A 461373-nucleotide genomic window follows, 5' to 3' on the forward strand; every position below is an offset into this window, starting at 1 on the left:
CAAATAAAACGGTATGCTTAGACATTATTTGTTCTCCGCTGATTTTTCTGCTTGAGCCGCTTCTGCTTCAACCTGAGCTTTCAATTGAGCTAAAACTTCATCACGTAAATGTGGTTCTGCCATTGGGAAACCAAGTTTGGCACGAGCCGCCACATAACTTTGCGCAATTGAACGAGCTAAAGTACGTACACGTAAAATATAGCGTTGACGCTCAGTCACAGAAATTGCACCACGTGCATCGAGCAAGTTAAAGCTGTGTGATGCTTTGATGACTTGCTCATATGCTGGAAGTGGGAGTTCCGCTTCCATTAAACGGGTTGCTTCAGCTTCATAGAAATCGAATAATTCAAACATTTTTTCAACGTTGGCATATTCAAAGTTATAGGTCGATTGCTCAACTTCATTTTGATGGAATACATCGCCATAAGTCACTGTACCGAATTGACCTTTGGTCCAAACCAGATCGTAAACTGAATCAACACCTTGTAGGTACATGGCCAAACGTTCAAGACCGTAAGTGATTTCACCTGTGACAGGGTAGCATTCAACACCACCGACTTGCTGGAAGTAAGTAAACTGAGTCACTTCCATACCGTTGAGCCAAACTTCCCAACCTAAGCCCCAAGCCCCAAGCGTTGGAGATTCCCAGTTGTCTTCGACAAAACGAATATCGTGAGTAAGGGTATCAATACCAATGGCTTTTAACGAGTCTAGGTAAAGTTGTTGGATATTGTCTGGGTTTGGTTTCAGTACCACTTGGAATTGGTAATAGTGTTGCAAACGGTTTGGGTTTTCACCATAACGACCGTCTTTAGGACGACGTGAGGGTTGAACGTATGCTGCGTTCCATGTTTCAGGCCCAAGTGCGCGTAAGAATGTTGCAGTGTGGAATGTCCCTGCACCCATTTCCATATCGTAAGGTTGTAAAATGACACAACCTTGTTCAGCCCAGTAGTTTTGTAAGGCAAGAATTAAGCCTTGGAATGTATCAATATGCGATATGGCGCGACTCATGCAGCATCCATTATAAATATAAGAAAAAATTGGTTCTAAGTATAAGGATTTTGCAGGGGAGTGGCAAAGGGTTCAGCAGGATTCATTCATTTAAAAATTTAACTGTGGTGGTTGCTTGAGAGAAGTCAGATAGTATGATTTTTGTATGTTGAAAAGATTGAGCTGCGTGTATGACATAGACCATCTATTCTCTGGTTTGAGCTAAATTGCCCGAGTTTGCTATATTCAATTTCTGCACAATAAAACCAAGAGCCCCTCATGCCAAAATTTTATCTTCAGATCCTTGTTCTGCTGGCTACGTTCAGTGGAGCGGTTCACGCACAGCAGCAAGAGGCCGAGCCAGATATTTATAACCAATGTGTTGAGCAGACCATTCAGGCTTTACAGCTTGCCAGTATTAATAATAGTGTGGTGGAGATCTGTTCAGAACGAGCCAAACACCTTAATGAAAAGAAAATCGTATCATTACTCGATCAAATACGTGTGCAAAGTCAGCAGGATAGCCAGCCAGAACGTTATCAAGCCATTTTGAAATCACAACGCTTGTGGAAAGCCTATGTTGAGCAAGAGTGTGATAATGCAGGGCAGTATGTTGGATCGCCTATGTATGCTTTTTGTCCTATGCAGCAGTATGCCGAACGGGTTGTACAGTTACAGCAATACGTTCACTAAAGAATTCAGTAGAATTACTCATAAAAATAAGATGTAAAATAGATGCATCTTATTGGTGAGACCACGTATAATTTTGCACCGGTTAAGTGCGAAAAAGTAGAAGGGTGGCTGTGTTTCAAATGCAACTTGAATGGTTAAATACCTTAAAACCAAATTTTAAAGTGTTACCGCTAAAGGAAAGAATGCTCTGTGGTTTGGGGGCATTGTTGGGATTAGCACTGTCTTCACTCATAAGTTGGTGGCTTTTGGGTGGGATCAATGCATGGTATATCGCCCCGATGGGTGCGTCCTCGGTGTTGCTTTTTGCCGTACCAGCCAGTCCTTTGGCTCAGCCATGGAATATTGTGATTGGGAATACAATTGCAGCCGTAATTGGGGTGACCTGCGCACTCTATATTTCCAACTTAACTGAAGCATTTAGTGTTGCTGTGGCTTTGTCGATTATTTTGATGATGACGACAGATTCTTTGCATCCACCGAGTGGTGCTGTGGCGATTACAGCGGTGCTGGGAGGCGAGACGGTACACGAGCTAGGGTATCAGTTTGTATTTTATCCTGTTCTACTCAACTCGATCCTACTCCTCGTGATTGCGATTGCGTTCAACCGATTGCTCGGGAAGCAATACCCAACTGTGGCGCAAGTCAATACGCGTAGCACCGACCCGACCCCCACCCAGAAGGTCACGATTCAACCTGAAGATATTCATCAAGTTTTAGCCCAAGAAACGCAGTTACTCGACATCAGTGAATATGATTTACAAAAACTGATTTTAAAAGCTCAAGCACAGGCCGATACTCGCTTTCATATAGACTTACGTTGTCGGGACATTATGAGTAAAGATGTCCTGTGTTTATATGAAGATGAAGACATTCAAGTCGCTGTGGAAAAATTTAAACAGGTCAATCTAATGAGTTTACCTGTGTTAAATCGAGCTGAACAAGTATGCGGCACCTTGGCTTTATATGAAGTGGTGGAGTGGTTCCAAAAGGCGACGGATTTGCGTACCTCTTGGCAAGATCAAGTCAAGCACATTATGAAACGTCAGGTGGTCACGGTACAGCCGGATCAAGAACTACAAGATTTGATCCCGTACTTTGTTGAACGTTCTTTTAACTATATTCCTGTGGTTGAAAACAAGGCTTTGGTCGGCATCATTAGCCGTGCCGATATGATTGCAGCATTGTATCGTCTGTTACAACATCGTTAAGTCATGTGAGTATGTTGCAGGCAAAAAAAAAGCTACGACACTTTGGGGGAAGTTGTCGTAGCATAAAAAGAAACTTTTTTGAGACGAAAGATGTGCGCTTATGGGTTGTGATGATCTGGATTAACAGTACGTATCGTATTGCTATAACCCGATCGAGCCTGTGGAGAATGCTCAATTTGGTCTTTTTGTTTCGGCATCACCAACCAAAGAATCAGGTAAACCAAAATTCCGGGGAATGCTGCACTTAACAGTGAAATGGTGATGAAAACAATACGAAGTAAATTTGCGTTCCAACCAAAACGTTCAGCAATACCACCCATCACACCAGCAATCATGTTTGAGCGGTTTGAGCGATATAAACCAACATTGGCCATCTAGGTCTCCTTAAAATTTAAAATCTGAGTGGCTTTATGCACTCATAATTTAAAAATGGAGATGGAATTAAGTTTTTAAAGGTGACGGAGCTAATTAAAAAGTAAAGTTATGTAAAGAGATAAAAGCTGGGGTTTTGATCGGGACTAAAATGTGCTCTATTTGGCGTTGAGCCCGCTGCTTAAAGTCAGCAAGTCATTTGAATCCGAGAAAAAACCAGGGGTCAGGATGGAATATTCGTGATGGTTATGGAGATTAATCACGTGCAGGAAGTGAGTGTGGAATGAAGTTGAAGCGAAGACATCAGGGTTTGATTGGCGCATTACTGCAAGGAGCGGTGGCGCTAATCGGTGTATCGTTAGCTGGCTGTGATGGTGGGCTGTCGGAGGCGTCACAACAACATGAAAATAGCACGGTAGAGGACGCGGCTGTTCCACCTGAGTCGGGGAAGAAGCTGACTGAGGTGGCGGGACGGGCAACCATGCAAGATGATTCGGAGTATGCACCTCGTACGCTGGATATTGGTGAACAGCAGTTCATTGGGCGTTATCGCACACAAATTCAATGTGATGGTTATTTTTTCCCTTGTGAAACGGGGAAGGCTGATTTTATTCTCAATTTTTTACCTGATGGTACAGTGCATCGTAGTATTGTACGCTTAGGTAAGGTCTTTTCAGAAAAACAACGCCCTGGCTTTTCAAACTTAAGTTATCGCCGTGATACATGGACCATGAATAAAGAGCGAACAGAGTTGATCGTACATCGTAAAGAGGGGATTAATTTTTATTATCGCGTGGTGGATTCGCAAACGCTGCAAATGGATTTAGATAAAAGTAATAATCTAGATGCCACTAACCAAAAATTGTATGCACGAGGTTTTCCGAAATTAGAGCGTGCGTATACATTAAAGCGTGAGCCTAATTCATAGTTAAAATGGAATTGGGCAAAGCAACAGAATAAGACTGAAGAATAAAAATAGTGAGGAAATGAACAGCGTGCGAATTTTATGACTTAAATAGTGTGTCGCTAAATAAATGTCATATCAATGCAATTAAAGAGGATTTAAATAAATGGTGGGTCGTCCGCGATTCGAACGCGGGACCAACGGATTAAAAGTCCGCTGCTCTACCAGCTGAGCTAACGACCCTGAGCAAGGTGTGCGAAAGAGTATTCGCTGAAAGTTTAAAAAAGAAATTTTTAAAGCATTCGAACCTGAGCAGGTTTGTAAAATTAGATTTTACAAGAAAGATGGTGGGTCGTCCGCGATTCGAACGCGGGACCAACGGATTAAAAGTCCGCTGCTCTACCAGCTGAGCTAACGACCCATCAAGGGTATCAAAGGAATGGTGGGTCGTCCGCGATTCGAACGCGGGACCAACGGATTAAAAGTCCGCTGCTCTACCAGCTGAGCTAACGACCCATATCATTTGATGGAGCGTATTGTAGCAAGATATGCATCGAGCGCAAGTAAAAAATCGCAAACTTGTTGATGTTTGATTATAAATACAACAAATTTGCGATTAGGTAGCTAAAAAACAAGCAATTCGAGTTTAGAAGCGATATTGATAGGCTTGAATGTTATCAAAGACTTGTTGCGTTAAATCTGCATAGGCACTGCTGTTGGGTAACAGGACCAGCAAGCGTTCATCCGTTTTTTTCGGGTCAAAGGCTTGTTCTTTGAGCTTGTTCTTTTGGTATTTAAACGTTCCCGTAGTTTCAACTTGCTTTTGTACGCGTAAGAAAACGGGTACAGCATAGGCAGGCAGACATTTTTTAAAGCTCACGAGCATTTGGGCTAAATCCTGCTCATTCAGTTCAGCGCCGTCTGCCAGTGTAATCGCAGCCATTCCCGCACGACCATTGGTGTTTGGAATTTCAACACCATACACTACAGCTTCGGTGATTTTGTCATATTCACTAACCATGTTTTCAACTTCAGTCGTGGACACATTTTCGCCTTTCCAGCGGAAGGTATCGCCTAAGCGGTCGACGAATTGGGCATGACGGAAACCAATGTCGCGGACTAAGTCCCCTGTGTTGAAATAAGCATCGCCGGATTTGAAGACATCTTTAAGAATCACCGATTTATTTTTTTCAGGGTCTGTATATCCATCAAAAGGGGAGCGGCGGGTAATTTTACCGATTAATAAACCAACTTCGCCTTTTTTGACCTTGATACAGCCACCTTTGGCATCATAAACAGGTGCATTTTTTTCTTTATCAAACTGGATAATGGCATAAGGCGTAGGTGAAAAGCCGACAGTGTTGTCAAAGTTGAATACATTGCTAAAGCCGACATTGCCTTCACTCGATGCATAAAGCTCTAAAATTTCTTCAATACCAAACCGCTGTTTGAATTTGTCCCAAATATTCGGACGCATGCCATTGCCGATCATTTTGGTGACACGGTGGCCTTTTTCTAAATCTGAAGGTGATGCATCCATGAGGTAGCGACATAACTCACCGACATAGCCAATGGCTGAGGCATCGAACTTTTGTACATCTTTCCAAAAAGCAGAGGTGGAGTATTTACGGCGCAAAGCCAAGGTGCCCGCACCCGCAATCACGCCACACCAACACACCACAATGCCTGTTGCATGGTACAGCGGCAGGGTGACATACATCACATCGTCTTTACCGAGGTTGAGTACGTGCCCGTAGGTGCCATAAGCCAACGTCCAGCGGCTATGCGTGAAAATAACGGCTTTAGGCAAACCGGTTGTGCCTGAGGTATAAATATAAAACAAGCCATCTCTACCCAGCACACTGTGTGTGGTTGGGGTGTTGAACTTGGCAAAGGCATCAATTTTTTCAGCAAGATTACTAAAACCTTGTGGTGCAAGGCCTGCATCTTTTTGGGTTTCTTGGTCGGCAAACCAATAGAAACGATCCGCAGTGAGATTTAGATCATGGCGGATTTCATCAACTGCGGCACGACATTCTTCACCCACGATGACTGCAATGGGTTTGACCAGATTAATACTATGCGCCAGCACTTTACCGACTTGAGAGGTGTTGACTAAAGCCGCAGTAACGCCAATTTTGGCAAGTGCAATCACGGTTGCAACCAATTCAGGACGGTTTTCAATCATCACTGTGATGACATCACCCTTTTTTGCCCCGATGGATAAAAAATAATGCCCGATTTGGTTTGCCCATTCGTTGAGGGCTTGGTAGCTAAATTTTTGATCTTCAAAAAGCAAGGCCATACCGTGAGGGTTGCGCTTCACTGCTTTTTCAAAAGCAATCCCGAGGCCTGCTGGGGTGTTTGGGGTACGTAAATATGCTTGCTTTAATCCACTGAGTAAGTTGGGAACTTTACTGATGAATTGAGGAAGTTTTGCTGCAACGTCAGTAATACCAATGAGGTCATGTGATGGGTGTTGGCTCATATGAATCCTAATTATTTTATGCAATCCAATGCGTTTGAATAGTGCTCAGTTTCTACACTTGTTCTTTTAATCGTTTCGGTCTAGTGCAATCAACCTAATCTGACGAAAATAACAAAAAAACCTAGCCACTGACATGACTAGGTTTTTTAAATTGACAACTCTAGGGCGAATTACGACTCAGTCGGGCTCGCTTTTTTCGGTGGACGACCACGTGGACGACGTGGGCGAACTGGCTTGTCCGAGTCTGATTTATCTGACTCGTCCGCAGCTGTTTCCGCTACAGTTTCAGTGGCTTCTACTTTTTCAGCTTGCTTTGATGCTCTAGGTGCTTTGGTTTGAACTGGAGCAACAACGACTTCCACTTCTTCTTCAACCACAGCTACATCAGCCAAGCTTTTCACGTCACTGCTTTCAACGGCAACGGGTGCTTCGCTTTCTGTTGCAAGAACAGGTTCGCTTTCCTGTGGAGTTACAGCTGCAGGCGTTTCCGCAACAATCGCTGTTTCAGGCGCTGACGATTCAGCAACAGGTGCTGTTTCGCGTGCTTGTTTGGCTTGTTCAGCAGCCAGTTTAGCTAAACGACGACGCTCACGCGGGTCATTTGCAACACGTTGTTCAGACACAGGTGCAGGTGGTGTCAGATCCAAGACTGGAACTGGCTCTGCTTCAGGCTGAGCTTTTGTGATTTCAACATCACGGGTGACCGGTTTTTTCTCTGCCTCAACAGCAGGCGTTGTCACAGTTTTGCTTAACGTTGCTGCATACTCTTCAGTAAATTTCTGAAGGGCACGGTTGAAGGTTGGAATTAAACCAAACTGCTCAATCAGCACTGAACAGTCTTCACCATAGACATGGCGAATCAAGCTGCTGATGGTGTATTGACCTAAAGTTGGCACCTGTGAAGGTGTGAGTTTAGGTGTTTCAGTTTGCTGTGTGTGTGAAGCGCGTTGTTGGCGACGGCGTTGGCGTGGGTCATTGCTGGCACGTTTTACGCTTTCACGTGGTTTTTGCTCTGCTTCTTGTTCAGCAGGTGCTGCTACAACTTCAGTTGCTTTCTCCTGTACCACTTTCTCAGCTTTTACTTCAACTTCTGCTTTCGCAACAGCCGCTTGCTGAGGCTTGGTTTCGGTTGCAGTGTGTGCAGGCGGAGTTAATGCCACGATTTCACTTTGCGCTTGATCGACATTGACCACATGGGCTGTTGTGATCATTTCTTGACGCGGTGCTTCAATCAACTCAACTTTAACTTGAGGTTCTTGAACCACAGCTGGCACTGCTTCAGTCGCTTGCTCATTCAGTACACTTGGGTCGCGATGGCGATTTGGGCGCTCTGGACGAGGTTGGTTGCGGCGGTCACGACGTGGCATTGCATTTTGCTGTTCGTTTTGAACATCAGTGTTTTGCTGTTGCTCACCGTGTTGGCGACGTGATGAACGCTTGTTTTCACGCGGTTCCTGACGTTGCTGTTCACTGCGCTCTGAGCGGTCTTGACGTTGTTGTTCACTGCGCTCAGAACGCTGTTCATGACGCTCTTGGCGTTGTGGTTCATTGCGTTCAGGACGTTGTTCATAACGATCTTGACGCTGTTGATCTTGACGAGAGACCTGCACAATTTCTTCATGAATTTGGTTGTCATGTTGCGCATTTTGCTCACGTGACTCTTTGTGCTTATTAGGGCGCTTTTTGTTGTGGCGTGTACCACGTTCTTCTTTCTCTACATGCTTCTCTTCACGGTGTTCAGATTTTGCATGAACAGGTGCAGAGTTCATGTAGACATTGTTGTTTGGCGCGATAGGTGCCGCAGCAGGCGTGCCAACTTGACCAAACTGACCACGGCTCACTGCACCGCCATTTACCATTTGCTCAATGGCAGCAGCAGCATTATTTGCAGAACGTGATTGATCGACAGTCGCAGCTTGTTTTTGTACAAACAAGTTCTCTAACCATGCACATGGGCTGCTTGAAGGTGCAGTTTGGGCAGGGGCTTGTTGAGCGACTTGTTGTTGTGGCGCGTTGTTGCGTGGTTTTTTGTTGCCTTTTTCTTGTTGTGCAGGCGCAGGAGCGGCATGTTGATGCACATGATCTGCGCCATCTAAATGCCATTCTGATGACTCGTAACCCAACTCTTTTTCGCTTGAACGTGTTGCTTCTGTACGTTCATAGCTGGTTGGTGCAAAGCCTTCAGGGTTATACGAAATTTCGTAATGCGGTGTTTCTAAGTGTGGGTGCGGAAGCACAGTCACACGAACACCTGAGGTTTGTTCGAGGTAAACCAATGTGTGACGCTTTTCATTCAATAAGAATGCTGCAATTTCAACTGGAACCTGTACTTGAACTTCCCCATGACGTTCACGCAGCGCAATTTCTTCTACTTTACGCATGATTGAAAGCGATAATGAACGCAAGTCACGAACCATACCTGTGCCATGACAGCGCGGGCAGACATAACCTGTTGCTTCTTCAAGCGAAGGGCGTAGACGTTGACGGCTCATTTCCATCAAGCCAAAACGAGACAATTGACCGAATTGGATACGGGCACGATCGCTTTGTGTTGCTTCGCGAAGTTTCGCCTCAACCATACGTTGGTTGCGGTCTTTGGTCATGTCGATAAAGTCGATTACAACCAAACCACCAATGTCACGTAAACGCAGTTGACGTGCAATTTCTTCCGCTGCTTCAAGGTTGGTATTGAGCGCTGTATCTTCAACGTCACTACCACGGGTTGATTTTGCAGAGTTAATGTCGATAGACACTAATGCTTCGGTTTGGTCAATAACAATTGAACCGCCTGAAGGAAGTTTAACTTCACGTTCATAAGCCGTTTGAATTTGGCTTTCAATACCAAAATGAGCAAATAACGGTTCATTTAGCGTATAAGTTTTTAGCTTGTCGATTTGACGAGGCATGACTGCTTTTACGAAGTTATACGCTTCGTTATAGGCTTGCTCTGAATCAATTAAGATTTCAGCAACATCATCACGTAAATAATCACGAATCGCACGCGTCACCACGCCTGCTTCTTGGTGAACCAACATTGGTGATGGACCAGAACTTGCTGTGTTTTGGATTTGAGCCCAAAGATCAAGTAAGTGCTGTAGGTCAAGTTGTAACTCTTCTTGAGAACGGCCAATACCCGCAGTACGTACAATTACGCTCATGCCACGAGGTACATTTAACGACGCCAACATTTCTTTCAATTCTTCACGTACTGAACCTGAAATTTGACGGCTAATACCACCACCTTTCGGGTTATTTGGCATCAACACCAAATAGCGACCAGCTAGCGAAATAAAGGTAGAAAGGGCAGCGCCTTTGTTACCACGTTCTTCTTTTTCAACTTGAACCAAAAGCTCTGTGCCTTCAGTAATCAATTCGCGAATGTTTGAAGTTTGGCGAGGGTCTGCTTGGTAATATGAATTTGCGATTTCGCGCATAGACAAGAAGCCTTGACGTCCCGCACCATATTCAACAAAGACGGCTTCTAAAGAAGGCTCAACGCGAGTCACGTGACCTTTATAGATATTGGATTTTTTTTGTTCACGGGTACGATTCTCTAAGTCAAAATCGTAAAGACGCTGCCCAGTGACAAGTGCAACGCGAATCTCTTCTGCATGTGTTGCATTAATCAACATACGTTTCATGGGTGTAACACCTAATAGTGATACACAGCAAACTATCGCTAAACACGTAGCGAACATCAAACATCACGGACCAATTTTGCTCAGATCTCAAATAAACCGATTGTGGTCTGAGTTTTATTACCTGCCTTTTTGATCGGCTTCGGTTTTGATTCACATATTGATGATGGCAATACGGCTTCAATCTTTAAACGATTAAAGTCTCCTGCGCGTTTCACTGGCGGACAAGCGGTGCATTGGATGTAAGTAACTTTCACTGTCACATTTGCTCGAAGAGCAACCCTTCTTTTTGGATAGGGTGTCTTGATACGGAATTATCATCGTACCTTTACAACTGAACAGATCCATATGCATCAACGCTGTGGCCTGAATACGACATCAGGGAGCGACTAATCTGATGTATATCAGTTTACGTTTAAAAACCAACCTTCGTTGGTCACATATTTTTTTGGGGCAAACTGATTTATGTGCAGATGCACAATTAAACCTAACAGTTTGCTGTTTTGCCGATATAATAAGCCTTCGGCGTCGGCATAATTCTTTTGGGACCGTTCCAAGCTGAGTTGAGTTATTTTCTTAAGTATTCAATTTAAAATTGAAATGATTAAGCTTTTGACTCACTTATGGTGGTATCCGTGCGCTGACTATATCAAACCTTGTACCATCTGCCTATGGGCTAAGCTAGTCTTTCTTGTGTAAAGCATAGCCTAAATGGTCATTTTTTATTCAAATTCCGTATTTTTTAGGTCGCAGTAACTGTATGAATTCTACCCAACAATGGCAAAACGTGACGTGGTTTGAAGTGGACGAGCATCAAGCAGGGCAACGGATTGATAACTTTTTATTTAGCCGTTTAAAAGGTGTGCCTAAAAGTCGTATTTATCGCCTGATTCGTGAAGGTCAGGTTCGCGTGAATAAAAAGCGTATAAAAGCAGAAACTAAGTTGTCTATTGGTGACCAGATTCGTGTGGCCCCGATTCGCTATGAACAAAAAGATGAAAATGCGGCGCCTGTTTCTGACAAAGTAGCACAGAGTTTACTCAGCCGTGCGGTGTATGAAGATGAGGGCTTGATGGTTGTCAATAAGCCATCTGGCATTGCCGTACATGGCGGCAGTGGTGTGGCTTATGGTCTGATTGAAGGCTTACGTGCCGCGACAGGTAAGAAATACTTAGAACTGATTCATCGTATTGACCGTGATACCTCAGGTTTGGTGATGATTTCTAAAAAGCGTAGTGTGTTAAAAAGCTTACAAGACATGCTACGTGAACACAAAATTAAGAAAACTTACGCCGCTGTAGTCAAAGGTGTGGTGAGTTTAGACAAGCAGTTAATTGATGCGCCTTTACACCGTTATGAACTGGCCAATGGTGAACGTCGTGTGCGTGTGTCAAGTGAAGGTAAAGAGTCTAAAACGCAGTGGAATGTGGCTGAACGTTTTATGCATGCAACCTTAGTTTATGCATCACCGCTTTCAGGGCGTACCCATCAAATTCGTGTGCATGGTTTAAGCATTGGTCATCCATTGGTAGGTGATGATAAGTATGGTCATGAAACAGAATATAAAGGACCGAAACCGCGTCGTTTATGTCTACACGCAATGCGTTTAGACATCCCAGGTTATGCGCCGATTGAAGCGCCTTTGCCTGAAGATATGCAGAGTATTGTGGCGCAGTTAAGAGCTCAGAAGAAGGACTAAGTCTTTTCCCTTTCATTTTAGAAGAGGTGATAAAGCCATGACTTTTGTTGGTTGTGATTAATTTAAAAGGATGCTGTATTGGTCATCTTTAATTTTAAAGATGCAAAGTAACAAAAATCTTTTGTTGAGCTGATGGAACGTCTTGAACGCGCTTTAAGCACTGATTTAAAGCGAAGTGCAAGTCAGCTCAACGGCGAATCCTTTTCGCCATCGTGTAGCAAATGCATCGTGTAAATTGTCTTCATAAAAGTAAATATTGGAACCCCAGCATGAACAAACCTGTAGAACTGATTATCTTTGATTGGGATGGGACTTTATTTGATTCTGTGGGGCAGATTGTGGCGAGTTTATTGTTTGCCGCGCAGCAATTTGCACAGCCTTTAACTGCTGATGCAGCAAAAAGTATTATTGGTTTAGGTTTGCCAGAGGTCGCGCAGCGATTATTTCCTCAAGTGCCTGAGCTACATACTGAAATTTTGCAATGCTATGCCGAGCATTATGTGGCGAACTCGAAAGGTGATGTCTGGTTCGACGGCGTAGCCGATATGTTGAATGGCTTACGTGAAGCGGGTTTACAGTTGGCGGTGGCGACAGGTAAAAGTCGTAAAGGCTTAGATCGAGTATTGGCTCAAACACAGAGCCAAACACTATTTGTGACAACGCGTGCTGCCAGTGAGACTAAATCTAAACCGCATCCTTTAATGTTGGAAGAGATTTTAACTGAAGCGGGTGTGTCTGCTGAACGCGCGATTATGGTCGGTGATACCAGTTATGATCTAGAAATGGCGCGTAATATTGCCATGCCGAGAATCGGGGTGAGTTATGGGGTGCATACAGCTGAAACGCTCAGACAATATCAACCTTTGGCCATCGCGGATGATGTGCTGAGCTTGCAGCAGCATTTATTACAATATGTTGACCTTAAACAAGTGATTTAACTTGAGTGATCTAAACATATGGCCTGTGGATGATGGTCAGAGTGAGCCTGCCTGTTTTGGGTCGATCATCTTCAAAGCTTTTGTCTTCAGTATGTTTTAAGGCTGATGAGCGGTTGATTTAATTGTTGGGTTTGTGATTTGAAAAAGCTCTTTCATTGGGAGCTTTTTTTTGTGATGTTATCGTCGAAAGGACTTCAATCATCGTCTTTATATTGGATATTTGTCATTTGCGAGGATGACCAAAAAATGAAAAAATAAAACGTTTAAAGCGTGATAAAACCCGCCGCGACATTGATGCTAATGGCGAGAATAGAGGTGTTAAAACCATAAGCTAAAATAATGTGCAGAATATTGAGAATACGCATCGAACGTGAGGTAATGGAAACATCCGCGGTTTGCGCAGAAGTGCCAATCACATAACTAAAATATAAAAAGTCGGGATAGGTCGGTTGAGCCGTTTTGGGAAAGTCTAAGCCTGCATCTTGTTGGTCTGCGAGAGCCAGATAATAATCATGCGCATAATGAATGGCAAATACGGTATGCATAAAGAACCATGCGCTAATAATGGTGAGTAAGGACAGCGCCAAGTGCCCATATTTGATGGTTGGGTCATTCGGAAGATGAGTCAACTCTAATACAATCGCAATTAAGCACATGAGCAAAGTCATGATCACCAACAGTAGAATGATCCATTTGCTGGCATCTTGCTGCTGTGCATGTTGCAGAATGTGCCGATGGTCAACAGACCACAGGGTGGTCATGGTTTTGACTAAATAACTTGAGACGGCAATATTCCAACTGATCAATAAATTGGTCGACCAAGACCAGTCGGTAAATGTATTCAGCAGCGTATAAAAAACAGCAGTCAGCAAAAAACTAATGAAAAAGAAGGGGCGAAATTTCATTGCTGTTTTTAAACGCTGCAAAGTGGGCATTGGCATAATTTTCTCCTTCTTCGTTTTATTTTTTTTGTGCAGCTCTAAAGTCGCAAGATCTACTTCAGTACCAGTCTGTGTTTGGACTTCAGTTGTAGGAAACCTGACAACAGCCTGTTTTTCTTAGCCTATCCTAGTCTAAAAAGAATACAAAAGGAAAAAGCGAGATGGTATCGACATCGCTGAAAAACAAAAGGGTGAAAATATACTGTCATGTAGAGTATTGCTCTATAAGCAAGGCGCATAGCTATTTATTCAGAAAATAGTGACGCGCCGAATGAGATGAATAATTAGAACCCACTGCGGATTTATTCGCGGTTAATATCCAAATAAAATACCCGAGTCAGTAATTCTATAAATTTAGTCACTGCCAGTGAGCTGTTATTTTTACGATAGTTCACATACAGATCCAAATACGGCAGCTCAACCTCAAGTGGACGAATTACCGTGTTGTTCATGCTAAGTGGCGCAACATAACCAGGTAAAATTGTACAGCCGAGCCCCAAGCCAATCGCATTGATATTGAATAGAATGTTGTCCGCTTTTTGCACAATGTTGAATTCGACATTATGAGCTTTGGCAAATTCTAAAATGGTCTGGTGTAAAGTCTCTGACTGCTCGGCTGCGGGAATAATAAAATCAATGCCATCTAATGCTTTAACCGGAATTCGCTCGTATTGGGCCAAAGGATGATCTTTTGGCAACAGGAAAATGAGTGGTTCACGCAGTACAAACTGGCTTTCGATTTCATCACTATGAACATTATTTCGTGTAAAGCTAATGTCCAATTCACCTTTTTTCAGCAAACGTAGTTGCTCAGTATTGTTCATACTGAACAACTCAATTTTTAATTCTGGGTTTTGTACTCTTAAATTGGGCAGCACATAAGGAAAGATTTTCATTTCTGCAACAGGGACAAAACCAATGCGGAGCATCTGCTGTTTGGCCTGTGAAACTTGGCGTGCCATAGCGACCGCTTTGTCTGCCTGAGCGAGGGTGAGACGCGCTTGTTCTAGGAAAACAGCGCCTTCTTCCGTGAGTTCAACTTTTCGCTTGGTTCGATACAATAACTGTACACCGACATCTTCTTCAAGGTCTTTGATTTGCTGACTTAATGAGGGTTGGGCGGTATAAAGTTTCAGTGCTGCTTTACTAAAGTTCAGTTCTTCAGCAACAGTAATGAAATAGCGAAGGTGTCTAAGTTCCATATAAATAACCCACTGACTAATCCAAAAAATGTCTTACCATGACTGCAGTAAAGTATAATCGATAAACAATGATGCCGTGAAGATGATTCAATTATTTAGAAAATAAATGATCTTGGGTTGATTTTTGAGATTTTCGTATATGAAATAACAGGTTTAATAATTGTTAAAAGGTATTAATTAAATACTAAAAATAGTCCATATCAATCACCTGAAAATCAAGGGAGGTGAACTACATAAAAATACAATTGCGTTTTGCTGAAATTGGATATGATAAAAACATAAATATAATTTAATTTAATTTAATTGAACATATGGGCTAAAAATCGATATGGCAGATTCAAATAAACTGGTGGTCTATGCCGCGCTGTTGGGGAATTTAGCCATTGCGCTGGTAAAGTTTATTGCGGCTTATCTGACCAATAGCTCGGCCATGTTGAGTGAAGCCATTCACTCTGTTGTGGATACCTTAAACGAAATTTTACTGTTATATGGACTGAAGAAGTCGAATAAACCTGCCAATTTTAATCATCCTTTTGGCTATGGGCGAGAGCTGTATTTTTGGGCCTTCATTGTATCTCTCATGGTTTTTGCCTTAGGGGCATTGGTGTCTATGTACAATGGGATCATGCACATTTTGCATCCTGAACCCATTTTAAACTCGACCATCAATTATGTTGTACTTGGCTTTGCATTTGTAAGTGAAGGTATTTCATGGTGTTTTGCTCTGAAAGTGTTTCGTAAGGCGAAAGGCCAACAAGGTTATTTTGAAGCTTTTCGTCGTAGTAAAGACCCCACCACATTTACCGTTCTGTTTGAAGACTCTGCTGCATTAATTGGTCTGTTGATTGCCTTTCTGGGTATTTATTTGGCACATCGTTTAAATATGCCTGCACTGGATGGGGTGGCATCCATTCTAATTGGGCTGGTTCTGGCGGTGTCCGCTTTTTTACTGGCACGAGAAACCAAAGGTTTGCTGCTTGGTGAGACCGCAGACCTGCATGTACGGCAAAATATCTTAAAAATTGCCCAAGACGATGAAGGCGTACTGTCGGCCAATGGTTTACTGACCGAGCAAATGGGTGCCAAACAGGTTTTGGCCTCGTTGAGTGTAGAATTTGAAGATCACCTTACTACCGATGAGATAGAAGCGTGTGTTAATCGAATTGAAGTAAAAATTAAACAAAAACATCCTGAAATTGTGGCACTCTTTGTGAAGCCGCAATCAAAAAAAGTGTGGTTAGAGCGAATGCAAGGACGCTTGGAATAGGTTAAGGTAGAGGTCAGTTTTCAAAACTGGTCCTGTTACTGGTGTATTGCAATAAAGATAACGACGTTAAATGAAGCCAAAATCAACTGAACTCCATTATCAAATTCCGACTGAAAATACCATGTCCCATACATGGCGACAGCCCGAATTTCAGTTTCTACACTCCGACCATTATAACGGGACTCGCTTTGTCAATTCGGTTCGTCAACCTGAGGGACGTAGCCGAGGCGACTTGCTGAAATGGTTGATTAAGCGTAAATCTTCGACATGGAATGTGGATTTGGCGCAAGAGTATGCACACTTTCATGCCGATAAAAAAAGCCTGCCGCAAGATCGGCCCCATGCCGATTTAAAGGATTGGCAGGTGTGGTTTGTGGGTCATGCCACAGTATTACTCCAAATTGGCCCCTATAACTTATTGACCGATCCTGTGTGGGCTGAATATGTCAGTCCGAAGCAAGGGCGAGGACCTCGCCGTGTTATGCCAGCTGGCATTGCCTTGGAAGATTTACCGACCATCCATGCGGTACTCTTGAGCCACAACCACTATGACCATATGGATATTGCCAGTCTGAATTGGTTGTATGAGCGTTTCACCATGCCCATTTATACAGGCTTAGGTAATAGATGGTATTTACCCAAGCACTTACAAGTGCTGGAAATGGATTGGTGGCAGTCGGCGCGTCTGCATGATTTAAAACTGGTCTATACCCCAGCACAGCATGGTTCTGGCCGTGGTCTGCGCGATCAAAATCGTGCGTTATGGGGCGGGTTTAGTGTTCACTGTGGCGCTGACTATGCTTATTTTGCTGGGGATACGGGTTATTCACCGCACTTTAAAGAGCTGCATCAGCGTTTTGGCGCACCGCGAATTGCGTTACTGCCTATCGGGGCCTATGAACCGCGTGAGCTCATGCGCTATATGCATATGAATCCGCAAGATGCTTTTCAAGCACACAAAGACCTGCATGCCAAATGCTCGATGGCCGTTCACTATCGTACCTTTCAGCTGACCGATGAAAGTCGTGAACAACCCGAAATTGACTTAAAAGTGGCGATGAAAAATAGCTCAAAGCTGATGAATCCGTTTGTCTGTTTAAGAGAAGGTCGACGTTTAACTGTGTAATAAATGCTTTATATAAAGATTAGGTGATGGCTGGGGCAAAAACAGTCATCACCGAGACCATAACAACATCACAAAATATCTTTCAAATAAAATCTAAAAAGCGAAAGTATGCCTCTTTTTTATTTAATTTTTGCTCAATCTGAGCCGCGCACATTGCTGGTAAGGTTTGTCTGAGTTTTGATCTATAAACTCAATTGAAAATGTCCATCAAACTCGTATAAAAATGCTTTCTTTTTGATGTGTTTTCCTCGGGTCTTATCTTGTTGAAAAATTAAAATTCTTTTTTTTTCTTAAATATTTACATGGAAGAATCCGATTATTTTTATTCGTAAAACTCGCTTTCGATTGTCATCAAAAGAGGCTATGTTAGTACAGTAATAATTACTTTAAACGGTTCATGATAATCATAATTTGATGATCAAATTTGGAGCTCGACATGACACAGAATATGCAAGCATCAGGCTGTCCATTTCACCAGAAAGATGGTGGACAAACGAGTTTAGCCAGCACCAATAATTCTGATTGGTGGCCGAATGCGCTCAATCTCGACATCCTGTCGCAACACGATAAAAAAACCAACCCGATGGATCCTGATTTTGACTATGCAGCTGCATTCAAATCATTGGATTTAGAAGCGGTGAAACAAGATCTCCGTGAACTCATCAACAGCAGCCAAGAATGGTGGCCATCTGACTATGGTAGTTACATTGGGATGTTTGTACGTACCGCATGGCACTTGGCGGGTTCTTACCGTAAACAAGATGGGCGTGGCGGCGCTAACACAGGGAACCAACGTTTTGCACCACTCAACAGTTGGCCTGATAACGTCAACACCGATAAAGGCCGTCGCCTACTTTGGCCAATCAAACGTAAATATGGCAACAAAATTTCATGGGGCGATTTAATCATTCTTGCAGGAACCGTGGCTTATGAAGAAGCAGGCCTGAAAACCTTTGGCTTTGGTGGTGGCCGTCTAGATATTTGGGCACCAGAAAAAGACATTTACTGGGGTGAAGAGCGTCAATGGCTGGCACCAACGGCAAACCGTTATGCCAATGACCAAGACCGTAAATCGCTTGAAAATCCATTAGCTGCGGTACAAATGGGCTTAATCTACGTCAATCCAGAAGGGGTTGATGGCGTCCAAGATCCATTACGTACTGCACAAGACATGCGTGTCACTTTTGACCGTATGGGAATGAATGATGAAGAAACCGTCGCACTCACTGCGGGTGGTCACACCGTAGGGAAAGCGCACGGGAATGGTAAAGCTCAAAACTTAGGGGCAGATGTCGAAAGCGCTGATGTGGAGTTTCAAGGTCTCGGTTGGCATAACTCTGAAGGTACAGGCAATGGCGCGAACACCATGGTCAGTGGTTTAGAAGGGGCTTGGACCACACACCCGACCAAATGGGATAACGAATTTTTCTATCTACTGTTCACTTATGAATGGGAAAAAACCACCAGTCCAGCGGGTGCGAAACAATGGGAACCGATTAACATCAAAGAGGAAGACAAACCTGTTGATGCACATAACCCGAATGTACGCCGCAACCCAATGATGACCGATGCCGATATGGCGCTGAAAATGGACCCTGAATACCGCAAAATTTCAGAGCGTTTTTATGCAGATCCAGCTTACTTCTCTGAAGTGTTTGCTCGTGCGTGGTACAAGCTGACTCACCGTGACATGGGGCCAAAATCTCGTTACTTAGGTGCAGATGTGCCGAATGAGAATCTGATTTGGCAAGACCCAATTCCATCGGTCGATTATGTTTTGTCTGAAGCTGAAATTGAAGAATTAAAAGCGAAGTTGCTGAATAGTGGTTTAACTTCGGTTGAATTGATTAATACTGCTTGGGACAGTGCGCGGACTTTCCGTGGTTCCGACTACCGTGGTGGTGCCAATGGTGCACGTATCCGTCTTACACCACAAAAAGACTGGGTGGGCAATGAGCCTGAGCGTTTAGCCAAAGTTTTGGCGAAGCTTGAAGAAATTCAGGCGAATCTGGCGAAAAAAGTCAGCATTGCAGACTTGATTGTATTGGGTGGTACGGCAGCGGTTGAAAAAGCGGCACACGCTGCGGGTGTGAATATCAAAGTTCCGTTCCTTGCAGGGCGAGGTGATGCGACTCAAGAGCAAACCGATGTGTATTCTTTTGAAGATTTACTCCCTAAGCATGATGGTTTCCGTAACTGGGTCAAAGAAGATTACAGCGTACAGCCTGAAGAAATGTTGTTAGACCGTGCACAATTACTCGGTTTGACTGCACCTGAAATGACGGTTTTAGTCGGTGGTATGCGTGTACTCGGCACTAACTATGCAGGTACATCAGAAGGCGTGTTGACGGCTCGTGTGGGTGTACTCAGCAATGATTTTTTTGTGAACTTAACGGATATGAAATATAACTGGAAACCCGTGGGTAAAAACCGTTATGAAATCGTGGAGCGTGCGACAGGGGCAACCAAATGGACGGCGACACGTGTAGACTTAGTCTTTGGTTCGAACTCGATTTTACGTTCATATGCAGAAGTTTATGCGCAAGATGACAACAAAGAGAAGTTTGTAAAAGACTTTGTTGCAGCTTGGGTGAAAGTAATGAATGCAGACCGTTTTGATGTGAAGTAGTTTAATTGAAATAAAAAACCGTCCTTAAGGACGGTTTTTTATTTCAATATATTGATATTATTAAATTTTGTATTATTTTTGTATGGAGTGAATTATGTTAATTTTAAAGTGGATTAATGCGATAGGAGTTATTCACATGTGCTTTTTCCAGCCTCTACCTGTTTAATACTAATACCGCTGTTATTTTCTAAAATACAAATTTGAGAGTTAAATGACTTATTAATAGTGCTTAAAGTAATTGTATAAGCTAAATTTTTTTCTAACTTATCTAATGGGATAGCTATACAATTTTTTTCACTAATAGGTAAGTCTGTTTTTGAGTAAGATTTTTCATATTCACTTCTATATTCTTTAGAAAAGTCAATTTTTGCAAAATGAACTAGAAAATTATCTTTTCCATAATCTTTAGATTCATTCGTGAAAAGACATAAATTATCATTAATAATTTTTGTATTAAGATCTCGACTCTGCTGATTACAACCTATAAGCACCATTGCTACAAAACTATATATTATTTTTTTCATAATCACGATTTCGGTAATAAATTTTTATTTGAGGGGTTAAGTAAAAAATCTCTTAATATTTTCTCAACATAGCCTAATAATTGTAAACTTTTTTGATGATGATCCCGTTTGGGATTAACTTTTTGTAAATAACAAGCATCAAACCAAAACTCAATAATTCTACCTTGTTGTTCAAAGTTAAAATCTTGAAATTTTTTATTTAAATCTCGACCTCCTAAGTCCGTGTCATAGGCTTCTAACTCATTGTCCGAGTCAACAGAATTGACCTCCGAAGTATATCCTCCTTTACATAATTGTTTTATCCCAAGCCAACCAGTTGATGTCCCCATTTGATATTGCCAAACATGTACCATTTCATGAATAAACCAATGACGGTTTTCACCTGTAGCTTTGCTATAGTCAGGTGTTTTTAAGTAATCATCTTTCGGTAAATAGATTTCCCCAGCAGGCGTCATGGCATTACCTGTTTTTGTATGTATTAAGCCACCTAAATGTATCCAGACCTTAGAGTAATCAATTGCATCTTTAAAAATCAGGCGAGACATAGCTATTTCACCAGAAGTTAACAGTCTTTTACTTCCGACTTTAATAATAGTAGCAGCTTGATTTTTCATCTCTGCATCTATTTTTTGAAACACCGCCTGTTATTAAACCATAAGAATTAAATGATACAAAATTCCAAGGAATACCCTGAAATATTGATTCCATTTTAGATAATAGGGCTTACACGAGCCTAATTTAAATACTATTATGTATATCAATTATTTAAAAATTAAATGTAAGCGAGAAAATGAATAGAATGTCTATTTTTATTCAAACTTAAGTTTTCCTAAACTTTGAACAATATCCTTTTCAAGCGCATCCCACTCCCCAAATTCAGGCTCTACCTACAAAGTCTGCGACACAAAGCCATAACATACCCGCTGCACATTTAAACTCATTTGCTTGAGTTGTACTTCATCCCCAACATAAGGCTCAAGAATGCTCTGCCACATTTGTACCATCATTTCATAACTCTTGCGATAACTTTCAATGTTTGAAACCTGTCGTTCCAGCAAAAAAGTCTGCGCCCAAAGAAACTGTCGGGCCTGAATCTGCTCAAGCTGAAAGTGAATAATCTGCTGTAAATAGCACTCAAAAGTTAATTTTGTGGATAACTCCATCAGGCTTTGTGCATAACTTTTTAGCTGCTCCGCATTAGTTTTCACATGCTGATGAATGGTCAATGCAACCAAATCTTCCTTCTTTGAAAAGTACTCATAAAAGGTACCTAAACCGACTCCCGCCACATCGGTAATTTCCCGAATGGTAATTTCGTGCGCATGGCGCTCATGCAAAAGCCGAACAAAACTTTCTTGCAAAGCCTCTTGGGTGAGTTTAGCTCTGGATTGGCGTGGCCTACGGCGGACTTGGATCTCGGGATTCTTCATAGCACAAAGCTGAACATGGCAGACTCAATTTTTCTCTATACTGAAATGAAAAGTACAGCATAACAAGAGCAAAGTGACATGAATACCGCATGGATGACCCATCAAATCAGTAATCAGTTCGATGAACTGGAAAATTACAACTTGTTTGAAACCGATACCGTTTTACAAGAAATATTGGCCCGTTATGGCAGTCAGGATCAGGCAAGACTCACAGAGATGGGCAAAGTCATTGGTTCAGCGGAATATTATGACTATGCCTATCTCGCCAATAGGCATACGCCTATTTTACATGCCTTTGATGCCCGCGGACGCCGTAAGGACTTTATCGAATTTCATCCTTCATGGCATAAATGGATGGGCCTCAACCGCCAGTTTGATACCCATGCACATCCGTTTAATCATCCCAATTCATCCTCAAAATGGGTCGAGTGGGCAGCGCGTTTTTATTTGGCAGGGCAGGTGGAGTGTGGAAACTTGTGCCCAAACTCGATGACTTTGGGCAGTATTCCACTGATTCAACGCGAACCTGAACTGTGGGCCAAAATAGGCGATAAGTTACTTTCAACCGAATACGATGAACGTGATGTGCCGATCAGCCAGAAAAAATCGATTTGGCTAGGCATGGGCATGACCGAAAAGCGAGGTGGTTCAGATGTCCGTGCCAATGAAACCATCGCTGTACCAGTCGCCGAGTCGGGGCGCGGTCAAGCCTATTTACTCACAGGGCATAAATGGTTTTTCTCTGCACCGATGTGTGATGCGCATTTGGTGGTGGCAAAGACAGAACAAGATGGTTTGGCGTGTTTCTTTGTGCCGCGTTGGTTGGAGAATGGAACGAAGAACCTGATCCATATCCAGCGGTTGAAAGACAAAGTGGGCAATCGAAGTAACTCCAGCTCCGAAGTCGAATTTAAAGAGGCGTGGGGCATCATGATTGGGGAAGCTGGACGTGGTATTCCCACCATTATAGAAATGGCGAACTATACCCGTCTGACCTGTTCGGTGGGCAGTACTGCCATGCTTAGACAAGCCTTGGTGCAATGTATTGCTTATACCCGTCAGCGTAAAGCCTTTGGTAAGCTTCTGGTTGAACAACCACTGATGCGCGCCGTACTGGCAGATTTAGCCTTAGAAACGGAAGCGGCAATGCAACTCAGTTTCCACTTGGCACACTGCTATGAAACTGATGATGCGCTGTCTGTGGCGTGGAAACGTATTATGACCCCAGCATCGAAGTTCTGGATATGTAAACGTGCGGTTGAGCTGACAGGGGAGACGATGGAAGTTTTTGGCGGCAATGGCTATGTCGACAACGGCATCATGGCGCGTATTTTTAAAGAAGCGCCAGTCAATACCATTTGGGAAGGCTCAGGCAATGTCATGTGTTTGGATGTGCTGCGTGCTATCAGCCGTGATGTAGAGTCGATTGAAATCCTGTTTCAAGATTTGGCCACCACGGCTATGCAAGATGAACAGTTGAAACAAGAGCTGCAAAATCTATTTCAGTTGTTCCAACAGACATCTGAAGAACTACAATTTATGGGGCGCAGCTTGGTTAGTCGTTTAGTGATTTTGGCACAAGCAGTCCTGCTAAAACGGCATGCACCAAACTATGTGGCTGATGGCTTTATTCAAAGCCGTTATAGTCCATTTCATGGTCGTGTTGTCGGGATGCTTGAGATGAAACAACCCGACGTAGAACGACTGCTGCATAGAGCATTTGCAGCTTAAAGCTCATTATTGTACTGAAAGCTTCTGCGCTTCATCTTGTTCGAGTTTGACGTTGGGGCTGTCTTCAGCCTGAATAATATCAATCGGAATAAAGCGGACTTGAACAATGCTTGGGTTATCGTTCAAGTCTGGCAATAGCTTTTGATTGAGTGCTGCAATTTGCACTGGGCTAGGCGGAATATCTCCACGGATAGAGACACGGACTAAAGTAAAACCCTCTTTTTTATCGTATTGGATGGTATCAATAATATTATTATCGTGATTTAACGCCGTACTGATGATATTTTCATTGCCGCTCTCATACAGGCGAGCATGGAGCATAGAATAAAAGTTAAAGGAGAGATAAATCCCTAAAAATGCCAAGAACATTAGGCTAACAGCATTACGTTTGAGAAACTCTTTGACATTACTCTGCACTTCTTCGGTGGAACCCCGTCTAAAGCCTGCAATCCACAGGACTAAAGATGAGCTAATCTGAATGGCGAATATGTTGGTCACTGCCAGTAAAAATGCATTGGCTGAGTTTTTCCATTCCATATGCGCGAATAAAATCCCGCTGGCCACCAAGGGCGGAACTAAGGCCGTCGCAACGGCGACACCCACCACGGCCACAGATAGGCGAGGGGATACTGAAGCAAAGGCACCCGCTGCACCACCAGCTAAAGCAATCATCAAATCTAAAATGGTCGGCTGCGTGCGCGATAAAATTTCATTGGTCATGGGCAGGTCATAGTTCACCAGCCCTAAAATGATCCCAATGCTATAAATCATGGCAACGCCAAGTAACAAGGTCGACAACGCGGTTTTAAACAGCAGCCATCGGTTATCAATTAAAGCTAAGGCAATACCTGAAATTGGCCCCAGCATCATGGCAACCAACATCGCGCCAATCACTACCGCAGCCGAGTTAGACAGCAGTCCATAGCCTGCAATGACAGCAGCCAAGGCATTCATAATAAAAAAGGTTTTGCTTGGAAGTGCATCGGCTTGGATATTCAAGCGGACTTTTTGGTGGTCAATTTTTTTGGAGTTTTCGCGCAAGGCTTGCTTATAACGAATTTTTTCTTTCAGAAACTCATACTTTTCTTGGTCAGGTGTATCTTTGACCACAATGGTTGCATCTTTGTCTTTTTCGAGTGGCATGGCGATGCTCTTATTTTGTATGTGATTAAGATTTAATCTAGCGCTTTTATTAAGGGAAGCAAACAAAAAAATGGTGAGAAATAATATGATTCACGCTTCAATTTAGAATATGTTCTAGCCACTTTCTTTTTATTGAAGCGAGGCTTCTCGATTTTGCTGAACATCATTCATTAACAAGGACTTTTTAGCACCGAGCAGGACAGATTTTCTTGAAATCGCGAGGCCATTCAGAAAAAGACAGATCAATTACAGGTATTTAGCTGACCCTAGAGCATAGTCTTGTTAGAACAAGACGCTACGATTGGAAATAATATTTTTCATCACCATGGTAGAGATGAGACGTTGCACATTTGGCAGTGCTGACAAGTGCTCATCATAGAGTTTTTGATAACTTTCCAAGTCATAGGTCACGACATGCAGCAAGTAGTCGGGGTCACCAAAAAGTCGCTGCGCTTTCACAATTTGAGGAACCTTAAGAATCGCTTCTTCAAGACGCTGCACCGAATCTTTATCGCCATTTTTGAGCGTCACAAAAACAATGGTGGAGAAATTCAAGCCGAGTTGGGAAATATCTAACTGTGCGCGATAGCCTTTGATAATACCTGCATCTTCTAAGGCTTTGACTCTGCGGTGACAGGGAGAGAGGCTAAGCCCTACCTTATGCGCCAACTCCGTAACAGATAAACGACCATCGGCTTGTAGTTCAGCAAGAATCTTCTTATCAATTTTATCCATGTGGAAGAATCTCCCCTTTTTAGGCGTTATTGCACAAATATTTGAAAGCACATTTTAGAGCCTAAAGGATATCCTTTCAAAATTATTTGATGCAGATCATTTGTTAATTGGATTAAACCTCAAAACGGTGATGGATAAGAGAGGAAAGGGATGTCACTGAATATTTTAATTGCATTTTGGGGTGTTTCGATCCTGTTTGTGATGACCCCAGGTATAGATTGGGCCTATGCCATTTCGTCGGGGATACAGGGTAAAAGAGTCTTGCCTGCGGTAACTGGGTTATTAACAGGGCATTTGATGGCGGCACTGATTGTTGCAGCGGGTGTGGGCACATTGGTGACCAGTCAGCCCGTATTGCTTCAAGTACTCACGGGTGTTGGGGCTGTTTATTTGCTGTGGATGGGGCTGAGCCTGTCGATGCGTCCTGCGAGTATTAGCAGTGATCAGGTTACCATCGCATCGTCAAAGTCATGGTACATTCGAGGCGTTTACTTGAGTGGATTAAACCCGAAAGTCCTGCTGTTATTTTTGGCTTTATTGCCGCCCTTTATCGACCCGCAAGCGGCTTTGTCGCCCACCTCTCAAATTGTTTTATTGGCGGGGATTCACCTCATGAGTTGTGCGGTCGTTTATTTCTTGGTTGGATTTAGTGCGCAAAAAGTTTTGGGCACGCGTCCGCAGGCAGCTAGAGTGGTCAGTCGAGTGTCAGGGGTATTGATGATGTTGATTGCGATGATTTTATTGTTAGAACAGTTTTATGTCTAAGCGACATTTTAAGTATATGGATCAAAGGCAGTGCAAAATATAGCATTGCCTTAACCTGTAATTGAATTGAAAATAGTGCATGAGCTGGGAATATAGGTTCAGCCAAAATGGCTTGTAATACGTTCAAAAAGGCGTAAAATTTCTAGCGCATCATCAGTGAGATGATCACATCAACAAGGTGAAAAAAATGGCAAAGAAGAAAGCTGAGCCCAAAGTTGTGATTCACAACTTCGTGGCTAAACACATGCATGAAGTCAACCAAAGCCAAGTCTTTGTAGACCGAAAGAAAAATGCAAAACGAGGCTATGACAAGCACAAAAAAGGGAGATATTCAGATGATTATCTCCCTTTTTTAATGTCCGTTCTTTGGGTTTAAAGACCTTTAAGCCGTCACAATACGTGTTGCGGATTTGACCATATCGGCCAAACCATGTGTTTTAAAATAATATTCCATCTGACTTTTCACAATGAGTGGATTACTCATTTTCAAGGCACGCTCTAACAATTCGACCGCATCTGGCATTGGGACATGACAAATGGCTTTGCGTACACGCAGAATGTTACTTGAGCTCATTGATAGGGTATTGAAGCCCATCGCCATCAGTAAGATCGCAGACAAAGGATCGCCCGCCATTTCCCCACAAATACTGATTGGTTTGTTGTACTTATGACACTCTTTGACTAAGCGGGTGAGTGCACGTAAAACCGCAGGGTGGAAATGTGAATAGACATTGGCAACCCGTGGATTATTACGGTCAACGGCCAGTAAGTATTGTGTTAGGTCGTTTGAACCCACCGAGAAAAAGTCAACCAACTCTGCAAACTCTTTAATTTGTAATAAGACACTAGGTACTTCGACCATGATCCCGATTTTTGGTTTGGTGATTTTGACCTGTTCTTCTTCTTGCACCGCGACCCAGTCTCGCTCTAGTAAGTACAGCGCTTCTTCCACTTCACTGACACTGGTTACCATCGGCAGTAGAATGTGTAGATTGTTGAGACCAATACTGGCTTTGAGCATGGCACGAATTTGCGAAGAAAAAATTTCAGGGTGGTCGAGGGTAAAGCGAATACCGCGCCAGCCGAGAGCTGAGTTTTCTTCCTCAATTGAAAAATAAGGCAAGTCTTTATCGGCACCGATATCGAGGGTACGCATCACCACAGGTTTGTTGGCAAAGTGGCTCAACTGTTGACGATAGATCGCACGTTGTTCTTCTTCACCCGGGAAGCGATCACGTAACATGAACGGAATTTCAGAGCGATATAGACCAACGCCTTTGGCACCGCGTTGTACTCCACGGACGACATCAATCATTAAGCCAGTATTGACGAACAGTTTGACTGCGACACCATCAGGGGTGATGGCATCTTTGGTTTCATACTGTTTTAAATCTTTGGCAATCAGTTCTTCTTCTTTTTGAATTTCTTTATAGCGACTACGTAAACGGCGAGGTGGATTAATAAACACGCGCCCTTGGTGCGCATCGACGATCATTTCCACATCATCGAGGGTATTAATCGGTAGTTCAGTCACGCCGACCACGGTTGGAATACCGAGTGCGCGCGCCACAATCACCATATGCGAGTTCATGGCGCCTTCTGTAGTTACGATGGCTGCAATTTTATCGACTGGCAGTTCAACCAAGGCTGCGGTTGAGATTTCTTCTCCAATCAGAATACTTTCATCGGTAAGTTCACGGTGGCTGGAGTCGGCTTCTTGCAAATAGGCCAAAATCCGTCGCCCGAGATCTTTTAAGTCCGCGGCACGTTCACGGAGATAGTCATCTTCCATCTGTTCAAACAGATCGATGTGATTATCGATGACGATACGCACCGCACCTTGTGCCCAGTTTCCATCACGAATTTGTTCTTTAATTTCCGCTGGCAGCGCATTTTCATCCAACATGCGTAAGAACACGCTAAACAAGGCGCGCTCTTCCGCCATGAGGGCATCTTGCATTTTGTCATCAAGCGATTTGATTTCATCACGCACTGAGGTGAGAGCACGATCAAGCAGTTCTAATTCCTCACTGATGTCATCGGCTTCACGGTCAGGGACAGCGGCCAAATCCGCAGGGGGATAGAGAATGACGGCACGCCCTAAGGCGATCCCACCTGAACCCGGGACACCTTGGAAGGTTTTGTAGGCTGGTAAATTGCTGGGTTTACGAAATACATCGATATTGCCCACCGCATGGGCATGCGCAATAACCCCTGAAAGCTGAGCACAGAGCGTGACGAGGAAAGATTCCGCAGCTTCACTAAAGTCTTGCGATTCTTTGTTTTGCACCACGAGCACGCCCATGACTTTACGGCGGTACATGACGGGTACACCGAGGAACGAGTTATAAATTTCCTCACCTGTTTCAGGTAAGTACATAAAACGTTCATGTTTCGGTGCATTGTCAAGGTTGACGATTTCTTCACGCTGACCCACCAGACCGACCAAGCCTTCACTGGTATGCAGTGAAACATGGCCGACCGAATCAGGGTTCAAACCTTTCGATGCCATCAACAAATAACGTTGATTGCGTTCGTCGAGTAAATAGATGGAGCAAACGTCAACATGCATGGCTTCCGCCACATGGTTGACCATAATGTCGAGTGATTCATGCAAACTGGTGGACGCATTGATTTCTTGTACAATGCGTCGAAGGGTATCCAGTTGCATATTCGACATCGCGTCTACTCCAAAAATAATGTGCGTCCAACTTATTTATAACAAGAGATCCTTAAAAAATCTGTAGGACGTCTAGATTTTTTAAGGCTTTTTTTGAGGGAGCTGATTGCACAGCTCCACCATCGCTTTGCGGTATACATCGCGTTTAAAATTCACAACTTGCCCCAGCGGGTACCAATAACTGACCCACTGCCATTGGTCAAACTCAGGCGGATCAGACAAATTCAAACGAATGTTCTGAGCGGGAGCAGTGAGTTTGAGTAAAAACCACTTTTGTTTTTGTCCAATACATACGGGATCGGAATCTGTACGAATGTATCGGTGCGGCAAACGATAACGCAGCCAACCTTTAGTTTGCGCTATAATTTGGACGTGTTCGGGCAGTAAGCCAACTTCTTCTCTCAGCTCACGATAAAGTGCCTGTTCAGGGGTTTCTCCATATTGGATACCTCCTTGTGGAAATTGCCAAGCATTGTGTCCAATGCGTTTTGCCCATAAAACTTGTCCAAACTCGTTTGCCAAAATGATCCCGACATTGGGTCGGAAACCTTCCGAATCGATCATTTGGCTACCTAAATATTGTGTAATTTATGACTTTGCGATCGGGGATTTTTATTTCTGTATCCAACTCGAAAAAAGCAAAGTTTAAAAATGTTAAAATTGCTATGATCTTAACGAATTTCTATCGACTAGCGGAGATAGATTTACAAATTTTTTCTTAAATTTCAGTTTTTACGAGTATTTTCATGAAATTGGCGCTATTTGATCTCGATCACACCTTGTTAAACACCGATTCAGATCATTCTTGGGGAGAGTTTTTGGTGAATGAAGGCTTGGTCGACCCAGTTCGCCATCGCGCCATGAACGATAAATTTTATGAAGACTACAAAGCAGGGCAGCTCGACCCGATTGCCTATAATGAATTTGTGTTTGAATTTTTAACTCAACATGACAACGCCTACCTTACTGAACTGCATGAACTGTTCATGCACAAAGTGATTCGCCCGCAAATGCGTCCTGAAGGTTTTACAGCCATTGAAAAACACCGCGATGCTGGACATGCTTTGGTTGGCATTACCGCAACCTCTGATTTTATTACGGCACCGATTTTCCGTGAGTTTGGGATTAGCGAAATTATTGCGACCAATGCTGAAGTGGTTGAGGGTAAATACACGGGCAAAGTGATCAACACGCCGTGCTATCAAAAAGGCAAATTGACGCGTTTAGATCAATGGCTTGCAGGGCGTGATGTTAGCGAGTCTTGGGCGTATTCAGATTCCATCAATGATCGCTTTTTACTTGAATATGCTGACCATGCCATTGCCGTCAATCCAGATGACCGCCTAGAAGCATTGGCTAAAGAGCAAGCATGGGAAATTCAAGACTGGTCGATTTAAGTATCTGTCTTTCGTTGTTTAAAAAGGCTGCTTTCGGGCAGTCTTTTTTATTTGAAAGGCATCGACTTAAAAAATGAAAAGTGCGTAAAGCGATAATAAAATATCGGGCTATAGGTGGGCTGATCTTGGAAAATTAACCAAATATGCTATGTTGAACCTTGGCTAAAACTATTTTGACTATGAAAAATTAGAACATAAGCGTGGAGAAAAATATGAGTGTACGACCAAGAATGACCCACCTGTTTGAGCAACTCGGTTTAGATGCGAGTGAAGAGGCCATCGCGTTGTTTATTGTAACGCATCAGCTCAACGCACAAACCAAGATTGTTGACGCAGAGTATTGGACTGAAGCGCAACGTCAGTTTTTGGCAGAAAAAATTAAATCGGACGGTGAGTGGGCCATTATTGTAGATCAGCTGAATGAATCCCTGCATGAAGATTCACTCATCCAAAAATAAGTAGAACTCAAAGAGGCTGAGCGTCGAAGCTTTGCCTCTCTGTATAAAAATAAGATAAAAGTAGAAATTTATGTCTTTCGATCATCCAGCTTTTCCTGACTCTACGTCTTTAGAACACGTCCCTTCAGTTAATCAATTAGAACAAGATCGTGCCCTGTTTGTCGGTGCGAAATATGCGTCTTACTATCAAGCTCAATTTGAAAAAATCACGCCAAAGAAACAATATGCAGGCTTTAATATTGCCGCCTTTTTCTTAGGTGTGGTCTGGTTATTTTATCGAAAAATGTACAGTTATGGCTTTATGGCCATTGGTTTGATTGTGGCTATAGGGATTGTTGAAATACTTTTGGGGATTGAAAGTTCTGGTGCAAATATTGGCTTGGCCGTAGCATTTGGAATGTTTGGGAATACCTTATATCGACATCATGTCGATCAGCAGATTACTAAGATTCGCCAGTTGGGAACTGGAAGCGTCCATACCGAGTTAGAAAAGCGTGGTGGTACAAATATCGTAGCAGGTTCGATCTTGCTGGTGATTTGGCTTGGGCTGGTTGCATTGGCTATAAGTGCTTCTTAATTCGCTCGAGCAAAATAAAAAACCATCCTTGTGGATGGTTTTTTAATGCCTGTAAAGCTTAATTCATCATTGCAATCAGCTCTTGCACCGCACGAGATTGGGTTCTGCCCGGATGCCAAACCATACCGAGTTGACGGTTCATTTCGAACTTCACATTCAACTGCTGTAGGTCTTGGTTAATCATCGTTTTTGGAAGCACTGACCAACCCAGTCCAATCGATGCCAACATACGAATCGATTCGAGTGGATTATTACTCATGGTGATTTTAGGTTTCAGCCCTTGTTTTTCAAACTCTGCCAAGGTGATTTGGCTGGTATAGGTTTGTGATGCAGGCAATAAACTTGGGTATTGAATCAGGTCTTCGAGTTGTAGGTTTTGCATTTGTGCTAGCGGATGAAACGGCGCTGCTACAAAAACTAAAGGATCTTCCCAAATGGTGACGTACTGCAAACGCTCATCGAGTTTGGGGGGAAGCGTCAAAAAAGCCAATTCTAAGTCGCCAGCCAGTACTTTTTCATGCGCTTGCTCGGAGTCGACAAAGTGTACATCTAAGGTGACATTTGGAAAGCTTTGCACATAGCTACGCAAATGGCTCGGCAAGTGATGTAAACCAATATGGTGACTGGTGCCAATTTTGAGTTTGCCTTGGACCATGCCTTGTTCATGACTCAAGGTATGGTGAATGTCACCCAGTTCATTGAGCCAGTTTTTAACTTTAGGCAGCAGTGAATGTGCGGCATGCGTGGCTTGTACACCACGACCCGCAGACTCAAACAGTTTCACACCAAAATATTCTTCTAAACTATGAATACGTTTGGTTACAGCAGGTTGCGTAATGAAGAGCTGATCTGCGGCTAAAGAAATAGAGCCGGTTTCCATGACTTTTACAAAAGCTTCGAAGGCTGCAAGATTCATAAGGATAATCTAGTTATGAAAGTATAATTAAATTATAAAATAATTTTATATGAATTGCGATCTTTAAAATGAACGGGAGCTTATTGGATCTGGAATAAAATAAAAAAAGATCACTTGATGTGATCTTTTGGAGAGTTGAGAGGGCGCTTGATATAAGGGCTTAAGCAGGAATATTTTCTTCGGTAGTACGGTTCTTTTTCTCCCAAATACGTTCATGGAAAAAGAATGCGAAGGCTTGCACGGTTGGTTCTAATAAGCTGAGTGTGACCGCCATCCATAAGTTACCTGTGACAAAGTAAGCCACAATCATGGCCACGGTAATGTGCATGATGTAATAGCTTAGGGTTTTTTTGAATATGCGCTGATTGTTCGCTACAAATTTCTGAATGTTCGCCATGATAAATACCCTCTCAATAATGCCTTTCATTTGCAAATAGTAATTATTATCATTAATAAAGTCAAAATGAAATTTTGATTGCTCATGATTGGGTTTTTGAATGTAAGGTGACGTAGTCGATTGTTTGGAATGTTTGACGTGAGCAAACAAGCTTCTGTAGATTTCACTCTTTAGTCTATGCATAGGTCGCTGTCTTATTATTCACATCAACGAAGCGAGCCTTAAAAAGTATTGGTCTAAATAGGGGAGATAAACCTTGCATGGGTGAGCTGGGAAATATACTGCGAGGTCTACAAGAGGTTGATAAATAGGCGTATAGCGCTTGAATTAAAACCAGCAGTGAGGGCTTGCAATCAAAGGATTGAAACAAAGAGGTATGAATTTAAAATAATTCCAAAAAGTTTTTAAATTAATAAAAATGATAAATTAGATTTATGTGAAATCGTCGCTATAATCGATTTTAATGAAAGAATTACCCAGTCCAGTGGAGTCAATCGACATGGCAGGCGAAAACCAACAAGCAAAAACATTGTATGACAAATTGTGGGATGACCACTTAGTAAAACAACGCGACGATGGCTCGGCTTTACTCTATATCGACCGTCATTTATTACATGAAGTGACTTCTCCGCAAGCCTTTGAAGGTTTACAACTTGCGGGTCGTAAACCATGGCGTTTAAGTGCGAATGTAGCAACTCCTGATCATAACGTTCCAACATCGACCAAAGAGCGTTCAGAGGGAATAGCAGGTATTGAAGATGATACTTCACGTATCCAAGTTCAAACCTTAGACGACAACTGTAAAACCTTTAATGTGGTGCAGTTCGACATTAATGATGTCCGTCAAGGTATTGCTCACGTGGTCGGGCCTGAGCAAGGTTTGACTTTACCGGGTATGACTGTGGTCTGTGGAGACTCTCATACGGCAACACATGGTGCATTCGGCTGTTTGGCGCACGGGATTGGTACATCTGAAGTGGAGCATGTATTGGCAACCCAGTGCTTGGTTCAAAAGAAGATGAAAAACATGTTGGTACGTGTTGATGGTCAATTGGGTCATGGTGTAACACCGAAAGATGTAGTTTTAGCCATCATCGGTAAAATTGGTACTGCAGGCGGTACAGGTCATGCCATCGAGTTTGGTGGTCAAGTGTTCCGTGATATGTCGATCGAAGGTCGTATGACGGTGTGTAATATGGCGATTGAAGGCGGCGCACGTGTGGGTATGGTGGCTGTCGATGACAAAACCATTGCCTATGTCAAAGACCGTCCATATGCACCACAAGGCGCACAGTGGGATGCTGCAGTTGCGTATTGGAATACTTTACATTCGGATGCAGATGCGCATTTTGACACTGTAGTTGTATTGCAAGGTGAAGAGATTGAGCCACAAGTGTCTTGGGGCACATCGCCTGAAATGGTGATTCCAGTGACTCAAGCTGTACCAACTTTAGAACAAGCCAAAGATGAAGTGCAACGCAATGATTGGACGCGTGCTTATAACTACATGGGTTTAACCGCAGGTCAGGCGTTGGCAGATATTCAGTTAGACCGTGTCTTTATTGGTTCATGTACCAACTCTCGCATTGAAGATATTCGTGCCGCAGCGGAAGTGGCCAAAGGCAAAAAAGTGGCAAGTACCATTAAACAGGCCATGGTGGTTCCAGGGTCTGGTTTAGTCAAAGCGCAAGCAGAAGCTGAAGGCTTAGACAAAGTTTTGATTGAAGCGGGCTTTGAATGGCGTGAGCCAGGTTGTTCAATGTGTTTAGCCATGAATGCAGACAAATTACAACCCGGTGAGCACTGTGCATCGACCTCTAACCGTAACTTCGAAGGTCGTCAGGGCAATGGCGGTCGTACGCATTTGGTGAGTCCAGCAATGGCAGCCGCAGCAGCGATTGCAGGTCACTTTGTCGATGTGCGTTCATTTTAATTCGGGCTTGGGAGCATAGACATGAAAAAATATACCGTTGAACAAGGTATCGTTGCACCTTTAGACCGTGCCAATGTCGATACAGACTTGATCATTCCAAAACAGTTTTTGAAATCCATTAAGCGCACGGGTTTTGGTGAAAACTTATTTGATGAATTGCGTTATTTAGATGAAGGTTTTTTGGGGCAAGACAATTCTAAACGTCCTAAAAACCCTGATTTTGCATTGAATCAGCCACGTTACCAAGGTGCAAGCATCTTAATTTCTCGTGCGAACTTTGGTTGTGGCTCAAGCCGCGAACATGCGCCGTGGGCATTAGAAGAATATGGTTTCCGTACTGTGATTGCGCCCAGCTATGCCGACATTTTCTTCAATAATAGTTTCAAAAATGGCATGTTGCCTGTGATTTTGTCTGAAGAGATTGTTGATCAACTTTTCAAAGAATGTGCAGCAACAGAAGGTTACCAACTGACGATTGATTTGGACGCGCAAGAAGTGCGTACACCATCGGGTGAAGCCTTCACATTTGAAGTCGATCCATTTCGTAAGCACTGTTTGTTAAATGGTTTGGATGATATTGGGTTAACTTTACAGGTCGCAGATGACATCAAAGCCTATGAAGAAAAGACCAAAGCATCACGTCCGTGGGTATTTGCTGAAATTCATGCTTAATTGAAAATTCGATGCATCTAGTGCTTGGGTCCATCTCTTGTTAATATCGAGCAAAAGAATTTTAAACGTTTTGCTACTGGTAAAGGTTGGGCTTGAACAATGGTGACGAGTTACAGTCGTATCGCTCTACTGGCGTTGGTGGGAACATTAACTGCCTGCCAAAGCATGAATACGGCAAGCATAAAGCGGATTCAGGATACCCCAGCGAGTAAAAATAATGCGCAGCTTTACTGTACTGGTACGGTGAACTGCGAATTTGAGCGATGGAATCAGATCAAAATTGTGAATGCAGACAATCATCGTGTCAGCCGTGAGGCCATTCGAGAGAAGGTCGTGCGTCTAAAACGAGATGATTTGAATGAAGCGAATGCCTTGTTTCTGTCAGTGCCAGCGGGGCAACATGAACTGGTGATTCGCTTCTATCCCGTTTCGGTCGATCGCGCTGAAACGCTGCATGTGATTCATCGTTTTAAGCCTGCGGAACGCTACACCTTTAGGATGTTCCGTGCGCGCAGTCGACATCAGGGAAGTTTGTTGAATATGTCTGCACCTGACCCTTTGTGTGTCGATTTAAAGCAAAGCCAAAGAACAATTCGTCGTTTTTGCAAACCTTACAATGTCTTAAATGGCTTGGGCGAGTTTGTAGAACAAAAACTTTAATCGTGTGAGTCAGAACTCACCAACAATGGAATATTTCATGTCTAAACATATTTTGATTTTGGCTGGTGACGGCATTGGTCCTGAAATTGTAAAAGCCGCAGAGCAGGTACTTACACGAGTTAATGATCAATTCAATTTAGGTTTAACGTGGGAACAGGGCCTACTCGGTGGGGCTGCCATTGATGCACACGGTTCACCTTATCCAGATGTGACTGCAGCACAAGCCAAAAATGCAGATGCGATTTTACTCGGTGCGGTGGGTGGTCCGAAGTGGGACAACATTGAGCGTTCGATTCGTCCAGAGCGTGGTTTGTTAAAAATTCGTAGTGAATTGAATTTATTCGCGAACTTACGTCCAGCCATTTTGTATCCGCAATTGGCAGATGCATCAAGCTTAAAGCCTGAAATTGTTGCAGGTCTTGATATTCTTATCGTTCGTGAATTAACTGGCGGAATTTACTTTGGTCAGCCACGTGGTATTCGTGAGCTTGAGAATGGTGAAAAACAAGGCTTTAACACTGACGTTTATGCTGAGTCTGAAATTAAGCGTATTGCGAAAGTGGCTTTTGAAATGGCTAGTTTACGTGGCGGAAAAGTCTGTTCTGTTGACAAAGCTAACGTACTTGAAGTGACGGAGCTTTGGAAGCAAACCGTAACGGCGATGAAAGAAGCTGACTATCCAGACATTAACTTGTCGCATATGTATGTCGATAATGCTGCAATGCAGTTGGTGCGCGCGCCTAAACAGTTTGACGTGATTGTGACAGGTAACTTATTTGGTGACATCTTGTCTGATGAAGCCGCGATGTTGACAGGCTCAATTGGGATGTTGCCATCTGCATCCTTAGATGAAAATTCAAAAGGGATGTATGAGCCATGCCATGGTTCGGCGCCCGATATCGCAGGACAAAATATTGCCAACCCATTAGCCACTATTCTTTCAGTAGCTATGATGTTGCGATATACCTTCCGTGAAGAAGCTGCTGCTCAAGCGATTGAAGATGCAGTAGGCAATGTCCTAGATCAAGGCTTGCGTACCGCTGATATCATGTCTGAAGGCATGAGCAAAGTGGGTACTGCGGAAATGGGGCAGGCGGTTGTGGCTGCACTGCACTAAGCCAAAACAATTTGAAAACGCAGCTATCCGCTGCGTTTTTTTATGCCCAAAATTTAATAACCTTTACAAGCTTTACCCCGATATTGAATTGATTGCGCAATATTATTTTTTAATAAAAAATGGACTTGGCACTCTAACTGAACATCATAAAAAGGTGTATGTGTGGGAATGGGAATCGCACCGACACTGCTGTCACTGCGCATAGTGGGCATAGGAGTTGGAATTTGAATCCGTCTGACAATGGTATAACTCAGTTGGTTTGGTGTTTGAATCGGCGTACCTAAAGTTTCATAACCGAGTTGACGTAAGTTGAGTTCGCTCCGAATGCTCGATACATCTTGACCGATATATTGTTCTAAATAGTCGGGGAGCGCAATTTTAGCGGGTGAAACGACGGTCTGGTGTTGCGTTGGAGAGCTGCTGCAAGCTTGAAGCAGTAGAAAGCAGATGGAACTAAAAAAACTGACAATAAAGGGCTTCATGATCATCCCCTAAGCAGAGAAAGACCCTTTTAGTATTGTATATCTGAACGTTCGTTTGAGTATGTTTCGAGTAATTTGAGATAAACGGTATGTAGGCGACTCAACATAACGCAGCCGCTAACACGCTTTGCCGATGTAGTGAATAGATTCCACAAGATCATCATGCAGTCTGAACTCAATGTTGCATTTCATTTCAATATTCAGGCTACCGCTGAAAGGTGTCGGAATGGGCGCACCCATACTGACACTGGTTCCAAGATTGGGGGTTACCATCGGAATAGGCATATTACGTAACAGAGTTTAGGTCAGTTTCTCTGGGGTATATACAGGAGCACCGAGCACTTTATAACCCATGCTATTGAGGTTAAGTTGATTTTGAACTTGATGTGACGATTGTCCGATATAGTGTTGTAAGGTTTGCTTGAGCCGAGTTTCGCTTGTTGTGGCACAAGCAACACAGAGTATGGGGAACAGTAAAATAGCGAGCTTCGTTGAAGTCGTCTTCATTATTGTTTTGGCGTATTAGGTTGTTATCTCATTTAATTATAGTTTGATTTTTGCTTGGAATATAGTTGATTCATAACGTTTTAGTCTGAGCGCAGACATTAAAAAAGCCACTTAAAAAGTGGCTTTTTCGCTTCGCTAAAACTTAGCGCGCACGATAAGTGATACGACCCTTAGATAAATCATAAGGTGTCATTTCTACTTTAACACTGTCGCCAGTCAAAATACGAATATAGTGTTTACGCATTTTACCAGAGATGTGAGCAATCACTTCATGACCGTTTTCTAAACGTACACGAAACATAGTATTAGGAAGCGTCTCGGTGACAACGCCTTCGAACTCGATGAGTTCCTCTTTATTGGCCATAGCCTACCTGAATGAATAAATTGGAAAGGCGCAAATTATAGTCAATTTTTTTGCATAAAACAAGGCGGAATGGGCGGTTGCCTGATCATCTGTCAGTAAAATAAGCGAACAAGAGGAATAAATATTTTCAACAAAAAAACTGTATAAGTTGTTGTCAGTTCGGTCAATCGCAGTTAATCTAATTTTAATGTTTTGTGTATAAATGAAGAACATACAAGGAAGGTTCTAGCGTGGGTCAGCTAACTGATGCATCGATTGTCTTGCGATTAGGCTACCAAGCGATTCGTCGTTCAGGGTTGCCAACAGAAGAAATTTTAACAAAGGCGGGTGTTGCGTTAAATCAGATGGAAACCAATGAGCGTACGCCTTTGAGCGCGCAATACGCTTTTTGGGTGGCCGCAGAAGAAGTGAGCCGAGATCCAGACATCGGTCTACATTTGGGTGAAAATCTGCCTTTATACCGTGGCCAAGTGATTGAGCATTTGTTTATTTCATCGGAAAACTTTGGTGAGGGTTTGAAACGCGCTTTGGCTTATCAGCGCTTGATCAGTGATGCCTTTCATGCCAAGTTAGTGGTTGAAGATGACAGGTGTTATTTGACCAATGGGGAACAACCTTGGGCTGAGAATTTAGTCAATCGACATTTTTCTGAATGTGCCATGTCCGGTATTTTACGGTTCTTTAAATTTATTACTGAAGGGCGTTTTGAACCGATCTATATTGATTTTAACTTCAGTAAAGGCGCGTTTGATGATGAGTATTTCCGTGTATATGAGTGCCCTGTCAGCCTAGGACAAAAAGAAACTCGCTTATATTTTGACCCAAGTATTTTGGCTTATCCGTTGTGGCAGGCGGAACCTGAATTATTGCAACTGCATGAGCAGTTAGCGATTGAAAAACTTCAAGAATTAGCCCGCTATGATTTGGTGGGTGAGGTGCGTCGCGCGATAGGTTCAACCCTAGAAAGTGGCGAAACCACACTTGAAACAGTGGCTTCTCAGCTCAGTATTACCCCAAGACGTTTACGAACACAGCTTAGTGAGGCGAATACTAGCTTCCAGCAAATTTTGTCTGATTATCGCTGCCGGTTGGCGAAAAAACTTTTGGCCAATACGGCTGAAAGTGTAGAGCGTATCGTGTATTTGACGGGCTTTTCTGAGCCAAGTACCTTCTATCGTGCGTTTAAACGCTGGACCAATGAAACCCCAGTGGAATATCGCAAGCGTAAGCAGCGTTAAGAAATCCCTCCTAACCTCCCTTTATAAAAGGGAGGAATTTCTCCCTTTCCTTTGAAAAAGCAGGCTAGGGGGGAGGATTAAAAAATAAATTATTCAGGCATATTGAGCCAGTGTGGCCCAAGCGGCTGCTTTGGTAGCTCAAACTGCGCTGGATAGTCGGCATGAATGAAATATAGCCCATCAGGGGGGGCAGTAATGCCTGCGGCTTTACGGTCTTCTGCTGCGAAAATAGCCTCAATATGCTCGACTTCATACATACCTTGCCCGATTTCTAGTAAGCAACCCATGATATTGCGGACCATATGGTGTAAGAAGCCATCAGCCTGAATGTCGAGGACCAAATATGGACCATGTTGAATTAAGCGACAATGGCTGACATGGCGGACAGGTTGATTGGATTGGCATGCGGCTGCACGGAAGCTTTCAAAGTTATGCGTGCCTTCGAACTTTTGCGCGGCTTGCATCATCTTCGCCACATCTAGCGCATAATAGGCATGTGTGACTTGTTTATACATAAGAGCAGGGCGTTGTGGGTGGTTATAGACCACATAACGATAACGACGTGCCTGCGCTTTGAAGCGTGCATGAAAGTCTTGATCCATCGCTTTGATCCATTGGATCGAGATATCTTTTGGCAGTTGGCTGTTGCTACCCATTAACCAACCGCGCTCTGAACGAAGTGCCGAGCTATCAAAATGCGCCACCATATTGGTGGCATGGACGCCCGCATCGGTACGACCAGCACCATGTAAGCTAATCGGTTCATTGGCAATTTTAGACAGTACTTTTTCAATCGTCTCTTGTACGCTGATCACACCTGTTTGCTGGGTTTGCCAACCACGATAGTGTGTACCACAAAACTCAATGCCGATCGCAAAACGTTGCATATGTACCTCAAATTAACCCAAATCATGCCAATCGCTGAAGCGCGCTTCAGCAGTGGGGTATTGTAAATACATTTTAAGGGCTTTGGCATACAGATCTGCATGCCCGAGGCAATCACTGACAATTATTTTGGCCTGAGTTGTCCACGCGGCAACTGCATAGCGCTGATCAGTACGGCCGAAAGGGACTTGGGTGCTTAAAATAGCAACACAGCCTTGTGCGTAAAATTCATCGAAAAGTGCTATCAACTCGGCATTCACAGCTAAATTACCCGTTCCAAAACCTTGCAAAATGAGGAAATGTGGTGGGGCTGTAAGCAGGTTTTTCAAATTCTGCAATTGTTGAGCTAAGGCAACAGGTTGCATCATCAGATTGAGGCAATTGAACTGGTGGGATTGTTCTACATCACCTGTTTGTACTATGTGTGTTTTTAAGCTATGTGGAATCGGCTGTTCAGCCATGACGCCTGTAAAAGCATCCAGTTCTGTGGTATGTCGTTTTAACGCGGTTTGCGCATGCAATACCTGTTGATGAAAAGCTAGATACACTCCGACAGGATGTTTCATCACCGCATCTAAGGCAAAATTCAAATTACTAATCGCATCGCTAAATTCACGCGTATCTGTACCTTGTACATTAAGTAATGGATATTGGCTACCTGTGAAAACCACACGTGCGGAATCTGCAATAAAGTGTGCCGCGACAGCACTGGCATAGCTTAAGGTATCTGTGCCATGAATCACGACAAAATGCTGGAATTGTTGCAGTTGCAATTGTTGAATCTGCTGAATTAGCAATAACCAGTCTTCAGCCGTGCAGGCGCTACTGTCTTTAATGACAGGTGCAATAAAACATTCAATGTCGAGATGAATCGGCAAGACATGTGTGAGCTTGGGAATAAAGTCTTCGGCAGGCATTGGTTGTAAGGGTTCGCCAATACAGCCAAAGGTTCCACCCATATAGATAAGCGCAATTTTTTTCATTATAAAAAAAGCAGTCGGTGATGACTGCTTTAGTTTAAAACGAAATGGCTTAGGATGCTATGCGACTTAGCAATTGTTCAGCCTGCTGACGCTGCTCGCTGTTGTAATTTGTTTCTTGTTCAACCAAAATTTCACGTGCAGCTTCGAAAGCGCCAAGTTGAATGTATTGCTCAGCCAATTCAAGGTTTAAGTGTATTTCATTGACTTCGCTTAGTTGAGGGAAAGACTGCACCAGAGGATCGCTTTGATCCACCGTATTAGCAGGTGCAGTAGACTCTAGACTCAAGCTGAGGCTTGGCGTAACGACTGCTGGTGTTTCTTCTACTATCGCTTCACTTGGACTAACCGTATCGAAAGAAAAAGCAGGGATGTCTTTTGCTGCTTCAGTCGTAGATTCGCTTGAAAAATCAAATGTAAATTCAGGACGCTCATCTACAGCAGGCGGCGAAATTTCTGCTTCTGGTGCTGTTGTCGGCGCTGTGTCGAGATTGAACGAAAAATCTAAAGGTTGGATGTCAGCTGCAGCTGTTTCTGCTGGTTGAGCAGGTGTGCTTTCTAAAGAGAGTGAACCAAAATCGAGCGGTTTAAGTTCTTCAGCAGGTTTGGCTGGTTCTGCTTTTGGAGTATTTAAACTAGAGATATCAAAATCTAAGCTTTGAACTTCGATGCTCGGTTCAGGTGCGGCTGTTGTTGTAGTGATAAATGCTGAGGCATCAAAATCAAGCGGTTTAATGTTTTGAACCGGTTCAATAACAGAAGCCTGCACAGGATTATTTGATGACATCAGGGCATCGAAGTCAGCAGTATTAGTTGCTTCTACAGGTTTTGGTGCAGATGGTGCAATTTCAGTTGGTTTAAACTCAATCGTGTCAGAGCTATTTTGATGTAATTGATCGTAATCCGATTTTTTGGCTTCTGCTTGCGCCAAAATATCATCTAGTTCTAAAGAACGTAAATGATTCAGCAATTGGCTGATGGCAAACTCATCTTTTTGGAGCAAGTGAATATCGAGCAGCAGTAAATATAATTCGTGTTGTGAATTATCTTTATTTAGGGCTTGGTTGATTTGTGCTTCAGCTGAGAAGAAATTACGGTCGCGAATTTGCCCTTCAATTTTATTACGTAGATCTGTAGCAAGTGGTGTTGTGGCTTTTTTAGCAACAACATCTTTAACGACTTGAGTTTGTTGCGGGGATTTTTTAGACGAACTGGTTTTTTTGGCTTTATTTTTTGCAGCAACCGTTTTTTGAGTTTTTGGTTCTGCTTCTTTACTCGCCTCACGCTTTTTTAAGACTATGGCAACAACCAATAGTAAGATAAATGGAATCACATAAATAAGCATGTTTTACCCCTTTTGAACTTGTCTTTGTGCAAGTTCATCCAAAATCAAATAATCAAAATAACACTTTAGTGTGTTGGCTTTTTCTCAGTTTGTTGTGCTTTCAATTGTTGTTGCAATTGTGCAAGACGAGCGTTTAGTAATTGAATTCTCTGATCTTTCTGATTAAGTGCCACTTCTAATTGTGTTACGTTTCTCTGTAATTTAACGGTTTTTTCACGAGATGTCATAACTTTTAATGACAACTCGTTTGATGTTTGATTCTTTTCTGTCGACTTCTTGGCAGAACCGTGACTTGAATCTTGCTCTTTCTCTGCCACCAAGCTCATCTCGGCTTGATTGAGGCGGTATTTCGCCTTGCCAGATTGCTGTGAGCTTTGTTTTGGAAGTGATGAAACGGAGACTTTTTGCTCTGATTTTGCTGTTTGTAGGCCCGTTAAATTGAGGTTAGCACCACGACGTAAACGGTTTATGTCACCTTGAATAAAGGCATGTTCATTCTTGGCTTTAATTTGTTGCATGACTTCACCGACAGGAAGGTTTTCTTCAGCAGCAATACGCGATGCAATGCCCCAGAGAGATTCATTCGACCGAACTACATGGGCACTTTGAGGTGCGGCTTGGCGTGCAGTAGTTGCAGGTGCAGCAGGTGTTGTTTTTGCTGTCGATGGACTAGGTTGTGGGCTGGCCTGTGCAGAAATTGGTGCATCTGATTTTTGAACTGAATCTGCATACTTTTGCACCAACGGATCTGCTGATTTTTTTGCTTGCGTAATCGGTTCAACACGTGGAGCTGAAGTTTGAGCCGCTGCTGCAATTTGTGCAGAGGCTACTGAAATAACTTGCGTTGGTGCTGCAATAGCGGTCGCACTCATGCTTGGTGGAGTATGGTTATTGAGTTTGAGGGGCGTCGTGTTTGTCGTCGGCGCAGCTGTTGTTTTTAAGCTATTGAATTGTGTGCTGACAGGTAAGTTCAGCGCAATATCTTTTTCGTTGACAATCACCACCGGTTTTAAGGCTTTTTCATTATTATTCGCGCGTGCTTGAAGTGCTGCTGAGCGTTTATTGGCTGTTTTAATATGTTGTAGCCGTGCCGCATTGCCTTCTTTGATTTTGACGACAATGTTCAGTTCTGCTTCAGTTAAAGGGCGTGAAGAAGTAATCGTAATCACACCGGTACTGGCGCTGGTACGACGGGTAAAAAAGTTCAGATTACTGGGTGGCTGATGCATGACACCAAGAGACATCAAATCTTCTGCGCTGGCTAGACTGGCTTGAATGGGAGCATTCGGATCGGCATCGTGAAAGTTCAATTCTGCATACAACAGTTCCCCAGATGCAGACTGAATTTGAATAGGATCAATAGTGATCGCATTCACATTTTGCGAAGCAATAATGGCTAAAATGGCTATCTTTAATTTGTTATTTACGGTCATCTTAATCTTTAGCTCGGTCACAGATCGCAAAGCGAAAATTATAGATTAGCGAGTTGTGTGTTATTTGTAAAACGTTAACATTGAGGTTACAAAAAAAAGCCGATCAAATGTGATCGGCTTAATACTTTAGCGGGTAAATGCTTAAGTATTTTTGTAGTCAATCAGGATACGGAGCATACGACGTAAGGGTTCCGCAGCACCCCAAAGCAATTGATCACCGACAGTGAAAGCACCTAAGTACTCTTTGCCCATATTCAATTTGCGTAGACGACCAACAGGAACAGTTAATGTGCCTGTTACAGCCACAGGTGTTAAGTCCGTCATAGACGCTTCACGGGTATTTGGAACCACTTTTGCCCATTGGTTCGCGCTACGTAACATATCTTCGATTTCATCGAGAGGCACGTCTTTCTTCAGCTTCAAAGTTAAAGCTTGAGAGTGACAACGCATCGCACCAATACGCACACAATGACCGTCAATCGGAACGATTTGCTGGTTGCCCAAGATCTTGTTGGTTTCAACTTGACCTTTCCATTCTTCTTTCGACTGACCGCTGTCTAATTGTTTGTCGATATAAGGAATGAGTGAGCCTGCTAATGGCACGCCAAAGTTTGCTGAAGGGAAACCTTCGCCACGTTGTAATTCCGCAATTTTAGAGTCGATATCTAGAATTGGAGAGCGTGGGTCATCTAACAAATCTTTGGTGTTGTTGTACAAATAGCCCATACCAGAGATGAGTTCACGCATATTTTGCGCACCAGCACCCGATGCTGCTTGATAAGTCATCGAGGTTGCCCATTCCACTAAATTGTTTTGGAATAAGCCGCCTAAGCCCATCAGCATCAGTGAAACTGTACAGTTACCGCCCACGAATGTTTTGGTACCGTTCACTAAACCATCTTTAATCACGTTCATGTTGACAGGGTCAAGTACGATGATGGCTTCATCTTCCATACGAAGTGTAGATGCCGCATCAATCCAATAGCCTGTCCAGTTTTCTGCTTTGAGCTTCGGGAAAACTTCTGAGGTATAGTCGCCGCCTTGGCAGGTAATAATGACATCCATTTGCTTCAGACTGTTAATGTCTGATGCATCCATAAGTGCTGGGGCAGTTTTACCGCCAAACGCAGGCGCTTCACCGCCTGCATTACTGGTAGAGAAATAAAATGGCTCAAAATGAGCAAAATCATTCTCTTCAACCATACGTTGCATTAGGACGGAACCAACCATCCCGCGCCAACCGACCAGACCTACTTTCATGTCACTTTGCCTCGGTGCGTTAAAAATTAAAAGGGGATTCGAGTGTATCAAAAGAGCGCTTAACTGCAAGCACTACACAATGAAAACAGCAATTATATTGTGCAATATATCTTGTTTATGTTACATGCAAAATTGATATTAATTTATGAATCTACAAAAAATTAAGAATATAAGAGTGGCTATCTATGATCCGGGTTGAGTTGCTGGCATGTGTCGTGATTTGGTTAAGCTTCTGGTCACTGATTCCACGAGATGAATGGTGGTTTCGAGGCGCAGATTTTCCACGCTTACAGATTTTGGCATTGGGGTTGATTGCATTTATCTTGATGTTAGTTTGGGATGCTCCTTGGAATTGGGTGCGTGAAGTCATTTTGCTGGGGTTGATTGCGGCAGTGGCGTACCAACTCAAAATGGTGTTGCCTTATACCTTTATGTGGAAAAAGCAGGTCAAAACGGTTGCCAAAACAGAGTTACAGCCAGAATGCCAGATTTCTTTAATTGTGTCGAATGTACTAACGCCTAATACTCAATATCACTTATTATTGCAACAGATTCGTCAGCATCAACCGGATTTGATTTTGACTTTAGAGTCGGATGCACATTGGGAACAAGCCTTGAGTGTACTGGAAGATGACTATCCCTATCGGGTTGCAGTGCCTTTGGATAATCTGTATGGCATGCATTTGTATAGTCGTTTAGCGCTTGAAGATATTGAAGTTAAGTTTATTTTGAGCGATGAAATTCCTTCGATTCATGCCACAGTCATCTTAAGGTCAGGACAGCCAGTGCAACTGTACTGCTTACACCCGAAACCACCAAGTCCGACCGAAGCCAAAGACTCTACTTTACGTGATGCTGAATTATTAATAGTCGGGGATCAGATTAAAGATTTGGATGAAAGTTGCATTGTGATGGGGGATTTGAATGATGTGGCGTGGTCGCGTACGACACGACTTTTTCAACGGATCAGTGGGCTGCTAGACCCCCGAGTCGGACGACATTTTGTCAATACTTTTCATGCCGACTATCCCTTACTGCGCTGGTCATTGGATCATGTCTTTCACAGTACGGATTTTGCCTTAGTGCAGATGCAGCGTTTACCACATATTGGTTCAGATCATTTCCCTGTATATGTGGTGCTTCAAACAGGTCGGGTATTTGAGCAAGTACAAGAAGAGCTGGAACAAACTGAAGCCGATGAGCAAGAAGCACAAGAGGCGATTGAAGATGGAATTGAGAAAGCGGAACGAGAAGGTAAGCAGGTGACAGATAAAATTGCCAAAGATTACCAGTAAATATAGGGGCGCGCGGATTTCATCAGTGTAGGATATGGCTTACAGGGATTTGGGAATCTGACGAATGGTTAGTCATTTGGTATGCCCGTATCCTAGTCTCATCAGCAGATGGAGCGGGAATGGATCATCCCAGTATGGAAGTTGAAGCTGATGGAAATCATCATGGATATGATGTAGGTATGGAATGCAACCGAATAAAACAAAAATTACGTTGAAAGCACAACCTCATGTACCCGAGTTTTGCAGGACGCAGAACTCGGGTTCTACTTTTTAAGCAGCTCTTTTTTTGTTAAAAATAAATCTTGTCATAGCCTGCAGGGCGAGTTTTAAAGCGACGGTGGAACCACATATATTGAGTCGGAGCAATGCGGAGTTGATTTTCAATAATTTGATTCACACGTGTCGCATCATCGACTTCATCTTCACCGGGTAAGTTTTCGACCGCAGGTTCAATCAACACTTTGTATTGTGGGTTTTTAATATCCCCATCACGATAAAAATACAGAGGAATAGCTGCGGCTTTGGTCATTTTCAATAAACGACGGTGTGCTGTAACGGTCGCTGCGGGAACGCCAAAAAATGGCGCCATAACACCTTGTTTTAAGCCAAAGTCTTGATCTGGACTATACCAAATAGCATGGCCATTTTTTAAGTTACGGACCAAACCACGCATGTCATCATGATCAATTTGATGTGCATAAATGGTGGCACGGCAACGGTAGATGAGCATATCCAACAGTGGATTATTTTGTGGGCGATACACCACATCTGGTTCAAAATACTGCGCGCATAGATAACCACCCGCATCGAGCAAAGTAGAGTGGGTTCCTAAAAGCAGTGCGCCTTTACCTTCTGCTTGTGCTTTTTGAATATGTTCTAAACCTTCAATACTGACACGGCCAGTAAACCACTTTGGGCTATACCACGCATTCAGCGTTTCAAATGCGCCCAGCATTTGATCGACAAAAACTAAACGGGCATTTTCAAGGACTTCTTGGGCCGACCATTCAGGGAAACACACCTCCAGATTACGAACGGTGGTTTTACGTCGCGACTTCAAATATTTAAAGCTGAGGTTACCTAAAAGGGTGGCCAGTCGGTGTTGAATTGCCCATGGGAGAATCGCCAATATCATGAGAAAGACGATACCAATCCAAACGCCCCAATATTTGGGGTGCAGAAAAGACCACTGAAATTCACCGGGTTGATAGTCTGGCTTCGAACTCATAAATTGCGATAAAGGCTGAAAAAAGAATGTTTCGAGTTTAGCATGAAGCAAGAATGAAGGGTCAATGTTCAGAATCAACCCGATGTTCGCACTCTGCAAATGTGATGTGATATAGGCTTGGATGATGTAGACGAACGCACCTAAATGGAAGAGATGGACATCTTTTCGATGGTGGTGGGCACCCTCAGCTGAGCTCCATAAAAAAACTCCGCGTCACGCGGAGTTTTTTTATGGAGCTTACGAAAAATTATTTGGTTAAATTTTCCAGTTCTTCCCAACGTTCCAGTTTTTCCAGCAATAGCTCATCAATTTCAGTCAAACGATTCGACAACGTCATCGCCTTGTCTGCATCTGAAATAAATAATGAACCATCTGCAAGTGAAGCATTGATTTCCGCTTGCTCTTTTTCCAGTGCTTCCATTTCGGCAGGCAGTTGTTCAAGCGCACGTTGATCTTTATAGCTGAGTTTGACTTTTTTAGCAGGTGCTGCGTTCGCTTCAGCTTTCGCTGCTGCTTTTTTCACAGCACTTTTTTGATCAACCGCAGTTTGGTCTGGTCGCTGTTGTAAGTAATCTTGGTAACCACCGATGTATTCATCGATATTGCCTTTACCATCAAACACCCAAGTTGAGGTGACCACGTTATCCATAAAGGCACGGTCATGCGAAATAAGCAGTAAGGTGCCTTTGTAGTCGGACAACATTTCTTCTAGCAGCTCTAGTGTCACCATATCCAAGTCATTGGTGGGTTCGTCCATCACGATTAAGTTAGATGGCTTAAGTAGTAACTTGGCTAAAAGAATACGGTTACGCTCACCGCCTGAAAGAGCTTTGACTGGTGTACGCGCACGTTCTGGTGAGAACAAGAAATCTTGCAAATAGCTGTAAATGTGACGACGGTTGCCATTCACATCGACATGGTCAGAACCTTCTGACACGTTATCTTTGACAGATTTTTCAAGGTCGAGAGCATTACGTAATTGGTCGAAGTAAGCCACTTCCAATTGCGTACCTGTTTTCACCGTACCCGTATGTTCTTGTTCGCCTAAAATGGCTTTAATGAGGGTAGTTTTACCGACACCGTTGTCACCAACAAGACCAATACGGTCACCACGGAGCACCAATGCAGAGAAGTCTTTGATGATAGGTGCATCATGACCAAAGCGAACACTTAAGTTTTCAATTTCAAAGACTACTTTACCTGAACGGCTAGCGTCTTGTGTTGCCATGCTGACTTTGCCTTGCTGCGAACGGCGCGCTTTCGACTGTTCACGTAATTCTTTTAAGGCACGTACACGACCTTCGTTACGGGTACGACGCGCTTTAATCCCTTGGCGAATCCACACTTCTTCTTCAGCTAAACGTTTGTCAAACAGTGCATTCTGCTTTTCCTCAGCTTCCATTTGCTGTGCTTTTAGTTCGAGGTAGCGTGAGTAGTTACCCTCGTAACTGCGCAAAGTGCCACGGTCAAGCTCTACAATACGAGTTGCAATACTGTCTACAAATGAACGGTCATGCGAGATGAAGAGTAAAGTTAAATTATTTTGATCGAGTAAAAACTTCTCGAGCCATTCAATACTTTCAACGTCCAAATGGTTGGTTGGTTCGTCTAGTAATAGCACATCGGGTTGGGTAAGAAGCGCACGAGCAAGCAGCACACGGCGCTTACGACCACCCGATAAATCGGCCAAATCGGCATCTGGGTCTAGGCCCATTTTACTTAAAATAGAATTGACTTTGGTTTCTAAAGCCCAGCCATCCAACTGATCTAGTTTGTGTTGTAGGTTACCCATGCGGTCACACGCTTCCATGTCCCCGAGCACACAAGCATCACTGGCTTCATGATAGGCTCTGAGTACATCTGCGGCTTCACCTGCGCCGTCCGCCACGATATCCGCCACTTTGCCCGAGTCCATTGGCACGTCTTGCGCCAACATAGAAATGGTGATGCCATTTTGCAGAGAAACTTCACCAGAGTCGGGTAATAAACTTCCCTCGATCAGTTTAAGTAAAGTAGACTTACCTTCACCATTACGACCAATTAAACACACTCGTTCACCGCGCTCTAATGAAAAGTTCGCGCCATCGAGCAAGGCAGGTCCACCAAACGCAAGTTGGACATCCCTTAAAGTAATATAGGCCATAATGTTTCCTGAAAAATCTCAAATGAGGACTTGAAGTGTCTAAACAACAAAATATTGATAATCAAGCGCCATTGTCCGCACCCATTGAAGATTTGCAAGTCCGAATTGCATTTTTAGATGATTTAGTTGAACAACTCAATGAACAATTGGTGATTCAAGGACTGGAAATTGCTGATTTAAAAAAACAAATGCAAATTTTGTATCAACGTGTTGAATCTTCAGATTTGTCCGATGGAATTGCAACATTTGACCCGATGGCTGATCGTCCACCACATTATTAAGTTCATTTACTGTCTGTGGCTAAAAAATGCTGTGATGTGGGTTATAGATGTTGCTGAGTCTTCTCTCTTTTTCTTGTTTTACCCAACTCAAAGCTCGATTTGACTGACGAAATCATTTGACCTTTGATGCAGTTCCTACTCTAATAGCCGCTTTCTGGTGTATCCCATAAAAACTGTCCTATGACTCAAAAAGTTGTTCTTCTTGACCTTGAAAATAATGTTCCGACTGCCAAATTGTTGCGCGAGATTGTGGAGCATTATCCGACTTTGTATTTGTTTCATTGCCAAGGTCAATTTGAGTATGCATTGCAAGATTTGACGGAACTGGCTGCTTGGATCAGTAGTGGTCAAGTGGTGATTTTAGACACGCCCAAAGCCGAGCAAAAAGAGTTCGAATATGCCGTGGTGGTGGGGCAGTTAATGGCTTTGCTTGAGCCAGAAACGCAGGTTGAAATTATCTCTGCGGTCAATACAGCAGAGATACTTTTGGACTTAATGCAATCTTCGCATATTCAGAGCAATTTGATCCTCATTCAGTCTGAAGTGTTACCAAGTCAACGTCATCTTCCCAGTTTAGACAGCATCAAAAATCAGCCTTATTTAAAAATGGTCAAAAAATATTGTGATGCTTTGGGTAAAATGTCAGGTAAGCCGAACACATTGGACGGTCTAAAAAATTCAATAAGTAATATTTTGCAACTCGTACCTGAAAAGACGCAACGGGTAGTGGGGATGTTGATTAATCTCAAAATCATCAAACGCTATGATGAGCAAATTCGCTTTCGTAAAAAAGTGTTGAAGCAGTGGTTGGCACTGAATTTAGATGAACAAGACCCAATTTCACAGCCGCAAAGCATGCAACAAGCGCTACAGCAACTGCAAAAAGACAGTGTCGTGGATAAGCTTGTACCAACTGCAGATACGCAGTCCGTGCAACAAGAGTTGTTTAAAAACTTTGCACAGATTGACCCTGTACAGCTTGAGGTCGCACGAAAACTGCGCGAGTTAAAAACCAATAAACCCAAAGATATCTATGCACTCCGTGATTTGCTTGAGCAAATGTTTCCGAAGTCAGATGTGCGTATGTTACTGAAAGAGTTACTCGATAAAGGCTATATTTACTGGAATGGACATGAAGTTCTATATAGTCATGAAATGTTCTTAAATTAATTTTATCGTTCAAACTTGCGTTTTATATTGTGCTTATGCAACTCTAATAAAGGAATAAAAAGGTTGTGCTATGGAAAATACTGGAATTTGGGTTGTCGGATTTATCATCTTATTCATCCTCGGTTCGATTTTTGGACTTCGTGTAAGTCCAAGAGAAAAAGCTTTAGGTGAAATGCGTGATAAAGCGCGCAAGATGGGTTTACACCCGCGTTTAGTCGCAGCACCTGACTGGACGAAAATACCAATGGCTTCGGAAAACCGTGCCAGCATGGTGGCGTACTACAGTGTCCTGATTCCAGAAGCACGCCTACCTTTAATGCGCGCTCGCGTTGTTGATCAACAGCTTGAACTCATTACAGGTGATGACAAGTTTAAACATTTACCCATTGAATTAAAGGGTATTTATGCTATTGATATGCAAGCAAACTGCGTGGGACTCTATTGGGATGAGCATTCTGACTTAAGAGCAACCCAGTTAGATGCCATGAAAGCATATTTACAGTCTTTGGCTGAACTTTAATTTTACAGACCCATTGAAACAGGATTAACGGTTAATATGGCGAAAGCTCCTCGGTCCACATCCAAAAGTACTACAGCAGATTCTCCTGAGGCTGGGAAAAAGCGTGCTTTAGTGATTGTGGAGTCGCCTGCAAAAGCGAAAACAATCAATAAATATTTAGGCTCGAATTACATTGTGAAGTCGTCTGTGGGTCACGTGCGTGATTTACCTACAGGTGGTTCCAGTAAGACTGCAGAAAAGAAGCCAGCAACACGAACCAAACTGACCGATGCTCAGAAAGCTGAAAAAGCACAAAATGCACTGGTCAATCGTATGGGGGTTGATCCTGAGCATGACTGGAAAGCACATTATGAAGTGCTTCCAGGCAAAGAGCATGTGGTTGCTGAACTGAAAAAGCTTGCTTCGCAAGTTGACGAGGTCTATCTCGCAACGGACTTGGACCGTGAAGGGGAAGCGATTGCTTGGCATTTAAAAGAAGTAATTGGTGGCGATGACTCACGTTATCAACGTGTGGTGTTCAACGAAATTACCAAAAATGCCATTCAAGATGCATTTAAGCATCCAGCACGCCTTGATATCAATAAAGTGAATGCGCAACAAGCACGCCGTTTTTTAGACCGTGTTGTTGGCTTTATGATTTCGCCCTTACTTTGGGAAAAAATTGCCCGTGGCTTATCGGCAGGTCGTGTTCAGTCTGTCGCAGTTAAATTGGTGGTTGAGCGTGAGCGTGAAATTCGTGCGTTTATTCCCGAAGAATACTGGCAAGTTTTTGCAGACACCAAGTCACAGAGCGATGAGATTCGTTTAGAAGCCGTCAAACAAGCAGGTAAAGCTTTAAAGCTACGCAATAAAGCCGATACTGATGCTTTACTGAAGCTCATTAAAGACGCAGATTACAAAGTTTCAGCACGTGAAGATAAACCAACTAAGGTGAATCCGAGTGCGCCGTATATCACCTCGACTTTACAACAAGCAGCCAGTACACGTTTGGGTTTCTCTGTGAAGAAAACCATGATGTTGGCGCAGCGTTTGTATGAAGCGGGTTTTATTACCTATATGCGTACCGACTCGACGTTTTTGAGCGACGATGCGGTGAATATGGTACGTCATCATATTGAGACCGAGTTTGGTGCGAAGTATCTGCCTGCTAAGCCGAACCGCTATGGTAACAAAGCGGGTGCACAAGAAGCCCACGAAGCGATTCGTCCATCGAATGTTGCGTTAAAAGGTGACAGCTTGGTGGGTGTGGAACGTGATGCACAACGTTTGTATGATTTGATTTGGCGTCAATTCGTCGCGTGTCAAATGACACCAGCAGAATACTTGTCATCGACTATTTTAGTGGATGCCAACGGTGTTGAACTTAAAGCCAAAGGTCGCACCTTAGTCTTTGATGGTTTCACTAAAGTCCGTGGTCAAAACAAGTCAGACGATGATGTGTTATTGCCTGCGGTGAAAGTTGGTGAAATTCTGAAGCTTGAAAAATTAGATCCATCGCAACACTTTACCAAGCCACCAGCACGTTTTACTGAAGCGTCATTGGTGAAGGAGCTTGAGAAAAAGGGCATTGGTCGACCATCGACTTATGCGGCGATTATCTCGACCATTCAAGACCGTGGTTATGTCAAACTCGAGAACCGCCGTCTGTATGCAGAAAAAATGGGTGAGATTGTTACTGATCGTTTAGATGAAAGTTTCAATAACCTCATGAACTATGACTTTACTGCGGACTTAGAAGGTCAGCTCGATAAAGTGGCAGATGGTGAACGCAACTGGAAAGAGTTGCTCGACAGTTTCTATGGCGACTTTAAAAAGCGCCTGACCAATGCGCAAGGTGAAGGCGGTATGCGCCGCAACCAACCTGTAGAGGTTGAAGCAGTACACTGTAAAGAATGTGACCGTCCAATGCAGATTCGTACGGGAACCACAGGTGTCTTCTTAGGGTGTTCTGGCTATAACTTACCGCCGAAAGAGCGTTGTAAAGGCACGTTAAACTTAACGCCTGTTGAATCACTTGCCGCACTTTCTGATGATGACGCAGCAGAAACGGCAGATTTGATGTCGAAAAAACGCTGTCCAATCTGTGAAACTGCGATGGACAGCTATGTGATCGATGGTGGTCGTAAGCTACATGTCTGTGGTAATAACCCAGACTGTGCTGGTTTTGAACTTGAAGAAGGTGAGTTCAAGATCAAAGGTTATGATGGCCCAACCATTCCATGTGATAAGTGTGATGGGGAAATGCAGCTGAAGACGGGTCGTTTTGGTCCTTATTTTGCTTGCTCAAGCTGTGATAACACACGTAAAGTCTTAAAAAGTGGTCAACCTGCACCTCCGCGTGTAGACCCGATTAAGATGGAACATTTACGTTCAACTAAGCATGATGACTTTTTTGTATTACGTGATGGGGCGGCTGGTTTATTCTTGGCGGCAAGTAAGTTCCCGAAAGTACGTGAAACACGTGCACCAAAGGTTTCGGAACTTCGTAGTGTTGCCGATCAGCTTGATCCAAAGTATCAGTTTATTTTGCAAGCACCTGATGTTGACCCTGAAGGGAATCCAACTTTGGTGAAATTTAGCCGTAAGAATCAAGCGCAATATATTGGTTCTGAAACGCCTGAAGGTAAGCAAACCAAGTGGTCATTGGTGTTCAATGATGGAAAATGGGTTGAAGCTTAAGTTTTAATTGCTTAGAAATAATCAAGAAATGCTCACTTTGGTGGGCATTTTTTATGTCAAAATGATTCTCAAATAATCATAATATTTGGGGTGTATGTGGACATACAAACAAAAAAATTTGCAGTGCTAATTGATGCTGATAATTCATCTATTAGTGCAATTCCATCAGTACTTGAAGAAGTAGCTAAATATGGTATTGCTAGTGTCAAGCGTGTGTATGGTGATTGGAGTAGCGACACTTTGAAAAATTGGCGTGAAGTGCTTTTACCTCATGCAATCACGCCAGTTCAGCAGTTTGCCTATACAAAAGGTAAAGATGCTACAGATATGATTTTAATTATTGATGCGATGGACTTACTTTATGCTGGGGCCTTGGATGGTTTTTGTATCGTTTCTAGCGATAGTGATTTTACCCCTTTAGCATCTCGTATCCGTGAAAATGGCTTAAGTGTTTATGGATTTGGGAAAAAGAAAACTCCAGAGGCTTTTAAGAAAGCTTGTGATAAATTCATTTATATAGAAAATTTAATTTCAGATAGTGATCTTAAAAATATTGAAGATGAGTTCCTTTCTGAATCTACGGCCAAAAAAATAGTAGAAACCTTGAAAGCAACTGATCGAAAAGAAGCAATCCAACCAAAAGAAAGAATTATTCCAGAATCAGTTGATCGGGCAACCTTAAATTTGATTTATAAAGCCGTTAAAGATAATTCGGATGATAGTGGCTGGGCGTATTTAGGGTTAGTAGGTGGTTATATTAATGCTGTGAAACCTGATTTTGATACCAGAAACTATGGTTTTGATAAATTATCTAGTTTAGTTAAAGCTTTAGGTATTTTTGAGACTAAAATGAATGGAAGCCAAATGTATTTAAGGAAAAGTAGTTTTAGTACATTTATTCGCTTAGTGCAAAAGGCAATTAATAATTACTCAGTAGATAATGGTTGGGTTCAGATGTCTGATATTATTAAATATTTGAAAAATTCTGATTTAAATATTAGAAATTATGAAGAAGCTGTAGAATCAATACACTCTGGTTGGCTTGAGTTTAAAGAATTAGATAATAATAAGTTTGTAAAAATTAATAGAGTTCTGCTTTAGATTTTATTGGCGTACTAAATCAGTTGATATTTTTAGATAAGCGATTAAGAAAATTGGATTTTGGGGATATGTGGAAAAAAATTCGTATTTTAATCTTGCTGTTGATTTTGTTGGTAGTGGCGCTAAATGCATATCGAGATCAAAATCAAGATTGGAGCAAGCCAATTATTGTATTACTGCATCCAGTGAATGCAGATGGGCAAGGTACAACTCAGCAATATATACAGCAATTGACGCCTGCGAACTTAAAAGGGGTACAAGGTTATTTAGAGCAGATGTCGGCGACATATCGCGGCCAACCGATTGCGATTTATTTCCAACTAGGGCGTGAACTCAAACAGCTACCGCCGAAAGTACCTGAGCAGGCAAGTTTATTGGATACGGTCTTGTGGAGCTTAAAGTTCCGTTATTATGCATGGAAAAACCATCAAGGTTCAGATGGTGCACCCGCTGTTACTTTGTATTTGAACTATTATGACCCAGCACTGACCAAAGAGCTGAAACACTCGACAGCTTTGCAAAAAGGTCGTATCGGTTCGGTGAATTTATTTGCATCTAACAAGCAAACCGAGCAAAACAAAGTCGTGCTTGCACATGAGCTTTTACATGCCTTTGGTGCCAGTGATAAATACGACTTAGCCACAGGACAGCCGATGTATCCTGCGGGTTATGCTTATCCAAATCAACAACCGCTGTTCCCTCAAGCCAAAGCTGAATTAATGGCCGGGCACATTCCGACCTCACAAACACAGAGTAAAATGCCTGAATCGATTGATGAAACATTGGTGAATGAGATCACTGCGATTGAAATTGGGTGGAAAAAGTAACTGTGGATAATGCTGTGTTTATCCACAGCATGGATTGATTGTGTGGATAAACTCAAGCCTACAAGTTCGCTGCAAAACATGTTAAAACTAAGTGAACGAAAATCAAACTTGAGAAGAAGATGAAAACAGTCGGTAATGATTTAGTTCGCCATCAACTCCATGAAAATCGTAAATGGTATTTGGGTTTAGGGATTTTATTGGTGTTGTTTGGTTTCGTTCTTTTGGCCGCTTTGCCTTTTGCCACCTTATCTGTGGTGTTTATCTTTGGCGTGCTGATGATGATAGGTGGTGTTCTACACTTCATCGCAGCCTTTAAGATTTTTGAGGGTGGCTTCCGTTGGTTATGGGCATTGTTTGGTGTGTTGTATTTGGTCGCAGGCTATTACGCATTTAGTACCCCTGTGAAAACAGCCATTGTTTTGACCAGTGTTTTAGCGGTTTTTCTGATTATTGCTGGGGTCATTCGTATCTTTAATGCAATCTTATTTCGAGCATTCCAAGGTTGGGGCTGGACACTTTTTTCTGGTGTTTTAACTCTGCTGGCAGGCATTATGATTTTAACCACACCAGATGCTCCATTTTGGGTGCTGGGCTTATTTCTTGCTTTTGATATTTTATTCCAAGGGATTAATTATCTGACTCTAGCGGCAGCCATTAAGCAGATTCCACCAGCAAGCCAATCTGAATAAAGCATTCTTAAAAAATAAAAGGGAGTCCCATGCAGGCTCCCTTTTTTCGTGTGCTTTATATCATGTGCAAAGCTGAATGGCAGGTTTACGGATTGACGGCATATTGACTTGAAATCGCAATACGATTCCACGTGTTAATCACAATCGCGATCCATTCAATAGCGGCAATTTCTGCATCGGATAAGATTCTTGCTGCTTCTTGATACGCCGAATCGGGGAAATGCTGCTGAGCAATGAGTGTGATTTCTTCAATTAAAATCAGTGCGGCGCGTTCTTTTTCGGAAAAATATCCACTTTCTTGCCATGCACTGATGAGGGCAATCCGTTCCATTGATTCACCTGCTTTCATGGCATCTTGCGTATGCATACGCACGCAGAATGCACATTGGTTAATCTGTGAGGCTCTCAGTTTCAACAAGTGTGAAAACCCAATCTCAAGACCTGCTTGTTGGACTTTTTGCATGGATAAGTTTTCGAGTTCTAAAACCGTTTTATACAGTTCAGGTGCGGCTTTTCCCAAGTTAATTCGTTGCATACATCACCTATTTTTTTAAAGAGCGTTGAATGTTTAATGATGATTTTATCGGCTAATTGATTCGCACTTTGTTTAATTTATGCATTAAAACCAAATGAACTATGGTGGTCGTTTTGGTGACAGCACAGTAAAGCTCTTCTATGTTTAAAATTAAAAAATCATTGAGGTTATTTTGACTTTATCGAGATGTATTCAGTTTCAATCACAACGAACTGTGTCAAGGACAATGAAAAGAGAAAAATGCGGGCGGGAAATTTATAAATCGTGTTATTAATAAATTAAATTTTCTAAAAAAATTATGGATGATGACAACTTTTATTTTAGCGCCCGATTCATTTAAAGAAAGTATGACAGCAGAACAGGCCTGTGCGGCGATGCAGCGTGGAATTCAAAACATAATCCCTGATGCTGTATGTATACATGTGCCGATGGCCGATGGCGGCGAAGGCACAGTCGATGCTTTATTAACATCATTAGCAGGCCAAAAGATCGAATGTGAGGTAACAGGGCCATTGCCATCACAACGAGTTAAAACGTATTGGGGCTTATTTGACGGTCGGCAAACGGCTGTTATTGAAATGGCCAAAGCCAATGGTATTCATCTGCTTGAGCCCACACAGCGAAACCCATTACTGACCACAACTTTAGGGACAGGGCAAATGATTCGGCATGCATTGGATATAGGCGTGTCCAAAATCATTTTGGCTCTTGGAGGCAGTGTTACTAATGATGCAGGTAGTGGTATGGCACAGGCGCTTGGAGTACGCTTTTTAGATGCACAAGGGCGGGAAGTGCCCGTTGGTGGTGGCCATTTACAAGATATTGAACGGATTGATATGCAGGCTTTAGACCCACGCTTGCACGGGGTTCAAGTTTTGATTGCCTCTGATGTCTCCAATCCACTATGTGGCGTGCAAGGCGCTTCGTATGTGTTTGGCCCGCAAAAAGGGGCGAGCGCAGAGATGGTTGAGCAGTTGGATCAAAACTTGAGTCACTTTGCAGATGTGGTGGAAACACAGCTTAATCTACAGATACGTAATGTCGCAGGGGCAGGCGCCGCAGGAGGGCTAGGTTTTGGTCTAATGGCCTTTACGGGCGCTAAGCTTCAGTCTGGCGCGAAGTGGGTGATTGAGCAAACTCAACTGGCGGAGAAAATAAAGCAAGCCGATTATGTCTTTACTGGTGAAGGCAGTATCGACTTCCAAACCAAGTTTGGCAAAACGCCGTGGGCGGTGGCTCAGTTAGCCAAGCAGTTGAATAAACTGGTGATTGCCTTTGCTGGACGTGTCGGAGAGGATGTTGAGGCATTATTTGATGAAGGGTTTAGTCAAATTGTTTCGATCAATGAACCCGACTGTGATTTAGCAACAGCATTGAAAAATGCAGAACAGCATTTGCAAAACAGTTGTGAGGACATTACTCGACTTTTGCTTTTAAAGCATACTGAGCAAGCTTAATTTTAAATTTTTGAGGCAGTAAGCGGTTCGAGCATAAGGTCTTAGCCCTAGATTTGAAGGTGTATTTTAGATAGAAATGGATAATCGTTGCTGCAGCCTCATATTGATGTCATAGATTTGTTAGACTAGTAGCATCCACGAATTGATGAGTGATTATGAGTTTAGCCAGCCTAATTGATGAATTAAACCCGCAACAAAAACAAGCTGCCACGACTGAGTCGCAACACAGTCTGGTGCTCGCAGGGGCTGGCTGTGGCAAGACGAAAACCATTGTGGCACGAGCGGCGTACCTAATTGATCAAGGGATTCCTGCCAACCAAATCCAAATTTTAACCTTTACTCGTCGTTCAGCCAGCGAGATTGTGGCGCGAGTGGAATTGGCTTTAGGTGAGCAGGCAAAAGGATTGCGCGCTTCCACTTTTCATACTTTTTGTATGTATCTACTGCGCCGTGTACCGAAAGCCTTTGGTTTAGAACAATTTTCAATTATTGATCGTGATGATCAGTTGATGATGTTCCGCCTGATTCGTGGGAAAGATGATAAGAAAAATCCCAATCAGCTGCCTAAACCGCAAGAACTGTGTGACCTATATTCTTTTGCACGTAATACGCGTCAAAAGTTGAGTGATGCCTTAGAAAAACAGCATCCTGAGCATTTGGCTTTTAAAGATCAAATTGCGGAAATCATGAAAGAGTACGAGACACGCAAGCGTGCCCGTAGCTTTTTAGATTATGACGATATTCTGGCGATCGTGGCTTCAGCACTCGACCAGTCAGAAGGTTTAGCCGACTATGTGGCATCGCTCTGTAAACACATGCTGGTCGATGAAATGCAGGACACCAACCCTTTGCAGTGGGCCTTGCTTGAACCTCTCAAAGACAAAGTGAACCTGTTCTGTGTCGGTGATGATGCACAGTCGATTTATGGTTTCCGTGGAGCAGATTTTGAAAATATTCACCATTTTAAAGACCGTGTGCCGAATGCTCAGGTGTTTAAATTGGAGCAAAACTATCGTTCAACCCAAGAAATTTTAGACCTTTCAAATTGGCTGCTCGATCAATCTGAGATTCAATATAACAAACGCCTAGATGCTCATCGGGGTGAGGGCGTGAAGCCTCGCATGCACATTTTCCCAAATGAGTTTGATGAAGCAAAATGGATCGCGATCGACATTAAAGAGCGCCATTACTTACAAGGCAGTAAATGGTCGGATCATATGGTCTTGGTGCGTTCTAGCTTTGCAGCACGGCATATTGAGGCAGCATGTATTGCAGCCAATGTCCCCTATCGATTTATTGGGGGTATGAAACTGCTTGAAACCGCGCATGTGAAAGATTTGCTCAGTCTGCTGCGCGTGATTGCCAATCCTCTCGATGATATTGCATGGATGCGTTTTCTCACTCTGTGGAATGGGGTGGGAGATGTAGGTGCAAGCCGTCTTGCTCAGCAACTTTTACTGGAGCCTGAGTTTGATTTGATCTTTGATAAATTAGAAAAATTTGGACGGATTCCTGCTGAAACATTGTTGATCATGAAGCAAATGACGGTACTGAAACAGGAAGTACAGGCTTGCGTCGGTTTGGGTATTCAAGCGATTGAAGCACAATTGGCTGAAAATTATAAAAAAGACTGGAACCGCCGCCAAGGTGACTTTGAACTGGTCAAACAATTAGCTTCTAAACATACCCAGTTGAGTGAGTTCCTAGAGGAATATGTGCTTGATCCTGTGTCGATTTCTGAAATTGAACGCCAGTCCGATAGCGATGTCGTCACTCTGATTACCATTCACTCGGCCAAAGGGACAGAGCAAAAGGTCTGTTATGTGGTCAATGTCACTCCGGGGCAATATCCACATGCACGTGCTCAAGGTGATTTTAATGATGTCGAAGAAGAGCGTCGGGTCTTATATGTGGCACTGACCCGTGCGCAGAATGAGCTGATTTTAACCAAGCAAAATTTAAGTCTGTGGGCGCGAGACGTGATTGATGAGCAAGGGCGCAAAGTCGAAAGTTATTTTTTGAATGATCTGACGCGAAATTTGTGTAGCATGGAAACTCACCATAAGCCTCGTCAGCAAACCGTAAAGAGTGCTTTAATTGAGCGCCAATCGATTAATTTAGATTTTGGTATTAATCTCGATTAAACTAAACAGATTACATTGTGGTATTTGTTGTGCAATGTTCAGAAAGTAGCGTAGGCGATTGCTTTTTGATGATTTTGCCTATTTTTGAAGGTTGTAAGATGAAAATTTTAGTTCGTAATTTAGAGCGTACAGTGGCTGAAGCTGAACTGCTTGAATTATTTAAGCAATATGGCACAGTTGCATCATGTAATTTAATCCTTGATGCAGCAACAGGTAAATCGAAAGGTTTTGCTTTTGTTGAAATGCCGCATGCACGTGAAGCGATTAAAGCCATTAAAGGGCTTAATACACTACGTTTGCATGGTACTGGTATTCGCGTCAAACAGGCGGAAGATAAACCTGAGAAGCCAGAAGCATAAGTAAAAAAGAGCAATGGATGCTCCTTTTTTATGGGATAAAGTGAAAAAAATCTATCCAGCTTTATCGATTGTTGCACCGATGGGACGACAAATCTCTCAAGGAAATAAAACCTTAGAGATCCGTTCTTGGCGACCAGAGCAATGGCCACTTAAAGATTTGATTATTGTGGAAAATAAGCACTATTTAACCCACGAGGACGATGAAGAGTTGGGGTATGCTGTTGCTATGGTTGATGTTGAGTCGATTCACTCATGGAGAGAAGATGAGCTTGATTCGGCGATGGCATCATATTGGGAAGAGGGATATTGGGCTTGGGTACTCACAAATGTGCGTCCCATGCATATTTCGATGCCTGTCATAGCAAAAAGAAAGATTTATTTTATTGAAATAGATCATGCATAATTTTTATTATGCGCTGCTGTATAGAAAGATTACTCTTAGAATTGTTATAAACGCCAAAACTTAGGAACACCCTTCATGACTCGTGTTGCCCGTTACCATGCTGATCGCACTAACCAAAAACTCTACTTTGCTCGACTTTCATGTCAACAAGCAGAACAAATTGATCATGTGCAACAAGCTCAGGCTTACCGTGAGGCTGCTGTGTTTCACTTGCATGGCGCGGTGCTTGCGTTTCTACAAGAGTTGGTCCGTTACTACCGCTTAAATGACTTAAACCCGACGTTGAAGTCCATAGAAGAGCATATGGCAGCTAAAGGACAAGTCTCGCCTGAAGTGACTGTGATGCAACAACTGTCGAAAGAAGGTTTCATTGCCGAGTTAAAACGTGCTTATTGCTTGTGTCAGTATGCGCCAGAGCCGAGTACACCTGAACCTGAGTCAGAAACTTCATCGAATCTGATCATTAAAGTGACTCAAACCCCTCAGGCATGGTTACCCGATACCAAAATTTTACGTGAGTGGCATCGAGACTTAACGGCGTTGATCGATGGCTTTCGGAAAGAGATGGTTGAATTCTAAAAGCGATGACCAACGCTTGAAGTTTGAAAATTTGTCCTTATATCAATAAGTCTAAGCGAAGCAAAGTGCAACTGCCTTTGCCACCATGTTGAACATGGAGGAAATATGTCTATAGAACAATTGAAAGAATTATTTGGAAATCAAGAAGCCATTTTAGAATTGGTTCAACTTGAAGGTGGTGAGCTCGCACTACGTAACGCAGGTTCGGAGAGTGCGCCTTTAGTCACGATCCAGTTTAATGAAGAGCTCAAAGCATTATTGGGCGACCAGACAACAGTCGTTGCTCAGCAGATGGTGCAAGCGGCTTTATACGGCTTACTTGAAAAACAAGTAGGCGAGTGGCAAGCGGAAGTGGTGGATGAAAAGCCACAGTTCTTCAGCTAAGTCGAATAAGAAAAAAACGCACTGAACAGTGCGTTTTTTTGTATCCAGTGTTTGTTCCTTAGTGGGTGGGTGCTTGATGATGTGCAATTTGAATTTGATTTAAAATATGATTGCTCATATTTTTCGCCATTTCCTCTTTTGCAAAATAAACTTCACCAATTTGATCGCGGCGAATCACTTCAGCTTCTTCTTTACTTTCTGCACACACCAAAACCTGAATCTCAGGATTGAGGGTTTTGGCAATATCCACGATTTTATGAATATCTAAAATATCCATCGGGGAAAGTACCAACAGGCGCGCATGCTGAATATGGGCTTGAATCAGTACGCCAGGGTCTGTCGCCATCCCAGAAACAGCCGCAATGCCTTTTTCACGCAGGTTTTCTACAATTTCACGGTTTTCTTCCGCAATCACCACTTTAATGTCTTCGGCCATCAATTGTTTGGTAATGCGACGGCCAACTTCACCATGTCCAACAATTACCACTTGGTCACGTAAGTAATCTTGTGAGACTTCATCAGGCAGCATTGCCAATGGGTCACCACTACGTTCCAGTAAGCGTGCTAGATGCGAGCGCTCACGAATCCAACGTTGTACAGGCTCAATTGCGGAGAACACAAAACTGTTTAAGGTGATGGAGATAAGTGCTCCTGCCAAAATTAGGTTTTGCCCTTCTAAGGACAAGAGTTTAAGTGAAACCCCGAGTGTCGCTAAGATGAAGGAAAACTCACCAATCTGTGCCAGTGACGCACCGACGGTGAGGGCAGTATTGATGGGGTAGCGGAAAAAGAGTACTAGTGCCATAGCGGCAATAGTTTTGCCGACCATAATAATTGCAACGACTGCAAGCACATGCACCGGTTGTTCCACTAAGATGCGCGGGTCAAATAACATACCCACTGCAACAAAGAACAAAATGGCAAAAATTTCACGTAGAGGAAGGGTTTCTTCTTCGGCACGGTGGCTAAAGTCAGACTCTTTAACGACCATCCCGGCAAAGAAAGCGCCCAGTGCCATGGAAACACCGAAAATTTTGTACGCGCCAAAGGCGATTGAGACCGCAGCAGCCACCACGGTTAAGGTAAACAGTTCACGTGAACCAAGACGAGCGACAAATTGCATGATCATTGGAACAAGACGTTTCCCGATGATCAGCATAAAAGCGATGAAACCTACCACTTTAAGTAAGGTGATGCCTAAGGTAAGCCAAATGTTATCATCAGCACCGCCTGCAAGGACCTCTCCACCGAGTAGCACTGCTGTAGCGGGTAAGAGTACCAGCACCAAGACCATGACCAGATCTTCAACCAAGAGCCAACCTACGGCAATTTTACCGTTGACTGAATTGAGTAGACCACGGTCTCCCAGTGCTTTGAGTAATACCACTGTACTGGCACAGGACAGGCTTAAGCCGAAGACCAAGGCAGAGCCAAAACTCCAACCCCAGATCATACTGACGCCTATTCCGAGCAGGGTCGCGACAGCAATTTGTAAAATAGCACCAGGCAGTGCAATGCGTCGAACTTGTAATAAGTCATTGAGAGAAAAATGCATGCCCACACCAAACATGAGGAACATGACCCCAAGTTCAGCCAATTGGTTCGCTAGATGAATGTCCGCGACAATACCCGGGGTATTGGGACTAATAATGATACCCGCAATCAGATAACCAATGAGTGGGGGAAGGCGTAAGCGTACGGCAAGATAGCCGAAAATGAGCGCGAGCCCAAAACCGACAGCAAGTAATATAATGAGATCTACGTCATGAGGCACTAAAAACTCCTTAAGCAAAAGTTAAGGGTGAAAAAGAAGCAAAGCACAAAAGGTGCCAAAAGAGATTAAAAGTTTAACAAGTCGAACGAAAAAAAAGCAAAAAAAAACGACCTAAAGCAGGTCGTTTTTTCCAAAAAACTAAAATTATTTAATTTTAGCTTCTTTGAAGATTACGTGTTGACGGATTTTTGGATCAAATTTTTTGATTTCCATTTTTTCCGGCATAGTACGTTTGTTCTTAGTTGTGGTATAGAAATAACCTGTACCAGCAGTAGAAACTAGGCGAATTTTATCACGCATGGTTCAGACTCCTTAGATCTTTTGACCTTGAGCACGTAGGTCAGTAACAACCTTCTCGATACCCAATTTGTCGATAATACGCATACCTTTTGTAGTTAGACGAAGACGTACGAAACGTTTTTCGCTTTCTAACCAGAAACGGTGGTGATGCAGGTTCGGCTCGAACCGGCGTTTGGTTTTGTTATTGGCGTGCGAGACGTTGTTGCCAACGACTGGACGCTTGCCGGTAACTTGGCAAACCTTAGACATGGTGAACTCCATTGCTAGACAGCACCGATTGTGCGCTAGTTATTAAGTAAACGGATGAAATCATTCAAGGGGCGTTTTATACCAAAAATGCGCTTAAAAGACAAGCGATTTTCATTAAAACTAGGCATGAACCCGTGCGATAGGTCATGCCTTGATCATTTAGCGAAGAAGGGTCTTTGAAATCAACTTGTGAATTGGTTTGTTAAACGGTGGGAGAATGAATTTCAAGCTATATAACTTGGGATTCGACATCACTGACCGTTCATGCGACAAACTGAAGAAACCTTCTGGACCATGATATTTCCCCATACCTGATGCACCAACGCCACCAAATGGTAAATCGTCTTGTGCGACATGGGTCAAAACCGTGTTTTGTCCGAAATGCCCTGAATGAGTACGCTGTGCAACATAATCTGCACGCGCCTGATCAAAGTCGAAGTAGTATAATGCAAGTGGACGCGGACGGCTATTAATAAACTCGATAACATCGTCTATTTGATCATATTCCATGATCGGCAACAGTGGCCCAAAGATTTCGTCTTGCATAATACGCATGTCAGGTGTGACCCCAGTTAACAGTGTAGGGGGCACTTTACGTGTATCGGAGAAGGTTTCATGGGCTGGGTTAATCTCAACCACCTGCGCTCCATGCTCACGTGCATTTTCAAGATAGCCTTGCAAGCGGTTGTATTGGCGGCCATTAATAATCGAGGTGTAGTCTGGATTATGCAGAATGTCGGGATACATCTCTTCCACACACTCGCGGAAGTGCTCAATGAACTCGGCAGTTTTACCTTTAGGCAAGAACATATAGTCAGGTGCAACACAGGTTTGACCTGCATTCCACAGTTTACCTGCAGCAATCCGCTGTGCAACATCCCGTAAATGAATAGAAGGATGTACTAATACTGGTGATTTTCCGCCAAGTTCGAGAATCAATGGAACGAGGTTCTCTGCCGCAGCAGACATGACGGTTTTACCGACATTGGTTGAACCTGTGAAAATCAGTTTGTCAAAAGCCAGACGACAAAAGGCATCCGAGATCGCGCCACCGCCATTGGTCACGGAAACTAATTCTTGAGGAAAGGCTTCAGAGAGCGCTTTTTCAAGAATGCGACCAAAGTTACTCGATGAACTAGAAATCTTAATCATGGCATGGTTACCTGCCGCCAAAGCACAAATTAAGGGTCCAATCGAGAGTAATAAAGGATAGTTCCATGGGGTAATAATACCGATCACACCTAAAGGTTGATATTGCACCCATGCTTTAGCCGGCTGGTGAATGATGGAAACGTGACGTTTCGAGGGTTTCATCCACGTGGTTAAATGCTTGCTATAATATTTGATGTGTTCAAGGCAGGTGAGTAATTCCCCAATTTTGGTTTCACTGGTGGAGCGGTTGCCATAGTCTTGATTAATTGCCTCTGCAAATTGATCTTGATACTTAACTAAGATACGCTTAAGTCGTGCCAAACGGTCAATACGCTCTTTTGCGGTTGGCAATGGATAACGTAAATAAGCGTGCTTTTGCTGTTCAAGCACATCATGTAGGTGCTGAATATCATAAGAATGTGGTGTCAATGAAGTTGTTTTTGTTTGACTGTTCATGCCGCACTACCATTTCAAATTTCAATTTATGTTTAATTTTTAGAGTAATTGCTCTAATTAGTCAAGTTACTTTATGTGTTAGTCTTCTAATGCACTGAATGAATGGTTATTTTAGGATGTCTCAAACTAAAACGTTGAAAACCAAAGAACGTATTTTGCAACTCAGTTTGCAGCTTTTTAACGAGCGTGGAGAACGTTCTGTTACGACCAATCATATTGCCGCTGAATTGAATATGAGTCCGGGCAATTTGTATTATCACTTTCGCAATAAAAGTGAAATTATCAAAGAGCTCATGGAGCAGTATCAAGGCGAAACGCTACAAATGCTGGCTTTGCCCGATGACCGTCTGTTAGATGCCAATGATAAAATTCGTTATTTTCAGGTGCTAAGCAGCCAGTTGTGGGCTTATCGCTTTTTACACCGTGATGTCTATCATTTGGTTGAAAACAATGAAGACTTCCGCAAGATGTACCCACGTTTTGCAGGGCAAGTGATGCAACAAGGGCAAAAGATCTATCAGGCCTTTGTTGATGCTGGTCTGATGCAAATGACGTCGTCTGAAATTGAAGCCTTGATTATCAATTTATGGATTGTACTGACCAACTGGACCAACTTCCTTTATATGTCGGGTCATATCACTGACTCTAATACATTAGAAGAAAAGTGGGTTTGGCAGGCACTCCGTCAAATGGTGTTCTTAGAAGGGGCCTATTTGCGTGGTGAAAGTCGTGAGACGTATGAGCGCTTATTGGATACGATGGGGCCATCTGAACTGTTTTCGAGCTTGGCGTCATTTAAATCGGATGATAAGCCATAAGGTGTTTTGACAGCTGAGTAAAAAGCGCTAGAATACTCGGCTTGATTTTCATTTTACTGATTTAAACTGACATGAATATGACAACTGCTAACACGGCACGTTTACTGATTACTTGTGAAGATAAGCCAGGGATCGTGCAAGCTGTATCGAGCTTTTTGTATCATCAAGGCGCGAATATCACTGCGCTTGATCAATACGCGACTGAAGCTCAGGGCGGACGTTACTTTATGCGTGTTGAGTTTGAACTGGACAATTTACAGTCTCGTAAAGAAAGCATCACTCAAACTTTTGCTGCAAATGTAGCTGAGCGTTATGAAATGCAATGGCGTTTGGCGCTGGTCAGCGACGTGAAAAAAGTCGGGATTTTGGTATCTAAAGTAGATCATGCCTTACTTGAGCTGTTATGGCGTCATGCGCGTGGCGGTTTACCGTGCGAAATTACCAAAGTGATTTCTAACCACGAAACTTTACGTGAAGCGGTTGAGAACTTTGGTATTCCGTTTGAAGTTGTCCCTGTAACGAAGGACAACAAACGCGAAGCTTATGCTGAAATTGATGAATTAATGCAGGGCAATGATTTATTGGTACTTGCGCGTTATATGCAAATTCTAGATGAAGCATTTGTCGAGAAGTGGGAAATGAAAGTGATCAACATTCACCATTCATTCCTACCGGCTTTTGTTGGTGCAAATCCATACAAGCAAGCGCATGAAAAAGGTGTAAAACTCATCGGTGCAACTGCACACTATGTCACTGCGGATCTGGACCAAGGTCCAATCATTGAGCAAGATGTAGAGCGTGTGAACCATGACTTTACGGTTGATCAATTACGTGAATTGGGTCAGGATGTTGAACGTAACGTCTTGGCACGTGCAGTGAAGTGGCACTTAGAAGACCGTATTATTGTTGATGGTAACAAAACAGTCGTTTTCCAATAAAAAATTGGTTGCAAGCAAGATTGAAAAAAGGCATACATTAAGTATGCCTTTTTTGTTTGAGTATGATTAGAAAAAACCATAAAAAGTGACAAATTAATAGTTGCAAATGAAAACACTTCTCATTTATCATTGCGCTACCTTATTGTACTAACCGATAAGCGTTATAGTGGAAACCAACCCAGTGGCCACTCCGCTTAAATTAGGTCACCGATTTTAATGAGTTCAACAGTTATTTCTCCTATGCAGACTCCCAACCCGATGAAAAAGAAAGTTCTTGCTGCTTTGATCGCGGTTGTCGTGGGCCATATGGGCGTATTGTGGGCAGTGAACCACATGAAAGCTCCTGAACTCAAACCGATTGAAAAAGAACCCTTGAAGGTTCGCTTCGTTAAAATTCAAGAACCACCAAAACCGCTACCGCCTAAGCCGAAGGAAGAACCGAAAAAGGAACCGACTAAGCCGAAGGAAGTGAAGATTGTGGAAAAACCACAACCGACCCCACCGAAAAAGGTAGAAAAGGTTCAACAAGTTAAAAAAGCAGAAGTGGTGAAACCGGTTGTTAAACCAACCGAAACTCCAGTAAAACCAACAGTCACCACGACGATTACAGAGAAAAAAGTCGAAAAGCCTGTCGTGCAACCAGAGCAAGCGAAACCTGTTACTCAAGCTGAACCTGCCGATACTTCACCGAAGTCGGTGTCGATTGGTGGTTCAGGTGTGCAATGGAGCCGCTCTCCAAAACCAGTTTATAGTAATCAAGATTTACAAGGTGAAAACCGTCGAGTAGTGGTGTTGATTGAGGCGAATGAAAAAGGGTCGATTGTGAATGCCCGTATTACGCGCTCAAGTGGTGTGCCTGCTTTAGATGAAAAGATTTTAAGAGCTGTCAAAGGCGCTAAATTTAAACCTTATAAAGAAAATGGTGTGGCTTATCCAATTCGGGCTGAGCAACCATTTGATTTGGAATTGAATACAAAACGCTAACTTTATCAGGAGTTCGAGTATGAACTTTTCAGTTTATTGGCAACATGCTGATGCAGTCAGTAAAACACTGTATTTCATCTTGTTGGCAATGTCGATTGCAACGTGGACCATCTTTGTTTTACGTATCATGGGTACACGTCAATTGAAACAACAAGCTTATGCTCAACTTTCGCAAGCTTTGGCTAAGTTAAAATCAAAGTTTGCTGTATTGAACTTTGAACAACGTAAAGCCGTTGCAGAACAAGCACTCCTTCGTCAAATTTCTGCTGAAAAAGCGAATGCTGAGAAAGGTGTTTCAGTTCTAGGTACGATTGCATCGCTTGCACCGTTCGTTGGTTTGTTCGGTACAGTATGGGGGATTTTCCATGCCCTTGTTGCTGTTGGCAAAAGTGGTCAGGCGGGCTTAGCGCAAGTTGCAACCCCTGTAGGTGAAGCATTGATCATGACGGGTTTAGGTTTGGCTGTCGCGATTCCTGCTGTGTTAGCGTATAACATCTGTGCACGTGTAAACCGTACTTTGGCACATGAGCTTCAAGACCAAGCACACGGCTTGCTGATTGATACCATGTTGCAACAAGACTCAGCACCTGCGGCAGTAGAAAGTAAAGCGACTCAACAAGGTTTAGTTGGAGGTCAAGCTTAATGGCTTTTCAATTGGGTGACGATAACGATGCTGGCATGAATGAGATGAACCTCATTCCGCTGATCGATATTATGCTGGTTTTGATGATCATCTTCTTGGTGACAGCGACCGTTGCCAACCCATCAATTCCATTAACTTTACCAAAAACGACAGCTGATATTGTAGATCCTCCACCTAAAGCCATTACGGTAAGCATTAATGCAAATGGCGAAGTGGCTTGGGATAATCAAGTGATTAGCTTGGAAGAACTACAAACGCGGTTTAATGAAGCGGGTGAGTTGGAAACCAAGCCAACGGTTCAACTTCGTGCAGATAAAGAATCTCGTTACGATATGGTGGCACAAGTGATGTCTCGTGCGAGTGAAGCTGGACTGGCAGATATTGCTTTCGTCAGCGATAACTAAGTTGATGTTAAAAAAAGCGACTCTTGAAGTCGCTTTTTTATTGTGAATTATTGAGTTATTTGTTGTCTTTCAATAAAGCCTGAAACTTAGAGCGCAGCTTCATCAGTTTTGGCGGAATGGCAAAGTTGCAATAGCCTTGAGAAGGGTTACGAGCGTAAAAGTTCTGGTGATAGTCTTCAGCCGAATAGAACGTCGGTACAGGACTGAGTTCGGTCACAATCTCGAGACCTTCAGCCTTTAAGTCGTTAATCGCTTGCTCAGCATCAGCACGTTGCGCATCATTAAAATAGTAAATGACTGAACGATACTGGGTGCCGACATCATTGCCTTGACGGTTGAGTGTCGTAGGATCATGCGTGGCAAAAAACACATCGAGTAGCTGAGCATAGCTGATTTGAGTTTCATCAAAATCAATTAAAATAACTTCGGCGTGGTTGGTATCGCCACGACAAATGTCTTCATACGTTGGGTTGTCGGTATCTCCACCTGCATAACCACTGGTCACTTTATGTATGCCCTGAAGCTCTAAATAAACCGCTTCTACACACCAAAAACATCCACCACCAAAGAGTGCTTGTTGCATTTTAAAATCCTAATTGTGTTTATATCTGTTTATATAAGGGCAGATTGGTTCAGTACAATGTTGTCTGCTACAGATTAAAAAAGCCTGTGATTACAGGTTTTTTCTAGAAATAATTTAACGTGGTTGAATGGCAGAGCCAAACTGTAGCAGCAAGTTACCGTGTCGATCGAGTAGTTTCAGTGTTTTACCAAACACTTGGTAATGTGTCACTTTTGCCAGCGCTTCTTGGAACTGTTGCGGGAAAGCACTGTTATTGATACAGGCCATTCGGGTGGTTGCGAGCTGGCTCAAGGTGAGCGTATCGCGTCCGACGGTATAGCTGCCCATAATGCGGTTACAGCCATCTGCACCACTGATGCGGTTATCGGCTGAAAACTGAAGGCTTGGAATATTACGTTCATTGGGTGCTGTTTTAATTTCGGTATTGCCCATTTGCGTCAAAATCCAAGTCCGCTGCTGGAGCTGTTGAATGTTGGCCATTTCAATGGTATCCGCTGGAGGTGGTGTAGTTTGGCAGCCAGTCATGATTAAGCTACTCGCTAAAAGACTGCTTGCAATCAGTTTTTTTAACATGGGATCAGACTCTTATTGTGATGTATCGTCTGAACTATCAAAGCAAATTTTGTCGTTGATTGCCAGTTTTAACTTACAGCTTTTCGTTGCAGACTTTAGCGTGTTTGGTCAACGGGTAAGCCCTGACGAATAAGCTGTGAATACTCACGACTGGTTAACTCTGTTTCTTTGCTTACACGTGGATTGATATAGGCTTTTTGATACCATGTTTTCATATCCCATTGTGGACTAATCGCGCCTAAGTCATACAGATAGTTCGGTAAATAACCTGAAGCTAAAATACGATAGTCGGTTGGTAAAGCGTCATGTGAAACGGCTTGAACCATATCAAACACCAATGTGGTGCAATTACTGGTAAGGGTGTTATACCACTTAGGATGCTTGGCAAGCTCGTCTGCCTTATGTAAATACTCTACAAACAGTGCTTTACTTTCAGCCTGTCCGAGGCGAACAGGAAAGAAATAGACGTGTTCATGACGAATATTGCTACGGGTATACACAATATCATGCTCATCTGAGGCCACTAAACTCAGCTCATATTTTCTAAAAAAACCACCAATCGCTGAAAATTCTTCATTTTTCTCTTTGCGAATTTCAATGGAAAAGGTCAGCGGTGCAGTATGGGCAAAATCAAAACTGACCAAAGTATGTGCAATTTGCGGCCCCATCCAGTATGAGGTAATGATATTGACCCCAGTGATTTGATTCAGATTGAAAGAGCGGGTATCCCAATGTTCAGTATAGGAGCCGTCAGGGTGCCATGTGAAATTGCGGACATTATGAAGGGTGACATGGTCGCCTTGTTTTTCATAATGCAAGATTTTTGCTACTTCAGGTTGCCAGTCGCGGTCTTGGCGAGCATCTAAACTAAAATACCAAGACAAAGCCAGTAAAAAGCCAAGGAGATAAAGGATGATATCGAGGCGACGACCAAAAAAGCTTTGGGTGATATAGATGCCCAAAATGCTGAGCGCAAAAGCAATCCAGATCCCAATAAAAAGACGGCTGACCAACCAGCCCAAAGGCTCTTGAATCCACAATGCAAAACACAGCCAAATTGAACTGAACAAGACAAAAATACTAAACAGGGTGTGGAGTAATCCAAAGCCCAGTGTCCGCCAAAATTCTATTTTGATCATGTTGTGCATCGTGCTTTTAGCAAAAAGAATATGCTTTATTTTTGATAGGTTGCGAACTCAAAAGCAATTCCAGTTTTGTCATCAATATGTTGTTCTGATGCGACTTTTTTGAATGCTGCTGGAATGGCAGGGTAATGCGCATCACCTTGCACATCGAGTTCAACATGCGTGAGTTCTAAACGGTCCGCAATGTCGATGGTCTGTTTAAAAATTTCACCGCCACCAATGATAAAAATACTGTTTGGTTTTTCTGAAGCTTGAACATCGGCAACAGCTTGCGCTAAAGCTTCTTCGATGCTGTAAGCCACCTTTGTACCGTCAAAAGTCCAAGAAGTGTCGCGAGTAATGACCCAATTGACACGCTTGGGTAAAGTACGGCCCATCGATTCCAGCGTTTTACGGCCCATAATGACCACACCACCTTGGGTGATGGCTTTAAAGTGTTTTAGATCGGCTGAAATATGCCAAGGTAGGTCATTGCCTTTACCAATACAGTGTTGCTGATCCATTGCCACTACATGTACAACTTCTAAGTTTTGAAAGGCCATAACGCGCTCAAATGTTGGGTCATATTTCTTATTCTTCCTCAAGGAGAGGAAGAATATCTATGGGTAAACCTTAATCCCGCTGATTCAAGGCGAGATTGAATTCGGCTTTATCTGCTTTAAACAGCAACCGGTGCTTTAATCCCGGGATGTGATTCATAACCCACGATTTCGATATCTTCAAATTTAAAGTCGAAAATATCATTAACCGCTGGATTGAGTTTCAGTTGGCACAGCCCTAAAGGTTCACGGCTTAACTGAAGCTTTGCTTGCTCAAAATGGTTGGCATATAAATGCGTATCACCACCCGTCCAGACAAAGTCACCCACGCCTAAACCGCAGACTTGCGCGATCATATGCGTGAGTAGCGCATAACTGGCAATATTAAAAGGCACACCTAGAAAAACATCGGCACTGCGTTGATAGAGCTGACAAGACAGTTTGCCGTTATGGACAAAAAACTGGAAGAGGGTGTGGCACGGAGGAAGAGCAACTTGCCCAGCTTCTTGTGGATTCCAACCCGATACAATCAGACGGCGTGAGTTTGGATTGGTTTTAATTTCATTGACTAACCAAGCAATTTGGTCAAAACCATCTTTTTCATACAAACCGTCGGCTTTTTTGGTTGCACCGAAATTACGCCATTGATGGCCATACACCGGCCCCAGTTCACCTTCTGGGCGACCAAAACGCGCAGTTTGTTCTGCGGTTGACCATTCGTCCCAAATACTGACTTTGTTGTCCTGTAAATATTGCACATTGGTATCGCCTTTTAAGAACCACAACAGTTCAATCACGATCGAACGAAAGTGTACTTTTTTAGTGGTTAATAAAGGGAAGCCTTGAGAAAGATCAAAGCGCATTTGATGACCAAATACCGAGCGCGTACCTGTACCAGTACGGTCGCCTTTATCACCGCCGTGATCGAGGATGTGTTGTAGCAGGTCTAAATACGTTTTCATAAAACTCTCAAATAAACACTTCGGGGGAACAGACCTCTTAATAGATGTGCCTGTACTTTCCACTCTAAATTATAAAATCTGCGGATGATTATACTGAATTGTGCCTTATTGCGCACCCGAGATTAGTAAGTCAGGCGAGATGATTAATCATATAAAAGTTATGTGAAAGCTATTACAGAGAACCAGGTTAAAGTGGTTTTGTGCAGGATTTAAACTGCAATAATTGAGTTGTATCGAATCTAAATAGATAGCCGTTTAGATGGGCAATCCATTCCATATCTAAGGACTTCATTAGCCAATGGTGAAACATTTGAGCTTAAGCCGAAAAAGGACTTGGGTAAGGGATAAATTTTTTTAGTTAATTTAAGTTTCAAAAAGTACAGAGAAAATAAAACTTTAGAAAAGTTGTGTTGCATTTTGAAAAAAAATATTACATTTACGACATGAAAGTTCAATGCTGAGCGGTTAGTATTTCGAACTCGAAAAGTTGCACACCCCTAATGATTGGGAGGAGAGTTGGTTTTAGTATGCCTTATGATCAAAACGTAAATATGAATGACATCTATGCGCCTGCGCAAACCAATATCATAATACGTTCTCAGTCAGAGCGAAATGTTACCGCTGCGGATATTTTAAGCTCGAAACAAGCAAGAGAAAGGGCTATTAGCAACCATCAGCGTGTGGATCTTGAAAAATTTACAGGTTTCTTAAGAAATATCACCCGTCAAACCAGCACCCAAAAATGTGCTAAAAGTATTCGCATTGGCTTAGAGTCTGCGGGTGCACGCTTCAAGAGCCATCCTGTGGCTGCGGCAGATTGGGGGAATACCCTAACCAGCATTGGTTATCGTAAAATTAATTTATCTTTTGATCAGCCTAAAAAAGGTGATATTTATATTATCGACCGTACTGCAAAAAACCGTTATGGACATATTGCCGCTTATTCAGGCAATGGCTGGGTTTCTGATTTTAAACAAAGTGGTTATGCGGTTTACCGTAACCAAAATGTGAACTACAGCTATTATCGAATGGATTAAGCAGATGTTGACGGGATGTAGAGCAACTCCGCATCCCGATTAAACTCTTTTTTCACGCTGTGCGTGAATCGATACTAAAAATAAACCAACTCCACTAAAGCCGATACACTGAAGCGCCAGCGCAATTTTATCTTGCGCGGGTAGATAGCCCAGCAAAAAAATCAGGGCAATTAGGGGTAGAAAAACCACCAAACGAGAAAAACCTTCACGATACGGATTGTCCTGAGCAATCTTCAATTGCACACCACGTAGCAGATGCGTTGCAATGCCAATCATTAGGCTCAAACCAATAAAAATTGCGCCAAGCTGTTGAACTTGTGCTGCGATAACAATCATCACGCAAGTGGCAATACAAACGATGAGTTTAATTTGACGGCTACAGCGTTCAGAATACCAAAAGTTCAACATGGTTTATTTGGACTCAGGCTGAGTATTGCTATGCAAAAGAGATAGGGGGGAAAATAGGCAAATTCCCAGTGCCATAAAACCAATCCCTTGTGCACCAGGAATCAGCAGCTCATCATCTTTAATATTCATAAAAATCAGCGCCAAGAGTAGGGCAATCGGAATCCAAGTCAGTAGACGATACAGAAAACCTGTAGGATTTTTGGCCGCAAAGTGAATTTTGCAGTAACGACAAATCAGAAAAACAATCCCCGTACCCAAGAACATTAAAATGGCATTGAGGCTCAGGGGTTCCATCCAATACAACACACCTGTTACAACAGCAATTGCGATAAAAATAAGTAATTTTTTAAGAATAGAAATTGAGGGATTAAACCAAAATTCGAGCATGGGAGTGATGTATTTAAAAACCAAACATATGTCACTTTAGCATAATTTGGCCCTAAAAAAGGGGGGCAATGATGCCCCCAATATTTAATCCGATCATCGGATCAGCTATAATTCTTTTGTGGGCCCCAATCATAGATTTTCTTTTGATAGGCATACCACATCATCCACGCACCGACTAAAATCATTGGCAGACTGAGGAATTGGCCTTTACTCATCCATGCGATGAACAGCTGTCCGTTGTCAGGTTCACGGAAGAACTCGACGATGAAGCGGGCCATACCATAACCGATCAGGAATAACGCTGAAACCGCCATGCGAGGACGTGGCTTTGAACTGAACCACCACAGTACGATGAATAACAATAACCCTTCAAAAAAGGCCTGATAGAGCTGAGAAGGATGGCGAATTAGCTGTAGCGGATCCGTTGGGAAAATCATACCCAGTGCAAAGTTTGGGTCTGCAACAGGGCGACCGTAAAGCTCTCCACCAATGAAGTTACCAATACGACCAAACATGAGCCCTGTAGGTACACATGGCGCAATAAAGTCGAGAGTTTGGAACCAAGTCATTTTGTATTTCTTGCACCAAAACAGCATGGCAAGCATTACACCCAAGAAGCCGCCGTGGAAGCTCATTCCGCCTGTCCAGACTTGGAATAGCCAAATAGGGTTGGCAAGGAATTGCTCAAAGCCATAAAAGAAGACGTAACCGACACGACCACCAATAACTACACCTAGAGCGCCATAAAAGATCAGATCGGAGACCATGTCCGGTGTCCAACCTCGTTCTTTCGCGCGGTAGCTTGCTAGTCCCCAAGCAAACAAAAAGGCCAATAAATACATCAGTCCGTACCAATGGACTTGTAAAGGGCCAAGTGCTATTGCGACGGGGTCAATATTTGGATAGGTCAGCATGCATATTCCTAGTCATTATGTTTTGAACAGATTTTAGCTGAAAGAGATGAAAAATGTTGTACATTCAATGTGTAAAGATGATGAGTATCGTTTATGTGTATTGTGGCAATAGCATGGCAGGTCTTGGATGAGATGCCATTGTGTTTGATTTCAAATCGAGATGAGTTCTATCAGCGCCCTTCGAGCCATTTAAAGCAATGGAAAAATAGTCCGATTATTGCAGGGCAAGACTTGCAGTCTGGCGGCACATGGATGGGTATAACGCCAACAGGACGTTGGGCAGTTTTAACCAACTTTCGCGATGGAAAGGATCAAACCAGCTATCCAACGTCTCGTGGACATTTGATTCAATCCTTTTTAGAGTCTGAACAAACCCCGATTCGTTTTGCTCAAGAATTAGAGAAAAAACAATGTGACTATGCGGGCTTTAATCTTTTTATGGGGAATCGGCATCAGGCGGTCTATATGAGCAATCGTGGTGAAGCACCACAGGTTCTTCCGAAAGGCGTGTATGTGGTGTCGAATGGTTTGATGACGGAACATTGGGAAAAAACCAAACATTTACGTAAGCGCTTTACCCAAGAGTTCTTACCGATGTTGCAAAAATCCCACATCTTACAAAGCGAGTTAGAGGCGACAGCTTGGGATATTTTGGAGGATGAGCGCAAGATTATTCCAGACTTGTTGCCACAAACTGGGATTAGTCTGGATATGGAAGAGTTATTGTCTTCGACTTTTATTCAAAGCCCTATTTATGGGACACGCTGTTCTAACTTCCTGCGCATGACCCATGAACAATGGTCTTGGCTGGAAAAGCAGCAGCAGGGTGAGTTCAAAGGAAAAATCACGGAACAGGCTGTACTCTTTAAATCATAAAAAATGCCGACATAAGTCGGCATTTTTTTTGGAATGACTTAAGAAGCTTTGGTTTCAGTCTTTTTCTTTTCTACTGATGGCATCAAGTCTGCTGTTAAATAACCGACACTTGCACTATAGCCATTGTTGTAATTGGCTAAAGTTGCTGCTTTTAAGTCCTCAGATAAGCTCTTCATGTCACCCGCATGTTGGAAGTTACTCATGATATAAGTCCAACCATTTACTGAGTCTACTGCATGTAAACCAGTCGATTCTGCTCCTGCAGGGGTTGAGAGTAAACGTACAGGATCTGCTTTGGTATCCACGTTATAAGCCCATAAGAAGTTATTTGGATGGTTACCACTGTCTTCACCAATGAATAAGGTGCGTAGTGTTTCAGAGAACTTCAAATTGTCAGGGCTTGCAATTTTATCTGGATTTGCTGTGTTACCTAAGCTATCCACTGTGATGTCCTCACCCATCAATAGCATTTTCGATTGATACGGAATCCATTCACTGTTGATAGGCTGCCCATCGGTTGTGTTCTGTCCTGCTGTTAAATCGTGTGCCAGTACGCCACCCGCAGTGATTTTCTTCGTGAATGAAACATTGTGTGCGGCAACCCAAGCTGCATTGTCTTTGATCATTGAATCTTGAATATTTGCTAAAGCAGAATACGCAACTTTGTCTTTAATGTTGATGGTGGTCCCTTCCATCTTCGTGAAGGCCATGCTGCCACCTTTGAGTGCTGCGTAGCGGTGGGTTTCAAGGAAGGCTGCTGCTTTTTCCATACCTGGTTTTACTTTTACCCAAAGTTTCTTCTTGGCTAAAATAATTTCGGTATATGATGCGTCATTTGGATTAGTTGTTAAACTTTCCATAATGTCGCTAGGTTGGATATTGTCAACATTAACCATTTTTTCAATTTCTTGACTAGTTGCATGACCTAGCTCAATCCATTTAATTTGTCCTGTACTGCTCTCTGTCAGTTCAGATACATATTTAGCGACATAAAGTTTACCTGCTGACAAATCTTTTGCGACATCGGCAATGAACATAAAGAAGCCACCGTTGGTGTAGTCATCACCCATAATTACGGTACGGTTATCGGGCATGACATGTACCAGTTCATGCGAAATACGGCCCATACAGAAGTGTTTAACAATACTACCACTGCCGTCTTTATTTACGATTACTTCAGGTAAATGACCATAGTTATATGGTTTAGCTGCTGCCTCATCACCAAAGAAGTTTTTGCTGATTCCTTTTGGACTTGGTCCACCAATGCCTTGTTCAAATGCATCAGGTTCATATTCTTCACTAGATAAATGTGTGTTCCACGGTGACATGCTTGCACCACAAGTAATCCATAAACCATGAACTGTAGAGGTATCGACATTAAAGTATTTTTTAAGCTCTAAATGACCTGTGGTTTGGTTCTGGTCTAATGTCAAAATTGCAATTGGGGAGGGTAAGTTGCCATACTCGCTCGCGCCTGCTAAGTTTTGTGAGGCATATTCAAATTGCACCACATGGAATACTGGATTATTCACACCTTCGACTTGAGCACCGTCTAAATGAATAAGCGAGGAGCCATCTGGGCAGTCTGAAAAGAATTGGCGTGGCGACGCTGGAACAGATGTATCCATAATTGGGTCGCCGTTGGCGTTAAAATATCCCCCAGCAATAATTTCACCACCGCCCCATTTAGGCACAGTATTGCCTGTTTCAAAAAAGCTTTTATAGCCAAGTTGATACTCTGAACTGGTTGAGTCATCCCAGTCGATTTTGAGTTTCGAACTGACTGATGTTTTAGCACGGTCTGCAATTGCAATAGGCGCTGCCATCGCTGTAAATGTTGCAGTTTTTAAATTTGCAGGTTTTGTCACAGGTGGTGTTACCGCTGTGTCATTGTCACTATCATTACAACCGCTCAATGCTGCTGCAGTAGTCATTGCCCCAAGCGGTAAAAAAGGGATTCCCGCAAACCATTTTAGAAGATCACGACGACTTGGCTGATTTGTTGTGGCTGTCATAGTAAGTCCATATCAATAATTGTAAGTAAGTCGAGCTAGATTGTATGAAGCAGAAGTGACGTTTTATTTACAGTTTAGGGTCAATTTGAAGACAGTATTTGATAGGGCAATAGATACGACATGAAATAAAAAATCCTCCTTACAGTGTTGGAGGAAATAAGATAGAAGTTTGTAATTCTCAAGTTTTAGTGGCTTGTTGTTTTTCTTTTCTCTAATAATTTTCCGAAAAATAAACCAATTTCAAATAACAGCCACATGGGTACCGCAAGCATAATCATAGAAAGTGCATCAGGTGGAGTGACAAACATCGCAATGAAAAAGCATCCCACGACAATGAAACGACGCTTTTCAGCGAGACTCTGTGTGCTAACGACACCAATTAAAATTAGGACTAAAGTAATAATTGGGATTTCAAAAGTGAGTCCAAAAACTAAAAAGAGTTTCAAACAAAAACTGAGATAACTATTGATATCCGTCATTGGAGCGACGCTTTCAGGCGAGACACTGATAAAAAAATGTAAAATTGCTGGAAGCGTAATGAAGTAAGCAAACGCGATCCCGATATAAAACAGTGCGATACTACCCACAAGCAGTGGAACCGCCAAGAAGCGCTCTTTCTCATATAGTGCAGGTCGCACAAAAGACCAAATTAAGTAAATGATGACTGGCATTGCTAACACCAGAGCAACAAATAGATTTAATTTAAACGGTGCCATAAATGTTGCTGTGACATCTGTCGCAATCATGGTTGAGTTGACTGGCAGTTGTTGGCGTAGTGGCTCAGATAACAGTTGATAAGTCGTATTGCGAAAAGGCAATAAACAAAAGAACAGCAACAGGGTAATGCCGACGATTTTAAATAAATACTTGCGCAGTGTAATTAAGTGCTGCATGACAGGCATTTGTTCTAATTCTTCATCTTGGCCTGTGTTTGAGTCTGGCCTTGTTGACACTTGATTCATACGGCTATCTTCAATTGGGGCTGAATAGGTATATTTGCTGCAGTAAACAAAGGTGTACCATGTTGTTTAAGATGGTTGATTGAAAATGGTGTTAATGGAGAGGGTGTGAGCCACTGATATTCATATGCAGTCGTATTTTCAGTCTTTGTTGTTGGAGCTGATTTACTGAGATGATCGAGTTGTTTTTGTAAGCGTTGTTCTATTTCGGTCATACGCTCAATTTCTTTTTGGATTTCCTGACGAAACTCAGAAAGCTTTAGCTCACGATCTACCTCAGTTTGAACGCTATTCATAAAACGTTTGGCTTTGCCATACCATTTGGCTGCAAAGCGTGCTGCTTCAGGTAGTTTCTCAGGACCTAGAACTAATAATGCAACGATAGCAAAGCATAAGAGTTCCGTCATACCTACATTTAGCATGGCAGTGCTCGCTTAGCTTTTAATAGAACTTTCGGTGCTTTTGACATGAGCATCAATCGTTCGTGGTTCATTGAGTTGAGCTGCTTCAGCTTCCTCATCACGGATCGACTTTTTAAAGTCTTTCACCGCACCGCCGACATCTTTGCCTAAGTTCTTAAGTTTGGCTGTACCAAAAAGAAGAATAACCACAATTGCAAAAATTAGTACGTGCCAAATTGATAGTCCCGCCATGGGTAGATCCTCATCATTTTTCGTTTTCCCTATATCAACAGGCTTGTGTGACATTGCGGTGACGATGATGTTTCAATTTCAAGACAAAACGATCGCTTCGCACTGATTTTGAGAAAAAGCAGTGTTATGATGATTCGGTGAAATTTCAAGGATATTGAAGTGACGTTGCTGCTCCCTCTGTTGGCCTTTCTTAGTGGTTTATTCCTTGCATCCACCCCATTGGCAACACGGTTGAAAACAGGCTTTTCACGTCTTTTAGCACGTTGCTTTATTCCGATTGTTATTGTCTACAACATGGTGTTTTATCAGGCTGGTAGCTTTAGTCTGATGCTATTCAGTTTTGTCGTGGCAGTGCTCTTATTTTACTTTTTCTTATACTTTTCAAAGAATAAATTAAGCGCCCTGTGTTTTAGTTATGTCAATATGGCATGGTTAGGCTTTCCTTTTGCGATTGCGTTGTTTGGCACAAAAATTAGTCCAGCAATGGTGGCCTTATATATCGGTGGCTCTATTTTTGGCAATCTCTGGGCGGTGACGGCTGTGAGCCAAACACCGTTAGCTTTTTCGTTTATTTTAAAAAAAGTGCTCTGTGCTCCACCCATGATTGCTTTGATGCTGGCCGTTATTTTTCGTTTCGTTGGGGTACAACATTGGTCACAGCATGATCTGATTGATGTGGTTTATAGTGCAGCCAAATTTGGTATGAGTTTCTCTGGCATGTGTGTATTGGGCATGTGGTTGAGGCACACCAAAGTTGAGAAAGCGGACCTGTGGCAAAGTAGTCAGACGGCTTTATTAAAATTAGCATGTGGCGTGGTGTTATGTGGGCTGAGTTATCGTTACCTCGCTATTCCTCATATTGAACAATATATTGGGGTCATGTTCTTATTATTTTGTTTACCGCCAGCAGCCAATATTGTGGCTTTGGAAACGCATTATCAAGGTACAGGCACATCGGCAAAATACATTGCTTCAGGTACGATTATCAGCTGTGCCGTGGTGAGTATTTATGGTTTATTGCTGCATGTATTTGCTGTGATCTAAGCACTTACTTTTAGCTGGAAATGCAAGTGCTGCGCAACGGTGATAGAGAGGAATATAGAGAATCTTTCGCCACCGTCCTCCCCGAGGGGAGAAGGGGCAACATTATACAGCTTAGTTTTTATTGTTCTAAACTGGCTTTAAACAGTTGCATCGCCTGACCACGATGGCTGATTTTATTTTTTTCTTCTTTACTCATTTCTGCACTTGAAAGCCCTAACTCGGGTAACAAGAACAGTGGATCATAACCAAAACCATTTTCCCCACGAGCAGCCTCTAGTACTTCACCTTTCCAAATGCCTTGGAAAATTTGTGGAAGAGGATCATCGGCATGTTGTACTAACGCTAAAACGCATACAAACATGCCTTCAGTCGCTTGACCATGTTTACGCAGTGGCTTGAGTTCAGCTAATAGCTTTTGGTTATTGGCAGTATCATCGCCATGTTCGCCTGCATAACGCGCAGAGTAAATCCCCGGTGCACCACCTAAAACTGGGACACAAATCCCAGAGTCATCTGCAATGGCAGGTTTTCCTGAAATTTTAGAAGCATGGCGTGCTTTAATAATCGCATTTTCGACAAAGCTCAAACCATCTTCAATGGCATCTTCAATATTCAATTTACCTTGAGCAATCACTTCAACAGGTAAGTTGAGTTCTGCAAATAATTTTTCAAATTCCGCAATTTTGCCTTTGTTATTGCTTGCGAGGACTAAGGTACCTTGAGATAACCAATCAGTTGATGCCATGTGAAAGATCCATGCTTTAAAAATTATGCGGTTATTTTAACAAGTCCGACTCATGGATAGGCAATAAAAAAGCACCCGAAGGTGCTGAGTATGGAAATAAAAGCTTATTGAGCTTGAATCCACTTGTCTGCACGATCACGTGCTTGACGAATTTGATCTTGTGTTAAGTTTGCCGCCAAGGCTGTTTTCTTGCCTTCAGAAAGCGTAATCACTTTATTGTCGAGCATGCCGTCACGAGTTGAAAGCTCATACCATTGGTAAGCCCCCATGTAGTTTTTCTTTTGCTCTTCCATCATCGCCAAGTTAAAGCTTGCGCGGTTATCACCACGGCTGGCTGCTTTTTCAAAGTATTGACGTGCTAAAGATTCATCTTTTTTAGTGCCTAGGCCATCTGCAAGCATACGACCAACATTCAGCTGGGCCGCTGAAAGACCTTGATCTGCAGCGGCTTTGTACCAAGCGAAGGCCTGTCGTTCATCTGCAGAGATGTCTTTACCTTGTTGATACTTGGTTGCAAGATAGAACTGCGCAGCAGGCTGACCCGCTTTTGCTGCTTTAATTAAGCTATTGATATCCATAACAGAATATTGTGCAGCTTGACTCGCAACAGACGTGGTTGGGGAAACATAATCTGCATGAGCTTGAATGCTCAAAAGTCCAACCAATAGTGTCGTGCTTAAGAATAGTTTTTTCATAGAGCGCTCACTCGATAAATTGCGACTTCACCAAACAAATTCGGGAGACGTTTACTGAGTAAACTATCTTGTTGATCCCCATTTACAGCGAGTCGATTAATAATTCTGATGTTATTTTCCGCACAAAGTGCTTCAAAATCACGGAAAGTACATAAGTGGATATTGGGCGTGTTATACCACATGTACGGCAAAGCTTCAGAAACGGGCATCATTCCTTTCAGTGCCAAGAAAGAACGGGTCTTCCAGTGGGCAAAGTTCGGAAATGTAATGATCGCCTGTTTCCCTACGCGCACCATATCACGTAATAAAACATCTGGTGCATCTACCGCTTGCAAGGCTTGTGCCATAACGACATAGTCAAAAGACTGGTCTGCAAAGCGGCTTAAACCCAAGTTTAAGTCTTGTTGGATAATATTTAACCCGCGACCGACCGCAATTGCAATCTTTTCTTGATCAATTTCCAGTCCATATGCGCGAATATTGTGCTTTTTGCTCATATGGGCCAGTAATTCACCGTCACCACAACCTAAATCGAGTACGCTGGAATGCGGTTTGATCCATTTTTCTGCCAGTTGATGATCAATACGCATTACACAGCCTCCTGAGATGTTGCTTGAAGGTGTTCAGAGCCGCCCAGAAATGCACGTAATGCTTTTACATACAAAGGAATCGGGAACAGGAATGAGTCATGACCTTGTTCAGCATCGATATCTAAATAGCTCACCGGTTTGTGGTTGGTGATCAGCGCATCCACAATTTCTTGTGAACGTTGCGGGGTAAAACGCCAGTCGGTGGTAAAGGACACTACAAGGAACTGACATTTGGTCTGTGACATGGCTTTAACTAAAGACTGCTCATACTCACGTGAAGGGTCAAAATAATCCAAAGCTTTGGTCATAATCAGGTAAGTGTTGGCATCAAAGTTACGGCTGAACTGCTCACCTTGATAGCGCAAATAGCTTTCGACTTGGAATTCGACATCGAAACCGTACATAAATTTGCCTGACTTTAAGTCGCGGCCAAATTTTTGTTTCATGGCTTCTTCAGACAGGTAGGTAATATGACCGACCATACGTGCCAAAATTAGGCCACGTTTTGGATAGCTATCATTTTCAAGATAGCGACCATCATGGAAGTCTGGATCGGACAAAATTGACTGTCGTGCGACTTCGTTAAAGGCAATATTCTGAGCAGACAGTTTCGGTGCACTGGCAATAATCACGCATTTTTGCAAACGATCAGGATAATCAACCGACCATTGCAAGGCTTGCATACCACCTAGCGAACCACCAATCACCGCACTCCAGACTTGAATACCCAGATGATCGGATAAAATAGCTTGGGTTTTAACCCAGTCACGGACGGTGACTAAAGGAAAGTCAGGACCATAAGGACGGTTATCATTTTCAGGGTTTGGCGAAGTTGGCCCTGTTGAACCGCTACAGCCCCCAATATTGTTCAGTGCAACCACGAAAAACTTTGAAGTATCAATCGCTTTACCTGGACCAATACAGGCATCCCACCAACCCGGTTTTTTATCGTCAGCATGATGGTAACCCGCAGCATGATGATGACCCGATAGTGCATGGCAAATTAAAATCGCATTGGATTTATCTGCATTGAGCTCACCATAGGTTTCAACCATCAGTTCATAACGAGGGAGAATACGACCGCATTCGAGCTCTAAGGGCTCTTCAAAAGTAAACTTTTGTGGACTAACGATACCCACGGAGTCAGCAGGAAAAGACACAGGAATAATTCGCCTTAAATCTTTGGGGTTAATAAACAAAAGGATACCACTTGAGGGTATCCTTCTAAAGTCATTTTAGTGCTAATTATTATTGCTAATACTTATACTGCAGCAGCAATCACTTGATCTGTGCTTAACACACCTTGATCAATTAAGCGGTTGGTACACGCAATAATAGCTTCAATTGATGAGGTCACAATGTTGTCATGAATACCTGCACCGAAGGCTGATTTACCCGTTCCTTTGACTTGTAACTCAACCAAAGCCAAAGCTTTTGCATTTGCCCCAGAGCTAATACCACGCTCTTCGTAGCTCAAAACGTCGATTGGTAACTGTAAAGCATCCAACATCGCAGAGATTGGACCATTGCCTTCGCCACGTAATTGCTGCGTTTCACCATTCACTTCAACTTCAAGCTCAACCACTTGTTTGCCGTTGTTGTCATACAAACGGTAGTTTTTAGTCGAGTAATGCGTATCCTTGGTGTCCACATAAGTTTCTTTGAACAATTTCCAAATTTCTTGTGCGGTAATTTCAGTGCCTTCTTCATCGGTACGTTTTTGTACGGTTTGAGAGAATTCAATTTGGATACGACGTGGCAATACGACGTTGTAATTTGCTTCTAACAAGTAAGCAATACCGCCTTTACCTGACTGTGAATTGACGCGAATCACAGCATCATAGTCGCGGCCCAAGTCTTTCGGGTCGATGGGTAAGTATGGCATATCCCAAATTTCTTCGTTCTTTTGGAACTCGAAACCTTTTTTAATGGCATCTTGATGCGAACCAGAAAATGCTGTGAAGACCAAGTCGCCTGCATAAGGGTGACGAGGGTGAACAGGCAAACCTGTACATTCTTCTACCGTTGCAATGATTTCATTGATATTTGAAAAATCTAAGTTTGGTGCAACACCTTGAGAGTACATATTCAAAGCAATCGCAGCGACGTCGACGTTACCAGTACGTTCGCCATTCCCAAATACACAGCCTTCGACACGGTCTGCACCGGCCATAATCGCCAATTCTGAGGCAGCAATCCCGCAGCCACGGTCGTTGTGACAGTGCACAGAGATAATCACACCATCACGACGGGCAATGTTGCGGTGCATCCATTCAACTTGGTCTGCATAAACGTTTGGTGTTGAAACCTCAACTGTAGCCGGTAAGTTTAAAATCACTTTATTGCTTGGCGATGCTTCCCAAATTTCGGTAACTGCATCACACACGTCTTTTGCAACTTCTAATTCGGTTGCAGAGAAACACTCTGGGCTGTATTGGAACACCCACTCCGTTTCAGGATATTGCGCTGCATATTCTTTGACTTTGCTGGCTGCATTGACTGCTAATTGCTTCGCACCTGCAACATCGACATTTAAAACTTTTTGGCGGAAAGTTGGAGCATTTGAATTATAAATATGTACGATTGCACGTTTTGCGCCCGCTAAAGACTCAAAAGTACGTTGGATCAAATGATCACGTGCTTGAACTAAAACTTCGATATATACATCATCTGGAATGTGATTTTCTTCGATTAATTTACGGGTAAAGTCAAAGTCAATTTGAGATGCAGAAGGGAAACCGATCTCAATGTGTTTGAAACCAATTTTGACCAACATTTGGAACATTTTAAATTTTTGTTCCATATCCATCGGTTCAAAAATTGCTTGGTTACCATCACGTAGGTCAGTACTCATCCAAATAGGCGCTTTTGTAATTTCGTTGTTTGGCCATTGACGGTCTGGCAAGTCAACACGTTGATACATGCGACGATATTTTTTACTTGGATCAGCTAACATCATGAGGTAACTCCTTACATAGTATGGGTTGCATTTGAGTGGGTAAGAAAAAGCAACCTACTATTTATATAGATTGTGTCTATGGTCTCTATTTACAAGGGAGTCTTCAGGGTGTTTGTAAACGTAAATATTTGATACGACTTAGATTTACCGTGAGTAACCTTGTAACGTTATATTTAAGAGTTTAATGCAGTTCGGTCGAAAAGATTTTTCTTTTTTTATGGCTTTTAGTCGTATCTGAAAAAATATTTCCCTTTAATTGGGTATTTAGGGGAAATATTTCCGTGTATTTTTGAGATGTGTTTGATCTTTTTCTTCATTTTACGAATTTGATTCATTTCATTCGCTTTGTTGAAGAGGTTATGAGAACTCTATGACCATATCGGGCTGTATATCTGCAAGTGTTGCAGTGCCCATCAACGCCATGGTGATCTCAAACTCTTCTTTTAAGATTTTAAGCACATGGGCAACGCCCAAGGCACCCGCAGTGGCAAGACCATAAATACATGGTCGCCCAACTAAAACCGCGGAAGCTCCCAAGGCAATCGCCTTAAACACATCTGAGCCGCGACGCACACCCCCATCATATAAAAGAGGGAAGTCATGCGGAACGGCTTTTTTGATGAGTTGCAAGGCTTTGAGTGGCGGAATACAGGTATCTAAAACACGACCGCCGTGGTTAGACACAATTAAGCCTTGTACGCCATGTTGAATGGCCAGTTGTGCATCGAGAGGACTGACGATGCCTTTTAACAGAATGGGTAAATCAGTCTGTTGAACTATCCACGCGATATCTTCCCATGTAGGGGCAATTTTCATTAGGCCATTAAACACGGGATGATCACCTTCTTGCAGTTCAGGTAGCGGAATATGAGCAGGGGTATGTGGGTGTTGCATGCCTTCAGGTAAGTGAAAAAATGCACGACGTTCACGGTCACGAATCCCTGTATGTGGTGAGTCTACAGTGATGACAATGGCGGTGAAATTTTGTCCCTCAGCAAGTTTAAGCAAAGCCAAAGATTTATCGCGGTCACCTTGCCAGTACAGTTGAAACCATTTGTAGGGATTCTCTGATTTGAATGTGCGCATATCGGTATTGGTAAAAGTACTCAAAATCATATTACTGCCGAGTACTTCAGCCGCCAACGCGGTTGCAGCTTCTGCGTCAGGATGAAACTGCTGTTGATGACCAATCGGTGCAACAAAAATAGGATGTGGAAAGCTTTGTCCTAAGATTTCACAGCTCGTATTGCCGTGAGTGAGATCTCTTAACATGCGTGGTATCAAGTGCAGGTTTTGGAACTGAGCGAGGTTATTTCGAACACTGATTTCATCCATAGCACCACCTTGCAAATAGTGCCAGACCATCTCAGGCAGATGCTTTTCTGCCTCAATTTCATAGTCTGCAATCGTTTGTAATGAGGCAGGAATTTGGGTGAGTGGTGGCAAAACAGTTTTTGATGTCATGGAACGGTCCAGTTACTACAGTAGTTAACGTTGAGCTGGGATTATTGTTTTACAGTTCAGCCCATTTGCGCATCAGGTTATGATACAGACTGGTGAGCTTGACCACTTCCTGATGTTGATCACCGAGTTGTACACGTAGGTTCTGAATGGTTTGATCAAGATTAAATAAGATATGACGGTCAGCATCATCTCGAATCATACTTTGAACCCAAAAGAACGACGCAACACGGCAGCCCGAGGTCACTGGTGTTACCTCATGCACGCTGGTAGATGGATATAAAATCATATCACCCGCAGGTAATTTCACTTCATGATAGCCATAGGTGTCTTCTACTACCAAATCGCCACCCTCATATTCGTCAGGTTCGCTTAGAAAAACAGTGCAGGATACATCAGTACGAATCCGATCTTTGCTTCCAGCTACCCAGCGAATGGCATTGTCCACATGGAAGCCAAAAGTTTCGCCCTGTTCATAGCGGTTAAAATAAGGCGGCAAAATATCTAAAGGTAGGGCAGCGGACATAAAGAGTGGATGTTGTCCAAGTGCTTCTAAGATGATATTGCCTAAGTGTTGTGTGAGAGGGTGATCTTCGGGGAGCTGTTGATTTTGTTTTACATTTTTTGAGAGTGATCCTGTGGTTTTTTTACCATCAATCCACTCAACTTTTGCCATTTCATTACGAAAGTATTGTACCTGTTCTTTGCTTAATACATTGGGAATATGATGGATCACAACATGACCTGCTGAAAATGAAAGATCTATTTAGTCTTTAAGCATATATAAAAATAGCCTCAATGAGAGGCTATTTTTATCAAATCTCAGGATGAAAGAGATTTTAGTTATAAGCTTAGTATTTGAAGTTTAGAGACAGTACTGCGCTACGACCTTCAGCTTCAGTTGCATAGTGAGATGAATATGCTTTAGTGAAGTAGCGTGTATCAGCCAAGTTGTTGACATTTAACTGTAGATCAACATTTTTATTTACGTTGTAACGTGCCATAGCATCGTAGCGAACGTAACCTGGTACATATTTTGTGTTTGCTAAGTCACCATAAACTTTGTCCATGGCAATTGCGCCAGCACCTAAAGTTAACTGTGGCACAATTTGGTAAGTTGTCCATAGCGTAGCACTGTTTTTAGGAACGTTAGGCATTTGGTTGCCATTAAATATAGATTGGTCTGTACATGTTGTACCACGGCAACTTACACCATTTTTGGTCGCCTTACTGTCTAAATAAGTATAACCAGCACTAATATCCCATTTATCAGTAATCTTACCGTTTAAACCAAGTTCAAGACCATTCACTTTACTTTCACCGATATTGCTATAGGTTGTAGGAGACAGTTGAATACGAGCATTTTGTTTTTCAGTACGGAAAATAGCAGCTGTTAAATTTAGGCGATCTTGTAGCAAGTCCCATTTTGTACCGATTTCAAAAGTACGACTTTCTTCAGGATCTAGGTTGCTATATGCCGCGCCTATACCTTCAGAACCGTCACCAGCATCTACACCCACAGGGTTTGCAGATGTTGCATAGCTGGCATAGATTGAAGCGTTTTCAACCGGTTTAAAAGTAAGGCCTGCCTGATAAGTAAAGATGTCAGTATCACTTTCAGTTTTTACTTTGTCGCCAGTATTGAATTTACCATTCGCTACATCTGCATTTTTTGAGCCATAGGTCATGGTCTGTTCAGTATCAAACTTGTCCCAACGAACGCCTAGGTCTAATAACCATTGCGGATTAAGTTCGATGCTGTCTAAGAAATAAACCGAGGTTGATTTGGTTTGCGTGTTGTATTGGTCTGCACCATCTGTGCTGATACTGCCTGTCCATGGCCCACGGTTAGGGTTTTGAACGGAAGTACACCAGCCTCTCGCAACATCTTTTATAGGATCGCATTTGTTATGTATTGAACCTGTTGTGTTTTCGCCATTAATAATATATTGGGTGCGGTCTGTTTCTTGATCTGAATACTCTGCGCCTAAGTTGAAGCTATGTTTTAATGCACCTGTATTGAATTTCCCTGTTAGGGCCAGCTGGTCAGTAAAGGTATCTGTGTCAGCGATACGTGAATTAACGCGCGCCCATACATTGCCGCTTTTATAGATGTTGCCTTGGGAGTCATCTGGGTTTGTCCACAGATAATCATTTTTAGAGCTGTTATAAACTGCGGTATTTGAAATGGTTAGATTATCAGTCAGGTCATGTTCAAGCTTGATCGTTCCTGATTGATTTTCTTGTTTTTGGAAATCACGGTCTTTCCAACCATAGTAAACACCCTGATTTACATCAATTGGTTTTCCTGAGTATTGTGAATAGCCCGTAGGATTGTTGTATGGCACACCTGAATCAGGGGTATCATCAGTTTTGAGGTAGTAGTAGCTTAAAGTCGCACGCGTGTCACTGTCTAGACCAAACGTAATACTTGGCGCAATCCCGGCACGTTTGTATTCAGTACCATCGGCTTGGCCGGCTTTTTCATTATGGTGGCCCATCACGGCCACACGGGCAGCAATACCATTACCAAAATCTTTGTTACCGTCTAAAGTAATACGTTGGTAATCATCCGTTCCTGCACCCACAGAACCTTCTAAAAAGTCACCTTTTTTTGCAACTTTAGAAATCATGTTGATGCTACCACCAGTTGTACCTGCACCGCCCATAGCAGATGCAGAACCTTTAGTAATTTCAACTTGCTCAATCGCAAACATTTCACGGTTTTGAGAAGTAGAGTTACGTACACCGTCTACATACATTGAACTTTCAGAGTTATAACCACGGATAAATGGACGGTCACCATTTGGGTTACCACCTTCACCTGCACCAAGTGTGATCCCAGGTACTGTGCGTAAAGCATCGCTTAAAGTTGTAACTTGAGTGTCTTCAATCAACTGTTTAGAAATAACAGATACTGACTTTGGTGTGTCGAGTAGGGGGGCAACGAACTTGCTGTTTGCAGATTTGTCTACTTTCAAACTTTGTTCTGCTGCCGCTTCCGTGTGAATTGTTTCTAATTGCGCGATTTGATCTTGCGCAACAGCATTGACTGCGACCACAGAGAGTGTTGAAGCGATTGCTGAAGAAACCAGCTTTTTACGTGTTTTGATGAAGGCCATAACGAATCTAGTTCTAGCGTTGTAAATTAGTATGCGAATAATAATGATTCTTATTTTTTTGTAGCATAACTATTACATTGGAATTGTCGATGCTTAGATATATTTGTGTAGAAAAAATAAATGTAATAATGTAATGAATTTAATATAAGTTTTTGATTCTTATTTAAATTGGAAAATTAGATTATATTTTTATAATGTTATTGGAATTTAGAATCCATTATTTTTAAGCTAAGTTTGAAGGTATTTCCCAAGTGAATATGTATAAATTATGTTGGATCTATATTAGCTATGTACGAAGAAAACCCTGCCGGAGCAGGGTTTTCCTTTAGATATGACTATTTTTAGAAGTCATATGAAATTGATAACCAATAGTTACGATCTGGAATGTATGTTCCTGCTAAACCACTTGTTGTTTTAGTATATAAAAACGCATTTACAGTTTCACCTTTGGTGTTAGTGAAAGTCTGGTAATCACCAAAGTCTTTATCAAATAAATTATTAATTCTGCCTGATAGCATAATTTGGTTATTCACCTTATATGATGCACCTATATTGAATAGCTCATATGCTTTTAATTCATTACCAGTGATTTCAGCCTCACGAATAGTATCCGTATTGGCAGTAGGGTCAGTAAAACGTGTTCGTTTTGACTTATATTCTGCCTCTAACCATGTAGTAAATTGATCATTTACATACCATGTGCTGGTTAAATTAACAGCATGGCGTGGTGTGTTTTCTATAGTCTGTCCTTTGTTTTCTCCTTTCGTGATTTCAGACTCCAGCCACGTATAGTTTGCTTTAACATTAAAGTTTGGTGAAATATCATATTTAGCACTTAGTTCTACACCATAGCTTTCAGCTTCATCAGCATTTCCCTGAAATGAAAAGTTTTCTTGATAAGAGAAGTTGCCGACGGTCATACAATCACTTGCTGGTGTGCTTCCAGTAGGGCGGCTTTCCCATAAGCAATTTTCATATGTTTTTGCGCCAGAAATAATCAGATCTTTAAATTCTGTAAAAAAGGCTGTTGTCGTTAATGAAAAATTGGTCAAATCATCGTAGACAAAACCAATTTCATAATTAGTTGTTTTCTCTGGTTTTAAGTCAGGATTTCCTAATGATACTGACTTCCCTTGAGCAGTAAATCCATTAATTCCATCGTGTAAGTCGTTGGCAGTAGGGACTTTATATCCTGTACTTACACCGCCCTTAAGTGTCCAATTGTCATTTGTATTCCAGACCAAATAGGCTCTTGGCGTAAAATGTCCACCAAAGGCGCTATGGTCTTCATAGCGACCACCAAAAGTGAAAGCTAAAGCATCTGTTAAGTGCCACTCATCTTCTGTAAATACGGACCATGAATCTTGAGTAAAGGTTTGACCATTGCCTGCAGATGTATCAATGGTTTCGCCATCTTTATATTCAACGCCCGCTGTAATTCTGTGGTTTTTGATAGATGTAATAATGCGGGAATCAACTGTTAAATCTGTATTTTCTAATTTGCGGTCAGTTGTACCATCTGAATAATAGTTATATTCAGGAACGTTACCTTTAGGTAGGCGTCGGCCTTCTTGTTGAGATTTAACTTGGCTTGCAAAAGTTTTCCATTGACCAAAATTTAAGTCAGCATCAACCCCAGCAGAAATACGATCTCTTAAAAACTTAATTTCATCCTTATAAGAACCAATACCAGTAGGTAAGCCTGTTGTACGACTATAATCGTAATGCTCGCCTAAACGTGCATCACTATTGTCAAAGCGTTGTTCAGAATGATCAAAGTCGACCCAAGTTGCAAAACGGTCATTGATTTTATAGGTCAGTTTTGAGCCTATCGAGTAATTATTTGCTTCTACAGTACGAGGATCGCGACCTTGGCTACCTAAATCAATTGTTTTTTTAGGCGTAACTAAGCGCTCAGAATTATCTCTATGAAAAAAATCACCACGGAGTTGAAGACCTAAAGTATCTTGAATTAACGGTCCATTGACCACCGCACTTGTTTTCCAGCTATTACCAATCTCTGAGTTTTCTTGAAGAGTTTGCTCAAGTGAGACATTACCGCTCCATTCTGAACCGACCTTTTTGGTAATGATATTGATAATGCCACCCATGGCATCTGAGCCATACAAGGTTGACATTGGGCCACGAATGACTTCAATACGTTCAATCGCTGCTAAAGGTGGCATAAAGCTGGTGGAAAACTCACCAAAGCCATTTGGACCAATTGAGCCAGATGTATTTTGACGTTGTCCATCGATTAGAATAAGTGTATAGGCTTGGTTTAGGCCCCGTATTTGTATATTTAAGCCGCCTGTTTTTCCTTGACCATTTCTCACATCAACGCCTGGGACTTCAGTAAGAGCATCTGCGATGCTTGTAATCCCTTTTTTTTTCAAATCATCAGCCGTAATGACGCTAATTGAAGCTGGTGCATTTTTAATATCTTGTTCAAAACCCGCAGCTGAAACCACAATAGTGGAAAGCTGATGTGGCGATGAATCTTCAGTTGTTGTTTCTGCGAAAACAGGAGTGGTGATTGCCCCAAGCAATGCCAATGAAAGAGGGTGTAGATTAAACTTACTCATAACTAGAGTTCCAATGATGGACGAGAAAAAAATTGAAAAAAACGATCAAAAAGTTAGCGCGAATATTAATGGTAATATTTATCATTTGCAATAAAAAGACATAAAAAATATAATACTTTGCGCTTAATCAGTAGCGATTTAAAAATATTCAAAATAAAAAACGATAAATGAAGAAAAAATATGTGGTTTCAATCGGGTGTTTTGTATATCGTTCAATGTTGTCATATAATGTGGCACTTTTTAAAATTGTTCTTACCAAAAGATTGAGGAAGCCATGCAAGTAACTTCTGAAGCGGTTTCGGGTGTTACCCGTCGTTTAAATGTATCTGTACCGACGAGCCGTGTTAACGAGCAGTTCGAAGCTCGCTTAAAACGCACTGCTAAAACTGTGAAGATCAACGGCTTCCGTCCAGGTAAAGTGCCAGTAAATGTTGTTCGTCGTGAATATGGCGCGGGTATCTACCAAGAAGTCGTAAGCGACATTATTCGTGACACAGTATTTGAAGCGATCCAACAAGAAAAAATCAATGCTGTTGGCATGCCAAACATTGAAAAATCTGAATTAAAAGACGACGCGCTTGTATACGAAGCGACTGTTGAAGTTTATCCAGAAGTTAACGTGAAATTTGATGGTTTAGAAGTTGAACGTAAAGCATCTGAAGTAAACGACAAAGATGTTGATCAAATGATCGAAAACCTTCAGAAGCAACGTGCTTCTTGGGCTGAAACGAAAGGCATGGCTAAAAAAGACATGCAAGTAACTTTCGACTTTGAAGGTTCAGTAGACGGTGAAAAGTTTGAAGGCGGTTCTGCAGAAGACTTTAAACTTGTTTTAGGTTCAGGTCGTATGATCCCTGGCTTCGAAGACGGCATCGTTGGTATGAAGAAAGGCGAAGAGAAAGTTATCGATGTAACTTTCCCAGAAGATTACCAAGCTGAAAACCTTGCTGGTAAATCAGCTCAATTCAAAATCACTGTGAAGCTTGTTGAAAAACAAAAACTTCCAGAAGTTGATGCTGAATTCCTTAAAATCTTTGGTCTAACTGAAGAAGAAGGTATTGAGAAGTTAAAAGCTGACGTTCGTAAAAACATGGAACGTGAAGTGAAAAATGGTTTGCGTAATCAAGTGAAAGGTGCAGCTTTTGATGCACTTGTAGCTGCAAATGAAGTTGAACTTCCTGCGTCTATGGTTGCTCAAGAAGTTGACCGTCAACGTCAACAAATGATCCAACAGTTCACTCAGCAGTTTGGTGCTCAAGGTGCGAAAGCATTTGACTCAAGCATGCTTCCAGATGAATTATTCAAAGAACAAGCTGAAAAATCTGTAAAATTAGGCGTACTTGTAAGCAAAGTTTTAGCTGATGCTAAAATTGAAGTAGATCAAGCACGTGTTGATGCTTACATCGAAGACATGGCTTCTTCTTATGAAGATCCAGCTGAAGTGATCGAATACTTCAAAAATGACAAACAACAACGTTCGCAAATCGAAGCTGTTGTGTTAGAAGACCAAGTGGTTGATCACATCTTAGCGTCTGCTAAAGTAACAGATACTGCTGTAAGCTACGAAGACTTATTGAAAGAGCAACAAGCTCGTCAACAAGGCTAAGTTTAGCTAAAGTAAAAAAGGCGCTTTGAGCGCCTTTTTTATTGTGATCTGGGTTTGTAAAAGGCCTTGCGTTCACAAAGCTTATGCAAAAAATATCTGTTATTTACTTGGGAATATTTTGCATTTTCAGCAATTATCCCTCATATTGTGACTATGAGTTGAGTAACAAAAAATTTAGGAATAAGTAAACGTATGTATATTCCAACTATCGATAATGCCTTAGTTCCAATGGTTGTAGAACAGTCATCTCGCGGTGAACGTTCATTTGACATTTATTCACGTCTTTTGCGTGAACGCGTCATTTTTATGACTGGTGAAGTTGAAGATAACATGGCGAATTTGATTGTCGCGCAAATGTTGTTTTTAGAAGCGGAAAATCCAGATAAAGATATTCATCTTTACATTAACTCACCAGGTGGTTCGGTGACTGCGGGTATGGCGATTTACGATACCATGCAATTTATTAAACCAGATGTTGTGACCTACTGTATGGGTCAAGCAGCATCAATGGGTGCTTTCTTGTTGAATGCAGGTGCGAAAGGTAAACGTTATTGCCTTGAAAATGCACGTGTCATGATCCATCAACCGTTAGGTGGTTTCCGTGGTCAGGCATCTGATATTGAAATTCATGCACGTGAAATTCTGTTTATTAAAGAACGTTTAAACCGTTTAATGGCAGAGCACAGTGGTCAAGACTATGAAACTGTGGCACGTGATACTGACCGTGATAACTTTATGACAGCGCAAGCTGCAAAAGAATATGGTCTCGTGGACGAAGTGTTATCTAAACGTCCATAAGTTTTAAAAGTTTAGAATTGGAGTGAATATGTCCGAACATCCTCAAGGACAAAAGCATTGTTCATTTTGCGGTAAAACGCAGTCTGAAGTTGGGAAACTGATTGCAGGCGAGGACGCGTACATCTGTAATGAATGTGTGGACGTATGCTTAGACTTGGTGCAAACCAGTCAACAAGTTGAGTCGGGTGACTGGGCTGCAAAACCCTTGCCTAAACCTCACGAAATTCGTGCGGCACTAGATCAATATGTCATTGGTCAAGATGTGGCAAAGAAAACCTTGTCAGTTGCTGTCTACAACCACTATAAACGCCTTAAAGCGACACATGGTGGACATACACACGACGATGCGGTTGAAATTGCGAAAAGTAATATTTTATTAGTAGGACCAACGGGTTCGGGTAAAACCTTACTTGCGCAAACCATGGCGCGTCTTCTCGATGTTCCTTTTGCTATGGCTGATGCAACGACACTTACCGAAGCCGGCTATGTCGGTGAAGATGTTGAAAACATTGTACAAAAGCTTCTACAAAAAGCAGACTACGATGTAGAAAAAGCGCAAAAAGGTATCATCTATATCGACGAAATCGACAAGATTACCCGTAAGTCTGAAAACCCATCGATCACGCGTGATGTGTCGGGTGAAGGTGTACAGCAAGCGTTACTGAAAATGATCGAAGGTACGGTTGCCTCTATTCCACCTCAAGGTGGTCGTAAGCATCCGCAGCAAGAATTCATTCAAATTGATACTTCAAATATCTTGTTTATCTGTGGTGGAGCATTCTCGGGTCTTGAGAAAATCGTACAACAGCGCCAAGAAAAGGGTGGAATCGGTTTCACGGCTGAAGTGAAGAAGAAAGATGAAGGCAAGAAATTGTCTGATTTGTTCCGTCAAGTTGAAGCGACAGATTTGGTGAAATTTGGTCTGATTCCAGAGTTTATTGGTCGTTTGCCTGTAATTGCGACTTTGGAAGAGTTAGACGAAGAAGCTTTGATGCAAATTCTGACTGAACCGAAGAATGCATTGACCCGTCAATATCAACATTTGTTTGATATGGAAAACGTTGATCTGGTTTTTGAAGACTCAGCACTGCGCGCTGTGGCGAAAAAAGCTTTGGATCGTAACACGGGTGCACGTGGCTTACGTTCTATTTTAGAAAATACGCTGCTTGAAACCATGTATGATTTACCAAGTCGTACTGATGTTGGCACAGTTGTGGTGAATGAAGACGTGATTAACGGTACGGCTGCACCATTTTTTAAGCCAGAGCGTTTACCAAGAATCGAACAGAAAGATGCAGCTAAAGTTGATTTAAAAGTGATTAATTCAAAGTCCGCTTAAGTTGTTATTCATCTGAAACGTGTGAAAATCGAGTGTTTTCACACGTTTTTTTATATTCAAAAAAAAGAGGGAATGCTACTCTGCATCATAGGCTGGGATGCCTAGATTAAAACTAAAAATTCAGTATCAAAATAAAAAATACGTCGTGAGGAATAGTCATGCGTGCAATGACGATTACGCTTTTAAGCAGTTTAATTTTATTGGGTTGTCATGGAAAAGCGACAGTTGAACAACCTGAATTAACATCAACTCTCAGCCATGAGGTCGATTTTGAACATGACCCAGGCATGATTGAGCAGTATCGCATCGGGGTGTTTAGCGTAGGTGGGTGGGTCAATCAAAAATTAGGACAGCGTTTTCAGCGTGTCCAACCCCAGCATGAACAAGCGGCGATGGTTTATCTGTATCGTCCAGACTCAAAATGGAATCGACAAGAAATTGTGGCCTCGAGTTTATTTATCAATAAAGAACGCATTCCAAGCTTGCTGAACAATCATTATTATTGGGTCGAATTGCCCGCAGGGACTTATCGTTTATCCAGTAGTCGGCCTTTGGGCATTAACCATTTTCAAAAGCCGAAATATATCGATTTTAGCGTAGAAGCAGGGCAGTCTTATTTCATCAAGTATGATGAAGAGAACTTATCCACACGCCATGATGTTTCGGGGCCTTTGGCGGTCATACCTGAAAAAATTGCGATTCAAGAGATTGCATTTACCCAGTTAAAGTCCAACAGCTACAACTTTGTCGCGGAAGATCAACACACGGGTGAGTTACGAAAGAAAGCGCAAAAACTTAAACCTGCCAAATATGACCCAAGTGAAGAGGTTCAGCTGATGAAACCCTTTAAGCTGTGGAATCCTTTAACCTGGTAAGTGAGCTATTGTGCTTTTTTGGCTTGTTCAAATAAGGGTATCAGGGTCTTTTCAATTTGACGATTCATTTCCAGCTGAATAGCTGGATCTTGCATCATTTCAGCAGACATGGCGATGCTATTGCGCATGATTTCACTCATCATTTTGCTGCTTTTTTTATTGATAGACTGGCCTAGAGGTGTTTCAAGAAACTGAATGTTGGCCAACACTTCCTCTTCGGTAAAGGTCTGCATATATACATTTTTAAGCATTTGCATAAATTTCGGATCAGAAATCAATTTACTGCTAAACGATGCCGTGATTTCAGCGATTTGCTTGGCTGCTTTTTGTTGTTCATTATTGAGTGTAGATGTTTTAAAAATATTCTTAATGATTTCTTCGGCTTGCTGGTCATAAATGGGGCGCATTTCTTGCTGAGACTGTGCTAATGTGCCTTTAATATCGCCCAGTTTGAGCGCCTTCTCTACCGATGCTTCGGTCGCGAGTTTGGCAAAAGAAGCTGTGCTGAGGACACATAAGGTAATACTGCAAAGGATGTGATTTAATTTTTTCATTGTTGGTCTATATTTTTTGATTAAGTCTATAAAAGTAGGTAAAAAATACCCTTAACATGACCTTAGCATGTTAAGGGTATCCAAAAAAGTAAAACTTAAGTTTTAGCCCGCTGCTGCATCGACTACTGGAATTTTACCAATTTTCGCTTGCCAGATTTTTGGTGCTGTCGCGTGAATAGATGTGCCATTTACATCAACTGCGACCGATACAGGCATATCTTTAACTACAAATTTGTAAATCGCTTCCATACCTAAGTCAGCAAAAGCAACCACTTCAGCTTCACGAATTGCTTTAGACACAAGGTAAGCTGCGCCGCCCACTGCCATCAAGTAAGTCGCTTTGTTGTCTTTAATTGCTTCAACCGCTGCAGGACCACGGTCCGCTTTACCGATCATGCCGAACATACCTGTTGCTTCAAGCACTTGACGTGTGAACTTGTCCATACGTGTTGCTGTTGTTGGGCCAGCAGGACCAACCACTTCATCACCGACTGGATCTACAGGCCCCACGTAGTAAATGAATTTACCTTTTAAGTCGACAGGAAGCTCTTCACCATTGTTTAACATGTCTACCATGCGTTTGTGTGCAGCATCACGACCTGTATAGATTGTACCATTCAGAAGTAAGGTGTCGCCTGGTTGCCAAGCGTTCATCTCTTCTTGGGTAATGGTGTCGAGGTCAACGCGCTTAGAGGTTGATGAATCCCAAGTGACTGATGGATAGTCTTCAAGTTTTGGTGCTTGAATGTGTGCAACACCTGTACCATCAAGTTGGAAGTGTGCGTGACGAGTCGCTGCACAGTTTGGAATCATACCCACTGGTTTGCCCGCAGCGTGACATGGGTAATCTTTAATTTTAATATCTAGAACTGTGGTTAAGCCACCTAGGCCTTGCGCGCCAATACCCAGTGCGTTTACTTTTTCGAAGATTTCCATACGAAGTTCTTCGATTTTATTTTCAGGGCCACGACGAAGTAATTCGTCCATGTTGATTTCTTCCATGAGCGATTCTTTCGCAAGCATCATGGCTTTTTCAGCAGTACCACCAATACCAATACCCAACATACCTGGTGGACACCAGCCAGCACCCATAGTTGGAACAGTTTTAAGTACCCAATCCACGATTGAGTCAGATGGGTTTAACATAGCCAGTTTAGATTTGTTTTCTGAACCGCCACCTTTTGCCGCAACGGTAATATCGACTTTGTTGCCTGGAACAAGTTTGTGATAGATCACAGCAGGGGTGTTGTCTTTGGTGTTTTTACGACCAAATGCAGGATCAGCCAGAACTGATGCGCGCAGCACGTTTGAGTTTTCTAAGTAACCTTGACGTACGCCTTCGTTGATTGCATCGTCTAAGCTCATCGTTAAATCAAATTTAACATCCATGCCCACTTCAACGAATACGTTGACGATACCTGTATCTTGACAGATTGGGCGGTGACCCTCTGCGCACATACGCGAGTTAATTAAGATTTGTGCGATCGCATCCTTCGCAGCTTTGTTCTCTTCACGATCATACGCACGGCTCATCGCTTGGATGAAGTCTTGTGGGTGATAATAAGAAATGAACTGAAGCGCGTCTTTGACCGATGTGATCAAATCATCTTGCTTGATAATAGTGGTCATACAAATATCTCTTGAGCGGGCTGATAGCTAGCGGGCTAAATTATAAGACAAAATGCCGAGGTTGTGGATGTTTTGCGAAGCCTTTGGGCGAAAGTTTAATAGTTGAACAAAATTGATGAGAAAATGAGGTTATAAACGGTGGTAAATATGACAAAAATATCTAAATTTAATGAAATATTTCATGTCTAAATTTGGATTATGAATATGATTTATTGCTTAAGTTATTGAATATAATGTAAAAATAATAATATTGAAATATGGCAACACTGTCATAAAGTTGTCATAAAACTTTCGCATAATGCATTCATCAAACAATAGGACATCGAGCATGTTGACAGGTTTAGTGATGGCTGCGGGCTTTTGTGTATATATCGCAGCGACTTGGATGTACGGTCAAAAAGAAGATCAGGCTTAAGCTTTATCTTCTTTTTTGTTTTAAGCTTTCTTCAAATCTTCAAATCTTCAAATCTTCAAATCTTCAAATCTTCAAATCTTCAAATCTTCAAATCTTCAAATCTTCAAATCTTCAAATCTTCAAATCTTCAAATCTTCAAATCTTCAAATCTTCAACTAGCTAAAAATTGTTTAACGCCTTAAGATTCCAGTTTCAAATCTTAAAAAATACAATGAAATACTATTCCTCTACTTCAGCCTTGCTATTTATCGGATGCTTTTTCTTGTGGTCTATTTTCCTGTTTTATTTAATGGCTCAAAAGCATGCAGGCAATGTCATTGTCGAAGATATATTTAAATTTAATTTTTACTGCATGATGCTTGCAATGTTGCCTTTGCTTTTGAAAAAAGCTCCGCCTAAAAATGATGTCGAGATGACGATTTTTGAAGAAAAGCAACATATGGAAATGCGCCATCAAGTCCTGAGCCAATCTGCTCAAGAGCGTCGGAAAGCTTATTTGATGAGTGCTTTTTTCGGTTTTTTAATGTCGAGTTTAATGATGGGCTTTATTTTGATGTTAGATAAATAAGCTGAATGTGAGTTTATCCGATCTAATTTTTCTCACTTTTCCGCATTTGGGATGGAGAGTAGCCAAAGTACTTTTTAAAGCGATGACTGAAATGGCTGCTGGAGCTAAATCCATACTGTTCCGAAATTTCCGTCATATTGGCAGTCGTCTGCTGCAGCGCTTGGTGCGCCAGTTCAAGTCGACGTTGCATCACATATTGGTGTGGTGGCATGTGCATGGATTGCTTAAACATATGGGCAAAATGGTATTCACTGAGCTGAGTTTGTTCGGCTAAATCCGACAGGGTTAAGCTTTGCTGAATATGCTGATCAATCCACTCTAATAACTGTTTCAGAGTATAGGGGGACAGCCCACCTTTGACTTCAGGGACTTGCCACTCGGTATGGCTATAATTTTTAATTAGATGGTTGAGCAGAAGTGTCGTGGCAGTACTCATCTGCAAGTGATTTTCTCTGTTCTGCCAAGCCCCATTGAGTAAAAAGTGTCGATAGATCATGGCAATCTGTGGGTCGGCCACGAAACTTTGTGGATTTAAAATAATTTGGCTTGGCTCACGATCCCACACTTGTTCAGCGACGCGTTGTAAGTGTTTTTCAGTATAGTACAGATGCACAAAAGTCAATGAGTCACGCAGATCCCATGTCGACTCAAAATTCTGTGGCATCAAGCACATATGATCTGGCCCACCGCCATTATGCCAACCTTGAGCTGTCTTTTGATAGCTGTGATATCCCCCTTGAATGTACATACTGAGTGTATGGTGGTTACTACAAACACTGACGCGGTCTTGGTTGTTTTGCCACATGGCTAACTGCATGCCCGAACCCAGTTCGACCGAGTCGAGGAGTTGAGCTTTATGTTGTTGTAATTGATCTAGAATCTGATATTTCATCATCTATACGCAGTGCCAAATGGAAGATCTAGTGTAGGACTTTGATTTCATTTTGTCATCTATAGCAGAAAATCAATAAAAAATCACAAGTTCATGATAATGACCACAAGAAGGTGCAAGAAATGAGAGTCCTAAACCAAGCACAATAGCGTGAGTGGTTTGAGTTTGGTTTAAAGAGTATGAATGCGCTGTTGTATGCTTTGGTGGTGGTGATTTGGGGAACAACATGGATTGCGATTAGTCTGCAACAACAAAGTGGAATATCGACCAATGTAGCCGTATTTTGGCGCTTCTTTATTTCGGCTATGGTGTTGTTTGCTTTTATTGTGTTGTGCCGAAAACTGCAAAAGCTGGCTGTAAAAGACCATCTGTTTTGTGTGTTGCAAGCGTGCTGTATTTTTGGTTTTAACTTTGTTTGTTTCTATTATGCGGTTCAATATATCAGCAGTGGTTTGGAAGCAGTTATTTTTTCGATGGCGGTCATTTTTAATACCCTCAACGCTAAACTGTTCTTTGGACAACAGGTGTCTACACGTTTTTATCCTGCGGCTGTGTTGGGTGGATTGGGGATCATCGCCTTGTTTTGGCATGATGTGGTGGGAAGTACCTTAAACAATCATACGCTGATGGGGATTGGTCTTTGTGTGTTGGGAACCTATGGTTTTTCACTGGGCAATATGATCAGTGCGCGTCATCAAAAAAAAGGTCTGGATATTTTTACCACCAATGCTTATGGCATGCTATATGGTTCAATCCTGATGGCATTGATTGCTGGATTTAAACAAGACGAGTTTTTGCCTGCTATGGAATTCAGTGCGGTGAGTGCTTTATTGTATTTGGCTATTTTTGGTTCAGTGATTGGCTTTACCGCCTACTTCTATTTGGTTGGACGGATTGGTGCGGGTAAGGCAGCTTATAGTACTTTGTTATTTCCTTTGGTGGCTTTGGTGATTTCGACCATCTGGGAAGGCTATCAATGGCATATGAATGCGGTGATTGGGGTGATTTTGATTTTATGTGGTAATGCAATTTTCTTTATTCAAACGCCTAAGTTTAGACTGAGTCAAATGTTGAAGCGAAGCTGAGTGTGCGCAAGAAAATCAAAAGCGATTCTGCCTTAGAAATGAAAGATTTAGGTGTTTTTCATCCTTTGTATTATGCTCATTTTAGAGAGCTTCATGCAGGGCTTTATAAATGGATTTAAAAATGTTTAAATTATTCGCTCGTTACAACGTGTGGTCTACTCAAAAATTAAACCAAGTTTTAAAAAATGTCTCTGATGAAGATTTCAATGCTGAATGTGGACTTTTCTTCAAAAGTATTTCTGGAACCTTGAATCACTTGCTTGTTGGTGAGCATTATCTATGGTTTCCTCGGTTTTCATCGAAACCATCTCCTACATTGAAGTTAAATACCATCGTAGAAAGGGATAAAGATAAACTCATGTTTGAGTTAGAGAGCAGGGCTTACAACTGGATAGATTTTTTAAAACATGTTGATGTGGAAAAATTTGGACATGATTTACAGTACAAAACATCAGCCGGACAAGAAATGAGTCTGCCCTATGCTGCTACATTATTGCATGTGTTTAATCATGGAACGCATCACAGGGGGCAAGTGACAGCGGCTTTAACTTCAATGGGTTATCCATGCCCAGAGATTGACATGGTATATATGTTGATAGAAGAAAATCTGCCCGTTTAAGAGAGCTGCGGTTGGTTTTGTAAAATAATGGAATCGAGCTGATACGATGCCCCAATCATGATGCTGTATTGGCTTTAATCCGAAGCGCTTCCATCTCAATCTCAACCATTTTTTGAGAATTGGATCGTTTCTTTTGCAACTCCTCAAACTTTTGTTTATCTGGCGAGGTGGATAAGATAATTTCACCCATTTCAATTTGAAGATTATTGTCTTTTTTGAGCTTCTCACGGGCTGCGGCTACTTCTGAGCTTTTGAGAGACACCATATCGTAATTTTGATTCAGACTTTGAATGCGCTTGTTTGATTTTTCAATTGCAGTTTTTAGAGCACGCAGATCTTTTTTTTCCATCGCATGTTTTATCTCCCATATTGAGTTTTCTGCTTCTTGTTTAGCTGCACTTGATTGTGCCCCGAGCGCAATGAGGTCATGTTTGATGTCTGCTGCATTATCTTGACTCAGATGTGAGGTGGTCTGCGGTGCAGTACGAGCCGCGACATGGGGTTCGGTATTTGGTTTTGGTTGTTGTCGTGTGTTGTCTAATGCCCCTGAATTCAGTTGAGGGTACACCATCTGTTGTAAGGCTCTCATTTCACTGACAGAACTTTGTTGTATGACGCTGATTTGCGCTTCTAATCCGGTGATGCGATCCATCTGTGGTGGATTTTTAGTATCTTCTTGTGCAAGCTCAACACCAAGTAAATGGACTTGCTTAAATTTTTCACGTAACGCAGCGCCTTCTTGGCTTTTGAAGTTTGTTGCATCTAGTGCAGTATTAAACGCAAGAGAATGGGTTTTCAGTTGTTCTAGCAGGGCGGGGATGGTATCGACTTCTTTATTTTGACGAGTCGCTTTAAGTGCATCTTGTGCGTTCAAAATGGCTTGAGAGTTTTTATTCGAAATCTGATCTAGGGCATCAAGATCCGCTTTAATGTCAGCTGGATTAGCTGTACTTAAGTTTTTATATGCTGTGGTTGAGTCTGACGGTGTTTGGTGCTGCTTAGATTCATTACATGCTGTCAGAGAAAATGTTGTCACTATTAGAATTGGAAGCCATTTTTTATTCATTATGAGACCAATGATTTAGAATTTAATTATATCGCTTGAGTATATTTCTTAAGTGTCTGAAAAGTAAAGTCTTACTGTTTTATCTGTGTTTGGGCTATGTTCGTAAATATATAGAAGTTAAGCTTTGGTCATATTGTTGAGCGCTATAAAATAAAAAACCATCCAACTGCTCAGTTGGATGGTTTGGATCACATCAAGTTACTTTAAGCTGTTGCTTGCTGTTCTGCTTGAATTGCAGTGAGTGCAATCGTAAACACGATGTCATCCACCAAAGCACCACGAGACAAGTCATTTACAGGTTTGTTCAAACCTTGCAACATTGGGCCGACGCTTACGACATTGGCAGAGCGTTGCACGGCTTTATAGGTCGTATTGCCTGTGTTTAAGTCAGGGAAGATAAACACATTGGCACGACCTGCAACTTTAGAATCAGGTGCTTTCGAGCGTCCGACACTTTCAACCGATGCTGCATCGTACTGAAGTGGGCCATCAATCAATAGATCAGGACGGCGTTCTTTCGCTATACGTGTTGCCTCAGCGACTTTTTCAACTTCAGCTCCAGCACCAGAGGTACCCGTAGAGTATGAAATCATTGCAATACGTGGGTCTAAGCCGAAGGCCTTTGCTGAATCAGCCGATTGAATCGCAATTTCAGCGAGCTCTTCGGCATTTGGGTCTGGGTTAATCGCACAGTCGCCATACACATAGACTTCATCGGGTAACAGCATAAAGAACACGGAAGAGACCAGTGAGTACTCAGGCGCTGTTTTAATCAGTTGGAAGGCTGGGCGTACAGTATTGGCTGTGGTGTGTATTGCACCTGAAACCAAACCGTCGACTTGATCGAGCGCCAACATCATGGTACCCAGAACGACTGTGTCTTGCAGCTGTTCACGCGCTTGCAGCTCATTCAGTTTACCTTTACGCAGTTCCACCATTTTTTCGACATAGTTTTCACGAATCAAATCTGGATCGATAATTTCTAAATCATGTGGAAGCTCAATACCACGTGCTTTAGCCACTTCTACTACAGCTTCAGGTTTTGCCAATAAGATACAGTGTGCAATGCCACGAGATTGGCAAATAGCTGCTGCTTGAACTGTACGTGGCTCATCGCCTTCAGGTAGAACAATCCGCTTTTTCGCAGCAATCGATTTTTGGACCAACTCATGGCGGAAAGCCGAAGGCGAGAGACGAGGTTGGTACGAGCCATTCAACATTGCCGTTAACCATTCTTCATTGATATGGCTCGAAACAAAACGAGTGACTTGTTCAGCACGTTCCGTATCATCGACCGGAATTTCATTGCTGAGATTGGCTAAGCTCTGCGCCGTGTCGAACGTGCTGAGCGCTGTATGTAAAATTGGTAAGCCTTGCTTAATCGCTGTTTGGCAGAACGCAAGCACTTGCTCGTTTGGTGTATGGTGTTCAGTTAGGACCAAACCTGCCAGTGGAATACCGTTACTGCTGGCTAAGCTGGATGCCAAAAGCACATCGATACGATCTGATGCACTAATGATCAGCTCGCCTGCGACAAACTTATGAAGTTCGTGCTCAATGTTCGATGCAATCAAACTGCTATGCAACACACGACGTTGGTTAGCGTCGCCTTGATTGATCCATTCCGCTTGAATGTGTGAAGCCAAGTCCGACATACGCGGTACGCTAAGCGTGTTGCTAAACGGAACCAAGCCTATTACAGGGAGTTTGTCTGATCCGAGCTTTGGATGGGTCTTTTGGAGCTCAATTATAAATTTATTGGTATCGCTGATTAAACGCAGACTTGGGTCAAACGTCACTGGAATGTGTGCTGAGTCATCGGGCAAGCCTTTGGTGCGCATCAATAACACACCCGCAGTTCGCTCTGAACTCGCACCCCCAAAGTAGCGTAGTTGACTATCGACTTTTTCAGCCGTCGCGCTTGGCTTGTTAATGTCTGCATTACTGACAATAATGACTTTGGCATCAAGTGCTTGCGCAAGTTGTGCATTTAGTTCAGAAGCAAAAGAATCTCGGCTATTCGGGACTAAGCCTTCAACAATAATCAGGTCATGCTTACGCGCAATAGCACGGTGCAAACGAACCGCATCTTCAAGCAACTCATCATTTTCACCTGCACTGAGTTGTTGCAAAATGGTGTGATAACTAATCGGTTCAACGGTTTCATTTTTTGAAACATGGTGATAGAGCGCTGTGGTACGGTCTGCACCCGTGCTCAGTTCTTGAGAAAAAGGTTTTAAAAATCCAGCTTTAACACCTTGGCATTCAAGCGCATAAACCAAACCCAGACAAGCGGATGTTAAGCCGACGCCTTCCCCAGTGGGCACAAGTAAAATCGTTTTCATATATTTATTCGTCATACAAGAATTTAAAACAGACTTGAGGGAATGTAACGACCGCTTAAGCGATCGCTACATTGTCTTCAGACTTTTTTGCAGCAGTTTGAATCACCTCATTGGCCACGGATGCAGTTTCTTTGGCAATACGGCCTTCTTCATCGGTCGGTACAACCCAAATTTGCGGGCCTGTACCTGTATCAATACGACCTTCGGTACCACGTTTTAAACTGTCATTGGCTTCTTTACTCAAGTTAAAACCAAAGTGCGTTAGGAAAGCGACTGTTTTTTCACGAATATATGCGGAGTTCTCACCAATACCACCCGTGAAGAACAAGCCATCAAGACGTGGTAGACCACAGCTCAACGCAGCCAATGATTTTGCGAGGCGGTAGCAGAACACTTCAATAGCTAAAGTCGCATCTTCATTGCCTTGTTCTGAGGCTTCAATCAAAGTGCGCATGTCATTTGATAGATCAGACAGGCCGAGTAAGCCCGATTGGCTATTCAACATTTTATCAATTTTATAAATGTCCCAGCCTAGGTTGTTGGCAAGGAAACTATGTAAGCTTGGATCGACATCACCACTGCGTGTACCCATTACGACACCTTCAAGTGGAGTTAAGCCCATTGAGGTATCGACACTTTGTCCATTCCAAATCGCACAAGTAGAGCTACCATTACCCAAGTGTGCAGTTAACCAGCCTCCTTGTTTGAAGCTACCAGCCAGTTCTGAACCGCGTTCAGACACATAAGCATGGCTTGTACCGTGGAAGCCATAGCGACGGACATTGTGTTCAGTGTATAAAAATTTTGGCACAGCATAGCGGTAAGCATGTGCAGGCATGGTTTGGTGGAATGCTGTATCAAATACCGCCACTTGTGGTAGTTCTGGGAATAAACGCATCGTGGCGTCAATCCCAACCAAGTGTGCAGGGTTGTGTAATGGAGCAAGTGGTGTTGCTGCACGAATGCATTCGACAATTTCTTCTGTTAAAAGCTCAGCTTTGGTCAATGTACCGCCGTGTACTACGCGGTGACCAATGGCTTGAGGGTTATAATGTGAAAGGCGTTCTAAGATGGTTTCCAATGCTTTTTCATGATCGGCATGTGGAATAGACAATTCAAGGGGTTGACCACCCGCTGTAATGCCTTTGATACGAGCGTCAGCAGAACCTAAGTTCTCAGCTAAACCGAAAATACGATCTTCACGACGTTCAGAAACGAGCGCATATTTAATTGATGAAGATCCGCAGTTAATTACTAATACTGATGTAGACACGTTTTAATACCTGATTCTAATTGAATTATCCGTCCTAGAACTGATCTTCATGCAGTACGTTCTTATGCAATCTTGATCATTTTTTATGTTGTATCATGTGTATATTTTTAGTCCAAGATAGACTTTAGGTGATTAGACTTAAGCACTATCGACCATCTGATGAATAATAATTAAAATTTATCGGTTCATGATTTTCATTTATTCATGAAATGATGATGAATTATTCATCAGCTTCAACGCTATAAAAATAACATGCTATCTGCTAAAAAGAGCTGAATATATTGTGGCGTTCCTGTTTATTTTTGATATTTCATTTTAGACCCACACATAATCACATGCACAATCAACGTGACCATCAAAAAAGCATGATTTCCTCTAAATTTTAAGCATTCGAGTTAAAATGGCACTGATTAGGTTGGCAAACGCCTTTATGTAAAAAAAGGGATGTAAAGTCAAAACAACAGCCGATAGGGGATCAGTAAAATACGCGTGCATCTTATGATGATCATGCTTTTGTTTTGAGAGTGCTTGCAGAGGGCGTTCAGATATAAAAAATGTTCAGCCCTTTGGAAAGAGCTGAACATAGATATTTAAAATGTGCTGGATGAGTTATTGGCGAATTTGACCATCACCAAACACAATCCATTTTTGTGAAGTCAGGCCTTCTAAGCCGACTGGGCCACGGGCATGGATTTTATCCGTTGAGATACCAATTTCTGCACCTAAGCCATATTCAAAACCATCGGCAAAACGGGTCGAGGCATTGATCATGACAGAACTCGAATCAACAGCGGCCAAGAACTCGCGAGCTAGAGAGTAGTTTTCTGTAATGATCGAATCGGTATGATGCGAGCCATATTTATTGATATGCTCAATCGCCTCTTCCATACCAGACACCACCTTCACTGCCAAAATTGGACCGAGGTATTCCGTGTACCAATCTTCTTCTGTCGCCGTTTTGACTGTCGCACCTAAAATGCGCTGAGTTTCAGCACAGCCACGTAACTCCACTTGTTTTTCAGTGTAGAGCTCAGCGACACGCGGTAAAAACTCATCTGCGACTTTTTCATCGACCAGCAAAGTTTCCATTGCATTACATACGCCATAACGGTGAGTTTTTGCATTGAGCGCAATCGGTAGGGCTTTTTGTAGGTCAGCTTGTGCTTCAACATAAACGTGACAGTTCCCATCCAAGTGTTTAATCACAGGGACACGGGCTTCATTGCTGATACGTTCAATCAGGCCTTTGCCTCCACGTGGAACAATTACATCGACAAATTCAGTGAGTGTAATCAGTTGCCCCACGGCTGCGCGGTCTGCGGTGTTAATGACTTGAACCGCATGTTCAGGTAAACCCGCCAGTTTTAAACCGCGTTGGATGGCTTCAGCAATGGCTTTATTGGATTCGAGCGCTTCAGAACCACCACGTAAAATAATGGCATTACCAGACTTTAGTGCTAAAGATGCGGCTTCTAAGGTCACATTTGGGCGAGATTCATAAATCATGCCAACCACGCCTAAAGGAACGCGCATCTTACCGAGCTGGATTCCTGACGGACGATAGGCCATGTCGGTGATTTCACCAACAGGATCTTTGAGGCCAATCACATCTTTTAAGCCTTGCAACATGCCCTTAAAGCGTGCGGGAGACAGTTCTAAGCGATCAAGTAAAGCACTGTCTAAGTTGTTGCTGTGCGCTTTGTTCATATCTGCTTGGTTCGCCGCTAAAATAGTGGGCTCACTGTTGACTAAAGCAGTATAAATAGCTGACAACGCGTTGTTTTTAGTTTCGGTAGAGGCACGCGCCAAAATACGAGAAGCTTGACGTGCTTGCTGTCCTACCGTTTGCATATATTGTTCAATCGACTCTTGCATAGCGGGTTGATCACTTAGAAATTTCACAGAAGATAGTAACAGCCTAACACTCGACCGCATAGTCTCTACATGAAAAATCCAGCGTATAGGCGGGCTTATACATATTTTGAAATTGTTTTTTTATCTAAAACATGATGAGTGGTTACACAATCTGTTGCGTGTAAAACAGTGCTCTGTATAGAATGAATTTTAGGACATGAAGTCCTTGCATAATTATTACAACACTGAACACCCTGTTGTCGTTGACAGGCGTGATCGTGCATTTCTTGCAAAACAAAAAGTACAGGCAAGAGTAGAGGGAAGGAACATGAATTCTATGATTCAAATGGATGCCGAGCTAGATGACGCGAATTTACGCTTAGGTTTTTTTGATGTTTACCATCGTAACAGCTTTAAAGAACCTGCACGAACCACATGGATTGAGGGCTGGAAAGTCGAATATATGGCGATTGCTCGGCCAGAGTCATTCCATCGCACGCCTATCGTGATTATCGGTGGGGCATTCCAAAACTTTAATTCCTACAAATACTGCGTTGAGCAACTGCTCGATGCTGGTCCGATTGTCCTGATTGATCTGCCTTCAATGGGTGCCAATCAACAAATTCGTAATATCGATACAGGCTTGTCTGCAGGAACATTAGAACTGGGTGATCTCGCGAAAATGCTCGGTGTTTGGTTAGACATTGAAGGATTAGACAAAGTTTCAGTGATGGGCATGTCACTGGGCTCAGTGGTGGCGTCTTGTCTGGCCGATCAACGACCAGAGCTGATTGACCGTATGATTTTAATGGGTGTGATGCAAAAGACCCGTAAAAGCTGGCGGATGTTGCTGGAGGAATCGTTACATTTAATGCGTGAACAACGCATGGATGAGTTTGGTCAGGCCGTGATTTTGTATTTGGTCAATCATGCCAAAATGGATAAAACCAAAATGTCACCCACAGCCAAACGTTTGTTCTTCAGACAGATGGCGGAGTTTACGGCAACAGAACAAGAGCGCTATGAAATCAACTGCAATCGTTTGCTTCGTCTCACCGATGTGCCGATTCCACAGTGCAAAGTCTTGGTGGCCTGTGGCCAATATGACAGTTTTACCTTGCCACATGAAAATGCCAATTTTGCGTTGCAATGTCCTGACATGGAATATGCGCAAATTGCCAATGCAGACCATGTGCCACAGCTACAACGTCGTAAAGAAACCATGCATCTGTTTGCGACGTTTTTGAAGGATGAATCCATTCAGCACTTAGAAGGGATTATTCCCTTTAGTCGAGCACAAATGCTGGATATGGAGCGCCGCGGTGAAGAGCGGGTTCAGATTCAACACCCTGAAACCTTTTTAAGCTATCGCCATTCGGATTTGGTGATTGCGACAGAAGTGGTGGACTTGAACTACTTTGGGGTGCTTTTACGCTTTGAGTCAGACTTAGCTGCTGTGGCGGCTAAATATCCGCGTGATTTAGCTTTACACTTGAGCGATGAAGAAGGCGCGTTTCAGATTGAATGTTTAATTTTTGCGGAAGATGGACCGTATATTCGTGCCTTGTTTAAACATGGCAGTTTTGAACTCGCGGAGCGACTGCTTCGCTTTGTGGGGCGTCAGAAACAAGAACAGACGTTGCTCGAAGCCGTGAGTTAAGTGGAAGTCAAAAATAAAAAAACAGCGTGTCATCGCTGTTTTTTTATGGGGACTAAGCTTATTGCTCGGGTTGATTGGGCTTTTGCCATTGGCTATGTATCAACCAGACCAAGTCGCCTAAGTGGTCCTGCTGATCTAAGTTTGAAGTGTCGGACTGAGTGCTATTGAAAGCTAAAGTGGGTTGGTGAACGGTAACAGTGTGGAAGCCTACTTGTTTGAAAAACTGAGCCGCTTCAGGCGGACTGACAAAGTGAAAGCCAAAGGCGCTACGGGACATCCATTTTAAAAGTTTGCTACTGCTCCAGATAAAGTTAGCCAGCTTATTTTTCACAGGTTCAGGGTAGAGGTCAGTCAGATAATATAACTGATCAAACTGCTGTCCGTATTGGACAATGCCTTGTAACAGTTGAGCGAGCATGTCTTTGCTAAAGTAGTTGATCAGACCTTCACTCACCACCACCAAAGGGCGGGTTGGGTCAAACACCTCAAAGGCACGGGCAAAATCCGCACTAAATAAGTCGGCAGACAGAACCGCTGGACTGGTCTGATCGATCTGTTTTAAGGCCTGAGTTTTGATTTGTGCCATGTCCGGTAAGTCGAGTTCACGATAGTCAATCTCAGGATACTGTTGGCGAAAGCTCCAGCCGCGTGGCGACAAGCCACTGGCAATTTCTAAAACTTGTAAGTTTGGGTACTGTTGGATCAGCGCGCTGAGGTGGTCATCAATCATTTGATGACGCTGTTTTAAGGTCGTGCGCATACTGCCACCGACATGTTTCTCAGCCCAGCTTTCGAGTGGATGCACCAGTTTGGCCAGTAACTTCCCTTTGCGGGTGGCAAATACGGGATGTGAGATGCCCATGCTATACCAAATATAGCCTGTATAGTGCGCAGTAAAAGAGATGTGGCGATGAGCCGATAAAGCATCTGTCATGGTATCCGTACCCGATATTTTGTTGTTTTAGTGTTGTTGTTTGGGCAATGCAGAGCAAGCCTGTTGATTTATTTTGAGTTTATCATAATAAAAAAAGGACATCTTGTGATGTCCCTTTGTCCGAAATATCGAGGTTGAAATGGTCAAAGATGAAGTGCTTAACTTAATCTAAACAGTTCCACTTGGTCGCGTACTTTGGCCCAATCTTCACCTAAATGCAGCGTCGATTGAACGTTGACGTTTGGAATCTGACCACGCATGCGTTCTAAGCGAGCTTGGTTTGGCAGCGCCAGTTGGTTGATCCCCTCCAAGGCTACACATGCGGATGCTCGGTCATTACACACCAGTCCCATGTCACAGCCAGCATGGAGTGCAGCTTGAATGCGTGCATGTGCACCACCCGCAACACATGCGGCTTGCATGCTTAAGTCATCTGAGAATAAGACACCATCAAAGCCCAGTTGTTGACGTAGAACGGTTTGAATCCAATACGGTGAAAAACCTGCTGGGTTTGGATCGACTTGGTTATAAATCACATGGGCAGGCATGAGTGCATCCAACTGTGGCATCAGTTTAATAAAAGTCTGCATATCTTTGGCATAAATTTCATCATACGTGCGTGAGTCGATGGCTGCTGCGACATGTGAGTCTGCTTTGACTGAACCATGACCGGGAAAATGTTTGCCTGTCGATGCCATGCCTGCGGCTTTCATCCCTTTTAGGAATGCACTGGCCAGTGGCACGATGTCTTGAATATTTTTGGCAAAGCCACGGTCACCAATCACATCACTGATGTCATTGAGGTCGAGCACAGGGGCAAAGCTAAAGTCGATACCGACGGCAAGAACTTCTGTCGCCATCAGCCAGCCAGATTGTTCTGCCAAGCTTAAGGCTTTTTCAGGTTCGCTTAAGAATAGCTCGCCAAACTTACCCATTGCTGGAAGTAGGCTAAAGCCCTGTTTTAAGCGTTGCACACGTCCGCCTTCTTGATCGACAGCAATCAAAATATCAGGACGAATTCGGCGCATATGGTCGGTGAGGGCGCGAACTTGTGCAGGAGACTCAATATTTCGTCCAAATAAAATCATGCCACCGACTTGCGGTGCTTGTAATAGTGCAATATCTTCTTGAGTAAGTTCTGTGCCTGCGATGTCGAGCATCAATGCGCCAATCATATTGGGTGTCCGTATTTGATTTTTTGGTCAGTGACTGTTTTGGCTCTGAAAAGTGAGCGAAACAGGTCGTCGAAAACAATACCCGAATTTTGCAATGATTTGCTACATTTTGTCAGCACAGATTATGATAAAACTACACGACATAAACAGATTAAGTTGTTTAAGATTTTGAATATTCTCAATTCATGTCGAAAAATGACATTGTAATTTTGGTCAAAAACCAAGGAACTAAGAATTATTTATGAAACTTCAAACCATTGCTTGTGCGGTTGCAATTGCAACGGGTGGATTCTTTTTCACCCATGCCATTAATGAAGCCATTGCAGCGACTGAAACTACCGCTGTAACCAAACAAGCTATTGTTCCGTCGCAGGAGCAGGCTTTGGTGTCTCGTCAACTGGCGACCTTGGTTGACCGTCAACATTATCTCAATCAACGTTTAGATGCGAAAACATCGGCGCGTATTCTCGATTTCTATCTGGACAGTTTAGATCCAGACCATTCGCTGTTTCTTGCCTCTGAAGTAGAGAGTTATAAGCGTAAATATGGCTCAAACTTAGGTGCGGCTTTAAAAGCAGGTGACTTAAGTGGACCGTATGCGATTCATTCACAGTATCGTGATCGTTTGACCCAGTTTTATACCTATATGCTGGATGAGCTGAAAAAGCCACAGAACTTAAAACAAGCCAATGTTTATATCGAAACGGATCGTGAAAAGGCACCGTATTTTGCCAATGAAGCGGCGCAGCGTCAGCATTGGAACAAAATGTTGGTTTCGCAGCTGATTAATTTGACCATTAGTAAAGAAGAAGAGTTGGCGAAGCAAAAAGCGCTTAAAGCCAACCCAGAATTGGCCAATGGACAAGATCTCACTAGCTCGGAAGATTTAACCCCAGTACAGACTTTAACCAAGCGTTATATGCGCCAGTTAGAACGTATTTCACGGGTGAAAAGTGATGATGTGTTAGACAAAACACTTAATGCGATGACGCTTACCTATGATCCGCACAGTAACTATTTCCCGCCTGTCGATGCAATGGAGTTGAACCGTCAGACGACTTTGCAGCTTGAAGGGATTGGTGTGTCAATTCGACCTGAACGGGGCAATGAAGACTACACCAAAATTGAAACCATTGTGGAAGGTGGTCCTGCGAGCAAGTCTGGACAGGTGAAGTCGGGTGACCGCATCATTGGTGTGGCACAAGATGGCGAAAAAATGGTGGATGTGATCGGTTGGCCGAGCAATGAAATTGTGGGCTTAATCCGTGGTAAACGTGGTACCAAAGTCACCATACGGTTACTCGGCTCGGGTGCGTCGATGAGCCAAGCGCGTAATGTGACCATTACCCGTGACGTCATTCAAGAAGAAGATGCTGGGGTACGTTCACGTACCGTAAATGTGACGCGTGATGGTCAGCAGTACACTTTTGGTGTGATTGAGATACCGTCTTTCTATTTAAATTATCGTGCACGCCGTGCGGGCACAGAATATCGTTCTGTATCTGAAGATACCAACAATGCGCTGAAAACTTTAGCGGCCAAGAATGTATCAGGGATTATTATCGACTTACGTAACAACCCAGGGGGCTCACTTGAAGAAGTGGCTCGTATGCTTGGACAGGTGATTAAGTCAGGTCCAGTGGTGCAAATTCGAGATGGTAACGGCAATGTGAGCGTTTTCGAAGACGATGACAATGGTGCGCAAACCTATGCAGGTCCACTGGCAGTGATGGTGAATTTAGCATCTGCGTCTGCAAGCGAAATTTATTCTGCTGCGATTCAAGACTATGAACGTGGCATCGTGATTGGTAGCACCACCACAGGTAAAGGAACAGCACAAGTTCAGCTCGATAACTTGGCGCATGGTCAAGCGACACTAACGCAACGTAAGTTTTACCGTGTAACGGGTGGCAGTACGCAAAACAAAGGCGTGATTCCAGACGTGAAGCTGGTAGATATTTACAATGAAGAGTTTGGTGAACGTAAAGCGAAAAATGCACTTGAGTGGGACACCATTCCAACCGCACCGTTTAAACGTGAGGGCAGCATTGCACCATATGTAAAACGTTTAGGTGAGTTGTCACAAGCACGCGTTAAAGTCGATCCGCAGTTTAACTATCTTGAACAGCGTAAAGACATCTCGAAAAAGACCGAAGATCAAAAACGTGTGGTTTTAGATATTGATCAGCGTAAAGCTGAATTATTGGCACTGGAAAAACAGACTTTAGATTCGGAAAACAAGCGCCGTCAGATTGCAGGACAAAAGCCTTATGCAAACTGGGAAAGCTATCAAGCTTCTATGGAAGCTTTGGTTGAAGCACGCGCTAAAATGAAAGCGAATCAGCGTCCTGCATTGCCTGAAGAGGAAGCATTTGTGACTGAATCTGCAAATGTCTTATTAGATTATGCCAAGTTGCAAAAAGGCACTGCAAAATAGTTTAATCTCAGACGCAATGTATTAAAAAGCCAGTTTCGACTGGCTTTTTATTTAAATTGTGATTTGAAACACAAATGCAGGTTTGGCTGGTTGCCAAACCGATCTTCAAGGTAAAATAAATCTATAAATTCTAATGATATCTCTGTGATTTTTTCTTGACCTGAACCTGTTTGTATAAGATTCTTAATCGGGTAGTAATGCTTTTCGCCTTTGATAAAAACGATATAAATGAAGAAAAAGAGAAATTAATACGGACATTTTATATGATGCATGTGCATTACGATTTTAGTTTGGTATTAGGTTCAATTGTTGTGGCATTGTTGGCGTGTTTTTTTGCAGTGTCGACCGAACGCTTATTATTTCGTGCTTGGCGTAAAAAATTTCAAACAGCGCTCATTTTACTCAGTAGTTTTTTCTTAGGCTGTGCCATTTGGGCCATGCATTTTGTGGGCATGTTGGCTTGTGATTTGCCGACGCATAGTTATTTTGACCCTGCACTGACAATTCTTTCTTTTTTTATTGCTTTTATTGCATCTGTTTTTTCAATTTGGTTGACCACGCGTCAGACCTTACCTTTTTTAAGATTGGTTTTGGGGTCGGTATTGATGGGGCTTGGTATTTCGGGCATGCATTATACTGGCATGATGGGGCTGATTATTGAGGGCTATCAGAGTGTTTACGATCTTTTATTAACAGTTTTTTCTATTTTACTTGCCATTAGTGGCTCGGGTTTAACCTTTTGGCTGATCTTTAAATATAAAAGTGCAGTCAGTAAGAAACTGTTGTACCAATGGTATGTTGCAGGGATGATGGCCTTGACCATCGTGAGTATGCATTATACCGGTATGCTAGCAGTCTCGTTCTATCCAACCCATAGTGACAAGCTGGTGATGCCCCTTGAAGCAGGTCAAAGCATTGTTTTATTTGTTGTTATCTTTATTACCTGTTTGATTTTGGTGGCGGCATTTGTTGTTGCGGTGTTGGAGCAGCGTTTAGAAGAGCGTAATATTCAACTCTCTCTGGCCAATAAAGAGTTGGCAAATCAGGCGGTACAGGACAATTTAACCAAGCTCCCCAATCGATTGTATTTGGCGGAATATGCCCATTTTTTGTTTACAGATCACCGCTTCCGTAATGAAAGCATTGCCTTTTTATATATCGATTTAGACCGCTTTAAAGCTGTGAATGATGTCTTTGGGCATCATGTTGGGGATCAATTATTGGTTCAACTGACCACTCGGATTCATCGCCACTTAAGCAAAAATGAAAAAATTCTCAGAATTGGTGGGGACGAGTTTCTGATGGTGCTGGAGCAGGCCACTCCTGAGCAAGCGTGCCAAATGGCGGAGCACGTGCTGGAGTTGATTCAAGATAGCTTTTTGATTGCGGGAAAAGAAATCAATGTGTCTGCCAGTATTGGTATTGCGATGTATCCCGAACATGGCAGTAATTTGCAGGATTTACTGATTAATGCCGATGCAGCGATGTTGACCTCAAAATATCAGGGACGAAATACCTATTCTATTTTTAACTACAGTTTTGACCAACAAGAAGCGAAAAGCCAAACTAAGCTTATCAATGACTTATATAAAGCAGTAGAAGAACAACAGTTTGTTCTATATTACCAGCCTAAATTCACCATCCAAGATCAGCGGATTTGTGGAGTCGAGGCGCTGATTCGCTGGAAGCATCCGACTTTAGGCTTGCTGACCCCTAATATGTTTATTAAAGGCGCGGAGAAAACGGGGCTGATTATTCCAATGGGATATTGGGCCTTGGAGCAGGCGTGTAAACAACTACAAATTTGGGAACGAGAGAAAATTGAACTGTATCCGATTGCCGTGAATTTATCGGCGGTGCAATTTGAGCATAAGCACTTATTTAATAATCTTGAGCATCTTTTTGATAAATATAAAGTGAACCCAAATCATTTAATTATTGAAATCACTGAAAGTACGGCCATGCACCATATCGAAAGCAGCATTCGTACCTTACAGCGTTTACGTGAAATGGGGATTCGTTTGGCGATTGATGATTTTGGGACAGGACATTCCAGTTTTTTATATTTAAAAAATCTTCCTGTGGATGAGTTAAAGATTGATCGGGGCTTTATTCATGAACTAACTGTTGGTTCAAAAGATGAAATGATCTTAGAAAGTATTGTCCATCTGGCAATTCGCTTAGGCTTAGTCGTGACGGCAGAAGGTGTAGAAAGTCCTTTGCAAATGGAAATCTTGTCGCGTTTAGGCTGTCAGCAATTACAAGGTTATTTGTTGGGCATGCCTATGGATGTGAAGCGCTTAGAAGAGTTTGAGTACACATCGTCAACTTATTTCAATTAAGCCGTTCATTGAAACGCTTTGGCGTGTGCTGCTTTCTCACTTCGCTTGATAAAAGACAATAGAAGCCCAAGCGGTATTCGGATACAATTAGCCCAATTTAGAATTTCTTTTATAGGACTTTGTGGTCGTATCGATCATGAGGGCTATGATCAATTGCAGATTTAATTTATGTTTAAAAATGAATTAGCCGCGCAAGTTGCGCAGCGTCGCACCTTTGCGATTATTTCCCACCCCGATGCTGGTAAAACCACCATGACAGAAAAATTGCTGTTGTGGGGACAAGCTATTCAGATTGCTGGTATGGTGAAAAGCCGTAAATCGGACCGTGCAGCCACTTCGGACTGGATGGAAATGGAAAAAGAACGTGGTATTTCGATCACCACCTCTGTGATGCAGTTTCCATTTAAAGACAAGATGATTAACCTACTGGATACGCCGGGACACGAAGACTTCTCTGAAGATACGTATCGTACCTTAACGGCGGTCGATTCAGCTTTGATGGTGATCGATGGTGCAAAAGGTGTCGAAGATCGTACTGTGAAACTGATGGAAGTGTGTCGTATGCGTGACACACCGATCATTTCGTTTGTGAACAAAATGGACCGTGAAATCCGTGAGCCTTTAGAGCTGTTGGATGAAATTGAAAACGTTCTCAAAATCAAATGTGTGCCGATCACTTGGCCGCTTGGTACAGGTCGTGACTTCGCTGGGGTGTTTAACCTGATCGAAGAAAAGTTTTATGTGTATAAAGCAGGTTTTGGTTCAACCATTACCGAAATCGAAGTCCGTGATGGTTATGACTATCCAGACTTACGTGAAAAAGTCGGTGAGCTGGCTTGGGCGGCATTTGAAGAGTCTCTAGAGTTGGTGCAAATGGCCAATGAGCCTTTAGACCGCATAGAGTTCCTTGCGGGTCGTCAAACGCCTGTATTGTTTGGTACAGCATTAGGTAACTTTGGTGTAGACCATGTGTTAGATGCATTTAGCAACTATGCGCCTGAACCTAAAGCACACCCAACAGAAAATCGTTTGGTTGAAGCAACTGAAGAAGGTTTTACTGGCTTTGTCTTTAAAATTCAAGCCAATATGGACCCGAAACACCGTGACCGTATTGCCTTTATGCGTATTTGTTCAGGCAAATATGAAAAAGGTTTGAAAATGAAGCATGTGCGTCTAGATAAAGATGTGCGTATTAGTGATGCTTTGACTTTCTTAGCCGGTGATCGCCAGCATCTAGAAGAAGCATGGCCGGGCGACATTATTGGTTTACATAACCACGGTACGATTCAAATTGGCGATACTTTTACCTCAGGTGAAAAATTACAATTTACGGGTATTCCGCACTTCGCCCCTGAAATGTTCCGCCGTGTACGTTTGAAAGATCCATTGAAGTCGAAGCAGTTACAAAAAGGCTTAAAAGAACTTTCAGAAGAAGGTGCAACACAGGTCTTCATGCCGCAAAATAGCAATGACTTGATTGTCGGTGCGGTAGGTGTGCTTCAGTTTGAAGTGGTGGCATACCGTTTGAAAGAAGAATACAAAGTCGACTGCGTCTACGAGCCTGTAAGCATTAACACTGTGCGCTGGGTGTCATGTGATGATGACAAAAAATTCAATGAATTTAAGAAAAAAGCACATGATCAATTATCGGTAGATGGTGGTGGTCACTTGACCTATTTGGCACCGAGTCGTGTGAACTTACAACTGATGCAAGAGCGCTATCCAGACATCGTGTTCCGCAATACCCGCGAACACTAATCGGGATGTTAAAAAATAAAACAGCTTCTTCGTGAAGCTGTTTTATTATGCAAGATACTTTTTTTAATCATGAATTTCATGGAAGACGCATGTTGCAGAAACAGGCTATTTATACAATATTGGTGAGTTTGACTGTCTTATTGACGGCATGTGACTCCTCTAAACAATCTGAAACAGACGCAGATGCCAAAAGCTCGGTATTTAAAACAGAGCAGGCTGAAGTGTTACCATATTTAAATATTCAGCAACAAGCGGCTGATATTGCACAGCCATTTTGTGAAACCAAAAATTGTATTGAATTAGAACTGCAAAGTTTAACAACGGCAGATCCGTGGTTAAATCTATGGATTGCCAAAAGTCAGACTCGCGTGATTCAAGATCAAATTGGCTTAAAACAAGACATGAGCTTACAGCAAGCTATTAATGCCTATGTGAAAAAGTCGGATACATGGCAAGCCGAATTCAAGGGCAACAAGGCTTATAGCTTGGCGATGTATACGCGTATACCGTATCAGCGCAATCAGTTTGTATTGATGCAAATTGGGGTTGATACCAATCAAGAGAATGTAAATGTTAAGGAACGTTATTATTTCTTTGTTGCGGATCGTAAAAACCAAAAAGCGGTGGCATTATTAGATTTAATTCACCCGAAACAGCAACTGGCGATGAATGTATTGGTGCAAAAAGCGTATCAAGACTGGTTGAAGAAACAAGAACCCGAAGTGCGAAAATCTGCACCTGCGAAGTTGTACTGGGGGCAAGCAGATTGGTTCTTTGACCAAGAGGGCATCGGTTTACACTATCGGACTCATGAGATTGTAAAAGATGGGACTCAGCTTGATATTTATTTGACGAAAGCACAAACTCAACAGGTATTAAAAGCCGATGTCTATACCCAGTTGTTTTAGTACATCGGCCAAAGCAAGAGCTGGCTTCACAAGGTAATAGGTTATTTATGTTAAAAAGCAAAACAATATTTACAATCAGCGTACTTGCAGCTGCCATCAGTTTGACAGCCTGCCAACCAAAAGATAAAGAGCCTCAAACTCCTGCAACGCAGACCACAGCGGCTTCAGAGGTAGAAACAGCCTTAAAGCTGGTCGGTGACACAGAAAAATTACAATTCGAATTACCTGAATGTGATGGCAATGCTTGCCCAGAATTAAACATTGATCGTTTGCAAAGTAATCAAGCCTTTATTGATGAATTTATTGATCAACAAATTGTGAAAGATTTATCGCAGATTATTGATATTTCGCCTATGCATAGCAGTTCTGCTACCGAGGCATCAAGTGCGGTGGCGGCAAGTTCTGAACCTGCGGTAGTGGGCCAAGTCCTCACCCCTAAACTGAAACTAGAGAAACAAGTTCAACCTTATTTGGCTGCTTTTCTGGGTTTAGATCAAGAGTTGAAAGCCTTAAGTTCTAACCATCAAATTAGTTTGATGATTAAGCCGAAAATTCTAAATGCCAAAGATCCTTTGGCTACGGTGGTGTTGAACACCAGCAGCTACTTAGGCGGTGCACATGGTTCATCATCACAGCATTATTATAATTTTGACTTGAAGCAGCAAAAGCTGGTGAGTTTGGATGATCTATTGTTGCCGAATCAGAAGGCGGCGTTAAATAGAGTAGCGCATGAAGCCTTTCGTACTTGGGTCGTCGACTCTAAGTTAGCGACCAATGTCGATGAATATGAGCAAGCGTGGAAGTTTAGTTTGAGTAACAATTATTACTTGGGCACTGAAGGTCTGATTTTGCAATATGGCGAGTATGAAATTGGCCCTTATGTGGTGGGTTTACCGCGCTTAACTCTTGGCTATGATCAACTCCAGAAAATTTTAAAGCCTGAGTATTTGCCCAAAGCCAAACAGAGCGTACAGGCTGCTTCAGAAGCCAAGAGCTAATCAAGTATGAGCTTGCCTCTCTTCGACACCCATACTCATTTTGATGTTGCCGATTTTGATACTGATCGTCAACATTTGGCTGAGCAAGCAAAACGTGTTGGGGTAGAGGCACTGGTCCTTATTGGTTTTCTTGAATCGCGATTTGATGCGCTGATTCAGACCCATCAGCAATTAAAAAGCTGGGAGAATGTTCCGTGCTCTTGTCTTGCCCCAGGTTTACATCCGTTTTATATCGGCCAGCATCAGACTGAACACTTACAACGTTTAGAGCAGGTCCTGCAGCAGCAGGACTGCGTAGCTGTGGGTGAAATTGGTTTAGACACCTTTTTAAAAGAGCATAAACAGCCTGCACTTTTCGCCAAGCAGCAATCTTATTTTTCTGCACAACTAGAACTTGCTAAGCAATATCAAAAACCTGTGTTATTGCATATTCGCAAAGCACATGCAGAAAGCATTGCTATTTTAAAAGCCCAAAAATTTAAATTCGGTGGTATCGCTCATGCCTTTAGTGGCGGGGTGGAAGAAGCCAAGGCATTGGTCAAACTCGGTTTTAAAATTGGGGTGACAGGGCAAATCACCAATCCAAACGCCAAAAAATTGCATCAAGTGGTGCAAGCACTTGGTAGTGAACATTTGGTGATTGAAACGGACTGTCCAGATATGACGCCGTTGTGTTGTCAAACATCGACTGAGCACCGTACCCGCAATACGCCAGTGAATTTACCTTATGTTTTGGAGAGTCTCGCACAGACACTGGATCAGTCTGAGCGCTCGCTAGCAGCTCAACTCTGGCAAAACTCATTGGCTGCATTGCATTTAAAATTTTAGAAGAATAAGACAATAATCTCGATAAAAATAAGATAACCAAAAGGGAACACATTCTTTTCTAAACAGGCTTACATTAAAGAAAGAACATCATAATAAATAAATTCGCCAATACTGGGAGGGCAACCGAATGGCCAGATATAGCAAAATCAATAGTTTCAATGCATTACAAACACTCACGGTGGGTGAAAAATCCTATCAAATTTTTAACCTCCCTCAAGCCGCCCAAACATTGGGTAATATTGATCAATTACCCAAGTCTTTAAAGGTCTTACTCGAAAATTTACTCCGTTTTGAAGATCAAAAAAGTGTAAAAGTAGAGCATATTCAAGCCCTAGTCGATTGGCAAAAAACCAGAAGCTCTGATCAAGAAATTCAATATCGGCCTGCACGTGTGCTGATGCAGGATTTTACTGGGGTTCCTGCTGTGGTTGACTTGGCTGCCATGCGTGCCGCAATGGCACAAGCGGGTGGCGATCCGAATTTGATTAATCCCTTGTCCCCTGTCGATTTGGTGATTGACCATTCCGTGATGGTCGATCATTTTGCAGATAAAGATGCCTTTGCTGAAAATGTCGAAATTGAAATGCAACGCAATGGTGAGCGTTATCAATTCCTACGCTGGGGACAATCGGCCTTTAATAATTTCAGTGTTGTCCCGCCCGGTACAGGAATTTGCCACCAAGTCAATTTAGAGTATCTGGCCCAAGCGGTGTGGCTGGGGGAGGATGAGGGACAAACTTTTGCGTTCCCTGATACCTTGGTGGGAACAGATTCACATACCACCATGATCAATGGCTTAGGCGTGCTCGGTTGGGGTGTTGGCGGGATTGAAGCTGAAGCGGCGATGCTTGGGCAGCCTGTATCTATGTTGATTCCTGAAGTCATCGGTTTCAAACTCACAGGAAAACTCAATGAAGGCATTACCGCAACGGATTTGGTTTTAACCATCACACAAATGCTACGCCAAAAAGGCGTGGTTGGTAAATTTGTTGAATTCTATGGCGATGGTTTGGCCGACTTGCCTTTGGCTGACCGCGCGACTATTGCCAATATGGCCCCTGAATATGGTGCGACCTGTGGTTTTTTCCCGATTGATGGCGTGACCTTGGCCTATTTAGCGTTGACGGGTCGTGAGCAACAACGGATTGATTTGGTTGAAGCGTATAGTAAAGCGTAGGGCTTATGGCGAAATGCAGGTGATGAACCCGTTTTTACCGATACTTTGAGCTTGGACATGAGCACCGTGCAGGCCAGTTTGGCAGGCCCTAAACGTCCGCAAGATCGCGTCTTGCTAGCAGATGTACCTAAAACTTTTCATGACTTGATGGAACTAAATCTCAAGCCAGCCAAAGAAGCCAAAGAGCGTTTAGAAAATGAAGGCGGTGGCACAGCTGTTGAAGCTAAAAAAGCCAATCTACCGCATGAGGAGCCATCTTGCACTATTGATGGAAAATCTTACCCATTGAACCATGGTGATGTGGTTATTTCAGCCATTACCTCATGTACCAATACTTCCAATCCCAGCGTGATGTTAGCCGCGGGACTCCTCGCTAAAAAAGCCATTGAAAAAGGTCTACAGCGTAAACCGTGGGTGAAAAGTTCGCTTGCGCCTGGTTCTAAAGTAGTGACCGATTATTTGGCTGCGGCTGGTTTAACACCGTATTTGGATGAGTTGGGTTATAACCTTGTTGGCTATGGCTGTACTACGTGTATTGGGAACTCTGGACCGCTGCCTGAACCGATTGAAGAAGCCATACAGTGCCATGATCTTAATGTTGCTTCAGTGCTTTCAGGCAACCGTAACTTTGAAGGGCGTGTACATCCTCTGGTGAAAACCAACTGGTTGGCTTCGCCACCTTTGGTGGTGGCTTATGGTTTGACGGGCAATATCCGTACCGATCTGACTACACAACCGATTGGTCTCGGCAAAGATGGGCAAGCGGTTTACTTGAAAGATATTTGGCCGAGTCAGGCTGAAATTGATCATGCGCTACAGAGCGTGAATACCGCGATGTTCCATAAAGAATATGCCGCGGTATTTGATGGTGATGCAGCATGGCAGGCAATTCAGATTCCTCAAAGTCAGACCTATGCTTGGCAAGAGAATTCAACCTATATTCGCCATCCGCCATTTTTTGAAGAGATTGGTCAGCCACCGAAACCGATTACCAATATTGAGCAGGCACGTATTTTGGCTGTGCTTGGAGACTCGGTCACCACTGATCATATTTCCCCGGCAGGTAATATCAAGAAAGACAGCCCCGCAGGACGCTATTTGCAAGAACAAGGGGTTGAACCCAAAGACTTTAACTCTTACGGGTCTCGACGTGGGAATCATGAAGTGATGATGCGAGGCACTTTTGCCAATATCCGCATTAAGAATGAAATGTTGGGCGGTGAAGAAGGTGGAAACACGATCTATATTCCAACAGGAGAAACCTTGCCGATTTATGATGCCTCTATGCTTTATCAGCAGCAACATACGCCCTTAATCATTATTGCTGGGAAAGAGTATGGTACAGGCTCATCGCGCGACTGGGCTGCCAAAGGTACGAACTTATTGGGAGTTAAAGCGGTGATTGCCGAAAGTTTTGAACGAATTCACCGTTCGAATTTGGTTGGTATGGGAGTATTGCCATTGCAATTTGTCGATGGACAAACGCGCCAATCCTTAAATTTGACAGGTCGTGAAATACTTTCGATTCATAGACTGTCGGATGATATTCAGCCGCATCAAACTTTGGAAATTCAGGTGCTTCGAGAAGATGGCAGCCAAGACCAATTTACAGTGTTGTGCCGTATTGATACCTTGAATGAGGTGGAATACTTTAAAGCTGGCGGTATTTTGCATTATGTACTGCGTAATTTAATTGCGGCCTAATCTCAATGGAAAAAGCCCTGTCATCAGCAGGGCTTTATTGTTTGTAGCGATACATTCAATCCAAGGTCGTATTCAGGTAAAATGAACACGATTTTACCGATATAGATGTACGCATGACTGATCTGCAACATGATGAATATGACCGCCGTTTTGCTGGTGTAGCCAAAATTTATGGAGACGAGGCCTTTTCATATTATGAAAAAAGTCATGTGATGGTGATCGGAATTGGTGGTGTCGGTTCGTGGGCAGTCGAAGCTTTAGCGCGTACAGGGGTCGGCGAATTAACACTGGTTGATATGGACTCGATTGCAGCTTCGAATATTAACCGTCAACTGCCAGCCATGAGCTCAACCTTGGGCCATGAAAAAATTGAAGTGATGGCCGAGCGTTGTCGATCCATCAATCCACGGATCAAAATTAATTTGATCGATGACTATTTGACCCCAGAAAACGTCAAAGAAATTTTAGAACATCGACCAGACTTAATTTTAGATTGTATTGATGACGTCAAAGCTAAATTAGCACTGATGTTGCACTGTCGTTTTAATAAGATCCCATTGATTGTTTCAGGGGGAGCGGGTGGTAAGCTCGACCCATTGAAAATCCGAGTGGCTGATCTGTCTAAAACTGAACAAGATCCAATGTTGGCAAAGCTTCGAACCCAGTTGCGTGGCATGGGGATTTGTAAAAAACCAAAAGAAAAGTTCGGGATTAGCTGTGTGTATTCGATTGATAATCCATTTTCCAGTGCAGATGTGTGTCCAAGTGCAGGCCTACGCTGTGGTGGCTATGGTTCTGCGGTGGTGGTGACTTCAAGCTTTGCGATGGTGGCAGTGGCGGAAGTGCTGAAAAAATTAGATGGAATGAAAGCGAAACAATAAGACTGTTTTAGGTTTAATTGGACTGTATACATCGATATATTGATACAGTCCATAGACCACAAAAAATATTGAAATCAATAGAAAAAAGAGAAAAGAAAAATGAGCTTTTTAAAAAAATTATGGGGTTCTCAAAAACAAAAAACGCCTGCGAATGAAAATGCATATACTGCATTTTGGCAATGGTTTCAGCAGCATCAACAGCATTTTCACCACATTGTGAATCAAGGCAGTAAAACTGAAATCGAGCGAGATTTCTTTGATCGATTGACGCCTGAACTGGAAAAAGTCCATAGCGGCATCTTTTTTCTGACGGGCATGTTAACCCCACAAACAGCTGAATTAATTCTTACCCCTGATGGCATCATTCCAAATATTGTTTTTGTGGAAGAGCTGATTGCAGCTGCACCAGAGATTGCAGGGTGGAAGTTCACTGCGCTTAAACCTGAAAGCGATATTCATCAAGTCGGGATTAATATGCATGGCTATGAGTTTAGTCAGCAGACTTTGTCTTTTTATTTTAACCAGAAAGCCGAGTATCCCGATGAGATTGATCTGGTCGTGGTACATGATGAATATAATGCAGCTGAAAACGATGCGTTTTTACAGGCTGTGTATATTTTTCTCGATAACTATTTGGGTGAGTACGATGCGGTCACCAAATTGGACAATGTTTCTGTCCAGTCTAAGCAAGATGCCGAAAACGAATTGCTACCGATTCACTTGCTCAAAAACATTTTAATTTTAAAAAGTAGTGAAATTTCAAGATTAGACAAAATTACCCGTTCAAATACGGATGCCGATGAATTTGTCAGTTTGGAAGGTGAAACCAATGAAGGTGTACCGTTGCTGGCGACTTTAAATCGCACACTTTTAACATGGGATCAAAAAGCTTCGCATCCGTGGATGATGCTGATAGAAATCTCCTATGATGGTCAGCATTCAAATGGTATGCCTACGTCTACAGATTATGAACTGATGGATTTGATAGAAGATTCATTATTACAAGAGCTTAAGGATGTGGATGGCTATTTAAATATAGGTCGTGAAACGGGTAATCACTTAAGAACTATATATTTTGCGTGTAAAGAGTTTAGAAAACCATCCAAGGTCATTGATCAAGTGATTGAAAAATATAAAGGCAACTTTGAAATAGAGGTCAGTTTGTTTAAAGACAAATACTGGCGTGCTCTGAGTAAATTTACCAGTTAAGCTCTTATTTAAAAGAAGAGTTCGCCTGAAGCACTTTTAAAATATAACGGGATAAAGCAACTCCATGACTGATCTTTCAGGGCATTCCAAACTTGATGTTAAAATAGTGGCTATAGGGATCATTTTGAGTTGCGGTGTTGCATATGCTATTTATTCAACCGTTCGCCATTTTTATGCTTTAAATCAGATCAATGAAGCCAAAGAAATGATGAGTGATATACAGTCATTATTGGTTTGGTCAATGCATCAGTATCATGATGATGTAACGCAGGCTTGTCATTTAAAAAATATACAACAGATTGCGCAATCTGAAGAATTTCAAAATATGAATCGTATTTTAAAATTACAGGATCAAATACGTCAGAAAAGTCAATTTGTTGAACAGATCAAAGTGAATGCTACACCTGATTTACATGGTTGTATAACCACGGCTTACTTTAGAAAAGAGTCCTTTGTCAGTGAGCTTATTGCAGGAAAGTATATTTCTTATCATTATGATTTTAAAACTGAAACAATAAAATGTTTGACCAATATCCAAAAGCGTTCTTTAGTAAAACCTTGTACTCGGCTATAACGGTGAAACATAAAAAGGCGAAGCAGATGCTTCGCTTTTTTATGTTAGATCAACGTTCTAAATTACTGGGCTAGAGTGTGTTCTTTTAAATAATCTTCGGTGCGTTGCATCGCGTCTTTAATGTTAAGAATTGCATTTTCAACATCGGCAAAAGTCTTGGCATTACCACCACTTAAAGCCTGACGCCACTTGCGAGCGCCCGGAAGGTTTTGGAATAGCCCAAGAATATGGCGCGTGATAATCGACAATGGCGCACCCTCAGCCATACGCTTTGCAATATACGGCAGCATTTGGTCGATAATTTCAAAACGATCAGGTAGATCTAAATTCCACAATTGACCAAGTTCAGCCAAAAGGTAGGGATTGTGATAAGCCTCACGACCAATCATGACACCATCGACATGTTCTAAATGTGCTTGTGTTTCAGCGAAGGTTTTGATCCCGCCATTAATCTCGATCAATAGATTTGGACGTTCTTGTTTGAGTCGATAGACATCTTCATAACGCAGTGGGGGAACTTCACGGTTTTCTTTCGGAGAAAGCCCCTGAAGTAAGGCAATACGCGCGTGTACAATAAAATTATCACAGCCCGTTTTGGCTACAGTATCGACAAAATGCAGCATTTCTTCATAAGAATGCATGTCATCAATGCCGATACGATGCTTTACCGTCACTGGAATATCTACTGCATTTTGCATTTCAGCGATACATTCTGCAACGAGGTCCGGTTCTGCCATGAGGCATGCGCCAATTTTATTGTTTTGTACACGGTCACTTGGACAGCCGACATTTAAGTTGACTTCATCATAGCCCCAGTCTTGTGCCATTTTGGTACAAGTGGCTAAGTCTTTAGGGTTTGAGCCACCGAGTTGTAAAACGATCGGGTGTTCTTCATTGTTGTAATCGAGATGTCGATTTGCACCGCCAAACAGGATCGCGCCAGTGGTCACCATTTCTGTATAAAGAATGACGTTTGGGTTAAATAGACGCGCAAAGAAACGATAGTCCTTGGTCGTCCAATCCATCATGGGTGCAACACTGATGCGAGGTTCTTTGGTGTTATCAATGGTTTTTTCAGTAATCATATTAAAAAACATACCTTTACAGTGTTGCTGATTTTGATTTATTTCGATTTTTTACGCCTCATTTAGCACTATTATTTTTGATATTTACGCCAAATTGCGCCATTATAGCCTTAAGAAAATAATAAGGCGTAAATCATGGGGACAATTTCACAGCGTAAATTAGCCGATGGAACCATACGCTTTCGGGCTGAAATTAGAATAAGCCGTAAAGGGTTTGCAAATTTCAAGGAAAGTAAGACGTTTAGTTCTATGCGACTCGCTCAAAAATGGCTTGCAATGCGTGAAGAGGAAATCGAAGAAAATCCAGATATTTTATTAGGTAGATCGGATGTGACGAATATCACTTTAGCCAATGCCATAGACAAATATCTTGATGAAGTTGGCAGTGAATATGGTCGTACTAAAACCTATTGTCTTCGCCTAATTCAGAAATTTCCAATAGCGCAATATATTATCACAAAAATTAAGCCAGCCGATATTTCAGAACATGTCGCTTTGCGTAAGGCTGGATATGCTAAATTAGATTTAAAGCCGATAGCGACAAGTACGTTGCAACATGAGTTATTGCATATTCGTGGCGTATTGTCTCATGCTTCAGTCATGTGGGATGTAAATGTTGATTTGGCAGGATTTGATAAAGCAACAGCACAATTACGAAAGACTCGACAAATATCTTCTAGTGGTAAACGTGATCGCTTGCCGACAACGGCAGAGTTAAAAAAACTGACAGAATACTTTTATCGAAAATGGCAAAAGCCTGTTTACAGCTATCCCATGCATTTGATTATGTGGTTTGCAATATTTTCATGTCGTCGTGAGTCAGAAATTACTGAAATGTTATTGGCTGATTATGACGAGGATAATGAAGTATGGAAAGTACGGGATTTAAAAAATCCGAATGGCTCAAAGGGTAATCATAAAGAATTTAATGTATTAGAACCTTGCCGAAAAATGATTGAACTTTTACAGGTGAAGAGTACGCGAAAACGTATGTTGAATCGAGGATATGACAAGGATTTGCTCATTCCTCTAAGTCCTAAAACGATTGGTGGTGAATTTAGAAATGCTTGTAAAATCTTGGGAATTGAAGATTTACGTTTTCATGATTTAAGGCATGAGGGTTGTACCCGTCTTGCTGAACAAGGCTTTACAATTCCTCAAATTCAGCAAGTGAGTCTACATGATTCATGGGGGAGTCTGGAAAGATATGTATCAGTGAAAAAAAGGAAAAAGACAATAGAATTAGATGAAGTGTTCCCCCTCATTGGTGAAGAGTAACATGGTCTTGATTGGCATATTTATATTGTAGATCTAGGACATGAGCTAGATCTTTGATATGGACAAAGTACGGAGCTTTTTGGCTTTTATCTAATTTAAAGCAAGAAAATGGAAAATCTTGATTTCTTGCTTTTTCTAACATTTTTACCTTACTGAGATGAGGGTAGTAATCCTTGACTACGTCCTCTAGTTTAACTGTTGTGCTGCGGTAGCGCATAAATAAGTAATCAGATGTGGAGAGTTGCAGAGCAGCGCCATTCATGATTTTATTCCTATCATTTCGGTTGATGTGCTCACTGTAAATTTAATGGAATTTAAAAAGTAGAGTGGTGCGTAATTAGTAAATAACTAGCGTATCATGCTATTTAATATATTGTTATTTAATGGGATTTAAAATAGTGAATTTAGACATCATTTCTGATTTGAATGATTTAGAACAAGAAATGCTTTTCACATTTAAGTATTGGTATGACTGTGATTTTGAGGCTGATATTACGCATCCTTCATATGCAGCAGCTAGAGATAAAATCATACTGAGAATGCAACAAAATGATTTCTTAAAGAACCCACTTAGAGTGACAGTACTTCCACAGTTTTCAAATGATCCTAGTTTTAAGCCTAATCAAATATATGATTTTTTTATAAAAATCGATTTACTAAAAAGTGAAAGAAGTAATTTATCTTCAAGAACTTGTAAACAACGGTACTCCGAAATTTTAATGGCATATGTAGATACAATGGGGACTTACTATTATTGTTCTAACATTGGATTAGCAAGAAAAGTGAGTGCAATTCGTGCAGTTAGGGCGCGCTATGATAAAAAATTATTACCTAGGCGTGAAATTTTATACAGTGTTTTACGTGAGCAATGTGCTTTAAATGGGTGTAAGTGGAAGAGCTTGAATCAGGCTGTAACTTCAATAATTCCGACATTGATAAAAGAATTTGAAAAATTTGATGTTGATTGGTTGAAAGTCTTAATTAAGGAAAAAGAAGAAGAGTTGAGAGAGGTCATAAGCGATGGGTATAAGCGTCGTAAAGTATTATCCGATAAAAAGGCTAGGCAAGTAAAAGAATTACAAGAAGAAATTGAAAATCTAACAAGCATTCTAAATTCGAAAAACCCCTCCGTTGCATTAAAGCATTTTGGCTACAATATGCCATATAACAATACTGACTACATGGAGGAAACAATTATCCACGAGTTAAGAAAAAATCACGATTTATTGAAAGAAATTATAATTCCAAAAAATGAAAGTTAAATAAGAGGGAATCACATTTTTACTGTTACACCCAATTATCCCCCATATAGATTAGGGCGGAGTGATGCTTATTACTGCACTGTCTTTATTGGATCACTATCAGATTCTACAACTCTAACTTCCCCGCATAAAGTTCACTGAGCTCACCTTGTGTTTTTGAAAGTATTGCCAGCAAAAGTAGCCTATTTTGACCTAACAGAGCTAAGAGGATTTTTGCCCTAAAAAAATTCAATCGACATTTAAAAATTGAACAGTTGTGTTTGATTTTTGGGACTAATGGCCTCTCTGATTTTTTGAATAATAGCTATAAATAGTGTGATTTTTGATTTGTAAAATATGATTATTATGATAAAAAGTGCTGAATAACATTTCAATTAAAATTTTATAAGTACTGTATATAGAGGGTTTTAATGAGGATAACTCCAAATTTATCTAAAATTTCAAAAGAACAAATGTATGATTTACTTAGAGCTCGATATAGAAAGACTTATGATGAAGCCAAGCAAGAGGGGGGGGATCAGAATATTCTCATTTTTAGGGAATCAATTGATGTCATTCAGCTCTATGATTGGTGGCTGTTAAATATCAAGAATGATGAGGTGATGAGTAAAAGAAGATTTGAAAAAATGGACTTTAGTCGTAAAGAACAGTTCTTAAAAAATGTTGGTTCTTTGCAATATGCATCTGGATTATTGCCTGAATGGCATGGATTGGAGATACCAGCATTTAGAAAATTTGTACAATATTTGATGGAACCTGAGGTTCAAGGCGGGTGGGAAAATCAGGCAAATCTTGTTATGTGGTTTAATCAGTTTTTTCAACAAAATAAATTTTGTATGAGCAGCCCTCAGGATTTTAGTTCAATTCCTTATGAGTTCTTGGCACAGGTTTATTATGAAATATCTGAGAATTTAAAACCAAAAATAAGAACTGATGAAACGATTAAAGAAACCTTTGTCTTGTCAGATGAAGAAGAAAATTATTTTCAGTATTTCAAAGACACATTAGATCGAAATGGGCAAGTGTACGTCATGTGTTTGGACATTAATCTGTATGCACCTTCCGATGATTGTTCAGACAGTTACACCAGCTTATTCAAAGTACTAAAAGGCAAAATTAATGCTATACGCCAGTTGATTGCTCAAACTGGGAATTTACAAAGTTACTTATTAAAATTAGAGCCGATGCAAAAAGCTGGAATAAATTTGCATTGTATATTGATGTTTAATTGTAAACATTCGAATTTCTCAGAAGATGGGATCATTGCTCAATTAGATAAGAAAATGAAACAGGAGGCTGGTCTGTCTGCTGAAAGTTACACCTTAGAAAACTGGAATAATCATCTGCGTGATTATCACCATAAAAATGCCGTGGGTTTAATAAAGAAGGGTAAGGGCAATGAGCTTTCACTTTATTATTGTTGGTACTGGGTTTACAGCTATTTTTTTTCTGTAGACCAAGTCATAAGCCTGAACATAGATGGCTATGATAGTAACTATGATATTTTTAAGGCTCCCTCAAATCAGTCTTTAATGTCTCAAGGGGCATTATTGCAAAAAGATATAACAAAACAGTTCACATTTAATGAGCTTTTAACACTTTCTAAGTGCAATAAAAGCTATGATTACCAGCACCTCCCTCAAATAGCCCAAAATTATCTCGATAAAGTTGCATTGATGGATTTACGTTCTGTTTTACTTCCTATCAGTCACAAGGATAAGATTCCACTTAACAGCTTACTTTATTTGATTGAGCTTTTCTGCGAGACGTTGAAAACGGTTCCAGCAAAACTATTCAACATAGTAATAACACCAGCCAGTTCTGATAAGAATCGTTCTCCCAAATTTTATAGCGATAGCCTGACGCGTTTAGGGCGTATATGGTTTGGTCTTTTCAAACACTTAAAAAAGGTGGATTATCCTTTCTTTCAAATAGGAACCTCTGATTTTGAGTCGCAAAATAGAATTGACTTTGGTAGTTTCTTTTTTGGTCACAAACAGGAATTATTGAGTCTGGATGATCAGCCAATAAATCCTGAAACAATTCAAAAGTATGAAGAGATATTAAGAAGTTTTAAAACAAGTCTGAATGTGAATACTTATAACAAGCAGCTTAAAGAATTAGATAAGTCATTTGAAAAATTGTCAAAATATGGTGATTATCTTTTAGAAAAGGACGTGCTTGTTCATCGATTGCATCTGAAATTTAGTCGTCTACATGGTGGTAATTTTAGCAAAAAGGAGCAATCTGCAATTTTGACAGAGTTCCTTCGTGTAGGGCGCTCAACTCAACCTTTACGTTGGTTAAGAGGATATATCCTGCGTTGGGATGAAAAAGGATTTGACGTTGGGCAAGACAAAACGTTGTATGCAGACCTAACCTTGATTTTTAATTATGACTCAGAATTACAGTCTATTGATATATATCAAAGTTTAGATTCATTTTTGAAAAGGTTTATTGACCAGCGCAATGAAAAATATCGAAATTCAGAGGATTTATCTCATAGTGGTCCTCTTGCTTTTATAAAAGCAGAGTTTGTTTACCTTCTAAAACCCTACGCTATTTGGGATGGAGTGCTCGAACTTTCGTCAAAACCCTTAAAAATTGAGACTATAGACAAAGTGACTAGGGGAGCTTTTAAAGAAAAGTATTTGCTATATATTTGTTACAAGAGTTTATTTCAACCAATTCAAGGTTGGGTGCCTAAAGAAAAAAGGCTATCACTAGGGCATAAACCTAAATCAGAGCAAGGGCTATCCTAGGTTGATGGTATTGAACCATTCTTACATTTTTCTTAAAGAAAAAAAGGTTTTAGTAAGGGGTGACTTTAGCTTGGTTGATTTATGACATATTTCTAGTATTTACAGGCTATTGTTATGCCACTAAGCAGGATTTCATAGGCAATTCTTACTGTGTTGTACAACCTGCTTAGTTGGTCTCTTATATTATTAATACATCCTAGACTCTCGATCCATAAGATACTGACTACCAAAAGAATTCAATTAATCACTGCAACCTTTCTTTCATGATGCTACTCCTCAGATATCGTTTACAGATAATTCTGTACAGGAGGGTATGAGAGTACGCAGGAAAGATTTCAAGCTTCTAAAAAAATACAGAGGTGACTCATGACATGGTTATAAACACTTTAGAGGACTAACCATGACAATCACTATACTGAATACCAAGTCTTATTCTGAAACTGAAATCCTATTTGCAGTTGAAAACTTTGTTATTAACATTCAATTGGGTGGTTTCAATCACTCTCAAAAACAAGAGTTTAAAGAGCTGCTTGAGCTATTCGATACCATTTACAATATCGACTATTGCTATGGTGACTATATCTCAGCCTTCGTAATGTTGAAATTGGATATTGACCAAATCCGTTTTGATCCAGTTGTAACGCAACTAGATAATTATGATTTCGTTTTAGAATTCAATGATGAACAATTAGCATTTTATGAAAAGATGCTCAAAATGCTGAAAGGGGAAATTGAGCGGGATTTACATCAGTTTAGGCTGCAAGAAAAGGACAATAAAGAAAGCTTACTGGAATATATTGAACAGATATTTAATCACCATACGAAGGAGCTTATTGTTCGTGTTGACTTGGGATATTTAAACGATTCAAAACAGCAAATCACCATAGAGCAATTCTATCGGCATTTTGAAATCATGCGTAATCGCCTTTCTAACCAAGATACCTTCTTTAGCAATCTTCATGGATATTCATGGGCAATTGAACAAGGGAAGGAGCGGGGTTATCACGTACATCTATTACTTATGTATGATGGAACCAAAGTACAGAATGGCTCTTATTATGCGCAGCGTGTAGGGGAGAAATGGCAACAGATTACTCAAGGGCATGGTAGCTATTTTAACCTCCATAGCAAGGACTACATTAATAAACTACGCATGGCAGGCTGTGATATTGGTATCGGGATGGTATCGAGAAACAATGAGGGTGACTGGGAAAAAGTGGTTACTGTAATTGAATATCTGACAGACCCCGCTAAGGACGAACAGCGTCTCAGAGTAAAATGTTTTAGGAACATGCAAACTTTTGGGAAAGGGCAGTTTGAGAATAGCAAGCGTAGAGGGATCAAGTAACGCAAGTTAAAATTTTTGACTTATACATTATTAGCTAAAAAGCTATTTTCTTATTCTAAGGAATTGAGCTACTACTAGCTCGATTCCTATAGTTAAGAATAAAAACACTTTAATTAGGTATTAATAAGTGAGATTGGTATAAGCGAATCTACGGTAAATATAATTTAAATTACATTTAGATTCAATAATTTATATTGCTATGTATTGTTTATATATTTTAGAATTCTACAATAATATTATTTTGTGAAGCTAATTTAATGACAATATGTGCTGCATGGATTAAAAAAAATGGAAATTCTGAAGAATTGGTTTTCGTAACTGATAGTAGATTGAGAGCTTTTGGATCGTGGGATTGTAATCCTAAGATTTACACTTTTTCTAGAAGTGACTGTGCAATGTGCTTTTCTGGAGATACAAGCTTTTCATATCCTATGATGATCCAGTTAAAAAATGAAATTGAGCTAAATCCGAAGATTAAAAATCGGTATCAACATCTATCTACTTTCAAAGCAGTGATATTGAAAACATTAAATGAAATGTTGTTGTATAAAAGTGATTATGAAATTCCATCTGTAGAGTTTTTATTTGGTGGTTATTGCTGGCATAAGCAAGAGTTTAAACTATGGAAATTTATATATCAAAAAGATATTAAAAAATTTACATATCAGCCAATTAAATTTTGGAAAGGAGTTAAAAGTAAAATTCTAGTTTCTTTTAGTGGAGATTATCTTGATGAAGCAAAAGAGAAATTAATTAACCTTCTTAAAGAGAGGAATAAACTTGAAAGTGGTTCATTAGATATGGAACCATTAGAAGTAATTAGAGATATGCTTCTAGATCCTAATGCAAGAACTAAATTTAATTGCATCGGTGGAGCCCCACAAATGGTAAAAGTTTATAAAAGTTTGAATAGAGTATCATTTGGAGTGAAATGGAAAATAGAGGGTAAAGAGGTAATAACCTTATTTGGTAGACCGATTAAGACTTTTAGAAGTATGCCGTTGCCTGTAATTGACCCTATAACTTTAAAGTACTCCAATACTAATTCTTATAGTTGAAACTGGCTTTGTTGCACAAACCTATCTCTAAAGGCTTATTCCACAATATAATTCTCAAATGAATAAGCCCACACCTAAAATCTATCGTACAACCAATTGGTCTTCTTATAACAGTGCATTAATAAATCGAGGAAATCTCTCAATTTGGTTTGATCCCAAGACTCAATGGTACGCTCAACCCAAAGGTAAACATGGTCGAAATCAAACTTATTCAGATACAGCCATCCAATGCTGTTTAATGATCAAATCCTTATTTCGTCTTTCTTTACGCATGGTCACTGGCTTTGTGCAAAGTCTCATTCATCTTTGTAGATTAGATTGGACAGCACCAGACTATTCCACCATCTGCAGAAGACAAAAGCATATTGATATTGCAATTAACTATCAAAAAAGCAGTAATGGTCTCCAGCTACTCGTCGATTCTACTGGCTTAAAGTTTCTAGGCGAAGGTGAATGGAAGCGTAAGAAACACCAACCTGAATATCGTCGCCAATGGCGTAAACTTCATATTGGTATAGATGCTGAAACCCTTCAAATACGCGCTATTCAACTCACTACAAATAATGTGAGTGATTCACAAGTGCTTGGTGATTTACTCGATCAGATTCCACAAGATGAGCAGATTGACTCTTGATCCTAGACAGTATCGTGGACAACCAGCCCCTCTAAACTTTTAATATATTTCTGTTCAAAGGCTTCTGGACTTAACCAGCCGTTTGCAGAATGTCTTCTGACCCGATTGTAATAAATTTCAATATAGTCAAACAAGACAGCATTCGCTTCTTTTCGAGTCGAAAACACACTGCCATGTACCACATGACCTTTTAATGTATGAAAGAAGCTTTCAGTCACTGCATTATCCCAACAGTTTCCACGTCTAGACATACTCTGAGTACAATCATTTTTCAGTAACAGCGCTCTAAAATCACGACTACAGTACTGTGAGCCTTGGTCCGAATGAACCATAACACCAGTTGGATAACCCTGACGAGCCATTGCATAGTTAAACGTATCACACACCAACTGGCGGTCTATTCGATGGCTGGTTTGCCACCCCACGATACGACGGCTAAATAAATCTAGCATCACACATAAATACAACCAACCTTCTTTAGTGCGGATATAGGTAATGTCTGTTGTCCAGACTTTATTAGGCTGAGTAACTGTAAATTGGCGATCCAACAAGTTGGGTGCTGTAGGCAAACGATGGGTTGAATCAGTCGTATGCTTGTATTTACGTGCAATCCTGCTACGTAAACCAAGCTTTTTTAGCATCCTTCCAATAGTACGTTCGCTCATGTTGTAACCTAAATCATGCATGTCATGTACTAATGAAGGTGCACCCAATCGTGCATGATGCTGCCAATATACGGCTTTTAAGTCATTATATTTCTGTGCCGTATTGGCTTGACGTTTTCGCCAGGCATAATAGCCTGAAGTGCTGACACCTAGGTATTTACAGGCAGAAGATACGGTGACTTCATTCATATCTAGATCTTGAATTACCGTGTACTTTTCTTGGCATGATCTGTTAGAAAGTACACATGCGCTTTTTTTAAGATGTCATTGGCTTCCTTGAGCTGTTTGACTTCTTTCTCTAATTCCACGATCCGCTGTTGTTCTGGTGAAAGTTGACGTTTGCTTGAACCTGCCGGATTGGTTTCACGAATCCATTTATCTAATGTTGAATAACCCACACCTAATTTCTGGGCGATTGCAGCTACAGACTCGTGTGAGTTTGAAAGTGCATAATCAATCGCTTGCTGTTTAAATTCGGGACTAAAACGTTTAGCCATTTCTTGAATCTCCAAAGATTAAAGTTACGTTATCTTTAGAGGGACGTGCTGTCCATTATTTTGTCTAGGATCATCTGTCTATACTGATGGGGCTTATGACACCAAGCAATGCCGTCAAGTAATTGCAGACCGACAAGCACATGCGGTGATTCCGCCAAGAAAAAATGCGAAACCTTGGAAAGATACAAAGACCAGCTCGCTAGAGCGAAATGAATTACTTCGAACAGTTAAACGTTTAGGAAGAACAATATGGAAAAATTGGTCAGGCTATCATCGGCGAAGTTTGGTTGAAACTAAGATGCATTGCATCAAATTATTAGGCGATAAACTCCGTGCGAGAAACTTTCAAAGCCAAGTCAATGAGATTCATGCACGTGTGGCCGTATTAAATAAATTTACAGATTTAGGCCGACCTCACACCCAAGTTGCCACTTAAATTTAGATAACTTGGAAGAAGTTTAGCTTTTGAATGTTTGTGCAACAAAGCCGTTGAAACTTAAAAAATCAGCTTTTAACTACTTTTTACGTTGGAATGGCTTTGTTGCACAAACCTATCTGTAAAGGGTTTTTCAGCGATATAATTTTCAAATGAAGAAGCCTACACACAAAATCTACCGCACAACCAATTGGCCCGCATATAACCGAGCACTTATGAGTCGCGGAAATATTGCCATTTGGTTTGATCCTGCTACGCAATGGTATGCGCCATCAAAAGGCAAACAAGGGCGAAATCAAACCTACTCCGACGCAGCCATCCAATGCTGCTTAATGATTAAATCCTTATTCCGTCTGTCTTTACGTATGGTTACTGGCTTTGTGCAAAGTCTGATTAAACTTTGCGGATTAAATTGGATAGCTCCAGATTACACCACGCTTTGTAGAAGACAAAAGCATATTGATATTGTAATCAGCTACCAAAAAAGTAGCGATGGGCTGCATCTACTCATGGACTCTACAGGCATGAAGTTTCTAGGTGAGGGCGAATGGAAACGCAAGAAACATGGACCTGAATATCGTCGCCAATGGCGTAAACTTCATATTGGTATAGATGCTAAAACCCTACAAATACGAGCAGTTTAGCTTACAACCAATAATGTCAGTGATTCACAGGTGCTTGGTGATTTACTTAATCAGATTCCACAAGATGAGCGGATTGACTCTGTTTATACCGATGGAGCTTATGACACCAAGCAATGCCGTCAGGTCATTGCAGATCGGCAAGGGCATGCGGTGATTCCACCTAGAAAAAATGCGAAACCATGGAAAGATACAAAGAGTAGCTCGCTAGAGCGAAATGAATTACTTCGAACAATTAAACGTTTAGGCAGGACACTATGGAAAAAATGGTCAGGCTATCATCGGCGAAGTTTGGTTGAAACTAAGATGCATTGCATCAAATTATTAGGAGATAAACTCAGTGCAAGGAGTTTTGATAGCCAAGTGAATGAGATCCATGCACGTGTAGCAGTCCTTAACAGATTTACGGAATTAGGTCGACCACTTACCCAAGTTACGCCTTAAATTTGGCTCAATTAGGGGCGCTTTGCATTTCAAATCTTTGTGCAACAAAGCCCGTTGGAATAAGTATTTAAGTTGAGAAGAATTTAACTCAAATTTAAACTGACAGATACATTAAAAATTGGGTAACTGTCAGATCGGGTTTGAGCTAGTGCATTTTATACACTATCTTTTTCGAGTTTTTGTTTATTTATAAAAAGATTTTCTTTGAATTCTTCAGTGAAAATTTTCTTTGATGATTTCTCCATAAGTTCATACAGTTCAATTTTCTCTTTAATATTTTCCGAGTGATCAATATTTCCATCAAAAATAATTGTTCTGATAGCATATTTCCCATAATCAGGCGAATTTATCATTAATCCCCCCAATAATTTTGCCATTTTTTCATTATCATCAAAATTTCTTTTGAGGCAACGGTTAGTACTGCTTACCAATAGATCTACTATTTGTAGTCCTTTAGATGTTTTTGAATCTGTAAATGAAAAATCTTTAGCTAATAGAGGTTGTAAGCTAATTGGTCTCATAAAATTTTTCCATACAGAAATATCAATTTCGCGTAGTTTTGCTTCATTTTCTAATTTTTTAGAATTATGCTTAGTATTAAAAGAGTGAAAAAAATAACTAAAATTATTACTTTCTTCGTATACTAGCCTCATTGGATTTCGTAGAGATGCACTAACAGCAATACTTAAATATAAAGATTGAAATACTTTTTCAAAGGAGTTTTCCTCGGGTTTGATTCCTTTTTGGTCTATTCTCCATTTAAATGATGATAAAGACTCTGGGGAATGTTTTGCATAAAAATTCAAAACTTTTTCTACTAAACCTACAATTAAATAGCATTGCATGTAAACTTGCTGAAATAATTGAAGACTGAGACTATCTGTGAGATTAATAACATTCATCACGAATTCAAGCTGATCCCCTTTAATTTTTTCAATTTCAATGTATCTTTTCATACTTTCGATAACATTGTTTTTTGCTTGAACTATTGTTTCAGACTCATTCAGAGATATATTAGTAACTAATGCTTCAAATGTACAATTTAAAGATACTAGTTTGGCAATAAACGATTCAAAAGGTTTTGAGGTACAGTCAGGTCTTGGTCTTTTGATTTCATCTTCATTTTGTATACCTAGAGATTCTTTAAGATCCGTTAAAGCTCTTTCTACTTGATCTATCGCTTCATCAGGCACGCAAAGTGCACCAACTGTGCTACATGAATTATTTTCAGTGGGTAGAAATACACCAGATTCATCAATAAAAATATACATTTCTTAGTTTTAAATAAAAATATGAGTTATTAGTTTTATATTTAAAAAAGATAAATATCAACATTAAAACTTATCAATTATTTAATTGTATTAAATATCTTGCATATTAGGCTTCTTGCTTAAGTGTACTTTTAGCTAATTTTTAACTAACTAAAATCTTATGAATTAAAGGCTCTGATTGTCTGTTTTTTGACAAAAGCTAAAGTTCAAATGTGAATTTCTAAAATTAAAATAGTACATCTTATAAGAAAGTTGATGAATTTATTATATAAATCAATGCTGTATTCCTAAATTCACCTTATTTATGGCTAATTGCTTTTCTTCCTAATTCTTCACGTTCACTATATTTAAATAATGTTCCAGCAGTTTTGTAAGTAGAACTAAAATTTAGAAATTGAGTTATGTTGTCTTGTAAGTAGCTAATAAATATATAGAAATACAAAACAAGCCGTATTCATAACTATCTGAATTGACTTCAATCCCCCTCACCATTATTCTTAGCATGCTGACCTACATTGTCAGTCGGTTTTAGCAGACCGATCCATCTAGCGTATCAGGTACTTATATTCTTCCTGAGTATAAGTCTTGTGCGAAACCTTCTCGTCCCCCTTTGCGGTAGAACGGGAGGGGGACGCGTTCGCGCGTGCTGATACTAGATGATCAGTCTGCTAACCCCCTTTCGTTCTGCCACCATAATCAAATAGCAGTGATTTGGCAGAACTTCTATTACATCTAGGAGTCCGTCATGGTCATTCAAAACATCCCCTTACTGTACTGAATTCTATTTCAAACAGCTGACTTTTCATCAAGCAGCTGATGGGATTTATTCGTCTCATTTTATTCAGATTCGCACATCTTCCTGACTCGGGAGTACGCGTCGTTGTGCCTTAAATTTTGATTTCAATACAGAACAATATCAGAGGGGAGCTTTATGAGAATTCAAACATTCAGCATGCTTGCTGTATTCCTTTTACCTATTTTATCTGCCTGTTCATCTACGGATAGCAAAGACCGTAAAGCCTATATCGAACAATGCATGTATCCAAACGCTGCCATTAAAACCGCAGTGGAAAGTGAAGCAACCTGTGGCTGTCGCTATGACAGCATTCGTGAACAATACGGCAAGCCATTCTTTACTGTACCGATCACCAATGATGAAGACAGACGTCGTCTGGACTTTGCTAGAGGTTATACCGTGGGCAAATGCAGAGGTTAGGAACATGCAAAACAAAAAATTACTTCTCATCATTGCTGTTGCTCTGCTTGCAGGCTGTAGCTCCAAACAAGAGAAAGCTTGTCAGGAAGAAGCCAATGTGGCTGAAACTGTGATGCAGGCACGCTTGACCTACGGTGGTTTTGCCGAAGCGACTTATATGCTCGCAGGCGATAACGATGAGCTGAGAGAGCAACTCAGACCGATGATTCATGATGCCTTCGAATATAGTCGAGGTGGGACAGCAACTTTCGAAAAAACCAAACAAGTCTTCAAAGATAAATATTACCAACAATGCATGGACAGACCAGCACCTTGATGTGAATGCCTAAGCATATGGGGAATAGGGGTAAGAGATAAAATGAAAAAGATCATGATGTTGGCAACCATAGCCATGTTGACGGTCGGTTGTGATAAGCAACCAGAAGTAGCACAAGCGCAGAATAATGCAGTGAAAACCGAAGCAGTCAAAGCAAAGGCTCAAACAGATAAACTGACCGAGAAAGAATTACAGGACTTGGAGTCCTTGGAAAAATCGCCTAGTGAAGAAACGGCAGCTACCGCAGGCTATTATCTCAGTAATTTGGAAGTGACACCCGTTACGGAAATAAGAGAATTTATTGCCAAAGGCTGGGATGAATGGGAAACACTGAATAGACAGGAAGCGGAGAAGGATGAACAACAAGCGCCATCTGACCAAGGCGATGCTTCAATGCAATATCGTATTGAAATCAAGAATCAGGTCTTTGGTGGAAAGCATGAGGTTGAAACTGCCTATCTACATTTAATTTCATTGTCCGACAGCATTACACTGGATCGAGTGGTGGTGAATCGGGGTAACTGTAAAGCGGATTACCGTGATGGTGCCAATCCTATTCTGTACGGTAAAACCATGCGCTTCTTCTTGAATTGTGATCCACGGAATGTCAGAGAAGTGGTTGCAGTACTCAAGGATGGACGTGAAATTGTGATGTCACCACAATAAACTGAAGGTTGTGTTTATTCCACATACACACCACGCATTATAATGTTGAGTTGTTGAAGTTTTTGAGCGGATTGAAAGAAATTTCACTTATATAACATAAAGATGAATCAATAGACTGAATGTGTTCATTGAGCCTATTACACAGGATTTAATAAGCACATTCACAAGACCAATCTGAATCAGGTTGCTGGACTTCATTCCAATTAAGGGATGGGGCCCAGCAACCTTTTTGTTTATAAGGACAAAACTCATGGCACATCAACTTGAACAAATGGCGTATGTAGGCGAAACCCCTTGGCATGGACTAGGCAACCCACTCACGCAAAACCAACCGATTGAAGTCTGGGCACAGCAGGCAGGCATGGACTGGCGCATTGAATCTTCCAATGTCAGTTATATGGCACAAAATGAACGAGGGCAAAGTATCATCATGCCCTATGAAGAACAGCGAGTGCTTTATCGTTCAGATACCCATGCACCTTTATCTGTAGTCAGCCAACGCTTTCAGGAAGTTCAGCCTCGTGAAATTTTAGAATTCTATCGAGACTTAACTGAGCAATCAGGTTTTGAACTGGAAACCGCAGGCGTACTTAAAGGCGGTAAGAAATTCTGGGCATTGGCACGTACAGGACAAACCTCTACCTTAAAGGGTAAAGATGTCAGCAATGGTTATATTCTCTTAGCAACCGCTTGTGATGGCACTCTTGCCACGACGGCACAATTCACCTCGATCCGTGTGGTGTGTAACAACACTTTGGCGATAGCCCTAAAAGGACAAAACAGCAGTGCAGGCGTGGTTAAAGTGCCACATAGTACCAAGTTCGATGCAGAGAAGATTAAACAGCAATTGGGTATTTCAGTGCGTGCATGGGAAGAGCACATGTATGAAATGAAACAATTGAGTCAACGTAAAGTCACTCAACAAGAAGCAGCAGCCTACTTTGATTCCGTGTTTAACAATACCAGCCTCAGCCCAATGGAACAGGATGAAGGCATTATTGAGTTTTATCGTAATGTCGCCACACAAGCCAACTCACCCACCAAAGCAGAAAACAAGACTGAACCGAATGGCCGTGCCATGTCAAAAGTCATGAGCATGTTTAATGGGCAGGGGCGTGGAGCAGAACTCAGTTCAGCCAAAGACACGGCTTATGGCTTACTGTGCTCGATCACAGAGTTTGCTGATCACGAACGTCGTGCCATGAGTCAGGATCATCGACTTGATTCTGCTTGGTTCGGTGCAGGTGCAGGCTTAAAGCAACGTGGCCTAGAACAAGCTTTACGCATGATTGCCTGAGCCTCATCAACGAGCAGACTCACTTACCAACCTAACGCTCAAATACACCTATAGCCACGTCTTCGGATGTGGCTTTTTTATGCCCGAAATTTACAAAATAGGAAATCATCATGAATACAGCACTAAACACGCCTCTGAATCTAACACCGAATCCAATGGTTAATATCCATGCCAATCGTCCCAAACTGTTTACTGCCAAACGCTTTGTGGATACCAAAAAACTTAGCCAAGCCGAGTGGTTAGAAGTACGTCGGCAAGGCATCGGTAGTAGTGACTGTGCCGCAGCCTGTGGACTCAATCCCTATATGTCGATGCTCGAACTGTGGATGATTAAAACAGGGCGGATTCAACAAAACATCGAAGATGAAAGCGAGGGACATGCACCCTTGTACTGGGGTAAACAGCTTGAACCTTTAGTGGCTGAATACTACAGCATGCATACTAACTATAAAGTCCGTCGGATCAATGCTGTGTTACAACATCCCGATCCAGACAAACATTTCATGTTAGCCAACTTAGATTATTCTGTGGTGGGTGTTGCCGATGTGCAGATATTGGAATGTAAAACCGCAGGGGAATATGGCGCAAAACTTTGGCGAGATGGGGTGCCTTTATACGTGTTGTGTCAGGTACAACATCAATTGGCGGTGACAGGCAAGCAAGCTGCACATATCTGTGTCTTAATCTGTGGGCATGAAACCCGAATCTTTAAAGTGACACGTTCAGAATCGGTGATTCAACATATTATCAATGCAGAGCGTTACTTCTGGGAATGTGTGGAAAAGGATACGCCACCTGAAGCGGATGCCAGTGAATCGGCAGCAAAAGCCTTACAGCTCCTCTATCCTGAACATGTGCCTCTCAGTACCACGGATCTTTCAGAGGATGAACAAGCCAATCAACAGTTTGAACAACTGCTTCAAGCTCGAAGCCAAATTGAAAAGCATCAAGAGCAGTTCGATCTGCTGAAGCATCAGCTACAAGCCAAGATGCAAATTGCCGAACGGGCCGTGTTTACGACAGGTTCAGTGACATGGAAAAAGGCTAAAGACTCGATCAGTTTAGACAGTAAAGCCTTACTCAAATCACACCCCGAATACCTCAACCAGTTCCCACAAACTAAACAAGGTTCACGACGTTTCAATATCTACAGCAAGGATGATTGAAGCTGCTTTAGCCTAAGTGTAATTCACAAGCGGAACATCAAACTCCACTCAACAATCCCATGCCTCAGTGCATGGGATTTTTTTATAGCAATTTCATTTTAAGCAGATACAGAAACCCATTTAAACAGAAGAGGAAAACACCATGATCAAAGGTCTAGCCATCACACCGCCTATTCTAGGGCGAATCAGTATTGGTAAGGTGGTCGAAAAGAACGGTAAACGACTCCCTGAAAAAGATGATCAATTCACCATTACCAGTCAAATTCAAAGTAAGGAGGGATGGGTTAAACATCCGCTTGACGAACAACTCCGAGCCCAAATATCTAATCAAAAACTCAGAAGTATTCCAGTACGGATGATCTTCAATGATCCTGATTTAAATCTCAGAGCGGAATACACCTTATTTGACCGTCAGACAGGGCGACCTGTCTGTGTCGGCAATGGTCAAACTTGCCAACGTCTGACCAATCAAGGGGTAGAACAACATCCATGCCCATCACCTGATTTATGTCCATTGGCACAAGGGGGGCACTGTAAGCCTTTCGGCAGACTTCATGTGAACTTAGATGAATCGGATGAACTCGGTACATTTATCTTTAGAACCACAGGCTTTAACAGCATCCGTACTTTGGCAGCACGACTGAGTTATTACCATGCTGCATCGAATGGTTTGTTGTCATGTCTACCGTTACAACTGACCTTAAGAGGCAAGTCCACCACACAAAGTTATCGTACACCTGTGTATTACGTGGATTTAACGCTTAGGGATGGTGTTAATCTGCAACAGGCAATTCAGATGGCGCAAGACATTGATCAACAAAGTAAAGCATCAGGCTTTAATCAAAATGCCTTAGATGTAACAGCACGATTAGGTTTCGCCAATGCACAGTTTGAGGTGAATGTGGAGGAGGGATTGGATTTGGTGGAGGAGTTTTATAATGAGGAAAATCAAGAGGTAAAAGCTGAACAAGCACAGGCTGAAATTGCAACGAGAACCAAAGTAAAGCTTAAGCCGAATCAATGTGAGGGTTTTGTGCAGGATATGCAGAAAGGGTTAGAGGGGAGTGTGAGGGCGGTGAATTAATATTAAATTAAATATCAGTGATATAGAGGTTGTGGTTTTATCTCACTGATATTTTTTTGCTTTGAAATAATAAACTTTAATGATTTATGTAGATTGATAAAGATAGTCTATTATTCAAGCGGATGATATATAGAAAATATCATTGACTTTCTTGAGATGATTAGTCTGGAATTCTAACATCATGCATTTTATAAATTTAGGGGCTTTGTTGCACAAAGATTTCATAACTATATGATTTTAAAAGTTTTGATTATTTTTTGATCCAAAATTAAATTTATTTAAATCAGATGCTTACATATTTATGCAACAAAGCCAAATTTAGGTGAAAGTTGTCAGATTAAATAGCTAAAATTTAAAAAGGCTTGCGAAAAAAATATAAATAATTTAAATATTATAATTATTTACTTTAAAAAAAATATTCATGTATCTTAAAAATTTAATTATTCAAAATTTTAGAAATTTTGAATCTATTGATATTCCATTGAGTAGTAATCTCGTGTTACTTGGTGAAAACCGTGTAGGTAAAAGTAATTTATTATTTGCGATGCGCTTGGTAATAGATCAAACACTTCCAGATTCAGCGAGACAATTAAGAATTTCAGATTTTTGGGATGGATGTGATCTATCAAAAAAACCTCAAATTGAAATTCATTTAGATTTTACCGATTTTGAAGATGATCCTTATTTAACTGCTTTACTAACAGATTATAGACTTGCTCATGATCATAAAACTATTCGATTAAGTTACGTTTTTAGATGTAAAGCTGAGATTACTGGTTTACCAACAAGTAGTGAAGACTTTGAATTCATTGTTTATGGCGGAGGAGTTGAAACAAGACCAATTCATAATCAAGTGAGAAGACGAATTTCTTTAGATTTTCTTGATGCATTACGTGATGCAGAAAACCAATTAGGCTCTTGGAGAAATTCACCTTTAAGACCACTCATAGAAAATACTATGGGATCAATCGGCTCAGCTGAGTTAGCCAAAGTATCAATTGACTTAGAAGCCGCAAATACGAAAATAGTTGAACAACCAGCAATCAAGGAATTGAATGATTCATTAGGTAAAAAAATCCTAAGTCTTTCAGGTAAAGGACATGATTTAAAAACATCTCTACGCTTTTCTAATGCCGATCCGTTACGACTATTTCGCTCATTAGGTATGTATATAGATGACGGCAAACGTAGTATTACTGAGGCAAGTTTAGGGTCAGCGAATGTTATGCTGATGGCTTTAAAACTAGAGGAGTTCTCATGGCGAAAAGAAAAAAATGAAAGGAATTATTCTCTATTATGCATAGAAGAACCTGAAGCGCATTTGCATCCTCAACTTCAACGTACTGTTTTTAAAAATATCTTTAAAGAAAAAAATTCTTCTCAGGCTCTCATTATTACTAGCCATTCTCCAACATTAGCATCGATTGTACCTTTACGTTCTATTATTAATTTAAGGCTCGTGAAAAATAGTACAAAAGCATTTTCATTAGCTAATTTGCCAATTAATGAAGATGAAAAAGATGATATAGAAAGATATTTGATCGCAACTCGTTCTGAAATTCTGTTTGCTAAAGGCATTATTTTTGTTGAAGGTGATGCTGAAGAGGCTTTAGTTCCTAGCTTTGCTGAGTTATTAGAACAAGACTTAGATGGACTCGGTATTACTGTATGTAATGTAGCTGGAACGAACTTTAATCCATACGTAAAATTAGCGGAGGGATTAGGTATACCATTTACAGTGATTACAGATTGGGATCCGTTAGATGGAACAAAACCAGCGTTAGGAAGAGCAAGATGTGTTGGGATTTGGGATTCTCTTTGTGAAGTTAATACCGAATTAGACATACTAACTGAAAAAAATAGAAAATGGGCTGAAACTGCTAGTTTTGAAGAGTTTAGTAGTTCATTTAGTAACGTTGGGATATTTTTAAATAATGAAACATTTGAAGTTGCTATAGTACAAACACCTAATTTAAGTTCAGTATTATTAGAGATTTTAGATGAACAAGGTTTTGGATCAACACGTACAAAGCGTATTAATGAATGGAAAACTGATTACAGTAAAATAGATAGTACACAGTTACTTGCTATGGTAAAGGATATTGGTAAAGGGCGCTTAAGCGGAAAATTAATAAAGAAAATATCTGGAGGGGAACTTATACAAGTTCCTAAATATATTCAGGACGCAATTGAGTATATGGTGAAAAATGTTTAATTACATCACTTTACAAAAAGCATTAGCAGAATTAGAAAAAAACAAAGAGCAATTTGAGGCAGTGCATTGTAAGACTCATTGTGTTGTTTTAGCTGGTCCAGGTAGTGGAAAAACAAAAACTCTCACGACAGCTATTGCTCGTACTCTTAATGAAGAAGTTATTGCTCCAAGAGCAATTGCATGTATAACTTATAATAATGAATGTGCGATTGAACTTGAAACTCGATTATCAAAACTTGGTGTTGAAACTACTGGTACAAATTTTATTGGTACAGTACATAGCTTTGCATTAACACAAATAATAATGCCTTATTATCGTTGTGTAGAATGTAATATCCCTCAAGACTTTAAAGTAGCGGGTTCAAAAGAATGCCGTATAGCGATAGAAGATGCCTATAAAAAAATATACCAAGATTCTGGAGACCCTCATAAACAATGGGAATTTGCTAAAGAAAAACGAAATCGTGAACTAGATCGGACACTCCAAAGCTGGAAAGGTCATAATAAAGAACTAGCTGAATTTATTGAGGAATATGAACAGGAACTAAGAAAAAAAGAACTTATTGATTTTGATGATATGCCTCTTATAGCATTCAGAATGATCAAAGAAAATCCATGGATTCGTAAAGCTTTAGAAGCTCGTTTTCCGATTTTATTTGTAGACGAATATCAAGATCTCGGTCATGGGCTTCATGAATTAGTTCAGCTACTTTGTTTTGATGGGAATGTTCGGTTATTTGCTGTTGGAGATGCGGATCAATCTATCTATGGATTTACTGGTGCAAATCCAGAATTACTGCAAAGTTTAACTCAACGACAAGATGTCCAAACGTTTCAATTAAGATTTAATTATCGTTCAGGAACAAAAATTGTCAAAGCATCTTCAGCAGCACTTAACGAAAATAGACTCTATGAAAGTCCTGAAGGTGCCCCTGAAGGAGAAATAATATTTAATTCTGTAAATGGGGGGATAGAAGAACAAGCGTATTTCATTGTAAATACACTACTGTCACAACTAAACACACAGGGTTTTAAAAATGAAAATATTGCAATTCTATATAGGGCCGCTTGGCTAGGAGACAAACTTGTAGAAGCTTTGGAAGCTAATCAATTACCATACCATAGAACTGATGGTAATTCTTTAATCAAAAGAAGTTCAAAGTTTTCCCGTTTTATTGAAGATTGTGCAAAATGGGTAACTGGGGGATGGAAAGATGCTGAACCACCATTTAGGGAGTTATACAAAAAAGCTTTAATTATAGTCTATGGTCATCACTACAATCAAAATGAAGAACAACAATTAGGACTTCAGCTTATTAATTTTCTTCAAAATAGTAAGTCTATAACAGAAACTGCAAATGAATGGTTATTGCGCTTTAACCAAGAACTAGTAAAACCTTGGAAAACAGTTTGTCGTAATAACTTGCAAGAATGGGAAATATGCTCAGAATTATTAGAAAAAACCTCACCTGAATCCAATAAAGACATGTCTCTTGATCTATTTTCTGGAAAAACTGAAGGAACAGGTAGATTAGCACTCACTACTTTTCATAGCTCTAAAGGTCGTGAATTTGATGCTGTTATCCTATTTGGAGTTAATAATGATGTAATACCTAATTGGAGAGATAGACAAACCTCTAAAGCATCAAAAGAAGCAAGAAGACTTTTTTATGTGGCAGTTACACGCCCTAAAAGCATATTACACTTAGTCTTTCAAAAAAATAATCATTCTGATTTCTTAGTTGATTTCTATAGAAGAACTAAACAAGAATAATAGTATAAGGCAAATTATAATCGTGAAAAATTGCATGAAGTAAACAAAGGAAAGTCAACTCTAATGGCTATTTATTTTTTAACTTTTATTTTTAAGGGACTATTACCTTAAAAGGAGTGAATATTGTCAATTGTCTTAAATGCATTTCCGTTGAAAGTCCCTGAATTAGAAGTTACAGTTTGCGAAACACCTTATAGTAAGGAAATATTGGATGAGTATCGTATCAGCCACAGGAAAACTCATTCATTCCAACGTCAAGGTAATAACATCCTTATTTTTTCAATAGATGGCACGTTTCCTAATATCGGTGCTCGAAAGACGATAAGGTTAGAAGATAATTTAGGTATTTTCTGTTCGTTAGTTAAAGTGGGGTTGATTAGACATCTCACTGGATTAGGGCGTAATCCTTCTGGATTTAATCCGATCGAATTGACAAGTATTAAGCAGAAAGATAACCTTTTGGCTCCAATTTTGGGTGAAACTTATCCATTTAAAATTTTCACTAAATACTCTATCGATACACGTATTATTAGAGGTCAACCATGCCTTGTTATTGATTGCACAACTCGTACAGTTATTGAGAAAAACTGTTTGTATTTTTTAAATAGTGCGTTCGATTTGATTGGACGGTATGCCGTTTCTGAACAGCAAGATGGATACAAGAAATTTTTAGGAACTATTAGTGGTGTAACTGGACAGATAATTTCTGTAACTCGACCCGATGGACAGATTGTACAAATCAATGCAAGTGATATTTTCCTAGAGGCTAATCGAACGAACTTTGACGATTTCATTTTTCACACGCATGGAGCAAAAAAAGATGCCGTTGTAGAGAATATTAGACGATCCATTTCTCTTTTTAATGGCGGTGATAATAAGAAAAATCACATTAATAGGCTTAAGGAATATATTCAGTCAAATATTATCCAATTGATTAATGAAGTAAATTTAGAAATTGAAGATCCACCTGATATTCAGAAAGATTGTGGACAAATGCAAAAGCCTGTATTTGTTTTTAACGATAGTAGTCAAGCTGATTGGGTCGAAAAAGGATTAACACAGCATGGTCCATATACGAAGCGTACTTTTGATAGGCATGATCCTTCAATTTGTGTAATCTGTTCAGAACATGATAAAGGGCGTGTGGAACAGTTTGTTCGTAAGTTCTTGAAAGGTATTCCAAACAGTAAATACTTCAAAAATGGGCTTGAGGGGAAATTTACGCTTGGTACTAGCCGTGTTGAAGTATTTACAACAGCTTCGGACAATCTTGGTGGGTTTAAAAGAGCAATCGAAGCTGCTATTAAGAAGAAAGCAGAGGATGGTAGTCGTTGGGATCTTGCTATCGTACAGGTACGACAGTCTTTTAAGAAACTAAAAGTTGAAGAAAATCCATACTATTTAGGCAAAAGTCTTTTTTTCATGCATCAAGTACCAGTACAAGACTTCACAATAGAGCTTTTATCACAGTCGGATTACAACCTCAGTTTTTCGCTTAACAATATGGCTTTAGCCTGTTATGCAAAAATGGGTGGTGTTCCATGGCTACTGAAGTCCTCTCCAACACTTTCCCATGAGTTAGTAATTGGCATAGGTAGTGCAAATATTGGACAGGAGCGTGGTATTAATGGACAGAGAGTTATGGGGATTACTACTGTTTTTTCTGGAGATGGTAGTTACATCGTTTCGAACACATCAAAAGCTGTTGTTCCAAAAGCCTATTGTGAAGCTTTAACGTCGGTTCTTGATGAAACTATTGAAAAAATCCAAATGCGCATGAATTGGCAGAAAGGTGATACGATTCGCTTGATTTTCCATACTCAAGTGAAGAAATTCAACAAAGAAGAGATTGAAGCTGTTCGTGCTGTTATTGATAAATATCATGATTATCAGATTGAGTATACGTTCCTTAAAATTTCTGAAGACCATGGGCTTCATATGTTTGATTCTGCTACTGCTGATGCTCAGAAAGGACGATTAGCTCCACCACGTGGAAAAATATTTCAACTTTCCAAACATGAAATGCTTATTTATTTGATTGGTCAACGAGAGTTGCGACAAGATACAGATGGGCACCCAAGAGGTGTGATTCTTAGTATACATAAAGATTCGACCTTCAAAGATATCAGGTATTTAAGTGCACAAGTTCACTCTTTTGCATCTCATTCATGGCGGAGTTATTTTCCAAATCCCTTGCCAGTGACAATTAGCTATTCAGACATAATCGCTCGAAATTTAGGATGGCTTAATCAGCTTCCTGATTGGAGTGACTCAGTCATGATTGGAAAAATAGGGCAGTCGCAATGGTTTCTGTAGAAATAGATAATGTTTATCAATTGCGAGAGTATCTGTATCTAAAAGCGTGTAAGGATGCACTCGCAGATCCGTTTAAATCTAGCTTCTTATATTTTCTGAAATTATTAGAAAACCTTCCAATTTTTGATTTCACTTCTTTACCTTTATATCAGCGTTGTGCGATCTCTGGGCTTCAAATCAAATCTGAAATAATATCAAGTAAAGATATCTCACGGTTACTTGGACAGGCTCCTAAGATTGACTCTACTCCCCGTCCTTGGGTATCAGATATTTTTGGAGTTTTGGCTATAAAATGGCTAGTTGAAAAAAATTGCGATGCGAATATCGATAATGAGTTCAGCAACTGGATTTCAGGATTTTTAGAGCAGCAAATAGAAGGTAATCATTTTAATCACTTTGAAAAAGATATTGCGTTGTTCGTCCGTCATGATAAATATGCTTCATTTTCCAGTGCATGTGTGCCACTGTTTCTTCATTACCTGAAGATATTACGTATCGAAGATCACCAAAGCCGTCTTTCCCTTATTAGCCGTTTCCAGAATGAATTTCGCGCGCTAGCAAAAGGAGAGACTTCAACTGCACTTCTGAGCTTGATCATTTATGTTTTTGACCAAATCAATCAGGATGTAGCTATAGTAGCGCCCAATGGATGGAGCTTTGATGATCTAGTTAAGTTTCTTGAAAATATTCCAGTTGGTCTCAAGCGCTGGACATGGGAGGAAACAGGTCGTACCAAAGGTGCTGAGCCAGTCAAGTGGTTGGTAGAAAATGAGTATCAGGTTCAAAACCTACTCTATGTTTTGCTCGCGCCGATATTTAATGACATCGCAGACGAAGTAACCCTTCAACCTGTAGGGCAAAAGAATCCACGTATTGATCTTTATTTACCTGCCTTACATACGATTATTGAGGTAAAGTTCCGTAAAGACATCAAAAAGTCCTTTCAAATGCTTATAGGAGAGATTGCTGAAGATGCATCACTTTACCATGTCGATACAAAATATAACGATGCACGCATTATCTGTTTTTTATGGGATAGAACGCGTGCAACGCAAGAGCATTCTAAATTCAAGGAAGGTATTTTAAAGATTAAAGGAATTAATGGCTGTGTTGTAATTAGTGCCCCCTCGACAATGGGCTAAAATGGAAGAAAGTTTTGATTTAGTTAAGCATTTGTGTACTCAGTGTGACTAACAAGACTGTGTTAAGCTTGTTTAGAATATGGTGTGGTTATGGTATTTGGTTGACTGAAGATGAGCATAAGCATTTGACTAACCATATCAATTCCAAAAACCTTGAGCGTAAAGAATTTCAGGACTTATGGAAAAAATTAACCGTAAAGCAATTTATCAAATCTAGATCGATTCTCAGAAACTGATTATTGACAGTATTAGTTGTGTTGAACGTATCGCAATTGAACGTGGGAATAAGTAAGTTTGTTGAAACACTTAGCACCATTTATAGAATTTATTTTGCAGATGATTTGAGATGCAATCCTTAGTTCAAATGAAACAGCTCAAGGTGGCGATCATGCTACCACTCAAGCTGACGTACATCCTCTCCTGCTGAAACAGGTTTGATTGAACGTACCATTCCAGATAAGCCGAAAAGTCCGAAGCAAAAGTATCGTCTTAAACCATGATTTAATTAAAAAAATATTTTGTTACACCTTTGCTTAAATAGTTAGACATGAATGAGAATTAAAAAGCGTAAAGTAAGTTTTTAAATTAAATAATTTATTATTAATCAATTGCTTAGATGGGATTTTTCTTGATTATGTTATCGAGTTTTGGTAAAAAGAAAATTACTACCAAGTGTGAGATCGATGTGATGAGTACTTTTGAAATGCAAGCTCTGACATGGAAGGCAAGGTCAAAGTATCAACAAGATGCCATTTTGATTGAAAATAAAGTTATTCAACATGATGGACTCATCACTAAACTATATAGCCATTCTGAAAAAGAAAAGTGGTGTGTTGCTGTAGCGGATGGGATTAGCAATAGTCCAGTAGCTGAGCAAGCAGCCTATACAGTTTTAAATGCTTTAACGCAAAATAAAAAGATAGAAACTTGTCAAGCATTTACCATTCAGCAGTATCTTGTTGATCAATTAGCACATCAAAAAAATAGTTTTGGAGCCAGTTCAACACTTGCACTCATTCAAAATAATGGCGAACAAGGTTTTGTGACAATTCAACATATTGGTGATAGCCGAGCTTATTTGTTTAGTCAGCATGATCAAAAGTGGCACTGCTTGACGAGAGATCACAATTATCTTGAGCAGTTAAGAGAAAGCGGCGAAGTAAAAGCTGGAGAAAACTATGCCAGTATTTATGATGCATTATTACAATACTTTTGTGCTGATCCCTTGCATGAAGTGATGGATTTTACAACAACAGCAGAATACTTAACTGAAAATGATGTCTTGTTGGTCTGTACGGATGGTGTACATGATGTGATGGAGTGTAGGGAATGGCCTGCTTTAAAAGTAAATATGGAGCTTCGAGTGTGGTTGCTCAATATGAAAGCATCATTAGATTCAAAGCAGGCGTATGACAATGTCAGCATGGTCTTAGTACGAGCAAAAATTTAATTCATTGAGAATGGGGAAATTATGCAATCAGATGATCTTTTTGAACGTGCCAAATTATTCACAAAGGAAGTGGGTGTTGTTTCTGTATCGAGTTTACAACGCCATTTTTTAATTGGGTATTCTCATGCAGAACAACTACTTAATCAGTTAATTGAAGTAAGTGTTTGTGAATCTACAAAAACTTTTGTTCTAGATTATGGGTATGGCTATAAATTGCATCAAGGTATGAAATAACAACTTTAACAATTAAAAATTTTATTTTTAGGATAATTTTTTATGGCTCAGCATCAAGTTGATCAATTTAAGACAGGGATTTGGTCAGTAAAAGAATTACTCTTAATTTTAGATCAACTCAGAATTCCTGATTATCAGCGTCCTTACAAATGGACAGAAAAAAATTTAAATGCCCTCGTCAATGATATACAGGAACATAAAGATAAATCTGCATATCGATTGGGTACTATCGTATTACACCGTGATAAAAATAATACGAGCCTTAAAAATATAAATATTGTGGATGGACAACAACGAACTTTAACTTTAATACTCCTTGTTTGGGCGGTTATTCAGAAGCAAGAATTAGATTTAGAACGAGAGGATCTGAAAACAGTTTTGAATGAAATATCGAATCAAATTAATGTCTTTATGGATGTGCAAGAATTTAATAGTGATATTAGCCATTACAATATTTATCAGAACTTTAATGCCGCTAAACGGATCGTTTCGGTAAACTTTTCGGAACAAGATATTGATTTTTTACTCAATAATTGTCAGGTTGCGGTTTTTATTTTAGATGATATTTCAGAGGCATTTCAGTTTTTTGATTCACAAAATGCACGTGGCCGTGATTTAGAACCGCATGATCTTTTAAAAGCTTATCATCTACGAGAATTTTTTGCACAGGAGCAACATTTAAAAGCCCAAACTGTTGCTCATTGGGAAAGTTTAGACTCGGCTCATTTGGCAAAGTTATTTTCGAACTATCTATTCCGTATTCGTCTTTGGTCAAGAGGAAAGTCCGCAAGATTTTTCAATAAAGATCATGTGCATGTTTTTAAAGGTATTCATCTTGGGCAATCAGACCATCATCCATATTTAGAACCATTACGCATAGCGCATTATTTTATTGATGACTATAACGCACAATATCAACGGCAAATAGATCGACAAGAAATGAGTTTCCCATTTCAGCTTGATCAAATGATCATTAATGGTCGTCGATTTTTTGAAATGGTTGAGCACTATGAAAAACAGATTAGTAAAGTGGTGGATCATCAAGAACAGTCTGAGAAGGTCTATATATTTGGTGCGGCACTACAGGATCGAGCAAATAGAATTATCAAAATATTGAATTCATATGATGCAAGAAATAGGGATGGGGATCGTTATGTGCGAACCTTGTTTGATTCTGCATTGATTTTTTATATCGATAAATTTGCTACAGATCGGTTATCAGAAGCGATTGAAAAGATTTTTATTTGGGCATATCGCTGTCGTATTAGTCAATATTCGGTGCAATTAGCAACGATAGATAATTATGTCTTAGAAAAGAACATATTCAGTTTACTGAAATATGCTCAATCACCAAGTGAACTAATCGGATGGTCACTCCCGATAGTCGATAAACAGGAAGGCACTAAAGTTGAGCCTTTGATCACTTTATTTAAAGAACTAAATTATCTCTAACAGGAACATCAGAATGAAAGCAGAGTCAATCCAAGCGCTTAAGGTTCAAGCCCTGTTCGAGAATAAACAGACTTATATTATCCCGATGTATCAGCGTAATTATGCTTGGGGTGAGAAAGAAATTGATCAGTTAATTTTGGATATTCAAGATTATCAAAAGCAACCTGATCAGTTAAATCAAGGACAGACTCAAGGAAGTAAAAAATATTATATTGGAACGTTGGTTGTTTTTGAGCGTAGCGATGGCACTTATGAAATTATCGATGGTCAGCAACGATTTACCACTTTAACCTTGTTAGCGATTTGCCTGAAACGATTATCCAAAGAAGAAAAAATTGTTCTTGATATGTCTTGGTTTAATCAATTCAATCTTGACTTTGAAAGTCGTCCAAAGTCTTCTTTAACCTTTCAGGCTTTACTTAGAGGCGATCATCTACAACATTTAAAATCATCCGAATATAACGCCGATTTAGTTCAGGGGTTTGAGTTGCTGCAACGAGCAATCGAAAAAATGATCAATCAAGGCGGTTTGAGTGGTTTTTGCAAATATTTATTTGAAAATGTAGTCATCGCACAAGTTTTAGTTCCGAAAGATACTGATCTCAATCATTATTTTGAGGTTATGAATAACCGTGGTGAACAATTAGAAAAGCATGAAATTTTAAAAGCGAAATTGATGAGCGTATTGAATCAAATCAAAGATGAAGCAGATAAAACATCAAGCATGACACTATTTATGAGTATTTGGAACGCGACTGCCAATATGGAGCGTTACGTTCAATATGGTTTTTCAACAACACAGCGTGATGTGATTTTTGGAAAGGATTGGGGTGATTTTGTTCCTGAAAATGCTTCTAGTTTACTTAAAATTTTTAGCAGAAATATAGAATCACAAGAACAAACAAATTCGAAAAGCAATTTTCAATCTATTTCTGAAATGTTAAAAAAAGTGCCTGAGCGTATTAAAAATAAAGATACAAAAGAAGAAAAGCCTGAACGATTCAACAGTATTATCAATTTTCCGAATTTCTTATTACAGGTTTTACAAATTTGGCTAAGTCAAACGAACCGTAATGAAAAAGTGGCATTGGATGATAAGCAACTGATTGATCAATTTGAAAAACATATTCTTTTAAAAGGGCAGGGAAACCCAGAGCATGAAAGGGTTATTGAGAATGTAAAAGGTTTTATGTTTACCTTGCTGAAGTGCAAATTTATATTTGATCAATACATTGTTAAACGGGATTATTCTACGGATCATGATGATTGGAGCATAAAAAAACTTAAACGATATGAAAATACAGGTTCTTATGTGAATACTTTTGAGGTAAATAATACTGATATTGCTCAAAGAGTTCTCTTATTGATGACAGCATTTCATGTATCCACGCCCACCTTGTCTTATAAATATTGGTTAAATGGTGCACTGTATTGGCTTTATCAAAATAAAGATAAATCTGTGTCTGACTATTTTAATGCATTACAACATTTAGCGAGAAAATTTATTTTTCAGCGGTATCTAAATGAAAAACAGATTGATTATTTTGATTTGATTTATGGCAATCAGACAATTGATGATTTTAAAATTGATCAATCCAAACTAAGCTTTGGCAATATTGAAAATAATTTTGTCTTTAACTATTTGGATTTCTTGATTTATTGTGATGCAGAAAATAGCAATGATAAGGTAATCAAAAACTTTAAATTTACGCAACGGAGTTCGGTTGAGCATTTTTATGCACAACAGATAGAGGGAGAGCGTGATAAATTAGATCATGAAAATTTACATCGCTTTGGGAACTTGTGTCTCATTAGTTCAAGTAAAAATTCAAGCATAGGGAATCGCTTGCCAAGTGCTAAACGTGATTATTTTATGCCTGAGATAAGGAAGGGTAAAATTGATACCCTTAAATTGTATTTGATGATTCAAACGCTTGAAGAAGAAAAAGTTTGGAAAAAAGAACAAATCCTAGATCACGAGAAAAAGATGCTTGATTTGTTTGAGTTAGATTACCAAGACTTTGTGAAATGAGTGTCGGTTAGTCTATTCAATGTTAAAATGAACGTATATAGAAACACCTGATAGGAAGAGAACTATGACTAAACGTTTAAGTGATTTTAAAATTGAAAATAGAAAGCCACGTTCAGCAATGGCTGGTCAACTATTATCAATTCCGTTTGATGACAACGAGGCAACAAAGCGTGTTGTAATGCATAGTGCAAAACGTGTCATTCAACAACATAAGAAAGAAATTCAAGAGTTAGCTTATAAATGAGTACTATCAATTCGACATTTGTAATCGCTGTTCATGATGAAATTTTGAGGCAAACAGGAGTTGGTCGAGAGGGGTGTCATCTTGATAAATTAGAAAGCGTGTTAAGCAGAATTGATCAACAAATGTATTACAATCAGGTTGATGATCTTTATGAAATAGCAGCTTGGTACGGTATTGCAATATCAAAAGGACATGCATTTGTTGATGGGAATAAACGCACAGGCCTTGCTGTAATGCTTACTTTTCTTGAAATTCAAGGCGTAAGTATTCAAGATAATACAGGGCTTGATGATTTAATGGTGGATATTGTTGAAAGTCAGGATGATCATGAAATTCTTGCACAAAAAGTTTCAGATTTCTTGTATGAGCTCTCAGAAATATAGTGAATTGAAGCTTTTTAGGTTAAATAATAATCAAACAAAATTAAAATAATAGAACAGCAAAATTGGACAAAATGTGGACGTTATTTGCGCCTATTTTACGCCTAAAATTTAAAATTTTTTTAATAAGTTTTTGATTTAAAATATAAATAAAATTTCACTCGTCCAATCCATCATCGGTGCAACACTGATTCGTGGAGATTGAGGGGTTTCAATGGTTTTGTCAGTATTCATTAAAAAATCAGACTCTTCATCAGTGTTCATCAGTTTCTATCGGCAAATACATGGTTAACGCACTATGTTTTGAAGTAGAAGTGGTGCAAAGAAATATGTGGGAAATTACATGAAAATCAGATGTCGCAAAGCCAAAGCGTCAATCCATTTATTGAGCACGATACAGCACAATGTAATGAGCTGAAATGCATTCATTACTGATAGGAGGATCTTTGGGAATGGACGAAAAATGAAACTCGATGCTTCATTTTTATTCAGGTATTTCCGATAGCACGCAATACTATCACAAAAATGGAATACATTCATTGAGAGGTATTATCTGCTTTTATCAAGCTTAGAACTTATAATTAATGGTAAGAGGAGCAGCCAATATTCATTAGATACATTGAAATATAGAAAACAGAATGTTTTTTTTCGATAGAACCTTCACACTGAACTAGCGGGATTTATCAATCACTATGTCCTAGCAGGGTTGAATTGAATTTAGCTTAATCATTCAGTATGTTGAATACATAGAAGAATAAAGTATAGGAAAAGCCGATGTTGCTTTTAGAAGAAATTTTTAAAACTAAAAAAGTACAACAGAGTGATGAGTTTAATCTGAGAATACATCGTGGGCTGAGTTGGTTAAAGCAGGCATTACTGCTCGATCATGATCCCGATTTACAATTTATCAGCCTCTGGATTTCCTTCAATGCGATATATGCACAAGACTTGGGGCAAAGTCAGGACAAACAGAGTTTACGTCAGTTCTTACATTTAATTTGCCAACATGATGTCGATCATAGAATTTATAGCATTTTATGGGACAAATTTAGTCAGCCTATTCGTATGCTCTTAGACAACCAATACACCTATCAAGGGTATTGGGACTATCAAAATAAGAAAATTGCTTTAGAGGTCTGTAAGGCTCAGCTTGAACAAGAAAAGAAGAAAGTGGCGAAAGCGCTACAGCAGAAGCATTCGGTCGATATTTTACTGGTACTGTTTAACCGTTTATATACCTTGAGAAATCAGCTGATGCATGGCGGTTCAACCTATAAGAGTTCATTGAACCGCAAGCAGCTACAAGATGGCTGTCAAATTTTATCGGCTTTGCTGCCCGCATTTTTGTACATTGCTTTGGAGAATGCAGATAGTCTCGATTTGGGTAAACCCTTTTACCCCGTGGCTCAGGTCAGTTAGCGTTCAAAATGAAGTACCCAAACACAAAGACAGTTTACTGAGTAAACTGTCTTTTTGAGGGTTAAGCAATACCCTGTTTTTTGCTATACAGGGTATCCAGCAGAGCAAAGACACCTGCCATCATCACCAGTGTAATACCGACTAAACACGTACTGCTCCAGCCGCCGTGATGCCATGCATAGACACCTAGCGCCGAGCCACACGCACCACCAATAAAATATAAGGTCATATAGATGGAGTTCACCCGAGACTTCGCATCGGGGCGTAAACGGAAAATCACGTTTTGGTTACAACTGTGTGTGGTTGCAAGCCCTAAGTTAATCAGTGCATAACCGATGATGTAGCTGATGAGTGAACTCCCGCCTAAATATAGGAACACCCAACTGAGGGCTAACGTCCCGCAGCCGACCCAAGTCAAAAGCAGGGTATAACCGCGATCGGCCCATTTACCAATCCACTGGGTGGAGAGTGCGCCAAATACGCCGACCAAAGTCACTACGCCGACTAAAACATCCGAAAGTTGAAATGGCTCAGAGGTTAAAAGTAGGGCAATGGTTGAAAACAGCATACTCATGGCAGCAAAAGCAAATCCACCCGTGATTGAGCGAAACACTAAACGAGGTTCTTGTTGTAGCAGACTCCCCATGGACTTAAAAATGTCGAAATAGGTGATTTTGAGTTTTGGTAGTTGAGGCAGTTTTCCTTTCATCAGAAGAGCCAAAGCAAACATGGCAATGCCACTCAGCACATAAATCATTTTCCAGTGCCATAAATCTGAGAGTAATCCCGCCACACTGGTCGACAGTAAGATCCCGACCAATAAGCCACTCATGAGGAAACCGACCACTTCTCCCGTTTTTTCAGGTTTGACTGCCATCGTGGCCAGAGGAATCAGCACTTGTGCTGCAACTGAAAAGAGTCCTGTAATAATGGTGCCTAGCCAGAGCATCGATAAGTTGGTGGATGTCGCACAGATAAACAGCCCAGCAGATGCTCCAAACATCAGGAATGGAATTAGTTTGGCTTTGTTCAGCATGTCGCCTAAGGGCACAATGAACAGTAAACCCAAAGCATAGGAAACTTGCGCAAAGGTTACGGTCAAAGCCACTTGTTCTTCTGGTGCTTGAAAGCTTTGCTGAATAGAGGAAATCAAAGGCTGGCAATAATAGTTTGCCCCTGCACATAAGCCGCAGACAATTGCCATCAGCCAGAGCAGAGATTTGTCTCGACTGATGTCGAAAGAAGTATTCATAATGAGCCTTTGATGAGGGAGTATTTTTTAGAATGACGTTTACATCGTGCTTGAGTTAAATAGATGCATCGTTTCAGAAATTGTATACGAAGCTGATTCAAAAGCCTAAAACAAGCGAGAAAAGACTGCATAAAAAATGAGTCGAAGATGAAGACACAGAAAATAGTATGACCTGTTCTCAGGCTGACGTTTTCATCTAATAAAATCAAAAAAATGATGATATTTCGAATTTCCTGTCAAAAAATATTAAAAATCTTTAAAAAATTCTGAATATGGCCGTCTATTTTGTATGAAATTGTTGCATTCGATCATTTTTACTCATCTTGCACATCAAAGATTTGGGACAAATTACTGAAATATTCATCTATTTAAGGTGTTTTTGATCAATTATGGTGCATTTTTGCTTAGGATTAGTATGTCAATGCGCGCCATTATCATCCGATAAAATATGAAAAGAACATTTTTGTTGGTCATTCCTCGTTTCAGATCTAGTTAAACGTGATCAACCCCTCCCTGTATTTTTAGATGATCCATTTCAAATACGCGTTTTAGTTGAGCTAAATTTTGAGCATTGGCATTTTTGATCGATGAAAAATAGGGACAGGCCAATTCGAAGCTTTTGCAAATGGGGCAAAACTGTCATTTAAGTCAATGTCTGCAAAGTTTGCGTGACGGCAGATGGTAAAGCTCGATAAATGACGGGTTCGGGTTAATCTGAACGTGGTGGTTCATATTCTTGAATTGGTCAAAAAGATCAATACTGCGGAATTAACGGACTTGCTTTTGTGCAAAAAAAGTGCAGATTTTAGTGTGTAAAGATCTGTGGTTCAGAATTTGAATAGAAATAAATCAATTTTTAAGCAGATTCAAAGCAAATAAACGCAATATCACCCAATATTTTTTATGAATCACCAGTTCAGTATATGGGTATTTATTAAATAAATAGTGGGTGGTATTTTAAAAAAGTTTCATTAGAATCCAAAAATTCATAAGAACATCCTGTGAGGAAACATTGCCTAATGGGTGATGTTTACTTTAAGAAAAACTAGCTTGAGGGACGCTCATGCAGATCGGAATTCCAGCCGAAACTGTCGTCGGTGAAAATCGTGTAGCCGCAACGCCAGAAACGGTAAAAAAGTTGATCAGTGCTGGTCATAGTGTAGTGATTGAACGTAGAGCGGGTGTGAAAGCTGCTTATATCGACAGTGCCTATGAGCAAGTCGGTGCTACGCTGACAGATGATGCCTATACTGGTAGCCAAATGATTTTAAAAGTACGTGCCCCTCAGGGTGCTGAAATTCAAAAGCTTGCGCCAAATACATCGGTTATTGCCATGTTTGACCCGTACCGTAATACGGAGCTTGATCAATTTGCGTCACAACACGTGTCTGCATTTGCTTTGGAGCTACTGCCACGAACTTTATCTCGTGCGCAGAACATGGACGTATTATCTTCACAAGCTAACTTGTCGGGTTACAAGTCAGTGCTTCTTGCTGCGGCAGAGTACCAGCGCATGTTCCCAATGTTGATGACGGCTGCGGGTACTGTAAAACCTGCACGTGTCGTGATCATGGGGGTCGGTGTTGCAGGTCTACAAGCGATTGCGACAGCAAAACGTTTGGGTGCTGTGGTTGAAGCAACGGATTTACGTCCGACTGCGAAAGATCAAGTGGAATCTTTGGGTGGCAAATGGTTAGACGTACCTATGTCAGCGGAAGAACAGCAAAAAGCAGCCGATGCTGCGAAAAATGGTTATGGTTGGATGCCGGGTGAAGACTATATCCGCGATCAAGCCATTATTGTGGATAAAGCTGTATCGAATGCGGACATCGTGATTACTACTGCACTTTTACCAGGTCGTAATGCGCCACGTCTGATTAAGGCGGAAACAGTTGCCAAAATGAAGCCAGGTTCTGTGATTTTAGATATGGCGGTTGAAACGGGTGGTAATGTCGAAGGTTCACAATGCGGTGAAACTATTGTGACTGACAACGGTGTGACCATTTTAGGGATTCCAAACATTCCGTCTACAGTTTCAACTGAAGCTTCTGCTTTGTATGCACGAAATGTTTTGAACTTCTTAGATACTTTATTTGATGCAGAGAAAAACTTTGCTATCAATCCTGAAGAAGAAATTCAAAAAGCCCTTCTAGTAACTCATGGCGGTCAAGTACTGCTGAAGCGTGGTTAAGGAGATAGATCATGGTTGAAACAATTACAATTTTCGTCCTTGCCATCTTTGTAGGCTACTACGTCGTGTGGGGCGTTACGCCAGCACTACATACACCACTTATGGCAGTAACCAATGCATTGTCATCGATCATCGTGGTGGGCGCAATGATTCAAACGGTGGGGATTCCTGCAATTGGTGTTGATGCGAATGTTGCATTCCAAAGTGTGAATGTGGTGAGCATTTTAGGTGCGATTGCGGTGTTCTTAGCAAGTATCAATATTTTTGGTGGCTTCGCAGTAACTGCTCGCATGCTTGAAATGTTCAAGCCAAAGCAAAAGAAAAAAGAGGGCTAATATATGGAATTCATTCGAGACTATGCGGATTGGTTCTACCTGATTGGTGCTGTCCTCTTTATCTTAACTTTACGTGGTTTGTCTGGTCCGAAGACGGCAATTCAAGGTAACCGTTACGGCATGATCGCAATGGCGATTGCTGTAGTGACCACCTTCTTTGTGGCAGATCATCCTGTGATTTGGATGATTGGCGGTGCGATGGTGCTGGGTGCTATTGTGGGTATTGCCCGTGCGCGTACTGTACCTATGACGCAGATGCCTGAAACTGTTGCTTTAATGCACTCATTGGTGGGCTTGGCTGCGGTATTGATTGCGATTGCGGCAATTCTACACAACAACCAACTGACTGCGTTGTTTGCACAAAATGAAGCAGCATTAACTGCTGCGGGTGTGCAACATGCACACATGAGCAAGGTTCATTTATTTGAATTGTTCGTGGGCTGTTTCGTTGGTGCGATTACCTTTACAGCGTCTGTATTCGCTTATGGTAAATTGGCTGCGAAAAAATGGGCAAAAACCATTTCTGGTGCATGGGTTAAACCTTTACAAGCGCTGATTTTCCTTGCAATGTTGGCATGTGGTGTGTACTTCTTCACAACAGGCAACATGAATGCATTCTGGGCTATGACTGCACTGGCACTTGCATTCGGTTGGGTGTGGATTGCACCAGTCGGCGGCGGTGATATGCCAGTGGTGGTATCGCTATTGAACTCCTTCTCTGGTTGGGCAGCAGCAGGTATTGGTTTCACACTTGAAAACAATATGTTAATCGTTGCGGGTTCACTGGTGGGTTCTTCAGGTGCGATTCTGTCTTACATCATGTGTAAAGCCATGAACCGTTCAATCATCAACGTTTTGTTTGGTGGTGCAATGGGCGGTACAGCGGTAGCTTCTGCGGACAAAGGCGAACAAGCACAGCGTAACCATCGTTCTGGTTCAGCAGATGACGCAGGCTTCTTGATGTCAAATGCAGACAGCGTTGTGATCGTACCGGGTTATGGTATGGCGCAAGGTCGTGCACAAAATGCGGTGAAAGAACTGTGTGAAATCTTGAAAGAACAAGGTGTAAAAGTGCGCTTTGCCATTCACCCAGTGGCAGGTCGTATGCCGGGTCACATGAACGTACTTTTGGCTGAAGCAGATGTTGCGTATGAAGACATCTTAGAGATGGATGAGATTAACTCAGACTTCCCTGCAACAGATGTGGTGCTTGTGATTGGTGCGAATGACGTGGTCAACCCTGCGGCGAAAGACGATCCAACATCTCCAATCTATGGCATGCCAATTCTTGAAGCACATAAAGCACGTACCATTATGGTCATCAAACGTTCTATGGCGACAGGTTATGCAGGTCTAGACAACGACTTGTTCTATAACGAAAAAACCATGATGATCTTCGGTGATGCGAAGAAAGTGGTTGAAGACATGACTAAAGCAATCAACGGTGGTGGACACTAACCCTCCTCCTAGAGTGTATAAAGACCACCTTCGGGTGGTTTTTTTCTGTTTGCAGCTTTTGCTAAGATGATGTGTATCTTTTCAATAAGAAAACAAGATGAAAATAAATCAAATCTGGTTTCAGGTGTTGCTGATCTTTGGTGGGTTCGTTTTGAGTCAAGCTACTCAGGCTCAGATCTTCGAAATAAAAAATGCATCGAAATGTTATGATGTAAAAATGACGACGAACTGTATGGACAGTAGCTGTGATGGACAAGCCAATATTGATCTTTACCTAAAAGGGACAACACAGCACTTTCAGCATTTTTCCTCGGCTGAATTGACGATGGATCTGGGCGAAACTTACAAACCGTCTGTTAATGTGGTGCAGCTTTATGGTGAGCAAAGTGCATTAATTTTTGCTGACTTTAACTTTGATGGGAGTGAAGATGTCGCCATCCGTAATGGTAACTATGGTGCTTATGGCGGGCCAACCTACGATGTGTATGTCTTTCATCGAACCAAGAATAAATTTGTTTTGAGTGAGGAGTTATCTGCCTTAACCCATGAAAATTTGGGCATGTTTGAGGTCGATCCAAAACAGAAAAGAATCTTAACCTTCAATAAAAGTGGGTGTTGTTATCACATCCGTTCGGAATATATCGTGATTCCTAAACACGGCTTGAGTTTAGTCAAAGAATTTATTGAAGATGCAACAGTCCAAGAAGGAAAGGTTAAAGTGACAGAGCGAACGCTGAATCATGGTCGATGGATAGAGAAGGTCCAGTATTATGCTGTGGATGAATATTATAAAAACTAAAAGCCATGTTTTATCAATCCGCTGATAAATTCACTTTGGCATCTTTGATGGTGTATCGCTTTTTCCACCTTGTTTGAATTGTCCATTTATATTGGCGGGCATGGATCATGATTAAATATCTGTAAGGTGTTGAAACACTGGCATTGATTTTGCAATTGAGATGAATAATCTTTGGGGGATTATTCATGAAAAAAATAAAATACTTACTCTTCTTTGTGTGCTGTATTGCTTTACCCAGTTTTGCTGCAGAGCCCCTGCCAACACAGGCTCAAAATATTCAAGAAATTCGTCTCTCGCTCGACAGTGTCTGGGTGGTGCTCGGTGGCATTTTAGTATTTTTCATGCAAGCAGGTTTTGCCCTGATTGAAAGTGGTTCGGTGCGCTCTAAAAACACCATTAATGTACTCATGAAAAACTATATGGATGCCTGTTTAGGGGGCTTGGTCTTTTGGTTGATTGGCTTTGGTTTGATGTTTGGTGTCAATTCGAGTGGCTGGATAGGAACCTCACATTTTGCCCCCAATGCCATGGATGACTGGCACTGGAACCTCTTGTTCTTTCAAATGATGTTTGCTGCCACCGCCACGACGATTGCCAGTGGGGCGATGGCTGAGCGGATTCACTTTGTGGCGTATATCGTGAGTGCTGCGGTGGTCAGTGGTTTGATCTACCCGATTTTTGGTGCATGGGCTTGGGGGAGCTTATTTGATGGAGAAGGTTGGCTAAAAGCCATGGGTTTCATTGACTTTGCAGGTTCAACGGTGGTGCATTCGATTGGTGGATGGGTGGCTTTAGCCGGAATTATTGTGTTGGGGCCTCGTTTAGGGCGGTTTGGGCGCAATGGACAGGTCCATTATTTGGCAGGACATAATTTACCGTTGGTGGCGCTAGGCGGTTTTGTTCTATGGCTGGCATGGTTTGGTTTTAATGCGGCCTCTACTGTGAAGGCGGATGTGAGTATTGGGCGGATTGCCTTGAATACGCATTTGGCGGCGTGTGCTTCGGCAGTTGCCTATATGGTTTATACCCTAATACGTGGTAAAGCAATTTTAATGCGCGGCACCATTAATGCCTCCTTGGGTGGGCTGGTTGCAATTACGGCGGGCTGTGCAACCATGAGTCCACTGTATGCCATCATCAGTGGGGCGGTTGCAGGTGTACTGGTCAGTATTTTACCAGTGGTGATGGAAAAACTCCGCTTGGATGATGTGGTCGATGCGGTGACTGTGCATGGTTTTTGTGGGGCATGGGGCACATTGGCAGCGGGGCTATTTTTTGAAAACCAAATGTTTAATGCGGGGGTCATTGCGGTACAAGGCTTGGGTATTTTGACAGCCTTTGCTTGGGGTTTTGGTGTGGCGTTGATCGTCTTTAAAGTTTTAGACGTTGTGCTTGGTGGTTTGCGGGTGAGTAAACAACATGAACAACGTGGCTTGGACTATACCGAACATGCAGAACTGTCTTATCCCGAGTTTCAGCGTGATGTGACGTTTGAAACTGATGATATGACCAAACGTCATTAATGAAAGAGGATAACTCATGTCGACCGAAACATTAACTATTTTACAAAAACGCCAAGCGATCGAGCGTGGATTGAGTCAGTACTTACAAGGAACACTTTTAGAGCAAGTATTGAATCACTGGGAAGCGAAATATGGTGATCAACCCTCCTTTGTCCTGAATCGTTTTTTGAGTGAAATCTGTACCACAGAGGAATTACGTTACTTCCGAAAAGACATGCTTAAAAATGTCTTGGCAGAGATGGCCCAAGTTGAAAAACAAGTGTTGTTGAACCCATCTGCAAAAGCATCGAAAAGCGAACAAGGGGGAGCAGTGTTACTCGATGCATTGACGTTTTTTATGCAAAATATCTGTCAAGCAGTCAAAGCCGTTGATGTGCAGGAGTTTGAGCATGAAGTGAAAATGCAGCTAGATGCTGTATCTGTTGTGATTGATAGATATCAGGCCTTGGATGATCGAGCAGTACTTGAAGCTTTGCCCATGACTCAATATGCGCAGGTCTTGACGGTCTGTTATGAACATTATTGTGAATTTTATGGTCCAGCAAAAGCAGATCAACTCTATGCCCATGTGAAGCGCCAAGTGAAAGAGCGTTACCCAATGGTCGATATGCATCGCTTAATTTAAATAAAAATAGACATAAAAAAAGCGACCTTCAGGTCGCTCTTTTCATATTAGGCTACAGTTTCTTCTGGGGCTGCACGCCAAAGGCTTTCTAGGTCGTAGAAACGACGTGCTGTTGGCAACATCACGTGCACAACAACAAAGCCAAGATCAATCAAGATCCATTCTGCATCACGTTCGCCTTCGACACCGAGAGGGCGGAAGCCTGCTTTACGTGCTTCTTCAGCAACGTTATCAGCAAGTGCTTTGATGTGACGCGTTGATGTACCGCTTGCAATCACAATTGCATCAGCGACGTTGCTGATTAGGCTGACATCAATCGCTAAAATATCTTTTGCTTTTACATCTTCAAGGGCTTCATGTACAACTTTTAAGCAAGCTTGTACGTCGGCAGCTTGGGTATTCATTGCGAAATCGTGAGAATTAGAAGCGCTGGGCGATGGTTCTAAATTCATAAAGGGAATTTTTCCGGACAATAACTCATCTTATAATATAGCGTTTTTAGGCGAAAATTTCAAATCCGCAATGGTTCAACTTTGAGGATGTGCAGCAAAGTATTTTGCCTTCCATGCAAAGGACTGAGTTGAAACAGTTTTTGGTCGATATTCAGCCGCAATAAAACCGTCATAACTGCTGTGTTGTAGCCATTCAAAAATATTTGCATACATAATTTGTGCAGTATCTGGCTCATGCCGCCCCGGACAGTCTGCAAATTGGATGTGACCAATAGCTTGAATATTTTCTTGTAAGCCTTGCAGTACATCTTCACCCATCATCGCCATGTGATAGCAGTCGTATTGCATTTTAAGTGCAGGATGTTGTACTGCTTCTAACATTTCCTGTGCTTGAGCAATATTTTGCACTAAGAAGCGCGGCATATCGGTGCCGTTGATCATTTCAAAGACAGGCTGAATGTCATGTTCACTGAACATATGGCAGGCCAGTTTCAGGTTTTTGGACAAGGTATTTAAACAGGGCAGTAGGTCGGCATCTAGGGGTTGTTTACCCGCAAGGATATTCACATTTGGCACTTTGAGTGCGCTAGCGTATTGCACTGCTAACTGAAGAGCGTGATGAAACTCTAGCTCTTTGCCGGGGACACCCGCGAGTCCATTGCCACCAGTCATTAAGTCGCCCGCAGGAACGTTAATGAGGCAGAGACTTAGGTCATAAAGCGTCAGCTGAGTTTGAATTTGTTCAATGCTGAGTTCATAGGGAAATTGGATTTCCACATGTTTAAAGCCAGCAGCTTGCGCTAAAGCAAAACGCTCAAGCAACGGTACTTCGGTAAAAATCATGGATAAATTTACAGCAAGTTTGGTCATGATTTTCTCCTGATTTTATTTGGCTTGTTGTTCTACTTGTAATATGACTGAGGCAAGATCAGCTTCAGCATAGCCTTGTTGTTGGTGTACTTGCAATTGCTGAAGTGCTCGCGCTGCAACAGGAATGTCGAGTTGGTGCTGCGCAGCAAGCTGCACGGCGTTATTCAAGTCTTTGGACAGGGTTTGAACTTTCCACTGTACGGGCTCAAACAGATGAGTCGCCATACGTGGACTTAAAATTTGGAAGGGTTTCGAATCGGCAAAACCGCCTGCAAGCGCAGGTGCGAGTAAGCGAGTGTCCACGCCAGCTTTGGATGCTAAAGCAACCGCTTCTGCAATCAGCGTGCTATTGGCTGCCACAATCAGTTGATTACAAATTTTGGTGGCTTGTCCTGTTCCTGTGTTGCCCATACAGGTGACACGTTGCGACAAGATATTATAAATCAAAGACAAGTCTTGAATCGTCTGTGCATCGCCACCAGCAAAGATGACCAGCGTACCTTGTTCCGCACCGATAGTTCCCCCTGAAACAGGTGAGTCGATCCATTGCACCTGTTTTTGTTCGGCACGTGCTGCAAGGCTCAGGGTTTGCTCCACCGAAAGACTGGAAAAGTCGATAATCACTTGCTTCGCCGTCAAAAACGGTTCGATTTGTTCATAAACGCTGAGTGCGGCTTTGTCGTCCGCTAAACAGGTTAGGATTACAGGATAGTCGGCAATATTCTGTAGCGTTAAGTCTGTCGCCCCTAAATCAATGAGTGCATCGCAGGCACTGCGGGTGCGGTTCCATACAGCGACCTCGAAACCCGCTTGAAGTAAGCGGGTGGCCATACGGCTGCCCATGAGTCCCATGCCAAGAAATGCAATTTTAGTGTGTCGATCGAAACTCATGGGACCCTCTTTGATTGTCAGTGCTTAAATACTGTTATTTATATTGGCGTGGTAGATACTGCGCGTCGGGTTGTTTATCTTTTTTACGTGCGATTTGGCTATTTTTACCTAACAGTAATTTGAGCTGCCAAATTTTTTCCAAACGTAAGGATTTTTTAGGCTCATGCTGCATGGCATCCAGCACATATTTTGAGGCCATGAGTGCATCTGGTGAGCGTTGTAACATTTCTTCTGCAATGGCTTGGGCTTTAGCAAGCGGTGATTCATCAAGATGTGTGACTAAGCCGATTTCTTTGGCATAAGTTGCATCGAAAATACGTGCCGTAAGCGTTAACTCTTTGGCAAGATCTAGTCCTATTAGACCTTTCAAAGAACGCGTCAGTCCCATATCAGGAACCAGTCCCCAACGGCTTTCCATAATCGACATTTTGGTTGCAGGGTGTGCGACACGAATGTCTGCCGCTAAAGCCAATTGCATGCCAGCGCCAAAGCAAAACCCTTCAATCGCGGCAATCACAGGAACAGGCAGTTCTTGCCAAATTAGGAAGGCTTTTTGAAAGAGGCTTTGTCCCGGTTTGATCAGTTCCCATGCAGCATAGGCGCGATTCTTCGGATTGTTCAAATCGGCAAGATCAATGCCTGCACTAAAGACTTGCGCTTCACCAGTAAGGATGACACAGCGAATGCTGCGGTCTTTTTTAATTTTTTCAGCAGTTTTAACCAATTCGCGCAACAGGTCGAAACTCATCGCATTGCGTTTGTCTGGACGGTTAAGTGAAACAGTGGCAATGCCGTTTTTGTTTTCAATGCGAAGTAAAGCCATGATGAGAACTCTTATTTTTTGCTCGCACGGAGCATAGCATAGCTCCCGTGCGGATAAATGACACCAAGAGTCACGTCGAAACTTGTCTTTGGTATCATGCTCTTTTGAAAGTTTATGGGCTATGTTTGATTAAAATTTGCTGTGCCGCATGTTGTACTTGTTCAATCACGACTTTGAGTTCATTGAAACGCTTGATGGTTTCTTGAACAAACTGTGCATCTGCTTTACGACGCTCTTTACGTAAGGTTGAAACAAACTGTTCAAATGTCCCTGTTGCTTCTTGTAAGTTGGGTACACCGACATAGCGTGTTGCACCATACAGACGGTGTAGCACATGCTCCAATTGTGGGAAATCTTCCATTTCAATCAACTGCTTCATTTCATGCAGTTCAGTATCAAAACTGTCCATTAACATACGCAGTAAGTCGACCGCTAAGTCTTCTTTATTAGCGGCTAACTGTAAGCTTTGCTGCCAGTCGAGTACCTTCGGATCAAGTGCTTCAATCACGATGGCTTTTTCAACAGGCGAGCCTTTGTTGAAGCGATCAGTGGTCCAATGGGTCAGGATTTGAATAATCTGATCAATTTGAATTGGTTTGGTGACATAGTCATCCATGCCGACTTGCAGTAGTTTTTGTTTTTCATCAGCTAATGCATGTGCAGTGAGGGCAATAATGGGCAAGCGCTTATGGTTTTCAATGGTTGACTCCAGCGCACGAATGGCACGTGTGGTATCGACCCCCGACATGACAGGCATTTGAATATCCATAAATACCAAATCAAAAGCTTTGCTGTCGTGTTCAGCGCGCTCTTGTAAAATCTCTAAGGCTTGTTGGCCGCTTAAAGCTTTTGTTGTCGTGACATTCAACTCGCCTAGTAGGGCTTCAAGGACAATCAGGTTGGGAAGATGGTCATCTACCGCTAAAATATGTAAGCCTTGACCATTGAAGGACTCCATTTCGTCTTCTTCAAATAGCGGTTGATTGCTGAGTAATTGAATCAAAGCACTCCGACTGAGTGGTTGGTATAATGGTCGTGCGCGATACTCATTCAGCGTGGTCAAATCGAGTGACATCTGGTAGCCATAAACCGCAAGGTTACCGCTATAACGTTGACGAATTTCTTTTAATAAGGCTTCGGTATCACCACTGTGGTCAACAATCAACCATGTGTTTTCCACATCTTGAGGCAGTCTGTTGAGGTGGCTGAACAAGTCTAAAATTGAACTCGATTCGATGTGCTCCACAGCATAGTCTTCAAGATAATGACGCAGAATATTGGCCGTTGCTGGATGCGCCAAATACGAGACCACTTGCATATCGTTAAACTGAGGATGCTCAACGTACTCATCTTCTTCATTGACCATAAACATGGCTGTAAACCAGAAGGTGGACCCTTTTTCGGTTGGCGCGCGTTCTTGGTTATCCTCAAATCCAATTTGCCCCTGCATCAAATGCACCAGCTGTTTGGAAATCGCTAAGCCCAGACCTGTACCGCCAAATTGACGCGTGACCGAAGCATCGCCTTGCGAGAAAGACTCAAACAGTTTTTTACGGTCGGTTCCACTGAGTCCGATACCGCTGTCTTGTACACTAAAGTGCAATAGGCACTGTCCAATATCATCTTGTTCCATTCTTGCGCGGACGATAATCTCGCCATCAGGAGTAAACTTAATGGCATTGGAAATCAGGTTGGTTAAAATTTGTTTGAAGCGTAGGGCATCTCCAACCACATGCTTTGGCACATTGTCGGCATAGTAAAAGGCCATATCGATATGCTTTTGTGCAGCAAGAGGAGATAGCATATCCATAACATCAAAAATTGCTTCTTCTAGATCAAAAGTTGCAGTGTCGAGTTCGAGTTTACCTGCATCAATTTTTGAAAAATCTAAAACATCGTTAATCAGTGCCAGTAAGTGTGCAGATGATTTTCGGATGGTTTGTAAATACAGATTTTGATCATTGTTGAGGTTGTCTTGACGCAGTAAGAGATGAATAAAACCATCAATACTGTTCAGTGGCGTGCGCAGTTCATGGCTGATATTGGCCAAGAATACAGACTTGGACTGACTTGCTGAAATGGCTTGGTCACGCGCTTGACGATAGGTAATGTTTTGCACTTCTAAAGTGTCAAGGGTTCGGCGTAAATCGTCTTCCGTCTGCTCAGTGTGTTCTTTCAATTCTAAAAAACTAAAATGCAGGCGTTTCACCACATTGGCAATATCGCGCTGTAGTAAGCGTAATTCACCAGTACTGTTAATCAGCATGTGTTGATCGAGGGTGTCGGCATTTAAACGTTGCAGCTGCATGCGAATTTCATACATCGGCGCAATCCAGCGACGTGAGTAGAAATTTAAACAGAGTAAAAGCAATAAGAGTGTCAACAGACCTGTCGCAATCAACACAATCAACACGCGATAACGGGCAATTTGTAAAGGCTGGTTATCTAATTCAACCACCAACTGCGCAGGCGTGCCTGTAAATTGGTTGATGGGCAAACCATATACTGTATTACCTTTAAAATTCATCGGGCCAAAAAAATCAGTATTTTTTTTCAACGCAGGCCACGGCGCTTGGTCTTGGTAGCCAATGCTGAGTTTGTTATTGCCTTTTTCATCAATAATTGCGGCACGAATCAGATGTTTTTCATTTAACATTTTTTGCATCAAATAACGTGCATTTTCATACTGCCAAGGGGAGGCATTCACCAAATTGATCGCCGCTTCCGCATCTAGCTGATAGCGCGTTAAAATCGCTATCGCCATTTGTCGCTGTTGGGCTTTGGCGGCATTCGATGTTTCGGTAATGACCAGTAATGCACCTACACAAGCCAAGATCATAATCGGCACGAAAATAAGTGCAATGAGCTGTCCATAAGCATGGTTTAAGTGCAGACGATTAAATAACTTTTTATTGATATTTGACATGGTGCAAGTGATTTATTCCCTATGCTTTGAAGTGTAGCACGCTTTATAAAAAATCGATGGTGCTTTAATCACTTTCACGAAAAAGCACGCTAAATGGGTGCAGGGACAGGCATTTTTCCATACAATAGGCGCACCTCGATCAAGGTAAAAAGAATGAGTACTACATCCACTGATTTTAAAGCAGACGAATTTTTGTTAGATCACTATGTTGGAAAAACTCCACTGGTGCGTTTACAGCGTCTGGCAAGTCACACTCAAGCAACAGTATTGGCAAAGTTAGAAGGCAACAACCCCGCAGGTTCTGTCAAGGACCGTCCCGCGTATAACATGATTATGCAAGCGGAAAAGCGAGGGCAAATCCAGCCGGGCGATACCTTGATTGAAGCGACCAGTGGAAATACCGGCATTGCATTGGCGATGGTTGCTGCGATGCGTGGCTATCAGATGAAACTGATTATGCCCAACAACATGAGCCAAGAACGTAAAGATGCAATGCGTGCTTATGGCGCGGAACTGATTGAAGTAACCAAAGAACAGGGCATGGAAGGTGCACGTGATTTGGCTTTGCAAATGCAAGAAGAAGGCAAAGGGCACGTACTCAACCAGTTTGGTAATCCTGATAATGTTGAAGCACATTATTTAACGACTGGGCCTGAACTTTGGCAGCAAACAGGTGGCAAAATCACTCACTTTGTGAGTTCAATGGGCACTACAGGTACCATTATGGGGGTCTCTAAATATCTCAAAGAAATGAACCCCGACATTCAAATTATTGGTCTACAGCCTTCACATGGTTCAAGTATCGCTGGGATTCGCCGTTGGCCTGAAGAATATTTACCAACGATTTTTGATCGCAGTCGGATTGATCAGATTATTGATATTCCGCAAATTGAAGCGGAAAAAACTATGCGTAAATTGGCGCAAAAAGAAGGGATTAGCGCAGGAACTTCTTCAGGTGGTGCGGTGTGGGCATCAATTAAAATTGCTGAAGAAAACCCTGGTGCCGTCATTGCATGCATTATTTGTGACCGTGGTGACCGTTATTTATCGACGGGTCTTTTCTCTGTGGTCGATCCCGAATAAAACAATAAAAGAGAGTCCTGCTATGCGTTTACCTGTTCTCACTTTTGATATCGAAACAATGACTGATTTGAGATCGGGGGCGCATTTATATGGTTTAGATTTGCCTGAGGCTGATTTGGAGGCGGCACTGACCAAATTGCGTCGCCAAGAATCAGGTATGGATTTTCAGCGTTTGGCTTTGCATGAAATTGTGTGTATTTCAGGCTTGTGGTTGGATGACCAAGGCCAGATGAAACTTTTTTCTTTTAGCCGTGAGCAATATTCGGAAGCAGAAATCCTCAGTAAGTTTTTATCCATATTTGATAAGCGCTTACCAACTTTAGTGAGTTGGAATGGCGCTCAGTTTGACTTACCTGTAATCATGCTTCGCGCTATGTATCATGGTTTAACTGCACCTGCTTTGTTCGATCAGGGCGAAATTGACACACAAAAGCGCTATAATAACTATCAGAACCGTTATCATCAGCGTCACATCGATCTGATGGATGTGATGGCAATGTTTAATGGACGTCATTTCCAAAAGCTAGATGATGTTGCTCATTTATTGGGGTATCCCGGTAAACGAGGCGATGGGGCTTATCATGTACCTGAATATGTTCGGGCGCAGGAATGGCTCAAACTCACCAGTTATTGTGAAGGTGATGTGCTAAATACATGGTTGGTGTATTTGCGTTGGCTCTTGCTCAAAGGGCAATTGCTCGCTCAAGATCACCGTCATTTTATTCATCAAACCATCCAGTTTTTACAGGCTCAACCGCAGCATCAAGACTTTTTGTCGGTGTGGCGTGAGACCTCACAGCAGACGGCTTTTACCGCTGCCGATTTTTCTCCTTCCCATCTTTAGGTACACATGAAACATAGAGCCAAACCTCGTCCAACTCAACAGCCCAGTTATATTTTTCAGGTTGAGTCACTTTCGCATGAAGGACGTGGCATAGCGCACTATGGTTCGCATCCAGACCATCCTGCGGACAAGCAGGGTAAAAAAGTCTTTATTAGCTATGCATTGCCGGGTGAAACGGTCAAAGCGCAGATTACCCATGTAGTAAAGCGTTTAGAGGAAGCCGATGCTATTCAACTCCTCAGTGAAGCCTCTACTTTTCGTGTTGAGCCGAAGTGCCCGCATTTTAAAAGCTGTGGTGGCTGTAATATGCAGCACATTCATCCCGATGAACAAATTCGTTTAAAGCAAGATGTGCTTAAATCACATTTGCAGCATTTTGCGGGGATTCAACCGGAAGAATGGTTGCCGCCTTTGCGCTCTTTACGTGAAGACTACCGCCGTAAAGCACGCATTGGGGTGCGTTATTTGCCACATAAAGACCAATTGGTCGTGGGTTTTCGAGAGCGTCAAACCAATAAACTAACTTCAATTGATCGTTGTTTGGTGTTAGATCAAGCGTTTGGTTCGATCACACGCTTGAAGCAGTTACTCCAAAGTCTAACAGCCAAAGCGGCTATTGGTCATATAGAATTGGCCATGGGGGATTGTGACATCGCCCTCACGGTGCGACATACTGAAAAATTAAACACAGAGGATGTCAACCGATTAAAACAATTTGCGTTAGACAGAGGGTGGCAATTGTATTTACAAGCTGCAGGCCCAGACAGTCTAAAGCGTATGGATGATGAACATGCAGAGATGCGTTTACATTATCGTTTAAATGATTTTGATGTGGCATTTGGATTTAACCCACATGACTTTACTCAAGTAAACTCAACCATTAACCCGCAAATGGTGAAATTGGCATGTGACTTGCTAGATTTAAAACAAGGAGAGCGTGTTCTCGATTTGTTCTGTGGTCTAGGAAATTTCTCTTTGCCTTTGGCTCGATGCGTGGGAGCAACAGGACAAGTGGTTGGTGTTGAAGGCAGTGAAGAAATGGTTCAACGTGGTGCAGAAAATGCGGAACGTAATGCTCTTCGTCAGTTGAAGTTCTTTTCACAAGATTTAACAAAAGATTTCTCGCATCATTCTTGGGCAAATCAAGGATTTGATGCATTATTGATAGATCCTCCACGTGCAGGCGCAGAGGAAATAATGCATTATATGCCTAACTTTGGTGCAAAAAGAATCGTTTACGTGTCGTGTAATCCGGCGACACTCGCAAGGGATGCGGGGCTGTTGGTACAACAGGGTTATCGATTAGTCAAAGCTGGTGTGATGGACATGTTTACCCACACAGGTCACGTTGAGTCGATAGCATTGTTTGAAAAAGTTAATGAGATAAACGATTAAAGAATATGAAGCGTAAAAGTGTAGGAGAAGGGTATGGTCACAGTACGTGAGCAACTACCTGGGCGACTCAATGAGTTGTCTCAGGAGGCGACTGTAGAGCATGCCGAACAAGCTCAACATGATTTGGCTGAATGGTTAGATCGTGTTCGAAGCATATTAGATGATGCGAAGCTTGAGCAACTCGAAGAAGTTGCCAATTTGACTTTACAAAAAGAGTTAGAAACTACGGTTAATCATCGTTCCAATACCTTTTATACCGGTATTGAAATGGCGGATATTCTGGCCCATTTACATGTCGATGAAGACACCTTGGCTGCTGCGATGCTCTATCGTGGTGTACGCGAAGGCGTGATTCCATTGGCGGAAGTACAAGAGCATTTTGGCGAACAAGTGCATGCACTGGTCAAAGGCACTTTGGCTATGGGTAAGTTATCTGACCTCATCGAGCAAAATAAACGCCTCGAAGATCACTTTAATAACAATCAGCGCGAGCACTTAAACGGCATTTATAAAATGTTGATTTCGGTGACGGAAGACGTGCGCGTTGTACTGATCAAATTGGCTGAGCGAACTTATGCACTGCGTGAATTGGCGACTTCATCTAAAGAACGTCAAGAGCGTGTAGCACGAGAAATCTTAACCATTTACTCACCTCTGGCACACCGTTTAGGGATTGCGCAGTTAAAGTGGGAACTGGAAGATTTAGCCTTTCGCTATTTAGCACCCGATCGCTATAAAGAAATTGCGACGCTGCTGAATGAAAAGCGACTGGAGCGTGAGCAATATATTCAGTTTGTGATTGATACATTGCGTGCATCTTTGAATGAGCATGGCATTGAAGCTGAAATTAGCGGCAGGGTAAAACACATTTATTCGATTTATCGAAAAATGAAAAGTAAGAACCTGAGCTTCGATCAGCTCTATGACATTCGTGCCGTTCGGGTCTTGGTTAAAACGGTTCCTGAGTGCTATCACTCGTTGGGGATCGTGCACCAAATTTGGCGGCATATACCGCATCAGTTTGATGACTATATTACCAATCCGAAAGCCAATGGTTACCGCTCACTGCATACGGCTGTGATTGCGGAAAATAAGTCACTGGAAGTTCAGATTCGTACCAAGAGCATGCATGAAGAAGCAGAGCTTGGGGTGTGTTCGCACTTTAACTATAAAGAGGGTGGTAAGAATACCGATCGCTCTTTTAACCATCGTTTACATTCATTGCGTGCAGTACTTGAACACTATCAAGAGCGCAATGATGCGAATGTACATAAGTCTGATGAAGACTCTGAAAATTTTGAGCAAATTCAAGATTTTGAGGATTTTGAGAAGATTTATGTGTTTAGCCGTGATGGTGATATTAAAGAGCTCCCACGTGGTTCGACCGTACTCGACTTTGCTTACCATGTACATACTCAAGTCGGTAACAAGTGTTATGCCGCGCGGGTGAATCAGCGCTATGTTCCGCTAACTTATACTTTAAAAACGGGTGAACAAGTTGAGATTTTGACCAAGAAAGACCGTGAGCCAAACCGTGATTGGTTGGTGAACTCTTTAGGTTATATCAAGACGGCACGTGCGCGTGACAAGCTGCGCCATTGGTTCCGCCAACAAGACCGCAGCAAAAACTTGGAAGTGGGCCGTGACCTGCTCAACAAAGAACTTTCACGTTTAGCAATTCACCCAAAAAGTATTGATTTGAATGATTACTGCAATCATTTCAATGTCAAAGCGGGTGAAGATATTCTGATTGCACTGGTCAATGGTGACATTAGTCTGCATGCCTTGATCAATCAGGTGAACCGCCATATGCATTTGGATCAGGACGAACCTGAACTGGTGCTGAAGCCGACATTGAATCCACGTGCTAGTCATACTTTGTCAGCGCATGGCATTTTGATTGATGGTTTAGATAACGTTGAGCTGCATGTGGCGCAGTGTTGTCAGCCTGTGCATGGTGAGTCAATTGCGGGTTATATCACCTTGAACCGTGGGGTGAGTATTCACAAAGTGGCGTGTCCTGACTACTTACGCATGATTCAAAATGAACCGGAGCGTGCAGTAGAAGCCGATTGGGAAATGCAGCCAACGCGTGGTCAGAGTGTACAAATTGTGGTGGAAGCTTATGATCGCCGTGGTTTGCTTAAAGATTTGACCCAAGTGATTTTCTCCGATCAAATCAATATTCGTCAGGTCAACACCATCTCTGAAGCAGACGGTATTGCCAATATGAAATTGTTGATTGAAGTTAAAGGTTTATCACAATTATCAAAACTGTTGGCGCGGTTAGAGCAACAACCAGGCATTATTAGTGCGCGTCGTTTGGTGCAAGGTAACTAAGCGAATTGAAAAGAAAGAGTCTGCAATTGCAGGCTCTTTTTATTTGGAAAGGTACAAATTGGTCAGGCGATTCAGAAATTGAGGACTGATTTTACTCAGTTGAAATAAAAGCTTGGCTTTGGCGCCCACGGCTTGATGCGTTGCAGTGAGTGCCGTATCTTTTGCAACAGCCCTTTGAAAAACGTGTTGCGCTACATCTTCTGCAGTTAAGTGTACCCCCATGTTTTGAATACTCTTCGCTTGCATATCCTGCACCATGGCAGTTTGTACAAATAGCGGCATGACATCTAATACGCGAATGCCATATTTCTGCCATTCGGTATCTAAGCCTTCGGTGATGCCGCGTACCGCAAACTTACTGGCAGAGTACGAGACCAAATCGGCTTGACCATAGATGGCTGAGGCTGAAGAAAGGTTGATGATGCGGGCAAAATTCGCTTGTTTGAGGTAGGGCAATGCAGCGTGACAGCCATTCAGTAAACCATTAACATTGATCGAGATAGTTTTGTGATGTGCGCTGATCTCTGTGTGTTCAAAAGGCCCTGAGAATAGAATTCCTGCATTATTGACCAAAACATTGAGCTCGCCCGCCCATGCGACAAACTCGGCTAAAGCAGTTTGCCAATCTTGATAGTTGGAAACATCGAGCTGTCCTGCTTTGGCATTTGGGCCGAGGCTAGCTGCCAGCTGTTCGGCTTGAGCGCTATTGATGTCATAAATCCCGACTTTATAGTGATGTGCATAAAATAAGCGGGCGATGGCTGCACCAATACCTTGGGCTGCACCGCTAATCAAAATATTGCGCATTGAAATGGCTCCTTGTTGCTCTTTTTCTTGATGTTATTGTTGTGATTGGATTGAGCATAACAAATGAATGCCGTCATAATGTAATTTTTATCAATATGATTTTTGAAGAGAGATAAACATGGAACAATTGCTGAACGTGATGCGTGAATTACGTGAAAAATGTCCATGGGATCAACAACAAACCCCAGAAAGTTTAACCCGCTATGCCATTGAAGAGGCTTATGAAGTTGAAGCCGCTGTGCGTTCAGGTAAAGCTGATGAGGTGCGCGATGAGTTGGGGGATTTACTGCTACAGGTGGTGTTCCAGTCACAGATGTATGCCGAGCAAGGGGCTTTTAATTTTCAAGATGTGGTTCATGCCATCACAGAAAAACTGATTCGTCGTCATCCCCATGTCTTTCAAGCACAGCAGTTTTCAGCTTTGTCTGCCGAAGATGTAGGCGAGCTTTGGAAGCAAATTAAACAACAGGAAAAACAAGGTAAGGCACAGTCACGATTAGACAGCATCAAGCATGGCCCAGCCTTACAACAAGCGGAACAGATTCAAAAAAATGCAGCACGGATCGGTTTTGACTTTCCAGATGTAGCAGGTGCTTATACCAAGCTTGAAGAAGAATTAGCTGAATTGAAACATGCGGTTCAACAGCAAAATTCCGATGAAATAGCAGATGAATTTGGCGATTGTTTATTTTCAATGATCAATGTTGGACGTAAACTGGGCGTCTCAAGCGAAATGTCGCTTTTGAGTACGATTCATAAATTTCGCACTCGTTTTGCTTTCATTGAAGATCAAGCTTTGCAACAACAAAAAAAGATTGAGCAGATGTCTTTAGAAGAAATGGATCAACTGTGGGAGCAAGCCAAATTACAACTGAAATAATAAAAATGGTGGCTTGAATTGATAAAAATAAAAGTAAGTTTGTTGATCATTGCGTTGTTATTACTGAGTTTGTTGGCTTGGGTGCCCAGTAGTTATGCACAGTCTTTTGATCAGAACTATCTGAACTGGAAAGCAGAGCAGCAGGCCTGGGATGATCGTATTCAGGCCCCCAAGAGCGCGAAACGTTCAGTGTCTCTTGTTCAGGCCCAACCTGTGTCGGGCGCAAATAAAATTAGTTTAAATCAAGCCAGTGTCGATCAACTACAGCAACTTCAGGGCGTGGGTCTAAAAAAGGCCCAAGCAATTGTGGCCTATCGCCAGAAACAAGGGCCATTTAAGACCATAGATGAACTACAACAGGTGCGCGGGATTGGACCGGCAATTTTTGCAAAAAATAAAACTCGTTTGGGCTTGTGAAAAAAGCGGTGTCATTTATTGGTGAATTGATCAGAATCCTGCTTTGCTTTCGATAATCAAATTGCCCTTTGATTGTGTTAGATATATGATTAGCGTCATCTTAGAATTTTACGTTTAGGCGTAGGAGACAGCGGCTTTTGCAAACTTTGCGCGCGTCAAAATGTGGTTTATCAACCGCTCAATTACCTTCTTACATTTTAGATGTGATCGATGCATTAACTAAGGCAGGCTATGAAGCGTATATCGTCGGTGGCGGTGTCCGCGACATGATGCTTGGCCTAAATCCCAAAGATTTTGATGCAGTGACCAATGCAACACCGTCACAGGTAAAAGAAGTTTTCGGACGACGTTGCCGTATTATCGGACGCCGTTTTGAGTTGGCTCATGTCTATTCAGGTCGTGAGTTGGTTGAAGTGGCAACTTTCCGTGCACCGCCGAAGAAAGAAGTCACCTCTGCACAAGGCATGATTTTGCGTGATAACAATTGGGGTACGATAGAGCAAGACTTTGCCCGCCGCGACTTTTCAATTAATGCGATGTACTATCAGCCACGTAAGGGTGTTGTCTTGGATTTCTGTCATGCTGTGGATGACATTAAAAATAAAACCTTACGTCTACTAGGCGATGCAAAAACACGTTTTGAAGAAGATCCTGTGCGAATGCTGCGAACTTTACGTTTTGCTGCAAAATTAGGTTTCTCAATTGATCAGCAAATTCTCGACGTTTTCACCTTGGAAATGACACAGTTGCTGCGTGATGTATCGCCGCACCGTTTATATGATGAATCTCAGAAGCTGTTCACGATGGGGCATTTAAATCGTGTGCTGCCAATGTTGATCGATTTCGGCATTTGGAAGCAGTTATTTGCAGATATCCAACCGAATATCACCCCATTTATTGAACGTGCTGCTAAAAATACCGATCAGCGTATTCAAGTGGGCAAAACCATTAACCCTGCATTTTTCTATGCGGTGTTGTTATGGAAGCCGTTCTTAGAGCGTTGTGAGTTTTATAGCAGTAAAGGTGTGGTTGCGGCTGAAGCGCGTGCACAAGCGGGACTTGATGTATTAAAACGCCAAGCCACGCGGACTATTATTCCGCGCTTTGCCGAAACCTTTATTCGTGAAGTGTGGGAAATGCAAACGCGTTTACTCAACCCGAAAGCACAGCAAATTCAAGCCTTATCTAGCCATGCACGTTTCCGTGCAGGCTTTGACTTCTTGTTGCTTCGCGAAAAATCCGGTGATGAGGGTACGCTCGGCATGGGACAGTGGTGGGACGCCTATCAGTTGATGAGCACCGATGAAAAAGAACGTGCCATCAGCCAATATAACCGCCAACGTGCAAAATCACGTCGCAGTGGTAAAGCAAGTGCTGAAGAAGCGGCGATTGCCAAAACGGTAAGTCATGAAATTGAGCCTTTGGTGCAAGAGCAAGAATCACGCAGTCGCCGTGCACGTAAACCGAAGCAACACGCTGAAGCCCGTACCCCGACTGGTAAGGGAACAGGTCACAGCTCAACCGAGATTGGTGTAGACCACCCAATTTTAAAACGTAAACGTGTTCAGCGTGATTTAAGCAGCGTGATTTTTGGGCCGACACAATGAGCATCGTCACGTACATTGGTCTAGGTAGTAACTTAGGCGACTCTAAAGTGATTTTGACTGAAGCGGTGCACAAGTTGGCTAGTCTTGGCGATGTGAAGATCTCCAAGCTGTATCAAAGCCCACCGATGGGGCCGCAAGACCAACCCAATTATTTAAATGCCGTGGTGCAACTCAGCACAAACTTGGCACCGTTGGCTTTGCTGGATGAGCTGCAACGTTTTGAACAAGAGTCGGGACGTGTACGTTTACGCCATTGGGGTGAACGTACTTTAGATTTAGATTTACTGATCTATGCAGAAGAGAAAATTCAGCATGAACGCTTAACTGTGCCACATGTCGGTGTGATGGAGCGTGATTTTGTGTTGATTCCATTGCTGGATTTAGACCCCAATTTACACATTGATGGTATTGCGTTGAAACAGTTGCCTGTTGTACAACAACCCACGTTGAGCGTGCTGGATGCAGGCAATTGGGCAGAGATTTAATTTAGCCGAGCTAAAGATGTTGAAAGGAATAGTTTGATGATTAGTTTAAATGACTTAAGAAAATTTAAAGCAGAAGGTCGCAAATTTTCCTGCCTGACTTGCTATGATGCAAGTATGGCAAAGGCAATGGAACTTGCTGAAATTGATACCATTTTAATTGGCGATTCACTCGGTATGGCCATTCAAGGTCGTGATTCCACTTTGCCTGTTACAGTTGAAGATATGGCTTACCATACCGCAGCTGTACGCCGTGGTAACCAGCATGCCTTGATCATGACTGACTTACCTTTTATGAGCTATGCCACCTTAAATGATGCTTTGCAAAGCTCAAAAGTAGTGATGCAAGCGGGCGCGCAAATGGTCAAAGTCGAAGGTGGAGCATGGCTGGCTGAAACGGTTCAGGTTTTGACACGCAACGGTATTCCTGTATGTGTACACTTAGGTTTAACCCCACAGTCTGTACATGTGTTTGGTGGCTATAAATTACAAGCACGCACACGTGAAGCGGCAGACCAATTAATTGCGGACTGCCAAGCGGTGGTTGATGCGGGTGCTGCGGTGCTGTTATTAGAGTGTGTGCCTGCGCAGCTCGGGAAAGAAATTAGTGAGTTGTTCCCACATGTACCTGTCATTGGCATTGGCGCAGGTGTGGATACCGATGGTCAAGTATTGGTGGTACAAGACATGCTTGGACTGACTTTTGGTCGTGTTGCAAAATTTGTGCGTAACTTTATGAAAGAACAAGCAGGGGAAACGGCGATTTTGGATGCGTTCAAGGCATACCATGCAGCGGTGCTTGATAGCTCATTCCCTGCAAAAGAACAAACATTCCAAGTCGAGCTGTAAAACATGAAAACTGAAACCACGATCCAAGGCCTCTCAGCATCATTGAACCCTGCGCGAACGGCTCGAAAAAGTATTGGTTTCGTCCCGACCATGGGCAACTTGCATCAGGGGCATTTGAACCTTGTGCGCGAAGCGAAAAAACTCTGTGATGTGGTTGTAGTTAGTATTTTTGTGAATCCGATTCAATTTGGACCCAATGAAGATTTTGACAGTTACCCACGCACCTTGGAACAAGATCAGCGCTTGTTGGCCGAGGTTGGTTGTGACATCGTGTTTGCACCATCGGTTGAGCAAATGTATGGCAACAGTCCACGTTTGACCAATATTACTGTTTCAGATATCACCAATGATTTGTGTGGTCTACAACGCCCAGGGCATTTTGATGGTGTCGCCGTTGTGGTGACGAAACTGTTCAATATTGTGCAACCCACTTTTGCTTTCTTTGGTGAAAAAGACTATCAACAGTTGGCTGTGATTCGTCAATTTGTTCGTGATTTGAATATGCCGCTTGAAGTGATGGGTGTGGCAATTGCACGTGCAGAAGATGGTTTGGCTTTAAGTTCACGTAATGGTTATTTAAGCGAAGAAAACCGTCAAAAGGCACCGGCCATTTATCAAAGTTTAAAAGCGGCAGAACAGTCGCTGCAAACTGGTACCGCTTTAGCTGATGTGTTAGCAAATATAAAGGCGACATTGACACAGGCTGGTTTTGTTGTGGATTATGTGGAAGCACGCACACCTGCATTGCAGAAATTGGATGCGTTTGACCAAGATGTGGTGCTTTTTGTTGCGGCAAAACTCGGGGCAACTCGTTTAATTGATAACTTGAAAGTGAAACATATTTAGGCAAGCTCACCTCTCAAAGGATTAAGATGAAGCGCATTTTAATTGTTACAGGACAGTCTGGTTCGGGTAAATCCTCTGCATTACAAGTATTGGAAGACCTTGGTTATTACTGTATTGATAATTTGCCTTTGGCCTTACTCCCAGAGATTGTGGCTAAACTGGATCGGGAAAATAACCTTGAGCAGTTGGCGCTTGGTGTGGATGTACGCAGTACACGTGCAGATTTGCAAGAGTTCGACTTGGTGTTTGAACAATTGCAAAGGCATGGTACGGTCGATATTATTTATTTGACCACGCGTGACCAAGAACTGATTGCGCGCTTTAGTGCTTCACGTCGTCCTCATCCGTTGGCGACACGCTTTCAAAGTTTGAATCAGTGCATTCAAGAAGAGAAAACCCTTTTATTGCCGATTAATTTGCGCTCAACTGTGCATATTGATACCACCGATAAAAGTGTGCATGACTTAAAGCATACCTTGCTGTCAAAGTTGGGGCAGTCGGATAACCTGATTTTGATTTTGCAGTCTTTCGGCTTTAAACATGGTATTCCGTTAGATGCTGACTATGTGTTTGATGTTCGACATTTACCCAATCCCCATTGGGATTTAGAACTGCGGAAGTATTCTGGACTGGATGCCCCTGTGCAAAAATTTTTGGAACAAAGTGAGCAAACCCACGAAATGTTCCAAGATATTTATAAATTTTTAGATAAATGGTTACCAGCTTTTGCTGAAGGGCATCGTCACTATATGACCGTGTCAATTGGTTGTACGGGTGGGCAGCATCGCTCTGTATATATTGTGGATAGACTAAAAAAAGCCCTTGAGGCAAAATGGTCTATTCAGGTCCTCCATCGAGAAATGAAGCACTGGGCATGATTGACACAACTGTTGACGTAATTAATAAACTAGGGTTACATGCGCGTGCATCTGGCAAGCTCATTGAAGTGACCACCAAATTCCGTTCTTCAATCCAAATTGGAAAAGGAGACAAATTGGTGGATGCCAAAAATATTATGTCCCTCCTTATGCTAGGCGCAGGAAAGGGCACCACTTTACGCTTGGTGCTTGAAGGCGCAGATGAAGAACAAGCTTTATCTGAGATTCAGACACTATTTGCAGCAAAATTTTACGAGGCAGATTAATCGTGGCACGTCGACCGCATAGTTTTACTGAAGAAGACTTTGAATCTTTAGAAGGACGTGCAAGTAAAACTGAACAGAAAAAAGCCGTACAACGTATGGCATCTTTGGGTTCTCAACTTGCAGAGTTGAACACTAAACAAATTCAAAACTTACCTGTTGAAGAGCGTTTGATTGAAGCCCTTTTGGATGTGAAACTGATTACATCAAATGAAGCTCGTCGTCGCCAATTTTTACGCATTGGTAAGTTGTTGCGTAATGAAGATGAAACGGTGATTTTGTCTTATTTGACACCGCAACAAGGCGCGAAAAAAACCGCTCAATTGCAGCGTTGGGTTGATCGTATGATCAAAGATGGTGATGTGGTCATTAATGAGTTTTCCAAAACCTATAATGCCGCGGAACGTCATACCATTCGTCAGCATGTATTGCGTATTCACCGTGATATGAAACAGCAGGCTGATGAAGAACAACTTAAAGCTTCACGTTTGAAGTTGTTTAACTACATTCAGCAAGTGGCTTTAATTTCAGATAATTAAGCCATTTAGACATAAAAAAGCGACCTTCAAGGTCGCTTTTTTATGTGAGAATATTTGCTTGAGTAGACTGCTGATTGTTTAGCTAAACTCGCGTGTTGCACGCTCTTTGGCCCAATCACGTAGGACAAATTTCTGTAACTTGCCTGTCGACGTTTTTGGAATTTCTGTAATCACTACATCTTTCGGGACTTTAAAACGTGCCAGATGTTGCTTACAGAATTCAATGATTTCCTCAGGCGTGGTTTCTTTACCTGCTTTGAGTTCAATAAATGCACAGGGCACTTCTTGCCAGCGAGGATCGGGCTTCGCGACCACCGCAGCCGTTAAAATAGCAGGATGTTGATAGAGAATTTCTTCAACTTCTAGTGATGAAATATTCTCACCTCCAGAAATAATGACATCTTTAGAGCGGTCAGTAATTTTGGCATAGCCATCAGGTTGGCAAACGGCAAGATCGCCTGTATGGAACCAACCACCAGCAAAGGCTTCTGCCGTGGCTTCAGGGTTTTTGAGATAACCTTTCATCACAATGTTACCTCGGAACATAATTTCACCCATAGTTTGACCGTCATGCGGTACAGGTTGCATCGTGTCTGGATCCAGCACTTTCATACCATCTTGCAGTGGGTAAGGTACACCTTGGCGTGAGTGCAACTGCGCTTGTTCCTGAATAGATAAGTCAGACCAACCCGCTTGAGAGGCACAAAGCGCAGAAGGTCCATAGGTTTCAGTCAGTCCATAAACATGGGTGACATTTATACCAATATGGCGCATGCCTTCAATGATTGCAGCAGGAGGTGCAGCACCTGCCACCATCACTTCAACGCGATGCTCAAAGTGGATCCGTTGCTCTTCAGGGGTGTTGATCAGCATGGATAGCACAATTGGCGCACCACAGAAATAATCGACTTTATGCTCAGCGATGACTTTGAAAATGAGTTCAGGGTCAATTTTACGTAAACAGATATTGGTGCCCCCATTGGCTGCCATGGTCCATGCAAAGCACCAGCCGTTACAGTGGAATAAAGGTAAGGTCCACAAGTAGGTCGCACGTGGTGTCATGCCACAAGCAATGATGTTACTGGCTGCATTGATATAAGCGCCACGGTGGTGATAAACCACGCCTTTTGGGTTGCCTGTGGTGCCAGAGGTGTAGTTAAGGCTAATGGCATCCCATTCATCTTGAGGTAAATGCCACTCAAAGTTTTCATCGCCTTCGGTTAACCAGTCTTCATATTCAATCTGACCAATCGGAGCTGCAAAACAGTTTTCGTACTCAGCATCATCTACATCAATCACAAAAATGTCACGCTTGACCAAAGCCAAAGCTTCTTGTGCAACCGATGCAAACTCAGGATCGACCAAAAGGACTTTGGTTTCGGCATGTTCCAACATGAACGCAATGGTTTTTGCATCTAAACGTGTATTCAGCGTATTTAGTACCGCACCTGTCATGGGTACTGCAAAATGTGCCTCGATCATTGCAGGGATGTTGGGTAATAGTACCGAGACGGTATCATTCTTAGTGATCCCCAGTTTTTGCAGTTGTGAAGCAAATTGGCGACAACGTTGATAAGTTTCACGCCATGAAATACGACGGTGGCCATGAATGATGGCATCTTGATGGGGATAAATATAGGCAGCTCGTTCTAAATAACGCAGCGGTGACAAAGCCACAAAGTTTGCGGGGGTTCTTGGTAACTCATCATAAGCACTCACCATGTTTATCACTCCAAATTCAGTATTATTTTTCCATTGCTTAAAAGATATGCATTTTTCAGACATCTTGCATTTATGCTTTAGTCGAGTTGCGCTTTTTAGATGAATTTATTGAACTTTTTTGTTTAGTTTGTCTAAACTGAATCTATTGATTCTGTGCGATATAAACCCTTTTAGTTAGAGTTTAGCCTGCTTTTTAAGCAAAAAGTGTATGCATGTGTTACTGCATTGTTCAATACAAAGTGACCGATACAGTCATTCTAAAATGTAGCGATGAGGATTGCGGCACATCAATTCCCTCATTTTAGGGAGACTGCGGGATTGGCAAATGAATTCAAAATGTGCCGAAACGTGAATTTTCTAGGGGAAAAGGTTTAATCCTGTGGATAACACGTGTAAAATTCGACTGATTTTATTTATCCACCGTTTTTATCTTTTGAGGTTTTACCTCGATCATAATCTCGCGGTGACATGCTCCATGGTACGGGGCATCACTCCTTAAGGATTTTTTATGCCAATTATCACTTTGCCAAATGGCGATCAAAAACAATTTGATCAAGCTGTATCTGTGATGGACGTTGCACTGAGCATCGGTCCGGGTCTTGCGAAAAATACAGTTGCAGGAAAAGTCGATGGTCGTTTAGTCGATGCATCTGATTTGATTACCACGGATGCCAGCCTTCAAATTATTACGCCTAAAGACGAAGAAGGTGTCGAAATCATTCGTCACTCTTGCGCTCACTTGGTGGGACATGCGGTGAAGCAATTGTTCCCTGAAGCGAAAATGGTGATTGGTCCTGTCATTGAAGATGGCTTTTATTACGATATTTTTAGTGCAAAGCCATTTACACCAGAAGACATGGTAGCCATTGAAGAGCGCATGAAAAAGCTCATCGATCAAGACTATGATGTCATCAAAAAAATGACACCACGTGATGAGGTGATTGCAGAATTCACAGCGCGTGGTGAAGATTATAAATTACGCTTGATTGCAGACATGCCTGAAGAAACAGAAATGGGCTTGTACTACCATCAAGATTATTTGGATATGTGCCGTGGTCCGCACGTGCCAAATACTAAATTTTTAAAAGCATTCAAGCTGACTAAAATGTCAGGCGCTTATTGGCGCGGGGATGCGAAGAATGAACAGTTACAACGTATTTATGGTACAGCGTGGGCAGACAAAAAACAGCTTGCAGCTTATATCAAACGTATTGAAGAAGCTGAAAAGCGTGACCACCGTAAAATTGGTAAAGCTTTAGACCTGTTCCATATGCAAGAAGAAGCACCAGGTATGGTGTTCTGGCATCCAAACGGTTGGACCATTTATCAAGTACTTGAACAATACATGCGTAAAGTACAACAAGATAATGGTTACCTTGAAATTCGTACCCCGCAAGTGGTTGATTTCACGCTTTGGGAAAAATCAGGCCATGCTGCAAACTATGCAGATGGTATGTTCACGACGCATTCAGAAAGCCGTAACTATGCAATTAAACCGATGAACTGTCCTTGTCACGTACAAGTGTTCAACCAAGGTTTAAAATCATACCGTGATTTGCCAATTCGTTTGGCTGAGTTCGGTTCGTGTCACCGTAACGAACCATCAGGTTCATTACACGGCATTATGCGTGTTCGTGGCTTTACTCAAGATGATGCACACATTTTCTGTACCAAAGAGCAAATTGGTCAAGAAGTGGCTGACTTCATTCAACTGACTTTAGATGTATATAAAGACTTTGGTTTCGAAGAAGTGCAAATGAAGTTGTCTACACGTCCAGAAAAACGTGTGGGTGATGATGCACTTTGGGATATGGCTGAAAAATCTTTAGCAGATGCTTTAGATGCTGCTGGTTTGGAGTGGGAACTTCAACCGGGTGAAGGTGCATTCTATGGTCCGAAAATTGAATTCTCACTGAAAGACTGCTTAGGCCGTGTATGGCAATGTGGTACAATCCAATGTGACTTCAATTTGCCAGAACGTTTAGATGCGTCATATGTCACTGAAGACAATGATCGTGATCAACCTGTAATGTTGCACCGTGCAATACTTGGCAGTTTTGAACGTTTTATTGGTATACTAATCGAACACTATGCGGGCTTTATGCCACCTTGGTTAACACCAATTCAAGCATGTGTGATGAACATTACCGATTCACAAGCGGAAGCATGTGAGTCAGTCGTCGCTAAACTTAAAGAAAACGGTCTCCGTGCGATTTCAGACTTGAGAAATGAGAAAATCGGCTTTAAGATTCGTGAACGTACATTAGAGCGTATTCCTTACTTACTGGTACTTGGGGACCGTGAGGTAGAGGAAGGTACAGTGAACGTGCGTACCCGCTCAGGAACAAATTTGGGTACTATGTCAATCGACGCTTTCGTTGACCTAGTAAAAGCAGCCGTTGCCGAACGCGGCCGGTACATTGTGGAGTAACAGCGATTAAACAGCCTGACCGTAATCAACAGGGCGGTAACAAATCAAACCGTCCTGCTTTGAATGATGAAATTCGTGCGAAAGAAGTCCGTCTTGTAGACGAAAATGGTGAGCAAAAAGGTATTGTTAGCTTGGCAGAAGCATTACGCGCTGCTGAAAGTGTTGAGCTTGATCTTGTTGAGATCGTAGCAAACGCTGAACCGCCTGTTTGTAAAATCATGGACTTCAACAAGCATTTGTTTGATCTAAAGCAAAAGCAGAAAGAAGCGAAGAAAAAACAGCATCAAGTACAGGTGAAAGAAATCAAACTCCGCCCGGGTACTGATGTTGGTGATTACAACGTAAAACTACGTGCAATCACTAAGTTCCTTGAAGAAGGCAACAAAGTAAAAATTACTCTTCGTTTCCGTGGTCGTGAAATGGCGCATCAACAGCTTGGTTTGGCTCAACTTCAAAAAGTTGAAGCAGATGTGGCTGAAATTGGTGTTGTTGAACAATCACCAAAAATGGAAGGTCGTCAAATGGGTATGTTGCTTGGTCCTAAAAAGAAAAAGTAATCATCCAATCATCAAAAAAGCCCTGCTCGAATAGCAGGGCTTTTTTGATTTAAAGCATAATTACTCAGTGCTTACAGTTTTTTCTATAGAGTCAGGCTGATCAAGTAAAAGTTTTTTCTTACCAATTGGGATTTCGCGTGGAAGTTTCTCTTCTGGTATGATTCGTTCTAACTCAATGACCAATAAACCATTCTCATAATCAGCTTGTTGAACTTCAATATGTTCATCTAAGCGTAAAGACAATTTAAAGGCACGACGCGCGATTCCTTTATGCAGATATTCAGTTGTTTCTTTCTGAACAACTTCAGGTTTACCTGAAATGGTAAGAAGCTGATTTTCTAGACTCAGCCCTAATTCCTCTAGGCTAAAACCTGCGGTAGCCACCACAATGCGATAACGGTTTTCACCAGATTTCTCTATGTTGTATGGAGGATAATTGGGTGCATCACTTTGCATGGCGTAGTCAATAAAATCATTTAAACGGTCAAATCCAATGCTACGACGAAATAAAGGATGAAGATTTAGATTACTCATGATTAGAACCTCCTGAGGTCAGCAAAGTTTTAAAAATAAGAAGATAAAAACTTAAACCTGCCATGTATAAACATCGACAGAATGTTAAAAATCGTCATTTCTAACACAATAATTAATATGTGTTTGAGTTTAAAAAAATCAAGTTAAAGATCTATTTTTTTAAATAAATTTTTTATATATATGATAATTATAAAATTATTTCTATAGTCAAACCGCTTAATTACCCATACACTCGTTAAAGAAACGACTAAAAAGCTTATCTATTGAGTTAACCAACCATTTTTTCCTTTTTGCTTTCACCCATGCCCACATTTTTTCAATAGGATTAAGGTCAGGACTATAAGGTGGTAACCAAAGTATTTGATGCCCATGTTGGCTTAATAGATCTTGTATATCTGGTCGTTTATGGAAGGCTGCATTGTCCATGACAATTACACTATTCGAGGGTAGTTCTGGTAATAAAAACTGATCTACCCAAAAATAAAATACATCCGAATTTACTTTGCTATCAAATAAACCCACTGCAAATAACTTACCCTCATGGATTGCTCCTATTGCATTGGTTTGATTTTTTAATTGCCAATTATATGTTCCATAACAAGGAGTTCCCTGTTTTGAATAACCATGAGGTCTATGTTCATGAGATTTAAATCCACTTTCATCAAGATAGATGATCGGGTGTTGATACCTTAATCGGTTTAAATCTTTTAAATACTGCTCTCTGAGTTCTGTTTTTGCTTTCGGGTGCCGTAAGGTCTTTTTTTAACTGTAATATTTAGACGCTTGAGCGCATCTCCAATTGTAGAAGTAGCACAACCAAAACGAGCAGCGCGTTCATATTGATAATCATCGGGATATTGCTCAACATCTGCACGTAAGGCATCATCATCAACTTTAGATGGTTTTCTTGGTCGAGTTCTTTTTATTTCGATTCGCTTTTTCCATTCGACAATTGTATTTTTATTAATTTCGAAGTGCTGAGCAACCGCTCGGATAGATTGACCTTCTTCAAGCTTGGCTAATATTTTCTTTCTAAAATGTATTGGATAACTCATATCGGTATTGTATTGGTTTTTTGGCGTGCGGACTATAATTTGCAGAACTTGTTGTTTCTTTTTAAATCTATTAAGGTGTGTAAAGAGCCACCATCTACGGTGTATGGAGAATAATTTTAAAATGATTGATCTTTATTATTGGGGAACACCCAATGGACATAAAATTAGCATCGCTTTAGAAGAGATGGGTTTGGAGTATCAAGTCTTTCCCATCAATATTTTAGAAAATGATCAGTTTCAACCCGACTTTCTGCGCATTTCACCCAACAATAAAATCCCTGCGATTGTCGATCAAGAGGGTCCTAAAGGTGAAGCCATTTCTGTGTTTGAGTCAGGGGCGATTTTGCAGTATTTAGGGCGTAAAACAGGGCAGTTTTATCCAAGCGATGAACAGGCTCGTGTTGAAGTTGAGCAGTGGTTGATGTGGCAAATGGGGGGTTTTGGTCCAATGCTTGGACAGAACCATCACTTTAGTAAATTTGCTCCCGAACGTATTGCGTATGCAACTGAACGCTATGTCAATGAAACCAAGCGCTTGTATGCTGTACTAGACAAGCAGCTTTTTGGTCAAAACTATGTGGCTGGCGAGTATTCGATAACGGATATGGCAATTTTCCCATGGATTTTGCGTTATGAGTGGCAGCAAATTAATATAAATGACTATCCAAATGTGAAGGCTTATATGGAGCGTATTCAAGCGCGTCCTGCAGTTCAGCGTGCGTTGGCGCTTCAAGTGAATTAGTTACAGAAGCGTTGACTTGAACTGTGTTAAGCTTAGCGCATTCAAGGTATAAGCCATTCTATAAAGCCACCGATGAGTGGCTTTTTTGTTGAAAGGTTGTTTGGGCATTAGTGTAATGAAAAAAGAGTTTTTCCTCAATTTAACCCGCATTATTGAAGCGAATCCTAAAATCTATCTCAGTATTATTGTGGGAATTTCGGGATGTTTGGTGCTATTTGTAGCTGAAGCGGTACACATCCAAAAAATCATTGAACTGCTGAATACTAAAGATCAGGTGGTACTGCGTGCTGCAATTGAACCGATTGCCGATAAATATTCATGGTCACGTTGGTCTTTGTTGATTCTGGCATTGATCTGGTCAAGTTTTACCTATAGCTCAACCAAGAAAAAGCTGGGTTTAAAATCATAAAATGATGTGGGCCTTAGGACTACTTTTCCTTTCTGCTTTTGGAGCAGCGACACTGCTGCCGTTACAGTCAGAAGCAGTCTTCGTGGGATTGTTGGCTCAGACTCAATACCCAGTGTGGTTATTGATAGCTGTCGCCAGTCTAGGCAATATTCTAGGTAGCTGTGTGAATTGGTGGCTCGGCTTGAAAGTTGAACAATACAAAAATAAAAAATGGTTTCCCGTCTCAGAGCAAAAGATGTTGCAGGCGCAGGGCATTTATCAAAAATATGGTTTTTGGTCTTTATTACTTAGTTGGGTGCCCATCATTGGTGATCCGATTACCCTCATTGCAGGATTACTCAAAGAAAACTTTGTTCGTTTTGTCGTGATGGTGAGTATTGCGAAAATCGGACGTTATCTTTTTGTGTATTGGATGTTTAGTCAGTTCTAATTATTTTCAGAGACCAACTGGCCACATGCTTATATGTGCGGAATGGGTTCAAAGTTGATATAGTGATGACACGAGTGAGTGAAAACTCGTGTCATGCTAAATTTTTAACGACAAGCATTCAGATCGAATTCAATCGCATCTTTAAATTTAGATTTCTTATAGAGCCAAAGTGTGCTTGCTGTGCGTTTAACACTGACTCTGCTATTTGCAACGGCTTGTAAAACTTGTTGATCAAGCTCGTAAATACCTGAACCCTTGATAATTTTAGGCTTCTTGATGTTGCCGTGTTTATCGGCTTTAAAGCTAAATCTAATTTGACGGTCATGATCATTTAACTGCGTTGAATCTAACGCAAGCTTAGGTTGAGCCTGATATTGAAAAGGCACTTTTTGCTGCTGCTGTTGCGCACGCCAGTTTTTCGAGTCAAAGCTATAGTTACATGCTTCGGCATCATCTGGGGTTAAGTTTAAATTAAAAACTTGATAACCAATGACAGCTAAAGCGGTGTCGTCCTCCATAAACGGTTTTACTTTGGCTTGAAGCACGGCATTTACCAGCTTTTCATCTAAAGCTTTGAGTCCAGTCGTTTCTTGGACTGTCGCTTTGGTCACATCACCTGTTTCATCTGCATACACACGAATAATTGCTGCACGGTTTTTTTGATTTAAATCGCTATTTTTATATTGGGGTTTGGGAAAATCTACCCATTGAATACGCGTGGTCAAATGCGCCGATTGAGCTGAACTTTTTTGGATGGTGAGTTCTAATGGTGGTTGAGCTGCATGACTGAGATGAAAGGGCAGTGTAGACAATGCGAGCAAGAAGAGTGGTTTCATATGATCGATTTCTTTTATAACGCATCCAGTGCGCATGACTTAAATAATTGTTGCGAGTATTTCCTGAATTAGAAAGACTCGCAAGTTATATTGTTAAATTAAAACTATTTTTGCTCGGCTTGGGTGATGTCTACACCAAATAAGTCTTTGGTTTTAGTCCAACTCAGTGCGACCACCAAGAGTGTCATGTCGCCGCCAAAAACCGTTGCAATCACAGGGCCTAAATATTTTGCTGCAAGACCTGACTCAAATGCTCCCAGTTCATTACTACTCGACACAAACATGCCATTTACAGCTGCAACACGGCCTCGCATATTCTCAGGAGGATAAATTTGTAAAATGGTCTGACGAATTACTACTGAAATACTGTCACATGCACCCGTCATAGCAAGAGTAAACAAAGATAACCAGAGGTAGTTTGAGTAAGTGAACAATAAGGTGAATAGGCCAAAACCTGCAACAGCAAGCAGCATATTGCGCCATGCATGTCGGGTGGGCGGAAAACGCGTCAGCGCAATCATGGTGATGAGTGCACCAATCGATGGTGCTACCCGTAAATAGCCCAATCCTTCAGGCCCAATTTTCAAAATATCTTCAGCAAAGATCGTGAGTAAAGCGATCACACCGCCAAACAGCACTGAGACTAAGTCGAGTGAGATGGCCCAGAGGACAATTTTAGTTTTAGCAATAAAGCGAAAGCCTTCACCTAGGCTTTGCAGCACATGTTCTGTTTCAATTTTAGGAAACGTGCGTTTACTTAAAAGATTGACGAGTAAAAAGCACAGACCAAGTAGCACTGCTACACTGATGAAACTGGTTTCACGACCTAAAAACGCCAGCATAAATCCACCGAGCATCGGGCCAATAATCCCCCCGCTTTGCCAACCAATAGTGGTCCATGTGGCACCATTGGCATAAAGTTCCCGAAGAATCAAAAAGGGTTTGAGTGATGTTGCGGATAGATTGTAGAAACCTCGAATCATTCCAGGGCCAAAAATCAGGGCATAAACGCCCCATGACAGGGTAGATAGTTCAATGTGCTTTAAGCCATAAGCATGAAATAACCCCCATAAAACCAAGGGCAGTGGAATGGCAAAAAATAAGCAGATTTTCATGATGGTTTGCTTATTAAAGCGATCTGCAAAATAACCGCCCCATAAGGAGAGCGCAATAAAGGGGATTGCTTCTGCCAGACCAATCAAGCCTAAAGTGAGTGGGTCTTTGGTGATTTTATACAAAGAATACGCCACAATAATTTCCTGAATCAAAATGGCAAGTGTCAGACAAAATTGACTGAGTGTAACAATAGAAAAGTCTCGGTATCTGAGAGTGCGGCAAAAGCATCCTGTGTGGCGTTCATAAGGGTACAGGATGGAATGGATGAGGCATTATATAGCTGAATACTTAATTTATTATCACACCTAAAACCATAGGAAATGAGGTTTTACAGATGTTTCCATGTGCTAGTGTTTTTAGAATTTAACTATACGACTTGGACTAAACCTCGGTTATAAATTCATCGCTTAAAGCTTATCGGGAAATAAACTAAGCTTGCTTTTATTGTTGATTATTTGCTTTTGTTTTAGACAAAGTTCGATTAGAATATTCGCTCCCTTACCTGCAGGTCGTTTTGCAATGGTGCAAACGTTCCGAACAGGTGTTCAAAAGAGGTTGTTATGCCTAAGATGAAAACTCGCCGTGGTGCAGCTAAGCGTTTTAAAGCTACTGCTAACGGTTTCAAGCGTAAACAAGCGTTCAAACGCCACATTTTGACCAAAAAATCTGCTAAGCGTATTCGTCAATTACGCGGCTGTGTAATGGTTCACGTGAGTGACGTTGCTTCAGTTCGTCGTATGTGCCCATACATCTAAGGAGATTATAAATGGCTCGTGTAAAACGTGGTGTACAGGCTCATCGCCGTCATAAAAAAATTCTTGCTCGTGCTAAAGGTTACTACGGCGCTCGTTCACGCGTATATCGCGTAGCGTTCCAAGCAGTAATCAAAGCGGGTCAATACGCTTACCGTGACCGTCGTCAGAAAAAACGTCAATTCCGTGCTCTATGGATTGCGCGTATTAATGCTGGTGCTCGTCTAAATGGTTTATCGTACAGCCGTATGATCGCTGGCTTGAAAAAAGCTCAAGTGATTATCGACCGTCGCGTACTTGCTGACATCGCTATGCATGACGCAGTTGCATTTGCTGCTTTAGCTTCTAAAGCTAAAGATGCATTAGCTGCATAAGTCTTTAAGACTTAAAGAAAGACCGCTTTTTAGCGGTCTTTTTTATTGTTTGAATGGATGATGCTTTTATAAAGTGCATATAAAAATGCAATCGTTAGTATAAAAGTATTTCCCCACGATACGGAATAGAATGCCAAAGTCCACAATGCACAGTAACACCAAATGATGTACCATAAAAATTTCATGATTTTGAATAAATTAAAAGAGCTTACAGCTACGCTCTTTGTTTCTACTTGATGTTCTATGTCTTTTAGGTGCGCGGTATTTTCTACTACATCATTAGATGTCGGAATTTGAACGGTGTTTTTTTCAATAGAAAAAGAAGAATCTTTTGTTGTTTCGGGAATATTGGACAAGTAATTGCAATTTTTAATGTCTGAAAACTGATATTGATTTGCACAGTGTTTAAAGATTAGTGGGCGGAGTAGGGTCAGTTGATTATAGGCTGCTGAAAAAGTATCTTTTTCGTTACTATTCATTTGAACATAATCGGAATATTCATTTTTTGAATGTGATGCAGCGGAATATTGCTGTTCTAATAAAGCTGTATTTTCTATCAAATTCGAAGCGTAATTTTTTCGAATAGTGAATGGAAATATCGGATACTGCTCTTTTATAGAATCATTGAATAAATCGCCGACATAGCAATTATTGATATCTAATGGAATTGGATAACTGCCATATTGTTTTGCCATATCATTAAAATAAAGACGTGCTTCTGTGTCTTTAAAAAAAGTATCCCAATTGATTGGCTTTAAGTCTTGTTCTATAGTAGAAATTGCTTGAGGGGATGGGTGGTGTAACGTGTATGCCTCTACATTTTGGTAATAATTGGAATAATCATAAAAATCTTTGTTTCCATATTCATCAAAACTTTGCCATGTTGGTTTTTCATCGCTAAGGATTAAAACTTTATATTCATTATGAGGATAATGCACAACAATACAAAAACTTTCTTTATCGGTTGAAAAATAAAAAATTGAAGAGTCATTGAGTTCCATATGCAAGTCTTGAGCAACATGTAAACTCAGTTTTATGGCTCCGGATTCTTGTAGGCGACCCAATAGATGTGAAGCAGAACCGCATAAAAGCGTACCGTATTTAGTATCACGTAATATTGGAAAATGGTTGAATAATAATGGATGTCTATCTAGGATCTCTGTATCAACGGCACCATTTAAATATTCATTTCCATAGCTTACAAAAGCAATTTGGCGATAAGCTCTATTTAGATACACTTTTTAATTCCGATAACTATATTTTACTAATTGAATAAATACTAAAAATTATTGTTTTGTCGGTGCAGAGAATATCGGTGTTTACGTTTTTAGGCTATTACTTTAATTGTAATTTTATTGCTAATAATGTTTTAGGTATTGAAACTTCTAGATATAGTTTTTAACTCTTTTCGAGTCTTGGGTAGATGGTTATGAAAAAAATTAATGTTGTAGGAACCTCTGCCACGGGAAAGTCTACATTTTCCAGAGCTTTGGCCGAAAAGTTGGATTTGCATTATATCGAGCTTGATAATCTATTTTGGCTTGATGACTGGCAAGAATGTCCCGATGAAGTCTTCTTTGCCAAGATTGAATCAGAAGTCCAAAAGGCAACACAGGGCTATGTGATCGATGGTAACTATACCCGCGCCATTCCTGTGAAATGGGCGGAAATTGATACTGTTATTTGGTTGGACTTACCGTTTCCAGTCAACCTTTACCGTTCAGTGAAGCGTGCGGTTCAGCGGGCATGGGCGCAACAGGATTTATGGGAAAACTCGAATAATCGGGAAAGTTTGCTGCGGATGTTTGGTCGGGACTCGATTATTTGGTGGATGATCAAAACACATGCTAAAAACCGACAGAAATACTTAAAAATGATGCAGATGCCTGAATATCAACATATACAGTGGATTCATTTAAAGACACCAAAACAGGTGAGTTGCTTTTTAAATCAGTTGGCTGTTGAAAAGCATAGCGTTTAAATAAAAAAATATCAGTGCATACTCAGCGATCAAGATGAATCGTTAAGCTTGAGTTACATAAATCTGCTTTAATCTCAAAGGTGGCCGATGCCTAATAAATAAAAAGATTAAAAAGAAAAGGAGCAGGATATGCTTGCGGAAATTACTGGGATGGGACAGGGAAGTATCACGGTGGAATTACAAATGATTCCCAGAAAAGGTGAGTCGGTCAAAATTATGTATGGACCTGATGCGGAGCTTGAAGGCGAGGTGGTTTCGGTTAATCATTATATTAATCAACATGCCAATCAGCATAAGGTGCAAATCAAAATCCGGCCCTTCAATCTTCTAATTACCGCCTGAACAAATTGAGACCATAAAAAAGCGCTCTTTGAGAGGAGCGCTTTGATATATCTCTAATAGCTTATAAGCCAAAATAATAGCCAACTACACAGATCAAAATCGTAATTATGATTAAAGCAAATACCCCGGTTTTCCCCGATTTGTGGTGTGTTTCATGAGGCTTGGTCTCTATCGCACTTAATTTAGGTGTTGAATGATTGCGAGCATCAAGTGGTGTAGTCGTGTCTTTGGGGGTGAGCTGCGCGGTTTGATAGTGATTGGCCACTTTCACGATAAACTTGGTACTTAAATCATCAATCTTTTGTTCAAAATGACGTAGGTTCAATTGCTCATCTGGCGTGAGCACTTGGCCTTCTGCATTATAAGGATGTTGAATCTTAGTCTGGATCAATGCTGATAGTGCATCTAAACGATACAGCGTTTGGTGTGCATAATCAGCAGCGTAGTCTGTTGGTAAAAGAGCGAGATGATGAGCTTCATCTGTGGCCTCTTGTTGTCCATAGTAAGGTAAGTTCACCGACTCAGGCTCTACTAAACCTTGTGCAAATGGCGCACTAAACAGTTCTTGTTCGGTAAAGTTTTCGATTTCATCCCATTTTGGCGTTTGTAAGTCCGCTTCAATGCGTTTGCTGAGTTTGTGATTCAGTTCAAAACGCCATAAATTTTCACTACGGATTGAGCTTTGTTGTGTTTTTGGAATTATAAAATCGTGTTCAGCGCTGTACCACTCCGCCAGTTCTTTACCAAAAATCCAAGCTGTTTTTTGCTGTGCTTGATGGCTCACAATAATATGGGGGGTAGCAAGCAGTTCAATATTTGGGTTGGGGTTCTTTTCGTCTGCTAGCAATGTTGAACTATGCAGACTGAGCTGTTTGACCCCTTGTTTTTTTAAGGCTTCAAGCCAGACTTGAAAATGCTGAGCCAGTAAATGTTGGCTATTTAGATCACGAAACTGAAAGCAATGTCGGTCAAAAATGGCATGTTCTAACCAACGTTGGAAACTTAGGTTGTGGCGTAAATATTCATTGCCATAAGTCACTAAAGTAAGTTGTTGTTGCCAAATAGGATCAAGCGACATCGTTTGTTGTTCTCTTCTGTGATGGCCCTATCTTAACCTGTTTATAAAACCATGTACTAAACAAATTTTCCTGATCGTAGAGCTTCATCAACGTGCTTAAAAACTGATAGAATATGGGGTTTTATTAATTTTATAAATTGTTGCTTTGAGAGTTACTATGTCACTGGAAGCCCTGACCACTGAAGCGCTTGCTGCGATTGCAGCAGCAGAGGACCTTGCTACACTCGATCAAGTACGAGTGCAGTTTACGGGTAAGAAAAGCCAGCTCGCTGAGCAATCAAAAGCTTTAGGTAAAATGGACCCTGAAGTGCGTAAAAATTTTGGTGCGCAAATTCATGCAGTCCGCGAAGCGATTACCGGTGCTTTAACTGAACGCCAAACACAATTACAACAAGCGGCGTTGGCGCAAAAACTTGCAAGTGAAACGGTGGATATTACTTTACCGGGTCGTGGTCAAACGATTGGTAGTATTCACCCCGTTACTCAAGTACAAGAGCGTATTTGTCAGTTCTTTACCAAAGCGGGCTTTGTGATTGAAACTGGGCCAGAAGTTGAAGATGACTACCACAATTTTGAAGCTTTAAATATTCCAGGGCATCACCCTGCGCGTGCAATGCACGATACATTCTATTTCGATGCGACACATTTGTTACGTACCCATACTTCTGGTGTGCAGATTCGTACCATGGAAACCCAGCAACCCCCGATTCGTATTGTATGTCCAGGTCGTGTATACCGCTGTGACTCTGACCAAACGCATTCGCCAATGTTTCATCAAATTGAAGGTCTGTATGTCGCTGAAAATACCAGCTTTGCAGAACTGAAAGGTTTGTTGGTTAATCTATTAAACGAATTCTTTGAAAAAGACTTAAAAGTGCGTTTCCGTCCATCTTATTTCCCATTCACAGAGCCAAGTGCTGAGGTGGATATTATGGATGAGCGTGGTAAATGGTTAGAAGTGCTTGGTTGTGGCATGGTACATCCAAATGTCTTGCAGGCAGCAGGGATTGATCCTGAAAAATACAAAGGCTTTGCTTTCGGTCTAGGTGTGGAACGTTTTGCGATGCTTCGTTATGGCATCAATGACTTACGTATGTTCTACCAAAACGATGTGCGTTTCTTACGCCAATTTGCTTAAACAGATTTATACCTCTCCCAGCCTCTCCTTGAAGGAGAGGAGTTATTTGTGATGACTCGGGGTTCTCCTTCTTTTCCAAAAGAGGGAGTTAGAGGGGGATTCAAAAATTTAGATTTATAGGTTTTTAACAAAATGAAAATTAGCGAAAATTGGTTGCGTACATGGGTTAATCCAGCCGTTGATAGCAATACTTTATCTGATCAACTGACCATGTTGGGTTTAGAGGTCGATGATTTATCGCCTGCGGCAAAACCGTTCACTGGCGTGGTTGTTGGTGAAGTGTTGACGGTAGAGCAACATCCTGATGCAGACCGTTTACGTGTGACCACAGTGAATATTGGTTCAGGGGAACCTTTACAAATTGTTTGTGGTGCACCAAACGTACGGGTTGGTATGAAAGTCCCAGTGGCAACCATTGGTGCTGTGCTTCCAGGCGATTTCAAAATCAAGAAAGGCAAACTTCGTGGCATTGAATCACAAGGGATGTTGTGTGGTGCATCTGAAATTGATCTAGAAGACAAAATTGATGGCCTTTTAGAGCTGCCCGTTGATGCACCTGTCGGTGTGGATATTCGTGAATATTTAAATTTAGATGATCATGTCATTGATATCAGCATCACGCCAAACCGTGGTGACTGTTTCAGTATTCGTGGTATTGCCCGTGAAATTGGGGTAATTAACCAACTGACTGTGACTGCACCTGAAATTAATGCCGTTGCTGCGACTATTGCTGATGAGAAAAAAGTTGTGGTGAGCACTGAAGGCTGCCCACGCTATTTAGGTCGTGTGATTAAAAACGTGAATACTAAAGCAGCAACCCCAGAGTGGATGGAACGTGCTTTGGTTCGCTCAGGGATTCGCCAGCACAGTATTTTGGTTGATATTACCAACTATGTACTGATGGAGTTAGGGCAACCACTCCATGCTTTTGATGCAGCAAAAATTCAAGGTTCAGTCCAAGTTCGTCAAGCGAATACGGCGGAGAAATTGGTTCTACTGAATGAACAAGAAGTTGAGCTTAATGAAAAAGTTATGGTGATTGCGGATGATGAAAAAGCATTGGCGATTGCAGGCATCATGGGTGGCTTGTCTTCATCTGTTACCGATGAAACTCAAGACATTTTCTTAGAGTCTGCATTCTTTGCTCCATTAGCCATTGCTGGTCGTGCCCGTAGCTTTGGTTTGCATACCGATGCATCACAGCGTTATGAGCGTGGCGTGGATTTTGAACTCCCAATGCTCGCGATGCACCGCGCATCACAATTGATTGCTGAATTGGCGGGTGGCGAGTTCGGTCCGATTACGATAGCAGAACAAGCGGCTGTTTTACCGAAGCGTGAAGCGATTGAGCTAGAACAAGCACAAGTGGATCAATTGCTTGGTTATCGCGTAGATGCTGCATTTATTGCAGATGCATTAACCCGTTTAGGTTGTGCTGTGACGGTTAAAGCAGAAGGTCAGTGGTCTGTAGTACCGCCTTCACACCGTTATGATATGGCAATCTACCAAGACCTGATTGAAGAAGTTGCGCGTATTCATGGTTATGACAATATTCAAATCAGTTTGCCAAAAATTGAAGCGAAATTGGCGCAATATCAAGACCAATTTGAAATAGCTCAGCTTCGTCAAACTCTCGTGACTTTGGGTTATCAAGAAGCGATTAGCTTTAGCTTTGCAGACTTAAAGCTTGAGAAGCAACTCAATGCGGCTGTGAATCCTTTGGCTTTGGCTAACCCGATTTCAAGCGATTTAGCCGTGATGCGTTCAACACTGCTCTCTAGTTTGATTCCGTGTGTGCAATACAACGTTAACCGCCAACAAAGTCGTGTACGTTTTTTTGAATTGGGCCTACGTTTTGACTATCAAGATGCTGAATCTATTCATGATTTGAAACAAATTCCTACCCTTGCAGTGATTGCAACAGGTGCAAAAACTTCAGAAACTTGGCATGCTAAACCTCAAGCTATGGATTTCTTTGATTTCAAAGGTGAAATTGAAGAAGTATTGGCAGCAGGTCGTGTGCAGGTTGAATATGTTCGCTCTGAGCGTAGCTGGTTGCATCCAGGACAGTCTGCTGAGGTTTTAGTCGATGGCAAATCTATTGGTTACTTTGGTCGATTACATCCATCTTTAGAAGATGTGCTGGATTTGAGCACAACTTGGGTGGCTGAACTTGATCAATCGGCTGTTTTGCAAACTTATGTATCTAATTTTACAGAATTATCACGTTTTCCGTCGGTTAGACGTGATATTGCGCTTTTAATTAGTGATAAGATAAATGTAAGTGAAATTCAGCAACTTATCGAAAAAACAGGCGGTGAGCTTTTGGACTCGATTTGGTTGTTCGATGTGTACACTGGGCAAGGCGTTGAAGATGGTAAGCGCTCATTGGCATTTGCACTTCTTTGGCAACACCCATCACGTACGCTTGAAGATGCTGAAATTAAATCTGGTATGGATCATATTTTACAAGTGTTGGAAAACACTTATCAGGCGACATTGAGGGCTTCATGACAGCATTAACAAAAGCGGAAATGGCTGACCATTTAAGTGAGCTCACGAGTTTAAACCGTCGTGAAGCTAAGCAAATGGTCGAGTTGTTCTTTGATGAGATTAGCCAAGCGCTAATCTCTGGTGAGCAAGTTAAACTTTCTGGTTTCGGTAACTTTGAGTTGCGTGATAAACGTCAACGTCCAGGTCGTAACCCGAAAACGGGTGAAGAAATTCCGATTTCTGCACGCCGTGTAGTGACCTTCCGCGCAGGGCAGAAATTCCGCCAGCGTGTGGGAAATGAGCAGATCGATTGATCTGCTTTTTTTTGCTTAAAATTTTGGGTGATCGTTTGGCTGATTCAATGCTTGCAAAATAATAGAATGTCGTTTTTTGATAAAATTTGAGTATAAAAAAAGAGAGCCACAGGCTCTCTTTTTGACTAATCTCTAAGAGATTAGTGAGCTTTAGCTTCAGAAGCAGCAGCAACAGTAGCTTCAGAAGCAGCAGCAGTAGCTTCAGAAGCAGCAACAGTAGCTTCAGAAGCAGCAGCAGCAGCATCTACAGCAACTTCAGATGCAGCTTCAACAGCTTCAGATGCAGCAGCAACTTCAGATGCAGCTTCAGCAGCAGGAGCTTCTTCTTTCTTAGCACAGCCAACGAAAGCTAAAGTAGTAGCAACTGCAGCAGCAATAGCGATTTTTTTGAATAACATGGCATCACTCTCTAAAATATGAGATTAAAAAAAACCGACGTTAGTCTGTTGTATGCTTTTATTGTTCCTAATTTTGTTAGGGACTAACAATGCAGGAGCAGCCTAACTGGTCTGCAAATATGCTATCACTGCGCATTTTGAATTGCTACTAGCTGGGATGAAAAAAGTGATAAAAAAGGTCTAAAAACAGGGCTTTTTTAACAGAAAATAACAATCAATGATGAGGTTAGTATTGGATAAGTACTAAATAAACATTTAAAAAGATGAAGGTTTTTATTTCAAATTTTTGTTTATCAAAAACTTGCAAATAAGTTTACAGAGAATGGAATGTAATGTTGCTTTGTGTAAGCTAAGTCAACCAAATAAAAAGGCTGTCGTTAAGACAGCCTTTTTAGGTGAAGTAGGTCGGGTTAGCTGGTCGCTTTACGCTTCATTTGATCAAAGAAATCATCGTTGGTTTTGGTTTCTTTCATGCGATCAAGTAAGAACTCCATTGCTGCAAGTTCATCTTGGGTATGAAGTAACTTACGTAAAATCCAGACTTTACGTAGATTGTCTTCAGACATTAAGCGCTCTTCGCGGCGGGTGCCAGACTTTTTGATATTCATCGCAGGGAAGACACGTTTTTCAGCAATACGACGATCCAGTGTAATTTCTTGGTTACCTGTACCTTTAAATTCTTCGTAGATCACTTCATCCATTTTACTGCCAGTTTCAATCAGAGCTGTAGAAATGATGGTTAGTGAGCCACCTTCTTCAATATTACGAGCTGCACCGAAGAAACGCTTAGGGCGTTCCAGCGCATGTGCATCCACACCACCAGTTAAAACCTTACCAGATGAAGGCACAACCGTGTTATAAGCACGTGCTAAACGGGTAATGGAGTCGAGCAGAATCACAACGTCTTTCTTGTGCTCAACTAAACGTTTTGCTTTTTCAATCACCATTTCAGCCACTTGAACGTGACGAGCAGGAGATTCATCAAACGTTGACGCAATGACTTCACCACGAACAGTACGTTCCATTTCGGTCACTTCTTCAGGGCGTTCATCAATGAGAAGAACGATCAGGAAGCACTCAGGGTTGTTACGCACGATCGACTGAGCGATGTTTTGTAACAACATGGTTTTCCCCGCTTTTGGTGGCGCTACGATAATTGAACGTTGGCCTTTACCGATAGGTGCAACCAAGTCAACTACACGTGCAGTTAAATCTTCTGTCGTCCCGTTACCAAGTTCCATCACCAATTGTTCGGTTGGGAAAAGTGGTGTTAAGTTTTCAAACAAGATTTTGTTACGTGAGTTTTCTGGCGTGTCGTAGTTAATTTGGTTCACTTTTAACAGTGCAAAATAACGTTCGCCTTCTTTGGGTGGGCGAATGGTTCCCGTAATGGTGTCACCAGTACGTAGATTGAAACGACGAATTTGAGATGGGCTAACATAAATGTCATCTGGGCCTGCAAGGTAAGAACCCGCTGCAGAGCGTAAGAAGCCGAAGCCATCTGACAGAATTTCCAAAACGCCATCCCCAAAGATCTCTTCGCCATTCATCGCATGGCGCTTTAAGATGGCAAAAATAATGTCTTGCTTACGGTTACGAGCCATTCCTTCGAGGCCCATAAATTCAGCAATTTTGATGAGTTCGCCAATCGGTTTTTTCTTGAGTTCGGTTAAATTCATAGGAGGTCAGATAAGAATCAAAAATTCTAAATTACAGGATGAAAAGGAAGCAACATTTAGCCGCAGACATGCAATGAAGTAACGCAATTGTATTTGAACTATAACAATTCAGAGGACTGATTCATTGTTTGAAGAGAAACGTGTCAAAACAATTTGTATTGCCGAGCGGCGATCTTATGTGTTGTGTCTTTTAAGAAAATGACAGGATTGAATAATCCTTTATCTCTTGATCATGCAATATAAGAGAGAAAGACAGACTTGTCAATTTATAGCCGAAAAAAATACGCTGTTGTTTAGACAGCGTATTTCATTTTCAATCTAAACGGATGCTTAAATGCTTTCTTCAATGAAAGCAGTCAATTTCGATTTTGGTGCAGCGCCCACTTGTTGAGCAACAACTTCACCATTTTTGAACATGAGTAATGCAGGAATGTTACGGATGTTATAGTTCACAGCCGTTGCTTCACAAGAAGTCACGTCAACTTTAACAATCTTCACTTTACCTTCGTATTCGTTCGCCAATACTTCTAATACAGGTGCAATTGCTTTACATGGCGCGCACCAGCCTGCCCAGAAGTCAACAAGCACAGGAACGTCTGATTGAAGTACATCAGCGTCGAAGTTTGTATCAGTTGTATTTACGATATTGCCAGACATGGATAGCTCCAGTTTCAATTTTTGGATAGTTTTATGGCTAATAGTATGTCATAGCCTGCTATCACTGAGTAGATGGATTACTAAATTTTCAACCTTTAGTTTGAATTTGTCTAATTGAAGCTCACGATGTTACTGATCGTGTAACACAATTGTCATATATGCCGAAATTTTAAAAGCTCGTCAATTTCTGACCACAAATGGCTTTTAAATTGCATGGAGGTGAATTAATCTAAGCACAATTCTGTATAGGTTTATATTAAATCATGTCTGATTTTTTGATTGATGAAGAGTTACTTGCTGCCATCGATATGGGGTCGAACAGCTTCCACTTGGCGATTGCGCGAGTGGACCATGGCGAAGTGAAAAAAGTTGCGTCAATGTCAGAAAAAGTACAGTTAGCAGCGGGTTTAGATGAAAATAAAAACTTAACAGAAGCCGCACAGCAACGTGGTTTGGCCTGTTTATCTCGCTTTGTCGGACGCTTAGGTTCGGTTCAGCCGAATCGTTTAAGAATTGTGGCGACCAATGCGCTACGCCAAGCCAAAAATGGACATGAATTTATTCAAAAAGCGGCAGAAATTTTGCCGAAGCACATCGAAATTATTGCAGGTCGTGAAGAGGCTCGTCTGATTTATTTAGGTGTATCTCATACCATGGTAAACAGTGGACGCCGTCTTGTGATTGATATTGGTGGGGGGTCGACAGAGCTGATTATTGGTGAAGAATTTGAGCCCATTCATACCGAATCTTTACAAATGGGCTGTGTAGCATTTACAAAAGCCTTCTTTGTCGACGGTGAAATTAACCAAAAAAGTTTTGATAAAGCTGTGGTAGCAGCGCGTAAGGAGCTGTCTGGTATTGCCAATACCTATAAAGAAGCGGGTTGGGATACGGTGGTCGGTTCGAGTGGAACCATCAAAGCGTGTCGTCAAATTACCGTGAATATGGGTTGGAGTAATGAAAAAGAAGAACTCACCCGTGACGGTTTAGATAAGCTTAAAGAAAAATTGCTCAAATATAAACATGTCGCTGAGATGGAATTTGATGGTCTAAAAGAAGACCGTCGAGCAGTTTTGCCAGCCGGAATCGCTATTTTGTATGCCATTTTTGATGTACTCGAACTAGATAAACTGGTGTATTCAGATGGTGCCCTACGCGAAGGGGTGATGTATGACTTGCTGGGACGTTTTCAACATGAAGATATTCGAGATCGTTCTGTACAAGCGTTAATGGGCCGTTATAACGCCGATCCAAAACAAGCTGAACGGGTCGTGAACATGGCTCAGCATTTGTTTGATGGTGTGGCGGATTCGCTAAAATTAACCACAGAAGACAGTGATTTACTGCGTCGAGCGGCTTATCTGCATGAAATTGGTTTAGCGATTAGCCATGCCGGCTACCATCGTCATGGCGCATATTTACTGCAACATTCTGACATTGCGGGCTTCTCACAAATTGATCAAAACCATCTATCACATTTGGTGGCCCATCACCGTCGTAAGCTACGCAGTGACGCGCGTGTCGATGTGATGAAGGTTGGCGGCAACAAATTAGTCTATCTATGTTTGTTACTTCGCCTCGCAGTTTTACTGAATCATAGTCGTAGCGATCAGATGCTTCCTGCCATTGAATTAACAGTAGGCAATGCGCAACAATGGCAGCTGAGTGTTTCTGGTAATGCCGCGCAATGGCCTTTGCTGGTTGCAGACTTGCATGATGAGCAAGCGCAATTTAAGCATTGGGATGTTGAGCTGGATATCCAATCAGAACAATTTGTCGATGAATAAATTGGTCAATTAGGGATTTATGGTTGAGCTATGAAGAATAAAGCTGCGCAATCCAAAGCATGGACGACGGTTCAAATTGCACGTCATCCTGAGCGTCCGCAATTTTTAGATTATGTGAGTGAAATTTTTACCGAATTTGATGCTTTGCATGGTGATCGCTTATTTGGTGATGATGGTGCAATGATCGGTGGATTAGCTCGCTTTGAAGGTCAGCCAGTCATGATTGTGGGTCAACACCGTGGTCGTAGTACGCGTGAAAAGTTACAACATAACTTTGGTATGAGTAACCCAGAAGGTTACCGTAAATCACAACGTTTACTCGATATGGCTGAACGTTTTAATCTACCCGTCTTTACATTTATTGATACCATGGGTGCATATCCAGGTGTGGGTGCAGAAGAACGTGGTCAGGCTGAAGCAATTGCAACGTCTTTGGCACAACTTTCAAGCTTGAAAGTGCCTGTCATTGCAACTGTACTCGGTGAAGGCGGTTCAGGCGGTGCACTGGGTATTGGTGTGGCTGACCGTGTGGTGATGTTGTCCCATAGTATTTATTCAGTCATTTCACCTGAAGGCTGTGCATCTATTTTATGGAAAACAGCTGAAAAAGCAGAGCAAGCCAGCGAAGCTTTGGCCTTGACGGCTGAAAAATTACAGAAAATTGGTATTGTTGAATATGTGGTCGACGAAGGTGAAGGCGCTCATCTCAACCCAGAACAAGTCATGCATGCTTTAAAAACCGTTTTAAAAGATGCATTGGCTGAGTTGCAACCAATGGATGCGAATGAACGATGCGAAGCACGTTACCAACGTTTAATGAAGTTTGGCAGCGACAATTTAGGGCTAGTGTCTTAACTGAGTTTCAGGATACGCCTGAACAGCCTCATTTTTTAATCGGATGTAGTGGTGGCATGGATTCCATGCTGCTACTCCATTTGATGTCTCATTTATTTCCCAAGCGCATTCGCGCTATCTATATTGATCATCAATTGCAGGATGTCAGTCCGCAGTGGGGCAGCTTTGTTCAAGAACAATGCTATGTCTTGGATGTCCCATGTGTGATTCAAGCGGTGGATGTTGATACAGGCAATGTAGAAAGCCAAGCGCGTAGTGCACGTTATGCGGCCTTTCAGAAGCATCTTCTTGCCAATGAAATTTTAGTTCTCGCCCATCATCAACAAGATCAAGCCGAAACCGTTTTACTCCGTTTACTCTCTGGTACGGGGATTCATGGACTAGCCGCCATGCAGAGCATCGACATACGAGAGCAATTTATAATTTGGCGCCCTCTATTGGCTTTGTCCAGACAGCAAATTGAGCTGTGGGCTGCTGAGATGCAACTGAGAAATATTCAAGACCAAACCAATTTTGATACCAGTTATGATCGGGCATGGTGCCGAGCCGAATTGTGGCCAATTTTAGAACAACGCTTTCCGAAAATGCAGCAAGCTTTGGTGCGTACCAGTTACTTAATGCAAGATGCCGAAACGATTTTAGCCGATGTGTTGGCGCAAGATTGGGTCAGTTGTGGGAATGCTTCGGTTTTAAATTTAACCCCATTTCGTCAGTTGTCTGCACCGAGACAGCGACAGTTGCTTTCTGCTTGGATGAAAGGTGAGGATTTATATCGCCCTGCTTTTGATATGGTGCAACGCTTGTTTGATGAAGTGATTGAATCCAAAGTGGATGCTCAAGCCGCATTGCATTGGAACCAATATTATTATGTACGCTATCAACAACAGCTCTTTCGTGTCAGTAAAGCCGAGTATTTGTCTGAACAATGTCAGACGATTGAGTCAATTGAGCAGCGTTTTAGTTTAGATCAAGTTTATGCATTGGCTTCAGGGCAATATCGCATTGAAACACAAAAATATGGACTGTCTTCTGCATTATTAGAGCAGCCTTTACAGATAAAACCGCGTTTAGGTGGGGAAAAATTGCATTTGTATGGACGTGTTGGGGCATGGCCGTTGAAAAAAGCCATTCAGAGCGCACAAATTTTTCCGTGGCAACGTCATACAATACAAATATTAAGCATAGATAATGTTATGCTTGGTGTTTTTACGCCTAAAGGATTTTGGTTGGTCGAGTCGGCTTATTGTGAAGCGGGTGGATGGCAACCAAATTTAATCGCTTAGTTAAAAAATTCAGGATAGAGAAATAATCATGAGCGCAGTGTTGAATCGTAATATTTGTTTTATCGGCGGTGGTAACATGGCTCAAGCCCTCATTGGTGGGTTGATTTCACGTGGTTTACCTTCAACTCGCATTACGGTTTCTGATCCTGTTGAACAAGTTCGTCATTTATTGGCCGAAAAAGACTTGGTGGTGACTGAGGATAACGCATCTGCTATTCGTGAAGCCGATGTCGTGGTCTTAGCGGTTAAACCTCAAGTTTTAGCCAATGTTTTAAAGCCATTAAACGGTTTATTTGACGGTAAGTTGATTATTTCGATTGTTGCGGGTGCTGAAATTGCTACGATTGCTGCACTTGCTGGCAGTAATCGTATTGTTCGTGTGATGCCAAATACGCCTGCTTTAGTACAAACAGGTGCGCATGGTTTATATGCCACTGAGGCTGTAGATAAAGAAGACCGTGATTTGGCGAGCCAAGTACTGGCTGCAACAGGCTTGACTTTATGGGTAGGCGAGGAAGCGCAAATTGATGCTGTGACTGCGGTGTCTGGTTCAGGTCCTGCGTATTTCTTCTATATGATGGAAAGCATGATTCGTGCAGGTAAAAACCTCGGTCTAGATGAAAAAGTAGCAACGGCATTGACGTTGCAAACGGCATTGGGTGCGGCACAAATGGCAATCACGAGCTCAAATACACCAGCTGAATTGCGTAAAAATGTCACTTCACCGAATGGTACAACCCAAGCGGCACTTGAAGTGTTTGATCGTGCACAAATTTCACAAAATATCCAAGCTGCATTGGCTGCTGCTCAAAAGCGCAGTCAGGAACTTGCTCAAGAGCTGAGTGAAAGTAGCAAATAATCGTTTTATTTAGGAAAGTTCAAGTATGGGTGCAAACTCTGCGCTAATTTTTGGCATCATTATTAACGTTGCAATTTTACTGGTGTTCTTCCGCTTTCTCATGCAGTTGGCAGCGGTTAACTTTTATAACCCAGTGGTGATGTCGACCGTAAAAGCCACTAAAATTGTGGATATGTTTGGTCGTATTTTTCCAAATGTAGCGAAAGGCCGCGTTAACTTAGCGGCTTTAGTGCTTTTGGTTTTATTGTACTTACTGAAAATTTTTGGCGTCATGTATCTCTCTGGAGCGATGCCGAATAGTCCTGTGCATTTGGTCATTTTAACTTTTGTGACCATGATTCAGGACTTGATTCGTTTCTGCCGTTACCTAATTTTTGCAACGATTATTTTAAGTTGGGTGGTGATGTTTACGCAGTCACGTTCGCCTTATATCGAAGTGATTCAAGAGCTTGCTGAACCATTATTGGCACCGTTTCGCCGTTTATTGCCCAATATGGGGATGATTGATCTTTCTCCAATCGTGGCGTTCTTGGCGCTGTATATAGCTGAAATGATTATGAATGAAGTGGCGATTGTCCTGCTCACTGGTTTATAAGATTGTAGCGATATAAAAAAGGACTCGATTGCGAGTCCTTTTTTTGTGGTTGAAATTTTCAGGTGAAGACGTTGATATTTCTTCTAGGCGGCAAATGACCTCCATACCAGCCTTCCTCCTAGGAGGAGGAAGGTGCAAATGTTTTAGTGGGCTTCATCCCAGTTTCGACCTTTGCCGACTTCAACCAACAATGGCACAGAAATTTGTAAAACAGATTGCATCACGTCTGCCAGTTTCGAAGCCAGTTCATCAGCAATACTTTCATCGACTTCAAAAACCAATTCATCGTGTACTTGTAGTAGCATTTTGGCTTGATCTTTAGGTAGCATTTGATCAACAGCAATCATCGCCATTTTAATAATGTCCGCAGCAGAACCTTGCAGCGGTGCATTAATTGCGGCACGTTCAGCCGCTTGTTTGATCATTTTATTGCTTGCCATAATATCGGGCGTATACAAGCGACGGCCTAAAATGGTTTCGACAAAACCTTGTTCACGTGCAATTTGACGGGTACGTTCCATATAGTCGAGCACGCCCGGATAACGTTGGAAGTATTTCGCAATATAGCCACGCGATTCTTCACGGCTAAAACCGAGTTGACGGGTTAAGCCAAACTCAGACATGCCGTAGAGTAGACCGAAGTTGACGGCTTTGGCCTGACGACGTTGGTCTGACGTGACATCTTCAAGTGCAACACCTAAGACCTCAGCCGCTGTACGACGGTGAACATCTTGCCCATGATTAAAAGCATCGACCAAGGCTTCATCTTGGGAGAAATGCGCCATTAAACGCAGTTCAATTTGTGAATAATCGGCTGCCAAGAGCACGCGACCTTGTGGTGCAATAAAGGCTTTACGAATTTGACGTCCAATTTCCTCACGCACAGGAATGTTCTGTAAGTTGGGGTCGGTCGAAGACAAACGACCAGTTGCGGTCAGTGCTTGGTGGTAGCTGGTATGCACACGATGGGTATCACTGTTGGCTTGTTTTAATAAGCCATCGGTATAGGTGCTTTTGAGTTTAGATAAACCGCGATAGTCCAAAATCAGCTCGGTAATCGGGTGGTCAATTTTCTCTAAAACACTTTCAGAGGTACTGTACTGACCTGTTGCGGTTTTTTTGCCGCCCTTAAGTCCGAGTTTATCAAACAAAATCTCACCGACTTGCTTCGGCGAGCTGACATTGAAACTTTGTCCTGCCAGTTCGGTAATTTGGTTTTCAAGGTTGGCCATGGTATTGGCAAACTCAACACCGAGTTGGTCAAGGAAGCCTAAGTCGAGCTCAATGCCATTTTCTTCCATGATGGTCAGGACACGGGCAACTGGCATTTCGACATTGTGCAAGATATTGACCAGTTCGGGATGCTTTTGTAGTTTGGCATCGAGAACTTCAAACAGGCGATAGGTTACATGGGCATCTTCAGCGGCATAGTGCGCGGCGGTTTCGATCTCAATTTGGTTAAATGTTTTTTGTTTTGCGCCTTTACCCGCCACCTGTTCAAAAGTAGTGGTTAAGTGGCTGAGGTAGAGACGCGAAACGTCATCCATCCCGTGACGAGTCGCCACAGCATTGAGTACATAAGATGCCAACATGGTATCGAAATACCAGCCTTTTAGTTCAATGCCATGATTTTCTAAGACATGCGCATCATATTTCAAATGATGACCGATTTTCTGAACCGATTTATCTTCTAAAATAGGTTTAATTTGCGCCAAGATCTGTTCACGATCTAGCTGCGCAGGTGCATTTTCATAATCATGCGCAAGTGGAACGTAATACGCATCTTGCGCATCGAACGCGACCGAGAAACCAACAATTTTCGCTACGCGATAGTCTAAACTGGTGGTTTCGGTATCAAAGGCAAAACGTTTTTCTGTACTTAAACGTTTGAATAATTGAGTCCACTGTTCTGCACTGAGCACAGTATGGTAGTTCGCTTGACCCAGTTGGTCATCGACGCTGCTTTGAACAGCCTGATCTTCTGTATTGATAACAGTTTCAGATTGTGCTGATTTTACAATTTCTTGTGTTGCTTGTTTATAGGTTGCACTATTGGGATTGTTTGGATGATCGAGCGATTGCAACTGCTGACGGAATTCAAGCTCGGTATACAGTGAACGTAAGGCTTCGGTATTCGGATCTTGGAGTTTCAGATCGTCAAAGGTCAGTCCTGTCTCTAAGTCACAGACAATACTTGCCAGTTGGTGATCAAGCGCAATGCCATCAGCATGTTCTTTGATGTTTTGACCGACTTTGCCTTTAATTTTATCGACATTTTCTAAAATGCCACCAATTGAGCCATATTCTGTTAATAGTTTTGCTGCAGTTTTAGCCCCGACACCCGGAACACCCATAATGCCGTCAGAGGCATCGCCCATTAAAGTCAGATAGTCAATAATTTGGTTTGGCCACACCCCAAACTTTTCAAACACGCCATTCACATCCATCGGCTTGTCTTTAAAGCTGTCTTCTAAGGTGACTTTATCGGTCACCAACTGTGCCATGTCTTTATCGCCTGTGGAAATCAGCACTTGCTGTCCCGCGGCTTCCGCACGTTTGGCTAAAGTCCCGATGATGTCATCTGCTTCGGCACCTGGGAGCATGTATAAGGGGATACCCAAAGCACGAATTAAGGCATGCAAGTATGGAATTTGTTCTGATAACTCCTCAGGCATACTTGGGCGGTCACCTTTATAAATTGGTGATAGCACATGACGAAAAGTTGGTTCTGGCGTATCAAAAATGACCGCCATATGGGTTGGCTGGGTACGACGCATCAGTTTTTGGATGGCAGAAATTGCCCCACGGATTGCATTGGTATGTAAGCCAGTTGACGTGGTGAGCGGTGGCAAGGCATGAAAAGCACGAAATAAAAAGTATGAGCCATCGACCAAGACAAATGGTGGCATTGCAAGATTCCTTATCCAAATAACCCGTTTATTGTACGTGATTTTGACGCAGAACAAAGTGTATTGATGTACCGATTGGCATAGATGGTTACCGTTCAGCGCTTAAAGATGCACTACAAGCTGATGTATGATTTGAAGATGAGAAAAAGAGATCGAGAACGGATGCAAACTGGACAGCGTGAAATTCGCATGATGTGGTTGATGGGGCTGACCATTGTTGCAATTGCAGCATGGTTTTTAGCTGTGCCACTGTTAAGTGCATTGTGTGGAATTGCTTTGATCATGAGTGTTATGCACTATGTTGATAGCATTGAAAACCCTAGTATGACCTTGGCGGAACAACGAGGCATTGCTTTTCAGCCAACGTCAAAAGTGCCGCTTTACCTTGCTGCTTTCGTCATTTTAATTGGTATGGTGGGACAATGGGGCGGACTCATTGGATTGGGGATCAGTGGTTGGTTGTTCTTTTTCTTTCGATGGTTGCGTCGTCTAGAATATCTATTGTTATCCGTGCAAGCACAACCACATCAGGTGATATCCGACCGAATCCTAGAATCTGAAAACTCTCCCTCTTTACCCACTATTCTAAACAACACAGATAATTTAAATCTCAGTGAGCAAGTGAAACGCTGGCTTTGGCAGGGCAATCCTGTCTTAAAAGTTGCGATTGTGATACTGCTGATTGGGCTTATTTTATTATTACGCTTTGCCACCGAACATTGGCAGTTGAGTCTTGCTGTTAAGCTGAGCCTCGTTGCTGCAGTCAGTTTGGGCGTTGTGATCTTTGGTTATGTGCTTCGGCACAAAAACCGCAGTTTTGCTTTGGCTTTGGAAGCACTTGGACTGTCAGGCTTATTTTTGACTTTGTTTTTTGCTTACTACAACGGTGTGATTGCAAGTTTAGCGAATGCGAGCCTGTGCTTTGCAGTGGTGATGGCAGTGACACTTTGGCTCAGTTTAAAACAGCAGTCGATTGAGCTGGCGTTGATGGCGATGATCATTGCTTATTTGGCGCCTTTTACTTTGCCTGTACGGAATGCCACTGCGATAGAGCTGGTGGCTTATTATTTGGTCATTAATATTGCGGTTGCTGTTTTAAGCACGTTCAGACCGTGGAAAGTCCTCAACCAAATTGCTTTTTTAATGACGGTGGTCGTAGGCGGCGCTTATGCCTTTTACCAGGGTAAAGCGTCTGAGCGAGACATGCTGGCCGTGTTGGTTTTGGCACATAGTACGGTCTTTATTTGGTTGAGTTTTCGTTATAGTCAACTGTTGGCGCGTGAGGATTTAACTCAGTTTAAGTTAAAACCGATTTTGGATGTAGCTTTGATTTTTGCTGCACCTATTGTTGCTTTTGCTTTTTTGTATGTGATGTATTTTGAGGAAATGATTTGGCAGGCAGGTTTTAGTCTAGGCTTCGCAGCGCTCTATGCCATGCTTTATCAACTGCTAAAAAGAGCCCATAGCGTTGAGCTGATTGCGCAAAGTTATCTCAGTTTGAGCTTGGTCTTCTTGGCGCTGATTCCCCCTATTTTACTACCTGATCAGTGGGGGGTGGTGGGTTGGAGTGTTGAGGGTGCACTGATCTTTATGTATGCCTTATATCGAAATTCCGCTCTGAGTCGTTATTTGGCGATGGGCTTATTGGCCGTGGCAGGGCTCTCAAGCCTGTACTATGTGGTGGAGCTTAATCGTTTTCCAACGGAAGTTTATTGGGCGTTGTGTCTGAGTTATTTTGCTGTAGTTGCCGTTGCCAACAGTATAGAGCGCTTTAGACAACAGCTGTCTTTTGCCACGATTGCCTTTTTTTGCTTACAATTGCTTTCAGCAACCAGCATGTTGTTTATTTTACTTTTGGATGAAATCCACAGTAAAAGTCAGGTGACGATGGCGCTGCTGATCATCGTACTTTTATATACAGTGCAGAATGAATGGTTGCTCTACCGCAAAGCCAGTTGGTCATGGCTATTGCCCAAATGGGTTGGCTTGATTCCGCTCTATGCGGTTGCCTTTATTTTCTTAGTTGACCTGAGCCATGATGGCATCATTATGTGGCATTCTGGCTTAGACCGTGTATTGTTTGCTTTAACGAGCGGATTACTCACCTTGCTGTGGTTACGACCGTTACAGGGTGTGGAAGATGAGCTGGAATGGGTGAGTTTGGGTGCTTTATTGAGTTTGGCGCTCACCAGTTTAACCCTCATTCCAAGTATGCCATATCTGAGCATCGTTATTTTACCGCTGGCCTTTGCTGCATGGTGCTATACACAACCAACTCAAACGGGATGGAGACAGTTTTGGCAAGCACGCAATACCTTAGTGCTCATGTTGTTGTGGATTGTGTGTTCTCAGATATTTAGCCAACAAGCTTTTGTAGGGTACAGGTTACCCATTTTTAACCCATTTGACTGGGTCAGTATTGCGATGCTGATCGGTTTCATTTGGATGCTGAATTTACAAATGAAAGCGGGTTTGGAAAAAAGTCTGGGTGCCATTTTGATGATGTCGAGTCTACTTTGGCTCAGTAGTTATGTGGTGCTACGTGCGCTGCATGTCTATTTTGCAACACCCTATAATGACTGGAAAATGTGGGAAAACGCCTTGGTGCAACTGAGCTTTACTTTGCTTTGGGTCAGTTTGGCTTTCATTTGCATGCTGACGGCGACCAAACGGAACTTGCGTTCATTGTGGATTTTTGGTGGGTGTATTTTAGTTCTTGTGACGCTGAAATTGGTCTTGTTTGACTTATCTCACATTGGGACACTCACCCGCGTGATTTCATTTTTAGGTGCAGGTTTGGTGATGTTGGTGATTGCGTATATTGCACCGATGCCTGAACTTGAGGAAAAGACCAATTAAACAAATTCAGCTCCTTATGTCTGCAGGGATCATAAGGAGCTGAGGCTATTTATTTGATATTCGGTTCTCGTTTCAAGGCTTGCGCATTGGCATATTGATCAATTTCTTCATTGGATAATGGACGCGAAAGCGGATGATCGACAAAACCCATTTTCGGCACAGGAATTTCGATTTGGTTATCTAAGAAACCATTACGAATACGTTCCTGCATTTCATCACGCACTTGCAAAAAGTGTTCTTGCTGACACCACACGGCAAACAGTAACTCAATCGAAGACTCACGAAAGGCGGTGACGGTGACGGCAGGTTTAGGGTCTGCAAGCACCAAAGGATATTTATTAGCCACATCAATCAGCACTTCACGTACTTTAATGATGTTCTCATGAAAGTTAATCGCTAGGGTGATGGGAATACGCCGTATTGGAAACTTAGAGAGGTTGTGAACAGGCGCTCGAATCAGTTGTTCATTCGGCAGTCGTACATAAATGTTGTCCTGAGTGAGTAGCTTAACCGAGAGGAGGTCAATTGAAATGACTTCACCTTCAATGGTATTGCCACGAATAAGGGTGATTGAAATGGTGTCACCAATTTCAAAAGAACCTTCACCAATCAGGAACAACCCACTGATTAAGTTGGATGCTGAGGTTTGTGAGGCAAAACCCAAAGCAACCGTCAAAATACCTGCGGCGCCTAAGAACACACTGAGTTTAAAACCAGCTTCTTTGAGGCTGGCCATCACAAAAATTAGAAAAATAAAGTAAAAAATACCACGACGCCAGACCAGTCGTTGGTGGGCGTTAAACTTGGTGCCAATGGTTCGGATAAAGGTATTTGAAACCAGACGTGCCAAGAGAAACCCAACAAAACACAGCACTAAGGCAATTAAGATTTCCGTTAGTCGTTCTGTATTGATGTTGGTAAAAATGCCTTTTAGGCTACTGGTAATTTCTTGGGGAATATTTGAGTTTGGCATCTGTCCCCCTTAGAAGAATGAATCAAACATATTAAATAATGCGCTCGCCGAAGAGCGCGGTGGATGCACATAAATCACTTTGCCTGCATGCGGAGGCGTACGGTTCTCGATACGGATTCGCGGTGGCCGATCGGCGCCTTCATGTAAGACTTTAATTTGCGATGTCCAAAGTCGATCCGTACTTTCACTATAAAATAAAGGCAGGGCTGAAACAGGTACGTTCATGCGGTCAAAACGCAGTTGTAAATGGCTGGTGTTGTGGAACTCAATGGGCGTCACTGCACGAAATGCACGTGGTTTGAGTTGATGCAATTCAGTTCGACCATCGACAGCCGTAGCGTAGGCAATTTCACCTGTACGGTGGTTTGGCCCAAACCAAGTTTCTTTGGGTAAAATCACAGGAATATCAAATAGGGGATCGCGCTGACCTTCAATAAAACCCGAAATCCATAACGGAGTGCTGATATACAACGTCCCGCGCTGACCGGCTGGAATATAAATCGGATCGACAGGTTTAATTACCACTGAACGATCGGCCAAACGTGGCATCAGTTGAATCGTATGGTGAGTGTTTTTAAACATGTAGCGTTTAATTTCAACGGGTTGCGGAAAGGCGAAATGTGGATCTTCTATCGCATGCCATTTTTGCTCATAGTCATACTGAACTTGAGGACGATGAAACTCTAAACGCCATTCTTGTAGACCGCGGGTGAGGCGAAAAAGTAATGAGCCGAACTGCCACGCACGAGCTTGATTCAACTCAAAGTTGTATTCCCCCCACCATTTTAAATTGGGGCTATCCGATTCAAACAGTTCATTCATATTAGGCAACAGCACATTTCCTTATATTGCAAATCAGTGAAAAACAGACTTCACGCTGTCATATGCTTAGAGTACACTCAAAATAATATTTTTCATCATTATTATAATTTTAAGATGCAAGTGCTTAAACAATTACAAATTCCCTATAGTTTTGCGAAGCGTCATGGCGTGCTGTTGCGTTACGAAGGCGATCAAGCCTTTATTGTGCGCCGTGAAAGTACGCCGTTGTTGGCTTTGCAAGAGGCACGTCGTTTTTTAGGTGTGGCAGCACAACATCAACTGTGTAGTGATGAAGAATTTCACCAGCTTTTAAGCAGTAGCTATGCAGGGGACAGTGGCGAATCACAACAAGTGGCCGCAGGTTTAGAAGATCATCCCGATTTACTCAGTTTAGCTGACCAAGTGCCTGAAGCTGAAGATCTGATGGATCAAGAAGATGATGCTCCAATTGTTCGTTTGATTAATGCGTTATTGTCTGAAGCCATTCGTGTTGGCGCATCTGATATTCATATTGAAGCCTTTGAAAAGAAACTATCGGTGCGTTTACGTGTTGATGGGCAATTACGTGAAATTGTGCAACCACGCCGTGAACTAGCACCGCTGTTGGTGTCTCGTATTAAAGTCATGGCCAAATTGGATATTGCCGAAAAAAGGATTCCGCAAGATGGGCGTATTTCACTGCGTTTAGCCGGTCGTGAAGTGGATGTGCGTGTATCGACTTTGCCATCATCACATGGCGAGCGTGTGGTGATGCGTTTATTAGATAAACAAGCTGGTCGTTTGAACATGACCCATTTGGGCTTATTGAAACCTGACTATGAGCGTTTAACTCAATTGGTGCATCGACCACACGGAATTATTTTGGTCACAGGGCCGACAGGTTCGGGTAAAACCACAACGCTTTATGCGGCGCTTTCAGACCTTAATGACGGTTCGAAAAATATTTTGACCGCAGAAGACCCGATTGAATATCAACTGGAAGGGATTGGACAGACACAAGTCAACACCAAAGTCGATATGACTTTTGCGAGAGCCTTAAAGGCCATGCTGCGTCAAGACCCTGATGTAGTAATGGTGGGTGAAATACGTGACTTGGAAACGGCTGAAATTGCGGTACAAGCATCGCTCACAGGGCATTTGGTTTTATCTACACTGCATACCAATACGGCCATTGGTGCGGTGACCCGCTTAAAAGATATGGGCATTGAGCCATTTTTGCTGTCGAGCTCTTTGATTGGTGTCATTGCACAGCGTTTAGTGCGAACCTTATGTAGCCATTGTGTGACATGGCATGAAGCCGATACTTTTGAAACACAACTGTTTCAGCATTTGAATCCAAAAGCAGAACTTCAGTTACCTCAACCGAATGGCTGTGAACGTTGTTCACATACAGGTTTTACAGGGCGGACGGCGATTTATGAAATTTTCGCTGTGGATGATCAAATGCGTCGTTTAGTTCATGGCAATGCCGCTGAGTTTGAATTAGAAAGTTATGCACGACGACACTCAGGCTCTATTCGTGATGATGGTTTGCGTAAAGTGTTGACGGGGAAAACCACACTGGAAGAGGTATTACGTGTGACCAATGAAGCGGCAGAGTAATGAATACAGCTAAAGATTAAATTTAAAAAATGAAATTTTAACGGGTTCATTTATTTTGAAATTGAGAGCCTTTAAAAAATGCAAGTTCCAAAGCTCTATATTCCGTAATGTCATAACCAACTTTTTGTTTCATTAACTCAAAAAATGCTGTAAATGCTTTTTCATTTTTTAGCTCTTCGATAAGATTTAAATACTTAATATAAGCTCTGGGCTTTTCTAGTCTATATTTATGTGGTTCTACATCGTTTAGAAATCTAAAAACACGGCTGTCCCAAATCGCATATTGCTTTGGGTTTATAAAATGTAAGAGTTTTGATGTACCAACAAGTGAATTGTTAAAGGTAGTTTTTAGCGTTGTAAGTTGTTGTTCATCGATAAGTTTGCCTTTTTTGACTTCATTTAAGATGAAGAGAACTTCTTCTGTATTTTTAAGATTTAGCGCTTTTAGGATCGTGGGCATCCAAGAATAAGTAAAACTTATTCCGATAACCAAATTCTCTAAATTGATAGATTCTAAATTTTGGAAGTAATTTAAAAAATAAGGATAGGAAAGGAGATAATTTTCTTCAGTCGATTTGAAATTATTTGCAATATTAGTCAGTTGAAGAAAAGTTTCATCATTTGATTTGTCACGTTTCATTTTAGGTGTTTTTCTACATTGTTTAAGTCAATATAGAATATTTGAATAAATTAAATCCACCTAAAAATTAGTCTTTCTTTTTAAGTGGATGTTCATTTAAAAATTAAACAATCACATTCAACGTCACATCAATATTGCCACGCGTTGCATTTGAATAAGGGCAAACAATATGTGCTGCATCCACTAATTTTTGCGCTTCTGCATGCTCTAAACCTTCTAAGTGAATGTTCAAGGTCACTTGAATACCAAAGCCTGTTGGAATCGGGCCAATACCTACATCACCTTCGATATAAACATCAGGTGTAATTTTTAATTGGTCACGGTTAGCAACAAACTTCATTGCACCTAGAAAACATGCAGAATAACCTGCGGCAAAAAGCTGTTCAGGGTTGGTTCCACCACCTGCGCCGCCCATTTCTTTAGGAACGGTGAGTTTTACATCTAAAATTCCATCAGAAGAGGTTGCGCGACCATCACGGCCACCTGTCGCTTTAGCATGTGCTGTATAAACTACTTTTTCTAAAGACATTGTGATTCCCTGAATATTGTATTTGAGTTCTTATCCTGTCCTAAATTGCAGAAAGAATAAGCAGTGTTTTTGTAAATGTAATCTTTAAATAGAAAAGAGTTAAAGTGGACCTGTGCTATTCCTAAAATGAATCAAATATTGTCCATTTTTTTGCTTTTGAATCTGCTTAAAAGAAAAGGTTTGGGGCATTTCTTCTGTACCCTTAAGCATATAGTCAATATTGATTTCAAAGGTCTTGGATTTTGTAAATTGTTGCTCTAAAGCAGTAATACCATCTAAATAAAACGCACGATCATCTTGTTGCAAATAAATAGCGATTCTACATAACTCTTGAATGAAACAGCTTTGACAAAGTTTGTGATTTTTTTCAATATCGGTTGAATTTAGAATGAGTTGAATGTCGAAACCATAAGATTCACAACTGATGTGCTTAAGTCGTATAGTTTGCTTATTTTCAAGTTGTGCTGTTTCTAAACCGTATAAAATAGAAAAATCATCCATCGTATTTTTAATTGAAAATGTATGATTCCGTACTTTATTTTTTAAAAGCACGGGTTGGGCTAAGCTTCGAACGCATTCGGTTTCTGAGTTCTTTTTTGCAAGTGCATATAGATCATTTGTTTTTGCAAATACCAAGGTGTGCAGAAATGAAAGAAGTAGAGGTGTGAGGAGTAAAATATTTTCATTATTATCGATTTAATGTTTCAGTGAAAATATTAAAAATGAGTTCATGAAAAAACTTAAGATTTGCTTTTTACTTTATTTAAATCTTTAGAGTTGAATTAATTTCCGATGTTGCATCAACGGCATACTTTCACGAATTTGAACTTGTTCTGCCAAGTCAAAAGGAACCGTAATCAACTGTGCGCCCGGGTTAAGAATCAAATCCAAAACTTGACCACGGCTATTGGTTGCCGCTGCATGTCCCCAAGTTTGTCTCTTTTCACCATGCCAGCCTTGTTGTGCGGCGCCTAAAACCTGACATTGACTGTCCATCGCACGGGCTTGTAATAATAACTGCCAGTGCATTTGCCCTGTGGTGTAGGTAAACGCAGCGGGTGCAGTCAAAATATTTGCACCGCGCGCGCGTAAAGTTAAAGCCAGTTCAGGAAAGCGTAAGTCATAGCAAACCATCAAGCCAATAATACCAAAAGGCATTTTTGCCACAACGACATCTGTACCAGGTTCAAAAAACTTCGATTCTTGGTAGCCACCCACAGCATCGCCAACTTGTACGTCAAACAAATGAATTTTGTCATAACGTGCTTCAGTACGTTCAGGGCTAATGCAAAGACTGACTGTACGAACACGACCATCCTCAATAACAGAACCATCTGGACGGAACGGGCATGGGAGAGTACCCGCGACGATCCAGATCTGATATTGATGAGCAAGATTTTCTAAACGCTTTTGAATGTCTTCAAACTGTGCTGCGGTCTCACGTTGTTTGCCTGCGGCAAAACAAACGAAGTTTTCGGGAAACACAATCAGTTCAGCACCATTTACTTTACTTTGTTGAATGAGAGACTCAATGACAAGGAAGTTTGCTTCAATGTCATTTTGAGAGTTCATTTGTACAACAGAAAGTAAAGTCATAAATGGGCCTACAAAATTTGTTGTTATGCGTTTTGTTGCTGTGACACTTGATCGAGGCTGTCTTGTTCTTTTTGCAACTGTTTGACCAAAGGTTCAAACATATTTTGATTACTTTGATTCAGTTCCATCAAAGTTTTATGTGCATCTAGTACGGTGTTTAACATATTACGATGCGTAATGTGCTCTTCCATCAGTTCGAGGGTACAAACGTTTGGATCGCCACAGTAGTTTAAAATCACAAAAACCTGCCCTAGCCCCATACTGTTGGCTAAGGTAGTGATATCAGAGTTGGTGGACAACATGACAGCTTGGATATTATGGATCTGTTTAAGCTTTAAGCCTAACTTTGCCAAAATGCCTAACACAGTGCTGTCGATGAATGTAGTTTGGGTTAAATCTACGATTGCACCAACAACATTTGACTGTTGTTCAATACGGTTTAAAAGTTTGTCTAGACTGATACAAGATTGGGCACGCACTTCGCCAATAAGCTTAAAAATATGCGTTCCATTCAAGCTTGCATATTCAACATGACCTGTTGACATATAAATGCCATTTGCAGAGAAGGATAGGAAATTATCCCATAGGGCAAATACTTACTCAAGTATCTAACAGTCTTAGAAGATAGGATATTGTAATAAGTTATTGATAATTTAATTAATTCATTCGACGTAAACTTAAAATGGCAATATCGTCTGCAACATGTTCTGGTGCTTCAAAGGATTGATTTTGCAAATGATAGACCAATTGTGTGAACTGATCATTCAGTCCACCATTGAAGGGTTCGAGTGCACCATCGGAGCAAATAATGAAGCGGGCATGACGATTGAGCACACATTCATGCTCTTCAACTTCTAGCTCTTCAGTAAGGCCCAAAGGAAAACTACTGGTATGTAATATTTTGGGAGCTTGATTCGGCTCGAAGATAATTGCGGGGGGGTAATGTCCTGCGCTCGACCAACGAAGTTGATGGGTTTCGAGGTTTAAAATCCCTGCAATCATGGTGATATGCTTTTCAATATTCTCTTGAACCAACATGCCATTAAGTTTCTTAATGAGTTCACGCGGTGTTTTGGCACGACCATGAAAAGCCGCCATCCAAGAGGTTAATAAGCTACTAGTGACCCCGTGACCGGATACATCAGCCAAATAGAACATCACTTCTTTATCGCTAATTTTCCAATAATCAAACCAGTCTCCAGACAAATAAGCAGAAGGCTGAAAAAATGTTTCAACGGTGTAATTTTGGAGTTCTATAGGATTTGGTAAAAGTCGCTTTTGTAACTCTGCTGCGGAAGGCAGATCTCGACTATCTTGATTACGTTTATATTGTGCATCAATTTTGAGCAAGGATTGTTGAGGATTGCTGGGGAGTTTATTCCACATCCAACCTGCTAAAGCACCGAGTTCCCAAGCTTGGGCTAAAGCACTACCTTCATTTTCAAAGGCAAGGACAATGGTGGGAAGTGTCCATTTATAATCTAAATAATCTTGGATATCGGCAATAGCAATAATAGTCGGGTCATAAAGATCAATGTCTTCTATGCGAATCATTTGCACACTTGGTAGTGTGTCTAGCACCTGTTCTAAATATGGAATATGGCGAGAAGGTTGAATGAAATACATAAAAAAAATGGCTTATCCTTAGCATTAAGCTATTGCTTTACTATAACAAGCAAATTACAGCTAGAGAAAAAAAATTCAACTCTAGCTGCAATACATTGTTATTCCGTATCTAACATTTGATGCGATTCATTGGTTGATGGAGAGCTAGAAGAATCATCATCACCGACCTCATCAATGAACATTCCTTCAGCTTCTTGGCCTTTTTTCTCAGCAATAATGAAGTTTTTACGTTGTAAATAAATATCACGAATTGAGGAATATTTGTCGCCTTGAATCGCACCCTCAATATCAATCAGTTGTGATCGCACATCAATACCACGTAAAGTCTGTTCGGCCCAATACAGGACTTCTTCATCTTCTAATATGTATCTTTGTGGGCGCGCATAGCCATCAACAACCAAGCCAAAACCATCACGGAAAGTACTTGGCCCAAAAACAGGAAGTACTAGGTATGGGCCAGATGGAACCCCCCAATAGCCAAGAGTCGTACCAAAGTTTTCATCTTCAGTTTCTAAACCCAAGCGCGAAGCAGGATCTGCAAAACCTAAAGTAGTTACCGTATTAATGGTAAATCGACCTAAAGTTTTTGCGGCACGGCCGGGACGACCTTGTATAAGTTGGTTCACTGCATTCCAAGGTTCACCGAGGTTTTTACGAAAGCCACTATAAGAGTCACGAATCGGAGAAGGGATCTTTTCTTTATATTCCACCGCAATTGGGCGAACGATCGCACGGTCTAAAGCATCATTGACGGCAAAAATTTGTCTATTCAAAGGTTGAAGCGGATCTTTTACATTATCAGGTTGTGCTGCATTGGCATCTACTTTTAAATCTTTTGCTTTAATATTCTTTAATTCTTTAAGCGAAGAAGATTGAGCTGTTTGCGGATCAGCACTGGTATCTATTTCGCTGGCAGCTGTAGGCGCTACATCTTCAGCAAATGCAAATGTTGTAAAGCCTACAAAGAGTAGACCAGCACATAAGTGGCGAATGTGTTGCATATAAAAGAGTTCCGGAACTTTATAATCAGCAGGTGAATTAAAAAAAATAATCTTTTAACTATCTTAACAGCTCTTTATTGCTCATTGTTAAATCAAATTTTAAGAAATGTTAGTAAAAAAGCGTCATTTTGCTGAATAAATAAACAAGTGGAAGTTTTTTTATAAATAATTGAATAAAGGGGGTTGTGTTGGATTAGAAATGCTGTAGAATGCACATCCATCGGCGGTGATGTTGATTAAAACTTGTTGAGAAACAAGGATTTAGCCCAGGCGGTAGAATCTGAAAGTCTTGAATAAGTTTAAAAATAATTAACAAAACCAGTTGACTTCTTCTTGAAAGAGAGTAGTATAGCCGACCTAGCTTGCTGATGACGAATCAGCAAGAAGATCATTAAGAGATTATGAAGAACAACTTGTGTGGATTTTTACTGATTGATCGATCGAAAATATTTCATTGATTGATGGTAGAAATTACTCGAAGTTTATTTGAGAAATATTTGTCAGAAAATTGATGAGCCAAGATTTGTAGCCATAAGCTACTAATGATTTTAACTGAAGAGTTTGATCATGGCTCAGATTGAACGCTGGCGGCAGGCTTAACACATGCAAGTCGAGCGGGGAAGGGTAGCTTGCTACCTAACCTAGCGGCGGACGGGTGAGTAATGCTTAGGAATCTGCCTATTAGTGGGGGACAACATTCCGAAAGGAATGCTAATACCGCATACGCCCTACGGGGGAAAGCAGGGGATCTTCGGACCTTGCGCTAATAGATGAGCCTAAGTCAGATTAGCTAGTTGGTGGGGTAAAGGCCTACCAAGGCGACGATCTGTAGCGGGTCTGAGAGGATGATCCGCCACACTGGGACTGAGACACGGCCCAGACTCCTACGGGAGGCAGCAGTGGGGAATATTGGACAATGGGCGAAAGCCTGATCCAGCCATGCCGCGTGTGTGAAGAAGGCCTTTTGGTTGTAAAGCACTTTAAGCGAGGAGGAGGCTACTTGGATTAATACTCTAGGATAGTGGACGTTACTCGCAGAATAAGCACCGGCTAACTCTGTGCCAGCAGCCGCGGTAATACAGAGGGTGCGAGCGTTAATCGGATTTACTGGGCGTAAAGCGTGCGTAGGCGGCTTCTTAAGTCGGATGTGAAATCCCTGAGCTTAACTTAGGAATTGCATTCGATACTGGGAAGCTAGAGTATGGGAGAGGATGGTAGAATTCCAGGTGTAGCGGTGAAATGCGTAGAGATCTGGAGGAATACCGATGGCGAAGGCAGCCATCTGGCCTAATACTGACGCTGAGGTACGAAAGCATGGGGAGCAAACAGGATTAGATACCCTGGTAGTCCATGCCGTAAACGATGTCTACTAGCCGTTGGGGCCTTTGAGGCTTTAGTGGCGCAGCTAACGCGATAAGTAGACCGCCTGGGGAGTACGGTCGCAAGACTAAAACTCAAATGAATTGACGGGGGCCCGCACAAGCGGTGGAGCATGTGGTTTAATTCGATGCAACGCGAAGAACCTTACCTGGTCTTGACATAGTAAGAACTTTCCAGAGATGGATTGGTGCCTTCGGGAACTTACATACAGGTGCTGCATGGCTGTCGTCAGCTCGTGTCGTGAGATGTTGGGTTAAGTCCCGCAACGAGCGCAACCCTTTTCCTTATTTGCCAGCGAGTAATGTCGGGAACTTTAAGGATACTGCCAGTGACAAACTGGAGGAAGGCGGGGACGACGTCAAGTCATCATGGCCCTTACGACCAGGGCTACACACGTGCTACAATGGTCGGTACAAAGGGTTGCTACCTAGCGATAGGATGCTAATCTCAAAAAGCCGATCGTAGTCCGGATTGGAGTCTGCAACTCGACTCCATGAAGTCGGAATCGCTAGTAATCGCGGATCAGAATGCCGCGGTGAATACGTTCCCGGGCCTTGTACACACCGCCCGTCACACCATGGGAATTTGTTGCACCAGAAGTAGGTAGTCTAACCGCAAGGAGGACGCTTACCACGGTGTGGCCGATGACTGGGGTGAAGTCGTAACAAGGTAGCCGTAGGGGAACCTGCGGCTGGATCACCTCCTTAACGAAAGATTGACGATTGGTAAGAATCCACAACAAGTTGTTCTTCATGACGATGTATCTGAGGGTCTGTAGCTCAGTTGGTTAGAGCACACGCTTGATAAGCGTGGGGTCACAAGTTCAAGTCTTGTCAGACCCACCAAATCTGACTAACAAGCATTGTTAAATGCTGAATACAGAAAAACAGAGACATTGACTTATTGATAAGCTGGGGACTTAGCTTAGTTGGTAGAGCGCCTGCTTTGCACGCAGGAGGTCAGGAGTTCGACTCTCCTAGTCTCCACCAAATTCGAGGAAAAACAAAGCAGCGCTTTGTCCGAGAATTTAAGCAAACAGCTATGCTGTGCGCAGGCACACATAGAACGAAGCTTAATCTAAGAAGTTGGATTACAGAAATTAGTAAGTAGATAACTTATTAACTTCTGTGATTTATCGCAGTTTCCTGACCTGACGAAGGCTGGAAAAATCATTAACAGAATATATTTGAGTTGAAATAATTTGTTCATACTCGTTTTTAAGATCGACATTAACAGTGATTTATTACTGATTGATGAAGATTAAAGAAATGAGTTACTAGCGAAATTAACTGAATCAAGCGTTTTGGTATGTGAATTGAATTGAAGCTGTACAGTGTTTAAGTACACAGAACAACAAACTGTAAGGAAGTGATGAGAAATCATCATAGACTGTCTTAATCCTACTTGTAGGGATTAACGACTGTTTGGGGTTGTATAGTCAAGTAATTAAGTGCATGTGGTGGATGCCTTGGCAGTCAGAGGCGATGAAAGACGTAATAGCCTGCGATAAGCTCCGGGGAGGCGGCAAATATCCTGTGATCCGGAGATTTCTGAATGGGGAAACCCACCTGTCATAAGGCAGGTATCGTATGATGAATACATAGTCATACGAGGCGAACGAGGGGAAGTGAAACATCTCAGTACCCTTAGGAAAAGAAATCAATTGAGATTCCCTCAGTAGCGGCGAGCGAACGGGGAAAAGCCCATTAAGTCATATAAGTTCTAGTGGAATGCTCTGGGAAGTGCAACCATAGTGGGTGATAGTCCTGTACACGAAAGGGCTTATATGATGATGTCGAGTAGGGCGGGGCACGTGAAACCTTGTCTGAATATGGGGGGACCATCCTCCAAGGCTAAATACTCCTGACTGACCGATAGTGAACCAGTACCGTGAGGGAAAGGCGAAAAGAACCCCTGTGAGGGGAGTGAAATAGATCCTGAAACCGCATGCATACAAGCAGTGGGAGCCGACTTGTTCGGTGACTGCGTACCTTTTGTATAATGGGTCAGCGACTTACATTCAGTAGCAAGGTTAACCGCATAGGGGAGCCGTAGAGAAATCGAGTCTTAATAGGGCGTTTAGTTGCTGGGTGTAGACCCGAAACCGGGTGATCTATCCATGAGCAGGTTGAAGGTTGGGTAACACTAACTGGAGGACCGAACCCACTGTCGTTGAAAAGCCAGGGGATGACTTGTGGATAGGGGTGAAAGGCTAATCAAACTCGGTGATAGCTGGTTCTCCCCGAAAGCTATTTAGGTAGCGCCTCGGACGAATACCATTGGGGGTAGAGCACTGTTTCGGCTAGGGGGTCATCCCGACTTACCAAACCGATGCAAACTCCGAATACCAATGAGTACTATCCGGGAGACAGACTGCGGGTGCTAACGTCCGTAGTCAAGAGGAAAACAATCCAGACCGCCAGCTAAGGCCCCAAAATTATAGTTAAGTGGGAAACGATGTGGGAAGGCATAGACAGCTAGGAGGTTGGCTTAGAAGCAGCCACCCTTTAAAGAAAGCGTAATAGCTCACTAGTCGAGTCGGCCTGCGCGGAAGATGTAACGGGGCTAAAACTATATGCCGAAGCTGCGGATTTGCAATTTATTGCAAGTGGTAGGGGAGCGTTCTGTAAGCCGATGAAGGTGTATTGAGAAGTATGCTGGAGGTATCAGAAGTGCGAATGCTGACGTGAGTAACGACAATGCGAGTGAAAAACTCGCACGCTGAAAGACCAAGGGTTCCAGTCCAACGTTAATCGGGGCTGGGTGAGTCGACCCCTAAGGCGAGGCCGAGAGGCGTAGTCGATGGGAAATTGGTTAATATTCCAATACTTCTATGTAATGCGATGAGAGGACGGAGAAGGTTAAGTCAGCCTGGCGTTGGTTGTCCAGGTGGAAGGTTGTAGGCATGTATCTTAGGCAAATCCGGGGTACTCTATGCTGAGAACTGATAGCAAGCTGTACTTGTACAGTGAAGTGGCTGATACCATGCTTCCAGGAAAAGTCTCTAAGCTTCAGTTACATAGGAATCGTACCCGAAACCGACACAGGTGGTCAGGTCGAGTAGACCAAAGCGCTTGAGAGAACTCTGCTGAAGGAACTAGGCAAAATGGTACCGTAACTTCGGGAGAAGGTACGCTGCCGACGGTGATAGGATTTACTCCTTGAGCTATTGGCAGCCACAGAAACCAGGCCCCTGCAACTGTTTATTAAAAACATAGCACTCTGCAAACACGAAAGTGGACGTATAGGGTGTGATGCCTGCCCGGTGCTGGAAGGTTAATTGATGGGGTTAGCGTAAGCGAAGCTCTTGATCGAAGCCCCAGTAAACGGCGGCCGTAACTATAACGGTCCTAAGGTAGCGAAATTCCTTGTCGGGTAAGTTCCGACCTGCACGAATGGCATAATGATGGGGGCGCTGTCTCCAGCAGAGACTCAGTGAAATCGAATTCGCCGTGAAGATGCGGTGTACCCGCGGCTAGACGGAAAGACCCCGTGAACCTTTACTGCAGCTTGACATTGAACTTTGATCTTACTTGTGTAGGATAGGTGGGAGGCTTTGAAACCGAGACGCTAGTTTCGGTGGAGCCAATCTTGAAATACCACCCTGGTAATATTGAGGTTCTAACTCTGTCCCGTTATCCGGGACGAGGACCATGTCTGGTGGGTAGTTTGACTGGGGCGGTCTCCTCCTAAAGAGTAACGGAGGAGTACGAAGGTGCGCTCAGCGTGGTCGGAAATCACGCGTAGAGTATAAAGGCAAAAGCGCGCTTAACTGCGAGACCCACAAGTCGAGCAGGTACGAAAGTAGGTCTTAGTGATCCGGTGGTTCTGTATGGAAGGGCCATCGCTCAACGGATAAAAGGTACTCTGGGGATAACAGGCTGATACCGCCCAAGAGTTCATATCGACGGCGGTGTTTGGCACCTCGATGTCGGCTCATCTCATCCTGGGGCTGAAGCAGGTCCCAAGGGTATGGCTGTTCGCCATTTAAAGAGGTACGCGAGCTGGGTTTAGAACGTCGTGAGACAGTTCGGTCCCTATCTACCGTGGGCGTTGGAAATTTGAGAGGATCTGCTCCTAGTACGAGAGGACCAGAGTGGACGAACCTCTGGTGTACCGGTTGTGACGCCAGTCGCATCGCCGGGTAGCTATGTTCGGAAGGGATAACCGCTGAAAGCATCTAAGCGGGAAGCCTACCTCAAGATAAGATTTCCCTAGGACTTTATGTCCTCTAAAGAGCCGTTGAAGACTACGACGTTGATAGGTTGGATGTGGAAGCATAGTGATATGTGAAGCTGACCAATACTAATTGCTCGTGAGGCTTGACTATACAACACCCAAACAGTTGGTGTTGTGGTTCAAATCACTGCAAACAACTTGATTTAGTTATAAAGCTAGATAAAATATCCAACTCAAATATACCTGTTAATAACTCATTTGATGAAAGTTAGGCATACACAATGTGTAAATAAGACCCAACGAATAGTCATAAACAGTTGTGCTGGCGACAATAGCAAGAGTGAACCACCTGATCCCTTCCCGAACTCAGAAGTGAAACCTCTTAGCGCTGATGGTAGTGTGGAGTTATCCATGTGAGAGTAAGTCATCGCCAGCTCATTAATTCTAAATCCCCCTCCGCTAATCGCTGAGGGGGATTTTTTTATGCTGAATATATTAAATAATAAATGAATCAATCGTCTAATTGAGATTTATCGTAATTAAATAAAACATCCTAAATAGTCATAATTATTATTTAAATGAACCTTTCTATACTTATTTTTCTTTTTTACTATCAGTTAATTTTTACTATCAACTAAATACTATATTTTTATCTAATTTAAATTAGGCCTTTATTGTTAATTATTATTTTATTTCATATCAGAAAGACAAGTGTTAATGGTTGGTTTTATTTATTTTTAATGCGAATTAAATCAATTATTTAGACTAATGTTGAATTTTTATATCACTATAAATTGTGTGAATATAACACCAAATTACTTTGGTGAATGACTTCTGTTTGGGTTGAATTAGCACATTATAAAAACTGAAGGGCGCTAGTTAAAGTGCAATGAAACAATAGCTCATAGGAGGTGAATAATGTCAGCTAAAGCAGTGAATGTGAATGATATTATTGATCGTGCAAAATTTTCGGGGTTCCATTTTCAAGTTGTTGCTTGGTGTCTACTCATTATCTTATTTGATGGCTATGATCTAGCAATTAATGGCGTGACTTTACCATTACTGATGAATGATTGGGGCTTAAGTGCCGTTCAAGCAGGCATGTTAGCCAGTACAGCACTTGCGGGCATGATGTTTGGTGCAATGGTATTTGGCTCTTTAGCCGACAAAATTGGCCGTAAAAAAGTCATTATGATCTGTATTGTGCTTTTTAGCGGGCTTACCTGTGCAGGTGGTTTTGCATCAAATCCAACGGAATTTGCGGTTTTACGTTTCCTTGCTGGGCTTGGAATTGGTGGGGTAATGCCAAACCTTGTTGCGCTGACATCTGAATATGCACCACAAAAAATGCGTAGTACCTTAGTAACCACAATGTTTAGTGGTTATGCCGTGGGTGGTGTAATGGCTGCATTGTTAGGTGCGTGGTTTACTCCAAGTTTTGGTTGGCAAATTATGTTCTTTATTGCGGGTATTCCTTTGTTGTTATTACCTGTTATTTGGAAGTTTTTGCCCGAGTCTTTGACTTTTATTGTGCAACAAAACCGTCAGGCGGAAGCACGTAAAATTGTTCGTCGTTTATCACCAGTAGTAATGGTAAAAGAAGATACAACTTTTGAGTTGCATCAGGTTGATGTACCAGAGTCTGCAAATGTTGTGAGCTTATTTAAACGTGGGCGTGCGGTAAATACCTTGTTGTTTTGGGTGGCGTTCTTCACCTGCTTACTGACGATGTATGCTTTAAGCAGTTGGTTGCCGAAGTTAATGATGGTAGCAGGCTACTCAATGGACAATAGCTTGATGTTTATGATGGTGATGAATATTGGTGCTGTGATTGGTATTGTGGGTGGAGGGATCTTGGCAGATCGCTTCCATTTGAAACCTGTGCTGATGTGCTTGGGGATGATGGGTGCTGTTGTGATGAGCTTGATGGGCTTCCAATCGAATCAATTCCTTTTATATATTTTAGTATTCTTGGCGGGTGCTGCATCAATTGGTTCGCAAATGCTTCTTTATAGCTATGTCGCTCAGTACTATCCACTTGCTGTTCGTTCAACTGGGATTGGTTGGTCGTCTGCGATTGGTCGTATGGGTGCAATCATTGGGCCAATTTTGATCGGGAGTTTGTTGGGAATGAATTTGCCTGCACACTTTAACTTTATTGCAGTGGGTTTACCTGTGTTGATTACTGCTATTGCGGTTGCACTGATTATGAATGAAAATGAAGCTGAAAAGCTTAAGTCTGGTTCGCCAGCTGCGGCCAAAGCTTAAGGCAGAAATTGATAAAAGAAGCCTCCAGTTATTGGGGGCTTTTGTTGGCTAGTTATATAATTTATATTCTTAATAAAGCTGATTTAGACGAAGAGATTTTAAGATGATTTTTGGAGAAATTTCCAAAGTTCCTTTACGTGAAGTTTGGTCGCATGAGGCTTCAAATTTTACACCTTGGCTTGCAAATAATTTGGATAAATTGGGTGATGCTTTAGGAATAGAATTAGAGTTGACGGATAGGGAAGCAAATGTAGGAGATTTCTCTTTAGATATTTTAGCTAAAGATTTAGGTACTACGCATACTGTTATTATTGAAAATCAATTAACACAAACAGATCATGATCATTTAGGCAAGTTAATAACTTACGCTGCAGGATTTGATGCAGCGGTTGTTATTTGGATTTCTGAATCAGTTCGTGAGGAACATAGGCAGGCTTTGGACTGGTTAAACCAAAAGACTGATACTGATACTCTATTTTTTGCTGTTTCTGTTGAAGTTATAAAAATTGATGATTCTAAGCCTGCATGTACTTTTAAACTAGTTGCCTCTCCTAATGAGTGGCAAAAGAATAAAAAGACTCGTATACAAAATGCTTCTATTAGTGAGAAGGAGGAAAGGTACCAAATATATTTCCAGAGACTAATTGATGACTTACGAATTAATTATAAATTTACTTCTGCAAAAGTTGGTCAGCCGCAGAATTGGTATTCATTTTCTTCAGGAATTAAAGGTATATATTATGGGGCTAATTTTACTGCTTCAGGAAAAGCTAGAGCTGAAATATATATTGATGTCGCTAACTCAGAGACAAATGAAAGTATTTTACAAAGCCTTATAAACAAGAAAGATTTTTATCAGTCTCAATTTGCAGAATCTATTTGTTGGGAAAGGTTAGATGGTAAAAGAGCATGTAGAATAGCTCTTTATAAAGATGGTTCAATTATGGATTCAGCACAGGAATTAGATGATATTAAAAAATGGCATATTAAGAAGTTGCTAGAATTGAAAAGCAAATTTAGTAATGCTCTAGCTTTAGTTGTAAAGAGCCACACAGACAAGGCTAAAAATAGTATGATTTAAATAAGCTCTAAGTCAAAATATGTATGAAACTCAACTCATTCTCCCCAATTCCTGAAAACGATGATGAACTGCACTTACCTGAACTGGTGTACTGGGCATCTTTAGGTGAACTCGCTGAAGTAGAAAAAAGTCTCGTCAATGGTGTAGATGTGAACTCCACCGACGATGAAGGCTATAGTGCACTCCAAGCGGCGGCTGAAAATGGCTATCTAGATGTGGTGAAACTACTGGTGGAAAAAGGTGCGAATGTCCACTACAAAGGTGAATACACTGCGCTTCAACTGGCTGAAATGGCGGAACAAGTAGAAATTATTGAATACTTAAAAAGTCTGTAACTTTTAAAAATGAATAAAAGAGCCTGCTCAATATCAGGCTCTTTTTATTTTATGGCATCTTAAATGGACGAATTGGATTCAAGTTCTTTTAATATCGCTTGATTAAAAGCGGGAAGATCCTCTGGACTACGTGAGCTGATGAGCGTCCAACCACCGGCATCACATTTGTGAACGGCTTCATCGACCCATATAGCACCTGTATTTTCTAGATCGAGTCGTATACTTTGATGCGAAGTCAGTTGTTTAGCTTGAATCCGTTCAGCATTAATCAAAACCCAAGGCGCATGACAAATCACAGCTATTGGTTTAGCTTGGTTGCTAAAGCTTTGGATAATTTCGACAGCTTTGGGATGGTGGCGTAATAGATCGGCATTAACTGCACCGCCGGGGATAATCAGCAAATCGTAGTCGTCATAATGAACATGATCCCAATCGACATCTGGAGGATAGCTTGCTGCCGATTCTGAGTCCATTTTGACAGTTCGAACATCGCGAGCTTCAATCGCGGCATGAATGCATTCTATGCCTTTGGACTGTAGAAAATGGAGAGGCTGAATTAGCTCATCATGTTCTACGCCTACATTTGATGTTATGAACAATACTTTTTGAGTCATGTAAAGCCCCTAAAAAAAATGTCTATGCTTTAGCCTAACAAAGCAGAATGATTCAGATGTTTTGATTTAACGGACTCTTGTAAATAAGTGAAAGTAGCCGATGTAGTGTTTCGTGTAACTTTAGACTGTGTGAAGGTTTTAATGAGCCTTTTCAATAATTGATGTGCACTAAGACATCCACATAAATCTAAAAACCAGATAGAAAATAGAAAACAATCTGCTCAAAAAATGTAGGTTTTTTGAATTTTCTATGCTATAAAAAATAAAACGGCACAAAAATTGCTTATAAAGCGTGCTTTAAAAATAGTTGTATTGATGAGTAGGGTTTTATGAAGTTATCGGTTGGATTGAAAGTTTCGAACTCTTTGTCGCTAACCCCCCAATTACAACAAGCCATTCGATTGCTTCAATTATCGAGCCTTGAACTTGAACAGGAAATTCAGATTCAACTCGACAGCAACCCGCTCCTAGAAAAAGTAGAAGAACAGTCATCTATCGAAAGCTTATCCAGTGTGCAAGAGCAAGAACAGGATAAGAAAGATTTGACCAACGAACTCAACGCCGACCATTTACCCGATGATTTACCCGTCGATACCGACTGGGATGATGTCTATACGCATCAACCAACCAGTTTGGGCGCGGCAGAATTTGAAGAGCGAGAAGATAATCGCCAAGGTCATTTGGGCTTAAAAGAGCATATGTTGGAGCAAATCAATCTGTTGCATTTTTCGCAAGTAGATATGTTGATTGCTTATTGCATTATTGACTCTTTGGACGATAAAGGTTTTTTAGACAGTGATATTTCAGAAATAACGACTTCAGTTCAACATCTTTTAACAAGCATGGACTATGACGACGAAGTCGAAGATGACGAAGTGGTTGTGGTGCTCAAGCATATTCAGCGTTTAGACCCACTTGGCGTTGGGGCGCGGAATCTTGCAGAGTGCTTAATGGTACAGTTGGAAGCCTTGCCGATGCAGACCGCGTGTCGAAATGATGCTATGAATCTGCTGAAAAACTATGAACTATTGATCAGCAATGAACTAGCGAAACTGATTAAACAAACGGGTTTAAATCAAGAGCAGCTCAAGTGCGCGGTTGATTTATTGAAAACGCTAAAAGCGCATCCAGGGCTTGAGTTTGAAGATAAAGACTCAGATTATCAAATTCCTGATGTCGTAGTAATGAAGAAAAACGAACAATGGCAAGTGGCTTTAAATCCTGATGTGATGCCAAAACTTCGTGTGAACTCGTTTTATGCCAATATGATTAAGCGTGCTGATCAAAGTGAAGATAATCAGTACTTACGTAATCAAATGTTGGATGCGAAGAACTTTATTAAAAGTGTCGATGAACGCCATAAAACTTTACTGAAAGTGGCGACGTGTATCATTGAACATCAGCGTGCATTTTTAGAAATTGGTGCTGAAGGGATGAAGCCTTTGGTACTTCGAGATATTGCAGAAGAAGTTGAATTGCATGAGTCGACCGTTTCTCGGGTGACCACCAACAAATATATGCTGACGCCACGCGGCTTGTTCGAATTGAAATATTTCTTTTCAAGTCATGTGGGGACTACTTCAGGTGGTGAAGCATCTTCAACTGCAATTCGCGCCAAGATTAAAAAATTGATTGCTGAAGAGAATGCACGTAAGCCTTTGTCAGATAACGCAATTGCCAATCTGTTAAAGGACGATGGAATTGATGTAGCACGTCGGACAGTGGCAAAGTATCGCGAATCGTTACATATTCCGTCATCTTCTGAACGAAAAGTCTTGATCTAAAATTTAAAATCTGACTATTCTAGAGGTTCATTATGACAACATAATGAACCTCTTTTTTCTTTAAGGAATGGCTAAAATGATTTGATGTTTCTATGCGCGCTGGTTGTTTTGCAGTCATTAAATCGTTTTGGCTTTTCCTCATTAATCCTAATGAAGGTGAGGGATAGATATATGCAAATAACAATTCGTGGACATCATTTGAGTATTACCGCAGCTATTGAAGATACCATTCGCTGCAAATTTGCAGAAATGACCAAGCATATTGATCAGGTAAACAGTATGCAGGTGAAGTTAACCAAGGATCATCAGGTCGATAAACATACTAAAAAAGGCAGTAGCAATCATATTGCAGAAGCAATTATCCGTTTACCGGGCATTGAATTTTTTGCTCAGGCTTCAGCAGATGATATGTATACGTCGATTAAAAAATTATCAGAAAAACTAAAAAGACAGCTCGATAAGCACCGTAAAATGCAGCAGGTTTACCAACCGATCGCCATTTAGTTTGATTTTTATGCAAAAAGAGGTTTTTTAAAACCTCTTTTTTTATATATAAAGTGTGCGGGTTTATGATTTATTTTTCAGATTTATAGTAAAATGGCAGGTTTTTACACCGTTGGTCCTATAAGAGGTCTTTGTGATGAATAGTGAACAGCTCACTGAAATTTTAAAAGCTGCTTTTCCTGAAGCTGAAGTTGCAGTTAGTGGGCAAGGCGGAAAGTTTGACTTACGTATTGTCGACGACCAATTCGAAGGCAAACGCCCTGTTGCACGTCAGCAAGCTGTTTATGCACCATTAAATTCTTATATCGCAAGTGGCGAAGTGCATGCGGTGACTATTCGTGCAATGACTAAAGAAGAATGGCGTAAAGCAAGCTTATTCGGAGCTTAAAATTAGATGGATAAATTTTTAATTCAAGGTGGCACTAAGCTCGAAGGCGAAGTTCGTATTTCGGGTGCTAAAAATGCTGCCTTGCCGTTGCTTGCAGCAATGATTTTGCCTGAAACCCCAACCAAGCTCACCAACGTGCCGCATTTAAAAGATGTCAATACTTTGGTGCAGTTGATTGGTGGTCTAGGCATTACCATGACCTACGAAGGCGACACGGTTACTGCGGATACCTCAACACTGGATAATCAGTTTGCACCGTATGAGTTGGTGAAAACCATGCGTGCATCTATTTTAGTGCTCGGTCCATTGGTGGCGCGCTATGGTAGTGCAAAAGTATCTTTGCCGGGTGGATGTGCGATTGGCTCGCGCCCAGTCGATCAACATTTAAAAGCTTTAGAAGCTTTAGGTGCAGAGATTGAAGTTGAAGCGGGTTATGTACACGCTAAAGTTGATGGCCGTCTGAAAGGTGGCGAAGTTATTTTTGATATGGTGACCGTGGGTGGCACCGAAAATATCTTAATGGCTGCGGCATTGGCCGAAGGCGTGACTACGATTCGTAATGCGGCACGTGAACCTGAAATTACTGACCTTGCGAAAATGTTGATCGCGATGGGTGCAAAAATTGAAGGTTTAGACACAGATACCTTAGTGGTAACAGGTGTTGAAAAACTACATGGCTGTGAATACGCTGTAGTTGCTGACCGTATTGAAACAGGTTCGTATTTGGCTGCTGCGGCCATTACTGGTGGTCGTGTAAAAACTACACATACTGATCCAACATTGATGGAATCAGTTTTAGAAAAGTTTGAAGAAATGGGCGCGGAAGTGACCCGTGGTGATGATTGGATCGAGCTGGATATGATGGGTAAACGCCCGAAAGCAGTCAGCTTCCAAACGCTTCCACATCCTGACTTCCCAACCGATATGCAAGCACAGATTATGGCAGTTAATGCCATTGGCCGTGGTTTTGCTACTATTTCTGAAACGATTTTTGAAAACCGTTTTATGCACGTACCTGAATTGTCACGTATGGGTGCCAATATTCAGGTCGAAGGTAATGATGCTGTCGTGACGGGTGTAGAGAAACTTTCTGCAGCACCTGTGATGGCAACAGATTTACGCGCTTCTTTCTCGCTGGTGCTAGCTGCACTTGCTGCGGATGGTGAGACGCTGATTGATCGTATCTATCATATTGACCGCGGTTATGAAGATATTGAAGCGAAATTACAAGGTATAGGCGCCCAAATTAAGCGAGTAAGTTCATGAGCGATATGAGAAACGATGATCCAAATTTTGACGTAATGGGCAATTTTGATCATGGTTTAACATTGGCATTGAGTAAAGGTCGTATTTTAAAAGAAACCCTGCCTTTACTTGAAACGGCTGGAATTAACTTACTGGAAGATCCTGATAAGTCACGCAAGTTAATTTTCCCAACCACCCATAAACAAGTCCGTATTTTAATTTTACGTGCTTCTGACGTACCTACCTATGTGGAGAATGGTGCGGCGGATATTGGTGTTGCGGGTAAAGACGTGCTTATGGAACATGGCGCACAAAACGTTTATGAACCACTCGATCTAAAAATCGCAGTATGTAAACTGATGACTGCAGGCAAAGTTGGCATGGAGCGTCCCAAAGGGCGTTTAAAAATTGCCACTAAATACGTAAACTTAACCCGTCAGTACTATGCAAGCTTAGGTGAGCAAGTCGATGTGATTAAGTTGTACGGTTCAATGGAACTTGCACCGTTGGTGGGTTTGGGCGATTACATTGTTGACGTTGTCGATACTGGGAATACTTTACGTGCCAATGGTTTAGAGCCTTTGGAAGAAATTTGTAAAGTGTCTTCACGTTTGATCGTGAACAAGGCTAGTTTCAAACGTAAGCAAGCATTGTTAAACCCAATTCTTGCACAGTTAGAAACAGCAGTCGCTGAACGTGAAGCGTTAAAAAACAAATAAGTTGATCTTTTTTGTTTAAAAAAACCGCTATCGATGATGGCGGTTTTTTGTACCTGCTCATTTTTAAATTTTTTTATTGGATTGAAATACAATAGGATTGAATCTGAACCAGTTGAATTAAAGTATTAAAAGTATAGACATCACAAGCAGAAATTCGGGATGTCTGCTTGGCGTCATGAAATTGCGCTGCACCTTGAACAATCACATGATGACCCGTTTCATGAATTGCTTGAATATGGAACTCATGCGCGACCGTCGTAAAATAATGTTCGATAGATTGGCAATGCTTCAGTACTTGATCAAAACCTGAAAGCCGTTGTTCACCAACAATTTCCCATGTAATGGTTTCTGAAAAATGCTGTTGGATTCGGCTAAATTGCCCCGTTGAAAAGCATATGGCTATGTCCGTGAGGGTCATTTTGTTTTGCCTGTTTTTTAGTCATGTTTAATGATTCTAGTTTAAAAATATTGAATCAGATTCATTTCCCGATGAAGTTAAAAGTAATTTTTCATTACACTCTGTGTTTAGCTGGAGGATTGTTGCCCACAAAATACAGGAAACAAGGTAAACTAAAGCTTCCCTTTATTTTCATTGTGGATAAATTGATGCGACGTTTATCGACTCAAGATCAGAACTTTAAACAAGTCTTTGCTGATTTGTTGGCTTTTGAAACCGTGAGTGACCCAGAACTTTTAAAAACCGTAGATCAAATCATCGCTGATGTTCGTCAGCATGGTAATGCTCATGTTCTTAAACTCACTCAACAGTTCGATCGACATCCCGCGCATCAATTCTCAGATTTAGAACTGACCCAAGAACAATTAAAAACCGCTTTTGATGGTTTGAGTACCGAAGTCCGCGAGGCGTTAGAGCTCGCTGCAAACCGTATTCGTGAGTTTCACCAAGCGCAAAAACAAGAAGGCTGGACCTATGTGGATGCCTTGGGGAACACACTTGGGCAAAAAGTAACGCCTTTAGATCGCGTTGGTATTTATGTACCTGGTGGTTTAGCATCTTATCCGTCTTCTGTACTGATGAATGCTGTGCCTGCGCATGTGGCGGGTGTACCTGAAATTATTATGGTCGTGCCTGCACCGAATGGTGAGTTGAATCCATTGGTATTAGCGGCTGCTTATTTGGCTGGCGTCAGCCGTGTCTTTACCATTGGTGGGGCACAAGCGGTTGCGGCTTTAGCCTATGGTACAGAAACGATTCCGGCAGTGGATAAGATTACAGGGCCGGGCAACCGTTTTGTCGCGGCTGCGAAACGTGCAGTATTCGGACAAGTCGGTATCGACATGATTGCAGGGCCATCTGAAATTTTAGTTTATGCTGAGGGCGTGAATAACGCACAGTGGTTGGCAATGGATTTATTGTCCCAAGCTGAACACGATACTGTGGCACAAGCAGTGTTTATTACACCAGATGAACAGTTGTTAAATGAAGTAGAGTTGGCTATTGAAGCGCATTTACAAGCTTTACCTAAGGCGGAGATTGCGCGTACTTCAATTGCCAATCGTGGCGCGTTAGTGCTTGTGAAAGACCGCGCTGAAGCAGTTGAGCTGATTAATCAAGTTGCCCCTGAGCATTTAGAGCTTTGCTTAGATGAAGCACAGGAAATGGCTGAAGATATTCGTCATGCAGGCGCAATCTTTATGGGGCGTTATACTCCAGAGGCAATCGGCGACTATTGTGCAGGGCCCAACCACGTTTTGCCAACTTCAGGTACGGCACGCTTTTCCTCGCCGCTGGGTGTATATGATTTCCAAAAGCGTTCAAGTTTGATTATGTGCTCTGAGCAAGGTGTGAAAACTTTGGCGAAAACCGCGGATATCTTAGCGCAACAAGAAAACTTAGATGCGCATGCGCGTTCGGCACGTTATCGTTATCAATAATATAAATTTAGATCTCTCATGTGTTCAGTAATGAATGTTCCTCTCCCTATGGGGGAGGTTAGGAGAGAGGAAAATATTTAATTCAGTTTGGGACATCATAAACCTCTCCCAAACCCTCTCCTAGAAGGAGAGGGCTTACATACAAGTAAGTTGAGTGCATAAATGAGATAGTCAATGTCAAATATCACTACAGAACAAATGCGTTTTTGGAGTCCTGAAGTACGTGAATTAGAACCGTATGTGCCAGGTGAACAACCGAAAATTCAAAATTTATTGAAGCTCAATACCAACGAAAACCCATATCCACCCTCACCAAAAGTGGTGGAGGCTGTTCAAGCAATTTTGTCAAACTCCGCAGATGTATTGCGTTTATATCCAGATCCAGATGCTTCTGCTTTAAAGCAGGCGATTGCGAAACAACAAAATGTTGCGGTTGAAAATGTCTTTGTTGGCAATGGTTCAGATGAGGTCTTAGCACATATTTTTAAAGCCTTTTTTGTGCAAGAGCTGCCTTTACTTTACCCCGATATTACCTATAGCTTCTATCCTGTTTATAGCCAATTTTTTGGAGTCAAAACCAAAATTTTGCCGCTCAATGATGACTTTGAAATTGTGGTGGATGACTATAAGCAAGCCAATGGCGGCATTATTATTACCAATCCAAATGCACCAACCAGTATAGATATTGGTTTGGCAGCTATTGAGGAAGTACTTCAAGCCAACCCAAATTCAGTAGTGGTCATTGATGAAGCTTATGTAGACTTTGGTGCTGAATCGGCAGTCAGTTTGGTGGAAAAATATGAGAACTTGGTGGTGTGCCAAACTACGTCTAAGTCTCGATCACTGGCAGGTTTACGTGTTGGTTTTGCGATTGCTCAACCGCATTTGATTGCGGCACTTGAAGCGGTGAAGAATAGTTTTAACTCTTATCCGATGGACCGTTTTGCGATAGCCGCTGCGGTCGCTTCATTTGAAGATCAAGCTTATTTTGAAGCACAAAATCAAAAAGTGATTCAAAGCCGTGAACATTTGGTTGAACAATTGACCGCACTAGGCTTTAACGTTTTGCCATCAAGTGCCAACTTTATCTTTGCATCATTGCCTAGCAAAGATGCGGGTGAATTAGCGGCTGAATTACGTGAACAAGGCATTATTGTGCGTTACTTCAATAAACCGCGTATTAACCAGTTTTTACGTATCACGGTTGGAACTGATCAACAAAATCAACGCTTAGCCGATACATTGAAAAATGATATTTTAAAATAAACTTTCAACAGTTTTGATCTTTGAAAAGTGAACCTTCACTGATGTGAAGGTTCACTTTTTTATTTTGGCGGCTATTCAGTGTCCGTTTGTACAAAGGTATTGAGTAAATTAAGCAGTGCTGAGACCTTGTCAAAACATTCTTGGTATTCAGCCTCACACTCTGATGCAATGGTAATTCCACCGCCAGCCCAAAGCGAAACCTCATCTTGGAATTTTTGAATAGAACGAATCAGAATGTTCCAAGAACCAGTACCATCGAAATTAAAATAACCCATTGAGCCACAGTACGCTCCGCGTGGTGCTCCTTCGAGTTCTTCAATAATCTGCATCGCTCGAATTTTAGGCGCGCCTGTAATAGACCCGCCAGGTAGCGCAGAGAGCAGCACATGAAAGGGATGAACTTCTGCTTTAAGTGTTGCTTCGACTTCGCTGACCATATGATGGACTTGATTAAAGCTTTCAATATTAAACAGTTTAGGTGTTTTGACTGAGCCCGTTTCTGCATAAACACTCAAGTCATTACGCAGTAGATCAACAATCATCACATTTTCAGCTTGATCTTTTTCCGAAGCCATTAAGCGTTGTTTCGATTGTTCATCTAAGACTGGATCTGCATAGCGCGGCATGGTGCCTTTAATCGGCTTAGTGATGATTTTACGATGGGTTTGAAAATCAATAAACAACTCGGGTGAACAGCTTAAGAGCTCAAAATCATCGATACGGAGATAGCCCGAGTAAGGTGCATCGGTCAATTGCCAAAATGCCTCGACCACACTTAGGAGTTGACCGTGTGCTTTGGCGGTAAACTCTTGTGTGAGATTGATTTGATAACAATCCCCAGCTTTGATGTATTCCTGTACTTGTTGAAAGGCTTGCTTGTATTGATTTTTAGTCCAGCGTGCTTGGCAGATCGACCCGAGTTGGAGTGGATGAGTTAAGGCCGATGGCTGTAATAAATACGATTCAATTTTGCGATAAATGCGTTCAGCTTGTAAATCACTACTGCAAAATAGCCAACCTGTATCAGTCCATTGTAGATAACTGCTGTATAAACCTAAAAATAGGCTTGGCTGTGACTTAATTTGAACCGGAACGTGTTGCTGGACGGCATAATCATAACTGACGAATCCAATGAGTCCGCCACTAAAAGATGCTTCTTTTTGTTCTGAGCTTGGCTGAATATTACTGGAAATGTCTATTTCTTCGTCATCACGGATATAACAAAAATCCTGTGTGCGTTGAAAGAAAAAGTGCTGGTTTTTTCGAAAAACTTGGTAACGTTCAGGTAAAAAAGCAATGACGGGTGCATCGACATTTTGTAAATAGACTAACTGTGTGAGCTCATTCAACGCCTGTAGTATATGAGATACAGAGAGGGTTGAATCACAAATTATCTTTTTAAATGATTGGCTTAGAGTCATGCTAACGCAAATAGGATCAAAAAATTCAGGCTATTTTACCGCATTGTGCGTGTACGCATAGAGGAAATACCGTTTATCGGTAAGCTATGGATTGCGACCAACAGCAGTTGATCAAAAAATCACTCAGATATAACGTAGTTCAGGCAATAAAGTCACTCAAGGATAGGTGTTAATACTGCGACAAAATAAAAAAACAGTAACTAACACCGAGTGATCGATATCACAAAAATAAAGCTCTTAGGAGAAAAATAAAGCGGTAACCTTCCGTATCCTCTTGGCAAATCCTATCTTTGATAAAATTGATGGCGCAGTTATTGGCGCAAATACCAATATTGTGAGTGATGTGAATAGTGAAGGAAAACAGACCTCTACAGTGATTGGTGGGGCACGCGTTAATCTCGGTAATTTATTGTCTGCCAATGTTAATGAAAGTGCTTATATTTCCCTCAGTGATTTTTCTGGTGCAGGGGTAAAGTGGACCAATATCTATAAGGCGTATTTGAGTAACTATTATGAAAAAAATAGCATTGCCAATCAAGCAGCCGCAGACTTCCGTGAAGGCGAAGTTTCAATTGAAATTGCTGATTGCTATAAAGTGTTAGCAAAATAATATCGTTGTAACACAAAAAAAGCCTATCATCGATGGGCTTTTTTTGATATTAGGCAACATTAACCTGTATGATCTAAGCGTGTACCTAGGGTTTCGAGATGAAGATTAAATTGATTACTTTTACGGTCGGCAAAATAGTGACGTAAGGTATGTTCGACACTAGGGAAAGCCAGTTCTGACCAAGGAATTTCATCTTCTTCAAATAAACGACATTCAATGCTTTCTTCGCCAGCACCGAATTTCCCATCCACTAAGTTCGCTTTAAAGAGCGCATAAATTTGACCAATACGCGGAATATTGTACATGCAATATAGCTGTTCGATTTCAACTTCTGCTTCCGCTTCTTCACGGGTTTCTCGTGCAGCACCTTGTTCCATAGTTTCAAACAACTCCATGTAACCTGCTGGTAAAGTCCATAGCCCATAACGCGGTTCAATAGCACGGCGGCATAACAATACTTTATTTTCCCAAAGTGCGAGTGCGCCACAAATCACTTTAGGGTTCACATAATGAATAGAACTACAAGAGGTGCAAACACGACGCAATTGATGGTCGCCAAGAGGGATTTGTTCTGTTGTTTTTTGTCCGCAATTGCTGCAAAAGTCCATATTCATCATCAATGATAAAGTTCAGACTCAGCATAACTTAAAAATTAAATTTTGACATCATTTCTCTTTTTTCAGTATCAAATTCAGCTATGATGAAAAAAAGAATGATGGGGACGACGTTCAATGGATGAACATTCATTAACACGCATACTGCAGCAACAGTTACGGTTTTCAAGCAAAATTAAATCGGCAGATGCAGCTGTGTTAATCGCGATCACCAATGAAGCCGATCCCAAAGTTTTACTGACCCGCCGCTCTGTTTATTTATCTAATCATGCTGGCGAAGTGTCTTTTCCTGGCGGAAAAAGAGATCCGCAAGATACCAGTAATATTGTGGTTGCCTTACGTGAAGCCTATGAAGAAACCGCATTGAACCCTTTTGACGTACAGTTGCTCGGTGATTTGCCGATGCAAAAGGCCCGTAATGGTATGCTGGTCAAACCTGTGGTCGGGCTGATTCCGCCTGAAGTTGAACTGGTTGCCCAGCCGACAGAAATTGATCGTATTTTCTTTGCATCACTCAAACAGCTGATGGAAGTGCCTGCGGTGCCTTATGAAGTTCGTTTTGCCCATCAATCTCTCTATTTTCCGAGTATGCGGGTGGAAAATGAAATTGTTTGGGGGCTGACAGCACGGATGTTGGTTGCATTATTTCAATATGGTTTGGGCTACCATAAAGAGTGGCCATTTTTAGTCAATTCCCCGACTTTTCGGTTCCCCAAGTAAGTTGAGTATTTTAAGGAAAAAATATGTTGTACAAATTTAAAGGTCATGCCCCACAAGCAATGCATCAACCATGGAATGGTTGGGTTGCGGAAAATGCCACAGTGATCGGTCAAGTCGAATTGGGACAACAGGTTAGTATTTGGTTTGGGGCGGTCGTACGTGCAGACAATTGCAAGATTCGATTAGGTGACTTTACCAATATTCAGGAAAATGCGGTTTTACATACCGACGCTGGGATTGAAATGAATATTGGCAATTATGTCACGATTGGGCATCAAGCCATGTTGCATGGTTGCACAGTGGGGGATAATAGTCTGATTGGGATTAATGCTGTCGTTTTAAACAATGCTGTGATTGGTAAAAATTGTATTATTGGCGCAAATGCACTGATTCCGGAAGGTAAAGTCATTCCAGATAATTCTCTGGTTATGGGCTCACCGGGTAAAGTCGTCAAAACTTTGGATGAAACGGCTGAAGCTCGTTTGAAAATGAGTGCACTGCATTATGCAGAACACTTTAAACAATTTATCGATTTAGAGCCGGCACAGTTATAAGCTTACTTTTTCCCATTCAGCCTAGATTTTTCTAGGCTTTTTTAGCTCTGTTCTGAGAACATCTCGCCTAGTGCTTTTGAGTGGAGTATCATAGCCACGTTTTTATAGATTAAATCATTAAGGTTGTGCATGAAAGTGCTGGCATTGGAATCTGCAAATGAGCAGTGTTCCGTCTCTATTGTAGATGAAAATAAAGAACTTTTTTTCCAATTGGATACGCGCGCAAAAGCACAAACGCAAACGATTCTCCCAATGATTGAACAAGGGTTTTTACAGTTGGATATTAAGACAGAAGATTTGTCTTGTATCGCTTTTAGTCGTGGTCCTGGTTCTTTTAGCGGCGTTCGTATTAATGCTGCTGTGACTCAAGCTTTGGCATGGTCGAATGATTTGCCTGTGGTTCCTGTCTCAACTTTACAAGCGCTCGCACAAGCTGGACATCGTGTGCATGGTCTAACCACAGTCACAGCAGTTTTAGACGCTCGTATGAGTGAAGTCTATATTGCAAGTTTTCAATTAGATGCAGATGGCATCATGCAAGCCGTCGATGAAGAGCAGCTTTTAAGCTATGCCGCAGCTACTGAATGTACACCGTTTATTTTAGTCGGTTCGGGTGCAACCTTAATTGACCCATCACAAATACAATACAAAGATTTAAGTGCAACCGCGCAAGATATTGCCACAATTGCGCGCAAGAATGCACAGCAACAACACTGGGTGAGTGCTGAACTTGCACTTCCAGTCTATTTACGTGATAACGCTTGGAAAAAAATCCCGGAACAGGGCAAAGCATAATTAGGGTTTTTTTATGGATCTTTTACTGCTGCTCAAAGCGGCAATTATGGGTATTGTTGAAGGTATTACTGAATTCTTACCCATTTCGAGTACTGGACATTTAATTTTAGCTTCAGAACTTATGAATTTTTGGACCAAAGAAAAAAGTGATGTCTTTGTGATCGCCATTCAAATGGGGGCAATTGCAGCCGTCATTTATGAATATTGGGCACGTTTGTGGGGGGCAGCAACGGGGATTTTTAGTGGTGAACCCCAAGGTCGCCGTCTCGGGATTGGGCTAATTTTAGCGTCGATTCCTATTGTGCTGATTGGTCTGACATTTGGTCAAACGGTGAAAGAGCTTTTATTTAATGATATTGCCATTGCCATTGGTTTGATTGTGGGTGGTTTGATTATTATTTGGATTGAAAAGCATCCACCACAAGAGCGCGTCCATGAAGTTGAAGACCTGAGTGTGAAAGATGCGATTTGGATTGGTCTGATTCAAGTGTTGTCTTTAATTCCAGGGACATCACGTTCGGGGGCAACCATTATTGGCGCGATGTTCTTAGGTGTATCGCGTAAAGCGGCGACTGAGTTTTCATTCTTCTTGGGTATTCCAGTAATTATTGGTGCGGGTCTGTTAGATTTGTATCAAAGTGCGCATGTGTTTGACGGACAACAAGATTGGATCGTATTGGCAACAGGCATTATTGTTTCTTTTGTTTCGGCTTTACTGTTGATTCGTGCTTTAGTCGCTTATGTGGCGAAGCGTGATTTTATGATTTTTGCATGGTACCGCATTGCTTCAGGCTTAGTGATTCTATTATTTGCCTTTACGGGTTGGAAGCTATGGTAAGCCCAATGCGCTTATATGTGGAACAAGAGCACTTAGAAAAAGCACAGCACTATGTTGCTGTGCTTTTTTCTCGTGGTGTCGAGGTCAGTATTGAAGTTGCCGAAAAGTTAAATGCACGTTTCTTCCGATTTCATCCTGAACTGGGTTTGTGTGCCGATGCCGATGGGCTTTGGCTGTGTGCTAATGGCATGAAAATGCAGCCGGATTGGAAAGCTGAAGTTCCACGTTTAAAGCGTGCGTCGTTAAAGTCTGAAATGATTGCTCGTGCTTGCCACTTGACTGAAAAACCTATGCTCATTGATGCAACGGCAGGGCTTGGGCATGACTCACTGCTCATGGCACATTTGGGAGCCAATGTCACTTTGGTAGAACGCCATCCCATTTTATTCACCTTGTTAGAGTCAAGTAAGGAACAGGCTTTACAGGATGCATTCTTAAACCCTGTGGTGACTCGAATTGACTTAGTTTTTTCAGATTCCGCACAGTATTTGCAGCAACAAGCAGAGCAGGGCAATACGGTCGATGTGGTTTATCTAGATCCGATGTTTCCACAACGTGATCAAAATCAGCAAGCGGTGAAAAAACAGGCGCAAGTGAAAAAGCAAATGCAGCTTTTACATATGTTACTGCCTGAAGATGGTGAAATGGATTTGGGTGATAATCTGCTTGGCTTAGCGCAAAAAGTGGCAAAACGGGTGGTGGTCAAACGTCCTCGCTTGGCCGTATTTTTGGCAAATCAAGAAACCACTCATCAGTGGCTGGGGGATGCATGCCGTTTTGATGCCTATTTTCAGCATGAACGCTTAGACTGAAGTGGAAGACTGCTTCAAAAGTATGCAAAGATTTGTTATATAGTTAAAAACATCATTGATAAAATGCTGATCAAGCATAAACTTAGTGTGTCCCTACGCAAGTCACAATTTAATTAGAATCTTATGATCGACTTCAAACCCTCCATCAACTTTTGGCATGATTTTAAAAGCAACCAAACTGCGGGGATGTGGTTGTTTCTAGGTTCACGACGCTCTTTGCAAATTGTCCATCCTTCGATTATGCAGCTCATCTTCTGGGGGATTTTAGGTGGCTCAGCCAATACTTTATTTAGCTGGTTGAGCGCAGGAGAGATCGGTGACTTTAACCCACAAGGTTTGGTCAGTTACGCACTTTGGCCTTTCATTGCCCTGATTGTCGGGATTTTTCTGTCTCAACGGGTGAATAATCCGCGTTTGATGTTGGTACCAGCATTGCTTTGGCTTGTGTTGGATACGCATATCGCGTTATTACAAAGTTTTATCCAATATTTAGGCATGATGGATGTCCTGCCGTATTTCTTCTACGACTACCTGCCGAATGTGTTCATGGTACTGTTTGTTTGGCAGAGTTTGGCTGTGGTGTGGGTGTTTTCACGTGAACTGAAATGGCCTTGGTGGGAGCGAGCCCTGATTGTCTTGGCCACGCTGTTTACCCTTGTGGTTTGGCAAATGTCAGTGACCAGTCAGCCGATTTGGAAAGTAGAAGAAACACCACCAACCTTTGCAGAAGATGCCTTCTATGCACAAAGTCGCTTACTGAATAAAGCACTAGAGTCTGTGCAATATGGCGAATTTGCCCAGTCACATTGGTATTTCCTTGGCGTAGCGGGAGCGAGTTATCAAGATGTGTTCCGTTCAGAAGTCGAGCGAATCAAAGAACAGTTCGACACGCGTTTTGGTACGTTGGACCGTTCGATGATGTTGGTGAATAACCCTGCTACACGAACAGAAATTCCGATTGCCTCTAAACACAGTATTGAAATGGCGCTGCGTCGTATGGGACAGCAGATGAACCGTGAAAGCGATGTGTTATTTTTATATATGACTTCGCATGGTTTACCGAACCAGTTCGAAATGGAAAATGCACCTTTAGACTTAACTCAGGTCGACCCGAAATGGTTACGCGAAACCTTAGATGCATCGGGCATTCGCTGGCGTGTGATTGTTATTTCATCGTGTTTCTCTGGGAGTTTTGTGCCTGCACTGCAAAATGATAATACCTTGATTATTACTGCTTCAGCGGCAGACCGTCAGTCTTTTGGGTGTACCAATGAAGCCGATTATACTTATTTTGGTCGGGCGTTTTTCGATCAAGCAATGCGTGAACAAAACAGTATAGAAACTGCTTTTAGCCAAGCACAAAAAACCGTGAGCCAATGGGAAACAGCACAAGGTTTTGAACCGTCTGAACCACAGTGGTCGATGGGTAAAAATATGGAGCTGATGCTCCCACAACTTGAACAGCGCTTGTTTCCACCTAAAGCTGTTACAAGCCCTTAATTTGGATCTAAAAAGAAACCCTGATGGAATTAGTACAATCTAACCGTAGTTTTGATGGTGAACAGCGTATTTATCGATTTAATTCCATCAGCCTTCAAGGCGAGAGCAGGTTTGGTATTTATTTGCCCGCTCAAGCTTTAGCAGGGCAAGCGTGTCCAACATTATTTTATTTGGCAGGTTTAACCTGTACCGAAGAAACCTTTGCCATTAAAGCTCACGCACAGCGTTTAGCAGCACAGCTAGGTCTGATTTTGGTAACACCTGATACTTCACCTCGTGGTGAACAGGTTGCGCAAGGTGATCATTGGGATATTGGGCAAGGTGCAGGTTTTTATATTAATGCCACTCAAGCGCCGTGGGCTGAGCATTTCCAGATGGAAAGCTATGTTGTTGAAGAGTTGTATGATTTAGTGATTCAGCAATTTGCTGTACAAGCAGAGCGTATTGGTATTTTCGGGCACTCTAAACAATGTTTTTTTGAAAATATGGAAAATATTTTAGTGTGTTGATTTTTATAAGTTTTATTAAGTAAGTTAAAAATTCCATAAAAAAATCCATATTTCAGTAAAATGCATCAAATTTTCTTATTAAAAATTCCATACTTTTTATATCCACGCTACTATATTCATTATCAAAATTGTAGGAGTAGTCATCAGTGGAAAGATTAGAAAGACACGCTTCATTTGGCGGTTGGCAGGAAGTATATAAGCACGAGTCGGAAGTATTGAAGTGTCCAATGAATTTTTCAATTTATATTCCACCACATGATGATAATGAAAAACTCCCCGTAATTTATTGGCTTTCAGGTCTTACCTGCAATGAACAAAACTTTATTACAAAAGCAGGAGCACAAAAATATGCTTCTGAACATAAGGCGATTATTGTTGCCCCTGATACAAGTCCAAGAGGTGAGGGTGTACCAAATGATGAAGGTTATGACCTAGGTCAAGGCGCAGGCTTTTATTTGAATGCAACTCAACAGCCTTGGGCAGAAAATTATAGAATGTATGATTACATTGTTGATGAGTTAAGGGCTTTAATCGATCAAAACTTCCCTACAAATAAAGTTCAAAGCATTATGGGGCATAGTGCTGGCGGGCATGGATCTTTGGTAATTGGATTGAGAAATCCTGATATTTACACTAGTATTTCCGCTTTTTCCCCAATCGTCGCACCTTCCCAAGTTCCTTGGGGTAAAAAGGCATTTACTGCTTATCTTGGCGAAGATCAGAGTTTATGGTTTCAATAGGCTTTGTTGCACAAAGATTTGAAATGCAAAGCGCCCCTAATTGAGCTAAATTTAAGGCGTAACTTGGGTAAGTGGGCGACCTAATTCCGTAAATCTGTTAAGGACTGCTACACGTGCATGGATCTCATTCACTTGGCTATCAAAACTCCTTGCACTGAGTTTATCTCCTAATAATTTGATGCAATGCATCTTAGTTTCAACCAAACTTCGCCGATGATAGCCTGACCATTTTTTCCATAGTGTGCTGCCTAAACGTTTAATTGTTCGAAGTAATTCATTTCGCTCTAGCGAGCTACTCTTTGTATCTTTCCATGGTTTCGCATTTTTTCTAGGTGGAATCACCGCATGCGCTTGCCGATCTGCAATGACCTGACGGCATTGCTTGGTGTCATAAGCTCCATCGGTATAAACACAGTTAATCTGCTCATCTTGTGGAATCTGATTAAGTAAATCACCAAGCACCTGTGAATCACTGACATTATTGGTTGTAAGCTGAACTGCTCGTATTTGTAGGATTTTAGCATCTATACCAATATGAAGTTTACGCCATTGGCGACGATATTCAGGTCCATGTTTCTTGCGTTTCCATTCGCCCTCACCTAGAAACTTCATGCCTGTAGAGTCCATGAGTAGATGCAGCCCATCGCTACTTTTTTGGTAGCTGATTGCAATATCAATATGCTTTTGTCTTCTACAAATGGTGGAATAATCTGGTGCTGTCCAATTTAATCCGCAAAGTTTAATCAGACTTTGCACAAAGCCAGTGACCATACGTAAAGACAGACGGAATAAGGATTTAATCATTAAGCAGCATTGGATGGCTGCGTCGGAGTAGGTTTGATTTCGCCCTTGTTTGCCTTTTGATGGCGCATACTATTGCGTAGCAGGATCAAACCAAATGGCAATATTTCCGCGACTCATGAGTGCTCGGTTATATGCGGGCCAATTGGTTGTGCGGTAGATTTTGTGTGTAGGCTTCTTCATTTGAAAATTATATCGCTGAAAAACCCTTTACAGATAGGTTTGTGCAACAAAGCCTAATTGATCAGGGTTTGTGTGATCAATTTTATAGCCAGCTCAATCCTGCATTATTTCAGCAAGCCTGTCAGGCTGCGGGCCAGCCACTGACGCTGCGCGAACATGCAGGCTATGACCATGGTTATTACTTTATTCAAAGTTTTATTGATGATCACCTGCAGTTTCATGCCGTACAGCTCGAATCTTAAATCTTGATTTCTCATATTTATTCTTAATTTTTGACTAGAAATCATCCAGCACTGGCATTAACATGGTTGTGTGATTGATTTTTTGTTCTTAAAAAATAAAACAGTAAAATAATAGATAGGGTATACATGCAAAATTCAGAGGCATCTTTGCCACCTGTAGAGGCTTCTTTTGAAGCAAGTTGGCCACCTCCGCCAGTCGTCCCCACGGATGAGCCAAATGCCTATTTGGGACAGACCTTTCGTTTCCAATTCCGTGGTAATGCCCGAGAGTACTTTGGCATTTGGATTGTGAATATCTTATTGACCATTGTTACCTTCAGTTTATATGCACCTTGGGCGAAGGTTAGACGCTTACGCTATTTTTATGGCAACACGGTGTTTTATCGCCGCAAGTTTGATTTTACGGGTGTACCTACACGTATCCTGATTGGTCGAATTATTGCTTTGGGCGTGTACTTTGGCGCTTCAGCTTTGGCTCAAGTATCTTGGCAAGCTTCTTTAATTGGTTTCCTCATCATCTTTTTATTGGTTCCGTGGTTGGTGCGTTCAACCATTCGTTTCCGAGCGCGGAACAGTAAATTTGGTAATAGCCGCTTTTATTTTACAGGCACGACCAAAGAAGCCTATATCTTGGCGCTGAAAGGCATTTTGATTTACATCTTTACCCTTGGGATCTTTTTCCCTGTGCTATTTTGGTATTTTAAAAAATACACGCTGGATAATTTACAACTCGGGCAATTACGTTTTGAGCTACATGCCGATTGGCCTGACTATATGCGTGCCATGTATGTCCCGGTGTTTTTGTTTATTGGAATCGTCTTTGTTTTAGGCTTATTCGTTGCCTTCACCCTTCAAGTGGGGAGCAGTTCTCCAACACAGTTTGGGGTTATTGTGGCGGTAATTTATATGATTGCTGCTTTTATGATTTGGCCGCTGATGATGGCTCGTATTTTTATTACCACATGGAATAAAGCCACGTTGGGGCGTAGCCCTTTCCAAACGGACTGTGGTCAGATGCATTATGCATGGATCGTGATGACCAACTGGATTTTAAAAATCCTCTCGCTCGGTTTGTTATCTGCATGGGCTGCGGTGCGTTTGTATCAGTATCAAATTGAGTCATTAACTTTAACCCTAAAAAATGATCCAGATCGTATGTACAATTTGGCTCAAGATGACCCGAATGCTATTGCTGAAGAGCTGAGTGATATTTTTGACATCGATATTTCGCTGTAACGAGGCTTAAATGCAGGAACAAAACATCACCTTTTATGATGGGCAGATTTCTAAGCCTTATCCAGCCACGATTGCACCTATAGACCGAGAAACGGTGTTGATCTGTTATAACCAGCAGCAGCGTCGTTATTACTATGCCGATATGCAGTTGATTGGGGCATTGGGGCAGATTCAACCTGTGATTGAGTTGAAAGATGATGCACGGATTGAATTTCCACAAGCATTGCCTGACTGGTTTGAGCTGAACAAAAAGCATGTACAGCATTCGATTTGGAAATTAGAGCGTTCACCAAGTCTCATCTTATTTAGTGTGGTGTTTGTTGCCGCTTTTATCTTCGCCATTTTAAGATGGGGCATTCCAAGCGCAGCACATTATGTCGCGATGCAACTGCCTGCGGATACCATCTATAAACTCGGTGATGAAGCGCAAGAACAAGTGTTTAATCTGACGGCACCTTCGACTATCCCTCTTGCACGTCAAAAACAAATCATACAAAGCTATCAAGACCTTGTTGCCAATGGGCAACCTGCCAAAGTACTGTTTCGTGCAGGCGGACAAATTGGAACGAATGCTTTAGCGCTGCCAAACAACACCATTATTCTGACCGATGAACTGGTCAACCTTGCCAAAGATGATCATGAAATTATTGGCGTTTTAGCACATGAGCAAGGGCACTTGGTCGAGCGACATAACCTACAGCAAGCCTTATCCAGTTTAGGTTTTAGTGTGCTATTGATTGCGGTGACGGGGGACAGTTCGGCCTTATTTACAACTTTGCCTGTGGCTTTGGTTGGTGCCAGTTATTCACGCAATTTTGAAAGTGATGCGGACTTGTATGCCATGCAAATGCTGGATAAAAACCATATCTCCAGCTTACATTTGGCAAACTTTTTAGCACGTATGGAAGATGATGCACGTGCCGAAGAGGAAGAAAAGCAGCCGCAAGGGAAGTCCGAAGAAGAGGAGGACGGTGGCATTGGTTCATTTTTCCAAAGTCACCCTGCGACCCAAGAGCGTATTGCGGCTATTCGCCAATTTAACCAACAGCAACGCTTATCAAACTAATTCATTCAGCCGCTGACTTAAACTTGTGTCCATGTTGCTGTGAGGGGCGTTTGTCCCATACGGATCAGGTGATCTAAAACTACGTGTTCTAAGTGACTCAATTTTTCTTCACTCGCCTCAATGCTGACATGTAAATGTTCGGCTTGAGGACTTAAAAGGACCCGTGCTTCAGGCATGATAATGGTAATACTACTGGGTTCTTGTTCGATTTCAAACTTATGTTTCCAGTGATTCACCAGTCGTTTTGCAATTCGAGCCGCATCTGTCGTGACAATATCCGCAGTACTTTTCATATTTACCTCGTCGATTGATCACTTACCATAGCAGTTTCAAGCCAAATGAAAAGTTGAATGTTGCAACGCTACGTTGCAAATTTAGAAAGCTTAACGCTTTCTTTTTTCACAAGTCCCAGTTCAAAAGCTGAATTTGCTATAATGCCTTTATTCCCTTTTGTATAAGCCAGGTACACGCATGTCCAAGCCTTATTTAATTGCACCATCTATTCTCTCTGCTGACTTTGCTCGTTTAGGTGAAGACGTTGAACATGTACTTGCAGCAGGTGCAGACGTGGTTCACTTTGATGTGATGGATAACCACTATGTGCCAAACCTGACTTTTGGTGCGGGTATTTGTAAGGCCCTCAAGAACTACGGCATCAAAGCCCCGATTGATGTGCATTTGATGGTTAAACCTGTCGATCGCATGATTGGTGACTTCCTAGAAGCAGGCGCGGACATTATTACCTTTCATCCAGAAGCCTCTGACCATATCGACCGTTCTTTACAGTTGATTAAATCAGGCGGTGCAAAAGCTGGTTTGGTCTTTAACCCAGCAACGCCGCTCCATTATTTAGACTATGTGCTGGATAAAGTCGATCAAATTTTGTTGATGAGTGTGAACCCTGGTTTCGGCGGTCAAAAGTTTATTCCGATGACTTTAGACAAACTACGTGAAGCACGCAAAATTATTGATGCTTCAGGGCGTGATATTCGTTTAGAAGTGGATGGTGGTGTGTCACCTGCAAATATTCGCGAGATTGCGGAAGCGGGTGCAGATATGTTTGTTGCTGGTTCAGCTATTTTTGGAAAACCAGATTATAAAGCTGTGATTGATGATATGCGTGCAGAGCTTGCAAAAGTGGGTGCGGTAAAGGTTTAAGCTCATAGGTATAAATGCTATACAGGTTGTGGATAACTTTATGGATAAAGTGGTGGATATCTATGTTGATAACCATATGGATAACTTGATTAATATTCAAACGTTTACACAGCAATGGTTTAGTATTTAGACGTTAAATGTATAAAAAGGACTCATTTGAGTCCTTTTTATACTGTGAAAGCCTGATTGTTACTGATGCTTTATTCATCTTTACTTAAAAATAGCACTGTTTAAAAAATAACTTTATTGTTTAAGTGTGCGTAGTGGCTAAACCGTCGCAGTAATTGAATTTAAATTTATAAACTTGTGTATAAAGCATTCTTTGCTTATCCTGTAGATTGGCATCAGCAACAAAAAGTCAGGCATTTACATGCACAGAGCGTTTTGTTGCGTTGAAATATCATTCTTCACTGACTAAATAGGATTGATTGTGCGTTCATTGCTCAAGACACATTCTTGGTTTGTCTTACTCATTATTTTGGTAATGGGGTGGAGTGGTATTGCCCAAGCTTCGGCAGCGCCGATGCATCAAATGATGCAGCTGAGTATGCAGGCTGCAACCAGTGAGCAAAGTTCTGCGCATGCAACAGGCAGGCAAAGCATGCTCGACTGTCATCAAACGAAATCATCGAGTCCAGTCTCTGGACATCAAATGTATATAGCTCAGACCGACATAACAGCGAAGAGCAATTGTCATGCCTTGGATATGCTGCAAAATAAGCAAGTTCAGTGTCAGGAGTGTGCACAGTATCACTGCCAAACGACGCTGACGCTTTTAGACGTTGAACCGCTTGCAGTGGTTCAGCTTGAAGCCGCTTTAGTACAATCATCCCCCCATTTTCGTTATCAAGCTCAACATCTAGTGGGCTATTGGCAAGAAATTCTACGTCCTCCTAAAGCCTAATCCTGATTTTTAAAACTTTATTTTTAAAATTATTAGGATTTAGTCATGTCTATTCAATTTAAACAAAGCCTCATCCTTGGGGCATGTCTGATGTCATCTTCTTGGAGCTTTGCCGCAGTCAAAGAATACCAATTGGTGATTGATGAAAGCCCGGTCAATTTAACGGGAAAGTCGTTAAAACGTATTAGCGTTAATGGACAGTTTCCTGCACCTCTGCTTGAATTTGAGGAGGGCGATGATGCGGTCATTCGGGTTAAAAATAACCTAAAAAATCAAGACTCATCAATCCATTGGCATGGTTTGCTTTTGCCTGGTTTGATGGATGGTGTTCCGGGGTTTAATGGATTTAACGGCATTCAGCCGAAAAGTGAATTTGTCTATAAGTTCAAAGTGCGCCAAAGTGGCACTTATTGGTACCATGCGCATTCTAAAGGACAGGAACAAGATGGGCTGTATGGCGCATTGGTTATTTATCCCAAAGACAAAAAGCCTTTAGCTCAGCATGAAAAAGCAGAGCGTGACTATGTGGTGATGCTGTCGGACTTCCATGAGCAGAGTAGTGAACAAATTCAGAAGAATTTGAAGATTTCTGCAGAATATTATCAAAATCAGCGTGAAACCGTTGCTGACGTGTGGAAACAAGTACAGCGTGAGGGCTTAAAAGCCGCGTGGCAAGACCGTTCCATGTGGAACCAAATGCGCATGCTAAAAACGGATCTGTCGGATGTTACGGGTTATACCTTCCTCATTAATGGTAAAACGCCTGAGCAGAACTGGATAGGTATGTTTAAGCCGAACGAGAAGGTTCGGTTGCGTTTTATCAATGCCTCAGCCATGTCTTTTTTTGATATCCGTATTCCTCACTTAAAAATGACGGTAGTCAGTGCAGATGGTCAGCCTGTTAAACCCGTTCCTGTGGATGAGTTCAGGATTGGAACTGCTGAAACTTATGATGTGATTGTGGAACCGAAAGCAGGGCATTATCAAATTGAAGCAGAGTCGATTGACCGTTCAGGCTACGCCATTGGAACTTTACACAATGAGTTGACTCCAATGGCACAGAGTATACATATGCCTGAGCCACGTCCACGCTCATTGTTGACCATGGAAGATATGGGGCACGGCTCAGAACATTCCGGTATGGATCATTCACAGATGAACCATGAAACAATGCCTGATATGGATCACTCAAAGATGAGTCATGAAGCGATGCCTGCAATGGATCATTCACAGATGAACCATGAAACGATGCCTGCAATCGATCATTCAAAGATGAATCATGCGGCGATGGCTGGTATGGATCATTCAAAGATGAATCATGAGACCATGTCTGAGATGGATCATACACAGATGGGTCATGTGCAACAGAATACGACAGCAAGTTCGGTACAGAAAGCTGTTACACCAGTGTATGGTTGGGCGAATGCCTCTACGCCTAAAGGTGATAAGGCATTGCAATATAGCGATCTGAAATCCTTAGAGCCTCAAAAAGATACCCGTGAGGCGACGAGCGAGTTGGTGATTCGTTTGGGTGGAACCATGGAGCGTTATTTGTGGACCATCAACGGGAAAAAATTTAGCGATGCTGAACCGTTGAAAGTGAAGTACGGCGAGCGTATTCGGATCAAATTTATCAATGACAGCATGATGGCGCATCCGATGCATTTGCACGGTATGTTTATGCAACTGGAAAATGGACAAGCCGCGGTTGATATGCCGAATAAGCACACTTTGATTGTGCCACCGGGCAAAACAGTGACTGCTTTACTAACTGCTGATGAGTTAGGCGAATGGGCCATTCACTGTCATCTGCTTTACCACATGAGCTCAGGCATGATGAATAAACTGATTGTGGCCAATGTCAGTGACGCTCAAGTGTCCACCACGCCAATTCAAGAGCAAAAAACAGCAGCTCAAGCTGAACCCAAAGGAGATGAACATGCGCATCACTAATCTTTTTTCAGGTTTTGCCTTAGCTGTTACTGTCTTATTGAGTTCGTTTTCTATGGCTGCCGAATTTCATGCACAGTATGAAAAACAAAAAGCCAAATCAACAAGCCAAGTTCAGTCCAAAGATATGGCACATGAGCATCATCAGCATAGTGCCGATGAGCATGCGCAGATGCTGAAACAGAAAAATGTGGTTGGTCAGCCTTCATCGAAGAAGCAAGCTCAAACTCAACCAAGCAAGCAGCCAAATGTTCAGAAAGGAGATCATCATGCGCACCATTAATCTTTTTTCTAAAAGCATATTGAGCAGTTCTTTCGTGTTAATGAGTGCTGCGGCTATGGCGCATGAAGGGCATCATATGCCTGCTGAAGCAAATGTAAATATGTCCATGACCACTGAGTCTGTGATGTCACAACATGCACAGCATCAGGCGATGACCACTCCAACTCAAGCTGTTCCACAGTCTAGCGCACACCATGTGCAACAGATCAATCATGATTCAACAGCACATACGCATGATCACCGCAAAGAGCACGGTGCGCAAATTTATGCGGTCACTACGGTCGATAACAAATGGTTGCTGAATGAAGAAGGTGATGGTGGTTTAAAGTCTGAGTTTGAAACCCGTATCGGGACAGATGAAAATAAGTTGTTTATCAAAGTACATGCGGATAAGCAGGAAGCGCATAAGGCTGAGTATGATGCCAAAGTGCTGTATAGCCGTATGATTTCAGACTTTTGGGATGTACAGGCGGGTGCACGTTACCGAGCTGAAAAAGTGGAGCATGAACAGCAGGGATGGGATACGGAAGAAAAAGTGGATGGGGTGCTTGGCTTACATGGTTTAGCGCCGTATTTCTTTGAAACTGATGCTTACGTATATGCTGGTGCAGACAACTATGCTGCGTTTAGTTTAGAAACTGAGCGGGACTTGTTACTGACCCAAAAGCTGATTTTCAAGCCTTATTTAGATATGAATATTATTTTCAGTGATGACTCTAAATATGCCAAAAAATCAGGCCTTAGTAATGCAGCTGTCGGTCTTGAAACACGCTATGAGATCAGCAAAAAAGTCATGCCTTATGTGGACATTGCCTATGAATATAGCAAAGGCAATGAAGCGACGGCTTGGCAGGCTGAAAGTGACGAAGAGAAAGGTTGGCAGTACGGAATGGGTCTCCGCTTTAAATTTTAAGCAAGAAGTTTAGATTTAAAGTGAATATCTAAGATTGCACCAAGGTTGTGCTGAAAGAGTGATCTGCTGGTTCAGATCACTCTTTTTTGCGCTTTAATGATTTCTAAGTGTGAAAATAATTCATTTTGGTGCGCTCTTTGCTATAATTTGAGGCATATTTAGGAGGAACGACCTCCCTCATATTGAGAAAATTCGTCAGGACGGCCTGACTCTAGTGAAGAGGAGTCAGTAGCATGGCTTGGGTTTTTCTGATCTTTGCGGGTCTGTTTGAAATCGTTTGGGCATATTCAATGAAGCTGTCTGAAGGGTTTAGCAAACTTACACCCAGCATCATTACCATTGTATTCATGATTTTAAGTTTTGGTTTACTGGCCTATGCAATGCGAACATTGCCGCTAGGGACTGCGTATACCATTTGGACTGGAATTGGTGCGATAGGGTCTTTCTTGGTGGGGATTTTTATTTTAGGTGAGCCAGCAACTGCTATGCGGATGTTTGCTGCGGTGCTGATTGTATCGGGCCTGATTTTGATGAAACTCTCATCAAGCTAAATTCATTCAAATATGTATAGCTTCAAGCGATCCTTCGTTTGAAGCTTTGTTGTTTCTGCTCGGAATAAAAGGTGTTTTGCGTATGGCATGGGTGATTTTAATTGTTGCAGGTTTACTCGAAGTGGTTTGGGCCTATGCAATGAAAGTATCGGATGGTTTTACTAAACTGACACCGAGTATTTTAACCCTCGTATTTATGGTGGCCAGTTTTGCGCTGCTGTCTTATGCCATGAAGACCTTACCTTTGGGCACTGCCTATACGGTTTGGACAGGGATTGGTGCGATAGGTTCATTTTTGGTGGGGATTTTGATTTTAGGTGAACCTGCCAATGCCATGCGGATGCTCGCTGCGGTTTTAATCATTTCTGGACTTGTACTGATGAAACTTTCATCGTCATAATGTTGCATACATAGACAATTTTTGTGGTGAACCATGCGCTTATTTTTTAAATATATGCCATCTCCTGTCGGGGTACTGAGACTGGTGGCACATGATCAAGCCTTGGTTGCCGTATTGTGGGAAAATGAAAACCCAAAACGGGTACGTTTAGCTGAGCTGATCGAACAGAATCAGCATCCGATTTTGCTGGAAACAGAGAAACAGTTGAGCGAATATTTTGCGGCAAAACGTCAAAGTTTTGATTTGCCTTTGGATTTTTCGGGGACAGATTTTCAGAAGCAAGTTTGGCAGGCGTTATTACAAATTCCGTTTGGTGAAACCCGAAGCTATAAAGATATTGCGCTACAGATTGGCAATTTAAAAGCCGTTCGTGCAGTGGGTGCGGCTAATGGCAAAAATCCAATTTCAATTATTGTGCCGTGTCATCGGGTTGTGGGGGCGAATGGAAAATTGGTCGGCTTTGCAGGCGGTCTGGATAATAAAGATATTTTATTGAAGCTTGAGAAAATTGCGGATTAAGCTCGTTTTCGGAGTTTTTATGCTCGTATTTTAGTTTAATAATTTTAAAATCAGTATGTTATATTTTAATCTGTATTCTTTTGAAGAATCGTGTCTCTAACTCAAATAACGATGAATAATATGATAAGTCAAATTGTGGGGAATGTGTTTTCAGAACTGTGGTGGATGCTACTGATCTTGTTCGGGATTGGCCTTTTAAAAGCGTTTAAGCCCTATCTGAAAGGGAAGTTTGGTGAGTTCGCGGTTCAAGCACATGTAAAATTATATTTGGATGAGCGTTATATTTTAATTAACGATGTAACTTTGCCTGATGAGCAGGGTGGAACGACTCAAATTGACCATATTGTATTGAGCCCTTTTGGCGTTTTTGTGATTGAAACCAAAAACTATAAGGGCTGGATTTTTGGTGGTGAACGTCAAAAGATGTGGACGCAAAAAATTTATAAAAAGAGTTTTAAATTTCAAAATCCGCTGCATCAAAATTATAAACACGTCAAAGTGCTGCAAAGTGTGTTGCAAGATATTGTTGATGTAGATTATATCCATTCTGCTGTGGTGTTCATGCCTGAATGTGAGTTTAAAACTCCGATGCCCAGTACGGTATTTAAAGGTAAAGCATGGGTCGATTATATTAAGACCTTTGACTCAGAAGTGATTCCAGCGATGAAACTGAAAAGGATTCAGCTTCGGATTGAAAAAGAAGTGTTAGAAAAGTCATGGAAAACCAACCGTGAGCATGTTGCACATTTAAAGCAACGCCATCAAGATGGTTAAATACTCCATTTCAAAGCTGACTGATTCATTTTGTGCCGAAAATAAAATCTAGAATAAAAAAAAGCCAGTCTATTTCTTCATGGACTGGCTTTTATCTTTGCAGTTTTTTTCTAACTTAGAAACGCTTTGGAATTTTTTGACCGCCTTCAACAGGTGTTTCTGCCTGTTTTAATACACCAAAGAGCCAAGTTTCGGCATGATGTACTGCGACTTTAACACTGTCACCTTGCGCCAAACGGCCTGCAATAAAACTTGCCAACGAACATCCTGAACCGTGATATTCACCAGCTAAACGGGGGCAGCGAGTTTCAGAGATGAGCTCGCCATTCACAAACAGGGCATTACAAATATAGTCTGGTGTGTCTTCATGACCACCTTTGACCAGTACCGCTTTGGCGCCCATTTCAAACAGTTTTTGTGTCGCGGCGTCTAAGTCGTCGAGACCTGTTAACGCTCGTAATTCAACTGTATTTGGGGTAATAATGTCCGCCAATGGGATCAGCTCAACAAAAGCTTTGACTAAGGTGGCTTGATCACCCAGTGAACCCCCACTGTTCGCCACTAAAACAGGGTCGAGCACATACTTGTACTCAGGATGTTCACGTAGAAACTCAGCCAGTGCTGCAATATTATCAGTGGTGCCTAACATGCCAGACTTTACGGCTTTAATCGGTAAATCACCGACAACAGCGTGGGCCTGAGCTAACAGCAATTCTTTTGACGTCGCTTCAAAGCCAAACACTTGTTGCGAGTTTTGAACAGTGAGTGCTGTACACGCAATGGCTGCATGCGCACCACTTTGACCAATCGCTTCGATATCGGCCTGTAAACCAGCACCACCTGAAGGGTCTAAACCAGAAAAGCACAGTACGGTTGCGCGCACAGAAATATCCTTGTTGCGAAAATTTGCGATAGTATAGGCAACTTTAGCAGAACTCTCGATAGTATTTTATTTAAAGCCCAAGAAGGATCAGCTGTGATTAAACATATTTTGCTAGATTTAGATGGAACATTAACAGATCCGAAAGTTGGCATTACCACCAGTGCGCGTTATGGCTTAAACAAAGTCGGACATCCCATTGCTGAAGATCTAAACATTGACTGGATTATTGGGCCACCACTAAAAGCCTCTTTGGCAAAACTCTTAAATGTTACAGTGGACGATGTTTTGGCAGAGCAAGCTTTATTGGGCTATCGTGAGCGCTTTGCGGTGAAAGGTTTATATGAAAACCATTTATTTGCCGATGTTGAACCGACCTTAAAAAAACTGACTGAGCAGGGCTATCACTTGTATTTGGCGACAGCAAAGCCTGAAATTTATGCCCGTCAAATCTTAGAGCATTTCAATTTACTGCAATACTTTGTGCACCCTTATGGCAGTGAACTGAACGGTGAGCGGACCAATAAGGGAGAGTTGATTGCTTATATTTTAGAAAAAGAGCAGTTAAAAGCGGAAGAGTGTCTGATGGTTGGTGATCGTGAGCATGACATTTTGGGTGCACGTCGTAACGGCATTGAAACCATTGCGGTGGAATACGGTTATGGTTCTGATCAAGAGTTGACGGAAGCCGCACCTAAAGCACGAATTAAAACCTTTGCTGATATTTTGGACCTTATTTAACTCAGATAGGATTTAATTCGGACAGGATTTAAATAACGCCTTTTTCGACTGCGCACTACTTTTCTATATTGAAACAGTCGTGCGCAGTGATTAAAAATTAAAGTCCCAATATACGTCTAATTTCATTTGCTAACAGTGCAGGATTGACCTGTTGATGGGGAATGGTAAGGCTGTTGAAGCCATCACCACGAAATTTACGATCCACTTCTAAAAGCACATGGGTTTGATGTTGCTCTGCCACAAAGGACACTTCAACTTCATTGATAGTGTTGAACAATTGCGTAGGTTTAAATTCAAGTTCTTGATAACAACCAATGCTCGAGTGGAAACCATTGCCACGTAGTTGACCTTTTTCAACATCGACGGTCATCAACTGAAAACCGCATTGCTGCATGGCTTGAATAAACGCCTGCATAGCCGGTGTCGGTAAAATCTGTAAGTAGTCTTTATCAGTTGCATCGAGCCCCCAGTCCACATCGAGATGCGTATGTAACCACACTCGGGTTTTATTGATGCGGCAAGGCACATCTGTAACTGGTGTTTCAAAGGGCAGTTGAATCGAAAAAGGAAATGCATGTGAGTGATGAGCTTGTAACTCAAAAGCCCCGCTAATGTGCCATTCGGCAATACTTAAGGCGCTATTGTACTCAGCATCATCTGACTCAACCTCGGCTGTGGTCATGAGCTTTAAATAAATACCGTTGATAATTTTATTAGACGCGGCACCTTTAAAAATAACCTCACCCTGAATGGCTTGACCCGCTTGTGGCGCGGTGGTGTGTAGACGAGTATCGACTTGAATGCCTTGTAAGCCAAGACTAGACATGAGTTTGTTAAACATGGTGCAGAACTTCCAATAGGGAATCGATAGGTTTTAAATATTTAAAGTGAATGCACTTTGAAGACGCATATTTTTAATAAGCTGTTAGCGAATATCCAAATAAAAACTTTCTTTGACTTCTTCCATCACAATATAACTGTGCGATGACGCTGAAGAGGGCAGTTTTTTTAGTAAATCACCCAATAGGCGTCGGTAGGCACTCATTTCTTTTAAACGGGCTTTGACCAAATAATCGAATTCACCTGAAATCAGATGGCATTCTAAAACTTCAGGGATTTCGACCAAGTCACGTGCCACTTGATCAAACACATCGCCAGACTTGGCCGACAGCTTAATCTCTAAAAACACCAATAAGTTTCGATCGACCAGTTGTGGGTTGAGGCGTGCGTAGTAACCCATGATAATACCGTCGCGTTCTAAGCGTTTGACACGTTCTGAACAGGGGGTGGTTGAGAGGTTGACGCGAGAGGCCAATTCACTAATCGCAATTCGTCCATCGCGCTGCAAAATGTCTAAAATCTGCTGATCAATCCGATCTAATTTACGCATTATAAATTTCCTATGTTTAGAATTTTAGCGCGACAAAAATGGCGATTTACCTAGATTATAATATTAAAAACAGTGAAAAAAACTATTAACCTAAAAATATACTAGTGAAATAAACTAGTGTGTGTAAGGGATCAGTCATGCGTGTAATTGTCTTAGGTAGTGGTGTCATCGGTGTTGCAAGTGCATATTACCTTGCACAACAAGGCGCAAGCGTTACGGTTTTAGACCGTCAAGCTGGTCCTGCTGAAGAAACTAGCTTTGGTAACGCAGGGCAAATCTCTCCAGGTTATTCTACACCGTGGGCTGCACCCGGTATTCCGTTTAAAGCCGTAAAGTGGATGTTCCAACACCATGCACCTTTAGCGATTAACATCGATGGTAGCATGTGGCAGTTGAACTGGATGGCGCAAATGTTGAAAAACTGCAATCCACAAAGTTATGCCATTAACAAAGAGCGTATGACGCGTGTTGCTGAATATAGCCGTGACTGCTTACGTGAACTGCGTAAAGAAACAGGTATTCACTATGAAAACCGCGCGAAAGGAACTTTGCAGGTTTTCCGTAATGAAGCACAACTAGATGCAGTACAACGTGACATCCAAGTATTAAAAGAATGTGGCGTCGACTACGAATTATTATTAAAAGATGACTTAGCCAAAGTCGAGCCAGCTTTAGCCTATGCCAAAGACAAACTGGTCGGTGGTTTACATCTACCAAATGATGAAACAGGTGACTGTTACCTATTTACCAATGCTTTGGCAAACCTTGCGAAAGACATGGGCGTAGAATTTAAATTTAACCAAAATGTTGAAAAACTAGTGGTTGAAGGCGATGAAATCAAAGGTGTGGTGGTTGATGGTCAAGTGCTTACAGCAGACCGTTATGTGCTCGCTTTCGGTAGTTATTCACGTGATTTCTTAAAACCATTGAATTTGAATTTGCCTGTGTACCCTGTAAAAGGCTACTCACTGACGATTCCAATTGTAGATCCTGCATTTGCACCGCAGTCTACGGTGCTTGATGAAACTTATAAAATTGCCATTACGCGTTTTGACCAACGTATCCGTGTGGGTGGTATGGCTGAACTGAGTGGTTTCAACCACGGTTTAAACCAAGACCGCCGTGCGACCTTGGAAATGGTGACTCAAGACTTATTCCCAGGTGGAAATTTAGCTGAAGCAAGTTTCTGGACGGGTTTACGTCCAATGACACCAGACTCTACGCCGATTATTGGTGCGACTCGTTTTAAAAACTTATTCTTGAATACAGGACATGGCACCTTGGGTTGGACCATGGCATGTGGTTCAGGCAAGCTTATTAGTGACTTGGTGATGAACCATCAACCAGACATCAGTACTGAAGGCCTATCGATTCAACGTTATCCTTCAGCAGCCTAATTCGTTTTAGGTCATATTGATTCAAGGAAGAAGAAAATGCCACGTCCAATTACTGCAGTGATTCATAGTCAATCACTGCAGCATAATTTAAATGTTGCTCGCACGAAAATGCCGAATAGCCAAGTCTATGCGGTGGTCAAAGCCAATGCCTATGGTCATGGGATTGAACGCGTCTATCAAGCATTCAAATCTGCCGATGGTTTTGCGCTGCTCGATTTGGCAGAGGCGAAACGCATCCGCGCTTTAGGCTGGATAGGTCCGGTTCTGTTACTCGAAGGTATTTTTTCAGAGCAAGACCTATTTGACTGCCATGAGCTGGGCCTAAGTTTCAGTATTCATAGTGAATATCAACTCGAATGGTTAGCGCGTTTTCCTTTAGAGGCGCAGTTCGATGTTTATTTAAAAATGAACAGCGGCATGAATCGTTTAGGTTTCCGTCCTGAACAATACCGTCAAGTGTGGCAGCAGCTTTCCAGTTTGCCTCAAGTTCAACGCTTGACCCATATGATGCATTTTTCGGATGCCGATGGTGAGCGTTTCGGACGTGAAGGCATTGCGCATCAATGTCAGTTATTTGATGCCATCACCCATGATCTACCGGGTGCACGTTCAGTCAGTAACAGTGCAGCCATTCTCCGCCATGAACAGTTGCAGTCGGATGTGATCCGTAGCGGCATCATGCTCTATGGTAGTTCTCCAGATTATCCAAGCCACTCCATTCAAGACTGGGATTTGCAACCTGCCATGAGTTTGCGCAGCGAGTTGATTGCCATTCAGCAATTAAAAGCAGGCGATAGCGTCGGTTATGGCTCAAAGTTCATTGCTGAAAGCGACATGCGTGTGGGTATTGTGGCTTGTGGTTATGCCGATGGTTATCAACGGATTACCGCAACAGGTACGCCTATTTTAGTTGATGGACAACGCAGCAGCTTGGTCGGGCGTGTCAGCATGGACATGTTGGCGGTCGATTTATCTCACCTCCCAAATGCCCAAGTCGGCAGTGAAGTGGTGCTGTGGGGGACATCGAAACAGGGCACTGTGCTCAGCATTGATGAAGTCGCAGCAGGTTCAGGCACGATTGGCTATGAGCTGATGTGTGCTGTCACTGCACGTGTCAATTTTATCCAAGATTAAATTTTATTTTTATACAGTTTCATACAAGGAAAGACCTATGTCACATTCAGACATTCAAAAATTCAACACCAACGAAGTCATGAGTGCAGTCACTGTGTTTAATCAAGTGGTGTATTTGTCAGGGCAAGTGCCAAAAAATACCGACAATGATGTCGCAGGTCAGACCCGTGAAATTTTAGCAACTATTGATGAGCTTTTAGCTTTGGCAAATACAGATAAATCACGTTTGTTATCTGCTCAGCTTTACATCAAAAATCTCTCTGATTTTTCTACAGTCAATGCGATTTGGATTGATTGGATGAATGGTTGTGTGGCGCCTTCACGTGCCACGATTCAGGCTGATTTGGTTAATCCAAACTGGTTGATCGAAATTGCAGTGACGGCTGCACAAAACTAATTTTTAAACTCTCCCCGTGTATATCAGCGCTTGGGTTTCAACCGAAGTGCTGATGAGCGTATAAATGCCGCCCGTTAGGATAACGAGCACTGTATGAACATGGTTTATACGCAAAAAAGGACTTTAACAGGATGTTAAATTATGACGACTACCCCACAAGCTGACGGTGCAAATGCATCATCGCATGAATTACAACGGAAATTATCCAACCGCCACCTGCAATTGATTGCCATTGGTGGCGCGATTGGTACGGGCCTGTTCATGGGTTCGGGCAAAACCATCTCTCTTGCTGGTCCTTCTATTCTGATCATTTATATGATTATCGGGACCATGTTCTTTTTCCTAATGCGTGCATTGGGCGAAATTTTATTGTCAAATTTGCACTATAAATCGTTTATCGATATGGCTCATGATCTGATTGGGCCGGGTGCGGGTTACTATATCGGTTGGTCCTATTGGCTCGGTTGGGTCTTGGTCGGTATTGCGGACTTGGCCGCCATTATTAACTATCTCGGCTTTTGGCTCCCGCCAGACATGGCCTTTACTCCCATGGGGCAGGCTTTAATCAGTGTCGGCTGTGTGCTGTTTGTCCTTGGGTTAAATTTGCTGACCGTGAAACTGTTTGGTGAAATTGAATTTTGGTTTGCTTTAATCAAAATTTTAGCCATTTTAGGGCTGATCGTGATTGGTGGCTTTATGGTGTTTAGCCATTTCCAAGCACCGGGCGGTTCAGTTGCAAGCTTCAGTCATGTTTGGTCACATGGTGGTATGTTCCCTCAAGGTGGCAGTGGCTTTTTAGCAGGCTTCCAAATTGCACTCTTTGCCTTTGTCGGTGTAGAGCTGATTGGAACCATGGCTGCTGAAACCAAAGATCCTGAAAAGAACTTACCGAAAGCAGTGAATGCGATTCCAACCCGTATCATTTTGTTCTATGTCTTGTCGCTATTTGTGGTGATGTCGGTGACGCCGTGGAATCAAATTCCTGCGGATCAAAGTCCGTTCGTTTCACTATTTTTACATGCAGGTATCCCGACTTCAGCCATCATTATGAACTTGGTGGTGCTGTCTTCAGTGATGTCTTCAATGAATAGTGGCGTGTTCTCTACATCACGTATGCTGTTTGGTTTGGCAAGAGAAGGGCAAGCACCACAGAGTTTAGCGCGTCTATCAAAACGTGCGGTACCAGCAAAAGGCTTATTCTTCTCATGTGCTTTTATCATGGCAGGTGCGGCGCTACAGTACTTTGTACCAAACACGGTTGAAGCCTTTACATTAGCCAGCTCATTGTGTGTGATTCTGTTCATCAGTATCTGGAGCATTATTATGGTGTGCTATATCCGCTACCGTAAATTGCGTCCTGAGCTACATGCAAAATCGACCTTTAAAATGCCGGGTGGTGTTTGGATGTCTTATGTGGTCTTAATCTTCTTGTTCTTTACGTTGATTATTTTGAGTCTAGAGGTGGATACTCTTCGCGCATTGATGATCAGTCCACTATGGGTGATTATTTTAGCCGTGACGTATCAGCTGCTGTACAAACCACGTATGAAAAAACGTCTGTTAGGGCAGCAACTGGATAACTAAGTAACATTTATTCTGTACTCGTGATGTTTGAAAGAAAGCCCTGCATAAGTAGGGCTTTCTTTTTTTGCTTGAGCTGGATCAATGGGTTCTAACTAAGTGTTAGATAATTGTATGATTTTATATATAAAAGCTGTCTAAATCAGGTGATTTCACTTTAAATGAAGCACTTTAAAATTTTAACAATGATTTATGCGTAATTATAAAATCGACATTCTGCGTGGCGTGTCCATCCTATTGGTGCTGATTCACCATTTCAATATTCCGTATAAATTACACGATACCTTTCTCGGCATCCCAATTGGGAGTGAGAGCTTAAGTACCTTGATTGCAAGAAATGGCAATTATGGTGTGACCATGTTTTTTGTCATTTCAGGTTTTTTGATTACCCAGCATACTTTGCAGCGTAGTGGATCTTTGGCGCAGATTAAGCTGAAAGATTTTTATATCCGTCGTATTGCCCGCATCATGCCGTGTCTGGTGTTATTGGTCACGATGGTCAGTGTGCTCGGAAGTTTAGGATTGCAACCCTTTCTCAATCAGTCACCCAATGGCGTAGAGGTGTCCTACGCTGTGACTGTTCTTTCAGCTTTGAGTTTCTGGATGAATCTATTGATTATTGAATACGGCTGGGTGAACTATGCCTTGGGCGTATTGTGGTCTTTATCGGTTGAAGAAGTTTTCTATTTGGCATTTCCTGTCCTGTGTTTAGGGCTTGGTCGTGGTAAAGGCTTTATTGTTTTTCTGCTCGTTGTCATTGCGTATGCACCATATTTTCGTGCACTCCATTTTGGCGAGGAAAGCGGCGCTTATCTGTATCATTATTTTTCTAGTTTCGATGGAATTGCCATTGGCTGCCTCACCGCAATATATGCGCAACATTTTAAAGGTGTAATTTACAATCCAAAAATGATTGTTGCAGTAACAGCGTTTCTGATGACCGCTTTATATTTTTATGCACCCATCAAAGAGGTGAGTACATGGGGTATCAGCGTATTTGCTTTACTTACGGCTTTACTCATATTGTGTTTTACCCAAGACCCGAAAGTTAAACCTACCTCATCCACGGCACGGAGTTTGGTTTGGATTGGGCAGCGTAGCTATGAAATGTATTTGTTTCACTTAATTGTTCTCGGCTTAATGAAAGTGGTGTATTTCCCCAAAGACACTTTAGCGGCTGAAAAGTTGATGTTGTTGCCTGTTTATTTTATCGCGGTGTTTATTTTGAGTTGGGCGATTGAGAAATATTATTCGACCCCGCTCAATTTAAAAATTCGTCAATCTTGGATACGCTCGTAGCGTGGATCTTGAGTTGTGCTGTTGATTTTGTACAGACATTAAAAAGCCCCGAATCAATCGGGGCTTTTTAAGTGTGGGATTTTAAAATGTCGGTTTCACCACGACTAAAATCACCACAGCAAATAAAATGAGGGTCGGCATTTCATTAAAGAAGCGCCAAAATTTGTGTGACTTGTAGTGCGCATGACCAATCAATTTCTTACGGTAATAGCCGCAAACAAAGTGGTAAATCACCAACAGTCCAACCAAGCCGACTTTGAGGTAGAACCACAGGGCTTCATGGTAGTGGCGCGTTGCATCACCCCAATCGACCAAGAAATGTGCCGTGATAAGTGTTGCAATCATCGACGGCCACATAATGCCACGGTACAACTTACGTTCCATGACCTCAAAACGTTGATGACTGACGGCATCATCACTCATGGCATGGTAAACATAGAGCCGTGGTAAGTAGAACAATGCAGCGAACCAACACACCACGGCAATAATATGTAATGCTTTTACCCACAAGAAAGCATCAGAAGGAGCATCCATCAAGTCACCCTAAAATGGGCGGCTTAGCCTTCCCACTTTTTGAAAATGAGACATGCATTTACGCCGCCAAAACCGAAACTGTTACTCATCACAGTATTCAATTTTGCGTCACGTTTTTCAAGCACGATATCAAATGGTTTTGCGCCTTCATCCAGTTCAGTCACGTTGATGTTTGGTGCAATAAAGTCATTTTGCATCATTAGGACTGAGTAGATTGCTTCTTGTACGCCAGCAGCACCTAAGCTATGACCTGTCATTGACTTGGTTGAACTAAGTGGAGGAACCTGACCTTCGCCAAATGCACGTTCCATTGCTTTTAATTCAGTGATGTCACCGGCAGGCGTCGACGTACCATGCGTATTCACATAGTCAATTTTGTCTACGCCGTGTTGTTTTGCTTCTTCAAGTGCCATCAGTACACAACGTGTCGCACCCTCACCCGATGGCGCAACCATGTCTGCACCGTCAGAGTTTGCCGCATAGCCCACAACTTCAGCCAAAATGTTGGCACCACGTGCTTGCGCATGCTCTAAAGACTCAAGCACTACAAAACCGCCACCGCCAGCAATCACGAAACCATCACGGTCTGCTGAATATGGGCGAGACGCTGTTTCTGGTGTGTCATTGTATTTTGAGCACAGTGCACCCATCGCATCAAATAACAAGCTTTGAGACCAATGATCTTCTTCACCGCCACCTGCAAGCATTAAGTCTTGTTTGCCGAGTTGAATCAGGTTATAGGCATAACCAATAGCATCAGCAGACGTTGCGCATGCGCTGGTAATGGTGTGTGCAACACCTTGCATTTTAAAAGCAACACCAACGTTTGCTGTAATTGTGTTCGACATATTGCGTGGTACGAAGAACGGACCAACTTTACGTGCGCCTTTGGTGTCTAACAATTCTTTCATTTCAACTACAGATGCAGTTGAGCCACCACCTGAACCGCCCGCGATACCATAGCGTGGGTTGCCACCAATTTGCTCTGCTGTTAAGCCTGCATTTTCAACCGCAGCAACCGCAGCATTGTATGCATACATAGCACAAACACCCATAAAGCGTTTTAGCTTACGGTCGATACCATCAAAGTCTTGTTCAGCAGCAGCACTGATATGGCTTTTAAAATTGAGTTCAGCATAGGTTGGGTTAAAACGTGTCCCAGAAATCCCGTTTTGTAATGCATGAGTAACTTCTTCCAAAGTATTACCGATACATGAGTTGATACCCATGCCAGTGATTACTACACGTTTCATTTAAAGATCCCTTATATGGTGGTTTTGCAGAGTTGCGCTTAAAGATGAATCAACAATTTATTTCTAAGCCAATTGCAACTCTTATGTTTTCAATGCAGATCATAATAGCAGAAAGAATTTTTAATTCTTATGGCAAATCCTATGCCAATTTGACTTGTCTTAAAATCGGGAGCAGGGCATTTCAACTTTACTAAAAGACACATATTCTTATTGAGATAAATGCGTACTACACCTAGTATTTAGCTAGAAATGAAAGATTATAAAGTACGGGGTACGGAATGGCGGATTCAAACAATAAACAGCGCAGTGGTTTCTTTTCAAATGCCTTCGGAGTGGCTAAAAAGCTCAGCCATACAGGTTTAAACATATTAAACCAAGTGAGCCCAGATACGGCCTCAGCACTGACCAATGCTACAACTGGTGATAGTGCGAGTACAAAAACAAAATCGAAAAATAAGCGTTATGAACACCCGCAGCAAGTCTTAAGAGACCATCTGCCGACAGTATCACGTCATTTATTGGGACGTCATTATGTCAACGCAAATCGAGTCGCGCATTTTGTGTCGCCACAACTTTCCGATAAAGCCGCAGATTATTTTTTTAGCCAGCTCAATCAATTTAGCTCGAGTATGAGCTCGGTCGATGCCGTTTTAGATGAAGCGGGCGTGCGTGATTTAGAAATGCTGACCCAAGATGTAGACCGTTCAAAACGGATTAGTCAGGCATTGTCCGAACAAAATAAGATCATTGCTATTCTTCAGGGCGCACTGACTGGAGCAACGGGCTTTGTGGGCTCAACGGTAGATGTCCCTGCTTCCTTGGTGATGTCGTTACGTATGATCTACCAAGTGGGGCGTTCTTATGGTTTTGACTTAACTAAAGAGTCCGATCAAGACATCGTCCAGTTTATTTTTAAACAGATTGATCTTGGGCTGATTGCGGAAAAACAAACTTTGTTGATGGCAATAAAAGCCATTTCAAGTACCTTGCAAACCCATGATGTCTCTCAGTTACAACAGCTTTTAGGTTCAAGCAATGATATTGAAGCCTTAAAGAAATGGTTGACCAATGCCGATGGTCAGCTGAAATGGGGACAGTCGATTGCCAACCTCTCGCTACTGAATAAGCTAGCAAAACTCACACCCATTGCCAGTGCAGGGGTGAGTGCAGCCTATAGTTGGCGTCTCGTGGATGATGTACACCAAAAAGCACAACTGGTTTTTTCACAAGCCCGCCAGTATATCATCCAACAAAAAGATACCAGCCTGAGTGCTTTAACAGCATATGAACGCTCACTTGAGCTTTTGGTGAAAGCCTCACCACGACTGCTTTCACAGCGCAGTACATCAGACACCGATAGCTCAGATTTAAAGCTTGGAGCTGAAGTAGAGTTAAATGGTCATCAAAGTATTGCTAAAGTAAAAGTTCAGAAAAAGTCCGACAAAGTCACAGAGCCTGTCGCAACCGAAGAGCGTGTTCAACAAGGGCTGGAACAGCTCGCAGATCAAATGGTTGAACCTCATGATGCTGTCGCACCGCAGCAACCAGCCCTACAAGTGGAAGAAGATCTTGCAGATTTATATCCAGTAGATGAGGTTGAAGACACCACACACAACAATCGTGAGTCTTTTACGGAAAATGAACCTGACATAGCTTCAAAAGTTGCAGCGCAACCTGCTGTAGAGCTGACTGAAAAAAAGGTTACAAAAAGACGAAATGCTTCAAGTAAAAAATAAACCCTTTAAAATAGATAGAAATTTGTAAAAGCCCTGATTTGGTCAACATTACATGTAGTTTGAAATGTTGACCATTTTTACGTCTTAGCTTACAATTGCATGCCCTCAAAAAGTCGTCTTTTTTTGGGTTTTTTATTAACGGGAGAATTGCCAAATGGCAACAACAAATCAGTTGATCCGTAAGGGTCGTACGACTTTAGTTGAAAAATCTAAAGTTCCTGCGTTGAAGGCTTGTCCACAACGTCGTGGTGTTTGTACACGTGTTTACACAACTACACCTAAAAAACCTAACTCAGCAATGCGTAAAGTTTGCCGTGTGCGTTTAACTTCTGGCTTTGAAGTTTCAAGCTACATCGGTGGTGAAGGCCACAACCTACAAGAGCACAGTGTTGTTCTTATCCGTGGTGGTCGTGTTAAAGACTTACCAGGTGTACGTTACCATACCGTTCGTGGTTCTTTAGACTGTGCTGGTGTGAAAGATCGTAACCAGTCTCGTTCTAAATACGGTACTAAACGTCCTAAGAAATAATCTTTCGAGATTGATCTCTTAGTTCGCTAGAACTGCAATCCTTTATCGTCTCGCTTGTCTGATTTCTGCATTAATTTTGTGAAATTCAAGCGACGTGTAGTAAGGCCAGCGAAAGCACATGACACTTTGTGCTACGGCTGGATTAACCTGAAGTGTCATATATATAGGTAGTTTAAAATGCCAAGACGTCGCGTAGTTGCTGCTCGTGAAATCCTTCCGGATCCTAAGTTCAGCAGCCAAACAATCGCTAAATTCATGAACCACGTAATGCAAGATGGTAAAAAATCTATTGCTGAAAGTATCGTTTACGGTGCTTTAGACCGCGTTCAAGAAAAAAACAAAGTAGACCCAGTTGAATTTTTCGAGACTACTCTTGAAAAAGTTCGTCCTATGGTTGAAGTAAAAGCACGCCGTGTTGGTGGTGCTACTTATCAAGTACCTATGGAAGTACGCCCATCCCGTCGTACTGCTCTAGCTATGCGTTGGTTAGTAGATGCTGCTGCTAAGCGTTCTGAAAAAACTATGGCTTTACGTCTTGCTGGTGAGTTGCTTGATGCAGCTGAAGGTAAAGGCGCAGCGGTTAAAAAACGTGATGACGTGCATCGTATGGCTGAAGCCAACAAAGCATTCTCTCACTACCGCTTCTAAGCGACTAAAACAGCCCCTATTCAGGAGGGTGATAGCTTGGCTTACGCCAAACTGTCATCGAATCGCTTTAAGCTGTTCGTCAGCTTAAAGCGCCTGTTTTAAACAACAAAATTTAGGAATGCAAGAAATCATGGCTCGTCAAACCCCAATTTCTCGTTATCGTAACATTGGTATTTCTGCGCACATTGATGCTGGTAAAACCACGACTACAGAACGTATTTTGTTCTACACAGGTGTATCTCACAAAATTGGTGAAGTACACGATGGTGCAGCAACAATGGACTGGATGGAGCAAGAGCAAGAACGTGGTATTACCATTACTTCTGCTGCTACGACTACATTCTGGTCAGGTATGTCTAAACAGTTCCCTGAACACCGTATCAACGTAATTGATACACCGGGACACGTTGACTTCACAATTGAAGTTGAACGTTCTATGCGTGTTCTTGATGGTGCGTGTATGGTTTACTGTGCTGTAGGTGGTGTACAACCTCAGTCTGAAACTGTATGGCGTCAAGCGAACAAATACCAAGTGCCTCGTTTAGCATTCGTGAACAAGATGGACCGTACTGGTGCCAACTTCTTCCGTGTTGTTGAACAAATGAAGACACGTTTAGGTGCATCTCCAGTACCTGTAGTAATCCCTGTTGGCGCTGAAGAAAACTTCCAAGGCGTAATTGACTTGATCGAAATGAAAGCGATCATTTGGGACGAAGCTTCACAAGGTATGAAGTTTGAATACGGTGAAATCCCGGCTGAACTTCAAGCTACTGCTGAAGAATGGCGTGTAAACATGGTTGAAGCTGCTGCTGAAGCTTCTGAAGAGCTAATGGACAAATACCTAGAAGAAGGCGATCTTTCTAAAGAAGATATCGTTAATGGTCTACGTGTTCAAACTTTGGCTTGTCAAATTCAACCAATGCTTTGTGGTACAGCATTCAAAAACAAAGGTGTTCAACGTATGTTGGACGCAGTAATTGAATTCTTACCATCGCCTACAGAAGTTAAAGCGATTGAAGGTGTTCTTGACGATAAAGCTGAAACTAAAGCGATTCGTGAAGCATCTGACGAAGCTCCGTTCTCTGCACTTGCGTTCAAAATCATGAACGACAAATTCGTAGGTAACTTAACTTTCGTACGTGTTTACTCTGGTGTTCTTAAACAAGGTGATTCTGTTTATAACCCAGTGAAATCTAAACGTGAACGTATCGGCCGTATCGTGCAAATGCACGCGAACGATCGTCAAGACGTTGAAGAAATTCGTGCGGGTGATATCGCTGCGTGTGTAGGTCTTAAAGATGTAACTACAGGTGATACACTTTGTGATGAGAAAAATGTCATCACACTTGAGCGTATGGAATTCCCAGAGCCAGTAATTGCATTGGCTGTTGAACCAAAAACTAAAGCTGACCAAGAAAAAATGTCAATTGCTTTAGGTCGTTTGGCTAAGGAAGATCCATCATTCCGCGTTCGTACTGATGAAGAGTCAGGTCAAACAATCATCGCTGGTATGGGTGAACTTCACCTTGACATCATTGTTGATCGTATGAAGCGTGAATTCGGTGTTGAAGCAAACATTGGTAAACCAATGGTTTCTTACCGTGAAACGATCAAAAAGTCAGTTGAACAAGAAGGTAAATTCGTTCGTCAAACTGGTGGTAAAGGTAAATTTGGTCACGTATACGTACGTTTAGAGCCAATGGATGCTGATGCTGGTAAAGACTACGAGTTCGCTGAAGAAGTTGTTGGTGGTGTAGTTCCTAAAGAATTCTTCGGTGCTGTGGATAAAGGTATCCAAGAGCGTATGAAGAATGGTGTCCTTGCTGGTTACCCAGTTGTAGGCATCAAAGCTACATTGTTTGACGGTTCTTACCACGATGTCGATTCGGACGAATTATCGTTCAAGATGGCAGGTTCTTATGCCTTCCGTGACGGTTTCATGAAAGCAGATCCTATCTTGCTTGAACCGATCATGAAAGTTGAAGTAGAAACTCCAGAAGACTACATGGGCGATATCATGGGTGACTTAAACCGTCGTCGTGGTATGGTTCAAGGTATGGATGACTTGCCTGGCGGTACTAAAGCAATTAAAGCTGAAGTTCCACTTGCAGAGATGTTTGGTTACGCGACTCAAATGCGTTCTATGTCTCAAGGCCGTGCAACATACTCTATGGAATTTGCTAAATATGCTGAAACTCCACGTAACGTGGCTGAAGGCATCATTTCTAAATTCCAGTCTGGCGGTAAAAAAGGTGACGACGAGTAATCTTTCGATTACTATAAGCCCAAACTAATTCATAGTTAAAAACCAAGTGCTCATGCAGTGATCCTGCATGAGTAGTTTAAAAAGGAAGATCTCATGGCTAAGGCTAAGTTTGAACGTAATAAGCCACACGTTAACGTGGGCACAATCGGTCACGTTGACCATGGTAAAACAACTTTAACAGCTGCAATTGCAACTGTATGTGCGAAGAAATTCGGTGGCGAAGCGAAAGATTACGCTGCAATTGACTCTGCACCAGAAGAAAAAGCACGTGGTATTACAATTAATACTTCACACGTAGAATACGATTCTCCAACTCGTCACTACGCACACGTAGACTGCCCGGGCCACGCCGATTATGTTAAAAACATGATTACTGGTGCTGCTCAGATGGACGGTGCGATCCTTGTATGTGCTGCGACTGATGGTCCAATGCCACAGACTCGTGAACACATCCTTCTTTCTCGTCAGGTTGGTGTACCTTACATTCTTGTATTCCTTAACAAGTGTGACCTTGTTGATGATGAAGAACTTCTTGAATTAGTAGAAATGGAAGTTCGTGAACTTCTTTCTACTTATGACTTCCCAGGTGATGACACTCCAGTTATCCGTGGTTCAGCTCTTCTTGCACTTAATGGTGACGCTGGTCAGTATGGCGAAGAAGCAGTTGTTGCGCTTGTTGACGCGCTTGACACTTACATTCCAGAGCCAGTACGTGCAATCGACCAAGCATTCTTAATGCCAATCGAAGACGTATTCTCTATTTCTGGTCGTGGTACAGTAGTAACTGGCCGTGTAGAAACTGGTATTGTGAAAGTAGGCGAAGAAGTTGAAATCGTTGGTATCAAAGATACAGTTAAAACAACTGTAACTGGCGTAGAAATGTTCCGTAAACTTCTAGACGAAGGCCGTGCGGGCGAGAACTGTGGTGTTCTTCTACGTGGTACTAAGCGTGAAGACGTACAACGTGGTCAAGTACTTGCTAAACCAGGTGCAATCAAGCCGCACACTAAATTCGATGCAGAAGTATACGTACTTTCTAAAGAAGAAGGTGGTCGTCACACTCCATTCCTTAACGGTTACCGTCCACAGTTCTACTTCCGTACAACTGACGTAACTGGCGCGATCAAATTACAAGATGGCGTTGAAATGGTTATGCCTGGTGACAACGTAGAAATGTCAGTAGAATTAATCCACCCAATCGCAATGGACCCAGGTCTACGTTTTGCGATCCGTGAAGGTGGTCGTACAGTTGGTGCTGGTGTAGTTGCTAAAGTAACTGCATAATCATCTGATTGTGTGAAAAAAAGCGCTCCTTTGGGGCGCTTTTTTTATTTCTTCATCTTAGCAATTAAGTGATTATTTTAGGGCAAGATACAGCATGCTTTAGTGTTCATCCTAAAAATAGCGTAGAACTTTACGCACACTAAATTGTCTAACAATCCACCCCGAAAACTGTCCTAAACTGATATTTTGCTGACCCTAACTGCACTTATGGGCGGAGCCCAATCACGTAAGATAAAAAGACGAAAACAACTATAAGCAGTGGATGTCTTCAGGATATTCATAGGAGCAGAATGATGAATGCGAAGGTAAAAATCACCAACCGTGCGGGTGCGAGTTTCCCTGTACGTCGGATGAACTTTGAGTTTGAAAGCGTACCTGAATATTGGATGAATGGTTCAGCTGGGCTGACCCATTTTATGACCGCGCTATCGGCACTCTTTCCAGCAGGTGAAATGTTTTTTATCGACAGTGTTCGTGTGGTCAGACAGCATCCCTCGATTAAAGATAATGCCGAATTACAAAAAGAAATTTCAGCCTTTATTGGTCAAGAAGCGATGCATACGCAAGAACATGAAGGTTTTAATGCGTCTGCGCAAAAGTATGGGCACGATGTTGCAACACTTGACCGCTATACCGACCGTGCAATTCAAACCACGCGTAAAGTGTTTGCTTTTCTCGGCAAGCCTGTGGGTATTACTCAAGAGATGGTGGATTTAACGGCAACCACCGCGCTGGAACATTTTACTGCAACCATTGCCTCTCAGTTGTTGGTCAATAACCACATTCAAGAGCTGATGAGCGATGAAACCATGAAAACCATGTGGTTATGGCATGCCATTGAAGAAAATGAGCACAAAGCTGTGGCTTATGATGTGTTTGAAGGTGTTTTTGGTAAGGGAGTCAAATCCTATTTACTACGAACGGGATCACTGGTTGCAGCCATGGCCATTTTATTCTGCGTGCAGTCGTACTTTGTATTTCGTTTATTACAGCAAGATAAACAGCTGAACAGGGCGGCGCTGAAAGATATTTATACCTATGCATATAGTCCATCGAAAGGGATTATTACAGGGATGGCACGTGAAATGATCATGTACTTTAAACCGGGTTTTCATCCTAATCATCACGACACCGATGCGTTACTTGAGAAGTGGAAGTTAAAATTAGGGTTTTAAGCAGTTTTGGCTCTTTGAGCGATGTAAATCGCTCTTTTTTTTGTTCGGTTTTTAGCACAAATTTTTTATACTGTGACCTCCACATTTTAGAAAGATAAACGAAGATGATTCGTTTAATGCAAGCTGCGGACTTAAGCCAAGTTGCGCAGATTGAAAATTTAGTTCAAACCCATCCTTGGAGCCTACAACAGTTCCAAGAGTCCATGCAGTCTTATCACAGTACCGTGATTGAACAGGCAGGGCAGGTGGTAGGCTTTTGTATCCTCCAGCCCGTTCTTGATGAGGCCAATTTATTGTTGATGGCCATTCATCCAAGCCAGCAAGGTAAAGGGTTGGGTTATAAGTTATTAGATGCCTCACTGGCACAACTCAAAAACAACCCAATACAAGTGTTCTTAGAAGTCCGTGAGAGCAATCAGGCGGCCATTGCCTTGTATGAAAAGTCCGGTTTTCATCAAATTGATTTGCGTAAAAACTATTATCCTAAACCAGATTGTGGCCGTGAGCATGCCATTATTATGGTGAAATCGTGTAGTGATGACTTTTCCGAGTTATTTAAATAAGAGAAAAGTCGAGCTTCTGTATAACGCCATTATTTAATAATGGCGTTATTCCACCCCGAAGGTAGGGTGGTCATTAAGGAGTTTCCCAGTTGCTGTACTTCCTCGCTGCTCAGACTATGATTGAGTCTGCGCCACTGACCATCAATCAACAATTCTAGCGGTAAATACTGCGATTTATAGTTCATTTTTTCTGAGTGCGGCACCCAATAGCCCAAATACACAAACTGTAAAGCGCGTGCTTTGGCGAGCTCGATTTGTTTTAAAATGGCGAAAGTCCCTAGTGAACGTTTGTTTTCATCGGGATCAAAAAACGTATAAACCGCAGATAAACCATCATCTAGAGGATCGCAGGTCGAAACACAGATGAGCTGGTCTTGTTTCCAGAGCTCTAAGAAAAAGCTCTCAGTACAGCTATGCACGAGGAATTTATCAAATTGATCACGGCTAGGCGGGAACATGTCTCCATCGGCATGGCGTTTAAAAATATAACGCTCATATAAGTCATAATGTTTTTGGGTGGCGTCTGCAGTGCGGGTAATTTTTAAAGTGAGATCTTGATTGCGTTTCCATGCTTTTTTTTGACTGCTGTTCATTTTAAATTCGCGCACAGGTACGCGGCTAGATAGGCACTGTCGACATAGATGACACTCTGGGCGGTAGACAAAATCACCACTCCGGCGAAAACCCACCCTAGAAAGTTCAGACAGCGTGACGACATCCATACGATGTGCTGGATCGAGAAATACCATCCGAGCTGACTTTTTTTCTAGATAGCTACAGTCATGCGGTGGCGTGATGTAATACTGTAAATCATTCAGTAGGGACTTCGGGTGATACGAATTCATGATAAATCCCTCTATTATTCTTTATTCAGTCAGTCGCGCATTTTGCGCTATTGTTTTACTTGAAAATACACCGTCCTGATACATTTTCCAATCGATAGCGGGTTGATTTACAACATCTTGTAACGATTTTAAGTAGGTTTGCCGAGAAAGTGTACAAGCACCAAGGCTTAACAGATGATCATTGACCAATTGGCAGTCGATCCAAGGCAGCTTATTTTCACGTCCAATCAACATCAGCGTATAAAATGCCATTTTTGAGACATCCGTTTCGGTACTGAACATGGACTCCCCAAAACAGCCGTGTCCAATGCTGACGCCGTATAGTCCACCAACCAAGCGTGTTTGATCCCATACTTCAACACTATAGCCATAACCTGCATCAAACATTGCACAGTAGCCATCAATAATGTCTTCGCTGATCCACGTGTCATCAGCATAGCTGCGAGGTAGTGAGCAGGCACGGATCACTCGTTCAAAAGCCTGATTGATGGTGATGCGATAATCTTGCTTTTTCATACTCCGAATGAGAGTTTTACTGGGCTGATAATCCTGCGGACGGATGATGCAACGTGGCTCGGGGCACCACCAGCAGATGGGCTCGCCTGTTGAGAACCATGGAAACAAACCATGGCTGTAGGCTTCAAACAGGGTAGAACGGGAGAGGTCTGCACCGATACAAATTAAGCCTTCACCCTCGGGGTCAACTTCAAGCGGATCGGGAAAGATATACTCAGAAGGTGGTAACTGCTGCATAGTGGTGTGTATATATGAAAAAAAATGACTTTAAGATCATACATAAAAAAACCGCCTATGGAAGGCGGTCTTTTTCAAGGCTCAGATTATTCGCCTAAAGCATCCAAATACTTTTCTGCATCTAGCGCAGCCATACAGCCAGAACCTGCTGAAGTGATCGCTTGACGATAAACGCTATCAGCAATATCACCTGCTGCGAATACACCTGCGACAGAAGCGGCAGTCGCGTTACCAGATGTACCGCTTTGGACTTGGATATAGCCATCACGTAAGTTCAATTGACCATCAAACATTGCACTGTTTGGTTTATGGCCAATGGCAACAAACAAACCTTGAACATCAATTTCTTGTGTAGATTCGTCTTGAGTTGATTTTAAGCGAACTGCGGTTACACCTGTGTTGTCACCTAAAACCTCATCTACTTGATGGTTCCAAATGATGCTGATTTTGCCTTCTTTTTCCTTTTCAAATAAATGATCTTGAAGGATCTTTTCAGAACGCAATGAGTCACGACGGTGAACCAAAGTCACATGCGATGCAATGTTAGACAAATATAGTGCTTCTTCAACGGCAGTATTACCGCCACCCACAACCATGACTTTTTGGTTTTTGTAGAAGAAACCATCACAGGTTGCACATGCGCTCACGCCTTGGCCCATAAAAGCAGCTTCAGACTCAAGACCTAAGTACTGAGCGGTTGCACCTGTGGCAATAATCAGTGCATCACAAGTGAACTCATCCATGTCACCTTTGAGTACAAATGGACGTACAGAAAGATCGACTTCATTGATATGATCGTAGATGATTTCAGTACCAAAGCGTTCAGCATGCGCTTGCATACGTTCCATCAGTGCAGGACCTGTTAAGCCTTCAGGGTCACCCGGCCAGTTATCGACTTCAGTCGTTGTCGTTAGCTGACCACCGAGTTGGATACCCGCAATCAATGTCGGCTTTAAGTTGGCACGTGCAGCATATACCGCAGCGCTGTAACCCGCAGGGCCTGAACCGAGAATAATCAAACGTGAGTGACGAGCGCTCATACGTAGAATCCTTTTTTTATTTAGAAATTTGTGGAATTATACGTGAAACTCTATAACAGTTGTGTGAGTTCAATGTCGATATTATTGATCAATCAAATCGATTTGAGCTATATAGAAGAAATATGCGGTGTAGAGCGGGAAAAAGTGGAAAAATCATCTGCTCGCTATACATAAAGCATTTAAGAATAGTGCATCTTTTTATAAAGAAGAGGTGCATAATATGACGTTTATTGTGAAACTTTTGCTTTAGGTTTCGAACAAAAACATTAATGAAGAATTTGTTACAGGACAGTATATGACTGAGGTGTCGGGTGCTTATGCACAGCGCTTATTAATGACATTATTTTTAGTCTCGTTTGGCATTTATTTGTTCCTTGCTACCGTGACCTATACCCCATTTGATCCGGGCTGGATGCATATATCAAGTGATACCTTGCAAGTCTCGAATGCCAGTGGCGTTGCTGGGGCGTGGATTGCTGACTTACTGTTCGGTTTTTTAGGCTGGGCAAGTCTACTTATTCCTGTGTTTTTGTTCATTGAAGCCATTCAAGTCTGGTGGCCGCATAGTTTTTTAAACCGCCCATTTCGTTATGGTGCACAATTCTTTATTTTGCTTGCAACCGCCAGCTTACTGTTCTTGTTTTGGAAAGTTCCAGCGGACACTTTAGACAATGCCTCTGGCGGCATTATTGGTTATGAACTGGGACAAAGTTTGTCGCAGATTTTAACCATTTACGGTGCAACCTTATTTTTGGTCGTGTTTACCGTGGTCTTATTGACCTTGGCTTTCGGTATCAAATGGAACCGTACTTTCGCGACCCTCAAAGCAACTCCTGCGTATTTACAAGATTTATTTTACCGTAACGTACCTGAAAGCGAGTCTGCCTTTGATCGTACGACGCCAAGCGTCAAAAAAGAAGTGATTGCAACGGCACCGAAAAAGGGTATTGAAGCAACGGAATTGGTCGAGGCGCCAGTAGCCGTGCAAGAGGCATCAGTTAAAGCACCTCAGCGCGACTATTCAGCAGAGCATTTGTTTAATGACATGGTGGCCAAAGAGCAACGTGTTCAAGAACAACAGGTGGACGTAGATGATGAAGCAGAACTTGAGCGGACTATAGAAAAAGCGCACCAATTAGAACAAGACAGTCAGCGCGTGGTAGCGACAGGAGAAGTGTGGCGTGCATTAAACTCAGGTGAAGATCAACGTCATAAAAATGATATTGATGCTTTACTTCGTGCTGCCGAAGAAGATCGCCCATTTAGCCCAGAACAACATTTTCAAGCAGTGGTGCAAGATCATACAGCGCCAATTGCTGATCCTCATTATTTCCAAGACGATGCCCCTGCACAGAAGAAAAATGTCGATTGGGATGATGATGAAATCTTTGACGAGCTGCTTGCTGCCGTACCCAATGGCAAAACAGCAACAGATGTCCACAGTCCATTCAATACGCCTGAACCTGTGTCTCATTTACATGTGGTTGAAGATCCAATTGCGGTAGCCGAGGTTGTAAACTCAAGTGTTGCTGCAAGTCCCGTTGCATTACAACCAGCGCCGAGTGGAATTGCAAAAGCACAGCTCGATGAGTTGGATGATTTAGACGAATTCCTTGCTGAAGATTGGTCGGAGCAGAAAGTAGCTACTTCAGATGTACGCACCAGCAGTAGTTATGCGCAGTCATCTGCTTTTGTACAAGCACCCATTCAGCATCACAATACCGTAAGCACAAGTGCTACAGTGGCTGTAGCCAAAGAAGTTTTGTCCAAAGAAGCGTTTATTGAAGCATGGCAGGACACTGCTGGAAAACCGCAAGAAGAAGACGACTTCGATTTTGACGCGCCACTGACGGATGCATCAGGCCGTCCAATGTCTTTGTCCATGCAAGTAGCAGAGCGTCGTCGTGATTTATCACCGCTGCCAGGGTTAGATTTACTGGATGAAGTTGACCTCAATAAAAAAGTCAATTTCACTGCTGAACAGTTGGCGCGTTTATCTGAATTACTTGAAATTAAACTACAAGAGTTCAATGTCAAAGCTAAAGTGGTCGAAGCGCAGCCAGGGCCTGTAGTAACTCGTTTTGAGTTGGATTTAGCACCAGGCGTTAAAGCCTCTAAAGTGACCAATATTTCCCGTGACCTTGCGCGTTCGATGTCGATGGCATCTGTACGTGTGGTTGAAGTCATTCCGGGTAAACCGTATATCGGGATTGAAGTGCCGAATAGCACACGTGAAATGGTGCGTTTAATCGAGTTGTTGACTATTCCTGCTTTTACCGATCCGAATAGCATTCTTTCGATGGCAATGGGCAAAGATATTTCAGGTAATCCTGTCATTGCTGACTTAGGTAAAGCCCCGCATATGCTGGTTGCAGGCACCACAGGTTCAGGTAAATCGGTGGCAGTGAACTCGATGATTTTATCGATGTTGTTGAAATATACGCCGAATGAGTTACGTTTAATTTTGATTGACCCGAAACAGTTAGAACTTGCTAACTATAACGATATTCCACATTTGCTCACCCCAGTTGTGACTGATATGAAAGATGCGGTCAGTGCATTGAACTGGTGTGTGAATGAAATGGAACGTCGCTATAAGCTGATGTCTTTCTTAAAAATTCGTAAGCTAGCGGACTATAACCGTAAAGTGGAAGAAGCGATTGCCAATGGCGAAGAGCTGATTGATCCGACCTGGAAAGCCAGTGATTCGGTTGTCGGTGAGCGTGCACCACGTTTGACCCCATTACCATCGATTGTGATTGTGGCGGATGAGTTTGCCGATATGATTATGCAGGTCGGTAAGAAAGCTGAAGAAATGATTACCCGTTTGGCACAAAAGTCACGTGCCGCAGGCATTCACTTGTTACTTGCAACGCAGCGTCCATCGGTCGATGTAATTACGGGTCTGATTAAAGCCAATATCCCAACACGTGTGGCTTTACGCGTGAACTCAAAAATTGACTCACGCACGATTTTAGATGCTGGTGGGGCGGAAGACTTACTGGGTCATGGTGATATGTTGTTCTTAGGGCCGGGTAAAATTGAACCTGAACGTGTACATGGTGCCTTTATTGCCGATGACGAAGTCAACCGCATCTGCGATGCTTGGCGTGAACGGGGCTCGCCAAACTATGTCGATGAAATCTTAACGCCATTTGATGAAGAACCTAGTTCTCGCGGCTTTGAAGATGGCGATGGCGATCCAAACCGTGATGCACTTTATGACCAGTGCGTGTCCTTTGTATTGGAAACACGCAAGGTTTCGGTGTCCTCGCTACAACGTAAGTTTAGTTTAGGCTATAACCGTGCCGCACGAATTGTGGATCAAATGGAAGAAAACGGGATCGTGAGTGCGCAAGGTGCGAACGGTAAGCGAGAAATTTTAGTTTAAAAAGAAAGCCTGCGGATTGCAGGCTTTTTCTTAATCATTCAGTTTAGGCATCCAGTCATGCAAATTATTGATGCATTAATTCCATTGGTGGTACTCATTGCCATGGGGTATGTATTAAAGCGGTATCGCTTTTTAACGGTGGAATTTTGGCAAGGTGCTGAAAGGCTGAATTATTGGATTTTATTTCCTGTTTTGCTGTTCAGTAGTCTAGCCACCGTTCATTTTAATGTCGGGCAAGTCCTGCCAGCGCTTGCTGTGGTCTTTAGTGTGACCTTGCTGATGAGTGTGGTGCTGTGGGTATTAAAAGCGGTGTATGGTACGCCTGTGGCGCAATTTGGCGTCTATTTACAGAGTCATATTCGTTTCAATACTTATATTGGTTTGACCAGTATGGCTTTGATTTTTGGCGCTGCAGGGATGCAAGTCTTTGCCATGATTATTGCCTTTGTTATTCCTTTAGTGAATGTACTTTCCGTACTTGGTTTTTCTCAAGGGCAGGGACTATCTTATAAAAATATTGCGTGGTCGGTTGCGAAAAATCCGCTGATTCTGGCTTGTCTGGTCGGGATCATTTTTAATTTTTCAGGTATGCATTTGCCCGAGAGCATTAGCCAATCTTTAAAGCTAGTAGCAGGGATGAGCCTCCCGCTTGGGCTCTTGTGTGTGGGCGCAGCACTCCAGTTTGATGCGTTAAAATATGCTGGCCGAGCGCTAATTTTAAACACTTTGGGACGTTTAATCTTGGTGCCTATTTTGGCCTATGTAGGATGTCTTTTATTTGGTTTAGCAACATTTGAAACCATGATTGTGGTGGTTTTCTTCTCACTGCCGACGGCATCGGCTGCCTATGTCCTGACCAAATATTTTCAAGGGGACAGTCAACTCATGGCAGCAATCATTATAGTCAAACTACTTTATTATTCATACAAGATTCGAAAAAAACTCGAAATAACTCATCGACTGAGTCGATCAACCATTCTTTACGCTTACGTTTAACCCATGCCCACATGTGTTCTATAGGATTTAAATCAGGGCTGTATGCAGGAAGCCAAAGAATTTTATGCCCTTGTTGTTCCAATAACTCCTGAATATCTGCTCTTTTATGAAATGCTGCATTATCCATAACCACTACACTATTTTCTGGTAATGCTGGTATGAGGAATTGCTCAATCCAAAAATGAAAAACATCTGAATTGATTTTGCAGTCAAATAAACCGACTGAAAATAACTTACCCTCATGGATTGCTCCAATGGCATTGGTCTGATTCTTTAATTGCCAATTATATTGCCATAAACAGGGTACTCCTTTTCGTGAGTAGCCATGAGGTCTATAATCATGTGACTTAAAACCACTTTCATCCAGATAAATAATCGGATGGTTTTTTTCTAATTCATTCACTTGCAGAATAAATTTATCCCTAAGCTTTGTATCTGCTTTAGGATGGCTTAACGTCTTTTTTTAACTGTAATATTTAAGCGCTTTAATGCAGCACCAATAGATGAAACACCACAATTAAAACGTGCAGCACGTTCATATTGATAAGCATCAGGATACTTTTCAACATCTTCACGTAAAGCATCATCGTTAATTTTAGAAGGTTTACGTACACGAGTTTTTTTAATCTCTATACGTTTCTTCCATTCAACAATGGTATTTTTATTAATTTCAAATTGTGCAGCTACCGCTCGAATAGAATAACCTTCCTCAAGCTTAGCTAAAATTTTACGTCTAAAATGTTCTGAATAACTCATTGCACCATTGTATTGGTTTTATAATGATTTGACTATAGTTTGCAAACTTTGTGTTTCGGTTTGACTTTTCCACTTTGGATGTGGTTTTTACAGTAATAAAAAATGCCAGTCTCCTAGGAATGAACTGGCATTTGTAGATCATGCGCATTAAGCAGATCTAGGTTTAGGCGAATTTAGCCAAAACCTCTAAGAAGGGAGCTGCTTGACGTGGATAAGCGGCAATCACGTCATGGATACGCTGACCTTCTGGATTGGTGGCATTAATGTCGCGACCATCCGTTTTAAATTGGGTGAGCAGACGCTCATAATCACTTGGGCGCATGTGTTTAAATGCATGGTACAACACATGAAAGTCGCCATTCACACCTTCAGGAGGAAGCTGAGTTAAGTAGGCAAATACACGCTCATCTGACCATTCTTCATTGAACGTTGCTGGCTGAGATAATGCCATAGCAATCTCCTTGCTGGTTTAATCATTAAAAAAGGCAAAATATGGGAGACAAAGAAAATACTTTCTTGTATCTGCGCATATTCTGCCTTGATTCAATTTGCTTGACTAATCAAAAATCAGATTAACGTTCTTCAGGCAAATTGATATTCATTTCAAGCATTTCAATATTCGCTTCAGAGCGAACAGCCATTTGAATGTGCTGTTCATCTACACCGCGAACATAGCGATTCACCACTTGCATGATTTCTTTCTTCATTTGGTCGATTTTGTCTTGGCTAAGACGTTTACCTAAACCGCTTTCAGACGCTACGATGACTTTCAAACGATCTTTTGCGGTTTGAGCACTAGACGGTTTTTCATCATTACTAAAAAGCTTACTCCAAAATCCTGCCATGTCTACGCTCCAAATAGTCGTGCTAACCAGCCTTTAGGCTTCACCGTAATATGACGGTAAGGACGTTCTTCACCTAAGAAACGTGCCACAAGGTCATCATAGGCTTGGCCTGCTGCTTCTTCAGTAAAGAGAATCACTGGTTTACCTTCGTTAGATGCTTGTAAAACACTCTTACACTCAGGAATCACTCCCAAAGTTGGCACACGTAAAATATCTTTAGAAATGTCGTCAATGGTTAACATTTCTTGTTTATCGGCACGTTCAGGGTTGAAGCGTGTGATACACAAGTGTTTACGAATACGACCTTCATTCATTTCAACTTTTTTGGTTTTGCTGTCGAGCATACCAATAATACGGTCAGAGTCACGTACAGATGAAATTTCAGGGTTGGTGACAATAATCGCTTCATCGGCATGGTACATTGCTAAAATTGCACCGCGTTCGATACCTGCAGGTGAGTCACAAATAATGTAGTCAAACTCTTGTGACAGCTCATCCATGACACGTGCTACGCCTTCATCAGTTAAGGCATCTTTATCACGGGTTTGCGACGCAGGTAAAATATATAAATTCTCGATATCTTTATCGCGGATAAGCGCTTGTTGTAATCGAGCTTCGTTATTTAATACATTGACAAAATCATACACAACGCGGCGTTCACAACCCATGATCAAATCAAGGTTACGTAAACCTACGTCAAAATCGATCACAACAGTTTTGTGACCACGTAGGGCTAAACCTGTTGCAAAAGATGCGCTTGTCGTAGTTTTGCCTACGCCACCTTTGCCTGATGTTACGACAACAATTTTCGCCACCGAATCCACTCCTGTTATGGTTTAAATCCCCTTATTTATCATTTGGGGCTTTTGGTGTTTATTTATACATTAAAATTCAAGCGCTTCAAATACAAGCTCTTGTTGATCATTTAAGTAAATATGTGTTGGGCGTTTTAAATGCTGCGCTGGAATATCATCTGCAACACAATAGGTCCCTGCAATTGAAACCAATTCAGCTTCTAGAGCATGACAGAAGATACGTGCAGCGCTGTTTCCGCCCGCGCCGGCAATGACTCTACCACGAGCACTACCATAAATATGTATATTTCCTGAAGCAATCACTTCCGAGCCGCTGTTAATGCCTGCGGTAATAATGATATCGCCTTGATTTTGAACCAAGCACTGACCCGTACGTAAAATTTCGTCATGATATGAAGTTGCATGACGAATAACAGGTGCTGCCGCAACTGGCGCATTGGTAGAAACTGTCGTAGCAGGAGCTGGGGCTTCAACCACTTGCTCTTTGGTTGCTTTGACTTCTTGAAGTTGCGAACTAATACCATGACCTTGCGCAGGAATCACGGGGAATTGAATGGCACGGGCTTGTTCCGCCAAAATTCCTTCTTGTACTGCCATTGGCTGTACATCTAGATCCAGCAATAATTGAATCAAGGAAATTAACTCTTGCTCAACGCTACTTTCCAGAACAACTAACGCCCCAGCAGTCGATGCATTTTGTAATGTTTTACTTAATTGCTGTCGGATTGCATCATGATCATTGGTGTCAAGGGTAATGCGAATCGCATTGACCATTCTGCCAGTTATCCGGATATCAGCCATAATTTTTCCTTAAGACTTCTCAGATTTATTTTTTACTAAAGAAGTGATGTTGTAAATAGAGCAAATCCTAGAACAAAATGAAGGATTGCACTAGCTGCGTTTGTAATATTTTTACCTTAATGCTTATTCTTTGGCTTGATCATCTTTTTCAAGCTCTTCTAACCACTGTTTCACCTTAACTTGCTTGCGAATGGCATCCAAACTTTCATAGACCACAGACTCAACCAACTGTTCCAAAGACTGATTATCGATTTTTAAATCACTGACTTTTTCAGCTATCAAGCGATAGGTGGCATTGGGCTGTGCAGGATTTCCCACCACCATTGGTTCCAGTAAACCTTGTGTGATGTTTTCACCGAGTCTTTGTCCGATACTTTGAATTTGTTGTTCAATTTTTCCACCCACAATTGGAATCAAACGCAGTAATTGGGTCAGTTCAGGGGTATCTTCAATCGCACGATTGACAATCAGACCGACATTTTGGGCAATGAAATATTGACGTTGTTTCAGTTCGGTGGCGAGAGATTCCTGTAAAATTTCAGCCAATGCTTGTGCAAATAAAGCCCGATGATGATCGACGAGATCATGGATAATTTTTTTATGGGTCGAACTGGTATTTAATTCGTGCTTCACCCCATCTAATACAGTAATGACGACTCGGTCAGAGAGTTCTTCCATCACCACACGGTAGTAAAATTTGGCCTTGATTTGTAACGACTTAGGAATTACGTTATAGCCTAATTCATGCAGTCGAAAAGCAATCACCCCTGCACGAAATAATCTTAAAAAACGTAAATGAGGAATAATCGCTAAAATTTCGTACCAATGAATAAAGGGAAAGAAAAACCAGCGACGATGGTGTCGATACACGATGGCAATGCCCCAACGCACCAATAATTCAGTAATTAAGAACAGAATAAACCAAGCTTCAGTGGTGATAACCCACGGATGCAAATGCTCACGATAGAAGCTTAAGACACTTTCTAGGTGAATGGCATGGAAAAACCATCCACCGATATTGCTCATGATAAAAAAATTAGCACACAAACAAAACAAGTTAAAAATGATGAGAAACACCATAAAAATGTCATAGATCAAAAACAGTTTGAAATACAAACTTTGAGGATCAACCTGATGATATTTAGACTTTTTGACTTCGTTATTCTGCATCATGCATAGACCCTTACTGGGTTAAATTCGACTTTGAGTATTTGGCTTTCATTTTTTCAATCAACTGGTCTTTTTCAGTCCAAAGTTGATCGACCCACTGTTGGAATTGTTCACGAAAGTCTGCATCGTCTTCATAGTTTCCAGCGAGTACCCATGCAGGAATATCAATTTTACGTAAATTGACCGCAATCCGTGGGACTTCCCCGAGCCAAAATTCGCTATAGCCAGGTGCGCCGTCGGGATAGACAATGGTCATATCTACCAAGGCATCAATGTCATTACCTAAAATACTTAAGGCTAAGGCCAAGCCACCCGCTTTCGGTTTAAGTAAATTTTGGTAAGGCGACTGCTGCTGTGCATGTTTTTCTTGTGTAAAACGCGTGCCTTCCAAATAATTTAACAGGGTGAATGGTTGGCTAAGCAGTTGTTCACAAGATTTGCGTGCCTCTTCCATATCGCGTGTTTTCAACGCAGGGTTTTTCGTAATTTGTTCTTTACTATGCCGCTTCATCATCGGGAAGCCTAGAATTTTAAAGGCTTGGCCGACAAATGGAATAAAAATAAGTTCCCACTTGGTAAAGAAGCGGGTAAGGGGCATACGGGTTAAACCAAAATATTGGTTAACCGTGGTGTCGACCCAACTTTGATGGTTGCAAGTCATGAGGTAACGGCCCTGCATACTTAGCTCAAGATCATCGTCGACAGAAATGTCCCATTTCGTGTTGGGTAAGACATGATCGATTAAATAATTGTTCACAGCGAGCCAACTGTTGGTGATTTGAATATTGGTCTCATCTACTTTTTTTGATTTTTTAAACAGTTTGGTCAGGCCTAGCGCGAGCACTGGCGGACCATGAAAAAAAGTACTGCCTGTAATGACTGAACCAACAGTTAAACCACGTGTGATTTTTTTTAATAAAGGTTGTTTTTGGTTTGGTGATGACATAAAAATAAACCCTAAAATATAATGCGTTTCGCAACTCGTTCTATTTCTAAAGCTCAATATAGTACGGGATGATCAAATAGAAAAGCACCAAGCATTAACTGTGTAGAAATTGTGACGAAGAATGCCTTGAAAAGGAAATTTTTTATTACATATTGTAAATAAAGGCTTTATTGTTAACAAAAAATCAATGGTCTAGATCATCGTTTTACGACAATATTCGGTCTATAAACAAAACACACAAAGAAGGAGGCATGCGATGCGTGCACTAGCAATTTCCGCAGTCGTTGGGGCAATGGTTCTTACAGGTTGTCAAAGCACTGGTAATAACACTGGTGGTGTGGAATACGATAAAGCTGCTCTAGGGACCTTAATTGGTGCTGCTGCGGGTTATGGTATTTCTAAAGGAAACGCAAACACGAGTCGTCAAAACAACCGTGCTGCAGCGATTGGCGCAGTTGTCGGTGGTGCAACTGGTGTTTACCTTGACAACAAAGAGAAGAAACTTCGTCAACAAATGGCGGGTACTGGTGTAGAAGTTAAACGTAATCCAGATGGTTCTGTAGGTTTGGTTATGCCAGGTAACATCACTTTTGATACCAACAAATCAAACATCAAGCCGAACTTCTACTCAACTTTAAATAAAGTTGCGCAAACCTTAACTGAAGATAACAAGAGCGGTATACTTGTAACAGGTTATACAGACAGTACAGGTAATGATTCAATTAACATTCCTCTGTCTCAAGCGCGTGCGCAATCTGTAGCAAGTTACTTGGCATCTCAAGGTGTTTCTACAACACGTATTAATGCGCAAGGTCAAGGTTCAGCAAACCCAATCGCGTCTAACGCGACTGCTGAAGGCCGTGAGCAAAACCGTCGTGTAGAAATCAGCATCTACGCAATTCAATAATTTTTATTGAAGACTGAAAAACCACCTTCGGGTGGTTTTTTTATGACTGTTAAAATATGAATTTGCATTATGCATCTGTAGCGGAGATGACTATAATCGAACTCGGAATGAAATAGAGGAAAGACTATGTCACTGGCAAGTCAATTAAACGACAAGCAACTTGAAGCCATGAAATACACTCAAGGACCCTTGTTAGTACTTGCAGGGGCTGGTTCAGGTAAAACTTCGGTGATTACCCGTAAGATTGCCTACTTGGTGAAACACTGCGGCATTCCTGCTTATCGTATCACCGCGATGACGTTTACCAACAAAGCAGCACGCGAAATGAAAGAACGTGTCACCAAGCTGCTGTCCCGTGAAGAGGCAAAAGGGCTTTCAGTCTCGACCTTCCACACCTTTGGCCTAAACATGCTGCGTTTAGAGCTGAAACACACACCATTAAAAAATAATTTTTCTATTTTGGATGCGGACGACTGTAAGCGTATTTTGATGGACTTGATGCACCGTGACAATTTATCCGGTGCGGAAAGTAAAGAACTGATTGCCAAAGCCATGAAGATGATTTCAGATTGGAAAAACGATCTGATTCCACCTGAGCAAGCACACACCACCTGTGAAACCGCAGAAGATGTTCAGTTTGCGCACTTGTATCAACTGTATGAGCGTAATTTACGTGCCTATAATGCGGTCGATTTTGATGACCTAATTGTGATGCCGACGCGTCTTTTACAAGAAAATGCAGAAGTACGTGAGCGCTGGCAAAACCGTATTCGCTATTTATTGGTCGATGAGTATCAAGACACCAACACCGCACAGTATATTTTGGTGAAATTGCTGGTCGGGGTGATGGGACAGTTCACTGCGGTGGGTGATGATGACCAATCGATCTACGCATGGCGTGGTGCCAAGCCTGAAAACATGGCTTTGCTGAATGAAGATTTTCACAATTTAAAAGTGATTAAACTCGAACAGAACTATCGTTCGACCAGTCGTATTTTAAAAGCGGCCAATACTGTGATTGGTAACAATCCACATATTTTTGATAAAAAACTGTGGTCAGATAAAGGTCATGGTGAAGTAATTCGAGTGATTACGTGCCGCAATGATGACGATGAGTCAGAACGTGTAGTAAAAGACTTAATTACGCATAAACTGATGAATGGTAAAAATTGGAAAGATTACGCCATTTTGTATCGGGGTAATTTTCAAGCACGTGCACTGGAAACACAACTGCGTCAAATGCAGATTCCGTACAAATTATCAGGTGGTCAGTCGTTCTTCGGACGAGCTGAAATCAAAGACGTGATGAGCTATTTGCGCGTCATTATTAATCCTGAAGATGACAGTGCATTTTTGCGAATTATCAATACACCTAAACGTGCCATTGGGCCTGTGACTTTAGAAAAGCTGGGTCTGTTTGCACAAGAAAATCATTTGTCTTTGCTCTCTGCAGCGGGTGATCAACGTCTCACCATGGTGATTCCTAAAAAAGCCACCACGCAGTTGGCGGAGTTTGCAGACTTCATTACCACCTTTACCCGTGAGTTGCTTGAGGATGATGAACCTGTACCGATTATTCGCAAGATGATGGTTGAAGCGGGTTATATCGACTATGTCAAAGAGTCTGCGGCGACGCCTGCGCAAGAAAAAACCAAGCTGGATAATATTGAAGTGTTGTATAGCAGTATTCAAAGTTTGATTAACCGTGCTGAAGATGTTGATGAGAAAAACATTGAAAGTGTAATTCGTAAAATGGTGTTGCTGGATATGTTAGAGCAGCAGCAAGAAGAAGAAGACACTGACAAAGTAAACCTGCTCACGCTGCATGCATCCAAAGGGCTTGAGTTTCCATATGTCTATCTGATCGGTCTTGAGGAAGAGTTACTGCCGCATAAAAACTCGATTGCCGCAGATACGGTTGAGGAAGAGCGTCGCCTGATGTACGTGGGCATTACCCGTGCGCGTCAGGGTTTAACCATCACGCTTGCAGAACAACGTAAGGCGGGCGGTCAAATGAAGCAAATGACACCAAGTCGTTTCTTGGATGAGTTGCCGCAAGATGAGTTGGAATGGCTGGGGCGTAAAAAGAAACTGGCGGGCAATGTCGATCCGAAATTACAAGCGCAGCATTATTTAGATAATTTACGTGCATTGATTAAGCGCTAAATATTTTTTTATTTTAGAAATTTATTGTACTAGGAAAAAGAGAATGAAAGTTCAGGTTAAAGTGTTGGATTCACGTTTAGGCAATGAATGGCCAATGCCAACCTATGCGACAACGGGTTCAGCAGGCTTAGACCTTCGTGCATGTGTCGATGCTGCGACCGTCATCGAACCGGGACAAACTGTTTTGGTCAAAACAGGTTTATCTATTTATATTGAAGACCCACACTTTGCTGGTTTAATTTTACCGCGTTCAGGCCTAGGTCATAAGCACGGCATTGTTTTGGGTAACTTGGTGGGTTTAATTGATTCGGACTATCAAGGTGAATTGATGGTGTCGGTTTGGAACCGTAGCCAAACAGCTTTCAGTTTAGAGCCAGGTGAACGTCTTGCACAGTATGTACTCGTACCTGTGATTCAAGCCCAGTTCGATATTGTGAATGAATTTGAAGCGACAGAACGTGGTGCAGGTGGTTTCGGACATACTGGTCAAAACTAATCTCTCAGTGATAAAGTAAAACAACAAAGCCTCTCCTTGAAAGAGGCTTTGTTGTTTTAATGCTGAATGATCATTTTTAGTTCATAAAAAGTTACAACTCTTTTTTGAATCCTTAGTAAAATTAAACCCAGCGTTAAGCATAACAACAAGGACAGCTGAAAGAGCTGTTGATCTGAATAAATTAGAAGTTAGACCTATGGATTTTCAGCCAAAATTTCCTGCACATATTTTTCGTGCCTATGACATCCGTGGCAAATTGGATGTTATGAGTGCTGAGCTGATTCGTGCCATTGCACAAGCGCTCGCAACTCAATATTTAAAGACTGGGCAGACACGTTTAGCCATTGGTTATGATGCTAGACAAAGCAGTCCTGCTTTTGCAGAAATTATTTACAAAGAATGTCTTAAACAGGGCTTAGATGCGCAAATCATCGGATGTTGTGCTAGTCCTGTGTTGTATTACACGGCACGTCAGTTTGATGGCAACGGCATTATGGTGACAGCCAGCCACAATCCAAAGTCGGATAATGGGGTCAAATGGATTATGCTGGGTGAGCCCCCTTTACCTGAGGTAATCCAACAGGTGGCACGCGATGCAAATGAATATTTTGACAGCCATGCAGAGATGAACTGGCAAACGTTGCCACATCAGATCGTGCCTGAATATTGTCTGGCTTATCAGGCGGCATTGCTCAATGATATACAGCTCATGCCTCAACCTCGACCCTATAAAGTCGTGGTGGATGGTTTATACGGTTCAGCGGGACGTTGTGCCGTTTTGGTCTTAAAGAAACTCGGCTGTGAGGTGCATGCTTTACGCTGTGAGGCCAATGGTGAATTTCCTGAACATGCCCCCGATCCATCTCAAGCCAAACATCTAGATCTGCTACGAAACGCCGTGCAACAGCAGCATGCCGATATCGGTATTGCCTTTGATGGTGATGGTGACCGTGTTGTATTGATTGATGAAAAGGGCGTAATCATTTCAGCAGACCGTTTATTGTCCTTGTTTGCGCACATGTGTTTGGCTGATCATCCAGCACATGAAGTGGTTTTTGATGTGAAATGTTCCACCATGGTTCGAAATACAGTACTGGCCCATCAGGGTATTCCAAAAATGATTCGCACAGGCAGTTCTTTTTTGCGGAAATATTTGGCGCAATCAGAAGGGCATGCAGTATTTGGCGGTGAATATGCAGGGCATTATGTGTTTAATGATGGTCGTGGTTTGGGTTATGACGATGGTTTATATGCCGCACTACGTGTGCTGGAATACTTAAGCTTGAAGCAATGTACTTTGTCGGAAGCACTGGCAGACTACCCAGAACGTGCCAGTACAGAGGATATTTATATCAGCACCCATCAGATTTCACCCGCGCTGGTTTTAGCGAATGTGGAAAAACAAAGTCAGCACTTTCAAGCGGAAATGAGTAAAATTGATGGCGTAAGACTTGATTTTGAGGATGGATTTGGCATTATTCGAGCATCGAATACAGGTGAGTATTTTACCGTACGTTTCGACGCGGACAATGATCAGCGGCTCCATCAAATTCGCCATAACTTTGTGCACATGCTGACGGCAGATTATCCGCAGATTGCACAAGACCTATTAGACGCCCATTAAGGAGAGGCACATGCCACATCAACATACTGGCCTCGACAAAGCACAAGTCCTGACTGAAGCTTTGCCGTATATTCAACGTTTTGCTGGAAAAACGCTAGTAGTGAAATATGGTGGCAATGCAATGACCGATCCTGAGCTTGAGAGCTCGTTTGCACGTGACATCGTTTTGTTAAAAACCGTCGGTTTAAATCCAATCGTGGTGCATGGCGGCGGTCCACAAGTGGATTCGTTTTTAAAGCAATTGGGGCGTGAGTCGGATCGTATTGATGGCATGCGTGTGACCGATCCAGCGACCATGGAAGTGGTTGAAATGGTGTTGGGTGGTAGTGTGAATAAATCCATCGTGAACTTGATTAACCAACATGGCGGTCGTGCCATTGGTTTAACGGGTAAAGATGGTAACTTGCTGCGTGCACAAAAGTTACTGATGGAAAAAACTGCGGAAGATGGCACAGTACAAAAAATTGATCTTGGGCTAGTCGGCGAAGTGACCAGTGTTAAAACCGATGTATTGGAAATGTTTACCAGTGGTGATTTTATTCCTGTGATTGCACCCTTAGGTGTGGATGAAGAGGGCAATACCTATAACATCAACGCGGATTTGGTGGCTGGAAAAGTGGCTGAAGCTTTAGGTGCTGAAAAGCTGATTTTGTTGACCAATATTTCAGGTGTTTTAGATGAAAATAAAAACCTACTTACGGGTCTAACCACCCAAGAAGTTGACCGTCTCATTGAAACGGGCGTGATCTACGGCGGGATGATTCCGAAAGTGGGGTGTGCTTTAGATGCGGTGAAAGGTGGTGTGGTGAGTGCACATATTGTGGATGGTCGTGTGCCACATGCAACGCTGTTGGAGATTTTCACCGATCATGGTGTCGGTACATTAATTACCAATCGCAGTAATAGGCACTAAATATTTTGAAAAGCCTCCTCGGAGGCTTTTTTTAGGCCTATGCATTTTATAAAAATAGTTTTATGCGTGAATGTGTTCGGGTTATGAAGCATTGTGAATTGCAAGCCAGTCAGGACTCATGCACAATAAAACCATCATAAATAAATATGTTTAAATAAGATCAAGATTATGTGCCAACTGCTCGGAATGAACTGTGCAACACCGACTGATATTACCTTTTCATTTCGAGGCTTTTCACAGCGCGCGGGGATTACTTCAGACCATTGTGACGGTTTCGGGATTGCTTTTTTTGAGGATAAAGCTTGCCGTTTATTCGTTGACAATCAATCTGCAGTTGAGTCACCGATTGCTGAATTAATTCGTAATTATCCAATCAAATCACGCAATGTGATTGCACATATCCGCAAAGCGACGCAGGGAAAAATTAACTTAGAAAACTCACACCCATTTAGTCGTGAGTTATGGGGACGACAGTGGATTTTTGCGCATAATGGCGATTTGCATGACTTTAATCCTGTACTTTCAGGACGCTTTACCCCAGTGGGTAATACCGACAGTGAACGTGCATTTTGCTATTTACTTGATCAGCTGGTGAACAAGTTTGGCTATATCGAGCCAAGTCTAGATCAAGTTTTTGATTTATTAACGGATATTTCTCCACGGATTGCGGAGCATGGCACGTTCAATTTTTGTTTATCGAATGGGCAGGCCCTGTTTAGTTATGCCATTACCAAACTGCATTGGTTGGTGCGTGAGTACCCATTTAAACCTGCGCAGCTGATCGATATTGATGTTGAAGTCGATTTTAGCCAAGTCACTACTGTAGACGATCGCGTAGCCGTGATTACTACCGAACCGTTGACTCAAAATGAAGCGTGGACAGCCTTTGCACCAGGGGAAATGATTTTATTTCAATATGGCAAAGCGATCCGCCACCAAATGACCCATGTGGAACGTTTAGTCCGAGAAGCCAAAGATCCGTCTTTAAAACGCCTTACTAAAGCAGATCAATATTAATTTATTTTAAAATGATTAGAATATAAAAGCATGTTGATAATAAAATAAAACATGCTTTTATTTTGATGCATACTTATAAAATAATAAAATCGATTAAATAATAACTGATTCTTTTGGTCGGTTTTAAATTTATTTACTTATTTAAAATAAATACTTAAGTTTAATTTTGTGAAAATAGTATAAAACCAACCAATTTGATTCACTTTTATTTTTAATTATAGTCGATATGATTAATTCATGTAATTAATCTATTAATTTTTATTGGGTGGTCGGAATGATAATGAAGTGGGTTCCAGAATATAATACTGGTATCGATGTGATTGACGATCAACACCGTCGTATTCTCGATTATATCAATGAAATTGATGCGATTGATGTCAATACTGACCGTGAACGCGTGAAACAGATTTTAGAAAATATTATTGATTACACACAGTCTCACTTCACTTTTGAAGAGTCTCTCCAAGAAGAGGCGGGTTATAAATATCGTGTACCGCACAAACGTGTACATGATTTATTTATAAAAAAAATTGAATCTTATCGTGACCGTTTTGAGCTGGGTCATTCAATCGAAGCTGAGCTGCATGAAGTGTTGTCGAAATGGCTGATTAACCATATCCAGCACGATGATGCAGATTATGTCGGTGCCGTAAAAGAAAATATGATGGGCATTATCAAAGAAAAAGAAAAGAAAAAAGGGAAAAACTGGTTTGCTCGTTTCTTTTCATAAGTGAGCCAAACGAGGGATCAAAACAATAAATTTTAATTATATTTAGCGCAGCAAATCATCAGTTTTGGTGGTTTGCTTTTTGTTTTTGATTTTCATAAGCGAGCAAGGCAAAATAGCGCAAGACTTATTGAAGGAACGCATCATGCAAGACAATGCTCTGTCACGATGGTTATCGCCGCTGATGGCATTTTGTTTATCATTTATTATCATTGCCACACTTGCACCCTTGGTGGGAATTCAGGTTGAACGTCAGCTCGACTTTTGGTTACTTTGGTTAGTGACCATGGTGATCTTGGCTTTACCTGTGTGTTACTTAGAAATTGCCTTAGCCAAGCGTTCAAAAACCACGGCATTGAATGCTTTGTTGAGTTTGACGCGTGATGCCGATGCTTCTCAGACGTGGCGTCTTGTTGGATGGCTTGCTGTCGTCTTTATTCCTTTTTTAGCGGGCGGCATGTTGTCTAATGCTGCGCAATTATTAAATCAATATGCACTGGCCGATATGACATCGTCCGTGATCTTTATTGCTTTGGCTGTGGTTGCGATTGCGTTGTCTTTTGCCCCACGTCTGTTGACCTTAGCGTTAACGGCGGTCGGTGTGCTGATCTCCTTAGTGCTTGCAAACCTCTCTGGTACAGGAACCGCTGAGTGGCAAGTGACGCCGGTTGAATTTTCAGAATGGGGCAGTGCAACGGTATTGGCTTTGGTGGCAAGCGGTTTAGGACTCGGCCTGTACTGGCAGAACAGTTTGGCACAAGTTCAACAGCAAGATGCTGCAAGCAAGACTGTTTTACCGATTTGGATTGCACAAATTTTGGCGGTGGTTGCTTTTGCATTTTTTGCAGTCCAAGCGGCATTACCTGCGTATGCGATTGCCTTAACTGCAGTTGTAGCGGCAGCCGTGCTGTTACAGATGGCACGTGAGCAGTTGGCTCAGCGCCAGTTAAATATTGTGATTCAGTGGCTCGTATTGCTGGCTGCAACGTTGGTGTGGTTAATTCCAGCCACTGGCCCGATCTTTAACATCTTACTGATGCTGTGGGGCTTAGTGATTTGTTTGATTTATGCCATTTTTGCGGGTTGGATTATGAAAATTAGCCATTTACGTAAGTCGATGAACTTTAGTAATGAAGCTTTTTATAATATTTGGCGCATAGCTGTGCGTGTGGTATTACCCGTTTCTATCGTATTGGCCATTGTAGCCGTACTTGGAAAACTGATCTAATGCGCATGCTTCAACAAGTCTGGGTTGCTTATGCAACAGCAGACCAGCAGTTCCATATCAGTGTGCCGTTTTCTGAGGGAATGACGGCACAGGATGCGATTCAGCTGAGTGGCATAGGCTCGCAGGTTGAATTGCCTGAGCCTTTACAATTGGGCATCTTTGGTGTCCGATTGAAAGACCTTCAACAGGTTTTACAGGCAGGGGATCGTGTTGAAATTTACCGACCTTTGAGTATTAATCCTAAAGATATTAGAAGGATACGTGCACAAAATAATCCTGTGGGTCGCTTTGCAAAAGGCAATCGCTTAAAACAATCGAAATGATATGAAAAACCCCTCAGTTGAGGGGTTTCTTTTTTAGAATAAGGCTTTATAGTGGGGGCGCGTTTAGAATCGCTTCTTTCGATGCTGGTAAGCCCGGCTGAGATGCAGGAATGGTTTCTAAGCCTTCAATTTTTTGCACAATACCGTTTGGGTCGAAATAGACTTTCAGATGTTGACCTTGTGCAGCAGGAATCTTGGCTTTTTTAGCATACGTTCCTGGGGTATAATTGTAGATATAGTCCCAACGTAGCGGATTCATTGGATCTGAAACTGTCGGGCTGCCAAGCAAAAAGCGAACTTGTTGATGGCTCATGCCAACTTGTATTTTTGACGCTTGTGCTTGAGTTAATGGCGTACCTTGAGGAATATCAACTTTATAAACGCCCAAGGTCGAACAGCCTGCGAGCAGTGAAGTGACGAATAACGCCAACATGATTTTTTGCATTTTGCTACACTATCCCAAATTAATTATGATGCAATTGAGCCACGGATAGATCATACTGCATCTACACTTTGTTGCATATTCTAACTTTAAATTTGTTGAGAGACCTTTTTACATGCCAATTTCAAATCAAGATCTACGCAAAGCTGGACTTAAAGTTACACTTCCACGAATTAAAATATTAGAACTACTAGAAAATTCAAAGCAACACCATTTAAGTGCGGAAGATATTTATAAGACTTTACTTGAACAAGGTGAAGATGTCGGTTTAGCAACTGTTTACCGCGTGTTAACGCAGTTTGAAGCAGCGGGCATTATTCAGCGCCATCACTTTGAAAATAACCATTCTGTTTTCGAAATCATGCAAGACGATCACCATGATCATATCGTTTGTCAAAATTGCAACAAAGTGGTTGAGTTTAGCAACGAAGTGATTGAGCATGAGCAGCATGAAGTTGCTGAAAAGCATGGCTTTACTTTAACAGGTCACTCACTCAACCTATACGGTTATTGTGATGCTGCAGAGTGCCAAGAAGCACTTCGTAAAAAGTAATAACTTAGATCTAAAAAAGGGCTTCATGAGAAGCCCTTTTTTATTGTTTAAAGGAATGCTTAAGCTTGTCCGTCAAACGTGATGTTTGCACTGGCATGCAATAGACGATCACCGCCTTCTTCAGACAACTTGATTTGTAAGCGTAAGTCGTTTGGAGAGTCGGCGTGTTTCAGCGCATCTTTATAGGTAATCTGCTTGGCTTTGTACAAATCGAATAAGGCTTGGTCAAAAGTTTGCATACCGAGTTCACGAGAACGTTTCATCAGGTCTTTAATTTCGTGGATTTCACCTTTACGGATCAAATCGGAAATTAACGGTGAGTTAATCAAAATCTCAATCGCAGCGCGACGTGAATTACCGTCAGGTGTTGGAATCAACTGCTGTGCAACCATCGCTTTAAGGTTTAAAGACAAGTCCATAAACAATTGGCTATGACGGTCTGCTTCAAAGAAGTGAATAATACGGTCGATGGCTTGGTTGGCATTGTTGGCATGCAGCGTTGCAAATACCAAGTGACCTGTTTCAGCAAAGGCAATCGCATAATCCATGGTTTCACGGGAACGAATCTCACCAATCAGAATTACATCGGGTGCCTGACGTAAGGTGTTTTTCAGTGCGATTTCAAAAGAGTCCGTATCAATGCCCACTTCACGCTGGGTAATGATACAGCCTGCATGCTCATGAATAAATTCAATTGGGTCTTCAATGGTAATGATATGACCTTTTGAGTTTTGGTTACGGTAACCAATGATCGAAGCCAAAGAGGTCGATTTACCCGTACCTGTTGCACCCACAAAGATGATGATGCCACGTTTGGTCATAGCCAACTCTTTGAGCACAGGCGGGAGTTTTAACTCGTCCATGGTTGGAATTTGCGTCTCAATCCGACGCAAAACCATACCTGGCATATCACGCTGTTGAAAGGCACTGACACGAAAACGCGCAGTTTTATCCCGATTCATAATCGCGAAGTTGCACTCATGTGTATCTGCAAATTCTTTACGCTGCTTTTCACTCATAATCGAGTTGAGTAGTTGCCCCGCGACATCACCCGTCAGCTTGCCCTTAGCCACAGGCACAATTTGACCGTTAATTTTCATGGAGGGTTCAACATCAGCGGTGATAAATAAATCTGACGCTTTTTGTTGAATCATATAATTGAGTAAGTCGTTAAAATCCATATCTATACCCCAAATCCATTGTTTTCTTATAAGAAGGTTTCAGGTTGCTTGGCAGCTGTACGGGCAGTTTGTGGACTGATCACCCCTTTGGTGACCAAGTTTTTCAAACTTTGATCCAGTGTGGTCATACCGTAGTTTGCACCAGTCTGAATAGCAGAATACATCTGTGCCACTTTGTTTTCACGAATTAAGTTACGAATGGCAGGAATACCAATCATGATTTCATGCGCGGCAACACGGCCACCGCCATTTTTCTTGAGTAAGGTTTGAGAAATCACGGCTTGTAGCGATTCAGACAACATGGCACGAACCATGTCTTTTTCTTCAGCAGGGAATACGTCAATTACACGGTCAATGGTTTTTGCCGCAGAGGTGGTATGTAGTGTACCGAAGACCAAGTGACCCGTTTCTGCTGCTGTGAGCGCCAAACGAATAGTTTCAAGGTCACGCATCTCACCCACGAGGATAATATCGGGGTCTTCACGTAGTGCTGAACGCAGTGCTTCGTTAAAACCATGTGTATCACGGTGCACTTCACGTTGGTTGATCAAGCATTTTTTTGACTGGTGTACAAATTCGATTGGGTCTTCAACCGTTAAGATATGGTCATAGCGGTTATCGTTAATATAATCGATCATTGCCGCCAATGTGGTAGATTTACCAGAACCGGTAGGCCCCGTCACTAAAACTAAACCACGTGGCAATTCACATAACTCTTTGAAGGTTTGTCCTAAACCTAAGTCTTCCATGGTCAGGACTTTAGACGGAATGGTACGGAATACTGCACCTGCACCGCGGTTTTGGTTGAATGCGTTCACACGAAAGCGAGCAATGCTTGGAACTTCAAAGGAAAAGTCCGTTTCTAATTTTTCTTCGAAATCACGACGTTGTTTGTCATTCATGATGTCATAGACCAGTTTATGCACTTCTTTGTGTTCTAAAGCTGGTAAATTGATACGACGAACTTCACCATCGACACGAATCATCGGTGGCATACCTGCAGATAAGTGTAAATCTGATGCCCCGTTCTTAGCCGAAAAGGCTAGTAATTCTGTGATATCCATTATTTCCCCGAGTTCATTTAAATGCTAATTATTTTGATAGAATAATAAGGCTTTCAATCAACTTAACCAACAGTTTGTTGAAAGGCAAAGCAAAAAAGATGACCGAAATGAGACCCTCGTCAATGAATATCTTGCAAAATTCACGTCAATACGTGTTATCCCAAATTCAACAGGCCTGCGAAATTTCAGGGCGTGACGTGGAGTCTGTAGAACTTTTGGCGGTTTCTAAAACACATCCGAGCGAAGTGTTACGAGACATGTACGCTTGTGGTCAACGCGCCTTTGGTGAGAACTACCTACAAGAGGCTTTGCAGAAGATAGAGGCGCTACAAGACTTAGGGATTGAATGGCATTTTATTGGGCATGTACAACGCAATAAAACCAAACATTTGGCTGAACAGTTTGCATGGGTGCATGGAGTTGATCGTTTAATTATTGCAGAGCGTTTATCGGCGCAACGTCTGATAACACAACCACCATTAAATCTTTGTCTACAGGTCAATATCGATGGTCAAGACAGCAAAGATGGCTGCCAACCTGATGAGGTTGCTGAGTTGGTAAGAAGTATCAGTCAGTTACCTAATATCAAACTACGTGGTTTGATGGTGATTCCTGCACCGAACAATACTCAAGCCTTTAAGGCCGCGAAAGTGTTATTTGACCAAGTGAAAGAGCTGCATGTTCACCCTGAAGATTGGGATACCTTAAGTATGGGTATGTCAGGCGATATGGTTGATGCGATTGCAGCTGGGTCGACTATGGTTCGCGTTGGAACCGCCTTGTTCGGAGCGAGAGATTATTCACAGCATTAAGCCTAAATAGGGCTTCTTGTGCTTAAAGGCAGTGAGAAGCGCTTAACTTACAATTATATAAAACTAATAGGCTGCTGAAAAAATAGGCTTAATTTAAACTCATGAATTGAACCGTCTATAGATTAGGCAGATGAACCCTGAAAAATGATTTACTGACAACGATAAAAAATTGCATTTAGGATGAAGCAAAATGAAAAAACTCTATTTATTTATCTCCTTGCTTTTGAGCTTATTTGTAGCAGCTTGTAGTAGTACAAATATCAAAATGAGTGAGATGAGTGCGGAAGCTACAGTTCACAATGCTCAGGTCGCTAAAAGTGAAAAATTAGGCACCAAGTGGGGCGATGAGATCAGTTCAAACGTCACGGAAGTCAATTTAAAACGTTTATCCAGTAGCCCAATTGCTGAATCACAAGTTCGCTATGCCAGCAAAAAATACGTGGGGAAAGCCGTGAACAGCCTGTCATTGGCTGCTGGAAAAATCAGTTTTTCGATTGTAGATGATGCACACCGTCCACTGCCTTTATTTCGAGATGGTCAGCAGTATTATTTATCTGGCAAAGATGGACAAAGTTATCAACTCAAATACCAAAACCATAGCAATAGCACATTTGAAGTGGTTGCCAGTGTCGATGGTTTAGATGTTATTGATGGACGTGCAGCATCACGTAGCAATTCAGGTTATGTGCTTCGTCCACAAGGGGAGTTGATTATTGAAGGCTTCCGTAAGAGTGACTCTGCGGTGGCTTCCTTTACCTTTAGTCGACCTGAAGATGCCTATGCTGCAAACTCAGATCATGGTTCCATCCAAAATACAGGTGTGATTGGTACAGTGATCTATCCGTTACAGTCTATGGCGGCTACAGACAAAGCCGCAGATGCATCTAAATATGCACCTCCACCAAAAGCATTCCCAGCGGATTAAAGCATTCGTTTGGATTTCACATGGACCACTTACATCAAGTAGGATCCTCCCTTTATTTTTAACAGAGAGATGGCGTTTTAAAACAGATCAAACTTTGACTTTCAAAAATTTGAAATTATCCCACTATCTCAATGGTACTGGCACCTGCGCCCAAAGCTTTAACTTGGATTTGCACAGGAATACGTTCATGCATTTCTTGGATGTGTGAAATCAGCACGACTTTACGTCCTTGGTTTTGCAGTTGATCGAGAGCATTCATGACCATGTGCAGGGACGATGCATCTAAAGTCCCAAAGCCTTCATCAATAAATAGAGATTCGATTTTCATTGACCCTGAGGCCATATTGGCAATGGCAAGAGATAGGGCAAGTGCGGTCAGGAAAGACTCGCCCCCAGAAAGTGATGCAACAGAGCGGGTTTCTCCATCCATGTCATGATCAATAATGGCCAGACTCAGCGAATGTTCTAAACGTTTTAAGGTATAACGCTGTGAGAGTTGGTTGAGCTGTTGGTTTGCATGTTCCAGTAAAATATCGAGATTATATTGCTGCGCATAATCACGGAATTTTTTGCCCGTGGCATCTCCCATGAGACCTGAAATTTTCCCCCAACGGTGTTCTTCCTGTTGTATGGCTTGAATCTGATCTGCAAATTGCTTTTGTTTTGCGACATTTTGCTGATGCAACTCGAGTTTGAGTTTGAGCTGATCGCGTATTTCAAGTTGTGTTTGCAGTGCCGCTTGATGCTCCTGCATTTGCTGTTGTAACTGTGCTGGGTCAATCTCAGGTTGATGGCCCAGATGTTCACTCAACTGCTCTTGCATAGTTTTCAATGCAGCATGTGCTTCATTTACTAGGCGTTCTGCATGCTGTAATTTCTGACGGATGTGTTGTTCCTGAGCCAAGTTAATTTGAGCCAGCGCATCTAAATCAGGCTTATGGAAATCAGGATGCGCATTGAGCCAGTGTTGAAGGGTATTTTCTACTTGGCTGGCACTGGTCTGATTCTGCTGTAACTGGGCTTTGAGCTGTTCTAGCTGATTTTTTTCTTGTTCGAATTGATGGCGCAATTGCTCAAAATGCTGTTTCAGCTGTTGATAATGGCTTTGCATCAGCTGGCGATGTTGATCGTGCTGAATGAGCCATTCATTGGCTTTGATGTCCGTTAAGCCTGTCATTTGTTGGATTAATTGATTGGCTATTTCTGTATTTTGCTGTCCTCTTTGTTTGATCTCACTAAGCTGCTTGTTAGTTTCAGCGATGTGCCTACTGGTATTTTCGATATTCAGTTGATTGGTCTTGAACTGTTGCGTGGTTTGTTCGCATTGCTGACGCCATTGTTCCAACTGTTCCAGTTGTTGTGAACGTGTATTTAGACGTATCAAGATTTGCTGAGCGGTTTGGGGGGGCTGCTGTTGCCAAGCTGTTTTCTCAGCCTCAGAGAAGCACTGCACGATATGCTGAACTTGGTTGTGCAAACCGTTCGCTGTTTGTAGTAAATGTTCAATTTTTTGAATGTCTTGGATGCATTGTTGCTGGATTTTAATATTGTGTTGGAACTGCTCAGACTGTTGTTTGAGTTGTTGCAAATCCGAGTGATATTGCTCAGCCATTTGCATGAACTGAGTCTTCAACTCCGATGCTGTTAGGGTGAAGTCGAGCGCTATATTTGTCGTTTGACTGTGCTCGATTAACACGTGTTGCAAAGTACTAATTTTTTCAGAAAGTTGCTGAATTAAAGTTTGCCGTTGTTCTATTGCAGTATTCAGTTTAGTCAGCTGCTGCTGGGCGTATTGCCAGCCATCAAAGCAATTTTGTTCTTTCAGTGTTGCCTGTTGCTCCTGCTGTTGTTGAAGCTCAAACAGGGCCTTGGAGAGCGCAGTATCTTCCACTTTATAAGGATGTGAGGTACTGCCACAGACTAAACAGGGTTCGCCGTCTTGGAGTGCCGAGCGTAAATCTTCGATATTTTTAGCATGTAAAAGTCGTTGCTGTTGCAACACCTGTTGTAGCTGGATGCGTTCACTTTTGGCAGATTGAAAGGCTTGTTCTGCTTGTCGGCTATTGTGCTGCACGGCTTGAAGCTGTGTATTGGCATTGTCGAGCAGTACTTGCTGTTCTGTAGATTCAGCTTGTAGGTCAAAAAACTGCTGAATTTTCTGCTGAATCAGCTCGAATTGGCTGAGTTGATTGATTTTCAACTCGCGTTGCTGCTGTGTCTGCGCAACTTTGATTTCAAGCTGTTCGATCGTCCCGAACTGTTGTATCGACTGCTGTAATTGTTCTTTTTCTGATGCTAGCCGATGTTCCGTTTGAGCACGTGGCCCGAGTTGATGTTCAATTTTTTGATATTGATGAATGAACTGATCTAGCTGTTGAGTATGGGCACTGAGGCCTTTGTCTAAGTTTACAAACTGTTGTGAGCTTTCCAGTTGCTGATTACACTCGGTTTGCTGTCGCTCAATGTGTTGAATCTGCTGTTCAAGCTTTTGTTGTTGCTGGGTTAGGGGTAGCTTAGACTGCTCTAAAGCCTGCAATTTTTCCTGAACTTTCTTAAACTCAGCCCCAATAAAATCCCGTTCTTGAATACATTTACGTACCTCATTCAATGCATCATGATGGGTACTTTCAAACTGTTGTAGTTTATTCACTGCCATTTCAGCTTGCGTGAATTGGGCTTTTTCGCTTTCAAATGTAAGCTGTAAATGATCGAACAGTTGTTGCTGTTGTTGAATACGGGGCGTCAGTTGCTGCACCGTTTGCTCTAACTGTTGTTGCTGGAAGACCACAGCGCGAATTTCAGAAAAGATCTCCAAACGAGCCAAGTGTTCGCGCTCAGGAGCTAAATCTTGTCGTAACTTGCTTTGCGTATCGAAGAGTTGTTGTTTGCTAATGATTTCACTGTCGAGTTTATGTTTGCGTTCAAACCATTGTTGTTGTTTTTCCAGTTGCGACTTTTGAGCTTCAAGCTGTTTATAATCCCTGTCACACTGCTGAAACTCAGTCGATAATGCAGTGACTTGTTCATCAGTTAACAGTTCAATATGACCCAGTACATTTTCCAGTTCTTTGCGCTGCGTGGCGACGGATTTGGTTTTCTCATAAGCCAGTTGACCAATTTTCCCAAAAATAGCGGAATTGGTTAGATATTCCAGCAATTCGCCGCGTTCATTGTCCCGTGCTTTTAAAAAAACGGTGACTTCGGATTGGGCCAATAAAACGGCACGAGTAAATTGTTCAAAACTGAGTTGAGTGATGCGTTTGATATTTTCATCGACGGCTTTGGCTTTATCCGCAACCACAACACCATCGGTGACACATTTTAAAGAACGCTGCACACTTTGCAGTTTGCCATCGGCTTTTTCCCGCGAACGTTTTAATTCCCAACGTGCGATATAGCGTTTTTGGTCTTGTGCAATAAAGCATAGCTCGGCATAACCATGTGCAGTGCCACGACGCAGTACGGTCAAGGGGGAGTTGGTGAGCAGCTCTGAGCCATCAACATCTTGTAGTTTTCCATCACTGTCTTTTAGCCGTGGAATACGGTTAAACAGGGCCAAACACATAGCATCTAAAATGGTGGATTTACCTGCGCCTGTTTTCCCTACAATGGCAATCAGGCCGGCACTGGCAAGGGGATCGCTTTCAAAATCAATCAGATGTTCGCCAGAAAGTGAAGCAAGGTTCTTAATTCGAATTGATAAAATATTCATACTAAACCTTTAAGCCTCTTGTTCATCTGCAAGGGATTGCTCTGCTTCACGCATTAAGCTCATAAAATCGTTTAACACTTCTGCATCATTGTGATAACCCTGTTTTTCCCAAATTTGCTGAAACAGTTTTTCTGGTGTTGGTGGTTCTAAACTCACTTTAGCTGGCGCATTGGGGTCTTGCTCAGTCGCTAAATATTGACGAGAAATACGCACTAAACGATAACGATCTTTGGGTAGAGCCTCTTCGAATTGTTGTCTCAAATTGGGCTGCGGTGGAACAGCAGTATGGTATTCAATATCGACATATTCACGTTGATCAATCTCTGGGATAGCGCCTTGAGGCAAGGCTTGCAGCTTTTCCAGTACTTCATTGAGTTCACCGCGTATTTTATGCAGTTGAATGCTTCGTGGTATCGCTAAAACATTCAATTGAAAACGGGAGGAATCGTTTTGTGTAGGATTAAGTGTCACTTCAACAATTTGATGTTTATAGTTAATTTCACTAAAAGATAGTGGAATTGGGGAGCCACTATAGCGAATATGCTCTTCACCGACTTTTTGCGGTTTATGCAAATGCCCGAGTGCCACATAGTCAATGATTTCATCAAATAATGTCGTGGAGAGTGCTTCTTCATTCCCAATTACAATAGGACGCTCAGAGTCAGAGGTTTCGCCGCCTTGCATATGTGCATGAGACATTAAAATCAGGGCTTGATCCGTTGTTTTTCGGGCTTTAGCCTCGGCGATCAATTGTTGATGCAAATAGGCAATCGCGTTTTGGCTATTGGTGGTGTGTTCATTAAAGCCTGTAATTTCAGCAGGACGTAAAAAGGGCAGGCTCAGACACCATGCCACAGTATTTTGTTGCTCATCTAAAATTGGCACCAATAAGTGCTCAAGATCGATCTGCTGTTGACTATTTTTATGAATCACTCCCACCGCTTTGGCATTGTATTTGGCCAATAACGGTTCAACTTGTTCAATGCGGTAGCCTGAGTCGTGGTTGCCTGCAATCATCAGGGTTTGCATATGCGGTGCACGTGCATGCGCATCCGCTAAGAACTGATAGAGTTGCTTTTGTGCGGACGATGAAGGGTTGATGACATCGAAAATGTCTCCTGCAATCAAAAGCGCATTTGGCTGTCTTGCACTGATTTGTTCCAGTAACCATGCTAAAAACTGTTCATGTTCATACTGACGGGAATGGTTATAAAAAAACTGTCCCAAATGCCAATCAGATGTATGAAAAAAACGAACAGCCATAGATACCCCAAGCTCAAAGCGCAATAGAGCTATAAGCTAACATAAATCAAAATTATGCGATGGATAATTGTCGCTACGACGACAATCTTTGACCTGATAGTTGAGTGCCTATTTTTAAGTTGAATTGCACAGAAAAACTATTGAGCGATTATGTGAAAAAGAATGTGATGGGTTTATTTGATTAACACCATAGTAAAAAGATAAATTTTGATTAAAAAATGTTCTTTTAATGGGGTATTATGTAATTCTGTGAAATTGTATATCGTGTCGAAGTCGTAAATGAAATGTGAACATCGATCACGGATTCAATTTTGAGACTTTATAAGAATGATTTATGCAGAATGTCTAAAAAATAAGTTATGCCTTGAATAGGACAGGGTATAAGGAGAACATAACTATGTCTGATTCTATTTTCAGTTCGCCTCGTATTGTTAATGATCTGGTGTATAAGACGCTGATTGAATCAACACTTGCTATTCCTTGGAGTATTGATTGGGGTACCAAAAAGTTTAGTTATATTGGCCCACAAATTGAAAAAGTGCTGGGTTGGAAGCAAGACTCGTGGAGAACAGTCGAAGATTGGGCGATGCGAATGCATGAAAATGATCGTGCATGGGTGGTTGATTTTTGTGTGGCGCAGTCGATTTCTGGGGTTGATCATGAGGCGGATTATCGCGCACTGACCATAAATGGAGAATATATTTGGATTCGCGATGTGGTGCATGTAGTGCGCAAACCCAATGGGGAAGTCGATAGTTTGGTTGGATTTATGTTCGATATTTCGGAGCGTAAAAAACAGGAACAAGAGTTAGAAATACTGAAAAAACAACTGGAAGAATATTCGTATCAAGACGGTCTGACGGAGATTGCCAACCGTCGCTTCTTTGAAGATAGCTACCAACGTGAGTGGCTCAATGCCCAGCGTGAACAGCAACCTTTGACCCTCATCTTATTGGATATCGATTATTTTAAACAATACAACGATCATAATGGTCATCTTCTCGGTGATGCTTGTCTGAAACAAATTGCACAAATACTGAAAAAAAGTGTCTCAAGACCACGTGATTTGGTCGCACGTTTTGGCGGGGAAGAGTTTATTTTGATATTGCCTGATACAACACAAGCGTCTGCAATTGAAGTGGTGGAGCGTATTTTACAGAGTATTCGAACCGCTGATATTTGCCATAGTACATCACCATTGGATCAGCGTTTATCGGTCAGTTTAGGGGTGAAGACCATTATCCCAACGCAAAAAAATGACAAAATGGCCTTTTTAAAAGAGGTCGATCAGAATCTCTATTTGGCCAAAGAGCGGGGACGTAATGGTTATGTCATTCAGGATGCAGAACACGTCCAGCACTTAAACTCATATTAACTTTTAAGGGCTTCTTGATCTATTGAGGTGAGGGAGCACTGAAAAATCAGTCCTCAAAAAAATAAAGACCGACGATTCGAGTGATGATGAAATCGTCGGTCAAAGAAAACTGCTTCACGCTTAAATGTCGGCTGCTGACAACATTTAAATTTGGAGCCAATCTTATTGCTCTAGGAAAGGTCACCGTACGTATTGTGGATGCCGGTACAATGTTGACGGTTGCTGCGACCTTGTACCCTATTTAACGCACATCAACTTCGATTGGTTGACATGAAAATGAAAAAAAACTGAATTTTTTTTATAATGATTTTTTGGCTGGGTTTAAAGTAGCGCTATGATTTCGCTAACACGATATTTTCTCTGGTTTTTTTTCATATGTTTTGTCTTTAGCTGTGTCTGTGGTGTACTCGCTGCACTACTTCCGACAGGGATGGGAGTAGTATTAACGGCTGTACCTTATTTGGTGGCCATGATTTGGGTTTTACTTAAATTTATTAAGCAGCAGCGCCGTGCGCCAACCCAAGCAGAGCGGAAGAAATTCACTTTGGGTTTTAGTCTGATTTTTTGGAGCTATAACTTTGCCTTTCTCATGTTGGGGGTATTTATTTTTGCGCAGGGAGATGCCGAAGTTTGGCAAAACTTTATGCTCTACGTCCAACAACCGCAATTTATCAGTATGGTGGTGATTCTGATTTTATTGATCGCGATTCCGCTGTATGTGCTGACGTACTGGTTTTATGGCAAACAAGCTGAGCGTATGGCGGAAAAAATGATCGATTAATCGTAAAGTTTTCTTCTAAATGCTATAGTTTGAGCAAAAGCATCATTTGAGATCACGCTATGCAAAAAGAACGTGTATTGGTGACAGGAGCAAGTGGTTTTATTGGTTCAAACTTGCTCGATTATTTATTAGAAAAAGATTATGAAGTGATCGGCTTAAGCCGACAGAAGAATCTGCCTAAAATTCACCCACATTTGACTTGGATTCGAGCTTTAGAAGAACTCAAGCATGATCGCATTGATTATGTGGTGAATTTGGCTGGGGAAAGTATTGCTCAGGGACGTTGGACAGATGCCCGCAAGCAAAAGCTGATCGCCAGTCGCGTTGAAATGACGACGATGCTCTATCAATATCTCGCTAAAAGAAATATTAAACCGAAATGTATTATTTCAGGTTCGGCAGTGGGCTATTATGGCATCGATCCGACTGAACAATGGTCAGAGTGTTGTAATGAGCAGTCAGCGCCGCAGTCTATTTTTATGTCAGAGTTGTGTCAGAAATGGGAACAATCTGCACGGCAAGACACGTCGCAAAATACCAAAATTATTCGTTTAGGCGTGGTCTTTGGAGGTGGGGCTGGCATTTTGCCGCAAATGTTGTTTCCGATCAAAATGAACTTATGTGGACGTATTGGTTCGGGGCGGCAACCTGTGGTGTGGGTGCATATTCAAGATGTACTGCGAGCGATTGAGTTTTTAATGCTGCATGAAACCACTGCACAAGTCTTTAATGTCGTCAGTCCAGAAAAAGTCACTCAGTCAGCATTTGCACAAACCGCAGCGCAAATTCTAAAACGTAGACCTGTACTTTCTTTACCCGCTTTTGTGCTGAAGTTACTTTTAGGCGAGCAGTCTCAACTGGTGCTGAATGGTCAATTTGTTCGCCCAGAAGCATTGAAAGCACAGGGGTTTGAGTTTAAGTATCCGACTTTAAAAGAAGCATTGCTTCATCTCATTCAGCCCAAAGCCTGATTGTGGCGAAGCATCATCACGCAAAATGTGCTAAACGTTCTGGAGTATAGGCAGTCGCATCAACCGTTAAGTTTTGGCCTAACATCAATTCGCGTAGCAGTCGTGCAGATGCAGGCCCCATACATAGACCATTTCTATAGTGACCGAAGTTTGCCCAGAGATTGGCTATTTCTGGGAAGGGGCCGATATAAGGGACGCCCGTTGGCGAACTTGGGCGTAGACCTGCCCAATGTTTCACAATTGGGAAATCGGCCAGCTCAGGCACCATATCCAAACAGGCTTTATAAATATTTTGCTGGGTTTGTAGAGAAGGGCGTTGGTCAAAACCGACATCCGCCATACTCGAACCACAAACGATATGACCATCCAAACGCGGAATCAGATACATAACCTGATTCATACACATGGTTGGTAGCCAGTTTTCCGGGGTTTTAAACAGTAACATTTGCCCTTGTACGGGGTTCACTGGAATGCTGCACTGGAGTTGTTCAGACCAGTGCTGTGACCATGCACCTGTTGCAATCACCACGTGATCCGCTGAATAGCTCTGACCATCAGCAGTTTTTATCCCTTGAACTTGCTGATTGACTATGTCAAAGGTATGTACCCACGCTTGCTCATGAAAGGTGACTTGTGGCTGTCGTTTGAGATATTCCACAATCGACTTGAGCAGTCGCGGATTGCGGACGTTGGCCAATTGCGGAAAATGGATGGCTTGTTGAAAGCGCGAGGAAATGCGCGGATTGACCTGTTCAAGTTGCTCGCGTTGTAAAAGTTCACAATGTTGCATCGGTTCTTGATGTTGGTCTTTATAATTTAGGCCAAGGTCAAAATCAGTTTCGTCAAAAATCAGCATACCTGTTTCGTGGATTTCAAAATCTATCCCCGAAACCGGACTAATTTTTTCATTCCATGCTTGATACATGCTCTTGCCATATTTGGCGAGGTCATTGACACTTTGTGGATAGCGCCATGGGTACATCGGGGAGAGAATCCCTCCACCTGCCCATGAAGCCGCTTGTCCCGCTTGCTGTTGGTCAAAAATCTCAACCGAACAACCGTGTTCAATCAGCTCAAGCGCTGTCAGTAAACCACTGATTCCCGCGCCAACGATGGCAATATGCATTGCAACTCAATCCTTCTAAACGCGCTGTTATTTCATATCTTTTAGTTTTAGTGCCGCTTCTTCTGCAAAATAGGTCCAGATGCCATCTGCACCCGCGCGGCGGCAGCTCATCAGTGATTCAATAATCACGCTGTCCGATAACCAGCCGTTTTGGATGGCCGCTGCGAGCATGGCATATTCGCCACTGACTTGGTAAACGAAAGTCGGCACACCGAAGTTGTCTTTGACTTCACGGACAATGTCCAAATACGGCATACCCGGTTTCACAATCACCATGTCAGCCCCTTCTTGAATATCGAGGGCAATTTCATGTAATGCTTCTGCGCGGTTGCCGACATCCATTTGATAGTTGTATTTGTTGCCACCTTTGAGGTTGCTGGATGAACCGACCGCATCACGGAAAGGGCCATAGAAGCTCGACGCGTATTTTGCTGAATAGGCCATGATTGAGGTGTAGATATGACCATTGGCTTCAAAGGCTTGACGAATCGCACCGATACGACCATCCATCATGTCACTTGGCGCAAAAATATCTGCGCCAGCTTCAGCGTGGCTTAATCCTTGTTTGATCAGTGCTTCAACGGTTTCGTCATTGAGTACATAACCTGTGTCATCTATGATGCCGTCTTGACCATGCGTAGTATACGGGTCAAGTGCGCCATCGGTAATCAGCACCATTTCAGGTAATTCTTTTTTGAGCAGACGTAGCGTGTTTTGAACCACACCATCTTCACGCCATGCTGCTTCGGCACTTAAGCTTTTATCTTCTTGGGGCGTCACTGGAAATAGCGCCAGTTTCGATACGCCAAGTTCAAGTAAACGTTCTGCTTTTTTTAAGAGTAAGTCCGCAGATAGGCGTTGCACCTTCGGCATACTGGGGATGTCTTGCGTCTGGTTCTGTCCTGGCAGGACAAATACTGGATAGATAAGATGATCTGTCGTTAAATGGGTCTCGCGAACCATAGAGCGCAGATGTTCATTTTTACGAATACGGCGCATGCGAGTAGCGGGGAAGGCGGGACGATTGAACGTATAGGTCATACAAATCTCGATAATCGGTATTAAACTAGGTCAGTATTGTAGACCTATCTTATGGCTTTGGGCACATATTGACGGGTTTTTATTGTTTTAAGAGTGAAGCAGATTGTTATGAGTAGTGGTGAAAAAAGCTGGACGGGCAGCATACACTTAGGAGCAAAAGTGGATATAGATGTAGTTTTTGAGCAGTTGGTTAAGGCTTTTAATGCGTCGCCATTTTTTAAGCACAACACCATGACTATGCGAGTCGTTGATGGGCAAATTGAAGCCTATATTGATATGCAAGATTACTTAATTGGCAATGTTGCGTTCCAAATTTTACATGGTGGCGTGGCTGCAACGGTTTTGGACAGTATTGGTGGCATTGTAGCGATGGGAGAACTGTATAAAAAAGCGGAACCTGACACGATTGCGGACACCATTAAAAAAGTATCCCGTTTAGCTACAGTGGATATGCGAGTTGATTATCTCGCGCCAGGACGTGGAAAATATTTTATTGCCCGTGCTGAAACCCTAAGATTAGGGCGAAAAGGCTGCACCATGCGCATGACCATGGTCAATGATGAAGGCAAATCGATTGCCACAGCGATTGCTTCTTATGCTTATTAGTTTTAAATTAATTAAGTAGTTAATATTCAAATGAAATTTATAGCATCTAATAGGAAGTTGGATGCTGAAAACTAAAATAGACTGAGCAGTTACAATTTATTTTCTCAAAATGTGATTATTTGCTCTTAGAATGCATCAAATTTTATTGTGACTTTCTCATCGACACCAATGCAGACAATACTTGTCTGATGTCCTTTTCGTAGGGATGATGCCGGCTGACCAAGTCTGTTAGATTTAGGAAAAATCAATGACAGATGCCCCAAATACACTGCCAGATACTGATCCAGCCGATCAAATCAATGATCAAGCACTGAAAGCTAAACGTAAGAAAAGCTTAGGTTTCGTAGCTGTGATCCTGATCATTGCTGCCATTTTATTCTTGATTTGGAAACTGTTTTTTAACCATTCGGTTTCAACTGATAATGCTTATGTGGGCGCAGAAACGGCCTCGATTACCTCTATGGTGACAGGCCAAGTTGAAAAAGTGTTGGTCAGTGACACGCAAACTGTAAAGCAAGGCGATGTGTTGGTTTTGGTCGACCATCGTGATGCCGAAATTGCTGTAGCCCAAGCTCAAGCCGAACTACTTAAAGCACAGCGCCAGTATAAACAAAGCGCGGCCAACAGCAGCTCTTTAAACTCGCAAGTCTTTGTGAGTGATGACGCCATTCATAGTGCTGAAGCGCAAGTGGCTAAAGCCAAAGCAGAGTTGGATAAAGCGCAAGATGACTTGAACCGTCGTCAGCAGTTGAGTGCGACAGGCGCGATTTCTAAAGAAGAATTAAGCACGGCACAAGCTGCTTTAAATAATGCACAAGCAGGCTATAACTTGGCGCAAGCGGGGTGGGCGCAGGCAAAATCCAGTCAGAAAGCTGCGCAAAGTAATTTGGCTGCAAATGAAGCTCTAATTCAAGGCAGCAATGAAAATTCGACCCCAGATGTTTTGGTTGCTCAGGCAAAACTGAAACAAGCTTTACTTGATTTAGAACGTACTGAAATTAAAGCACCATTTGATGGGGTGGTGACGAGCCGAAAAATTCAAGTTGGACAGCGTGTCGCACCGGGTTCGGTGCTCATGGTGGTGGTGCCAATTTCACAGTTATATGTCGACGCGAACTTTAAAGAAAGCCAGCTTGAAAATGTACGCCCCGGTCAAAAGGCCGTTTTAACCTCAGACCTCTATGGCGACTCGGTTGAGTTCCATGGTACGGTCTTGGGCTTTTCCGGTGGAACAGGTTCAGCCTTCGCGCTGATTCCTGCACAAAATGCCACAGGTAATTGGATTAAAGTGGTACAGCGTTTGCCTGTACGTATTCAACTCGACCCGAAAGAGTTGGCTGAACATCCTTTACGTGTCGGCTTGTCTATGGAAGCTCAAATCGATTTGAAATCGAAGTAGTTACGCATGAATAGCTACGTTCCCTATGGTGACTTAAAGGGTGGTCGCCTTATGCTGGCGGCCTTCGTCCTCGCTTTGGCTAACTTTATGGTCGTGCTGGACATGACCATTGCCAATGTTTCTGTGCCTCATATTACAGGGAGCCTTGCCGTATCGAGTTCGCAAGGAACATGGGTGATTACCTCTTATGCCGTGGCTGAAGCGATTTGTGTCCCTTTAACAGGCTGGCTCGCAGGTCGTTTTGGTGGAGTGAGGGTTTTTACCTTAAGTCTGATTGGCTTCACCATATTTTCGGTACTGTGTGGTTTATCGACCAGTTTAGAAATGCTGGTTTTCTGCCGCATTGGCCAAGGTTTATTTGGTGGCCCGATCATGCCGCTCAGTCAGATGTTACTGATGCGGATTTTTCCTCCAGAAAAGCAATCCCAAGCGATGGGCATGTGGGCAATGACGACGGTGGTTGGCCCAATTCTTGGTCCGATTTTAGGGGGAACCATCAGTGACAACATGTCTTGGCATTGGATTTTCTTTATTAATATTCCTGTTGGGATCGCGTGTGCTTTTGCTGCGATGCGTCTGCTTAAACCTGCGGAAACCGCAACGGCCAAACTCAAAATTGATCGCGGTGGATTGATCCTCCTGATTTTATGGATTGGGGCATTACAGCTCATGCTCGATTTGGGGCATGAACGCGACTGGTTTAATAGCCCTGCGATCGTGGTACTGGCTTTAACGGCTGTGATTGGTTTGGTGATTTTTACCATTTGGGAGCTGACCGAACGGCATCCAGTGGTGAATATTCAGATCTTTAGATACCGTAGCTTCACGATTTCTGTCTTGGCACTGGCCTTTGGCTTTGGCGCATTTTTCGGCAGTATTGTACTGATTCCGCAGTGGTTACAGATCAATTTGGGCTATACCGCAACTTGGGCTGGTTATTTAACCGCAACCATGGGTTTTGGTAGTTTAACTATGTCACCTATTGTGGCGAAATTAGCAACCAAATATGACCAACGTGCCCTGGCCAGTTTTGGCTTGAGTATCTTGGGCGGGGTAACCTTGATGCGCTCGTTCTGGACTACAGACGCAGACTTTTTTGCATTGGCATTGCCACAAATCTTGCAGGGCTTTGCTGTACCATTTTTCTTTATCCCATTATCAAATATGGCGCTGTCATCGGTATTGCCACATGAAATGGCATCAGCCGCAGGTTTAATGAACTTCTTAAGAACTATGGCAGGGGCGATAGGCGCATCTATTGCTGTCACTATTTGGGACGACCATACTAAAGTTGCACGTAGTGAAATGGTCGGCAGTTTGCATGCAGATCAAACTCAGTCGGTGTTGATGCAGCAGGGAATGAGCGCGGAAGGTGCATTAGGCTATATTTCTAGTTTGGTGGATAAAGAAGCGTTGACCTTGTCGGCAAACTATATTTTCCTGATCTTGGCTTTGGTGTTTCTATTTGCAGCATCCATTATTTGGCTCTGTCCTAAACCTAAAATAGGGGCAGGCGGTGGCGGACATGCGCATTAGGGTAATAAAAAACCGCTTTCTTGAAGCGGTTTTTTATTATGGAAGTTATGTAGTTTTATGATGTTTTTGATATCTCAAAACAATAGAATTAAATAATCAAAGTTCTGACTTTGCACGCTTTAAGGCAGATTGCCATTGTTGTAAGTGAAATTCACGTTGATCTGTGTTCATTTTGGGTTCAAAAGCACGTTCAAGCTGCCAAGACTGTGCAATTTCATCCAAACTTGAAAATACGCCACACCTTAAGCCTGCCATGGCCGCTGCACCCCATGCAGTCGACTCCTGCATCTTGGGGCGTAGTACAGGCACATTTAAAATATCGGCTTGAAACTGCATAAGCATATCATTTTGACTGGCACCACCATCGACACGGAGCTCTTTCAGCGGCTGCTGAATATCGGCTTGCATGGCGGTCAGTACATCCGAAACTTGAAAGGCAATGGACTCTAAGGCCGCACGGGCGATATGGGCCTTATTGGTACCGCGTGACATTCCACATAACAGGGCACGCGCTTCACTGTCCCAATGTGGCGCACCGAGTCCAGTAAATGCCGGAACTAGCATGACGCCATCGGTATCTTGAACAGTACAAGCTAATTTTTCAACATCGCTACTTTTTTGAATAATGCCTAAATTATCCCGTAGCCACTGAACAATCGCACCTGCCATAAATACACTGCCTTCTAGGGCATAAGTGGTTTGATGTTGCGTTTTCCAACCCAGTGTCGAAAGCAGTTTGTTTTTACTGTATTGAACGGTCTCGCCTGTATTGAACAGCATAAAACAACCTGTGCCATAGGTATTTTTTGCAGTCCCAATGTCAAAACAGGACTGTCCAAACAGTGCAGACTGCTGGTCACCTAATATGCCTGTGATCGGAATATTGGCACCGAGCAAGCCTGCCGCGGTATCTGCGACGTAGGTATCTGAGTTGATGATTCTTGGCAGTAATGCAGGTGGAATATTAAATAGATCTAAGAGCTCTTCATCCCACTGCTGGGTACTTAAGTTCATGAGCATGGTGCGAGAGGCATTGCTGACTTCGATGACATGTTGAGCGCCTTGGGTGAGATTCCAAATCAGCCAACTATCAATCGTGCCAAAGGCCACATGCCCCTGTTCAGCCAGTCTGCGTAGACCATTGACATGCTCAAGTAACCAGACCAATTTTCCTGCACTAAAATAAGGATCGATTCGGAGTCCAGTTTTGGATTGAATCCTATCTTTTAAGTTTTGCTGTAGGAGCTGATTGCACCATTCAAATGCGCGACGATCTTGCCAGATAATGGCTGGTGCAAGCGGCTGTCCTGTACGCTTATCCCATACGACAGTCGTTTCTCTTTGGTTAGTAAGACCAATGGCTTTGATGTCTTTGGCCAAAATACGAGCAGAGGCCAGAGCCTGCTGTACAACTGCAATTTGTGAGCTCCAAATTTCTTGGGCATCTTGTTCTACCCAGCCAGATTGGGGGGTATGTATACGTGTTTCGCGTTGCGCCGTTGCCTGAACTTGACCTTGTTCATTGAAAATAATGGCACGACTCGAAGTGGTTCCTTGGTCGAGTGCAAGTAAGTAGCTCATAAATTATTTTATTGTTGGACTTGAAAACCAAAATATTAGCGCAATTATGTAATTAAGCGCATCAATATGTGTGTTTGTTTAGAAAATAGATCGTATTTTCTAGCAACTATGCTATGATTGTCGCTACTTTGGGGGTGTTTCTGGCTTCGACGCTGGTGATGAAACTCATAGATGCATGTCGAGAGCGCATTTTCTCTCGTAAATCAAATTTGCATTTTTTAGTCGCAAACGACGAATCATACGCTCTAGCTGCCTAAGGGCAGCTTGTCCGCCTCTCCGAATACTTGTGGTTAGAGAGTCCGACTGAAGCGCACGCACACAAGTCCGTATAAAACCAAGCCTCGGGGTTTTGTACTAAATTAAGAGGATCGCGATTTGTACCCTGTTCGTCGGGTCACAAAAAGTTAAAACAGTAGACGATATCTAAGCATGTAGTATTCTCGAGCGTAGTGCTGGCGGACGCGGGTTCAACTCCCGCCACCTCCACCAAAATTCAATTCAGAGCTGTTCGACTGAATGTAAAAAAGCCTTTAAACTCAATGTTTAAAGGCTTTTTTATTGGCTGTCATGTCCGATTCTGTCCAAAGCGATTTGACCCTATTTTTGCTTTGTGTGGGTCAATATTGGGACAATTTGACCCACTCAATAAGTTTAATTAAGTGGGACAAAGATATGTCACTAACTGATGTGATGTGTAAAAAAGCACAGCCTCAAGCAAAACAGTATCGCCTTTCTGATATTAATGGTCTCTCTTTGCGAATAGATCCGAATGGGAAAAAATATTGGTCTATCCGATATACGGAAAATGGGCAAAGGAAGTCAAAAGCATTAGGTGTATATCCCGAGCTGAGCCTAAAACATGCAAGAGAGATAGCTCTTGATCTAAGGTATAAACTCAAAAATATGGTTGAGGCCGAAGTGATGCAGCCTCATTTTCAAGAGGTTGCAGAAGATTGGTTCAATAATCAAAAAGAAACATGGTCATCTAAACACATTAGCAATGTTCGAGCTTCTTTGGATGAGCTTTATAGTGCTCTTGCTAATAAGCCTATTAACCAAATTCAAGCACCTGAAATTTTGCAGATCATAAAAAAGATTGAGGCAAGAGGCTCACTTGAAGTAGCCAAACGTACATTATCTCGTTGCGGAATGGTTATGAAATATGCCATTGCTCATGGCTATCGTTACGATAATCCTGCTGGTGATTTGGTTTATGCGCTTAAAAATAAGCGTGTAAAAAATTTGGCATCGTTACCAGCTTCAGAGATGCCTGAGTTTTTAGGAAAAGTCAGAGCTTACCCAAGCGATCAGCAAACCCATCATGCCATTATATTAATTATGCTGACAGGTGTCCGGGTAAGTGAATTACTGCAAGCGCGCTGGGAAGAGTTTGATTTGGAAGGGCGTAAGTGGGATATCCCTGAAGAACGTATGAAGAATCGCCTTCCGCATCGTGTACCGTTGACGGACATGATGATTGAAGAGCTACAAGCTTTAAGACTTACTCATAATCAAGAATTGCTTTTCCCTCATCGTCTAAATAATAAAGAACCGATGCGTAGTGAATCCATTTTGGCAATCATTAAGCGTTCAGGCTATGCAGGTCGAATGACAACACATGGTTTTAGATCGCTATTTAGTACAGTCGTAAATGAATCAAATCTGTTTAATCCAGATGCCATTGAACGCCAGCTTGCTCATGTTCCTCAAAACAGAATTCGATCCGCTTATAACAGAGCGCAGTACTGGGATGAGCGGGTAAAAATTATGGAGTGGTATGGGGAACAGGTAAGAAATTGGGTCAGTTGATCTGCTTTAACTCCACAACTAAACCACGCTTATAGGCGTGGTTTTTTATGCCTGTAAAAAACTGTATGAATAAAAGAAAACTTATTTGTTCGAGTGTAATGTCAATCTTGTTATGTTTAGGAATTTAAGTGAAAAAACATGGGAATTGAAGTGAAAATATATGGGAATTAATGGGTTACATAATGGGAATTGAAGTGGTAGTCTCGCTGATAAGGCATAGAGTACGATGTAAATCACTAATGAATAATATTGAGAAAGAGCAAGCTGAAGTTAATACAACGGAGGACAATGATGCAATTTTGGGAGGTTTTTTGTCAGGCTCAAAGGAGCAAATGATTGAAAATTTAGGAGAGGCAATAATAAATTATATTCTTGATAGTGACCGTTTGAAGACGTTGAAATATGAATCAAGATCACGTGTGGAAAGTAGTCATCAAACTCTAAGAAGAGGAAGTCAAATACATAAGAGTAGGCCATATATTTTGTTGTATGAAATAATTCCTGAGAATAATCGTGAATTATTAAAGAGCATAAAGCAGCATGTTTGGGCAAAAGAATATCTGGGAGTAATAGAAGTCTTATATCAAGAATTTTTTGTTGAAGATCCTAATTTTCCATTTGATAGGGATAGTGACTATGAGACGTTTGAGCCAAGAGAAAAAAACTATACTTTGGACTTAAAGTTGCTCATGCGAATAGAAGTATTCATGTTAGCCTTAATTTATAAACCAACACCAGCTTTCATTTTTTTTGGTTCTTCAGGTCGAGAGGTTCGCAAAGAACTGCCGCATGAATTAAAAAACAGAATCACAAGGTTGGGTTTTGAGCTACTGTATTTAATTGATAAAAAAAATGATATAGAAGACTTTCAGAGTGGGGCTTTGACCAGAAATGTAAAGATTCTAATAGATTTTTTAAGACAGGAAGGTTCACATTCAAATAGAGAAAATATTTTTTCTCTTAATCAGGACCTTACATTTGATTCATTGAAAGATTTAAATAATTTGCTTTTACGGCTAAAAGCTTTTGCTGAAACTGGACGTTTAAAAAAGAACTTAATGTCAAGTCAAACTTATAGACAGCGTGATGGAGGTGTAGAACCTGCAACAATACTTGTCCGAGCAAGCCGTATTGAGATGAATAAAGATTGGGAAAATCGTTCTAAGCAACTTAATGAAGCTATCTTATATTTTCAGAAATATAACAAACAAAATATTTTATTATGCCGCACACAAATATATTTGTTACTTGAGAAAGGGCGTGTGACAGCTGAACAATTTCAAAAAATTTTTGGAAATATTAATAAAAAAGCTAAAAAGCCTAATGGGTTACAGGGATACTTGGATTTTTTATATTTTTGGAGTGAAGATTTTTCTAGTCATGAACTAAAACTAGATCTCATATGTATTTATGATACAAATATGCTCTTACAAGTTTCTAATGAGCCTAGTTGTAAGCAACGAAATTTGCGGACAGAGTTGAAAGAATTTTGGCAAGCCAATTTAGAGGATCCAATATTTGAAGGACAAAATGTACAACTTCAATTTAAACCCATCCCAATATTGCAAGATTTGTCTTATGGGCTTGCACCCGAGTTTTTAATTGAGGCGGGAGATAAGCGGAGATGGAATATTTTTGAGCAAAAAGTATTACCCTATTTTATATTTTTAGAGTTTTTAGATCTCAACTATACGGATGAAATAAGAAATAGATTCAAGAGAGGACAATCAAGTAAGTAACGGCATTAGAGATACTTAACTTCCGCTTTAATCTGTTCTATAAAAACAGGAGAAATTGTAGAATTTTGACAGCTTGCTATAGAAGCAACGTTTTTCATTTTATGAAAAGTCTAGTGAGTACATTTTGAGTTAATGTGACTAGGATATATATTTAATATTATTTATTAAATACTTAATCTTCTTCATGAACCTTCATCATCCCCAAATGATGAAGGTTTTTTATTGAGTTCAATATTTCAGTCCATGTGTAAAAAATACTGAGCAGTGATTCCTATGAGTTTACTCAATCACAGGAAATATACTCATGAACGAAGTACCAACCTTACTTGAAATTGAAAACTTCATGCTTAAGGTGACTAAAAGAACATACCGCTGGACCCGCTTTAAAACGGACTATGATGAACTAAAAAGAGCAGCTGAGGCAGTCTACGATCCAAAATGTGAATACAGTCCTTTGGTTCAAGCCTACTTTAACTTATTACCAGAACATGCATCCTTTGAAAATCTAAAAGTCTTTAAAGACAGCAGAGCATTCAGTTGTTTTCAGAATGAGCTTATTGAAGAACATGAATACTTTCTTGATAAATTCAGTAACAATAACCGTCGCAACCGCAATCACTTGAAAGCGTATTTTTATGATCTTGTAGAAAGCCATCGTAAGTTATTGCTGGTCAGGGTTGATCTGTCATATCGATTCAACGCTCAACCGAGCGTAAAACAATTTGAACGTGATGTGAATAAATTGGTACGGCGTATTCAGGATAAAGACAGCATCTTTAAAGATCAGGTAGGTTATGTCTATCGCTTAGAGCAGGGTGGGAAGACTAAAGGCTATCACTGTCATCTGCTGGTGATCTATAACGGATCGCTACGGATTAAAGATGATTATTTAGCACAATCCATTGGTGAGCTTTGGCTAGAAAAAATTACAAAGGAAGACGGGATATTCTTTAACTGTAATCAAGCCAGCCATAAAAAATATTATAAGGACCTAGATCAATTAGGTATTGGAATGATCGAAAGGCGGAATCTAAAAGAGGTTGAGAATGCTTGGCTTGCCATCAGCTATCTGGCTGATCCTCAAAAAGACAAGCAATACCTGAGAGCATCTGTGCAGGGAATGAGGCAATTTAGCAAAGGGCAGTCAAAGCCTAGAGCCAAGAGCGGCAGAAGGTTGATCCTAAAAAATCATAGATATATATCATTAACATGAAGATTGAATGTTTATTTTTCCCTTTCATTCAAAATCTGAGGCTTGCCATATGGTAAGCCTTTTTTCATTTTAGAGGTATATCTTATGAGTAAACATTGTCCTTACTGTTTTTCTGATCAAATCGTCCAAGTGATGAATCAACAGGTAAATGGCTCGGCTGGAACAGGCGTTGCAGCATCAGCCTCCTTTGCCACGATTGGCGCATCGATTTCTAAAACCCTACCTTTACCGCTATCTCCATTGCTTGGTGGAATTGCAGGTGCTGTGATCGGTGGGGTATTCAGTAGCTTATTCGATTCACCTAAACAGCACATTCCGATGTGTTATTACCATTGCCACCACTGTAACCAAAACTTCCAATAAGTTCACAGAGGAGAAATGAACAATGGCACATCAAATTGAACAGATCGCCTATGTGGGCGAAACCCCTTGGCATGGCCTTGGGAATCAACTCAGTCCTCATCAACCGATTGAAGTCTGGGCAGAGCAGGCAGGCATGGATTGGCGGATTGAATCTTCCGATGTGAGTTATATGGCACAGAATGAACGTGGGCAAAGCATCATCATGCCGTATGAGGAACAGCGGGTTCTGTATCGTTCCGACACGCATGCCCCTTTATCTGTGGTCAGTCAACGCTATCAGGAGGTGCAACCGAAACAGATCTTAGAGTTTTATCGTGATTTGACTGAACAATCAGGATTTGAGCTAGAAACCGCAGGCGTGCTGAAAGGCGGTAAGAAATTCTGGGCTTTAGCCAAAACGGGGCAAACATCGGCTTTAAAAGGTAAAGATGTCAGCAATGGCTATATCTTACTGGCAACCGCTTGCGACGGTACACTGGCAACCACGGCACAATTCACCTCTATTCGTGTGGTGTGTAATAACACCTTAGCCATTGCCTTAAAGGGTCAAAACTCAAGTGCAGGCGTGGTTAAAGTCCCGCACAGCACCAAGTTCGATGCTGAGAAGATTAAGCAGCAATTGGGTATTTCAGTCCGTGCATGGGAAGATCACATGTATGAGATGAAACAACTTAGTCAACGTAAAGTCACACAGACTGAAGCAGCAGCTTATTTCGATGCAGTATTTAACAATACTAGTCTGAGTGTGCCTGAACAGGAGGATGGCATTATCCAGTTCTACCGTAATGTGGCGATGCAGGCTCAAAGCAATAACCCAGCAACCAAAGCCGACAACAAGACAGAACCAAATGGCCGTGCCATGTCGAAGGTGATGACCATGTTTAATGGACAGGGCCGTGGAGCAGAACTGAGTTCAGCCAAAGATACCGCCTATGGCTTGCTTTGCTCTATAACGGAATTTGCCGACCACGAACGCAGAGCCATGAGTCAGGATCATCGTTTGGATTCTGCATGGTTCGGTGCAGGTGCTGGACTTAAGCAAAGAGGATTAGAACAAGCCCTCGCGATGATTGCTTAAGTTTAATCAATCAGATGAATTAATTTATTAGCCTAAGCATCCTTATTTTCATATTTCAAAAACCTTAACCCATTCATTCAAAGCTGTGTCTACGGACACAGCTTTTTTTATGCGCAAAATTTTACAGATAGAGGACATTACTATGAATTCAGCGGTGATTAACCCGAACAATGCAATACCGAGTATCCATACTCCTCGGCCCAAATTGTTTACAGCCAAACGCTTTGTCGATACCAAAAACCTGACGCATGCAGAATGGTTAGAAGTTCGACGCAAAGGGATCGGTAGTAGTGATTGTGCCGCAGCCTGTGGTCTCAACCCGTATATGTCGATGCTTGAACTCTGGATGATCAAAACTGGTCGTATCCAGCACAACATGGATGAACAAACTGAAGGGCATGCCCCTTTATATTGGGGAAAACGTTTAGAACCGCTGGTGGCGGAATACTACAGTATGCATACCCAGTACAAAGTGCGTCGCGTCAATGCAGTACTCCAACATCCAGATCCAGACAAACATTTCATGCTGGCTAATTTGGATTATTCAGTAGTGGGTAATGCAGATGTGCAAATTCTGGAATGTAAAACCGCAGGTGAACATGGTGCCAAACTTTGGCGAGATGGTATCCCGCTGTATGTGCTTTGTCAGGTACAGCATCAGCTGGCGGTGACTGGGAAAAAGGCAGCACATGTTTGTGTACTGATCTGTGGGCATGAAACACGTATCTTTAAAGTCACCCGTAGTGAATCGGTGATTCAACATATTGTAAATGCAGAACGCCACTTCTGGGAGTGTGTTGAAAAGGATATTCCACCTGATGCCGATGCCAGTGAATCCGCAGCCAAAGCATTGCAGCTGCTGTATCCAGCACATGTGCCACTTAGTGTGGAAGATTTAAGTCATGACCCACATGCCAATCAGTTGTTTGATCAGCTCATCAAAATGAAGGCCGATCTTCAAGATCAGCAAGAACACTTTGATCAACTGAAACATCAAATCCAAATGCTAATGAAAGACAACGAACGTGCGGTGTTTAGCAGGGGTTCGGTGGTCTGGAAAAAAGCAAAAGATACGATCAGTCTCAATACCAAAACATTGATCGAACATCAACCTGAGCTAATACAGCAATATCCACTGCACAAGCAGGGCGGTCGTCGATTCAATATCTTTACTGATGCTGAATCTTGATCTAAGTGCCTGCATAAAAAAATCGGCAAAGCAGCCCCTTCGCCCCTCCTTCAAAGAAGAAAGGGCATTGGACAGCTTTGCCAGATCGATTGACCGATGCACAACAGACTCCTGTAGTCATTGCTTGATGTGTCTTGCTTGACGCTATCAAAGAATGACGTAAGAGCAGGTGCTTCAATACATTCGGCTGATCAGTATAAAAATGAATAGAAGGAATATCCCCATGATTAAAGGTTTAGTGATTACACCGCCGGTACTCGGACGAATCAGTATCGGAAAAATTGTAGAAAAGAACGGCAAGCGCCTCCCTGAAAAGGATGACCAATTCACCATCACCAGCCAAATCCAGAACAAGGAGGGTTGGGTGAAACATCCTTTAGATGAGCAACTTCGAGTCAAAGCCCCTAGTCAAAAACTCAGAACCATTCCAGTACGGATGATCTTTAATGATCCCGAACTGAACTTACGTGCGGAATACAGTTTATTTGATCGGCAGACGGGGCGACCTGTTTGCATGGGCAATGGTGAAACCTGTCAACGCTTAACCAATCAAGGCGTAGAGCAACATCCATGTCCATCCCCAGATTTATGTGCCTTGGCACAAGGGGGCTTATGCAAGCCCTATGGTCGTCTGTATGTGAATTTGGATGAATCGGATGAGTTTGGCAGCTTTGTTTTTAGGACCACGGGCTTTAACAGTATCCGAACTTTGGCGGCACGGCTCAGTTATTACCACGCAGCATCGAACGGCTTGCTGTCATGCCTGCCGTTACAATTGACCCTTCGAGGCAAATCCACGACACAAAGCTATCGTACCCCTGTGTACTACGTGGACTTAACCCTACGTGAGGGGATTCACTTACAAGAGGCGATTCAAATGGCTAAGGAGATAGATCAGAAAAGTAAGTTGGCTGGATTCAATCAGAATGCTTTAGATCATATGGCTTTACAGGGTTATGGGAATTCGCAGTTTGAGGTGGATAGTGAGGATGGCATGAATGTCGTTGAGGAGTTTTATCAAGGAGAGGATGGCCAGTCAACAGATGAGAACAGAGTGTTTAATATCCAGCAGGGATTGCAAGGATCAGTCACGGCGTTGAATTGAACTGGGTAAAACCTTACAGGAATCCCGTATCTCATGAGCGAGTTGCTCGTCACCATGAGATAGGAGTACATATCATGAATGCATTTGTTGGCCAAACTTTTCAAATAAATCAGCTGATCAATATACATCAAGTAGTAGAAATAGTAGGTGTAGCACGTTCGACAGTTTATGCAATGATGGATGAATATTCACCGTATTATGATCCAACTTTTCCAAAGAAAGTAAAGATCACCCAAAACCGTATTGGCTGGTCAGCTTTTGAGATCCATCAATGGATTGAAAGTAAGTTGGCGAGTCGTGAATAATTGGGGAGCTACTGCTCCCTTATTTTTTCATTCAGGAATGACGATACATTCCTTGAAAATTTGAACTAATCCGTCTAAGTGTCCATAGAACCCTTCAACATTAGCTTGAATCCAACGTTCCTGAGATTCTATTTGAGACCAATCAACACCATAACCACAATAGGCGAGAAGATGTTCAAAGAAAATGCGCTGAGTGCGTCCATTACCTTCGCGGAAGGGATGAATGACATTAAGTTCACAATAAAAATTGGCAAGCTGCATAATAAGCTTTTGCTTTTCAATATGTTGAAAATAGTTTTGAGATTGAAGTTGTTTAAAAAGCTTATTAGCTTCAACTTCAATACGACTAAAAGTACAAAAGCGTGTATCACCTTTTGAAATATCAACTTGCCTAAGTTCACCAGCCCATTCATAAAGGTCTGAAAATAAGGAGTAGTGTATGTTTTTTAGGTATTGGAGATCGTAAGGTGGTTCAGTATATTCAATGTGTAAACTGGCATATTCAGATAGCTCTAATTCGGCCTGCTCCAAAATTTTTTCATCTTGGATATGTAATTTGTTTTTGAGAATACTAGAATTTGGATAACAGTAAAGACTGTCTCCCATTTCACCATATTTATCCATCAAATCACCAAATTATGATTCTGAAAGCTTTTTATACTTTTGTAGGATTTGGTCTTTGTTTAAAGTTGGAGTGGTTGCTGAAGGAGAAAGACCTTCAAGTTTTAGGCTAGCCCGATAATTCTGTAAGCGTGTTGCTTGAATATATTTTTTTTTCTGTTCAATTGTATTAAGCACGTTGAGGCTCCTTAAGTCCAAAAATTTTAATCAGTATATCAGATTTGACTTATATCAAATGGCGGCAGTCAAAAAATAAAAATGTTGTTGTGGTTAAATTTAATTGCGACAGTTTATGTCTTTATCCAACCAATTTTGCTGAAAAAACTTTAATTTTCGGTAAACTAGTCATGTTTTATTCATTTCATCGGACTCCTATAACAATGACCCACGTACAACTGCAACAATTACAAAAACAACTTTGGAATATTGCCAATACTTTGCGTGGCACCATGGGCGCCGATGAATTCCGTGATTACATTTTGGGTTTTATTTTCTTTAAATATTTATCAGAAAAGTCGGTGAAATTTGCCAATGAATTGCTCGATGGCGAAGACCTCAGCTTTTTAGAATTAGATGAAAATAATACTGAGCATGTGCCCTACATCGAAGAAATTAAAAAGAATGCCATTGCCGAAGTGGGTTATGCGCTTACACCAAAACAGCTATTCCATACCTTAGCCGAGCGTGGCCGTCAGGGCGAATTCATTTTGGATGATTTAACTGCAACTTTAAAATCAATTGAACAAAGCACTTTAGGCACCGACTCTGCCGATGACTTTGCCAACCTGTTTGAAGATTTGGATCTAAACTCGACCAAGCTTGGCAATAATGCCAGTGACCGTAATGCACTGGTGGCGAAAGTCCTGAGTCATTTAGATGATATTGATTTTGATATTTCCAATACCGAAGCCGATGTACTGGGCGATGCTTACGAGTACCTGATTGGTGAGTTTGCCTCAGGCGCGGGCAAAAAAGCAGGGGAATTCTATACCCCACAAACCGTATCGACTTTATTGGCGAAAATCGTCACGCAGGGCAAAGACCGTTTACGTTCGGTCTATGACCCGACTTGTGGTTCAGGTTCGTTATTGCTACGGGTCAAGCGTGAAGTGAGCGATGTCGATATGATCTACGGTCAGGAAATGAATCGTACTACTTATAACTTGGCACGTATGAACATGATTTTGCATGATGTGCATTTTGCCAAGTTCGACATCAAGCAGGAAAATACTTTAACCCGTCCGCAGCATTTAGATAAAAAGTTTGATGCGGTGGTAGCGAATCCGCCATTTTCTGCAAAATGGTCTGCCGATCCGTTATTTTTGCAGGATGAGCGTTTCTCTCGTTATGGCAAACTTGCACCAAGTTCTAAAGCCGATATGGCATTTGTTCAGCACATGCTGTATCAACTGGATGACAATGGCACAATGGCAGTGGTGCTTCCACACGGCGTATTGTTCCGTGGTTCGAGTGAGGGCGTGATTCGTCAGTATTTGATTGAGCAGATGAACGTGGTGGATGCGATTATTGGTTTACCTGCCAATATTTTCTATGGCACGTCTATTCCGACCTGTATTTTGGTGTTGAAGAAAAACCGTGAGCAGAGCGGCAATATTCTGTTTATTGATGCCAGCAATGAGTTTGAAAAGCAGAAGAACCAAAACAAGTTATTGCCTGAGCATTTGGATAAGATTGTTGCGGCATTTGAAAAGCGTGAAAATATTGAAAAGTATGCGCATGTGGCGACTTTGCAAGAAGTCAAAGACAACGACTACAACCTGAACATTCCACGTTATGTAGATACCTTTGAGGCGGAAGCCGAGATTGATTTAGATGCGATTGCAAAACAGCTTCAAGCTTTGGAAGTTGAGAGCCAAAAGACTGATGCCATCATTGCAGATTTTTGCAAAGAGCTAGGTATTGTTTCACCATTTTCGGAGGTGAAGTAATGGCTACGCCAAAATTAAGGTTTAAAGAGTTTAATGATAATTGGCTAAAAGTTGATATTCAGTCTCTTGTTGATGAAAAAAATATTGATAAGCCAATGGATGGCAATCATGGAGAAATTCACCCGACTTCAGCAGATTATGTTGAAGATGGTATCCCATTTGTCATGGCAACAGATGTCATAGATGGCAAGGTGTATTTAGATAAATCTAAAAAGATTAAAAAGTCACAGGCTGATGGTTTAAGAAAAGGTTTTTCTTTAGAGGGTGATATCTTACTTACTCATAAAGCAACGATTGGTAATGTTGCAAAAGTACCTGAATTAAAAACACCTTATATTATGCTTACTCCTCAAGTTACTTATTATCGTGTTTTAAACAAGGATAAATTAAACCAAGATTTTATTAAAAGCACTTTTGAAGCACCAGTTTTTCAAAATGCATTACTAGCTTTGTGTACAGGAGCAACAAGGCTTTATATAGGTATCTCAGAACAGCGTAAATTACCGTTCTCCTATCCATCTAAAAAAGAACAAACCAAAATCGCCTCTTTTCTTTCCGCAGTCGATGAAAAGATTAGCCAACTCACGCAAAAACATGCGCTACTCAGCCAATATAAACAAGGCATGATGCAAAAGTTGTTTAGCCAGCAGATTCGTTTTAAAGCGGATGATGGTAGTGAGTTTGGGGAGTGGGAGGATAAGATACTAAAAGACTTATTTCCTAAAATTAGAAATGGATTTGTTGGTGTTGCTACTCCTTATTATGTGAATTATGGGGTTAAGTATTTACAAGGTAAAAATATTAAGAATGGTAAAATTGATGCCACAGGATTGATATTTATCAATCAGGAATTTCATCAGAAAAAGACAAACTCCATTCTAAAGACAAATGATATTTTGATGGTACAAAGTGGACATGTAGGTGAATGTGCTGTTGTTACAGAAGATTATGACAATGCTAACTGCCATGCTCTTTTAGTTCTATCTCCAAAGTCTTCAAAGTTAATAAACTCTAAATTTGTTGTTTATTATTTTTATTCAGAGATCGGAAAGAAAAAAATTGCCTTAATAAAAACAGGTAATACGATTGAGCATATTTTAGCGTCAGATATTAAAGAGGTAGCTTTATTATTTCCTTGCCTAGCAGAACAAACCAAAATCGCCAATTTCTTATCTGCAATTGACCAAAAAATTGAAGTGGTGGCACAGCAAATTGAACAAGCGAAAACTTGGAAAAAAGGCTTGTTGCAGCAGATGTTTGTTTAATATTTTCATATCAGCAAAGTGAAAAGTCACTTTGCTTTTTTAATATTTTATAAAACTTAAAATAGGATCAATCATGAAAAAATTTATACTTGTTGCTTTAATGACATTGCCAATCTTGGCACAGGCTCAAACCTTTAAATATCAAAAAGATATTTCTGGTTTTAAGCACTACAAAGGAAAAGTGACCTTAACAGGAACTTACTCACGTAATTTAGACCCTGAATATTTAGAATACATGGGCGATGGGATTTGCTTTGAACCAGATCAAAAATCATCTGCACATATTCCTCGCCCAAAAGGTGATGAACGAATCGCATGGTTCTGCTTTAGCAATTTTGAACAAGCCAAAAAAACATTTAAATTGCCAGATACCATTAAAAAAGACTATTGCAAGTATGAGGGTAAGGCAACCATTACCATTAAAGATTACAACTTGTTTGTTGTAGAAACAGAAGGATCAGACTTAACCCAGCTTGTTTCAGCAAAAAATATTACACCTGCGAAAGCAGTCAAATGTGAAACTCAGTATTAAAGCTGTTTCGTTAAAAAATTTGTACAAGCCAAAGACTTAAAAAAGGCTTGTTGCGGTAGATGTTTGTGTAAGGGGAATTGTTATGGCGAATTGGTTAGTTACTGTTAATTACGATGAATTTGATTTAGAAAAAGCCTTTGATGCTTTACCCACAATTTATTGGAAAAACTCAGCCACGACTGAGGGCAAAGGACTCCAGCTCAATGACATTGTTCATGTCTATGTGACTCAGCCTATATCTAAAGTCATGTATCAATTCAAAGTGATTGGGCAAGCAGATAAGTCAGAATATCCTCTCGCTCAAAAAGCATTCTGGAAAGATAGAACCCAACTGGATAGTATTAAGGGCTATGCTGTTTTTGAAAAATTAAAAAAAGTCGATAAAGCCTCTTTATCCTTTGATTATTTTGTCCAGAACAACTTAATCCCTGAAGCTCCAATTCAAGGTCGCCGTACAGATCGGGACAAAGCTCCGAATGATCCAATCCGCATTTTTTTAGCACATATTTTGAATGAGTTTAATAACGAGTCTATTGCTACAGATTACCCAGATGAAGCTGACACTGAAAATAAAAGCTTTCCTGAAGGTGCAAAGCAAACTGTTCAAGTGAATCGCTATGAACGTAATCCTGTAGCACGTGCCAAATGTTTAGAAATTCATGGAACGCGCTGTGAAATTTGTAAGATGAGTTTTGCAGAAACTTATGGCATTTTCGCTAAAGATTTTATTCATGTGCATCACATAACGCCATTACATCAAATTTCAGAGAGTTATGAGGTCAATCCTGAAACGGATTTAATTCCTGTTTGCCCAAATTGTCATGCAATGCTGCATCGACAGGAAAATGGTATTCCCATGACAGTGGATCGGTTGAAATTGTTATATGAAGTATCAAGAAATTCAAAATAGAACAAAGTATAAAATTTAGTTTAGAAAATAGAGGATGAAATGACAGTACAAAGCGAATATCAACTTGAAAATGAACTGATTGCACAACTGCAAGGACTGGGTTATGCAACCGTTACCATCAAGGATGAACGCCAACTACTGTCTAATCTCAAAACACAAATTGAACGTGCCAACGGACTTGCGCCACTGTCAGAAACCGAATGGAAGCAGGTGATTAGCTTTCTTAATACAGGCACGGTATTTGAACGGGCTAAAAACTTACGTGACCAGTTTCCTGTCAAATTTGATGATGGTTCAAGCAAGCACATCTTCTTTTTATCAGATGACCCAAGCAAAAACGTATATCAGGTCACCAATCAAATCACTATCGACCACCGCGACTATAATGGCAGAACCAGCCGTTTCGATGTCACGCTCTTGGTCAATGGTTTGCCTTTGGTACAGATCGAGCTAAAAAAACGCGGCATGGAAATTGCCGAAGCCTTTAATCAGACTCAACGCTATATCCGTGAAGCGTATTGGGCAGGGCAAGGGCTGTTTGGTTTTATCCAACTCTTTATCATCAGTAATGGTGCCAATACCCGCTATTACTCAAATGGCACCACAGGCATCGAGTTTGCTTTTCCTTGGGCTGATGTCAGCAACAAACACATCAATGAAATTGTCGATTTTACCGATGCTTTTCTCAATCATGTACACCTCACGCAAATGCTGACTCAATACATGGTGATGCTGGAAACCAGTAAAAGTTTGATGGTGTTACGGCCTTACCAAATTTATGCTGTGCAAAAGATTATTGCGCATGTACAGAACTCACAGCAAAATGGCTACATCTGGCACACCACAGGTTCAGGTAAAACGCTGACGTCGTTTAAAGCCAGTCAACTCATCATGAAAATGCCTGATGTGGAAAAGGTGTTATTTGTGGTGGATCGAAATGACCTCGATACCCAAACATCACGTGAGTTTAATGCCTTTAAAGCCGAAAGTGTGGACAGTACTGACAGCACACATACTTTGGTGAAACAGCTCGATCAACGCCATGACAAGCTGATTGTCACTACCATCCAGAAGCTGAATCGCGCTATTAGCAATGACCGTTATGCGGAATCCATCAATTACCTGAAAGACAAAAAAGTGGTGTTTATTTTTGATGAATGTCACCGTAGTCAATTTGGTGATACCCATCAAAACATTAAAAAGTTCTTTAGTAATGCACAAATGTTTGGCTTTACAGGCACCCCAATCTTTGAGGAAAACAGCCAATCCAAAGCAGGATTAAAACTGACAACTGATTACCTGTTCAATCAGTGCTTACATCAATATGTGATTGTCGATGCGATTCGGGATCGGAACGTATTGCAGTTCCAAATTGATTACCGTGGCAAATATACCGCCAAAGGGATGCAGAACAATCTCGACTATGACGATGATGTTGAGGGTATTGATACTCAAGAGCTATATGACAATCCGCAACGACTGGAAATGATCGCACGTTATATCGTTGAGACACATGACACCAAAACCAAGAACCGTGAATTCACGGCGATGTTCTGTGTGAGTTCAGTTGATACCTTGACCCAATACTACGATTTATTTGAAAAAGTCCAAGCGGAAAAGCAACAGCAAGATGAAGCCCAAGGCCGACTGTTTAAACCTTTGACCATTGCGACGATTTTCTCTTACGGTGCTAATGAAGCAGTCGATACTGTAGATCAGAATGGACTAATACAGGAAGAATCTACAGACACCCCAACTCAAATTAATCAGTCTAACCGTGACAAGCTCGATCGCTATATTGCCAATTACAATGCCCAATTTGGTACCAACTATAATTCGGGCGATAGTTTCTATGCTTACTATCGTGACATTGCTGATCGGGTGAAGAAAAAGCAGATTGATATTCTGCTAGTGGTGAATATGTTCCTGACGGGGTTTGATTCAAAGCCCCTCAATACGCTATATGTGGACAAGAACCTAAAATACCATGGTTTAATTCAGGCATTCTCACGTACCAATCGTGTTTATAACGATAAAAAACCGTTTGGTAATATCATCAGTTTCCGCAATCTGAAACGTGCCACGGATGAAGCATTAGCACTGTTTTCCAATAAAGAAGCCAGAAAGACCGTATTGGTACCGAGCTTTGAGGAAATTAAGCAAGATTATGCCAATGCAGTGGAAAAGCTATTCAGTATCACTGCTGATTATCAGGCTGTAGATGATCTTGTCACAGAAGATCAGCAACTCGAATTCATCAAAGCGTTTCGTGAAGTCATGCGTTACAACGCACAGTTGCAAACTTTTGTGGAATACGATCAAGACCAGACTGTATTAGACAAGCAGCATTTTGCTAATTTCGCTTCGAAATATGCAGACCTGTGTCGTGATATTCGTAAGACCACTAAGAAAGAAAAAGTCTCAGTGCTAGATGATGTCGATTTTCAGTTAGATCTATTGCACAGTGACCGTATCAATGTAGGTTATATCCTGACACTGTTACAGATGGCGGTGAATGCTGAAACAGATGAGCAGCGTAAGAAGTATGAAGCTCAAGTACATGATCTGATTGGTAGCGATGTTAGCTTGCATGATAAGCAAGATTTGATTCAAAAGTTCATTGAAGAAAACATCCCAAAAATGATTAATGGGCAAAGTGTACAAACGGCGTTTGCTCAGTTCTGGGATGTACAAAAAGAACAGGCTTACCAGCATTTCTGTGAGCAAGAAAATCTAAAACCTGAAGCGATGAAGCAGGTCTTGGATAATTATGAGTTTAATCAACGCTTGCCACGTAAAGAAGAAATGAAGGAATTACCTAACTTTAAGGTGAAGTTGTTTGAGCGAGATAATGTCTTGACCAATTTGTTGGCGAAAACGAGACAGTTGATTGAGAAGTTCTATGTCGGGTTTTAATTGAGGTAATAATTGGGTCAAAGCAATTATAAAAATTAAATTTATTAATGAGTAAGGTGGCAGTTCATCTGCCACCATCTCAGCAAAAAAATCAAATAAGAAAAGTAGATATTCAAGAAATTAAACAATTTTTAAGCTTTATGACATCTCCTGTCATTTTCATATCTTATTTTCATCTTTCAATTGATTAGTTACCGCAGTCAAGCAAAATTAAAAGGAAGCTCACATGAAAATATGCCCTAATCCATTTACTATTAAGCAAAAGATGAAAGCATTGAAGCGTATTTTTAGAGCGTTAATACTTGGGAAGATAAAGTGGGATGAATTAAAGAAGTTTTATTCAGCAATGTTACACCTAGAACGTTATTTAGAAAAACTAAATAATATGGTAATTAAATTTGAATAATTTTTTTTATGTGATTTGGTGTGATTTTTTGTATTATTAATGTGTTATATTTCAAGCATATCAAAACTTTAAAAGTTTGGTATATGTTTTAAATAATTAGAGAAAATTTATGCAACGTGATGATTCTATTCATGAGCGTTTAGCTGACCGACTAGCAAATATTTTAACAAAGTTAAATATGGGGTATCAGTTAAGTATAAAAGAACTGGCATTTGAGTTTGGGGTAAGTACACGTACTATTTCGAGAGATTTTGATCGCCTTAACACTTATTTGCCTTTGTTACAGGATAATGAAAATAAAAAATTTTACCTAGATTCAAATTATTTGGGAAAAATTGCTCCAAAGGATATCCGTAATTTTGCACAGCTCTCAGGAATTAGTCATTTGTATCCCTCATTGGATATGTCTTTTCTGCGTGAGCTTTTAGATAGTCGAGCACATCAGATTTATAGTGCTAAGGGTTACTCTTTTGAAGATGCTAGTCAGTTTAAAGAACTATTCAAAGTTCTTGGAAAAGCAATTCAAGAGCAGCGACAAATTGGTTTTATATATAAAGGAGAACCTCGACTGGTTCAACCTTATCGCTTGATTCATCATCATGGTAGCTGGTATTTGGCAGCAGTTAGAAAAGATCAATTACGTACTTATCGCATTTCACATATTCAACTTATGCACGCTACGCATGAATATCCTCAATTTATTCCAGATCAAGATATTGTAAAAGTTGTGGAAGATGATGACAGCATCTGGTTCGGACAGGATAAACAGGAAATCATTTTATCTATTGATAGTCAGGTTGCTTTTTATTTTAAACAGAGATCAATACTACCTGAGCAACAAATTGTAAGAGAGTTGGGGGATGGTGGGTTGTTGGTTTCTTCTAAAATTAATCATGATATGCAGCTGTTGCCTCTAATCCGGTTTTGGATTCCACATCTTAAAATTGTAAATCCAGGAAGATTACAAAATGAGATGGAAAAGGGATTGAAGGAATACATAAGCTCTAATTGATTTTAAAACATATAGATTTAAAAAATGTGTAAAGAACTTTAATAAGAGGAATATATAAATGGTATTACCACTTGTACCATTATTAATCGGGGTTGGAGCAGCAGCAGCAGGAGCTTATGGTGTTAAAAAAGGATCGGATGCTAAAGCTGGATTTGATACAGCTAAAAGAATTTTTCGTCAGGCTGAAAATAAATTAGATGAAGCTGATGAAACTCTTGAAGAAATGAGAGTAAAAACTAACGAGCGCTTAACTATTTTGGGAGCAACACGTATTGCCGTGGTTGAGCAATGCTATATCCCTTTTAAGAAAGCTTTAGAGGGAATTAAAAATATTGAAATTAGTCAAATACCTGAATTACAAGGTGTTGATGTAGAAAGTAGGTTATTAGAGTTAGATAGACTATCTGTTTCATTACCTGAAATAGTATCCGGAGTAGGTACAGCAGGAGCAAGTGGGGCATTAATAGCTTTAGCTGCCTATGGCGGTACACAAATGTTGGCTGCTGCTTCAACTGGAACAGCGATTAGTACACTTAGTGGTGCAGCCGCAACAAATGCCACATTAGCGTGGTTAGGTGGTGGAAGTTTGGCTGCTGGTGGTTTTGGGATGGCAGGAGGGATGGCTGTTTTAGGGGGAGTTGTTGCTGGTCCAATTTTAGCGGTTGGAGGTGCAATGTTAGCTGCAAGTGCCGAAACAGCTGTGGATGATGCAAAAAGAAATTTAGCTAAAGCACATGCAATTTACAATGAAAAAATGATTGCAGCCAAAACAACACGTGCTATTGGCAATGCTGCTCATGCGATTGCAGGTTTAATTGAGCAATTGAGTGAATTTGCAGATGAGTTAATCGCAGAGATAGAAAAAATACGTAAACACAAAGATGATTATCAAACATTTACTCAAGCAGAAAAAGCTATATTGGCAAATGCGTTTTTGTGTATGGGAGGAATTTCTGCATTAGTTAAAGCTCCATTAATTAAAGAAAATGGTGCTTTAGATGTAGCAATTCGTGATGTCCGTGATCAATCTAAAGATTTGGTTGATCGTTTAAATAGTATTTAAGGAGAAATAACATGACCCAAGAAGCATCGGCTGAATTACTAGAAATTGAAAATAAAATTTCTAAAGTTCAAGAGCGTATTGAAAGAATTGAGGATTTAATTAGTGAAAAGTGGGATGTCTCTGGAAACATGACGAAAGGGATTTTTGAGTCTGATGAAAAATTCTATAAACGTTTTGATCAGGCAGAAGAGGTTGCCCGTAACTTTGAACGAGCTAAAACTCCAGAGTTAAATACATATCGTCAAGAATTAAAACAACTAGAAGGGAAAAAACAACAATTGAACGAGCGACTTTTTGCAGGTCTAGATGAGTCAGATGACTTCTAACTTCTGATCATATTTAAAAGGAATGGTTATGACATATCTTGATGAGGTATTGCACATCTTTGTAGATGATATCTCAACAAAGCTTAATATTGATTTATCTTGGACATTAGAGCAACGCAGTGAAAAGTTGTTAGATGCTTCTATGCAATATAGAGATGAGCTACAAAGCTTATTAACCACCAAATCAGGTAGTCATAATCAAAATCCAAATAGACAGGGAAACCTATTTGAGGTTCGAGATGTGTTTATTAATAATTTAAATCAAGCTATTTCTAAAACTTACAAAAGATATGTAACAGCCGACTATCTTTATAATTTAAAAAAGCAAGGTGTAAAGCTTTCAGACTCGATTCTGAGCGCAGCAAATTATAATGATAATGTGACAGATGTTGTAGCATTTGCTAAAGGTAAAATACTAGATGGTGAAAAGGCACAATATAAATCTATAAAAAGCTTCACTCATTTAGCAGCAGAGAGATATTTAGAAAACAATGACAAATTGGTTGTACCTTTAGAAGATTTTGAAAAAGCTAAAGAATATTGGTTGGATCGTGCAGAATTGGGCGATGTAATTGCTCAAGCGGTATTAGAAAAGCTAGTAGCAGGACAAATTTCTAGACGTTCAGTTTCTTTACAGGGAACTTGGATTGAGAGTGTGATTATAACTTTTTCTGATGAAGAAAAAGCTAAAGAGAATTTACAGAACTTAGCAGATTATTTTTTGATTGCTGAATCAGAACTTCATGAGAAGGGGTATTTCGTTACTCATGAAGTGATTCAACACACTGACATTAGTATAAAACAAGCGATTACCTATATGGTTGGGCGTTGTGTCGCTGAAATTCGCCAAGCATGGAAAGATCAGAATATAGATTTTTCTGCGCGACTTCAAAATGTGATCAATGACACTAAGCAAAAATTTAAAGAAATATTTGAAGAAGGCTTTTTGAAAAACCTATCAAAATCTGCAATTGATTATGTTGTTGGATTAATTGTAGGCTTTTATAAAAATATCTACCAAGCGATTCAGAAAGGGGGTAAGTATTTCAAAGTTGTTTGCGATGAAATATGGTTGTTTATTACAGGTGAGAATAAATCCTTATTCCAAACAATTTTGAATATTTCTAAAGCAATCGCTGCTTTAGCAGTAACTACTTTTATTGTGGGGTTATATCAATATTTAATTAGCATTGGTATTCCAGAAGTATTTTCTGTTGTGATTACTTCATTTGTTTCAGCTTTAGTAACTGTAACAATTTTCCGTTTAATTGAAAAAGCTGCACAGATTACGGGTTCTGTATTTTACACACGAGATGTTGCTCGAATCCGTCGTCAGGAAGTTGAACGGATTTGTGAAGAAGTATTGCCGCTTATTGAAGAAAAAGTTGCTCAGCTAGATAGTTTAATTGAGCAGGAAGATAAAGAACGGAAAGAAATTTTTAATAAGTCTTTTGTTCAGATCAAAGCATCTTTGAATTCTGTGGAAATAAATAAAATCGTTATCGCTTATCAAGAGTTATACCAATATTTGGGACATGAATTGCCATTTAAAAATGAAAATGAATTTGATGACTTTATGATGGGTAATAAGATTTTTGAACTTTAACTTAAAAGTAAATGAGGGGGTAGGTTAATGAATAATAGAGATAGGGATAAGGCCGCTGGTCAAGCTGCAGCTTTATGGAAATCTGGTAATCCGGTTGGACGTATTTTAGCTACAATAATTTTATTGTTTCTTGGTCCTTTAGGGTGGCTTGCAATAGTTGTAATGTGGGGAATTCATTTTCTTGACAAGAAAAATTAATGTAATTTTTATCAAATTTAATGTGTAAAAAAGCGAGGGTATAAAATGAGTTTTTGGAATAAAGTGGGACAAGTAGCAAAAGTAGCAGGAGAATATGCAGCTAAAGAAGCTAAAACTCAGTATGAAGGAGCAAAAGAAAGATCTGCTCAATATGCGGAAGAAATGCCTGATCTCAGTGATCGTCAACTAGCTAAAATTTGCCTTACAGAAGCTCAGCGTTCACCTATTAAAGCGGTAGCAGCTCGAAAAGAGTTAAGAAATAGAGGTTATGAAACTATGGAAGATATTAAAAGTATTTAAATTTGTTTGAGATTTTTATCTTTTTTAGAGTAGGTAATCATTTATTAATTTGAACTCATTTATGAGAATTTAAAAGTTAATTAAGTTGCATAATCCTGCTCTAAAATAAATTCATATTTTTAGTCATTATTAAAAATAATTACTTAGTAGTAATTGAGAGGAAACCATGCCATTACCATTAATTTTAATTGGGGCTGCCGTTGCAGCGACAGCGGTTGGAGCTAAAAAAGCTTATGATGGTCATCAAGACAAAAGTCTTGCAGATGATATTATTGAACGCTCAAAAAATATTTATAAAAAGCATAAGGAAGCTCTTGACGAAGTAAATAATAAAACCAGTCAGTCATTAGAAAGCTTAGGCGAGTTAGAGCTCAAAATAGGTTCAGATTTTGATAAGTTTGATCGTTTAGTAGAAGAAATTTTAAAAAATAATAATTTTCAAAAATATAGCGATACAAAAATTCAAATTCCCCAGCATAAATTAAATCAAATAAAGGAAGTTGCTATTACAGCAACTGACTATTTGAAAACTGTTGTTGGTGGTGGTGTTTCGGGAGCAGCAGCGGGATTTGCTGTATACGGTGGCGTTATGGCTCTTGGAGCCGCATCTACAGGGACATCTATAGCATCTTTATCTGGTGTCGCTGCATATAATGCTACTATGGCGGCTATTGGTGGTGGTTCATTAGCTGCTGGCGGTTGGGGAATGGCTGGTGGTGCTATGGTGCTAGGAGGCGCAGTTGTTGCTCCTGTATTAGCTGTAGCTGGTATTGCTTATGCGATTCATGGTTCTAAAGCGCTAGATAAAGCAAGAGATATCCGTTACGAAGTTGACCAAGCTGTTACAAAAATGGAGATTGCACAAGAGCAGTTATTGCGAGTCCAATCTTATGCAGACCGAATTTATAATGAATTAACTAAAATATATAGCGTCTTCAATTTGTATTTTGAAAAGCTAAAAGAGATTAATCAAATACTAAAAGAGGGTAATCAGGAAAAAATACATAGCATTTCGGAAGAGACGATTACATGCATTGAAAATGGTACAAGTTTAGCTGCAATTATGGCAAAAATGATTTCTACGCCGCTATTCAAGGTAAAACAAGATAATAAAGGTAAGCCTATTTTAGACAAAGATGGTAATGCAGAAATTCTTGTAGACGAGCATGGTATGCAAGTACTTGATCATCAAGGTCTTGAGAAAGTTTTAAAAGAAACCCATGAAGGTTTTAAGCGTTAATAACATAATTTTAAAGTATGAAGGACTCCTCCTGTCAACACAGGAGGAGTTCTTATATTAGGAACAGATATGTCATCAAAAACATTTGATTGGTCAGATGAAATTAACCAAGTTGTCACTAAAAGTTTAGTGACTACCTTTGGTCTTGATTTTTTATTATTTGAAGATAAAAAAGGTGGAGATGTTGATACGATTCAAAATGTCAGACAAGACATATGGGCAACAGAAGCGGAAAAGATAAAGTATGAAAATCGTGAAAAATATGCTTCGGCTGCTTATCATCAACATCATAATTATATTCAGAAAGGGCGGAATGATAAACAAGCGCAAGAAAATGGGACTTTGAAAGATAAATATCGTAAAGATAAAAATCTATCAAAAGGCCAAAACCGTGATTTGGATCATATTATTTCGGCGCATGAGATTCATAATGATGCTGGAAGAATGCTAGCTGGACTGGATGGAGTAGCATTAGCTAATCAAGACTCAAATTTATCGTCAACGGCTAGCAGTATAAATAGAACTAAAAAACAGCATTCTGTTGATAAATTTTTAAATAATTTACCCGAAACAATTAATAATCGTGAAATTGAATTAAGTAAGTTAAATCAGAAGCTTCATGGAATGCCACAATCTACACCTCAAGAACGGCATGAGTTTCAGCAAGTTCAAGATAAAATTAGAAAAAAACAGCAATCATTGGATGAGCTTAAACAAGTTGATAGTGAATCCATGAAAAAAGTTGATGAAAAGGCAAGAGCTGAAACTGAGAAGCAGATAAATAGTTATTATCAAAGTACTAAGTTTTTTAAGGCAAGCTTAACATCAGCGGGGATTGCTGGTTTAAAAATGGGTTTAAGGGAGACATTAGGACTTATACTTGCTGAAATTTGGTTTGAAATAAAAGCGGTAATTCCTTCTATATACGTGAAGTATAAAACAGTTGAATTTAGAATTAAAAACTTTTTAGATGATTTAAAAGATACGGTTTTAAATATTATTGAACGTGTAAAGCAGCGGTTTAAGGATGTAGTTTCTAGTTTTCGGGATGCAACAATTTCAGGTGTTTTTGCAAGTCTTTCTACAACGGTATTAAATATTTTTCTTACAACAACAAAGTTTTGGGGGAAAATTATAAGAGAGACCTGGTTAAATTTGATCAAAGTCATGAAGATGGCATTCTTTAATCCAGAGAACTTATCGACTGGTGAGTTAACTAAAGCCACTTTTAAAATTCTTTCAGCAAGTATTGGCATAATCGTAGGTATGCTTATGCATGAAGGTTTAGCTGCTCTTAACTCAATGCCTTTAGGAAATTTAGTTGTTGACTTCGCTAGCGCTTTGACAAGTGGTATTGTAATTTTGGCTTTAAATTATTTCATTGAACAAAGTGAAATAATGCAGAATTTTTGGGCTTATTTAGATCGAATTAAAACTAAATATGAAAAAGTCTTAGATAATTTCAAAGAAATTAATAAAGAGTTAGATCACTATATTCTCGAATTGACTCAATTAGAGTTTGGATTAAATATTGATGAAATCTCAAAATTTACAGAACAACTTACAAACTCTAGCTCTGAGTTGGAACGTAATATACTTTTAAAGCAAGAAATAGAGAAACAGGAAATCAAACTTCCATTTGAAATGGGAAATGCTGAAAGTACGCAAAATTGGTTATTAGGATTGGTTAGAAATTGATAGCTTTTCCATGTACTCAGTGTGGAGCCTGTTGTAGGCACGTTAATTTATCAGAATTGACAAAGTTTTTAGATCGTGGTGATGGTATTTGCTATCACCATGATCTGAATTCCCATTTATGTAAAATTTACGAAAATCGTCCAGAAGTATGTCGAGTAGATATCTATTATGAACAACACTTTAAACAAAAAATTTCTTGGGAACAGTTTGTACATCTTAATTTGATCGCTTGTAAGCAGTTGGACCAGCTAGAGTGATTGATCGAATATACTGTTAAAAGCCTGAGACCATTTGATAAGGTTTAAACCCTTCTAGTACTGCATCTGAAGTCATTTAAATAGAAACTTCAGTTTTGCCATGGCCTGCTCTCAGTAGCCTAGACATGAGATAAATTCATTTTGAAGCTGCCTCAAATGCTTCGAGCATAGTTTTTCCATGCAAACATTCAATGTAAGGTTATAGAAAATAGAATTTCAAGAAGATCTACTGTAGAGCATTTAATACCTTTTTTATATACGAGGCACGTGTGGTTACGGTAAGTCCTATCAATAGGCTATGAAAAATTAATCTTTTAGAATATCTATGAGGAGGGCAAATGATGAATACAGAACAGTTACTTATACAAATTAAAAATTTACTCCATGAAAATCCTGATTTAACTGAGATCGCTGAAACTTCATTAATCGGTATTATCGAGAATCTAAAGACAAGAGAAAATAGCCTGGAACTTCAAGCTATTTCAAAGTTGGAAGGACGTAATTTTTTTGTCGATAGTTATCAGCGTGGTTATAAGTGGAAACCACAACAAGTTGAAGCTCTACTGAATGACATTGATGAATTTGAGCCAGAAAATGAGAATGAATTTTATTGTTTACAACCTGTCGTGGTTAAACGCAAACCTGTACAGCACGAAGGTAAAGAAAGCGTTTTTTGGGAGTTGATTGATGGTCAGCAACGCATGACCACTATTTTCATCATTCTTAGTTATTTATTAAATAAACCCTTTTTCACTTTGCGTTATGAAACGCGGACAGAGAGTTCACAATTCTTAAATGACATGGTTCAACTGAATCATATTGAACAAGCACCCGAATTAAGCCATATCGATAACCACTATTTCTATCAAGCTTATAAAACCGCTCAGGATTGGTTTAAAACGAAGTCACAAGAAGAAAGAGATATATGGCGTGATAAGCTGCTCCACAAAACTAAAGTCATTTGGTACATGGTACTCAATAATCACAAAAAGGACAGCCAACAGCATTCGATTGAAATATTTACTCGACTCAATCAGGGGAAAATTGCTCTTACGGATGCAGAGCTGATAAAAGCGCTTTTTCTACAGAGTGTAATGAAAGCTTATCATCATCCAGAGATTGCCAAACAAAAACAATTTGAAATGGCTAGCCAATGGGACTTAATTGAACAGACACTGCAGGATGATGAATTTTGGGCATTTTTAAGCCCGCATAAAGGAACCAATAAACATACCCGTATTGAGCTAATCTTTGATTTGCTGGCGGAAGAAAGTAAAGACAAACAGCAATTAAATCATAAGACATTTCTCTATTTTGCGAATCAACTCAAAAATGCATCGAGTTGCCAAATAGAAGAGCAGTGGACAAAAGTGCTGCAGGGTTTTCATCGTTTAGCGGAGTGGTTTAAAGAGGATCAACTGTATCATTTGATTGGCTTTATCATTGGGCAGAAAATTAAGACCATTAACGTACTCTGGCAGGAGTCCCAAAAAGCGAAACGAGATCAATTTGTTCAAATCTTAAAATCACATATTCAGAGAGATTATCTTGAACGATTATTTAAGGGGAATAAAGATAGTACACGGTTAGATTTTACCAAAGTGGATTATCTTTCATCTAGTCAAAGACCAAGAATTATTGGTTTGCTGATGCTATTTAATATTTATATTAATGAGAAACATAAAACCAGGTTTTCTTTTAGAGCCTATAACAATTGTCAGTGGGATATTGAGCATATTCATGCACAACAAAGCTTGGATCTACCAAGTGATGCACAAAGGGAAATCTGGCTAAATGAGCAAAAAGCCATTATAGAGGCTGTACCGGAGTCTTATAAAGGATTGTTGGATACCAAACTGATTGTTTATCAGCAAGCTTTAGCTGTAGAGCTAGCCGATACAGAATCACTTAAAAAAGAATATCTTGACGAGCTTTCCAAAATTGTTGGTGACGTTAAAGAAGCAATTCAAACACTCGACAATTTATGCCTATTGCCAGCATCGGTGAACCGATCCATCGGAAATCAGATATTCCTGACTAAACGGCAACGTATTGTGGATTTTGAAAATAAAGGCAAGTTTGAGAAAGAACATCAGGGAAAATTTATTCCTTTAGCTACGCAACAGGTCTTTTCAAAATATTTTAGTGATGATGTCAGCCAAATGTACAAATGGGATGAGATCGACCGCAGCAATTATAAAGCCCAATGGTTGGAATGTTTCAAAGGATATGGTTTAGATTTGGGGAGTAAAGCATGAGCAGTCAATATACATTCTGGCGTCTAGTGGAAGAATTTAAAATTATCGTACCGATCATTCAGCGAGATTATGCGCAAGGCCGCAAGGATGATCTTAAGATTGCACAAATCAGAAAAACTTTTATCCAGCATTTATTGGAAAAGATAAATCAAAATAGTCATAAATCTGATTTGGACTTCGTTTACGGTTCTGTTGTCGATGAGCAGTTAAAACTTCTGGACGGTCAGCAGCGATTAACAACCTTGTTTTTGCTGCATTGGTATTTAGGCTGGAAATCTGAGGTGATTCTAGATAAAACAATACAAGACAAACTATTGCGATTTAGCTATGAGACTCGTACAAGTTCAAGAGACTTTATAAAAAGTTTGATTGAGCAAGCACCCAATTTAAAGTGTATTCGGAATCATGACCACGCGAAGAAACTGTCGGAACGGATTGAGAATGAAGCGTGGTATTTTTCGATTTGGAAAAAAGACCCGACTGTACAATCTATATTGGAAATGCTGGACGAAATAGATTTGCAATTCCACGCTAAAGAGCAGAATTCACACTCCTATAATGCAGCAGAAATGTGGGACAACTTGGTCACACATCAGGTATTGACATTTTACTTTTTGCGTATGGATGACTTTGCATTAACAGATGAGCTCTATATCAAAATGAATGCGCGTGGTGTGCAATTAACAGAGTTTGAAAATTTTAAAGCTTGGCTACAAGGCTATACTGAAGATGAAATTGATGCTCAGGACAGAAAAGATTTTTTCTCTAAATTGGATCGGGAATGGACTGATTTTTTATGGAATTTGAAATGCAAATTTGAGGATTCTAAGGAAAAGAATGAAGCATTTGATTTCGATTCAATGTTTATGCAAGTTTTTAAATCAGTATTGCTATGTCATTTTTACAGAAATGAAGACATTGACCATAAGAATAAACAGCAGTCTGAACAATCATCAGATCCTACACATGAAACTGATGAAAAATCATTGTTGAGCCGATTAAGAAAGAACTTATTTGTATCAAGTGAAGAATATAAGAGAATTTTACAGGGTACTGATGGGCGCCTAAAAGAAATCCTGAAAAATGTTTCAAGATTATTTGACTTCTTAATTAATCATAAAGAAGATTTAGAGATTGAAACTATACTTAGGCAAGTGTTCAAGTCTGGTACAAGTTCATATTTAGATCAGGCTCACTTTGCTATTTTATACTTTTACGTTCAGCATATTGATCAATCCGAACAATTTAGTGACTGGTTTAACATTAGCGTAAGACTCGTAAATAATGCGAAGGGTTACTACAATGCTGAAAGTAATTTGATCAAAGTACTTCAGGGTTTAAATAGTTTAGCGGCCTCTATTGGTAAAGGGAAAGTGTTGGAAAAACTTGCGGCTTTACAAAAAGATTCGCAAGAATTTAAAACATTTGAAATAGCTTTTGATGACCATCATCTTGTACATGAAATTGAAAAATCAAAATTAATTTTGGAAGATGAAAAATGGAAGTCCTTATTTAAGCCTTACGAACAACATGACTATTTTTATGGACAAATTGATTTCTTAATTAAGTTTAGTAGACATGAAGATAGTCAAAAAGTCTGTCCAGAAACATTTAAAAACTATGCCGATAAAGCGTTTAGACTCTTTTCCAAAGAGTTTTTAGATGATGATCAATACCGTCTGCAACGAAGTTTATTGAGTTTTGATAATTATCTGGCCAAAGATGGAGCGAACAGAACTTTCTGTCGAGAAGTATATAGAACAGTACGTCATAGGAACGAAAATTGGCGTAAAGTCTTTGATAGTGCTAATAAACGAAAAATACTCCAGCGATTACTGGATGAGCTTCCTGCAGATTTTAATGTGGATAGTTTAGATGACATTATCGAAACCTACGGATTTCAAGTTGATGACTGGCGAATTTATTTTATCAAGCATCCTGAAGCGATTGGCTACTGTCAAAAATATCAAATCCGTTTGATCAACCATGATGAAATTTATTTACTGAGTTCTAGACAGATGAATGGTGCACATGCGGAGCTCAGAAGTTATGCCCTATATTTAGAGCTACAGCAACAAGGTATAGATAATAAAATAAATGATGCGAATGTGATTCTCGATTATGAATACGTTGCAAACAGTATTGATAAACCAGCTGTTTTACTCAAAAATTGGAACAATGGAACATTAAAAATTAAATTTTCTCAGGATCAATTTTTGGCTGAGTTTTATTGCCGAGATCAGCATGGCAATGAACAGTTATTGGAATTGAATCAGGATATTGATCCCTTCAGTTTTTTCAATAACGTTCAAAATGAGATAGTGAATTGGGTTAAAGTAAAAAATGCTGTAGAGGGAGCAGCGTAATAGTCAGTCAAATCTATTATCACTTTTTAAGGCTTTGTTGCACAAACCTATTCATGACGGCTTATTCAGCAATATAGTTTCCAAATGAATAAGCCCTATGGATATGGTTCTGGATGCATTTGAACAGGCAATTCATAGTTGTGGTATGCCTGAAAATGTGATTCATCATAGCGACAGAGGCTTACATTACTTGCCTATTCGTTGTACAAATCGATTAGACGCAGCCACTACCAGACATCAGTTGGTACAACGGGTGACTGATACGACAATCCATTGGCTGAGTCAGTGAGCGGCTTATTTAAATTGGAGATGATTGAATATTTGAAATCTGATTGCACTGGTTTAGCTGATGTTGAACTTGCTACGGCAATCCCTCCTAAAAATAAAATTCAATATAAGTATCTAAAAGATAATTTTTTTTAATAAATTGATGTATATTTTAAGATATATATATTTGTAAATGATTATATGCTTGCTATTGACGAACTAAAAAAAAGATGGTTGATTTTTAACCGTAATCGAAACAATCTAAGTATTGTAGAAATGATGCTTCTTTTCTCACAAAAAGAAATTTCAAATCAATGGGAACAATATGAAAAAGTAGGTTTATTGGAAGAATGCAAAATTTGGCATTTCCCTAATCCTGGAAACAATGCTGAAGCTTGTACCTTATTACATAATATTATTTTTTGTTTATTAGAAAATCAGCATCGAAGCCATATAGTTAATCAAATAAGTAAAAAAAATGGCTGGGCTGAACAATGGTGTTTACAGGCCTTAAAATACCATATTTTACAAATATATGAATATGAGTATATTGCTTCTATTCTTGAGGGACGTGGTTTTTTAAATGGTTCTGAAAAAATTCTCGATTCAATGGTGAGTGTTTATGAAAACACAAAACTTATTGATTATCTGATTAAAGCTCTTACACAAAATAAACTATACAGTAAAGCTATCTTCTATCAAAAAATAAATATTGAACGTACTAAACGCCATAAAATAGAACAGCATATGGAAGCTTTGGGAAGTTTTATATATCTTCTAATTCAAAGAGATGGACAATATTCTTATAATGTTAAAGATATAGAGCTGGCTCAAAGTTTAAACTATCAATACTCTTCCCATAACAATAGTCAGTATGAACAGTACCAAACTCTAATTAATGAAAAATTGACTCAATATAGTTTTAAATCACTTCCAAGTCGGAGTGCAACATCTCAATTATTGGGTGGTTTACAACGATTAAATTATAACACATCAAATAAATTTTTTGGAGGGAATGCTGAACTTCCTTATTATAACGATTTAGTGAGATCTGCTCCGCTAGGTCTCTCACCTGATGAGGTTAAGAAATATTTTAATGTTCATCATCATCTCAATGAGCGATTACATTATGTGCTAAATAAACAATTAAAAGTTAATGATAGTGTACTTCAAGCAGGAATCATCTCTGCTTTTAGTTTATGGAACTATTCTCAGATTCAACCGGAAGTATTACAAGCATTAGGATTTTCCTCAGCAGGTCATCCAACTAATTTTTTTGATTTGCAGGATAAGGCAAGTACTTTGAGTGATGGTGCACTTACACGCTTATCTGGTTATGTTGCTGAGCAGCAAGTGGCTGAACATTTAAAAGCTCAAGGTCATCATGTTGTGTTTCCTGAAAAAGCGAATCAAATGGGATATGACTTATTTGTAGATGGTCAACCAATGCAAGTGAAGTGCACTACTAGTGAAAGTTATATTCAACAACACTTAAACAATCATCCTGATATCCCAGTCATTATTAATAGTGAAATGGCAGAATATTTTAAAGATCATCCAAATGTCATTATTGATTATGATTTATCACATGAAACAGTACAGACGGTTCTAGCCGATTCTGTCACTCATTTAGATCAATTTGGTTCAATGCAAGAGAGTGTATTAACACCATTTCTTGCTCTGTTCGTATCGTCTAAACGCCATTATCATTTATATGAACATGGAGGTTACGAAGCTAAGGATGCAGCTTTACACACTATAGTTGATACTAGTGCAAAAGTTTCTGGAGTCTTGGCTGGTAAAAATATTGGTTTTTGGGGCGGTGCGATCATAGCAGGTCCTATAGGAGCTATGGTTGGTGGTGCTGTGGGTGCTTTTCTTGGGAATATCTTCGCTTCAGCACAATCAGATCAATTACTCAAACCTTATGTCGTAGCACAAGCAAAGAAAGTTTCGTATCAGTTGATTGAATTAGCTAAGCTTTTTTTAAAAGAAATTTTGCCGATACGGCACAAGTTGTATGAAGAAGATTTAAAGGCATATCATATACCCGCTTTAAATCATGAATACTCAAATAAGGATGAGGAAATTTTATTATTACATTTCCAATTCTTACATGAACAAAAATTAAATCGATTTAATGAGTTGGAATCTTATTTAAAGCAATTGATAAATCAGAGCTATGCTCATCAAGTACAAGCAGGTTGGATTTGTCTTGAAAATTCCAATCAGTTTTATCATCCTAAATTAAAAAAGCATTTACAGCTTTTAAATAAAGAACTCGAACTTTATCAATATTACGCTTTAAACCCAGAAATTACACCCCGAGATGGCTTAAAACTATCTCAATCTTTATGATGATAATAGGATCTTATTATGAACACTCAAGTTAATAATCCCTTATACCAACAATTTGTCGAACTTGTGAATACCACTTCTTCTGGGGTTATAGAGCAATGTGTGGAACCACTAAGTAAAACACTTTTTGAATCACAAAAAGAAATTAGTAAGATTCAGCAATATGCTCTTCAATTAGAACAACAATATGTTGATATGCAGAAAATTGTAGAGACGACAACTCATCATATTTTAGATCAGACTATTCATCCTGTGATGTTACAATTGACAGAACTTAGCCCTGAATTATCTCAAGCTGCTCAAGCTGTATCTGGTGCCCAACAAGTTGTAGAAAAATTGCAGCAACATTCCACTGAAATTAAAAATAAGCATGAATTATTAGATTCTGTAGCTGCAGAAGCAACACAAAAAATCTTAAATGATGTCATCAATCCTATTCAAAAGGATCTATTGAAAACATTACCAGCACTTGAAAAAGCTGCTGTTGTGGCAGTTCAACTAGAAAAATTTACACAAGGTCTAGATGGGTTAATAAAGCAGCTCAATCTTAGTAATCAACAGTACTCACAAGGATTGAATAAAACTGAGAATGAAATTAATCAAAAAATTTCACAAGCTGAAAAAAAATTAGACCAGTTACAACACTCATTAATTTTACAAATGGAGACCTTGCAAAGCCAATTAGAGCAAAAGGTTAATGCTAATGTGCAGACAGTCCAAGAGGCTCATAGTGCATTAAAGACAAATTCAATACAAAATGCAGCAAGCTTGATGACAAAAATGGAAACCTTTGGTGAACGCTTAGATACACGTGTAAATACACAATTAACTCAGCAAGAAAAAAAATTGGAAAAACGTTTAAATTTACAACAGAATTGTATTTGGGGGATCTTATTGTTATTAGCTTGCATTCTATTACTTAAATAATAAGGACGAAAACATGAATTCTTCTGTGCAAAACAGATCGTTCGAGTTATGGAACCAATTTCATAATACAATTGCCAATGAATTAAATGCTGAAAAAAACTTAAAGGATAAGGATTCTCTTTTTTTATTTTTAGATCAACGTATTGTGGTCATAAAAGGTTTTATTCAGCAACTTCAACAGCAAAAACTCCATGATGAAAATTTATTAACTAAACAAGTTACTTGTTTACAAGAACTAATAACTAAGTTGCAGTTACTCCGTGAATCAATGAATCACCCATTTGTACTGTATGTCATGGGAATGGGGAAAGTAGGTAAATCATCTTTATTAAACTTGCTTGTGGGTAGTAAAGTTGCTGATGTTGATGTTTTACCAAAGACATGGAAAACCGACTTTTTCTACGCAGCGCCATCTGCTACTCAAGCAGTCATTAAATATCGAAGTGGGCAAGAAAAAAAGTTAAGTAATGATGATGCAAAAAAAATCATTGAACAAGAAGAACTTAAGCGTGAAGACAGTGAGGATGAAGTAGAGAAACAATTTCGTCAGTTATCTAAGACTTTAAACGCTATTGAGGAAAAGAAAAAGCTACGTGAAGAAATTGAAGAAAAATTACTATATCGCTCTGATATAAAAGAAATTAAGTGGGGTTTACCAGATTTACCTGATCATTCCATTTTACACCAGTTTAGTATCGTGGATACTCCTGGGCTATGGCAGAGCCATAACGGTAAGCATGGTGAGCACGTTGGTGATTTTTATCATCAGGCAGATGGGATTTTATGGTTATTGGATAGTACAACACTTTCGGCAAATAAACCCAAACAAGTATTGGATCAATTAGCTGAAAGTTTAAATCATGTTGGCCAAAAAAGTGAAAATATGCTTGCTGTGTTGAGCCAAATTGATAAAGTTCGCTCTTCGGGTGGAGAGCAAGCTGTTTCTGGTGTTATAAACTCGGCCAAACAAATTTTTGATGGCTATTTTCTAGATGTCTTACCTTGTTCTGCAAAAGAGGCACTTCAAGGACAGAAGAATCAAGATCAAGTACTGATCAATCAATCTGGATATTTAGAGTTGCTAAACAAAATTCAGAAGTTTTTCTATGACAATGCTTTTAGTATTCGAATTGAAGGTAAAGCAAAAAATTTTGTAGGCTTGATAGAAACGCATTTACAAGACAGTGAGTCATTCCTGCAACGTTTTGAAAAGGACATTGAAACTTATGATAGTTATCATAAAAAAATAATCAATGATTTGAAACGCTTGAAGGAACAGTATAGTAAAGATTGGACCTCAACATTTAACAGCTATAGTCAAAAAGTCCAAAATAATATTTATGCTCATGCACAAGCATATACCGAATTGGAAAATGAAGCAGATAAACCTTCTTTTGTTCAGAAAGAAATTTTTATCATTGATGAGTTACAAGCTATGCTGTCAAAATTTCAGCGTGACAAATCAGCTGATTTAATAAAATATGGTCTACAGCAGCAGCAGCACATTAGTCAATCCTTTGAAAGATTTAGTTTGATTAGTCAATTAAAACCATCGACGATTTTGGCGAATAATCATCAAACTGAAATTTATAAAAATAAAGAAATTGACTTTAGTGGTTCTGATGCTGAAGGCATTATGATTGGTGGCGCAGCTGCTGGAGTTGCAATGCTTCTATTAGGTCCTATTGGGATAGCTGCAGCTGCTATTGGCTTTTTGTGGAGTAAAAGCCGCCGTGTTGATAAAGCAAAAGAAGGTTTCAATCAACAACTAGAAACTATCACAAACGATTGCCAAACAAGTATTAAAAAATTCATTGATAAACTATTTGAGCAACATCAAAAGATTTTAATTAATCATCTAAATCAGGAATTTAGTCATTTATATTTACCAAGAACTCAATGTTCTGAAATTTTTAATATTTTTCATGATTTAGAAAGAATGAAGTATGAAAAATTTGATCGAGTTAATTTTCAAGATTTTATATTAGGAAATCCATAATTGAATACTTTAACTAAATGTTTGCAATTTCAAAATAAGATGTTCACCTCACCTTTACGTATACACCAACCATTGCACCTATTATTTCAATTTGATGTCGAGACTCACTCTAGTCGTTTGCAACATATTATTGAGAATTTACAACAAACACTTAAAGTATTTGTTATTGGTGAGGTTAAAGCTGGAAAGTCATCACTTATTAATACCTTGGTTGGACAACAAATCTCACCGACCAATATTCTAGAAGCAACTGCTAGTTTATGGGAAATTGGCTATGGACAAGAAGATACTGTTAGTATCGAATATCATAATGGTCTTAGCGAAAAAATTCCGTTTGATCAAGTTCACTCAGTTCTAAGTATCACGAACCAAGAAAACCTTGAAAAAGCAAAGGATATTGCGTACGTGAAGGTGCGAACTAGGCAACATGATTTTCGTGAGTTATTACTGATAGATTCACCAGGACTAGCAACGGTCACTGAACAAAATGCCCAATTAACACGTAATGTACTTGAAGATGTTGATATTGCTCTTTGGGTCTTAAATGCAAACCATTTAGGCCAAACGGATATTATGCAAGAAGTTGAAAATCTTGCTCAACTCGGTAAACCTATTATTGCTGTTATTAGTAAAATAGATGAAGTGGATACTAGCCCAGAACGTCTAATAAAATACGTTAATCGTCATGCAGGTGAGTATTTTACTGAAGTTTTTGCATTATCTGCGCATTCTAGCCAACAAAATGATGAGTACTTTGAATATTTTGAGGAATTTAAAAAGTATCTCAAAGAACAAGTAAGCCATAAAGCAAAGGATGTTAAGAAAGACAGTGTCGAATCATCATTAGAGGCTTTACACTATGCTGAAAAAGCCGTGCATGAATCAATTATTCGACAGATGCAACATAAATTAACAGATCTATCTGCTTTTGATCAGGATTTAGAGTTTGAAAAAGAAATGCTGATATCTGAGATTAATTCTCAAGTAGATAGCCAATGTACAGAGATTTGTCAAAACTCGGCATTACAACAGCAAATCAAAGCTATTCTTTTGGGACATCAGCAAAATGATCCTGCTACTCAGACGAAAATGGAAAATCTAAAAAATACTTTGGCTAATCCATTTAGCAAAGTACAGGCGATGGAAGAATCAGTCTTAGATCAAATTGTTAATCAGCAAATTTATACTATTCATGATCATGTACAACCTTATTATATTTCATCCATGAAATCATTAGTGACGAACATCCAACAAAAAAGTAAGCAACGTTTCACTGAGTTTAGATCAAATGAAGAATTACTTTTACAGCAAACATATGCAATGTTTGATTATGATGTAAAACCTGAACTGAATGAAACGTATGATGTGATAGACACAACAATGAAAGCAACCGTGTTTGCTGGTGTAGCTGGTACTATGGCTGCAGGTTATACAGCGGTACTTGGTGCAAATGCGGCAGCAGTGACAATGGGCGCTGCAATGGGTGCTATTGCATTACCTGTTGTAGTTTGTGGAGCTGTTTTGGGTAGTGGGTTTGCTTATTTCCAAAACAAGAAAAATCAGGATGCCTTACAGGTTGAAATTTTACGCTTAAGTAAACAAATTCAAGATACTGTACGTTCTGAACTACTTAAAACCTATCATCAAAAAATTGAATCTGATATTCATTTACTTAAACATGAATATGCGAAAGGAATGTTAGGCGGTTATGATATTAATCAATTCCGTAATCAGATGTTTGCGACGGAAAATTATGTAAGGGATTTATAAGCATAATTTATAGGTGGCATAGGCATCAAATTTTTAATGAAATTGTTGTCTATGTCGCTAAGGGTTGGATGAATTTGATCATAGGTGCACTTCAGGTGATTATGATGTGGCTTATAAACCGATTACAACCTGATAAGGCTTAAATCCTTCTAGTACAGCATCTGCGACCAATTGAATAAAAGGCTCAGTCTTTCCATAAGCCGTCCATTGATCAAGAGCTTCATAGTAAGCCAAACGATTTTCTACTGTAATCACACACGGTGGATAACCTGCTTTCATTAGTTCCAAGTTCATTAGTAGACGTGATGTACGGCCATTACCATCAATAAAGGGATGAATACCAACGAAATCAGCAAGTACTTTGGCTGCACGTTCAATGGGATGAAATGTATGGGCGGCACTATTATACCAATCAACTAAATGAGCCATTTTGTCATTTAACAGAGTGTAATCAGGTGGCATAGTTGTAGTACAGGAGATTAAGACATTTTGTTGGCGATATTGACCTGCATTTTCATCATCGATATTTCTTAGAATAAGTTGGTGTATATTTCTTATCTGGCACTCTGAAAACGATTCTTCCTTACGAATAATGTTTTCAACGTAGTAGATTGCATTTCTATGATTAATTACTTCGAAGTGATCTTTTAATTTTTTACCACCGACAGCAATGCCTTCTAATACGACTTTGGTTTCGAATAGGGTGAGTCTATTTCCTGAGATAGCATTTGAATGATAGATCCAGCGAAGAAAAAGATCACTTTCAATGTTTCTTGACGTAAAGTCTGACAACGGTCTGCTTTGATCAAGCTTATTCTTAAGACTATCAATAATTGCAAACAAATGGATAACCTCTCAGTATTCACGACTTGAATCGATGGCACTATTAGTCAGTAATATAATGATATATGAATAACATATGCTTCAAGCTTTGAGAAATTGGTCTTTTAGAGTTTAATTAACTAGAACCTTTATGTTATTTAGGAATGGCATGAAATATCAACCGCCTTATACGATCACCTCTAAAATAATTCACTTGATTGCACAAATTAGTGAATCAATAGGGCGTTTGACTGCATTAACCCAAATTCAAGATAGCCTTAAATTGCGAAAAGCCAATCGTATTCGAACGATTCAAGGGTCTTTAGCGATTGAAGGGAATACCTTGAGTACAGAGCAAATCACAGCAATCCTGAATGGCAAGACCATTATCGCTCCACCTAAAGAAGTTCAAGAGGTGCGTAATGCCCTAAAGGCATATGAAGAAATTCAAAATTGGCATCCTGATCAAGAAGCTCATTTGCTGAAAGCACATCAAATATTGATGACAGGACTGATTGATGAAGTTGGACAGTATCGCCATGGTGGTGTTGGTGTGATGTCAGGGGATCGAGTCGTACATATGGCTCCGCCTGCAAATCAAATTCACCGTTTGATGGGAGAGCTATTGCAGTGGTTGGTTGATGGCAATGAACACCCATTAATTCAGAGTTCAGTATTTCATTACGAGTTTGAGTTTATACACCCATTTGCTGATGGCAATGGGCGGATGGGGCGTTTATGGCAAACTTTGATCTTAAGTCAGTGGAATCCAATTTTTCTCAATATCCCTGTAGAAAGTCTGATTTATCAAAACCAAAAAGCTTATTACGATGCATTGAAAGCGAGCACAGATCGTTCAGATTCTGCACCTTTTATTGAGTTTATTTTGCAGATGATTCTAGATGCAATACTTAGTTCTGATGCCAGCGATCAAGATACCGCTCAAGCTAGCGTACAAGTTAGCGATCAAGTTAAACGTCTCATCCAGAATATGGAGCAGAAAGAATATAGCTTAACTGAGCTGATGGCTCTTTTAGGCTTGTCCCATCGAGCCACATTCCAAAAAAATTATTTAACTCCAGCATTAGAAGCAGGTGTGATTGAACGTACCCTTCCTGATAAGCCTAAGAGTCCTAAGCAAAAGTACAAATTAAAAAATTGAACTGTACTGAAGTTGATGTGATTATTAATATCATAATGAGCTAATTGAAATGTTATAACATTATATTATTTCTAGGTGTAATTTGCTGCTATAATGCCGTACGCCACTTCAAATCCTGAATTCGGATTTGAACAAGATTTTAAAGTGATTCAATGCACTAAATCTAATTTGGGTCAAAATTGGGTCAATGAATTTTTTTATTCAATAAAAGAGCTTTAGAATGAATGGGTTAGGATTTTAGTTCAATTGACGCCACCCCACCAAATTCTTAAATTCATATGAAGTTACATAACTAAATATGACTAAAAAAACCTTAAACATCAGTGTTTAAGGCTTTTTTTATGCATATACATAAATAGCGACGAATATGTATAGTCTTGTATTGTTTGTATGGTGCCATGTATATTGTGAGTTGTAATAAAATCACCATACAAGGTTTTAACTATGAAAAGAGTCGATATAAAAAAATATCCTTTATCTGATACTACTCTTGCAAGTTTAGAGCCTGAAGAAAAAGAGTACCGTGTTAAAGATAGCAATAATCTATATTTCACTGTTCATAGTAAAGGAAACAAACGCTGGGAATTAAGATACAAAAGACCAAGTGATGGTAAGTGGACATGGTTGGGTTTAGGAGGATATCCGTCAGTCGGGGGAAAACTTGCAAGAAAAAATGCAGAAGAAATGAGAAAATTAATTTCAGAGGGGATAGATCCAAAAATTGATAGAGAAAATAAAAAGCAAGCCGATTTATTAAGCAACTCATTCACATTTGAGCAATTAGCTATAGAGTTTTGTTTAACTAAAACATGGACAGAGGCGACGAGAGTTAGAAATGAAGGCGCATTAAAAAACCATATTTATCCAGTCATGGGAAAACTGGATTATAGAAAAATAACAAAAAAGGCATGGTTAGAGTTATTTCAAGTGATTCAAAAAAAATTACACCCTAAAACAAAAAAACCTATTGTTGAAATGGGTAAAAGGCTATGTACATTATGCAGAGAGATTTATGATTTTGCAGAAGTTACAGGTCGTATAGATTACAATCCAGTCACTGGTATTACAAAATTTTTGGACAAACATGAAAAGCAAAATATGCCACATGTTTCAGAAAAAGAGCTGCCAGAATTATTGAAAAAAATACGAGCATATCCAAATAGAATGACGGCTATTGGATTAGAATTGAGTATTATGTTAGGTACCCGCCCATCAGAAATGAGGCAAGCTGTATGGGAGGAATTTGATTTTCAGGAAAATCTATGGTCTATTCCTGCACATAGAATGAAAAAAAGGAAAGAGCATATTATCCCTTTACCACTACAAGCCTTATCACTTCTTAACGAGCTAAAAAGAATCACTAGAGATTCTTTATTCTTGTTTCCTAGCAGAAGTACCAAGAAACAACCCATTTCCAATAATACATTTAATAAAGCCTTAAAGTCATTAGGTTACCAAGGACGCCAAACTCCGCATGGGTTTCGGCATATTTTAAGTACTACTTTGAGAGAAAAAGGCTTTAGAAAAGAATATGTTGAGACTGCATTAGCTCATGCTGTTGGTGGAGTTGAAGGCGTTTATAATAAAGCTCTTTATTTAAAACAAAGATCTAAAATGATGCAAATTTGGGCAGATTATTTGGATGCATTATTAAATAGACCTCTTTCATAAATCATTTTTTACTCAGTTCCAAATTATAGATCCCAGCAATTAGATTGAACCTCAATCCCAATCTTTTTCCTCGATTGCGATATCGCTCAGCAAGGATTTTGAAGGTTTTCAAACTGCCAAATACATGCTCAATGCCAATTCTTCTTTTGTTAATTTCTCGATTGTAAAGCTTTAGCTTAGGATCTAGTTTGCAGCGTTTTTTTGCTTTTAATGGCAATAGGCTATTTCGATACACTGTGTAAATCCCTTGATAACCCTTATCTGCAAGTATAAAGGCACTTGCAGGAATCTGATTCAAATTGCGTTTGAAAAGTTCGAAATCATGTACAGCACCACGACTTGTGCATAAACTCAGAATTTGCTGAGTTTTATAATGAACAATGGCTTGAACTTTGAAAGTATGTGCCTTCTTCTTACCACTATAGCTTTTCTTCTGTTTTTTTAGGCCTTTGTATTGGAATTTCTGTGGCATCTAAGATCACCACATTCCAGTCAATACCTTCGCCTTCAGGCAAATGCTTTGGTAAATTAAATAAATTGGACTTGATGAGGCAGTCCTCTACATGGTGTACGATTCTTGAAGCAGTGGGCTCTGACACGCCATAACTTGTTGCGACATGGAATAATGTTCGGTATTCACGCCAATAGCTTAAGCATAAGAGAATCTGATCTTCTAGGCTTAATTTAGATGGTCTACCTTTGGCAGGAACATGCATTTTCAATTGCTCAACCATTAAATTAAAGGTTGACCATGAGATGCCGGTATATCGCTTAAACTGTGTTTCAGAAAGCTTCTTTGAATAGATGTATTTCATTCAAAGATTATGCATGAATGTTTAAGATTCTTCGGTACAAATAATCAGCAATAGATAGGTCGTATTTTGATTTATGAAAGAGATCTAATGATCAGCATTTTAATTTTGATACTGAGCAATTTGATGTCATCGATAATTTAAATACTTTGACTTCTGACAAAGTTAAGGTATCTCAATTAAAATTATTTATTCTTGATATGTTGAAAGATGAAAATGATTTAGCATCTTAGAGCGACATGATCTATTTGTCTAAAATCTTATTGGCGCTATACCTACTCTAGTTTTACATTCTGAATTTTATGGTCTAAGATGATCTAAATTGTCTAAGCTCAAATTGAGCATTAGACAATTTAGACTGGCTTTGTTGCACAAAGATTTGAAATGCAAAGCGCCCCTAATTGAGCTAAATTTAAGGCGTAACTTGGGTAAGTGGCCGACCTAATTCCGTAAATCTGTTAAGGACTGCTACACGTGCATGGATCTCATTCACTTGGCTATCAAAACTCCTTGCACTGAGTTTATCTCCTAATAATTTGATGCAATGCATCTTAGTTTCAACCAAACTTCGCCGATGATAGCCTGACCATTTTTTCCATAGTGTCCTGCCTAAACGTTTAATTGTTCGAAGTAATTCATTTCGCTCTAGCGAGCTACTCTTTGTATCTTTCCATGGTTTCGCATTTTTTCTAGGTGGAATCACCGCATGCCTTTGCCGATCTGCAATGACCTGACGGCATTGCTTGGTGTCATAAGCTCCATCGGTATAAACAGAGTCAATCCGCTCATCTTGTGGAATCTGATTAAGTAAATCACCAAGCACCTGTGAATCACTGACATTATTGGTTGTAAGCTGAACTGCTCGTATTTGTAGGATTTTAGCATCTATACCAATATGAAGTTTACGCCATTGGCGACGATATTCAGGTCCATGTTTCTTGCGTTTCCATTCGCCCTCACCTAGAAACTTCATGCCTGTAGAGTCCATGAGTAGATGCAGCCCATCGCTACTTTTTTGGTAGCTGATTGCAATATCAATATGCTTTTGTCTTCTACAAATGGTGGAATAATCTGGTGCTGTCCAATTTAATCCACAAAGTTTAATCAGACTTTGCACAAAGCCAGTGACCATACGTAAAGACAGACGGAATAAGGATTTAATCATTAAGCAGCATTGGATGGCTGCGTCGGAGTAGGTTTGATTTCGCCCTTGTTTGCCTTTTGATGGCGCATACTATTGCGAAGCAGGATCAAACCAAATGGCAATATTTCCGCGACTCATGAGTGCTCGGTTATATGCGGGCCAATTGGTTGTGCGGTAGATTTTGTGTGTAGGCTTCTTCATTTGAAAATTATATCGCTGAAAAACCCTTTACAGATAGGTTTGTGCAACAAAGCCTTATTTATTTGAAGATCATGAGTCATTCCAAATCGGAACATTGAAAGCCTATAACATTCCAACACCGGGACATACGCCTGCTTGCCTGAGTTATGTGATTGGCGATGCAGTCTTTGTGGGTGATACGTTGTTCATGCCAGATTATGGTACTGCCCGTTGTGACTTCCCGCGAGGCAGTGCAGAACAACTTTATGATTCGGTACAAAGCCTGTTTCAGTTGCCAGAAGATACCTGGGTCTTTTTATGTCATGACTATTTGCCTGAAACACGTGAATCATATGTATGTCAATCTGATATACAGACGCAGAAAACACAGAATATCCATATTCATCAGGGAATCAGCAAAACTGAATTTGCTCAGATGCGAAATCAGCGGGATTCAGGACTGAGTATGCCTAAACTGATTCTGCCCTCGATTCAGATCAATATGAAAGCAGGGCAGTTTCCTGAGCCTGAACAAAATGGTGTTTCTTACTTCAAGCTTCCTCTTAACTACTTCAAATAAGCTTGTGTCGTGATTCAACAAAAAGTTCAACTTTTATTGAATCATTTTTGTGGATAAAGGAGAGGGCGATGTGGGCATTAATACTGGAAGGATTGGCAATTGGTGGCTTGCTGGGTTTAACCGGTGCTGGTGGCGGCATTTTGGCTGTACCCGCACTTATGGCGAGTCAGGGTTGGACCGTGGCCCAAGCTGCGCCGGTGGGATTGATTGCAGTCACGCTGTCCGCTTTGGTCGGGACGTTCGAGGGTTTATTCAAGCGTATCGTGCGTTATCGTGCTGCGCTCTGGATTGCTCTCATTAGTATTCCTTCTGCACGTTACGGGGTGCAGCTGGCTGCTATTGTTTCTCCGGTCTGGCTGACACTGGCTTTCAGTTTAGTGATGCTGATTGTGGCTTACCGGATCTTCTTTAATAAAGTCCATGATCATGGAAATGCACCGTGCAAGGTAAATCAAACCACTGGTCGCCTGATCTGGGGGGCCAAAACTGCCTCGTTCCTCGCCGGTATTGGTGTCGTGGCGGGTTTACTGACCGGTTTGCTTGGTGTGGGTGGGGGATTTGTCATTGTTCCAGCCCTGCGTAAATTCACAGGCCTGGATATGCGCAGTATCGTTGCGACTTCCCTGATGATTATTTTCCTGATTGGCGGGGTCAGTATTTATGCCCATGTGCTGGATGGATTTCAATATCCTGTTTCGGTCACGCTGACTTTTGTCCTGGCCTGTACTGTGGGGATGTTGATTGGACGCAGTCTGATGCATCGGATTGACAGTAACAAAGTACAGAAAATATTTGCCACCACCGTGGTTGGGGTGGCGATGTATTTAATCTATTCCGCACTCATGGGGTAGTTCTGTACGCTGTCTAGATAAAAATGCCTGAGTTGATGCCTGTTGGATATGATCTGTCTCATCTAGCTTGATATCTAAACAGCGGTAGCATATGAGAAGACGTTAGCAAAACTAAGGTTTGCATAGCCTGATCGTATCAACAGGGTTGAAACAAGCTGGTTGGGCATTGAAGCTAAACAGCTTTTAATCTACCTGGCCCTAGTTTATAAAATATGAATATGATGCACGAGGAAGAATGAAAATGATGAAAACTGCAGAGCAATTGATTCTGAATGCGAAAAGTCGGATTCAGGAAGTGAGTGTAGCTGAACTTTTTGAAGCGATGAAAAACCATAAAACCATTCTGATTGATATCAGGGAACCGGATGAATTTCAGGCGGCAGCAATAGACCAAGCGGTGAATTATCCTCGTGGTGTTTTGGAAATGAGAATTCACCAGCATCCTTTAGCCAGTCATCATTGCGATACTCAGCAGGCACTGGAATATCTTAAAGATCAGCCGATATATTTTGTGGCACGGGTGGCCGTTCAGCATTAGCAACAGATACATTACAAAATATGGGATTTACTTATGTGAAGTCTGTTCGGGGCGGTTATCAGGCTTGGCTTGAACAAGGCTATCCCGTAGGAAAATAAGCTATTGAAATTAAGAAAATCTTATCGTTGATTTTTTAACTTAAGGGGTTTTGTTACATAAAGTCTTTGAAGGTAAAGTTTTCCTAAGTTACTAAAATTTAAGTTACAACTTAGGTATGAAGACTACATAATTCTGTAAATTTATTTAATACGGCTACGCTTGCATGGGTCTGATTTTTTTGGCTGTCAAAATTCCTTTAGCAGAGTTTATCGCCTAATAATTTGATGCAATTTATCTTGGTTTCGATCAAACTTCGCCGATGATAACCAGACCCACTTTTTCCAAAGTGCTTCTCTTAGACGTTTAACTGTTTTAAATAACTCATTTCGCTCCATGCATCTCACTTTCTTATCTTTCCATGGCATTTTCATTCTTTCTTTATGGAATCATGGCATGTGTTTGTCGATCTGAAATCACTTGTCTACAATATTTTGTAACATATGATCCATCTATATAGACAGAATCAATCTGCTCATCAGATGGGATTTGATTAAGTAAATCCTGAAGAATTTGTGAATTACTGACATTATTTTTGGTCAGTTGTAGTGTACATAATTGAAGGGTTTGAGCATCTATACCAATATGCAGATTACGCCATTGCCGACGATATTCAGGTTGGTGTTTCTTGCGTTTCCATTCACCTTCACCAAAAGTTAAGGCCAGTTGAGTCTACTAATAGATATAGTCCTTCATGATTTTTTTGATAGCTGATTGCAATATCAATATGTTTTTGCCGTCTTTAGAGGGTGGAGTAATCTGGTGCTGTCCAACTTAACCCACTAAGCTTAATAAGGCTTTGTATAAAGCCTGTGACCATATTTAAAAAAAGTCGAAATAGAGATTTGATCATGAAACAGCACTGAATTGCTATATCAGAATAGGTTTGATTTCGACCTTATTTGCCTTGTGATTGTGCATGCCACTTAGTATTCAGATCAAACCAAATTGTCAAATTGCCACGATTGATCCAAGCGCAATTGTAGTATGACCAATTGGTTGTACGATAAATTTTAGGTGTAGGCTTATTCGTTTATAAATTATATTGCTGAATAGGACTTTATCGGTAGGTTTGTGCAACAAAGCCACCTATAACTATCAGGTGTGATCAATGCATAATAGTTTAGGGAAATAGTAATGAATTTAAGGTGCTAATTATTTTACAGGGGAGTATTGCGTAACATATCTATTATTGATACACACAGCCTGATGTCATATCTATTATTATAGTATTTCACGTGATGGAACCGACATGATTAATAAGCAAAATCCAGAATCAAAACCTCAAAAAGAATCAAACGATGACAAGGGTGATCAGAAAACCTATCAGAATCCAGATCCTCAGAAAAAACCAAATGAAGAGCCTGAGAATCCACTTAAAGAGCAAAAGTAGATCAAAAAGCCCTCGTCGAGGGCTTTTTGAAATCAAATGCTTACACTACTTTTAATCTCAAATAAATTCATGCTGGAATAGCTGCGACAACTTTTTCTCTATCCCACAAACGGTGATTTTGAATAGCTTGTTTGAATTGATCTCGGATCTCTTTAAAATTTTGAGTAGAGAATAGAGCTGCATCCTTCGTGAGCTGAAACTCATCTATTAAAGCGCATTTATCACCCAGGAAAACAATGGGCTTGAGATGTTTATATGTCTCTAATACATAATGTTTAGAAACTCCATCAGCCTTAAATACTTCTAAATTATTCCCATCAATCACGATTACGGCATCATAAGTCACTGAAGGCTCGCCATTTTGTCTTCCATCTACTGGTATTTCATTGCCATCACAAGATTTAACTGGGGCTGCGTTCGGTGCTAAAGTTTCCACAATAGCTTTTTCTGCTTCAGCCCATATTTTAATATCATCTATTGATGACGCATTTACACCGTTATGAACGAGCAAGGCAATTTTTCGCTGTTTAATGTCAGATGCAGGAAAAGATGAGGTACTTAATCTTTTCGAAGATGCAATTACGGGTTGGTGCAGACTATCTTGCTGTTTAGGGGGAGTTTTAATACCTAACTCTTTCGCAACATATTCAGCTAAGTCCAAGTCAATATTAGCTAAGACAGCGTAAACTACACGTCTGCGGATATCTTCCGATTTAACCTTAGATAATTCAAAAGAATATGCATCCTTAATATGCTGTTGTTCATGTTTTTCCAAACTATGGTAGTGCATTGTGGCTTGCGAGAAATGATCAGCGAAACTTTCTGGTCGAACTCTTAGTTTGCTGCCTTGTACTTCTTCAGGATGTGTCTTAAAGGCACCACTGTCATTAGGTGATTCTCTTGGCCAATTTTCATCAACAGAATTAGGTTCATAATTTGCCTTTCCTTTATAAACTTCGTGATTAGCATAACCACCTCGTCTATTCGTATGAAAAGGACAAACGGGTTTGTTAATTGGAATTTGATTAAAATTTACCGTACCTAGTCTGTGTAAGTGAGTATCCGTATAGCTAAATAGCCGTCCCTGTAAAAGGGGATCGTTACTAAAATCTATACCTGAGACAATATTTGCAGGACTAAAAGCAACTTGTTCTGTTTCTGCGAAAAAATCATCTGTATTTTTGTTTAAAACAAATTTACCTAGTGGAGTGACAGGTACAAGTTCTTCTGGGATTAATTTTGTAGCATCTAAGACATCAAAGTCCCATTGTTTTGCATCTTTTTCAGAGAAAATTTGTGCGCCTAATTCCCATTCCGGGTAATTGCCACGCTCAATAGCATCCCACAGATCACGTCTGTGAAAATCGGGATCTTTGCCATTAATTTTTAAGGCTTCATCCCAGACGACTTGAGCTACCCCTTGCTTTGGAGTCCAATGGAATTTCACTAAGAATGCTTCATTATTCTTATTAATCAATCTAAATGTATGAACACCAAAACCTTGTATAGAGCGTAGATTTCTTGGAATTGCTCTATCAGACATTATCCAAGTAGTCATATGTGATGCTTCGGTGTTTAAAGAAATAAAATCCCAGAAAGTATCATGGGCAGATTGACCAGTTGGAACTTCATTGGCATCTTCTGGTTTTACTGCATGAACAAAGTCCGGAAATTTAATAGCATCCTGAATGAAGAAGACAGGGATATTATTCCCCACCAAATCATAATTTCCTTCTTCAGTATAAAATTTTATAGAAAAACCTCGTACATCTCGAACGACATCAGCCGAACCTCGCCCACCTTGAACTGTAGAAATACGGACAAAGATAGGAGTCCGATTATTTGTGTCCGTTAGGAACTTAGCTTTAGTCCATTTTTCATTACCGGTATAAGCTTGAAAGTAACCATGAGCACCGACCCCTCGAGCATGTACAACACGTTCTGGAATACGCTCACGATCAAAATGAATAAGTTTATCCCTTAGAAGAAAGTCCTCGAGAAGAGTAGGGCCTTTCTCATTAATTTTTAGACTATTTTGATTATCAGCTACGGGAACACCTAAAGAAGAGGTAAGGGTTTTACCTATAGGATCCACGTATGCTTCCTCAGAAAGTTGGTCAATTTTTGGTGTATTTGATTCTTTCATATCACATTCTCTTATACATTTGCTTTATAACGTTTTATGAAAATAAGTATTTATTTTCACGTAAGTTAATGGCTTATTTGTTGACGGATATTTTGTGCTTATACAATTTAATAGGTTATCTACAATCGAATATGAGTTACTTGCAAGAAAACTCTTTTTTGGATCAAAGATACCCATATAAACTTTAAGTATTTACGCTTTGAGTAAGGTAAAGAAATGTGTATTTTTTGTTCGCTTAAACTATTCATTTTAAATAATATTGAATTAATCTAAGTCAAAACAAAAGCTTATTAATTTTGATATTCCTCACAATACAAACAGGATTTAGCCCATTTTGTATTTTGACAGCGAGGGCATTCTTCATTTAAATGATTTAAACGTTGGGTTTGACCACACAACATACAAGAATAAAAGTGATCTACATTGTGATGATCTGCGATTTGGTATTCATCGGGAAACAGAGGAAGGCCCCATTTTATATTTTCTTTAGAATATGGGATCACGCTTAGGCAGCCATCAGTCTCAAGCAGTGCTATTTTAACTTGTCCGAGATGCTCTATTTTCTTTTGGCGCATTTCAGCAAAGAATTCATCGTATGAATACTTTTCTTGCTTAATATCCTCAACAATCAGTAAACCATTTTTGACGATGTATATAGGTCGACCTTCCAATACGGTCTCAATAGCATCGGATTTCATCATTAAATAAGTTGTTAAGCGATATAAAGCCATAATTACTGCAAAAACGATGACAGCATGAATGATAGGAACTTCTTCATAGAACATAGCATCGCCAGCAGCAGATCCTAAACTAAGAATAATTGCGATTTCAAAGATGGAAAGTTGCCTAACACCACGTTTACCAGAAAATCTTAAAACTAAGATAATCAGGAAGTACATCAAGACACTACGAAGTACAATTTCTGCTGCAAAAGTAAATGTAGTATCAGCTAATAGTATTTTTATAAAGTCCATTTTACACCTATTTAATTATTATTTAGATGTGCTGATAATGAGCCTAAAAGGCTCATTATCATTATATTGGCTTACATTTTGTCCCATGCATCTTTAATCGCATGTTTAGCTTGTTCCCACTTTAAGCGTGATTCAGCCTTTAGTTCTTCCCATTTTACTTTCAAATCACTTTCGGAATCTTCAAATCGTGCATCAGTACCACGCTCATTACGGGCATGCTGACCTAGTTCATAGGCTGAACGAAGATCACGGTCATAATCCACATCAGGAAGTTCTCTTTGGATATCGCCGTAATATGGGCGGTTTGAATAATCTGTACGCCAATCATGCTTGATTGGGTTTTCGTCTTGATGGTCATTGATAGTCATAATGAACTCCAACTCTATTAAACTAATGAAAGAATTCTAGTATTTTTGCTTTATTATTAACCTAACTACTATTTTCGCTGTTGGTTTTGCTTGTCATCTTGCTGGTTTTGCTGACGTTGCTTGTCGCCCTGCTGATTTTGCTGACTTTGCTTGTCATCTTGCTGGTTTTGCTGACGTTTATTATCCTTCTGCTGATTTTGATTAGTCATTTTATTGAACCTCATAAGATTAGAATTAATCTACATTAATTAATTGGTAGATATATTATTAATAGCATGATTACATGGTTGTAAAATATTCAAGATGTTACATTTTAATTTTTTAGTTAAATTGTGTTTAGTTTGTAGTGTTAAGTATTGATAACTAATGAATATATATATGATATATTACAAACGGTTAACATTAATATTTTTATTGATTTTTAAAGATATTCATATATAGATAAGAATTAAGATTTAAGATTTAAGAATTAAGAATTAAGAATTAAGAATTAAGAATTAAGAATTAAGAATTAAGAATTAAGTTTTTGATTTGATATCTGTTTTATAAGAGAAGAATTTGTTTTTATAGAGTATTACATAGAAAAATGTGCCAACATTTGTTTCTTGGTTTTAGATCCACCTTTCTTAAGTAAGTCAGTATGCCCTATATAATTATTTGATTTAAGTTTTTTTAATTTTTTGATTAGTGCTGAATTTACTTTCTTTGACTCTAGAGAGTGCTTTTTAAGAGATTTATTTTTTAAATATTTATTAATTAAATTGAGAGGTAATGTGATGGGTATCACAGATATTAAGGTTTTACTTATTTTTAAAATTATAAATATTTAATTAAAATGTTAAATTGTGTTACTAATTAATTTATGAGGTTACATTTATTAACGTTTCTTTTCAAAGTTGTTAATTAATTGAGTGCAAGTGTCAATTATGTTGGTATAAGTTATTTACCGCGAGAGAATTATAATGCCTACTGCAGTAAAAGAGAGAATTTTAAATTTAATAACCGATGCCCATCAAAAATATTTTGAAATAACACAATTTTTCTTAGCTCCATCAATGTCACGTTCTGCAAAAGAGTGGCTTTGTTGCATAAATATGTAAGCATCTGATTTAAATAGATTTAATTTTGGATCAAAAAATAATCAAAACTTTTAAAATCATATAGTTATGAAATCTTTGTGCAACAAAGCCCAAAAGAGTTGAAAGCTTATCATTTCCTAGAAAACGAAATACTTCATTTGGATAGTGATTTCTCTGATTTTCCTACTAATGTTGATCAATTGGCAGTCTGGATGCAGAAACAAAATAAAACACAATGCTTGCATTACAAAGAGTACTTAGAAAGGCGTGAAAATGGGAGTGCAAGGGAGTTTTTTGGAACTACAAGTAAAGCTTATGAGTTTTTATACAAAGTAGCACCGACCAAACGTGTAGACGGGGCTTGGCTTTATAGCTTTACACAGTACTGGAATGATCCAGCTTTTAGAGACTTTATACAGATATATGTTGAGGAGTTGGGGTTAGGTTCCAGTCAAAGTAACCATGTAAAACTTTTCAATAAATTACTTCTATCACTTGGTCTTCATCAATTTTCAATGAATTTGCCTGATGAATATTATCACCAGTCAGCAATACAATTAGCTTTAGCTTATGCTCCATCAGATTTTATACCCGAGATTGCAGGTTTTAATTTTGGATACGAACAACTACCACTTCATTTACTGATTACAAATTATGAACTTAAAGAGTTAGGTATTGATTCCAAATATTTTAACCTACACATTACAATTGATAACTTTGATAATGGACATGCTCATTTAGCTACAAATGCGGTCATGTCTTTAGCCAAACGTTACCCAAATCAATCCGAATTTATTCGTAAATTAAAGATAGGCTTTTTATTGAATGATCGGGGAATTAGCTCAGTTCAAATAATAAAGAACCTAAATACTGAGCAAGTGGTTCTGGACATTTTCAAGAGCAAAGCTTTGGTTGGAAAGCACATGCATAATGAGAAATGCAAGTTTAAGAATAAGTCTGTAAATTCATGGCTATCAGAAGAAGATCAGGTTGAGGAATTCATTCTTGAGCTAACAAAAATAGGATGGATTAAGCTTAACGAAAATCCTGAACATAGCCGATTTTGGAAAATGATCAATGATGAAGATGGGAAAATGTTTGGAGTTTTCTCTGCTGCAGAAAAAGCTTTTATTTATGATTGGATTGCGGGTACTAATTTAAGTAGACGCATTAACCCAGTAAATACAGAATATATAAAAAACTTTATCGAACTAAATGATTTTAGTTATTTGTCAGAAAAGGAATTATTGCTGTTACAGCAGCAAATTCAGATATCTACAAATACTGGGCATAAAATTAGCAAATTGATGCCATATTTAGCTCCACATCAACATCACCAAGAAATTGGTTTATGGGCTACGCAAAAAGTAGTTGAGTATATTTTCCCATTCTTAGGGGCTTTGTTGCACAAAGATTTGAAATGCAAAGCGCCCCTAATTGAGCTAAATTTAAGGCGTAACTTGGGTAAGTGGTCGACCTAATTTCGTAAATCTGTTAAGGACTGCTACACGTGCATGGATTTCATTCACTTGGCTATCAAAACTCCTTGCACTGAGTTTATCTCCTAATAATTTGATGCAATGCATCTTAGTTTCAACCAAACTTCGACGATGATAGCCTGACCATTTTTTCCATAGTGTCCTGCCTAAACGTTTAATTGTTCGAAGTAATTCATTTCGCTCTAGCGAGCTACTCTTTGTATCTTTCCATGGTTTCGCATTTTTTCTAGGTGGAATCACCGCATGCGCTTGCCGATCTGCAATGACCTGACGGCATTGCTTGGTGTCATAAGCTCCATCGGTATAAACACAGTTAATCTGCTCATCTTGTGGAATCTGATTAAGTAAATCACCAAGCACCTGTGAATCACTGACATTATTGGTTGTAAGCTGAACTGCTCGTATTTGTAGGGTTTTAGCATCTATACCAATATGAAGTTTACGCCATTGGCGACGATATTCAGATCCATGTTTCTTGCGTTTCCATTCGCCCTCACCTAGAAACTTCATGCCTGTAGAGTCCATGAGTAGATGCAGCCCATCGCTACTTTTTTGGTAGCTGATTACAATATCAATATGCTTTTGTCTTCTACAAAGCGTGGTGTAATCTGGAGCTATCCAATTTAATCCGCAAAGTTTAATCAGACTTTGCACAAAGCCAGTGACCATACGTAAAGACAGACGGAATAAGGATTTAATCATTAAGCAGCATTGGATGGCTGCGTCGGAGTAGGTTTGATTTCGCCCTTGTTTGCCTTTTGATGGCGCATACTATTGCGAAGCAGGATCAAACCAAATGGCAATATTTCCGCGACTCATGAGTGCTCGGTTATATGCGGGCCAATTGGTTGTGCGGTAGATTTTGTGTGTAGGCTTCTTCATTTGAAAATTATATCGCTGAAAAACCCTTTACAGATAGGTTTGTGCAACAAAGCCACTTTGTAATGTGATTGTCATCATCTAAATCATTCAGATTGTATAAGATTTTTAAAACTTAATTCAGGGCAATCATGATGAACAAACTCAAAGGGCTTATTGCAACAGTAATGCTGATGAGTAGCAGTACTTTTGCACAATCCGTTCAATTGAATCAAGTTTATTCACTTGATTCTCAGACAGCACAAACTCTTATTGATGCTGCTATGACCGTATGTCAAAAAATACAGCATAATATTGCCGTGGTGGTGGTCGATGGGGGAGGGAATACCTTGATGTCAAAGAGACATGAAACTGTCGGGCCACATAATTTGGGCGCAGCCGAAAAGAAAGCCTATACCGCTTTATCCACCAAAATGGCGACCATGTTGTTAAGTCAAAATGCCCATGAAAATAAGGATGCAAAAAATTTAACCACCTTATCAAATTTACTGTTGTTAGGTGGCGGCGTACCTGTGCGTTATGAGAGTCAAGTGGTCGGCGCCATTGGCGTTGCCGGAGCAGGGGGCGCAAAAAATGACCATTACTGCGCTGATACAGCTGTTAAGTCTATTTTCAATCCTTAAGGAATCCATCATGTTTAAAAAATTATTGCCACTCTTAACACTATTGTTGACCTCAATGACTTTTGCACAAACTAACCCCTTAAGTGTGCATGTGTTGAATCTAGAAAATGGTCTGCCTTCTGCTCAAGTCGAGGTGGTACTCGAAAAAAGTACTGGGAATAAGTGGGTGAAATTAAATCAGCAATATACTGGCCCTAATGGCCGTATTACTGCATTGTTTCCTGAAAATCAGAAGCTTGAAGCAGGTATTTATAAAGTTACCTTTAAAACCGAGGACTGGTTTAAAAAAAATAAGCAAGATACTTTCTTTCCTGAAGTTCCTGTAATTTTTAAGGTAGATGGAAGTGTCAGCCATTATCATATTCCTCTACTTCTAAGTCCTTATGGATATTCGACTTATAGAGGTAACTAAGATTTAAAAGGGCTAGTTTAACTAGCCCTTTTATTTGTGCTGAGTCCGTAAACTAGAGAAAATCACAAAAAATTCATGATCGTATTATTATGCTTTTAGTTGAATTAAAGTTGACTCAAGTTATGTAAATGAGTTGATAGAACTTATTGAAGCTTCATAGTAATTAAAATGAGAATGGCATGAATCAATTTTCTGAAGAAGACTTATCCAGAATTATCGAAATGGCCTGGGAGGATCGAACCCCATTTGAAGCCATTCAATGTGAGTTTGGTTTGAACGAAGCGGCAGTGATCCGCTTGATGCGGCAAAATATGAAACCCAGTAGCTTTAAAATGTGGCGTGCACGTGTGACAGGCCGAAAAACCAAGCATCTGCAGCTGCGTTTACCTGATGTGATACGGGCCTATTGTTCACGCCAATACAAGCGTTTCTAAGTGTTTGATTTTGATTACCGTCTGGACTCACGTTTACATCTTTCAGAACAATATTGTACTTCCTCCCAGCAGCGGTGCCATTTCTTGCGCCAAGTAAAAGGGCGCAAACAGTGGATACAGATTTTTTCAGGGAGATGCTGTTTTTTCATCGTTTATAACTCATTGATCTGGCTAAGAAGTTGCTGGGCATGGCTGATAATCTGATGCCGATCTTTAAGTTTATCTAGCTGTCGATAGATCATGCCCATACGTGGATGAGTACGAAATATCGCTTCATGCCGAATCATAAAAAACCAGTATAGACTGTTAAATGGACAGCTGTCCGGCTCGGTACGGGTTTTGACATTGTAGGTACAGTGCTTGCAGTAATCTGACATTTTATTAATGTAATTGCCCGAAGCGGCGTAGGGTTTGCTGGCCATTAACCCACCATCAGCGTGCATTACCATGCCCAGCGTGTTCGGTAGTTCTACCCATTCATAGGCATCTGCATATACCGCCAGATACCATTCACTGATCTGCTGCGGGTCTACAGCACTTAACAGGGCAAAGTTGCCAGTAATCATCAAACGCTGGATGTGATGCGCATAGGCATTTTGGAAAGTATTGCGAAAACATTCCGCCATACAGTTCATCTGGGTATGACCAGTCCAGTAAAATTGTGGCAGCGGTGACGAATGCTGCAGTGCATTGCGGTTGGCATATTCCGGCATGTATAGCCAGTAAATGCCTCGTACATATTCGCGCCAACCCAGAATCTGCCGGATAAAACCTTCAACTGCATTCAGTGGTACATGACCGGCATGGTAGGCAGCTTCTGCCGCATCACAGACTTCTTTGGGCAATAGTAGGCCACAGTTTAAATAAGGTGAGAGCAGGCTGTGAAACAGCGTGTCTGTACCCTGTGCCATAGCATCCTGATAATCACCAAAATAAGGCAAACTATAGGTAATAAAATGTTCCAGAACACGCTTGGCATTACTGCGTGTGGTGGCCCAACGGAAATTGGCAAGACTTCCAGAATGCTGGCAAAACTCACGTTTAACCAGTGCAAGCACATCTAAATCAATCTGATCTCGTTCAAAATTAAGTTGCGGGGGCAAGGGCGGACTGCCCAACCAAGCCTTGCGATTGGCGCTGTCATAGTTCCACTGTTGCCCTATGGGCTGCTGTCTCTGCATCAAGTAACCAGTCTGCTTGCGCATTTCTCGGTAAAAATATTCCATACGCAGTGTTTGGTAGCGACTGGCAAAGTGGCGGAACTGCTCCAGACTACAGAAAAAACGGTCGTCATTCAGGCACTGTACGGGCAGTTGTAGCCGTGGGCTCCAGTGCTGTTGAATCTGCTGCTGTAGGCGGTATTCTCCACAGTGTGTAATTACCAGTCCTGTTACGGGGAGCAGTTGTTGTTGTGACTGCACAAAATCCAGCAGGCTACGAATAGGACTATCAGATTCAAAAGCATGATACCGTACACGCCAACCATCAGCTTTAAGCGCCTTGGCAAAGTGACGCATCGCACTAAAAATCAGCGCAATTTTCTGCGGATGATGGGCGACATAAGTGGCTTCCTCAACCACTTCGGCCATCAGAATTACATCCTGAGTGCGATCCAGTACTTTGAGCGTAGCTAGCTGATGATGAAGCTGGTCTCCCAGAATTAAACCGAAACGCATACCAATCTCAAAGTTTATAAACACTAGAACAGTGTAAATGTAGGCAGCTCAATTTTTTGTGAAAATACAGATCATCCCAAAGAGACTGTGTCAGATGCGGATCAACCATTGCACAGAAATCATCATCACTTGAGCAAAGCTGTATTTATCTATAAAAATTTCAAACCATTTTACAATACTCGAATTTAATGATTGTTTAATGCATAGTCGGTGTGAAAATTATGTGATTTTAATCAAAAAGATACAAATTATTGTGTTTGTAATTCAGGCAGCTTTCGCCTAGTATCTGGCTAGAAGTTACTCCATGTAAGCTTCCTTAGTTTTGTCCCATACATCCTCTGTGTGGGATTTTTTTTAATCAAGGAATTGTCATGAGCATACATTCAAAAGCGTATATTTTTAGACAGCAACAATTACTGGTGGATGAGCATTTCCAGTTGCCGCATGTAGAACGACTGCAGCATGACCTGAACCTGTTGGAAAATGGCCAAGTCATTGCACGGGATCTAAAAGAAAATGAATCAGTACCCGAAGGTTATCAACTGGTCCCGATCCGGCAACTGGTGCAGGTCTGGAGCAGGCCGCAGTTTGAACAGGCCAGCCGTGCTGTGCAGTTACTGGAGTGGCGTCGTAACCACCGCTTTTGCAGTAAATGCGGTCACGCCACCCAGCAGCATGCCAGCCAGTACGCTATGGTCTGTCTCTCTTGCGGTTATAACCAGTATCCACGGGTGAATCCTTGTGTGATTACTATCATCACCCGCGGCGAAGATGAAATTCTGTTGGCAAAAAATGCCCGCAATAAAACCCAGATGTATAGCCTAATTGCTGGATTTGTTGAAGTGGGCGAAACCTTGGAGGAGGCAGTACGCCGCGAGACGCTGGAAGAAGTTGGGCTGCAGATCAAGAATATTCAATATCTGGCTAGTCAGCCTTGGCCGTTTCCTAGCAACCTGATGATGGCTTTCAGGGCAGAGTATCACTCGGGGGAGATTCAGATTCAGGAAGATGAGCTGAGCGATGCGCAATTTTTTAAATTTGATCAGTTACCCGAGATTCCGTTCAAGGGCAGTATCGCCTATACCATGATTCAGCATGTGATACATGGAACGCCTGTTGCAGATGACAGCAAAGAGTGGCTTTGAAATTTTGAACAAAATATAGTGCGCATTCTCGCTCTTTTAAGGGCGAGTTAAGCGACTAGAAATTTAAAATTATTATATGAGTTATAAATAATATAAAGCGATAATATATAAATTTTTTTATATTATCATCTTTGTTTTAGCTGTGAGTAGTTCATCGACTTAAATAATTTTGAAAATTTTTCCGCTTGAAGTACTTTGGAAAAACATTTCAAAACTGGGCCGAATATCTTCACCATCCACGGTAATATATTTGACATGGGAACAAGACTGGCTAGAACTAAAATGGCGCTCAACCGTGGCCTGAATAGAATATTTGATACCAAATTGGTCTTTCACATTTAGATTTTGTTTAAACATTAGTTCACCTTTAACAAGATTATGGCAGAGCGACTATTCAATTAATTAAGCAATATAGTATTTTTTTAAATCACTTTATGATTTAGCTTAAATAATTGATTTAAAGACGTATAAAATGTACGACCATCTAAATTTAAATCTACCTCAATTCCAGATTCCAGCAGAACTCTTTTACCCACTTCAATTTCTTTAAAACCTTGACGTGTATTCTGCATTTTATTTAAGGGAATTAAAGAAACGATAATTTCAGTACCATTTTTAGATTTTGCAATTAATTCATTAACTTTTAACAATTTATATCCTGTTTTTATGATTTTTTCCAATATGGAACAACAACTTTTTCTTTAAAATTAAAAAAGCACTGAATAGTGCTTTTTCAACTCGTATTTTAGTGCTTATATAGCAACAATATTGACCGCATTCGGTCCTTTTTGACCTTGAGCAATACTAAATTCAACCTGTTGGCCTTCGAATAAGGTTTTAAAACCTGAGTTGGCAATTTCACTGAAGTGAGCAAAAACGTCTGGGCCAGATTCTTGTTGAATAAAACCAAAACCTTTAGTTTCATTGAACCACTTAACAGTACCTTTAACAACATTTGAGTTTGACATAATAAATCCTACTGATTTTTTAATAATTTTAGTCATTTTATTGACTGCATATAACTTTGAAAATAATAAAGAATGAAACTTAAAATCTGAAAAAACGAAGAATTATGAATAAAACGACGATACTTAAGAGAGATTTAATGCAACAAGACTTTTTTCTAGTTGAGTTAACTATACCTTAAAAATAAAATTAATCAAGTTTTTTTATATGTATATTTAATTACCTTATAAAAGACATCTGAATCTGGAAAGAGTCTGTTGATCTGGTTGACTTTTTTTAACAAGTCTATTGACAGCACTGATACATTCAAACAGAAAAAACTAATTTACCGCTTAAAAATGGGATCCAATAAAAATGATTTTACCTATTTTTTCAGGCTATAAAATTGAAATTTTGCCTACATTCGTCCTGCATTTAATCTTCACATTTTGTTCACATCGACTTGGGTTATCTTAATCTTGGAAATCAAATAAGGCTTAAAAATGAAAATGCTATTCAAGTCACTTTTTGCCGCTACAGCGCTGGTCACCATTAGCTTAAGTATGACCACCCGAGCAGAAACGGTGAGGCCGCAGGCAGTAAATCAAGTGGATATTCAGAAGTATGCAGGTAAATGGTATGAAATTGCCCATTTACCGATGTATTTTCAGCGTAAATGTGTATCGAATATCACGGCACAATATAGTGTCAATGCCGATCAAACTATCAGGGTATTGAATAGCTGCCGAATTGCCAATGGCGAGATAATTAGCTCTGAAGGTGTTGCGTATTCGCAAAATCAGGGGAACAGCAAACTGAAGGTCAGCTTTTTGCCTAAAGGTTTAAGATGGATACCCTTTACTAAAGGTCGTTACTGGGTATTACGAGTAGACCCGGAATATAAAGTGGCACTGGTGGGTGGCCCAAGTAATAAATACCTATGGATTTTGTCACGTGAACCGCAACTAGATGAAGCAACTTATCAGTCATATATAGACACTGCGAAAGATTATGGCTATGACGTGACAAAACTTATCAAATTGCCTCATTAATCTGCTAACCTTTTGCCGAACTGATAAATCTCTCAACAGTTCGGTTTTTTTATTTACTTCACATAAAATTCATACCTGACTGATTACACTCATCAAATAGAATAAATACAATCGCTCGAAATTAGGATGAGTCCATGTTGAAAACTCTGATGCGATGGATAGACAGCTGGTTCACACCCACAGCGCCCGAAACACTGACGGCTGAAAACAGCAAGATTCAGTGGCAGCGGATTTTACCCTTTATTCTGTTGCATCTGGCTTGTCTAGCAGTGTTCTGGGTGGGAGTGTCGTGGTTTGCAGTGGGCTTTATGTTGCTGTTCTACCTGATTCGTATGTTTTCCATTACGGCTTTTTTTCATCGCTATTTATCGCATAAAACCTTTCAGACCTCGCGTCCAGTGCAGTTCCTATTTGTATTACTAGGCACCATGAGTGCACAGCGTGGCCCCTTATGGTGGGCAGCCCATCATCGTTATCACCACCGCTATACAGATTCTTCACAAGACCCGCATTCATCTACCCACGGTTTTTGGTATAGCCATGTTGGTTGGTTTCTGAATGAATATAATTTTGCTACACGTAAAGAAGTCATCAAGGACTGGCTGAAATATCCAGAGCTGATCTGGCTAGACCGTTTCAGTTTGATTGTTGTGCTGCTGACTGCCGGCGGGATTTATGTGCTAGGAGAATGGCTGGCAATAGCTTGGCCGCAACTGGGGACTTCCGGGTTGCAATTACTGGTCTGGGGATTTGTGGTGTCTACTGTATTGCTGATTCATGCGACCTTATGTATCAATTCACTGGCGCATCATTACGGTAGCCGTGATTTTGACACTGATGATCAAAGCCGTAACAATTTATTCTTGTCAATCATTACCTTGGGTGAAGGCTGGCACAACAATCACCATTATTATGCAGGCAGTACCCGACAGGGCTTTTACTGGTGGCAGATTGATGTGACTTATTACCTCTTAAAAATCATGTCTTGGTTCGGGATAGTCTGGGACTTAAAGCCAATTCCAGCAAGGGTCTATGAAGTCAGTAAAATTGCAAAAGCTCGCAAACAGAGAAAAGCAGCCAAAACAGGCGCTCCTACTATTCATTCGAAGGAATCACCATGAAAATTGCGATTATTGGTTCAGGTATTTCCGGTTTGTATGCGGCTTGGAAATTAGGTAAAGTGCATGACGTTACCGTCTTTGAAAAGAATAACTACTTTGGCGGCCACACCGATACCCATCAGTTGAATATAGATGGCGAACAGGTCGCGGTGGACAGTGGCTTTATTGTATTTAATGAGCATAACTATCCACTGTTCTGTGCAATGCTCAAAGAACTCGGGATTCAATCGCAAAGCAGTGACATGGGCTTTTCGGTGAACAATCAGGTCACTGGCTTGCAGTACAATCCTTCAAAAAAATTCTCGCTGTTGTTCCGACCACAAAACTTCTTTAACGCTGATTTTCGCGTGATGTTGTCGGATCTGTTCCGTTTCTATGCGGCGAATAAAAATATTGATATTGAACAGGTCGATGCACAGCTCAGTATTGATGCATATCTCAATCGACATGACTATTCCGAAGCCTTTCGTCAGGAACATCTCTATCCGATGTGCGGGGCACTATGGTCCTGTCCAGTAGAGCAAGCTGGACAGATTCCGTATAAATTTGTGGTGAGCTTTTTTCAGCACCATCGTATGTTGCAGCTGAAAGAGCGACCTTCGTGGCTTACGGTCAAGGGTGGATCAGCGCGTTATGTTCGTGCCATTCAGGCCCAATCGAATATGACTTTCCACAAGACGGGGGTGCTTCATGTATCCCGTAGTGCCAATGATGTAGTGATTGAAACTGAACAGGGCAGTGAACGTTTTGACTGGGTCATTTTTGCCAGCCATGCTGATGATAGTTTGAATTTACTTACAGACCCGTCAACGCAAGAGCGGGAAGTACTTGGCAAGTTTCGTTATCAGGATAACCATATGGTGGTGCATTCCGATACTCATATCATGCCCAAATCCAGACGCCAATGGGCCAGCTGGCATGTACATGTGACACCTAGTCGTGCAACCGAATCAACTCCATTACAGCATAGTGGCATGCATTATGGTTTCAGTTACTGGATGAACCAGTTGCAAAACCTGAATTGTAAAACCCAAATCTTTGCCACACTCAATCCTAACTTTAACCTCGATCCGAAAAAAATATGGGTAGAACGATATTACCGTCATCCAGTATTTGATGCTGCCGCAATTGAGGCACAACAACGTTGGGCTGAGGTTAATGGTCAGAACCGGACGTCATACTGTGGTGCCTACTGGGGCTGGGGCTTTCATGAAGATGGCGCACGTAGTGCTTCATGGGTTGTAAATCAGTTGCTGCAACACACTGAGCAAGCGGCTTAGGAGCGCATGATGCAGATGTATCCACTGGCGATTGCCTCTGCCGAAATTAGGCATCGCCGTTACCTGCCCAAAGCCCATGCTTTTGAGACCCAGCTAACCTATCTATGGTTTGATCCGGATCAACTGGCAAATTTTACCCAAAAATCTTGGTTCTGGTCTTCTAGTCGCTGGAATTTATTGACCTTGGATGAACGTGACTTTCTGAACATGGAATATGGCTCGATTCGGCAGAAAGTTGCACGGTTACTGATCAAGCACGAAAACTATCATTTACCACATGCTGCATCTATTCGTGTACTGGCTTTACCACGCACACTGGGTTTTCGTTTTAATTCTGTGGTGTTTTATCTAGTCTTTAATGCCACCGATCAACTGATTTTTATACTGAGTGAAATCACCAATACACCGTGGAATGAACGTCAGGTGTACATTCACGATTGTCGGCACAATGTAACTAAACATACGCCTTACCAGAGCCACCAGTTTGACTTTAAAAAGGCCTTTCATGTGTCACCATTCATGCCGATGTCACTGGATTATCGTTGGCGTTTTAGCTTTTCAGAACAGCAAAATGTGATTCACATGCAGCTGTTTGAACAAGAAATATTGCAATTTGATGCCACGATGAAATTTAAGCTGCAAGCCATCACACTTCCTTCACAGCAACATCGATATGCTGTATTAAAAGTTCTTGAGCCCTTTAGGATGGTGAGCGGAATTTATCTGCATGCCTTTCGTTTATGGAAAAAGAAAATTCCGTTTTACCGCCATCCTAAAAAAGAAAAAGGAAAGACATGACTATGAAAACACTGTTAATGGGAGAGCATACCGAACTGCCCGTGGTGCTGCGCCACCTGTTGAAATTACGCCATGGTCAGCTGATTTTTAAAGGCCTCTGGAACGGGACAGTTGGTGAAAACAGTGATCTGCAGGCGGTGATACAGGTGCATGATACCCGTCTGATGGATTTGCTGTTCCGTAATGGTGTATTGGGGGCAGCAGAAGGCTTTATTCGTGGTTACTGGAGCAGTGAAGATCTGGTCAACGTAATTCGTATTCTAGCACGTAATCGTGATGTGCTTGATCGAATGAATCAAAATGTAGTGGCAAAAGCTAGCCAGTTGGTACTCAAGGCTTGGTATAAATCCCGCAAAAACTCAATTGATGGTAGTCGTCAGAATATTGCTGAGCATTATGACTTGAGCAATGATTTTTTTAAATTGTTCTTAGATTCCAGCATGATGTATTCCAGTGCGGTGTTTAAAGAACCCTGTATGAGCTTGGAACAAGCTTCAGATTATAAAAAAGAACTGATCTGCCAAAAACTTCAATTGCAACCGATGGACCATTTGGTTGAAATTGGCAGCGGCTGGGGCGGCTTTGCCATTTATGCGGCTCAGCATTATGGCTGTAAGGTGACCACCATTACCATTTCCAAAGCTCAGTACGATGAAGCACTCGCCCGAGTTGCTGAAGCAGGGCTGTCTCATCGGGTGTCTGTACAGCTTCAGGACTACCGTTTACTCGAGGGTAAATACGACAAATTGGTGTCCATTGAAATGATTGAAGCAGTGGGTGAGCAATATTTACCAACTTATTTCCGAAAATGCCGCGAGCTCCTTAAGCCGAATGGTCTAGCCTTGATACAGGCGATTACCATTGAAGATGCACGCTATGTTAAAGCTTTAAATACGGTGGATTACATTAAGCGTTATATTTTCCCCGGTAGTTTTATTCCATGTATCAGTGTGATGACGCAAACGGCTTCTGAGCAAAAACTTCGTCTCAAACATCTGGAAGATATTGGTCAAAGCTATGCACAAACCCTGAAGTGTTGGCGCCAGCGTTTTCTGGAGCAACGTGATCAGGTGTCGCAACTTGGTTTTGATGAGCGCTTTATCCGCATGTGGGATTTTTATCTGTGTTATTGCGAAGGTGGTTTTAGGGAAGGTGTGATCAGTGATGTTCATTTGCTGTTTGAAGCCAGTGCTTACTAAGCAGAAATAAAACAGGAGGGCGACATGCTGCTAGATTTATTTTTGCTCAATGTCTTTATCATGCTCTGTAGCTGGGTGTTGGTGACCTATAACCGCAGAGCAGGGCTGGTCGATGTCGCCTGGAGTTTCAGTATTGCGCTCAATGTGATTATTGCCGCTTGGGCGATTCACAGTGCACCACTGTTGGTTCGGTTATTTCTGGGACTGGCGAGTGGGATCTGGTTTTCACGGCTGACTTGGCATCTGTTACGGCGCTATTCCAATGAAACCCAAGAAGACACGCGTTATGCCAACATGCGCCGAGCGATGGGGGATTATCAGCATCTTGGTTTTCTGGTGTTTTTTATATTTCAGGCAGGTTTGGCGCTACTGTTTTCCTACCCAATGCTGAAGTTATTAAGTATCTCGACCGAGCAATGGAATGACTGGACTTTGGTCACTGTGATTGTGGCTGGCATGATCATGCTATCGGCTTTGATAGGCGAAAGCACTGCCGATCAGCAACTTTACCGTTTTAAGCTAGATCCACAGAATCAAGGTAAAACCATGGATCAGGGCTTGTGGAAATACTCGCGCCATCCGAATTATTTTTTTGAATGGCTGCATTGGTTTGCCTATCCAGTGCTCGGTCTGGCAGTCGGATGCTATGAATTATGGATTTATCCGCTGCTGATGTGGCTATTCCTGTACTACCTTACGGGTATTCCTTTTAGTGAAAAACAGGCGCTCACCCACCGTGGTGACAACTATAAAGACTATCAACGACGAACTTCAATGTTTATTCCGTGGCCACCCAAAGAGTAGGTAAATACATGGACTTTATGATTCAAAAAACCTTAGAACTGATCGAAAATGGCAAGGTGCCAGACCCAGTGATTCGTGCTGGTATTAAAATCTTGAGCAAAAAACGTTTGGCACAAGAAGGTCGGTTTGACCCCGCATTGGCAGCGCAGCGCTATATGGATGTGCTGACCATGCTGAAAAACAGCGAAATTGCCATTGAGACAGACAAAGCCAATGAGCAGCACTATGAACTGCCGACCGCATTTTTTCAGGCAGTCCTCGGTAAGCGCCTGAAATATAGTGCGAGTCTCTTTGAACATGCCGATACGACGCTAGATCAAGCCGAAGAGGCCGCTCTTGCCTGCTATTGCCAGCGAGCGCAACTGAAAGACGGGCAGGATATTTTGGAAATTGGCTGTGGCTGGGGTTCTTTAAGTCTGTATATGGCCGAGCATTATCCAACGGCCCGTATTACAGTCGTGTCAAATTCTTCAACGCAGCGTGAGCATATTCAGGAACAAGCCCGTTTAAAAAAACTGGATAACTTTAATGTGATCACTTGTGATGTCAATGTGTTGCAACTTGAACCTGCGTCATTTGACCGTGTAGTTTCGGTGGAGATGTTTGAGCATGTACGCAACTATCAAAAACTGTTTGAAAATATCAGTATTTGGCTCAAACCAGATGGTTTACTGTGGTGTCATATTTTCTGTCATCGTTTCTTGCATTATCCGTTTGAAGTCAAAAATGAGTTTGACTGGATGTCGCAATATTTCTTTAGTGGTGGTTTGATGCCAGCAGCCTCAACTTTCCTACATTTTCAGCAGCATTTACAGCTAGAACAGCACTGGCAATGGGCGGGTACGCAGTATGAACGTACCGCAAATGCTTGGCTAGAAAATATGGATGCTAAACAGGCCGAGCTAAAGCCCTTATTTGAAAAAACTTATGGCGCGGATGCCGCAATCTGGTGGCAGCGCTGGCGGATTTTCTTTATGGCCTGTGCCGAGCTATTTGGTTATGACCATGGACGCGAGTGGGTCATTGGCCACTTTCTGTTAAAGAAGAAAGCCGTATAATTGAACAATGGGATTGGCCAGCGGGGAATGCATCAATGTTAAAGCTGTTTAGGGACAAACGTGATCATCCTCTGGGTGAGGTGTTTAACCGCTACTACTGGCTGCAAATCGGATTCATTGCCTTGTCTGTGGTGATTGGGATTGGCTTCAGTGCCTGGGTGATTAAAGGTTCTTTGCTCAGAACGGCGCTAGAACAGGAAATGTCACACTACTGGCAGCGATTAGAACGTAATCCTGCTGCAGAATTGCCCGATACCAAAAACCTGTATGGTTACCGCTGGAACACTGTGCCACCCTCCCAATTTAAGAATATGTCACTTGAGCAAGGGGTGAATCGGCATTTTGTCGATGGTAAGGAACGCATGACCGTTTATGGCGAAAAAGATGGGCAGCATGTCCTGTTAGTCTTTGGCGAAAGCAATGTCAATAAACTGGTCTGGCTGTTTGGTCTGGCACCACTGATGGTCAGCTTGTTTGTACTTTATAGTATGTTATGGTGGTGGAACCGTCGTGCCCGGCGCTATTTTTCTCCCATTACAAGGCTTGCCAACGCACTGGAACATATTGATTGGGAAGATTATAAAAATCAGGCTTCACCATTTCATGACATACGGACTGATTCAAATCTGGAAGCGGAATATCTGAAGCAGGCGCTAGAAAAATATCATCAGGTATTAAGCGAGTTTATTCAGCGTGAACGTGAATTTACTGGTGATGTCAGTCATGAGCTTCGCACACCACTGACCATTCTAAAAGGCAATGTGCAGTTGTGTCAGGCACGCTATGGGGACAATAAATCATTTACTCGCTTGAACAACACCATTGAAGACATGCAACTATTAGTTGACACACTACTGGCTATCGCCCGCAATACCACCAATACTTTAACCGCTGAATCGACTATGCTTTCAGAATGTCTGGAGAATCTAGTTCAGGATCTGGATAGTGTTAGCCATAACAAAGGTATGCGGATAAATTTTCAAAAAGATCTAAACGAACAGCCACGTAAACTTTACCCGTCGATGACCAAAATGGTATTTGGCAATATTTTGCGGAATGCACTGAATTATTCACAAGGCACAGAAATTGATGTCATTTTGCAAAAAAATACAGTATTGATTGCAGATAATGGTGTCGGCATTCCTTTACCGAATAACTCAAAGGTGCAAGAACTGTCGGGGCAGCAATTGCAATTAGAGATCAAAGGTCATGGCATTGGACTGCAATTGGTACAGAAGTTGTGCAAGCAGCTTGGCTGGCGAGTGGAATTGTTTGATCGGCAGTATTATCTCAATACCCATCAGGATGTTGATCTGGCGATGACGACTGGACTGATTGTCGTCGTGTATTTAAATTAAGGCTTGGCTTCTAGAGCTTAAGGTTCTAAAGTGATCTTTAACCCTACACCAGATATGGTGTGAATTAGTTTTTGCTCAAAAGGCTTATCGACCATTTTGCGTAAATTATAGATATGACTGCGCAGAGCATCACTTTCTGGCTCTTCGTCACCCCAAAGCTGCATCATAATTTCCTGTTTGGTCAGTACTTTAGGAGAATGACGCATCAATAGCTTCAAAAGTTTAAACTGAATCGGAGGCAATTCAATGTTCTGCCCAGCTCGAGTTAGCTGCTGTGTTGCTGGGTCCAAAATTAGGTCATGAATTTGCAGACGACTGCTAGATACTTCACCCAGAGAACGTTTGATCAGAGCCTTGACCCGAACCACCAGCTCGTTAAAGTCAAAAGGCTTGACCAGATAATCATCCGTGCCGGAATTGAAGCCTTTGAGTTTATCATCCAAGGTATCCCGAGCGGTAAGCATTAAGACAGGTAAGTCCAACCCCTCTTCATTGCGTAACCACTCGCACAATTCATAACCAGAACCATCAGGCAAATTAATGTCTAGTAGCAAGATATGGTAGCGTTGCTGTTTCAGTAATTGTCTAGCAGCACTCAGATTGCGGGCATGATCGACCACAAAGCCATGTTCTTCCAGAAACTCGCATAGAGTAGAGGCCAGTTCATAATGGTCTTCAACCATCAGGATAAAATGTTTCGACATAGCGGCAGATACTAATTTAATAATTGCTGTTTTAATTTAGCACTAAATGGCTGGGGACCCAGCCATATATTAAAATATTGTTGTGCCAGAGGATGTTTAAGCTGCCCTAAACTTTGCTGGTTCAAGGATAAGCTCAGGGTCTGTGTAGCATGGTTGTATTTTAAACGGTACAGGTCGCCTGATCTGACCGGACGATACAAATCGGTGATAGGGTTGAATAGAGCATGTATTTTTGCGTCTTTAACATTACGTTTCAGTAAATGTGTGGCCGCACGCTTAAATGCCCATTGCGGAATATTCTGTGTATAGGAAAAGTCCATCTGTATATTTTGTTTTTCCCAGGACTGGCTACAGTTTTGTGCAAAATAACTGGCCATACCGACCTGTTTTTTACCCACCATCAGCGGACCATTACCGCATTGATTCAGGCTTTGTGCCTGTGCCCATGGACAGAAGCTACATCCCATCACTAACGCCGTGCTGATCGCTATTTTTTGAAAGGCAGTAGCCATGAGTAGACCCCTCCAACATAAGGCAGGGAACGGTACAGGCCATTCGCAGGGTCCCAGAAATCCTGCTGGAAAACAATCTTGTTGTTTTCGTTGATCTTGATTTCACTGATACCGTAAGAGTCCATACTGCGGGTCGTGCCGAACATTTTAAAATCATAGGTCATATGCCAGTGCACATAGGCAGAGTCCTGATGATAAGAAGCGTTTAGCAGCTTGACGCTGACCTTGCTGACCCGTTTGTTCATGCCTTGAAAGTGCTCCAGCAGATTTTGACGGGATGAAAATTGCGATAGGGTATCGTTAATAAACAGCTGGTCGGCATACAGTGCTCCGGCTTTTTCAACGAATTTAGGTGTGCCCAAGGTATTAAATGCCGAAGTGAAGCGGAGGCCGATATCCTGAGCTTTAGCCTGATCCAGCGCTATCCCCTGAATACCGTTTCTGGATTGGGCGTAATCGGCTGAATAACTCGGAATACTTTTACATCCGGCTAACAATAGAAGCGGCAAGGATAAGGCTGTAGCAATTAGTGTTTTTACAAGTCTCATCATCAGTGTCCGTATGAAGTGTATGTTTATACCTTAGGCAGCACAGCGTGAACAGAATGTGAAATAGACGTTATAGATGAGTAATTGAATAGGGTCTGTTGACATTTTCTGTTCAAAAAAATAGCGAGAAAGTAAAATTTAATCGCCAAACCAAATTTACTTCTCGCTATGCCCCGTACAATGCTGAATGATCAACACTGGTCTAAGTTACTTTCTATTTTCCGAAATTTTGATATCTATTTCAAATCTAATTTGAGAAATTTTGTCGAAGCAATACTTTATAGAATAAGAACAGGCTGCCCATGGCGTGATTTGCCTAAAGAATTTGGTTCGTACAATTCAATCTTTAAAAAATATAGTCGTTGGTGTAAAAATGACAAGTTAATGAAAATATTTAAATTAATTTCTTCAAATGCTGATATGGAATGGGTTTTTATTGATGGTAGTCATGTTCGGGCACACCAACATTCTGCTGGAATAAAAGATCAGGATATCTCTAAAAGCATTGGTGGAAATAGTTCTAAAATACACTTAGCTGTTGATGCGGATGGCAATCCAATCGAAATTATTATCTCCGATGGAACGATTCATGATGTCAAGATTGCTCCTAAAATGATTGAAAAACTTGATTTGAGTTAAACGGAAGTATGTTGTGCAGACAAAGGATATGACTCTGAATCATTAAGAGAACAAATATCTGCGAAAAAAACTAAAGCGAATATTCCAAGAAAATCAAATACTCAGTCAAATAATGATCATATGGATTTGTATTTATATAAAATCAGACACTTAGTTGAGAATGCATTTTGTAGGTTAAAGCAGTTCAGAGGAATAGCAACACGATATGATAAGCTAAAGTGTAGCTATGAGGGGGCAGTTGCATTAGCTTGTATATTTATTTGGCTACCTTTATCGGGTAAATTCTATACTTGAAATGTCAACAGACCCTAGAATTTTTCAAATCAAAGATTAAATGTTTAACTTTTTTCCTCGGCCATTAACCAATCAATGATATTCATAACATCACGATTTTCGTTATTTTTTCTGACCATTGCATAAAAATTATAGTCACAATAGATAAAACCAAAAGGGGCAATGATCTTTCCATTTAACATTTCTTTTTCTACTAGAATTTGAGGTGCTATGGCAATTCCTAACCCAGACACGGCAGCCTCTATCATTAAATTCAGACTATCAAAATAACGGTCATTCGCTTTTGGGGAAAAGCTTATTTGAAACTGATCAAACCATGTATGCCATGCACTTTTATTTGAGTGGGTATGAAGTAATGGATAGTTTAAAAGATCATTTACGGAATGAAGAAGATTTATTTCACGATTACAAATAGGACCCATGTTATCGGGAAATAACAGATATTTATTCAAAAAGTTGGGAGGTAGATGATGCTCACTGACGCTATTGATAAATATGTCAACTTTCTCTTTTTCTAACAATTTTAAATCATTACATGTCATTAATTTGATATGGATATTGGGATAAATGACTTCGAGCTTTTCTAATCGAGGAATCAGCCAATTTGCCATAAAACTATGAGAAGCGCCTATGACAACTTCTACTTCAGATGTCTTATTAGTTAACTCAAAGACGCATTGTTCTAAACGATTAAAAAGTTGCGTACAAACGAGCGACAATTCTTCGGCATCCGCCGTCAGAGAGATGGTCGAGGAATGTCGAATAAACAATTTTTTATCCAACCATTCTTCTAACTGCTTTATTTGATGGCTAATCGCACTATGGGTTACACATAATTCTTCGGCAGCTAAGCTGAAACTTTTATTTCTGGCGACAGCTTCGAAAGCTTTTAAAGCATTAAGCGGAGGTAATGTTCTGCGTTTCATGTTGTAAAATTTTCTAACACCATAACCTCAAAATATATCAATTATCAGAAAAATGAAAATATTTTAAGATCGAACGAGTTTTGATAGTAAAAGAGATATGAGATGACAACCCCTTATACAGGTAATGGTCCTGATGCCTTGGGATTTTTTGGTAAATTTGGCGGATGCTACATGCCAGAGAGCTTAATGCCAGCACTTCAAGAATTAGAGCAAGCCTTTAATACTGTTCGGGACAAACCTGAATTTTGGGCTGAATATCAGCAGATTTTAACGGACTTTGTTGGTCGTCCTAGTCCTCTATTTTATGCAAAAAATCTAACAGCTTATGTGGGAGGCGCTCGAATCTATCTCAAGCGAGAAGATTTGAACCATACGGGTGCGCATAAGATCAATAATTGTGTTGGGCAAATCTTATTAGCCAAATTTATGGGCAAAACCAGAATCATTGCAGAAACGGGTGCTGGGCAACATGGTGTTGCAACAGCAACGGTTTGCGCGCTGTTTAAGATGAAATGTACCATTTTTATGGGAGAAACAGATATTCAGCGCCAACAAATGAATGTTGAACGCATGAAATTACTTGGTGCTGAAGTCAGAAGTGTTCAAAAAGGGCGTAGGACTTTAAAAGATGCCATGAATGAAGCATTACGTGATTGGATTCATCATGTGGATACAACCTATTACCTGTTGGGTACGGGTGCAGGCCCTCACCCATATCCCGTCATGGTGAGAGAATTTCAGAAAATTATTGGTTTAGAAGCCAGAAACCAAATACTCCTGAAAGAAAATAGACTGCCTGATGCTCTAGTTGCTTGCGTTGGTGGGGGATCAAATGCACTAGGGTTGATGTATCCTTTTCTAGAAGACCTGAATGTCAAAATGTTTGGCGTTGAGGCAGGTGGAAAAGGAATAAATAGCGATGAACATGCAGCCTCTATTTGTAAAGGTCAGGTCGGTGTGCTGCATGGCAATTTAACTTATTTATTACAAGACTTAGATGGGCAGATTTTAGAGGGGCACTCTATATCAGCTGGCTTAGATTATCCTGGTGTTGGTCCTGAGCATGGTCTTCTGTTTGAAACAGGGCGTGTGATATATGCGGCGATCACCGATCAAGAAGCCGTAAATGCATTTCAGCTTTTAAGCCAACAGGAGGGTATTATTCCTGCTCTTGAGAGTTCCCATGCGATTGCATATACGATTCAACTTGCTCAAGAAATGCAACCAGAACAGATCATTATTGTCAATTTAAGTGGCAGAGGTGACAAAGACTTAAACACGGTCAAAAAATATCTTGCAGGAGCTACAGCATGAACCGTCTAGATCAAAAATTAGAGCAATTGAAACTGGAAAATCGAAGCGGTCTGGTCTGTTATTTTACTGCTGGAGATCCTAATTTTACCGAAAGTTGTCGTCTGTTAAGCCAATTGGGTCAAGCAGGGGCTGACATTATTGAAGTGGGTATTCCATTTTCTGATCCAGTGGCAGATGGAGAGATCATTCAGGCAGCGCATCTTCGGGCTTTAGGTGCAGGTCAAACGGTAAAACAGACAATTGAGTTGGTAAAAGCAATCAGGCTGCATGATGACCAGACACCAATAATTTTCATGACTTATTTAAATCCGATTATGCAATATGGTTTTGAGACACTTATCGCAGAAACAGAAAATCTTATAGATGGAATATTGATTTTAGATGCTCCATATGGACATCGAGAAAAATTTGAGGCGCAATTAAATGAAAAAAATATGCATTTAATTGCAATGACCGCGCCGACGACCCCAGTTGAAAGGTTAGAGCAAATTTCAGCGCGCGCGACAGGGTTTTTATATCATGTTGCAGAAAATGGATTAACAGGAGGAGACTTCAATCTATCTAATCTTGAGAAAAAGATGACTGAAATAAAACCGATTTTTAATATTCCTGTTGCAATTGGTTTTGGGATCAAAAATGAAAGCCATGTTAAAGCACTAGCCAATAAAGTAGATCTTATTATCATTGGCTCAGCGCTTGTCGATACTTTTTTTAATAAGGGAATGAATGCGACTTTAGAAAAAGTGACGGTTTTTTCAAAAATAATTAGAGAAAATAAATAATATAGTGTTTTTTAAATCAGTATATTTCAAGCTTAGATTAGCATTTGAAATGCAACGCCTTGTTGGTGCAATAATATGTGTGATTCATAGAGATCGTTTCAATTTAGCGATCTCTAAATCCATCTTGTAATTGGCGTGTTGAATCCGTTCATTGGATGGGTTGTATTGCTTCTGGACCTCATCAGAGAAAGGGGTTTCTTCACATAATTCAAAGTACCTTTCCATCGGTGTTTTACCTTTCAAAGCTGAATGTGGTCTCATCCAGTTATAGTAATGCTGCCATTCGGCTAGCTTGTCTTGTATATCTTCAGAATTAATATCGACAGTAGCGTAGAACTCAGATTTATCAGTCTTTTGAGAACGCTCTACCTTGCCATTCAAATGAGGTGAACCTGGTTTATTTGGCCTAAATTTGATTCCATGCTGCATCAATTTTTTCTGTACTTTTTCAGCAAAAAATTCCCGCCCACGATCGGTCTGTATTCGCTGTATGGGAAAAGGCATTTCTTCAATTACGCAGTCTAAAAAGTCGAGCGTATTCGCCGCTGTTCGGCGTTTATATATCCTTAAAACGCGATATCGTGTGCAGTCATCGATAGATGTGTACTGATATAGCCCAGGACCCAATTTACAGGTATCCATTTGAATTCTATCGCCTGGTAATGGGCGTTCATAACGAATGAAATCGTACTTTACGACGGAATTTTTTAATCGGTTTGACTTGATGGGTGGATAGTACTTTATGGATAGTCGCTAAGGACAACGAGACTCCGTGCAGCCTCATCAATTCTGTTTGCAAACGTCGAGCACCCAGATTCCTAGCCGAGCGCATTTCCAATATTAAGGCCTCTAGCTCAGCATTGATTTTAGTATTTGGAGATTTTAATGGGCGTTTACTCTGACTACTTAATCCATCAATACCTTGCTCAGAATATCGTTTCCATCACTTGCGTAATGTTGGTCTAGAAATGCCACATCTCCGACAGACTAGGCCAGCATCATTGGTCTCTTCAAATAATTTAACCCATACGAGTCTTTGTTGAATTTCTCTGTTCATAGACACCAATTATATTGAAATGATGTCTATGAATCACACAATCTTTGTTGTATTTTATTTGAGAATCTAAAAAGTCAATTTATTAAGAAATATAAGTGATAAAACCTTCTCCCATAAAGGAGATGGAACTTTGAGTGTAAATTTTTTTATTGAAAGTAATCGATTTTTAAAAATCACTATTATCATACAGATGTGACATACGTTTTTGCTTAGTCTCTAAATAAGCTTTGTTGAAAATATTTAAACCAACTCTTAAAGGAATACGTTCAACAACGTTAATTCCTAAATCAGTTAAAGATTTAATTTTAAACGGATTATTTGTAATGAGTTTTACATTAGATCTCTTTCATAAATCAAAATACGACCTATCTATTGCTGATTATTTGTACCGAAGAATCTTAAACATTCATGCATAATCTTTGAATGAAATACATCTATTCAAAGAAGCTTTCTGAAACACAGTTTAAGCGATATACCGGCATCTCATGGTCAACCTTTAATTTAATGGTTGAGCAATTGAAAATGCATGTTCCTGCCAAAGGTAGACCATCTAAATTAAGCCTAGAAGATCAGATTCTCTTATGCTTAAGCTATTGGCGTGAATACCGAACATTATTCCATGTCGCAACAAGTTATGGCGTGTCAGAGCCCACTGCTTCAAGAATCGTACACCATGTAGAGGACTGCCTCATCAAGTCCAATTTATTTAATTTACCAAAGCATTTGCCTGAAGGCGAAGGTATTGACTGGAATGTGGTGATCTTAGATGCCACAGAAATTCCAATACAAAGGCCTAAAAAAACAGAAGAAAAGCTATAGTGGTAAGAAGAAGGCACATACTTTCAAAGTTCAAGCCATTGTTCATTATAAAACTCAGCAAATTCTGAGTTTATGCACAAGTCGTGGTGCTGTACATGATTTCGAACTTTTCAAACGCAATTTGAATCAGATTCCTGCAAGTGCCTTTATACTTGCAGATAAGGGTTATCAAGGGATTTACACAGTGTATCGAAATAGCCTATTGCCATTAAAAGCAAAAAAACGCTGCAAACTAGATCCTAAGCTAAAGCTTTACAATCGAGAAATTAACAAAAGAAGAATTGGCATTGAGCATGTATTTGGCAGTTTGAAAACCTTCAAAATCCTTGCTGAGCGATATCGCAATCGAGGAAAAAGATTGGGATTGAGGTTCAATCTAATTGCTGGGATCTATAATTTGGAACTGAGTAAAAAATGATTTATGAAAGAGGTCTATTCTTTATTTTTAAATAATCTAACATAATAGTACACATGTCATATTTACGAGCATCTGCTGGTAAATTTAATAATAAGTTGGCATCGAGAGTGTCATGTCCTTGATCTTGGAGTGCATAGGCTCGAATTTTATTGGTTAATCCTATGCCACGACCTTCTTGGCGAAGGTATAAAATCACACCTTGACCAGCGTCATTAATCATTTTCATGGTTGAATGTAATTGGGGGCCACAGTCACATTTCAGTGAAGCAAAAGCATCACCTGTTAAACATTCTGAATGAATTCTGACGAGTACAGGTTGATTAGAAATAGTATCCATGTCTTTGGCAAGAGCGATATGTTCTTCACCAGTACTTTGGTCTTGAAATGCCATAATTTCAAAATCACCAAACGCTGTAGGTAACTTTGATTTGGAAACAAATTCTATAGCCATTGAAGAATACACCTATATAAATTTATAATTGGTAAAATTACTAAATTTACCTTAAAAGCACTTGCTAAATTTTTGTGGTTCTAAATTTCAGCGTTTTACTTCCAATTCAAGTATAGGTATTTAATAGTGAATTTTATGTGAAATGTTATTAAGAATAATTTTATTGAGGTTAGAATTTTTTATAAAAATATGCAAAAGCTTCGTTTTCCACAAGCCATCCATAATCTAAAGCTTTATAGTAAGCCAATCGATTATCAACACTGATGATACAAGGTGGATATTCAGAATTCAGCAGCTTGAGGTTCATTAACAGCTGTAATGTAGATACATTGCCATTAATATTTTTTAGCCTGCTAACTTTTCGCGGTACAATGAAGTAGGTTGGTTGTAAATATTTTAATAAACAAAGGTTTAATTTTTTTCTGTGCGCACACTATCCCGGCCGAATAAACAAAAATGTCTTAAGCAAAGATAAATGAAGAAAAATGTAAGTTAGTATAGTTCTATATTCCTAAAACAACTTGATACGGTTTAAATCCGTCTTGTACCGCCTCTGAAACTAACCGAATAAATGCTTCAGTCTTTCCAGAAGCCATCCATTAATCCAATGCTTCATAGTAAGCTAAACGATTTTCTACAGTAATCACACAGGGTGGATAGCCTGCTTTAAGCAGTTCCAGATTCATCAAAAGACGTGATGTGCGACCATTACCATCAATGAATGGATGGATACCCACAAAATCCGCATGTACTTTGGCTGCACGTTCAATCGGGTGAAGTTTATATGCTTCAAGGTTATACCAATCGATTAGCTGAGCCATCTTGTCATTTAATAAAGTATAGTCAGGAGGGGTAGTAGTAGCACCAGAAATCAATACATTTTGCTGACGATAACTGATCCTAGACAAAATAATGGACAGCACGTCCCTCTAAAGATAACGTAACTTTAATCTTTGGAGATTCAAGAAATGGCTAAACGTTTTAGTCCCGAATTTAAACAGCAAGCGATTGATTATGCACTTTCAAACTCACACGAGTCTGTAGCTGCAATCGCCCAGAAATTAGGTGTGGGTTATTCAACATTAGATAAATGGATTCGTGAAACCAATCCGGCAGGTTCAAGCAAACGTCAACTTTCACCAGAACAACAGCGGATCGTGGAATTAGAGAAAGAAGTCAAACAGCTCAAGGAAGCCAATGACATCTTAAAAAAAGCGCATGTGTACTTTCTAACAGATCATGCCAAGAAAAGTACACGGTAATTCAAGATCTAGATATGAATGAAGTCACCGTATCTTCTGCCTGTAAATACCTAGGTGTCAGCACTTCAGGCTATTATGCCTGGCGAAAACGTCAAGCCAATACGGCACAGAAATATAATGACTTAAAAGCCGTATATTGGCAGCATCATGCACGATTGGGTGCACCTTCATTAGTACATGACATGCATGATTTAGGTTACAACATGAGCGAACGTACTATTGGAAGGATGCTAAAAAAGCTTGGTTTACGTAGCAGGATTGCACGTAAATACAAGCATACGACTGATTCAACCCATCGTTTGCCTACAGCACCCAACTTGTTGGATCGCCAATTTACAGTTACTCAGCCTAATAAAGTCTGGACAACAGACATTACCTATATCCGCACTAAAGAAGGTTGGTTGTATTTATGTGTGATGCTAGATTTATTTAGCCGTCGTATCGTGGGGTGGCAAACCAGCCATCGAATAGACCGCCAGTTGGTGTGTGATACGTTTAACTATGCAATGGCTCGTCAGGGTTATCCAACTGGTGTTATGGTTCATTCGGACCAAGGCTCACAGTACTGTAGTCGTGATTTTAGAGCGCTGTTACTGAAAAATGATTGTACTCAGAGTATGTCTAGACGTGGAAACTGTTGGGATAATGCAGTGACTGAAAGCTTCTTTCATACATTAAAAGGTCATGTGGTACATGGCAGTGTGTTTTCGACTCGAAAAGAAGCGAATGCTGTCTTGTTTGACTATATTGAAATTTATTACAATCGGGTCAGAAGACATTCTGCAAACGGCTGGTTAAGTCCAGAAGCCTTTGAACAGAAATATATTAAAAGTTTAGAGGGGCTGGTTGTCCACGATACTGTCTAGGATCAAACGCCCAGCATTCTCATCATCAATATTTTTTAAAATAAGTTGATGAATATTGCGAATTTGCCATTCTGAAAATGGTTCTTCTTTACGAATAATGTCTTCGACGTAGTAAATCGCATTTCTATGTTTTATCGCTTCGAAATGTTCTCTTAACGCTTTTCCACCTACAGTAATACCTTCAAGAACTACTTTGGTTTCCAATAGTGTAAGAGTATTACCTTCTATGGCATTTGAATGATAGGTCCAGCGGACAATAAGATCTTCTTGTAAATTTTTTACAATTGCAGGAGATAAAGGGCGATATTGATCTAATTTTTTCTTTAAATCATCAATAATTTCAAACATAACTTTAACCCTGAATGTGTCTTTCTGAATAATACATCAAAAATGTAATGTTATATTATAATATTTTGGTTGAGCTATAAAGATGGTATAATGAGTACACCATTTCAAATCCTTTAGTTGGATTTGAACAAGATTATTTTTGTGATTCAATGCACTAAATCTAATTTGGGTAAAAAATGGGTATAGGTAAAATGCTATTGACTTTATAATTCACTAAATCAATAGCTTAGGATTTGAGTTCAATTCACGCCATCCCATCAGCAAAGATGAGAATTTGTATTATTTAATGAAATAAAATGAACTTTAAACAACATTTAAAATTTTTAATAAATAAGATTAAAAGATTGATAACGATGACACAATCTGTCCATGCACCCACATAAATTTGCTTATTGATTGATGAAACAAAATAGTTCTACTCATGAGCGATTAGCTGATCGTTTAGCTAATATTTTGACCATGTTAAATATGGGGTCTCATTTGAGCTCGGCTTTGTTACACAAACCTATATCTAAGGTTTATTCCACAATATAATTTTCAAATGAATAAGCCTACACCTAAAATTTATCGTACAACCAATTGGCCCGCATATAACCGAGCACTCATGAGTCGCGGAAATATTGCCATTTGGTTTGATCCTGCTACGCAATGGTATGCGCCATCAAAAGGCAAACAAGGGCGAAATCAAACCTACTCCGACGCAGCCATCCAATGCTGCTTAATGATTAAATCCTTATTCCGTCTGTCTTTACGTATGGTCACTGGCTTTGTGCAAAGTCTGATTAAACTTTGTGGATTAAATTGGACAGCACCAGATTATTCCACCATTTGTAGAAGACAAAAGCATATTGATATTGTAATCAGCTACCAAAAAAGTAGCGATGGGCTGCATCTACTCATGGACTCTACAGGCATGAAGTTTCTAGGTGAGGGCGAATGGAAACGCAAGAAACATGGATCTGAATATCGTCGCCAATGGCGTAAACTTCATATTGGTATAGATGCTAAAACCCTACAAATACGAGCAGTTCAGCTTACAACCAATAATGTCAGTGATTCACAGGTGCTTGGTGATTTACTTAATCAGATTCCACAAGATGAGCAGATTAACTGTGTTTATACCGATGGAGCTTATGACACCAAGCAATGCCGTCAGGTCATTGCAGATCGGCAAGCGCATGCGGTGATTCCACCTAGAAAAAATGCGAAACCATGGAAAGATACAAAGAGTAGCTCGCTAGAGCGAAATGAATTACTTCGAACAATTAAACGTTTAGGCAGGACACTATGGAAAAAATGGTCAGGCTATCATCGTCGAAGTTTGGTTGAAACTAAGATGCATTGCATCAAATTATTAGGAGATAAACTCAGTGCAAGGAGTTTTGATAGCCAAGTGAATGAAATCCATGCACGTGTAGCAGTGCTTAACAGATTTACGGAATTAGGTCGACCACTTACCCAAGTTACGCCTTAAATTTAGCTCAATTAGGGGCGCTTTGCATTTCAAATCTTTGTGCAATAAAGCCCTGAAAATGAAAAAAACCAGAAAAAATAGGAGCTTATAGCTCCCATTTTTTGTTAGCTTTCTAAGTCCCTATGTTAATTTGAAGAATACTTCATCATAACGTCCGAATACAGCTATATTTTTTTGATTTCTACAATATCACTGGATTCAATGAGCGATTGGATATTACCAAATAAACTTTGAATATAATCAGACGCTATATGGATATCTAAATCCTCCCTGCTACGCCATTCTTCTAAGAAGAAATATCTACTTGAGTCATTTTCGCTAATATAAAGCTCATATTTCAAGCATCCTTCTTCGTGAAGCGTAGGCTCTATTACACTTTTTAAAAGCGCTTCTAACGTCTCTTTTTGATCTGACTTTGCCTTAAAGTTCGCAATTACTGAAATAGTCATTATTTCACCTTTAATTTGTTTTAGAAGTTTTCTAGTACAATTTTGCCTTTTGACTTACCTGATTCAAGTAACTTATGCGCCTTCTCCAAGTTTGCAGCGTTAATTTTGCCTAGATTTTGGTTGAGGGTACTTCTAATTTTTTGCTGATCAACTAATTGAGCAACCTGTTGCAATAGATCACCTTGCTTTTCAATATCATCAGTTTCATACATTGAACGGGTGAACATCAGCTCCCAATGGATAGAAATAGATTTAGTCTTAAACGGCATAATATCAAATGTTTGTGGATCATCGATCAATCCAAGCTTGCCTTGTGGTGCAATCAGAGAAACTATTTGCTTGATATATGTTTCTGTATGATTTGTAGAGAATACGTATTTTGGTTTTTCAATGCCTAGTGTATCGATTTGTGCATTCAAATCTTTGCTATGATCAATGACATGGTCGGCACCCAGTGATTCAACCCAAGATTTCGTTTCTTCACGTGAAGCTGTTGCTATAACGGTCAGATTTGTTTTTGCTTTTAGGAGTTGGATAGCGATTGATCCTACACCACCTGCACCACCAATAATTAAAATACTGCCAACTTCTGTTTCTGAAATTTGAAACCGATCAAACAGCATTTCCCATGCCGTTATTGCAGTTAATGGCAATGCTGCTGCTTCTGCATTAGATACTGTAATTGGTTTAAGACTGATAATTCGTTCATCGACTGCTTGAAACTCAGCATTACTACCATCTCGGGTTAAATCGCCAGCATACCAAACAGAATCTCCTACTTTAAACGAGGTAACTTTTGAGCCAACTTCAATAATTTCCCCAACGGCATCCCAACCTAAAATACGATTATTTGCTTCAGACGAATTTTTTCTCACTTTGGTATCAACTGGATTCACAGAGATTGCCTGAACTTTTACCAGTACATCACGCTCCTTAAGCGTAGGCTTCGCTTTTTCAATATCTACCAATGAATTTTTAAAATCATCATGGTTATTGATAACATACGATACGGCTTTCATAGATTTGTCCTTAACTTTAAAAAGTATAGTAAAAATGGGAGCGAAGTGCTCCCATTTTATGTTATTCAATAATTAAAACTCTTGGCTCGTTGGGCGCAAAACAATTTCATTAATATCTACATCCGCAGGCTGTTCAATTGCATAAGCAATTGCTCGAGCGACTGAGTCAGCTGGTATGGCTTGTTTGTAGAAATCAGTAACAAACTCTGAACTTTCTTTATGAGAAGAACCAAATTTTAGTTCTGACTCAACTGCACCAGGCTCAATAGTCGTCGTTCTAATTGTTCCCCCAACTTCATGACGAAGTCCTTCAGAGATGGCTCTTACAGCAAACTTAGTACCGCTATAAACAGTACCTCCTGGACTAAATACTTTTAACCCTGCAACAGATGCGAGATTAATAAAGTGTCCAAAGTTTTGTTTTTGGAAAACAGGTAGAGTAGCTGCTATACCATAAAGAACACCTTTAATATTAATGTCGATCATACGATCCCATTCATCAACTTTTAGCTCGCTTAATGGTGCAATAGACATTAATCCAGCATTGTTTACCAATACATCGATTTGACCAAATGCGCTTAATGCCTTTTCAATAAGTGCTTGTACTTCATGTGGTTTGGTTATATCCATACCAATAAATTCAGCTTGACCACCTTCAGCACGAATGTCGTGAACAATAGCCTCTAATTTTTCAGTACGTCTAGCACCAAGGACAACCTTTGCACCTTTTTTAGCAAGTAAGCGAGCAGTAGCTTCACCTAAACCACTACTTGCACCAGTGATAACAATAACTTTATTTTCTATATTATTCATACAAGTGCCCTTCAACCTATCTGTCAATCATATTTGATGGATTAAGTATTACAGCCTTGTTAGGTATAATAAATGAATAATATTATCTTTCAGAATTCCTATTTACGGAATAATTACCAGACCACAGGATTGGACATGCAGAACAAATTGGAAATGATGCGTATCTTTTGTGTCGCAGCAGAGTCTCGAAATTTTAAAGAGGCAGCCACTCAGCTCGGTATTTCCCCGCAGCTAGTGACACGGGCAATAAAAGAGCTAGAAGAGCAGCGCGGAGAGATTCTGTTCTACAGGAGTACTCGACAAATTAAAATTACTGCTGATGGTGAGCGTTTGGCAAAGCAAGCACGTTTTGCGGTGGAATCCATTGATGCTCTGCTTGTAAAAAACACCAAGGAAAAACGAGATGAAATGCGTGGGACTGTCCGTCTTACTGTGTCGTCAGTGTTAGGGCGTAAATTGGTAGTACCTGCACTAGCAGAATTTGCCACACGTTACCCAGATATTGTCGTGGATTGTGTGCTAACAGATTCACACTCGGATGTGATCGATGAGCGGATAGATATCGGGATCAGATTTGGATTTTTGCCGGACAATCGATATGTGGCAAGGGAATTGGCTAAAGTGAACTTTTATTCTGTGGGTACGCCAGAGTTAATTGATAAGGTTGGAATGCCCAAAAAAATTATTGACCTTGATAAATACCCTCTAACAGCACTAGTCGATCATAAAACAGGGCGTTACTGGCCATGGACATTCACCGAAAGTCGAAGCTTTACGCCATCAAAGCCCCGTTTTATTACAGATGATCTAGAAGCTGAATTTCAAGCTATTCTCGCTGGGGTTGGATTCGGACACATGCCTGGATTTCTAGTTTTGCCGTGGCTTAGGAGTGGTAAGCTCATTCAGATACTTCATGAGGAAACCTCTCCCGTTTGGCGCCTGTATTTATATCGTCCACAGCGGGGCCCGACACCTTTGCGAATCCGAGCATTGTTTGATTACTTAGCGGAAGTGTTGGGCCATATAGAAACCTGAATCAGATGGAACTAACCTTTTTTCTAGAAAGTAGACATCAGATAAGACCATCATGTATTTAGAGTAACTACAATTTTTCCTATTTGCTGATTTGATTCAAGATAGCGCTGAGCGTCATGCATGTCCTCAAAGTTAAAGCAACAGTCGATCACTGGACGAAGATATCCTGCACCTATACTGCTAAGAATAAAGCGTCTTGCTTGCTCCCTTAGAACAGGGTCATGGAGAACCTCAAGGAACAAAAAACCTCGCATGGTTAAGCTCTTGCGTAATGCAACTTTAAGGGGAAATGGTGTGATCTCCGGGCTAAGTGCACCATGCATAACCATCGTTCCTCCCACAGACATCGCTTTTGCAATCTGTTCAATATGTGGCCCTCCTACAGCATCGAAGGCGACATCAAGATGTTCTCCACCCAAACGTGAAACAAGCGCCTCATACAAATCTGGTTCATCTTCACTGGCTATAACATTTTTAACACCGAGATCCAGTAAACGTTGCTTTTTCTCTATCGTCTGTGTACTTGCAATGACCTTAGCACCCGCTGCTTCAGCTATCTGTATCGCAGCTAGTCCTACGCTACTTGAAGCTGCTGTAATCAAGATCGTTTTTCCTTTCGAAACTCCACCAGCATGGATTACACCACCCCAAGCCGTCAAATACTGCATCCAGATTGAAGAAGCTTCTTCCCAGCTTAAACTATCAGGTTTGTGAACTAAAAAAGTTTCTGGAATCAGAAGTTTGTCCGCATATGTCCCATATTTGGCTAGATTGTCAGTCGGAAGAATCGATACTGCATCTCCTGGAGAAAATTGGCGTACACCTTCACCTATTGCCAGAACTATGCCTGCTCCCTCATATCCCAGACGAGAAGGGAATTCTGCCTTTTGAATATAAGTACCACGCCGAAACATTACATCAGCCCGGTTGAGTCCAATCGTTTTCATCTGTATTAGAACTTCTCCTGCGGCTGGTAAAGCAACAGGAAGTGTTTCTAATGTCAGAACATCTGTATCTCCAATACAATTGAAGCGCCAAGTCTTGGCCTGAAGTGCGTTAAATGACATCAATAACCACCTTAATATTGGCAGAGCGATCTTGAACAGCATCATGAGCCTCAATGGCTTGGTCTAGAGTAAAATGACGAGGATCAACAATAGGACGCAGTTTACCTTCCTCAACGAGACGAGTCGCGATCTTAAGGACATCGCCATGATGAGAACGGCGATTGCCTGTTAACATCGGCAATAGGACGAATACGCCAGACAGAGTGGCACACCGTAGAGATGAACTCGCTAAATTATGATTACCAAATGCAGCACAGCTGGTAATGTGGCCATAGTGAGTAGTCATGGAAAGTGAAGCTTCGAGTACTGGACCACCCACAGTGTCGTAAACAATGTTAAAACCTTGACCCTCAGGGCTTGCAGCAATAATGTCATCGGAAGATGCTGTTGTGTAATCGAGAGGTGTTGCACCGAGTTCTGAAATCAGTGATTGATCAGCTGTACGACCAGTCGCCCAAACAATTGCATCAAGTGCTTTTGCAAGCTGAACCACCATATAACCAACGCCACCAGCACCACCCTGAACCAGTACAGTTTGCCCTGGTTGGACCTTCGCGTTATCCACTAAACCTTCCCAAGCGGTGAGGAACGTCAATGGTAGTACTGCTGCCTCGCGCATAGAGATATTCCGTGGCTTTAATGCGATCAGATCAGCATCTGCTACAACATATTCTGCTAAAGATCCTTGAAGACCACGAACGCCACCAATCAGACCGTAAACTTCATCTCCAACGTTGAAGTGGGTGACACCTTCACCAACAGCAGTTACAACCCCAGCCATATCCGTTCCCAACACGGCAGGAAGCTCTGGCATAGCATATGGTGCTTCACCAAGACGAATTTTATAATCAATAGGGTTTACACCACTAGCATGAACACGTACTAGAACTTGCCCAGCCTCTGGTTGAGGTATAGGGAGTTCTGTACGTGTAAATTTATGATCACCAAAATTTTCTAGGATAAGAGCATTCATCATCTTATTCATAGTTGTTCCTTATTCTTAACTGGGGGATGATATGCACACTACCAAAGTAAATTAATCCAATAAATGATATTTATAGGATTTAATAATTCCTAAATAATGAATAATAAATATCATCCGCTCACTAAAAATATTCTAGTACAGTCTGTAAAGGCAGTTTAGGGTCTGTTGACATTTCATAAAGGTAACCAAATATAGATACAAGCTAAGGCGACAGCACTTTCAAAGTTACGCTTTAGCTTATCAAATCGTGTAGCAATTCCTCGGAAATGCTTTAACCGACAAAACGCATTCTCTACTAAGTGTTTGATTTTATATAGATACCAGTCCATATGGTCATTGTTCGATTGCGTATTAGACTTTCTAGGAATATTTGCTTTGGTATTCGTATTTTGAATCTGTACTCTCAAATATTCAGAATCATATCCTTTATCTGCGCACATCGTTTCAGTTTCAGTAAGATCTAATTGCTGAACTAAGATTGACGCAACTTTCATATCATGAGTTGTCCCATCAGAAATTATAAACTCAATAGGATTGCCATTAGAATCAACAGCCAAATGGATTTTTGAACTATTACCACCAATACTTTTTGAAATATCCTGATCTTTTATTCCTGAAGAATGTTGGTGTGCTCTCACGTGACTCCCATCAATGAATATCCATTCAATATCTGCATTATTAGCAAATAACTTAAATATTTTCATTAATTTATGATTATTAGACCAACGATTATATTTTTGAAATATTGAGTTTGAATTACCAAATTCTTGAGGTAAATCACGCCAAGGACAACCTGTTCTTATACGAAACAGTATAGCTTCTACAAAATTTCTCAAATTTGGTTTGAGATAAATATTAAATTGACGGAAAATGTTTTGTAACTTTGACCAATGTTGATCATTTAGCATTGTGCGAGGCATAGCGAGTGTAAAATTGGGTTTGGCGATTTAATTTTACTATCTCGCTATTTTTTTATACAACAAATGTCAACAGACCCTAATCTAAACTGTCGGTAGTATTTTCAAGGCTTGAAACGTTCAAAATATCTACAAAGTGGCTAAAAGTTGGAAACATAATTCTAAAAGGTCCCAGCATTACAAAGAACATGAGCCAAAATAAAAATGGGAGCTAAAAGTCCCATTTTTTTTGTGACTTTCGCATAAGCTCTATGATGTTAATTTAAAAAAACTAAAAACAGGGATAGAAAATTTTCGCTAAAGAGCTTTTTGATTTTCGATTTATAAAAAATATTGCTTTTTTTATACTATGGGGTACTATAGTATTATTTCTAGCAAGTAAGGAGGTCTGATGCCTAATCAGGTTGAAGACAAAAAAAAGATTCTTCTACGCGTCAGAAAGATCAAAGGTCAGACGCAAGCGATTGAAAAAGCGTTAGAAGACAATGTGGAATGTGGTGCAATTCTGCAACAAATATGCTCTGTGCGTGGTGCTATTAATGGTTTAATGAATGAGATGTTAGAGGTTCATTTAAAGGACACATTAGTATCAGGTGAAACCACAGAACAACAACGAAAAGAAGAATTGGCTGAAATCGCCAAAATTCTAAAATCATATTTAAAATAGATCTGTATAAGGAATTATTCCATGAAGTCACGTGCTGCCGTTGCGTTTGGTCCTGGTCAACCTCTTCAAATTGTTGAAGTTGATGTTGCACCACCGAAGAAAGGTGAAGTATTAATCAAGATCTCCCATACTGGTGTGTGTCATACAGACGCATTTACTTTATCTGGCGATGATCCTGAAGGTGTTTTTCCTGCTATTCTCGGGCATGAAGGTGCTGGCGTTGTAGTTGAGGTTGGTGAAGGCGTGACTAGCGTCAAACCAGGTGATCATGTAATTCCACTTTACACCGCTGAATGTGGCGAGTGCCTATTCTGTAAATCTGGAAAATCGAACTTGTGTATTTCCGTTCGCGAAACTCAAGGTAGAGGCGTAATGCCAGATGGTACCACTCGTTTTTCCTACAATGGTCAACCGATTTACCACTATATGGGCTGCTCAACGTTCAGTGAATACACGGTAGTGGCAGAAGTATCATTGGCTAAAATCAATCCTGAAGCCAATCACGAACATGTCTGCTTACTGGGTTGTGGTGTCACAACGGGTATCGGTGCAGTACACAACACGGCTAAAGTACAAGAAGGTGATAGTGTTGCGGTCTTTGGTTTAGGTGGTATTGGTCTGGCAGTCGTACAAGCCGCACGTCAAGCTAAAGCAGGGCGTATTATTGTGGTTGACATGAATCCAGATAAATTTGCGCTGGCAAAAGAGTTTGGTGCAACGGACTTCTTGAACCCTAAAGACTACGATAAACCAATCCAGCAAGTCATTGTCGAAATGACTGGCTGGGGTGTAGATCATTCATTTGAATGTATTGGCAACGTGAATGTAATGCGTGCAGCCCTTGAAAGTGCACATCGTGGCTGGGGACAATCCGTAATTATTGGTGTAGCTGGCGCAGGTCAAGAAATCTCTACCCGTCCATTCCAACTGGTTACTGGTCGTAAATGGTTAGGTTCTGCTTTTGGTGGCGTAAAAGGTCGCACGCAACTTCCAGGAATGGTTGAAGATGCCATGAAAGGTAAAATTCAATTAGAGCCATTTGTGACACATACGATGGGCTTGGATCAGATCAATGAAGCCTTTGATCTAATGCATGAAGGTAAGTCAATTCGTACTGTAATTCATTACGAATAATTCCGTCAGACCTTATAGTTTTCCATGCATGTGAATCATGAATGACATTCATGGAATCCTCTAAAACGGCACATTATCTGTAAAACCGATCTATCTGTGTAGGCATCGTGTATAGGTTCAACAAACCTGCCTACATTTTAAATCTTAATCACTATTCTCTGTGGAGAATGTCAGATTCTTTGATTACTCGATTTCTCATGAAGTCTTGCTCAACATAGGTAATTGATTATGGAAATAATTGAGAAACATGCTTCTTTTGGTGGATCGCAAGAAGTGTATCGCCATCAGTCAACAGCATTAAACTGTTCAATGAAATTCTCAATATATCTGCCACCTCATGACAAAGATGAGCGGTTGCCAGTTTTATATTGGTTATCAGGACTGACTTGCAACGAACAGAACTTTATTACTAAAGCCGGAGCACAAAAGTATGCGGCTGAACATAAAGTCATTATTGTTGCACCAGATACCAGCCCACGTGGGGAAGATGTACCAGATCATGCAGATTATGATTTAGGCCAAGGCGCAGGATTCTATGTGAATGCAACACAAGCACCCTGGTCGCAGCATTTCAAAATGTATGATTATATTGTGGAAGAGCTCAGAAATCTGATTGACCTGAATTTTCCGACCAATCAAGTCCAAAGCATTATGGGACATAGCATGGGTGGTCATGGTGCATTAGTCATTGGGTTAAAAAATTCTGAGCTGTATAAAAGTATTTCTGCTTTTGCACCCATTGTTGCACCTAGCCAAGTACCTTGGGGGAAAAAGGCTTTTACACACTACCTAGGTGAAACCGAAACTTTATGGAAAAGCTATGATGCGATTGAATTAATCAAAAACCCTGAAGTTCATTTACCTATTTTAGTCGATCAGGGAACAGCTGATGATTTTCTTGAAGAACAGTTAAGGCCTAAGCTTCTTAGTGATATTTGTTTGGAACAAGAATATCCTCTGACACTTAACCTAAGAGAAGGCTATGACCATAGCTATTACTTCATTGCGAGCTTTATAGAGAAACATATAGAGTTTCACAGCAAATTCCTAGCTAAATAACTTTCATGGATATAAGGATGTACATGTTGTTCTTGAATGCTTCTTGAGCAATATAATTTCCAGATGAAGAGGTCAGGTTATAAATCTAAGGTAGAGTCAATTGATCCTTATATAACTAAGATTGAATTTAATCATCTCATATCTTAATTTTTTGATTCAAATGTTATTGATATTAACTTGAATAAATTCATAGCATTATGTCGAAATAAAAACCTAAATTTTGGCTCAGCTATGGGATGTTTTTTAACTTTTATACAACAAAACTTTCTGACATGCATACATTAGCAATGACAGAATCAGTTTGAATTTTAATCAATTGTGGAGTTTTAGTCATGCTTAAAACAGCTTTATATGTCCGTCTTGAAGCTAAACCGGGTAAAGAAGACGAAGTGGAAGCTTTCCTTAAAGCCGGTTTACCTATTGTAATGGAAGAACCTGCGACAGTTGCGTGGTTTGGCTTACGTCTTGGACCTACAACATTTGGTATTTTTGATGCATTTCCTGATGAGGCGGGTCGCCAAGCGCATTTATCTGGCAAGGTTGCAGCTGCGTTGATGGCTCAGGCCGAAGAGCTATTTTCAGAGCCACCGTCTATTGAAAAAGTAGATGTTTTGGCGAGTAAACTACCAGCTTAAACCGACGCTTAAATGTATGAGGGTGCTGCCTGAAATTTTGAATGAAAGGCAGCACTTCAACCCTGTGAGGTTTGTCAGAGGCTTTTTATTCAAGTTGGGCTACTTTATTTATTGGCTTAATCTCATCGTTTACATGGGTCAATATCCAAAACAGGGTAAATAAACGAATGAATCCATGTACATGCCTTATATTGAACCAATCTATCTAATTTACTGTCACATTTGTGCATCTGCTAAACCGTGCCAATCTGCTTTTAAAATATTTAATCATTGAATAGCCACCAAAATTCTTGACACACAAAACCATCTTTTTGGACTGCCACCACTCTCCTAGACAAATATCGTCTATTCTTTTTGCATAGGAGAGAACATTATGAGTGGACAACGATACACCCCAGAATTTAAAGATGAAGCTGTTAAATTGATTACCGAACGTGGATATTCTGTCACTGATGTCGCAAAACGTTTAGGTGTATCACAGCACAGCATTTATAAATGGCTAAAGGCCGTACAGCCTTTACGTAACAATCCTGATGAACATGAACTGCTCGAAGCGGCTTTGTTGCACAAACCTATCTGTAAAGGGTTTTTCAGCGATATAATTTTCAAATGAAGAAGCCTACACACAAAATCTACCGCACAACCAATTGGCCCGCATATAACCGAGCACTTATGAGTCGCGGAAATATTGCCATTTGGTTTGATCCTGCTACGCAATGGTATGCGCCATCAAAAGGCAAACAAGGGCGAAATCAAACCTACTCCGACGCAGCCATCCAATGCTGCTTAATGATTAAATCCTTATTCCGTCGGCTTTGTTGCACAAACCTATCTCTAAAGGCTTATTCCACAATATAATTCTCAAATGAATAAGCCCACACCTAAAATCTATCGTACAACCAATTGGTCTTCTTATAACAGTGCATTAATAAATCGAGGAAATCTCTCAATTTGGTTTGATCCCAAGACTCAATGGTACGCTCAACCCAAAGGTAAACATGGTCGAAATCAAACTTATTCAGATACAGCCATCCAATGCTGTTTAATGATCAAATCCTTATTTCGTCTTTCTTTACGCATGGTCACTGGCTTTGTGCAAAGTCTCATTCATCTTTGTAGATTAGATTGGACAGCACCAGACTATTCCACCATCTGCAGAAGACAAAAGCATATTGATATTGCAATTAACTATCAAAAAAGCAGTAATGGTCTCCAGCTACTCGTCGATTCTACTGGCTTAAAGTTTCTAGGCGAAGGTGAATGGAAGCGTAAGAAATACCAACCTGAATATCGTCGCCAATGGCGTAAACTTCATATTGGTATAGATGCTGAAACCCTTCAAATACGCGCTATTCAACTCACTACAAATAATGTGAGTGATTCACAAGTGCTTGGTGATTTACTCGATCAGATTCCACAAGATGAGCAGATTGACTCTGTCTATACTGATGGGGCTTATGACACCAAGCAATGCCGTCAAGTAATTGCAGACCGACAAGCACATGCGGTGATTCCGCCAAGAAAAAATGCGAAACCTTGGAAAGATACAAAGACCAGCTCGCTAGAGCGAAATGAATTACTTCGAACAGTTAAACGTTTAGGAAGAACAATATGGAAAAATTGGTCAGGCTATCATCGCAGAAGTCTGATAGAAACCAAGATGCATTGCATCAAATTATTAGGCGATAAACTCCGTGCGAGAAACTTTCAAAGCCAAGTCAATGAGATTCATGCACGTGTGGCCGTATTAAATAAATTTACAGATTTAGGTCGACCTCACACCCAAGTTGCCACTTAAATTTAGATAACTTGGAAGAAGTTTAGCTTTTGAATGTTTGTGCAACAAAGCCAATATGAATTGTCAGCACGTAACTCGCGGAGTCAAATAGCCATTTAAATACAATCAGATAGTTAGTTCCCAATTCAGCACCAAAGCATGTCTAGACATCTAAATTTAAGCGATCTAGAGGAAAATATGCATAAAAAATGCCTATGTCGCAAGTTTACGATTCTTTTTAAAGCTGCGAAATCCTTCAAGCATGAGGGTGGAAACTGCGAGCCAAATGGCGATATAGGTTGGCCATTCTGCTGAAGTAATGCTTTCTCCTAAGGCGATTGAAACCGCCACTAACAATATCGGTTCAACATAAACCAACAGTCCAAATAAGCTTAAGTTTAAATGCGGGGCAGACAAGGATTGAAATGCCAAAGCCAGTGCACTGATTAGTCCAAGTCCTGAAATGAGCCAAAGCGTATGTGAACTTTCAGATAGGCTTTCTGTGACGATACTGCCTTGCATGATAAAGAAAATACAAACAGGGAGGCTCAACATCATGTCAAACCAAAGTCCGCCTATATTATTCGTCTCCGTTTTTTGTCTGAGCCAAAAATAGATTGGATAGCCTAAGCAAATCAGCAGAGTGGGCCAACTCAGTGTTTGAGAAATCGCCAAGAGGTTCAAGATCCCCAGCACTGCAAAAATACAGGACAGTTGCTGAAAGCGTGACATTCGCTCTTTAAAGGCAATCCGACCGACAATCACCATGCTAATCGGCATCATAAAATAACCGAGTGAAACATCCAGTCCATAGCCATGACTGGGTGCCCACATAAACAGCCACAACTGAATCCCAATTAAAAACGAAGATAAAATTCGCGTTAAAAAGAAAAAGCGCTCTTGGTAGAAACGGCGATAAATAACAACCACCTGAGACCAATTGCCTTTGAGCCAAATAAAAAGTGTTAGACATGGAATAGTCAATACAATGCGCCAGCCGTAAATTTCTGTACCTGCCAGCGTGCCCAAAAGTGAGGTATAGGCAAACATTAAAGCAAATAATACCGAGGCCGTGATATTTAAGCTAATGCCAAGTGCTGTATTAGGATGCGTAGACATAGGCGGTTCTTAAGCTGTATCAATGTGTGATATTTTATTGCAATACTCTTGATAAAATGGCTTATAATCATTAGCTTGAATGAGAAAATTTCTCGTAGGAGGCTGCTCATGCAATTGGATAAATTTGATTTCGCTTTATTGGAGCATTTGCAAAAAGATTGCTTAACGCCACTTCGAGAGTTGGCCGATTTAGTGCATTTATCAACGGCCTCGGTACAACGTCGCATTCAAAAATTAAGAGACAGTGGCTATATTATTGGCAATACCGCAGTGCTTGATCCAGACAAATTGGGACAAGTGATTACGATTTTTGTCGAGGTTCGCGTCAACCAAACCCATGTGACAGACCTTGAGGAGTTGAAAACGAGTTTTTCAATTCCAGAAATACAGCAGTGCTATTACGTAACAGGTGAGGCGGATTTTATGTTGGTACTCTTGGTGCCAAGTATGAGTCGGTTTCAAGCCTTATGTGATCAGCTTTTTCATCATAATGCCAATGTGCAATGGTTTAAAACCACTGTTGTGTTAGAGCGTATTAAAACAACTTTAGAGGTGTCTTGTCAGCCATAACTTTTATTCTCCTTTCTAGATTCTACCTTATATTCAATGGCTAAAGAGGCTGCTTGAAATAGGAAAAGAGAAAAGTCATTTCTGAATTTTTAGGCACTCAAAATAACGCCATGATGGAATTGGGCTCCTATTTATATAACGAATTTATTTTTCTAATTTTGATGGCTTTGTATCCATAAAACTTGAGAAGGAGGCACGCTGTTATAGTTTTTTCAAGCCTTACTGTAGCTACTCATTCACACCAAACTAGCTGAAAATTTGACTCAAGAAGGGATCATAATCTTGATGGTGGCGTAATGTTTATAACACAGCAACTGAATACAATTTCTGAATTGGTTGATGGGCAGGGTCTTTCAGATCAACTGCAACATTTACTTGCGCAGCAGTATTTAAACTTAGAAGCGACTTTGCTGCGTGCTAAAGTTTTACGTGATTTTTCAAGTGCTAAAGTTCAGTATATTGTGCAGTCTGCCATTCAAGCAGAACATGCAGGGGTCGCATTTTTATTTGCGCCTTTTATCTTGGCAAATTTGAACCATCCTGTGATTTATAGCAGTCCTGCGACGCCAACCGTACTCAATATCCTCAATCGTTACTATCAAGCAGAGCAAAAACAAAACCTAAAAATAGATGATGTGCTTGAGGCGCTCGATATTTATTTAGATTTGAGTGATAGCGTATTTAATGATGTCGATTTTTTCTATTTTTCATTGATCAAAGCGCTATGTCGAACTGATGTCTCGCAGATTTTTTTGGTGACATCATTAGTGCTCAATACACAAAAACTCGCAGAGCTGGAACAGTTTTTTAAAGTCAAAATCAACTATATTTCTACCCATCCACAAGATGTCATCATCGACAGTAGTGAATGGAATATGCGGAAATTGTTCTTTAAAAACAAAGATCAGCAATATATCGATTTATGTGAAAAATTCGCCACATTGAATGCGCAGTTATTGTTGAGTTATGGCAGTTATAACCAGCAGCAAGCGATCCAGCTGGTTGAAGATATGTTCTATGCGGAGCATATTTATGAAAAGTTATCGGTCTATGCCGAGTATATGCAGACCTGTTTACAACATGGTGTGTCCCGAAAGCAGGCGACTTTTTTCGCCTAATTTGCATTTTTGATGCGCCATTCAAAACAGCTTTTCTTTCATATTGATGCATATACCTAGGTCATCCCCATGTTTTTATATACAGACTTTGATCAAAATTTATTAAATGAACGTGTCGCACAGTTTCGCGACCAAACCCAGCGTTATTTAGAGGGAAAACTGACTGAAGAAGAATATCGTCCCTTACGCTTACAAAATGGTTTATATGTTCAACGCTATGCACCCATGCTACGTTTGGCGGTGCCTTCTGGCTTAATGAACTCAGTACAATTGCGGAAGGTGGCTGAGGTTGCACAGAAGTATGACCGTGGTTATGCGCACATTTCTACGCGTCAAAATATTCAACTGAATTGGCCGCAGCTTGAAGATGTCCCTGATATTTTGCAGGAACTCGCTACGGTACACATGCATTCTATTCAGACCAGTGGTAACTGTATTCGAAACACCACCACAGACCAGTATGCAGGTGTCGTTGAAGGGGAGCTCACAGACCCGCGTCCTACCTGTGAACTGATTCGTCAGTGGAGTACCTTCCATCCTGAGTTTTCATTCCTACCACGTAAATTTAAAATTGCGGTTTGTGCACACCCTGAACAAGATCGTGCTGCCACAACTTTCCATGATGTTGGGGTCTATCTGGTAGAAAATGAAGCAGGGTAGTTGGGTTATCAAATTAAAGTCGGTGGTGGGCTTGGACGCACCCCTTTAGCGGGACATGTGATTAAGCCATTTTTAGCCCGTGAAGATTTAATTGCTTATTTAGATGCCATCATGCGCTTCTATAACTTGCATGGTCGCCGTGATAATAAATACAAAGCGCGTATTAAAATTTTAGTGAAAGCCCTCACTCCAGCGGGCTTCGCGGAAAAAGTTGAAGCTGAGTTTGCACATACTCAGACTTTGCTCAAAGTTCAGCCTAGTGTTTTAGCGCAAATGGATGCAGTATTTCGACCGTTTGCCTATGAACCTTTAGATGCGGAAAATTTTGAGGCGTTGTTCCATCAGTATCCGAAGTTTAAACACTGGTTCAATATCAATACCCATGCACATAAAGTCGCGGGCTACCGCATCGTTACGATCAGCTTAAAACGGGCGGGTGTGGCGCCGGGTGATATGACTTCCGATGAAATGCGTTTAATTTCAGATTTGGCTGACCAATATACCTTTGGTGAGCTGCGAACCACGCATGAGCAAAATATTGCCTTAACCGATGTACGCCAAAAGGATCTGTTTGAACTGTGGCAAGTCTTAGATCGTGGCAATTTGGCTCGTGCGCATATTGGCTTTCTGACTGACATGATTTGCTGTCCGGGTGGCGATTTTTGCTCCTTGGCAAATGCCAAATCTATTCCGGTGTATGAGGCGATAGCTCGCCGTTTTGATGATTTGGATGCTTTATATCATTTAGGCAGGGTCGATCTGAACATTTCAGGCTGTATGAATGCCTGTGGACACCACCATGTCGGCAATATTGGCATCTTAGGTGTCGATAAAAAAGGCGCTGAATATTACCAAATTAGTTTAGGCGGTAACTCAGATCATGATGCATCCATCGGTGATATTTTAGGGTCATCATTTCCTGCAGAAGATATTCCCGATGTGTTAGAGGAAATTCTGAATACTTATCTGGATTTGCGTTTGGAGCATGAATCTTTTTTAGAAACCTACAAACGTATCTCGATCCAGCCGTTTAAAGCGCGGGCATATGCGGACATAAATTGAGATGTTGGCTGCCCGAACTCGGCTGAAGAAGCTAAACACTGCGAGCTGCCAAATCATGACCATTTTGGCCGTTTGGAGCTGTGCTGATGTCTTACAAAAGTTGCTGAATTTGCCTGTGGCATCAGGGGTACTTGGGTTTTTTCTGCTGTTGTTTTTACTTGAAATGAAATGGTTGAAATTAGCCCACGTTGAACGCGGTGCCGATCTGTTGCTGGCTGAACTGCTGCTGTTTTTCATTCCGCCTGTGGTCGGTGTGATTCAATATCAGGATTTATTGATCACCAGTGGTTGGAAAATTCTGCTGGTGATTTTAATCAGCACCGCTTTAGTGATGATGGTTTCTGTATATAGCGTGTGGTTGTTGTTAAAGCAGCCAGAGCTAAATCAAGAACCCAAACAGGAAGATCAGTATGACTGAATGCTGGGGGCTTTTTTACTTGGTTTGGACCGTGCTGTGCTATTTCATGGCAAAGCAGCTTTTTGTTCGAACACAAAAAATCTATTTATCCCCCATTATTGTTGTTCCTAGCGTGAGCATCGTACTGATCTTTCTTTTACAGCATCAGTTCCAAGACTATTACTTTTATACCCAATATTTGGTGGCCATGCTCGGCCCAATCACGGTGGCTTTTGCTATTCCTGTTTTTCGTTATCGCCGCATGATTCAGCAACATTTTAAAGTGTTGCTCTTCAGTTCTAGCCTCGCCATGTTGGTGGGTATTTTCAGCAGTTGGTTTTTGGCGAGCCTATTGGATTTTGATGACATCGTTAAAAATAGCCTGTTGGCGCGTTCCATTTCGATTCCTTTCGCTTTGGTGCTTACCGAAAAAGTGGGGGGCTCTATCAGCCTGATTCCGCTATTTACTGTGATTACAGGTTTGGTCGGTATGTTGTTGGGAGATCTCCTTTTGCTTTGGATGAAATATAAAAATCATCTTGCTTCGGGCGCAGCACTAGGTAATGCCGCACATGCTATGGGCATAGCTCGGGCAAGACAGCGGCATGAATTGGAAGGCGTCATTGCCAGTCTCTCGATGATTATTTCAGGAATCATTATGGTGCTATTTGCGCCATCTTTGATTGCAGTGACGAAGTATTTACTTGGCTTTATATCGTTTTAAATCAATAAGGAATCGAATATGAATCCTATGTCACATGCAAAGACACTCTTAAACCCCAAAAGTTATCTCGCGGCCTTTGTCTTTATAGGTCTTATGGTGGCGGCTGCCTATGGACTGAATGATCGTGAAATTATTCTGCCTGAAATAGCGGCGATGGCCGTTGGACTATGGGTCTATCGAGATAAACAGTGGCTGAATCAGCCAGATAAAATTTTTATTTTACCCAGTTTGACCGCTGTAATCGGCTTCAGCATTAACTTAATGCCAATTTCATATCTGTTCAAACTGGTTTTAGTTCTCTGTGCCATGTTGTTCGTGATGCGGATGTTTAACTATATATTACCGCCCGCACTGGCCACGGGTTTCTTGCCGATTGTGACCCAAGCCTACGAAATATCGTTTTTGATTTCGATTTTTGCCACCAGTTTTATTCTAATGTTGGGTGTTGTGCTCTTTAAACTGAACCAAGGTTTGGAGAGAAAAGGCAATTTTGATCGAAGAAAAATAGGTGTATATGCCAGTATTACTTTAATTGGTTTTGCACTCGCTGCTATTTTCAAGGTTGAAGCGATGGCACTGATTCCACCGATTACAGTGGTGGTCTATGAATCATTAAATATGATGATGTATTCGTTGAAAATGTGTTTTAAGCAGGTTGCTGTGTTGACACTGTCGATTTCAATGGCCGTGCTTATGCAGTTGTGGATTCAAGATTGGATACTACTTACCCTTATATATATGCCCTTGATGTTTCTTTTGCTTAAGCTCTTTGATATGCGTATTCCTGCGGTATATGCCTTTCCATTTTTGGTTTTTGTCTTTCCACAAGACAGTGTGATGCATTTACCCATGGCATCCGGCCTGATGGCAGGTTTTTCACTTGGCTGTGTCTATATCTATCGCACCTATTTTCAAAATATGAGTGCTGAGAAATCCTATACCTAGCTTGAGAGGAATGACATGATCCGATCTGATCATGTCATTTTATCTCTGGGATGGTGATATTTACAGTATGGGCAGTGAGTCTCTTCAAATCAAAAGATGGTTTAAATCAGCCTAGATTTAAACCGTTTAACTTTTATTCAAAGGCTTCTAGGTAAATACATTGGATCAAGGCATCTAAGGCATTTTGAATACGTTCATTGATTTCAAATGAACAATTGATCCGAATATGATGTGGAATATTATCCGTTTGATAAAATAATGAACCGGGCGCGATGCTGATATTTTTCTCTAAAAGTTGCTCATAAATCAAATTTCCATTGATCTGCTCAGGCAAAGTAATCCATAAGAAATAGCCCGATGGATAATAATGAATTTGATAATTTTCAGACAAATGTTCAGATAAATAAGTGTAATACTGATTTTTGAGACGTTTTAAGGTGTTACGCAAAGTTTTTAAGTGCTTTTCATAGTGTCGATACGATAAATAATCGACCAAGGCATTTTGAATAAATGAATTGACGGAAAGCGTGCTCATCAGCTGTAAATGCTGAATATGCTCCGAAAATTTACCCGCATAGACCCAACCAATCCGAAAACCCGCACCTAAAGTTTTTGAAAAAGAAGAGCAGTGTAAAACCAAATTTTTTTGATCAAAGTATTTCATCGATAGTGGTTTTTTATGATCAAAATAAAGTTCCTCATAAACATCGTCTTCAATTAAATAAATATCGCGTTCATGCAGTAGCTTTGCCAGTTGGTATTTGATGTCGTCACTGACCGTAAAACCAATTGGGTTGTGACTGTTGAGCATCAGCAAACAGACTTTAATGGGGTAACGCTCAATCGCATCTTTAAAAGCCTCAAGGTCAATACCGTGTTCTTCATGTTCAGGAATACTAATGACTTTTAGGCCCAAATGTTCAGCCGCTTGCCATGCGCCATAAAATATTGTTTTTTGAAGTAAAATATAGTCACCCGGTTGGGTCATAGCTTGTAAGGAGAGGTTTAAAGCATCTAATCCGCCCGAGGTAATTACGATATCGGACGGGTCTGTTGGAATCCCTTGCATACAGTAGCGCTGTGCAATCAGTTTCCGCAGCTCAAAGTTTCCGGGAGGTAAACTTGGCATCTGTTCATAACTGAGACGGTGTTTGGCACGTTGTCCCAAAGTTTGCATCAGCTTGGCAGAGTAGAGCAGTTGGCTGTTGGGAAAGGCAATGCCAAAGGGAACCATGTGTTCAGATTGGATCGATTTTAAGTATCTGAAAATTTTAGAGTTGATTTCAATTTTTTCGTTGAGGATGACACTATTGGAGTTGCTGTCTGAGCGTCCATCGCCTGTCACAAAATAACCGAGTTTTTCTTGTGAATAAATCAGCCCTTGCGCTTCAAGTTCCTGATAGGCATTCATCACGGTCATTAGGCTAAAACCCGATATTTCAGCTTGTTGACGTAGTGAAGGTAGTTTATCGTTGGCTTTCCAAAAACCACTTTTAATCAAATGTTTCAGGCTGAGCGCAAGTTTTTCTGATTTATACATATGGGTTCGCTGCAATTAAAAGGCACAGGACATGTACTGAAAGTCCCGTGCCTAATTCATAAAAAAATGCTTGGCTGGCTTTAGTAAGCAAAACTCAGCAACAGCTTAAAGAAACCCGCAATCAGTGCGAGAGAAATAAAGCCAAAGCACCACAATAAAATAAACCATAATCGTGGGCTGAGTCGATCAACAAATTTTTTCATGTCTATCTCCTCAATTAATGATAACCCTGATCCCCTATACGTACTTTGTCACGGAACACCCAATAGGACAAGAAGGTATAGGCAATGATGATTGGGATTAAAATTGCAGCCCCCACCAAAGTAAACTTTAAACTTGACTCAGGTGCAGCAGCCTGCCAAATAGTGACCGATGGCGGAATAATATTGGGCCATAAGCTGATGACGAAGCCAGTAAAAGCCAAAAAGACTAAAGCCAAAGTATAGATAAATGGTTTTAGTTCATGCTGCTTTTTACACGCCGATATAATCAAACCAACAAACAGTAAGACTAAAATTGGCACTGGGCTAAAATAGTATAGATTCGGCAGAGAGAACCAACGCTGTGCAATTTCAGGATGGGTCAGCGGCGTATATAAACTCACGGCACCGAAGATAATGAGTAAAGCAATAATCAGCCTAGGCATGAGATGAAACATCCGTTGCTGTATCTCTTTTTCGGTTTTCCAAATGAGCCAGCCACACCCTAAAGTGGCGTACATGACCACGACCCCTAGACCAGTAAAACATGTAAATGGTGTGAACCAGTCCCATCCACCGCCGCTGTAAATACCATTGGTGGTCTGAATACCTTGGATATAAGCCCCTAAAATCACGCCTTGGAAAAAGCTCGATAAGATAGAGCCCCAGATAAATGCGAGATCCCAGAGGTATTTGGTGCGCGTGGCTTTAAAGCGGAACTCGAAGGCCACACCGCGGAAAATTAAGGCAACCACCATAAAGATAATGGGTAAATATAGTGCCGATAAAACGGTTGAATAGACCAAAGGAAATGCAGCGAATAAGCCAGCACCACCTAGGACCATCCATGTTTCATTACCGTCCCAAACGGGCGCGACGGTATTCATCATCACATCACGTTCTTGCGTTCCGTTCATAAAGGGAAACAGAATGCCAATGCCTAAGTCGAAACCATCCATAACCACATAGATGAGCACCCCGAGCCCGATAATACCGACCCAAACCAAAGCGAGATCAATCATGTGGTTTCTCCTTACTATTTTGAGCAGAAGGATCAGTGGTATCGATAGATTCTTCAACAGCACTGATTGGACGTAAAGGGGTTTTAAAATGCCCTGGGCCAGTATCTTGCACGGCATCTAAAGGTGTAGAAAAAGTAGGGCCTAATTTGATCAAGCGCAGCATGTAGTAAATTCCCGCGCCAAAGACGACGGTATAGACCAGAACAAAAATAATCAGGCTCAAGCCGACTTGATCTGCGGTGACTGTATGCGATAAACCGTCTTTAGTCCGAATGACGCCATACACGACCCAAGGCTGACGGCCAACTTCTGTAGTGACCCAACCTGCTAGGAGCGCGATATAACCTGTAGGTCCCATAATGATGGCAAATTTATGAAACCAACGGCTTTCGTATAGAGAGCCTTTTTTACGTAGCCACAGCGCTGTTAACGAGAGTAAAACCATTAACATGCCTAAGCCAACCATGACCCGGAAACTCCAGAATACAATCAGTGCATTCGGACGGTCTTCAGCTGCGAAGTCTTTTAAACCCGTGACCTGACCCTCTAGGGAATGCGTTAGAATCAAACTGCCCAGATTGGGAATACCAACCTCAAAATCATTCGATTCTGTTTCCATATTCGGTAAAGCGAACAGTAATAAAGGCATACCATGATCACGATTGGTTTCCCAATGGCCTTCAATGGCTGCCAATTTTGCAGGTTGATGTTTTAAGGTATTTAAACCGTGGTTGTCCCCAATCACAACTTGTAGGCAAGACGTGACCAGTACCATCCATAAACCCATAGAAAAAGACTTTTTCACCAACTCATCACGACGACCTTTCAGTAAATGCCATGCGGCGGTGCCAACCACCAAAAGTGATGAGACGAGGAAGGCCGCTGCTGCCATATGGGCAAATCGGTAGGGGAAGGATGGGTTAAACACAATTGCCCACCAATCTGTGGGGACAATAATGCCATTTTCGATGGGCTTTGTTGCACAAAGATTTGAAATGCAAAGCGCCCCTAATTGAGCCAAATTTAAGGCGTAACTTGGGTAAGTGGTCCACCTAATTCCGTAAATCTGTTAAGGACTGCTACACGTGCATGGATCTCATTCACTTGGCTATCAAAACTCCTTGCACTGAGTTTATCTCCTAATAATTTGATGCAATGCATCTTAGTTTCAACCAAACTTCGACGATGATAGCCTGACCATTTTTTCCATAGTGTCCTGCCTAAACGTTTAATTGTTCGAAGTAATTCATTTCGCTCTAGCGAGCTACTCTTTGTATCTTTCCATGGTTTCGCATTTTTTCTAGGTGGAATCACCGCATGCCCTTGCCGATCTGCAATGACCTGACGGCATTGCTTGGTGTCATAAGCTCCATCGGTATAAACAGAGTCAATCCGCTCATCTTGTGGAATCTGATTAAGTAAATCACCAAGCACCTGTGAATCACTGACATTATTGGTTGTAAGCTGAACTGCTCGTATTTGTAGGGTTTTAGCATCTATACCAATATGAAGTTTACGCCATTGGCGACGAAATTCAGGTCCATGTTTCTTGCGTTTCCATTCGCCCTCACCTAGAAACTTCATGCCTGTAGAGTCCATGAGTAGATGCAGCCCATCGCTACTTTTTTGGTAGCTGATTACAATATCAATATGCTTTTGTCTTCTACAAAGCGTGGTGTAATCTGGAGCTATCCAATTTAATCCACAAAGTTTAATCAGACTTTGCACAAAGCCAGTGACCATACGTAAAGACAGACGGAATAAGGATTTAATCATTAAGCAGCATTGGATGGCTGCGTCGGAGTAGGTTTGATTTCGCCCTTGTTTGCCTTTTGATGGCGCATACAATTGCGTAGCAGGATCAAACCAAATGGCAATATTTCCGCGACTCATGAGTGCTCGGTTATATGCGGGCCAATTGGTTGTGCGGTAGATTTTGTGTGTAGGCTTCTTCATTTGAAAATTATATCGCTGAAAAACCCTTTACAGATAGGTTTGTGCAACAAAGCCGGTGAAATCTATAAACGTAGCTCGGCAAACTCTTGGGCTGCAATGTCCTACGACCTGCAAATGAACACGGTGTTTTTACCGATGGGAAGTTCGTCAGTCGATGTCTGGGGTGGAAACCGTCAACCTGTAGACCATAAGTACAATTCTTCTGTTTTGGCTTTGGATGCAACCACAGGTAAAGAGAAGTGGGTTTATCAAACCGTTCACAAAGATCTTTGGGACTTCGATTTACCCATGCAGCCAAGCTTGGTCGATTTTCCGATGCAAAATGGGCAAACCAAACCAGCTGTCGTCATTGGCACCAAGTCTGGTCAGTTCTTTGTACTCGACCGTGTGACAGGCAAGCCTTTAACCAAAGTCATTGAACAACCTGTCAAAGCTGCAGATATTCCTGATGAGCAATACAGTGCAACTCAGCCACGTTCAGTTGAAATGCCACAAATTGGCAATCAAACTTTGACTGAATCGGACATGTGGGGCGCAACGCCATTTGACCAGTTGATGTGTCGCATTAACTTTAAGTCTATGCGTTATGACGGTCTCTTTACAGCACCAGGTTCTGATATATCTTTAAGTTTTCCGGGTTCGTTGGGTGGGATGAATTGGGGCAGTATCGCATTTGACCCAACGCATCGTTATATGTTTGTCAACGACATGCGCCTAGGTCTGTGGATTCAGCTGATTAAACAAACACCTGAAGACTTAAAACTTGAAGCCAGTGGCGGAGAGAAGGTCAACACTGGTATGGGCGCAGTGCCAATGAAGGGTACACCGTATAAAGTGAATAAAAACCGCTTTATGTCGGTATTGGGCATTCCATGCCAAAAACCACCTTTCGGAACCATGACGGCGATTGATATGAAAACCCGTCAAGTGGCTTGGCAAGTGCCTTTAGGTACGGTTGAAGATACGGGTCCAATGGGCATCAAAATGGGCTTAAAAGCGCCGATTGGTATGCCAACTATTGGTGGTCCAATGGCAACTCAAGGTGGTTTAGTGTTCTTTGCTGCAACACAAGACTTCTACTTGCGCGCCTTCAATTCATCTAATGGTGAAGAGTTATGGAAAGCGCGTTTACCCGTAGGTAGCCAAGGTACACCAATGAGCTATATTTCTCCAAAAACAGGCAAGCAATATGTAGTCATTTCCGCAGGTGGGGCACGCCAGTCGCCTGATCATGGTGATTATGTGGTTGCGTATAGCTTAGCCGATTAAAACGTTTTATTGTATGGGAAGCCTGTCGAGATGATAGGCTTCCCATTTTTATGGTAATAACAAGCAAGGAAATATTGTGCGATTAACTTATTTGATGCCTGCGCCTTTTAAACAAGCCTTATTGACTGCGGTTATTTTACAGTCTATGCATGCTTATGCAGAAACCACAGAATATCAACTTCCCGTCATCACCGTCCAAGCGGTACATACCGATAGCGAGTTGTTATCGACTTCTGCATCCATTCAAAAAGTCCAAGCGGCTACAGTACAAAACAATGCCAATGTGAACCTATCTGAAGTCTTACAAGGGGTTGTAGGCTTACAAATCAATAACCGTGAAAACTATGCGCAAGACTTACAGATTTCGATGCGTGGCTTTGGCGCTCGTTCGACTTTTGGCGTGCGTGGCATTCGGATGTATGTCGATGGTATTCCTGCGACCATGCCTGATGGTCAAGGGCAAAGTTCCAATATTGACCTCAATAGTTTAGATCACATTGAAGTACTGACAGGGCCATTTTCATCTTTATATGGTAACTCATCAGGTGGAACCATCTTGACTGAGACCAAAGAAGGGCAAGGGAAAGACTCAATCCAAGTGGGTCTTAATGCAGGCAGCCACCATAAGCAACAAGCCAATATCCAATTACAAGGGGGTTCCGAACAGGCCAATCAACCTGCTTATGTGATTAGTTCTTCTTATTTTGATACCGATGGTTTTCGAGATCATAGTGCTGCACAAAAAGTATTAAATAATGCCAAACTGACGTGGAACTTAGAGGATGGCAGTAAAATCAACTGGGTCACCAACTATGTCAAAATCCATGCAGATGACCCAATGGGGTTAGAGCGTAAGGATTGGCAAGCAAACCCAAAAAAAATCGCTCCTTATGTAAAAAATATGGGGTTTAACGCTCGCAAAGATATTGAACAAACTCAAACAGGTGTGACTTGGTTTAAACCGATTAATGATAAAAATGAACTCTATGCCATGGCATATTTAGGCAACCGCCAAGTCACTCAATATCAGGCAATTCCTAATGGAGCTACCTCCCAGAAGCTACCTACTCATGCTGGTGCTGTGATTGATTTCGAGCGTAATTATTATGGTGCTGATTTCCGTTGGACAGGTAAAGAATTATTACCGAATACTACATTTAGTGCTGGTATTGCTTTAGACAATATGGATGAAGACCGTCAAGGCTATAATAATTTTGTAATGGTAAATGGTAAAGAATCTTATGGTGTTAAAGGTAATTTACGCCGTAATGAAAATAATACCCTGTGGAATTTAGATCCATATGTACAAGCCTCATGGCAGTTCTTACCCACGTGGTATCTTGATACAGGCTTACGCTATAGCAATGTGCATTATGAGTCGGAAGACCATTACATCATTGATAAAAATGGCGATGACAGTGGTTCAACGGATTATCAGAAATTATTGCCATCTGTGGCATTAGGTTGGGAAATTTCACCTGAACTTTATGCCTATGCCAGTTATGGCAAAGGCTTTGAAACCCCTACCTTTACCGAAATGGCTTATAACGCTGATCCTAAGAAATCGGGTATGAATTTTGCGTTAAAACCTGCGAGTAGTGATAATTACGAGCTAGGTTTAAAGTCGCAGAATCCATTCGGGCTCTTCACTTTAGCTGTTTTCCAGACAGATACAAAAAACGATATAGTGACAGCGGGAACACGTGATGGTCGTGCGACTTTTCGTAATGCAGATCAAACCACGCGACAAGGGTTAGAGCTTTCATGGCAACAAACGATCTGGAAACAGCTCAACATACAATCGAGCTTTAGTTATATCGATGCTGAATTTGATAGTTATACAGCAGAAATAGCGAATCCAGATGATTCAAAAAAAACTTATGCGAAAGCCATTAATAAAGGAAATAAGATTCCCGGAGTTGCCAAAAACCAAGTGTTTACCCGTATTGCATGGCAACCTGAACAGGGCTTTCAAGCTGGCTTAGAAGCACGCTATATGGATAAAATTTATGTCGATGATATCAACTCGGATACTGCGCCAAGTTATACCGTTGTAGCTGCAAATGTCGGCTACTTATGGGTAAACCGTGACTGGAAAGTAAACAGCTATGCCCGAGTCGATAACTTGTTTGACCGTAACTATGTTGGCTCAGTGATTGTGAATGACAGCAATAGTCGCTTCTTTGAACCTGCCGATGGTCGAAACTTTAGCGTTGGCATGAGTGTAACCAAAGCCTTTTAATGGAAATGGTTTGGCTAGGGAAAAATGCTGCATAGTCAAACCAGATGAATCGCGCCATGCGACTGCAAAAACGCTTTTGTATGGCGCATAATCTATTTATGGATTGCTTTGATATTCCTGAATCACTTCCAGCGCAGCGCGGAACGCCTCTTGAGTCGCAGGTGCGCCGCAATAAGGCAAACTGTGTAAAAGGACTTCTTGAATTTCTTCAACCGTTGCACCGTTATTCAACGCACCACGAACGTGACCTTTCAGCTCAGTTGGACTTTTTTGTGCCGTCAAAAATGCAATGGTAATTAACGAGCGATATTTACGCGGTAGGACACCTTCACGTTGCCATGTTGAGCCCCAAGCATGTTCATTAATCCAGTCCTGCAAAGGTTGGGTGAAAGGTACAGTATTGTCCTGAGCACGTTTAACAAAAGATTCGCCCATGACTTCTGTGCGAACTTTTAAACCATTTTCATAATCTTGTTGTGACATTGAAACCTCTGAATGTGGAGTGCAAATATAGTAGCCGAGCGGCTTAGTTTTTCATCCGATATTTGGGTAGAAAAGGTGAGCGCTGGGGTCATCCTTCAATATATTTGGGAGTATAGATACTCTTGATCAAGCTGATGATGGTTTTTATACTTGATTGAAAGGCTATAAAAATGCCTATTGGAACTGAAAACCTTTTTGATTGAACTCAATAACAAAGCAGCCGAAGCTGCTTTGAATGATGTCGTTTTGTACTAAGCGGCTTTAAAGTCATTGATGATAAGTTCTAAGCCAGTCGCTTTTTGGATTTGTTCTAGGCTTACATCGTGTGCTAGTTCAACCAGTTTCACACCTTCAGTAGTGATATCCATCACGCCTAAGTCGGTAATGATACGGCTGACGACAGCTTTACCCGTGAGTGGGAGGGTACATTGGGGCACGATTTTTGGCGTGCCATCTTTGGCACAGTGCTCCATCAGAACCACGACTTTTTGTACACCAGAAACCAAGTCCATAGCACCGCCCATGCCTTTGACTTTTTTACCCGGAATCATCCAGTTTGCCAAGTCGCCTGTTTCAGAGACTTCCATTGCACCTAAAATAGCAATATTGACATGACCACCCCGAATCATGGCAAAGGATTCTGAGCTTGAGAAAAATGCAGCCCCTTTACGTGCGGTGACGGTTTGTTTTCCTGCATTAATCAAGTCTGCATCGACTGCATCACGGGTTGGAAATTCATCAATACCGAGCAAGCCATTTTCTGACTGCAACCAAACATTGATCCCTTCGGGTAGATAATTGGCCACTAAGGTCGGTAAGCCAATACCTAAGTTGACATAAAAACCATCTTCGAGTTCAAGGGCAGCACGCTGCGCCATTTCATTACGTGTCCAAGCCATAATTAAGCTTCCTCTGCTTTAATGGTCAGTTGTTCGATCTGCTTTTTTGGGGTGGCGTTCAGTACCACACGGTTGATGTAGATACCCGGTAAATGGATGTCATCTGGATCAATTTCACCAATTTCAACCACTTGTTCAACTTCGGCAATGGTGAATTTGCCTGCCATGGCACAGTCAGGGTTAAAGTTACGTGCTGTTTTACGGAATACCAAGTTGCCCGCTTTATCAGCCTTGTAGGCTTTCACTAAAGCAATGTCCGCAGTGAGGCACATTTCTAAAATATGCGGACGACCATCAAAGTCGCGGACTTCTTTACCTTCGGCAATGAGGGTGCCTACACCTGTTTGGGTGAAAAATGCAGGAATACCTGCGCCGCCTGAACGTAGTTTTTCTGCGAGCGTACCTTGCGGAGTAAGCTCAACTTCAAGTTCACCATTGAGATACTGACGCTCAAACTCTTTATTTTCACCGACATAAGAGGCAATCATTTTTTTCATTTGTTTGGTTTCTAATAATTTACCCAAACCAAAGCCATCCACACCCGCATTATTCGAAATACAGGTTAAACCTGTGACACCTGTATCTTTTAAGGCATCAATTAATGCTTCTGGAATACCGCAGAGGCCAAAACCACCCACGGCAACCGTTTGATTATTGGCAACTACATCAGCTAATGCTTCGGCTGCATTTGCGACGACTTTATTCATCTTTTATTTCCTGATCTTCCTTGCTTGTTATTTTTTTAGCATTGCGCTGCACTTTTTAGAAATTGAATCTTTCTAACGTATAATAAGAAAAACTCATTAATGCAGAATATTTACAAAGAAAAATAGATAAAAGAAGAGTCAAAGCATGTGCGAAAGCTATGCAAATAATCATACAGTTTATTTTGAACTATAAAGGTTTAGCTTCAGTTTCGCCTAGAGAAAGGGAGAATTTAGCTTAGAAATGATGCCAAAGTGTGGTCTCAATAAATTGAGACGACATGTTAGACAGTTCATAATCTTTTTTATAAATAATGCCCACCGCGAGTTGCGCTTGATTGTCCTCAATTTCAACCAACACATTTTTTTCAAGGTCGATGAATTTTTGGAAATGCCGTGGAATAGCAGTGACGCCCATACCATAGGCAACAAAGTGAGAAAGGGAACTGATTTGGTGGCATTCGACTTTCAAGTCCAACACCACTTGATGCGCAGCACAATGTTCCTCAATCACATGCCGAATAATTGAGGGGTTTTGTAAGGTCACAAATGGACAAGAGCACAGTTCAAGCCATGTCACGCTTTTTTGTTTGGCTAAGACGTGGTGTTTGGGCAATAGAGCCAAAAAGTCTTCATTGAATAAAGGCTGAAAAATCAGTTGGTCATTGGCCTTGGGTTCAAAACAAATGCCAATCTCAAAAATACCTTCTTGAACTTTTTCAATGATTTTTTCATTGGTGATGTCATGGATGGAAAAACTGATGTTAGGGTGCAACTGTGAAAAATCATGCATCACTGCGGGGAGTACTGCATGAGTGGCAAAGGGCATTGAGGCAATATTTAAAGTGCCACGGTTGAGTTTAAAGCGCTGTTTGACATCTTTTTCCATATCCTCCCAGTTGGCCAAGAGCTTTTTGGCATAGGGAATGAGGGACTGACCTTCAGTAGTGATTTCTACTCGGCGCGTGTTGCGTTTAAACAGTTTTCCACCCAGTTCTTCTTCTAGCGTTTTAATGCTTAAGCTGAGAGCGGATTGGCTCAGACACAATTCATTGGCTGCATTGGCATAATTAAGCGTACGTGCAAGGACCAAAAAGGCCTTTAATTGTTTGAGTGTCATGAGCTTCCCTGAGCAATGATGCAACACGATGTTGAAAGAAAATGAACGTGTTATTCTCCAATGGTTTACATGAAAAATACAACAGACGGTCAAAACAGATCAAGTGATGGAAGTGGGTGTCATTTTTATCAAGTCGTCAAAGCAGTATAAGTCGAACAGCATGATAGTCTGTAAAAATATGTTTTAACTGAATGAAAAATATCAAAAATAGTCATTTGGTGCGATTTTTAAATTTTACCTTTAACTTGATGTAATTAGTTTTATCAACGCTGCTAGGGCTTCGATATTAATCAATTTTTCTTCTTACTCAATGATTATTTTAAAACAATGCATGGGTTTATATGCTTTATAGTCTGACCCATAAGCTGAAATATTAATGCTCTGATGAATAAATATAGTACATAGATCAGAGTGCAAATAGACATCTCGTCATGAGGGAAATAGACGGTCTATGAATGCGTATTCGGTCTTTTTACACAGGCTGATCGCACTGTGACTCAACTAGATTTGACATCATTCGCCATTAATATCACAGCACATCAAGACATATTTTCTTTAAGGATGGAGTAAAAAATATGTGGGATTTGGGTGTAATTTTATTGTCTCTTGGGCTACTGATGTATACAGCCTACAGAGGTTTTTCTGTCATTCTTATGGCACCGATTTGTGCCCTGTTGGCGGTTTTACTGATTAACCCTGCTAACGTTTTGCCTTTTTATTCAGGCGTATTTATGCCCAAAATGGTTGGGTTTATTAAAGATTATTTCTTGGTGTTTTTACTCGGTGCCATTTTCGGTAAAGTGGTTGAAATGTCAGGGATTGCCGAATCCATTGCCAAAACCATTGTGAACCTGATTGGCTCTAAAAATGCAATGTTAACCGTTGTGCTTTTAGGGGCGATTTTAACCTATAGCGGTGTCAGTCTATTTGTGGTGGTCTTTGCAGTTTATCCATTTGCAAATCAACTCTTTAGACAAGCCAACATTCCAAAGCGTTTGATTCCGGGAACCATTGCCCTTGGTGCATTTACGTTTACCATGGATGCCTTGCCGGGAACCCCGCAAATTCAAAACGTTATTCCGACGACCTTTTTTGGTACAGACATTTATGCAGCTCCTTTTCTCGGTTTGATTGGTGCGGTATTTGTTCTAGCAACGGGCTTGAGCTATTTGGAATGGCGTCGCCGTGTAGCTGCTCGAAATGGCGATGGTAATGCCACAGGTATTGAGCTGACAGAAGCCGAGCAACAACAACTTAAGCAAAACTTAGATACAACCTCGAATGGTTCTACCGCACGTCAATGGTTGGCTTTTGTACCGCTCATTTTAGTTGCTGTGACCAATAAGTATTTATCCACTGCAATTAAAGAATGGTATCCAAACGGTTTCGACTTTAATGCTATTGGACTTGCAGCTTACACCGTCGATGTTGCCAAAACTTCTGCCATTTGGGCCGTGGGTTTAGCCTTAATTGTGGGTATTATCGCGGCAATTTCATTTGACTTCCGTCGTGTCTATACGGGCTTCAAAGATGGTGTCAATGCCAGTATTGGCGGGTCTTTACTTGCCGTGATGAATACCGCATCTGAATATGGTTTTGGTGCGATTATTGCGGCCTTACCGGGCTTTGCGATTATTAGTCATGCATTGGGCAATACTTTTACCAATCCACTGGTCAATGGTGCGGTTACCACGACAGTTTTAGCGGGTGTGACTGGTTCAGCCTCTGGCGGTATGAGTATCGCTTTAAGTGCGATGGCCGATCAATACAATGCTGCGATTTTAGCCATGGGAATTCCACCTGAAGTCATGCACCGTATTGTTGCGATGGCATCTGGCGGTATGGATACCTTACCGCATAACGGCGCCGTGATTACCTTACTTGCTGTGACAGGTTTAACCCATAAACAATCTTATAAAGACATTTTTGCCATCACGATTATTAAAACCATCGCGGTATTTGTTGCCATTGCTGCCTTTACTTGGTTTGGTATTGTTTAAGACTTTGGAATGAAAAAAGAAGACAACGGAGTACATCATGAGTCAACTGTTAAAAGATAAAGTTGCATTTATTACTGGTTCAGCCAGTGGTATTGGACATGAAATTGCAAAGAAATTTGCCAATGAAGGTGCAAAAGTTGTCATTTCTGATATGAATGCCCAGAAGTGTGCTGAAACGGTGGCGGCACTTCAAAAGCAAGGTTTTGATGCATTGTCTGCGCCTTGCGATGTGACCGATGAAGAGGCATATAAAACAGCGATTGAACTGACTCAGAAAACCTATGGGCGGTTGGACATCCTCATCAATAATGCGGGTTTTCAGCATGTTGCAGTGATTGAAGACTTTCCAACCGCAGTCTATCAAAAGCTGATTAATGTCATGTTGGTGGGGTCGTTCATTGGCATTAAGTACGCATTTCCAATCATGAAAGCGCAGCAGTTTGGTCGCGTGATTAATATGGCCTCGATTAACGGATTAATTGGATTTGCTGGCAAGGCTGGTTATAACAGTGCTAAGCATGGTGTGATTGGTTTGACCAAAGTTGCGGCTTTAGAGTGCGCGCGCGATGGCATCACCGTGAATGCTCTGTGTCCGGGCTATGTCGATACGCCGTTGGTACGCGGTCAAATTCATGACTTGGCTAAAACCCGAAATGTCAGTGAACAAAGTGCATTAGAAGATGTGATTTTGGCGATGGTGCCGCAAAAACGCTTACTCAGTGTCGAAGAAATTGCGGATTATGCAATCTTCCTTGCCAGTGATAAGGCGGGTGGTGTAACGGGTCAAGCCGTGGTGATGGATGGTGGTTATACCGCGCAATAACTTAGCTCAGCACACGTTTAAAAATTGAAAAGCCTTGGATGTTCGTATCTGAGGCTTTTTTATAGCGATAGGTATTACAGAAATATCTAGGTTTAAATAAGTGGTGAGCTTGGTGAATGAGTCGGTAAATATAGAGTTATAGACTAAAGATTTTCAAATCCTTTCTCTTTTTCTGATTTATAGTTCAATGTTTAAACGTCTAGGATGGAAGATTTAATGTAGATCAATTAAATCAATAGATTAACGGTAAAATAGATGCATAACGATGATACAAATGAGCCTCAGAAATCACAAAATCAATAGGTACAGAAAACTCTCAGCACGGTATTCATTTGCTGATTGGGTATAAAAAACTAAATTTTAATAAAAATAATCAGTTTTAAATCAATAAAAAAAGATGGTTTTTATTTTTATCTTATTGAGTGGATTATTCTTTTATTAAAGAGCGTTGCAAATTAAAGCTTCTGCCACACTTGATTTTCATCATCAAAAGACACCGTAAAATTAAAACGAGAGTCCGCTGTTACCAAATAACCTGTAGGTGTTTTCATGAGAACTTTGAGCACAGTGCCTTCTTCAAAGTTAATGGGTGGAAAGTCTTCTTTTGTCAGTGTGAGTGGTTTGATCAGTTCAAGTACTAGGGTTTCCATGTCATAGATCCAATAGTTTTTAATGAAAAGATAGTAGCATGAAGTCATTTTAAAATGTGCAAACTTTATTCTTTTATACATAAAATCAACAAGTAATCGTATCGTTGTCATAGAAATACCATTAGTGTATTCGCTTTAAATCCTAAGCAATTTTTTAGTTTGAAACGGCTTTGTTGCACAAACCTATCTGTAAAGGCTTTTTTAGCGATATAATTTTCAAATGAAGAAGCCTACACACAAAATCTACCGCACAACCAATTGGCCCGCATATAACCGAGCACTCATGAGTCGCGGAAATATTGCCATTTGGTTTGATCCTGCTACGCAATTGTATGCGCCATCAAAAGGCAAACAAGGGCGAAATCAAACCTACTCCGACGCAGCCATCCAATGCTGCTTAATGATTAAATCCTTATTCCGTCTGTCTTTACGTATGGTCACTGGCTTTGTGCAAAGTCTGATTAAACTTTGTGGATTAAATTGGATAGCTCCAGATTACACCACGCTTTGTAGAAGACAAAAGCATATTGATATTGTAATCAGCTACCAAAAAAGTAGCGATGGGCTGCATCTACTCATGGACTCTACAGGCATGAAGTTTCTAGGTGAGGGCGAATGGAAACGCAAGAAACATGGACCTGAATATCGTCGCCAATGGCGTAAACTTCATATTGGTATAGATGCTAAAATCCTACAAATACGAGCAGTTCAGCTTACAACCAATAATGTCAGTGATTCACAGGTGCTTGGTGATTTACTTAATCAGATTCCACAAGATGAGCAGATTAACTGTGTTTATACCGATGGAGCTTATGACACCAAGCAATGCCGTCAGGTCATTGCAGATCGGCAAGGGCATGCGGTGATTCCACCTAGAAAAAATGCGAAACCATCGAAAGATACAAAGAGTAGCTCGCTAGAGCGAAATGAATTACTTCGAACAATTAAACGTTTAGGCAGGACACTATGGAAAAAATGGTCAGGCTATCATCGGCGAAGTTTGGTTGAAACTAAGATGCATTGCATCAAATTATTAGGAGATAAACTCAGTGCAAGGAGTTTTGATAGCCAAGTGAATGAAATCCATACACGTGTAGCAGTCCTTAACAGATTTACGGAATTAGGTCGACCACTTACCCAAGTTACGCCTTAAATTTAGCTCAATTAGGGGCGCTTTGCATTTCAAATCTTTGTGCAACAAAGCCGTTTGAAACCCAAAAGTTGTAAGCAATAAAATATTACTTTAAATCTCCGGCCAAGTCTGTTCCTATTATCATAAGTTATTGAAATAATTTATTTTGATTGTGCTGTGACTGATCAAGTCGGAAAATAATGTCCTAAGCTCTTGTGAAGAGACATACAAATCAAATAACGTATAACCCAATAAGGATAAGTAAAGTGTACAAACTTGCTGTAATGCGATTGTACTAAATTAAGAAATAAGGATTAGTATGCACGGATTGCATACCTGAAATATAAGAGGGATATATATCGTTCATGTTTAAGTCATTTTTCCCAAACCCTAGATGGTTCTTCATTTCAGTATTACTTTGGTCGGTGATCAATGTCGTACTGTGGTACACAGGGGGAAATACATGGGGAAGCGCCATAGGTTGGCCGCAAGGTTATGCAACGGCTGAACTGCCGATTGGAGTGAGCCGTTTTTGGTCTCCGTCTTTTCTGTGGTTCTATCTATGGTTTTTTATAGCAACAACACTTTTTGCCTTATTTTGGCGTTTTGTCTCAGACAATAAATGGCAAAGATGGTCGATTTGGGGCTCCGCATTTATTCTGTTTAACATCTGGTTTGGCGTACAAGTGAGTGTTGCCATCAACGCATGGTATGGACCATTTTGGGATCTCATTCAAAGCATGCTTGGCAAAGGGGGGAATATTAAAGACCTATATATGGGTACTTTAACCTTCTTGTATATTGCGATGGTTGCGGTCACTTTCGCAGTGATCAATGCCTTTTTCACCAGCCACTATGTATTTCGGTGGCGTACAGCGATGAATGAATACTACACCCAACACTGGGAAAAATTACGTCATATAGAAGGGGCATCACAACGTGTGCAAGAAGACACTATGCGCTTTGCTACTATTTTAGAAGATTTGGGCGTTGAGTTGATCAAGGCTGTGATGGTGTTGGTGGCTTTCTTACCAATTCTATTTGAGCTTTCAAAGCATGTTCCTGAATTGCCTATTGTGGGTGAAGTAAAGCATTCCCTAGTTTGGGCTTCTATTATTTGGGCTATTTTTGGTACGTTCTTGTTAATGGTAGTGGGAAGTAAACTACCAGGTTTAGAGTTTAATAATCAGAAGGTTGAAGCGGCTTACCGTAAAGAGTTGGTGTATGGGGAAGACCATGCAGACCGTGCCCAACCTGCAACATTGGTCGAACTGTTTAGCAGAGTAAGAAAGAATTATTTTAGACTTTATTTTCACTATGCTTATTTTAACTTAGTCGCGACATGGTATCGACAACTGGATATTTTATACAGTTTGGTGGTGTTATTTCCCGCAATTGCAGCAGGGAAAATGACTCTAGGTTTAATCAACCAAATTGGTAATGTGTTTGATAAAGTACGAGAGTCATTTCAATATCTAATTTTGTCATGGAAAACCATTATTGAACTGCTCTCGATTTATAAGCGTCTAAAAGCTTTTGAATCGACTTTGGATGACTAAATATTTTTGATGTATCTCACCTGCTGTTCACGGCAGGTTTTTTATGTGCTCAAGCATCATCTTGTCTGTAACTTTTGTTGTATGGTTCAAACTAAATTTATGAAATGTTGTTGGGTTTATCATAAAACAAAGCAGAATGATGTGTGCGTCAAGCTAAAATAAATAATAAAAACAGTTATTTAAGTTTGTTATTTTATGAGCTTTCCGCTAATGTTTTTATGCGGGTGTTTAAGAGTAAAGTCGTAGTGAATTATAAAATTTTATGTATATTTGGGGTTTTGGGGAGTGTGTTGCAGGGCTGTGCCAGTCTGGGAAATATAGCACAAGCACCTTTTAAAAATATTGCATCACCACAAGAACTAATCGTAGAACGAAAAATTAATGATACCGATAAAAACAGCAAAGAATACGTGTATCACACGGTAGGCGTAAAAAATGAAAAAGATATTGAGGTGCTATATCCACGGAGCATGTTTAGTCAGTATTGCCAAGCACATGGTGGCCGTTTTAGTCAGACACAAAAAAGCAGTTTCAGCTTAGTGAAAGATCCGTGGGCGAAAAAGTTACTGCGTACCTATAACAGTTTAAAACAGGGCACGGGTACTTTTCGTTGCCAGCTTAATAATGGCGAACAGTGGTTGGTGAGTATTGAGGCATTGTCTGAACGCAAACTGCCTAATTCAAATGATACTCGTGTGGTTAATCTACAAAGCAAAGTACTGACTGAGCCTGCACCACGAAGTATGACGCCTATTACGCCAAGCAAAAAAGCGGTGACGAAGGCACCTGCGATCAAGGCAGAGATGAAGAAAGAGGAAGAAAGTAAAAAAGAAGTAGAGCCTAAAAAAGAAAACAAAGTAGAAGTACCACCTAAAGCCGCCAAAGCTGTAGAAACACCGCAGCAGCAACAGGCCAAATTGTATGTGGCTGCACGCCGTGATATTAACAGTGGACGCAACCAAGTCGCTGCCTGTAACAGTGCACAACGCGCATATAACTATGGTCGTTTGCCGGGGTCGGATGCCTCAAATGTCTATACCGAATCGGGCATATTAGTTGCACGTTGTTTAACGGGTATTCCAAGTTATAGCAGTCGTTTTTCCAACCCTAAAGGGCAGGCAAAATATGTTTTGCAGAACTTAGCCAAAAACCATAACCATACAGGTGCTAAAAATATGCTCAAGCAAATGAAGTAAGATTTTCGGCTGTTTGCGACAGAATTTCATGTGAGCACCTCAACCAAAGGAAATAACATCATGAGTAATGTGCAAACGCCAGCCACATATTTTACTGCGCCTTTGCTGGATCAGACCATGCAAGAAATAGACGTTGATATTTCAGCTCAGCCATATTTTTACAACAATGGCGGAACACCTGAGTATTTAGCCGATGTATCAGATGCTATTGAGTTGATTCAAGTATCCTCAACGGATGCCCGCATGAGTATGGGGCATGTTTATGATGTACCCAAAGAAATTGCAACGATCCAAACCCATTGGGGAGAGCAGACCCAGTTAGCGTTCGAGGGAAACTCTTTTGAGTTTATGCCTTTAAAAGCCACGCCTGAAACGGCTGCTGCATTTGGTATGACTTTGGTGAAAGCTGGACAGGCGATAGAGGTACAGGCTACACGGAAAAAGTTGTCTCAAATTAAATATCAATATGGTATGTTGGTGGGTCATTTTTTTCCTTATGACCCAATTCAAATTAATCTAGCCGCGAAAACCTTATACCCCTTTGTCGTCACAGACCTAGAGCATCACGACTTTCCGCATGTGTTTGCTTCGACCGATCCAAATAAACTACCTTTAGTGATTTCAGCAGGGCGTTATTTTCCTAAAGACCGAAAAATTTACTTGGCTGACTTGTGGGTGGAATATGGTGACGCACTTTATATTCCTGAAATGCCGAAGCAAGCAGCTCCTGAATTTATCGATTTACATAATAACCGTAATGCGGCTTTAGCGTGTTGGAAGGGTGAAAGTGCTCAGTCTACGATTCAGATGCATACTTTGCTTGACCCCAAAGGTTATTTCTATTGGTTTTGGAATGCATGCCCGACCATACACCCACAGCTCACTGCCTTTGAAACTGCTGAGTTAAATAGGGAAATCGCTTGAATTGAGCGATTTAATTTTCTCCAACTACACGGTAATTTTACAGTTCCATAACAGGCTGATTGACGGGCTTTGTGATACAAAGAATGCAATTGTTGATTGGAGTTGAGTTTATGTCACAGCCTGTTTTAAGCGTTTTACGAGGTCGGTCTTCTGTTCTTTTTCGTCACGCTTTTTTGGTAGCAGCATTGTGTGGTTCAGTCCAAGTTGCAACGGCTAGTACTACAGTCGAGCAATTGAGTAATTGTTTGGTGAAGTCAACGACAGCAACAGATAAAACTACTGTGTTGCAGTGGACGTTTGCGGCACTGGCTGCACATCCTGATCTGAAGGTATATAGTAATGTCACCGATGCACAGCGTACACAGCTAGATAAAAACTTAGCACAAGTTTTACAACGCATTTTAGTGGAGCAATGTTCAGCGCAGACCAAAGCCGTGATTCAAGCCGAAGGCTTACAAGCGGTTGGAGATAGTTTTCAGGAACTTGGACAGATTACAGGTGAGGAAATTTTAAAGAACCCTGAAGTGAAAGGGCAGTTGCAAGGTGTCTTGCGCTATGTGGATTTAAATAAATTGGTCACGACTTTTTTAACCCCAGAAATTTGGAATAAGTTGGGTGTGACGAGATAGTTCGGTCTTTGAAAAATATGACTAGTGAGAGCGATTTATAAACTGAATCGAAAGCATTAATGTTATAAAAAAAGCCATTAAAAAAGCTCCTTGAATCGAAGGAGCTTTTTTATTTTTGAACCTAAAGGCTGATAGGTCATCTCATAAAAGATTCACTTGAGGAACAACACAATTAAATCGTCACAGTCGCCCCTAAAGCTCGAATAAACTGCGCCATCCAAGCAGGGTGGGCAGGCCAAGCAGGCGCTGTGATCAAGTGTCCATCGGTTACAGCTTCCGTTACTTCAATGTCTGCATAAGTCCCGCCTGCTAGTTTCACCTCGGCTGCGCACGCAGGGTAAGCTGAACAAGTACGGCCTTTTAGTACATCGGCTGCTGCAAGAATTTGAGCACCATGACAAACTGCTGCAATAGGTTTTTTCGCAGCATCAAACTCACGCACGATCTCAAGAATACGTTCATTCATGCGTAAATATTCGGGCGCGCGACCACCGGGAATGACTAAACCAACATAGTCCGCAGTGTGTACGGCTTCAAAGTTGTAGTTGATGGCAAAGTTATGACCACGTTTTTCACTATAGGTTTGCTCGCCTTCAAAGTCATGAATGGCTGTTGCGATGCTTTCACCTTCATTTTTATCGGGGCAGACTGCGTGTACGGTATAACCGAGACCTGTTAAAAACTGAAAAGGCACCATAGTTTCATAGTCCTCGGCATAGTCACCCACGAGCATTAAAATTTGTTTTGACATCTTTAAACCCTCTTTATTGTTTGTACATATTTATGTTCAATTTTGATCTAAATTAGCACAGTTCAGATGTCATTTTTAAGTCATTCAGTGCTCTTTAGTCGTATAGCTGACGTCATTTTTATAAAAAGCCCCAAGTAATTAAGGCGTTATCCCTGTCTGTAAAAGCTTGTTAAATCAATCAGTTTATATATTCACTGATATGAAATTTACTATGCTAAGGTGTTAATAGTCTAATGTGCAGGCTTTGCCGTTATATTCATAACGGTTGACATCATATTTTTGACCATTCCAGCGGTAAACAGCAAAACAAAATCCGGGGCCACCATTTTCAATATCTGGCCAGCCGTCTTTTCCTTTGGTTTTTAGAAAAGTAGGGATGCCCATGTTTTCAAAAATGAGTTTCCATGTTCCAGTTTTTTGCTGAGCAACGATGTGGTAACCAACACCTGTGTTGCCATAGCACATGGTGCTATAGTCTGAAATGACTGCGTCTTTTAGACCGTCACCATTGAGGTCTTTATATGTGGTGATTTCACCTGTGTCGCAGCTACCTTCCCAGCCATGTTTGGTTTTTGAAAAGCCAGCGGCTTTAAAGATTTGGCTAGCTTCTTTAGCGGGAACATTGGGTTTAGTTTCTGCAAATGTGGTGGTGCTGAGAAAGGCAAGAGTAGTAAGTGTGAGGATGGCTGTTTTCATATTGTCCTTTGGTATTTCGAAAATGGTTATAGTTTTTAAAATAATAGATGGTGTTTAGTGTAAAAATCCTCTCCCTGGCCCTCACCTTTAAAAAAGGAGAGGGAGCAGCGCGTATCAGACTAATCACGTGACAAGGTATCCCTTTTTTAAAGGTGAGAAGCGAAGCTTCGCAAGGAGAGGGATTCCAAAGAATCCCTCATAAAAAATGCCTTTGATAGTTTGATATGTTCTAAGTCTTCGAGTTTGGTGATAGAGGATACTTTTTTGATGTTCATATTATTCTGAATAATTTATAGGAAATAATTGTTTAGCATTTGTTTTATTAATGAAATTAAAATATTTTTCTTCGTCTTCACTCATGAAGTTAAGATCAAAAGGAGTATTTTCGATGTTTTTAAAAATTATATCCTTTATTTTAGGGATGTCAGCATAGTTTTTATAGATTATGAGAATATCTAAGTCAGCCCAATTTTTAGAATTTAAAAATGATCCAAAGATATAGACTGTACAATTAACTTTATTAACATAAAGATCATTATATAATTTATTGAAAATTGTCATTTAAGATCTTGGGTTTGCTAGAAATGAAAAGAGATTTGCCCAAAGACCAATTTGGACTTCCTGACCTTTGTATTGATAGTCTCTAAAGCGTCCATTAGGGTCTGCAACTAATATGTAGTCAAAAGGAGCATATAATTCATACACTTCATTGATTCTTTCTTGAGTTACGGCGTATTCATTTATAAATATAAAAGTTATAGGTCTACCTTTATGTCGGTGGACAATAAATTTTCTATTGGAAGTTAGTTGAAAACTTTTGACATTAGAATTATTGCCAAGATTTTTAATTATGTATTCTGAATCCTTATTAATAAAATTTGAATAAGGGGTATTTGAATCATTTAACAGCCTAAATAAATCGCCACCTGTACCAAAACTAATATTATTTAGTTTTAATAGACTAACTGCCTCTTCATCTAAAAAGTAGTTTTTTTTGTTGCATAGTAAAAAATTAAAATTATAAGTATTTATCAAAGTTTGAAGCATTCTTCCTGAAAGCTTTTCATTGAAATTCGAATAAGATAAAAGTTCAGGCCGATTATCTTTAGTTATTATTTTAAGGAGGTTCCCTTCTTTTGTAACATTTTCAACCTTCTCATGAATTCTTAAGCTGTCTAGCCAAGTCATTATTTAATCCTTAAAAATTTCTACTACATTTGGGGGGAATCTTCTATTTGGTAAGTAACCTGATTCATGACATGATTTGAAGTCTGTGACATGATCTTCATATTGGTGAAATAAATCGCGTTCTTCCTCAGTTGCAAGTAAAATATTCTCATTACATATATCTCTGATTTTTTGATGGTTTGGTAGCATTATTTCTTTTACTTTTTTTCGCCATTCTTCTGTTGCATTACCTTCTAAATCGTAAAATGCATCATTTTTATCGTGTGGGCCATATTGAATAAAAATTTGATAGTTACGATCCCAAATAGGTTGGAGCTGATTGTAAATTCGCTTCCTTTGAGCACTTCTTCTATTTTGAAACTTTCTGATAACCCAAATAAAAAAAGGAATAGCTAGAGTAATTAAACCGATAATCCATCCACTAAGTCCGACATTTTGTATATGATCTAGAGAAAATAGTTTATCCATAAAAAACCCCGCATAGTGCGAGGTTTTTTATAACACGAAATCAACTAATTAGCGAATAAATCAACCAATCAATTTCTTCATCAATTCATTCACTTGAGTAGGATTGGCTTTACCCTTAGACGCTTTCATCACCTGACCAACTAGACCGTTGAAAGCTTTCTCTTTACCAGATTTATACTCTTCAACCATCTTCTCGTTAGCAGCAAGCACTTCTTTAATAATCGCTTCAATTGCGCCTGTATCAGTTTCCTGTTTCAAGCCTTTCTCAGCAATAATCTCGTCCGCAGTTTTGCCTTCTTCCCACATAAAGCCGAATACTTGTTTCGCGATCTTGCCGCTAATGGTGTTATCGACAATACGCGCGATCATACCGCCCAGTTTCTCAGCAGAAACAGGAGAATCAGCAAGGTCTAGGCCAGCTTTGTTTAGAGCACCTGAGAATTCACCCATTACCCAGTTTGCCGCAATCTTACCTTGTGCAGCACCGCCAGCAGCTTTCACCACATCTTCGTAAAACTCTGACATTTCACGAGTCAGTGTCAGTACGTGAGCATCATACTCAGTCACACCGAAGTCAGCCACGAAACGCGCACGACGAGCAGCAGGAAGCTCAGGCATTTGCGCTTTAATCGCTTCGATTTGCGCATCTGGAATCACCACAGGCAATAAGTCTGGATCAGGGAAGTAGCGATAGTCGTTCGCTTCTTCTTTCGAACGCATCGAACGTGTTTCCATCTTCACAGGGTCGAATAGACGCGTTTCTTGGTCAATCGTGCCATCCCATTCCAAAATTTCCATTTGGCGTTCAATTTCAACATTGATCGCTTGCTCAATGAAACGGAATGAGTTGAGGTTTTTCAACTCGCAACGTGTACCGAACGGTTGACCCGGACGACGTAACGATACGTTACAGTCAGCACGGAACGAACCTTCTGCCATGTTACCGTCAGAAATACCTAACCAACGCACTAAAGTGTGAATCGACTTGATATAAGCCACCGCTTCTTCAACCGAACGCATATCGGGTTCAGACACGATTTCAAGTAAAGGTGTACCTGCACGGTTGAGGTCGATGCCTGACATACCTTCAAACTGGTCATGGATGGATTTACCTGCATCTTCCTCAAGGTGGGCACGCGTTACGCCAATGCGTTTCACCGTACCATCTTCAAGTTGAATGTCGATATGACCCAAGCCCACAATCGGGTTGTCCATCTGGCTGATTTGGTAGCCTTTTGGAGAGTCAGGGTAGAAGTAGTTTTTACGTGCAAACACAGACGCTTGGTCAATGTAAGCATCGATACCCAAACCAAAGCGAATGGCTAAATCGACCACTTCTTTGTTTAATACAGGCAGTACACCCGGCATTGCCAAGTCAACTAAGCTGGCTTGCGTATTTGGATCTTGACCAAATTCAGTTGAAGAGCCTGAGAAGATTTTAGATTGGGTCGCAAGCTGAGTGTGAATCTCGATCCCAATAACGACTTCCCAACCATCAATCAATAATGATTTTGGTTTCTTTTGAGCTTGAGCCATTATGCATTCTCCTCAGCAATTGCCGCACGTTTCGTATGCCAATCCGTTGCTTGTTGGTACTGATGTACCACAGACAACAGTTGAGATTCTGACCAATAGTTACCAATCAGCTGTAAGCCCACAGGTAAATTGTCTTTGTCAAAACCAACAGGTGCGTTAATCGCAGGAAGACCCGCAAGGTTGACCGCGATGGTGTAAATGTCGCCCAAGTACATTTCAACAGGAGATAAGTTCGCACCAATTTTATAAGCCGTGGTTGGTGCAGCAGGTGCCGCAATCACATCAACGGATTCAAACGCTTTTAAGAAGTCTTGTTGAATCAGACGACGGACTTTTTGTGCTTTCACGTAGTAAGCATCGTAGTAACCCGCAGACAACGCATATGTACCAATCAAGATACGACGTTGCACTTCTGCACCAAAACCTTCAGAACGTGAACGTTTGTATAAGTCCATCAGGTCAACAGGGTTCTCTGCACGGTAGCCATAACGTACGCCATCGTAACGAGACAAGTTTGATGACGCTTCAGCAGGCGCAATCAAGTAATAGGTCGGAACATAAGCTTCAGTCATGTTGAGATCAATCTCAATCAAGGTCGCGCCCATGTCTTCTAACTTTTTCAATGATTCTTCAACACGAGCTTTTACGTCTGCGTCTAAACCAGCGACATTGAAGTATTGCTTTGGAATACCAATGCGTAAGCCTTTGACTGTTGTGCCGTTTAGGTTCGCCACATAGTCATCAACGTCTTTTTCAACCGATGTTGAGTCTTTCGCGTCATGACCTGCTATGACATTCATGAGGTAGGCACAGTCTTCAGCCGAACGCGCCATTGGGCCACCTTGGTCTAAAGATGATGCATACGCGATCATACCGAAGCGAGATACACGACCGTATGTCGGTTTAAGACCAGTCAAGCCACAGAACGATGCCGGTTGGCGAATTGAACCACCCGTGTCTGTACCTGTTGCAAATGGAGCAAGGTCCGCTGCAACTGCTGCCGCAGAACCACCTGAAGAACCACCCGGCACATGACTTAAGTTCCAAGGGTTCGCAGTCGCGCCGTAGAATGAGTTTTCACTTGTTGAACCCATGGCGAACTCGTCCATGTTCACTTTACCCAAAGTGACTAGACCAGCGGCTTTGCCTTTCGCTACAACGGTGGCGTCGTAAGGAGAGATAAAGTTATCCAACATTTTTGAGCCCGCAGTGGTTTTAATGCCTTGGGTACAAAAAATGTCTTTGTGTGCAATTGGCACACCTGTCAGTGCAGTTGCTGTGCCTGCTTTAATTGCGGCATCGGCAGCATCGGCTTGTGCAAGCGCTTGTTCTGCTGTCACGGTTACATAAGATTTAACTTGTGTATCCAGTTTTGCAATGCGCTTTAAATAATGTTCAGTCAGTTCGCGAGATGAAAATTTAGCCCCAGCTAAACCCTCAGAGAGTTCACGAATCGATAAGCGATGTAAATCTGTCATGAGAAATGTCTTTACGTTAATTTTTACAAAATAATGGTTTAACTGAATAGAAATTATTCAATCACGCGAGGAACAAGGTACAAACCATCTTGCACTTGCGGTGCAATAGCTTGATATTCATCACGATGATTGGTTTCTGAAACCACATCTTCACGTAAGGGTTGTGGGTGATCAAATGGGCTTTTAAGCGGCTCAACACCATCGGTGTCGATGCCTTTTAAGGTTTCCATCATGCCTAAAATTTTATTTAGACTTTGAGCATATTCAGCAGATTGCGTATCATCTAGCGACAATCGAGCAAGATTGGCGATTGCTGAAACTGTTTGTGCATTTAAATCTGCAGAATGCTGTGCATCCGATGTAGACATAACATCACCTGAGTCAGTATTAAAAAATTTCAAAATATCGTGCGTTATAATAAGCGATTGACTTGTTCAAATCATCACATTTAGTTAAAGTTGCCACCTTGCGTCCACATAAAGTTTAATCGAGAACGTCTCCGTGATTCTAAAAAGACTAATTGGCTTGTTTTCGCCCGATCTAGCCATTGATTTAGGTACAGCAAATACACTTATTTATGCACCAGGACGAGGCATTATATTAAATGAACCGACAGTTGTGGCAATTCGTCACAGTGGTTCACAAAAAATCGTTGCCGCGGTAGGTCTTGATGCAAAGCAAATGCTGGGCCGTACACCTGCGAATATCTCTGCCATTCGTCCGATGAAGGATGGTGTGATTGCCGATTTTGAAGTGACTGAAACCATGCTGAACCAATTTATTGGTAAAGTACATGAAAAACGTCTGTTCCCACCTGCACCTCGTGTTGTGGTGTGTGTGCCTTGCAAATCAACTTTGGTTGAGCGTCGTGCTATTCGTGAAGCTGTATTTAATGCAGGCGCGCGTGATGTTCGTTTGATTGAAGAACCAATGGCTGCTGCAATTGGTGCAGGTATGCCAGTTGAACAAGCATGCGGCTCTATGGTGGTCGATGTTGGTGGTGGTACAACTGAAATTGCGATCATTTCGCTTCAAGGTTGTGTCTATGCTGACTCACTACGTATTGGTGGTGATGTATTTGATGAACAAATCATTAACTACGTACGTAAAGCACATGGTTGCGTGATTGGTGAAACTACCGCTGAAATTATCAAGAAAGAAGTGGGTATGGCTTTACCAGAAGCCGATGCCAAAGCACTTGAAATTGAAGTTCGCGGCCGTAACCTTGCTGAAGGTGTGCCACGTGCGATCACTGTGACTTCGGACGAAATTACGCAAGCGATTTCTGATCCATTACAAAGTATTGTTTCAGCTGTGAAATCTGCACTTGAGCAAACGCCTCCTGAGCTGTCTTCAGACATCGCTGAGCGCGGTATAGTGTTGACAGGTGGTGGTGCATTACTGCGTAACCTCGATAAACTTCTTGCACAAGAAACAGGCTTACCTGTGGTGGTTGCAGAAGATCCTCTAACTTGCGTCACTCGTGGTGGTGGTAAAGTTTTAGAATTCTTCGATAATCCAAATCACGACATGTTATTTGTAGGCTAATAAAGGAATCGGCGGGTGCAAACAAATCTGTTTTCCAGACAACCGCCATCTTTTCGCTCATTTATCATTGCAGTGATCACATGTTTGGTCGTGCTGTTTTTTAACTGGCGCATGCCACATGTGATTCAACCTGCAAGAGATGTCTTGTATGCCGCTTATAATCCAATTTATGCCGTAGCAAGTTATCCCGTGTTATCGCGAGAGTGGCTGAATCAACAAACCAAGTCTGAAGCTCAATTGCGCCGTGAAAATACCGCGATGCAAGCCGAGTTATTGCAGGCGCAGGTGCGTTTACAAAAATTATCTGAATTATCTGCGGAAAATACGCGTTTACGCGGTCTGTTAGATACCCCGTTGATCATTGATGGTCGTATGGAAATTGCAGAAGTCATTGGGACAGATGCCGATCCATTGCGTCATATTATTGTGGTAAACCGTGGTGCCAACAGCCAGCTAAAAGTTGGGCAAACCGTGCTCGATGACAAAGGGATTATGGGACAGATTATCAATGTCTATCCGCATAGTAGTCGCGTCATGTTGCTTTCAGATAAAGAACATTCTCTTTCGGTTCGCTTAGAGCGATCTGGAATGCGTGCCATTGTTTCAGGGACTGGAGATTTGGGTCATTTGAAAATGGAATACGTGCCGACCAGTGCCGAAATCAAAGTGGGTGAAAAAGTGTATAGCTCTGGTTTAGGTGAGCATTTTCCAGCAGGTTATCTGGTGGGCACCATTTCAAAAATCAGTCGTCATAATTCAGGCGAGTTTGCTCAAATTGATGTTGTTCCTGCTGCACAGTTAGCGGGTGGGCATCATGTCGTTGTGTTATTTTCCGATTCTTTAGCGATGGAGCAACCGCATGCCGATCGCTAAACTTCGTGCTGCCAAACAGCGTGACCCCTTATTTCCGATCATTTTTTCAGTGATCATTGCTTCAGTGTTGATGGTTTATCCCTTGTCTTATGCGCTCTCTGGCTGGCGTCCACTGTTTATGATGATGGTGATGCTGTTTTGGGTGCTGTGCCAGCCGACATGGAGCGGGATTTGGTTTGCCTTTGCAGTTGGGATTTTCACCGATTTACTACTTGATGCACCTTTGGGTTTAAATGCGCTTAGTTTTGTTCTGATTACTTTTGTGTCCCGTTTTTTAACGCGTGAACGTCGGATTATGACCTTTGCCAATATTTGGGTCATCGCCACCTTGGCTGTGGTCGCGCATTTGTTTATTACGTGGATCGCACAAATTATGATTGGGGCTCAGTTTTCCCTTGCACGTCATTGGCAACCGCTGTTGAGTAGTGTACTGACTTTCCCGATGGTCTATTTCATCTTGAAGAAATGGCGCGTTTAATTTTAGCGTCCAGTTCGCCCCGTCGCCGCGAGCTGCTTGAACAGCTCGGTCTAGTCTTTGATATCTATAGTCCAGATATTGATGAATCTGTACAAGCAGGCGAGCCAGTAGCTCATTATGTAGAGCGATTGGCATGCGCCAAAGCAGAGGCTGTACAGCTTCAATATCCTGATGCAATTGTGATAGCTGCCGATACCAGTTTAGGGGTCGATCAAGAGATTTTAGGCAAACCAGAATCTAAGCAGCATGCATTTGAAATGTGGGGAAAAATTTCTGGGCGCAAGCATGATGTATATACTGCGGTTTGTGTCCGTACAAATACGCAAATTTCAAGTATAGTAGTTCGTACTGAAGTCGAATTTCAGCATTTGAGTCCGAATGATATGGAAGCATATTGGGCTACATCTGAACCCATTGGCAAGGCGGGAGCCTATGCCATACAAGGCATTGCAGCACGTTATATTCCACGTATAGAGGGAAGCTATAGCAATGTCGTGGGGCTACCGTTGCATGAAACGGTACAGTTATTACAGGCAGTTAAGGCACTAAATTAACTGTCTCAAAAGATTTTTTATAATGTTTTGAGTTTGTTATGTCTGACGAGTTATTAATTAACGTCACGCCTATGGAATGTCGCGTCGCGTTAATTGAAAACGGCACGGTCAATGAATTATTTATTGAGCGTACGGTGAAACGTGGTTTAGTAGGCAATATTTATAAAGGTAAAGTGGTGCGTGTTCTTCCGGGAATGCAGGCTGCTTTTGTCGATATTGGGCTGTCACGAACTGCTTTTTTACATATTAATGATATGGTTTGGTCACGTAATCAACCCACCCCCAATGTTTTTGAGCTCTTACAGCCGGGACAAATTCTTACCGTTCAAGTCATGAAAGATATGCTGGGCACCAAAGGGGCTCGGCTTTCAACTGATCTTTCCATTCCTTCGCGCTATTTAGTGATGATGCCTTATGGCAATCATACGGGTGTGTCTCAACGAATTGAGTCTGAAGCTGAGCGTGATCGTTTACGTTCGATGATTGAGCGTATTCAAGCGGAACATAAACTTCCGGGTTCAGTGATTGTTCGTACAGCTGCTGATGGGATTGCGGAAGCTGCCATTGCGCAAGACATGGCTTATTTGGCAAAACTTTGGGAATTTATTCAGCGCAAGCAAATCAGTATTGCGGTGCCATCGTTAATTTTTGAAGAACTGCCTTTACCCCAGCGAATTATTCGCGATCTTGCGAGTGAAAAGACCGCTAAAATTTCAGTCGATTCACGTGAAATTCATGGCAAGCTCCAAGAGTTCGTAGAAGAATTTGTCCCGAATATCAAAGAACGCCTTATTCATTATCCGGGTGAGCGGCCAATTTTTGACTTGTATAATGTCGAAGAAGACATTCAAAGAGCACTGCAGACGCGTGTTGCGTTGAAGTCTGGTGGTTATTTGATGATTGACCAGACTGAAGCTATGACGACTATTGATGTCAATACAGGGTCATATGTGGGTGGTCGTTCTTTAGAAGACACCGTGTTTAAAACCAATATGGAAGCGACACAGGTTATTGCGCGTCAGCTGAGACTACGCAATTTAGGCGGTATTATTATTATCGACTTTATTGACATGCAAGAGCAGGAGCATCGAACTGAGGTCATGACTCAGTTTGAACGGATGCTTGAGCAGGACCATGCAAAAACCAAAATTACACAGGTTTCTGAGTTAGGTTTAGTCGAAATGACGCGTAAACGTACACGTGAATCATTAGAACACTTATTATGTGAATCTTGTCCGACCTGTCAGGGACGGGGTTATGTGAAAACAGCTGAGTCTGTATGTTACGAAATCTTTCGAGAAATCATGAGATATACACGTGCGTATCAATCTCAGACTGGCTTTACTGTCGTTGCGCATCCATCAGTGATTGACCGTTTGTTAACTGCAGAAGCCCCAGCAGTCGCTGATTTAGAGCATTTCATTGGTCGTGTGATTAAATTTCAGGTGGAAAATTTATATACGCAAGAGCAATACGATATCATTCTGAGCTGAAATTGTAACAATATATGGTTAAATAGTTGTTACAACTGAAATTTTACTTTCGATCTTAGATTTTTAATACTAGAAACACGGAAATAGCCAAAGCTTATTCTCCCAAATAGGTTTAGCAAATGAGGTGTGATATGGGTGTTAGAGAAGCAATTATTCAACCTAGTTTGAAACATTTATTAGATGCGAAAGTAACGCATAATGCGTATATCGTGGATGATCAGGGTAAAGAAGTACAAATTACAACTGCCATGATTCGTACTGCATGTCATCAATTATTAAAACAATGTCGTACTATTCAAAAATAAGGGGCAGCAATTGCCCCTTAATTGTTTTGATGGATTGGCGTATCAATCCACGATTTTATTGACCCCTTCAGGTGCATCAATAATCTGTTCAAAACGCTGAATTTCATCTTCCAAGTGCTGCAATAAGTTTTGCA

At 41.1% G+C, this 461373-nt stretch carries 420 protein-coding genes, 5 tRNA genes, 3 rRNA genes, 1 other RNA gene and 30 pseudogenes (2 of these 459 cut by a window edge); 280 read left to right on the forward strand and 179 right to left on the reverse strand.

The features are described 5' to 3' along the window. Together glyS and glyQ are read right to left on the reverse strand one after the other, a co-directional pair. Positions 1–25 carry the start of a glycine--tRNA ligase subunit beta gene (gene glyS / locus MN200_RS02190; RefSeq protein ID WP_242760013.1) on the reverse strand. Its footprint begins 2045 nt before the window's first position, so the window shows 25 of its 2070 coding nt (coding positions 1–25); its start codon is at positions 23–25; its stop codon lies off the left edge, out of view. After that, positions 25–1014, reverse strand: coding sequence for a glycine--tRNA ligase subunit alpha (gene glyQ, locus MN200_RS02195; protein WP_086209633.1), 990 nt, complete (start codon positions 1012–1014; stop codon positions 25–27). Before glyQ ends, glyS begins: the two co-directional genes overlap by 1 nt. 258 nt (positions 1015–1272) lie before the next feature. On the opposite strand from glyQ, the gene MN200_RS02200 reads away from it, so the two are divergent. Together MN200_RS02200 and MN200_RS02205 are read left to right on the forward strand one after the other, a co-directional pair. Next, positions 1273–1686, forward strand: a complete 414-nt coding sequence (locus MN200_RS02200) for a lysozyme inhibitor LprI family protein (RefSeq protein ID WP_131229911.1) — start codon at positions 1273–1275, stop codon at positions 1684–1686. Positions 1687–1796: 110 nt separating this feature from the next. After that, entirely contained in the window at positions 1797–2894 is a 1098-nt protein-coding gene (locus MN200_RS02205; RefSeq protein WP_131229913.1) for an HPP family protein, read from the forward strand. Positions 2895–2992: 98 nt separating this feature from the next. On the opposite strand, the gene MN200_RS02210 is transcribed toward MN200_RS02205, so the two are convergent. Continuing rightward, positions 2993–3268 (reverse strand): PspC domain-containing protein, encoded by a 276-nt coding sequence (locus tag MN200_RS02210; protein ID WP_131229915.1) that lies wholly within the window; start codon positions 3266–3268, stop codon positions 2993–2995. Positions 3269–3549: 281 nt separating this feature from the next. Between MN200_RS02210 and MN200_RS02215 the strand changes: the two genes are divergently transcribed. Then, positions 3550–4194, forward strand: coding sequence for a hypothetical protein (locus tag MN200_RS02215; RefSeq protein ID WP_242760014.1), 645 nt, complete (start codon positions 3550–3552; stop codon positions 4192–4194). A gap of 143 nt (positions 4195–4337) precedes the next feature. Here MN200_RS02215 and MN200_RS02220 read toward each other — a convergent pair. From MN200_RS02220 to MN200_RS02240, 5 genes are all read right to left on the reverse strand, one after another. Next, positions 4338–4413, reverse strand: a tRNA-Lys gene (locus MN200_RS02220). 102 nt (positions 4414–4515) lie between these two features. Further along, a tRNA-Lys gene (locus MN200_RS02225) sits at positions 4516–4591 on the reverse strand. Between the two features lie 19 nt (positions 4592–4610). Then, positions 4611–4686, reverse strand: a tRNA-Lys gene (locus tag MN200_RS02230). 130 nt (positions 4687–4816) lie between these two features. Next, positions 4817–6658, reverse strand: coding sequence for a long-chain-acyl-CoA synthetase (locus MN200_RS02235; protein WP_058868852.1), 1842 nt, complete (start codon positions 6656–6658; stop codon positions 4817–4819). A gap of 170 nt (positions 6659–6828) precedes the next feature. Then, on the reverse strand, positions 6829–10299 hold the full coding sequence (locus MN200_RS02240) for an Rne/Rng family ribonuclease (RefSeq protein ID WP_114392491.1): 3471 nt from the start codon (positions 10297–10299) through the stop codon (positions 6829–6831). Positions 10300–11056: 757 nt separating this feature from the next. On the opposite strand from MN200_RS02240, the gene MN200_RS02245 reads away from it, so the two are divergent. Both MN200_RS02245 and MN200_RS02250 read left to right on the forward strand, forming a co-directional pair. Next, positions 11057–11995 carry an RluA family pseudouridine synthase gene (locus MN200_RS02245; RefSeq protein ID WP_058868854.1) on the forward strand — a complete coding sequence of 313 codons (939 nt, stop codon included), beginning with the start codon at positions 11057–11059 and terminating at the stop codon, positions 11993–11995. Positions 11996–12264: 269 nt separating this feature from the next. Next, positions 12265–12933, forward strand: coding sequence for an HAD-IA family hydrolase (locus tag MN200_RS02250; RefSeq protein WP_114392487.1), 669 nt, complete (start codon positions 12265–12267; stop codon positions 12931–12933). A gap of 263 nt (positions 12934–13196) precedes the next feature. On the opposite strand, the gene MN200_RS02255 is transcribed toward MN200_RS02250, so the two are convergent. Both MN200_RS02255 and hcaR read right to left on the reverse strand, forming a co-directional pair. Further along, entirely contained in the window at positions 13197–13874 is a 678-nt protein-coding gene (locus MN200_RS02255) for a DUF1345 domain-containing protein (RefSeq protein ID WP_114392485.1), read from the reverse strand. 302 nt (positions 13875–14176) lie between these two features. Further along, a complete protein-coding gene (gene hcaR, locus MN200_RS02260; RefSeq protein WP_058868857.1) occupies positions 14177–15076 on the reverse strand; it encodes a DNA-binding transcriptional regulator HcaR in 900 nt (299 codons plus the stop codon). A 328-nt stretch (positions 15077–15404) separates the two neighbouring features. On the opposite strand from hcaR, the gene MN200_RS02265 reads away from it, so the two are divergent. The 3 genes from MN200_RS02265 (at position 15405) to katG (ending at position 20098) form a co-directional block, all read left to right on the forward strand. Further along, complete coding sequence (locus MN200_RS02265) at positions 15405–16343, forward strand: cation diffusion facilitator family transporter (RefSeq protein ID WP_058868858.1); 939 nt, start codon at positions 15405–15407, stop codon at positions 16341–16343. A 70-nt stretch (positions 16344–16413) separates the two neighbouring features. After that, positions 16414–17469 carry an MBL fold metallo-hydrolase gene (locus MN200_RS02270; RefSeq protein ID WP_058868859.1) on the forward strand — a complete coding sequence of 352 codons (1056 nt, stop codon included), beginning with the start codon at positions 16414–16416 and terminating at the stop codon, positions 17467–17469. Between the two features lie 436 nt (positions 17470–17905). Continuing rightward, positions 17906–20098 carry a catalase/peroxidase HPI gene (gene katG / locus MN200_RS02275; protein ID WP_058868860.1) on the forward strand — a complete coding sequence of 731 codons (2193 nt, stop codon included), beginning with the start codon at positions 17906–17908 and terminating at the stop codon, positions 20096–20098. Positions 20099–20226: 128 nt separating this feature from the next. On the opposite strand, the gene MN200_RS02280 is transcribed toward katG, so the two are convergent. From MN200_RS02280 to MN200_RS02290, 3 genes are all read right to left on the reverse strand, one after another. Beyond that, the gene (locus tag MN200_RS02280) at positions 20227–20628 is read right to left on the reverse strand and encodes an NF045616 family extracytoplasmic (lipo)protein (RefSeq protein ID WP_326942888.1); all 402 of its coding nucleotides are present in this window, start codon (positions 20626–20628) and stop codon (positions 20227–20229) included. Next, positions 20625–21236, reverse strand: coding sequence for a zinc protease (locus MN200_RS02285; protein ID WP_114392483.1), 612 nt, complete (start codon positions 21234–21236; stop codon positions 20625–20627). Before MN200_RS02285 ends, MN200_RS02280 begins: the two co-directional genes overlap by 4 nt. A gap of 273 nt (positions 21237–21509) precedes the next feature. Beyond that, the gene (locus tag MN200_RS02290; protein WP_308954528.1) at positions 21510–22052 is read right to left on the reverse strand and encodes a TetR/AcrR family transcriptional regulator; all 543 of its coding nucleotides are present in this window, start codon (positions 22050–22052) and stop codon (positions 21510–21512) included. 78 nt (positions 22053–22130) lie between these two features. Between MN200_RS02290 and MN200_RS02295 the strand changes: the two genes are divergently transcribed. Next, a complete protein-coding gene (locus MN200_RS02295) occupies positions 22131–23783 on the forward strand; it encodes an acyl-CoA dehydrogenase family protein (protein WP_058868862.1) in 1653 nt (550 codons plus the stop codon). 6 nt (positions 23784–23789) lie between these two features. Here the strand turns inward: MN200_RS02295 and MN200_RS02300 are convergent, their stop codons facing one another. Further along, on the reverse strand, positions 23790–24926 hold the full coding sequence (locus MN200_RS02300; RefSeq protein WP_058868863.1) for a DUF389 domain-containing protein: 1137 nt from the start codon (positions 24924–24926) through the stop codon (positions 23790–23792). 282 nt (positions 24927–25208) lie between these two features. After that, a complete protein-coding gene (locus tag MN200_RS02305; RefSeq protein ID WP_058868864.1) occupies positions 25209–25661 on the reverse strand; it encodes an Lrp/AsnC family transcriptional regulator in 453 nt (150 codons plus the stop codon). 150 nt (positions 25662–25811) lie between these two features. On the opposite strand from MN200_RS02305, the gene MN200_RS02310 reads away from it, so the two are divergent. Further along, positions 25812–26426: a LysE family translocator gene (locus MN200_RS02310; protein WP_058868865.1), complete on the forward strand. Its 615-nt coding sequence runs from the start codon at positions 25812–25814 to the stop codon at positions 26424–26426. Between the two features lie 187 nt (positions 26427–26613). After that, positions 26614–26802: a hypothetical protein gene (locus tag MN200_RS02315; RefSeq protein WP_004978921.1), complete on the forward strand. Its 189-nt coding sequence runs from the start codon at positions 26614–26616 to the stop codon at positions 26800–26802. 6 nt (positions 26803–26808) lie between these two features. Here MN200_RS02315 and ptsP read toward each other — a convergent pair whose 3' ends face one another. Together ptsP and MN200_RS02325 are read right to left on the reverse strand one after the other, a co-directional pair. Beyond that, entirely contained in the window at positions 26809–29106 is a 2298-nt protein-coding gene (gene ptsP, locus MN200_RS02320) for a phosphoenolpyruvate--protein phosphotransferase (RefSeq protein WP_058868866.1), read from the reverse strand. A gap of 81 nt (positions 29107–29187) precedes the next feature. Continuing rightward, the gene (locus tag MN200_RS02325; protein WP_058868867.1) at positions 29188–29670 is read right to left on the reverse strand and encodes an RNA pyrophosphohydrolase; all 483 of its coding nucleotides are present in this window, start codon (positions 29668–29670) and stop codon (positions 29188–29190) included. Positions 29671–29852: 182 nt separating this feature from the next. Between MN200_RS02325 and MN200_RS02330 the strand changes: the two genes are divergently transcribed. The 3 genes from MN200_RS02330 to MN200_RS02340 all read left to right on the forward strand — a co-directional run bounded on the left by MN200_RS02330 (position 29853) and on the right by MN200_RS02340 (position 31538). Further along, positions 29853–30503: an HAD family hydrolase gene (locus tag MN200_RS02330; protein WP_058868868.1), complete on the forward strand. Its 651-nt coding sequence runs from the start codon at positions 29853–29855 to the stop codon at positions 30501–30503. A gap of 212 nt (positions 30504–30715) precedes the next feature. Then, entirely contained in the window at positions 30716–30961 is a 246-nt protein-coding gene (locus tag MN200_RS02335) for a DUF2789 family protein (protein ID WP_058868869.1), read from the forward strand. 70 nt (positions 30962–31031) lie between these two features. Beyond that, positions 31032–31538, forward strand: coding sequence for a DUF2628 domain-containing protein (locus MN200_RS02340; protein WP_242760015.1), 507 nt, complete (start codon positions 31032–31034; stop codon positions 31536–31538). Between the two features lie 58 nt (positions 31539–31596). On the opposite strand, the gene MN200_RS02345 is transcribed toward MN200_RS02340, so the two are convergent. Both MN200_RS02345 and MN200_RS02350 read right to left on the reverse strand, forming a co-directional pair. After that, on the reverse strand, positions 31597–32454 hold the full coding sequence (locus tag MN200_RS02345; protein WP_004692542.1) for a LysR family transcriptional regulator: 858 nt from the start codon (positions 32452–32454) through the stop codon (positions 31597–31599). A 160-nt stretch (positions 32455–32614) separates the two neighbouring features. Further along, positions 32615–32851, reverse strand: coding sequence for a DUF2061 domain-containing protein (locus MN200_RS02350; RefSeq protein WP_004692541.1), 237 nt, complete (start codon positions 32849–32851; stop codon positions 32615–32617). 499 nt (positions 32852–33350) lie between these two features. Here MN200_RS02350 and leuC point away from each other — a divergent pair, with 499 nt between their 5' ends. From leuC to leuB, 4 genes are all read left to right on the forward strand, one after another. Continuing rightward, positions 33351–34784 carry a 3-isopropylmalate dehydratase large subunit gene (gene leuC, locus MN200_RS02355; protein WP_058868871.1) on the forward strand — a complete coding sequence of 478 codons (1434 nt, stop codon included), beginning with the start codon at positions 33351–33353 and terminating at the stop codon, positions 34782–34784. A 21-nt stretch (positions 34785–34805) separates the two neighbouring features. After that, entirely contained in the window at positions 34806–35456 is a 651-nt protein-coding gene (leuD, locus tag MN200_RS02360) for a 3-isopropylmalate dehydratase small subunit (RefSeq protein WP_004692538.1), read from the forward strand. 99 nt (positions 35457–35555) lie between these two features. Beyond that, positions 35556–36116, forward strand: a complete 561-nt coding sequence (locus MN200_RS02365) for a hypothetical protein (RefSeq protein ID WP_242760016.1) — start codon at positions 35556–35558, stop codon at positions 36114–36116. A 37-nt stretch (positions 36117–36153) separates the two neighbouring features. Then, the gene (gene leuB / locus MN200_RS02370; RefSeq protein ID WP_242760017.1) at positions 36154–37233 is read left to right on the forward strand and encodes a 3-isopropylmalate dehydrogenase; all 1080 of its coding nucleotides are present in this window, start codon (positions 36154–36156) and stop codon (positions 37231–37233) included. Between the two features lie 53 nt (positions 37234–37286). Here leuB and MN200_RS02375 read toward each other — a convergent pair whose 3' ends face one another. From MN200_RS02375 to infA, 3 genes are all read right to left on the reverse strand, one after another. Continuing rightward, positions 37287–37715: a hypothetical protein gene (locus MN200_RS02375; protein ID WP_242760019.1), complete on the reverse strand. Its 429-nt coding sequence runs from the start codon at positions 37713–37715 to the stop codon at positions 37287–37289. 300 nt (positions 37716–38015) lie between these two features. After that, on the reverse strand, positions 38016–38222 hold the full coding sequence (locus MN200_RS02380; RefSeq protein ID WP_081313221.1) for a hypothetical protein: 207 nt from the start codon (positions 38220–38222) through the stop codon (positions 38016–38018). A gap of 142 nt (positions 38223–38364) precedes the next feature. Then, the gene (infA, locus tag MN200_RS02385) at positions 38365–38586 is read right to left on the reverse strand and encodes a translation initiation factor IF-1 (protein WP_004692529.1); all 222 of its coding nucleotides are present in this window, start codon (positions 38584–38586) and stop codon (positions 38365–38367) included. 230 nt (positions 38587–38816) lie between these two features. Here infA and MN200_RS02390 point away from each other — a divergent pair, with 230 nt between their 5' ends. Beyond that, the gene (locus MN200_RS02390) at positions 38817–39824 is read left to right on the forward strand and encodes an AraC family transcriptional regulator (protein ID WP_005400861.1); all 1008 of its coding nucleotides are present in this window, start codon (positions 38817–38819) and stop codon (positions 39822–39824) included. An 89-nt stretch (positions 39825–39913) separates the two neighbouring features. Here MN200_RS02390 and truA read toward each other — a convergent pair whose 3' ends face one another. From truA to asd, 5 genes are all read right to left on the reverse strand, one after another. Continuing rightward, positions 39914–40711: a tRNA pseudouridine(38-40) synthase TruA gene (gene truA, locus MN200_RS02395; RefSeq protein WP_058868875.1), complete on the reverse strand. Its 798-nt coding sequence runs from the start codon at positions 40709–40711 to the stop codon at positions 39914–39916. Positions 40712–40723: 12 nt separating this feature from the next. Beyond that, positions 40724–41692, reverse strand: coding sequence for an asparaginase (locus MN200_RS02400; RefSeq protein ID WP_058868876.1), 969 nt, complete (start codon positions 41690–41692; stop codon positions 40724–40726). A gap of 49 nt (positions 41693–41741) precedes the next feature. Next, positions 41742–43034 (reverse strand): hypothetical protein, encoded by a 1293-nt coding sequence (locus tag MN200_RS02405; RefSeq protein WP_058868877.1) that lies wholly within the window; start codon positions 43032–43034, stop codon positions 41742–41744. Between the two features lie 65 nt (positions 43035–43099). Continuing rightward, positions 43100–44467, reverse strand: coding sequence for a hypothetical protein (locus tag MN200_RS02410; RefSeq protein ID WP_058868878.1), 1368 nt, complete (start codon positions 44465–44467; stop codon positions 43100–43102). 141 nt (positions 44468–44608) lie between these two features. Further along, positions 44609–45727 carry an aspartate-semialdehyde dehydrogenase gene (gene asd, locus MN200_RS02415; RefSeq protein ID WP_004692521.1) on the reverse strand — a complete coding sequence of 373 codons (1119 nt, stop codon included), beginning with the start codon at positions 45725–45727 and terminating at the stop codon, positions 44609–44611. A 185-nt stretch (positions 45728–45912) separates the two neighbouring features. Here asd and MN200_RS02420 point away from each other — a divergent pair, with 185 nt between their 5' ends. Then, positions 45913–47022 (forward strand): endonuclease/exonuclease/phosphatase family protein, encoded by a 1110-nt coding sequence (locus MN200_RS02420; protein WP_058868879.1) that lies wholly within the window; start codon positions 45913–45915, stop codon positions 47020–47022. Positions 47023–47311: 289 nt separating this feature from the next. Here MN200_RS02420 and MN200_RS02425 read toward each other — a convergent pair whose 3' ends face one another. Next, positions 47312–48250 (reverse strand): lauroyl acyltransferase, encoded by a 939-nt coding sequence (locus MN200_RS02425; RefSeq protein ID WP_131229927.1) that lies wholly within the window; start codon positions 48248–48250, stop codon positions 47312–47314. 247 nt (positions 48251–48497) lie between these two features. After that, positions 48498–50393 carry an ATP-binding cassette domain-containing protein gene (locus MN200_RS02430; RefSeq protein ID WP_004692515.1) on the reverse strand — a complete coding sequence of 632 codons (1896 nt, stop codon included), beginning with the start codon at positions 50391–50393 and terminating at the stop codon, positions 48498–48500. Between the two features lie 35 nt (positions 50394–50428). Between MN200_RS02430 and MN200_RS02435 the strand changes: the two genes are divergently transcribed. From MN200_RS02435 to MN200_RS02465, 7 genes and pseudogenes are all read left to right on the forward strand, one after another. After that, a complete protein-coding gene (locus MN200_RS02435; protein ID WP_004692513.1) occupies positions 50429–50674 on the forward strand; it encodes a SlyX family protein in 246 nt (81 codons plus the stop codon). Between the two features lie 180 nt (positions 50675–50854). Then, on the forward strand, positions 50855–51844 hold the full coding sequence (locus tag MN200_RS02440; RefSeq protein WP_058868880.1) for a hypothetical protein: 990 nt from the start codon (positions 50855–50857) through the stop codon (positions 51842–51844). 70 nt (positions 51845–51914) lie between these two features. Further along, complete coding sequence (locus MN200_RS02445; protein ID WP_004692510.1) at positions 51915–52364, forward strand: ammonium transporter; 450 nt, start codon at positions 51915–51917, stop codon at positions 52362–52364. A 36-nt stretch (positions 52365–52400) separates the two neighbouring features. Continuing rightward, complete coding sequence (topA, locus tag MN200_RS02450) at positions 52401–55043, forward strand: type I DNA topoisomerase (protein WP_058868881.1); 2643 nt, start codon at positions 52401–52403, stop codon at positions 55041–55043. A 96-nt stretch (positions 55044–55139) separates the two neighbouring features. Then, positions 55140–55922 (forward strand): annotated as a pseudogene (locus MN200_RS02455) (NYN domain-containing protein); the annotation flags it as partial. 290 nt (positions 55923–56212) lie between these two features. Beyond that, positions 56213–56971: a hypothetical protein gene (locus tag MN200_RS02460; RefSeq protein ID WP_242760023.1), complete on the forward strand. Its 759-nt coding sequence runs from the start codon at positions 56213–56215 to the stop codon at positions 56969–56971. Between the two features lie 119 nt (positions 56972–57090). Continuing rightward, entirely contained in the window at positions 57091–57660 is a 570-nt protein-coding gene (locus MN200_RS02465; protein WP_004692502.1) for an HdeD family acid-resistance protein, read from the forward strand. Between the two features lie 85 nt (positions 57661–57745). On the opposite strand, the gene MN200_RS02470 is transcribed toward MN200_RS02465, so the two are convergent. Beyond that, positions 57746–58195: a carboxymuconolactone decarboxylase family protein gene (locus MN200_RS02470; protein WP_058868883.1), complete on the reverse strand. Its 450-nt coding sequence runs from the start codon at positions 58193–58195 to the stop codon at positions 57746–57748. A 302-nt stretch (positions 58196–58497) separates the two neighbouring features. Here MN200_RS02470 and MN200_RS02475 point away from each other — a divergent pair, with 302 nt between their 5' ends. The 6 genes from MN200_RS02475 to MN200_RS02500 all read left to right on the forward strand — a co-directional run bounded on the left by MN200_RS02475 (position 58498) and on the right by MN200_RS02500 (position 63521). Then, positions 58498–59652, forward strand: a complete 1155-nt coding sequence (locus tag MN200_RS02475) for a glycerate kinase (protein ID WP_242760024.1) — start codon at positions 58498–58500, stop codon at positions 59650–59652. A gap of 155 nt (positions 59653–59807) precedes the next feature. Then, on the forward strand, positions 59808–61796 hold the full coding sequence (locus MN200_RS02480) for an ATP-dependent helicase (protein WP_242760026.1): 1989 nt from the start codon (positions 59808–59810) through the stop codon (positions 61794–61796). A gap of 98 nt (positions 61797–61894) precedes the next feature. Continuing rightward, complete coding sequence (locus tag MN200_RS02485; RefSeq protein ID WP_004692489.1) at positions 61895–62155, forward strand: RNA-binding protein; 261 nt, start codon at positions 61895–61897, stop codon at positions 62153–62155. A gap of 13 nt (positions 62156–62168) precedes the next feature. Next, entirely contained in the window at positions 62169–62558 is a 390-nt protein-coding gene (locus MN200_RS02490) for an ASCH domain-containing protein (protein WP_058868885.1), read from the forward strand. A gap of 75 nt (positions 62559–62633) precedes the next feature. Next, positions 62634–63137 carry a DUF6586 family protein gene (locus MN200_RS02495; RefSeq protein ID WP_058868886.1) on the forward strand — a complete coding sequence of 168 codons (504 nt, stop codon included), beginning with the start codon at positions 62634–62636 and terminating at the stop codon, positions 63135–63137. A 105-nt stretch (positions 63138–63242) separates the two neighbouring features. Beyond that, positions 63243–63521: a hypothetical protein gene (locus tag MN200_RS02500; protein ID WP_004692486.1), complete on the forward strand. Its 279-nt coding sequence runs from the start codon at positions 63243–63245 to the stop codon at positions 63519–63521. Positions 63522–63579: 58 nt separating this feature from the next. Here the strand turns inward: MN200_RS02500 and MN200_RS02505 are convergent, their stop codons facing one another. The 4 genes from MN200_RS02505 to MN200_RS02520 all read right to left on the reverse strand — a co-directional run bounded on the left by MN200_RS02505 (position 63580) and on the right by MN200_RS02520 (position 67452). Then, complete coding sequence (locus MN200_RS02505; RefSeq protein ID WP_058868887.1) at positions 63580–65295, reverse strand: cation:proton antiporter; 1716 nt, start codon at positions 65293–65295, stop codon at positions 63580–63582. Between the two features lie 144 nt (positions 65296–65439). Then, positions 65440–65595, reverse strand: coding sequence for a 50S ribosomal protein L33 (gene rpmG / locus MN200_RS02510; protein ID WP_003654787.1), 156 nt, complete (start codon positions 65593–65595; stop codon positions 65440–65442). 12 nt (positions 65596–65607) lie between these two features. After that, positions 65608–65844 carry a 50S ribosomal protein L28 gene (rpmB, locus tag MN200_RS02515; protein WP_010325866.1) on the reverse strand — a complete coding sequence of 79 codons (237 nt, stop codon included), beginning with the start codon at positions 65842–65844 and terminating at the stop codon, positions 65608–65610. Positions 65845–66003: 159 nt separating this feature from the next. Next, on the reverse strand, positions 66004–67452 hold the full coding sequence (locus MN200_RS02520) for a coniferyl aldehyde dehydrogenase (protein ID WP_058868888.1): 1449 nt from the start codon (positions 67450–67452) through the stop codon (positions 66004–66006). Between the two features lie 116 nt (positions 67453–67568). Between MN200_RS02520 and MN200_RS02525 the strand changes: the two genes are divergently transcribed. From MN200_RS02525 to MN200_RS02545, 5 genes are all read left to right on the forward strand, one after another. Beyond that, positions 67569–68270, forward strand: a complete 702-nt coding sequence (locus MN200_RS02525; protein ID WP_005400842.1) for a TetR/AcrR family transcriptional regulator — start codon at positions 67569–67571, stop codon at positions 68268–68270. A gap of 71 nt (positions 68271–68341) precedes the next feature. After that, positions 68342–69208 (forward strand): formyltetrahydrofolate deformylase, encoded by an 867-nt coding sequence (gene purU, locus MN200_RS02530; RefSeq protein ID WP_004692478.1) that lies wholly within the window; start codon positions 68342–68344, stop codon positions 69206–69208. A 216-nt stretch (positions 69209–69424) separates the two neighbouring features. Further along, positions 69425–70192: an energy transducer TonB gene (locus tag MN200_RS02535; RefSeq protein WP_005400841.1), complete on the forward strand. Its 768-nt coding sequence runs from the start codon at positions 69425–69427 to the stop codon at positions 70190–70192. A 19-nt stretch (positions 70193–70211) separates the two neighbouring features. Then, positions 70212–70835 (forward strand): MotA/TolQ/ExbB proton channel family protein, encoded by a 624-nt coding sequence (locus MN200_RS02540; protein WP_004692475.1) that lies wholly within the window; start codon positions 70212–70214, stop codon positions 70833–70835. Beyond that, on the forward strand, positions 70835–71239 hold the full coding sequence (locus tag MN200_RS02545; protein ID WP_058868889.1) for a biopolymer transporter ExbD: 405 nt from the start codon (positions 70835–70837) through the stop codon (positions 71237–71239). The genes MN200_RS02540 and MN200_RS02545 overlap by 1 nt, the downstream gene beginning before the upstream one ends. Before the next feature lie 55 nt (positions 71240–71294). On the opposite strand, the gene msrA is transcribed toward MN200_RS02545, so the two are convergent. From msrA to thyA, 5 genes are all read right to left on the reverse strand, one after another. Next, positions 71295–71822 carry a peptide-methionine (S)-S-oxide reductase MsrA gene (gene msrA, locus MN200_RS02550; protein ID WP_058868890.1) on the reverse strand — a complete coding sequence of 176 codons (528 nt, stop codon included), beginning with the start codon at positions 71820–71822 and terminating at the stop codon, positions 71295–71297. Between the two features lie 114 nt (positions 71823–71936). Then, positions 71937–72395: an META domain-containing protein gene (locus tag MN200_RS02555; protein WP_058868891.1), complete on the reverse strand. Its 459-nt coding sequence runs from the start codon at positions 72393–72395 to the stop codon at positions 71937–71939. A 95-nt stretch (positions 72396–72490) separates the two neighbouring features. Further along, positions 72491–73543: a DUF4105 domain-containing protein gene (locus MN200_RS02560; protein WP_058868892.1), complete on the reverse strand. Its 1053-nt coding sequence runs from the start codon at positions 73541–73543 to the stop codon at positions 72491–72493. A gap of 26 nt (positions 73544–73569) precedes the next feature. Beyond that, positions 73570–74082 (reverse strand): dihydrofolate reductase, encoded by a 513-nt coding sequence (locus MN200_RS02565; protein WP_058868893.1) that lies wholly within the window; start codon positions 74080–74082, stop codon positions 73570–73572. Positions 74083–74198: 116 nt separating this feature from the next. Then, a complete protein-coding gene (gene thyA / locus MN200_RS02570; RefSeq protein WP_004692464.1) occupies positions 74199–75041 on the reverse strand; it encodes a thymidylate synthase in 843 nt (280 codons plus the stop codon). Between the two features lie 527 nt (positions 75042–75568). On the opposite strand from thyA, the gene MN200_RS02575 reads away from it, so the two are divergent. Beyond that, a complete protein-coding gene (locus MN200_RS02575; protein WP_058868894.1) occupies positions 75569–76078 on the forward strand; it encodes a CHAP domain-containing protein in 510 nt (169 codons plus the stop codon). 39 nt (positions 76079–76117) lie between these two features. Here MN200_RS02575 and MN200_RS02580 read toward each other — a convergent pair whose 3' ends face one another. From MN200_RS02580 to lgt, 3 genes are all read right to left on the reverse strand, one after another. Continuing rightward, on the reverse strand, positions 76118–76486 hold the full coding sequence (locus MN200_RS02580; RefSeq protein WP_058868895.1) for a hypothetical protein: 369 nt from the start codon (positions 76484–76486) through the stop codon (positions 76118–76120). Between the two features lie 3 nt (positions 76487–76489). After that, positions 76490–76873: an AzlD domain-containing protein gene (locus tag MN200_RS02585; protein ID WP_058868896.1), complete on the reverse strand. Its 384-nt coding sequence runs from the start codon at positions 76871–76873 to the stop codon at positions 76490–76492. Positions 76874–76974: 101 nt separating this feature from the next. After that, positions 76975–77787 carry a prolipoprotein diacylglyceryl transferase gene (gene lgt / locus MN200_RS02590; RefSeq protein WP_058868897.1) on the reverse strand — a complete coding sequence of 271 codons (813 nt, stop codon included), beginning with the start codon at positions 77785–77787 and terminating at the stop codon, positions 76975–76977. Positions 77788–77880: 93 nt separating this feature from the next. Between lgt and MN200_RS02595 the strand changes: the two genes are divergently transcribed. Beyond that, positions 77881–78663 carry an NRDE family protein gene (locus MN200_RS02595; protein ID WP_058868898.1) on the forward strand — a complete coding sequence of 261 codons (783 nt, stop codon included), beginning with the start codon at positions 77881–77883 and terminating at the stop codon, positions 78661–78663. Between the two features lie 38 nt (positions 78664–78701). Here the strand turns inward: MN200_RS02595 and MN200_RS02600 are convergent, their stop codons facing one another. The 4 genes from MN200_RS02600 to tatA form a co-directional block, all read right to left on the reverse strand. Further along, complete coding sequence (locus MN200_RS02600; RefSeq protein WP_058868899.1) at positions 78702–80678, reverse strand: alkaline phosphatase PhoX; 1977 nt, start codon at positions 80676–80678, stop codon at positions 78702–78704. Between the two features lie 185 nt (positions 80679–80863). Then, complete coding sequence (gene tatC, locus MN200_RS02605; RefSeq protein ID WP_004692449.1) at positions 80864–81640, reverse strand: twin-arginine translocase subunit TatC; 777 nt, start codon at positions 81638–81640, stop codon at positions 80864–80866. Then, positions 81637–82059, reverse strand: coding sequence for a Sec-independent protein translocase protein TatB (tatB, locus tag MN200_RS02610; protein ID WP_058868900.1), 423 nt, complete (start codon positions 82057–82059; stop codon positions 81637–81639). Before tatB ends, tatC begins: the two co-directional genes overlap by 4 nt. A 12-nt stretch (positions 82060–82071) precedes the next feature. After that, positions 82072–82290, reverse strand: coding sequence for a Sec-independent protein translocase subunit TatA (gene tatA, locus MN200_RS02615; RefSeq protein ID WP_004692445.1), 219 nt, complete (start codon positions 82288–82290; stop codon positions 82072–82074). 159 nt (positions 82291–82449) lie between these two features. Here tatA and MN200_RS02620 point away from each other — a divergent pair, with 159 nt between their 5' ends. Next, positions 82450–83334 (forward strand): permease, encoded by an 885-nt coding sequence (locus MN200_RS02620; protein ID WP_131229932.1) that lies wholly within the window; start codon positions 82450–82452, stop codon positions 83332–83334. A 118-nt stretch (positions 83335–83452) separates the two neighbouring features. Here MN200_RS02620 and rdgB read toward each other — a convergent pair whose 3' ends face one another. The 9 genes from rdgB to MN200_RS02665 all read right to left on the reverse strand — a co-directional run bounded on the left by rdgB (position 83453) and on the right by MN200_RS02665 (position 95491). After that, a complete protein-coding gene (gene rdgB, locus MN200_RS02625; protein ID WP_058868902.1) occupies positions 83453–84079 on the reverse strand; it encodes an RdgB/HAM1 family non-canonical purine NTP pyrophosphatase in 627 nt (208 codons plus the stop codon). A 104-nt stretch (positions 84080–84183) separates the two neighbouring features. Then, positions 84184–84774, reverse strand: a complete 591-nt coding sequence (locus MN200_RS02630; RefSeq protein ID WP_004692440.1) for a tetratricopeptide repeat protein — start codon at positions 84772–84774, stop codon at positions 84184–84186. Continuing rightward, entirely contained in the window at positions 84771–85364 is a 594-nt protein-coding gene (gene metW, locus MN200_RS02635) for a methionine biosynthesis protein MetW (RefSeq protein WP_058868903.1), read from the reverse strand. The genes MN200_RS02630 and metW overlap by 4 nt, the downstream gene beginning before the upstream one ends. Beyond that, the gene (locus tag MN200_RS02640; protein ID WP_058868904.1) at positions 85364–86524 is read right to left on the reverse strand and encodes a homoserine O-acetyltransferase; all 1161 of its coding nucleotides are present in this window, start codon (positions 86522–86524) and stop codon (positions 85364–85366) included. Before MN200_RS02640 ends, metW begins: the two co-directional genes overlap by 1 nt. Positions 86525–86625: 101 nt before the next feature. Next, positions 86626–88323 (reverse strand): 2-isopropylmalate synthase, encoded by a 1698-nt coding sequence (gene leuA / locus MN200_RS02645; protein WP_058868905.1) that lies wholly within the window; start codon positions 88321–88323, stop codon positions 86626–86628. Between the two features lie 357 nt (positions 88324–88680). After that, positions 88681–89787 (reverse strand): alpha-hydroxy acid oxidase, encoded by a 1107-nt coding sequence (locus MN200_RS02650; RefSeq protein ID WP_176537132.1) that lies wholly within the window; start codon positions 89785–89787, stop codon positions 88681–88683. Positions 89788–89836: 49 nt separating this feature from the next. Then, complete coding sequence (locus MN200_RS02655) at positions 89837–90520, reverse strand: Fe2+-dependent dioxygenase (protein ID WP_126038226.1); 684 nt, start codon at positions 90518–90520, stop codon at positions 89837–89839. A 115-nt stretch (positions 90521–90635) separates the two neighbouring features. Next, positions 90636–92906, reverse strand: a complete 2271-nt coding sequence (locus MN200_RS02660) for a TonB-dependent siderophore receptor (RefSeq protein ID WP_058868908.1) — start codon at positions 92904–92906, stop codon at positions 90636–90638. Between the two features lie 341 nt (positions 92907–93247). After that, a complete protein-coding gene (locus tag MN200_RS02665; protein ID WP_058868909.1) occupies positions 93248–95491 on the reverse strand; it encodes a TonB-dependent receptor in 2244 nt (747 codons plus the stop codon). A gap of 274 nt (positions 95492–95765) precedes the next feature. On the opposite strand from MN200_RS02665, the gene tig reads away from it, so the two are divergent. The 4 genes from tig (at position 95766) to MN200_RS02685 (ending at position 100109) form a co-directional block, all read left to right on the forward strand. Next, positions 95766–97097 (forward strand): trigger factor, encoded by a 1332-nt coding sequence (gene tig, locus MN200_RS02670; protein WP_004979052.1) that lies wholly within the window; start codon positions 95766–95768, stop codon positions 97095–97097. A gap of 192 nt (positions 97098–97289) precedes the next feature. Continuing rightward, a complete protein-coding gene (clpP, locus tag MN200_RS02675; protein WP_004692427.1) occupies positions 97290–97895 on the forward strand; it encodes an ATP-dependent Clp endopeptidase proteolytic subunit ClpP in 606 nt (201 codons plus the stop codon). 28 nt (positions 97896–97923) lie between these two features. Next, positions 97924–99234 (forward strand): ATP-dependent protease ATP-binding subunit ClpX, encoded by a 1311-nt coding sequence (clpX, locus tag MN200_RS02680; RefSeq protein ID WP_058868910.1) that lies wholly within the window; start codon positions 97924–97926, stop codon positions 99232–99234. Positions 99235–99392: 158 nt separating this feature from the next. Further along, complete coding sequence (locus MN200_RS02685; protein WP_104222100.1) at positions 99393–100109, forward strand: DUF2846 domain-containing protein; 717 nt, start codon at positions 99393–99395, stop codon at positions 100107–100109. A 5-nt stretch (positions 100110–100114) separates the two neighbouring features. Here the strand turns inward: MN200_RS02685 and MN200_RS02690 are convergent, their stop codons facing one another. Continuing rightward, positions 100115–100663: a DUF2059 domain-containing protein gene (locus MN200_RS02690; protein ID WP_058868912.1), complete on the reverse strand. Its 549-nt coding sequence runs from the start codon at positions 100661–100663 to the stop codon at positions 100115–100117. Between the two features lie 102 nt (positions 100664–100765). Continuing rightward, entirely contained in the window at positions 100766–102292 is a 1527-nt protein-coding gene (locus tag MN200_RS02695; protein ID WP_004692421.1) for a fumarate hydratase, read from the reverse strand. A 677-nt stretch (positions 102293–102969) separates the two neighbouring features. On the opposite strand from MN200_RS02695, the gene MN200_RS02700 reads away from it, so the two are divergent. Then, positions 102970–103275, forward strand: coding sequence for a hypothetical protein (locus tag MN200_RS02700; protein WP_227509185.1), 306 nt, complete (start codon positions 102970–102972; stop codon positions 103273–103275). Positions 103276–103297: 22 nt separating this feature from the next. On the opposite strand, the gene MN200_RS02705 is transcribed toward MN200_RS02700, so the two are convergent. After that, the gene (locus tag MN200_RS02705; RefSeq protein WP_058868937.1) at positions 103298–104167 is read right to left on the reverse strand and encodes an AraC family transcriptional regulator; all 870 of its coding nucleotides are present in this window, start codon (positions 104165–104167) and stop codon (positions 103298–103300) included. A gap of 179 nt (positions 104168–104346) precedes the next feature. On the opposite strand from MN200_RS02705, the gene MN200_RS02710 reads away from it, so the two are divergent. Together MN200_RS02710 and MN200_RS02715 are read left to right on the forward strand one after the other, a co-directional pair. Further along, the gene (locus MN200_RS02710) at positions 104347–105252 is read left to right on the forward strand and encodes a DMT family transporter (RefSeq protein WP_058868914.1); all 906 of its coding nucleotides are present in this window, start codon (positions 104347–104349) and stop codon (positions 105250–105252) included. A 109-nt stretch (positions 105253–105361) separates the two neighbouring features. Next, positions 105362–105871 carry a DinB family protein gene (locus MN200_RS02715; RefSeq protein WP_058868915.1) on the forward strand — a complete coding sequence of 170 codons (510 nt, stop codon included), beginning with the start codon at positions 105362–105364 and terminating at the stop codon, positions 105869–105871. Between the two features lie 55 nt (positions 105872–105926). Here the strand turns inward: MN200_RS02715 and MN200_RS02720 are convergent, their stop codons facing one another. The 4 genes from MN200_RS02720 to MN200_RS02735 all read right to left on the reverse strand — a co-directional run bounded on the left by MN200_RS02720 (position 105927) and on the right by MN200_RS02735 (position 112430). Further along, the gene (locus tag MN200_RS02720) at positions 105927–106937 is read right to left on the reverse strand and encodes a hypothetical protein (protein WP_058868916.1); all 1011 of its coding nucleotides are present in this window, start codon (positions 106935–106937) and stop codon (positions 105927–105929) included. Between the two features lie 203 nt (positions 106938–107140). Next, the gene (gene pta, locus MN200_RS02725) at positions 107141–109282 is read right to left on the reverse strand and encodes a phosphate acetyltransferase (protein WP_058868917.1); all 2142 of its coding nucleotides are present in this window, start codon (positions 109280–109282) and stop codon (positions 107141–107143) included. Positions 109283–109337: 55 nt separating this feature from the next. Further along, positions 109338–110555: an acetate kinase gene (locus MN200_RS02730; RefSeq protein WP_058868918.1), complete on the reverse strand. Its 1218-nt coding sequence runs from the start codon at positions 110553–110555 to the stop codon at positions 109338–109340. Positions 110556–111164: 609 nt separating this feature from the next. Continuing rightward, entirely contained in the window at positions 111165–112430 is a 1266-nt protein-coding gene (locus tag MN200_RS02735; RefSeq protein ID WP_004979082.1) for a glutamate-5-semialdehyde dehydrogenase, read from the reverse strand. 307 nt (positions 112431–112737) lie between these two features. Here MN200_RS02735 and MN200_RS02740 point away from each other — a divergent pair, with 307 nt between their 5' ends. Beyond that, positions 112738–114069: an alpha/beta hydrolase gene (locus MN200_RS02740; RefSeq protein ID WP_242760028.1), complete on the forward strand. Its 1332-nt coding sequence runs from the start codon at positions 112738–112740 to the stop codon at positions 114067–114069. A 58-nt stretch (positions 114070–114127) separates the two neighbouring features. Here MN200_RS02740 and MN200_RS02745 read toward each other — a convergent pair whose 3' ends face one another. Further along, positions 114128–115003, reverse strand: a complete 876-nt coding sequence (locus tag MN200_RS02745; protein ID WP_242760030.1) for a class I SAM-dependent methyltransferase — start codon at positions 115001–115003, stop codon at positions 114128–114130. Positions 115004–115161: 158 nt separating this feature from the next. Beyond that, positions 115162–116178 carry a beta-N-acetylhexosaminidase gene (gene nagZ / locus MN200_RS02750; RefSeq protein ID WP_242760031.1) on the reverse strand — a complete coding sequence of 339 codons (1017 nt, stop codon included), beginning with the start codon at positions 116176–116178 and terminating at the stop codon, positions 115162–115164. Positions 116179–116419: 241 nt separating this feature from the next. Between nagZ and MN200_RS02755 the strand changes: the two genes are divergently transcribed. The 10 genes and pseudogenes from MN200_RS02755 to MN200_RS02800 all read left to right on the forward strand — a co-directional run bounded on the left by MN200_RS02755 (position 116420) and on the right by MN200_RS02800 (position 130994). Further along, positions 116420–118615, forward strand: coding sequence for a carboxy terminal-processing peptidase (locus tag MN200_RS02755; protein WP_242760032.1), 2196 nt, complete (start codon positions 116420–116422; stop codon positions 118613–118615). Positions 118616–118878: 263 nt separating this feature from the next. After that, on the forward strand, positions 118879–120957 hold the full coding sequence (locus MN200_RS02760) for an EAL domain-containing protein (RefSeq protein ID WP_201702449.1): 2079 nt from the start codon (positions 118879–118881) through the stop codon (positions 120955–120957). A gap of 168 nt (positions 120958–121125) precedes the next feature. Further along, positions 121126–122715 (forward strand): peptide chain release factor 3, encoded by a 1590-nt coding sequence (locus MN200_RS02765; RefSeq protein ID WP_058868925.1) that lies wholly within the window; start codon positions 121126–121128, stop codon positions 122713–122715. Positions 122716–122804: 89 nt separating this feature from the next. After that, positions 122805–123623 carry a hypothetical protein gene (locus MN200_RS02770; protein ID WP_058868926.1) on the forward strand — a complete coding sequence of 273 codons (819 nt, stop codon included), beginning with the start codon at positions 122805–122807 and terminating at the stop codon, positions 123621–123623. Between the two features lie 47 nt (positions 123624–123670). Further along, positions 123671–124621, forward strand: coding sequence for an RsiV family protein (locus tag MN200_RS02775; protein WP_058868927.1), 951 nt, complete (start codon positions 123671–123673; stop codon positions 124619–124621). Between the two features lie 12 nt (positions 124622–124633). Further along, a complete protein-coding gene (locus MN200_RS02780) occupies positions 124634–125449 on the forward strand; it encodes a TatD family hydrolase (RefSeq protein ID WP_162788943.1) in 816 nt (271 codons plus the stop codon). A 127-nt stretch (positions 125450–125576) separates the two neighbouring features. Further along, positions 125577–128330, forward strand: a pseudogene (acnA, locus tag MN200_RS02785) (aconitate hydratase AcnA). A gap of 113 nt (positions 128331–128443) precedes the next feature. Continuing rightward, positions 128444–129211: a tRNA threonylcarbamoyladenosine dehydratase gene (locus MN200_RS02790; protein WP_010325913.1), complete on the forward strand. Its 768-nt coding sequence runs from the start codon at positions 128444–128446 to the stop codon at positions 129209–129211. Between the two features lie 99 nt (positions 129212–129310). Then, the gene (locus MN200_RS02795; RefSeq protein WP_058868930.1) at positions 129311–130420 is read left to right on the forward strand and encodes a DUF695 domain-containing protein; all 1110 of its coding nucleotides are present in this window, start codon (positions 129311–129313) and stop codon (positions 130418–130420) included. 64 nt (positions 130421–130484) lie between these two features. After that, the gene (locus tag MN200_RS02800) at positions 130485–130994 is read left to right on the forward strand and encodes a hypothetical protein (RefSeq protein WP_058868931.1); all 510 of its coding nucleotides are present in this window, start codon (positions 130485–130487) and stop codon (positions 130992–130994) included. Positions 130995–131056: 62 nt separating this feature from the next. Here MN200_RS02800 and dusA read toward each other — a convergent pair whose 3' ends face one another. Then, on the reverse strand, positions 131057–132079 hold the full coding sequence (gene dusA, locus MN200_RS02805) for a tRNA dihydrouridine(20/20a) synthase DusA (protein WP_058868932.1): 1023 nt from the start codon (positions 132077–132079) through the stop codon (positions 131057–131059). Positions 132080–132214: 135 nt separating this feature from the next. On the opposite strand from dusA, the gene MN200_RS02810 reads away from it, so the two are divergent. Continuing rightward, positions 132215–133357, forward strand: coding sequence for a tyrosine-type recombinase/integrase (locus MN200_RS02810; protein ID WP_058868933.1), 1143 nt, complete (start codon positions 132215–132217; stop codon positions 133355–133357). Here the strand turns inward: MN200_RS02810 and MN200_RS02815 are convergent. Then, on the reverse strand, positions 133341–133619 hold the full coding sequence (locus MN200_RS02815) for a pyocin activator PrtN family protein (RefSeq protein WP_058868934.1): 279 nt from the start codon (positions 133617–133619) through the stop codon (positions 133341–133343). The two genes, MN200_RS02810 and MN200_RS02815, sit on opposite strands and share 17 nt — an antisense overlap. 136 nt (positions 133620–133755) lie before the next feature. Here MN200_RS02815 and MN200_RS02820 point away from each other — a divergent pair, with 136 nt between their 5' ends. From MN200_RS02820 to MN200_RS02840, 5 genes and pseudogenes are all read left to right on the forward strand, one after another. After that, on the forward strand, positions 133756–134619 hold the full coding sequence (locus tag MN200_RS02820) for a hypothetical protein (protein ID WP_058868938.1): 864 nt from the start codon (positions 133756–133758) through the stop codon (positions 134617–134619). 410 nt (positions 134620–135029) lie between these two features. Beyond that, a complete protein-coding gene (locus MN200_RS02825; protein WP_114392479.1) occupies positions 135030–137381 on the forward strand; it encodes a hypothetical protein in 2352 nt (783 codons plus the stop codon). A gap of 400 nt (positions 137382–137781) precedes the next feature. Next, positions 137782–138729 (forward strand): inovirus-type Gp2 protein, encoded by a 948-nt coding sequence (locus MN200_RS02830; protein WP_058868935.1) that lies wholly within the window; start codon positions 137782–137784, stop codon positions 138727–138729. A gap of 257 nt (positions 138730–138986) precedes the next feature. Beyond that, on the forward strand, positions 138987–139787 hold the full coding sequence (locus MN200_RS02835; protein WP_058870701.1) for a hypothetical protein: 801 nt from the start codon (positions 138987–138989) through the stop codon (positions 139785–139787). Between the two features lie 58 nt (positions 139788–139845). Further along, a pseudogene (locus MN200_RS02840) lies at positions 139846–140418 on the forward strand (IS5-like element ISAha1 family transposase); the annotation flags it as partial. Between the two features lie 5 nt (positions 140419–140423). On the opposite strand, the gene MN200_RS02845 reads toward MN200_RS02840, so the two are convergent. Continuing rightward, positions 140424–141583 (reverse strand): IS3 family transposase gene (locus MN200_RS02845; protein WP_087514482.1). Its coding sequence is split into 2 segments (ribosomal slippage): positions 140424–141349 and positions 141349–141583, totalling 1161 coding nucleotides; the frame shifts between segments, so codons are not numbered across the junction. Positions 141584–141656: 73 nt separating this feature from the next. On the opposite strand from MN200_RS02845, the pseudogene MN200_RS02850 reads away from it, so the two are divergent. Further along, positions 141657–142019: pseudogene (locus MN200_RS02850) on the forward strand (IS5 family transposase); the annotation flags it as partial. Between the two features lie 152 nt (positions 142020–142171). Then, positions 142172–143104 (forward strand): annotated as a pseudogene (locus tag MN200_RS02855) (IS5 family transposase). Positions 143105–143259: 155 nt separating this feature from the next. Here MN200_RS02855 and MN200_RS02860 read toward each other — a convergent pair. Beyond that, positions 143260–144375 carry a DUF3800 domain-containing protein gene (locus MN200_RS02860; protein ID WP_058870477.1) on the reverse strand — a complete coding sequence of 372 codons (1116 nt, stop codon included), beginning with the start codon at positions 144373–144375 and terminating at the stop codon, positions 143260–143262. A gap of 931 nt (positions 144376–145306) precedes the next feature. Between MN200_RS02860 and MN200_RS02865 the strand changes: the two genes are divergently transcribed. The 19 genes and pseudogenes from MN200_RS02865 (at position 145307) to MN200_RS02955 (ending at position 164778) form a co-directional block, all read left to right on the forward strand. Beyond that, complete coding sequence (locus tag MN200_RS02865) at positions 145307–145591, forward strand: hypothetical protein (protein WP_058870476.1); 285 nt, start codon at positions 145307–145309, stop codon at positions 145589–145591. Between the two features lie 4 nt (positions 145592–145595). Next, on the forward strand, positions 145596–145907 hold the full coding sequence (locus MN200_RS02870; RefSeq protein ID WP_058870475.1) for a hypothetical protein: 312 nt from the start codon (positions 145596–145598) through the stop codon (positions 145905–145907). Positions 145908–145949: 42 nt separating this feature from the next. Next, on the forward strand, positions 145950–146573 hold the full coding sequence (locus MN200_RS02875) for a hypothetical protein (protein WP_058870474.1): 624 nt from the start codon (positions 145950–145952) through the stop codon (positions 146571–146573). A 250-nt stretch (positions 146574–146823) separates the two neighbouring features. After that, entirely contained in the window at positions 146824–147870 is a 1047-nt protein-coding gene (locus tag MN200_RS02880; protein WP_058870473.1) for a DUF932 domain-containing protein, read from the forward strand. Between the two features lie 110 nt (positions 147871–147980). Continuing rightward, a complete protein-coding gene (locus MN200_RS02885) occupies positions 147981–149036 on the forward strand; it encodes a lambda-exonuclease family protein (RefSeq protein WP_242760033.1) in 1056 nt (351 codons plus the stop codon). 142 nt (positions 149037–149178) lie between these two features. Then, positions 149179–150120: a hypothetical protein gene (locus tag MN200_RS02890; protein ID WP_058870471.1), complete on the forward strand. Its 942-nt coding sequence runs from the start codon at positions 149179–149181 to the stop codon at positions 150118–150120. A 421-nt stretch (positions 150121–150541) separates the two neighbouring features. Then, on the forward strand, positions 150542–152335 hold the full coding sequence (locus tag MN200_RS02895; protein WP_114392477.1) for an AAA family ATPase: 1794 nt from the start codon (positions 150542–150544) through the stop codon (positions 152333–152335). Beyond that, positions 152328–154109 carry an ATP-dependent helicase gene (locus MN200_RS02900; protein ID WP_058870689.1) on the forward strand — a complete coding sequence of 594 codons (1782 nt, stop codon included), beginning with the start codon at positions 152328–152330 and terminating at the stop codon, positions 154107–154109. The genes MN200_RS02895 and MN200_RS02900 overlap by 8 nt, the downstream gene beginning before the upstream one ends. A 123-nt stretch (positions 154110–154232) precedes the next feature. Further along, complete coding sequence (locus MN200_RS02905) at positions 154233–156425, forward strand: stem cell self-renewal protein Piwi domain-containing protein (protein WP_087527547.1); 2193 nt, start codon at positions 154233–154235, stop codon at positions 156423–156425. Then, positions 156413–157567, forward strand: a complete 1155-nt coding sequence (locus MN200_RS02910) for a hypothetical protein (RefSeq protein WP_058870691.1) — start codon at positions 156413–156415, stop codon at positions 157565–157567. The genes MN200_RS02905 and MN200_RS02910 overlap by 13 nt, the downstream gene beginning before the upstream one ends. Before the next feature lie 107 nt (positions 157568–157674). Next, a pseudogene (locus tag MN200_RS02915) lies at positions 157675–157878 on the forward strand (hypothetical protein); the annotation flags it as partial. After that, positions 157877–158067, forward strand: a pseudogene (locus MN200_RS02920) (Fic family protein); the annotation flags it as partial. The pseudogenes MN200_RS02915 and MN200_RS02920, both read left to right, overlap by 2 nt. A 188-nt stretch (positions 158068–158255) precedes the next feature. Next, on the forward strand, positions 158256–159017 hold the full coding sequence (locus MN200_RS02925; protein ID WP_114393040.1) for a protein phosphatase 2C domain-containing protein: 762 nt from the start codon (positions 158256–158258) through the stop codon (positions 159015–159017). A gap of 21 nt (positions 159018–159038) precedes the next feature. Further along, the gene (locus MN200_RS02930; protein ID WP_058868940.1) at positions 159039–159251 is read left to right on the forward strand and encodes a DNA translocase FtsK; all 213 of its coding nucleotides are present in this window, start codon (positions 159039–159041) and stop codon (positions 159249–159251) included. Positions 159252–159293: 42 nt separating this feature from the next. Continuing rightward, positions 159294–160703: a DUF262 domain-containing protein gene (locus MN200_RS02935; RefSeq protein ID WP_058868941.1), complete on the forward strand. Its 1410-nt coding sequence runs from the start codon at positions 159294–159296 to the stop codon at positions 160701–160703. 13 nt (positions 160704–160716) lie between these two features. Next, positions 160717–162735, forward strand: coding sequence for a DUF262 domain-containing protein (locus tag MN200_RS02940; protein ID WP_058868942.1), 2019 nt, complete (start codon positions 160717–160719; stop codon positions 162733–162735). 64 nt (positions 162736–162799) lie between these two features. Then, positions 162800–162979 (forward strand): hypothetical protein, encoded by a 180-nt coding sequence (locus MN200_RS02945; protein WP_005218293.1) that lies wholly within the window; start codon positions 162800–162802, stop codon positions 162977–162979. Then, complete coding sequence (locus MN200_RS02950) at positions 162976–163362, forward strand: type II toxin-antitoxin system death-on-curing family toxin (protein ID WP_005218292.1); 387 nt, start codon at positions 162976–162978, stop codon at positions 163360–163362. The genes MN200_RS02945 and MN200_RS02950 overlap by 4 nt, the downstream gene beginning before the upstream one ends. A 771-nt stretch (positions 163363–164133) precedes the next feature. After that, positions 164134–164778, forward strand: coding sequence for a HEPN domain-containing protein (locus tag MN200_RS02955; protein ID WP_058868943.1), 645 nt, complete (start codon positions 164134–164136; stop codon positions 164776–164778). A 61-nt stretch (positions 164779–164839) separates the two neighbouring features. Here the strand turns inward: MN200_RS02955 and MN200_RS02960 are convergent, their stop codons facing one another. Continuing rightward, positions 164840–166030 carry an MFS transporter gene (locus MN200_RS02960; protein WP_058868944.1) on the reverse strand — a complete coding sequence of 397 codons (1191 nt, stop codon included), beginning with the start codon at positions 166028–166030 and terminating at the stop codon, positions 164840–164842. Positions 166031–167093: 1063 nt separating this feature from the next. Between MN200_RS02960 and MN200_RS02965 the strand changes: the two genes are divergently transcribed. The 6 genes from MN200_RS02965 to MN200_RS02990 all read left to right on the forward strand — a co-directional run bounded on the left by MN200_RS02965 (position 167094) and on the right by MN200_RS02990 (position 172961). Further along, the gene (locus MN200_RS02965) at positions 167094–168221 is read left to right on the forward strand and encodes an NAD(P) transhydrogenase subunit alpha (RefSeq protein ID WP_058868945.1); all 1128 of its coding nucleotides are present in this window, start codon (positions 167094–167096) and stop codon (positions 168219–168221) included. Positions 168222–168232: 11 nt separating this feature from the next. Beyond that, positions 168233–168556, forward strand: coding sequence for a proton-translocating transhydrogenase family protein (locus tag MN200_RS02970; RefSeq protein ID WP_004692331.1), 324 nt, complete (start codon positions 168233–168235; stop codon positions 168554–168556). A 3-nt stretch (positions 168557–168559) separates the two neighbouring features. Further along, a complete protein-coding gene (locus tag MN200_RS02975) occupies positions 168560–170014 on the forward strand; it encodes an NAD(P)(+) transhydrogenase (Re/Si-specific) subunit beta (RefSeq protein ID WP_058868946.1) in 1455 nt (484 codons plus the stop codon). Between the two features lie 97 nt (positions 170015–170111). After that, positions 170112–170813: an FG-GAP repeat protein gene (locus MN200_RS02980; RefSeq protein ID WP_058868947.1), complete on the forward strand. Its 702-nt coding sequence runs from the start codon at positions 170112–170114 to the stop codon at positions 170811–170813. 185 nt (positions 170814–170998) lie between these two features. Then, complete coding sequence (locus tag MN200_RS02985) at positions 170999–172336, forward strand: ammonium transporter (protein WP_058868948.1); 1338 nt, start codon at positions 170999–171001, stop codon at positions 172334–172336. 16 nt (positions 172337–172352) lie between these two features. Continuing rightward, positions 172353–172961 carry a hypothetical protein gene (locus tag MN200_RS02990; RefSeq protein WP_058868949.1) on the forward strand — a complete coding sequence of 203 codons (609 nt, stop codon included), beginning with the start codon at positions 172353–172355 and terminating at the stop codon, positions 172959–172961. A 47-nt stretch (positions 172962–173008) separates the two neighbouring features. On the opposite strand, the gene rsfS is transcribed toward MN200_RS02990, so the two are convergent. The 5 genes from rsfS to MN200_RS03015 all read right to left on the reverse strand — a co-directional run bounded on the left by rsfS (position 173009) and on the right by MN200_RS03015 (position 178923). After that, a complete protein-coding gene (gene rsfS, locus MN200_RS02995; protein ID WP_004692321.1) occupies positions 173009–173413 on the reverse strand; it encodes a ribosome silencing factor in 405 nt (134 codons plus the stop codon). Between the two features lie 75 nt (positions 173414–173488). After that, the gene (locus MN200_RS03000) at positions 173489–174283 is read right to left on the reverse strand and encodes a TIM barrel protein (protein ID WP_058868950.1); all 795 of its coding nucleotides are present in this window, start codon (positions 174281–174283) and stop codon (positions 173489–173491) included. 15 nt (positions 174284–174298) lie between these two features. Then, a complete protein-coding gene (locus tag MN200_RS03005; RefSeq protein ID WP_058868951.1) occupies positions 174299–175174 on the reverse strand; it encodes an NAD(P)-dependent oxidoreductase in 876 nt (291 codons plus the stop codon). Between the two features lie 34 nt (positions 175175–175208). Next, positions 175209–175997: a crotonase/enoyl-CoA hydratase family protein gene (locus MN200_RS03010; RefSeq protein ID WP_058868952.1), complete on the reverse strand. Its 789-nt coding sequence runs from the start codon at positions 175995–175997 to the stop codon at positions 175209–175211. 112 nt (positions 175998–176109) lie between these two features. Then, positions 176110–178923: an ATP-binding protein gene (locus tag MN200_RS03015; RefSeq protein ID WP_058868953.1), complete on the reverse strand. Its 2814-nt coding sequence runs from the start codon at positions 178921–178923 to the stop codon at positions 176110–176112. A gap of 153 nt (positions 178924–179076) precedes the next feature. Here MN200_RS03015 and cysM point away from each other — a divergent pair, with 153 nt between their 5' ends. Genes cysM through MN200_RS03035 form a run of 4 tightly spaced genes read left to right on the forward strand, consistent with a single transcriptional unit; the run spans position 179077 to position 184585 of the window. Continuing rightward, positions 179077–180006, forward strand: a complete 930-nt coding sequence (gene cysM, locus MN200_RS03020) for a cysteine synthase CysM (protein ID WP_058868954.1) — start codon at positions 179077–179079, stop codon at positions 180004–180006. A gap of 22 nt (positions 180007–180028) precedes the next feature. Continuing rightward, positions 180029–180850, forward strand: coding sequence for a 3'-5' exonuclease (locus MN200_RS03025; RefSeq protein ID WP_058868955.1), 822 nt, complete (start codon positions 180029–180031; stop codon positions 180848–180850). A 6-nt stretch (positions 180851–180856) separates the two neighbouring features. Then, on the forward strand, positions 180857–182245 hold the full coding sequence (gene rlmD / locus MN200_RS03030) for a 23S rRNA (uracil(1939)-C(5))-methyltransferase RlmD (RefSeq protein WP_058868956.1): 1389 nt from the start codon (positions 180857–180859) through the stop codon (positions 182243–182245). Positions 182246–182278: 33 nt separating this feature from the next. Further along, a complete protein-coding gene (locus MN200_RS03035) occupies positions 182279–184585 on the forward strand; it encodes a bifunctional (p)ppGpp synthetase/guanosine-3',5'-bis(diphosphate) 3'-pyrophosphohydrolase (protein ID WP_004979149.1) in 2307 nt (768 codons plus the stop codon). Positions 184586–184624: 39 nt separating this feature from the next. On the opposite strand, the gene MN200_RS03040 is transcribed toward MN200_RS03035, so the two are convergent. After that, positions 184625–185392 (reverse strand): SDR family oxidoreductase, encoded by a 768-nt coding sequence (locus tag MN200_RS03040; protein WP_058868957.1) that lies wholly within the window; start codon positions 185390–185392, stop codon positions 184625–184627. Positions 185393–185510: 118 nt separating this feature from the next. On the opposite strand from MN200_RS03040, the gene mazG reads away from it, so the two are divergent. The 9 genes from mazG to yjgA all read left to right on the forward strand — a co-directional run bounded on the left by mazG (position 185511) and on the right by yjgA (position 192153). Continuing rightward, complete coding sequence (gene mazG / locus MN200_RS03045) at positions 185511–186272, forward strand: nucleoside triphosphate pyrophosphohydrolase (RefSeq protein WP_010325929.1); 762 nt, start codon at positions 185511–185513, stop codon at positions 186270–186272. A gap of 18 nt (positions 186273–186290) precedes the next feature. Then, entirely contained in the window at positions 186291–186689 is a 399-nt protein-coding gene (locus tag MN200_RS03050) for a ComEA family DNA-binding protein (protein WP_058868958.1), read from the forward strand. Positions 186690–186826: 137 nt separating this feature from the next. After that, the gene (pcnB, locus tag MN200_RS03055) at positions 186827–188296 is read left to right on the forward strand and encodes a polynucleotide adenylyltransferase PcnB (RefSeq protein WP_058868959.1); all 1470 of its coding nucleotides are present in this window, start codon (positions 186827–186829) and stop codon (positions 188294–188296) included. Then, a complete protein-coding gene (gene folK / locus MN200_RS03060) occupies positions 188293–188781 on the forward strand; it encodes a 2-amino-4-hydroxy-6-hydroxymethyldihydropteridine diphosphokinase (protein WP_004692303.1) in 489 nt (162 codons plus the stop codon). The genes pcnB and folK overlap by 4 nt, the downstream gene beginning before the upstream one ends. A 36-nt stretch (positions 188782–188817) precedes the next feature. Then, positions 188818–189627 carry a 3-methyl-2-oxobutanoate hydroxymethyltransferase gene (gene panB / locus MN200_RS03065; protein ID WP_004692301.1) on the forward strand — a complete coding sequence of 270 codons (810 nt, stop codon included), beginning with the start codon at positions 188818–188820 and terminating at the stop codon, positions 189625–189627. A gap of 3 nt (positions 189628–189630) precedes the next feature. Further along, the gene (gene panC / locus MN200_RS03070; RefSeq protein WP_058868960.1) at positions 189631–190473 is read left to right on the forward strand and encodes a pantoate--beta-alanine ligase; all 843 of its coding nucleotides are present in this window, start codon (positions 189631–189633) and stop codon (positions 190471–190473) included. Between the two features lie 26 nt (positions 190474–190499). After that, positions 190500–191351, forward strand: coding sequence for an RNase adapter RapZ (gene rapZ / locus MN200_RS03075; RefSeq protein WP_004692298.1), 852 nt, complete (start codon positions 190500–190502; stop codon positions 191349–191351). After that, positions 191348–191617: an HPr family phosphocarrier protein gene (locus MN200_RS03080; RefSeq protein ID WP_058868961.1), complete on the forward strand. Its 270-nt coding sequence runs from the start codon at positions 191348–191350 to the stop codon at positions 191615–191617. The genes rapZ and MN200_RS03080 overlap by 4 nt, the downstream gene beginning before the upstream one ends. Positions 191618–191619: 2 nt before the next feature. Next, complete coding sequence (yjgA, locus tag MN200_RS03085; RefSeq protein ID WP_005400753.1) at positions 191620–192153, forward strand: ribosome biogenesis factor YjgA; 534 nt, start codon at positions 191620–191622, stop codon at positions 192151–192153. Between the two features lie 78 nt (positions 192154–192231). On the opposite strand, the gene MN200_RS03090 is transcribed toward yjgA, so the two are convergent. Next, positions 192232–193875, reverse strand: coding sequence for an acyl-CoA synthetase (locus MN200_RS03090; protein ID WP_058868962.1), 1644 nt, complete (start codon positions 193873–193875; stop codon positions 192232–192234). A gap of 508 nt (positions 193876–194383) precedes the next feature. On the opposite strand from MN200_RS03090, the gene thrS reads away from it, so the two are divergent. Further along, a complete protein-coding gene (thrS, locus tag MN200_RS03095) occupies positions 194384–196306 on the forward strand; it encodes a threonine--tRNA ligase (protein WP_004692292.1) in 1923 nt (640 codons plus the stop codon). A 5-nt stretch (positions 196307–196311) separates the two neighbouring features. Further along, positions 196312–196863 carry a translation initiation factor IF-3 gene (gene infC / locus MN200_RS03100; RefSeq protein WP_050796974.1) on the forward strand — a complete coding sequence of 184 codons (552 nt, stop codon included), beginning with the start codon at positions 196312–196314 and terminating at the stop codon, positions 196861–196863. Between the two features lie 60 nt (positions 196864–196923). On the opposite strand, the gene MN200_RS03105 is transcribed toward infC, so the two are convergent. The 3 genes and pseudogenes from MN200_RS03105 to MN200_RS03115 all read right to left on the reverse strand — a co-directional run bounded on the left by MN200_RS03105 (position 196924) and on the right by MN200_RS03115 (position 198452). Further along, entirely contained in the window at positions 196924–197397 is a 474-nt protein-coding gene (locus MN200_RS03105) for an Hsp20 family protein (protein ID WP_058868963.1), read from the reverse strand. Positions 197398–197613: 216 nt separating this feature from the next. After that, positions 197614–198087: pseudogene (locus MN200_RS03110) on the reverse strand (IS630 family transposase); the annotation flags it as partial. Between the two features lie 17 nt (positions 198088–198104). After that, entirely contained in the window at positions 198105–198452 is a 348-nt protein-coding gene (locus tag MN200_RS03115; RefSeq protein ID WP_039890557.1) for an IS630 transposase-related protein, read from the reverse strand. Between the two features lie 121 nt (positions 198453–198573). On the opposite strand from MN200_RS03115, the gene MN200_RS03120 reads away from it, so the two are divergent. The 3 genes from MN200_RS03120 (at position 198574) to MN200_RS03130 (ending at position 200033) form a co-directional block, all read left to right on the forward strand. Continuing rightward, positions 198574–199194: a glutathione S-transferase N-terminal domain-containing protein gene (locus MN200_RS03120; protein WP_058868964.1), complete on the forward strand. Its 621-nt coding sequence runs from the start codon at positions 198574–198576 to the stop codon at positions 199192–199194. Positions 199195–199309: 115 nt separating this feature from the next. Beyond that, positions 199310–199603 (forward strand): hypothetical protein, encoded by a 294-nt coding sequence (locus tag MN200_RS03125; RefSeq protein WP_058868984.1) that lies wholly within the window; start codon positions 199310–199312, stop codon positions 199601–199603. Position 199604: 1 nt separating this feature from the next. After that, positions 199605–200033, forward strand: a complete 429-nt coding sequence (locus tag MN200_RS03130) for a YqaA family protein (RefSeq protein WP_058868965.1) — start codon at positions 199605–199607, stop codon at positions 200031–200033. Positions 200034–200137: 104 nt separating this feature from the next. On the opposite strand, the gene MN200_RS03135 is transcribed toward MN200_RS03130, so the two are convergent. Next, positions 200138–200869 carry a hypothetical protein gene (locus tag MN200_RS03135; RefSeq protein WP_058868966.1) on the reverse strand — a complete coding sequence of 244 codons (732 nt, stop codon included), beginning with the start codon at positions 200867–200869 and terminating at the stop codon, positions 200138–200140. 104 nt (positions 200870–200973) lie between these two features. Next, positions 200974–202239: an MFS transporter gene (locus tag MN200_RS03140; RefSeq protein WP_058868967.1), complete on the reverse strand. Its 1266-nt coding sequence runs from the start codon at positions 202237–202239 to the stop codon at positions 200974–200976. Positions 202240–202545: 306 nt separating this feature from the next. Between MN200_RS03140 and rpmI the strand changes: the two genes are divergently transcribed. Together rpmI and rplT are read left to right on the forward strand one after the other, a co-directional pair. Beyond that, positions 202546–202740, forward strand: coding sequence for a 50S ribosomal protein L35 (rpmI, locus tag MN200_RS03145; protein WP_004278281.1), 195 nt, complete (start codon positions 202546–202548; stop codon positions 202738–202740). Between the two features lie 11 nt (positions 202741–202751). After that, positions 202752–203111: a 50S ribosomal protein L20 gene (gene rplT / locus MN200_RS03150; protein ID WP_004692276.1), complete on the forward strand. Its 360-nt coding sequence runs from the start codon at positions 202752–202754 to the stop codon at positions 203109–203111. A gap of 29 nt (positions 203112–203140) precedes the next feature. Here rplT and MN200_RS03155 read toward each other — a convergent pair whose 3' ends face one another. Beyond that, a complete protein-coding gene (locus tag MN200_RS03155) occupies positions 203141–204349 on the reverse strand; it encodes a hypothetical protein (RefSeq protein WP_058868968.1) in 1209 nt (402 codons plus the stop codon). Between the two features lie 191 nt (positions 204350–204540). Here MN200_RS03155 and MN200_RS03160 point away from each other — a divergent pair, with 191 nt between their 5' ends. Continuing rightward, positions 204541–205092 carry an adenylate kinase gene (locus tag MN200_RS03160; RefSeq protein ID WP_058868969.1) on the forward strand — a complete coding sequence of 184 codons (552 nt, stop codon included), beginning with the start codon at positions 204541–204543 and terminating at the stop codon, positions 205090–205092. Positions 205093–205221: 129 nt separating this feature from the next. Then, positions 205222–205434 carry a hypothetical protein gene (locus MN200_RS03165; protein WP_004692273.1) on the forward strand — a complete coding sequence of 71 codons (213 nt, stop codon included), beginning with the start codon at positions 205222–205224 and terminating at the stop codon, positions 205432–205434. A 61-nt stretch (positions 205435–205495) separates the two neighbouring features. Here the strand turns inward: MN200_RS03165 and MN200_RS03170 are convergent, their stop codons facing one another. Further along, positions 205496–206512, reverse strand: a complete 1017-nt coding sequence (locus MN200_RS03170; RefSeq protein WP_058868970.1) for a hypothetical protein — start codon at positions 206510–206512, stop codon at positions 205496–205498. A gap of 157 nt (positions 206513–206669) precedes the next feature. On the opposite strand from MN200_RS03170, the gene pheS reads away from it, so the two are divergent. The 3 genes from pheS (at position 206670) to MN200_RS03185 (ending at position 210457) form a co-directional block, all read left to right on the forward strand. Beyond that, a complete protein-coding gene (gene pheS / locus MN200_RS03175; RefSeq protein WP_058868971.1) occupies positions 206670–207650 on the forward strand; it encodes a phenylalanine--tRNA ligase subunit alpha in 981 nt (326 codons plus the stop codon). 132 nt (positions 207651–207782) lie between these two features. Beyond that, positions 207783–210164, forward strand: coding sequence for a phenylalanine--tRNA ligase subunit beta (pheT, locus tag MN200_RS03180; protein WP_058868972.1), 2382 nt, complete (start codon positions 207783–207785; stop codon positions 210162–210164). Beyond that, a complete protein-coding gene (locus tag MN200_RS03185; protein WP_004649746.1) occupies positions 210161–210457 on the forward strand; it encodes an integration host factor subunit alpha in 297 nt (98 codons plus the stop codon). Before pheT ends, MN200_RS03185 begins: the two co-directional genes overlap by 4 nt. A gap of 140 nt (positions 210458–210597) precedes the next feature. Here MN200_RS03185 and MN200_RS03190 read toward each other — a convergent pair whose 3' ends face one another. The 3 genes from MN200_RS03190 to trxA form a co-directional block, all read right to left on the reverse strand. Then, positions 210598–210855: a hypothetical protein gene (locus tag MN200_RS03190; protein WP_005400740.1), complete on the reverse strand. Its 258-nt coding sequence runs from the start codon at positions 210853–210855 to the stop codon at positions 210598–210600. Positions 210856–211265: 410 nt separating this feature from the next. Further along, positions 211266–212534 carry a transcription termination factor Rho gene (rho, locus tag MN200_RS03195; RefSeq protein WP_004692266.1) on the reverse strand — a complete coding sequence of 423 codons (1269 nt, stop codon included), beginning with the start codon at positions 212532–212534 and terminating at the stop codon, positions 211266–211268. A 330-nt stretch (positions 212535–212864) separates the two neighbouring features. Continuing rightward, positions 212865–213191 (reverse strand): thioredoxin, encoded by a 327-nt coding sequence (gene trxA, locus MN200_RS03200; protein ID WP_058868973.1) that lies wholly within the window; start codon positions 213189–213191, stop codon positions 212865–212867. A gap of 263 nt (positions 213192–213454) precedes the next feature. On the opposite strand from trxA, the gene ppx reads away from it, so the two are divergent. From ppx to MN200_RS03225, 5 genes are read left to right on the forward strand one after another with little or no spacing between them, the layout of a single operon-like run. After that, on the forward strand, positions 213455–214978 hold the full coding sequence (gene ppx / locus MN200_RS03205; protein WP_004692262.1) for an exopolyphosphatase: 1524 nt from the start codon (positions 213455–213457) through the stop codon (positions 214976–214978). 30 nt (positions 214979–215008) lie between these two features. Continuing rightward, a complete protein-coding gene (locus tag MN200_RS03210) occupies positions 215009–215833 on the forward strand; it encodes an acetyl-CoA carboxylase carboxyltransferase subunit alpha (protein ID WP_004692261.1) in 825 nt (274 codons plus the stop codon). After that, a complete protein-coding gene (tilS, locus tag MN200_RS03215; protein WP_081313222.1) occupies positions 215770–217116 on the forward strand; it encodes a tRNA lysidine(34) synthetase TilS in 1347 nt (448 codons plus the stop codon). Before MN200_RS03210 ends, tilS begins: the two co-directional genes overlap by 64 nt. Before the next feature lie 22 nt (positions 217117–217138). Continuing rightward, entirely contained in the window at positions 217139–217975 is an 837-nt protein-coding gene (gene proC, locus MN200_RS03220) for a pyrroline-5-carboxylate reductase (protein WP_171054246.1), read from the forward strand. A 25-nt stretch (positions 217976–218000) separates the two neighbouring features. Further along, a complete protein-coding gene (locus MN200_RS03225; protein WP_004979206.1) occupies positions 218001–218570 on the forward strand; it encodes a YggT family protein in 570 nt (189 codons plus the stop codon). A 143-nt stretch (positions 218571–218713) separates the two neighbouring features. Here the strand turns inward: MN200_RS03225 and polA are convergent, their stop codons facing one another. Further along, entirely contained in the window at positions 218714–221479 is a 2766-nt protein-coding gene (gene polA / locus MN200_RS03230; protein WP_242760034.1) for a DNA polymerase I, read from the reverse strand. A gap of 162 nt (positions 221480–221641) precedes the next feature. Here polA and MN200_RS03235 point away from each other — a divergent pair, with 162 nt between their 5' ends. Beyond that, complete coding sequence (locus MN200_RS03235) at positions 221642–224338, forward strand: DUF2339 domain-containing protein (RefSeq protein ID WP_125274110.1); 2697 nt, start codon at positions 221642–221644, stop codon at positions 224336–224338. Positions 224339–224387: 49 nt separating this feature from the next. On the opposite strand, the gene MN200_RS03240 is transcribed toward MN200_RS03235, so the two are convergent. After that, positions 224388–225311: a mechanosensitive ion channel family protein gene (locus MN200_RS03240; RefSeq protein ID WP_004692251.1), complete on the reverse strand. Its 924-nt coding sequence runs from the start codon at positions 225309–225311 to the stop codon at positions 224388–224390. A gap of 9 nt (positions 225312–225320) precedes the next feature. Then, positions 225321–226142, reverse strand: a complete 822-nt coding sequence (locus MN200_RS03245; RefSeq protein WP_004692248.1) for a hypothetical protein — start codon at positions 226140–226142, stop codon at positions 225321–225323. Positions 226143–226247: 105 nt separating this feature from the next. Here MN200_RS03245 and gspE point away from each other — a divergent pair, with 105 nt between their 5' ends. Beyond that, positions 226248–227735 carry a type II secretion system ATPase GspE gene (gene gspE, locus MN200_RS03250; protein ID WP_242760035.1) on the forward strand — a complete coding sequence of 496 codons (1488 nt, stop codon included), beginning with the start codon at positions 226248–226250 and terminating at the stop codon, positions 227733–227735. A gap of 46 nt (positions 227736–227781) precedes the next feature. Here gspE and MN200_RS03255 read toward each other — a convergent pair whose 3' ends face one another. From MN200_RS03255 to MN200_RS03285, 7 genes are all read right to left on the reverse strand, one after another. Then, the gene (locus tag MN200_RS03255) at positions 227782–228375 is read right to left on the reverse strand and encodes a hypothetical protein (RefSeq protein WP_242760036.1); all 594 of its coding nucleotides are present in this window, start codon (positions 228373–228375) and stop codon (positions 227782–227784) included. 103 nt (positions 228376–228478) lie between these two features. Next, positions 228479–228904 carry an organic hydroperoxide resistance protein gene (locus tag MN200_RS03260; RefSeq protein ID WP_078388700.1) on the reverse strand — a complete coding sequence of 142 codons (426 nt, stop codon included), beginning with the start codon at positions 228902–228904 and terminating at the stop codon, positions 228479–228481. A gap of 99 nt (positions 228905–229003) precedes the next feature. Further along, positions 229004–229540, reverse strand: coding sequence for a hypothetical protein (locus MN200_RS03265; RefSeq protein WP_125274107.1), 537 nt, complete (start codon positions 229538–229540; stop codon positions 229004–229006). A gap of 135 nt (positions 229541–229675) precedes the next feature. Further along, on the reverse strand, positions 229676–230500 hold the full coding sequence (locus MN200_RS03270) for a carbon-nitrogen hydrolase family protein (RefSeq protein ID WP_242760038.1): 825 nt from the start codon (positions 230498–230500) through the stop codon (positions 229676–229678). A 23-nt stretch (positions 230501–230523) separates the two neighbouring features. Further along, entirely contained in the window at positions 230524–231045 is a 522-nt protein-coding gene (gene gigB / locus MN200_RS03275) for an anti-anti-sigma factor GigB (RefSeq protein ID WP_004692241.1), read from the reverse strand. 112 nt (positions 231046–231157) lie between these two features. Further along, positions 231158–232126: an RsbU family protein phosphatase GigA gene (gigA, locus tag MN200_RS03280; protein WP_004692240.1), complete on the reverse strand. Its 969-nt coding sequence runs from the start codon at positions 232124–232126 to the stop codon at positions 231158–231160. 98 nt (positions 232127–232224) lie between these two features. Then, positions 232225–233127, reverse strand: coding sequence for a VacJ family lipoprotein (locus MN200_RS03285; RefSeq protein WP_125274109.1), 903 nt, complete (start codon positions 233125–233127; stop codon positions 232225–232227). Positions 233128–233676: 549 nt separating this feature from the next. On the opposite strand from MN200_RS03285, the gene MN200_RS03290 reads away from it, so the two are divergent. The 8 genes from MN200_RS03290 to MN200_RS03325 all read left to right on the forward strand — a co-directional run bounded on the left by MN200_RS03290 (position 233677) and on the right by MN200_RS03325 (position 242370). Next, positions 233677–235214 (forward strand): 16S ribosomal RNA (locus MN200_RS03290). 61 nt (positions 235215–235275) lie between these two features. Beyond that, positions 235276–235352, forward strand: a tRNA-Ile gene (locus MN200_RS03295). 68 nt (positions 235353–235420) lie between these two features. Next, positions 235421–235496: transfer RNA gene (locus MN200_RS03300), tRNA-Ala, on the forward strand. 447 nt (positions 235497–235943) lie between these two features. Then, a 23S ribosomal RNA gene (locus tag MN200_RS03305) occupies positions 235944–238837 on the forward strand. A gap of 170 nt (positions 238838–239007) precedes the next feature. Continuing rightward, positions 239008–239122 (forward strand): 5S ribosomal RNA (gene rrf, locus MN200_RS03310). Together the 16S, 23S and 5S rRNA genes with 2 tRNA genes alongside form the textbook arrangement of a ribosomal RNA operon. Positions 239123–239604: 482 nt before the next feature. Beyond that, positions 239605–240954, forward strand: coding sequence for an aromatic acid/H+ symport family MFS transporter (locus tag MN200_RS03315; protein ID WP_242760040.1), 1350 nt, complete (start codon positions 239605–239607; stop codon positions 240952–240954). Positions 240955–241057: 103 nt separating this feature from the next. Further along, the gene (locus MN200_RS03320) at positions 241058–242035 is read left to right on the forward strand and encodes a DUF4268 domain-containing protein (RefSeq protein WP_242760042.1); all 978 of its coding nucleotides are present in this window, start codon (positions 241058–241060) and stop codon (positions 242033–242035) included. 23 nt (positions 242036–242058) lie between these two features. After that, a complete protein-coding gene (locus MN200_RS03325) occupies positions 242059–242370 on the forward strand; it encodes an ankyrin repeat domain-containing protein (protein WP_242760044.1) in 312 nt (103 codons plus the stop codon). A 59-nt stretch (positions 242371–242429) separates the two neighbouring features. Here MN200_RS03325 and MN200_RS03330 read toward each other — a convergent pair whose 3' ends face one another. After that, positions 242430–242984, reverse strand: a complete 555-nt coding sequence (locus MN200_RS03330) for a DJ-1/PfpI family protein (protein WP_242760046.1) — start codon at positions 242982–242984, stop codon at positions 242430–242432. A gap of 329 nt (positions 242985–243313) precedes the next feature. On the opposite strand from MN200_RS03330, the gene MN200_RS03335 reads away from it, so the two are divergent. From MN200_RS03335 to hisG, 5 genes are all read left to right on the forward strand, one after another. After that, positions 243314–244768 (forward strand): RNA polymerase factor sigma-54, encoded by a 1455-nt coding sequence (locus tag MN200_RS03335; protein WP_005400217.1) that lies wholly within the window; start codon positions 243314–243316, stop codon positions 244766–244768. A 171-nt stretch (positions 244769–244939) separates the two neighbouring features. Then, positions 244940–245272: a ribosome-associated translation inhibitor RaiA gene (gene raiA / locus MN200_RS03340; RefSeq protein ID WP_242760047.1), complete on the forward strand. Its 333-nt coding sequence runs from the start codon at positions 244940–244942 to the stop codon at positions 245270–245272. Between the two features lie 136 nt (positions 245273–245408). Continuing rightward, positions 245409–245660: a BolA family iron metabolism protein IbaG gene (gene ibaG / locus MN200_RS03345; RefSeq protein ID WP_004695019.1), complete on the forward strand. Its 252-nt coding sequence runs from the start codon at positions 245409–245411 to the stop codon at positions 245658–245660. A 6-nt stretch (positions 245661–245666) separates the two neighbouring features. Beyond that, positions 245667–246926 (forward strand): UDP-N-acetylglucosamine 1-carboxyvinyltransferase, encoded by a 1260-nt coding sequence (gene murA / locus MN200_RS03350; RefSeq protein ID WP_078390238.1) that lies wholly within the window; start codon positions 245667–245669, stop codon positions 246924–246926. Beyond that, a complete protein-coding gene (hisG, locus tag MN200_RS03355; RefSeq protein WP_004984172.1) occupies positions 246923–247624 on the forward strand; it encodes an ATP phosphoribosyltransferase in 702 nt (233 codons plus the stop codon). The genes murA and hisG overlap by 4 nt, the downstream gene beginning before the upstream one ends. Positions 247625–247697: 73 nt before the next feature. Here the strand turns inward: hisG and MN200_RS03360 are convergent, their stop codons facing one another. Then, positions 247698–248042 (reverse strand): nuclear transport factor 2 family protein, encoded by a 345-nt coding sequence (locus MN200_RS03360; protein WP_242760048.1) that lies wholly within the window; start codon positions 248040–248042, stop codon positions 247698–247700. A 176-nt stretch (positions 248043–248218) separates the two neighbouring features. Between MN200_RS03360 and hisD the strand changes: the two genes are divergently transcribed. Then, positions 248219–249520: a histidinol dehydrogenase gene (gene hisD, locus MN200_RS03365; RefSeq protein ID WP_242760049.1), complete on the forward strand. Its 1302-nt coding sequence runs from the start codon at positions 248219–248221 to the stop codon at positions 249518–249520. A gap of 174 nt (positions 249521–249694) precedes the next feature. After that, positions 249695–250786: a histidinol-phosphate transaminase gene (gene hisC, locus MN200_RS03370; protein WP_242760050.1), complete on the forward strand. Its 1092-nt coding sequence runs from the start codon at positions 249695–249697 to the stop codon at positions 250784–250786. 71 nt (positions 250787–250857) lie between these two features. On the opposite strand, the gene pabB is transcribed toward hisC, so the two are convergent. After that, complete coding sequence (gene pabB, locus MN200_RS03375) at positions 250858–252207, reverse strand: aminodeoxychorismate synthase component I (RefSeq protein ID WP_176537199.1); 1350 nt, start codon at positions 252205–252207, stop codon at positions 250858–250860. A gap of 274 nt (positions 252208–252481) precedes the next feature. Here pabB and MN200_RS03380 point away from each other — a divergent pair, with 274 nt between their 5' ends. After that, entirely contained in the window at positions 252482–252817 is a 336-nt protein-coding gene (locus tag MN200_RS03380; protein WP_228723733.1) for a hypothetical protein, read from the forward strand. A 59-nt stretch (positions 252818–252876) separates the two neighbouring features. On the opposite strand, the gene MN200_RS03385 is transcribed toward MN200_RS03380, so the two are convergent. Beyond that, positions 252877–253425, reverse strand: a complete 549-nt coding sequence (locus tag MN200_RS03385; RefSeq protein ID WP_078426253.1) for an NUDIX hydrolase — start codon at positions 253423–253425, stop codon at positions 252877–252879. A 123-nt stretch (positions 253426–253548) separates the two neighbouring features. Here MN200_RS03385 and MN200_RS03390 point away from each other — a divergent pair, with 123 nt between their 5' ends. From MN200_RS03390 to fghA (MN200_RS03425), 8 genes and pseudogenes are all read left to right on the forward strand, one after another. Beyond that, positions 253549–254151, forward strand: a complete 603-nt coding sequence (locus MN200_RS03390) for a CoA pyrophosphatase (protein WP_078426254.1) — start codon at positions 253549–253551, stop codon at positions 254149–254151. Between the two features lie 23 nt (positions 254152–254174). Next, the gene (locus tag MN200_RS03395) at positions 254175–254705 is read left to right on the forward strand and encodes a gamma carbonic anhydrase family protein (RefSeq protein WP_058868999.1); all 531 of its coding nucleotides are present in this window, start codon (positions 254175–254177) and stop codon (positions 254703–254705) included. A gap of 129 nt (positions 254706–254834) precedes the next feature. Beyond that, complete coding sequence (tsaB, locus tag MN200_RS03400) at positions 254835–255500, forward strand: tRNA (adenosine(37)-N6)-threonylcarbamoyltransferase complex dimerization subunit type 1 TsaB (protein WP_195728649.1); 666 nt, start codon at positions 254835–254837, stop codon at positions 255498–255500. A 13-nt stretch (positions 255501–255513) separates the two neighbouring features. Next, positions 255514–256338: an undecaprenyl-diphosphate phosphatase gene (locus MN200_RS03405; RefSeq protein ID WP_004694991.1), complete on the forward strand. Its 825-nt coding sequence runs from the start codon at positions 255514–255516 to the stop codon at positions 256336–256338. 5 nt (positions 256339–256343) lie between these two features. Next, the gene (locus tag MN200_RS03410; RefSeq protein ID WP_176537204.1) at positions 256344–257150 is read left to right on the forward strand and encodes a class I SAM-dependent methyltransferase; all 807 of its coding nucleotides are present in this window, start codon (positions 256344–256346) and stop codon (positions 257148–257150) included. A gap of 123 nt (positions 257151–257273) precedes the next feature. Further along, positions 257274–258650, forward strand: coding sequence for a C13 family peptidase (locus tag MN200_RS03415; RefSeq protein WP_242760051.1), 1377 nt, complete (start codon positions 257274–257276; stop codon positions 258648–258650). A gap of 23 nt (positions 258651–258673) precedes the next feature. Beyond that, positions 258674–259114 (forward strand): annotated as a pseudogene (locus MN200_RS03420) (alpha/beta hydrolase-fold protein); the annotation flags it as partial. A 191-nt stretch (positions 259115–259305) separates the two neighbouring features. After that, positions 259306–259890, forward strand: a pseudogene (fghA, locus tag MN200_RS03425) (S-formylglutathione hydrolase); the annotation flags it as partial. Positions 259891–259950: 60 nt separating this feature from the next. Here fghA (MN200_RS03425) and MN200_RS03430 read toward each other — a convergent pair. Continuing rightward, positions 259951–260883: pseudogene (locus MN200_RS03430) on the reverse strand (IS5 family transposase). A gap of 53 nt (positions 260884–260936) precedes the next feature. On the opposite strand from MN200_RS03430, the pseudogene MN200_RS03435 reads away from it, so the two are divergent. The 3 genes and pseudogenes from MN200_RS03435 to MN200_RS03445 form a co-directional block, all read left to right on the forward strand. Continuing rightward, positions 260937–261125, forward strand: a pseudogene (locus tag MN200_RS03435) (S-formylglutathione hydrolase); the annotation flags it as partial. Between the two features lie 126 nt (positions 261126–261251). Further along, the gene (locus MN200_RS03440; protein WP_242760052.1) at positions 261252–262361 is read left to right on the forward strand and encodes a YjgN family protein; all 1110 of its coding nucleotides are present in this window, start codon (positions 261252–261254) and stop codon (positions 262359–262361) included. 10 nt (positions 262362–262371) lie between these two features. Further along, positions 262372–263427 carry a M48 family metallopeptidase gene (locus tag MN200_RS03445; RefSeq protein ID WP_242760053.1) on the forward strand — a complete coding sequence of 352 codons (1056 nt, stop codon included), beginning with the start codon at positions 262372–262374 and terminating at the stop codon, positions 263425–263427. Between the two features lie 17 nt (positions 263428–263444). On the opposite strand, the gene MN200_RS03450 is transcribed toward MN200_RS03445, so the two are convergent. Beyond that, positions 263445–263720: a DUF2218 domain-containing protein gene (locus MN200_RS03450; protein WP_242760054.1), complete on the reverse strand. Its 276-nt coding sequence runs from the start codon at positions 263718–263720 to the stop codon at positions 263445–263447. 178 nt (positions 263721–263898) lie between these two features. Here MN200_RS03450 and rpe point away from each other — a divergent pair, with 178 nt between their 5' ends. The 9 genes from rpe (at position 263899) to MN200_RS03495 (ending at position 270879) form a co-directional block, all read left to right on the forward strand. After that, positions 263899–264585, forward strand: a complete 687-nt coding sequence (gene rpe / locus MN200_RS03455) for a ribulose-phosphate 3-epimerase (RefSeq protein ID WP_004694978.1) — start codon at positions 263899–263901, stop codon at positions 264583–264585. A gap of 430 nt (positions 264586–265015) precedes the next feature. Next, positions 265016–265489 (forward strand): hypothetical protein, encoded by a 474-nt coding sequence (locus MN200_RS03460; protein ID WP_242760055.1) that lies wholly within the window; start codon positions 265016–265018, stop codon positions 265487–265489. A 45-nt stretch (positions 265490–265534) separates the two neighbouring features. Continuing rightward, entirely contained in the window at positions 265535–267442 is a 1908-nt protein-coding gene (locus MN200_RS03465) for a copper resistance system multicopper oxidase (RefSeq protein ID WP_278189339.1), read from the forward strand. Further along, complete coding sequence (locus MN200_RS03470) at positions 267429–267722, forward strand: hypothetical protein (RefSeq protein WP_148826665.1); 294 nt, start codon at positions 267429–267431, stop codon at positions 267720–267722. Before MN200_RS03465 ends, MN200_RS03470 begins: the two co-directional genes overlap by 14 nt. Continuing rightward, positions 267709–268635: a copper resistance protein B gene (locus tag MN200_RS03475; protein WP_242760056.1), complete on the forward strand. Its 927-nt coding sequence runs from the start codon at positions 267709–267711 to the stop codon at positions 268633–268635. The genes MN200_RS03470 and MN200_RS03475 overlap by 14 nt, the downstream gene beginning before the upstream one ends. A 233-nt stretch (positions 268636–268868) precedes the next feature. Next, positions 268869–269186, forward strand: a complete 318-nt coding sequence (sugE, locus tag MN200_RS03480) for a quaternary ammonium compound efflux SMR transporter SugE (protein WP_005400191.1) — start codon at positions 268869–268871, stop codon at positions 269184–269186. Between the two features lie 82 nt (positions 269187–269268). Next, entirely contained in the window at positions 269269–269586 is a 318-nt protein-coding gene (sugE, locus tag MN200_RS03485; RefSeq protein WP_010325989.1) for a quaternary ammonium compound efflux SMR transporter SugE, read from the forward strand. Between the two features lie 33 nt (positions 269587–269619). Beyond that, complete coding sequence (locus MN200_RS03490; RefSeq protein WP_058869013.1) at positions 269620–270105, forward strand: methylated-DNA--[protein]-cysteine S-methyltransferase; 486 nt, start codon at positions 269620–269622, stop codon at positions 270103–270105. 120 nt (positions 270106–270225) lie between these two features. Then, positions 270226–270879, forward strand: coding sequence for a nuclease-related domain-containing protein (locus MN200_RS03495; RefSeq protein ID WP_242760057.1), 654 nt, complete (start codon positions 270226–270228; stop codon positions 270877–270879). A 115-nt stretch (positions 270880–270994) separates the two neighbouring features. Here MN200_RS03495 and MN200_RS03500 read toward each other — a convergent pair whose 3' ends face one another. Continuing rightward, positions 270995–271762 carry a hydroxymethylpyrimidine/phosphomethylpyrimidine kinase gene (locus tag MN200_RS03500; protein ID WP_058869015.1) on the reverse strand — a complete coding sequence of 256 codons (768 nt, stop codon included), beginning with the start codon at positions 271760–271762 and terminating at the stop codon, positions 270995–270997. A 93-nt stretch (positions 271763–271855) separates the two neighbouring features. Here MN200_RS03500 and MN200_RS03505 point away from each other — a divergent pair, with 93 nt between their 5' ends. Next, complete coding sequence (locus tag MN200_RS03505; protein WP_125273884.1) at positions 271856–272500, forward strand: HAD-IA family hydrolase; 645 nt, start codon at positions 271856–271858, stop codon at positions 272498–272500. Between the two features lie 97 nt (positions 272501–272597). On the opposite strand, the gene MN200_RS03510 is transcribed toward MN200_RS03505, so the two are convergent. Together MN200_RS03510 and MN200_RS03515 are read right to left on the reverse strand one after the other, a co-directional pair. Further along, positions 272598–273341: a sporulation protein gene (locus MN200_RS03510; RefSeq protein WP_242760058.1), complete on the reverse strand. Its 744-nt coding sequence runs from the start codon at positions 273339–273341 to the stop codon at positions 272598–272600. A gap of 84 nt (positions 273342–273425) precedes the next feature. Continuing rightward, complete coding sequence (locus MN200_RS03515) at positions 273426–273890, reverse strand: Lrp/AsnC ligand binding domain-containing protein (protein ID WP_004694947.1); 465 nt, start codon at positions 273888–273890, stop codon at positions 273426–273428. Between the two features lie 137 nt (positions 273891–274027). On the opposite strand from MN200_RS03515, the gene MN200_RS03520 reads away from it, so the two are divergent. The 5 genes from MN200_RS03520 to MN200_RS03540 all read left to right on the forward strand — a co-directional run bounded on the left by MN200_RS03520 (position 274028) and on the right by MN200_RS03540 (position 279698). After that, the gene (locus MN200_RS03520; RefSeq protein ID WP_004694945.1) at positions 274028–275287 is read left to right on the forward strand and encodes a D-amino acid dehydrogenase; all 1260 of its coding nucleotides are present in this window, start codon (positions 274028–274030) and stop codon (positions 275285–275287) included. Between the two features lie 36 nt (positions 275288–275323). After that, a complete protein-coding gene (gene alr, locus MN200_RS03525) occupies positions 275324–276421 on the forward strand; it encodes an alanine racemase (RefSeq protein WP_242760059.1) in 1098 nt (365 codons plus the stop codon). A 37-nt stretch (positions 276422–276458) separates the two neighbouring features. Continuing rightward, entirely contained in the window at positions 276459–276818 is a 360-nt protein-coding gene (locus tag MN200_RS03530) for a RidA family protein (RefSeq protein WP_004694941.1), read from the forward strand. A gap of 141 nt (positions 276819–276959) precedes the next feature. Next, positions 276960–278402 (forward strand): amino acid permease, encoded by a 1443-nt coding sequence (locus MN200_RS03535; RefSeq protein WP_168159392.1) that lies wholly within the window; start codon positions 276960–276962, stop codon positions 278400–278402. Positions 278403–278591: 189 nt separating this feature from the next. Beyond that, complete coding sequence (locus MN200_RS03540; RefSeq protein WP_242760060.1) at positions 278592–279698, forward strand: acyltransferase; 1107 nt, start codon at positions 278592–278594, stop codon at positions 279696–279698. Positions 279699–279779: 81 nt separating this feature from the next. Here MN200_RS03540 and MN200_RS03545 read toward each other — a convergent pair whose 3' ends face one another. Then, a complete protein-coding gene (locus MN200_RS03545) occupies positions 279780–280232 on the reverse strand; it encodes a CopD family protein (protein ID WP_005011820.1) in 453 nt (150 codons plus the stop codon). Positions 280233–280255: 23 nt separating this feature from the next. Next, positions 280256–281485, reverse strand: a complete 1230-nt coding sequence (locus MN200_RS03550) for a beta-ketoacyl synthase N-terminal-like domain-containing protein (protein ID WP_004694933.1) — start codon at positions 281483–281485, stop codon at positions 280256–280258. Positions 281486–281763: 278 nt separating this feature from the next. Here MN200_RS03550 and MN200_RS03555 point away from each other — a divergent pair, with 278 nt between their 5' ends. The 7 genes from MN200_RS03555 to rimI all read left to right on the forward strand — a co-directional run bounded on the left by MN200_RS03555 (position 281764) and on the right by rimI (position 289686). Continuing rightward, complete coding sequence (locus MN200_RS03555; RefSeq protein ID WP_242760061.1) at positions 281764–283221, forward strand: EcsC family protein; 1458 nt, start codon at positions 281764–281766, stop codon at positions 283219–283221. A gap of 154 nt (positions 283222–283375) precedes the next feature. Continuing rightward, positions 283376–283750 (forward strand): 30S ribosomal protein S12, encoded by a 375-nt coding sequence (rpsL, locus tag MN200_RS03560; protein ID WP_002050319.1) that lies wholly within the window; start codon positions 283376–283378, stop codon positions 283748–283750. A 177-nt stretch (positions 283751–283927) separates the two neighbouring features. Next, entirely contained in the window at positions 283928–284398 is a 471-nt protein-coding gene (rpsG, locus tag MN200_RS03565) for a 30S ribosomal protein S7 (protein ID WP_004694929.1), read from the forward strand. A 130-nt stretch (positions 284399–284528) separates the two neighbouring features. Further along, on the forward strand, positions 284529–286664 hold the full coding sequence (fusA, locus tag MN200_RS03570) for an elongation factor G (RefSeq protein WP_010326001.1): 2136 nt from the start codon (positions 284529–284531) through the stop codon (positions 286662–286664). Between the two features lie 93 nt (positions 286665–286757). Next, positions 286758–287948: an elongation factor Tu gene (gene tuf / locus MN200_RS03575; protein WP_010325730.1), complete on the forward strand. Its 1191-nt coding sequence runs from the start codon at positions 286758–286760 to the stop codon at positions 287946–287948. A gap of 293 nt (positions 287949–288241) precedes the next feature. Next, a complete protein-coding gene (locus MN200_RS03580) occupies positions 288242–289123 on the forward strand; it encodes a metal-dependent hydrolase (RefSeq protein ID WP_242760505.1) in 882 nt (293 codons plus the stop codon). Between the two features lie 104 nt (positions 289124–289227). Beyond that, on the forward strand, positions 289228–289686 hold the full coding sequence (gene rimI / locus MN200_RS03585) for a ribosomal protein S18-alanine N-acetyltransferase (RefSeq protein WP_242760062.1): 459 nt from the start codon (positions 289228–289230) through the stop codon (positions 289684–289686). A gap of 29 nt (positions 289687–289715) precedes the next feature. Here the strand turns inward: rimI and MN200_RS03590 are convergent, their stop codons facing one another. From MN200_RS03590 to trxB, 3 genes are all read right to left on the reverse strand, one after another. Continuing rightward, positions 289716–290531 (reverse strand): arginyltransferase, encoded by an 816-nt coding sequence (locus MN200_RS03590; RefSeq protein WP_178927773.1) that lies wholly within the window; start codon positions 290529–290531, stop codon positions 289716–289718. 21 nt (positions 290532–290552) lie between these two features. Further along, positions 290553–291284: a leucyl/phenylalanyl-tRNA--protein transferase gene (gene aat, locus MN200_RS03595; protein ID WP_242760063.1), complete on the reverse strand. Its 732-nt coding sequence runs from the start codon at positions 291282–291284 to the stop codon at positions 290553–290555. Between the two features lie 86 nt (positions 291285–291370). Continuing rightward, positions 291371–292324, reverse strand: a complete 954-nt coding sequence (gene trxB / locus MN200_RS03600; RefSeq protein ID WP_062034248.1) for a thioredoxin-disulfide reductase — start codon at positions 292322–292324, stop codon at positions 291371–291373. 295 nt (positions 292325–292619) lie between these two features. On the opposite strand from trxB, the gene MN200_RS03605 reads away from it, so the two are divergent. Both MN200_RS03605 and MN200_RS03610 read left to right on the forward strand, forming a co-directional pair. After that, positions 292620–295715 (forward strand): DNA translocase FtsK, encoded by a 3096-nt coding sequence (locus tag MN200_RS03605; protein WP_242760064.1) that lies wholly within the window; start codon positions 292620–292622, stop codon positions 295713–295715. Positions 295716–295772: 57 nt separating this feature from the next. Beyond that, a complete protein-coding gene (locus MN200_RS03610) occupies positions 295773–296711 on the forward strand; it encodes an AEC family transporter (RefSeq protein ID WP_242760065.1) in 939 nt (312 codons plus the stop codon). On the opposite strand, the gene MN200_RS03615 is transcribed toward MN200_RS03610, so the two are convergent. The 8 genes from MN200_RS03615 to MN200_RS03650 form a co-directional block, all read right to left on the reverse strand. Then, positions 296620–297114, reverse strand: a complete 495-nt coding sequence (locus MN200_RS03615) for an IS630 family transposase (protein ID WP_005402037.1) — start codon at positions 297112–297114, stop codon at positions 296620–296622. The genes MN200_RS03610 and MN200_RS03615 overlap by 92 nt on opposite strands. A 47-nt stretch (positions 297115–297161) precedes the next feature. After that, on the reverse strand, positions 297162–297467 hold the full coding sequence (locus MN200_RS03620) for an IS630 transposase-related protein (RefSeq protein ID WP_000122230.1): 306 nt from the start codon (positions 297465–297467) through the stop codon (positions 297162–297164). A 163-nt stretch (positions 297468–297630) separates the two neighbouring features. Beyond that, the gene (locus MN200_RS03625) at positions 297631–297918 is read right to left on the reverse strand and encodes a PA4642 family protein (RefSeq protein WP_004694907.1); all 288 of its coding nucleotides are present in this window, start codon (positions 297916–297918) and stop codon (positions 297631–297633) included. Between the two features lie 121 nt (positions 297919–298039). Further along, a complete protein-coding gene (gene minE, locus MN200_RS03630; protein WP_004694905.1) occupies positions 298040–298312 on the reverse strand; it encodes a cell division topological specificity factor MinE in 273 nt (90 codons plus the stop codon). Between the two features lie 2 nt (positions 298313–298314). After that, complete coding sequence (gene minD / locus MN200_RS03635) at positions 298315–299127, reverse strand: septum site-determining protein MinD (RefSeq protein ID WP_010326008.1); 813 nt, start codon at positions 299125–299127, stop codon at positions 298315–298317. A 69-nt stretch (positions 299128–299196) separates the two neighbouring features. Next, the gene (minC, locus tag MN200_RS03640) at positions 299197–299928 is read right to left on the reverse strand and encodes a septum site-determining protein MinC (RefSeq protein WP_010326009.1); all 732 of its coding nucleotides are present in this window, start codon (positions 299926–299928) and stop codon (positions 299197–299199) included. Positions 299929–300051: 123 nt separating this feature from the next. Next, on the reverse strand, positions 300052–301098 hold the full coding sequence (locus tag MN200_RS03645) for a preprotein translocase subunit SecA (protein ID WP_109439247.1): 1047 nt from the start codon (positions 301096–301098) through the stop codon (positions 300052–300054). A gap of 13 nt (positions 301099–301111) precedes the next feature. Then, positions 301112–302044 (reverse strand): acyltransferase, encoded by a 933-nt coding sequence (locus tag MN200_RS03650; RefSeq protein WP_242760067.1) that lies wholly within the window; start codon positions 302042–302044, stop codon positions 301112–301114. Positions 302045–302300: 256 nt separating this feature from the next. Here MN200_RS03650 and MN200_RS03655 point away from each other — a divergent pair, with 256 nt between their 5' ends. The 9 genes from MN200_RS03655 (at position 302301) to MN200_RS03695 (ending at position 311445) form a co-directional block, all read left to right on the forward strand. Next, the gene (locus tag MN200_RS03655; RefSeq protein ID WP_010326012.1) at positions 302301–302951 is read left to right on the forward strand and encodes an OmpA family protein; all 651 of its coding nucleotides are present in this window, start codon (positions 302301–302303) and stop codon (positions 302949–302951) included. A gap of 126 nt (positions 302952–303077) precedes the next feature. Next, positions 303078–305117: a UvrD-helicase domain-containing protein gene (locus tag MN200_RS03660; RefSeq protein ID WP_004694892.1), complete on the forward strand. Its 2040-nt coding sequence runs from the start codon at positions 303078–303080 to the stop codon at positions 305115–305117. Positions 305118–305160: 43 nt separating this feature from the next. Further along, positions 305161–305613, forward strand: coding sequence for a dUTP diphosphatase (gene dut, locus MN200_RS03665; protein WP_004694889.1), 453 nt, complete (start codon positions 305161–305163; stop codon positions 305611–305613). Positions 305614–305809: 196 nt separating this feature from the next. Continuing rightward, a complete protein-coding gene (locus tag MN200_RS03670) occupies positions 305810–307237 on the forward strand; it encodes a phosphomannomutase/phosphoglucomutase (RefSeq protein WP_125273870.1) in 1428 nt (475 codons plus the stop codon). 10 nt (positions 307238–307247) lie between these two features. Then, positions 307248–308150: an acetylglutamate kinase gene (gene argB / locus MN200_RS03675; protein ID WP_058869034.1), complete on the forward strand. Its 903-nt coding sequence runs from the start codon at positions 307248–307250 to the stop codon at positions 308148–308150. Between the two features lie 168 nt (positions 308151–308318). Next, positions 308319–309167, forward strand: coding sequence for a class II glutamine amidotransferase (locus MN200_RS03680; RefSeq protein WP_058869035.1), 849 nt, complete (start codon positions 308319–308321; stop codon positions 309165–309167). A gap of 274 nt (positions 309168–309441) precedes the next feature. Beyond that, entirely contained in the window at positions 309442–309897 is a 456-nt protein-coding gene (locus MN200_RS03685; RefSeq protein WP_005400160.1) for a bacteriohemerythrin, read from the forward strand. A gap of 142 nt (positions 309898–310039) precedes the next feature. Continuing rightward, complete coding sequence (locus MN200_RS03690; protein ID WP_058869036.1) at positions 310040–311122, forward strand: hypothetical protein; 1083 nt, start codon at positions 310040–310042, stop codon at positions 311120–311122. Beyond that, on the forward strand, positions 311122–311445 hold the full coding sequence (locus tag MN200_RS03695) for an RnfH family protein (protein ID WP_010326018.1): 324 nt from the start codon (positions 311122–311124) through the stop codon (positions 311443–311445). Before MN200_RS03690 ends, MN200_RS03695 begins: the two co-directional genes overlap by 1 nt. A gap of 46 nt (positions 311446–311491) precedes the next feature. Here MN200_RS03695 and bamE read toward each other — a convergent pair whose 3' ends face one another. Further along, the gene (gene bamE, locus MN200_RS03700; RefSeq protein WP_004694868.1) at positions 311492–311890 is read right to left on the reverse strand and encodes an outer membrane protein assembly factor BamE; all 399 of its coding nucleotides are present in this window, start codon (positions 311888–311890) and stop codon (positions 311492–311494) included. Between the two features lie 112 nt (positions 311891–312002). Here bamE and fur point away from each other — a divergent pair, with 112 nt between their 5' ends. After that, a complete protein-coding gene (gene fur / locus MN200_RS03705) occupies positions 312003–312440 on the forward strand; it encodes a ferric iron uptake transcriptional regulator (RefSeq protein ID WP_004694866.1) in 438 nt (145 codons plus the stop codon). Between the two features lie 59 nt (positions 312441–312499). Here fur and MN200_RS03710 read toward each other — a convergent pair whose 3' ends face one another. Both MN200_RS03710 and MN200_RS03715 read right to left on the reverse strand, forming a co-directional pair. After that, positions 312500–313621, reverse strand: a complete 1122-nt coding sequence (locus tag MN200_RS03710) for a PilT/PilU family type 4a pilus ATPase (RefSeq protein ID WP_004694864.1) — start codon at positions 313619–313621, stop codon at positions 312500–312502. 26 nt (positions 313622–313647) lie between these two features. Next, positions 313648–314685, reverse strand: coding sequence for a type IV pilus twitching motility protein PilT (locus MN200_RS03715; protein WP_004694862.1), 1038 nt, complete (start codon positions 314683–314685; stop codon positions 313648–313650). Positions 314686–314807: 122 nt separating this feature from the next. Here MN200_RS03715 and MN200_RS03720 point away from each other — a divergent pair, with 122 nt between their 5' ends. Further along, positions 314808–315497, forward strand: coding sequence for a YggS family pyridoxal phosphate-dependent enzyme (locus MN200_RS03720; RefSeq protein ID WP_242760068.1), 690 nt, complete (start codon positions 314808–314810; stop codon positions 315495–315497). A 190-nt stretch (positions 315498–315687) separates the two neighbouring features. Next, complete coding sequence (locus MN200_RS03725) at positions 315688–316422, forward strand: hypothetical protein (protein ID WP_242760070.1); 735 nt, start codon at positions 315688–315690, stop codon at positions 316420–316422. Between the two features lie 115 nt (positions 316423–316537). Here MN200_RS03725 and MN200_RS03730 read toward each other — a convergent pair whose 3' ends face one another. Further along, positions 316538–320134: an AAA family ATPase gene (locus tag MN200_RS03730; protein WP_242760072.1), complete on the reverse strand. Its 3597-nt coding sequence runs from the start codon at positions 320132–320134 to the stop codon at positions 316538–316540. Positions 320135–320143: 9 nt separating this feature from the next. Further along, complete coding sequence (locus MN200_RS03735; protein ID WP_242760074.1) at positions 320144–321397, reverse strand: exonuclease SbcCD subunit D C-terminal domain-containing protein; 1254 nt, start codon at positions 321395–321397, stop codon at positions 320144–320146. A gap of 397 nt (positions 321398–321794) precedes the next feature. Between MN200_RS03735 and MN200_RS03740 the strand changes: the two genes are divergently transcribed. From MN200_RS03740 to MN200_RS03750, 3 genes are all read left to right on the forward strand, one after another. Next, entirely contained in the window at positions 321795–322772 is a 978-nt protein-coding gene (locus tag MN200_RS03740) for a sensor domain-containing diguanylate cyclase (protein ID WP_242760075.1), read from the forward strand. 334 nt (positions 322773–323106) lie between these two features. Continuing rightward, positions 323107–323553 carry an ABZJ_00895 family protein gene (locus MN200_RS03745; protein WP_242760076.1) on the forward strand — a complete coding sequence of 149 codons (447 nt, stop codon included), beginning with the start codon at positions 323107–323109 and terminating at the stop codon, positions 323551–323553. A gap of 59 nt (positions 323554–323612) precedes the next feature. Beyond that, a complete protein-coding gene (locus tag MN200_RS03750; RefSeq protein WP_242760077.1) occupies positions 323613–324524 on the forward strand; it encodes a TIGR01777 family oxidoreductase in 912 nt (303 codons plus the stop codon). A gap of 16 nt (positions 324525–324540) precedes the next feature. Here MN200_RS03750 and thiO read toward each other — a convergent pair whose 3' ends face one another. Then, on the reverse strand, positions 324541–325650 hold the full coding sequence (thiO, locus tag MN200_RS03755) for a glycine oxidase ThiO (RefSeq protein WP_242760078.1): 1110 nt from the start codon (positions 325648–325650) through the stop codon (positions 324541–324543). Positions 325651–325677: 27 nt separating this feature from the next. Beyond that, positions 325678–326691 carry a porphobilinogen synthase gene (gene hemB, locus MN200_RS03760; RefSeq protein WP_242760079.1) on the reverse strand — a complete coding sequence of 338 codons (1014 nt, stop codon included), beginning with the start codon at positions 326689–326691 and terminating at the stop codon, positions 325678–325680. Between the two features lie 108 nt (positions 326692–326799). Here hemB and MN200_RS03765 point away from each other — a divergent pair, with 108 nt between their 5' ends. The 3 genes from MN200_RS03765 (at position 326800) to MN200_RS03775 (ending at position 330232) form a co-directional block, all read left to right on the forward strand. Beyond that, positions 326800–327297 carry a thioesterase family protein gene (locus MN200_RS03765; RefSeq protein ID WP_004694841.1) on the forward strand — a complete coding sequence of 166 codons (498 nt, stop codon included), beginning with the start codon at positions 326800–326802 and terminating at the stop codon, positions 327295–327297. A 247-nt stretch (positions 327298–327544) separates the two neighbouring features. Next, positions 327545–328696: an efflux RND transporter periplasmic adaptor subunit gene (locus MN200_RS03770; protein ID WP_062034227.1), complete on the forward strand. Its 1152-nt coding sequence runs from the start codon at positions 327545–327547 to the stop codon at positions 328694–328696. Positions 328697–328702: 6 nt separating this feature from the next. After that, positions 328703–330232: a DHA2 family efflux MFS transporter permease subunit gene (locus MN200_RS03775; RefSeq protein ID WP_242760080.1), complete on the forward strand. Its 1530-nt coding sequence runs from the start codon at positions 328703–328705 to the stop codon at positions 330230–330232. A gap of 96 nt (positions 330233–330328) precedes the next feature. On the opposite strand, the gene glpK is transcribed toward MN200_RS03775, so the two are convergent. Continuing rightward, positions 330329–331813 (reverse strand): glycerol kinase GlpK, encoded by a 1485-nt coding sequence (gene glpK, locus MN200_RS03780; protein ID WP_125273858.1) that lies wholly within the window; start codon positions 331811–331813, stop codon positions 330329–330331. Positions 331814–331943: 130 nt separating this feature from the next. Between glpK and ssrA the strand changes: the two genes are divergently transcribed. The 9 genes from ssrA (at position 331944) to MN200_RS03825 (ending at position 340614) form a co-directional block, all read left to right on the forward strand. Continuing rightward, positions 331944–332302: a transfer-messenger RNA gene (ssrA, locus tag MN200_RS03785) on the forward strand. Positions 332303–332485: 183 nt separating this feature from the next. Then, the gene (locus MN200_RS03790; RefSeq protein ID WP_242760081.1) at positions 332486–333622 is read left to right on the forward strand and encodes a tyrosine-type recombinase/integrase; all 1137 of its coding nucleotides are present in this window, start codon (positions 332486–332488) and stop codon (positions 333620–333622) included. A gap of 239 nt (positions 333623–333861) precedes the next feature. After that, complete coding sequence (locus tag MN200_RS03795; RefSeq protein ID WP_242760083.1) at positions 333862–335361, forward strand: hypothetical protein; 1500 nt, start codon at positions 333862–333864, stop codon at positions 335359–335361. A gap of 304 nt (positions 335362–335665) precedes the next feature. Further along, positions 335666–336574, forward strand: a complete 909-nt coding sequence (locus MN200_RS03800) for an inovirus-type Gp2 protein (RefSeq protein ID WP_242760084.1) — start codon at positions 335666–335668, stop codon at positions 336572–336574. 84 nt (positions 336575–336658) lie between these two features. Then, positions 336659–336937 (forward strand): hypothetical protein, encoded by a 279-nt coding sequence (locus tag MN200_RS03805; protein WP_005400084.1) that lies wholly within the window; start codon positions 336659–336661, stop codon positions 336935–336937. Between the two features lie 22 nt (positions 336938–336959). Then, complete coding sequence (locus MN200_RS03810; protein ID WP_242760085.1) at positions 336960–338015, forward strand: DUF932 domain-containing protein; 1056 nt, start codon at positions 336960–336962, stop codon at positions 338013–338015. A 142-nt stretch (positions 338016–338157) separates the two neighbouring features. Continuing rightward, positions 338158–339204 carry a lambda-exonuclease family protein gene (locus MN200_RS03815; protein ID WP_242760086.1) on the forward strand — a complete coding sequence of 349 codons (1047 nt, stop codon included), beginning with the start codon at positions 338158–338160 and terminating at the stop codon, positions 339202–339204. Positions 339205–339427: 223 nt separating this feature from the next. Next, positions 339428–340309: a hydrolase or metal-binding protein gene (locus MN200_RS03820; protein WP_242760087.1), complete on the forward strand. Its 882-nt coding sequence runs from the start codon at positions 339428–339430 to the stop codon at positions 340307–340309. A 74-nt stretch (positions 340310–340383) separates the two neighbouring features. Next, positions 340384–340614 carry an AlpA family phage regulatory protein gene (locus MN200_RS03825; RefSeq protein ID WP_004694829.1) on the forward strand — a complete coding sequence of 77 codons (231 nt, stop codon included), beginning with the start codon at positions 340384–340386 and terminating at the stop codon, positions 340612–340614. 27 nt (positions 340615–340641) lie between these two features. Here the strand turns inward: MN200_RS03825 and MN200_RS03830 are convergent, their stop codons facing one another. Together MN200_RS03830 and MN200_RS03835 are read right to left on the reverse strand one after the other, a co-directional pair. Beyond that, on the reverse strand, positions 340642–341238 hold the full coding sequence (locus tag MN200_RS03830; protein WP_242760088.1) for a putative adenosine monophosphate-protein transferase Fic: 597 nt from the start codon (positions 341236–341238) through the stop codon (positions 340642–340644). Between the two features lie 12 nt (positions 341239–341250). Beyond that, a complete protein-coding gene (locus tag MN200_RS03835) occupies positions 341251–341412 on the reverse strand; it encodes a YhfG family protein (RefSeq protein ID WP_242760089.1) in 162 nt (53 codons plus the stop codon). Between the two features lie 203 nt (positions 341413–341615). On the opposite strand from MN200_RS03835, the gene MN200_RS03840 reads away from it, so the two are divergent. The 22 genes and pseudogenes from MN200_RS03840 (at position 341616) to MN200_RS03945 (ending at position 368858) form a co-directional block, all read left to right on the forward strand. After that, positions 341616–343184: a type I restriction-modification system subunit M gene (locus tag MN200_RS03840; RefSeq protein ID WP_242760090.1), complete on the forward strand. Its 1569-nt coding sequence runs from the start codon at positions 341616–341618 to the stop codon at positions 343182–343184. Beyond that, positions 343184–344449, forward strand: coding sequence for a restriction endonuclease subunit S (locus MN200_RS03845; RefSeq protein ID WP_242760092.1), 1266 nt, complete (start codon positions 343184–343186; stop codon positions 344447–344449). Before MN200_RS03840 ends, MN200_RS03845 begins: the two co-directional genes overlap by 1 nt. Before the next feature lie 73 nt (positions 344450–344522). Next, positions 344523–344981: a hypothetical protein gene (locus MN200_RS03850; protein ID WP_242760093.1), complete on the forward strand. Its 459-nt coding sequence runs from the start codon at positions 344523–344525 to the stop codon at positions 344979–344981. Positions 344982–345063: 82 nt separating this feature from the next. Beyond that, complete coding sequence (locus tag MN200_RS03855) at positions 345064–345891, forward strand: HNH endonuclease (RefSeq protein WP_242760094.1); 828 nt, start codon at positions 345064–345066, stop codon at positions 345889–345891. Positions 345892–345930: 39 nt separating this feature from the next. Further along, the gene (locus tag MN200_RS03860) at positions 345931–348807 is read left to right on the forward strand and encodes a type I restriction endonuclease subunit R (RefSeq protein WP_242760095.1); all 2877 of its coding nucleotides are present in this window, start codon (positions 345931–345933) and stop codon (positions 348805–348807) included. Between the two features lie 226 nt (positions 348808–349033). Continuing rightward, positions 349034–349213: a hypothetical protein gene (locus MN200_RS03865; RefSeq protein ID WP_114392432.1), complete on the forward strand. Its 180-nt coding sequence runs from the start codon at positions 349034–349036 to the stop codon at positions 349211–349213. Positions 349214–349322: 109 nt separating this feature from the next. Next, entirely contained in the window at positions 349323–350225 is a 903-nt protein-coding gene (locus MN200_RS03870) for a WYL domain-containing protein (RefSeq protein ID WP_242760096.1), read from the forward strand. 58 nt (positions 350226–350283) lie between these two features. After that, on the forward strand, positions 350284–351288 hold the full coding sequence (locus tag MN200_RS03875; RefSeq protein ID WP_114392428.1) for a hypothetical protein: 1005 nt from the start codon (positions 350284–350286) through the stop codon (positions 351286–351288). A gap of 11 nt (positions 351289–351299) precedes the next feature. Then, on the forward strand, positions 351300–351614 hold the full coding sequence (locus MN200_RS03880; protein ID WP_114392426.1) for a hypothetical protein: 315 nt from the start codon (positions 351300–351302) through the stop codon (positions 351612–351614). A 28-nt stretch (positions 351615–351642) separates the two neighbouring features. Next, positions 351643–353220 (forward strand): hypothetical protein, encoded by a 1578-nt coding sequence (locus tag MN200_RS03885; protein ID WP_114392424.1) that lies wholly within the window; start codon positions 351643–351645, stop codon positions 353218–353220. A 27-nt stretch (positions 353221–353247) separates the two neighbouring features. Further along, positions 353248–353418, forward strand: coding sequence for a hypothetical protein (locus tag MN200_RS03890; RefSeq protein WP_162788938.1), 171 nt, complete (start codon positions 353248–353250; stop codon positions 353416–353418). A 45-nt stretch (positions 353419–353463) separates the two neighbouring features. Then, positions 353464–353718 (forward strand): hypothetical protein, encoded by a 255-nt coding sequence (locus MN200_RS03895; protein ID WP_114392422.1) that lies wholly within the window; start codon positions 353464–353466, stop codon positions 353716–353718. Between the two features lie 166 nt (positions 353719–353884). Further along, positions 353885–354958, forward strand: a complete 1074-nt coding sequence (locus MN200_RS03900; protein ID WP_114392420.1) for a chemotaxis protein — start codon at positions 353885–353887, stop codon at positions 354956–354958. A 69-nt stretch (positions 354959–355027) separates the two neighbouring features. Beyond that, entirely contained in the window at positions 355028–356656 is a 1629-nt protein-coding gene (locus MN200_RS03905; protein ID WP_114392418.1) for a DNA repair protein, read from the forward strand. Between the two features lie 56 nt (positions 356657–356712). After that, the gene (locus tag MN200_RS03910; protein ID WP_347565866.1) at positions 356713–356913 is read left to right on the forward strand and encodes a YkgJ family cysteine cluster protein; all 201 of its coding nucleotides are present in this window, start codon (positions 356713–356715) and stop codon (positions 356911–356913) included. Positions 356914–357251: 338 nt separating this feature from the next. Beyond that, positions 357252–359171, forward strand: a complete 1920-nt coding sequence (locus tag MN200_RS03915; protein ID WP_114392416.1) for a DUF262 domain-containing protein — start codon at positions 357252–357254, stop codon at positions 359169–359171. Then, positions 359168–361537 carry a DUF262 domain-containing protein gene (locus MN200_RS03920; protein ID WP_242760097.1) on the forward strand — a complete coding sequence of 790 codons (2370 nt, stop codon included), beginning with the start codon at positions 359168–359170 and terminating at the stop codon, positions 361535–361537. Before MN200_RS03915 ends, MN200_RS03920 begins: the two co-directional genes overlap by 4 nt. Positions 361538–361613: 76 nt before the next feature. Next, a pseudogene (locus MN200_RS03925) lies at positions 361614–361903 on the forward strand (IS3 family transposase); the annotation flags it as partial. 102 nt (positions 361904–362005) lie between these two features. Continuing rightward, positions 362006–364162, forward strand: a complete 2157-nt coding sequence (locus MN200_RS03930; RefSeq protein ID WP_114392410.1) for a hypothetical protein — start codon at positions 362006–362008, stop codon at positions 364160–364162. A gap of 18 nt (positions 364163–364180) precedes the next feature. Continuing rightward, positions 364181–365089, forward strand: a complete 909-nt coding sequence (locus MN200_RS03935; protein ID WP_114392408.1) for a hypothetical protein — start codon at positions 364181–364183, stop codon at positions 365087–365089. Positions 365090–365102: 13 nt separating this feature from the next. Next, positions 365103–367088 (forward strand): dynamin family protein, encoded by a 1986-nt coding sequence (locus MN200_RS03940; RefSeq protein WP_114392406.1) that lies wholly within the window; start codon positions 365103–365105, stop codon positions 367086–367088. Then, complete coding sequence (locus MN200_RS03945; protein WP_114392403.1) at positions 367089–368858, forward strand: dynamin family protein; 1770 nt, start codon at positions 367089–367091, stop codon at positions 368856–368858. Positions 368859–368969: 111 nt separating this feature from the next. On the opposite strand, the gene MN200_RS03950 is transcribed toward MN200_RS03945, so the two are convergent. Then, positions 368970–369701 (reverse strand): Fic family protein, encoded by a 732-nt coding sequence (locus tag MN200_RS03950; RefSeq protein ID WP_148826609.1) that lies wholly within the window; start codon positions 369699–369701, stop codon positions 368970–368972. Between the two features lie 148 nt (positions 369702–369849). Between MN200_RS03950 and MN200_RS03955 the strand changes: the two genes are divergently transcribed. Next, positions 369850–370842, forward strand: coding sequence for a Fic family protein (locus MN200_RS03955; protein ID WP_114392399.1), 993 nt, complete (start codon positions 369850–369852; stop codon positions 370840–370842). 444 nt (positions 370843–371286) lie between these two features. Further along, a complete protein-coding gene (locus MN200_RS03960) occupies positions 371287–372513 on the forward strand; it encodes a tyrosine-type recombinase/integrase (protein ID WP_242760098.1) in 1227 nt (408 codons plus the stop codon). Position 372514: 1 nt separating this feature from the next. On the opposite strand, the gene MN200_RS03965 is transcribed toward MN200_RS03960, so the two are convergent. The 3 genes and pseudogenes from MN200_RS03965 to MN200_RS03975 all read right to left on the reverse strand — a co-directional run bounded on the left by MN200_RS03965 (position 372515) and on the right by MN200_RS03975 (position 374670). Continuing rightward, positions 372515–372985, reverse strand: coding sequence for a transposase (locus tag MN200_RS03965; RefSeq protein ID WP_242760099.1), 471 nt, complete (start codon positions 372983–372985; stop codon positions 372515–372517). Continuing rightward, on the reverse strand, positions 372933–373328 hold the full coding sequence (locus MN200_RS03970; protein ID WP_213070463.1) for a transposase family protein: 396 nt from the start codon (positions 373326–373328) through the stop codon (positions 372933–372935). The genes MN200_RS03965 and MN200_RS03970 overlap by 53 nt, the downstream gene beginning before the upstream one ends. Positions 373329–373737: 409 nt before the next feature. Continuing rightward, positions 373738–374670 (reverse strand): annotated as a pseudogene (locus tag MN200_RS03975) (IS5 family transposase). 55 nt (positions 374671–374725) lie between these two features. On the opposite strand from MN200_RS03975, the pseudogene MN200_RS03980 reads away from it, so the two are divergent. The 3 genes and pseudogenes from MN200_RS03980 to MN200_RS03990 all read left to right on the forward strand — a co-directional run. Continuing rightward, positions 374726–375229 (forward strand): annotated as a pseudogene (locus MN200_RS03980) (MBL fold metallo-hydrolase); the annotation flags it as partial. A gap of 68 nt (positions 375230–375297) precedes the next feature. After that, positions 375298–376080 carry a sulfite exporter TauE/SafE family protein gene (locus MN200_RS03985; protein ID WP_125275148.1) on the forward strand — a complete coding sequence of 261 codons (783 nt, stop codon included), beginning with the start codon at positions 375298–375300 and terminating at the stop codon, positions 376078–376080. A gap of 244 nt (positions 376081–376324) precedes the next feature. Further along, positions 376325–376716, forward strand: a pseudogene (locus MN200_RS03990) (rhodanese-like domain-containing protein). Positions 376717–376826: 110 nt separating this feature from the next. On the opposite strand, the pseudogene MN200_RS03995 reads toward MN200_RS03990, so the two are convergent. Continuing rightward, a pseudogene (locus MN200_RS03995) lies at positions 376827–377726 on the reverse strand (IS5 family transposase). A 240-nt stretch (positions 377727–377966) separates the two neighbouring features. On the opposite strand from MN200_RS03995, the gene MN200_RS04000 reads away from it, so the two are divergent. Next, positions 377967–378107, forward strand: a complete 141-nt coding sequence (locus MN200_RS04000) for a hypothetical protein (protein ID WP_004986534.1) — start codon at positions 377967–377969, stop codon at positions 378105–378107. A gap of 67 nt (positions 378108–378174) precedes the next feature. Here the strand turns inward: MN200_RS04000 and MN200_RS04005 are convergent, their stop codons facing one another. From MN200_RS04005 to MN200_RS04020, 4 genes are all read right to left on the reverse strand, one after another. Next, a complete protein-coding gene (locus MN200_RS04005; protein WP_242760101.1) occupies positions 378175–380253 on the reverse strand; it encodes a catalase in 2079 nt (692 codons plus the stop codon). A gap of 290 nt (positions 380254–380543) precedes the next feature. Further along, entirely contained in the window at positions 380544–381227 is a 684-nt protein-coding gene (locus MN200_RS04010) for a DUF421 domain-containing protein (protein ID WP_004986536.1), read from the reverse strand. Positions 381228–381298: 71 nt separating this feature from the next. After that, positions 381299–381595, reverse strand: a complete 297-nt coding sequence (locus tag MN200_RS04015; RefSeq protein WP_004981674.1) for a hypothetical protein — start codon at positions 381593–381595, stop codon at positions 381299–381301. A gap of 68 nt (positions 381596–381663) precedes the next feature. Further along, positions 381664–381804: a hypothetical protein gene (locus tag MN200_RS04020; RefSeq protein WP_171333651.1), complete on the reverse strand. Its 141-nt coding sequence runs from the start codon at positions 381802–381804 to the stop codon at positions 381664–381666. Positions 381805–382557: 753 nt separating this feature from the next. Between MN200_RS04020 and MN200_RS04025 the strand changes: the two genes are divergently transcribed. Further along, positions 382558–382695 carry a hypothetical protein gene (locus MN200_RS04025; protein WP_171455699.1) on the forward strand — a complete coding sequence of 46 codons (138 nt, stop codon included), beginning with the start codon at positions 382558–382560 and terminating at the stop codon, positions 382693–382695. Between the two features lie 77 nt (positions 382696–382772). Next, positions 382773–384155, forward strand: coding sequence for an iron-containing redox enzyme family protein (locus MN200_RS04030; protein ID WP_242760102.1), 1383 nt, complete (start codon positions 382773–382775; stop codon positions 384153–384155). On the opposite strand, the pseudogene MN200_RS04035 reads toward MN200_RS04030, so the two are convergent. Beyond that, positions 384123–385055 (reverse strand): annotated as a pseudogene (locus tag MN200_RS04035) (IS5 family transposase). The gene MN200_RS04030 and the pseudogene MN200_RS04035 overlap by 33 nt on opposite strands. 131 nt (positions 385056–385186) lie before the next feature. Between MN200_RS04035 and MN200_RS04040 the strand changes: the two are divergent. From MN200_RS04040 to MN200_RS04050, 3 genes are all read left to right on the forward strand, one after another. Then, positions 385187–385675 (forward strand): heme-binding protein, encoded by a 489-nt coding sequence (locus MN200_RS04040; RefSeq protein ID WP_171455695.1) that lies wholly within the window; start codon positions 385187–385189, stop codon positions 385673–385675. 10 nt (positions 385676–385685) lie between these two features. Beyond that, entirely contained in the window at positions 385686–386087 is a 402-nt protein-coding gene (gene uraH, locus MN200_RS04045) for a hydroxyisourate hydrolase (RefSeq protein ID WP_242760103.1), read from the forward strand. Positions 386088–386266: 179 nt separating this feature from the next. Further along, positions 386267–386521, forward strand: a complete 255-nt coding sequence (locus MN200_RS04050) for a TIGR03643 family protein (protein WP_058952279.1) — start codon at positions 386267–386269, stop codon at positions 386519–386521. A 14-nt stretch (positions 386522–386535) separates the two neighbouring features. Here MN200_RS04050 and MN200_RS04055 read toward each other — a convergent pair whose 3' ends face one another. Both MN200_RS04055 and MN200_RS04060 read right to left on the reverse strand, forming a co-directional pair. Next, positions 386536–386670: a DUF2256 domain-containing protein gene (locus MN200_RS04055; protein ID WP_081408287.1), complete on the reverse strand. Its 135-nt coding sequence runs from the start codon at positions 386668–386670 to the stop codon at positions 386536–386538. Positions 386671–386673: 3 nt separating this feature from the next. Continuing rightward, positions 386674–388197 carry a cryptochrome/photolyase family protein gene (locus MN200_RS04060; protein ID WP_242760104.1) on the reverse strand — a complete coding sequence of 508 codons (1524 nt, stop codon included), beginning with the start codon at positions 388195–388197 and terminating at the stop codon, positions 386674–386676. A gap of 371 nt (positions 388198–388568) precedes the next feature. On the opposite strand from MN200_RS04060, the gene nudC reads away from it, so the two are divergent. Beyond that, on the forward strand, positions 388569–389342 hold the full coding sequence (gene nudC / locus MN200_RS04065; protein ID WP_242760105.1) for an NAD(+) diphosphatase: 774 nt from the start codon (positions 388569–388571) through the stop codon (positions 389340–389342). 159 nt (positions 389343–389501) lie between these two features. Here the strand turns inward: nudC and MN200_RS04070 are convergent, their stop codons facing one another. From MN200_RS04070 to MN200_RS04080, 3 genes are all read right to left on the reverse strand, one after another. Continuing rightward, entirely contained in the window at positions 389502–389699 is a 198-nt protein-coding gene (locus tag MN200_RS04070; protein WP_242760106.1) for a hypothetical protein, read from the reverse strand. A 65-nt stretch (positions 389700–389764) separates the two neighbouring features. Continuing rightward, positions 389765–389992 carry a hypothetical protein gene (locus tag MN200_RS04075; protein WP_004682274.1) on the reverse strand — a complete coding sequence of 76 codons (228 nt, stop codon included), beginning with the start codon at positions 389990–389992 and terminating at the stop codon, positions 389765–389767. Between the two features lie 102 nt (positions 389993–390094). After that, entirely contained in the window at positions 390095–390310 is a 216-nt protein-coding gene (locus MN200_RS04080; RefSeq protein WP_004799092.1) for a cold-shock protein, read from the reverse strand. 480 nt (positions 390311–390790) lie between these two features. Between MN200_RS04080 and MN200_RS04085 the strand changes: the two genes are divergently transcribed. The 8 genes from MN200_RS04085 (at position 390791) to MN200_RS04120 (ending at position 398957) form a co-directional block, all read left to right on the forward strand. Beyond that, positions 390791–391339, forward strand: coding sequence for a lipocalin family protein (locus tag MN200_RS04085; protein ID WP_125274874.1), 549 nt, complete (start codon positions 390791–390793; stop codon positions 391337–391339). A gap of 134 nt (positions 391340–391473) precedes the next feature. Next, entirely contained in the window at positions 391474–392460 is a 987-nt protein-coding gene (locus MN200_RS04090) for an acyl-CoA desaturase (RefSeq protein WP_242760107.1), read from the forward strand. Continuing rightward, entirely contained in the window at positions 392457–393740 is a 1284-nt protein-coding gene (locus MN200_RS04095; RefSeq protein ID WP_125274876.1) for an FAD-dependent oxidoreductase, read from the forward strand. The genes MN200_RS04090 and MN200_RS04095 overlap by 4 nt, the downstream gene beginning before the upstream one ends. Before the next feature lie 9 nt (positions 393741–393749). Beyond that, positions 393750–394538 carry a DUF1365 domain-containing protein gene (locus MN200_RS04100; RefSeq protein WP_242760506.1) on the forward strand — a complete coding sequence of 263 codons (789 nt, stop codon included), beginning with the start codon at positions 393750–393752 and terminating at the stop codon, positions 394536–394538. Continuing rightward, positions 394535–395737 carry a cyclopropane-fatty-acyl-phospholipid synthase family protein gene (locus MN200_RS04105; RefSeq protein ID WP_242760109.1) on the forward strand — a complete coding sequence of 401 codons (1203 nt, stop codon included), beginning with the start codon at positions 394535–394537 and terminating at the stop codon, positions 395735–395737. The genes MN200_RS04100 and MN200_RS04105 overlap by 4 nt, the downstream gene beginning before the upstream one ends. Positions 395738–395761: 24 nt before the next feature. Next, the gene (locus tag MN200_RS04110; protein ID WP_242760111.1) at positions 395762–396541 is read left to right on the forward strand and encodes a DUF1295 domain-containing protein; all 780 of its coding nucleotides are present in this window, start codon (positions 395762–395764) and stop codon (positions 396539–396541) included. Between the two features lie 8 nt (positions 396542–396549). Continuing rightward, positions 396550–397599 carry a class I SAM-dependent methyltransferase gene (locus tag MN200_RS04115; RefSeq protein WP_242760113.1) on the forward strand — a complete coding sequence of 350 codons (1050 nt, stop codon included), beginning with the start codon at positions 396550–396552 and terminating at the stop codon, positions 397597–397599. Positions 397600–397634: 35 nt separating this feature from the next. Next, entirely contained in the window at positions 397635–398957 is a 1323-nt protein-coding gene (locus MN200_RS04120; RefSeq protein ID WP_035326925.1) for a HAMP domain-containing sensor histidine kinase, read from the forward strand. Positions 398958–398974: 17 nt separating this feature from the next. Here MN200_RS04120 and MN200_RS04125 read toward each other — a convergent pair whose 3' ends face one another. Genes MN200_RS04125 through MN200_RS04135 form a run of 3 tightly spaced genes read right to left on the reverse strand, consistent with a single transcriptional unit; the run spans position 398975 to position 400721 of the window. After that, a complete protein-coding gene (locus MN200_RS04125; RefSeq protein ID WP_242760114.1) occupies positions 398975–399661 on the reverse strand; it encodes a response regulator transcription factor in 687 nt (228 codons plus the stop codon). An 11-nt stretch (positions 399662–399672) separates the two neighbouring features. Beyond that, positions 399673–400173, reverse strand: a complete 501-nt coding sequence (locus tag MN200_RS04130; protein WP_125274883.1) for a chalcone isomerase family protein — start codon at positions 400171–400173, stop codon at positions 399673–399675. Further along, positions 400149–400721 (reverse strand): nuclear transport factor 2 family protein, encoded by a 573-nt coding sequence (locus MN200_RS04135; RefSeq protein ID WP_205668141.1) that lies wholly within the window; start codon positions 400719–400721, stop codon positions 400149–400151. The genes MN200_RS04130 and MN200_RS04135 overlap by 25 nt, the downstream gene beginning before the upstream one ends. A gap of 168 nt (positions 400722–400889) precedes the next feature. On the opposite strand from MN200_RS04135, the pseudogene MN200_RS04140 reads away from it, so the two are divergent. Continuing rightward, positions 400890–401654, forward strand: a pseudogene (locus MN200_RS04140) (IS5 family transposase). 44 nt (positions 401655–401698) lie between these two features. On the opposite strand, the gene MN200_RS04145 reads toward MN200_RS04140, so the two are convergent. Next, positions 401699–402580: a LysR family transcriptional regulator gene (locus tag MN200_RS04145; protein ID WP_125281436.1), complete on the reverse strand. Its 882-nt coding sequence runs from the start codon at positions 402578–402580 to the stop codon at positions 401699–401701. Between the two features lie 102 nt (positions 402581–402682). Between MN200_RS04145 and trpB the strand changes: the two genes are divergently transcribed. Then, positions 402683–403894 carry a tryptophan synthase subunit beta gene (gene trpB, locus MN200_RS04150; RefSeq protein ID WP_242760115.1) on the forward strand — a complete coding sequence of 404 codons (1212 nt, stop codon included), beginning with the start codon at positions 402683–402685 and terminating at the stop codon, positions 403892–403894. Further along, complete coding sequence (trpA, locus tag MN200_RS04155) at positions 403891–404676, forward strand: tryptophan synthase subunit alpha (RefSeq protein WP_114392367.1); 786 nt, start codon at positions 403891–403893, stop codon at positions 404674–404676. Before trpB ends, trpA begins: the two co-directional genes overlap by 4 nt. 84 nt (positions 404677–404760) lie before the next feature. Here trpA and MN200_RS04160 read toward each other — a convergent pair. After that, positions 404761–405733 (reverse strand): annotated as a pseudogene (locus tag MN200_RS04160) (IS481 family transposase). A 166-nt stretch (positions 405734–405899) separates the two neighbouring features. Next, positions 405900–406067 (reverse strand): annotated as a pseudogene (locus MN200_RS04165) (GTP cyclohydrolase II); the annotation flags it as partial. Between the two features lie 89 nt (positions 406068–406156). On the opposite strand from MN200_RS04165, the gene MN200_RS04170 reads away from it, so the two are divergent. After that, complete coding sequence (locus MN200_RS04170) at positions 406157–406552, forward strand: transposase family protein (RefSeq protein WP_213070463.1); 396 nt, start codon at positions 406157–406159, stop codon at positions 406550–406552. Next, positions 406500–406970, forward strand: coding sequence for a transposase (locus MN200_RS04175; protein WP_242760099.1), 471 nt, complete (start codon positions 406500–406502; stop codon positions 406968–406970). Before MN200_RS04170 ends, MN200_RS04175 begins: the two co-directional genes overlap by 53 nt. Positions 406971–406989: 19 nt before the next feature. Here MN200_RS04175 and ribA read toward each other — a convergent pair. The 3 pseudogenes from ribA to MN200_RS04190 form a co-directional block, all read right to left on the reverse strand. After that, positions 406990–407421 (reverse strand): annotated as a pseudogene (gene ribA, locus MN200_RS04180) (GTP cyclohydrolase II RibA); the annotation flags it as partial. 179 nt (positions 407422–407600) lie between these two features. Then, positions 407601–407761 (reverse strand): annotated as a pseudogene (locus tag MN200_RS04185) (Fic family protein); the annotation flags it as partial. Between the two features lie 163 nt (positions 407762–407924). Continuing rightward, positions 407925–408314, reverse strand: a pseudogene (locus MN200_RS04190) (Fic family protein); the annotation flags it as partial. 75 nt (positions 408315–408389) lie between these two features. On the opposite strand from MN200_RS04190, the gene MN200_RS04195 reads away from it, so the two are divergent. Continuing rightward, a protein-coding gene (locus MN200_RS04195; RefSeq protein WP_087514482.1) for an IS3 family transposase occupies positions 408390–409549 on the forward strand; the annotation gives its coding sequence in 2 pieces (ribosomal slippage) (positions 408390–408624 and positions 408624–409549; 1161 coding nt in all). A gap of 6 nt (positions 409550–409555) precedes the next feature. On the opposite strand, the pseudogene MN200_RS04200 reads toward MN200_RS04195, so the two are convergent. Continuing rightward, positions 409556–409897 (reverse strand): annotated as a pseudogene (locus tag MN200_RS04200) (Fic family protein); the annotation flags it as partial. 541 nt (positions 409898–410438) lie between these two features. Here MN200_RS04200 and MN200_RS04205 point away from each other — a divergent pair. Next, on the forward strand, positions 410439–411371 hold the full coding sequence (locus tag MN200_RS04205; RefSeq protein WP_242760116.1) for an IS5 family transposase: 933 nt from the start codon (positions 410439–410441) through the stop codon (positions 411369–411371). Positions 411372–411535: 164 nt separating this feature from the next. On the opposite strand, the gene MN200_RS04210 is transcribed toward MN200_RS04205, so the two are convergent. From MN200_RS04210 to MN200_RS04220, 3 genes are all read right to left on the reverse strand, one after another. After that, a complete protein-coding gene (locus tag MN200_RS04210; RefSeq protein ID WP_004281848.1) occupies positions 411536–411820 on the reverse strand; it encodes a putative quinol monooxygenase in 285 nt (94 codons plus the stop codon). 20 nt (positions 411821–411840) lie between these two features. After that, positions 411841–412839, reverse strand: coding sequence for a zinc-binding alcohol dehydrogenase family protein (locus MN200_RS04215; RefSeq protein ID WP_242760117.1), 999 nt, complete (start codon positions 412837–412839; stop codon positions 411841–411843). Positions 412840–412911: 72 nt separating this feature from the next. Next, on the reverse strand, positions 412912–413652 hold the full coding sequence (locus MN200_RS04220; RefSeq protein ID WP_005093669.1) for an SDR family oxidoreductase: 741 nt from the start codon (positions 413650–413652) through the stop codon (positions 412912–412914). A 135-nt stretch (positions 413653–413787) separates the two neighbouring features. On the opposite strand from MN200_RS04220, the gene MN200_RS04225 reads away from it, so the two are divergent. Next, positions 413788–414687: a LysR family transcriptional regulator gene (locus MN200_RS04225; protein ID WP_242760507.1), complete on the forward strand. Its 900-nt coding sequence runs from the start codon at positions 413788–413790 to the stop codon at positions 414685–414687. A 50-nt stretch (positions 414688–414737) separates the two neighbouring features. Here MN200_RS04225 and MN200_RS04230 read toward each other — a convergent pair whose 3' ends face one another. The 3 genes from MN200_RS04230 to MN200_RS04240 all read right to left on the reverse strand — a co-directional run bounded on the left by MN200_RS04230 (position 414738) and on the right by MN200_RS04240 (position 417659). Beyond that, the gene (locus MN200_RS04230) at positions 414738–415754 is read right to left on the reverse strand and encodes a zinc-dependent alcohol dehydrogenase family protein (protein WP_242760118.1); all 1017 of its coding nucleotides are present in this window, start codon (positions 415752–415754) and stop codon (positions 414738–414740) included. After that, positions 415744–416739: a zinc-dependent alcohol dehydrogenase family protein gene (locus MN200_RS04235; RefSeq protein ID WP_242760119.1), complete on the reverse strand. Its 996-nt coding sequence runs from the start codon at positions 416737–416739 to the stop codon at positions 415744–415746. The genes MN200_RS04230 and MN200_RS04235 overlap by 11 nt, the downstream gene beginning before the upstream one ends. A gap of 173 nt (positions 416740–416912) precedes the next feature. Beyond that, a complete protein-coding gene (locus tag MN200_RS04240; RefSeq protein WP_242760121.1) occupies positions 416913–417659 on the reverse strand; it encodes an IS5 family transposase in 747 nt (248 codons plus the stop codon). Between the two features lie 388 nt (positions 417660–418047). On the opposite strand from MN200_RS04240, the gene MN200_RS04245 reads away from it, so the two are divergent. The 7 genes and pseudogenes from MN200_RS04245 to MN200_RS04275 all read left to right on the forward strand — a co-directional run bounded on the left by MN200_RS04245 (position 418048) and on the right by MN200_RS04275 (position 422949). Further along, positions 418048–418323 carry a metal/formaldehyde-sensitive transcriptional repressor gene (locus MN200_RS04245; protein ID WP_001133624.1) on the forward strand — a complete coding sequence of 92 codons (276 nt, stop codon included), beginning with the start codon at positions 418048–418050 and terminating at the stop codon, positions 418321–418323. Between the two features lie 21 nt (positions 418324–418344). Then, positions 418345–419457 (forward strand): S-(hydroxymethyl)glutathione dehydrogenase/class III alcohol dehydrogenase, encoded by a 1113-nt coding sequence (locus MN200_RS04250; protein WP_004682263.1) that lies wholly within the window; start codon positions 418345–418347, stop codon positions 419455–419457. 228 nt (positions 419458–419685) lie between these two features. Further along, positions 419686–420516: an S-formylglutathione hydrolase gene (fghA, locus tag MN200_RS04255; protein WP_242760123.1), complete on the forward strand. Its 831-nt coding sequence runs from the start codon at positions 419686–419688 to the stop codon at positions 420514–420516. A gap of 332 nt (positions 420517–420848) precedes the next feature. Beyond that, positions 420849–421151 (forward strand): antibiotic biosynthesis monooxygenase, encoded by a 303-nt coding sequence (locus MN200_RS04260; protein ID WP_000920558.1) that lies wholly within the window; start codon positions 420849–420851, stop codon positions 421149–421151. A gap of 373 nt (positions 421152–421524) precedes the next feature. Further along, positions 421525–421659, forward strand: a pseudogene (locus tag MN200_RS04265) (transposase); the annotation flags it as partial. Positions 421660–421760: 101 nt separating this feature from the next. Beyond that, a pseudogene (locus tag MN200_RS04270) lies at positions 421761–421961 on the forward strand (transposase); the annotation flags it as partial. Between the two features lie 55 nt (positions 421962–422016). Further along, positions 422017–422949 (forward strand): IS5-like element ISAha1 family transposase, encoded by a 933-nt coding sequence (locus MN200_RS04275; RefSeq protein ID WP_242760125.1) that lies wholly within the window; start codon positions 422017–422019, stop codon positions 422947–422949. 192 nt (positions 422950–423141) lie between these two features. On the opposite strand, the gene rarD is transcribed toward MN200_RS04275, so the two are convergent. Further along, the gene (gene rarD / locus MN200_RS04280) at positions 423142–424047 is read right to left on the reverse strand and encodes an EamA family transporter RarD (protein WP_058869054.1); all 906 of its coding nucleotides are present in this window, start codon (positions 424045–424047) and stop codon (positions 423142–423144) included. 108 nt (positions 424048–424155) lie between these two features. On the opposite strand from rarD, the gene MN200_RS04285 reads away from it, so the two are divergent. The 6 genes and pseudogenes from MN200_RS04285 to MN200_RS04310 all read left to right on the forward strand — a co-directional run bounded on the left by MN200_RS04285 (position 424156) and on the right by MN200_RS04310 (position 429523). After that, the gene (locus tag MN200_RS04285; RefSeq protein ID WP_058869055.1) at positions 424156–424617 is read left to right on the forward strand and encodes an Lrp/AsnC family transcriptional regulator; all 462 of its coding nucleotides are present in this window, start codon (positions 424156–424158) and stop codon (positions 424615–424617) included. Positions 424618–424913: 296 nt separating this feature from the next. Next, entirely contained in the window at positions 424914–425735 is an 822-nt protein-coding gene (locus tag MN200_RS04290; protein WP_242760126.1) for a hypothetical protein, read from the forward strand. Positions 425736–425804: 69 nt separating this feature from the next. Next, positions 425805–427457, forward strand: a pseudogene (locus MN200_RS04295) (nitrite/sulfite reductase). Position 427458: 1 nt separating this feature from the next. After that, a complete protein-coding gene (locus MN200_RS04300) occupies positions 427459–427875 on the forward strand; it encodes a CidA/LrgA family protein (RefSeq protein WP_151836144.1) in 417 nt (138 codons plus the stop codon). Continuing rightward, positions 427868–428578: an LrgB family protein gene (locus MN200_RS04305; RefSeq protein ID WP_151836143.1), complete on the forward strand. Its 711-nt coding sequence runs from the start codon at positions 427868–427870 to the stop codon at positions 428576–428578. Before MN200_RS04300 ends, MN200_RS04305 begins: the two co-directional genes overlap by 8 nt. 18 nt (positions 428579–428596) lie before the next feature. Beyond that, entirely contained in the window at positions 428597–429523 is a 927-nt protein-coding gene (locus tag MN200_RS04310; RefSeq protein ID WP_242760127.1) for a hypothetical protein, read from the forward strand. Between the two features lie 133 nt (positions 429524–429656). Here the strand turns inward: MN200_RS04310 and MN200_RS04315 are convergent, their stop codons facing one another. From MN200_RS04315 to MN200_RS04335, 5 genes and pseudogenes are all read right to left on the reverse strand, one after another. Beyond that, positions 429657–431063 (reverse strand): PLP-dependent aminotransferase family protein, encoded by a 1407-nt coding sequence (locus MN200_RS04315; protein WP_242760128.1) that lies wholly within the window; start codon positions 431061–431063, stop codon positions 429657–429659. An 80-nt stretch (positions 431064–431143) separates the two neighbouring features. After that, positions 431144–431266: a hypothetical protein gene (locus tag MN200_RS04320; RefSeq protein WP_004694789.1), complete on the reverse strand. Its 123-nt coding sequence runs from the start codon at positions 431264–431266 to the stop codon at positions 431144–431146. A gap of 14 nt (positions 431267–431280) precedes the next feature. Beyond that, complete coding sequence (gene cydB / locus MN200_RS04325; RefSeq protein WP_242760129.1) at positions 431281–432285, reverse strand: cytochrome d ubiquinol oxidase subunit II; 1005 nt, start codon at positions 432283–432285, stop codon at positions 431281–431283. After that, positions 432278–433255: pseudogene (locus MN200_RS04330) on the reverse strand (cytochrome ubiquinol oxidase subunit I); the annotation flags it as partial. The gene cydB and the pseudogene MN200_RS04330, both read right to left, overlap by 8 nt. A 53-nt stretch (positions 433256–433308) precedes the next feature. Then, on the reverse strand, positions 433309–434241 hold the full coding sequence (locus tag MN200_RS04335) for an IS5 family transposase (RefSeq protein WP_242760130.1): 933 nt from the start codon (positions 434239–434241) through the stop codon (positions 433309–433311). A 54-nt stretch (positions 434242–434295) separates the two neighbouring features. On the opposite strand from MN200_RS04335, the pseudogene MN200_RS04340 reads away from it, so the two are divergent. Both MN200_RS04340 and MN200_RS04345 read left to right on the forward strand, forming a co-directional pair. Beyond that, a pseudogene (locus tag MN200_RS04340) lies at positions 434296–435510 on the forward strand (PQQ-binding-like beta-propeller repeat protein); the annotation flags it as partial. A gap of 145 nt (positions 435511–435655) precedes the next feature. Next, positions 435656–437752, forward strand: a complete 2097-nt coding sequence (locus tag MN200_RS04345) for a TonB-dependent receptor (protein WP_242760508.1) — start codon at positions 435656–435658, stop codon at positions 437750–437752. Positions 437753–437848: 96 nt separating this feature from the next. On the opposite strand, the gene MN200_RS04350 is transcribed toward MN200_RS04345, so the two are convergent. The 4 genes from MN200_RS04350 to MN200_RS04365 all read right to left on the reverse strand — a co-directional run bounded on the left by MN200_RS04350 (position 437849) and on the right by MN200_RS04365 (position 440958). Further along, positions 437849–438235 carry a carboxymuconolactone decarboxylase family protein gene (locus tag MN200_RS04350; protein ID WP_004694713.1) on the reverse strand — a complete coding sequence of 129 codons (387 nt, stop codon included), beginning with the start codon at positions 438233–438235 and terminating at the stop codon, positions 437849–437851. Positions 438236–438486: 251 nt separating this feature from the next. After that, positions 438487–439134, reverse strand: a complete 648-nt coding sequence (locus tag MN200_RS04355; RefSeq protein WP_151836752.1) for a CoA transferase subunit B — start codon at positions 439132–439134, stop codon at positions 438487–438489. Positions 439135–439136: 2 nt separating this feature from the next. After that, positions 439137–439841 carry a CoA transferase subunit A gene (locus tag MN200_RS04360; protein ID WP_242760131.1) on the reverse strand — a complete coding sequence of 235 codons (705 nt, stop codon included), beginning with the start codon at positions 439839–439841 and terminating at the stop codon, positions 439137–439139. A 235-nt stretch (positions 439842–440076) separates the two neighbouring features. Continuing rightward, positions 440077–440958, reverse strand: coding sequence for a LysR family transcriptional regulator (locus tag MN200_RS04365; protein WP_078426037.1), 882 nt, complete (start codon positions 440956–440958; stop codon positions 440077–440079). A 575-nt stretch (positions 440959–441533) separates the two neighbouring features. On the opposite strand from MN200_RS04365, the gene MN200_RS04370 reads away from it, so the two are divergent. Next, positions 441534–442958, forward strand: coding sequence for a GntP family permease (locus MN200_RS04370; protein ID WP_242760133.1), 1425 nt, complete (start codon positions 441534–441536; stop codon positions 442956–442958). A 37-nt stretch (positions 442959–442995) separates the two neighbouring features. Beyond that, a complete protein-coding gene (locus MN200_RS04375) occupies positions 442996–443781 on the forward strand; it encodes a 3-hydroxybutyrate dehydrogenase (protein ID WP_125274971.1) in 786 nt (261 codons plus the stop codon). Positions 443782–444236: 455 nt separating this feature from the next. Here the strand turns inward: MN200_RS04375 and MN200_RS04380 are convergent, their stop codons facing one another. Next, positions 444237–444431, reverse strand: a complete 195-nt coding sequence (locus MN200_RS04380) for a hypothetical protein (RefSeq protein WP_004694700.1) — start codon at positions 444429–444431, stop codon at positions 444237–444239. A 220-nt stretch (positions 444432–444651) separates the two neighbouring features. On the opposite strand from MN200_RS04380, the gene MN200_RS04385 reads away from it, so the two are divergent. The 5 genes from MN200_RS04385 (at position 444652) to MN200_RS04405 (ending at position 449871) form a co-directional block, all read left to right on the forward strand. Then, positions 444652–445584: an IS5 family transposase gene (locus MN200_RS04385; protein WP_242760135.1), complete on the forward strand. Its 933-nt coding sequence runs from the start codon at positions 444652–444654 to the stop codon at positions 445582–445584. 344 nt (positions 445585–445928) lie between these two features. Beyond that, positions 445929–447122 carry a peptide antibiotic transporter SbmA gene (gene sbmA / locus MN200_RS04390; protein WP_058869082.1) on the forward strand — a complete coding sequence of 398 codons (1194 nt, stop codon included), beginning with the start codon at positions 445929–445931 and terminating at the stop codon, positions 447120–447122. 143 nt (positions 447123–447265) lie between these two features. Further along, positions 447266–448318 (forward strand): hypothetical protein, encoded by a 1053-nt coding sequence (locus MN200_RS04395; RefSeq protein WP_125275097.1) that lies wholly within the window; start codon positions 447266–447268, stop codon positions 448316–448318. 60 nt (positions 448319–448378) lie between these two features. Beyond that, entirely contained in the window at positions 448379–449242 is an 864-nt protein-coding gene (locus MN200_RS04400; protein ID WP_242760137.1) for a hypothetical protein, read from the forward strand. 110 nt (positions 449243–449352) lie between these two features. Next, positions 449353–449871, forward strand: coding sequence for a hypothetical protein (locus MN200_RS04405; RefSeq protein ID WP_125275099.1), 519 nt, complete (start codon positions 449353–449355; stop codon positions 449869–449871). 172 nt (positions 449872–450043) lie between these two features. Here MN200_RS04405 and MN200_RS04410 read toward each other — a convergent pair whose 3' ends face one another. The 8 genes from MN200_RS04410 to gatC all read right to left on the reverse strand — a co-directional run bounded on the left by MN200_RS04410 (position 450044) and on the right by gatC (position 456356). Then, positions 450044–450622, reverse strand: coding sequence for a DJ-1/PfpI family protein (locus tag MN200_RS04410; protein WP_125275100.1), 579 nt, complete (start codon positions 450620–450622; stop codon positions 450044–450046). Between the two features lie 222 nt (positions 450623–450844). Next, positions 450845–451318 (reverse strand): hypothetical protein, encoded by a 474-nt coding sequence (locus MN200_RS04415; protein ID WP_242760138.1) that lies wholly within the window; start codon positions 451316–451318, stop codon positions 450845–450847. 276 nt (positions 451319–451594) lie between these two features. Beyond that, entirely contained in the window at positions 451595–451879 is a 285-nt protein-coding gene (locus MN200_RS04420; RefSeq protein ID WP_242760139.1) for a hypothetical protein, read from the reverse strand. Next, positions 451880–452506, reverse strand: a complete 627-nt coding sequence (locus tag MN200_RS04425) for a hypothetical protein (RefSeq protein WP_242760140.1) — start codon at positions 452504–452506, stop codon at positions 451880–451882. A gap of 3 nt (positions 452507–452509) precedes the next feature. After that, a complete protein-coding gene (locus MN200_RS04430; protein ID WP_242760141.1) occupies positions 452510–452974 on the reverse strand; it encodes a hypothetical protein in 465 nt (154 codons plus the stop codon). Between the two features lie 60 nt (positions 452975–453034). Continuing rightward, complete coding sequence (gatB, locus tag MN200_RS04435; protein WP_242760142.1) at positions 453035–454510, reverse strand: Asp-tRNA(Asn)/Glu-tRNA(Gln) amidotransferase subunit GatB; 1476 nt, start codon at positions 454508–454510, stop codon at positions 453035–453037. Next, the gene (gatA, locus tag MN200_RS04440; protein WP_242760143.1) at positions 454510–455988 is read right to left on the reverse strand and encodes an Asp-tRNA(Asn)/Glu-tRNA(Gln) amidotransferase subunit GatA; all 1479 of its coding nucleotides are present in this window, start codon (positions 455986–455988) and stop codon (positions 454510–454512) included. Before gatA ends, gatB begins: the two co-directional genes overlap by 1 nt. Before the next feature lie 53 nt (positions 455989–456041). Further along, the gene (gatC, locus tag MN200_RS04445; protein ID WP_004694671.1) at positions 456042–456356 is read right to left on the reverse strand and encodes an Asp-tRNA(Asn)/Glu-tRNA(Gln) amidotransferase subunit GatC; all 315 of its coding nucleotides are present in this window, start codon (positions 456354–456356) and stop codon (positions 456042–456044) included. A gap of 133 nt (positions 456357–456489) precedes the next feature. Here gatC and MN200_RS04450 point away from each other — a divergent pair, with 133 nt between their 5' ends. The 6 genes from MN200_RS04450 (at position 456490) to MN200_RS04475 (ending at position 461239) form a co-directional block, all read left to right on the forward strand. Continuing rightward, positions 456490–457536, forward strand: a complete 1047-nt coding sequence (locus tag MN200_RS04450) for a rod shape-determining protein (protein ID WP_004694670.1) — start codon at positions 456490–456492, stop codon at positions 457534–457536. A gap of 15 nt (positions 457537–457551) precedes the next feature. Beyond that, complete coding sequence (gene mreC, locus MN200_RS04455; RefSeq protein ID WP_004694667.1) at positions 457552–458409, forward strand: rod shape-determining protein MreC; 858 nt, start codon at positions 457552–457554, stop codon at positions 458407–458409. Continuing rightward, a complete protein-coding gene (gene mreD / locus MN200_RS04460; protein WP_004694666.1) occupies positions 458396–458887 on the forward strand; it encodes a rod shape-determining protein MreD in 492 nt (163 codons plus the stop codon). The genes mreC and mreD overlap by 14 nt, the downstream gene beginning before the upstream one ends. Continuing rightward, positions 458875–459441 (forward strand): Maf family nucleotide pyrophosphatase, encoded by a 567-nt coding sequence (locus tag MN200_RS04465; RefSeq protein WP_242760144.1) that lies wholly within the window; start codon positions 458875–458877, stop codon positions 459439–459441. Before mreD ends, MN200_RS04465 begins: the two co-directional genes overlap by 13 nt. A 38-nt stretch (positions 459442–459479) precedes the next feature. Next, positions 459480–460934: a ribonuclease G gene (gene rng / locus MN200_RS04470; RefSeq protein ID WP_004981336.1), complete on the forward strand. Its 1455-nt coding sequence runs from the start codon at positions 459480–459482 to the stop codon at positions 460932–460934. A 131-nt stretch (positions 460935–461065) separates the two neighbouring features. Continuing rightward, complete coding sequence (locus MN200_RS04475) at positions 461066–461239, forward strand: PA1571 family protein (RefSeq protein ID WP_242760145.1); 174 nt, start codon at positions 461066–461068, stop codon at positions 461237–461239. 42 nt (positions 461240–461281) lie between these two features. Here the strand turns inward: MN200_RS04475 and MN200_RS04480 are convergent, their stop codons facing one another. Further along, positions 461282–461373, reverse strand: partial view of a wax ester/triacylglycerol synthase family O-acyltransferase gene (locus MN200_RS04480; RefSeq protein ID WP_242760146.1) — the final stretch only. 1288 nt of this gene lie beyond the right edge of the window; 92 of the gene's 1380 nt are visible here — the last part of the coding sequence; its start codon lies off the right edge, out of view; it ends in the stop codon at positions 461282–461284.

The organism is Acinetobacter sp. LUNF3, from assembly GCF_022699605.1.
Taxonomy (GTDB): Bacteria; Pseudomonadota; Gammaproteobacteria; order Pseudomonadales; family Moraxellaceae; genus Acinetobacter; species Acinetobacter johnsonii.

What these genes read in the sequence shown, in the direction of transcription:
- glyQ (WP_086209633.1), bottom strand. Translation starts at nt 1,014, where the DNA reads ATGAGTCGCGCCATATCGCATATTGATACATTCCAAGGCTTAATTCTT.
- MN200_RS02200 (WP_131229911.1), top strand. Translation starts at nt 1,273, where the DNA reads ATGCCAAAATTTTATCTTCAGATCCTTGTTCTGCTGGCTACGTTCAGT.
- MN200_RS02210 (WP_131229915.1), bottom strand. Translation starts at nt 3,268, where the DNA reads ATGGCCAATGTTGGTTTATATCGCTCAAACCGCTCAAACATGATTGCT.
- MN200_RS02215 (WP_242760014.1), top strand. Translation starts at nt 3,550, where the DNA reads ATGAAGTTGAAGCGAAGACATCAGGGTTTGATTGGCGCATTACTGCAA.
- MN200_RS02235 (WP_058868852.1), bottom strand. Translation starts at nt 6,658, where the DNA reads ATGAGCCAACACCCATCACATGACCTCATTGGTATTACTGACGTTGCA.
- MN200_RS02240 (WP_114392491.1), bottom strand. Translation starts at nt 10,299, where the DNA reads ATGAAACGTATGTTGATTAATGCAACACATGCAGAAGAGATTCGCGTT.
- MN200_RS02245 (WP_058868854.1), top strand. Translation starts at nt 11,057, where the DNA reads ATGAATTCTACCCAACAATGGCAAAACGTGACGTGGTTTGAAGTGGAC.
- MN200_RS02250 (WP_114392487.1), top strand. Translation starts at nt 12,265, where the DNA reads ATGAACAAACCTGTAGAACTGATTATCTTTGATTGGGATGGGACTTTA.
- MN200_RS02255 (WP_114392485.1), bottom strand. Translation starts at nt 13,874, where the DNA reads ATGCCAATGCCCACTTTGCAGCGTTTAAAAACAGCAATGAAATTTCGC.
- hcaR (WP_058868857.1), bottom strand. Translation starts at nt 15,076, where the DNA reads ATGGAACTTAGACACCTTCGCTATTTCATTACTGTTGCTGAAGAACTG.
- MN200_RS02265 (WP_058868858.1), top strand. Translation starts at nt 15,405, where the DNA reads ATGGCAGATTCAAATAAACTGGTGGTCTATGCCGCGCTGTTGGGGAAT.
- MN200_RS02270 (WP_058868859.1), top strand. Translation starts at nt 16,414, where the DNA reads ATGAAGCCAAAATCAACTGAACTCCATTATCAAATTCCGACTGAAAAT.
- katG (WP_058868860.1), top strand. Translation starts at nt 17,906, where the DNA reads ATGACACAGAATATGCAAGCATCAGGCTGTCCATTTCACCAGAAAGAT.
- MN200_RS02285 (WP_114392483.1), bottom strand. Translation starts at nt 21,236, where the DNA reads ATGAAAAATCAAGCTGCTACTATTATTAAAGTCGGAAGTAAAAGACTG.
- MN200_RS02290 (WP_308954528.1), bottom strand. Translation starts at nt 22,052, where the DNA reads ATGAAGAATCCCGAGATCCAAGTCCGCCGTAGGCCACGCCAATCCAGA.
- MN200_RS02295 (WP_058868862.1), top strand. Translation starts at nt 22,131, where the DNA reads ATGAATACCGCATGGATGACCCATCAAATCAGTAATCAGTTCGATGAA.
- MN200_RS02300 (WP_058868863.1), bottom strand. Translation starts at nt 24,926, where the DNA reads ATGCCACTCGAAAAAGACAAAGATGCAACCATTGTGGTCAAAGATACA.
- MN200_RS02305 (WP_058868864.1), bottom strand. Translation starts at nt 25,661, where the DNA reads ATGGATAAAATTGATAAGAAGATTCTTGCTGAACTACAAGCCGATGGT.
- MN200_RS02310 (WP_058868865.1), top strand. Translation starts at nt 25,812, where the DNA reads ATGTCACTGAATATTTTAATTGCATTTTGGGGTGTTTCGATCCTGTTT.
- MN200_RS02315 (WP_004978921.1), top strand. Translation starts at nt 26,614, where the DNA reads ATGGCAAAGAAGAAAGCTGAGCCCAAAGTTGTGATTCACAACTTCGTG.
- ptsP (WP_058868866.1), bottom strand. Translation starts at nt 29,106, where the DNA reads ATGTCGAATATGCAACTGGATACCCTTCGACGCATTGTACAAGAAATC.
- MN200_RS02325 (WP_058868867.1), bottom strand. Translation starts at nt 29,670, where the DNA reads ATGATCGATTCGGAAGGTTTCCGACCCAATGTCGGGATCATTTTGGCA.
- MN200_RS02330 (WP_058868868.1), top strand. Translation starts at nt 29,853, where the DNA reads ATGAAATTGGCGCTATTTGATCTCGATCACACCTTGTTAAACACCGAT.
- MN200_RS02335 (WP_058868869.1), top strand. Translation starts at nt 30,716, where the DNA reads ATGAGTGTACGACCAAGAATGACCCACCTGTTTGAGCAACTCGGTTTA.
- MN200_RS02340 (WP_242760015.1), top strand. Translation starts at nt 31,032, where the DNA reads ATGTCTTTCGATCATCCAGCTTTTCCTGACTCTACGTCTTTAGAACAC.
- MN200_RS02345 (WP_004692542.1), bottom strand. Translation starts at nt 32,454, where the DNA reads ATGAATCTTGCAGCCTTCGAAGCTTTTGTAAAAGTCATGGAAACCGGC.
- MN200_RS02350 (WP_004692541.1), bottom strand. Translation starts at nt 32,851, where the DNA reads ATGGCGAACATTCAGAAATTTGTAGCGAACAATCAGCGCATATTCAAA.
- leuC (WP_058868871.1), top strand. Translation starts at nt 33,351, where the DNA reads ATGGCAGGCGAAAACCAACAAGCAAAAACATTGTATGACAAATTGTGG.
- leuD (WP_004692538.1), top strand. Translation starts at nt 34,806, where the DNA reads ATGAAAAAATATACCGTTGAACAAGGTATCGTTGCACCTTTAGACCGT.
- MN200_RS02365 (WP_242760016.1), top strand. Translation starts at nt 35,556, where the DNA reads ATGGTGACGAGTTACAGTCGTATCGCTCTACTGGCGTTGGTGGGAACA.
- leuB (WP_242760017.1), top strand. Translation starts at nt 36,154, where the DNA reads ATGTCTAAACATATTTTGATTTTGGCTGGTGACGGCATTGGTCCTGAA.
- MN200_RS02375 (WP_242760019.1), bottom strand. Translation starts at nt 37,715, where the DNA reads ATGAAGCCCTTTATTGTCAGTTTTTTTAGTTCCATCTGCTTTCTACTG.
- MN200_RS02380 (WP_081313221.1), bottom strand. Translation starts at nt 38,222, where the DNA reads ATGAAGACGACTTCAACGAAGCTCGCTATTTTACTGTTCCCCATACTC.
- infA (WP_004692529.1), bottom strand. Translation starts at nt 38,586, where the DNA reads ATGGCCAATAAAGAGGAACTCATCGAGTTCGAAGGCGTTGTCACCGAG.
- truA (WP_058868875.1), bottom strand. Translation starts at nt 40,711, where the DNA reads ATGCAACGTTTTGCGATCGGCATTGAGTTTTGTGGTACACACTATCGT.
- MN200_RS02400 (WP_058868876.1), bottom strand. Translation starts at nt 41,692, where the DNA reads ATGAAAAAAATTGCGCTTATCTATATGGGTGGAACCTTTGGCTGTATT.
- MN200_RS02405 (WP_058868877.1), bottom strand. Translation starts at nt 43,034, where the DNA reads ATGCTTATTTATGTGATTCCATTTATCTTACTATTGGTTGTTGCCATA.
- MN200_RS02410 (WP_058868878.1), bottom strand. Translation starts at nt 44,467, where the DNA reads ATGACCGTAAATAACAAATTAAAGATAGCCATTTTAGCCATTATTGCT.
- asd (WP_004692521.1), bottom strand. Translation starts at nt 45,727, where the DNA reads ATGAAAGTAGGTCTGGTCGGTTGGCGCGGGATGGTTGGTTCCGTCCTA.
- MN200_RS02420 (WP_058868879.1), top strand. Translation starts at nt 45,913, where the DNA reads ATGATCCGGGTTGAGTTGCTGGCATGTGTCGTGATTTGGTTAAGCTTC.
- MN200_RS02425 (WP_131229927.1), bottom strand. Translation starts at nt 48,250, where the DNA reads ATGAGTTCGAAGCCAGACTATCAACCCGGTGAATTTCAGTGGTCTTTT.
- MN200_RS02430 (WP_004692515.1), bottom strand. Translation starts at nt 50,393, where the DNA reads ATGGCCTATATTACTTTAAGGGATGTCCAACTTGCGTTTGGTGGACCT.
- MN200_RS02440 (WP_058868880.1), top strand. Translation starts at nt 50,855, where the DNA reads ATGACTCAAAAAGTTGTTCTTCTTGACCTTGAAAATAATGTTCCGACT.
- MN200_RS02445 (WP_004692510.1), top strand. Translation starts at nt 51,915, where the DNA reads ATGGAAAATACTGGAATTTGGGTTGTCGGATTTATCATCTTATTCATC.
- topA (WP_058868881.1), top strand. Translation starts at nt 52,401, where the DNA reads ATGGCGAAAGCTCCTCGGTCCACATCCAAAAGTACTACAGCAGATTCT.
- MN200_RS02460 (WP_242760023.1), top strand. Translation starts at nt 56,213, where the DNA reads ATGTGGAAAAAAATTCGTATTTTAATCTTGCTGTTGATTTTGTTGGTA.
- MN200_RS02465 (WP_004692502.1), top strand. Translation starts at nt 57,091, where the DNA reads ATGAAAACAGTCGGTAATGATTTAGTTCGCCATCAACTCCATGAAAAT.
- MN200_RS02470 (WP_058868883.1), bottom strand. Translation starts at nt 58,195, where the DNA reads ATGCAACGAATTAACTTGGGAAAAGCCGCACCTGAACTGTATAAAACG.
- MN200_RS02475 (WP_242760024.1), top strand. Translation starts at nt 58,498, where the DNA reads ATGATGACAACTTTTATTTTAGCGCCCGATTCATTTAAAGAAAGTATG.
- MN200_RS02480 (WP_242760026.1), top strand. Translation starts at nt 59,808, where the DNA reads ATGAGTTTAGCCAGCCTAATTGATGAATTAAACCCGCAACAAAAACAA.
- MN200_RS02485 (WP_004692489.1), top strand. Translation starts at nt 61,895, where the DNA reads ATGAAAATTTTAGTTCGTAATTTAGAGCGTACAGTGGCTGAAGCTGAA.
- MN200_RS02490 (WP_058868885.1), top strand. Translation starts at nt 62,169, where the DNA reads ATGGATGCTCCTTTTTTATGGGATAAAGTGAAAAAAATCTATCCAGCT.
- MN200_RS02495 (WP_058868886.1), top strand. Translation starts at nt 62,634, where the DNA reads ATGACTCGTGTTGCCCGTTACCATGCTGATCGCACTAACCAAAAACTC.
- MN200_RS02500 (WP_004692486.1), top strand. Translation starts at nt 63,243, where the DNA reads ATGTCTATAGAACAATTGAAAGAATTATTTGGAAATCAAGAAGCCATT.
- rpmG (WP_003654787.1), bottom strand. Translation starts at nt 65,595, where the DNA reads ATGCGTGATAAAATTCGCCTAGTTTCTACTGCTGGTACAGGTTATTTC.
- rpmB (WP_010325866.1), bottom strand. Translation starts at nt 65,844, where the DNA reads ATGTCTAAGGTTTGCCAAGTTACCGGCAAGCGTCCAGTCGTTGGCAAC.
- MN200_RS02520 (WP_058868888.1), bottom strand. Translation starts at nt 67,452, where the DNA reads ATGAACAGTCAAACAAAAACAACTTCATTGACACCACATTCTTATGAT.
- MN200_RS02525 (WP_005400842.1), top strand. Translation starts at nt 67,569, where the DNA reads ATGTCTCAAACTAAAACGTTGAAAACCAAAGAACGTATTTTGCAACTC.
- purU (WP_004692478.1), top strand. Translation starts at nt 68,342, where the DNA reads ATGAATATGACAACTGCTAACACGGCACGTTTACTGATTACTTGTGAA.
- MN200_RS02535 (WP_005400841.1), top strand. Translation starts at nt 69,425, where the DNA reads ATGAGTTCAACAGTTATTTCTCCTATGCAGACTCCCAACCCGATGAAA.
- MN200_RS02540 (WP_004692475.1), top strand. Translation starts at nt 70,212, where the DNA reads ATGAACTTTTCAGTTTATTGGCAACATGCTGATGCAGTCAGTAAAACA.
- MN200_RS02545 (WP_058868889.1), top strand. Translation starts at nt 70,835, where the DNA reads ATGGCTTTTCAATTGGGTGACGATAACGATGCTGGCATGAATGAGATG.
- msrA (WP_058868890.1), bottom strand. Translation starts at nt 71,822, where the DNA reads ATGCAACAAGCACTCTTTGGTGGTGGATGTTTTTGGTGTGTAGAAGCG.
- MN200_RS02555 (WP_058868891.1), bottom strand. Translation starts at nt 72,395, where the DNA reads ATGTTAAAAAAACTGATTGCAAGCAGTCTTTTAGCGAGTAGCTTAATC.
- MN200_RS02560 (WP_058868892.1), bottom strand. Translation starts at nt 73,543, where the DNA reads ATGCACAACATGATCAAAATAGAATTTTGGCGGACACTGGGCTTTGGA.
- MN200_RS02565 (WP_058868893.1), bottom strand. Translation starts at nt 74,082, where the DNA reads ATGGCCTTTCAAAACTTAGAAGTTGTACATGTAGTGGCAATGGATCAG.
- thyA (WP_004692464.1), bottom strand. Translation starts at nt 75,041, where the DNA reads ATGAAAACGTATTTAGACCTGCTACAACACATCCTCGATCACGGCGGT.
- MN200_RS02575 (WP_058868894.1), top strand. Translation starts at nt 75,569, where the DNA reads ATGCCTTATGATCAAAACGTAAATATGAATGACATCTATGCGCCTGCG.
- MN200_RS02580 (WP_058868895.1), bottom strand. Translation starts at nt 76,486, where the DNA reads ATGTTGAACTTTTGGTATTCTGAACGCTGTAGCCGTCAAATTAAACTC.
- MN200_RS02585 (WP_058868896.1), bottom strand. Translation starts at nt 76,873, where the DNA reads ATGCTCGAATTTTGGTTTAATCCCTCAATTTCTATTCTTAAAAAATTA.
- lgt (WP_058868897.1), bottom strand. Translation starts at nt 77,787, where the DNA reads ATGCTGACCTATCCAAATATTGACCCCGTCGCAATAGCACTTGGCCCT.
- MN200_RS02595 (WP_058868898.1), top strand. Translation starts at nt 77,881, where the DNA reads ATGTGTATTGTGGCAATAGCATGGCAGGTCTTGGATGAGATGCCATTG.
- MN200_RS02600 (WP_058868899.1), bottom strand. Translation starts at nt 80,678, where the DNA reads ATGACAGCCACAACAAATCAGCCAAGTCGTCGTGATCTTCTAAAATGG.
- tatC (WP_004692449.1), bottom strand. Translation starts at nt 81,640, where the DNA reads ATGAATCAAGTGTCAACAAGGCCAGACTCAAACACAGGCCAAGATGAA.
- tatB (WP_058868900.1), bottom strand. Translation starts at nt 82,059, where the DNA reads ATGCTAAATGTAGGTATGACGGAACTCTTATGCTTTGCTATCGTTGCA.
- tatA (WP_004692445.1), bottom strand. Translation starts at nt 82,290, where the DNA reads ATGGCGGGACTATCAATTTGGCACGTACTAATTTTTGCAATTGTGGTT.
- rdgB (WP_058868902.1), bottom strand. Translation starts at nt 84,079, where the DNA reads ATGGCATCAACTGATTGGTTATCTCAAGGTACCTTAGTCCTCGCAAGC.
- MN200_RS02630 (WP_004692440.1), bottom strand. Translation starts at nt 84,774, where the DNA reads ATGAAAAAACTATTCTTAAGCACGACACTATTGGTTGGACTTTTGAGC.
- metW (WP_058868903.1), bottom strand. Translation starts at nt 85,364, where the DNA reads ATGCGTATTGATCATCAACTGGCAGAAAAATGGATCAAACCGCATTCC.
- leuA (WP_058868905.1), bottom strand. Translation starts at nt 88,323, where the DNA reads ATGATGTTAGCTGATCCAAGTAAAAAATATCGTCGCATGTATCAACGT.
- MN200_RS02650 (WP_176537132.1), bottom strand. Translation starts at nt 89,787, where the DNA reads ATGACATCAAAAACTGTTTTGCCACCACTCACCCAAATTCCTGCCTCA.
- MN200_RS02660 (WP_058868908.1), bottom strand. Translation starts at nt 92,906, where the DNA reads ATGGCCTTCATCAAAACACGTAAAAAGCTGGTTTCTTCAGCAATCGCT.
- MN200_RS02665 (WP_058868909.1), bottom strand. Translation starts at nt 95,491, where the DNA reads ATGAGTAAGTTTAATCTACACCCTCTTTCATTGGCATTGCTTGGGGCA.
- tig (WP_004979052.1), top strand. Translation starts at nt 95,766, where the DNA reads ATGCAAGTAACTTCTGAAGCGGTTTCGGGTGTTACCCGTCGTTTAAAT.
- clpP (WP_004692427.1), top strand. Translation starts at nt 97,290, where the DNA reads ATGTATATTCCAACTATCGATAATGCCTTAGTTCCAATGGTTGTAGAA.
- clpX (WP_058868910.1), top strand. Translation starts at nt 97,924, where the DNA reads ATGTCCGAACATCCTCAAGGACAAAAGCATTGTTCATTTTGCGGTAAA.
- MN200_RS02685 (WP_104222100.1), top strand. Translation starts at nt 99,393, where the DNA reads ATGCGTGCAATGACGATTACGCTTTTAAGCAGTTTAATTTTATTGGGT.
- MN200_RS02690 (WP_058868912.1), bottom strand. Translation starts at nt 100,663, where the DNA reads ATGAAAAAATTAAATCACATCCTTTGCAGTATTACCTTATGTGTCCTC.
- MN200_RS02695 (WP_004692421.1), bottom strand. Translation starts at nt 102,292, where the DNA reads ATGACCACTATTATCAAGCAAGATGATTTGATCACATCGGTCAAAGAC.
- MN200_RS02705 (WP_058868937.1), bottom strand. Translation starts at nt 104,167, where the DNA reads ATGAAATATCAGATTCTAGATCAATTACAACAACATAAAGCTCAACTC.
- MN200_RS02710 (WP_058868914.1), top strand. Translation starts at nt 104,347, where the DNA reads ATGAATGCGCTGTTGTATGCTTTGGTGGTGGTGATTTGGGGAACAACA.
- MN200_RS02715 (WP_058868915.1), top strand. Translation starts at nt 105,362, where the DNA reads ATGGATTTAAAAATGTTTAAATTATTCGCTCGTTACAACGTGTGGTCT.
- MN200_RS02720 (WP_058868916.1), bottom strand. Translation starts at nt 106,937, where the DNA reads ATGAATAAAAAATGGCTTCCAATTCTAATAGTGACAACATTTTCTCTG.
- pta (WP_058868917.1), bottom strand. Translation starts at nt 109,282, where the DNA reads ATGAAAACGATTTTACTTGTGCCCACTGGGGAAGGCGTCGGCTTAACA.
- MN200_RS02735 (WP_004979082.1), bottom strand. Translation starts at nt 112,430, where the DNA reads ATGCAAGAGTCGATTGAACAATATATGCAAACGGTAGGACAGCAAGCA.
- MN200_RS02740 (WP_242760028.1), top strand. Translation starts at nt 112,738, where the DNA reads ATGAATTCTATGATTCAAATGGATGCCGAGCTAGATGACGCGAATTTA.
- MN200_RS02745 (WP_242760030.1), bottom strand. Translation starts at nt 115,003, where the DNA reads ATGACAGATGCTTTATCGGCTCATCGCCACATCTCTTTTACTGCGCAC.
- nagZ (WP_242760031.1), bottom strand. Translation starts at nt 116,178, where the DNA reads ATGATTGGCGCATTGATGCTCGACATCGCAGGCACAGAACTTACTCAA.
- MN200_RS02755 (WP_242760032.1), top strand. Translation starts at nt 116,420, where the DNA reads ATGAAACTTCAAACCATTGCTTGTGCGGTTGCAATTGCAACGGGTGGA.
- MN200_RS02760 (WP_201702449.1), top strand. Translation starts at nt 118,879, where the DNA reads ATGATGCATGTGCATTACGATTTTAGTTTGGTATTAGGTTCAATTGTT.
- MN200_RS02765 (WP_058868925.1), top strand. Translation starts at nt 121,126, where the DNA reads ATGTTTAAAAATGAATTAGCCGCGCAAGTTGCGCAGCGTCGCACCTTT.
- MN200_RS02770 (WP_058868926.1), top strand. Translation starts at nt 122,805, where the DNA reads ATGTTGCAGAAACAGGCTATTTATACAATATTGGTGAGTTTGACTGTC.
- MN200_RS02775 (WP_058868927.1), top strand. Translation starts at nt 123,671, where the DNA reads ATGTTAAAAAGCAAAACAATATTTACAATCAGCGTACTTGCAGCTGCC.
- MN200_RS02790 (WP_010325913.1), top strand. Translation starts at nt 128,444, where the DNA reads ATGACTGATCTGCAACATGATGAATATGACCGCCGTTTTGCTGGTGTA.
- MN200_RS02795 (WP_058868930.1), top strand. Translation starts at nt 129,311, where the DNA reads ATGAGCTTTTTAAAAAAATTATGGGGTTCTCAAAAACAAAAAACGCCT.
- MN200_RS02800 (WP_058868931.1), top strand. Translation starts at nt 130,485, where the DNA reads ATGACTGATCTTTCAGGGCATTCCAAACTTGATGTTAAAATAGTGGCT.
- dusA (WP_058868932.1), bottom strand. Translation starts at nt 132,079, where the DNA reads ATGATTACTGAAAAAACCATTGATAACACCAAAGAACCTCGCATCAGT.
- MN200_RS02810 (WP_058868933.1), top strand. Translation starts at nt 132,215, where the DNA reads ATGGGGACAATTTCACAGCGTAAATTAGCCGATGGAACCATACGCTTT.
- MN200_RS02815 (WP_058868934.1), bottom strand. Translation starts at nt 133,619, where the DNA reads ATGAATGGCGCTGCTCTGCAACTCTCCACATCTGATTACTTATTTATG.
- MN200_RS02825 (WP_114392479.1), top strand. Translation starts at nt 135,030, where the DNA reads ATGAGGATAACTCCAAATTTATCTAAAATTTCAAAAGAACAAATGTAT.
- MN200_RS02830 (WP_058868935.1), top strand. Translation starts at nt 137,782, where the DNA reads ATGACAATCACTATACTGAATACCAAGTCTTATTCTGAAACTGAAATC.
- MN200_RS02835 (WP_058870701.1), top strand. Translation starts at nt 138,987, where the DNA reads ATGACAATATGTGCTGCATGGATTAAAAAAAATGGAAATTCTGAAGAA.
- MN200_RS02860 (WP_058870477.1), bottom strand. Translation starts at nt 144,375, where the DNA reads ATGTATATTTTTATTGATGAATCTGGTGTATTTCTACCCACTGAAAAT.
- MN200_RS02865 (WP_058870476.1), top strand. Translation starts at nt 145,307, where the DNA reads ATGAGAATTCAAACATTCAGCATGCTTGCTGTATTCCTTTTACCTATT.
- MN200_RS02870 (WP_058870475.1), top strand. Translation starts at nt 145,596, where the DNA reads ATGCAAAACAAAAAATTACTTCTCATCATTGCTGTTGCTCTGCTTGCA.
- MN200_RS02875 (WP_058870474.1), top strand. Translation starts at nt 145,950, where the DNA reads ATGAAAAAGATCATGATGTTGGCAACCATAGCCATGTTGACGGTCGGT.
- MN200_RS02880 (WP_058870473.1), top strand. Translation starts at nt 146,824, where the DNA reads ATGGCACATCAACTTGAACAAATGGCGTATGTAGGCGAAACCCCTTGG.
- MN200_RS02885 (WP_242760033.1), top strand. Translation starts at nt 147,981, where the DNA reads ATGAATACAGCACTAAACACGCCTCTGAATCTAACACCGAATCCAATG.
- MN200_RS02890 (WP_058870471.1), top strand. Translation starts at nt 149,179, where the DNA reads ATGATCAAAGGTCTAGCCATCACACCGCCTATTCTAGGGCGAATCAGT.
- MN200_RS02895 (WP_114392477.1), top strand. Translation starts at nt 150,542, where the DNA reads ATGTATCTTAAAAATTTAATTATTCAAAATTTTAGAAATTTTGAATCT.
- MN200_RS02900 (WP_058870689.1), top strand. Translation starts at nt 152,328, where the DNA reads ATGTTTAATTACATCACTTTACAAAAAGCATTAGCAGAATTAGAAAAA.
- MN200_RS02910 (WP_058870691.1), top strand. Translation starts at nt 156,413, where the DNA reads ATGGTTTCTGTAGAAATAGATAATGTTTATCAATTGCGAGAGTATCTG.
- MN200_RS02925 (WP_114393040.1), top strand. Translation starts at nt 158,256, where the DNA reads ATGAGTACTTTTGAAATGCAAGCTCTGACATGGAAGGCAAGGTCAAAG.
- MN200_RS02930 (WP_058868940.1), top strand. Translation starts at nt 159,039, where the DNA reads ATGCAATCAGATGATCTTTTTGAACGTGCCAAATTATTCACAAAGGAA.
- MN200_RS02935 (WP_058868941.1), top strand. Translation starts at nt 159,294, where the DNA reads ATGGCTCAGCATCAAGTTGATCAATTTAAGACAGGGATTTGGTCAGTA.
- MN200_RS02940 (WP_058868942.1), top strand. Translation starts at nt 160,717, where the DNA reads ATGAAAGCAGAGTCAATCCAAGCGCTTAAGGTTCAAGCCCTGTTCGAG.
- MN200_RS02945 (WP_005218293.1), top strand. Translation starts at nt 162,800, where the DNA reads ATGACTAAACGTTTAAGTGATTTTAAAATTGAAAATAGAAAGCCACGT.
- MN200_RS02950 (WP_005218292.1), top strand. Translation starts at nt 162,976, where the DNA reads ATGAGTACTATCAATTCGACATTTGTAATCGCTGTTCATGATGAAATT.
- MN200_RS02955 (WP_058868943.1), top strand. Translation starts at nt 164,134, where the DNA reads ATGTTGCTTTTAGAAGAAATTTTTAAAACTAAAAAAGTACAACAGAGT.
- MN200_RS02960 (WP_058868944.1), bottom strand. Translation starts at nt 166,030, where the DNA reads ATGAATACTTCTTTCGACATCAGTCGAGACAAATCTCTGCTCTGGCTG.
- MN200_RS02965 (WP_058868945.1), top strand. Translation starts at nt 167,094, where the DNA reads ATGCAGATCGGAATTCCAGCCGAAACTGTCGTCGGTGAAAATCGTGTA.
- MN200_RS02970 (WP_004692331.1), top strand. Translation starts at nt 168,233, where the DNA reads ATGGTTGAAACAATTACAATTTTCGTCCTTGCCATCTTTGTAGGCTAC.
- MN200_RS02975 (WP_058868946.1), top strand. Translation starts at nt 168,560, where the DNA reads ATGGAATTCATTCGAGACTATGCGGATTGGTTCTACCTGATTGGTGCT.
- MN200_RS02980 (WP_058868947.1), top strand. Translation starts at nt 170,112, where the DNA reads ATGAAAATAAATCAAATCTGGTTTCAGGTGTTGCTGATCTTTGGTGGG.
- MN200_RS02985 (WP_058868948.1), top strand. Translation starts at nt 170,999, where the DNA reads ATGAAAAAAATAAAATACTTACTCTTCTTTGTGTGCTGTATTGCTTTA.
- MN200_RS02990 (WP_058868949.1), top strand. Translation starts at nt 172,353, where the DNA reads ATGTCGACCGAAACATTAACTATTTTACAAAAACGCCAAGCGATCGAG.
- rsfS (WP_004692321.1), bottom strand. Translation starts at nt 173,413, where the DNA reads ATGAATTTAGAACCATCGCCCAGCGCTTCTAATTCTCACGATTTCGCA.
- MN200_RS03000 (WP_058868950.1), bottom strand. Translation starts at nt 174,283, where the DNA reads ATGACCAAACTTGCTGTAAATTTATCCATGATTTTTACCGAAGTACCG.
- MN200_RS03005 (WP_058868951.1), bottom strand. Translation starts at nt 175,174, where the DNA reads ATGAGTTTCGATCGACACACTAAAATTGCATTTCTTGGCATGGGACTC.
- MN200_RS03010 (WP_058868952.1), bottom strand. Translation starts at nt 175,997, where the DNA reads ATGGCTTTACTTCGCATTGAAAACAAAAACGGCATTGCCACTGTTTCA.
- MN200_RS03015 (WP_058868953.1), bottom strand. Translation starts at nt 178,923, where the DNA reads ATGTCAAATATCAATAAAAAGTTATTTAATCGTCTGCACTTAAACCAT.
- cysM (WP_058868954.1), top strand. Translation starts at nt 179,077, where the DNA reads ATGAGTACTACATCCACTGATTTTAAAGCAGACGAATTTTTGTTAGAT.
- MN200_RS03025 (WP_058868955.1), top strand. Translation starts at nt 180,029, where the DNA reads ATGCGTTTACCTGTTCTCACTTTTGATATCGAAACAATGACTGATTTG.
- rlmD (WP_058868956.1), top strand. Translation starts at nt 180,857, where the DNA reads ATGAAACATAGAGCCAAACCTCGTCCAACTCAACAGCCCAGTTATATT.
- MN200_RS03035 (WP_004979149.1), top strand. Translation starts at nt 182,279, where the DNA reads ATGGTCACAGTACGTGAGCAACTACCTGGGCGACTCAATGAGTTGTCT.
- MN200_RS03040 (WP_058868957.1), bottom strand. Translation starts at nt 185,392, where the DNA reads ATGCGCAATATTTTGATTAGCGGTGCAGCCCAAGGTATTGGTGCAGCC.
- mazG (WP_010325929.1), top strand. Translation starts at nt 185,511, where the DNA reads ATGGAACAATTGCTGAACGTGATGCGTGAATTACGTGAAAAATGTCCA.
- folK (WP_004692303.1), top strand. Translation starts at nt 188,293, where the DNA reads ATGAGCATCGTCACGTACATTGGTCTAGGTAGTAACTTAGGCGACTCT.
- panB (WP_004692301.1), top strand. Translation starts at nt 188,818, where the DNA reads ATGATTAGTTTAAATGACTTAAGAAAATTTAAAGCAGAAGGTCGCAAA.
- panC (WP_058868960.1), top strand. Translation starts at nt 189,631, where the DNA reads ATGAAAACTGAAACCACGATCCAAGGCCTCTCAGCATCATTGAACCCT.
- rapZ (WP_004692298.1), top strand. Translation starts at nt 190,500, where the DNA reads ATGAAGCGCATTTTAATTGTTACAGGACAGTCTGGTTCGGGTAAATCC.
- MN200_RS03080 (WP_058868961.1), top strand. Translation starts at nt 191,348, where the DNA reads ATGATTGACACAACTGTTGACGTAATTAATAAACTAGGGTTACATGCG.
- MN200_RS03090 (WP_058868962.1), bottom strand. Translation starts at nt 193,875, where the DNA reads ATGGTGAGTGCTTATGATGAGTTACCAAGAACCCCCGCAAACTTTGTG.
- thrS (WP_004692292.1), top strand. Translation starts at nt 194,384, where the DNA reads ATGCCAATTATCACTTTGCCAAATGGCGATCAAAAACAATTTGATCAA.
- MN200_RS03105 (WP_058868963.1), bottom strand. Translation starts at nt 197,397, where the DNA reads ATGAGTAATCTAAATCTTCATCCTTTATTTCGTCGTAGCATTGGATTT.
- MN200_RS03115 (WP_039890557.1), bottom strand. Translation starts at nt 198,452, where the DNA reads ATGAGTTATCCAATACATTTTAGAAAGAAAATATTAGCCAAGCTTGAA.
- MN200_RS03120 (WP_058868964.1), top strand. Translation starts at nt 198,574, where the DNA reads ATGATTGATCTTTATTATTGGGGAACACCCAATGGACATAAAATTAGC.
- MN200_RS03125 (WP_058868984.1), top strand. Translation starts at nt 199,310, where the DNA reads ATGAAAAAAGAGTTTTTCCTCAATTTAACCCGCATTATTGAAGCGAAT.
- MN200_RS03130 (WP_058868965.1), top strand. Translation starts at nt 199,605, where the DNA reads ATGATGTGGGCCTTAGGACTACTTTTCCTTTCTGCTTTTGGAGCAGCG.
- MN200_RS03135 (WP_058868966.1), bottom strand. Translation starts at nt 200,869, where the DNA reads ATGAAACCACTCTTCTTGCTCGCATTGTCTACACTGCCCTTTCATCTC.
- rpmI (WP_004278281.1), top strand. Translation starts at nt 202,546, where the DNA reads ATGCCTAAGATGAAAACTCGCCGTGGTGCAGCTAAGCGTTTTAAAGCT.
- rplT (WP_004692276.1), top strand. Translation starts at nt 202,752, where the DNA reads ATGGCTCGTGTAAAACGTGGTGTACAGGCTCATCGCCGTCATAAAAAA.
- MN200_RS03160 (WP_058868969.1), top strand. Translation starts at nt 204,541, where the DNA reads ATGAAAAAAATTAATGTTGTAGGAACCTCTGCCACGGGAAAGTCTACA.
- MN200_RS03165 (WP_004692273.1), top strand. Translation starts at nt 205,222, where the DNA reads ATGCTTGCGGAAATTACTGGGATGGGACAGGGAAGTATCACGGTGGAA.
- MN200_RS03170 (WP_058868970.1), bottom strand. Translation starts at nt 206,512, where the DNA reads ATGTCGCTTGATCCTATTTGGCAACAACAACTTACTTTAGTGACTTAT.
- pheS (WP_058868971.1), top strand. Translation starts at nt 206,670, where the DNA reads ATGTCACTGGAAGCCCTGACCACTGAAGCGCTTGCTGCGATTGCAGCA.
- pheT (WP_058868972.1), top strand. Translation starts at nt 207,783, where the DNA reads ATGAAAATTAGCGAAAATTGGTTGCGTACATGGGTTAATCCAGCCGTT.
- MN200_RS03185 (WP_004649746.1), top strand. Translation starts at nt 210,161, where the DNA reads ATGACAGCATTAACAAAAGCGGAAATGGCTGACCATTTAAGTGAGCTC.
- MN200_RS03190 (WP_005400740.1), bottom strand. Translation starts at nt 210,855, where the DNA reads ATGTTATTCAAAAAAATCGCTATTGCTGCTGCAGTTGCTACTACTTTA.
- rho (WP_004692266.1), bottom strand. Translation starts at nt 212,534, where the DNA reads ATGAATTTAACCGAACTCAAGAAAAAACCGATTGGCGAACTCATCAAA.
- trxA (WP_058868973.1), bottom strand. Translation starts at nt 213,191, where the DNA reads ATGTCTGGCAATATCGTAAATACAACTGATACAAACTTCGACGCTGAT.
- ppx (WP_004692262.1), top strand. Translation starts at nt 213,455, where the DNA reads ATGTCTGATTTTTTGATTGATGAAGAGTTACTTGCTGCCATCGATATG.
- MN200_RS03210 (WP_004692261.1), top strand. Translation starts at nt 215,009, where the DNA reads ATGAAGAATAAAGCTGCGCAATCCAAAGCATGGACGACGGTTCAAATT.
- tilS (WP_081313222.1), top strand. Translation starts at nt 215,770, where the DNA reads ATGCGAAGCACGTTACCAACGTTTAATGAAGTTTGGCAGCGACAATTT.
- MN200_RS03225 (WP_004979206.1), top strand. Translation starts at nt 218,001, where the DNA reads ATGGGTGCAAACTCTGCGCTAATTTTTGGCATCATTATTAACGTTGCA.
- polA (WP_242760034.1), bottom strand. Translation starts at nt 221,479, where the DNA reads ATGCCACCATTTGTCTTGGTCGATGGCTCATACTTTTTATTTCGTGCT.
- MN200_RS03235 (WP_125274110.1), top strand. Translation starts at nt 221,642, where the DNA reads ATGCAAACTGGACAGCGTGAAATTCGCATGATGTGGTTGATGGGGCTG.
- MN200_RS03240 (WP_004692251.1), bottom strand. Translation starts at nt 225,311, where the DNA reads ATGCCAAACTCAAATATTCCCCAAGAAATTACCAGTAGCCTAAAAGGC.
- gspE (WP_242760035.1), top strand. Translation starts at nt 226,248, where the DNA reads ATGCAAGTGCTTAAACAATTACAAATTCCCTATAGTTTTGCGAAGCGT.
- MN200_RS03255 (WP_242760036.1), bottom strand. Translation starts at nt 228,375, where the DNA reads ATGAAACGTGACAAATCAAATGATGAAACTTTTCTTCAACTGACTAAT.
- MN200_RS03260 (WP_078388700.1), bottom strand. Translation starts at nt 228,904, where the DNA reads ATGTCTTTAGAAAAAGTAGTTTATACAGCACATGCTAAAGCGACAGGT.
- MN200_RS03270 (WP_242760038.1), bottom strand. Translation starts at nt 230,500, where the DNA reads ATGACTTTACTTTCTGTTGTACAAATGAACTCTCAAAATGACATTGAA.
- gigB (WP_004692241.1), bottom strand. Translation starts at nt 231,045, where the DNA reads ATGTCAACAGGTCATGTTGAATATGCAAGCTTGAATGGAACGCATATT.
- gigA (WP_004692240.1), bottom strand. Translation starts at nt 232,126, where the DNA reads ATGTATTTCATTCAACCTTCTCGCCATATTCCATATTTAGAACAGGTG.
- MN200_RS03285 (WP_125274109.1), bottom strand. Translation starts at nt 233,127, where the DNA reads ATGCAACACATTCGCCACTTATGTGCTGGTCTACTCTTTGTAGGCTTT.
- MN200_RS03315 (WP_242760040.1), top strand. Translation starts at nt 239,605, where the DNA reads ATGTCAGCTAAAGCAGTGAATGTGAATGATATTATTGATCGTGCAAAA.
- MN200_RS03320 (WP_242760042.1), top strand. Translation starts at nt 241,058, where the DNA reads ATGATTTTTGGAGAAATTTCCAAAGTTCCTTTACGTGAAGTTTGGTCG.
- MN200_RS03325 (WP_242760044.1), top strand. Translation starts at nt 242,059, where the DNA reads ATGAAACTCAACTCATTCTCCCCAATTCCTGAAAACGATGATGAACTG.
- MN200_RS03330 (WP_242760046.1), bottom strand. Translation starts at nt 242,984, where the DNA reads ATGACTCAAAAAGTATTGTTCATAACATCAAATGTAGGCGTAGAACAT.
- MN200_RS03335 (WP_005400217.1), top strand. Translation starts at nt 243,314, where the DNA reads ATGAAGTTATCGGTTGGATTGAAAGTTTCGAACTCTTTGTCGCTAACC.
- raiA (WP_242760047.1), top strand. Translation starts at nt 244,940, where the DNA reads ATGCAAATAACAATTCGTGGACATCATTTGAGTATTACCGCAGCTATT.
- ibaG (WP_004695019.1), top strand. Translation starts at nt 245,409, where the DNA reads ATGAATAGTGAACAGCTCACTGAAATTTTAAAAGCTGCTTTTCCTGAA.
- murA (WP_078390238.1), top strand. Translation starts at nt 245,667, where the DNA reads ATGGATAAATTTTTAATTCAAGGTGGCACTAAGCTCGAAGGCGAAGTT.
- hisG (WP_004984172.1), top strand. Translation starts at nt 246,923, where the DNA reads ATGAGCGATATGAGAAACGATGATCCAAATTTTGACGTAATGGGCAAT.
- MN200_RS03360 (WP_242760048.1), bottom strand. Translation starts at nt 248,042, where the DNA reads ATGACCCTCACGGACATAGCCATATGCTTTTCAACGGGGCAATTTAGC.
- hisC (WP_242760050.1), top strand. Translation starts at nt 249,695, where the DNA reads ATGTCAAATATCACTACAGAACAAATGCGTTTTTGGAGTCCTGAAGTA.
- pabB (WP_176537199.1), bottom strand. Translation starts at nt 252,207, where the DNA reads ATGACTCTAAGCCAATCATTTAAAAAGATAATTTGTGATTCAACCCTC.
- MN200_RS03385 (WP_078426253.1), bottom strand. Translation starts at nt 253,425, where the DNA reads ATGGACTTTTGCAGCAATTGCGGACAAAAAACAACAGAACAAATCCCT.
- MN200_RS03390 (WP_078426254.1), top strand. Translation starts at nt 253,549, where the DNA reads ATGGATGAACATTCATTAACACGCATACTGCAGCAACAGTTACGGTTT.
- MN200_RS03395 (WP_058868999.1), top strand. Translation starts at nt 254,175, where the DNA reads ATGTTGTACAAATTTAAAGGTCATGCCCCACAAGCAATGCATCAACCA.
- tsaB (WP_195728649.1), top strand. Translation starts at nt 254,835, where the DNA reads ATGAAAGTGCTGGCATTGGAATCTGCAAATGAGCAGTGTTCCGTCTCT.
- MN200_RS03405 (WP_004694991.1), top strand. Translation starts at nt 255,514, where the DNA reads ATGGATCTTTTACTGCTGCTCAAAGCGGCAATTATGGGTATTGTTGAA.
- MN200_RS03410 (WP_176537204.1), top strand. Translation starts at nt 256,344, where the DNA reads ATGCGCTTATATGTGGAACAAGAGCACTTAGAAAAAGCACAGCACTAT.
- MN200_RS03415 (WP_242760051.1), top strand. Translation starts at nt 257,274, where the DNA reads ATGATCGACTTCAAACCCTCCATCAACTTTTGGCATGATTTTAAAAGC.
- MN200_RS03440 (WP_242760052.1), top strand. Translation starts at nt 261,252, where the DNA reads ATGCAAAATTCAGAGGCATCTTTGCCACCTGTAGAGGCTTCTTTTGAA.
- MN200_RS03445 (WP_242760053.1), top strand. Translation starts at nt 262,372, where the DNA reads ATGCAGGAACAAAACATCACCTTTTATGATGGGCAGATTTCTAAGCCT.
- MN200_RS03450 (WP_242760054.1), bottom strand. Translation starts at nt 263,720, where the DNA reads ATGAAAAGTACTGCGGATATTGTCACGACAGATGCGGCTCGAATTGCA.
- rpe (WP_004694978.1), top strand. Translation starts at nt 263,899, where the DNA reads ATGTCCAAGCCTTATTTAATTGCACCATCTATTCTCTCTGCTGACTTT.
- MN200_RS03465 (WP_278189339.1), top strand. Translation starts at nt 265,535, where the DNA reads ATGTCTATTCAATTTAAACAAAGCCTCATCCTTGGGGCATGTCTGATG.
- MN200_RS03470 (WP_148826665.1), top strand. Translation starts at nt 267,429, where the DNA reads ATGCGCATCACTAATCTTTTTTCAGGTTTTGCCTTAGCTGTTACTGTC.
- MN200_RS03475 (WP_242760056.1), top strand. Translation starts at nt 267,709, where the DNA reads ATGCGCACCATTAATCTTTTTTCTAAAAGCATATTGAGCAGTTCTTTC.
- sugE (WP_005400191.1), top strand. Translation starts at nt 268,869, where the DNA reads ATGGCTTGGGTTTTTCTGATCTTTGCGGGTCTGTTTGAAATCGTTTGG.
- sugE (WP_010325989.1), top strand. Translation starts at nt 269,269, where the DNA reads ATGGCATGGGTGATTTTAATTGTTGCAGGTTTACTCGAAGTGGTTTGG.
- MN200_RS03490 (WP_058869013.1), top strand. Translation starts at nt 269,620, where the DNA reads ATGCGCTTATTTTTTAAATATATGCCATCTCCTGTCGGGGTACTGAGA.
- MN200_RS03495 (WP_242760057.1), top strand. Translation starts at nt 270,226, where the DNA reads ATGATAAGTCAAATTGTGGGGAATGTGTTTTCAGAACTGTGGTGGATG.
- MN200_RS03510 (WP_242760058.1), bottom strand. Translation starts at nt 273,341, where the DNA reads ATGTTTAACAAACTCATGTCTAGTCTTGGCTTACAAGGCATTCAAGTC.
- MN200_RS03515 (WP_004694947.1), bottom strand. Translation starts at nt 273,890, where the DNA reads ATGCGTAAATTAGATCGGATTGATCAGCAGATTTTAGACATTTTGCAG.
- MN200_RS03520 (WP_004694945.1), top strand. Translation starts at nt 274,028, where the DNA reads ATGCGTGTAATTGTCTTAGGTAGTGGTGTCATCGGTGTTGCAAGTGCA.
- alr (WP_242760059.1), top strand. Translation starts at nt 275,324, where the DNA reads ATGCCACGTCCAATTACTGCAGTGATTCATAGTCAATCACTGCAGCAT.
- MN200_RS03530 (WP_004694941.1), top strand. Translation starts at nt 276,459, where the DNA reads ATGTCACATTCAGACATTCAAAAATTCAACACCAACGAAGTCATGAGT.
- MN200_RS03535 (WP_168159392.1), top strand. Translation starts at nt 276,960, where the DNA reads ATGACGACTACCCCACAAGCTGACGGTGCAAATGCATCATCGCATGAA.
- MN200_RS03540 (WP_242760060.1), top strand. Translation starts at nt 278,592, where the DNA reads ATGCGTAATTATAAAATCGACATTCTGCGTGGCGTGTCCATCCTATTG.
- MN200_RS03545 (WP_005011820.1), bottom strand. Translation starts at nt 280,232, where the DNA reads ATGGATGCTCCTTCTGATGCTTTCTTGTGGGTAAAAGCATTACATATT.
- MN200_RS03550 (WP_004694933.1), bottom strand. Translation starts at nt 281,485, where the DNA reads ATGAAACGTGTAGTAATCACTGGCATGGGTATCAACTCATGTATCGGT.
- MN200_RS03555 (WP_242760061.1), top strand. Translation starts at nt 281,764, where the DNA reads ATGGCGGATTCAAACAATAAACAGCGCAGTGGTTTCTTTTCAAATGCC.
- rpsL (WP_002050319.1), top strand. Translation starts at nt 283,376, where the DNA reads ATGGCAACAACAAATCAGTTGATCCGTAAGGGTCGTACGACTTTAGTT.
- rpsG (WP_004694929.1), top strand. Translation starts at nt 283,928, where the DNA reads ATGCCAAGACGTCGCGTAGTTGCTGCTCGTGAAATCCTTCCGGATCCT.
- fusA (WP_010326001.1), top strand. Translation starts at nt 284,529, where the DNA reads ATGGCTCGTCAAACCCCAATTTCTCGTTATCGTAACATTGGTATTTCT.
- tuf (WP_010325730.1), top strand. Translation starts at nt 286,758, where the DNA reads ATGGCTAAGGCTAAGTTTGAACGTAATAAGCCACACGTTAACGTGGGC.
- MN200_RS03580 (WP_242760505.1), top strand. Translation starts at nt 288,242, where the DNA reads ATGAATGCGAAGGTAAAAATCACCAACCGTGCGGGTGCGAGTTTCCCT.
- rimI (WP_242760062.1), top strand. Translation starts at nt 289,228, where the DNA reads ATGATTCGTTTAATGCAAGCTGCGGACTTAAGCCAAGTTGCGCAGATT.
- MN200_RS03590 (WP_178927773.1), bottom strand. Translation starts at nt 290,531, where the DNA reads ATGAATTCGTATCACCCGAAGTCCCTACTGAATGATTTACAGTATTAC.
- aat (WP_242760063.1), bottom strand. Translation starts at nt 291,284, where the DNA reads ATGCAGCAGTTACCACCTTCTGAGTATATCTTTCCCGATCCGCTTGAA.
- trxB (WP_062034248.1), bottom strand. Translation starts at nt 292,324, where the DNA reads ATGAGCGCTCGTCACTCACGTTTGATTATTCTCGGTTCAGGCCCTGCG.
- MN200_RS03605 (WP_242760064.1), top strand. Translation starts at nt 292,620, where the DNA reads ATGACTGAGGTGTCGGGTGCTTATGCACAGCGCTTATTAATGACATTA.
- MN200_RS03610 (WP_242760065.1), top strand. Translation starts at nt 295,773, where the DNA reads ATGCAAATTATTGATGCATTAATTCCATTGGTGGTACTCATTGCCATG.
- MN200_RS03620 (WP_000122230.1), bottom strand. Translation starts at nt 297,467, where the DNA reads ATGAGTTATTCAGAACATTTTAGACGTAAAATTTTAGCTAAGCTTGAG.
- MN200_RS03625 (WP_004694907.1), bottom strand. Translation starts at nt 297,918, where the DNA reads ATGGCATTATCTCAGCCAGCAACGTTCAATGAAGAATGGTCAGATGAG.
- minE (WP_004694905.1), bottom strand. Translation starts at nt 298,312, where the DNA reads ATGGCAGGATTTTGGAGTAAGCTTTTTAGTAATGATGAAAAACCGTCT.
- minC (WP_010326009.1), bottom strand. Translation starts at nt 299,928, where the DNA reads ATGGCTGATATCCGGATAACTGGCAGAATGGTCAATGCGATTCGCATT.
- MN200_RS03645 (WP_109439247.1), bottom strand. Translation starts at nt 301,098, where the DNA reads ATGCAGAATAACGAAGTCAAAAAGTCTAAATATCATCAGGTTGATCCT.
- MN200_RS03650 (WP_242760067.1), bottom strand. Translation starts at nt 302,044, where the DNA reads ATGTCATCACCAAACCAAAAACAACCTTTATTAAAAAAAATCACACGT.
- MN200_RS03655 (WP_010326012.1), top strand. Translation starts at nt 302,301, where the DNA reads ATGCGTGCACTAGCAATTTCCGCAGTCGTTGGGGCAATGGTTCTTACA.
- MN200_RS03660 (WP_004694892.1), top strand. Translation starts at nt 303,078, where the DNA reads ATGTCACTGGCAAGTCAATTAAACGACAAGCAACTTGAAGCCATGAAA.
- dut (WP_004694889.1), top strand. Translation starts at nt 305,161, where the DNA reads ATGAAAGTTCAGGTTAAAGTGTTGGATTCACGTTTAGGCAATGAATGG.
- MN200_RS03670 (WP_125273870.1), top strand. Translation starts at nt 305,810, where the DNA reads ATGGATTTTCAGCCAAAATTTCCTGCACATATTTTTCGTGCCTATGAC.
- argB (WP_058869034.1), top strand. Translation starts at nt 307,248, where the DNA reads ATGCCACATCAACATACTGGCCTCGACAAAGCACAAGTCCTGACTGAA.
- MN200_RS03680 (WP_058869035.1), top strand. Translation starts at nt 308,319, where the DNA reads ATGTGCCAACTGCTCGGAATGAACTGTGCAACACCGACTGATATTACC.
- MN200_RS03685 (WP_005400160.1), top strand. Translation starts at nt 309,442, where the DNA reads ATGATAATGAAGTGGGTTCCAGAATATAATACTGGTATCGATGTGATT.
- MN200_RS03690 (WP_058869036.1), top strand. Translation starts at nt 310,040, where the DNA reads ATGCAAGACAATGCTCTGTCACGATGGTTATCGCCGCTGATGGCATTT.
- MN200_RS03695 (WP_010326018.1), top strand. Translation starts at nt 311,122, where the DNA reads ATGCGCATGCTTCAACAAGTCTGGGTTGCTTATGCAACAGCAGACCAG.
- bamE (WP_004694868.1), bottom strand. Translation starts at nt 311,890, where the DNA reads ATGCAAAAAATCATGTTGGCGTTATTCGTCACTTCACTGCTCGCAGGC.
- fur (WP_004694866.1), top strand. Translation starts at nt 312,003, where the DNA reads ATGCCAATTTCAAATCAAGATCTACGCAAAGCTGGACTTAAAGTTACA.
- MN200_RS03710 (WP_004694864.1), bottom strand. Translation starts at nt 313,621, where the DNA reads ATGGATTTTAACGACTTACTCAATTATATGATTCAACAAAAAGCGTCA.
- MN200_RS03715 (WP_004694862.1), bottom strand. Translation starts at nt 314,685, where the DNA reads ATGGATATCACAGAATTACTAGCCTTTTCGGCTAAGAACGGGGCATCA.
- MN200_RS03720 (WP_242760068.1), top strand. Translation starts at nt 314,808, where the DNA reads ATGAATATCTTGCAAAATTCACGTCAATACGTGTTATCCCAAATTCAA.
- MN200_RS03725 (WP_242760070.1), top strand. Translation starts at nt 315,688, where the DNA reads ATGAAAAAACTCTATTTATTTATCTCCTTGCTTTTGAGCTTATTTGTA.
- MN200_RS03730 (WP_242760072.1), bottom strand. Translation starts at nt 320,134, where the DNA reads ATGAATATTTTATCAATTCGAATTAAGAACCTTGCTTCACTTTCTGGC.
- MN200_RS03735 (WP_242760074.1), bottom strand. Translation starts at nt 321,397, where the DNA reads ATGGCTGTTCGTTTTTTTCATACATCTGATTGGCATTTGGGACAGTTT.
- MN200_RS03740 (WP_242760075.1), top strand. Translation starts at nt 321,795, where the DNA reads ATGTCTGATTCTATTTTCAGTTCGCCTCGTATTGTTAATGATCTGGTG.
- MN200_RS03745 (WP_242760076.1), top strand. Translation starts at nt 323,107, where the DNA reads ATGATTTCGCTAACACGATATTTTCTCTGGTTTTTTTTCATATGTTTT.
- MN200_RS03750 (WP_242760077.1), top strand. Translation starts at nt 323,613, where the DNA reads ATGCAAAAAGAACGTGTATTGGTGACAGGAGCAAGTGGTTTTATTGGT.
- thiO (WP_242760078.1), bottom strand. Translation starts at nt 325,650, where the DNA reads ATGCATATTGCCATCGTTGGCGCGGGAATCAGTGGTTTACTGACAGCG.
- hemB (WP_242760079.1), bottom strand. Translation starts at nt 326,691, where the DNA reads ATGACCTATACGTTCAATCGTCCCGCCTTCCCCGCTACTCGCATGCGC.
- MN200_RS03765 (WP_004694841.1), top strand. Translation starts at nt 326,800, where the DNA reads ATGAGTAGTGGTGAAAAAAGCTGGACGGGCAGCATACACTTAGGAGCA.
- MN200_RS03770 (WP_062034227.1), top strand. Translation starts at nt 327,545, where the DNA reads ATGACAGATGCCCCAAATACACTGCCAGATACTGATCCAGCCGATCAA.
- MN200_RS03775 (WP_242760080.1), top strand. Translation starts at nt 328,703, where the DNA reads ATGAATAGCTACGTTCCCTATGGTGACTTAAAGGGTGGTCGCCTTATG.
- glpK (WP_125273858.1), bottom strand. Translation starts at nt 331,813, where the DNA reads ATGAGCTACTTACTTGCACTCGACCAAGGAACCACTTCGAGTCGTGCC.
- MN200_RS03790 (WP_242760081.1), top strand. Translation starts at nt 332,486, where the DNA reads ATGTCACTAACTGATGTGATGTGTAAAAAAGCACAGCCTCAAGCAAAA.
- MN200_RS03795 (WP_242760083.1), top strand. Translation starts at nt 333,862, where the DNA reads ATGAATAATATTGAGAAAGAGCAAGCTGAAGTTAATACAACGGAGGAC.
- MN200_RS03800 (WP_242760084.1), top strand. Translation starts at nt 335,666, where the DNA reads ATGAACGAAGTACCAACCTTACTTGAAATTGAAAACTTCATGCTTAAG.
- MN200_RS03805 (WP_005400084.1), top strand. Translation starts at nt 336,659, where the DNA reads ATGAGTAAACATTGTCCTTACTGTTTTTCTGATCAAATCGTCCAAGTG.
- MN200_RS03810 (WP_242760085.1), top strand. Translation starts at nt 336,960, where the DNA reads ATGGCACATCAAATTGAACAGATCGCCTATGTGGGCGAAACCCCTTGG.
- MN200_RS03815 (WP_242760086.1), top strand. Translation starts at nt 338,158, where the DNA reads ATGAATTCAGCGGTGATTAACCCGAACAATGCAATACCGAGTATCCAT.
- MN200_RS03820 (WP_242760087.1), top strand. Translation starts at nt 339,428, where the DNA reads ATGATTAAAGGTTTAGTGATTACACCGCCGGTACTCGGACGAATCAGT.
- MN200_RS03825 (WP_004694829.1), top strand. Translation starts at nt 340,384, where the DNA reads ATGAATGCATTTGTTGGCCAAACTTTTCAAATAAATCAGCTGATCAAT.
- MN200_RS03830 (WP_242760088.1), bottom strand. Translation starts at nt 341,238, where the DNA reads ATGGATAAATATGGTGAAATGGGAGACAGTCTTTACTGTTATCCAAAT.
- MN200_RS03840 (WP_242760090.1), top strand. Translation starts at nt 341,616, where the DNA reads ATGACCCACGTACAACTGCAACAATTACAAAAACAACTTTGGAATATT.
- MN200_RS03845 (WP_242760092.1), top strand. Translation starts at nt 343,184, where the DNA reads ATGGCTACGCCAAAATTAAGGTTTAAAGAGTTTAATGATAATTGGCTA.
- MN200_RS03850 (WP_242760093.1), top strand. Translation starts at nt 344,523, where the DNA reads ATGAAAAAATTTATACTTGTTGCTTTAATGACATTGCCAATCTTGGCA.
- MN200_RS03855 (WP_242760094.1), top strand. Translation starts at nt 345,064, where the DNA reads ATGGCGAATTGGTTAGTTACTGTTAATTACGATGAATTTGATTTAGAA.
- MN200_RS03860 (WP_242760095.1), top strand. Translation starts at nt 345,931, where the DNA reads ATGACAGTACAAAGCGAATATCAACTTGAAAATGAACTGATTGCACAA.
- MN200_RS03865 (WP_114392432.1), top strand. Translation starts at nt 349,034, where the DNA reads ATGAAAATATGCCCTAATCCATTTACTATTAAGCAAAAGATGAAAGCA.
- MN200_RS03870 (WP_242760096.1), top strand. Translation starts at nt 349,323, where the DNA reads ATGCAACGTGATGATTCTATTCATGAGCGTTTAGCTGACCGACTAGCA.
- MN200_RS03875 (WP_114392428.1), top strand. Translation starts at nt 350,284, where the DNA reads ATGGTATTACCACTTGTACCATTATTAATCGGGGTTGGAGCAGCAGCA.
- MN200_RS03880 (WP_114392426.1), top strand. Translation starts at nt 351,300, where the DNA reads ATGACCCAAGAAGCATCGGCTGAATTACTAGAAATTGAAAATAAAATT.
- MN200_RS03885 (WP_114392424.1), top strand. Translation starts at nt 351,643, where the DNA reads ATGACATATCTTGATGAGGTATTGCACATCTTTGTAGATGATATCTCA.
- MN200_RS03890 (WP_162788938.1), top strand. Translation starts at nt 353,248, where the DNA reads ATGAATAATAGAGATAGGGATAAGGCCGCTGGTCAAGCTGCAGCTTTA.
- MN200_RS03895 (WP_114392422.1), top strand. Translation starts at nt 353,464, where the DNA reads ATGAGTTTTTGGAATAAAGTGGGACAAGTAGCAAAAGTAGCAGGAGAA.
- MN200_RS03900 (WP_114392420.1), top strand. Translation starts at nt 353,885, where the DNA reads ATGCCATTACCATTAATTTTAATTGGGGCTGCCGTTGCAGCGACAGCG.
- MN200_RS03905 (WP_114392418.1), top strand. Translation starts at nt 355,028, where the DNA reads ATGTCATCAAAAACATTTGATTGGTCAGATGAAATTAACCAAGTTGTC.
- MN200_RS03915 (WP_114392416.1), top strand. Translation starts at nt 357,252, where the DNA reads ATGATGAATACAGAACAGTTACTTATACAAATTAAAAATTTACTCCAT.
- MN200_RS03920 (WP_242760097.1), top strand. Translation starts at nt 359,168, where the DNA reads ATGAGCAGTCAATATACATTCTGGCGTCTAGTGGAAGAATTTAAAATT.
- MN200_RS03930 (WP_114392410.1), top strand. Translation starts at nt 362,006, where the DNA reads ATGCTTGCTATTGACGAACTAAAAAAAAGATGGTTGATTTTTAACCGT.
- MN200_RS03935 (WP_114392408.1), top strand. Translation starts at nt 364,181, where the DNA reads ATGAACACTCAAGTTAATAATCCCTTATACCAACAATTTGTCGAACTT.
- MN200_RS03940 (WP_114392406.1), top strand. Translation starts at nt 365,103, where the DNA reads ATGAATTCTTCTGTGCAAAACAGATCGTTCGAGTTATGGAACCAATTT.
- MN200_RS03955 (WP_114392399.1), top strand. Translation starts at nt 369,850, where the DNA reads ATGAAATATCAACCGCCTTATACGATCACCTCTAAAATAATTCACTTG.
- MN200_RS03960 (WP_242760098.1), top strand. Translation starts at nt 371,287, where the DNA reads ATGAAAAGAGTCGATATAAAAAAATATCCTTTATCTGATACTACTCTT.
- MN200_RS03965 (WP_242760099.1), bottom strand. Translation starts at nt 372,985, where the DNA reads ATGCCACAGAAATTCCAATACAAAGGCCTAAAAAAACAGAAGAAAAGC.
- MN200_RS03970 (WP_213070463.1), bottom strand. Translation starts at nt 373,328, where the DNA reads ATGAAATACATCTATTCAAAGAAGCTTTCTGAAACACAGTTTAAGCGA.
- MN200_RS03985 (WP_125275148.1), top strand. Translation starts at nt 375,298, where the DNA reads ATGTGGGCATTAATACTGGAAGGATTGGCAATTGGTGGCTTGCTGGGT.
- MN200_RS04000 (WP_004986534.1), top strand. Translation starts at nt 377,967, where the DNA reads ATGATTAATAAGCAAAATCCAGAATCAAAACCTCAAAAAGAATCAAAC.
- MN200_RS04005 (WP_242760101.1), bottom strand. Translation starts at nt 380,253, where the DNA reads ATGAAAGAATCAAATACACCAAAAATTGACCAACTTTCTGAGGAAGCA.
- MN200_RS04010 (WP_004986536.1), bottom strand. Translation starts at nt 381,227, where the DNA reads ATGGACTTTATAAAAATACTATTAGCTGATACTACATTTACTTTTGCA.
- MN200_RS04015 (WP_004981674.1), bottom strand. Translation starts at nt 381,595, where the DNA reads ATGACTATCAATGACCATCAAGACGAAAACCCAATCAAGCATGATTGG.
- MN200_RS04020 (WP_171333651.1), bottom strand. Translation starts at nt 381,804, where the DNA reads ATGACTAATCAAAATCAGCAGAAGGATAATAAACGTCAGCAAAACCAG.
- MN200_RS04025 (WP_171455699.1), top strand. Translation starts at nt 382,558, where the DNA reads ATGCCTACTGCAGTAAAAGAGAGAATTTTAAATTTAATAACCGATGCC.
- MN200_RS04040 (WP_171455695.1), top strand. Translation starts at nt 385,187, where the DNA reads ATGAACAAACTCAAAGGGCTTATTGCAACAGTAATGCTGATGAGTAGC.
- uraH (WP_242760103.1), top strand. Translation starts at nt 385,686, where the DNA reads ATGTTTAAAAAATTATTGCCACTCTTAACACTATTGTTGACCTCAATG.
- MN200_RS04050 (WP_058952279.1), top strand. Translation starts at nt 386,267, where the DNA reads ATGAATCAATTTTCTGAAGAAGACTTATCCAGAATTATCGAAATGGCC.
- MN200_RS04055 (WP_081408287.1), bottom strand. Translation starts at nt 386,670, where the DNA reads ATGAAAAAACAGCATCTCCCTGAAAAAATCTGTATCCACTGTTTGCGC.
- MN200_RS04060 (WP_242760104.1), bottom strand. Translation starts at nt 388,197, where the DNA reads ATGCGTTTCGGTTTAATTCTGGGAGACCAGCTTCATCATCAGCTAGCT.
- nudC (WP_242760105.1), top strand. Translation starts at nt 388,569, where the DNA reads ATGAGCATACATTCAAAAGCGTATATTTTTAGACAGCAACAATTACTG.
- MN200_RS04070 (WP_242760106.1), bottom strand. Translation starts at nt 389,699, where the DNA reads ATGTTTAAACAAAATCTAAATGTGAAAGACCAATTTGGTATCAAATAT.
- MN200_RS04080 (WP_004799092.1), bottom strand. Translation starts at nt 390,310, where the DNA reads ATGTCAAACTCAAATGTTGTTAAAGGTACTGTTAAGTGGTTCAATGAA.
- MN200_RS04085 (WP_125274874.1), top strand. Translation starts at nt 390,791, where the DNA reads ATGAAAATGCTATTCAAGTCACTTTTTGCCGCTACAGCGCTGGTCACC.
- MN200_RS04090 (WP_242760107.1), top strand. Translation starts at nt 391,474, where the DNA reads ATGTTGAAAACTCTGATGCGATGGATAGACAGCTGGTTCACACCCACA.
- MN200_RS04095 (WP_125274876.1), top strand. Translation starts at nt 392,457, where the DNA reads ATGAAAATTGCGATTATTGGTTCAGGTATTTCCGGTTTGTATGCGGCT.
- MN200_RS04100 (WP_242760506.1), top strand. Translation starts at nt 393,750, where the DNA reads ATGCAGATGTATCCACTGGCGATTGCCTCTGCCGAAATTAGGCATCGC.
- MN200_RS04105 (WP_242760109.1), top strand. Translation starts at nt 394,535, where the DNA reads ATGACTATGAAAACACTGTTAATGGGAGAGCATACCGAACTGCCCGTG.
- MN200_RS04110 (WP_242760111.1), top strand. Translation starts at nt 395,762, where the DNA reads ATGCTGCTAGATTTATTTTTGCTCAATGTCTTTATCATGCTCTGTAGC.
- MN200_RS04115 (WP_242760113.1), top strand. Translation starts at nt 396,550, where the DNA reads ATGGACTTTATGATTCAAAAAACCTTAGAACTGATCGAAAATGGCAAG.
- MN200_RS04120 (WP_035326925.1), top strand. Translation starts at nt 397,635, where the DNA reads ATGTTAAAGCTGTTTAGGGACAAACGTGATCATCCTCTGGGTGAGGTG.
- MN200_RS04125 (WP_242760114.1), bottom strand. Translation starts at nt 399,661, where the DNA reads ATGTCGAAACATTTTATCCTGATGGTTGAAGACCATTATGAACTGGCC.
- MN200_RS04130 (WP_125274883.1), bottom strand. Translation starts at nt 400,173, where the DNA reads ATGGCTACTGCCTTTCAAAAAATAGCGATCAGCACGGCGTTAGTGATG.
- MN200_RS04135 (WP_205668141.1), bottom strand. Translation starts at nt 400,721, where the DNA reads ATGAGACTTGTAAAAACACTAATTGCTACAGCCTTATCCTTGCCGCTT.
- MN200_RS04145 (WP_125281436.1), bottom strand. Translation starts at nt 402,580, where the DNA reads ATGAAACGCAGAACATTACCTCCGCTTAATGCTTTAAAAGCTTTCGAA.
- trpB (WP_242760115.1), top strand. Translation starts at nt 402,683, where the DNA reads ATGACAACCCCTTATACAGGTAATGGTCCTGATGCCTTGGGATTTTTT.
- trpA (WP_114392367.1), top strand. Translation starts at nt 403,891, where the DNA reads ATGAACCGTCTAGATCAAAAATTAGAGCAATTGAAACTGGAAAATCGA.
- MN200_RS04170 (WP_213070463.1), top strand. Translation starts at nt 406,157, where the DNA reads ATGAAATACATCTATTCAAAGAAGCTTTCTGAAACACAGTTTAAGCGA.
- MN200_RS04175 (WP_242760099.1), top strand. Translation starts at nt 406,500, where the DNA reads ATGCCACAGAAATTCCAATACAAAGGCCTAAAAAAACAGAAGAAAAGC.
- MN200_RS04205 (WP_242760116.1), top strand. Translation starts at nt 410,439, where the DNA reads ATGAATAAGCCTACACCTAAAATTTATCGTACAACCAATTGGCCCGCA.
- MN200_RS04210 (WP_004281848.1), bottom strand. Translation starts at nt 411,820, where the DNA reads ATGACTATTTCAGTAATTGCGAACTTTAAGGCAAAGTCAGATCAAAAA.
- MN200_RS04215 (WP_242760117.1), bottom strand. Translation starts at nt 412,839, where the DNA reads ATGAAAGCCGTATCGTATGTTATCAATAACCATGATGATTTTAAAAAT.
- MN200_RS04220 (WP_005093669.1), bottom strand. Translation starts at nt 413,652, where the DNA reads ATGAATAATATAGAAAATAAAGTTATTGTTATCACTGGTGCAAGTAGT.
- MN200_RS04225 (WP_242760507.1), top strand. Translation starts at nt 413,788, where the DNA reads ATGCAGAACAAATTGGAAATGATGCGTATCTTTTGTGTCGCAGCAGAG.
- MN200_RS04230 (WP_242760118.1), bottom strand. Translation starts at nt 415,754, where the DNA reads ATGTCATTTAACGCACTTCAGGCCAAGACTTGGCGCTTCAATTGTATT.
- MN200_RS04235 (WP_242760119.1), bottom strand. Translation starts at nt 416,739, where the DNA reads ATGAATAAGATGATGAATGCTCTTATCCTAGAAAATTTTGGTGATCAT.
- MN200_RS04240 (WP_242760121.1), bottom strand. Translation starts at nt 417,659, where the DNA reads ATGCCTCGCACAATGCTAAATGATCAACATTGGTCAAAGTTACAAAAC.
- MN200_RS04245 (WP_001133624.1), top strand. Translation starts at nt 418,048, where the DNA reads ATGCCTAATCAGGTTGAAGACAAAAAAAAGATTCTTCTACGCGTCAGA.
- MN200_RS04250 (WP_004682263.1), top strand. Translation starts at nt 418,345, where the DNA reads ATGAAGTCACGTGCTGCCGTTGCGTTTGGTCCTGGTCAACCTCTTCAA.
- fghA (WP_242760123.1), top strand. Translation starts at nt 419,686, where the DNA reads ATGGAAATAATTGAGAAACATGCTTCTTTTGGTGGATCGCAAGAAGTG.
- MN200_RS04260 (WP_000920558.1), top strand. Translation starts at nt 420,849, where the DNA reads ATGCTTAAAACAGCTTTATATGTCCGTCTTGAAGCTAAACCGGGTAAA.
- MN200_RS04275 (WP_242760125.1), top strand. Translation starts at nt 422,017, where the DNA reads ATGAATAAGCCCACACCTAAAATCTATCGTACAACCAATTGGTCTTCT.
- rarD (WP_058869054.1), bottom strand. Translation starts at nt 424,047, where the DNA reads ATGTCTACGCATCCTAATACAGCACTTGGCATTAGCTTAAATATCACG.
- MN200_RS04285 (WP_058869055.1), top strand. Translation starts at nt 424,156, where the DNA reads ATGCAATTGGATAAATTTGATTTCGCTTTATTGGAGCATTTGCAAAAA.
- MN200_RS04290 (WP_242760126.1), top strand. Translation starts at nt 424,914, where the DNA reads ATGTTTATAACACAGCAACTGAATACAATTTCTGAATTGGTTGATGGG.
- MN200_RS04300 (WP_151836144.1), top strand. Translation starts at nt 427,459, where the DNA reads ATGTTGGCTGCCCGAACTCGGCTGAAGAAGCTAAACACTGCGAGCTGC.
- MN200_RS04305 (WP_151836143.1), top strand. Translation starts at nt 427,868, where the DNA reads ATGACTGAATGCTGGGGGCTTTTTTACTTGGTTTGGACCGTGCTGTGC.
- MN200_RS04310 (WP_242760127.1), top strand. Translation starts at nt 428,597, where the DNA reads ATGAATCCTATGTCACATGCAAAGACACTCTTAAACCCCAAAAGTTAT.
- MN200_RS04315 (WP_242760128.1), bottom strand. Translation starts at nt 431,063, where the DNA reads ATGTATAAATCAGAAAAACTTGCGCTCAGCCTGAAACATTTGATTAAA.
- MN200_RS04320 (WP_004694789.1), bottom strand. Translation starts at nt 431,266, where the DNA reads ATGAAAAAATTTGTTGATCGACTCAGCCCACGATTATGGTTTATTTTA.
- cydB (WP_242760129.1), bottom strand. Translation starts at nt 432,285, where the DNA reads ATGATTGATCTCGCTTTGGTTTGGGTCGGTATTATCGGGCTCGGGGTG.
- MN200_RS04335 (WP_242760130.1), bottom strand. Translation starts at nt 434,241, where the DNA reads ATGAAGAAGCCTACACACAAAATCTACCGCACAACCAATTGGCCCGCA.
- MN200_RS04345 (WP_242760508.1), top strand. Translation starts at nt 435,656, where the DNA reads ATGCATGCTTATGCAGAAACCACAGAATATCAACTTCCCGTCATCACC.
- MN200_RS04350 (WP_004694713.1), bottom strand. Translation starts at nt 438,235, where the DNA reads ATGTCACAACAAGATTATGAAAATGGTTTAAAAGTTCGCACAGAAGTC.
- MN200_RS04355 (WP_151836752.1), bottom strand. Translation starts at nt 439,134, where the DNA reads ATGGCTTGGACACGTAATGAAATGGCGCAGCGTGCTGCCCTTGAACTC.
- MN200_RS04360 (WP_242760131.1), bottom strand. Translation starts at nt 439,841, where the DNA reads ATGAATAAAGTCGTCGCAAATGCAGCCGAAGCATTAGCTGATGTAGTT.
- MN200_RS04365 (WP_078426037.1), bottom strand. Translation starts at nt 440,958, where the DNA reads ATGACACTCAAACAATTAAAGGCCTTTTTGGTCCTTGCACGTACGCTT.
- MN200_RS04370 (WP_242760133.1), top strand. Translation starts at nt 441,534, where the DNA reads ATGTGGGATTTGGGTGTAATTTTATTGTCTCTTGGGCTACTGATGTAT.
- MN200_RS04375 (WP_125274971.1), top strand. Translation starts at nt 442,996, where the DNA reads ATGAGTCAACTGTTAAAAGATAAAGTTGCATTTATTACTGGTTCAGCC.
- MN200_RS04380 (WP_004694700.1), bottom strand. Translation starts at nt 444,431, where the DNA reads ATGGAAACCCTAGTACTTGAACTGATCAAACCACTCACACTGACAAAA.
- MN200_RS04385 (WP_242760135.1), top strand. Translation starts at nt 444,652, where the DNA reads ATGAAGAAGCCTACACACAAAATCTACCGCACAACCAATTGGCCCGCA.
- sbmA (WP_058869082.1), top strand. Translation starts at nt 445,929, where the DNA reads ATGTTTAAGTCATTTTTCCCAAACCCTAGATGGTTCTTCATTTCAGTA.
- MN200_RS04400 (WP_242760137.1), top strand. Translation starts at nt 448,379, where the DNA reads ATGAGTAATGTGCAAACGCCAGCCACATATTTTACTGCGCCTTTGCTG.
- MN200_RS04405 (WP_125275099.1), top strand. Translation starts at nt 449,353, where the DNA reads ATGTCACAGCCTGTTTTAAGCGTTTTACGAGGTCGGTCTTCTGTTCTT.
- MN200_RS04410 (WP_125275100.1), bottom strand. Translation starts at nt 450,622, where the DNA reads ATGTCAAAACAAATTTTAATGCTCGTGGGTGACTATGCCGAGGACTAT.
- MN200_RS04415 (WP_242760138.1), bottom strand. Translation starts at nt 451,318, where the DNA reads ATGAAAACAGCCATCCTCACACTTACTACTCTTGCCTTTCTCAGCACC.
- MN200_RS04420 (WP_242760139.1), bottom strand. Translation starts at nt 451,879, where the DNA reads ATGACAATTTTCAATAAATTATATAATGATCTTTATGTTAATAAAGTT.
- MN200_RS04425 (WP_242760140.1), bottom strand. Translation starts at nt 452,506, where the DNA reads ATGACTTGGCTAGACAGCTTAAGAATTCATGAGAAGGTTGAAAATGTT.
- MN200_RS04430 (WP_242760141.1), bottom strand. Translation starts at nt 452,974, where the DNA reads ATGGATAAACTATTTTCTCTAGATCATATACAAAATGTCGGACTTAGT.
- gatB (WP_242760142.1), bottom strand. Translation starts at nt 454,510, where the DNA reads ATGGCTCAAGCTCAAAAGAAACCAAAATCATTATTGATTGATGGTTGG.
- gatA (WP_242760143.1), bottom strand. Translation starts at nt 455,988, where the DNA reads ATGACAGATTTACATCGCTTATCGATTCGTGAACTCTCTGAGGGTTTA.
- gatC (WP_004694671.1), bottom strand. Translation starts at nt 456,356, where the DNA reads ATGTCTACATCGGATGCACAGCATTCTGCAGATTTAAATGCACAAACA.
- mreD (WP_004694666.1), top strand. Translation starts at nt 458,396, where the DNA reads ATGCCGATCGCTAAACTTCGTGCTGCCAAACAGCGTGACCCCTTATTT.
- MN200_RS04465 (WP_242760144.1), top strand. Translation starts at nt 458,875, where the DNA reads ATGGCGCGTTTAATTTTAGCGTCCAGTTCGCCCCGTCGCCGCGAGCTG.
- rng (WP_004981336.1), top strand. Translation starts at nt 459,480, where the DNA reads ATGTCTGACGAGTTATTAATTAACGTCACGCCTATGGAATGTCGCGTC.
- MN200_RS04475 (WP_242760145.1), top strand. Translation starts at nt 461,066, where the DNA reads ATGGGTGTTAGAGAAGCAATTATTCAACCTAGTTTGAAACATTTATTA.